Genomic DNA, 447187 nt, shown 5'->3' with positions numbered 1-447187 from the left:
CGCAGCTTCTCCATCTGCGCCAGGGTCAGGTCCAGCGACCAGCCGGGCGCGAGATAGCCGCGCGCCGCCTCCGCCTTCTGCACGGCGGTATCGGTGTCGAGCGATGCGGCGAAGGCGTCGAGCCGGGCGAGATAGGCGTCGCAATCGTCCTTCGCCGCGATCGTGTGAGCGGTGTTGAGGAAATCGGGGGTCGAGAAATAGGCGCCGCCCTGCTGGAAGATCCGGTAGGGCCGGATGACCGAGGCGAGGCCGAAGCGTTCCGGCGCGACGGTCTGCTGCTCCAGCGTGTAGGCGACAATCTCGCGGTTGAGCGCGGCGGCGGGCGAGAGAGGCTTGCCCTTGAAGGCGTTTACCTCCGCCAGACCCTGCTTCGCCAGCGCGAGGCGGCGTTTGATGCCGGTGTCGCTATTATCGTCCAGCTTCGCCTTCGCCGTGGCGCGATCGCCCTTGGCGAGACCGAGGCTGGTCACCAATTGGGGCGAGTTGTCCAATGTCCGCTGAAAGATCGTGTCGAAGGCGGCATTGAGTTGCTGGTCAGCATTGCCGGTCTGCGCCAGCACGCCCCGCGCGCCTGCGGCAAGGACGGTGGCTCCGGCGGCGGCGATAAAGTGTCGGCGATCCATGCGTCGCATTCCTCCTGTTACCCCCGAAAAGAGGGTCTAGGCGGAATTGGCGCGGCGGAAAACCCCGCTGCGGTGAGCCGTCAGTCCAGGAAAATCTGACGGCGGTAGAGTTTTGCGCTGGTCTGGAACAGGGCGCGCGTCGATGGACCGGCGCGATCGAGCAAGCGATCCACCTGTTCCGGCAAGTGACCATCATCGCCGGTGCCATCGTCAAAGGCCATCGCCCACTGGCCGAACTGCCGTTCGGTCACATATTCCTCGCCGACGATCACAAGGCCATGATGGCGCGGGTCGCGCTGGATGAGGGCATAGATGCGTTTCACCGCATCCTCCGTACCCTCCAGCACCTGGACAAAGCGGCGGGAGTTGAACAGCAACAATCCCGTGACGTCATGTTCAGCGTTCCGGCCACGCGCCTCCGCCAGAATGGTTTCGCATTCGGCGACATCAATGCCGTCGCGAGCGGTACTGATGTAGGTGAGCTGGAAAACGCCTGTCATACAGGTATCATAACAGCAGCAGAACAAGCTGCACTGATCTGGATCAACCCCAGTTTGCCGCCTTCATTATCTGAATCGCGATGTGTTCCTGCGAAAGCAGGAGTCCAGTTCAGACATGGGGCCTGGACTCCTGCTTTCGCAGGAGCACGGTTTTGCCCGAAGATGGATTGGACGCTTTAGAAAACGGGCTGGTTGGCCGGGTCTTCCGCGTCGCCAATGGGGGTGGACGGCGTGTGGATGCCGCATTCCACCTTGTCCCATCCGCGCCAGCGCCCGGCGCGGGGATCCTCGCCCTCCTGCACTTTCGATGTGCAGGGTTCGCAGCCGATCGAGAGGTACCCCTGCGCCTCCAGCGGATGGCGGGGCAGGTTGTGCGCCTCGAAATAGGTCTCCAGATCGGCCTTGGTCCAGTCGCCCAGCGGGTTGAGCTTCAGGCGGCCATTCTCGACCTCGAAACGGGGGATGTTCTGCCGGGTGACGGACTGGAACGCCTTGCGGCCGGAAATCCAGGTGTCGAGACCCTCCTTGGCGCGGGCCATCGGCTCAACCTTGCGGATTTCGCAGCAGCCGTCCGGGTCATAGGACCAGCGCAGACCGGTCTCGTCCTTCTTCGCAATCACGTCTGGATCGGGAACGACCGTGAAGCTGTTCTGGATGCCGAATGCGGCGACCAGCGTGTCGCGATATTCCAGCGTTTCCGGGAACATCTTGAGCGTATCGACGAAAATCACCGGCACGGAGGGGTCCGCCTGCGCGATCAGGTGCAGCAGCACGGCGCTTTCAGTGCCGAAGGACGAAACGGTCGCGACATTGCCCAGCACGCCCTCGGCAAAGAGGGTGCGGAGCATCGCATCCGTTTCCACGCCCGCGAACCGCGCGTTGAGCGCATCCGCATCCGCCTGGGTAAAGGCGGGGCGGGCGTCGATCACGTCAAGCTGGCGGGCGGCGGCTTCAGCCATCTATTTTCTCCGGGTGGCGCTTCGCCCAGACGGGCGTGCGGCCATCAATGGTCTTTTGATAAACGTCATCGTAACGCTCCAGCGACGCCTTCACGACGGCATCGTCGAGCGGATGATTGGGCTTGAATACGTCGAAGCCGCAGCGGCGCATGGCGGGAAGCTGATCGACCAGAACGTCGCCCACGGCGCGCAGTTCGCCCTCATAGCCTGCCTCGCGCAGAATACGGGCGGCCGAATAGCCACGGCCGTCGCCGAACGCGGGGAAGTTCACTTCCACGAGCGATAGGCGATCCAGATGCGGCAGCAGGTCGCGCGCATCCTCGCCCGGCTCGATGCGGACGGCGGTGGCGTTCGACTGGCCGGTGAAGGCCTCGACCGTGACGGCGGGCTCCTGTGCGGCGTCGCCGGTGCGGAAGGACAGGAACTCAGCCATAGATGGCCTCCTTGAAAGGCTTCATGCCGAGACGGCGATAGGTATCGAGAAAACGCTCGCCCTCCTGCCGTTCGGAAACATAGAGGTCGGTGACTTTCTCGATGGCATCGACAATGCCGTCCTCGCCAAAGCCGGGGCCGGTGATCGTGCCGATGCTGGCGTCCTCCGCACCCGATCCGCCGAGCAGGAGCTGGTAATTCTCCACGCCCTTCCGGTCGACGCCAAGGATGCCGATATGACCGGCATGATGGTGGCCGCAGGCGTTGATGCAGCCGGAAATCTTGAGCTTCAGCTCGCCGAGATCACGCTGGCGCTGCGGGTCGGCGAAGCGCTGCGCGATCTTCTGCGCGACCGGGATGGAGCGGGCGTTGGCGAGGCTGCAATAATCCAGGCCGGGACAGGCGATCATGTCGGTGATGAGGTCAAGGTTCGACGCGCCGAGGCCCGCCTCGTCCAGTTGCTGCCACAGCGTGTAGAGGTCCGCCTTCTTCACATAGGGCAGGACGATATTCTGGGCGTGGGTGACGCGCACCTCATCCATCGAATAGCGCTCGGTCAGGTCGGCGATCAGCTCAATCTGCTCGGCCGAGGCGTCGCCGGGGATGCCGCCGGTGGGCTTCAGGCTGATATTGACGATCGCATAGCCGGGCTGCTTGTGCGCGACGACATTCTGGTCGAGCCAGAGAGCGAAGTCGGGATCGGAGCGGTCCACCGCTTCCGGCAGGCCGGTTTCATAGGCCGGATCGGCGAAATAGGCGCGAATACGGTCAAGCTCGGCCACGGGCGGGTCAATGCCCAGCGTCTTCATATGGGCGAATTCTTCCTCGACCTGACGGCGATATTCGTCAGCGCCGAGTTCATGGACGAGGATCTTGATCCGCGCCTTATACTTGTTGTCGCGGCGGCCGTAGCGGTTGTAGACGCGCAGGCATGCCTCGGCATAGGAGATCAGCTCCTCCTCCGGCACGAAGTCGCGGATTTCCGGGGCGATCATAGGCGTGCGGCCCATGCCGCCGCCGACGAAGAATTTCGCGCCGACCTTTCCGTCGCGCTTCACCAGCTCAATGCCGATGTCATGCAGGCGCATCGCCGCGCGATCTTCTTCGCTGGCGATGACGGCGATCTTGAACTTGCGCGGCAGGTAGGTGAATTCCGGGTGGAAGGTCGACCATTGGCGCAGCAGCTCCGCCCAGGGACGGGGATCGGCGACCTCGTCAGCGGCGGCCCCGGCATATTGGTCGGAGCTGATGTTGCGGATGCAATTGCCGCTGGTCTGGATGGCGTGCATCTCCACCGTGGCGAGATCGGCCAGGATGTCCGCGGCGTCCTCCAGCTTGATCCAGTTATACTGGATGTTCTGGCGGGTGGTGAAATGGCCGTAGCCCTTGTCATATTTGCGCGCGATATGGCCGAGCATGCGCATCTGCTTGCCCGACATCGTGCCATAGGGAACGGCCACGCGCAGCATATAGGCGTGTAGCTGGAGATAGAGGCCGTTCATCAGGCGCAGGGGCTTGAACTGATCCTCGGTCATCTCACCGGCAAGGCGGCGGCGGGCCTGGTCGCGGAATTCCTCCACGCGGGCGTCGACGATCTCCTGATCATATTGGTCGTAACGATACATGGGTTCAGGCCTTCACGATTGGGATATCGGCGTTGATGGCGAGGTCCGTGCGGACGGTCGGTCCGCTCGCCCGGATGCGTTCCTTGATGTGCAGGGGCAGGGGGCCGGAAGCGGTGGCTTCGGCCTCCACGGAATAACCGGCATTGACGTTCCGCGCGGCGCTTTCGCGCGCAAGGATGGCGTCCGCCTCGCTGCCCGCATCCACGGCCTCGCCGACATGGCGGGACCAGCCGGAACCCGTCCACCAGATCACGTCCCCCGACGCCAGGTCATTTCCAGTCAGCAAAATCACGCAAGACTCTCCGCATATGCCGCAATGGCGGCCAGTTTATCCTTGGCGTTCGAACGCAGCACGACTTCGCCGACGACGATCAGCGCGGGGCTTTTCACGCCCTCGCGCACGACCATGTCGCCCAGGTCGGCCAGCAGCGAGCGCATGGCCCGGCTGTCGCCGCGCGTGCCCTTTTCGAGAACCGCGACCGGCGTGGCGGGCGAAACGCCGTCCGCCATCAGCTTGTCGGCAATGTCGGACGCTGTCGCGACGCCCATATAGATGACCAGCGTGCGGCCCTTGCCGGCAAGGCCCGACCAGTCCTGATCGGTGAGGCCCTTGCACTGCCCGGCGACAAAGGTGACGGCGCTGGAGGCATCACGATGGGTGAGGGGAAGCTGAGCCTCCGCCGCGCAGCCGATCGCCGCGCTGATGCCGGGGACGACTTCCACCCGCACGCCGGCGGCGCGGCAGGCTTCTACTTCCTCACCACCACGGCCGAAGATGAAGGGGTCTCCGCCCTTCAGTCGAACGACATCCTTGCCGGAGAGCGCCTCGCGCACCAGCAGGGCGTTGATTTCCTCCTGAGGCAGCGAATGGCGGCTGCGGCTCTTGGCGACGGAAATGCGGCGCGCATCAGGCCGGATCATGCCCAGGATCGCGGGATCGACCAGCCCGTCATGCACCACCAGGGATGCGGCGGCCAAAAGGCGCGCGGCGCGCAGCGTCAGCAGCTCCGGGTCGCCTGGACCCGCGCCGACCAGATACACTGTTCCAGGCGTAGAATTATTCATGCTGCCCAGATGCCCCCCGTCTCGCTGCATCGCAACGGAGAATGTATATGCGTGAGGCTAGTAAATGTTTCGTTGCGGGATGTGCGGGACTGTTCGGGGGCGGGTGGAATGGGTGGTTAGGGGACTGTCTGGTTATGAGAGAGCATTCGCATGAAGCGGACGATGTTGCTTTGCTCTAACACAGCGGAGATAAAGCCATGTGGCACGTCTTATTACATCATTTATCGCCCTTCTAGGCGTCTTGTCTGCTGAAGCGGCAATAGGCTGTAGCCCTGCGAAATTAACTCAAACGACATCGGAAACGAAAGTGATGGCACGGAAGGCCTTCCAGTCAGCACAAACGATAGCTGATGTGGAGGTAATCGCCGTTGGGGACGATACAGGAAACGGTGCAGTCCTGAAGGCCTTAAAGGTTTGGAAGGGGATACCGAAGAAAGCCTTCAATATCCAAGTCAGGACATCGTGCGACATTGGTTTCTGGCAGAATGGCAACCGGTTGCGATTGATCTTGGCCGGCGGCCCCGAGCATTTTTCAGCGAGCCAAATTAGTAATGGGGTGCTGACTGGTGACAGCGCAGTTTTTAGCCGCGAGCTTGACCGCATAATCGGCAGTAACCGACCGCGCGATTTTCGCCAACCCAACACGATATATGACAACTAACGGCCGCCCAAACACTACCTGTGAGAGTCTACAACTGGTCGTTAGCCGACCAACCCACCCTCACTTCACTGCCGAAGCCGTCTCCACATCCCGCAACCCAACCCCCATCGTCGCCCTCGGCTGGTCCGCCTCCGACGACACGACCGGATAGGCGCAATAGTCGGCGGCATAATAGGCGCTGGGGCGGTGGTTGCCCGAAATGCCGACGCCGCCGAACGGCGCGGCGGAGGATGCGCCGTTGGTCGGCTTGTTCCAGTTGACGATGCCCGCGCGGATATTGGCCCAGAACTGATCGTAATGGCTAGGCGATCCGCCGATCAGCGAGGCGGACAGGCCGAAGCGGGTGTTGTTCGCCTCCGCAATCGCCGTGTCGAAATCGGGGACGCGAATGATCTGCAGCAGCGGGCCGAACAGCTCAATATCCGGCCGTTCGGGCATGTCCGTCACGTCGATCATGGCGGGGGAGACGAAGGGCAGGTTCGCCTTCGGCCGGACCATATGCTTGATCGGCCGTCCGCCATTGCTCATCAGGATCAGGAAGCTTTCGGTCAGGCCGTCCGCCGCCAGATTGTCGATGACCGGACCCATATAGGGCGTGGGATCGGCATGGGGATGGTCGATCACCATCCGGTCGGCAAGCTGCTTCACCTCCGCGATCAGCAGCGGGGCGAGACTTTCCTTGACGATCAGACGCTTGGCGGCCGTGCAGCGCTGCCCCGCCGACAGGAAGGCCGACTGGGCGATGAGGACGGCGGCGCTGGCGATATCGGGCGTGTCCCAGGCGATGATCGGATTGTTGCCGCCCATTTCCAGGGCGAGGATCTTGTCCGGCCTGTCCGCGCATGCCTTGTTGATGGCGATGCCGGTTGCTGCGGAGCCGGTGAACAGGATGCCGTCTATGCCGGGATGGGATGTCAGGGCGCGTCCTTCATCGGGGCCGCCGATCACCAGCCGCACCACATCCTCCGGCACGCCCGCCTTGTGATAGAGATCGACCAGCATCGCGCCGACCGCCGGGGTCTTTTCCGATGGCTTGAATACGACGGCATTGCCCGCGATCAGCGCAGGCACGATATGGCCGTTGGGCAGGTGCGCGGGGAAATTATAGGGGCCAAGCACGGCCATGACGCCATGCGGCTTGTGCCGGACGGCCTGCCGCACGCCCATTGCCCCTTCAAGGCGCTTCTGCCCGGTGCGTTCGGAATAGGCGGCGACGGAGATGTCGATCTTGCCGATGACCGCGGCGACTTCCGTGCGGGCGTCCCACAGCGGCTTGCCGGTTTCGCGGGAGATCAGGTCGACAAGATCGTCCTCGGCCGCACGGACGGCATTGGCGAAGCGGCGCAGCGTCTCCACGCGGAAGGTGAGCGGCTTTGCGGCCCAGCCGAGCCAGCCGGCGCGCGCGCGCTCGACCTCCCGGTCCACGTTGCTGATCTCGGATTCCCAGAGGTGCGCGCCGGTTGCAGGTTCGGTCGAAACAATCTTGGCTGACATGGGTACGATATGGCCGAAATGGCATGATCTTTAAAGGGGGCAAGTCCGGGAAGCGGTTCAGCCTGTTGGCGGCGCATCCCCCAGCGCATCGCCCATGGTCCGGATGGCGGCGACCTTGGCATGCAGCGGCCCCCAATCGTCGTCCCGGTCGATGGCCGACCAGATCGCTTCCACCTCGTCGATATGCATGGAACAGGGCGCGCCCTGCCGCCAGTAGGCATGGTCTGCGCGCGCGCCAGTGGGCTGGAAGGCGGAGAGCGCCTTTCTGGCGGGCCGCCACGCCTCTGCGTCATAGCCTTCGCCCCTGATATCGCCATGCCGCCAGTCGAGGAAGAAGCGGTCGATCTGCGTGCCGGTTTCGATCATCCCCTGCACCGTTGCCTGAACAAATGCGGCGGATTCGTCTTGCCCAGCCGGCATGAGGCCCAGCCGCCAGAAGAAGCGCTTCACCAGCATTTGGCCGTAGAGATCGGGAAAACGCTCAAGCTGTTCGATCAGGGGGGGCGCTTCGGACAAAAGGCGCAGGGACACGGCCAGTTGCGCCACGTCCCAGTGGATCGCCTCCGCCTGCCGACCGAAAGCGTAAAGGCCCTGATAATCGAAATAGGCGGCGGTGAAGGCGGCGTCCCATTGCGGCGTGAAGCGCCAGGGTCCGTAGTCGAAGCTTTCGCCAGTGACGTTGATATTGTCGCTGTTGAGCACGCCATGGACGAAACCCGCGATCATATAGCTGGCGGCGAGATCGGCGGTGCGCTCCACGACCCGGCCGAGAAGCTGGGCGGGCGGGTGGTCGCCGGGCGCTTCGCCGTAAAGCTGCTCCAGCGCATAGGTGACGAGCGCCTGCATCAACGCCTCATTGCGTTCATAGGCGGCGCGCTGAAAACTACCGATGCGGATATGGCTGTGGCTGAGACGGGTGAGGACGGCGGAGCGGGTGGGGGACGGTTCGTCACCGCGATAGAGTTGCTCGCCGGTTTCGATAAGCGAGAAGGTCTTGCTGGTGTTGACGCCAAGCGCCTCCAGCATTTCGGTCGCCAATATCTCGCGGACCCCGCCTTTCAGCGTCAGGCGGCCGTCGCCAGAGCGGCTCCAGGGCGTCTGGCCCGATCCCTTGGTGCCAAGGTCGAGCAGGCGGCCTGCGCCATCGCGCAACTGGGCAAAGAGAAATCCGCGGCCGTCGCCGATGTCGGGATTATAGACCTGAAACTGATGGCCGTGATAGCGGAGCGCAAGCGGCTGGGGCAGGGAACCGGAAAGCGGCCGGAACCGGCCGAAATGCGCGATCCATTCTTCATCGCTCAGATCGGCGAGGCCCACTGTCGCGGCGTGCCGGTCATTGCGGAAGCGCAGGATGGTCTGCGGAAAATCCGCAGCGGCGACGGGATCGGCAAAGCTGTCCCCCAGGCCGGTGATGAGCGTTTCGGGACGGAATTTGCTGGCTTGCAGGGGCGTGCGCATGCGGCGATATGGGGCATGCAGGGCGGAAGGATCAAGCGTGGCCAGCTATAGCGACGGATATTGGTGGTCTCCCGATGGCCTGCGGCTGCATTACCGGGACTATGCGGGGCCGGAGGACAGGCCGCCGCTGCTGTGCCTGCCGGGATTGACGCGCAACGCGCGCGACTTCGAGCCGCTGGCGGAGAAATTCGCCGGGCAATGGCGGATGATCTGCCCCGACCTGCGGGGCCGGTCGGAAAGCGCCTATGCCAAGGATGCGATGAGCTATGTGCCGATCACCTATCTGCATGACCTGGAGCGGTTGTTGACCGATCTGGCGCTGACGCGGTTCGTGGTGGTTGGGACGTCTCTGGGCGGCATCATCGCGATGATCATGGCGTCCACCCGGCCGGACAGGATGGCGGGCGCTGTGCTGAACGATGTCGGGCCGCAGATAGAGGAAGCGGGCCTCGCCCGGATCAGGGGCTATGTCGGCTCCGGCAGCAACCACCCAACCTGGGTGCATGCCGCGCGGGCGCTGGCAGAGGCCAATGCGGACATTTATCCGGGTTACAAGCTGGACCAGTGGCTGGCGATGGCCAAGCGGCTGTTCCGGCTGAACAGCAGTGGGCGCGTGGTGCTGGACTATGACATGCGGATCGCCGAGCCGCTGCGGGTGCCCGGCGGCGAGACGGGCGTCGATCTGTGGCCGACTCTGGCGGGGTTCAGGGATGTTCCCACGCTGATCGTGCGCGGCGGGCTGTCCGACCTGTTCAGCGCGGCGACGGCCGAGCGGATGCGCCGCGACATTGGCGGCGAAACCGAGATCGTCACTGTGCCGCGCGTCGGCCATGCGCCGGTGCTTGACGAGGCGGAGGCCGTCGCCGGGATAGGACGCCTGCTGGAGCGCGTGCTGGCCAATGGCTGATAGGCCGTATGACGGGCGGCCGCGCCTTCTCCACCTTCACAGCAGTTTCAATCTGGGCGGCAAGGAAGCCAGGGCAGTGCGCCTGATAAACCTGTGGGGCGACCGGGCGGAGCATGCGATCGTCAGCGGCGTTCCGGGCGCTATGGGCGCGCGGGCGGCCATTGCGCCGGACATTGCCGTGGATTTCCCTGATGCACCGCCGCTGACCGGGCGGCCGGGCCTGTCGCGCTTTCTGGCGCTGGCGCGGTTCATGCGCGGCTATGATCTGGTCCTCACCTATAATTGGGGGGCGGTGGACGGCGTGATGGCGCACCGGATATTCCACCGGCTTCTGGCGCTGCCGCCACTGATCCATCATGAGGACGGCTTTAACGAGGATGAGGCGGCGGTTTTGAAGTCCGCCCGCAATCGCTACCGCAGGATCGCGCTGGCGGGAGCGGATGCTCTGGTGGTGCCTTCGCGGCGGCTGGAGGGGATCGCTCTGAACGCCTGGCGTCAGCCGCGCGGCAAAGTGCGCCTGATCCCGAACGGCATTGATCTGGCGCGATATGCAGCGCCGCCACAGGCCGACGCACTGCCGGGATTTGTGCGCGCGCCTGGCAAGCTGGTGGTGGGGACGCTGGCCGGGTTGCGGGCGGTGAAGAATATCCCCCGGCTGGTGCGGGCGGTCGCGGCGCATCGGGAGCGATTGCAACTGGTGGTGGTCGGCGAGGGACCGGAGCGGGACGCCATCCTGCGGGAAGCGGAGGCGCATGGGCTGTCCGATCTTCACATGGCCGGGTTCCTTTCCGATCCATGGAAGTTTGTGGGCCTTTTCGACATTTTCGCCCTGTCGTCCGACAGCGAGCAATTCCCCATATCGCTGGTCGAGGCGATGGCGGCGGGGCTGCCGGTGGTTTCGACGGATGTGGGTGATGTCGCAGACATGGTCGCCCCGGCGAATCGGCGGTTTGTCATTCCTTTGGAGGAGGAAACGGGGCTGGCGGCGGCGCTGGGCGAACTGGCGGCGAACGCTGCGCTTCGCGATGCGCTGGGCAAGGCCAATCTAGCCAAGGCGCTGGATGCCTTTGGCGAGCCGCAAATGCTTGGGGCCTACGCCAGTCTCTATGGCAAATCGCTGGCCAGACCGGATGTTTTGCTTTAGGGCGCGGTCCAATTTTTAACCGCGCCGGTCGAGGAAAGCTGATATAGCGCATCCCTGGCCAAAGGGGGCGGCCGCGAATTTCTTGGGAGAATAGATTGTTCAAGGGTTTGAAACCCATCGTCTATGGCGGACGCGAAGTGTGGCCGTTGATCGAAGGTGGCAAGGGCGTCGCAGTTTCCAACCACGCAAGCTCCGGCGCATGGGCGGCTGCCGGGGGCATTGGCACCGTCTCCGCCGTCAACGCCGACAGCTACGATCCCACGGGCAAGATCATTCCCCAGCTTTACCACGGCCGTACGCGCCGCGACCGGCATGAGGAACTGATCGCCTACGCCATTGACGGCGCGGTCGAGCAGGTGAAGCGCGCGTTCGAGCTGGCGGGCGGCAAGGGCGCGATCAACATCAACGTGCTGTGGGAAATGGGCGGCGCGCAGCGGGTGCTGCATGGCGTTCTGGAAAAGACCAAAGGCATGGTGGCGGGCGTCACCTGCGGCGCGGGCATGCCGTACAAGCTGTCCGAGATCGCCGCCTCCTATAATGTGTCCTACCTGCCCATCGTCAGCTCCGGCCGCGCCTTCCGCGCGCTGTGGAAACGGGCCTATTCGAAGGCGGCGGAATGGCTGGCGGGCGTGGTCTATGAGGACCCGTGGCTGGCGGGCGGCCATAATGGCCTGTCCAATGCGGAAGATCCGCAGAAGCCGGAAAACCCCTATCCGCGCGTCAAGGCGCTGCGCGAAACGATGCGCGAGGGCGGGATTTCGGACGAAGTGCCGATCATCATGGCCGGCGGCGTCTGGCATCTGCGCGACTGGAACGACTGGATCGACAACCCGGAACTGGGCGCCATCGCCTTCCAGTTCGGCACCCGCCCGCTGCTGACGCAGGAAAGCCCGATCCCCGAAGAATGGAAGGCGCGGCTGACGCAACTCGACGAGGGCGACGTGCTGCTGCACCGCTTCTCTCCCACGGGTTTTTACAGCTCGGCGATCCGCAATCCCTTCCTGCGCAATCTAGAAGCGCGTTCGGAGCGGCAGATCGCCTTCAGTCTGGAGCAGGCGGGCGACCATACCCACCAGCTCGACGTGGGCGTGAAGGGCAAGAATTTCTGGGTGACGCGCAACGACCTGCTGCGCGCGCGCGAGTGGGTGGGGCTAGGCTTCACCTCCGCGCTCAAGACGCCGGACAATACGCTGGTGTTCGTCACTGACCCGGAGAAGGGCGTCATCCGCAAGGATCAGGCGGATTGCATGGGCTGTCTGTCGCAATGCGCCTTTTCAAGCTGGATGGACAGCGAGACCAATTCGACCGGGCGTCTGGCCGATCCGCGCAGCTTCTGCATCCAGAAAACGCTGCAGGACATCGCCCATGGCGGTCCCGTTGACCAGAATCTCGCCTTCGCCGGGCACAGCGCCTACCGCTTCAAGCAGGACCCTTTCTACTCCAACGGCTTCGTCCCCACGGTGAAGCAGTTGGTGGATCGAATCCTGACCGGCGATTGAGGCGTCATGGCCGACATTCCCGGACTTGCGGTGCTGCGATACGATACGCCGCATTATGACATCGTGCGGCCGGGGACCTTCGTCCTGTGCGCGGTGACGGGCGAGAAGATCGATCTGGATTCGCTGCTCTACTGGAGCGGCGAGTTTCAGGAAGCCTATAAAGGGCCGGTGGAGGCCACCGCCGCATTCAGGAAGCATCGGGGCATCTAGGGGCTGTGGCCGCTCTCGCTCCGGGCCGGTTTCAGCAGCAGGAGCGGCAGCGTCAGCAGAGCGGTGACGGCGGCGGACCAGAGAATGACTGCGCCCACGCCAACAGCCTGATTAACGAGCCGCACGTCGACCGGAGAGCGGCTGTTCACCAGCGCCAGCATGAGCGCGCCGGTTGCGCCGCCAACGGCATGGACGGCGAAGATGTTGGCAGGGTCCCAGGCGCGAAGCAGGCGCGCCGTTGCCGAGGCGAACTGGCCCAGCACGCCTGCGCACAGGCCGGTCAGGATCGCGCCCGGCATATCCGTGAAACCGGCGGAGGCGGAAATGGCGGCAAGACCGGCCAGCGCGCCGCAGCCCATGCCGCCTGCCGTGGCGTGGCCAGTGCGCACGCGCTCCATGACCGCCCATCCCAGCGCGGCGGCGCAGGCGGCGAGATGGGTGTTGAGGATGGCGGCGATCCCGTCGGCCGTGGCGCCGAAGGTCCAGCCGCCGCTCAGCCCAAGCGAACCCAGCCATACGAGCGCGCAGCCGGTGAGGCCCAGCACGGGCGCGCCGGGCGCATGATCGTCCGCCGGGTGGCGCAGCCCGCGCATGACGGCGGCGGTCAGCGCCGAGACGCCGGTCGCCAGATGGAGGGCAAGGGCGCTGGAGAAATCGACAACGCCCGCCTGCGCCAGCCAGCCGCCCGCCGATACGGCCCGCACGACAGGCGTATAGACCAGCAACAGCCACAGCATGACCAGCAGTGTGACTGGCAGCAGCCGGTAACCGCCAAAGGCCCCGGTCAGCAGGCCGCAGGCCATGGAGGCGACGGATAGCTGGAAAAAGAGGAAGGCAATTTCCGGGATCGTCATGCCGGGACGGAGCGCCGCCATGTCCTGGGGGGAGACGTGGCGCAGGTCGCCGAACCAGAGCGGGCCGGGCGCATAGGCGAGCATATTGCCCGCCGCCGCCCACAGCAAAGCGGCGATGGCTGCTGCGATCACCATCCGCGCCATCGCGGCGGATGCGTCACGGGCGGGGACCGCGCCCGCAAAGCGCAGGGCGAGGCCCGGAATGGCGGCGAACAGCATAAGAGCCGTGCAGATCAGCATCCAGGCGGTGTCGCCGCTGTCGGCGACTTGCACCTGCGCCATGGCGGGGGCCGGGAAGGCGAGGGCGATCAGGGCAAGGACAGGCAGGACAAGACGCATGGACCCCCGTTCCTCCTTGCATCATGACGCCATGGCGAAGGGATGAACCCTCCGTTCGGCTGCTCGTTAAATCCAGCCCTCCAGCACCTGATCGGGCGGGCGGTGGCCATCGACCCAGGTGCGGATATTGGCGATGACGCGCGCGCCGGTCGCTTCGCGCCCTTCGAAGGTTGCGGAACCCATATGCGGCAGCAGCGTGACGTTGGAGAGGGCCAGCAGGCGGGGGTCCACCGCCGGCTCATGGGCATAGACGTCAAGGCCAGCGCCAGCGATCCGGCCGGTTTCCAGCGCGTCGATCAACGCGCCCTCATCCGCGATTTCGGCGCGGGAGGTGTTGATAACATAGGCGCTGGGTTTCAGCAGCGCGAGTTTCGCCGCGTCGATCAACCCCTTGCTGTCGGCGTTGAGCGGGCAGTGGACCGAGAGGATGTCGCTCTCCCGCAGCAGATCGTCCAGATCGGCGTGATAGACAGCGCCGGTCTCCGCCTCCACCGCTTCGGGCAGGCGGTGGCGGTTATGATAGGCGATGGAGAGACCGAAGGCGCGCGCGCGGCGGGCGACGGCCTGACCGATGCGGCCCATGCCGACAATGCCAAGCCGCTTGTCCCCGATCCGGTGGCCGAGCATGGCGGAGGGACTCCAGCCGCTCCAGGCGCCGGAACGGATCAGCTTCTCGCCCTCCGCCAGACGGCGGGGAACGGACAGGATCAGCGCCATCGTCATGTCGGCGGTATCCTCCGTCAGCACGCCGGGCGTGTTGGTGACGATGATCCGCCGCTTCCGCGCGGCCTTCAGGTCGATATGGTCGACGCCATTGCCGAAACTGGCGAGAAGCTGCAGCCGGTCCGGCGCCTGGGCGAGCAGGTCGGCATCGATCTGGTCAGTGACGGTCGGGACAAGAACGTCGCAATCGGCCATTGCGGCGGCCAGTTCCGCGCGGTTCATCGGCCTGTCCTCGACATTGAAACGCGTCTCGAACAATTCGCCCATCCGCGCCTCCACAGAGGGTGGCAGGCGGCGGGTCACGATGACCTTTGGAGTAGCCGGGCGTTCTCGTCTGGGCATGGTGAAGGCGCTATGCCGGTGGCGGGGGGCAGGTCAAGGCAATAAAGGATGCGATCGGCAGTTGTGCGGGAGTCGGACATTCGGCAAGGATGCGCGCAGGGGCGCGAACCCCGGTGAATGACGGCCCGTGAATGACGGCCCGTGACTGACGGAAAGTGATGCGGTGATGAACGGGCAGGAGAAGGTCGCGGCTTTGGCCGTGCTGCTGGGGGTGTCGTTGATGATCGCGGCGCCGGCGCAGGGGCAGGCCAAGAAGAAGCTCCCCTATTGGGCGTCGCTGTCGCAGAGCGAGGCGCGCATGCGCGTCGGGCCGAGTCTCGATTATCCTTCCAACTGGATTTACCGCCGCCGCGACCTGCCCGTGAAGGTGGTGCAGGTGCATGGGAACTGGCGCAAGATCGAGGACTCGGCGGGCGTGCAGGGATGGATGCATGTCCGCTTGCTGAGCGATACGCCGACAGCGCTGGTGACGGGCGGCGTGACGCCGCTGCGCGCCGCGCCCAGCGATGGCGCGGCGACGCTGTACCGGGCGGAGCCGGGCGTGGTTGGCCGCCTGTCCGATTGTTCGGGCGGATGGTGCAGGCTGGATGTCGCCGGGAAGAAGGGCTTTGTGCGGGCGGACAGCATCTGGGGCGCGGTTACGCCCTGACGCCATCGTCCCGCTCATCCTTCCTCAGATTGGCGGCAAACCATAATAGCCGCGTATATGCGCGCCATAGACCTGATCGATCGGCGGATGATCCGCATCCTCGAAGCGGGGGGCGTTGCGTAGCTGGTCGTCGGTCAGATCGACGACATAGCCGCCCTTGTGCCGGTCATAGTCGAGCATTTCCCAGGGCAGGGGATGGATGTCCTTGCCGATGCCCAGAAAGCCGCCAAACGCCATTTCGGCATATTGCGCCTTGCCGGAGCGTTTTTCGACGAGGAAGCGTTTGACCGTACCGATCTTTTCGCCGGCCCGGTTATAGACGGTGGTGCCTTCCACCCGGTCGGATTCGATCAGCGGGTGGGGCGGGCGATCCGCCGTCATCATGTCATCCGGTTCGACGCCGGCCAGCATGTTGCCCTCATGTCCGGGTGCTGTCATGTCTGCTCTCCTTTGTGCGCCATGTTGATCCCTGAGCGTGATCGCTGCGTGAGATATTCCGGCTTGTCCGCTACCAACGAATAGCGGTTCACGCGGTTCGGATGCGGACAAAAGATTACATCCCAGCAATATGTTAGGATGAGGATTTAAGACATAAACAGGCGATGCCCGCCGGAGCGGGTGCTTCCGGCGGGCATCTCCCGCAGGCGGATCGGGTCGCGGTCCTAAACGCCTGCGGTTTGGAGGATGCCTTATTCCCTGGACGGGGCCTGGGTCTTGGTTCCCGCGTCTTGCTGTTTGGCTTCCTTGCGGACCTCGCCCTTGCTCATCGCGGACGTCACGACGTCACCCGAAGCCGTGAAGTTGGAGGCGGGGAGCGACGCGATGCGGTCGCCCGTGTCCACCAGCAGGGAATCGATCCGGCCATCCGCATCCGCCTTGGCCGAACGGACAGTGCCGATGGCGCGGCCGCTGGCGTCCTGGACCATCATGCCGGGGCTGACGGCGAAATTGCCTGCGCCGTTGGCGGCTCCCGACCCGGCAAGGGCGAGCTGACCAAGCGCGCCCGAAGCGGCTCCCGTGCCGGTCGCGTTGCCGTTGCCGCTGGCATTGCCCGCTGCGCTGGCCGCGCCACTGGCCGATCCGGCGGCGTTGGTCGCGGTGTTGCGGGCGTTGCCGACAAGGTTTCCGGCGCGGTCACGGGCCGTGCCAACCGTGTTGGTTGCCGTATCTCGGACGCCGCCCACGGCATTGCGGACATCGCTTGTGCCCAGCGTGTCGAGGCCGAGGGCGGCATTGCCCGAACCGGAGGCATTGCCATTGGCCGATGCGCTCTTGGCGCGGCCGCTGCGGGTCGCGGAGCCAGTGGCCGATCCGCTGCCCTTGCCGGAACCGGTGGCCGAACCATTGACCGATCCGTTGCGCAGATCGACGCTGCGGTCGAGGCCAAGCGATCCTTCGCCGCCCAGCGTGCCGTTCAGTGATCCCGAAAGGCCGCCGAGGCTGCCGCCAAGTCCGCCGCCGCCCATCAGGCCGCCACCGCCGCCCAGAAGCTGGGCGGAAGCAGGCGTGGACGCCGCAAAGGCGATGAGGAATGCAAGGGTGGTCATGCTGTTGCGCTTCATGAGAAATTCCTTCCGTCAAACAGGTCTGTGTTGGGAACGGAAGGCAAAGCGGGTTTAATCCCGCTCATATGAAAATATATTATAAATATCTGATAATTATCGATTATTTCTGCATGATCCGCAGATAAGCCCCCGGCCATAGGTGGCGTCCGGTCCCTTTTTGCCCAGGTCCCTGGCCTCTCTGGAAAGAGCGGAAAGACTGCCCGCGCCGTGCAGGCGCGCGGCGACCAGCGGCGCGGCGAAAGAGGTGCCGCGCACCCTGGCCGCATTGCCCTTCATATCGGCGGCGAACATGTCCGCGCCCGGCGCGGCGAAATCGAGATGGAGCGACTTGCCCGCCTCCAGCAGCGCGCGGTCGCGGCCGTCGACGCCGGTGACGGCGATCACGCCTGGCCAGGAAGCGGGATAGGCGGGCGGGGCGGCGGGGCCGTCATTGCCGACGGCGGCGACGATTGTGACGCCCTTGCCCTGTGCCGCGCGGACTGCGCCGTTCAGCACCGGGTTGGGCGGACCGACAAGGCTCATGGTGACGATGCGCACGCCCCGGCTGGCCATCCAGCCCAGCGCGCGGGCGAGGGCGAGGGCGTTGCCGCCCGCCGGATCGCCGCCATAGACATCCGCGACCAGCAATGGCGCGCCGGGAGCGGGGCCTCTGATCGGGCCGGACCCGGTTAGCAGGCTGGCGACGGCGGTGCCATGGGTGCTGGGGACGGGCGCGCCCCTTGCAAAGCCTTTCTGTTCTATGGGGCCGCCGAGCGAGGCAATGGCCGCGACGCCGCCATCGATCAGGCCCAATGCGCCGGAACTGGAGCCGGGGCGGCTGGCGAGGGAAGCGCCCGACGCCGAGGGGGCTGCGCCGCTGGGGAAATAAAGCGAGTCGCCGCTTACCTCTGCGCCGGGAGCGAGTTTGCGCACGGATTTTATGGCGCGGGCGAGCGGCTGACCCCGTGGAACGGTGAGCCGGGTGAGGGGCAGGTCCAGGCCCTCAATGCGTTCGGCCTGCGGATCATAGCCGGCCTTGCGCAACGCCTCCAGCGCAGCGGCGCCTGCGCCCATGACCAATATGGTGTCGCGCACGGCGGGCTGTCCCCGGTCGTCAAAGGCGATGCTGTCGCTGTTCCGGCGCACAAGGCTGGCGAGCCGGTCCGTGCGCACTGCGAGCAGATTTTCGGCGAGGCGGGCCGGGGACAGGCGCTCCAACTGGTCGAGCGGCAGCGTTCCCCCAACCGTATCGATCAGGTCCGGCACCGTGTCGCGCAAGCCGCCTCCAATCCCGCCGCGCAGGTCTCCGCCGGGCAATGCGAGTTGCGCGCCCGCCCATGCGGGAACGCACAGCGCGGCGGCGATGGCCAACAGGCGGATGGATGGGCGGGGCATTGTCTCTTTATCCTTACGCATGCAGAACGGGTTGAGGCGGATTTTTGTTCGCGCGATTTTTATGCGCAATTTTTATCGGCCTTTGGGATGAAACGTCCGTGCCGTGTCGTTTCATCCCACAGAAACCACAGACGGAGCCTGAATGGCCTTCGAAAGCGAATTGCTGGCGCTGGTGCCGCGCCTCCGCCGCTTTGCCGCGAGCCTCTCGCGCAATGCGGCCGATGGCGACGACCTGTGCCAGGCGGCGATCGAACGCGCGCTGAAATCCCGCGCGCAATGGCAGGAGGGCACAAGGCTGGATAGCTGGATGTACCGGATCATGCGTAACCTTTGGATAGATGAGGCGCGGGCGCGCCAGCGGGCGGCAAAGACCTTTGCGCCAGAGGAGGAGGGCGCACATGTCGGCCATGCGGGCGACCGGGACATCGAAGCGGCGGTCGAACTGTCCGACGTGGCGCGGGCGATGGCGAAGCTGCCCGACGAGCAGCGCGAGGTGATCGCGCTCGTGCTGGTCGAGGGGCTGGCCTATAAGGAGGCGGCGGAGGTGCTGGACATTCCCATGGGGACGCTGACGTCCCGGCTGGTGCGCGGGCGCGGGGCCTTGTTGGAACTGCTGGGAGAGGCGGCGTGAGCGCGGTGAGCGAGAACATGCTGGTCGCCTATGCCGATGGCGAGCTGGACGAGGTGAACCGGCGGCGCGTGGAGCGGGCGATAGCGGATGATGACGCGCTCGCCGAGCGGCTGGCGGCGCATGTGGCGCTGCGCGAACGGCTGAGCGGGCATTTCGCGCCGGTGGCGCAGGAGGCTGTGCCGGACCGTTTTCGGGCGTTGCTGGAGCCGCAGGGCGCGGCGGACAATGTGGTGAGCCTTTCGGATGTCCGGGAGAAGCGCAGCGGCCGCCTGTGGACCTCATGGGGCATGGGCGCGGCGATCGCGGCCAGTCTGGTGCTGGGGCTTGGCCTTGGACGGAGCATGAACGGCGAGGCCGGGCCGGTGGGCGTTTCCGGCGGGAAGATGGTGGCGCAGGGATCGCTGGCGAAGGCGCTGGATACGCAGCTCGCCTCTGCGCAGGGTGAGAGAGATGTGCGGATCGGCCTCAGCTTCCGGGCGAAGGATGGCGGGTGGTGCCGGAGCTTCGAGGGCGCGGCTGTGGCTGGCGTGGCCTGCCGGGATGGCGGCGGCTGGCGGCTGGAACAGGCGGTGCCGGGGAGCGGCGCTGCGGGTGACTACCGGCAGGCGTCGTCAGGCGATGCGCGGGTCAGCGCGACGGTCGAGGCGCTGATCGCGGGCGATCCGGCGGATGCCGCTGGGGAGAAGGCGGCGCGGGACGCGGGGTGGAGTAATTTGAACTGATATCTTCTCCGTTCGGGCTGAGCCTGTCGAAGCCCTGTCCTCCTTGAAGAAAGTGCAGCCCTTCGACAGGCTCAGGGCGAACGGAGAGGGGTGCTTTGGAGCGGAGCGAAGTGCCTTCACTTCGTTCAGGCGTTGAAACGAGTCACGTGCCTCGTTTCAACTTCGACAAGCTCAGCCCGAACGGATTTGGGATTAGCGTTTGACCTGGCGGAACATCCCAATGCCCGTTCGCTTCAAGCGCAGTCGAGAAGCCTCGCGCATATGTTTCTCGACTACGCTCGAAACGAACGGGTATATCCCTGATCCGTTGGGCAGAGTGAGCCTTAATCCCGCAACCCCGCAGCCGCCCTTGCCAGTTCCTCGATCTTCGCGACATCCACCGGTCCCTTGGGTACGACCCAGCTCCCGCCGACGCATTTGACCGCCGGTTCGGCCAGCCATTTGGGCGCGCTTTCCGCCGTGATGCCGCCGGTGGGGCAGAAACGGGCGGTGTAGAGCGGGGCGGCCAGGGCCTTCAGCGCGGGCAGGCCGCCGGACGTTTCCGCCGGGAAGAATTTGAAGCGGGACAGGCCCATGTCCATGCCGCGCATGATGTCCCCTGCCGTTGCCGTGCCGGGGAGGAAGGCGACGCCTGCGTCAATCGCCGCCTCGCCGAGCGGTTCCGTGAGGCCGGGGCTGACGATGAACTGCGCGCCTGCCTTCAACGCCTTTTCCAGATCCTTGGGGTTAAGGACAGTGCCCGCACCCACGACCGCGCCCTTCACCTGCGCCATTTCCCGCATGACCTCCAGCGCGACGGGGGTGCGCATCGTCACCTCAAGGGCGGGGAGGCCGCCCTTTACGAGCGCCTCGGCGATAGGCGCCGCATCCTCGACCCGTTCGATGACTAGGACGGGGATGACGGGGGCAAGCTCCATGACCTGATCGACGGTGATGCTCATGCGTGGGACTCCCGGAAGGCCGCGGCGGCGCCGAACAGGCCGATTTCTTCATGGACGGCAAGGCGGACAGGGACGGACCCCATCAGCCCGGCAAACCGCCCCTTGGCGGTGAAACGGTCGTGAAAGCCGCTTTCCAGCAGCACATCCTTCATCCGCTGGGTAAGGCCGCCCGCCAGCACGACGCTGTGCGGTCCCTGCGCCAGCGCGAGATCGCCCGCCACCGACCCATAGCAGAGGCAGAAGCGGTCAAGCACCGTGCGGGCGAAGGGATCGCTATTGTCGAGCGCCGCCTGCCACAGATCGGCGTCGTTCATCAGCTCGACCCGTTCATGATTGATGGTCGCAATCGCCTTGTAGAGATTGTTGAGGCCGGGGCCGGAGACGATCCGCTCGGTCGATACGCGCAGGAACTTGTCGCGCAGATAGTCGAGTATCTTGCCCTCAAGCTGGTCGAGCGGGGCGAAGTCCAGATGCCCGCCCTCCGTCGCGACGACATGGGGCATGCCGTCATCATAGGCGATCATGCCGACGCCAAGGCCGGTGCCGGGGCCAAGGATGGTGACAGAACCGTCCTGCGGAAAGGGTTCGTCCGGGCCGAACAGCAGCTCCAGATTATCCTGCGGCAGTTTGGACACGGCGTGAGCAACGGCCTCGAAGTCATTGACGAGCTTGAGATGATCAAGGCCAAGATCGGCGGCCAGGGTCTTGGGCCGGATCACCCAACTGCTGTTGGTCAGCTTGATGACATCGCGGCCGATGGCGGTGGCGAATGCGATGGATGCGGACTTTGGCAGGGGCTGCCCGTCGTCACGCGCGAACGCCTCCCACGCCGCCTGCAGGCTGGGCGTCTCGGCGACCTTATATTTGCGGACTGTGCCAAGAGTGGGGACGCCACGGTCGTCCAGCGTTGCCCGTGCGAAACGGGCGTTGGTGCCGCCAATGTCGGCGGCGATAATCTCAACCATGTCAGATTTCCGTTTCCATCGCCGCGAGCATCGCGGACGCGCCCTCCTCGGCAAGGTCGCTATGATGGCGGAACAGGGCGAACAGCTCCCGTCCGGTGTCGTAGGGCGGCGGCGGGGCGTCCGCGCCTTCGCGGGCTTCCCATTCCGCCGGATCGACGAGCGCCTCGACCACACCCGTGTTCGCGCAGACGCGCACCATGTCTCCGTCGCGCAGCTTGCCGATCGGGCCGCCGCCAAGGGCTTCGGGCGAAAGGTGGATGGCGGCGGGCACCTTGCCGCTGGCGCCGGACATGCGGCCGTCCGTCAGCAGCGCGACCTTGAACCCACGATCCTGCAGCACGCCGAGCGAAGGGGTGAGCTTGTGCAGTTCCGGCATGCCGTTGGCGCGCGGCCCCTGGAACCGGACGGCGACGACAACATCGCGCTCCAGTTCTCCGGCCTTGAAGGCCTTCAACACATCGTCCTGATCGGAAAAGACGCGGGCAGGGGCCTCTATGGTCCAGCGGGCGGGATCGACGGCGCTGACCTTCATGATGCAACGGCCGAGATTGCCGGAGAGCAGCTTCATGCCGCCATCGGGGCTGAAGGCGTCCGACACGGGGCGCAGCATGGATGTGTCGCGCGGCTCGGCCGGACAGGCGTTCCACACCAGCGCCTCATTCTCCAGCGCCGGTTCCTTGCCATAATCGGTCAGGTCGCGGCGGGCGACGGTCAGGATGTCCCGGTGGAGCAGGCCATTGTCGAGCAATTGTGTGATGATCCACGCCATGCCGCCAGCGGCGTGGAAATGGTTCACATCGCCCGAACCGTTCGGATAGACGCGGGTGAGCAGAGGGATGACCTCCGACAGTTCGGCGAAATCGGTCCAGTCAATGCTGATCCCCGCCGCACGCGCAATGGCGGGCAGGTGGATCGCATGGTTGGTCGACCCGCCGGTGGAAAGCAGGCCGATGATGGCGTTCACAATCGCCTTCTCATCGATGCAATGGCCGAGCGGGCGGTAATCGTCGCCATCCCAGCCAATCGACGCGACGCGATGCACGGCGGCGCGGGTCAGTTCGCCGCGCAGCTTCGTGCCCGGATTGACGAAGGCAGCGCCGGGCATGTGCAGGCCCATCACCTCCATCATCATCTGGTTGCTGTTGGCCGTGCCATAAAAGGTGCAGGTGCCAGCGCCATGATAGGAGGCGCTCTCCGCCTCAAGCAATTCGGCGGTGCCGACCTTGCCCTCCGCATAAAGCTGTCGGATGCGGACCTTTTCCTTGTTGGCGAGGCCTGAGGGCATGGGGCCTGCGGGGATCAGGATCGTCGGCAGATGCCCGAAACGCAGCGCGCCGATCAGCAGGCCCGGCACGATCTTGTCGCAGATGCCGAGCATCAGATTGCCCTCGAACATCGCATGGCTGAGCGCGATGGCGGTGGCCATGGCGATGGTGTCGCGGCTGAACAACGACAGGTCCATGCCCGCCTGTCCCTGCGTCACACCGTCACACATGGCGGGGACGCCGCCCGCGACCTGCGCCGTCGCGCCCACTTCCCGCGCGGCGATCTTGATCGCTTCGGGATAGCGGCCATAGGGCTGATGCGCGGAGAGCATGTCGTTATAGGCGGTGACGATGCCGATATTCATCGCCGCGCCGGTGCGGATGACCGCCTTGTCCTCGCCCGACGCGGCAAAGCCATGGGCCAGATTGCCGCAAGAGAGTTGCGCGCGATTGGTGCCCGCGTCCCGGCCGCGCTCGATCAGGTCCAGATATTTGCGGCGGCGCGGGGCGCTGCGCTTGACGATCCGCTCCGTGACGGCGGCGACAATGGGGTGAAGATCAGTCATGCCAGCTTGCTCCATCGCGTTCGATGAGGGCAATGGCCGAGGATGGTCCCCAGTTCCCCGACGCATAGGAGGCGACCTTCACGCCCGCCTCCTTCCATCCGTCGATGATGGAATCGATCCAGATCCACTGCGCCTCCACCTCGTCGCGGCGGACGAACAGGGTGGGGTCGCCCTCCAGCAAATCGAGCAGCAGGCGTTCATAGGCGATGCGGCGGCGCTGTCCGCCAAATTCATGGTCGAGCGACACGTCCAGGCCGACCTCGCGCAGCTTGACGCCATCCAGGCCCGGCTCCTTCGCCATGATCAGCAGGCGGATATTCTCCTCCGGCTGCAGGCGGATGATCAGGGTGTTGGGTTCAAGGCCCGTCCGGCCGACGCCATTGGGGCCGCGCTTGCCGAAGATGGAGTGGGCGACCGGCTTGAACTGGATCATGATTTCGGACTGGCGCGCGGGCATGCGCTTGCCGGTGCGCAGGTAGAAGGGCACGCCGGTCCAGCGCCAATTGTCGATATAGGCTTTCAGCGCGACAAAGGTTTCGGTGTCGGAGGGCTTACCCAGTTCATCGACATAGCCGGTGACGATCTGCCCGGCGACGGCGCCCGGCGTATATTGGCCGCGCACGCTCTGGGTCTTGGCGCTGTCGCCGTCCATCGGGCGGAGCGAGCGCAGCACCTTCACCTTCTCGTCGCGGACGGCGGTGGAATCGAAGCGGGCGGGCGGCTCCATCGCGATGATCGACAGGATCTGGAGCATATGGTTCTGCACCATGTCCCGCAGCGCGCCGACGCCGTCATAATAGGAAACGCGGCCCTCAAGCCCGACCGTCTCGCCGACGGTGATCTGCACATGGTCGATCGCGCCCGCATTCCACAGCGGTTCGAACAGCATATTGCCGAAGCGCAGGGCGAGCAGGTTCTGGACCGTTTCCTTGCCGAGATAATGGTCGACGCGGAAAATCGATTCCTCGTCGAACAGCGCGCCGATGGCGTCGTTCACCTGCTTTGAGGAGGCGAGATCCTTGCCGATGGGCTTTTCCATCGCGATCCGGGTCTTGGGACCGATGAGGCCAGCGTCGGCCAGGCCCTGCGCGGTCGGGGCGAACAGGGCGGGCGGCGTCGAGAGATAGACGGAAATCCCCTTGTCCATGCGGTCCGACACCCGTTCGGCAAGAGCGCGGAACTGGTCCGCATTGCCCGCCTCGACCGGCGAATAGATGACCATGCCGCACAGCTTCTCCGCCAGATCCGCGTCATAGCGGTCGGCGGGCAGGAACTTGCGCAGGGCGGCGTCGACATCCTTGCAGAAGCCGGCATCGTCCAGCGCCGTCCGTCCCGATGCGACGATCAGGAAATCGTCGGGCAGGAGGCCGTCACCCAGAAGATTGTAAAGTGAGGGAAAGAGCATGCGGTGCGCCAGATCCCCGGTCGCGCCGAACAGGATAAGCGTGGCAGATTGTTCGGTCAAAAGGCGTTCCCCTTACCGTTTTCATCAACTGGTTTTCTGCACGTAGGGACGCTTATAGCGGCTGGTTGCCGCACCGCAACGAAAAGGCGCGAAAAAGCGCAAGAAACGGTATCTGAAATACGGGCAGGGCCGATCGGCCCTCAAATGCCGACGATCGCATCCTTCATGGCAAAGGCTTCACGCGCCCAATTGACCGAGGTCAGGTTGCGCGAGCTGCTGTCGACCATGCCGGTTGTGATGAGTGGGAAAAGCTGCTTCTCCTCCCGGTCCGCGCGATCGATCAGCCAATTGAGGAATTCCAGGGCGCAGGCGCGATAGGCAGACCATTCCATCTGCAGGCGCGCGGGCGTCCAATTGCGCGTATGTGCGCTGTATTCGCGGAATTTTTCGGACAGTTCCGCCCGGAATTTCAGGGCGAGCACGCGGACATGTTCACGGGGATCGGCCTCGATCTTGCTATAGAAGGCGCGGTCCTCAAAAGCGAGGTGGGTCATGATCGTGCTCGCCATGTCCCAACGCAATTCCGCCAGATGGTCGAGGTCCGCCGGATATGGCTGGCTCAAAATTTCGGAAAGCTCCTTGGCGAGGGACCGCATCTTGTCATGATCCTGAAGAAGGCGTTCGATCATATTCCGTCCGATCCATCCTGTTTTCTTGATTTAGAGCAAGAATTCATCGCCTGCGCTTTTCAGGTTTCCGAAATGCTAACTGCCGCATCCGGTACGACCAAGGTCTTAGCCTCTATATGTTTTTCCGGTTTTCGAGCCTTGCGCATGTCTATGTCCCGCGTAATTGGACTGGACGGGGCGAGCGGTTTTTGCCATTGGGGCCGCCCAGCCAATATCGGGTGAAAAGCCCCTATTGCGGCGTCTTTGTGCGGGCGTGGTGAAACTGGTAGACGCGCCGGACTCAAAATCCGGTTCCGAAAGGAGTGTCGGTTCGATTCCGACCGCCCGCACCAACATCTAAAAAATGCCGGCGTTCGAAGCCTATTCGGTAACCAGATGCCTTTTGTCCGGGGCGGGCAGCATCAGCATGCCGCGCATGGCCTGACGCGCCTTGCCCATTTTCTGCCCGACGACAGCCGCGCAAGTCGCATGCTGGCGGGTTTCCAGAACGGTATGGGGATAGGGGTAGAAATTGCCGGACCGGTCGTCCCGGAACCCTGCGCCGATCTTTCCCGCGGCCTTTTGCGCGGCTTCAACGCTAATGTACCATTTTCCTGAACGATCGGGCGTAACGAAACGATATTGGGTCATATTAGGATAATGCCCCGGAGCGGTTCTGGTTCATTGTTCCCGCAGAAAAATCTCGGAGTGCGTTCGACGGGCATGAAAAAGGGCGCGAGGGAAGGTTCCCCCGCGCCCATGCTTTGGAAAAAGCCCGGATCACGCCGGTTGCAGATTGACCGCCGTCGGCCGGGCGGCGGGAAGCTTGCCGGCCTCCGCCTGCACCAGAAGCTCCTGTTTGCGGGCCATCATGGCGTCACGCAGGGCGACCAGATCGACATCCGTGGCGCGGCACTGGGCGAACATGCCTTCAGAAGGCATCTCCTCCTCATGCACATGATGCTTGATCTCCGCGGACAGCACCTTGACCTTGGCGTCGTAGAAATCATCGCCGGGGCTGCCTGCCTCAATATCGTTGATCAGCACTTTCGCGCCATCATGTTCGACATACGCCTCGTCCAGCGTGTCATCCTCTATCTTGCCGCGGAACGCGGGATAGAAAATCTCCTCCTCGATGGAGGTATGCACCTTCAATTCGACGCATATTTGCTGGGCGATGGCCTGCTTTTTGCCGTCACTTGCGCTTTCAAATTTCTCGAACAATTCCTCGACCTTGCGATGGTCGGCTTTCAGAAGTGCGATCGCGTCGGTAAATTCCTGAGCCATGATGATCTCCTGCTGACGTGGATGCCATCAAGACCGCCCGGCAGGCCGGAGGTTCCACCCGCGATTCGTTATCAATCCTTCTTGCTTTCGATCAAACTGCCAAAGACGAGCGGCCAATTGCGGCTCCCGACATCCCCGAAATGCCACAGCCCGTCCGAATTGGCTTTGACCGGTGGCGGCGGGACCACATTTCGGGATGGTTATTAAGAGGAGAAGCATCTTGAACCGCATATCCAAGCTCATGATCATGTCCATCCTGCCGCTTTCGGCCGCGGGAACCGCCTTCGCGCAGGCCGCTGCCCCGGCCGAGCCAGCCGCCCCGGCGCAGGCGGCTCCGGCGCCCGCCGCGCCTGCAGGCGCCACCACCTTCAGCGATGAGGAGATTCAGAAGTTTGCGGCCGCCGCCGTCGAACTGAACAAAATCCAGTCGGACGCGACGGTGACCGCCGAGCAGAAGCAGCCCAAGATGCTGGCGGCCGTGCAGGCGACCGGCCTTGATCCGCAGAAGTTCAACGCGATCGGCCAGGCGGCGCAGAGCGATCCCGCCCTGCAGCAGAAGATTCAGGCCGCAGCATCGGCAAGCCCGGCCGCAGCGCCCGCGCCAGCGGCTCCGCCCAAGCAATAAGCCGCCCGTCAAACCATGGCGTATCGAGCCGGGGAGCCTGACGCTTCCCGGCTTCGTGATATGCGGCGAGGAAAAACCTTATTTCTGGCGGCGCGTATAGAGCAGCGCCGCGACGATCGCGGCCGAGCCGATGCCCACGGCCGTCCCCATCCACAACGTCTTGTTGCCAGCGGAGGGCGGACTGTTTTCAGCGGATTTTGCTGGCGTATCCTTGGGCGGGGCAGCCTCTCCGGCCGCTATTTTCTTGTCGTCGGTCATAGTCGCCCGACTATGGGCGATCGAAAGGGCGAAGGAAAGAGCGGTTGAGACGGGCCGATAGGGATTTGCCGGATTTGCGGCATATAGGCGAGCGCTGCGCCGGTCTCTATTCGATCCCGGAGAACGGATGGTCACAACATCCGCCCTCCGGGAACGATAAGAGTGATGCGGCAGGCCGCATCCAGCTATGGGAAGCTGAACATCGGATAGGTCCAAAGGATTGATATTCGGTGAAGGAATACGTTCGTAAAACTAATCATGGTTAAGGGGTTATGAATCCCAAGCCCCGCCTGATATGCGCCGAAGCGGGGATGAATCGGGGCAAGACGTGGCGTTAAGGGCAGGAATAGTTTTGCTGGCGCTCGCTATCGCCTCTGCGTCCCAATGGTGGCCGCTGATCGGCCAGGCTGGCTGATCGCTGCGCTACTCCGCCTTCTGGGGCTTTTCAGGCATTCAGGGCTTGGGCCAGGCGAAACCTGCCGTATTGAAGGTGAAATCCTGAGCGCCTTCCGTCCCCAGATCGATCTTCACCTTTACGGATTTGCTGTCCCGGATCGCCTCGAACGCATTTTGCGGGGGCGGGATGGAAATGCCGTCCTTCGTATCCGTCATGCGGCCCTGCCATTTCTTGGGCGCGCCGCCGTCCATGCTGGCCTCCACCGCGCATGACGACAGGTCGCAGGTAAAGGGCGCGCCGACCGCTTTCACGGTCACGCCCGTTTCCCCGTTGCGCATCTTTTGGAGCAGGATGACGGCGAAGGTGTCAGGCGCGGTCATCGTCTTTACGCTGTTGGCGCTGCCCAGATAGGCGAGCGGCGTCGCCTTGCCGGTCGCCGGATCGGTCTTGGCCTCATATTTCCAGACCTGGCCGATTTGCTGACGTTGAGTCGCGCCGCCTTCGTCCGAATTTGTCGATCCGCAGGCGGCAAGCATGGCGACGCTTACCAGCATGAAAGATTTTGCGGCCATTATGGCTCCTCTTGGCGACAGGGGTGGCAATGGTTTCGATAGGAAAACGCGCGCCGGATCGGAGAGTTTCGTGGCGTTCGTCCTAATATGGGACAGAAGGCCGCACCGCTTCGGCGTTAAGCTAAGCTTTTGGAAACCAATACCGTTCTACTCCCATGTCAAGACATGCGAAGCCGGGGACTCGGCAGCGCCAACACTTTCGCGGAGCCGACAGACATGGGGTTAGCAGCTTTGTTTCGGCCGGGTCAGCCCGACGAAGCGCGCAAGGGAAGCAGGTTCAAGGTCCTGCTGCCAATCACGATCAGGCAGAATGGCGCCAAGGCCCCCGGCAAGCTCATCGAAGTTTCGAATGAGGGCGCGCGCGGCCAGACGCTGGGCAATCCGCAGGTCAAGCAACCCATCGAAATCGAATGGGAAGGCAAGTTGATCTCCGCCAAGGTCGTGTGGGTGAAGGGCGAACGCTTCGGCCTGGAATTCGACAAGCGGCTGAGCAACAACCAGTTGCTGGCGATGATCGCCGGATAAGGCGCTTCACCCGGATTGGAACGATAAGGGCTGCCCGTGAGGGCGGCCTTTTTTGTTTGGGCCTTTGATGGCCTATTTGGCTGGGTTTACGACAGTCCGGTTGTGATTGCTAACAGGCTTTAGCTGACGTTCCTGCGTGACCTTAGGCCCCCGGATTGGCATACTCCCCCTTATGGCAGCATCGCTATTCGCAGACGTTCCGTTCAGAGCTAAGATCATAGGCGGCGCAATCATCGTAGTTCCTTTGGCGACACTAGCTCTTCTAGGTGCGATATTTTTGCGGCCCGCCCCGATTGAACAGAGATTGGTATGGGGTTGCTACACAGCAGACAATGCGCCTCCCATTTCAGTGGAGGAGAGCAAGATACGCATTGTCGACGGAACCCGGCGGTCTCTGAGCTATATCGCTGAGCCGTGTAAAGAGGGCTACAGACTGACGGTTCATCCAGCCCTTATCTTAAAAGCGTCAGAGGGCGGGCGCTACAGCTTCGAGCAGGGCCGAGGCATAGGTTATTTCTGGCCGCTTCTTTCAGAAGCTTCCGACAATCCTCGAAAAGTGCATTCGCCAGAGGATTTTGGTGGTCGAATTGACATTGCTGCGGAAGGCCGATCAGCAATTTATGTCCGCTCCAAGGATGGAAACAACTGCGGCTGAACGGCGGACTTTTGGTCGTAACAAGCCATTCGCCCTGAGCTTGTCCTCAGCGCCGGCCTTGCAGGCAGTCAAAGGGGGCTGCTCTTCTTTTTAAGAAAGACAGGGCTTGGACAGGCTCAGCCCGAACGGGGGAGGCCGCCTCCGGTCAAACGCCTGTCCTACATGCCTCTACTGCCCCATATGGAACTCTATGCCCCACTCGCCGCGCAAGGTGCGACGTCGATGATCCCGCCAGCGCGCCGGTGCGACGCAAGCGGGACGTACCTGAGACCAACATGCGACTCTGGTGAGACGCATGTGAGACGTAAGTGCGACGCATATGAGACGTGGATGGGACGCAGGTGCGACGCACATGAGACCTATATGAGACGTACATGCGACCTTTGTGCGACCTACATGCGACTTTCCGGCGAAAACCGATCACAACCCGCAACTTCGATTCGCAAATCGAGCAGCAACCCCCGATATGGTTGCTCGCAAGGCGGCTACTGCCCGCCGGTGAACTTCAAGGCCCGATCGCAAAAAGGCCGCCGGAGATCTCCGGCGGCCGCTTGTCTGCCGATCTGCCGGGGCCAGCCCCTATTCCCGCATCGCGCTGTCGCGGATGCGGATCAGCGGGCCGAGGATATAGTCCATGATCGACTGGCGACCGGACTTGATGTTCACTTCCGCGGTCATGCCGGGGATGACCGGCTTGTCCACGCCGAACTTGGTCGTGTCGGCGCGCAGGCGGACGCGGTAATAGCTTTCGCCTTTCTGGTCCTGGATGACGTCGGGCGACACGTCGATCACCTTGCCGTCCAGCCCGCCATAAATGGCGGAGTCATAGGCGGAGATCTTGATGGTGGCGGGAAGGCCGGGCCAGATGTTGCCGCGGTCCTTGGGCATCACGCGGGCCTCGACCATGACGACCTTGTCGACCGGCACGATCTCGACCAGCGGTTCGCCGCCGCGCACGACGCCGCCCACGGTCTGGACGTAGAGTTTGTTGACGACGCCATCCATCGGCGCGCGGATTTCCTCGCGGGATTCCTTGTCGCTATAGGCGCCCAGATTCTCGTCTGCCTTGGACAGTTCCAGCCGCAGTTCAGCGGCCTTCGCCTTCGTCTCCTGGATCGACTTGGTGAACACCTCGCCGCGGCGGGCGGAGGTTTCGCTGAGCTGCGCCATGGATTCCGGGATCTGGTTCTGCACGTCCGCGATCTTGGTGCGCAGGGCGAGCAGCATCGCCTTCTTGTCCAGCACCTCGCGCTCGGAAATCGCCTCCGCGTCATAGGCGCGCTGCAGCTTGTCGAGCTGGGTGATCATCAGCCGTTCCTCGCCGCGCAGATTGGTAAGGCGCGACTGCAGCGTGCCGATTTCCGCGCGGCGGGCGCGGGCCTGTTCGTCTATAATGCCGGTTTCCTGGCCCCGCTGGTTACGGGTGGAATAGAAAAGCGCTTCTTCGGAAGCCGCGATTTCCGGCGCGGCGTCGCGCAGTTCGTCCGGCACGGTGAAGCTGCCCTTACCGCTGACTTCCGCGTCCATGCGCGCGAGGGCGATCCGCTTGGCCACGACATCGGTCCGCGCGTTCTGGAAATCGGCGATGGTCGTCTGGTTGGTGACGCGCATCAGCACCTGCCCCTTGCGGACGCGCTCGCCCTCCTGGACCAGCAATTGCTTCACGATGCCGCCCTCAAGATGCTGGACCACCTGATTCTGGACCGAAGGGAGGACCCGGCCGCCGCCGCGCGTGACCTTGTCCACCTGAAAAAACACCGCCCACATCAGGAAGGCGACGACCAGTGTCGCGAGAATCTTGAGCGTGCGGTGGGACTTGTCCGTCCTGATCCGGGCGCTCCATGGCGCTATGCCGTCAATCGGGGCGCTGGCGATCTTCACATTGCCCGCAAAAGCGGACGCCATTTCCTTGGCCGAGACGTCCTGGAACAGGCTTTCGCCGCCTGCCGCGCGAATGATCCGGTCCCTTATGGCGCTGAAGTTCATGTGACGGTCCCCAAAAAATCTGAAGCCGCGTTTACCAATCATTATCCTTAAAAATGCTTAATGCTTTGATCGGACCAATGGGGATTGTTCCTATTATGCAGGTTTCACAGCAGGAAGCGGGCGTCAGCCTGGTCGGCCGGATCGGCACCAAGCTGTCGCGGGTCAGCTATGGCAGGCGCGCGCACAAGGCGGCGGAGGCAGCGCAGGCATGGGGCGGGGCGGTCTATCCGCTGCCCTTCGTGATTGCGCTGGAACGGCTGAGCGCCCGGTGCGGCAAGCCCGCGTCCCGCGATATGCTGGTCGCCGCGCTGCCCGCCGCCAATGGCGATATGGACCCAAAATTCGCGCCGCTGGCGATGGCCCGCGCGGATATCGATGCGCGCTGGGACAGCCGCAGCCTGGCCACGATGGAAAAGCATGAACTGCCCGCGCTGGCGCTTGTCGAGGGCGGCGCAGTGCTGATCGTCGACGTCAAGGCGGACGGCGCGCTGGTCATGGCGGATGCGGAAGGGGACAAGATGATCCCGGCCGCCGTGCTGCAGCCGGTGATCGCCGCCGAGATACTGGTATGCGGTCATGTTGATCCGGCAAACGGCCTTGGCATGGAGGAGGAGCGATCCTTCGTCCGCCGCAATCCCCGCCTGTGGCTGGTCGGCGTGTTCCTGAGCGAACGCAAGCGGCTGGGCCAGCTTCTGCTGGCGGCGGCGCTGCTCAACCTCTGCGGTCTTGCGATCCCGCTTTATATGCGCGCCATCTACGACCGGGTGGTGCCGAACCTCGCCATTGAATCGCTCTGGGCGCTATCGGCGGGCGTGGTGCTGGTGCTGCTGTTTGAGTTCACCTTCAAACATGTGCGCGGCAGCTATGTCGATGCCATCGGCGTGCGCGTGGGGCAGGCGATCCAGCATCGCGCGATGACGTCGTTCCTGCATGGCCGCACCGGCAAGTCGGAAAATACCGTCGGCGGCCTGATGACGGCGCTGCGCGATGTCGAGGCGCTGGCGCTGCTGGTGCCGCAGGCGATCGTCACCTTCCTGGTCGATGTGCCCTATTTCTTCGCCTATGTGGCGCTGATCATGCTGATCGGCGGCTGGACGGTTGCTGGGCCCGTGGTGGGCGCGGCGGCGCTGGTGATGGTCGGCTTTGTCGCCAGCTATGCGCTGAAGCTCAGCAGCAAGCGCGCGTCCAAGCTGATGCAGGCCCGTAATAACCTCGTCGTCGATGTGACGGAGGGGCTGACCACCATCAAGGCCAATCAGGCGGAAGGCCGCTTCCTGCGCCAGTGGGATATCGTGTCCGACCATATCGGCATGAGCTCCCAGTCTGCCCGCAAGTGGAACGAACTGCCCGGATCGATGGCCGGGCTGATCGTACAGATGGTGACGGTCATGGTCGTCGTCATCGGCGTGTTTCAGATCAAGGACAATGTCATGACGACCGGCGCGATGATCGCCGTCACCATGTTGACCGGCCGGGCTATGGTGCCGGTGTCGTCCGCCATTTCGATGATTTCCAAGGGCTATCAGAGCCTGTCGCAATTTGCGGGCCTCTCCAAGCTGCTGGCGATGGAGCCGGAACGCGACATTTCCGATCCGTCGATCAAGCGCCGGGCGATCAAGGGCGATATCCGGCTGCAGAATGTCGCCTTCAACTATGCGGAGGGCGCGGCGCCGAGCCTGAAGGACCTTAGCGTTTCCTTCCAGCCGGGCGAGAAGATCGCGCTGATCGGCAAATCCGGTTCGGGCAAGTCGACGCTGCTGCAATTGCTGGCCGGGATGATCGAGCCACAGGCGGGCGCGATGACGGTCGACGGCCATGCCGCCAGCCAATATGCCGCCGCGCATCTGCGCCAGAGCATTGTCTATTCCGCCCAGGATGCCGCCCTGTTCGACACGTCGATCTGGGAAAATATCCTGCTCGGCCTGGAAGAACCGGAGGAAGCGGTCGTCGAGCGCGCCATCATGGCGTCGGGCCTGGACGGCTTCGTCAGCCGCAGCGTCGAGGGCTATGGCCGCAAGGTCGGCCCGCGCGGGAGCAAACTTTCGGGCGGCCAGCGCCAGTCGGTCATCCTGGCCCGCGCGCTGGTGCGCGATCCCAATGTGCTGCTGCTCGACGAACCGACCGCCTCGATGGATATCGCCAGCGAGCAATCCGTGATCCAGGGGCTGCGTGAGGCGGCGCGGGACAAGACGCTGATCGTCGCGACGCACCGCATGGCGCTGCTCGATCTGGTCGACCGGGTGATCTGGTTGGATGAAGGCAAGATCGTCGCCGACCGGCCGCGCGCCGAAATCATTGCGATGATGCGCAATCAGCAATCCGGCGTACGCGCAGCCTAATCGTTACGGCGTTAGGGCTTGATTAGGACAATTTGGTTTAAACGGCATTTACCAGTTTTTTCGCGGGACGATTTTCCGCGGTTTTCGGGGGTATGAAGTGGCAGGGGCATCGTCAGAGGGGGAAGTCAATCACTGGCCGGCGTTCGTCGACGTGCTGACGACCGTCATCATGGTCGTGACCTTCCTGCTCGTCATCATGAGCGCCGCCGTCATGGTGCTGTCGCAGCGCACGATGGAGCATTTCAAGAAGCAGATCGAAGCTAAGGAAGCGCTGGGCAAGACGAGCGAGAACAGCGCCGACGCAGGCGCGGCTGGCGGCGCGACCGGCGGGGCGCCGGGGCAGCAGAACCAGACCATCCGCTCACCGGACGCCGAAACCGGCAGCTCGGTGGCGGAACTCGGCTCCATCCTGAAGTCCGATCCCGTCAACGGCGCGGAAAGGCTGACCATCCGCACGCGCGAGACGCCCGACACGATGAAGATTGCGGTCAAGGCGATGGAAAATGCCGACGACACAAAGGGCGTGGAGGTAAAGACCGCCGACGTCCTGCTGCGCGTCGATTTCGAACCGATGGCTGTCCGCTATGACGATGCCAACGCCAAGCAGGTGACCGACTTCCTGAAGTCCAAGCAGCGTCCGGGCATGAAATATGAAATCTGGTCGTTCGCGCCGCAGGCTTCCTCGATTTCCGAGGCGCAGCGCCTGGCCTTCTACCGCGCGGCGATGACCCGCAACCTTCTGATCAAGGCGGGCATCAACCCGTCCGACGTCAATACGCAGGTGCGGGTGACCGACCCTTCGGCAAAGGACGGGCACAATGTGCGCGTCGTTCTGAAGCCCTGAACCGATGACCTGAGCCGAGCAGCGAAAGAACGCGACGATGGAAAAGAAAATCCGGTCCGAACTGCTGAAGATGACCACGATCATGGTCGTCCTGATCGGCCTTGGCATTTATGCGCATGAGTTCGTCATCTCCGGCATCAAGGCGAAGGCGGCGCTGAACCTGTCCATCTTCGCGACCTTTGGGCTGGCCGCCTTCCTGGCGTTTCGCCATGTGTTGGCGCTGAAAAATGAGGTGCTGGCGCTCAAAGCGCTGCAGGTCGACTATGGATCGCGCTCGCAACGGCCGCTCAACCCCTACCGCCATCCCGCCATCGTGTTCCAGGAACCGGAACTGCTTGGCCAGGGATACCGGATGATCACAGAGGAGCTGGGCAAGTCCGGCTCCCTGCATATTTCCAACCATACCGTGCAGACGCTGCTGCACGACGTCGACCAGCGCATCAATGATCGCAAGTCGACGATCATCTACTTCTCCGGCCTTATGGTGTTCCTGGGCCTGCTCGGCGCGTTCATGGGCCTGATGAAGACCGTTCACTCGGTGGGCGACCTGATTGGCGGCATGGATATCTCCGGCGCGGGCGGTTCGGACAGCTTCGGCAAGCTGATCGAGGGCATGAAAGGCCCGCTGAACGGCATGTCCGTGGGTTTCAGCTCCTCTCTGTTCGGTCTTATGACGTCGATGGTGCTGGGCGCGTTCGAACGCTGCATGACCAGCGCGATGAAAACGCTGCGCAACGAGTTCGAGCATTGGCTGTCCAACCTCGCTGCGCTGGAAAACCCGCATGAGGCGCAGGCGAACGGCGCGAATGTCGATTTCAGCGGCGTCATCCGCGCGCTGGAGTTCGGCGGCAAGCAGTTGCGCGAATTGCGCGAGGCGGTGCTGGGCAATACCCGCAACGCCGGCGAGAACCAGCACGCCATCAATCAGATGGCGCATAGCGTCACCCGTCTTTCGCAATCCGTCGACAAGGTGACCGATCCGACGCCGCTGCTGGAGCCTATCGCCCGCGTGGTGGAGGATCTTGCGCAGAACCAGACGATGATGGTCAGCCAGTTCCACGGCCTGTTCAACATGGCTGAGCGGGACCGCATGGCGATCCGCCAGATGCTGGAGGCGATGAGCACCATGACCGACCGCCGCGCCGCTCTGGATGGCGCGCAGTTGCATGCGCAGATGGAGCGCATGGTCGCGCTGCAGGCGGCGATGCTGGAGAAGGAGCCGGTTCTGCTGACCAGCCAAACCCTTTCGCGTGGCGAAAAGGGCGGACTATTCTCACGCATCTTTGGCGGCGGAGCCCGGAGCGACGGCAAGAAATTGCGCGCGGAAATCCGCCGCACCAGCATCAATCAGGGCCAGATCGCCAAGGCGGTGGAGAAATCGCTGGGCGAATCCATCGAGCGCATCGAGGCCGGAAGGAAAAGCGACCAGGATGTGCTGGCGCAAATGATCTCCCAGAATGAGGGCAATCAGGCGCGCCTGCTGGCGTTGCTCGACCGGTTGCAGGCGACCGAAGCGGCGCAGGCGGCCCAGAGCGGCGATCCGCTGGCGGCGACGGGGCTGCACGGCGCCCGGCTGGAACTGGACGTGTTGAAGCGGCGGCTCGACCTTGCAGAGGAATCCGAGGCGGAGCGCAATGCGCGCTCCACGCCCCCCGCGCAGGGAGAGACGCGCGCGACGGGCACGGGCACGGGCATGGGCGCGGGTCAGGGCTGAGGCGGAAAGAGAGAGCATCGAACCATGGGCATTTCCCTTCACCGTATCTTCTCCCGCAAACCGGCATTCAGCCGGTCGGCTGCGCGTTTCGCCTGTCAGCTTGACGCGACGCTGATCGTGATCGACCGGATGATCAATTATGAGGGCCGGGTGACCGACTTTTCCTGCGGCGGCGCGCAGTTCAGGCCCAAGCTTGCCTATCTGATGGCCCGGCGCGACGTGCCCGTTTGCCTCACAGTGGGCAGCGAGGAGATTTTCGGGCGAATCGTCAACACCACGCCCGCGGGTTTCGGCATCCGTTTCGACGAGCCGATCGACGAGGATATGCTGACCGAACTGGTGGGGGACACCGCGATCAGCAACGGCGGGACGAAGGCGGCATGATGGCGGGAAAGATCATCCGGGGGCGCGGCCGATGACAGAGATGTCGCCCATAAACAGCGCCCAGGCGGTCGAAACCGACCGGCGGAGCGACGATCGCGTCGTATCCGTGCTGATCAATGCGGGCGTCGCCAAGGAAGGGCGCAGTGCGCTCTGCCGCATCCGCAATCTCTCTGACACCGGAATGATGATCGACACGCGCATGCCGCTGGCCGTCAATGAAGATGTCGCTGTGCAGTTGCGGTCCGGTTTCTGCGTCGCCGGCGTGGTCCGGTGGAGCGAGCATTTCCGGGCGGGCATAGAGCTGGTGGATGCAAGCGGCGAGATGATCCTGACCGATCATGCGCAGACGGACGTCAGCGCCGAGGCGGGCATTTTTCCGCGGTTCGCGCGCGATGCGTCCGTCTTTGTAACGATCAACCATCGCCGCGGCCGCTGCCATCTGGTCACTGTGTCGCTGGGCGACGCCATCCTGCAGGGATGTGAAGGCGTGACGGCGGGTCAAATCATTACCGTGGGCATCGAGGGTCTGGAAGAACGGCTGGCCACGGTGATTGAGGCGGCGGACGATCATTGCAGAGCATCATTCACACAGCCTCTGCATTTTAAGGCGCTTGAACAGTGGCTTGAATCAGGAAGTTGGCAGTAAATTTTAATATCGGCGCATGTGCGACGCGCCCGATTGAGCCATCTTCGCGCAAAAAGCGCAATTGTTTCAGCTTATCCTTAACTCCGTTTTAACCACGCAGGCGCAATCCAGTGTGGACGCGCGCCGGACTTCGGCATGCTGCGAGGAGATTTTCTTTGGGGGACATGCGGATTCGCACGGGCAAGGGCCTGTTCGTACCGACCATCGCCCGCCACATTCTGGCGGCGGCGGCCTGTGCGCCCCTGCTGCTGCATTCGGTCGCCGGAGCAGCCGACCGCTATTATTATGACGCAGCGCCCGCGGGGCCGATGCCGAACGGTCAGCCTCTGGCCGACGCCGTAGGTCTGCGCCCGGCTCCCTGGCTGGAGATGGTCGACCCCTATGCGGAAACGCCTGCGGCCGTTCCTGCGCAGATGGCCGCCGCCGCACCGGCCATTGTGCCCGCCGATCCCGTAAAGGTAGAAACGCCGGTTCCGGCAACGATCACGCAGGCCAGCGTTGCGCCAGTAGATGCTGCGCCAGTCAGCGTTGTTCCGGCCAGCGTCGCCCCAACCAGCGTTGCGCAGGCCGATGCCGCGCCTGCCGCTGTTCCGGCTGCCGATGCCGCACTGATTGCTGCTGCACCTGCGGCCGCACCCGAAGCTGCGCCGCCAGCCCCGGCTGCGCCGGAAGCTCAGGACAAGCCGGTGGCGATGGCCGCCATTGCCGATCCCGCGCAGGCGCCGCCGGTTCAGGCGGATATCTCCGCGTCAAGCGCGCCGGTTCCAACCAGCATCGCCGACGCCATGACGCCAGCGGCCGTGCCGCCGCCGGGTGCGCAGGAATCGCTGCGCAACGCGATTGTCGAAGCGCTCAAGAGCAACCCGGAAATCCAGATCGCCCTCGCGCGGCAGGACGACGCCAAATATGGCGTCGATGAAGCGCGCGCGGGCTATATGCCGCATCTCGACATGGCGGTTGCGATTGGCGGCGAGTTCAACGATCCCGCGCTGGGCGACATCACGAAGCTGCGCCGGGGCGAGGGCATTGTAACGCTGAGCCAGAATCTCTGGGACTTCGGCACGACCATCAATGACATCAAGCGGGCGCGGGCGGACTATCGCAGCGCCCAGTGGAGCACGCGCGAACGGATCGAGGCGATCTCCTTCGACATCACCACATCCTATATGACCCTGCTGCAGAATCAGAAGCTGGTCGAATTGGCCGAGCAGCAGATCACCGCGCACGAAAAAATCCTGAAGATGGTCAAGATCCAGAACGAACTGGGCCTGACCACGCCTGCGGACGTCAGCCGCGCCAAGGCCCGGCTGGAAAATGTCCAGGCCGACCTGCTCGACCGCAAGAGCGCGCTTGAGCAGGCGCGTGAATCTTATCGCCGGCTGACCAATCATCTGCCTGGCATCGCCGTGGACCTGCCGCCGACGGCATCGTCTCTGCCGATGTCGGCCGATGCGGCTGTCGCAATGATCGACGATCACAGCCCGCGCATGGCGCAGGCGGTTGAGGATCGCCGTTCGCTGGATCGTCAGCGCGCCAGCCAAACCGGCACCTTCTTCCCCCGCATCGGTTTTCAGGCGCAGGGCAACTGGAAGGATGACGTGCAGGGCGCGACCGGCGTCAACCGCGACGCGCGCGCCATGGTCACCCTGACCTACAGCTTCTTCAACGGCGGCGCGGACATCGCCATCCGCAACCGGATCAACGCGCGCCTGCGTGAAGCCGATTATGAGCTGGATCGCCGCCGCCGGGAGGTGGAGCAGGATATCCGTATAGATTTCAATGCTCTGGAAGCCGCGCGCGCCAAGATGGCGACAATCGACGCCGAAATCGGATCATCCGAAAAGGTCGTCGACCTGTATGCGCAGCAATTCCGCGAGGGCCGCCGGACGGTGTTCGATCTGCTCGACAGCCAGCAGATTTTATTTGCTGCGAGGGCCAACCAGATCGCCAACAACACCGCCAAAATGCTGAGCGAATACCGGGTCCTCCAGAAGCTGGGCGGCCTGTTCGATCTCGTCAGCAGCGGCGAGCCTCTGCCGCAGATCGTCATGCCCGCGCCGCGCAGCGGCAAGTGACCGCCTGGCCCCGATCCGGGGCATCAAGGTAAACGCGGCGTTTACCATTCCTAAACACAAGCGCGGCTAGTCTGATCGTCCAAGATTGGGGATTTTGCGCGAAAATGGCTTGGTTCAAGAACATCATGGCGGGCAGGGGAAAGTCCGTGCCGGATATGGACCGGGCAGCCCATGCCGCCAAGGCCGCGCCGCAAGCCGAAGCAGGAGCGCCCACGGACGCCGCGATCGTGGCGCAGGGTTCCGCCAATTATGGCGCCGCCAAGGTCATTCAACTAGGTGACGATGACCTGGCGAAGCTTGAAATCGCCTATAAGCCGTTCAAGGTCGAAATCGTTGATATCGACGTTGTGCTTGTGTTCGAGGACGGCAGCAAGATCGTCATCCCCGGCATGGCGCTGGCCGTATTCTCCGGCCGCAAGCCGGTACTGGTGTTCACCGACAAGGAAATCTCCGCCCAGCAGGCGATCGACAGCGTTGGCGAGATCAAGGAGCAGACGACGCCGATCAAGCTCGGCCTGTCCTCCGCCTCGTCCGACGAAGCGAACGACACCAAGGCGGATGGCCACAAGGACCAGTCCGGCGCGATCCAGCCGCAGGACGCGGCGGAATCGCAGCAGGCGGCAGCCCAGAAGGAAGAAAATCAGCACAAGTTCGATCAGGAATCGAAGCGCCTGACCGAAAAGATCAGCAGTACGCCATCCTCATCGAGCGCGCCGTCCAGTCCGCCTTCCGCGCGCGCCGTGGAGCCTAGCCCGGACGACGCGATCGGCCCCGCAGGCATCGGCAAGCTGGTGCCGAAGCTGACCTTCACGCTCTATAACAAGGAAGGCGTGACGACCGGCACTCAGGACGGCCAGACGGTCGTCCAAGGCTCCACCGGCGGCGCGACATCATCCAGGGACGCGGCCTATTCGGCGCAATCGGCCAAGGAGATCGTCAACGGCACGTCGGGCGATGATGTCATCTATGCCGACAATCCGGCCCAGGCGCCGTCCGGCACGTCGCTGCGCACCCTGCATGTCGAGGCGATGGTCCCGGCCAAGGGCCTGACATTGATGTCCATTCTGCTGCCCTCGCTGCCGGAGGGTTATTCGGTTGCGAACGCCACCCTGACCGACAAGGGCTGGCTGGTCACGGTGGATGCGGGGAACATCACCAAGATCACCACCATGACAGATTCCACTGGGGCCACCGTTCCGGTGCCGGCCAACCAGTCGCATTTCTCCTTCGATGTGCAGTTGATCTACGCGCTGCCGGCCGAAGGGAAGGCGGTTGCCTCCAGCGGGTTCCAGGACGAGTTTTTCCTGCCTGTGCAGCTTGGCCTGTCCACGGATGGCAAGACGAGCACGAACAGCGTCGAGGTCTCCACCCATTTCGGCATCAAGGTCGTCACCAGCGCCAGCGACATGGTCGTCACTGATCCGGTCAGCGGCGATCCGGTCTATGTCCTTTACTCCAATCCTCCCGGCAACATCGTCACGGCTGGCGACGGCAATGACAGGATCGTCGCGGGCGCGGGCGAGGACCAGATCGACGGCGGCAACGGCAATGACATTGTAAGCTATGTTCAGTCCAATGTGGGCGTGAACGCAAATCTGGGCACCGGCACTGGCAGTGGCGGCTATGCGCGGGGCGACACCTACACCAATGTCGAGGGGCTGATCGGTTCGGCCTATAACGATACGCTGACAGGCGATGCGCGCGACAACAGCTTCGACGGCGGCGCAGGAGCCGACCGGATCGAGGGCGGCGCGGGTTTCGACACGGTTGATTATACGCGCGCGCGCGATGGCGCGGCCGATAGCGACCGGACGGGCGTGGAGATTTTCCTGGACGGCACGGCTTCGCGCGGCGGCCAGGCCGAGGGCGATGTCGTCACGGGTGTCGAGCATGTCATTGGCACAAGCCGGAACGACATCCTGCACGGATCGGCTGCCGCCGATATGCTGGAAGGCGCGGGTGGCAATGACAGGCTGATCGGCGGCGCGGGCGCGGACCTGCTGGACGGCGGCGCGGACTTCGACGTGGCGGATTATTCGGGGTCGGCGCAGGGCGTAACCGCCTATCTGGACGGGCGCGCGGGCGTTGGCGGCGATGCGCAGGGCGATGTCCTGCGCAATATCGAGGCGATCCAGGGATCGGCCCATGCCGATACGCTGGTCGGCGATGCCGGAAACAACACGCTGACGGGCGGTGCGGGCGCGGACCATATCGACGGCGGCGCGGGGATCGACACGGCCGATTTCAGCTACAGCAATGTTGGCGTGACCGTCTATCTGGACGGGCGCGCGGGCATTGGCGGCGACGCGCAGGGCGACACTTACGTCAATGTCGAGAATCTGATCGGCTCCAATTTCGCCGACCGCCTGACTGGCAGCGCCGGTGCGGATACGCTGCATGGCGGACAGGGCGACGATGTGATCGAGGGCGGCGCGGGCGCCGACCTGATCGATGGCGGTGACGGGTTCGACATTGCCAGCTATGCCGGATCGTCCAGCGGCGTGCAGGTCGCGCTTGACGGATCGACCTTGAATGGCGGCGATCCGGTTGGCGACCGCTTCGTCAGCATCGAAGGTCTCGAAGGCTCCAATTTCAACGATACGCTGATCGGCACGGCGGGCGCGGACACGCTGCGCGGCGGTGCGGGCGACGATATCCTGCTCGGCCTGGGCGGCGCGGATGTGCTGGACGGTGGCGCGGGCAATGACGCGGTGGATTACAGCCTGTCGCGCTTTGCCGTCACCGTCCGTCTGGACGGCGGCATTTCCGAGGGCGGCGACGCAGACGGCGACAAGCTGATCAGCATTGAACATGTGATCGGTTCGACGCTGGATGACCGGTTGATCGGCGGTGCGGGCGACGACCGGCTGGAAGGCCGGGCGGGCGACGATATATTGTCGGGCGGCGCGGGCGCGGACATCCTGCAGGGCGGCGAAGGCCAGGACACGGCCGATTACAGCACCTCCGCAAGCGCCGTCACCGTCGCGCTGGACGGTAGCGCGGGCGTTGGCGGGGATGCGCAGGGCGATACGCTGTCGGGCATAGAGCGTCTGGTGGGTTCTGCCTTTGCCGACCGGCTGACCGGCGACGCCGGCGACAATATTCTGAGCGGCGGGCTTGGCGACGATGTGCTGATCGGCGGCATGGGCGCGGACACGCTGCAGGGTGGCGATGGCCTGGATACGGCGGACTATTCGTCGGCGCAGGGCGCGGTCACGGTCAACCTTGACGGCAATGCGTCATCCGGCGACGTGGCGCAGGGCGACCGCCTGTCAGGCATAGAGCGCGTCATCGGCAGCGCCTATGCCGACCATCTGAATGGCGATAGCGGCGACAATATCCTGGAAGGCGGCGCGGGCGATGACGTCCTTCGCGGCGGCATGGGCGCGGACCAGCTTATCGGCGGCGCAGGCAGCGACAGCGCGGATTACAGCGATTCGATAGCCGGCGTGAATGTCGATCTGGCGGCGGGCGGGGGCACTGGCGGTTCGGCGCAGGGCGACGTCCTGACGGGCATAGAGGGCCTGATCGGCTCTAACTATGCCGATACGCTGACCGGCGATGCGGGCGACAACCGGCTGCAGGGCGGCGCGGGCGACGATATATTGAACGGCCGTGGCGGCGCGGATATCCTTGAAGGCGGCGTCGGCTTCGACATTGCCGACTATTCGGCGTCGGCCAGCGCGGTGCAGGTCTCGCTGGATGGGACGGCGGGCAGCGGCGGCGACGCGCAGGGCGACAGCCTCTACGACATAGAGGGCCTGACAGGTTCCGCCTTCGACGACATCCTGTCCGGTAATGACGCCAATAACCGCCTGACGGGCGGCGCGGGCGATGACACGCTGCGTGGTGGACTGGGCGGCGACGAACTGATCGGCGGCGCGGGTTTCGATACGGCGGACTATTCCCAGTCCGCGTCGAACATCATCATTTCCAATGACGGATCGATCGGCCTGGGCGGCGATGCGCAGGGCGACCGGCTGAGCGGGATCGAACGGATCATCGGTTCGACCTTTGACGACCAGATCACTGGCGGGGCCAATGCGGATACGCTGGTCGGCGGCCTTGGCAACGACACGCTGCAGGGCGCGGGCGGCGCGGATATCCTGGACGGCGGCGCAGGCACCGATATTGCGGACTATAGCCATTCCAACGCGGCCATCGTCGCGGGTCTGGACGGTCGCGCGAATACCGGCGGCGATGCGGCGGGCGACACCTATGCCAATATTGAGGGGATTTCTGGGTCGGCCTTTGCCGACACGCTCTATGGCTCCGGCAATGACGACATTTTGCGCGGTCAGGGCGGCAATGACCGGCTGATCGGCTTTGCGGGCGCGGACATATTGGAGGGCGGCGCGGGTTTCGATACCGCCGACTATAGCGCGTCCGATGCGGGCGTTTCCGTCAATCTCAACACTGGCAACGCATCCGGCGGCCATGCCGACGGCGATACGCTGTCGAGCATTGAGGGATTGATCGGTTCCGACTTCGACGATTTCCTGACCGGCGGAGAGAGCGCCGACACGCTGCAGGGCGGCCTGGGCAACGACACGCTGGCCGGGCGCGCGGGTGCGGACATTCTCGACGGCGGCGCGGGTTACGACACCGCCGATTATTCGGCGAGCACCAGCGGCATCACCCTGACGCTCGACGGCAGCGTCGGCCAAGGCGGTGACGCGGCGGGCGACCATGTTTCCAATATCGAGCATATCGTCGGTTCCGAATATGCCGACAGCATCACCGGCGTCGGCGCTGACGAAGTGCTGGAGGGCGGCGGCGGCGATGACATACTGACCGGCAATGGCGGGCAGGATACGCTGATCGGCGGCAGCGGTGCAGACCGCTTGCTGGGCGGCGCTGGCATCGACCTGCTGCAGGGCGGCGAGGGCGACGACGTGCTGATCGGCGGCGCTGACGCCGACGTGCTTCAGGGCGGAACGGGTTTCGACACCGCCGATTATTCCGGCTCTGCAGCCGCCGTGACTATCGGCCTTGACGGGTCGGCAGGCGTCGGTGGCGATGCGCAGGGTGACACGCTGACCGATGTGGAAGCCATCACCGGTTCCGCGTTCGGCGATACGCTGACCGGCGGCAACGCTGCCGACACGCTGACCGGCGGGGCGGGTGACGATACCCTGCGGGGCGGCGCGAATGCCGACACCTTGCTGGGCGGCAGCGGCGATGATTTTATCGAGGGCGGCGCGGGCGGCGACCTGATCGACGGCGGCGCCGGGCGCGACACCGCCGATTATTCGGCTTCGGGTTCCGGCGTAACGGTGTCGCTCGACGGTTCGGCGGGCCTGGGCGGCCATGCGACCGGCGACACGCTGCTCAATATAGAGCGGGTGATCGGCACGGGATCGGCCGACGTCCTGATCGGTGCGGCCGCGGACGAGGATCTGCTGGGCGGCGGTGGCGATGACCGGCTGGAAGGCCGTGGCGGCGCTGACCTGCTGGACGGCGGCGCGGGCATCGACACGGCGGACTATAGCAGTTCGGCGCTGGGCGTCATTGTCGACCTGGTGACGGGCATCGGCATTGGCGGCGATGCGCAGGGCGATACGCTGGTATCGATCGAGAAGCTGATCGGCTCCTCCGGCGCGGACATGTTGTCGGGCGCGGCGAGCGACGATCAGCTTGACGGCGGCGCGGGCGACGACCTGCTCGTGGGCCGGGATGGCGCGGATCACCTGATCGGCGGCGCGGGCAACGATGTGCTTGACGGCGGCGCGGGCGCTGACCTTCTGGAAGGCGGCGCGGGTTTCGACACCGTTGATTACTCCCTGTCCTCGGTCGCGATCTCTGCTGGCCTTGACGGCAGCACGGGCGCAGGCGGCGACGCGCAGGGCGACGTCATGACCGGCATCGAGCGGCTTGTCGGTTCCGCTTTCAATGATACGCTGACAGGCGGCGTTCTGGATGACGAACTGGTCGGCGGCGCGGGCGACGACTTCATCGCAGGCGGCGCGGGCAATGACCGGCTGCTGGGTGGCCTTGGCGACGACAATCTGCTTGGCGGTGCGGGCGCGGACATATTGGATGGCGGTCTTGGCCGCGACACGGTCGATTATTCCTCGTCCACGGCGGCGGTTACGATCAACCTGAACGGCGCGCTCGGATCGGGCGGCGACGCGCAGGGCGACCAGTTGATCGGCATCGAGAATGTCATCGGCTCCAGCTTCGACGACGTGCTGAATGGCAGCATCGCCGATGAGGAACTGAGCGGCGGCGCGGGCGACGACCTGATCACCGGCGGCGCAGGCAATGATATCCTGCGCGGCGGCGGCGGCGACGACATATTGAACGGCGGCGCTGGCGCGGACGAGTTGATCGGCGGCAACGGCATCGACACGGCGAGCTATGCCGGGGCGACGGCCGGCGTGGCGGTCTCGCTGGACGGCAGCCTGGGCACCGGCGGCGATGCGGCGGGCGACAGCCTGATCGAGATTGAGAAGCTGATCGGTTCATCGTTCAACGATATTCTTGGCGGCGGCGCGGCGGCGGACACGATCACAGCGGGCGCAGGCGACGACAGGTTGCTGGGCAGTGTCGGCGCGGACATCATGGATGGCGGCACCGGGTTCGACATGGTGGATTACAGCGCGTCGGCAGGCGCGGTGAACGTCCAGCTCGACGGATCGATCGGCATCGGCGGCGACGCGGCGGGCGATCAGCTTATCAGCATCGAAGGCGTCATCGGCTCCAGCCTGGACGATATATTGGGCGGCGGCACCAATGCCGACCGGCTGGAGGGCGGCGCTGGCAACGACACGATCACCGGCGGTGGCGGTGATGACGTCATCCTGGGCGGCGCAGGCAACGACCTGCTGGACGGCGGCGCGGGCGCTGACCTTCTGGATGGCGGCGCGGGCATCGACACCGTGGATTATTCCAGTTCGACATCCGGCGTGAACGTATCGGTCGATGGTTCGACCTCGACCGGCGGCGCGGCGGAAGGAGACCAGCTCCTCAACATCGAAAATCTGATCGGTTCGGACTTTGACGACGTGCTGCTCGGCACTGGCGCGGCGGATACGCTGACCGGTGGAGCGGGCGACGACCGGCTGGGCGGACGCGGCGGAGCGGACAGGCTCTATGGCGGCGCAGGTTTCGATACGGCCGACTATTCGGACGCATCCTCGGCGATCAGCGTATCGCTGGCGACCGGCCTTGGTACGCAGGGCGACGCGAACGGCGATATCCTCGACAGCATCGAGCGGATCGTCGGATCGGCCTTTGACGACACGATCGCGGGATCGTCGGCCAATGATGTGCTGGAGGGCGGCGCGGGCGCGGATACCATGCGCGGGTCGGGCGGCGACGACACGCTGCGCGGCGGCGATGGCGACGACATGTTGGACGGCGGCGTCGGGTCCGACATATTGGACGGCGGCGCGGGCATGGATACGGCCGATTATTCGGCGTCCGGCACTGGCGTACAGGTCCGGCTGGACGGCGGCGCGAGCACTGGCGGCCTGGCGGAAGGCGACCAGCTTACCAGCATCGAGGCCGTGCAGGGTTCGGCCTTTGCCGACACGCTGACCGGCGGCAATGCCGATGAGCGGCTGCATGGCGGCGCGGGCGACGACATATTGCGGGGCGGCTTGGGCGCGGATGTGCTGGACGGCGGCGCAGGGACGGACATAGCGGATTATTCGCAGGCGACGGCTGGCGTGACGCTGGACCTGACCAGCGGGGGAACCGGCGGCGAGGCGCTGGGCGACAGCTTCACCAGCATTGAGATCGTGCAGGGCTCGGACTTTGCCGATTCCATCACCGGCGGCGCGGCGGCGGATGACTTGCGCGGTGGCGCGGGCGACGACTTCCTGGACAGCGCGGCTGGCGCGGATACGCTGGACGGCGGCATTGGCGACGATGTGCTGCGCGGCGGGGCAGGCGCGGACTCCCTTATCGGCGGCGCGGGATTCGACACGGCGGATTATTCCACGTCGACGGGCGCGATTTCCATCAACCTCGACGGTTCGCTTTCGGCGGGCGGCGATGCGCAGGGCGATACGCTGTCCTCGATCGAGCGCGTCATCGGCTCGGCATTTGACGACACGCTGACGGGCACCAGCCAGAATGAAACGCTGGAAGGCGGCGCGGGCAATGACATATTGCGCGGCGGCGCAGGCTCCGACACGCTGTTGGGGGGCGATGGCGACGACCAGCTTTTCGGCGGCGCTGGCGCGGACATACTGACGGGCGGCGCTGGCTTTGACACCGCTGACTATGCAGGCTCCTCCGCAGGCGTGAATGTGCGCCTGGACGGCGGACCCAGTACGGGCGGCGACGCCGAAGGCGATGTGCTGACGGGCATTGAGGGGATCACAGGCTCCGGCCAGAATGACGTCATTACCGGCGGCGCGGCGGACGATGTGCTGGACGGCGCGGGCGGCGATGACATCATCACTGGCGGCGCGGGCAATGACAGCCTGATCGGCGGCGGCGGCGATGACGTGCTGACCGGTGGTCTGGGCGCGGATTCGATCGACGGTGGGTCCGGCATCGATACGGCGAGCTACGCCTCCGCCGCAGCGAGCGTGACGGTCGATCTTTCCGGTGCGGCTGGCACCGGCGGCGAGGCGCTGGGCGACAGCCTGATCAACATTGAACGGCTGGTGGGTTCGGCCTTCGCCGACACGCTGGGCGGCGGCGCGGGCGTGGAAACGCTGCTGGGCGGCGCAGGCGACGATATCCTGCAGGGTAGCGCGGGCGCGGATACGCTGGACGGCGAAGGCGGTTTCGACACGGCGAGCTACGCCAATTCCGGCGCGGCGGTCACCGCCTATCTGGATGGGCGCGCGGGCAGCGGCGGCGATGCGGCGGGCGACGTGCTGCTGAGCATCGAACGGTTGGTCGGGTCCGCCAATGGCGATACGCTGATCGGCGGCACGGCGGCGGACAGCATCGACGGCGGCGCGGGCGACGACCATATAGAGGGCGCTGGCGGCGATGATGCGCTTTCCGGCGGCGACGGAAATGACACGATCATTGGCGGCGATGGCGCTGACCAGATCGACGGCGGCGCAGGCGTCGACATTGCAAGCTATGCGGACTCCGGGTCGGCGGTGACGGCTTCGCTGGACGGCAGCGCCGGTATCGGCGGCACCGCGCAGGGCGATGTGCTGACCAATGTCGAAATTCTGCTCGGCTCCAGCTTTGACGACACCCTGATCGGCGGCGCGGGCGCGGATACGCTGCGCGGCGCGGACGGCGACGATATCTTGCGCGGCGGCGCGGGCGCGGATGTGCTGGACGGCGGCATCGGCACAGACACGGCGGATTATTCGACCTCTGGCGCGGCGGTCACGGTGGGCCTGGACGGCAGCGCCGGCGTTGGCGGCGACGCGGCGGGCGACACGCTATCCCAGATCGAGCGGATTGTCGGTTCGGCCTATAATGACCGGCTGATCGGCGGCATGGACAGCGAGACGCTGGACGGCGGCGCGGGCGACGATGTTCTGGCGGGCAGCCTGGGCAACGATACGCTGATCGGCGGCTCCGGATTCGATACGGCGGACTATTCGGCGTCCTCGGCCGGCGTCACGGTGGGCCTGGACGGTAGCTTCGGCGCCAGCGGCGACGCATCGGGCGACAGTCTCTGGTCGATCGAGCGGATTGTCGGTTCGGCGTTCAGCGACACGCTGACCGGTTCCACTAGCAACGACACGCTGGAAGGCGGCGCGGGCGATGATGTCCTGACCGGTGCGGCGGGCGACGATATATTGGCGGGCGGCGCTGGCAATGACGTCATGGAGGGCGGCGCAGGCGCGGACGCCTTTGACGGCGGCAGCGGCTTCGATTCCGTCAGCTATGCAGCGGCGGCAGGCGGGGTGACGATCAACCTCGCGACCGGCACAGGCAGCGGCAGCGATGCCCAGGGTGACAGCTTCGCCAATGTCGAGCGCATCGTGGGGTCGGATTTCGACGACGTCATCAGCGGGTCCACTGCTGACGAGACGTTCGAGGGCGGCGTCGGCAATGACATATTGAGCGGCGGCGCGGGCGCGGACTCGCTGGATGGCGGCGCGGGCGACGATGTGCTGGCGGGTGGCGCTGGCGCGGACATGATCGACGGCGGCGCAGGCTTCGACACGGCCGATTATTCCGCGTCCAATGCAGGCATTCAGGTGATCCTCGACGGGTCCGCCGCGTCCGGCGGCGACGCGGCGGGCGACATGCTGCTGCGGATCGAACGTGTTGTCGGTTCGGGTTTCGACGATTTCATCACGGGCGGATCGGCTGGCGAAACGCTTGAGGGCGGCGCGGGCGCGGATACGCTGACCGGTAATGGCGGCGGCGACACGCTGCTGGGCGGCGCAGGCGACGATATATTGAGCGGCGGCACCGGCGCGGACGTGCTGGACGGCGGCGCGGGCGTCGATACGGCGGACTACACAACTTCGGCGGCGGGCGTCACGGTGGCGCTGGACGGCTCCCTGGGCGTCGGCGGCGACGCGCAGGGCGACAGCTATGTCAGCATCGAGCGGGTGCTTGGCTCCGGCAATGCAGACACGCTGACCGGCGGCGCCGGGGACGATATCCTGCTGGGCGCGGCGGGCGATGACGTTATCGCGGGCGGCGCGGGCAATGACAGCCTGTCCGGCGGGTCGGGCGACGACATGATTTCGGGCGGCGCGGGCGCTGACCAGATCGATGGCGGCACCGGCCTGGACACGGTGAGCTATGCGACCTCCTCCGCTGGCGTCACGGCTTCGCTGGCGGGCGCTGTCGGCGTTGGCGGAGACGCGGCGGGCGACGTCATCACCAACGCGGAAATCTTGGAAGGCTCGGCCTTTGCCGACCGCCTGTCGGGCCGGGTGGGCACCGACACGCTGCTGGGCGGCGCGGGCGACGACATTCTGGTGGGCAGCGCTGGCGCGGATGAGCTGGACGGCGGCATCGGCATTGACACGGCGGACTATTCGGCGTCCTCGGCTGGCGTCACCGTCAATCTCGACGGATCGGTCTCGCTGGGCGGCGATGCGGCGGGCGATACGCTGACCAGCATCGAACGGGTCATCGGCTCGCTCAACAACGACACGCTGAACGGGTCGGACGGCGCGGACGTGCTGGAGGGCAATGACGGCGCGGATACCCTGTCTGGCGGTGCGGGCGCGGATACGCTGCTGGGCGGCGCGGGCGACGACATATTGGTCGGCGGCGCGGATGCGGACAGCATCGACGGCGGCGCAGGCACCGATACGGTCAGCTATGCGACATCGGGCGCGGCGGTGAATGTCGGCCTGGACGGCAGCACAGGCGTTGGCGGCGACGCGGCCGGAGATACAATCGCCAATGTCGAGCGGCTGATCGGTTCAGCCTATGACGACACGCTGCGCGGCGGCGCTGCGGCGGAGCGGATCACCGGCGGCGACGGCGACGACATGATCATGGGATCGGCGGGCGCGGACGTTCTGGACGGCGGCGCGGGCGTGGACACCGTGGACTATTCGGCGTCGGCGGCGGGCGTTACGGTCGGACTGACCGGCGCGGCGGGCGTGGGCGGCGACGCGCAGGGCGATACGCTGGCGAGCATCGAGCGGATCATCGGCTCCTCGCACGACGACGTTCTGACCGGCGGCACCGCCGACGACACGCTGGTCGGCGGCGCGGGCAATGACAGCATTTCCGGTGCTTTCGGCAACGACACGCTGCAGGGCGGCGCGGGCGACGATATCCTGACCGGCGGCGCTGGCGCGGATACGATCGACGGCGGCGCTGGCATCGATACGGCGGACTATTCCGCGTCGGTCGGCGCGGTAACGGTCAATCTGAACGGTATCGCCAGCAGTGGCGGCGACGCGGACGGCGACATGCTGACCAGCGTCGAGCGGGTTCTGGGCTCCGCAGGCGCCGACCTGATCCGGGGCGGCGCTGCGGATGAATCGCTCTACGGCAATACCGGGGACGATACGCTGATTGGCGGCGGCGGCGCGGATGTGCTGTCGGGCGGCGCGGGCGCGGACACCGCAGACTATAGTTCGGCCTCCGGTGGAGTGACGGTATCGCTGGACGGCACGGCGGGCGTGGGTTTCGAGGCGGCGGGCGACGTGCTCGACACGATCGAGCGGCTTGTCGGCTCCTCCTTCGACGACACGCTGAACGGGTCGACGGGCGATGACGAACTGGTTGGCGGCGCAGGATCGGACACGCTGTCCGGCCGCGCGGGCAACGATATTCTTTCCGGCGGCGCGGGCGACGACATCCTTATCGGCGGCGCGGGTGCTGACCAGTTCGACGGCGGCGCGGGCTTCGACACGGCGAGCTATGCCGGGGCGCTGCAGGCGGTCACCGTCTATCTGGACGGTACGACCGGCAGCCGGGGCGATGCGGCGGGCGACATCCTCGTCAGCATCGAGCAACTGATCGGCTCCGACTATGACGACCGCCTCTATGGCGGCAATGCGGCGGAGATATTGCGCGGCGGCCTGGGCGCGGATGTGCTTACGGGCGGTGGCGGCGACGATTCTCTGTATGGCGAAGGCGGCGACGATGTGCTGATCGGCGGCGCGGGCGCTGACCTTCTGGATGGCGGCGCGGGCATCGACACGGCGAATTATGCGACCTCCCTTTCGGGCGTGACGCTCTACATGGATGGCACGATGTCCACCGGCGGCGATGCCGAGGGCGACGTGCTGACGTCCATCGAACAGGTTATCGGCTCCAGCCAGGCGGATCGCGTCTATGGGTCTGCGGGCGCGGACCAGATCGACACCGGCGCGGGCGACGACATCATCTATTCCAGCGCGGGCGCGGATGTCCTGATCGGTGGCGCGGGTTTCGACATTGCCGACTATTCCAACAATGGCGTGGCGATCACGCTCTATATGGACGGCACGGTTTCCAGCGGCGGTTATGCGGCGGGCGACACGCTGAGCGGCATTGAGCAGGTCATCGGCACCAGCCAGAATGACAGCATTTACGGCACGGCCCTGGCCGACACCATCCTGGGCGGCGCGGGCGACGACCTACTGTCGGGTGGAGCGGGCAATGACAGCCTGACCGGCGGCGACGGCGACGACACGCTGGTCGGCGGCCTCGGCACCGACTCGCTGGATGGCGGCGCGGGTTATGACACGGCCGACTATTCGGCGGCGACGGCGGCAGTCTCCGTGCGCATGGACGGCGTCGCCAGTTCGGGCGGCGAGGCGCTGGGCGACGTATTGACGTCGATCGAGCGGGTGGTCGGTTCCGCCTTTGCCGATACGATTGCGGGCAGCTTCGGCAATGACCGGATCGATGGCGGTGCGGGCGACGATACGCTGCAGGGCCAGGACGGCGACGATATCCTGAACGGCGATGCGGGCAACGACATCCTGTCCGGCGGCGCGGGCGCCGACGCCATGACGGGCGGTGCGGGCATCGACACCGCGGACTATTCCGCCTCGGCCTCCGGCGTCACAGCCTATCTGGATGGCACTGTCGGCGTTGGCGGCGATGCGGCGGGCGATACGCTGAACGGCATCGAAATATTGAGGGGTTCGGCCAATGCCGACATCCTGCATGGCGGCGCGGGCGACGATACGCTGATCGGCCAGTCCGGCGACGATATGCTGGTCGGTGGCGCGGGCGCGGACGTGCTGACGGGTGGCGACGGGTTCGACACGGCGGATTATTCGGCGTCGGCCAGCGCCATTGCTATCAACCTTGCCAATGGTACGGGCAGCGCGGGCGACGCGCTGGGCGATACGCTGTCCGGCATCGAGCGCGTGATCGGCTCGGCATTCAACGACGTCATGACCGGTTCGGCCAATGCAGACACGCTGCTGGGCGGTGCAGGCGCGGACACGATAGACGGCGGCGCTGGCGGCGACATGATCGACGGCGGCGACGGCGACGACATATTGGTCGGCGGTCAGGGCAGCGACACGCTGGATGGCGGCGCGGGCATCGACACCGCAGATTACAGCGCATCCACGGCGGCGGTCACGGTCTACACCAACGGTGTCGATCAGGGCGCGGGCGGCACGGCGACCGGCGACGTCCTGATCAATATCGAGCGTGTCCTGGGTTCGCTTTATGGCGACACGCTGGTCGGCAGCACTGGCGTCGACATCCTGATCGGCCAGGACGGCAATGACGTGATCGAGGGCCGCGCGGGCGCGGACACGATTGACGGCGGCGCAGGTTTCGACACGGCGTCCTACGAGCATGCGACGGCGGGCGTGACCGTCAGCCTGGCGACGAACAGCGGCACGGGCGGCGAAGCCAATGGCGATACGCTGGTTTCCATCGAGCGGCTTCTGGGTTCCGATTATAATGATACGCTGACGGGCGGCGCTGGGGCGGAGACGCTGGACGGCGGCGCGGGCGATGACATGCTGATCGGCAGCGCTGGCGCGGATACGCTGACGGGCGGCGCGGGTTTCGACACGGCCAGCTATGCCGCCGCAGCCGCAGGCGTGACCGTCAATCTGGACGGATCGTCGAGCAGCGGGGATATTGCGGCCGGCGATCGCCTTAGCGGCATTGAATCCGTGATCGGATCGGACTTCGCCGACACCATCACCGGCACCTTCTCCGACGACACGCTTCTGGGCGGCCTTGGCGATGACGTGCTGTCCGGCGGGACCGGCAGCGACATTCTGATGGGTCAGGATGGCGATGACACGCTGCGCGGCGACGGCGGCGCGGATCAACTGGACGGCGGCGCGGGCTTCGACACCGTGAGCTACTCCACCTCCAGCGCGGCCATCACGATCGATTTGACGCTGGGCACTGCCACAGGCGGCGATGCGCAGGGCGACACCTTCGTCAATGTCGAGCGCTTCGTCGGCTCGCGCCTCAGCGACATGATGATCGGCGGCGCGGGCAGCGACAATTTTGACGGCTTCGACGGCGACGACACGTTGCGCGGCGAGGGCGGCGACGACACGCTGTCGGGCGGTCTGGGCGACGACGTGCTGATCGGCGGCGCGGGCGCGGATGCGCTGTCGGGCGGGTCGGGCACCGATACGGCGGACTATTCCGCTTCGGCCAGCGCCGTCACCATCCGCACTGGCGGCACGTCCAGCGGCGGCGACGCGCAGGGCGACACCATGACCGGGATCGAGAAGATCATCGGTTCCGCCTTTGCCGACCGGTTCGAGGGCAGCAGCGCCGACGAGGAGTTTAGCGGCCTTGCCGGGGATGACCAGTTCATCAGCAGCGGCGGCGCGGACGTCTATCGCGGCGGCGACGGCATCGACACGGTGGACTATTCGGCCTCTGCGAGCAGCGGCATGAAAATCTATCTCGACGGCAGCTTCGGCACCGGCGGCGACGCTGCGGGCGACCGGATGTTCGACATCGAGATCGCGATCGGTTCCGCCCAGAATGACGAGATGACGGCGAACGCCACCGGATCGACGTTGCTGGCGGGGGCTGGCAATGACACGCTTTATGGCAATAGCGGCGTCGATATCCTGAATGGCGGCGACGGCGATGACGTGATCGCAAGCGGGCTGGGCGCTGACCAGGTGATTGGCGGCCTTGGCACGGATACGGCCGACTATCGCAATTCGAACGCGGCCGTCACCATCTCCAACGACGGCACTGCGGGCGTTGGCGGCTGGGCGCAGGGCGATATCCTGACCAGCATCGAGCGGATCGAGGGATCGCTCAACTATGCGGACACCCTGCGCGGCGGCACGCTGGTCTCCACGGTCTTGTGGGGCTGGGGCGGCAACGACAATTTCGTCAGCTATGGCCAGGCGGACAGCATCGACGGCGGCACCGGCACCGACACGATCGACTATAGCGGATCCGCGAGCGGTGTAACCGTACGCCTTGACGGCACGGCCTCCTCCGGCGGCGATGCGGCGGGCGACACCATCATCAATGTCGAGCATGTCATCGGCTCCAGCCAGGCCGACACCATTTACGGCACCGGCGTGAATGAGACGCTGGAGGGCGGCGCGGGCGACGATACGCTGATCGGCGGGTCCGGCGCGGACATATTGGACGGCGGCGCTGGATTCGACACGGCGGATTATTCCTCGTCCGGCGGCGTGGTCGTGCGTATGGATGGCACGCCGGGTTCTGCGGGCGACGCCAATGGCGACATATTGATCAGCATTGAGCGCGTGATCGGATCGTCGCTGGCCGACGGCATCTACGGGTCCGCCAATGCGGATACGATCATGGCCGGCGACGGCAACGACACCATCTATGGCAGCCTTGGCGCGGACACCATCGACGGCGGCGCGGGCACGGACGACGTGGTGGACTTCAGCGCTTCGGCGACGGGTCTCACCGTAAACCTGACCAACGGCGCGCTTTCGACCGGCATGGCGCAGGGCGACACCTACACCAATATCGAGCGCTATGTCCTTTCGGGTCTGGCCGATATCTTCGTCGGATCGGTGGGCGCAGAGGAAGTGCGCGGCGGCGCGGGCAATGACAGCCTGACCGGCGGCGACGGCAACGATATCCTGAAGGGCGAGGACGGTAATGACACGCTGATCGGCGGCGCAGGCGCGGACCAGATCGACGGCGGCCTTGGCACCGACACGGTGGATTACAGCGCCAGCGGCGCGGGCATCAACATCAACCTGACCACGGGCACCGGCAATAGCGGCGGCGATGCGCAGGACGATATCTTCGCGCCCGGCTCCATCGAGAATGCCGTCGGCTCAGCCTATAACGACACGATCGTCGGCACCAGCGGCGTCAACAATATCCAGGGCGGCGCGGGTGACGATACGATCATCGGCGGGGCTGGCGCGGACATATTGGACGGCGGCAGCGGCATCGATACGGTGAGCTACGCGACATCCTCTGGCCTGACTGTATCGCTTGCGACGGCGACCGGCGCGACCGGGGACGCCGCGGGCGACGTGCTGACGAACTTCGAAAATCTGATCGGTTCGGGCGGCAACGACAATTTGAGCGGCGACGCCAACGCCAACATCATCTGGGGCGGCAATGGCGTCGATTCCATCAATGGCGGCGGCGGCAACGATACGCTGTATGGCGAAGCGGGCGACGACACGATCGATGGCGGCGCGGGCGCAGACTATATGGACGGCGGCGCGAACATCAACACGCTGAGCTATGCCTCGGCCGGTTCCGGCGTGACGGTCTCGCTGGCGGCGGGGACGGGTACGGCCGGCGACGCGCTGGGCGACACTTTCATCAATTTCCAGAACCTGACCGGATCGGGATATGCCGATACGCTGACCGGCGACGCGGGCAATAATACGCTGAACGGCGGCAATGGCGATGACATCATCATGGGCAGCGCCGGGAACGACACCAATATCGGTGGCGCGGGCATCGATACCGTCGATTATTCGACCAGCGCTTCGGCCGTTACGGTCAGCCTGAATGGCGGCACGGGCGTCGGCGGCGATGCGCAGGGCGACAGCTACAACACGATCGAGAATATCACCGGATCGAACGGCAGCGACACGCTGACCGGCAGCACGGCGGCGAACGTGCTGAACGGCGGCAATGGCGATGACAATCTGTCGGGCCTTGCCGGCGATGACGTGCTGAATGGCGGCGCGGGCGATGACTTGATCAGCGGCGGCGCAGGCGCGGACAAGATTGACGGCGGCACCGGCAACAACACGCTCTATTTCGGCGCCAGCCCTGGCGATCCGACCAATGTGTCGGCCACCACCGGCGTCACGATCAACCTGAACGGCGTCACCACCGGCATCGGCTGGGATGCGCAGGGCGATACCTATACCAATATCCAGAATGTCTATCTGACCAACAGGGACGATAGCGTTACCGGTACGGCGGCGGACGAATGGTTCCGCGGCCTGGGCGGCGCGGATACGATCGATGGCGGCGCGGGCACGGATACCGCATCCTATCTGGGCAGCACGAACGGCATTCAGATCGGTCTGGACGGTGTTGCCGGGACGGGCGGCGAGGCGGCTGGCGACCGGCTGATCAACATCGAGATCCTGCGCGGGTCCAATTATGACGATGTCATCTGGGGCAGCGCGGGCGTCAATCAGCTTTATGGCTTTGACGGCGCGGACGTCATCCGGGGCGATGCGGGCGCGGACCTGATGGACGGCGGCAATGGCCGCGACACGGTGGATTACACCAACTCGGCCAGCGCCGTGACCGTCAACCTGGCGACCGGCAGCGGCACGGGCGGCGATGCGCAGGGCGATACCTATGTCAGCATCGAAAATGCGACCGGCAGCGCCAATGCCGATACGCTGTATGGCGACGCCAACGACAATGTCCTGAACGGCGGCGCGGGCAATGACATATTGCGCGGCGGCGCTGGCGCGGACTCGCTGAATGGCGGGCTGGGGACCGATACGGCCGATTATACGGACTCGACGGCTGCGATCACCGTCTATCTGGACGGCGGCACGGTTTCGACGGGTGGTTACGCCGCAGGAGACCTGCTGCAGTCGATCGAGAATATCAACGGTTCGGCCTATGGCGACACGATCACTGGCTGGAACGCCAATGAGACGCTGAACGGCAATGACGGCGATGACATCATCCAGGGCAATGTCGGCGATGACGTCATCAATGGCGGCAATGGCGACGATACATTGTCGGGCGGCGCGGGCGCGGACATATTGGACGGCGGCGCGGGCATGGACAGCGCGACCTATATCACCTCCACGTCCGGTGTGACCGTCTATACCGACGGCGTGACGCTGGGCACGGGCGGCGAGGCGGCCGGAGACCGCCTGTCGAACATCGAAACGGTGATCGGCTCCAATTATGACGACATCCTCTATGGCACCGCCGGCGCGCAGACGCTGCGGGGCGGCAGCGGCAACGACATCCTGATCGGCGGCGCGGGCGCGGATACGCTCGACGGCGGGGCGGGGACGGACAGCGTGTCCTATGTCACTTCCTCGGCGGGCATCACCGCCAGCTTCGCCAGCGGCAGCCTGGTCGTCAGCGGTGGAGACGCCACCGGGGATGTGTTCATCTCCATCGAGGGCATTATCGGCACGGGCTATGCCGACTCGCTGACTGGCGGATCGGGCGCGGAGACGATGGACGGCGGCGCGGGAGACGACACGCTATATGGCAGCGCGGGGGCGGACACGCTGACTGGCGGCGCGGGCACCGACACGATCAATTACGGCGCTTCGGCCAGTGCAGTCACCGTTCGGCTGGACGGGACGGCGGGGACAGGCGGCGATGCGGCGGGCGACATCCTGTCCGGCTTCGAAGTCGCGGTCGGCAGCGGCTTCAACGACGCGCTCTACGGCACGGCGGCCAATGAGAGCTTCTATGGCGGCAATGGCGACGATGCGATCGACGGTGGCGCAGGGGCCGACTTCCTCTATGGCGAGGGCGGCAATGATACGCTGACCGGCGGCGCGGGCGCGGATACGCTGGATGGCGGCGCGGGCACGGACACGGCCAGCTATCTCAATTCCTCGTCCGGCGTCATGGCCTATCTGAACGGCGTGACGGGATCGGGCGGCGACGCGCAGGGCGACAGCCTGACCGCCATCGAGAATCTCGTCGGTTCCGGCTTTGGCGATACGCTGACGGGCGACGGCGGAGCGAACAGCCTGGACGGCGGGCTGGGCAACGACATACTGATCGGCGGCGCTGGCGGCGACGTGCTGATCGGCGGATCGGGCACGGACATTGCGAGCTATGCGAACGCCGCGAGCGGCCTGACCGCCAGCCTCGCCAACGCCGCGGGCAATAGCGGCGATGCGGCGGGCGACAGCTATAGCAGCATAGAGGGCCTGATCGGCTCCGCCTTCGCCGACATCCTGACGGGCGACAGCGGCGCGAACAGCATCGATGGCGGCAATGGCGACGATACGCTGATCGGCGGCGGCGGCGCGGATGCGCTGAATGGCGGATCGGGCGTGGATACGGCCGACTATTCTGCCTCCGCTTCCGGCGTGACCGTCTATATGGATGGCACGGCGGGCGCAGGCGGCGACGCGGCGGGCGACACGCTTTCCAGCATAGAGGTCGTCATCGGTTCGGCCTCCGCCGACACGCTGATCGGCGACAGCGGCGCGAATACGCTGAACGGCGGCAATGGCGACGACACGTTGATCGGCGGCGCGGGCGCGGACACGCTGCAGGGCGGCGCGGGCTTTGATACGGCGAGCTATACGACGGCTGCGTCGGGCGTGACCGCCAATCTGTCGAACAGCCTCGCCAATAGCGGCGATGCGTCGGGCGACAGCTATAACAGCATCGAGCATCTTCTCGGCTCGGCCTTCGCCGACATATTGACCGGCGATGGCGGCGCGAACACGCTGAACGGCGGCAATGGCGACGATGTGCTGACGGGCGGCGCGGGCGCTGACTCGCTGATCGGTGGCAACGGCACGGACACCGCAAGCTACAGCAATGCCGGTTCGGCGGTCGTCGCGAACCTGGCCAACAGCGCGGCGAACACCGCCGATGCGGCAGGCGACACCTATAATGGCGTCGAGAACCTGCTGGGCACCGATTATGCCGATACGCTGACAGGCGACAGCGGCGCAAACCGGCTGGACGGCGGCAATGGCGACGACATCCTGCGCGGCGGGGCGGGGGCGGATACGCTGGTGGGCGGATCGGGCATCGACACGGCCGACTATTCCGGCTCCGGCGCGATCAACCTGAACCTGTCAACGGCGACGGGCACTGGCACGGGCGGCGATGCGCAGGGCGATACGCTGAGCGGTATCGAACATATCTTGGGCAGCGGCAACAATGACAGCTTCACGCTCAATCTTTCGGCGGGCTGGTCAGTCGATGGCGGCGCGGGGCAGGATACGGTGACGATGGCGGCGAACAGCGGCACGGTGAATCAGGCCGCGCTGCTGGGCGTGTTGAGCAATGTCGAGAGGATCGATTTCACCGCCAGCAATGTGACGGCGAACCTGACCGTGGACTCCAGCTTCATCCAGTCGATCGTCGGGGCGGGCAACAGTTCGCATCTGACGCTGGCGAAGGATGGGGCGGACACAATCACGATCGATCCGGCGGCGCATTATTCAGTGTCTGGCTCCGACTACACCTTCTACAGCGATGCGGGCATGACGACGCAGGTGGCGCAGCTTACGATCGCATAGGGCTTCAATCCGGGTGCTTGCCGCCTTTGGGGTGAGGCGCGATTGGTGCGTTATCTCCATAGCGAAGCGGAACACGGGAAGCAGTAGCTGATGCTCTCCCGGCAAAGATGGCTGCTCCGGGGCGCCGGCAGCGGAAAGCTGCGGCGCCCCGGTCAACGGACCGTCAGGCCGGCTGGATATTGACCGCAGCCTGCTTGCCGCGCTTGTCGGGTTCAAGGTCATAGGACACGCGCTGATCATTGGTCAGCGTACGCAGACCGGCCTTCTCGACCGCCGTGATATGGACGAAGGCATCTGCGCCGCCATCTTCCGGCGCGATAAAGCCATAGCCCTTGTCGGCGTTGAAAAACTTAACTGTGCCAATCGGCATGGGTATTTCCTTTGGTGGACCGCAGTCTGCCCGCGGGGCGGAGATCTGCGCTGATACAGGGCCGGATTTCGATAATGCACGCGCGCCGTCCGGCCCTCGCCAGTGCGCGTGAATGCCTATTTTGCAGGGAGCGGCGGCCGGGCCATGTAGAGACCAGAGCGGACCACACGGCCTTCCAGCACCTTGCCGCTCATCCGCCGGCGGAGGTCTGCTGCGCCATCGCTGGTGCGCAGCACGACGCGCGTGCCGCCCGATGGCAGCGGTTCAATGGCCGAAATATCGATGCTGTGTTTGGCGCACATCGCCTCGACCGACTGGATTGGCGCATCCAGGTTGATTGCGCGGCTCAAGCGATTGCCGCCTTTGGCGCGCCGAAACGGCCGGGATCGAAACTTTTCGAACCATCATTCTGCGGGGTCCGATAGGAAAGCCGGTGCTGGTCGATCCGGCGGGCATAGGCCCTGGCAAGCGTGTCATGGGCCGCCTTCGCCGATGCGTTTGTCGTTTCCCTCGCAAGAAGGATTTCCACCTGTTCACGGTGGAGGAGATAATTGAGGTCTTCCATGAGAAGCGCTCCTGATAGGCAAGCGGGAGCGCGATTAGTCTCTCTGTCACGGCGAACGCTTGCGGGCGATTTTCGCGCGATGGGCGTGGGATAGCACAGGGTGGGCGGTTTGTCGCCGTTTTTAACGCGCAATAGGTGTAGAAAACGCGATAAGGCCCCGCTCTCAGGGCTAGAAATGCAGCATCATGCGGAGCGGGTTGGCGGGGTCGGACAGCAGCTTGACCGTCAGGGCGAGCGACATCACCACCAGCACCGGACGCACGCCCTTGCCGCCGAAGCGCATGGCGGTGTGTGCGCCGGCCTGATTGCCCAATATGCTGGCGAGCGCCATCGGCAATCCGATGATCCAGACCACCTTGCCTCCTGCTATCATGACGAGAAGGCTCATCATGTTGGTGCAGAAGTTCAGGAATTTGGTGTGGGCGATCGCCCGGACGAGGCCCAGGCCGCCCAGCGCCACCAGCGCGGTGGTGAAGAAGGAGCCGGTGCCGGGACCGAAAAAGCCGTCATAAAAGCCGATCGTCGCGACGATGGCGAACAGCCCCGCCATGCCGACGCGGCTGTGGCGATCCACATCGCTCATGTCCGGCGCGGCGAGGAAATAGATCGCCATCGCGATCAGCAGGACGGGGATGAAGCCCGCCAGAAACCCTGAATCGATCAGTTGCAGGACATAGGAACCGGCCCCCGCGCCGATCATCGCGCCAATGGCGGGCCAGCGGAACCGTTGAAAATCAATATGCCCCTTGCGCGCAAAGGCGAGGAAGGCGGAACCTGTGCCGAACGTGCCCTGAAGCTTGTTGGTGGCGATCGCCGAGACCGGAGAGACGCCTGCGGCCATCAATGCCGGGATGGTCAGCAGTCCGCCGCCGCCCGCAAGCGCGTCGATGAAACCCGCGATAAAGGCCACGCCGGCCAGCAGTGCGATGATGTCCAATCCATAGTCCATAAGCCCCCCTAGAGCGGGTTTCCCCCGGGTCGAAGCAAAACCCGTTCTGATATTGCTTTTTCCGCAATATCCGGGCCGTCAGGCGATCCTGTCCGGCTGGAAATCCGATCCGCCCTGTGATTGCCCGGATGGGGAAAGCCGTTGGAAAATAAGGCGCGAAAAAACCCCAACAAAGGCGAGGGTGTTCGGTATTTTGCGCAATTTGCCGGTCTGATTAGTTCAAGTATTTCAATGGATTGCGCAGGCCGCGCAAAAATAGGATTTGTTGGAACCTTCGCCTTTGTTGGACTTTTGAAGGATGCGTTGAAGCGCGCCTTGGGGCGTCTCTGGCTCAGTCGCCCGCCATGCCCTCGAACGGCACGCCCAGCTCAAAAAGATAGATGGACGAGTGCCCATCCTTCTTTCCCTCCTTTATCAGCGCATGGATCATGGCGTCGGTATTGCCGCTGACGGCGACCGCCTTGTTGGCGAGGGGAAGGGTGTCGCTATGGCCGGGCGCCATGTTCACTGTGCGGCCAACCGATCCCGGCGCCCATTCCGCCAGCGCCATGAAGGATATGCCATGTTGAGCGCAGCGGCGGCTGAGGCTCAAAAGGGCCGGGGCGATTTCCCGGTCATAAAAGGCTTCCCGCTCCTGCGGCGTCATGCTGTTCAACCCCCGTTTCCCGTTCCCGCGCGACCTTAGGTCCGCCGGGCCTCCACAATGCGGCCAGGCTGATGACCGCCGCGACCGACATATACAGCCCGACGAAACTGCCCAGTTTCAACGTCACAAGCTGCTGCGCCACGATAGGCGCGAGCGCGCCGCCGATAATGCCGCCCAGATTGAAGGCGAAAGATGCGCCTGTATAGCGCAATTGCGTTGGGAAAAGCGCAGGCAGGAAAGCGCCGAGCGGGCCATAGACCAGTCCCATCAGGAACAGCGCCAGCGCAAGGATCAGGAAGATCGCAAGCAGCGATCCGCTGCCCATCGCCAATCCGAAGATCGCCCCCATCGGGACCGTGCCGAGACATCCGGCGATCAGCACGCCGCGCGGCGTGAAGATGTCCGACCACCATCCCGACAGGATGATCCCCACCGCCATGAACAGGATCGCGCCAAGCTGGACGCCCAGAAAGACTTCACGGTCGATCTTCAGCGTTGCGGTGCCATATCCCAGCGCAAAGGCCGTCGCGATGTAGAAGATGGCGAAGCAGGCGACCACGGCGAAGGTGCCTGCAATGGCGGGCCGCAGATGATCGCGCAGCAGGTCGGCGAGCGGCAGATGCGAGGGAGGCGCCTCCGCCATCGCCGCGGAAAATTCCGGCGTTTCCGTCAGTTTGAGCCGGATCCACAGGCCAAGGCCGACCAGGATCGCGCTGGCGAGAAACGGCAGGCGCCATCCCCAGCTTATAAATTGCTCCTCCGTCAGCATCGCGCCGAGCAGCAGGAACATGCCGTTCGCGGCGATGAAGCCGACAGGCGCGCCCAGTTGCGGGAACATGCCGAACCGGCCGCGCCAGCCCGGCGGCGCATTCTCCACCGCGAGCAGCGCTGCGCCGCCCCATTCCCCGCCGAGGCCGAAACCCTGTCCGAAACGCAGGATGCACAGGATGAGCGGCGCCCACCAGCCGATCGACTGGTATGTCGGCAGGAAGGCGATGGCGAGGGTCGATCCGCCCATCAGCATCAGGGATGCGACCAGCGTGGATTTGCGGCCGATGCGATCGCCATAATGGCCGAACACCGCAGCGCCCAGGGGCCGGGCGAAGAAGGCGAGGGCGAGGCTGGCGTAGGAAAAGAGAAGCTGGGTCGCGGGCGGGGCGGCGGCGAAGAAAAGCGGGCCGAACACCAGACTGGCGGCCGTGGCGTAGATATAGAAATCGTAAAATTCGACCGAGGTGCCGGTCAGGCTGGCAATCAGCACCCGCTTGTTCCGGAGCATCGCGCCCATGCCGTCGCTCATTGGGCCGATCCTTTCCGGTCCTGGTTCTGGTTCAATATCTCATAGGCCATCACGGCCGTCGCCACCGCCACATTCAGGCTGTCCGCCTTGCCCAGCATCGGCATTTTGACGAGCAAGTCGCATTCCGCTTCATAGGATTCGGGCAGGCCCTGCGCCTCATTGCCGACCAGCAGGAAGGTGGGGCTGGCATAACGCGCCGCCCGGTAATGGGACGTCGTGTTGAGGCTGGTGCCGACAAGCTGCCCCGGCCCCTGCCGCAGCCAGGCGATGAAATCCTCCCAGCGCGCGGTCGAGATCGTCTGGGTGAACAATGCGCCCATGCTGGCCCGCACCGCCTCCACGGAAAAGGGGTCGACGCAATCGTCGACAAGGATCAGGCCGCCCGCGCCCACGGCGTCGCCCGTACGCAGGATGGTGCCCAGATTGCCGGGATCGCGCAGCGACTGCGCAACGATCCAGATGTCTGCGCTGCTCCGGTCCAGCGCCTCCAGCGGCGTCAGCCGGTCGCGATAGACGCCGACCAGCGCTTGCGGATTATCCTTGCCGGAAATCTTGGACAATATGTCGGCCGTCGTTTCGATGACGTCGCCGCCCGCCGCTTCCATCGCCGCGATCAGCTCACGCGCCAGCGGGTGCGGCGATCCGGCGTGGAACAGCATTTCCGGGAGCACGCCTTCCTCGCGCGCTTCGGTCAGGATGCGCAGCCCCTCAGCCAGGAACAGTCCCTCGCGCTTGCGATGCTTCTTTTCCCGGAGCGAGCGGACGCGCTTGACCAGCGGATTGGAGAAGCCGGTAATTTCGCGTGACACTGATCGGCCTTCCAGAATGGCGGCGGGGATTACTCCTCCCCGAACTTGTCCTCGACCAATGTGACCAGCTTTCCAAGCGATTCTTCGGCATCCGGGCCTGTCGCCATGATCGTGATGCTGTCGCCCATGGCGGCGCCCAGCATCATCAGGCCCATGATGGAGGTGCCGGTCACTTCCGATCCGTCCTTGGCGACGACGATTTGCGACGGCAGGCCGCTCGCCAGCGTGACGAACTTGGCGCTTGCCCGTGCGTGGAGCCCACGCTTGTTACTGATCAAAACCTCCCGGCGGAGATCGGTCATGGAGTGTTACCCAGCAGTTCCGATGCGACGCTGATATATTTCTGCCCTGCTTCGCGCGCCGCTGCAACCGCCTTGCGCACATCCATCGCCTTGCGGGCGCTTTCCAGGCGGATGAGCATGGGCAGATTGATGCCCGCAATCACCTCTATCTCGCCGGTCTTGAGCAGGGAGATGGCGAGGTTGGAGGGCGTGCCGCCGAACAGGTCGGTCAGCAGGATGACGCCGGAGCCGTCATTCACCTTGTCCACGGCGGCGGCGATGTCCGCCCGGCGCAGCTCCATATCGTCATCGGGACCGATGCAGATGGTCTCGATCGCCTGTTGAGGACCGACCACATGCTCCATCGCGACAACGAACTCCGCCGCCAGCCGCCCATGCGTAACAAGAACCAGCCCGATCATGGGAGAATATGCCCTATATGCTGCGTCATAGCTTTGGTTCCGGACCCCCTGCGCGGCGCTTCTCCAGGGCGTCCTGGGGCGCTGATTCCATGTTGCGGTGCGAGACCGTGGGCGAAAATCCTTCCCGGCGCAAGGCTGCCGCCACCCGTTCCGCGACATGCACGGACCGATGTCTCCCGCCGGTACACCCGAATGCGACGGTTACATAGGCCTTTCCCTCTCCCGCATAGCGGGGGAGGAGGGTGAGCAGCAGTTGCTCGATCTGTCCGACGGCAGCCTCATAGGCGGGGTCGCCCGCAATGTAGGCGGCGACGTCCGGGTCGCGCCCGGTTTTCGGCCGCAGATCGGGCACCCAATGCGGATTGCGCAGGAAGCGCATGTCGAACACCAGGTCCGCATTGCGCGGCAATCCGCGGGAAAAGCCGAAGGAAATGACGGTCAGCACAGGCTCCGACAGCTTGTCGAGGCTGAAGCGCGCGCGGATTTCCTGTTGCAGGCCATTGCTGTTGAATGTCGTCGTGTCGATGACATGGGTGGCCCAGCGGCGAAGCGGCTCGGTCAGTTCGCGGTCCCGCGCAATGCCGTCGGTGGCCGGACGGTCCACGGCAAGCGGATGGCGGCGGCGGGTTTCGGAAAAGCGCCGCTCCAGCTCCGACCCCGAACAGTCGAGAAATAATGTCTCGACGTCCAGTCCGTGATCCTCCCGCAAAGTCTTGATGCGGCGCACAATGGCGGCGGCGTCGAAGCCGCGGGTGCGGGCGTCGATTCCAAGAGCAAGGGGCCGCTCCTGCGCGTCCTTTGGCAAGGGCATGTCGAGCAGGCGGTCGAGCAGCAGGAGGGGCAGATTGTCGGCGACTTCCCACCCGATATCCTCCAGCGTCTTGAGCGCGGTCGTCTTGCCCGCGCCCGACAGGCCCGACACCAGCAGGATCGTCTTGCGCGGCTGATCGGTCATCGCCCGGCGAGGTCCAGTCCGAAGGCGCGCAGGGCATATTCCACCTTGATGGGGGCCGAAGGCTCATGAGGCGCGATTTTCATGACCGGCACGTCTACGCCCGCAATCCGGCGGGTCAATGGCTTCTCCGGCATGCGGTCGACAATATCGAAAAGGTCGACGATCAGGGCGACCGGCATATCGGCCAGATGCGGCACGTCGACGATGCCTATGCCGCGGATCTCCATCTTGCCCGCGATATTCCGGGGCGGGGAGACCGCCAGATGCGCCGACGCCCCCCGGCCGATCCGTGTCGCGAGGGTATAATCGTCGCTGACGAGGGAAGCGCCGCGATCGATGAGGCGCAGGGCGAGGTCCGACTTGCCGCTCCCGCTGACGCCGCACAGCATGACGGCCCGCCCGGCTATGGCCACGGTGGTTGCGTGAAGCGTCTCGGATGAAAGCGTCGCCACAGGGCAGTCTCCAGGCGATATGCTCTAGACCGCCTTGCGGTCCAAGGGAATCCGGCAAATGCGGTAAGCGGCAGACCTTCGTCCTATCCCTGGACTCGTCTTGCCTGCCGCTGCTTTCCCGCCTATCGGCTCTGGCATGACGGAAACAGCATATCGTATCCAGGGCGCCACGGGTGATTGGGAGGTCGTGATCGGCCTGGAGGTCCATGCCCAGGTCACATCGCAGGCCAAGCTTTTTTCGGGCGCGTCGACAGCGTTCGGCGCGGAACCCAACAGCCAGGTCAGCCTGGTGGACGCGGCCATGCCCGGCATGCTGCCCGTCCCCAACCGCGAGTGCATCCGCCAGGCGGTCCGCACCGGCATGGCGATCGACGCGCAGATCAACAAATATTCGCGGTTCGACCGGAAGAACTACTTCTACGCCGATCTTCCGCAGGGCTACCAGATCAGCCAGCTCTACCATCCGATCGTCGGCGAAGGCGCGATCGAGGTGACGCTGGACGAGAAGGACCCGGCCAGCGCGACCAAGCGAATCGGCATTGAGCGCATCCATGTCGAGCAGGACGCCGGCAAGCTGATGCATGACCAGCATCCGACGCGCAGCTATGTCGATCTCAACCGCTCCGGCGTGGCGCTGATGGAGATTGTCAGCCGCCCCGACATGCGTTCGCCCGCCGAGGCGGGGGCCTATCTGCGCAAGCTCCGCACGATCCTGCGCTATGTGGGGTCGTGCGACGGCAATATGGAGGAAGGCTCCATGCGCGCCGACGTCAATGTCTCGGTCCGCAGGCCGGGCGAGGCATTCGGCACGCGGACGGAGACGAAGAACGTCAATTCCGTGCGCTTCGTGATGGCCGTGGTCGAGCATGAGGCGAACCGGCAGGTCGACGTGCTGGAGGGTGGCGGAAAGATCGTCCAGGAAACCCGGCTCTACGACCCCGACCGGAACGAGACCCGCTCCATGCGGTCGAAGGAAGATGCGCACGATTATCGCTATTTCCCGGACCCGGACCTGCTGCCGCTGGAACTGGACGATGCGTTCCTTGAGGAATGCCGCGCCTCTCTGCCGGAACTGCCGGACGCCAAGCGTGCGCGCTATGAGCAGGCGCTGGGCCTTTCCGCCTATAACGCCGCAGTCCTGACCGCCGAGGCGGAGACTGCGCGCTGGTTCGAGATGTTGCTGGCCGAAAGCGCCCGCGTCCAGAAGAAGGGCGAGGGAGAGGTCGCGAAGGCGGCTGCCAACTGGCTGCTCTCCGAACTGTTCGGGGCGCTGAACCGTCTGGGCAAGGATCTGGACACCAGTCCCGTCAGCCCGGAACAGGGCGCTGAGCTGCTTGCCTTGGTCGCCGATGGCACCCTGTCCGGCACGCTGGCCAAGCAGGTGTTCGAGATCATGCTGGAAACGGGCGATGCGCCGGGCAAGATCGTCGAGGAAAAGGGCCTGAAGCAGACCAGCGATACGGGCGCCATCGAGGAAGCGGCGGCGAAGGTCATTGCCGACAACGCCGACAAGGTGGAGCAGTATAAGGCCGGTAAGGAAGCGCTGTTCGGCTTCTTCGTCGGCCAGACGATGAAGGCGATGGGCGGCAAGGCCAACCCCAAGGTCGTCAACGAGATATTGAAGAAGGCGCTGGGCTAGGCCGAGCGGACTCTAAAACGCTAGACGTGGCGCGTGCTCCTGCGCAGGCAGGAGCCCAGTCCCACGCTCTGAACTGGGCTCCTGCCTGCGCAGGAGCACGCTGACGCCGGGCATTGAACCGCTGCCGGAATCACTCAATAGTCATAGTCATTGTCACGGCGCTGGCGGCGGATGTCGCGGCTGGCCTCGTCCTGCCTCGCCGCGATCCTTGCCCGCTCGTTGCGGCTGAGGCCGTAGCCGTCGCGGCGGTCATGCCGGGCCTGCCGCGCTATCTTGCGCTGCTGCTTGGTCAGCTTGCGATATTCCTTCCCGGTAATATCGCCATTCTGATAGCCGCGCTCGATCCGCTCCTGCTGCCGCCATTGCCGTTCGCGGATATTCTGGGCGTTGGCGGCGGGCGTTATGGCGGTGACGGCGAAAATCGCGGTCGCGGCAAAAAGCATGCATTTCATGGCTTTTCTCCTGAACATAATTTGTGATCTTCAATCGGGCGGCGGAATCTCATCCGGTCCGCGTCCCGGCTCATCTATGTCGGGCGATGGCCCGTCCGGCGGAATTTCGGGCGGTTCCCGGTAGGGGGTTTCCTCCGGCCGCTCGATCGGCGGCGTTTCCGGCGGCGATTGCGGCTCTATCGTGTCCGGCGGCGGCACTTCGGGTTGGGTGGCCATAGGCTCACCTCCTTCTTTGTAATTCCATGCCCTGATCCTACGCCTCCGGAGCGGGGACGTTCCACGCCCGGCCTTATTTCGCAGTCAGGCGAACAGTTCGCGATCCTTGTCATCCTGATGGACGACCGGGACGGGCAATTGCTTCGTGCCCTTCGGATTGCGGTCCTTCTGGTCGGAGCGGGCCGACAAGCCCAGAACCATGGTCCACCAGCCTTGCGCCATGATGAGCGGCAAGGTCCAGAACGCCAGGACAGGATTGATCGCGGCCAGTCCGGCCGGCTTCATATTGTCTTGCATGAACGCCTCCTGTGATGCCGGATATACGGCTGACCGGGGGGAGGGTTCCTGAAAGCGGGAGCAGATCGACGGATTATGTTGCCTTTTGGCCATCATGCCCTTAGGACGCGCCGACCGGCGACCGATGCGGGCGTGGCGAAACTGGTAGACGCGCCAGATTTAGGTTCTGGTATCGCAAGATGTGGGGGTTCGAGTCCCTTCGCCCGCACCAGTGGCGTCAGCCCTGAATCGGCCCAGAAACGGGAAGCCAGCGGAATTCAGCTTAGAGAGCGTTTGAGAGATAAGATGCAGACTGTCGAGACGTTGAATGAGGGCCTGAAGCGCGCCTACACCCTGACGATCACCGCCAAGGATCTCGACGCGCGCGTCGAGAAGGAAGTAGCCACCATCGCGCCGCAGGTGAAGATGCCCGGCTTCCGCCCCGGCAAGGTTCCGGCCAACCTCGTCAAGAAGATGCACGGTGAATCGCTGCAGCGCGACGCGCTGAACAGCTCGATCCAGGAAGGCGTGCAGAGCCTGATCGCCGAGAAGAAGCTGCGTCCCGCGATGCAGCCCTCGGTCGAGCTGGACGAAGGTTTCGAGTTCGGCAAGGACGCCGAGATCAAGGTCGCCCTGGAAGTGCTGCCCGAAATCGCGGCGCCCAGCATCGAGGGCCTGAAGCTTGAGCGCCTGACCGCGGAAGTCGGCGACGCCGCGATCGACGAGGCCGCCGAGCGCATCGCCAAGCAGCAGGGCGCATTCGACGCGCTGCCCGCCAGCCACAAGGCCAAGACCGGCGACACCGTCGTCATCGATTTCGTCGGCAAGGTCGACGATGTGGCGTTTGACGGCGGCACCGGCGAGGGCATGAAGGTCGAGATCGGCTCCGGCAGCCTGATTCCCGGCTTCGAGGACCAACTGGTCGGCGTAAAGACCGGCGACGAGAAGGTCATCAATGTGACCTTCCCCGTAGATTATAATGCCGAGAATCTGAAGGGCAAAGCCGCGACCTTCGACATCAAGGTCACATCGATCCTCGATTCGTCCAAGCCCAAGGTCGATGAGGACTTCGCCAAGTCGCTGGGCCTTGAGGGTCTCGACAAGCTGAAGGAGCTGCTCAAGGGGCAGATCGAGCAGGAGCATAACGGCCTCACCCGCACCTATATGAAGCGCAAGCTGCTCGATCAGCTCGCCGCCGCCCACGACTTCGACGTGCCGCCGAGCATGGTCGAGGCCGAGTTCGGCCAGATCTGGGCGCAGCTTGAGCATGAAGCCTCGCATGAGGAGGACCCTGCCGCCGCCCTGACCGAGATGGAGAAGGAAAAGGACGACTATCGCGCCATCGCGGTGCGTCGCGTCCGTCTGGGCCTGCTCCTGTCCGAGATCGGTCAGGCCAATGGCGTCGAGGTCAGCCAGCAGGAAATGAACCGCCTGATCATGCAGGCCGCTCAGCAATATTCGCCGCAGGACCGCGAGCGTTTCGTCCAATATGTCCGCCAGGACCCGATGGCCGCCGCCCAGTTGCGCGCGCCGCTGTACGAGGACAAGGTGGTCGACTTCCTGTTCGAGAAGGCGGAAGTTTCGGATCGCACGGTCAGCCGCGAGGAGCTGGAAGCCGCCATCGAGGCCGAGGATGACGGTTCGCCCAAGCCGCATGTCCATGGCCCCGGCTGCGGTCACGACCATGACCATGACGAGAAGCCCAAGGCGAAGAAGGCTGCAGCCAAGAAGGCCGACAAGGCCGATAAGGCCGAGGCCAGCGACGAAGTAGCCGAAGGCGGCGAGAAGAAGGCTGCGCCCAAGAAGGCCGCCGCGAAGAAGGCCGAAACGGCTGAGGACGCGCCTGCCGCCGAAAAGCCGGCCAAAAAGGCTGCGCCGAAGAAGGCGGCCGCGAAAGCGGAATAACGTCCGGCAGGGCGGGGGCGGAGCATGGAGAGCACACTGCTTCCCCCCGGCCTGCGGATCGCCGTGATCCTGCCCTGCTATAATGAGGCGGGGGCGATCGCGCAGACAGTGCATGCGTTCAGGGCATCGCTGCCCACCGCCACGATCTTCGTCTACGACAATAACAGCACCGACGGCAGTCAAGCCGTGGCCGCCGAGGCGGGGGCCGTCGTCCGCCGGGTCCGCCAGCAGGGCAAGGGCCATGTCGTCCGGCGGATGTTCGCCGATGTCGATGCCGACATCTATGTGATGGCGGACGGCGACGCGACCTATGAGGCGGCCGCCGCGCCCTCCATGATCGCCGCCATGCTGGCCGACAATTTCGACATGGTTGTCGGCGCGCGCGAGTCGGAGGTGGACGCCGCCTATCGCCGGGGACACCGGATGGGCAATCGGGTGCTGACGGGCCTTTTGCGGCAGCTTTTCGGGCGCAGCTTCACCGATATTCTTTCCGGCTACCGCGTGTTTTCGCGCCGTTTCGTGAAAAGCTTTCCCGTCCTGTCGGTGGGCTTCGAGATCGAGACGGAGATGAGCGTTCATGCGCTGGAACTGGCGATGCCGGTGTCCGAACAGGTGACGGCATATAGCGCGCGGCCGGAGGGATCGGTCAGCAAGCTCAGCACCTATCGCGACGGCTGGCGGATATTGCGGACGATTGTCCAGCTTTACCGCGTCGAGCGGCCAATCTGGTTTTTCGGCGCGATCGGTAGCGTTTTTGCTCTGGCGGGAACGATCCTTGCCCTGCCTCTGGTCTGGACATGGCTGCAGACTGGCCTTGTTCCCCGCTTTCCGACCGCGATCCTGGTCACGGGCATCATGATCATCGCCGTGCTGAACGGGATGTGCGGATTGATTCTCGATACGGTCGTGCGCGGCCGCCGGGAGGTCCGGCGGCTCGCCTATCTGACATTCCGCGCGCCGGCCGACTTTGAGCTGGATCGCCGTTCCGGGGCGCCCGATGACCGTTCCGGGACGGGCGTCTGACTTACGGGCGCGTTGCCCCCTTGAACCGGCCCGCTATTGCGCCGATGTAAGGCAGGGCAAAAGCAAGTCTGAAAGAGCATCATGCACGACCATAATTTCGATTCCCGTATGACCGACCCTCTGTCTGCGCTGGTTCCCATCGTTATCGAGCAGTCGAACCGCGGCGAGCGCAGCTTCGACATCTTCTCGCGCCTGCTGCGCGAGCGCATCATTTTCGTGACCGGACAGGTTGAGGACCATATGGCCTCCCTGATCGTCGCCCAGTTGCTGTTCCTCGAATCGGAAAATCCGAAGAAGGACATCTACATGTATATCAACTCGCCCGGCGGCGTGGTGACGGCCGGCATGGCGATCCATGATACGATGAAATATATCCGGCCCAAGGTCGGCACGGTTTGCATCGGTCAGGCCGCGTCGATGGGCAGCTTCCTGCTGGCGGCCGGCGAGCCGGGCATGCGCGTGGCGCTCTCCAACGCCCGGATCATGATCCATCAGCCCTCCGGCGGCGCGCAGGGCATGGCGTCCGATATCGAGATCCAGGCCAAGGAAATCCTGCGTATTAAGCGCCGGATGAACGACCTGTATGTGAAATATACCGGCCAGACGCTTGAGAAGATTGAAGCGGCGATGGACCGCGACACCTTCCTGGAAGCGGATGAGGCAAAGGCGTTCGGACTGGTGGACGAAGTGTTCGATCAGCGTCCCGCAATGCCCGATACGGCACAGGAATAGGGAAATCTTTACGCCGTTGCATCATTTTCTGCCCTTGTGAAACCGATGCGCCACGGTCTAGGATGATCGTGGACCAAGATGTCCCGTGGCTGAGCGCGGATTTCCGTCCCCGCCACGGGGAGGAAGATTGAAGGAATGACAAAGCTTACCGGCTCCGATTCTAAGAGCACGCTCTACTGCTCGTTCTGCGGCAAGTCGCAGCACGAGGTGCGCAAGCTGATCGCGGGGCCGACCGTATTCATCTGCGACGAATGCGTGGAACTGTGTAACGACATCATCCGCGAGGAGACCAAGGGCGGTCTCGTCGGCAAGAAGGATGGCGGCGTTCCCACGCCGCAGGAGATTTGCGACGTCCTTGACGACTATGTCATCGGCCAGAGCCGCGCGAAGCGCGTCCTGTCCGTGGCGGTCCACAACCACTATAAGCGGCTGAACCACGGGACTAAGGCGGGCGAGGTCGAATTGGCCAAGTCCAACATCCTGCTCGTGGGGCCGACCGGCTGCGGCAAGACGCTGCTGGCGCAGACGCTCGCCAAGACGTTCGACGTGCCCTTCACCATGGCTGATGCGACGACGCTGACCGAAGCCGGCTATGTCGGCGAGGATGTGGAGAACATCATCCTGAAGCTGCTGCAGGCGTCCGACTATAATGTCGAGAAGGCGCAGCGCGGCATCGTCTATATCGACGAGATCGACAAGATCAGCCGCAAGGCGGAGAATCCGTCGATCACGCGCGACGTGTCGGGCGAAGGCGTGCAACAGGCGCTGCTGAAGCTGATGGAGGGCACCACGGCCTCCGTTCCGCCGCAGGGCGGCCGCAAGCATCCGCAGCAGGAATTCCTGCAGGTCGATACGACGAACATCCTGTTCATCTGCGGCGGCGCGTTCGCTGGGCTGGAGAAGATCATCGGCGACCGTCTGGAAGCCAAGTCGATCGGCTTCGGCGCCCATGTGGCGGCTCCCGAGGAGCGCCGGACCGGCGAACTGCTTCGCCAGTCGGAGCCTGAGGACTTGCTGAAATTCGGCCTGATCCCGGAATTTGTCGGCCGTCTGCCGGTCATCGCGACGCTGGAGGACCTGGACGTGACTGCGCTGGTCAAGATTCTGGGCGAACCGAAGAATGCGCTGGTGAAGCAGTATCGCAAGCTGTTCGAAATGGAGAGCGTCGATCTGACCTTCACCGACGACGCCCTGGTGGCGATTGCGAAGAAGGCGATCGAGCGCAAGACCGGCGCGCGTGGCCTGCGTTCCATCATGGAATCGATCCTGCTGGATACCATGTTCGATCTGCCGTCCATGCAAGGCGTCGGCGAGGTGGTGATCGACAAGGATGTGGTCGAGGGCCGCAAGGAACCGGTCCGCGTATTCAGCGAACAGCGCAAGGCCGGCGACGCCGCCTGATCCCACGTAAAATTTAATGAAAAGTCAGGCCGGAGTTTTCGCTCCGGCCTTTTTCATGTCTGAGTGTCTACATTTTGTTGCGCATGCGTAATTTCTTTGCTGCGTTGCAAAATTATCGCATCCTTCAAGATTGCGGTAAATCGAAGCGGAATCCCCGTGGACCAGCCGATTTTCGGCATTATCCAAATGTCATTGAGCCGGAAATGCCGGCCGAACCTTGCGGTGCGATCGATAAATCGACGCATCGCACAATGACGACGTCACAAAAGCGCAACCGGACCGGAACAGGGGCGTCGTCATGCGCTCCTAGGGAGACGCGGACTCGCCTGGTGCGGGGAAATGGAGAGCAGTGCCTTGCGCAATGCTCTCCTCAGACAAGGACAAGGGAAGCATGAGAAAAATTCTGTTGCAGGGAGCGGCCGTCATCGCGGTCGCAATGCCGATGGCCGCGTTCGCACAGTCGACAGGCTCGGTCGATTTCGACAATGAAATCATCGTCACAGGATCACGCATCAATGACGGCGTGGGCGGTGTCGTGGTGCCTGACACCAGCAAGGCGAAGGCCGTGCTGACGTCCGAGTTCATTCAGGCGCAGACACCTGGTCAGACCATCAACGACATCATCAACCAGCTTCCGGGCGTCAGCTTCCAGAATAACGATCCCTTTGGTTCGGCTGGCGGTACGATGACCATCCGCGGTTTCGACGATCAGCGTATCTCTCAGACCTTCGACGGTATCCCGCTGAACGATACGGGCGGTTATGCGCTTTATTCCAACCAGCAGGTCGATCCTGAAATCATCGATCAGGTCAACGTCAACCTTGGCTCGACCGATGTCGACAGCCCGACGGCGGCGGCGACCGGTTCGACGGTCAACTATCGCTCGATCACGCCGACCGAGGACTTCGGTGTGAAGCTGGTCGGCTCGGCCGGTGATTTCAACTTTTTCCGTGCGTTCGGTTTGATCAATACGGGTGAATTCACGCCATGGGGTACGCGGGCCTTCTTCTCGGCCAGCAGCGCGACCAACGATGCGATCTACGGCGGCATCGGCAAGATCGAAAAGCAGCAATATAATGCCAAGATATACCAGCCGATCGGCAGCAATGGCGACTTCATTTCGCTGGCCGGCCATTATAACCAGAACCGTAACAACTTCTTTGGTTCAGTGCCGCTCCGCACGGACACCGCTGGCCGGGTTGTGGGCAGCGGTAGCGCCAACCGCTTTCCTCTGACCAAGGGGGAGCGTTTCTACGAAACGGCGCGCTGCCAGATTGCCGCTCCGGTGACCGGCGTCGCTGATGCCGCCAGCGCATGCGGTTCGGATTTCGAATATCGCTACAATCCCTCCAACACGGGCAATATCCGTATCAGTTCGCGTTTCACGCTGGCTGACGGCGTGATCCTGACCGTCGACCCCAGCTACCAATATGTGAAGGCCAATGGCGGCGGCACCAGCATCGGCAGCGAAGGCACGACCCCTGTGGGCGGCGTCGGTTACGCCGGTTTCATCCAGGGTTCGTCGAGCGCGCCGCAATATTTCTTCGGTCGCGATATCAACGGCGATGGCGATGCGCTGGATACGGTCCGTATCCTGACGCCCAGCCAGACCCAGACGCACCGCTACGGCGTCATCTCCTCGCTTCGCTATGACATTAACGACCAGCACACCGTGCGTATTGCCTACAGCTTCGACCGTGGGCGCCACCGCCAGACGGGTGAAGCTGGATATCTGCAGCAGGATGGCTTCGGTATCGATCCCTTCCCGGTTAATGATCCGATCGTCGACCGAAACGGCAATGCGGTGCAGAAGCGTGACCGCCTGTCCTACGCGATCCTGCATCAGGTGTCCGGTGAGTATCGTGGCGAGTTCTTCGATGCGCTGACGGTGAACCTTGGCGTGCGTGCGCCTTTCTTCAAACGCGACTTGAACAATTACTGCGCCACCGCAACGGCGGCAGGCAACCTGCGCTGCTTTGGCGATGCTGCTGCGCAGGCCGCCTATGCCGCTGCCAACCCGACCATTCAGGGGCCGCAGCGCCGAGTGCTGAAATATGACAAGATCCTGCCGAATGCCGGTCTGGTCTATGATTTCAGCGATGCGATCAGCCTGTTCGGCAATTATTCGAAGGGCTTGCAGGTGCCGGGTACGGACAACCTCTACCAGTCCTTCTTCTTCGCGCCGGACAATGCCAATGCCAATCCGCGTCCGGAAACCACGGACAATTTCGATGTCGGCATTCGCTACCGGTCCAGTAAGCTGCAAGCGCAGCTTTCCGGTTGGTATACGATCTACAAGGACCGTCTGGCGTCTGCCTATGACCGTGAACTGGACCAGACCATCTACCGGAACCTGGGCCAAGTCGACAAATATGGCGTCGATGGCAGCGTCAGCTATCAGCCGATACCCGAAGTCATGGTCTATGCATTCGGCTCCTATCTGAAATCGAAGATCAAGGATAATGTCGAACTGTCGTCGACCAGCTTCGCGCTGACGGCTGGCAAGCGGGAATCGGGCGCTCCGGTCTACACCTTTGGTGGTCGCGTACAGGGCGATATCGCTGGCTTCACGCTTGGTATCCAAGCCAAGCGCACTGGCCCCCGCTACGTCAACGATCAGAACCTGCCGGTCGTCATCAGTGGGGTGCAGGTCTATGGCGCCAAAGCTCCGGCCTATACGCTGGTCGACCTTGATGCGCGTTATTCGCTGGAAGCGCTGGGCGCACCCGGCGTTGCCGTACAGCTTAACGTGACCAACCTGTTCGACAAATTCTATGTCGGCGGCTTCGACGGTACGCTCGTGAACAATTCTGTGACGTTTGCCCAGATCGGCGCGCCGCGCACCTTCATCGGGTCGCTGATCGTCGGCTTCTGATCGATCGTCATTTCAAGGAAGGGGGCGCTGACCGAGAGGTTTGCGCCCCTTTTTTGTTACAGGCAGTCGTCCAGACCTTCGTTGCGCACCATGCCGATGCGGCGCTGGATGCTGTTGCCATAGCGTCGGGTAAAGCCCTGGGGGGCGATGGCGGCGCGCTTCTTGGGCAAGGGTAGGACGGCGGCGATGCGCGCGGCTTCGCTTGGCGAAAGCTTTGAGGCGTCATGGTGGAAATAGCGCATCGATCCGGCGTTGACGCCATAGGTGCCGATGCCGGTTTCCGCGACGTTCAGATAGACTTCCATGATCCGCCGCTTGCCCCAGATCGCCTCGATAAGAACAGTGAACCACGCCTCAAACCCCTTGCGGATGAAGCCGCCGCCCTGGAACAGAAAGACGTTCTTCGCCGTCTGCTGGCTGATCGTCGACCCGCCGCGGACGCGGCCGCCGCTTGCGTTGTGGCGCATGGCCTGGGCGATGGCGACGGCGTCAAAGCCGTGATGGGAGCAGAATTTGCTGTCCTCCGCCGCGATCGCCGCGCGCGGCATGTCCGGATCGATCTCGCTGAGCGGCATCCAGTCCTTCGTGATGCCATTGCCGTCCATGATCATCGTCATCGTCACGGCCGGCGGCACGAAGCGAAAGACAGCCACCAGCACCAGCGAGATGATGACGAACCACATCAGGATCTTGAGCGGTATCGATATCCAGCGGCGGCGCGGCCGCCCGGCAGCTTTTGTGACCATATGCCGAACCTAGCGCGCGAAACGCCGGGATCGCAAGTATGGTCAGGCTGCGGCCAGCCTGCGCCCCTGCCGCGCGCCGGGCCTGATCGCCAGGGCAAGCAGGGCTGCGAGGATGCAAAGCGCGCCGGCGGCGATGAAGGCGGGCAGGTAGCTGTTGAGCGCGGTGCGGGACAGGCCCCCACCAAAGGCTGCGCTGGCTGCGCCAAGCTGATGCCCGGCGAAGATCCACCCAAAGACCACATTGGCGCGCTCCGGCCCGAAGCGGTCGGCCGTGAGCTTCACCGTCGGCGGAACGGTCGCGACCCAATCCAGGCCGTAGAAGATGGCGAAAATGGACAGGCCGTAGAGTGAGAAACCGCTGAAGGGCAGATAGAGCAGGGACAGGCCGCGCAGGCCATAATACCAGAACAGCAGCCAGCGATTGTCGAACCGGTCGGACAGCCAGCCAGAGCCAACCGTGCCGATGAAATCGAACAGGCCCATCATGGCGAGGAATCCGGCCGCGCCGACGGCGGCCAACCCATAATCTCCGCATAGCGCGATGAAGTGCATCTGGATCAGGCCATTGGTGCTGGCCCCGCAGACAAAGAATGTGCCGAACAATATCCAGAATGTGGGGGTGCGCGCGGCATCCTTCAAAATGATGAGGGGAAGGAGGAGGGCGGCGCCCAGGCCGCCGGACGGGGCGGGCGGAGCGCCCGACATGTCGCCGCCATAGGGGGCGAGGCCCAGGTCGGCGGGGCGATCGCGCATCAGAAGCAGGACCAGAAGCGCGGAGAACAGAATCGCGCCGCAGACGAGGCCCAGCGCGACGCGCCAGCCGGAATGTTCGGTGAGGCTGGCGAGCAGCGGCAGGAAAACGAGCTGCCCCGTCGCTGTGCTGGCGGCAAGGAAGCCCATGACAAGGCCGCGGCGCTGCGCAAACCAGCGCGTCGCAATGGTCGCGCCAAGGACGACGGCGGTAAGGCCCGTGCCCAGGCCGACGACCACGCCCCAGAGCAGCACCAGTTGCCAGAGCCTGTTCATGCCAAGGGAGAGGAGCAGGGCCGACACAACGATGCCCATGGAAATCAGCATCATCCGCCGGACGCCGAAGCGGTTCATGAAGGCGGCGGCGAACGGTCCCATCAGGCCGAAAAGCGCAAAGCGGATGGCGAGGGCGCCGGAAACCTCCGAAGCGCTCCAGCGAAACTCCTCCTGCAGCGGCACCATGAAAACGCCCGGCGCGCCCACCGCGCCCGCCGTCACCAGCATCGTCAAGAATGTGACGAAGGCCACGACCCAGGCGTAGTGGCGGTTGCGGGCGGAAAGATATGCGTTGAGTGGACGGCTGAACATGACATGCTCCGGAAGGGACTTGCGTTAAATGTCGATCATCATGTAAATGGTCAAGCGCAAATCGAAGGAGAGAAGGTTGAGGGTCAGCAGGGAACAGGCGGCGTTGAACCGGGAACGGGTGATTGACACCGGCTCCCGGCTTTTTCGCGAAAAGGGCCTGGATGGGATCGGCATTGCCGATCTGATGAAGGCCAGCGGCATGACGCATGGCGGCTTTTATGGCCAGTTCGAATCCAAGGATGCTCTCGCGGCGGAATGCGTGACGCGCAGTTTCGGGCGCAGCGTCGAACGGTGGCGGCGGCTTCTTGATCAGGCCAGAGACGGGCATGACGCAGATCCGCTGCGGACGATCGTGGAGGATTATCTGTCGGTCCGGCATCTGAACGGACCGGAAACCGGTTGCGCCTTTACGACGCTGGCCGCCGACGCCGCGCGCAGGGGCGGGGCGATGGCCGAAGCGATGTCCACGGGCATGGATGCGCTGGTGGATATTCTGGTCTCGATTCTGCCCGAAGGCGGGCGGGCCGATGCGCTGGCGATCCTGTCGCAGATGAGCGGCGCTATGACCCTTGCGCGGGCGACGGCTGACCCGGCCTTGGCGGAGGAAATATTGGCGGCCGCGCGAAAGGCGATCCTGACGCCCAGGTGATCTGGCAGGTGATCTGGCAGGTGATTTGGCGGGTGATCTGGCAGGTGATCTATTGCCGGGTTTGATGCCCGGTGCGATTGCAGGGCAAGCATAAAAAAGGCCCCGCCTTTCGACGGGGCCTTTCTGCTTGGGATCAATTTAACTGGTTAGATCGCCGCGAGGCGTCCGCCGATGCCGGACAGCTTGTCGCCGGCGATGCGAGTCATCGCCTTCTGCAGCTTTTCGAAGGCGCGCACCTCGATCTGACGGACGCGCTCGCGCGATACGCCATAGACCTGGCTCAGTTCTTCGAGCGTCTTGGGTTCTTCGGCCAGACGGCGCTCGGCAAGGATGTGCTTCTCGCGATCGTTGAGATCGTCCATCGCCTCGATCAGCATGTCGTGACGCAGGTCTTTCTCCTGCGCATCGGCGACGCGCTCATCCTGCAGCGGGCCATCATCAGCCAGCCAATCCTGCCACTGGCCTTCGCCATCCTCACGCAGGGGGACGTTGAGCGACGTATCGCCGCCCATCGCCATCCGGCGGTTCATGGAGATGACTTCCTCGTTGGTCACGCCCAGATGCGTGGCGATCTTCTCGACATCATCGGGATGCAGGTCGCCATCCTCGAACGCCTCGATGCTGTTCTTCATCCGGCGCAGGTTGAAGAACAGCTTCTTTTGCGCAGCCGTGGTGCCCATCTTCACGAGGCTCCACGAGCGGAGGATGAATTCCTGAATCGACGCGCGGATCCACCACATGGCGTAGGTCGCCAGGCGGAAGCCGCGATCCGGCTCGAATTTCTTCACGCCCTGCATCAGGCCGATATTGCCTTCGGAGATCAGCTCGCTGACCGGCAGGCCATAGCCGCGATAGCCCATCGCGATCTTGGCGACGAGGCGCAGATGCGAAGTGACGAGCTGCGCGGCGGCATCAGGGTCCTGATGCTCGGCGTAGCGCTTCGCCAGCATATATTCCTGTTCGGGCGTCAGCAGCGGGAATTTGCGGATCTCGCTGAGATACCTGTTGAGACTTGCGTCGCCGCCAAGCGCTGGCACCGTCGCGGGGACATTGCTCTTGTTGGCCATGACAACTTTTCCTTCCCTTCCATGCGCGCGGCGGGACCCAGATGAGGCGTCGCTGCACCGCGGCAAACTTGGCACTATCTATACGTTAAGCTGGCTTAACAGTTCCTGCATGTCAGCCGGAATTCGGCTTTCGAACGATAAAGCGCGCCTATCGACGGGGTGTATGAACCCCAGGGTTTTGGCGTGCAATGCCTGTCTATCGAAACCCAGCGTTTCCAGTATCGATTTGAAACCTTTTTTCGCTTTACCGTAAACCGGGTCGCCGATCAAGGGGTGTCCTATATGCGCCATATGAACCCGGACCTGATGCGTGCGCCCGGTTTCCAGCCGGCATTCGACAAGACTGGCGCCGTTCAGCGCCTGTTTTGTCGCATAATGGGTGACGGCATGTTTGCCGCGTCCTTCCCGTTGAACCGCCATTTTCTTTCGATCAGCGTCGGATCGGCCGATCCAGGTGTCGATCGTCCCGGAAGGGGGAGCAGGCCGCCCGGCGACGATGGCGGCGTAGAGCCTCTCTATGCTGTGCGCCTTGAACTGGGATGCCAACCCTTCATGAGCCTTGTCCGTCTTTGCAACGACCAGAAGCCCGGAAGTATCCTTGTCGATCCGGTGAACGATGCCCGGCCGCGCGACGCCGCCGATGCCCGAAAGCTGCCCCCGGCAATGGTGCAGCAGCGCGTTGACCAGCGTTCCGTCCAGATTGCCGGCCGCCGGATGGACGACCAGCCCGGCGGGCTTGTCGACGACGATCAGATGATCATCCTCATAGATGATGGAGAGCGGAATGTCCTGCGCCACTGCCTCCGCCGCCACCGGCGGGGGCAGAGTGATCGCGAAAACCTCCCCCGCCGCGACCTTTCTCGCCGGATCGGAAACGATCCTGCCGTCGGCGGTCATGACGCATTGGTCGAGGATCAGGGCCTTCAGCCGCTCACGCGAAAGATCCGTCGCGACGCCAGCCAGCGCCTTGTCCAGACGCAGGCCAGAGCTTGCCTCGTCGATAAGCGCTTCTATGGTTGAGGCCCCCGGAACCATTGTCCGGGATATGGGGATGATCGTGCGGATTTCAAGGTCGCTGTTGGACAGGATTGTTGCGCTGGCGGGGGCGGAAGATGCCGAAATCTGCGGCTTGTTGCTGGGGAAGGGGGCAGAGTGCACCGGGATCGTTCCGGCCGCGAATGTGGCGCAGGACCCGGCCGTCCATTTCGAGATTGATCCCGCCGTGCTGATCGCCGCTCACCGCGCCGCGCGGGGGGGCGGTTCGGCAGTGATCGGCCATTATCACTCGCACCCCAGCGGCGCGGCCGAACCGTCGGCGACCGATGCTGCGGCGGCCCGGCCGGACGGCGCGTTATGGCTGATCGTCGCTGGCGGAGGCTGCCGCCTCTGGCGGGCCGGAGAGGAAGGGCTTCATGGCCGTTTTTCGCCTGAAATCATGGAACTGATCTGAACGGCATCCGCCGATCCGGGCGCCTGTGCGGCTGGATCGGGGGTTGCATCCCGTGGCTTTCCCGGCAATAGGCGTGGATAGCGGCCCAATATGGGACAAGATGCAGGCCAGAAGAAAGCACGGCATGACCGATCCGAACATGGAATTTGCAGCGCTTCTGTGCTCCCGTTTATGTCATGATCTTCTCAGTCCGGTGGGTGCGCTCAATAACGGCCTTGAATTGATGGCCGATGAAACCGACCCGGAAATGCGCCAGCGCTGCCTCGATCTTCTTGGAGACAGTGCGCGGACTTCCGCGAACAAGCTGAAATTCTTCCGCCTCGCTTTCGGTTCGGCCGGGGGATATGGCGACAGCGTTCCCGCGCATGAGGCGCGCACCGCCATTGAGGGCATGTACGCCGCCGCTGGCCGGGTGACGGTCAACTGGATGGTCGCGGAGGAATCTCTTGCCAAGCTTCCAGCCAAAATCCTGCTTAATCTGGCGCTGATCGCTGGCGATGCGCTGGTGCGCGGCGGGCAACTGGATATCGGCGCGGAGCATCGCGATAGCGTCGTCGAGATTGTGGTGCGCGCCGAAGGGCCGAAAATCGTGCTCGATCCTGAACTGCGCGCTGCGCTCGGCGGGGCGACGTCCAGCGCGGACGTGACATCGCGTTCGGCAGCGGCATGGATGGTCCACACTTTGGTCGCGGGCGTCAACGGCCATATCATGCTGTCCGATCCCGCCGACCCTGTGCTGCTGTTCGGGGCCAGCCTCCCGGCGTAAAAGTCGGCGACATGTCCAAGCTTTAACGCTGATTTAACCACAGCTCCGCCAAAGTGCGGCCGAAAGGCTCTGAGCCTAGCGGTCGCATCGGACGGGACTTATGGACGATCTACTCCAGGAATTCATTTCGGAGACACAGGAAACGCTTGAGGCGCTGGCCGCCGAGGTCGTCGCCTGGGAAACCGATCCGACCGACCGTGATCGCCTGGACGCCATTTTTCGTTTTTTCCATACGGTGAAGGGAAGCTGCGGCTTTCTAAACCTCCCGCGCTTCGAGAAATTGAGCCATGCGGCGGAGGATGTGCTGTCCGACATCCGTGAGGGCAAGCGCGTCGCCGACCCCGCGACCGTCAGCGCCGTGCTGGCTGTGATGGACCGGATCGGGGAACTGGCAGAGGCTGTCGCTTCAGGCGCGGCCCTGCCCAACGAGAATGACGATTTCCTGATCCAGAGCCTGCATCAGGCGGCCGGACCAGATGGCGCGGAAGCGCCCGCCGCCCCGGTCAATAACGGCCGGCGCGAGGGGCAGCAAAGCCCGTTGCGCACCATTCGCCTGCCGCTGACCCTGATCGACCAGTTGATGAACGGCGTGTCGGACATGGTGCTGGCGCGCAATGAACTGTCTCGCAAACTGCGCGAGCGGTCCGATCCCGATCTGGACAGCGCGTTCGAGCGCCTTTCCACCTGCGTCGCCGATATGCGCGACGCCATATCGAAAACGCGCATGCAGCGGGTCGATCGCCTGTTTGCGGCTATTCCCCGCATGGTCCGCGACCTGGGCCGCGATCTGGGCAAGGTTATCGACCTGGAGCTGGAAGGCGGCGACGTCGAAATGGACCGCGAGATGGTGGAGATGGTCGTCGACCCGCTCACCCATATCGTGCGCAACAGCATCGATCATGGCATAGAACTTCCCGCGCAACGCCGTGCAGCGGGCAAGCCGGAGGCCGGGCATCTGCGTGTCGCCGCCCGCCAGTCCGGCAACCAGATCGTCATCGAGATCAGCGACGACGGCAAGGGCATCGACACCTCGCGGCTGGTCGCCAAGGCGATCGGTGACGGCACGCTGACCAGCGAGAGCGCCGCCCGGCTGAGTGAACAGGACAAGGTTGACCTGATCTTCCGCGCCGGTCTGTCGACCGCCGAGCAGGTGACCGCGATTTCCGGCCGGGGCGTCGGCATGGATGTGGTGCGCGCCAATGTGGAGCGGATCGGCGGCGTCATCACGCTGGACAATATGCCGGGGCAGGGCCTTTCGATCACGCTCCGCGTCCCGCTGACTCTGACCATCATTCCCGGCCTGATCATCCGGGCGGGCGGCCAGCATTTTGCGATTCCGCGCGCGGCGATTGTCGAGATTCTGCACGACAGCAACGATACGCTGTCGCTCTCCTCCGTGGGCGGGGCTTCGATAGCCAGCATCCGCGGCGTTCGCCATTCGATGATCGATCTGGAGGATGTGCTGGGCCTGCAAAAGCCCGACCATGCCGGACCGCGCACCATCATGGTGGTGCGCTCATCGTCCGGCATCCCCTTCGCCATGGGCGTGACTGCGGTCGAAAATCACGAGGAACTGGTGATACGGCCAGCCTCTCCGCCGATCATGGCTGCAGGCGTCTATGCCGGCATGACGCTCCCCGACAATGGACAGCCGATGCTGTTGCTGGATGCGGGCGGCCTCAGCAATGCGGCGCGCCTGCCCAACGTCATTGACGACAGCGCCGCGCGCGAGGCGGATGAAGCGGTTGCGGCAGAGGCCGAGATCCAGACGGTCGGCGCGCTGCGCTTCATAGAGATTACCGGCGAGGAGCGGCTGTTGAAGCTGTCGCTGATCGAGCGGGTGGAGGATATCGACGCTGCCCAATTCGGCGCTTCGGGCGGGCGCGGCTTCGTCCGGGTAGAGGGACGATTGCTGCCGGTCGCAAATGCGCATCACCGGTTCGAGGGCGAAATGGTCACCTCGCTCCGTCTGCGTGATGGCGAGAATGAAGCCTATTATCCGGTCGCACGGGTCATCGACATCGTGCAGATGCCCTCGGTGCCCGACATGCTGCTGTCACGCGGACCGGTCTGCGGCATCGCCGTTGTGGACGGGACGCATCTGGAGGTGGTCGATGCCTTCGCTCTATTTGCCTCCCTCCCGGCTGAGGCGATCGAGGAAAAGAGCGCGGGCCGCTGCATCCTGGCGGACGCTGACGACATATGGGCGCAGGAAATACTTGCCCCGCTGCTGCGTCACGCCGGGCATGACGTGGTGTTCGGCATTCCCGCGGGCGGGGCGATGCACCCCGATGATATCGTGCTGACGACCCGCGCGGACAGCGATGTGGAAACCGTTCCGAAGGGGCAGCCGGTCGTCCGCCTGCGCAGCGCGCGCGGACCGGGAAGCAAGAAGGACAAGAGCATCTACCGCTATGACCGGGATGCGCTGATGGCCGCCATTGAGGCGGCGCGGCAGGGGAGGGCAGCCTGATGAACGAGCTATATCTGTTCGCCCATGTCGCGGGCACCGCGATTGCGGTGAGGAGCACCGAGATCGAAGCGGTGGTCAAGGTTACGGAAATATCGCCTGTGCCGGGCATGCCCGTGCACATCGCCGGGCTTTCGGCGTTGCGCAGCCGGGTGTTGACGATGGTTGATATAGGCGCGCTGATCCATGGCCGGAAAACGTCGAGCGATAGCTGGCCGCTGGCGATTGTCGCGGACATCAGCGGCCATAGCTACGGCCTGATGGTCGATTCCGTCAGCGATATCTGCACGGTTCCTGGCGGCGCTTTACCGTTGCGGGGCCAGCTCGACGCCGCGTGGGCGCCCTATGCGCAGGCGATCGTCGAAAATGAAGGCAATCCCTATCTGCTCGTATCGCTGGCCGGTTTCATCGAACCGCGGCAATTGAGCGTTGCCGCCTGAATATCGCTGAGGGCCGCCCGGTTTAACCAATCCCTCAGCTTTGTGCGCTACCGTGCTTCCTGTTGCTTCTCGGTCGCATAAAGGGTTTCGCACATGAAGAACTGCCTCGTCGTCGACGACTCCAAGGTTATCCGCAAGGTCGCGCGCCACATTCTGGAATCGCTCGATATCAAGGTGACGGAGGCCTGTGACGGCCGTGACGCCCTGAACCAGTGCGAAGCTGCGATCCCCGATGTCGTCCTGCTCGACTGGAACATGCCGGTCATGAGCGGGATGGAGTTTCTTCAGGAGCTGTCGCGCACGAAAATGGACGCCCGGCCCAAGGTCATCTTCTGCACCACCGAAAACGGCATCGGCCACATCAAGGCCGCCGTTGAAGCGGGCGCGGACGAATATGTCATGAAACCTTTCGACAGGGACACGCTGGAGAGCAAGCTGCAGATCGTGGGGGTCATCTGACGGCCCTGTCCTGACAGGCCGCCAATAACCGCATTCGATCAACGCTTCTCCGAAAGTATCACGATAATGTCAGCACCGATTCTGGCCTCGGCCTGGAACATGACGGATCAGAAGGCGGCCTCTGTGCTGATCGTCGATGATTCGGTTGTTGTTCGTACGGTGCTGGAGCGGATCATCGCCGCCGACACGCGCTTTGCGGTGGCCCACAAGACCAGCAACGCCGAACAGGCGCTCGCCTTCCTGGAGCGCGAGAGGGTCGATATCGTCCTGCTGGACGTGGAAATGCCCGGCCAGAGCGGTCTGGTCGCGCTGCCCGCGATATTGAAGGCGGGGCGCGGCGCGCGCGTCATCATCCTGTCCGGCAATTGCGAAGAAGGCAGCGCCGCCGCCGTCGAGGCGCTGGCGCTGGGCGCAAGCGACATCCTGTCAAAGCCGGGGCGCGGCAGCTTTGGCGACCAGTTTTCCGAAGCGCTGCTCTCGCGCATCGCGCGGATCGTCAATCCAACCATACCCACGCCGGTAAGCACTGCGCCGGTCAAGCTGCGTTCCTTCCAGCATGGCAGGACGCTTGGTTGCCTGGGCGTCGGCGCATCGACGGGGGGCATTCACGCCCTTGGGCAGCTTTTTGGCGGTCTGGGCGAGCCTTTGGGCGTTCCCATCCTGCTGACCCAGCATCTGCCGCCGAGCTTCATTCCGTTCTTCGCCACGCAATTGGCGCGCATGACTCGCCTGCCGGTCAAGGTGGCGGAGCAGGGCGAGACGCTGAGACCGGATCAGGTCTATATCGCGCCGGGCGGCGCCAATCTGGAATGCCGCCGCGCGCGCACGGGCAATGTGCTTGTCACGCTGACGACGGAACGGGCGCCATCGGGCAGCCTGCCCGCGGTCGACCCCATGTTCGCGGCGATGGCGCGGTCCTATGGCCCCGAAAGCGGCGCGATCGTCCTGACCGGCATGGGACGCGACGGAACAGCCGGGGGGCATGAGGTTGTGAAAGAGGGTGGCTGGATCGTGGCGCAGGATGAACAGAGCAGTGTCGTCTGGGGCATGCCGGGATCGATCGCGCGGAGCGGACTTGCCAGCGCATTGCTGCCGCCGGAGGAAATTATGGGCTTCGTCGCCAAGCGCATGGCGGTGACCGCATGAGCGCGCCTGGAGCCACGCCGGGCAATTCCGCAGCGTTTACAGGCGCGATGCGGATACTTGCCGGCCTGCTGGAAGCGCGGACCGGACAGATACTTTCGGAAAGCCGGATCTGGCGCATCGAAACCGCGCTGAAACCCGTGTTGCGGATGAACGGCATGGCGAATCTGGAGGAACTGGTTTCCCAGCTTCTGGCGAGCACCGAATCGAATCTGACCGACGATGTGATCAACGCATTGCTCAACAATGAGACCAGTTTCTTCCGCGATCTGCAGACATTCGACATGCTGTATCGCGATCTGCTGCCGCAGCTTTCCTCGTCCAAGCAGGACAAGGTGTTGCGCATCTGGTGCGCGGGCTGTTCGACGGGGCAGGAGGCCTATTCGCTGGCGATGCAGTTGCGCAAGGATGCCGGCCGCTGGCAGGGCTGGCGTATCCAGATTCTGGCGACGGACATCTCCACCGCCGCCATTTCGCGGGCGCAATCCGGCCTATTTTCGCAGATCGACGTGCAGCGCGGCCTGGCGATCAATGATCTGCTGCGCTGGTTCGAGCCGGTTGGCGACGATTGGAAGGTCAGCGACGAACTGCGCCGGATGATCGAGTTCAGGGTCGATAATCTTCTGGAGCCGAAAGCGTCGAGCGGCGATTATGACCTGATATTGTGCCGCAATGTGATGCTCTATTTCTCGCTGGAAAGACGGCAGAAGGTGTTTTCCCGCCTTGCCGAACATAGCAGGCAGGGCAGCTATCTGATCCTGGGCGCCGGCGAAACGGTCATCGGCCAGACCGACGCCTTTGCGGCCAGCCGCAGCTTCCGGGGCAGCTATGAGCGCTCAGCGAAAACGGAGAAGATCAATCAACCGGTCAGGAAAACCGGCTGATTAACCGTCAGCGCCGTCGCCGATGGGCAAGGGCGGCCGTTCAAATGCTTGATCAGGATGACGCTCTCGTCCATTGTGCCGGCCATCATGTACGACATGCCGGTCACCGGGATCATCTTGCCGGGCGCAGCGCTCCCAGAACCTCTGCATGACGTGAACGGACGGCAGCTATGAGCATTCCCGGCATGATCGACACGCCGTCTCCCAATTTTGACGAGCGTTCCGTGCCGGTGTCGATGCTGGTGCTCCATTATACCGGCATGCCGGACGCGGCGAGCGCCATCAACTGGCTGGCCAACCCCGAATCGAAAGTCTCCGCCCATTATGTCGTGACCGAGGACGGGCAGATCATCCGCATGGTCGATGAAGCCAAGCGTGCTTGGCATGCGGGGAAGGCGTGGTGGCGCGGCGCGACGGACATCAATTCCGCCAGCATCGGCATAGAGATCGTCAATCCGGGCCATGAATGGGGATACCGCCCCTTTCCCGACACGCAGATGAGCGCGCTGATCCCGCTCGTCCACGATATCGTGACGCGCTATGGCATTACCCGCGGCAATATCGTGGGTCACAGCGATATCGCGCCCGCGCGAAAGCAGGACCCCGGCGAGCTTTTTCCATGGGGCATGCTTGCCCGGCTGCGCCTGGCGCTGCCTCGTCCGACCAAGAATCTGATGGACCCTTTCTGGACCGACAGCGCCTTCATGCTGGCGCTGGAGCGGTTCGGTTACGACATTGCGGATCAGGAAGCGGCGGTAGTGGCGTTTCAGCGGCGTTTCCGCCCGGAGATGATCGATGGCATCATTGATGGCGAGTGCCGGGCGATATTGCTTGCCCTGCTGCTGCCCAAGCCGAGGGGCGACGACTGACGCGATATGCTGACGGGGGATGACTCCTCCCGCCGCAGCGCCTATAGCGCGCATGTCAGAGGGCCGGGCGGCCGCGGCGTGGCGGGTAACTTCCACGGCGAGGAAAGTCCGGGCTCCACGAAATAACGGTGCCAGCTAACGGCTGGCTGGGGAAACCCAAGGGACAGTGCAACAGAGAGCAGGTCGCTAAGGCCTAGGCCAAGCGAAAGTGAAAGGGTGCGGTAAGAGCGCACCGCGGACCCGGCAACGGGGACGGCATGGTAAACCCCACCGGGAGCAAGACCGAATAGGGACGGCGCGGGGAGCAATCCCCTAGGCAGATTTCGGCCGAGACCGTCCGGGTTGGTTGCTTGAGGCCGGGAGCGATCCCGGCCCTAGAGGAATGGTCGCCCATCCGCCTACCTCCACAAGAGGCGGCGGTGGACAGAACCCGGCTTACAGGCCCTCTGGCAGTTTTCAGCAATATCTATGATCCCGTCCCGCGCGGGAACCGGTGGACGGCGCGGCATCCTATTTTTTCCGCGCCGCTTCCTTCCTTTGGCGGGGATCGCTCGCTAGATAGCAGAGATGGCGCGTTCCACCCGATCCAATGACTGGGGATTTCCCCGCTGGCGCAGCTATGGCGCTTCCCGCGAGGCGCAGCAGGTGCGCATGTGCGATCGTCACGGATGCGACAAGCCGGGGGATTGCCCTGCGCCCAAATCTCCAAACAGCCGGGATCGCTGGTATTTTTGCGCCGAGCATGCGGGCGAATATAATCGCAACTGGGACTATTTCGAAGGCTTGGACGCCGAAGATCGGGAGAAGCGCACGCGCGAGGAGTCCCGCGACGCAGGCGCCTATAAGGCCAAGGATTTCTACGGCTGGGGCGGGCCGGGCGACGGCAGCCGGTCCCGCGACGAATTGCGCGCGCTTTCCGTACTGGAACTGGAGAGCGACGCGGATTTCGAGGCGGTGAAGAAAAGCTGGCGGAAACTGGCCAAGGAGAACCATCCGGACGTCCGTCCCGGCGACAGCGAGGCTGCCGTGCGTTTTCAGGCTATCCAGGCCGCCTATGAAGTGCTGCGCCGGGCGGAGGACGCCAAAAGCTGGAAACCGTCAGGCAGGGCGGCCGGGATGGCCGATTGAAGGCGCGCCTTTGAAAGATCGAGTCTCCTCCGGGTGGCGGACAGCCGTTCTCGTCTGCCGCAAATGTTCAAAGAAACTGGATGGCGGTTTCGGCCCCAAGGGGGATGAGCGGCTGTCCAAGGCGCTGCGCAAGCATCTGGCCTTGAAAAAGGGACGGAAGGCGGCGGCGGGGATCATCGAGGTGAACTGTCTGGGCATATGTCCCAAAGGGGCGGTCACGGTGGTCGATGGCGCGCATAGCCGCGAATGGCTGCTGGTGCGGCCCGGCGCGGATCTGGATGCATTGGCGGAGACGCTTGGCCTTGCCTATCGGGAGCCGGCCGGTTCCTGATGCGTACGGCCCCCAATGCTTACGACCAAAGTCTGATGGCAGGAACATTAAGGATTTCCGGCGTATATTCGGCACCGAAAAGATAAAGCGATTAAAAGGGTGGATGTCGCATGACATGGAAATTCAGCGTGGATTGGGACCCTGACCAATTGCTGATCATGGTCCGGTGCCAAGGCCTGTGGACGATGCAGGATACGGAAGATTTTGAGGCCGGCGTCCTTAATCTTCTGGACCTGTATCAGATCAAGCGTTTCGACATGATGGTGGACCTGGGACTGGGCCTCACCCAGACTGCGGAGGTCGCGGCGCGGCTGATGGCGGTGGATGAGCAGTTCATGAAACGCGGATTACGCCGCCGGGCCGCCTATTCGCAAAGCGCGATGGTCCGGGCGCAGGTCACCCGGCTGATATCCGGCAAAGAGGAAAGCCGCATCTTCCCGGAGGAAGAAACGGCGCGCCAATGGCTTCTGGCGATGCGGCGTTCCGGGGTCGCCCCGGCGGAGCTGGCTCACCCGTAACGCGCGGCCGTCTCGCGGATCAGGGCGATCATATTGGGAATGCCCTGAGTCCGGTTGGAGCTGAGCTGATTTTTAAGATCGAAGGGCGCGAGCGCCGCCTCAATGTCTGTCGCCGAGATATCCGACGGCGCGCGATCCTGGACCGTGAGCAGCACCAGCGCGATAATCCCCTTGGTGATGGCCGCATTGCTGTCCGCCAGAAAATGCAGAGCGCCGTCCTCCTGCACCGTGGGATAGACCCACACCGCCGCAGAACATCCCCGTACCAGCGTCGCATCGGTCTTGAGCGCATCCGGCATCGGCTCCAGCGCCTTGCCCAGATCGATCAGCAGCCGGTAGCGATCGTCTGCGTCGAGAAATTCATATTCTTCGTAAAGGTCGGAAAGATCGGTCATGGCGGGTCATATAGGGCCAAACCGATCGCAGGAAAGCGAAGTTTCCCTTATCGGCCATCCCGGCTCTCACCGGGATGGCGCAACGGGCGTTCAGAGTTCGACGCCGGCGGCGATCGCTTCCAGCTTGCGGATGCGCTCCTTGAGGTCGGCGACCTCAATCCGGGCGGCCGCGGAAGGAGGAGAGGTGTCGGCGCCTTGCTGGCCGATCTCCGCCTTCTTCAAGTCCAGCCAGCCGGTCCAGCCCTTAAGGGCGATCAGGGCGACGGATATGGTGCCGGTAAGGCACGCCCCCGCCATGACGAGATAGAAAACCGGGTCCTGCATCATGCTATTCCCTTTGTCCGTGGGACGCGCTCACTCAGTCGCGGCCCTTGAGTTTCTCAAATTCGCGTTCCAGCGCCGTGGAACTGTCGGTCGCGAGCCGCTCCAGAACGGCAACCCGTTCCTTGAGCGCTTTCACCTCCTCGCGCAGGCGCTGCGCCTCTGGGTCGGGGAGGGCCGCGGTCTGGCTGGTGCTGCGATGATCATGCCGGTATTTCGCCTGCAGAACCTTCGCGATCATCACGATGCCGACAATGAAGACGACCATCGTGAAAGGATTGTTGATCATCGTTCAAACTCCCTGTTGTTTCCCGTGGCGCGTCCTGCTTCAGCCTCTGGCCGGGCGGTGGATCGTGCGGGGGCAATCCGGTGGCGTCGCGATCTTTCCGCTTCCGGCATAAGGCGACGCTCAGCAGATTTTTTCGATCGGCGTCATTGGTCTTTCGACGAACGGCGTCCCGATGCTGAACCAGGCCATTCTTGATCTAAGCCGGCCCTAATCCGGGCTGGCCTTAGCGCAGATTGTCGATCTCATTGGCCAGGCGGGTGTTGCGGCTGGTGTAATAGACCTCAATGTCGGCGAGCCGGCGGTCGATATCCCGGAACTTCGAGCGGACGTCGCGGGTGGAGCGCGCCGGATTGCTGCGAACGCCCTGCCAGAATTTGGCGTCCTCCTTGTCATGATACAGGCCATAGGGCTTGTTATCGGCCAGCCATGCGGCAAGGACATAGGCGATCAGCGTCCAGGGGAAGGCGCCCATGATCGTCACCAGCACGGCGGCGATCCGGACCCAGGTGGCGTCAATTCCGGTATATTCGGCGATGCCGGAGCATACGCCCTTCCACTTGCCATTCTGTGGGTCGAGGTAGAATTTCGTGCGGCGCGGGGTCATCTCAATTCCTCCGGTCAAAGTCATAGTCGTCGGACGGCGCGGGGCGCGCGGGCCGGAAATCGGGATTGTCGGCGGCGATGATGCGTTCGATCGTCGCGAGGCGCTCCTCAAGCCGGCGGGCGGTGTCGTGCATCTGATCCAGCATCGCCTCATCCTCATTGGTGAGCGTTGCCGCAGTCCGCCACTTGGTGACATAGTGGAAGATGATCCAGGGAAGCCCGATAAAGAGCATTCCCACGATCACGATAGGCAGAAAGACATCCTCCATAGCGTCAGGCTCCCTTGTTCTGGGCGGCCTTCATCGCCGCGAGTTCCGCCTCAACCTTGTCGTTCGACTTAAGTTCGGCGATTTCCTCCTCAAGCGTCTTGGGCGTCGCGCCCAGGTTCATCGCGTCGGCGCGGCCCTCGGCCATGTCCACGCGGCGCTCCAGCATGTCGAAGCGGGCGAAGGCGTCGTTGACCTTCTCACCGGCATAGGCTTCGCGCACCCGCAGGCGGTTCTGCGCGCTTTCCATGCGGGCGGCCAGCGCATTCTGGCGGGCGCGGGCTTCGCGCAGCTTCGCCTGCAGCTTGCCGATATCTTCTTCCGAAGCGCGCAGTGCGTCATCCAGCGTCTCGATCTCATGGCTGAGCTGCTCGGCCATATCGGTCGCCTTCTGCTTCTCGACGAGGGCCGCCTTGGCAAGATCTTCGCGGTCCTTGCTCAGCGCCAACTGCGCCTTTTCGGTCCAGCTTTCCTGCAGCGCTTCCAGCTTCATGATGTGCCGGCGCATTTCCTTCTGGTCGGCGATCGTGCGGGCGGCGGAGGCGCGCACCTCGACGAGGGTTTCCTCCATTTCGAGGATGATCATGCGGATCATCTTTGCCGGGTCTTCCGCCTTGTCCAGCAAGTCGGTGACGTTGGCGGCGATGATGTCGCGGGTGCGGGAGAAAATACCCATTTTGAAATCACTCCTGGTCTTGTTCGTTCGGGGCCGGGGCGGGCGGTTTTGGGGGCAATGCCCGCCCCGGCATGGAGGAGCCGCTTACGCCAGATAGCGGGCGGCTCCGGGGGTCAGATGGTTGTCGGCCAGAATGGTCGCATCATTGGCCCTTGCGGGTCCGACGGCCGAGAGGATCAGGGTTGATCCGAACAGCACCGCCGCGATGGCGACCGAGAGGCTTCTGCCAATTTCCTTTGCTTCGCTCATCTTTCGATACTCCCGTGGATTTGGCCTTCATGTCAGTTCCGCTTTGTGCGGATTGTCCTCATCACTGCAGACCCCGTGCCAGTTTTTTGAAATGGCGGTTTTCCGGGATTTTTGGAGCTGGGTTGGCGCAAATCACCATATAACACTTGCCAAGAGTTGGGAATTTTCGCCATAGATTGGGGCATGGAGAAAAATACGCAGTTCGTTGGGCAATCAACAGCGTTTCTCGATGCGGTCGAGCAGGCTGGCCGGGCGGCCGAACTCAACCGGCCGGTGCTGGTCATCGGCGAACGTGGAACCGGCAAGGAACTGATCGCCGAGCGGCTGCACCATCTGTCGCCGCGCTGGGGCGAGCCGCTGATCACCATGAACTGCGCGGCGCTGCCCGAAACGCTGATCGAGGCGGAGCTTTTCGGGCATGAGGCGGGCGCGTTCACCGGCGCGACCCGCGCACGGGCGGGGCGGTTCGAGGAAGCGGACGGAGGCACGCTGTTTCTTGACGAGCTGGGCACCCTGTCCATGGCGGCGCAGGAGCGCCTGCTGCGCGTCATCGAATATGGGGAGGTATCGCGGATCGGCGCATCCAGGCCGATCATAGTGGACGTCCGGATCGTCGCCGCGACCAACGAGAATCTGCCGCGCGCGGCGGAGGAAGGGCGTTTCCGGCCGGACCTGCTCGACCGGCTGTCCTTTGAGGTTATCACCCTTCCGCCGCTGCGGGCGCGGGAGGGCGATGTAGCGGTGCTTGTGGACCATTTCGGGCGGCGCATGGCGTCCGAGATTGGCTGGACGCAATGGCCCGGCTTCGCGGCGGCGGCGATGGCGGAGCTGGAGGGGTATCGCTGGCCCGGCAATGTCCGGGAATTGCGTAATGTGGTTGAGCGGGCCGTGTATCGCTGGCTGGAGCCGGCGCGGGCGATCGACAGGATCGCCTTCGATCCCTTCGCTTCGCCATGGCAGCCGGGCGCATCGATGCGGGCGGCTGCCGATCCGCCAGTGCCGGAGCAGGCGAATGCGCGGTTTTCCGCGCCTGCGCAGCCGATGGCCTTCGATGATGTGACGGATCTGCGCGCCGCCGTTGATGCGCATGAAGTGGCCATCATCCGCAGCGCGTTGGAGCGGTATCGATTCAACCAGCGGGCGACGGCCAAGGCGCTGGGCCTGAGCTATGACCAGCTACGCCATTGCCTGAAAAAGCATGGCCTGATGACGGCTTAGGGTATCCAACTGTGCGTTAGACCCCGTTCGCCCTGAGCCTATCGAAGGGCTGTCCTTTTCTCAGCGTCGAAAAGAAGGACAAGGCTTCGACAAGCTCAGCCCGAACGGGAGTGAGATGTCACGCAAAGCGTTTTAAAATCCGCCATCAGCTAGTCTTTGGCGGAAGGTCAGCCGCCGTTGAAGTTGATCATGCAGTAAAGCATCGGGATCGACAGCAGCGTATTGGTGCGGCTGAACATCATGGCGGTGGTCGCCGCCTTCGCCTTCACGGCGTCCTCAGCCGGTACGATGCCAAGCGCCTTTTTCTGGTTCGGCCAGATCACGAACCACACGTTGAACGCCATGATGAGCGCCAGCCACATGCCGATGCCGATCAGCAGAAAGCCCTGGGCGAGCGTCAGCGCTTCGACCAGATATTGCGCGCGCCATGCGATGATGAGCCCGGTCAGCACCGTCAGCGCCGCGCCCCAGCGGAAGAAGAAAAGGGCGGACGGTGCGATATGCTTGGACACGCCCGGCTTCAGCTCCGCCGGAATTTTCGGCATGGTCGGAATCTGGACGAAATTGAAATAATAGAGGAGGCCGATCCAGGTAATGCCGAAAAACAGGTGCAGCCAGCGCAGCACGCCCTGTTCCAGCGTCGTGTTCACAGGTACGGCGAAGATCACGAGCAGCGCCAGCACAAGGCCGGCCACCAGCACCAGATGCAGATTACCGAAAAACTTGACCATGTTTTCTCCCCCAGATTTGGCGGGGCGAACCGATGAACAGTCCCGCCTGAACGGGCAAGTTTATGACATAGTTTCGCTTGTGTCACACTGATAATTTCGTTCGCACTTCATCGGATATTCCTGTTTCCTGCTGCGATGCAGCACTGCTAGGGCGATTGAACCTTACCCGTGTCCGGCCGTTTCATCCGGACATATCCCACCTCGACAGGAGCTTATTCATGCCCTTTGTGCTGCCCGAACTTCCCTATGCTAAAGACGCCTTCGGCAAGATTTTGTCTCCTGAGACCTTCGATTATCATCATGGCAAGCATCATAACGCCTATGTCGTGAAGGCGAACGAACTGGTTGCAGCCGATCCGGCATTGCAGGGAAAATCGCTGGTCGAGTTGATCAAGTCGTCAAAGGGCGGACTGTTCAACCAGGTCGGCCAGATATGGAACCACAGCTTCTACTGGCTTGGCCTGTCGCCCGAAAAGCAGGAGCCGACCGGCAAGCTGCTCGATCTGATCAATGAAGGCTTCGGTTCTGTCGATGTCCTGATCGACAAGCTGAAGGCCGAAGCCGTCGGCCATTTCGCGAGTGGTTGGGCTGCGCTCAACCTGAAGGACGGCAAGCTGGAAGTCACCTCCTATCATGACGCCGATACGCCGGTTGCGCATGATGCGACGCCGCTTTTCATCCTCGATGTGTGGGAACACGCCTATTATATCGACTATCGCAATGTGCGCCCCGATTACGCGGACACTATTTTGAAGAATGCCGTGAACTGGGAGTTTGTTGCCCAGAATCTGGATGGTAAAGGCGTAAGCCGGGCCGATCAGGCAGGCTGATTTTTTTTAATATTCTAGTGGATTAGTTAAAGGCCGCCTCGATGTGGGGCGGCCTTTTTGCGTCCATTTTGGTCTTGTTAGGGAAATAGACGGGAATTGCCGCGTTATTCCTGTTGCCCAAGGTCCAATAGCGGCGCCTTGGGACAGGTGCGTCATGAACCTTATAAAGGTTTTGGCCATCGATGACTCATCGGTGAGCCGGCAGGTTATAGCACTTCTGCTCGCGAACGATCGCGAGATAGACCTTGCTGCGTCCGCTTCCTCTGCACAGGAAGCGTGGGAGGAGCTGCAAAACCACAATATCGACGTTATCACCCTCGATCTGGACTTGCCGGATGGCGACGGGCTGGAGATGCTGGAACTGCTGACAATCAAGGACACATGCGGCGTAGTCGTGGTGTCGGGCGATGACCGCCAGCATAAGCTCGCCATACAGCTTGGCGCGACTGCCTGTTTCGAAAAGCTTACGTTGATCAATGAGCAAACCCGCTTCCTGTCCGCCATTCGGGAGGCTGCGGGATTGGGCAAGGGGCCGCGGCGCCAGACCATGCATTGATTCCCCTCCGCGCGCTGAGCCGGGGCGCGGTGCGCGCATATGGCATCATCGGTGATTGAAAAAGCCGGGCAGGGGCAATAGGCGTGCCCGCAAAGGAGACGCCATATGGACAAGAAGATCACCCTGACCTTCACGGAAGACGAGGCGGAGATCCTCTGCGACGCGCTGGATACCGACCTGGAGGGATACGAGGATTCGGCGAAGGATGCGCGCGCAAACGGCAACCGTGCCGATGTGCAGACCTTCACCGAGGCCGCCGACCGCATCAAGGCCGTGCGCGACCGGGTGCGCAAGGCGATCGACAGTTGAGAATCGCGCCTGCTATTCCGGATAGGTGATTTCGATCACCTCATATTCCTTTTCCCCGGCGGGAAGCATCACCCGCCGGAGATCCCCCACCGCAGAACCGCGCAGAGCGCGCGCGATGGGCGATCCCCAGCCGATCCGTCCCGCGCCGGCATCCGCTTCGTCATTGCCCATGATCGTCACGGTGCGGTGATTGTCGTCCTCATCGGCTATGGTCACCGTCGCGCCGAAATAGACGCGGCTCTTGTCCGGCTGCTGGCGCGGATCGACGACCTTGGCGTCCTTCATCTTCTTCGACAGGCGGCGGAGCTGACCGTCAATCTCCCGCATGCGCTTGCGGCCGTAGAGATAGTCGCCATTTTCCGAGCGGTCGCCATTGCCCGCCGCCCAGCTTACGACTTCGACAATGCGGGGGCGCTCCACGCCCAAGAGCTGATCATATTCGGCGCGCAGGGCCGCAAAGCCCGCAGGCGTGATATAGTTGGGCTGGGTCGTCATGCGTGAGCATTAGAGCTTGTCGCGCCTGGGCGAAAGTATGTGAACGCAGGCGCGCACTCCTGCGAGAGCAGGAGCAGTATGTGCGTCTGAAGCAAGCGCCTTGCGAAGTCCCGCCGGATCAGCCGGGCGTGTTCTTGCCAAGATAGCGGCTGAGCGGTGTCTGGCTGCCACGGAAGCGCGCATTGGCTGGGTTCATGGCGTCATAGACTATGGCGTTTTCGAGCACCCGCTGGACATAGTTGCGCGTCTCATAGATGGGGATGCGCTCTATCCATCGCAGCACGTCCGAACCGGCGATGCGCGGGTCGCCATTCGCCGCCAGCCATTTGTTCACATTGCCGGGACCGGCATTATAGGCCGCTACGGCAAGCGGATAGCTGCCGCTGTAATAGTTCAGCATCTGCTGGAAATAGGTGCTGCCGAGCTGGATGTTGTAGCTGGTGTCGGTGGTCAGCGCCCCGGCGTTGTAGCTTAGACCGATGCGGCCCGCGGTTTGCGCCGCAGTGCCGGGCATGAGCTGCATCAGACCGCGCGCGCCCGCATGGCTGACGGCGGCGCGATCGAACTGGCTTTCCTGCCTGGCGATGGCGTGGATCATCGTCCAGTTCGCCTGATGCCCGGATGGTACGGGAATGCGCGGGAAGCTGGACGTGCCATAGCCCGAAAGGCCATCGGATATGGCGCGGCGGCCGACCATGACGCCGAGATCGGGGCGCGACAGGGTTTGCGCCAGTTCGGCAGACATGAAATGACCCTTGTCGGTTTCCGCGCTGGCGGCGATGGCGCGCAGGAATTTGCTCTGGTCCTCATAAAGACCCATCGTGCCCAGCGCCTTGGCGGCGCGCACGACGCTGCGATTGTCGAAGGCTGAGCGGTCCGCCGCGCTGATTTCGACCGGGCGGTCGATCATGGCGGGCGCGGGAATCGGGCGGCCCAGCCGTTCGAGCGCGAGTTGGCCATAAAACTGGTCAGGATAGGCGGCAGCCTGAGCGAAGAAAGAATTGGCGCGCGCCTTGTCGTTCATTTCCAGCGCCGCGCGCCCGGCCCAGTAATAGCCCTTGCTGATCGTCTGGGGGGAGCGGGCGGCTGTGGCGTAACGCTGGAACATGCCGAGCGCGTCCGAGGGCCGGTTGAGATTGTAGAAAGCCGTCGTGCCAGCGAGCCAGGTGAGGCTGGTATAATCGTCGCGCTCGCCGATCGGCCGGTCGCGTACATCTATTCCCGCCGCATAGGCGTCATCCACTTTGCTGGCGATGGCCCAGGCGAACGACCATTGGCTGTCATTGGCGGCGGCGCGCGCATTGGTCAGCAGCGCTTCATACCATTTTTCCGCGTCGCTCGGCCGGTTGGACACGGATTGCCGGTTGGCGAGAAGCGTGCAGGCGGCGATGCTGTTGCCGCTGTCGCGCAGCCACATCGCCTTGTCCGCAAGGAAGCCCGCATCATTCTGCCCATAGGCTTCGGCGGCCTGCATTTTCGCTGCGGCGTCGGGCGCCTTACGAAGCATTGCCGAGCGCGCCTGGAAAACGGGGCGGCGGGCGGGTGAGGTGTAGGCGAGGATGCGGTCTACACCGCCCGTATTCTTCTGCCAAAGCAGGGCGTCGGCGCGCTGGTCATAGTCAGCGGTGGTGAAGCTGCCGCCGAACAGGGAGATCAGGCGGCTTTCGTCATCGGCGGTCAGGCCGCCCGCGACCCATGCCGCCCGCGCCTCCAGCTTCGCTTCGTCCCTGCGGCCCAGGCTGGAAAGGGCAACGGCGTTGCGGGCGCGGCCGACGGCTGTCTTTGCGGGATAGCGGGCGAAGAAGGCCGCGACCTGATTGGGATCATAGGCATTGGGATTGATCGACGTTTCCGCCAGGCGGCGCATCCGGTCCTGCCCCGGCCAGTCCGGGTTCGCCGTAATGAAGCTGGCATAGGTGGAAAAGCCCAGCGTGTCGCTTTGCTGCAGCGCGCGCCACTGGGCGATGGTGCTGACAATCTGTCCGTCGCGCGGCACGCCAAGCTGGCTGCTCGCCCGGTTCCAGGGGCTTGGCTGCCCAGCTCCCGGAACCGGTTGAACCATGCCCGGCGCCTGTTGCGGCGCCGGCGCCGGGGTGGGCTGCGCCATCTGCTCTGGAAGAATGGATGTGGGCGCCCCCGTCTGCGCCCCTGCGGAGGCCGTGGAAAGCAGGAATGCGATCACGGAAATGCGAAGCAGCGGAGCGTGTGAAACCATGCTGGACATTATGGCGATAGGTTCCTTATCAGGCGCTGAACAAGCCGCTATAGGGGCAGCCCGCTTATGCCCGCGAAGTCCGGCGCTTTGAAGGAGTTTTATCATGTTTTCCGGTTCCATACCGGCTCTTGTGACCCCTTTTCGCGACGGACCGCTGGATGAAGAGGCATTTCGGGGCTTTGTAGATTGGCAGATTTCCGAGGGCAGCGCAGCGCTCGTACCCTGCGGGACCACGGGCGAAAGCGCGACCATGACGGTCGAGGAGCATAACCGCGTGGTCGCCATCTGCGTGAAGCAGGCCGCCGGGCGCGTGCCCGTGATCGCAGGGTGCGGGTCCAACGACACGAAGATCGCGCTGGAGCATATGTTCGCGGCGCAAGCGGCTGGAGCGGATGCGGCGCTGGTGGTTGCGCCCTATTACAACAAGCCGAACCAGGAGGGCGTATATCGCCATTTCGCCTATCTGGCGGAGCGGTGCGACCTGCCCATTGTGCTGTATAATGTGCCGAGCCGTACGATAACCGACATTGGCGTGCCGGTGATGTTCCGGCTGGCCGAGGAGTTCCAGTCCATCGTCGGCGTGAAGGACGCCACCGGAAATCTGGGGCGAGTCACCGCGCAGCGCCTCGCCTGCGGCAAGGACTTCTGTCAGTTGTCCGGCAATGACGAAACAGCCCTTGGCTTTATGGCGATGGGCGGAACCGGTTGCATATCGGTGACCGCCAATGTCGCTCCGCGCCTGTGCGCGGAGTTCCAGAAGTCTTGCGCCGACGGGGATTGGGACAGCGCGCTGGAATATCAGGACAGACTTTATCCGCTGCACGACGCCCTGTTCAGCGATTCTTCACCCGGCCCCGTCAAATATGCGCTATCCAGGGTCCGGCCCGATTTTCCCAACGAGGTGCGATTGCCGATTACCTGGCCATCGGAATCGAGCAGGGCGGCAGTCGACCGGGCGCTGGAGATCGCGGGGCTGGTATAAGTGTAACGCCCGCACCACATGTTGATTTGAGAATAGCTGGATAATGGCCCGCCCACGCCCCGAAACCTTCGACAAGAAGAAGATCGTCGCCGAGAACCGGCGCGCGCGCTTCGAATATTTCATCGATGACACGTTCGAGGCCGGCATCGCTCTGCAGGGAACCGAAGTGAAGGCGCTGCGCGGCGGCGAGGGGTCGATCGCCGAAAGCTATGCCGAGGTGAAGGGCAATCAGGTGTTTCTGGTGAACAGCAACATCCCCGAATATAGTCACGGCAATCGCGAAAATCATGAACCCAAACGGCCGCGCAAGCTGCTGCTCCACGAGCGCGAGATTACTAAAATGCATAGTGCGGTATCACGGCAGGGCATGACGCTTGTGCCGCTGATGGTCTATTTCAACAGCAAGGGCAGGGCGAAGGTCGAACTCGCGCTGGCCAAGGGCAAAAAGACCCAGGACAAACGGGAGACGATCAAGGAACGCGACTGGAAACGCGACCAGGCGCGCATCATGAAGGATCGTGGCTGACCGTGACCAATCGTTTGACCCGCTGGTGGCATGAAAACGCGCCGACGCGCGAATCCCTGGAGCATAACCGCTTCCTTGCGCCGGTCGCGCACCGGGTGCTGGAACCGTCGCTCTGGCGCTTTACGCGCCGTTCGGTGCCGCGCGGCGTGGCGCTGGGCCTGTTCGTCGGCATATTCCTGCTGATCCCCGGCCTGCAGATTGTCGGCGCGGCGTTGCTTGCCCTGCCGTTCCGGGCGAATATCCCGGTGGCGGCCGCCATGACCTTCCTTAGCAATCCCGCGACGACGCCCTTCATCCTGTGGGCGTCGGTGTATGTCGGCAATATCACCCTGGGGCGCAGCGCCGATCTGTCCGGCCTGATGGCGCTGTTTCATGAAGGCGCGGGCATTGGGCGCTGGTGCGCATGGTTGTTCTCCGAAGCCGCGCCCGCCCTGCTTTTTGGCCTGTTGATCATCTCCGCCGCCTGCGCGGCCGTGGGCTATTTCCTCTCCATCTGGTTCTGGCGCGCGCGCATGGGGCGCAAATGGCATGCGCGCAAATTGAGGATTGGCAAGCACGCCGAAACGGGCGCAATAGAGAAAAGAGCGGCGGTCTGACCGCCTGATCTGTTTCTTCCGGGGGATGCGGGCATGGCCGGGCAAGGCGCGGCACCACGCAAGGATGACATTGTCGCGTTGACCGCGCAGCGGACGGCATGGGGCCAGTTGCCCCTGATTTTGCTGGCCGCCGCCGGCTGTGCGGCGATCATCTGGTTTGCCGTTGGAGAGGCTGCGCTGGCTGCGGGTTTTGCGGCGACGCTGATCGGCGCAGGCGCGCTTGCCTATATCTTCACCCGCAATTTTTCGCCGCCCTCCGCCGATGCCGACGCTGTGCCGGACTGGACCATTGCGCGGGCCGCCGCCGACGCCTCTGGAGTCGCTATCGCCATTACCGACCGGGCGGGTCGCCTCGTCTGCGCCAGCGATCTGTATGGGGAATGGTTTCCCGGCTATCCGGCGCCGCCGCATCTGCCCGTGGATGAGGGCGATGCGGACAGGCTGTCCAGCGCGGGCCGCGCGGGCTGGCGGGACGGAACAGGCCGGGTGGAGGGTGTTGGCAAGGGCGCGTTGCGGATCGACGCAGATATCTGCCGCACCGGACGGTCGGACGATTATCTGCTCTGGCGCTTCACCCCCGTAAAGCATGCGAGCATTCTGGACGATTTCAACCGGCTGTTGACCGGAGACGCGGGCTGGCAGCTTTCCGAGGCGGGGGTGATGGCCGCGATGATTGGCGGCGAGGGCCGGGTGCGGGCCGCCAATGGCGCCTTCCTTCTGCGCGCGGCGGGGCGGATAGACGCCAATGTCGCCGGGCGCGATTTCGCCTCCTATCTGCGGGTCGACGGCAAGGGCCAGGTATTTTTCGCGCGAGAGGAGCGGGGCGTCGTTCCGATCCGTCTTTTGCAGGTGCCGCTGAAGCCGGGATCGACGGAGGGGCCGCGCCTGATCCTGTTGATAGACGAAAAGCCGGGCGGCGCGGCGACGGGAGACGGGACTTCGGCGCTTTCCTACATAGAAACCCTGCTTTCCCTGCTGCCTTTCGGCCTGGCAATGGCGGACAGGGATGGGCGCGTGCTGTTCCTCAACGACGCCTTTGCGCGGGCGGCGGGCGTGAAACCGGGTGAGAAGCCCGCCTATCCCGGCGACATCGTGGTGCGCGAGGATCAGGCGGTGGTCGCCGACTCCGTGCGCCGCTATGCCGTTGGCCCGCAAATGTCGGGCGATATCGCCATCCGCATGCGGGCGCAGCCCGACGAGCCGGTGGCGCTCAGCATGGCGGGCGTGCGCGGGCTGGGTGAGGCGGCGGTGCTGCTCAGCCTGAAGGACAATAGCGAGGAATCGAAGCTGAAGCGGCAGGTGGCGCAGGCGACCAAGATGCAGGCGATCGGCCAGCTTGCCGGTGGCGTCGCCCATGATTTCAACAATATCCTGACGGCCATCATCGGCCATTGCGACCTGATGCTGATGCGCCATACGCCCGGCGATAGCGATTATGACGACATCCAGCAGATCAAGTCGAACAGCAACCGCGCGGCGGGGCTGACCCGGCAGTTGCTGGCATTCTCGCGCCAGCAGACCTTGCGGCCGCAGGTGCTGCAGCTTCCCGATATTGTGGCCGACGTATCCAACCTGCTCAACCGGCTGCTGGGTGAGAATGTGAAGCTGGAGGTCAGCCACGGCCGCAGCCTTGGCCCGGTGCGCGCCGATCCCGGCCAGTTGGAGCAGGTGATCGTCAATCTGGCCGTCAATGCGCGCGACGCCATGCCTAATGGCGGCACCGTCAATATCCAGACCTATGCGGTTCCGGCGGCGCGCGTCCGTGAGATGCGGAGCGACATATTGCCCATCGGCGATTACACGGCGCTCCGGGTGTCGGACACCGGGCATGGCATTCCGCCTGACGTCATCTCCAAGATTTTCGAGCCTTTCTACACGACGAAGGAAGTGGGCAAGGGCACGGGACTGGGCCTGTCGACGGTCTATGGCATCGTGAAGCAGTCGGGCGGCTTCATCTTCGCCGAATCCGAGGCCGGGCGCGGGGCGAGCTTCGTGATCTACCTGCCGGTGCACGCCGCCGTGACGCCCGAACGGACAGCGGACAAGCCGCGCATCGCCGACAAGCGCGGCGAGACATGGGGCACCGGCACCATATTGCTCGTCGAGGATGAGGATATGGTCCGCGCCGTGGCGGAGCGCGCGCTCAGCCGGCAGGGATATACGGTGCTGACCGCCGCCGACGGCGAACAGGGGCTGGAGGTGCTGGCGCGGGGTGGAGAGACCATCGACCTGCTGATCTCCGACGTCGTCATGCCGAATATGGACGGGCCGACAATGGTCAGCCATGCGCGCAAGACGCATCCCGACCTGCCGGTGCTGTTCATGTCCGGCTATGCCGAGGAGCAGCTTCGGAAATCGATCGACATCGCCAATGTCGCTTTCCTGCCCAAGCCTTTCTCAGTAAGCCAGTTGGCGGAGGCCGCGCGCGACGCGATGGGCGCAGGCGCCGCTGTTTCCTGATATATTTGGATCAAGCTGAAAAGACTAGGAATGCCGTCGGCTTTGCGTTAGCCCAATGTCAAGGACAGGCATGCAACAGGGGCCTATGAGCGCTGCCAAGTCGATTCTTGTCGTTGAAGACGAAGCCATGATCGGCATGATGCTGGAGGATTTCCTCGACGCGCTCGGCTATCGTCTCCACGCCGTTGCCGGAACATTGCAGGAAGGATGCGATCTGGCGCGCAACGCGGAGTTCGACGCCGCCGTGCTCGACTGCAATTTGCGCGGCGAAAAATCATGGCCGGTCGCTGAGATACTCGCCGGGCGGGGGATTCCGTTCGTATTCGCCACCGGCGGCAGCGCGGACGATGTGCCGACGCAATTTGCCGACCGCATGACGCTGGCCAAGCCGTTCACCATGGGTTCGGTCGAGCGCGTCCTAGAAAAACTGCTGGAAACGGCTGGGTAGCGGCCGTTTGGACGCAGCGTAAATAATTTTCGTTCTCCTATTGTTCCAAGTGAACAAATCCGGTACATCGCTATTTGAACGCCGATAATGGCGTGATCCGCTTGACAGGGGATAGGCCGATGACCGCAATGCTGAAACTCATCGATTCCGATAAGAAGACGGGGACAATGGACAGACAGAAAGCATTGGAGGCGGCGCTCGCCCAGATCGATCGCGCCTTCGGCAAGGGTTCGGCAATGAAGCTGGGCTCGAAGGAAACCATGCAGGTGGAGGCGATCTCGACCGGATCGCTTGGCCTCGACATCGCGCTGGGCGTTGGCGGTTTGCCGCGTGGCCGCGTGATCGAGGTCTATGGGCCGGAAAGCTCCGGCAAGACGACGCTGGCGCTGCATGTCATTGCAGAGGCGCAGAAGAATGGCGGTACGGCCGCCTTTGTCGACGCCGAGCATGCGCTGGATCCGGTTTACGCCAAGAAGCTGGGCGTCAATATCGACGAACTGATCGTCTCCCAGCCCGACACCGGTGAACAGGCGCTGGAGATCACCGATACGCTGGTGCGCTCCAACGCCATTGATGTGCTGGTGGTGGACTCCGTGGCGGCGCTGGTGCCGCGGGCGGAAATCGAGGGCGAGATGGGCGACAGCCATGTCGGCCTGCAGGCGCGCCTCATGTCCCAGTCGCTGCGCAAGCTGACCGGTTCGATCAGCCGTTCGCGCTGCATGGTGATCTTCATCAACCAGCTCCGCATGAAAATCGGCGTGATGTACGGCAACCCGGAAACCACGACCGGCGGCAATGCGCTGAAATTCTACGCCTCCGTCCGTCTGGACATTCGCCGCACCGGCCAGATCAAGGATCGCGACGATATTGTCGGCAATGCGACGCGGGTGAAGGTGGTGAAGAACAAGGTCGCTCCGCCGTTCAAGCAGGTCGAATTCGACATCATGTATGGCGAGGGCATTTCCAAGATCGGCGAGATACTCGATCTGGGCGTGAAGGCGGGAATCGTTGAGAAGTCCGGCGCATGGTTCTCCTGCGATTCTGTCCGCATCGGGCAGGGTCGCGAGAACGCCAAGATATACCTCAAGGAACATCCGGAAATGGCTGACCGCATCGAAAAGGCGGTGCGGGCCAAGACGGAAGCCGTCGCGGAAGCGATGATGACAGGACCCGAAGCGGAGGATGACGGCGAATAGCGGAACGCGCCGCCGGCCCGTACAGCCGGTATGACGTACCGCAGTTTCGCCTGACCTTCAGGCTTCACGATCCGAAAAGGCCCGCCCGCGCTACCCCAGCCGGCGGGCCTTTTATCGTCCCGCTATTGCCCGGCCCAGCTCACTTTCGGGAAAGAGCCATTGTCATACAGAGGCTGCTCAGGCATCCCTCGCCTCGGCTACCCGGCGCGGAAAGGCATGACCTATGACTCTCATGCAGGATTGGCAGGGCAAGACAGGCGATGTCTGGGCCGATGAATGGCTTCGAACCGACCGGACATTTGAAGGGCTGCACCGCCTGCTGATCGATCGTGCAGTCGATATCGCTTATCGCAACGATGTACGGGCCATTCTGGATATCGGCTGCGGCGCAGGCAGCACGACGCTGGCCCTTGCCGATGGCGTATCCGGAGCCCGGTTGCTGGGTATCGACATATCGGAGGCATTGGTCGGCATTTCCCGTGCAAGGGCCGGGGGCGCGCCGCGCATCGCCTTTGCCGTCGCCGACGCCAGCCGGTGGCGCGACCCGGCTTTTGTTCCCGACATGCTGTTTTCCAGGCATGGCGTCATGTTCTTCGATGATCCTGTCGCGGCGTTCGAAAATCTCCGGCAAAGCGCAAGGCCCGGAGCGAGCCTGATCTTCTCCTGCTTTCGCAGCGTCGAGGAAAATCGCTGGGCGAGCGGGATCGGCGCGCTGCTGCCTGATATGACCGCCCCGGTTCCACCGCCTGGCGCGCCGGGGCCGTTCGCCTTTGCCGATCCCGCCCATGTCGAGCATCTACTGGCTGCGTCGGGATGGACCCAGGCCGCCGCCGAGCCGGTGGACTTCCCCTATGTCGCAGGCGCGGGCCATGACCCCGTCGCCGACGCCATGTCCTATTTCCAGCGGATCGGCCCCGCCGCTCGCGCCCTGGCGTCGATTTCGGGCGAGGCGCGCGCGACCTTCCTACGGCGGCTGCAGGATTTCTGCGCCGCGCATCTCGCCGGAGGCGTGGTGCGGTTTCCCGCAGCCGCCTGGATATGGACAGCGCGAAAGGCATCGGCATGACCATCATTGTCCATCATCTGGAAAATAGCCGCTCCCAGCGCGTGCTGTGGCTGCTTGAGGAATTGGAGCTTCCCTACACGGTCAAGCGCTATGAGCGCGATCCCCGCACGATGCGCGCCCCGCCGGAGCTGAAGGCGGTGCATCCGCTGGGCAAATCGCCGGTGATCGAGGATGACGGCCTGATCCTTGCCGAGACCGGCGCGATCGTCGAATATCTGGTGGAAAAGGCGGATGGCAGGCTGGGGCCGCCGCCGCATCGCGAGACGGTGCTGCGATACCGGCAGTTCCTGCATTATGCCGAAGGATCGATGATGCCGCCGCTGCTGGCGCTGCTCGTCGTCAATCGTCTGGGCCTGCTTGGCAAACCGGCAAAGGGCGCGATCCAGGGCATGCTGGACGAGCATCTGGACTGGCTGGAGACCGAACTTGCGGCGCGGGCGCACTTCGCCTGCGACGAGTTCACCGCCGCCGACATCATGATGAGCTTCCCGCTGGAGGCGTCGGCCGCACGCGGCGGTCTGGACGGATCGCGGCCGCGCCTGCATGACTGGCTGCAACGCATGCACGCCCGGCCCGCTTACCGGGCGGCGCTGTCGAAGGGAGGCCCTTATGCTTATGCTTGATCGCAGGAGGCTGCTGCAGATCGCTGGTCTCTCCGGCTGCGCGATCGCCGCCGGGATGCCCCGCCTCCTGCTTGCCGGAGACAATGGAGCGGCGGAGCTGAAGCCCGTCACGGGCGGCGTCGCGCCGATCAGCGCCGACGAGCGCAAGGCGCGGCTGACCCGCGCGCAGGCGCTGATGAAGGCCAACGGCATCGGCGCGATCCTGATTGAGCCGGGCGCAAGCCTTATCTATTTCACGGGCGTCCATTGGTGGCGCAGCGAAAGGCTGACCGCCGCCATCATTCCGGCGGAAGGGACGCCGGTGATCATCACGCCCTTTTTCGAAAAGCCGTCCGTCGAGCAATCGCTTGGCATCCCGGCGGATATTCGCGTCTGGCAGGAGGATGAAAGCCCGCTCGCGCTCGCGGCGGCGGTCCTGACCGGTCAGGGCCTTGGCGCGGCGTCGATCGGGATCGAGGAGACGGCGCGTTTCTTCGCCTTTGACGGATTACGCACCGCCCTGCCGAAAGCGCGGCTGGTGTCCGCCAACCCTGTGGTCCGGGGGTGCCGCATGGTGAAGACGGCGGCTGAAATCGCCCTGATGCAGGCCGCGACTGACGTCACAATCGCCGCCTATCGCTGGACGATACCGCTGGTGCGCGTGGGCATGACGCCAAAGGACATAGGCGCGCTGATGACCGCGGCGACGAAAGCGCTGGGCGGCAGTCCCGAATTTTCGCTGGTGCTGGTCGGCGAGGCGGCGGCCTATCCGCATGGCAGCGACAAGCCGCAGGTGGTGAAAGCGGGCGATATCGTCCTCATGGATTGCGGCTGCACCGTGGAAGGCTATCAGTCGGACGTCTCCCGCACGTTCGTCGTCGGCGCCGACCCTACCGCCGAGCAGCGCAAGGTGTGGGAGCAGGTGGCGAGGGGGCAGCAGATCGCCTTCGCCGCCGCGCGGCCGGGCGCGCCGGCGGGGTCGGTGGATGACGCCGTTCGTCAATATTATCAGGGCCTTGGATATGGGCCGGATTATAAGTTGCCGGGCCTGTCCCACCGCACCGGACATGGCATCGGCATGGAGGGGCATGAGCCGGTCAATCTGGTGCGCGGCGAAACCACCAGGCTTGCGCCCGGCATGTGCTTTTCCAATGAGCCGGGGATCTACATTCCCGGCAGCTTCGGCGTACGGCTGGAGGACTGTTTCCACATGACGGGAGAAGGGCCGGTCTGGTTCTCCAAACCGCCCGCTTCAATCGATGCGCTGGCGGGGTGAATCGGAACCCCGGATGAACGGCGGCGTGAAGGGCAGGGGACGGGATGTGCTTTCGCCGCCACAGCCGCACGGCTGGGCGTGAAACGCCCGCTTGTGCAGCGCGAAACACTTCCCTAAATCCGGCGCATGACCTCAACAAACGACATTCGCCGCTCCTTTCTCGACTATTTCGCGAAGACCGGCCATACCCCGGTGCCGTCCGCGCCGCTGGTGCCGCATAATGACCCGACGCTGATGTTCGTCAATGCGGGCATGGTGCCGTTCAAGAATGTTTTTACGGGCCTCGAAAAGCGCCCCTACAGCACGGCGGCCTCGTCGCAAAAATGCGTGCGCGCAGGCGGCAAGCATAATGACCTGGACAATGTGGGTTATACGGCGCGCCACCATACCTTCTTTGAAATGCTGGGGAATTTCAGCTTCGGGGACTATTTCAAGGAACAGGCGATCACCCATGCCTGGACCTTGCTGACCAAGGATTGGGGTCTCGACCCGAACCGGCTGACCGCCACCGTCTATCACACGGATGATGAGGCGTTTGCGCTGTGGAAGAAGATCGCCGGGTTGCCGGAGGCGCGGATCATCCGCATTCCCACCAAGGATAATTTCTGGGCGATGGGCGACAGCGGTCCGTGCGGGCCATGCTCCGAAATCTTCTACGACCATGGCGACCATATCTGGGGCGGCCCGCCGGGATCGCCGGAGGAGGATGGCGACCGTTTCGTCGAAATCTGGAACCTGGTGTTCATGCAATATGAGCAGGAGGCGAATGAGATCGTCCGCGACCTGCCCCACCCGTCGATCGACACCGGCATGGGGCTGGAGCGCATCGCCGCCGTCATGCAGGGCGTCACCGACAATTATGACACCGACACGTTCAAGGCGCTGATCGCGGAAAGCGGGGCGCTGACCAAAACCGACACGGCGGGCGAGCATAAGGCGAGCCATCGTGTGATCGCCGACCATCTCCGCTCGTCCGGCTTCCTGATCGCTGACGGCGTGCTGCCCGCCAATGAAGGGCGCGGCTATGTTTTGCGCCGGATCATGCGGCGGGCGATGCGCCATGCGCATATCATCGGCGCGAAAGAGCCGCTGATGTACCGCCTGGTCGGCGGTCTGGTCAGCGAAATGGGCGGCGCCTATCCCGAACTGGTGCGTGCGCAGCCGCTGATCGAAGAGACGCTGCTCCGTGAGGAGACCCGGTTCCGCAAGACTCTGGAAAACGGCCTGAAGCTGCTCGATGAAGCGACGGCCGGGCTGGGCGATGGCGATACCCTGCCAGGTGAGACGGCCTTCAAGCTCTACGACACTTATGGTTTCCCCTATGATCTGACCGAGGATGCGCTGCGCGGGCAGGGCCTGCTGGTCGACCGCGCCGGTTTCGACGCAGCCATGGCCGGCCAGAAGGCTGCGGCGCGGGCGGCGTGGAAGGGGTCGGGCGACAAAGCGTCCGAGGAAGTCTGGTACGACATAGCCGAGAGCGAGGGCAGCACGGAGTTTACCGGCTACACCTCCACCAAGGGCGAGGGTCAGGTCGTCGCGCTGGTGAAGGACGGCGCGCGCGTGGATAGCGCTTCGGCGGGCGATACCGTCACGATCCTGACCAACCAGACGCCATTTTACGGCGAAAGCGGCGGCCAGATGGGCGATATCGGCACGATATCGACGTTGGAGGGGCTGCTCGCCGAAGTGACCGACACCTCCAAGCCGCTTGGCCGCCTGCACGGGCATAAGGCGGTGGTGAAGGCGGGCACGGTCAAGGTGGGCGACACGGTGCAACTGGTTGTCGATGTCGACCATCGCGACCGGGTGCGCGCCAACCACAGCGCCACGCATCTCCTCCATGCGGCATTACGCAACCGGCTGGGTGGGCATGTAACCCAGAAGGGCAGCCTGGTCGCGCCGGATCGCTTGCGCTTTGATTTCTCCCACCCCGAAGCGTTGACCCCGGCCCAGATCGCCGAGATCGAAGCCGATGTGAATGCGCAGATCCGCCATAATGACGAAGTGACGACGCGGCTGATGACGCCGGACGACGCCGTCGCGGCGGGCGCCATGGCGCTGTTCGGCGAGAAATATGGCGACGAGGTTCGCGTGCTGTCGATGGGCAAGACGGACGAGAACAACTATTCGGTCGAACTGTGCGGCGGCACCCATGTCCGCGCCACCGGCGACATCGCCTTGTTCAAGATCATTTCGGAGAGCGCCGTGTCGAGCGGCATCCGCCGGATCGAGGCGCTGACCGGCGAGGCGGCGCGGCTGTGGCTGGCCGATCGCGACGAGCGGTTGCGGCAGGCGGCGGCGACGCTGAAGACTGCGCCGGACGATGTGCCGTCGCGCATCGCCGCGCTGGTGGAACAGACCCGCAAGCTGGAGCGCGAACTGGCTGAGGCGAAGAAGGCGCTGGCGCTTGGCGGCGGCGGTTCTGCGGCGGCGGCGGGACCGGAGCAGGTCGGCGCGGTCAGCTTCCTGGGGCAAGTCGTCAATGGCCTCGACCCCAAGGAATTGCGTGGCCTGGTTGATGGTAACAAGCAGAAGCTGGGGTCGGGCGTGTCCGCTATCATCGCCGTCACGGACGGACGGGCAAGCATCGCCGTGGGCGTGACCGATGATCTGTCGGGCGTCATCAGCGCCGTTGATCTGGTGCGTGCGGGCGTGGAGGCGCTTGGCGGCAAGGGCGGCGGCGGCCGCCCCGACATGGCGCAGGGCGGCGGGCCGGACGGCGACAAGGCCGATGCCGCGATCGAGGCCGTCAAGGCCGCCTTGTTGAAGGTTCCCGCCTGATCGCGCCTTCCCTGCGGGTCAGCATTGCTGCGCCGTTTCGTCAGCCATCAGCGCCGCGATCACCCGTTGCAGGTTGACGCGGGCGTCACCCTGCGCCGTCGCCAGCAACTGATGAGCGAGCGTCACGGACGCAGCGCCGAAATCGGCTCGGAGCATGGCGGTGAACGCCTCGACGTCGAAACATGCCTGCGATGGCGCGCCAATCTGATATTCCATGATAATCTCCCCGTTTGATGGGGTGATAACATATCGGAGAAGGATTTGTTGCACTGCAACATAATTAACTTACTGGAAAGCATCATTTTCTCCGGAACGGACCAATATTGTTAATCCTGTGTTTCGGGCTTTGGGGTTGCTGAGGAATGCCGGAACCCTATCTGTTGACGGGTCGCCGGCTGATGGAGCAGCATATGTCAGACCTTTCCGCTTTCCCGATCACTGCCCGTTGGCCCGCCGCCCATCCGGATCGGCTGCAATATTATGGTCTCCCGACGCCCAATGGCGTGAAGGTCTCGATCATGCTGGAGGAAACCGGGCTGCCCTATGAGGTGCATCTGGTTGATATCACCAAGAATGAGAGCTGGACGCCGGAGTTTCTGTCCCTCAATCCCAATGGGAAGATTCCCGCGATACTCGACCCGGACGGGCCAGGCGGAAAGCCGCTGGCCCTGTTCGAATCCGGTGCGATCCTGATCTATCTTGCCGATAAGACGGGGCAATTCCTGTCCGCCGATCCCGCCCTGCGCTATGAAACCATCCAGTGGGTATTTTTTCAGAACGCAGCCATCGGACCGATGTTCGGACAGATCGGATTCTTCCACAAATTTGCGGGCAAGGCGATCGAGGATAAGCGTCCCCTGGAGCGCTATGTCACGGAGTCAAAACGCTTGCTCGGCGTGTTGGAGGATCGATTGGCGGATCGATCCTGGATCATGGGCGATGCGTTCAGCATCGCTGATATTTCCACGCTTGGCTGGGTCCGCAATCTGGTGGGCTTCTATGAGGCGGGCGAACTGGTCGATTATGCAAGCCTGAAGCATGTCCCCGCCTGGCTTGAGCGCGGCCTGGCCCGGCCTGCGGTCCTGCGGGGTCTGGATATTCCCAAGCGGGCTTGATCTCGCGTTCAGGCTTCATTTTCGCGCAAACGCCGCAGGCGGGGCGCGGAATCCAGCTCTCCGGCTTCCTTGATCTCCTGCCGCAGATCCTCCCGCGTCTGGTGGATCGACGCGATCACCGGCCCCATTGCGACGCCAAGATCGACCAGCGCCGTCTCCGCAAGCTGCAGCGAACTTTCCAGCGTTTCCGGGACCGCATCGCTTGCGCCCGCTTTGTAGAGCTGGGCCGCATGGTCGGGGTCGCGGGCGCGGGCGATGATGGGCAGGTCAGGCACCCAGCCGCGCACCCGCTTTGTCACCCGGATCGACAGGACCGGATCGTCCATCGTCAGGATCAGCGCGCGGGCATGGCCCAGGCGCAGCTTGTCCAGCATCTCCGCCCGCGACACGTCGCCGAACATGATCGGATAGCCGCCCCGTCGCCCTTCGGCGACCACATCGGCGTCGGATTCCACGACGACGAAGGGCTGGTTGTGGGTTTTCAGCAGGTCGCAGACCATTCGGCCGACGCGCCCGAAACCGATCACCACTGCGGCCGGCCGGCTGCCGTCATCGCCCATGGGCGGGGGTTCCTCGCCGCTGGCAAGGTCGATCCGGCGGGCGACGTCATGGCCCAGGTGGGCAAGCAGGGGTGTGATGGTGAGGCCGATGGCGGTCACGATCTGCCAGAAAGCAGCCGTGGAGGGCAGGATCAACTGCGCCGCAGAGGCCGCCGACAGCACGATCAGCGTGGTCTCGGACGGACTCGACATCAGCAAGCCGACCTCCAGCGCCACGGCGCGCCGGGCGCCGGAGAAACGCAGGAGCAGGGCGGTTACCACGGTCTTGACGATCACCACGCCGATGACCGCCGTCACCAGCATCGGCCAGTTTGCCAGGATGACCCGCATGTCCAGGCTCATCCCCACGGTCAGCAGGAAAACGCCCAGCGCCAGCCCCTTGAACGGCGCGGTGATGATTTCCACCTCGCCATGATATTCAGTTTCGGCGATCAGCAGCCCCGCGAGAAGCGCGCCGACGATGGGGGACAGACCGACCAGCGATGTCACCATGCTGGAAACGATGACGACCAGCAGGCTGGCGGCCAGAAAAACTTCCGGGCTTTTGGTCCGCGCCGCCTGACTGAAGATGTGGGTCAGCAGATATTTGCCCGCGACCAGCATGATGGCGACGGTAATGCCGCCCTTGATCAGCGTTTCGACCAGATTGCCGAAACCTGCGTCCGATGCGGTGGGCGCGAGCGCGCCCAGCATGAAGATGATCGGGACCAGCGCCAGATCCTCGAACAGCAGCATGGAAAAGGCGGATCGGCCGACCGGGCTTTGCGTGCCCGCCATTGGCAGCACCAGCGCCGTTGAGGAGAGAGCGATCGCCAGGCCAAGGCCTATCGCGCCCGCCAGCGGCTGCCCCAGAAAATAGAGACCGATCGCCAGGATGGCGCCGCTGCCCAGCAATTCCGCCGCGCCTACGCCGAACACGAGCCGCCGCATCGACCATAAGCGCCTGAAACTCAGTTCCAGACCGATGGAGAATAGCAGCAGGATGATGCCGAATTCGGCGAAGGGTTCTATCGAATGCGGATCGGATATCGTGAAATGATAAAGCCAGGGATATGTCCCGACCAGCGATCCGAGACCGGCCGGACCCACAAGGATGCCGACAAGGATGAACCCGATGACCGGGCTGATCCGGAACCGCGCGAAACCGGGAATGACCAGACCAGCCGCGCCGAGAATGACCAGCGCGTCGCTGAACCCCTTATTGTCCAATTCAAATGCCATCGCTGCATTAGATCAGCATCAGCGCTATGTGTCAGTAGCGGAGGGAAGAAAAATGGCCCGGAATGCAGGAAAAATTGTCGTTGTCGGCGGCGGACCCGCCGGAATGATGACGGGATATCTGATGGCGCGCGCCGGGGTGGAGACTTTGGTGCTGGAAAAGCATCGGGATTTCCTTCGCGACTTCCGGGGCGACACGGTTCATCCCTCTACGCTGGAACTGTTCAGGGAGCTTGGTCTGGTCGACGGACTGCTCGCGCGGCCGCATGACGAGGTATCGACATTGACCGGGCGGGTGGCCGGGAAAAGCATCCATATCGCGGATTTTTCCCGGCTGCCGGTGCAGAGCAAATTCATCGCCCTGATGCCGCAATGGGATTTTCTTGATTTTCTGGCGGATCAGGCGCGGCGGCTGCCCAGTTTTTCGCTCCGTATGGAAGCGGAAGCGACAGGCGCTACGTTCGACCCGGCCGGGCGGGTGGACGGCGTGACGCTTGCCGATGGCGAGCATATTCCCGCCCGGCTGGTCATCGCCGCGGACGGGCGGCGGTCCGTGTTGCGGGATGCGGCCGCCCTGCCGCGGGAGGATCTGGGCGCGCCGATGGACGTATTCTGGTTCCGCGTGCCCAAACAGCCGGGAGACAATCGCACGACCGGCGTCTTTGAGGCCGGGCGCATCATCGCGCTAATCGACCGGGGCGATTATTGGCAGGCCGCCTATGTTTTCGCCAAGGGGCAGGCGGATGCCGTCCGGTCAAGGGGGTTGGCGGCGTTTCGCGACGAGATCGGACAGTTGGTGCCGGAACTGGTGCCTGGCCTCGATGCGCTGCAGGATTGGGATCAGGTGAAGCTGCTCACCGTGTCGCTGGACAGGCTGACCCGCTGGCACTGTCCCGGCCTGCTCGCCATCGGCGATGCAGCGCACGCGATGTCGCCCGTCGGCGGCGTCGGCATAAATCTGGCGGTGCAGGACGCTGTTGCGGCGGCCAACATATTGGCGGAAACGCTGGCTTCGGGGGGCGACCCTGATCCTTTGCTGGCAAAGGTGCAGCAACGCCGGATGTTCCCGACCCGCGTCATCCAGCGCATTCAGAAGATGGCGCATGACAATATCATCGGCGCTTTGCTGAAGCCGGAGGCGCGGCTGGAGCGCCCCCCATTGGCGCTGCGCATGCTGGACCGTTATCCAGCGTTGCAGGCTATTCCGGCGCGGGTGCTGGGCCTGGGCGTCCGGCGGGAGCATATACGATCGCCGAATGCGGGGCTGAGTTAGGGCGTATCGCGGTGTGAATCTGGCACACCGCACATGTTCGTTCACAGTGTGCTCCTGCGAAAGCAGGAGGCCAATCCCGCCGTCTGAACTGGGCTCCTGCCTCCGCAGGAGCGCGCTCCCCTACACAGATATTAGCCGCCGCCCGGCGAGTTATGTCCGCCAGCCGGAACAGGCCCGCCGCTCGGCGCATGCGCGCCCGGATTGCTGTCCCAATCGATATGATAAAGGTCGAACCGCCGGTCGCGCAGGTTGCGCACCGTGCCCTCCGCCCGCGCCCAGCTCAGATCGGCCAGGTTGACGTCGGCGATGGTCAGCGTCTCGACATTCTCGCTTGCCTCCGCCGCGATGCCGTCCCGCGCGAAGGGCAGGTCGCAGGGCGTCAGGATGCAGCTTTGCGCGTACTGGATGTCCATATTGTCGACGTTCGGCAGGTTGCCGACATTGCCGGACATTACGACATAGCATTGATTTTCAATCGCCCGCGCCTGCGCGCAATAGCGCACGCGCATATATCCGGACCGGCTGTCGGTGCAGAAGGGCACGAAGATCATGCGCGCCCCCTGATCCACCAGGCGGCGGGCCAGTTCCGGAAACTCGCTGTCATAGCAGATGAGGACGCCTATTGGGCCGCAGTCGGTCTGAATGACGTCCAGCGAATCCCCGCCCTTGATGTTCCACCAGAAGGCCTCGTTGGGCGTGGGGTGGATCTTCTCCTGCGCGCGGATCGATCCATCGCGCAGGGCGACATAGGCGACATTCTGGATGTCGCCGTCATCGGTGCGGGTCGGGTGGGAGCCGCCGATGATGTTGATATTATATTCCAGCGCCATCCGTCCAAGTTCCTTGGTCAGGCGCGGCGTGTAGGCGGTAAGGCGGTCGATGGCCTCAGGCGGTGAAAGCTTCTTGGTTTCGAACGACAGCAGCGGCAGCGTGAACAATTCCGGGAATACGATGAAGTCGGAACGATAGTCCGCCGCGACATCGACGAAATATTCGACGTTGCGGATAAATTCGTCGAAATCGCCGACCGCGCGCGCCTGAAGCTGGCAGGTGGCGAGGCGGACGCTTTCGACGCCGCGCGGTACCCGCATTTCCGGCGCTTCATCCGGGTCGACATAGGGATTGCGCCAGACGAGGTGGGCTGCGTTGCCCGCCGACGCCTTATCCTCCGGCAAATATTTCAGCAGGATACCAAGAGGCTCAAAGCCGTTTTTCAACTGAAAACTGATGACCTGATCGGGCAGCTTTCCCGTGACCACCTGATGCAGATAATCGTCAGGTCCGGAAACTTTCCGGCGGGCGCGGGCATAGCCGGGCATGCGGCCGGCGATGACGATGCCGTGCAGATCCAATTGCTCGGCTAGTTCCTTGCGTTCGTCATAGAGACGCTGGCCAATGCGCAGGCCGCGCTGTTTCGGGTCCACCGCCATTTCATAGCCGTAGAGCCACTCGCCCGCCGCGCTGTGCCGCGTGCCGAAACCGTTGGCGGTGATCTCCTCCCAGTCATGGGGGGAAAAGGCCATGGTCTTGCTGACCCGCATCGTCGCGCAATAGCCCACGACGCGATTGTCGTAGAGCGCGACGAAGCAGCCTTCCGGGAAATTGTTGATCTGCCCCCGCACCATAGCGGGAGCGTAGCTGGGCATATCCGGGTAGACGCGATCGATCAGCCGGATGATCGCCCGGACGTCGGACGGAACCGCATTGCGAACATCAAGGCGCTTCCGTCCGGTCGTTGTCATGCTGAAATAATCGCCTTTGCGGCAATCAGTTCCATGAGGCCATTTCGGCTTCCAGATTGACGCGGATCGCCTCGAAGAACTGCTCCGTGGTCATCCATGCCTGATCCGGACCGATCAGCAGCGCCAAATCCTTGGTCATCGCGCCATTCTCGACCGTCTTGATGCAGACCGCCTCCAGCGTCTCGGCGAACTTCACGACATCGGGCGTGTCGTCGAACTTACCGCGGAACGACAGGCCCTGGGTCCAGGCGAAGATGGAGGCGATGGGGTTGGTCGAGGTCGACTTGCCCTGCTGGTGCATACGGTAGTGACGGGTGACGGTGCCGTGCGCGGCCTCCGCCTCGATCGTCTTGCCGTCCGGCGACATCAGGACCGAGGTCATCAGGCCCAGCGAACCGAAGCCCTGCGCCACGGTGTCGGACTGCACGTCGCCGTCATAATTCTTGCAGGCCCAGACGAACTTGCCGCTCCACTTGAGTGCGGAGGCGACCATGTCGTCAATCAGGCGATGCTCATAGACGATGCCGGCTGCCTTGAACTTGTCGGCAAATTCGGCGTCGAACACTTCCTGGAACAGGTCCTTGAAGCGACCGTCATAGGCCTTCAGGATCGTGTTCTTGGTGGAAAGATAGAGCGGCCACTTGCGGTCGAGCGCATAGTTCATGCTCGCCTTGGCGAAATCGCGGATCGAATCGTCGAGGTTATACATGCCCATCGCGACACCGGCGGAGGGGAACTGGAATACTTCCTCCTCAATCTTCTCGCCATTCTCGCCATCCCACACCAGCGTCAGCTTGCCGGGGCCGGGGACGCGGAAGTCGGTCGCCTTATACTGGTCGCCGAACGCATGACGGCCCACGACGATCGGGTCGGTCCAGCCAGGCACCAGGCGGGGCACATTCTTGATGACGATCGGTTCGCGGAAAACCACGCCGCCCAGGATGTTGCGGATGGTGCCGTTCGGCGACTTCCACATTTTCTTGAGCTTGAACTCCTCGACGCGGGCTTCGTCCGGCGTGATGGTGGCGCACTTCACGCCGACGCCATATTGCTGGATGGCCTTGGCGCAATCGACGGTGATCTGGTCGTTGGTCTCGTCGCGCTTCTCGACGCTCAGGTCGTAATATTTCAGGTCAATATCGAGATAGGGTTTGATCAGGCGCTCGCGGATCCATTCCCAGATGATCCGGGTCATCTCGTCGCCGTCAATCTCGACGACCGGGTTTTTCACTTTGATCTTCGCCATGCGCTGTATCCGCTTTCTCTATGCCTGGGGATGGGATGCACCGGCGTCTAGGCAAAGCGCGGCCGATATTCAACCTTTCCACACGCTATTTTACGGCATTGCGGCATAGCGGGCGGCATACTCGAATATATCTCGGATATATGAGGCAGTGGCGGCGTTGTCAGTGCGGATATGAGGCCGTAAAGACCGGGCATGGAAAATAACGAAATCACGATGGCCGCGGGTGGCGGCGTCAAGTGGCGCTTCCCCGCCGTCCATCCGGAGGGGCGCAAATTCGCCGCCATCGCCGCGGCGATCACCGCTTTGATATTCATCCTGGGCTGGCCCTGGCTCGGCTGGCCAATGGTTGGCGTTACTATCTGGGTTCTGGCCTTTTTTCGCGATCCGGTTCGCGCGACGCCCCGCGACGATGCGCTGGTGATCGCGCCGGCCGACGGGCTGGTGACCCTGATCCAGCAGGTGCCGCCGCCGCGCGAAATGGCGGGGCCGCAGGGGCTGGGCGAAGATCCCATGGTCCGGGTGTCGATTTTCATGAGCGTGTTCGACGTGCACATCAACCGCACGCCCATTTCCGGCACCGTGAAATCGGTCGTCTATATCTCCGGCAAGTTCATCAACGCGGATCTCGACAAGGCGAGCGAGGATAATGAGCGCCAGCATATCCTGGTCGAGCGGGACGATGGCGTGCGAATCGGCTTCACGCAGATTGCCGGCCTGGTCGCCCGCCGGATCGTGCCCTTTGTGAAGCCCGGCGATATTGTTGCCGCAGGCCAGCGTATCGGCCTCATCCGTTTCGGCAGCCGGGTGGATGTCTATCTCCCCGCCGGAACCATGCCCAAGGTCGTGCTGGGGCAGCGCACTGTGGCGGGCGAGACTGTCATTGCGCGGCTTGGCGACGGGCAGGGCCTGGCGGGCGTGCTTCAGTGACGAGACGGCGGCGCGCCATTCCCCGCGGACTGCGCCGCGGCATAACGCTGCGGATGGTCGCGCCCAACGCCGTGACCGCCATGGCCCTGTGCTTTGGCCTGACCGGTGTGCGCTACGGCATTTCCGGGGAATGGGAGCGGGCGGTCGCTGCGATCATCATTGCCGGCGTGCTGGACGGGCTGGACGGGCGGATCGCGCGGATGCTGCGCGGGGAAAGCCGGTTCGGGGCGGAATTGGATTCGCTGTCGGACGTCATCGCGTTCGGCGTCGCCCCCGCGTTGATCCTCTATCTCTGGTCCCTGCAGGCCATGCCGCAGGCCGGATGGATATTCGCGCTGTGCCATGCCCTGTCCTGCGCGCTCCGGCTTGCGCGCTTCAACGCCAATATCGATGCCGATGAGCAGCCGCATAAATCGGCGGGCTTTCTGACCGGCGTGCCGGCGCCAGCCGGCGCGGGGCTTACATTCATGCCCTTATATCTGTGGCTCGTTACCGGCCTGGATATTTTCCGCGCCTGGTATGTGGTTGCGCCATGGGCGGTATTTGTCGCGTTCCTGATGATCTCCAGCATCGCGACCTATAGCTGGACCGCGCTCCGGCTCCGCAAGACCGTGCGGCTGGAGGCGATCGCTCTCGCCGGTTTGCTGGCCGCGCTGCTGATGACCAACCCCTGGCTGACGCTGCTCGCAATCAGCGGCGTCTATATCCTGCTGATCCCGTTCGGCATGATCAGCTATGCCCGCGTCCGTCGCGCAAAGCCGATCGCGGCAAAGCCGGTGGTCTGATTAAGTCAGCCTTTCCCCAGGGCTAAACTTTACGCCGCGAGGGCGAACTGTGCGTCCATCACGGTGCGGCGCGTGCGCAGGATGGCGACAGAGTAGCTGGGCTGAGGCGCCGGTTCCGGCTGATAGAGCAGGGCTGCGACCATCTTGTCGCGATAGGTGACGAACATGAAGGTCATCGTGCCCACGGCCAGGGCAAAAGCGGCGGCGAACACAAGGGCTGCAACGATAGCGACCATTTTATTTAGCCTTTCATCCTGCCGGATACACCATCTGCCGACAATGTGCCGTAAATCGCGTAAATCCGTCATTTGTTCCGTATGTTCATGATATGTTCTATTCTATTCCGCCTGTCAACCCTTGCAAATGCGTTTTTGGACGGGTAAGGGCGCGCACCTAACCCACATGGGAATCGCACATCCCGGTGCCGGCCGCCTCGCAAGGGCTTTCGGTTACTGATTCCCAGAGGCTCAACCGGTAAGGAGAATGACTATGGCGGCACCTGTCGTCACCATGCAGCAATTGATTGAAGCCGGCGCGCATTTCGGCCACCAGACCCACCGCTGGAACCCGCGCATGAAGCCGTACATCTTCGGCGACCGCAACGGCATCCACATCCTCGATCTCTCGCAGACCGTTCCGCTGTTCGCGCGCGCCCTCGACTTCGTGTCGGCCAGCGTCGCTTCGGGCGGCAAGGTGCTGTTCGTCGGCACCAAGCGCCAGGCGCAGGACCCGATCGCAGAGGCCGCCCGCCGTTCGGGCCAGCATTTCGTCAACCATCGCTGGCTGGGCGGCATGCTCACCAACTGGAAGACGATTTCCGGTTCGATCAAGCGTCTGAAGACCCTTGAGGAGAAGCTGTCGGGCGATACCCACGGCCTCACCAAGAAGGAAGTGCTCCAGATGACCCGTGAGCGCGAGAAGCTTGAGCTGTCGCTCGGCGGCATCCGCGACATGGGCGGCATCCCGGACGTGATGTTCGTGATCGACGCCAACAAGGAAGAACTGGCGATCAAGGAAGCCAACACCCTGGGCATCCCGGTCGTGGCGATCCTCGATTCGAACGTGTCGCCTGACGGCATCGCTTTCCCGGTTCCGGCGAACGATGACGCCAGCCGCGCCATCCGCCTCTATTGCGACGCCATTGCGGCCGCCGCGACCAAGGGCAACCGTGGCGCTCAGCAGGCGTCGGGCGTTGACATCGGCGCGCTGGACGAGCCGGCGGCCGAAGAGGCCGTCGCCGCTGAAGCCTGATCGCTTTCGCAAAACTGCAAAGCTGACCGGGTAGGGCGCGCTCTTTACAGGGACGCGCCCTCCCGCACATTTGAAATACTGACAAAGGAATTAAAGATGGCTGAGATTACCGCCGCCGCCGTCAAGGAACTGCGCGACCGTTCGGGCGCTGGCATGATGGATTGCAAGAAGGCGCTGACCGAGTCCGGCGGCGACATCGAGGCGGCGACCGACTGGCTGCGCGCCAAGGGCCTTGCCGCTGCGCAGAAGAAGTCGAGCCGCACCGCGGCCGAGGGTCTGGTCGGCGTTTCCGTCGCTGGCACCAAGGGCGTCGCTGTCGAAGTGAACAGCGAGACCGACTTCGTCGCCAAGAACGACCAGTTCCAGGATTTCGTCCGCACCGTCGCGCAGATCGCGCTCGACAAGGGGGCTGCCGATGCGGATGCGCTGGCTTCGGAAACCTATCCGTCGGGCGGCACCGTTTCGGAGAAGCTGGTCGCCAACATCGCCACCATCGGCGAGAACCAGACGCTGCGCCGCGTTGCGCATGTGTCGGTCGGTCAGGGCGTTGTCGTTCCTTATGTCCACAACGCCGCCGCGCCGGGCCTCGGCAAGATCGGCGTGCTGGTCGCGCTTGAGGGCGATGCGCCCGCAGACGTGCTGGAGCCGCTGGGCAAGCAGATTGCGATGCACATCGCTGCCGCCTTCCCGCTGGCGCTCTCGTCCGCCGATATCGATCCGGCCCTGCTGGAGCGCGAGCGCGGCATCGCCGCCGAGAAGGCCGCCGAATCCGGTAAGCCTGCTGAGATCGTCGCCAAGATGGTCGACGGCGCGGTCGCGAAATACGCCAAAGAGAACGCTCTCCTCAGCCAGTTGTTCGTGATGGACAACAAGACCCCGGTCGCCGACGTCGTCGCCAAGGCGGCAAAGGAAGCCGGCAAGTCGATCACGCTTAAGAGCTATGTCCGCTTCCAGCTGGGCGAAGGCATCGAGAAGGAAGTCAGCGACTTCGCTGCGGAAGTCGCGGCGGCTGCAGGCATCTAAGCGCGCAACTGGAAATTGATTTTTGAAGTCGAAAGGGGCGCTCGAACGAGCGTCCCTTTTTTCATGCATTCAAACCGGATCAAACAAGCTGGCCCATCATCTTGCGGATGAGACGCAAGGGGATAGTCTGATGACCATGGAATCCAGACAGCGCACGACCTCTCTACCGCCGCCATTTCTGAAAAGGATATGGCTGCCCGAGAGCCAAGGGGATGATGCGCCGGATTGGACATCCTATCCCTTTTCCCTGCCACTGGTCCGCAGTGGTCTCGATCTGCAATTTGATAAGCCTGTTACCATTTTGGTGGGTGAAAACGGCACTGGAAAATCCACATTACTGGAGGCGATCGCACATTTGGCGGGTTTCAGCGATGCGGGCGGCGCACAGGGCATGCAGGCTGTAGAGCCGTCATCCTCTTCGGGTGGAGCGCTGGGTGCCCGCCTTCGTGGCGCTTGGCTCCCTCAGGTCAAGCAAGGCTGGTTCTTTCGAGCAGAGACTTTCTTTTCGGTTGCTCGCTATCTCGATGGCGCAGGGGGAATGGATTATCTGTCAGCATCGCATGGAGAAGGCTTCTTAGATTTCTTCGAGGACAGATTGTCGCGCCAGGGCATCTATATCCTCGATGAACCCGAAGCGGCTCTCTCGCCGCAGAAGCAATTCGAATTCCTTAAACTTCTGCGCCGAATACAATATGCAGGCAATGCGCAGGTAATCATGGCGACCCATTCGCCAATCCTGATGGCGCTTCCCGATGCCGACCTGTGGCAGATGGAGCAGTTCGGCATGCGACCTGTCTCCCTAGAAGATACGGCGCATTTCCGGCTTTATCGAGAATTTATCCTATATCCCCACGAGACCGTGGAAGCGATGATCGAATAGCCGGAATCTCACGCCGAAGGCCACTTGGCATCTCCGCCGCTCCCGACTAAGGTCCGCCGACTTTTCAAGCATTTTCGGGATTCTCGAACCGCCCATGACTCGGCCAACCTTCAAACGCATCCTTTTGAAACTGTCCGGCGAAGTGCTGATGGGGCAGGGGCAGTTCGGCATCGACCCGGAAACGGTGGACCGGGTTGCGGGGGAGATTGCGGCGGCCAAGGATGCGGGCTTCGAGCTGTGCGTTGTGGTCGGCGGCGGCAATATTTTCCGTGGATTGGCCGGGGCCGCCAAGGGCTTCGACCGGACCAGCGCCGACTATATGGGCATGCTGGCTACGGTCATGAACGCTCTGGCTGTGCAGAATGCGCTGGAGCGGATCGGTTGCGACACGCGCGTTCAGTCCGCCATTCCGATGGCGTCGGTCTGTGAACCCTATATCCGCCGCCGCGCGATGCGGCATATGGAGAAGGGCCGGATCGTCATTTTCGCGGCGGGCACCGGCAATCCTTTCTTCACGACAGACACGACGGCGGCGCTGCGCGCGGCGGAAATGAATTGCGATGCGCTGTTCAAGGGCACCAGCGTCGATGGCGTCTATGATGCGGACCCCAAGAAGGTCGCGACCGCCACCCGTTATGAAACAGTGTCTTTTGACAAGGTCCTCAATGACAATCTGAAGGTGATGGACGCCAGCGCCATCGCCCTTTGCCGCGAAAACCATATTCCCATCGTCGTTTTCAACATCCGCGAGACCAATAATCTGGCCAAGGTATTGGCGGGGGATGGCGTGGCGACGGTCGTACAGAATCAGGAGAGCTGAACATGGCGCAGTATGACAAGGCCGGTCTGGAGCGCCGTATGGCGGGCGCGGTCGAATCGCTGAAGGGCGATCTTTCTGGTCTGCGCACCGGCCGGGCCAATGTCGCCCTGCTCGATCCCATCACGGTGGAGGTCTATGGCGCGCATATGCCGCTCAACCAGGTCGCGACCGTATCCGCGCCGGAAGCGCGCATGCTGTCCGTGCAGGTTTGGGACCGCAGCAATGTGACGCCGGTCGAAAAGGCGATCCGCTCCGCTGGTCTCGGCCTTAACCCCGTGACCGACGGCACGACGCTGCGCCTGCCGATCCCCGATCTGACCGAGGAACGCCGCAAGGAACTGGCCAAGCTAGCCAGCAAATATGCCGAAGGCGCGCGGATTGCCGTGCGTAACGTGCGCCGTGACGGCATGGACAGCCTGAAGGTGGACGAGAAGAAGGGCGAGATCAGCGAGGACGAGCGCAAGCGCCTGGAGACGGAGGTCCAGAAGATGACGGACGCCACCATCGTCGACATCGATGCCGCCGCCCAGGCCAAGGAGAAAGAAATCCTTGGCCAATAGCGGCCGAATCGGCGCATAGGGTTTTCCGTGGCAACAAAGGCAAAGCGCGATATTCCTCTCCCCGCCGTGAATCATGGCGCGCGGCATGTCGCGATCATCATGGACGGGAACGGCCGTTGGGCGAAGAAACGCCTGATGCCGCGCCTCGCCGGTCATAAGGCCGGGGTGGAGGCGGTGCGCCGCACGTCGCGCGCCGCGCGGGAGATGGGGCTGGAATGCCTTACCCTCTATGCCTTCTCGTCGGAAAACTGGAAGCGGCCGGCCTCCGAGGTTTCCGACCTCATGGGATTGCTCAGCCATTTCATCCAGGCCGATATCGACGAGTTCGACGCCAATGACGTCCGCCTGAAAATCATCGGCAATTATCGCGCCTTTGATCCCGCACTGGTCAAGCTGATCGACAATGCGGTGGACAGGACCGCGGGCAACAGCGGGTCCATTCTTGCGGTCGCCCTGAATTACGGGTCCCAGGACGAGATGGTCCGGGTGGCGCAGACATTGGCGGCAAAGGCGGCTGCGGGAGAAATCGCGCCGGGCGATATCGGCGCGGAGGATATCAGCAATTGCCTGTATACCGCCGGGCTTCCTCCACTGGATCTGCTTATCCGCACGTCCGGTGAACAGCGGCTGAGCAATTTCATGCTTTGGCAGGCGGCTTATGCCGAGCTTTATTTCACCGACATGCTCTGGCCGGACTTCGATGGCGAGGCGCTTGCGGCTGCGCTGTCGGTCTTCAAAGAACGTGAGCGGCGCTTCGGCGGCCTTTGAGATTATTTGTGGCCAATGAGCTTCAAACCCGTGCGACGGTAGGCATTGCGCTGATATGCGTGGCGATCGGTTCGCTGCTGTCTGGCGGCGTGGTCTTCTGGATATTGCTGTCGATCGCCGGCGTCCTGATGCAGGCCGAATGGGCGGACCTTACGCGCGCGTCCGCGCATGGGAAGCGCATGTCCATGTTCGCTGTCTGCGTTCCCCTGGCGATCATGTCGCCTTGGGCGGCCGGCCCTTCGTTTCTGGCGGTGGGCCTTGCTCTTGGCGGCTTCCTGTTCGCCCTGGTGGCGGCGCGGTCGTTGATGACCGCCGCTGGAATTTTGTATATTTCGCTGCCCGTGCTGGCCCTGCTGTTTCTCAGGGAACAGCTACCGAATATGAACGGGTTGCTGCTGGCGTTCTGGGCGCTTGGCCTTGTCTGGGCGACGGATATCGGGGCCTATTTCGCGGGCAGGTCGATCGGCGGTCCCAAGCTGGCGCCTTCGGTCAGCCCCAGCAAGACATGGGCCGGGCTTGGCGGCGGCGTGGCCTGCGCGCTCCTGTTCGGTTTTCTGCTCCATATATCGGCCGGGCTGCCGGTGCGGCTTGCGGCCGCGAGCGGCATACTCGCCGTGGCTGCGCAGGGCGGCGATCTGTTTGAAAGCTGGTTGAAGCGCCGGGCCGGGGTCAAGGACAGCGGAACGCTTCTGCCGGGCCATGGCGGCGTGCTGGACCGGCTGGACGGCGTCGCCACCTCTGCACCGCTTGCGGCGCTGTTGGTCGCCATTCCGGGGCTGCTGTGACTATGCGGCGCGTCTCGATATTCGGCGCCACCGGATCGGTCGGCACATCGACACTCGATTTGATCGGCCGGGATCGCGACGGATATCAGGTCGTTGCGCTGACCGCGCACCGCGATGTGGCGGCGCTTGCCGCTGCTGCCCGCCAGCATGACGCAAAGCTGGCGGTGATCGGAGATGAGGCCCTTTATACCGACCTGCGCGATGCCCTGTCCGGTACGGATATAGAGGTCGCGGCAGGGCCGGCCGCGTTGGTCGAGGCGGCACGCAGGGATGTTGACTGGACGATGGCCGCCATCGTTGGCTGTGCTGGCCTGGAGCCGACTTTGGCTGCGCTTGAGGGCGGACGCACCATTGCCCTCGCCAACAAGGAGTCGCTTGTTTCCGCAGGCAGCCTGATGATGGAGGCCGCGCACGCATCCGGCGCAACCCTGCTGCCGGTGGACAGTGAGCATAATGCGATATTCCAGTGCCTTGCCGGGGGCAGGCTGGCGGAGGTGCGCAAGATAACGCTGACCGCCAGCGGCGGTCCTTTCCGCACTTTGTCGCAGGAGGCCATGCGGGCCGTGACGCCGGCGCAGGCGGTCAAGCACCCCAACTGGTCCATGGGCGCGAAGATCAGCGTCGACAGCGCCACGATGATGAACAAGGGCCTTGAATTTATTGAGGCCGCGCATCTTTTCCCGGTGGGTCTCGATCGCATCGAGATATTGGTCCATCCGCAATCGGTCATTCATTCGATGGTCGAGTTTCGCGATTGCTCCACGCTGGCGCAGCTTGGCAGCCCGGACATGCGCATCCCCATCGCGCATGCGCTGGCCTGGCCGGAACGGATTGCGACGCCATGCGCGCCCCTGGATCTGGCGGCGATCGGACGACTGGATTTTGAGGCGCCGGACGAAGCCCGTTTCCCTGCGCTGCGCCTCGCCCGGCAGGCGGCGGAGGCTGGCGGAGCCTATCCGGCGGTGCTCAATGCAGCCAATGAAGTCGCGGTGGCGGCTTTTCTCGCCGAGCGGATCGGCTTCCTTGAAATCGCCATGATTGTGGAGGAAACCCTGACGGCGTATAGCGCGCCGGCGCCGCGCCGGATTGAGGATATATTGGAAGCAGACCGGTCAGCCAGAGCGGCCGCCGGGCGCATTTTGGAAAGAGTGCAGGTTTGATCGAAACGCCCGGCTTTATCGTGACCGTACTCGCCTTCATCGCGGTCATCGGCCCGCTCGTGTTCGTGCACGAGTTTGGACATTATATCGTCGGCCGCTGGTGCGGGGTGAAGGCGGAGACCTTTTCCATCGGCTTCGGCAAGGAAATCGCTGCATGGGTGGACAGTCGCGGCGCGCGCTGGCGCCTCGGTCTGCTGCCTTTGGGCGGCTATGTGAAGTTTAAGGGCGACATGAGCGTCGCAAGTCAGGCCGATCCCAAATGGCTGGAGCTGCCCGCCGCCGAGCGCGCGCAGAGCTTTCCCGGCAAGCCGGTGTGGCAGCGTGCGGCGATTGTTTTTGCGGGTCCGGCGATCAACTTCCTGTTCGCCCTTGTCATCATGGCCGGCTTTGCCCTTGCCTATGGGGAAAATGTCACCCCCGCCGTGGCAAGCAAGGTCATGGCCGGCAGCGCGGCGGAAAAGGCGGGCATTCGCGCGGGCGACCGCATCGTGGCGATCGACGGGCGCCGCATCGACCGGTTCGACCAGCTCACCCAATCGGTTTTCCACCGTCCTGGCGAGCTGTCGAGCTTTGCCCTGGATCGCGGCGGCCGGACGATCATCCTGCCGATCACGATCGGCGTCCGGGAGGAGAAGGATCGCTTCGGCAACCATTACCGGTTCGGGCAATTGGGCATCCGCAGCGCAGCGCCGGTTCAGCGGAATGTTTCGCTTCTGGAGGCGCCCGGCGTCGCAGTGGATCGCACCGTATCCATCGTCCGCATGATGGTGGAAACGATGGGGCAGATGGTCACTGGCCGCCGTCCGCTCGACGAGCTTGGCGGACCGCTGAAAATGGCCCAGCTTTCCGGCGAACAGGCGGACAGGGGCATTGAGGACTTCATCTTCTTCATGGCGCTCATCTCGATTAACTTGGGGTTCATCAACCTCTTGCCAATCCCGATGCTGGATGGCGGGCACCTGCTGTTCTACGCGATCGAGGCGGTTCAGAGGCGGCCGGTCAGTCCACAGGTGCAGGAATGGGCTTACCGCTCCGGCCTGGCGGTTCTGCTGACTGTAATGGTTCTGGTGACTCTCAACGACTTATCGTCTTTCGGACTGTGGAAAAGCCTGTCCGGCTTGATCGGATAGGCGGCTTCGGGCAGGGAGGCTCGCTGATATGGTGTTCCAGTGTCGGCGGCGTGGGGATATCGGCTGATCTAGGCCGCATTAATGGTTAAAATTGAGGATGAAAAACGGGTGACAGCGATCAAGCGCAGCAACATCCACAGGCCGGTGATCGCCGCGCTGTTGGCTGGCACCGTCCTTTCGGGGCTGGGCGTTACCCAAGCCGCGGCTCAGTCGGCGCCGTCGCCTGCTCCCTCCGTGCCCGCCGCTTCCGTGCCTGCGACAACGATCCGGACGCTTTCGGTTTCCGGCCAGCAGCGTCTGGAGCCGGATACGGTCCTGTCCTACACCAAGCTGCGCCAGGGCCAGGCCTATACGCGGGAATCGCTCGATCAGGCGCTGCGCGAACTCTACGAGACCGAATTGTTCGCCGATGTGCAGATCAGCGGCGCAGAGACCGGCGACATTGTAATCCAGGTCAAGGAAAACCCGGTCATCAACCGCATCGTGCTTGAGGGCAACAAGCGGTTGAAGGAAGACAAGATCCGGCCGGAGATCAAGCTTTCCCCGCGCCAGATCTATACCCGGTCGAAGGTCCGCGCCGACGTTGCCCGCATCATCGAACTCTATCGCCGGCAGGGCCGCTTCGCCGCGACCGTCGAGCCGAAGATGGTGCAGCTCGACCAGAACCGCGTCGACATCGTGTTTGAGATTTCCGAAGGGCCCAAGTCCAAGGTCCGCCAGATCAACATCATCGGTAACGAGAAATTCTCCGATGGCGAACTGCGCGGCGAGATGGCGACGAAGGCGGCGCGCTGGTACCGCATCTTCTCCTCCGGCACGTCCTATGATCCGGATCGCCTGGCCTATGACCAGCAGAAGCTGCGGCAATTCTACCTGACCAACGGCTATGCCGATTTCCGCGTCATCTCCGCCGTGGCGGAGCTGACCCCGGACAAGCAGGACTTCATCATTACCTATGTGGTAGAGGAAGGCGATCGCTACAAATTCGGCGATGTGAGGGTCGAAAGCGACATTCGCGACCTGTCCGGCGACAGCCTGACCAAATTGCTGCCGATGAAGAAGGGCAACTGGTACAACGCCAAGCAGGTCGAGGATACGGTCGACCAGTTGAACGAGACCGCCGGTCTGTTCGGCTATGCCTTCGCGGACGTCCAGCCAGACTTCCAGCGCGACAAAGACAGCCTGACCATGGGCATCAACTTCAAGATCGCGAATGCGCCGCGCGTCTATGTCGAACGGGTCGACATCAACGGCAACACGCTGACGCAGGACAAGGTCGTCCGCCGCGAGTTCCGATTGAACGAAGGCGACGCCTTCAACAGCTTCATGGTCAAGCGTTCGAAGGACCGCATCAACTCGCTCGGTTTCTTCCAGGACAAGCTGGATATCCAGCAGAAGCCCGGCTCCACGCCGGACCGCATCATCCTGGAAACCAATGTCGAGGAAAAATCGACGGGTGAACTGTCGCTATCGGCCGGTTTCTCCAGCCTTGAGCGCTTCATCGTCTCGGCGTCCGTCACTCAGCGCAATTTCCGCGGCAAGGGCCAGGAACTGCGCACCAGCGTCAATTATTCCAGCTATTCCAAGTCGGTGGAGGTCGGTTTCACCGAGCCTTACCTGTTCGACAAGAATATCGCGCTGGGCGGGGACATTTATCGCCGCGACCTGAACAGCTTCAACTATCTTGCGAATAACGACCGCAACACGACCTATGAGCAGACCACGACCGGTTTCCAGATCCGCGCTGGCGTGCCGATCACGGAATATATGTCGCTGGCGCTGCGCTACAGCCTCAATCTCGACGATGTGACGCTGAACCGGAACAATTATTATTCGGACACCAATGGCGACGGCATCCTGGAGTGCGACCCCATCCTTGCGGGCCGCTATCTTTGCGACGCCATCGGCAAGCGCACGACATCGTCCATCGGCTATTCGCTGATCTTCGACAATCGCGACAACCGCATCCGCCCGTCGCGCGGTCATAACATCTCGCTCAGCCAGGATTTCGCCGGTCTGGGCGGCAGTGTGCGTTATGTGCGCACGCGCCTGAACGCCGCGAAATATTGGCGCGTGATGGGCAATTTCATTTTCTCGGTCAGCGGCGAGGGCGGCTACATCCATTCGCTGGAAGGCAAGCGCTTCAGCTCCGATGGCGTGACCGAGGTCGACAAGATCCGCCTGACCGATCGCTTTTTCCTGGGCGAACCGCAAATGCGCGGTTTCGACATTCGCGGCATCGGCCCGCGCGTGAAGCGCTATTATTTCGACAGTGTCACAGATAATGGCGTCATCACCGGCGTTCGCTCAGCAAGCAATAATAACAGGTCGGATGATGCTCTGGGCGGCAAGATCTATTACTTGGCGCATGCTGAACTGGAAATTCCGCTAGGCGCCGGTGCTAGGGAGATGGGACTGCGGCCGTCTATTTTTGTTGATGCTGGTGCGGTGGCAGGTCTGAAAGACCCTGCAACGGTCAATTTCCCCGGCTATTGTTCGATTACGGCTGCCGATAATACAACGTCGACCGTGCGCGCTACAGGTACGGCTTCCAATCCCATTTGCGCATCTGGCACGCATGTAAGCGGCACCGGATTTGAGGAAGAATATTTGGGCGATACGCTCAAGCCGCGCCTTTCCGTTGGTTTCGGTGTGAACTGGAATTCGCCTTTCGGCCCGTTCCGCATCGACATCGCCAAGGCGCTGCTCAAGGAACCAGGGGACGACAACAAGCTTATTACTTTCAACGTAGGAACCCAATTCTGATGAAGACCATTTTCAAAGCCGCGGCCCTTGGCCTTGCGCCCGTCGCCGCAGTCGCCCTGACGGCTGCTCCCGCCCTTGCCCAGTCGAAGCAGGGCATCGCCGTCGTCGACCTGCAGCGCGCAGTCGGCACCAGCGCCGCCTACACCACCGCCCGCACGCAGATGCAGACGACGTACAAGGCGCAGATCGACGCCTTCAACACGCGCAAGGCGGCCATTGATGCCGACCTCAAGACCAAGGGCGAAGCGCTGCAGGCTGGCGTCAAGGCCGCGGGCGGCAAGTCCACCCCCGCGCTCCAGACCCAGTATGAGCAGTTCCAGCAGAGCCAGCAGAATGCGCAGACCGAATTGCAGCGTCTGGGCCAGCCGATCGCACTCGCCAACGCATATGTCGAGGAGCAGATCAGCGCCAAGCTGTCCGATGCGCTCAAGACTGCGATGACGAAGGCGAAGGTTGATCTGGTGCTCGCGCCGGATGCGACCGTGTCCTATCAGCCGACCGTCGACATCACGGCGGCCGTCGTGACCGAGATCAATGCGCTGGTGCCCAATGTCAGCATCACGCCGCCCGCCGGTTGGCAGCCGGGGCAGCAGGGCCAGGCCGGTCAGCAGGCCGCGCCCGCCAATCCCGGCCAGCAGCCCCAGTCGCGCTGATAACCGATGACCGACGGTTCTGACGCGGCCGTTCCGGCCGACCTTGGCCCCCTGGATATCCGGGGGGTCATGGCGGCGCTGCCGCACCGTTACCCGATGCTGCTGATCGACCGTGTGGTGTCGATGGTGCCCAACACCTCGATCCATGCGGTAAAGGCGGTATCGATCAACGAGGCTTTTTTCCAGGGTCATTTCCCTGGGCGGCCGATCATGCCCGGCGTGCTGATTATCGAGGCGATCGCGCAGGCCGCGGGCATATTGGCGGTCGAATCGCTTGGGCTGCGCGGATCGGGCAAGCTGGTCTATTTCATGGGGATTGAGGGCGCGAAGTTCCGTGCGCCGATCGAGCCGGGCTGCCTGGTCGATTTCCATATCGAAATCACCCAGATACGCGGCGCCGTCTGCAAATTCTCCGGCAAGGCGATGGTCAATGGCAAGCTGGCTGCGGAGGCGCAGTGCGTCGCCATGGTCGCCGACCCGCCCAAGGACTGAGCGTTGGCGGCGGCAGGCCGCTTGCATTTTCGCGGCAAACCCGCTAACCGCGCCGCTCGCACAGATTTCCAGCATCCAGCGCCGGTCGGAACCGGCCATTTATGGAGCATAACATGAAGGCCGATACGCATCCCGATTACCACTTCGTCACGGTTCAGATGACCGATGGCAGCACCTTCCGCACCCGCACCACCTGGGGCAAGGAAGGCGACACGCTGGCGCTCGACATCGATCCGCTGTCGCACCCGGCCTGGACCGGCGGCACGCGTCAGCTTGACCAGGGCGGCCAGGTTGCGCGCTTCAACAAGCGTTTCGGCGGCCTGACGCTGAAGAAGTAATCCGGTTTTCCGGTACAATGGGAAAGGCGCCTTCGGGCGCCTTTTTTGTTTGCGGCGTGCTCCTGCGAAAGCAGGAGCCCAGTCCCACCGTCGTCTGAACTTTCGCAGGAGCACGGTGCGTTTAAACAGGGTAACTGGCCCTGTCCGCAGATGAGAGGCCGCACGCTTGACAGGAAAGGAAGAAAGTCCAGAATAGAACAAATAGGGAACATATATTGTGCATGATTCGTCCTCCACCCTGGCGGCGCTCCGGCGGCGCATCGAACGGCTCGGCGATGGGCGGAACAGGCGCGTCAGCGGCAGTTTCGCCACTGGCCATGCCGGGGTGGACAAGGCGATTGGCGGCGGCTTCGCGCGCGGCCGCTTGCATGAGCTGTTCGGGGCCGAGCCGGAGGATGCGGGCAGCGCCAGCGCCTTCGCCCTTCTGCTGACCCTGCTTGCCGATGATGCGCCGGCGGAAGGGCGGCGGAAAGGATGCTTTCTCTGGCTGCGGACCGATGATGCGATGCGGCGGTTGGGCATGCCCTATGGACGCGGCCTTGCGGATCTGGGCATCGACCCGGCCGACATGCTGCTGGCCGTGATGCCCGACGATGCGACGGTGCTGCGGGCGGCGGCGGATGCGCTGCGGTGCCCGGTCCTGTGCGCAGTGGTGATCGAATGCTGGGGAAATCCCGGGGTTCTGGACCTGACGGCAAGCCGCCGCCTGACCCTGGCGGCGGAAAGCGCGGGAACGACCGCCCTGCTTCTGCGGCTGGATGCCGAGCCGTCGCCCAGCGCCGCAGAAACGCGATGGCGCATCGCCGCCGCGCCCTCCGCCCCGCTGGCCGCCAATGCGCCGGGGCACAGCAGTTTCGACATAGCCTTGTTGCGCCGCCGCGCCGGGCCGGATGGCCTTGCCTGGCGGCTGGAGTGGAATCGTGACCAAAGATGCTTCATCGAACCGCCGTTTTCTGGCGCTGTGGTTCCCCTTTCTGCCGCTGGACCGGCTGCGGATAGCGGAACCCGCACGGTGGTCGCCACCGGCTGAACAGGGCGGCCTGCCAACCGCCACGGTCGAAAAGGTGCGGGGCGCGATGCGGCTGTCGGCCGTGGATGCCGATGCGCTGGCGCTTGGCATTTCCCCCGGCATGACGCTTGCCGACGCACGCGCACGCATTCCGGAACTGCGCGTGTTCGATTGTGATCCCTATGCCGATCAGGACTGGCTGGAGCGGCTATGCGACGGGGCGCGGCGCTATACGCCGATGGCCGCCCTGGACCCGCCGCATGGGCTGGCGCTCGACATCACTGGTTGCGCGCACCTGTTCGGCGGTGAGCAGGAACTGGCCGATGACGCCCTGGAGCGGCTTTCGCATTTCGGCATGCGCGTGCGTCATGCGCTGGGGTCTACGCCAGAGGCGGCGCATGCGCTTGCCCGCTTCCCCGCCGCGCCAGCGCCTGACGAGGCGTCCGCGCTCCGCCGCCTGCCGGTCGCTGCCCTGCGGCTGGAGGATGAGAGCGAACTGGCCCTGCGCCGGGCGGGCCTCAAGACCGTGGGGGATGTGGCGTCACGGCCCAGCGCGGCGCTTGCGGCCCGCTTCGGGGCGGAGGCGGTGGATGCGCTCCATCGCCTGCTGGGGGAGGCCGCCCGGCCGCTTGACCCGCGCCATGTGCCCCCGGCCATCGCCCTGGAGCGGCGCTTTCCCGAACCGGTCGCCCGCACGGCCTATGCCCTTGCGGTTCTGGAGGAACTGGCGGGGGAAGCGGCCGGGCGGCTTGCCGAGCGGGGGCAGGGTGGGCGCCGTTTTGCCGCCACTTTCTTCCGCAGCGACGGCATGGCCTTTCCCCTGCGGGTCGAGACCAGCCTGCCGGTGCGCGATCCCAAGGCGGTGATGCGCCTGTTCCGGGAGAGGATCGACAGCCTGTCCGATCCCATCGATCCTGGTTTCGGGTTCGATCTGGTGCGGCTGGCCGTCCCTGCCGCAGAACCGCTTGGCCCGACGCAGCTTGCGTTGGAGGGGGGCGAGGAACGCAGCAGGGAAGGGGGCGAGGGGACGGTTTCCGGTCTGGTGGATGCGCTCAGCACCAGGGCGGGCCGCCACCGCATCCTGCGCCTTGCCCCCTGCGACACGCATATCCCGGAACAGGCGCAGCTCGCGCTCCCGGCGGTGGAGGCGCGCGCGCCAGCCGCATGGGATGCGCCGGAAGCGGGCGAACCGCCCCTGCGCCCCGTCCATCTTTTCGACCCGCCCCAACGGATCGATGTGATGGCGGGCATACCGGAGGGACCACCGGTGCAATTTCGATGGCGGCGTAGCCTACATCAGATTGCCCGATATGAGGGGCCGGAGAGGGTCGCGCCTGAATGGTGGCGCGACACCACGCCACGGGAGGCGGAAGCACGGCGCACCCGCGACTATTTCCGGGTGGAGGATGCGCGCGGCCGCCGCTTCTGGATTTTCCGCAACGGTCTCTATGGCGATGCGACGCCCCAGCCTCTCTGGTATTTGCATGGCCTATTTGCATGAAGGGGCGGCGATCCCCTGATCCGGCGTTGCCAAAATCGACCGACAGGCGCGCGCAGGAAATGTTGGAACGGCAACGCGCGCAGAAAAAGGGCGAATTGCCCGATCACCCGTTGCCACCGTCCGAAGCGCCGCCTTTCGCTGAGTTGGTGGCGGCGACCAGTTACAGCTTCCTACGGGGCGCTTCGCGTCCATCGGACATGGTGCATCGCGCAATGGAGCTTGGCCTTACTGCCCTCGGTATTGCCGATCGCAACAGCGTGGCGGGCGTGGTGCGGGCATGGACCGCCCTAAAGGAAGCGGGGGAAAAGGCGGAGGCCGCGTTCCTGGCTGACAAGCAGGCAATTAATGGCCCCGACGCCGAACTGACAGATGCCGAGAAGGCTGCCTGCATCCCTGCCCTTCGTCTCCTGACGGGGGCGCGGCTGGTATTTTCCGATGGCGCGCCGGACATCATCGCCTATCCCATGACGCGCCTTGGCTGGGGCCGGCTGACCCGTTTGCTGACCGCGGGCAATATGCGGGCGGTGAAGGGAGACTGCATCCTGCGCTTTGCCGATCTTCTCGATTATCTTGATGACCTGTTGTTGATCGTGATGCCGGTCTCCACGCTGATGGAACCGGAGGACGCGCATGGGAGCGCTCCGGATTATCAGTTCGAAGATGAGCCACAGGCGCGAGAGACAATCAGCCATATCCGCCTGGTCGAAGATCCTGCGCCCGCGACATTATATGATGCCCTGTCGCGTCTTTCGGCCCGCGCGCCCGGCCGTGTCTGGCTTGGCGTGAGCAACAGCTATGGAGGCCGCGATTCACGGCGCCTGGAAACATTGCGTGCTCTTGCGCGGAAAGCCGGGACGCCATTGATAGCAACCAATGATGCGCTTTACGCCACTTCGGACGACCGGCCACTGCATGATATACTGAGCTGCATCCGTCTCGGCAGCACCATCGCCGATGCCGGGCGCAGGCTGGAAGCCAATGGCGAACGGCATCTGAAATCTCCAGCCGATATGGCGCATCTTTTTCGCGCTTGCCCGGAGGCTGTTGCGGAGACCGTTCGCTTCGCCCGGCGGATCAGCTTCGACTTGCAGCATCTCAGCTATGAATATCCGCATGAGCCGGTGCCTGATGGCTGGACGCCCGACGACTGGCTGGAGGATTTGGTCAGGCGCGCGGCGAAGCGGCGTTATGGCCGCACACTGCCGCCAAAAGTTCGCGCCCTTATCGGCCAGGAACTCAAGCTCATCCGAAAGCAGAATTACGCCTATTATTTCCTGACCGTCCACGATCTCGTCACATTCGCGCGTTCCCGCAAACCGCCGATATTATGTCAAGGGCGGGGGTCGGCCGCCAACTCCATCGTCTGTTTCCTGCTGGGCGTCACCTCGGTCGATCCCCTGAAGCATGATTTGTTGTTTTCCCGCTTCGTGTCCGATGAACGGCGGGAGCCTCCCGACATCGACGTCGATTTCGAACATGAGCGGCGCGAGGAGGTGATGCAATATGTCTATCAGCGCTATGGCCGCCATCGTGCGGGCATCACGGCAACCGTCATTCACTACCGGTCTCGCAGCGCCGTAAGGCAGGTCGCCAAGGCGCTGGGTCTGAGCGAGGATATCCCGGCGCGCATGGCCAGCACGGTCTGGGGCAGTTGGTCCGGGGATATGGAGGACAAGCGGATCACGGAGGCCGGGTTCGACCTGAATAATCCTGAAATTGCCCGCCTGAAATCGCTCGTCGACAAGTTACTGGATGGGCCTTTCCCGCGGCATCTCTCGCAACATGTGGGCGGCTTCGTGCTGACGCAGGATCGTCTCGATGAAACCGTGCCCATCCACAATGGCGCGATGAAGGATCGCAGCTTCATTGAATGGGACAAGGACGACATCGATGCGCTTGGCCTGATGAAGGTCGATGTGCTGGCGTTGGGAATGCTGACCTGCATACGCAAGGCCTATGACCTGATGCGCGCCAACGGTCTGGGCGACCATGATCTGACGGTGGATTTGAACTCCGGGGATGAAGCCGTTTACGACATGCTGTGCAAGGGCGACAGTATCGGTGTCTTTCAGGTGGAAAGCCGCGCGCAGATCAACATGCTGCCGCGCCTAAGGCCCAGAAACCTCTATGATCTGACCGTGCAGGTTGCGATCGTCCGGCCGGGTCCGATCGAGGGCGATATGGTGCACCCCTATCTCCGCCGCCGCGCTGGGCTGGAGGAGCCTGAATTTCCTTCTCCGGCCGCGCCGCATAATCCGAATGAATTGCGCGACCTGTTGAAGGATACCTACGGCGTTCCGCTTTTCCAGGAACAGGCGATGAAACTCGCTATCGTCGCGGCTGGTTTTACGCCATCTGAGGCAAACCAGCTTCGCCGCGCGATGGCGACGTTCCGCAATCTGGGCGGGATAGACAAGTTTGAGGAGAAACTGGTCGGCGGCATGACGGCGCGCGGTTACGAAGCGGATTTCGCCCGGCGCTGCTTCAAACAGATTGAGGGCTTCGGCAGTTACGGCTTCCCTGAAAGCCACGCCCTGTCCTTCGCCCGCCTCGTCTATGTGTCGGCCTGGATCAAATGCCATCATCCGGCGGTGTTTGCCTGTGCGCTGCTCAATTCCCAGCCAATGGGCTTCTATGCCCCGGCGCAGCTTGTCCGGGATGCGCGGGAGCATGGGGTGGAGGTGCGCGGGGCGGATGTGAATGCAAGTTGCTGGGACAATGATGTAGAGCGCGTGGCGGAGGGCGGGCCGCTGGCGCTGCGCCTGGGTTTCCGGCAGATTGATGGCTTCCGGGAGGAATGGGCCAAATCCATTGCCGGTGCCCGCGCCGCCGGGCGGTTCGCGGGCATAGAGGATCTTGCCCGCCGCGCCCGCCTGCCGACCCGTGCGCTGCGCCTGCTTGCCGACGCCGACGCCTGCCGGTCGCTGGGTCATGACCGCCGCAATGCCCTGTGGGAAGTGCGGCGGACGCCGACCAATCAGCTACCCCTGTTCGCCGCCGCCGATGCGCGGGAGCTGGGGGAGGAACCCGACGCCGCGCTGCCCGCCATGCCGCTGTCGGAGCATGTCGCCACGGATTATCATATGACCCGCCTGTCGCTCAAAGGGCATCCGATGCAGTTTCTGCGCCCCCTGTTCCAGGGCGAGGGCGTACTGAGTTGCGCGGAGACGTCCGAGGCCAAGAATGGCGCGCGGGTCCGTACGGCGGGGATCGTGCTGGTCCGGCAGAGACCGGGAAAGGGCAACGCCATCTTCATCACGCTGGAGGATGAGACCGGCATCACCAACATCCTGCTATGGGCGCGCCTGTTCGAAATGCAGCGCCGCCCCGTCATGGCGTCGCGGCTGATGGTCGTGGAGGGAGAGGTGCAGCGAAGCAAGGAAGGTGTCGTGCACCTGATGGCGTCGCGCGTCATCGACCGCACGCAGGAGCTTGACCGCCTGTCCGAAAATCACCGGGCGCAGCCGCCGCTGTGCCGCGCCGATGTCTTTGCCCATCCCCAGCAGCCACGCACCGGCGTCCATCCGCGCAATGTGCGGATATTGCCCAAGTCGCGGGATTTTCATTGAGGATGGGGACCAAATCCAACTCAGTCCGGACTGGGTGAAGCCCCGATAAGATATGGCGGTGCCGATTTAACGCGCTGTGCTCCTGCGAAAGCAGGAGCCCAGTTCAGACGTTGGAACTGGGTTCCTGCTTTCGCAGGAACACGCACCCTCTGGACAGGCAAAGCCTAAGGCCAGCGGCTGTCCGACGCCTCGCTTCCCATGATAGCGCCGTCCTGTCGCATGCACTTGCCGGAGCATCTGAAAATGCCGCGTTGTCCAGACCATCTATCCGCCGCCACATCAGTTGCCCGCCGTCACGGGCTACCCCTTGGCAATGCCCTCCAAACGGCAAAGTTGCGGGATGCAATGGCAACCCGCAACTTCCGCAACTTCCGCAACTTCGTTGGATTTTCAGCGCCCGTTTACGCCCCCGCCTTCGGCTCCTTGGCCCAGGCGATGCCGCGGCGGAGCAACTCGTAAAAGACCGGCAGGTCCCATGCGCAGCGGTCCACCGTCGGCCACCAGTCCAGGAAGGGCTGCATGTCATAATGGCCGCGGCAATGGCCCAGCGTGTTGTAGAGGACCGCGCCCTTCTCCTGCTTCTTGATGTAGAGCACCGGGTGGCGGTCATGCGCCCATTCATGCTCGTCAAAGCCGGTCGCATCGCCGCCAAATTCCGTATCGAGCAGGACGTGCAGGTCGCCATGCTTTTCCACCAGATAGAGTTCGTCCGTCGTCTCGAACGGCCCGATGCCTTTGGTTATCGGGTGATCGGGATCGGCGACGCTGACCGGATAGGGCGCGATCGGCGGGTGGGCGATGAACTGCGTGCCCAGCGTTTCCATGAACAGCGGTGCCCAGCGCGGGCTGCCGTACAGGCCGTTTTCGAACAGGCGCAGGACCGAATTGGTGCCGTGCAGCGCATACCAGCGCCCGCCGCCCTTCACCCATTCCCTGAGCGCCTCCTGCGCTTCCAACGAGGGCACGACGTCGCAGGTATAGGTGATAAGGAAATCGGCCTTCGTAATCGCGTCTATATTCGCATAATCCTCGAACACGCGCACGCGCACGCGCGGGTCTTCGGCCAGCAGCTTGAGCAGCTCAAGCCGCGCGAAATCAATGTCATGATACAGGCCGCCTGCGACGAGTACGCAGTCGATCCGTGCGGGCTTGTCGGTCATCGCGGCCTCCGGTCAAACTGGCGGTCAGAACTGGACGCGCTTGGTGAAGCCGCCATCGATGACAAGGTTGGCCCCCGTCATATAGCGGCAAACAGGCGAAGCCACGAAAACGATGGCCTTTGCGACTTCCTCGCCCGTGCCCATGCGGCCGAACGGGATCTGCTTCAGCATCCCGTCGTAAAATTCGGGCATGCCCTGCTTGATCTGGTCCCAGGCGCGCCCTTCCATCTCGATCGGGCCGGGGGTGATGCAATTGACGCGGATTCCCTCCGGCGCGAATTTCTGGGCAAGGGCGGCGGTGTAGTTGATCGTTGCCGCCTTCAGCGCATTGTAAGCGCCGGGGCCGATAAATTCCTCGACGGCGGCGGTGGAGGAGATGGTGACGATCGACCCGGCGTCGGATTTCTGCAGATATGGCAGGGCGGCCTGAACCCCGCGCATCAGCGGCAGCGTGTCGGTGTCGAACACGGTGCGCCAGCCTGCCTCGTCATCAACGCCGGTATTGGCGGAGGTGAAGGGGATGAAGATGTCGCAGCCGCCCAGTTCTTCTGCGGCGGCAGCAATCCAGGCGCTGTGGGCTGCGGCGTCGGTGACGTCCACGGACGCGCCGGTCAGCTTGACGCCATAGCCGCCCAGAGCGGCGAGGGCGGCGTCTACGCTGCCCTGCGAACGCGAACAAAGCGCGATGTCGACGCCTTCCGCGGCGAGGGCGTGCGCGGTGGCAAGGCCTATGCCGTGGCTTGCACCGACCAAAATTGCCTTCTTGCCCTTGAGACCGAGATCCATAGCATCGTTCCTTCTGCCATCATGGCGGCGGGGTTGGTTCCCCGGCGCGGTTGTGGCGCACCTTAATGTGGGCGGCGGCGATCTGCACTGGCGTTTCCGTCAGTGTGTGGCGACCGGCGGGCACCCCATGAAATTCATAGGCGCAGACGGCATCGTCCTGGCCTATTGCAATGGGCCGAACATGATGGAGAGATGGGCCTGAAGATGGGCAAGCCGGTTCTTGCAGAAATGATCCGCAGCCATGCGGCCGAGCGGCCTGACGCAACCGCCCTGATCTTCGAGGGGAGGGAGAGCAGCTATGCGCAGTTCGACGTCCATGCCAGCCGCGTGGCCAATGCGCTGATCGGGGCGGGCGTGCGGCCGGGCGACCGGGTGGCATTTCTGGGCAAGAATAGCGATCTCTATTTCGAATATTGGTTCGGCGCGGCAAAGGCCGGGGCGGTGCTGGTGCCGGTCAACTGGCGGCTGGCCCCGCCGGAGGTCGCCTATGTTCTGGGCGACAGCGCGCCGAAGATCGTAGTGGCTGATCCCATGTTTCTGGACCGGCTGGATGAAGCGAACGGATACCGGATAGTGGTAACGGAGCCTTCGGGGAACCTGCCCTTGTTCGCCGATTGGCGCGATGCCGCAGGTTCTGATGATCCGCGCCTGGATGCGGGCTATGACGAGCCGGTGCTGCAACTCTACACATCCGGCACGACCGGCAATCCCAAGGGCGCGATGCTGACAAGCCGGAGCCTGCTCGCGTTGCGGCAGGAAACTCCGGCAGACGTCATGCCCGAATGGAACCGGTGGAGCGCGGACGATGTCGCACTGATCGCCATGCCGGTATTCCATATCAGCGGATCGGGATGGGGCATGTGGTCGCTGCAGCATGGCGGCAAGGGCGTCGTCGTACGCGAGTTCGATCCGCATCAGGTGCTCGACCTGCTGGTCAAATACCGGATCACCAAGATCATGATGGTGCCCACGGCGATGCGGATCGTGTGCGATCATCCCGATGCGGCGGGCACGGATTTCAGCTTCCTCAAATATATATGCTACGGCGGATCGGCGATCCCGCTGGACCTGATGCGCCAGGCGATTGCCGTGTTCGGATGCGGTTTCGCGCAGATGTACGGCATGACGGAAACGGCGGGCACAATCACCGGCCTGCCGCCGGAAGATCACGACCCGGAGGGCAATGATCGGATGCGCAGTGTCGGCGTGCCGCTTCCGGGTGTCGAGATGCGCATCGTCGGCGAGGATGGCGCGGAACTGCAGCGCGGCACGGTGGGCGAGATCGCAACCCGGTCGCCGTCCAACATGACCGGCTATCATGGCCGACCGGAGGCGACGGCGGAGGCGATCGACGCCGATGGCTGGCTGCGCACGGGCGACGCCGGCTATATGGATGCGGACGGCTACATCTATCTGGCCGACCGCATCAAGGACATGATCATCACCGGCGGCGAGAATGTCTATCCGGCCGAGGTCGAAAATGCGCTCTACAGCCACCCGCAGGTCAGCGACGTCGCCGTGATCGGCGTGCCCGACCCCAAATGGGGGGAGGCGGTGAAGGCCATCGTCGTGCCGGTCGAGGGACAGGCGCCGGAACCTGCCGCGCTCATCGCCTGGGCGCGGGAGCGGATCGCCGCGTACAAGGCCCCAAAGACCGTGGATTTCCGGGAGGCGCTGCCGCGCAATCCCTCCGGTAAGATTCTCCGCCGCCTGCTCCGCGACGAATATCGCTGACCTGCGCTTTTCGGCAGGTCCATCGCTGCTCCGGCCGGTCTAGCCTGCATCCAAAGAAGCAATGCAAGGAGAGCAGCGCGCATGACCGCGAATTTCACCGGATCGCTGGAGGACCGCATGGCGATCCGCGAAGTGCTGGAAACCTATGCGGACGCAGTGAACCGCGTGGACGAGCAACTATGGGCGTCGCTCTGGGTGGAGGACAGCCATTGGGACCTGTCGCACTATCCCGAACTCGGCATCGTCGAGGGCAAGGAGGCAGTGGTGAAGCTGTGGCGCGACGCCATGCCGCATTATCCCAAGCTCAGTTTCCTGGTCGGTATCGGCATGATCCATGTGCATGGCGATACCGCCGATGCCCGCGCCTATATCTCCGAAATCTACGAAGAACCGGGCACGCTGAAGGATAAGCGCGCACGCGCCTGCTATAATGACAAGCTGGTCAAGCGCGACGGCCAATGGTTCCTGCAGAGCCGGTCCTTCACCATCATCCACCAGACCTGAGGGACGCAGAATGATTGTGATTACCGGCCAGATTTATACGGATCCCGAAACCCTGCCGAAACTCTATGCCCGGCTGAAGTCGCTCTGTGACCCCTCGCGGCAGGAGGATGGCTGCCTGTTCTATCATATGGGCATGGAGGATGAGGCGAAAGGCACCATCATGGCTATGGAGGGCTGGCGCGATCAGGCGTCGCTCGACGCGCATCTCGCTCTGCCGTCCATTAAGGCGTTGCTGGAGGATTTTGAGGGCAAGTTCAGCAACGACGTCCAGATTCACGAGGTCAGCGGATCACAGCGCATGCTCGTCTGACCCGTCATATACCGCCCCCGCTCTCCATAAACGGGGCGGCATGGCCCGGCGGCGCTCCCCTGCACCGCCGGGTCTTTTTTGCCCATTCTGCGTCCGAAAACCGTTCGGGCTGAGCGAAGTCGAAGCCTTCGTCTGAGCGGAGGCGAAGATGCCTCGCTGCGCTCGGTGGAAGGCTTCGACACGTTCAGCCCGAACGGATGAATATGCCTATTTCGCCGTCATGCCGCCGTCGATCACCATTTCCGAACCAGTCATGAAGCTGGCGGCCGGCGTGCAGAGATAGACGATGCCCGCCGCGATCTCCTCCGGCTTGCCGGTGCGGCCCATCGCATGTCCGGCCGACACGGTGGCGTGGGCGGTTTCCATGTCGGGGAACAGGCCGCCCTCGACATAGCGGCTGTAGATGGCGTCCATCATCGCCGTGTCGATGCCGCCCGGATGCATGCTGTTCACCCGGATCGGCAGTCCAAGCATCGCATATTCGACGCCAGCGCTCTTGGTGAACAGCTTCACCGCACCCTTGCTGGCGCAATAGGCGCTCATGAAGGCCGCGCCGCGCAGGCCGCCGACCGACGACAGATTGACGATGGAGGAGCCGCCCTTGCGCTCCTTCCCGCTTTTCGCCAGCAACGCCTGCGCCGCCTGAGTGCCCAGAAACACGCCCTCGACATTGATGGCCATGCATCTGCGGAACGCGGCGAGCGTGGTGTCGGCGATGCTGTCAGTGATCGAGATGCCGGCATTGTTGACGAGGATGTCGAGCCGGCCATGTTGCGCCTCTATATGGGCGATCAGCGCGGTCCAGGAGGCTTCTTCGGTGACGTCCAGCCGGTGATATTCCGCCGCGCCCGCCACATCGGCCGTTTCGGCTAGGTCGGAGGCGATGACGATGGACCCGGCCTGCTGCAGCGCGAGGCAGGTCGCGCGGCCAATGCCGCCGGTTGCGCCGGAAACGAGGGAGACGGTGCCGCTAAGGGTGAAGTCGGGCATGAGATGGACCTTTCGGGTAAATATGATCACTCAAATCCGTTCGGGCTGAGCGAAGTCGAAGCATTTGTCTGAGCGGAGGCGAAGACACCTCGCTTCGCTCGGTTGCGGGCTTCGACAGGCTCAGCCTGAACGGACAGGAAATGGGTGCGTCTACCGCGCCGTCCAGCCGCCATCGACGACGACCTCGCTGCCCGTCATATAGCTCGCGTCGTCGCTGGCGAGGAAAGCGACGACCTTGCCGATCTCCACTGGCTGGGCGAGGCGCTTGATCGGTGTGGTCTGGGCCATGGCGTCGATCAGCGCCTGGGGCGTGGTGCCTTCGCGGGCCGCCCATCTTTCCATGCCCTTGTGGAGCAGGGGCGTTTCCACAAAGCCGGGATGGACGCTGTTGACGCGAATGGGGATGCCTGCATCGGCAAATTCCAGCGCGTTCGACTTGGTGAACAGGCGCACCGCACCCTTTGACGCATTATAGGCCGACACTTCGCCCATGCCGACCAGACCCATGATCGAACTGATATTGATGACACTGGAGCCATAGGGGGTGCTCGCGCCACCCTTCGCCAGCAGCGGCTGGAAGGTCTTGGTGCCCAGGAAAACGGTGTCGACATTCAGCGTCATCAGCCGCCGCCAGTCGGCAAGGGCCAGATCCTGCACCTTCCCCGTCAGGTCCGCGCCGACATTGTTCACCAATATATCAAGATGACCATAATCCTTTTCGATCAATTGCCGGGCGGCGATCCACTGATCTTCCTGCGTGGCGTCGAGTTTGACGTAGCTAGTGTTTTCGATAGCTTCGCAAGCGGCGGAGACTTCGGTGCTGCCATCATCATCCAGATCGGTGATGATAACGGTTGCGCCATCGGCGGCCAGACATTCCGAAATGGCGCGGCCAATTCCGCGTAAGCCCCCGGAAACAAGCGCGATTCTTCCTTCAAGCCTTCTCTGGGTCATGTCCTCGCCCTTCCTTATGATGCGCGGCCGGCGGCCTTTGCGCTTCCGTCTTTTTTCATCCCCTGTTGGCATCAAGGCAACACCTGCACCTTTTCACAGGGTGAACGGTTCGGGCGGACATTGCATTGAGGCGCCGGTTCACTGCCGCATCGCGCCCCGATCAAGATCAAGAACAGGCGGGCGGCGTTTTTCTAGGGGAGGTACATTTCGATGACCACGACCACCAATGCCCGTATCATGCTGACCATCGCAGGCAGCGTCATTGCGCTGTCCGGCGCGCTCGCCGCTCCCGCCTTTGCTCAGGACGCCGCTCCGCAGGCGGCCGAAGCCGCGGAAGGCGGCCTGACCGATATCGTCGTCACCGCCCGTAAGCGCGTTGAGAGCGTCCAGGACGTGCCCGTCGCCGTGACCGCCATCTCCGCCGAGACCGTCACCCGTCAGGACCTGACCTCGATCGAGAAGATCGCCGCGCGCACGCCGAACCTGAATGTCGGCCGCGCCTCCAACGGTTCGGGCGCACAGCTCACCATGCGCGGCATCGGCTCCTCCTCGACCTCGATCGGCATCGAACAGTCGGTCGCCGTGGTCGTCGACGGCGTTTATTACGGCCAGGGCCGCATCATCAACGAGGGCTTTTTCGATCTCGCCCGCGTTGAAATCCTGAAAGGCCCGCAGGCGCTGTTCTTCGGCAAGAACGCCACCGCCGGCGTGATCTCGCTCACTACCGCCGATCCGACCGACACCGTCGAGTTCAAGGCGCGCGCGGGCTATGAAATCAAGTCCGAGCAGGCCCAGGCCGAGTTCATCGCTTCGGGTCCGCTCAGCGATACGCTGGGCATCCGCGTTGCTGTTCGCGGGTCGAAGATGTGGGGCGGCTATTACAAGAATGTCGCTGCGCCCTTCAACTATGCGACGCTTGACGTCGCGACCGGTACGGCAGGCAGCGTTGTCGCCAACCCGGCGCCCAAGGATGAGCCGGGCGAGAAGGAGCTGCTCGGCCGCGTAACGCTGAAATGGGAACCGACCGACCGCCTGACCGCGACCATCAAGGCGTCTGGCACCTACAACAAGACGAACAATAATAGCTGGAACTATGTCGCCTATAACTGCCCAAGCGGCGTTAGCCAGCTTAACGGTTATGCCTGCGCCCGCGATTTCGTGACGCACCAGAACAAGCTGCCTGCGGAGTTCGCGGCGCAGATCCCCTATGGCAAGGACGACGGCAGCCTCTACAATCGCTACAAGTCCTGGGCGACCACGGCGACGCTGGCCTATGAGCTGGATGATGTCACTCTGACCTCGGTCACCAACTATAACTGGAACAACAACCAGTGGGCCTGCGCATGCGACTTCCAGTCCAGCCCGGCCGCCAACTGGGCGACCGAAAATTCGACCTATCACGCCTTCTCGTCGGAATTCCGCGCGCTGACGACGTTCGACGCGCCGGTGAACCTGATGGTTGGCGGCCTGTATCAAAAGACCAAGCGGACGTTTGACCAGTATATCGTTCTGGCGGGCCTGACCAACAGCGCTGCAGCGCCGGAGGATGAGTTCCTTGCAACCCGCAAGACCAGCTTCACCAATGGCGAGACGCTGGCGGCGTTCGGCCAGGTGACGTGGAAGGTCATTCCGACCGTCGAAATCGCCGGCGGCGTGCGCTACACGCACGAGACCAAGGACAGCTTCTTCACGCAGCCCTACAATAATCCGGGCCTGACCACGATCTTCCGTCCGCAGGATGACCCGGACGGCCTGGGCGTCGTGACCGCCGCGCAGACGTTCAACGACTGGTCGCCGGAAGCCACGATCACCTGGAAGCCGAGCCGCGACCTGCTGGTCTATGGCGCGTACAAGACCGCCTACAAGTCCGGCGGCTTCTCGAACGGCGGCATCAACTCCAAGCTGTCGTCCGTTCCGTTCGACGACCTCACCTTCGACCCGGAAAAGGCGCGCGGTTTCGAAGCGGGCATCAAATCGACGCTGATGGACAATCAGCTCCGTTTGAACCTGGGCGTCTACACCTATGGCTATAACAACCTGCAGATCGATTTCTTCAACTCGCCGATCTTCGCGTTCCAGACCCTCACGGCGGATGCGCGCACCAAGGGCGTCGAGCTGGAGGCGGAGTTCGCGCCGCGTTCGGTTCCAGGTCTGAACCTTCACGGGTCGATCAACTATAACAAGGCGAAATACACCAACTTCCCCGACGCGCCCTGCTATGCAGGCCAGAGCCAGGCGGAAGGGTGCAGCGTGCTTGTCGGCGCCGCCTTCCGTCAGGACCTGAAGGGGCAACCGCTCTCGGTCGCGCCGAAATGGACGGGCACGGTCGGCGCAGCCTATGACACGGCGGTCGGCAATGGCCTGATGTTCGGCGTCAATGCGGACGTGCGGTACAGCTCCTCCTACCTTGCGTCGGGCTTCGGCAATCTGGACTCGCGCCAGGGCAGCTATGCGACGATCGACGCGGGCATCCGCCTCGGTTCCGAGGATGAGCGGTGGCAGTTGGCGGTGATCGGCAAGAACCTGACCAACAAATTCTATGTCACCGGCACGGTCGACGGTCCTTCTACCGGCGGCGCATCGGGCGGGCTGGTTGCCGCTCATGCCGACCAATTGGGCTTCGGAACGCTGCCCCGGACGGTGATGGTGCAGGTTTCGACCAAATTCTGATAGACTGGCGGGCGCCCCTTCAACCGGGCGCCCGTTTCTTTTCATGAGGAGACGCAGATGGACGCCGAACGCTATGCCGCGATCAAGGCCAGTGTGGAAAATCTCTACGCCCTGACCGGTTCGGGCCAATGGGATGCGGTTGAGGCGCAACTGACCGACGATTTCCGTATCGTCGAGGCGGATAGCCTGCCGTTCGGCGGCGTCTATGAGGGCAAGGATGCGCTGCAGCGGCTCTACACTAAAGTGTTCGGTTTCTGGGAAGATCCGTCGCTGGACGTCAAGGACATGACCGTGTCGGAGAATAATGTCGTCGTGCTGCTCTCCGTCCACGCCACGTCGCGCTATAATGGCGAGCGGCTGGAAATGCCGCTGTGCGAGGTGATGCACCTGCGCGACGGCAAGTTCAGCGGCATTACCCCCTATTATTTCGATACGGTGGCGATTGCGCGGGCGACCGGGGCGCTGACCGAAGCCTGAATTGTCGTGCCATGCGCCGACGCTTTCTTGCCGCCTGCCAGAAATGGGAGGCGGCAAAATGCTTTGCGGGCGGCATGGTGACGGGCGTAAACATGATGCGTTGAGAGAGGATCGCGAGGCTATGGGCAAACTGACAGGCAAGGTCGCGCTGGTGACCGGCGGAACCTCCGGCATCGGCAGGGCCGCGGTCGAACGGCTCATCGCGGACGGCGCGAAGGTGATTTTCACGGGATCGAACGAGGCGGCGGCGGCCGAAGTGACGGCGGCGACGGGCGCGACATTCTTCAAGAGCCGGGTGCAGTCGACGGACGACTGGGTGCGGTTCGAGGCGATGGTGCGCTCCGATTTCGGCCGGCTGGACATCGCCTTCGCCAATGCAGGCATGGAGCGGGGCGACAGCAGCGTGGAGAAGATCGCCATAGAGGCGTGGGAAGAACTGATCGCCGTCAACCTGACCGGCGTCATGCTGACCGCGCAGACGGCGGTGCGGCTGATGCGCGACAATCCGGGCGGCCCGACGGGGTCGATCATCGTCAACTCATCGATGAACGCGCATAATGCGATGGGCAATTTCGTCGCCTATTCCACCACCAAGACGGCGGTTCTGGCGCTGACCAAATCCACGGCGATCCATTGCGCGACGGAGGGCATGCAGATCCGGTGCAACGCCATCCTTCCCGGCGTGGTCGAAACCGACATGATCCGCGGCATCATCAACAAGTCCCCCGACAGCGCCGCGGCGCGCGCCGCCTATGAGGGCATGTCGCCGCTCAAGCGCATGGGCAAGCTTGAGGAGATCGCCGCGCTGGTGGCGTTCCTGGCGTCCGACGAGGCGAGCTTCATCTCCGGCGCGGAATATGTGATCGACGGCGCGTCGACGGCGGGCATGCTGGGGGTTTGAGGCTATAGAGCAGGCTTTGCGCGTCTGCCTGGCAACGCGATCCGCCCTTAGCTTTATCCGTCATCCCGGCGAAGGCCGGGATCCCGCTTCTTCTTGTATTTCAGCCAGATGTGCCATGCAGAAAGCGGGACCCCGGCTCAAGGCCGGGGTGACGATTTAGGCGAGGTCTCGCTTATTCCCTCGACCTGCAGTCACTTCTTCGGCAGCACATCTCCTTGGCTGCGAATATATTGCCGCACCGCCGCCAGTTCCTCGCCGCTAAACTCCTCGAACCTCGGCATGCCGTTGGTGACGAGCATCCCGTCCTTCACCACTGAGGCGAACAGGGCCGGGTCGAGCGGCACGGCCGAAGCGCGCAAATCCGGTGCCTGCCCCGCCGCAATGACGTCGACGCCATGGCAGACGGCGCAGTGGCGAGCAAAGACCAGCATGCCCTTGTCCGCCAGCGCCTTGTCCGGCGCATAGCCGGGGTCCGCCGCCGCAACGATCTTCACCGGATCGGATTTCGGGATAGTCGCCGTGCCGCCGATCGCGAAGGTCAGGATGCGCCGGGCCTGTGTGCGATAGTCGATATTGACCGGGAGCAGCGCACCGAAGGCCGCGCCGCTGGTGCCCATGCCGGTCAGCACGGTCACATATTGTTTGCCTTTCCAGGCATAGCTGATCGGCGGGGCCGTGACGGGGGCCTGCGCCGCGAATTGCCAGAGCGGCTTGCCATTGTCTGCCGCATAGGCGTTGAAGGTGCCGTCGATCCGTCCCTGAAACACCAGATTGCCGCCGGTCGTCAGGATGCCGCCATTCCACGGGCCGGGCGTCGATACGCTCCACACCTTGCGCTGGCGTACCGGGTCCCAGGCGAGGAGGGAGCTTGTGCCATTTTCCGGCCCGGCGTCCTTCACGACGAAGTTGGGGATCGCCGCGCCGTCGACGGCGTTGCCGGGGGCGCGGACCCAGTTTTTCTGGGTGATGCCGACATCATTATAGCTGGTCGCCATCTCGATCGCCGGGATGAACATCAGGCCGGCCTTCGGATTGAAGGCCATGGGCAGCCAGGTATGCGCGCCGACCGGGCCGGGCCACATGGTGAAGGTCTTGCCGTCCGGGTAGCGGGCGTCAGGATTCTCGATGGGGCGGCCGGTCTTGCGGTCGATGCCCTTCGCCCAGCTTACCTTCACGATCGGTTCGGCGCTGATCAGCTTTCCGTTGGTGCGGTCGATGACGTAGAAGAAGCCGTTCTTGGGCGCGGTCATCAGAACCTTGCGCGGCTTGCCGTCGATCTGGAGGTCGGCAAGCGCCATATCCATCGAGGCATTATAGTCCCAGCTTTCGCCGGGATTGACCTGATAGTGCCATTTATATGCGCCGCTATTGGCGTCGAGCGCCACCACTGAGGCCAGGAACAGATTGTCGCCCTTGCCCGAACTGCGCACCTTGTGGTTCCAGGGCGAGCCATTGCCGACGCCCAGGATGATGGAGCCGGTTGTCGGGTCATAGGTCATGGCGTTCCACACGGTGCCGCCGCCGCCATAGGTCCACCATTTGCCCGCCCATGTCCGGGCGGCCATCTCCATCGCCTTGTTCTCGAAACCGTCCGCCGGATTGCCGGGCACGGTATGGAAGCGCCAGAGCTGCTTGCCGGTGGCGGCGTCATAGGTGGTCACATAGCCGCGCACGGCGCTGACATCGCCGCCGCCGAAGCCAATGATGACCTTGCCGTCGAAATAACGGGGCGGACCGCTGATGAAGCTGGCATTGTCCAGCGGCAGGGTGCGGGCGGTCCATGCCGGCTTGCCGGTCGCGGCGTCGAGCGCGACGAGGCGGCCGTCATGGGTGCCGACGAAGATGCGGCCCTGCCCATAGGCGATGCCGCGAATACCCCAGCCCTGCCGTAGCTTCCGCCCGGCCAGTTCAGCCGCCTTCGAATCATATTCCCATTTGAGCGCGCCGGTGACGGCATCGATGGCGCGGACGACGCTGTAACCGGTGGCGGCATATAGCACGCCATTGATGGCGAGCGGGGCAGATACGGAATTTTGCGGCGGCAGGTCCATCGACCATTGCAGACCGAGCTTCGCCACGGTGCCGTCATTAATCGCGTCCAGCGGGCTGTAATGCTGTTCGCCCGATGTCCGGCCGAAACCCGTCCAGTTGTTGGGATCGTCCGATGCGCCCACATCGTCCAGCACAGCCTGGGCGGCGGGAGAGGAGGGCTGGCCGCAGGAAGCAAGGGCCGCGGAAACCCCGGCCGCGCACAGCAGCCATCGCCATTTCGCCTGCATCCGCATGCCGCAATCCCCTCATCCTTATCGGCCGGGTCTAGCCGGATGCGGGTCTGCCATCGCCTCTCAAAGCTGTTAGCTGCGCTTGTGCGCCAACCGGTCCATCCTGTTCGCCATGGAAGCCCGATGGGCGAGGAGCGGATGATGAAAGCGGGCCGGATCGTCCAGAATGCCTATGTCGTTCGCGATCTGGATGCGGCGTGCGCGCAATGGCATCGCATGACCGGCATCGGCCCCTTTGTCGGCGGCGTGGAGGTGGTGCTGGACCAGCATCATTATCGCGGGCGTCCGGCCGATCCGATCCGGCTGCGCGGCGTGTTCGTCCAGTCGGGCGGCCTGAATATCGAACTTATCCAGCTATTGTCCGATGGCCCCTGCGCCTTTCGCGACATGTTTCCGGGCGACGCGGAGGGAATGCACCACAGCGCCATGTTCTGCGACGATTATGCGGCGGAACGGGACCGCTGGTCAGCGGCGGGCTATCCGGTGGTCAGCGAATTTACGACCGGATTTGGCGTCAGCATATGCTACATCGACACGCGCCCGCTGTTCGGCCATTTCCTTGAACTCTATCCCGAAGACCCGATCATCCGGGGCATGTACCGGCAGACTGTGGAGGAAGCGGAAGGCTGGGAAGGGAAGCAACTGATCGTGCCCTGGCGCTGAGCGGCCGAAAATTCAATGGAACTGGAGAGGTGTTACCGATGATCAACCTGCAGCGTACCCACCATATCGGCATGGCCGTCGCCGACATAGAGAAGGCGCAGGAGCAGATCGGCGCGGCGCTGGGGCTGACCTTCGCGCCGGTCCGCAATTTCAATCCGCTGCCCTTCTGGACGCCGGAAAAGGGCAAGCATGAGGTGAATGTGTTCGCGACCTATTCGATCGAGGGGCCGACCCGGATCGAGCTGGTGCAGGGTACGGGCGATTTCTATCATCCCGACCGTTCGCCGGACGCCCGGCATATCGGCGTGTGGGTCGATGACCTGACGGCCGAGGCGGAACGGCTGACGGCGCAAGGGTGGACGACCATCGCCTCGGCCGACGCGCCGGAAAATGGCTGGGGCGTGATCGCCTATCTCGCCCCGCCCATTCCGGGGCTGCTGGTGGAACTGGTGTCGACGGCGTTGAAGCCGGTGATCGACAAATGGCTGGGTGATGCCTAACCGCTTCCGTTCGCCTTGAGTTTGTCGAAAGGCTGTCCTTCTCCTCAAGGCAGGGCGGGGGCTTCGACAGGCTCAGCCGAACGGGGAGGGGAACTGGCAGGCAGCTATCACCCCAGGCTGATGGTGCGGACGGGATTGCTTCCGTCCCAGCCCGCCGCCGCCTTCTTCACGAAATCATAGAAGCCGGTGAGGGTGGGGACGCCCGCATAGAGTTCGATCATGTGGCCGTGGCGTTCCACCGCGTCCATCATCAGGAAGCGGAAGCCGTCATGCATCTCCGCCTCCAGCGCCGTAGGGAAACCGGCCGCCTCCATCCGCGCCCTGGCGGCGTCGAGATCGTCCACGATGATGGCGACATGGTGGAAGCCCTCCCGTCCTTCGCTGAACATGTCGCGGAAGGCGGAGGGGCCGGGATTATTCTGTTGCACAAATTCGATCATCAGCTCGCCCCATTGGCCATAGGCGGAGCTATGGTCGAGATGCGCCTCCACGCCGCGATGCAGGCAGCGGCGCAGCGGGATATTGTCCGCAACGAAATAGGGACCGGAACCGAAGGCGGCGGCATGGGCGGCAGCGGCGGCGCGGACATCCTGCACGAAATAGGCGACCTGCCGGATGGGCAGGCCGGAATAGCCAATAGGGATCATGACGCGCGCGCCGCAAGGATGGCGGGCAGGTCGGACTCATGCTCCTCCAGCACGAACATGCGGTTATGCGGCCGGTCGAACAGCCTCTCCTCATCGGCGGCGATTTCCGCCGCAACTTCCGGGTCCGCCAGCGCTTCCAACGTCCGGTCGAACGCGGCGCGGTCGGCGAACCAGATTTCCATCGCCACGTCATAGGGCTTGTCGGCCGGTTCCCCGTCGCCAGGCGAATGCAGGAAACGGCGGGCATAATGGATTGCGCGGCCGGCCAGATATTTCTCGCCGATGCGGGCGTGCACCCCCTCATATTGGCTGATGAACGCTTCCATGGAGAGGCCGGGCTTGCGCTTCAGCAGCGTCAGGGTCTTGAACATGTCCGCCTCTCCTTATGCCGTTATCCCTTGGATCGGCGGGGCGATCATTTCATGCGAGGCCGTAGCGTCAGCTATGACTTCTCGCAGGTCGGCGCGCAGCCGTCACGGCCCGACCTATGCTTTCTTTTAGGTTCTCCCCGACCCAAGCGGTGCCACACTGTAACGGCTGTCATAAACGACACCAAAGAATAGCGGCCACAAAGGCCATTGCATGAAAACCATGCAGAACGGGGAGAGGTTGAATGAACATCCATCGAGACGCCCGGATTCTATCTTCATTGGGCGCATTCGCCCTTTCAGCATTGATGTTTCCCGCCATGGCGCAGGAGGGACCGGCCGATGCAGCGGCCGTCGCTCCACAGGCAGGGGATGAGGCGACCGACGCGCAGATCCGCGACATCGTCGTCACCGCCCGCCGCCGCGACGAGACGTTACAGCAGACGCCGATCGCCATCACGGCCATCTCGCCCGCCCAGCTTGAATCCAAGGCGTCGATCAACATCGGCGATTTGCAGGGTGCGGCGCCGAACGTGCTGATTACCAACCAGAATAGCGGCGCTGCGGCGGCCAACGTGTCCATCCGCGGCCTGACCTTCGCGGATGTCGAGAAATCGTTCGAGCCGACCGTGGGCGTTGTTGTCGATGGCGTGTTCATCGGCACCAGCACCGGCCAGTTCTTCGACTTTTTCGACATCAGCCAGATCGAGGTGCTGCGCGGACCGCAAGGCACGCTGTTCGGCCGCAACACGATTGGCGGCGTCATCAACATCCGCCGCACCCGCCCGACCGGCGAGTTCGGCGGCAAGTTCGAATTCAGCTACGGCAATTACGACACATGGGCGGGCCGCGCGGTCGTCAACGTGCCGATCATTGATGGCGTGCTGGCGGCCAAGGCCTTCTATTTCCACAATCAGAGTGACGGCTACTACCGCAACGGCATTACCGGCCGGCGTGTGGGCGCCAGCAATAACGAGAATTTCGGCGCGAGCTTCCTGTTGACGCCGAGCAGCAATTTCGACGCCTTGCTGACCCTGGAAAAGCAGGTGCAGGATTTCGATCCGGTCAATTCCAACATCAGCCAGACGGGCGAGGTATTCTGCGCTTTCGAACCGGCCGACCAGTGCAACCGGAACACGACCACCGATCTCTACACTGTGTTCAACAGCCCGGCCCATTCCAACTACAAGGCTCCGGCCGCCACGCTGGAAATGAACCTGGATCTGGGCGGTGTGAAGCTGACCTCCATCACCGGCTATCGCGAGGCGAAGGAAGCGCAGACTCAGGACTTCGATGCGTCCTCGTCCGACCTCTATTATGTGAACCGCGTCCAGAGTTTCCACCAGTTCAGCCAGGAACTGCGCGCGGCGGGAAAGATCAGCGACGGGTTCGACTATGTGGTCGGCGCCTTCTTCTACGACTCCAAATATAATCTGGTGCAGGAAACCCAGATTTTCGGCGCTCCGGCTCCGACGCAGGACGTGACGGGCACTTCGCAATCCTATGCCTTCTTCGGCGATTTCAACCTGCAACTTATGGATCAGGTACGCCTGTCGTTCGGCGGCCGCTGGACGCATGACAAGAAGACCAACGAGAATTTTGTTGCGCCGGACCAGTTCCCCAAGGCGGGCTATTCGGGCAGCAAGTTCACGCCGAAGATCGGCCTCGATTATCGCCCAAGCGACGACCTGATGCTCTATGCCTCCTGGTCGCGGGGCTATCGTTCGGGCGGCCTGTCGGGGCGCGGGCAGACGCTGATCTCCTCCACCACGCCCTATGGCCCGGAAACGGTGGATTCCTATGAAGTCGGCCTGAAAAGCTCCTTCTTCGACAAGAAGATGCTGTTCAACATCGCCGGCTTCTACTCCGATTATCAGAGCCTGCAGCAGAACACGACGATCCCCATTTCCGGCGGCATCGGCAATGAGACAGTTGTGACCAATGTCGGCTCCGCGACGATCAAGGGCATAGAGGCTGAACTGACGGCCAAGCCCGTGCCCGGCCTGACACTTACCGGATCGCTTGGCTTGCTGCGGTCGAAATTCAAGGGCTTCATCACCCAGGCGCCGGTGGGCGGGGTGCTGACCACCTTCGACTATTCGGCAAACAACCTGATCTACAACCCGCGCGAGACCTTCTCGGTGACGGCGGATTACACGGTGCCCGTCGGCTTCGGCGAAGCGAAGTTCAACGTCAGCTACCGGAATATCGCGCCCTATGATCAGCAAATCTCGCTGGGGCCGACGACGGTCGACGCCAATGGCGTGGTGATCGTGAATGGCAATGATCCACGCGTGCGGTCCGACCGGCAGGGCTTGCTCGACGCCAGCGCATCGCTGGTCTTTGACCTGAACGGGCACAAGGCGCGGATCACCGCCTATGGCCGCAACCTGGCCGACGATCGCGGCCCGACGGCGGCGTTCACGGTGGCCGGGCTGTTCTCCTTCGCCTCGGCGCGGGAACCCCGCAGCTACGGTCTGCAACTGGGCTTTGAATTCTAGGACGCTTCATTTCCCCTTTGAAGTTCCTCCCTTGACCCCGCCGTCTCCGGCGGGGTCTCTTTTTTGGGGAGTTGAAGGAGCGGGGAGTATGAAAAGAAAAGGGCGGCGCTCCTAATGGGAGTGCCGCCCTATCTATTTCGGACCGGAACGTGCTCCTGCGAAAGCAGGAGTCCAGTCCCGCCCTCTGAACTGGTTTCCTGCTTTCGCAGGAACACGCCCAAAGAGCGGGCTTAGCCTGGCTATACGCTTTCCGTGGCCTTCCCGACGGCAGCGACATTCTCGCCCGCGGTCTTTCCGGCCAGATAACCGAACACCATGCCCGGCCCCAGCGTGCCGCCCGCACCGCCATAGGTCATGCCCATGGGCGACGCCATGACATTGCCTGCCGCGAACAGGCCGGGGATGGCCGCGCCATCCACGTCGAGTACGCGGGCGCGGGTGTCGGTCTGCGGCCCGCCCTTTGTGCCCAGGCATCCGCTTTTCACCTCGACCGCATAATAGGGGCCATCGCCCAGCGGCCCCAGCGTCGCGCGCTTGCTGCCGCGATGGGCGGGGTCGCCCCACCACAGGTCGTTGGCGCTTTCGCCCCGGCGGAAGTCCGGGTCCTCGCCAGCCTCGGCATAGGCGTTGAACGTCTTGACCGTCTTGCCAAGCTGCGCCGGATCGATGCCGACCCGCTCCGCCAGCCCCTCCAGCGTGTCGGCGCTCGGTATCCACTGCGGCGGACGAGCATCGCCGCCGAAGGAGTCGGGCAGGCCACCGACAAAGGGCCATTTGGCGTAGAAATCCTGGTTGAAGATCAGCCAGCAGGGCAGATTGCCATATTCGAAGCGGCTGACATCCTGCTCATGAAAAGCCGCGCCGAAGGCGTTGTAGTTGGACGCCTCATTGGTGAAGCGTTTGCCGTGGCGGTTGACCATCAGCGTGCCGGGCATGGTCCGTTCATAGGTGAGGAGCTGACGCCCCATCGGGTTGATCTCGGTCGGCACTTCGATCACCGGCATCCACCACGCCTCGCGCATATTGCCGAGCATCGCGCCGGCGCGCATCGCCATTTTCAGGCCGTCGCCGGTATTGGTCTTGATCGAGACCGGATGGGTCAGGGGACCGCGCGTAAAGGCGCGGATCATGTCCTTGTTCCATTCAAAGCCGCCGGTGGCGAGGATGACCTGCCCGGCTCTGACGGTGAAGGGACCGTCCGGTCCTTCAAAGCGGACGCCCGCGACCGCGCCATCCTCGATCACCAGTTCAAGCGCGCGGCTCTCCGTATGCGGCTCGATCCCGCGGTCGAGGCAGCCCTTCAGCAACCGGCCGATCAGGGCCAGGCCCATGCCGCGCTCATCATTGCGGCGGCGCTGCTCCTTCACCTCCGGCGGGGCGGGGGTGGGGACAGGCTTGCCCAGCGTGGTCTCGCCGATGGTGAAGGTGAAGTCGGGATAATAGGGCGATGTGCCGACCCGGTCCTTCCACGCGCCAAGCTCGCCATAGGGGTAGGTCGGGCATTCCAGCGTGCGTCCGCCCTCCGGCATGCCGCCCGGAAATTCCGGGTGATAGTCCGGGAAGTCGGGGATCGCGTAAAATTCGACCGGAGTGCGAGCCTCCAGGAAATGGATCATCTCCGGCCCGGTGTCGATATAGGCCTCGGCCATCGCCGGATCGATCATGCCGTGGGAAAGCGACATGAGGTAGGTCAGCGCCTTTTCCCGGCTGTCCTCCTTCCCCTCGGCAAGTTCATGCGGATTATTGGGAATCCATATCTGGCCGCCCGACCAGGCGCTGGTGCCGCCGACCGTCTCGGCCTTCTCAAAGACGCCGACCCTTGCGCCGCCTTCATGGGCGGTGATGGCGGCGGTAAGGCCCGCCGCCCCCGTGCCCAGGACAATCACGTCATAGTCGTTCATTGCATCCCTCCAGATGGTGCGCCGTTGCGGCGATCTTCGATGATCAGGTCGGACGCCCGCCAGCCGACGGCCATGGCGGGCGCATTGGTGTTGCCCGAAACCGGGCTTGGCATGATCGAGCAGTCGACGACGCGCAGGCCGTCGACGCCGCGCACCCGCAGCCGTTCGTCGACCACGGCGCGATTGTCATTGCCCATGCGGCAGGTCGCCACCGCATGCGTGCCGCAGAGCGAAAGGCGGCGGAAGGCGCGCAATATATCCGCGTCGCTTTCACATTGCGCGCCGGGCACCAGTTCCTCGCCGACATAGGGGGCGATGGCGGGCTGGCGCATATAGGTGCGCATGTAGCGGACCATGGCCACGGCGGCATGCTGGTCCTCTGCCGTTTGCAGCCAGTTGGGCGTGATGGCGAGGGCCGCGTCTGGGTCCGGTGAGGTGATGGCGACATCCCCCTCGCTGGTGAGCCGCAGAAGCTGGCCATAGATGGTGAGGCCGGGCACCCGCTCGACATCGGCGAGCGGCACCGGGAAATTGTCGTCCCCGCGCGCAAAGGTGAACGCGCCCATGTAAAGCTGCGCGTCGGGCCGGTCGACCTGCGGCTCGGTGCGCACGAATGCGCCGACCTCGAACGGACCGGTGGCGAGCGGGCCGGTGCGGGTCGTGTAGTAGCGCAGCACGCTGACGGCGAGGCCAAGCCCGTGGAAATGATGATTGATGCCGCGATCCTTGACGAGGCGGTAGGGCAGGGAGAAGCCCAGATGCTCACGCATGCGGCGGCCGACATCGGGGCTTTCGGCGATAGGCGCAATGCCAAGGGCGCGCAGGCCCTCCGGGTCGCCGATGCCCGAAAGCTGCAGCAGCTTGGGGCTGAGTAAGGTTCCGGCCGACAGGATAACCTCGCCCTGGGCGCGATAGTCTATCCGCTGGCCATTCACGCGCGCGGCGACTCCGGTTACGCGCTTGCCTTCGAATAGCACCCGGTCAACCAGGGCGCCGGTGACGATGCGCAGGTTCGGGCGGCTTCGCGCGGGATTGAGGAAAGCGACGGCGGCGCTCTGCCGTTTGCCGCGCTTGATATTGTGGGGGTAGTAGCCGACCCCTTCCTGATCCTCCCGGTTTAGGTCCTCCTTGCGGGTCAGGCCCATCTGCTCGCCCGCCTTGATCAGCGCCTCCGCCACGGGATAGCGGAAGGTGCCGGTGGTGACATGGACAGGACCGCCCGCGCCGCGCTGCTCGTCCGCGCCCAGCGCATGATCCTCTATGGCGATGAAGGCTTTCTTCATCTCGGCCCAGCCCCAGCCTGTGCCGCCGCGCGCTTCCCAATCGTCATAATCCTCCGGTTGGCCCCGGATATAGATCATGCCATTGATGGAGCTTGACCCGCCCAGCCCACGGCCCCGCACCCACATTTCGGATGGAGCCATGCCCTCCTCGCGGGGCTGCTGTATGGCGAAATGCCAGGCATGTCTGGGGTCCAGCACCAGCTTGCCCAGGCCCTTGGGCATGTGGATCAGCGGGCTTGTGTCCGGCCCGCCCGCTTCCAGCAGCAGGACGCGGACCGATGGATCGGCGGAAAGGCCGTTCGCCAGCACGCAACCGGCGGACCCGGCGCCGACGATGATATAGTCGTAAACCTCGCTCACAGGGCGCGCCGCCCGGTTGCATTATGCCCGAAATCCGCCATATCCACCTCCTTCCAGTCACTTGCCGGTTCCATTCACGCGCGGACTCCGGCATTTGTAACGGATGTTATATTGATGGCCCCGGCGGCAAAGCTGGGGCTTGTGATAGGTGGTTACCGACAGTCCATGCCTCCCCCCGTCGACCATGAAGCCAGAAGGCGGCATATCGCCGAAATCGCGGCGGACCTGATCGCGGAGGGCGGTCTCGACCAGGCGACCGTGCGCAAGGTGTCGGCCGCGGCGGGATATAGCACGGCGGTCGTCAGCCACTATTTCGCGGACAAGCGTGAGCTTCTGTTGCTGGCATACCGCGCGGCGGCGCAGGAGACGCAGCGGCGGTTCGACGCGGCGCGCGCCAAAGACCCTCGCGATCTTACCGGCGCGCTGGAGGCTTTTCTGCCCATCGATGCGCAAAGCGCGCGGGCGTGGCGGGTCTATTTCGCTTTCTGGAGCGTCACCGCCAGCGACCCGGAACTGGCCGCCGAACAGAAATGGTGGCTGGCGAACGCCCGGCGGATCATCGGGGAAACCGTCCGCGACCGGTTCGGCATGCGGGACGATCTGGAGATGTGCGCCCAGTCGCTGCTGATCATGATGCAGGGGCTGGCGGTGCAGGCCGTGTTCGATCAGGATCAATGGACGGCGGACAAGCAGCACGCCTTTCTGGAAACGCAGGTCCGGCTGATCACTGGCGAGGCGCAAAACCAGTAATAGTGAGAGGCGTTGCCGCACGCATATGCGCCTAATCTGTCCCTCCCTTCGGAGAGGAGAGCAGAGCGATGGGCCAGCCCGAAAAACATCCGCTGACGATTGACGGGCGGGAGGCGTCCAACCTGCGCGGCGACCCGATCACCGGGGACCGCTATACCTCCAAAGAGTTCATGCAGCGTGAGTGGGACCATATGTGGACCCGCATCTGGCATGTCGCCGGGCGCACGGCGGAGCTGGAGGAGCCGGGCGACTATATCGTCCACGACTTCATGAATGAGAGCGTCTTTTGCGTGGCCCAGGAGGACGGGTCGATTAAGGCCTTCTATAATAGCTGCCGGCATCGCGGCATGCGGCTGGTCAATGACAGCGCGGCGTCGGACAGTTTCCAGTGCCCTTATCATGGCTGGATATGGGGCAAGGACGGCGTGCTCGCCTATGCGCAGGACTCGCATGACTTCCCGCAGGGCGACCCGTGCGGCAAGCTAAAGCTCAAGGAGCTGCGCTGCGCCACCTGGGGCGGGTTCGTCTGGTATACGATGGACGAGAATGCGCCGGAGCTGCTCGATTTCCTCTCGCCGATCCCCGAAATCTACAAAAATTACCCGATGGATACGGCGGTCCGGGTCTATTGGCTGAAGGTTGACCTCAACACCAACTGGAAGTTCGCGACCGACAATTTCTCCGAAAGCTACCACACCCGCACCGCGCATCCGCAGGTGCCGCCATGGATAGACCAGGATGTCGATACCGCCCGGCATGAAATGTACCCGAATGGCCATGGCCGCACGGTTCAGCCGATGCGCCCCTCGCTGACCGATCGCCTGCCCGACGGCGTGCCGCATCCCTTCGACTATTTCCTGCGCCAGTGGGACATCGATCCCGAAAGCTATCCCGACTATGAGACCAAGGCGATGCAGGGGTGGCTGGACCTGAAGGCGGCCAAGCGGCGGCTGTGGAAGGAGCGGGGCTATGTCCATTACGAGCATATGGACGATGAGCAGATCACTGACAGCCCGCACACGGTGATGTTCCCCAACGTCACCATATCCTTCCTGCCGGACAATCTGGTGTTCTTCCGCACCGAACCGCATGCCACGGACCCCAACAAGTGTACGTTCGACCTGTGGTGCATGGCCTTCCCCGTCGCCGGGCAGACGGAAGTGGAATCGATCATGGCGGGGCCGCAGCCGCTGCGCGAGGCGGAGATGCAGCACCGGATATTCGACGACGGCCGCGGCGTGCCCGAAATCGAAGGGCAGATCGTGTATCAGGACATGATGCTGGCGGAGGGCATGCAGCGCGGCATGCATTCACGCGGCTATGAGGACGCTTATCTGACCGGGCAAGAAACCCGCGTCCGCTTCTTCCATGAAGTCCTCAATGATTATCTGGAAGGGCGAAGATAAGGAGAGGCGCGACCCTCCGGGATGATGGTTACAGGTTGCGGGCATGATATTATCGCTGTGCGCAGCCTTCTTCCCGCGCCATTGCGCTTAATGCGCACAGGGCGGCGAGGCCCCCAAGCGCCAGACTGAACGCGACATTCCCCATCGCCCCAACGGCGAGCATGGCCATATCCATGGCTTTTTCTCCATTCGTTTAAACGCAAATTGCGTGGTTGCGCCCCCGCGCTCCTACGGCTTTGCCGGAAGCCTGCCGGTGTCTGTCCCCCTTTGCTTCCTGTCCCCAATGGTGCGGCGCGGGAGCGGAGCGGTCCATCGGGCGGCGGCGAACGGAGGCTGCCAAGAGGCAGGACGAATGGGTGAATCCGGCGCTTACTGTTGCAGGCCGCATAGTTCCGTTTCGGAGTGAACGGACTTAAATTGCTGTTTACTCAAGGAAAATGGAAATGCGATTCGTTCGCGGTCCTCTGGGGTGCGCCGCGTTAAGCATTTTCATCCGGCCATGATGCATGTTCGTCGCGGAATGTGCGTCCCGGTCGCTTCCCGCACCGCGATTGTCGCAATGGAGAGGCATCTGCGTCCGAAAGGGCAAATAGCGCCTCCACCGCCCGATGAGGCGCAGATGATGGGAAGGAGCGACAGATGACCGGCAATTATTTCCGCACCGCGATGACGACTCTGGCTGGCCTGTACGTCACGACGATGTTGCTGGCGGCCGCCTGTTCAACGTCCGGCCTGGGGCATGGCGTTCTCGCCTGACAGCGGCGGCTTGGCCAGGCCAAGCGCCTGTTCGATGGACGCCGTATAGCTTGGGCCCACCGTGACATTGGTCGAATCCCGCAGGATCAGGGTGACGCTGCGGCCCGCCCGCCGGATTTCCATCACCCGGTCGGGCTGGACGAAAGCCGATCTGTGCACGCGCACGAAAGAGGTGCCGGCCAGCTTCTCCTCCAGGGCCGACATGGTGGTGCGCAGCATATGGCTCCGCACGTCGGTATGCAGCAGGACATAGTCCCGCGCAGCCTCTATCCAGTCGATCGTGCCGATCGGCACGCGCCGGTGGCCATGGCGTTCCGGCACCCAAATTTCCGCGCTGTCATGCGATCCGGCGCCATGGGCGCGCAGCTCCCGCAACTCCTCCTCCAGCATTCCCGCGCGGGCGGCCTGATCGCGCAGATCCCGGCGGCGGCGCGCGCGCTCCACGGCGTGACGCAGCCGGTCGAACCGGACGGGTTTCAGCAGATAGTCGGCGGCGTCTACTTCAAACGCATCGGGCGCATAATGTTCATGGGCAGTGACGAACACCACCTCCGGCCGCGGCTCCAGCGTAATGTCGCCGGCAATGCGCAGGCCGTTGCGGCCCGGCATCTGCACGTCCAGGATCACCAGGTCGGGCCGCAATTCGCCCATCATCTCCAGGGCGGTCGCCCCGTCGCGCGCCTGGCCGACGACTTCCACGCCCTCGATGTCCGCGAACAATGTCCGCAGCCTGTCGAGCGCAAGGCTCTCATCATCCACCAGAAAAACGCGCATGTCCCCAACTCCGGCGGGCGGCGCGAGAGCGAGTCTCTACGCGGCCCAACAGAAATGGTTACTCCATAACAATGAACGCGCCAATGGCCTGCGCCAATGGCCTATCAGATGGGGATATGGATCGCTGCGAGGAAACCGCGGTCCAGCGCGCGCGCAGTAAGGGAGGAGCGCTTGCCATATACCGCCTCAAGCCGGTGCCGGACATTGTTCAGGCCCACGCTGGCGCCGACGGTCGGCCCGCCATCGCCGGAAAAGCGCCCGTCATCCTCCACCGTAATGACGAGCTGGCCGCCGCTCACCCGACCGTCAATCTTCACGGTTACAGGCTCGCTCGACCGGCCGACGCCATATTTCACGGCATTCTCGACAAGCGGCTGAAGCAGGAAGCTGGGCACCCAGATGGCCGCCGCCTCGTCCGTGCAGGCGATGTCGATCGTCAGCCGCTCCTCGAAACGCACCTTCTCGATATCGAGATATTCCTCGATCAGGCCGAACTCATCCTCCAGCGGCACCAACTCGGTCGGGTCGGAGGCCAGCGAGGCGCGCAGGAAGCCCGAAAGCTTCTCCGTCATCTTCTCCGCCTCCGCATTGCGGTTGGTCACGATCATGGAGGAGATGGCGTTGAGCGTATTCAACAGGAAGTGGGGATTGAGCTGGAAGCGGAGCGCCGCAAGCTGTGCCTGCTGGGCCGCGAACTGGGCGTCCACCAGCTTCCGCGACTGGCTGAACTCGCGGCGGCGGGCGAAGGAAAGCTGGAACAGCGCCAGATTGACTGAGAATACGCAGATATAGTTGAACGCGGCGCCATAGGCGCGGCTGAGGTCGCGGGGCAGGGCATACCAGGCGCGCTCGACATTATTGGCCACCCAGCCGGTGAACATGATGTCGAAGGCGGTCTGCACGATCGCGGTCAGCACAACCATGCCGCCCAGGATCAGCGCGCGATACCGCAGGCTGAGGCCAATGGTGTTGCGGAACACCAGAAACAGGGGCGTCGCGAAGATCATGGAGACGAACACGGTCGATGCGTCGAGGCCGATGCTCCGCCAGCCCTCGCCATTATGACGGTCGATCAGGACGGGCAGATAGATCACGGCGACGAACAGCCACAGCGCCACTGTGAGCTGGACTGCCTCTAACGGGCGCGCATCTTCTCTGGAGCCGGACATGTCGGCAATGTTTCCCGCTCCGTCCAATGCGTCAAGCAGGCGAAACGGCCTGCCCTTGACGGTCAGCGGTATATTTTCAGTCATCCGGTCGCGTCCCGATATTCTTGGCTTACCCTCTTTTTATCCAGATGGGCGGACGGGGACAGGCGCAAGGGATCAACATGCCATCCAGTGCGACCAAGTTACGGAAAAATGGCGGATAACAGCCATTGTCGGGTTGGCCCCGGCGGGCGCGGCTAATCTCTGCGACGAACATGTCGGACCTATCGACGAAAACGCATCGCGGCCCTTCCGGTGAGGCGTCATGTGGCCTAGCTAGAGCGTGCGACCCGAAGGGCTCTGGTTTTCCAGGCTCTTTCACTTTACGGCCTGGCCAGCACCCGCTGACCAGGCCGTTTTTTCATATTCCGGGGTTTATTCAGCACCTTGCCGGAAGGCGGCAGTCCGCCGCCGCCAGCCGGGCATAGTGGCGCGCAAGCATGCGGTGCGCCATTTCAGTGACATGATCGACGGCCGCCTCGGCCGCTTTCAGTTCCGCTTTCCACAAGGCGATGAACCTGCTCGGTTTGCGCATGGTCATGTGACACCCTCCTGTTTGGGCCTCCTGTTCGGGCTGATGCAGCATCTTAAGAATCGGGTGCGGTGGCAAGCGGGTCAGCTTCTGTTAATCGTGATCTCCATGGCGTCCGGCGCATCTTGCCCAAAAGGCGCGGCGGACGGAAAGCGGCCAGCATAATCCTTCCATTTTCGATCAAACACCGGACGCGCGGCTAATCTTTTCATAATCGTGGTCCAGCTAATGGAGCCGGGCCGCGATATGGGCGGCGTGATGGGCGGCAGGGCGATAGACGCTCCGGCCGCCGGCTTGGGCGGGCATGTCTTTGATGGTTCAGAAAGTCTGGTGTGTCGCGTTTCTCTTGCTGAGCGCTTGCGGAGCGGCAGAGAATGGCGGGCCTGTGCCGACGGCGTGCATGAAGCGCGGCGAATTTGGCACTGTGACGTCTGTGCAATCCGTGCCGCGCCGCTATCATCCGCCTGGCGATAGCGCGGGCGATATCCACGTTACCATAAGGACCTATGTCAATTTCCGCATGGGTAACGGCGCGAGCCGCATATGCGAATCTTCCGAAGGCGCAACGGCGCTGTCCCAGGGCGACAGGCTATAAGCGGCACATGGACCGGCTCGTCTCGATGCCGACCAAAGGTGGAACTCTGCTCGGAAAGAAGATGGCCGCCCGATTCGACGCTTCATCCGCCGATGCGCTTTATAAGAAGCTCCGGGAGAAGGGTGAACGCGACGCCTCCTATGCCATGCAGGTGTGCCGCCTTGTCTGGCGCTGGGCTGTCCGACACCACAAGATCACTGGCGTGAAAGAGAACCCGTTCGCGGGCATGGGCATCAAGAGCGTGTCGCTCAAAGGCAACCGAGAGACGAGCCGCGAGGAGTACGACCTCTACCGCAAGACCGCCCGCGCCATGGGCTACCAGAGCATGGCAACGGCGGCCGCCCTGTGCTTCGAATGCTGCCAGCGGGTCTGGGATGTTTTCGGGCTGAAGGACGACGACGGTGAGGAGCACGCCGGCATACCGTGGGAGAATTATCAGCCGGGCAAGGCAATCAGCGTCATTCAATCCAAGACCGGCAACCCCGTGTGGCTCGAACTGACGACGGACGTGCCGGCCGAAGGCGGCGGGACTGAATCGGCGGCGCTGTATCCTGAGCTCGAGGAAGAGCTCGAGGCCTGGGCCGCCAAAGCGCGTCGCGGCGCCGATGGTAACCTAACTGGGATCATCATACGGGAAGAGCGGAACGGCGAAAAGTACAAGCACCGCCGCATGTCGAAGGTGCATCGCGAGATCTGTGATGAGGCAGGCCTTCCTACGGACATGACCTTCACCGGCTTCCGGCACGGCGGCATCACGGAGATCGGCGCCTCAGGGGAAGCGGACGTCCGCCCGATTTCCGGCCACAAGACGCTCGCCGTCACGGCGATCTATAATAAGGCGACCGCTGAAAAGGGCAGAAGAATCGCCCTCAAACGGCGTGAGCATATCGAGAAATTGATCGATAAGAATGAGGATTTGTCGGAATGACATGTTGGAATGGATTCGGAACGACACAGCTCTCCCGTTCTCAGAAGCGCGGTTTTCTGCGGGTCTCCGGTGGTGAGCCCTGCTGGATTCGAACCAGCGACCTACTGATTAAAAGTCAGTTGCTCTACCGACTGAGCTAAGGGCCCACGTGCGCCGGGTTGCGCCGGGCGATGCGGTAATGGGCACCTAGAGACGCTTGCCGGTGCGGTCAACCGGCTTTGACCGGCTTGTGCGCGCAAGAATGTGCCGGATCGTAAGGCCGGTGGCCGGATCGCGCCATGCCGGAGCGATTTGGGCGAGGGGGGCGAGGACGAAGCGCCGTTCCCGAAAGGCGCGGTGGGGCACCTGAAGCGTCCGGCTCGCCCACGCGCCGCCGGACCACAGAATGATGTCGAGATCGAGCGTGCGCGCGCCCCAGCGGCGTCCCCCGCGGCGGCCGAAACGCCGCTCGAGCGCCTTGAGATGGGCCAGCAGCGCAGGCGGCGGAAGGTCCGCCTCCACGATCGCCGCGGCGTTGATATAGAGACGCTGGGAAGGCCCCAGCGGCCGGGAGGTCATGAGCGGGGAGATCGCAATCAGGCGCAGCGGCGGCTGGCCGAGCGCCTGCGCCGCCGCCGCCGCCAGCGCGCGGGGCGGCAGGCTGGCCGACAGGGGGCGATTGGAGCCGAGGGCGAGGGCGTATCTTGCGCGGGTCACGTCCGAGCGCCTATCGCCTGGCCATGCTTATGGAAAGTCCGTTGCCGACCACTGAACCGCCGCATGACTGCCCGCGATGCGAACGGCTGGTCGCCTATCGCCATGCGTGCCGGGCCGAGTTTCCCGATTGGTGGAATGCGCCTGTCCCGGCCTTTGGCGACCCGGAGGCGCGGATCGCCATCGTTGGCCTTGCGCCGGGCAAGCATGGCGCGAACCGGACCGGACGGCCCTTCACCGGGGATTATGCGGGCGACCTGCTGTTCGCGACCCTGTCGAAATACGGGCTGTCCAGCGGCAGCTATGACGCGCGGGTGGATGATGGCCTGGCCCTGCGGGACATCATCATCGTCAATTCGGTGAAATGCCTCCCGCCGCAGAACAAACCGACGCCGGAGGAGGTGCGCAATTGCCGCCCGTTCCTGAACGACGCCGTGAAGGCGCTGCCCAATGCGCGGATATTTATCGCGCTGGGCCAGATCGCGCATCAGTCCGCGGTGAAGGTGCTGGGTGGGCGGCTGCCCAAATGCCGCTTCGCGCATCTGGCCGAACATCGCATGCCGGACGGGCGGATGCTGATCGATAGCTATCACTGCTCGCGCTACAATACGAACACAGGGCGACTGACCGCGCCGATGTTCGAGGCGGTGTTCGCGCGGGCGCTGGAGTTGGTGGGGTAGGATTGTTCTGATCGGCTGGAGAAACAGCGTGCTCCTGCGAAAGCAGGAGCCCAGACCTGACCTCCGAACTGGGCTCCTGCTTTCGCAGGAGCACGCCTCCGCCCGAACAGGAAATTCTTTCCAGACCCGATCGCCGGGGCGCGACAGGCGTCAAATATCCTGCGCAATCCGGCCGTACAGTTCCGGCCGCCGGTCGCGGAAGAAGCCCATGCCCGCGCGGTGCTTGCGGGCGCGTTCCAAGTCCAGCGTCGCGATCAGCGCGCCATGATCCTTCGCATCCGCCTCGCTGACGAAATCGCCCCATTCGTCGGTGATGAAGCTGTGGCCGTAGAAGCGCTGCGGTCCCTGCGGCCCATCCTCCTCGCCGATGCGGTTGGCGGCGATCACCGGCATGCAGTTGCTGACGGCATGGCCGATCATCGCCCGCCGCCACATGCGGCTGGTGTCGAGGTCCGCATCATAAGGCTCTGACCCGATGGCGGTGGGATAGAACAGCATCTCCGCCCCCATCAGGGCCATGACGCGGGCGGTTTCCGGATACCATTGGTCCCAGCAGATGCCGACGCCGATCGTGCCGTAGCGCGTCTCCCACACCTTGAACCCCGTATTGCCGGGGCGGAAATAATATTTCTCCTCATATCCCGGCCCATCGGGAATGTGGCTCTTGCGGTAGACCCCCATAATCTCGCCCTGGTCGTCGATCATGGCGAGGGAGTTGTAATAATGCTGGCCGTCGCGCTCGAAAAAGCTGGTCGGGATATAGACGCCCAGATCCTTGGCCGCGGCCCGCATGGCGGTGACGGCCGGATGGCTCTCCAGCGGATGGGCGGTGGCGAACAAAGCCTCATCCTCCACCTTGCAGAAATAAGGCCCTTCGAACAGTTCGGGCGGCAGGATGATCTTTGCCCCCCGCGCCGCCGCCTTGCGGACATGGGAGTCGACAAGCGCGATATTATCGGCGGCGTCATCCGAGAAAGGAAGCTGGAGGGCGGCGACAGTTACCTTGGTCATGGCGTTCCTGCTGATGGCATTTGCTGGCTGGAGCAGTGGAAGCTGCCGCCGCCGGTCAATATGGCGTCGCTGCGCAGCCCGACAATATCCCGGCCGGGGAAGAAGGGGCGGAGCGCGTCAAGCGCGGCCTGATCGTTCGGGCGGCCATAGATGGGGACGATGACGGCGGCGTTGCCGACGTAGAAATTCATATAGCTGGCGGGGATAGCCTCTCCGTCCACCTCGACCCGGCCGGGGGAGGGGATGGAGGCGACCTCCACGCCATGCGCCTTCGCCCGGTCGCGCGCGTCGGCATAGATGGCGGCATTGGGGTCATCGGCGGCGGTTGCCTCCGGAATGCCAAGCACGCCGGGCGCCACGAAGCGGGCGAGATTGTCGACATGACCATCGGTATGGTCGTTCATCAGGCCCTCGCCCAGCCAGAGCATGTCGGACAGGCCAAGGCTGCCCGCGAGCAGCGTCTCGATCTTGCACCGGTCCAGCGCGGGGTTCCGGTTCGGGTTGAGCAGGCATTGCTCGGTCGTCACGAACAGGCCGGTGCCGTCGGTGTCGACCGCGCCGCCTTCGAATATCCATTCTTGCCGCAGGACGGTAAGGTCCGACTGGGCCGCCAGGCGCGCGCCGATATCCTCATCGCCCGGCATCTGATATTTGCCGCCCCAGCCGTTGAAATCGAAATCGACAAGCGCCCGCGCCGCGCCATTGGCGACGCAGATCGGCCCGGTGTCGCGCAGCCAGATATCGCCATGCCTTTCGGTCTGAACGACGATGCTTGGGCCGACCAGCGACTTGGCGATATCGGCATTGGCTTCATTCGCCGCGACAAGGCGCACCTGCTCCCCCCGGCCGTCGGCATGGACGGCATCGGCGAAGGCGGCGATTTCCCGCTGCGCCCCGGCAAAGCCGTCCGGCCATTCGGCGGCGTTGCTGGGAAAGCCGATCCATACCCAGTCATGGAGTGCCCATTCGGCGGGCATGCGGAAAGTCATGAGCAACTCCGGTCGTTCGCGATGGTCCGGCCGTTCGCCATAGGCGGGGAACGCGGCCGCTCTCTACACGATCCGCGCTTGCGGGACAGCCGGAAAAGCGGGAAACTCCCTGATCGATATTTCAGGGGAGGGATGCGCATGCGCTTTGCCGGACGCATTGCTGGAGGGGCAATCCTGCCAGCCCTGCTGTTAATCTCCGGCGCTGGCGCGCAGGAAACGGCGAGCGCGCTTCCTGCCTGGATCGCCGGGGGATGGACCGGTGCGCAGGGCGACGAATGGGTCGAGGAATATTGGACGCCGCCGCGCGCGGGCCTGATGCTGGGCGGCGGACGGGCGGGGAAGGGCGAAACGCTTTCCTCCTGGGAGGCGATGCGCATCGCGCGAAGCGCGAACGGCATGCTGACCTTCTACGCCATGCCGGAGGGGAAGGCGGCGGTCGCCTTCCCCATGGTCGATCAGAGCGAGCGGTCGATCACCTTCCAGAACAGCCGCCACGATTATCCGCAGCGCATCCGTTACTGGCGGGAGGGCGACAGGCTGATGGCCGAAATCTCTCTCGCTGACGGCAGTCAGGTCAAGAGCTGGAGCTATACCCGCGCCGGGGAATGACCCCCCGGCCACGGGCATGGCGCATGTGCCGCTATTGCGCGGCCGCCCTGCTCTTGTCGCGAATGCCGCGGAATTCGTCGCCTTCCTTCCAGTTCGGCCAGTCCGCCGTATTCGCCAGGTCCCGCCCGACGGTATAATAGAGCTTCAGGTCGGCGGCGACGCCTGTCCAGTCCCAGGCCGGATCATATTCGTCCTTCGGCCCGTGATAGCGATGCTCCTCATAATCCTTCGCGGCGGCTTCCCCGGCTGCCTTGCCGCCCGTCACCAGATCGTCGCCGCCCTCAAAATAGAGCATCGGCACGCCCTGCTTGGCCAGGCTGAAATGGTCGGAGCGGTAATAGAAGCCTTTTTCCGGGGTCGGCTCCATCGTCGCCACGCGGCCCTGCGCGGTCAGCGCGCGGTCGAGATAGGCGTCTAGGTCTGACTTGCCCTTGCCCACGACGATCACATTATGCGCGGGGCCAGCCATGCTGAGCGCGTCCATATTGACGCCGCCGACCGTCTTGCCGAGCGGAAAGACGGGATGCTCACCATAATATTGCGAACCCAGCAGGCCGGATTCCTCACCCGTCACCGCGACGAATATCTGGCTGCGATCGGTCGGTCCCGCCTTCACATTGGCCTCCGCCAGCGCGACGAGGGCGGCGGTGCCGGTCGCATTGTCGACCGCCCCGTTGCAGATATCGTCGCCGTCCGGGGCCTTCTCGCAATGGCCCAGATGGTCCCAATGGCCGGTATAAAGCACATATTCGTCCGGCCGCGTCTTGCCCGGCAGCAGGGCGACGACATTCTTCGACATATGCTTGCGCAGGGCGTTTTCGAAGGAGAGCGACGCCTTCACGCCCTTCAGCGGCACGGCCTTGAATCCCGGCTGCTTGGCGGCGGCGGTCAGGGCGATGAGATCAAGCCCGCCGCTTTTCAGCAAGGCCGCCGCCTTGTCCTTCTGTATCCAGCCGACGGCCGACGCCTGGTCCATATTGCCGTTGGGATTGTCGGCCACCTGCTGCGATCCGGTCCAGCTCGACTGGACGACATTCCATCCATAGGCGGCGGGCACGGTGTCATGGACGATGATCGCGGCTGCTGCGCCCTGCCGCGCGGCTTCCTCAAACTTGTAGGTCCAGCGGCCATAATAGGTCATCGCCCGGCCGTTGAAGGGGCCGTCCAGCGTCGGATTCTCATAATCCGGGTCGTTCACCAGAATGATGACCGTCTTTCCCTTCACATCGAGACCGGCATAGTCGTTCCACCCCTTTTCGGGCGCATTGATTCCGTAACCGACAAAGACGACGGGGCTGTCCTTGATGTCGACCTTGGGCGTCACGCGATAGGTGCCGACGACCATCTCCGGGCCATAGGCGGCGCTGACCTTGCCCTTGCCGCCGGTGAAGGTCAGCGGAGAGACATTCTTGGCGGTGATCTCGACCAAGGGCACGTCCTGAAACCAGCTTCCCCTGTTGCCGGGCTTCAGGCCAAGCTTGCCGAACTCGTCGGAGAGCAAGGCAAGGGTCTTTTCCTCGCCCGGCGTGCCCGGCGCGCGGCCCTCAAAGGCGTCGGACGAGAGCGCCTGCACCAGACGCTTCATCGTGTCGATGGAGGGCGCGATGTCGGCCGGGGCTGGCGCGGGCGCTGCGGGGGCTGCCGATGCCGAAGCCGCCGGGCCGCTGCCCTGCGTCGTGGCGCAGGCGGAAAGGGCAAGGAGCGACGCGGCGGAAGCCAGCGCCAGAGAGGAAATACGCATGTCGGGGAGGATCCTCTTTTGATTTTTGGATGGCGCAGGAATGCCACCGGCGGCGAAGCAGGGCAAGGAGGGGCGGACCTGCGCCGGAACAGGATCGATATATCCAATAAGGGTTCGTTTGTCCTTGTAAGGATACAAGCCGCGATGCAGGCAATTTCGATATTGAGAGGGGGACACCATGCGACTTTGGTTGGCAGGCTGCGCGGCCTTGGGGGTACTGGGGCAGTCAGGGGTCTTGGCGCAGGAAAATACAGCGCCGCAGGGGGACGATGCCGCCCTGTTCGGCGCCCGTGAAAATATCGAACAGATCAGCCTTTCGCCCGACGGCGCGAAAGTCGCCTTCATTTCGCCCGCAGCAGGGCAGGGGGCCTCCCTGTTTGTCGCCAATGTCTTGGGAGGCGCGCAGCCCTTTCGCGTTACCGGCACGGACGGCAATCCCGAAAAACTGTCACGGTGCGACTGGGTGTCCAACAGCCGTTTGCTCTGCAATGTCAGGATGCTGGTCGATTCCGAGGCTGGAATCCTGGGCTATTCCCGCCTTTTCGCCATCGATGACAATGGCGGCAATATGAAGGTTGTGAGCAATCGCAGCAACATGCGAACGACGGGATATGCGCAATATGGCGGGCAAGTGATCGACCTGAGCGGACAGGATGGCGCCGTCTTTGTTTCGCGCGTCTATGTCCCGGAGGTGCAGATCGGCACAAAGCTCGCCAATTCCAAGGACGGTCTTGGCGTCGATCTGGTCAATACGCTGAACCTGACCGTACGGCATGCCGAGTCCCCCAAGAGGACAGCGGTTGAATATATCTCCGATGGCCGCGGCAAAATCCGGATCATGGGGATCATGCCCCCCGCCTCCGGATATGGATATGCGGGAAATATCATCAAATATTCCTACCGTACGAAGGGGTCAGAGGTCTGGCAGGATTTGTCCAGTCGGGACGTGTCGACAGAGCGTGGGTTTGATCCTGTTGCAGTCGATCCGGACTTGGACGTCGTATACGGCTTTGATGACGCGAATGGACGCCAGGGCGCGTACCGCATAGCGCTTGATGGATCGGCCAAGAAGGAGCTGGTATTCGCCCACCCCCAGGTTGATGTGGACGGCTTCATCCGCATTGGCCGGGAACGCCGGGTCGTTGGCGCGACATTTGCTACCGAAAAGCGGATGGCCATCTATTTTGATCCCGCGCTCAAGAGCCTTTCCGCGTCCCTGTCAAAAGCCCTGCCTCATACGCCGCTCGTCAATTTCGTGGATTCGAGTGTGGATGAGCGCAAGCTGCTGCTGTGGGCAGGCAGCGATGTCGACCCAGGCAGATATTATGTGTTCGATCGCGACAAGAAAACGCTGTCCGAGATATTGCTGGCGCGTCCGCAGCTTGAAAATAAACCGCTCGCGGTCATGAAGCCGGTCAGTTACCGGGCGGCTGACGGCACACAAATTCCTGGCTATCTCTCGATGCCGCCGGGATCGGAAGGCAAACGGATTCCCGCGATCGTTATGCCGCATGGCGGCCCTGGCGCCCGCGATGAATGGGGCTTCGACTGGCTGGTGCAATTTTTTGTCGCGCGCGGCTATGCGGTTCTTCAGCCCAATTTTCGCGGTTCAGCCGGCTATGGCGAGGCATGGTTCGAGAAGAATGGGTTTCAATCCTGGCGGACCGCGATCAGCGACGTCAATGACGGGGGCCGCTGGCTGGTATCTCAGGGGATAGCCGATCCGGCAAAGCTGGCGATTATAGGCTGGTCTTATGGCGGCTATGCCGCGCTTCAATCGGCGGTGCTCGATCCTGATCTGTTCAAGGCGATCGTCGCCATTGCGCCAGTCACCGACCTTCCCGGATTGAGAGACCAGTCGAGATATTTCTCGAATTTTCTGCAGGTAGATCAATTCATCGGCAATGGCCCGCATGTCCGCGAAGGGTCCCCCGCGCTGAACGCCAGCAAGATCAAGGCGCCCGTCCTGATGTTTCATGGGGATCAGGACATCAACGTCAATATCGCCCAGTCGCGCCTGATGGCGGATCGTTTGCGCGATGCGGGGAAAACGGGCCGCCTGGTCGTCTATTCCAAACGCGACCATCAGCTTTTCGACTCTGCCGCCAGAACCGATATGCTCAGGCAGAGCGACGAATTTCTGAGGGCGTCGCTGGGTCTGGGCAAATAAATGTCCAAAGAAAAGGACGACTGCCGGAAGGAGCGGACCCGCGCCGGATCGGGGTCGATATATCCAATAAGGGTTCATCTCCACTTGCCTGCCGGCCGGGGCTGACCCATCCAAAATCGGGGTTATTTGGGGGACGAACGGCGTGGGCGTCAGACGATATGAGCGGCGCGCGATCGCGCGGATGATGCTGGCCGCGATTTTCATGCTGGCTTCGGCAATCATGGCCCTGCCGGCGAAAGCGGAGCTTGGTCCGGCTGCGCGGTTTGGCGCGCGGCAGGCGGTGCTGGATGCCAGCATCTCGCCCGATGGAGGCTGGCTTGCCATCGTCGGTCCGCTTGGCCCGCGCGGGTCTGCCGTTTTCGTGGCCGACCTCAATACCGGCAAGCAACTTGATCTCAAGCGCATTTTGGCCTCCGAAGGCAAGCCGGAGAGGATCGTGAGCTGCGCCTGGTCCAGCAATCAGCGGCTGCTCTGCAAAGTTTACGCCGTAATGATGCTCGACGTGGGGGAACTGGCGACTGCATCGCGCTATATCGCCATCGACCGGGACGGCGCGAACATGAAGATGATCGAGACGCCGCGCGGATTTGGCGATGCGCTCAACTATTCGCTCTTTGGCGGCGACGTTATTGATATGTCGCCGGGACAGGACGGCCATGTGCTGATGATGCGACGTTACGTGCCTGAGTCATCGCTGGGCACGCGGGGCGCGCAGACCCGCGACGGCCTGGGCGTCGACAATCTTGATACGGCGACGGGCAATGGGCGCATCGTCGAGACTCCCCGGACCACCGGCAGAATTTACCTGTCTGACGGCGCCGGCTCCGTTCGGATCATGGCGGTGGCCAAAGAACAGCAAACGGACGATGGATCGTTGCGCTATCTCTTTAGGCGAAAGGGCAGCCGCAACTGGGAACCGCTGGGCGAGGTTGACGCCGACCAGAACGGATTTACGCCGCATTTCGTCGATCCGAAGGCCGACCTCGCCTATGGCTTGCGGCGGAAGGACGGGCGGTTCGCCGCCTGGACGAAAACGCTGGACGGCGCGGGTGCGGAACAACTGATCTTCGCGCATCCCGGTGTGGATGTGGACGGTTTCGTGACGGTAGGGCGGGAACGGCGCGTTGTGGGCGTCCGCTTCGTCACGGACCGGAGCGAAGCCTATTATTTTGATCCCGCTCTGGAAAAACTGGCGAAAGGTCTCGCCAAGGCGTTGCCGAACCAGCCGCTCATCCGTTTTCTCGACGCCAGTCAGGATGAAAAGCGCCTGCTCATATGGGCAGGCAGCGATATCGATCCGGGGCAATATTATCTGTTCGACAAGGCGACGGGCACGCTCGACCTGCTCATGCCAGAGCGGGGAGACCTGTCAGGCATTCCCTTGGCCCCGGTCCGGGCGATCACATATAAAGCTGCGGACGGGACCATGGTGCCGGCATATCTGACCCTGCCCGCCGCTGGCGCGAAGAAGGGGTTGCCCGCCATAGTGCTGCCCCATGGCGGCCCCAGCGCCCGCGACGAATGGGGGTTTGACTGGCTGACCCAATATCTTGTGAGCCAGGGCTACGCCGTCCTGCAACCCAATTTCCGCGGGTCGGCCGGCTATGGCGACGCCTGGTTCCAGCAGAATGGCATCCGGGGGTGGAGAACGGCCATCGGTGATGTGAGCGATGCGGGCCGGTGGCTGATTTCCGAGGGGATAGCCGATCCGGCGAAACTATCTGTGCTTGGCTGGTCCTATGGTGGCTATGCCGCTCTGCAATCGGCGGTGACCTACCCGGACTTGTTCAAGGCAGTGATCGCAATCGCTCCGGTGACGGATTTCAACAGGCTGAAGGAAGAATGGCGGAACTGGACCAATTTCCGCAGCGTCAGCCGCTTCATCGGCGATGGCCCCCATATCGACGAGGGATCGCCGGCGCGCCATGCCGAGCGGATCAAGGCTCCTGTCCTGATCTTTCACGGGACGATGGATCGCAACGTCGGCATCGGCCAGTCGCGACTTATGGAGGAGAGGTTGAAAAAGGCGGGTAAGCCGGTGACGCTCATCACCTATGATGGCCTTGACCACGCCCTGGGCGACAGCATCGCGCGGGCGGACATGCTTGGCAAGATAAGCGCTTTCCTCGCGGCCGCCACGCCGGGGAAATGAAAAAGGGCGGCCCGGTGGACCGCCCTTTCGAATGTTTGGCCCTCGGTTTGGACCGATCAGCGCGAATAGAATTCGACGACCAGGTTCGGTTCCATCTTCACCGGATAGGGCACCTCGTCCAGCGTCGGAACGCGGGTATAGGTGATCTTGGCGTTGCCGTCCGGCGCCACATAGTCGGGGATGTCGCGCTCGGCGAGGCCCTGGGCTTCCATGACCAGCGCCATTTCCTGCGCCTTCTTGCCCAGCGTGATTTCGTCGCCCGGCTTCACCAGGCGGCTGGCGATGTTGCACTTCACGCCGTTCACATAGATGTGGCCGTGCGACACGATCTGGCGGGCGGAGAAGATGGTCGGCGCGAACTTGGCGCGATAGACGACCGCATCCAGGCGGCGCTCCAGCAGGCCGATCATGTTCTGGCCGGTGTCGCCCTTCATGCGCGATGCCTCGACATAGGACTTCTTGAACTGCTTCTCGGTTATGTCGCCGTAATAGCCCTTCAGCTTCTGCTTAGCGCGGAGCTGGATGCCATAGTCGGACATCTTGCCCTTGCGGCGCTGACCGTGCTGGCCGGGGCCATATTCGCGCTTGTTGACGGGCGATTTGGGGCGGCCCCAGATATTCTCGCCCATGCGGCGGTCGAGTTTATACTTGGCGCTCTGGCGCTTCGACATGTCTATAGTCCTTACAATTGCTACAACGTCATCCGCCCCATGAAAGAGGCGGTATCGATCCCGGTATTTCGCTCTTGTCCGGGCCATGCCGGAAAGGGCCACCGCTTCACCGGGGTGCGGGGCCAATTGCGAAGGCGGGCCTATGGCGGGGACGGGCGGGCATGTCAAGTCCGGGGTCGAGTCTGGCCGGGCCCTCTCGACAGCGGGCGGGCAAGGCCATAGGAGCGGGCGCATGAGCGATATTCCCGGTTCTGAAGTCCCCGGCCCTGACGCCTGCCAGACGATGCGCGATGTCCGCGCCGGCGTGGACAGCGTAGATATGCGGCTGGTCGCGCTGTTTGCCGAGCGCTTCGCCTATATGCGCGCCGCCGCCCGCATCAAACCCGAACGCGGCCATGTGCGCGACGAACCGCGCAAGGCGCAGGTGATCGCCAATGCCGGGGCGGAGGCGGAGCGGCTGGCGCTGCCCGCGGACGCGATCCGCGACATATGGGACCGGCTGGTCGAGGCGTCGATCGCCTATGAGATGGCGGAGTTCGACCGGCTGAAGGGGTGATGTCGGCGGGAAGCCTTCCATCCTCCGTTCGGTTCTCGACAAGCTCGAAGCGAACGGGCGGGGAGTGATCCAGGCGGGATGGACGCCTGCGCTCCCTACCGCTCCCGCGGGTTCGCCAGGGTGGACCAAACGCCGCGCAGGGTCCGCACCTCCAGGCTGTTCCAGCCCGGCTTGGTCAATACGCCGCGCAAGGTACGCTTCGTGGCGGGCGTGCGGTCCGGCGGATAGAAATAGCCGGCCTTGTCCAGCATCGCCTCAAGCTGGGCGATCATGCCGTCCAGTTCCTCCTGCGGCGCGGGAACGCCAAGGTCGCTGATCGTGGGCGAGGCAAGGGTTTGCCCCTTCGACCATTCATAGGCGCACAGGATCACTGCCTGGGCCAGATTGAGCGATCCGAATTCCGGGTTGATCGGCACCGTCAGTATCTTGCGGGCAAGGGCCACATCGTCGGTCTCCAGCCCCGACCGCTCCGGGCCAAAGACGATGGCGCTGCGGCCCTGCGCGCTGTGGATCTCGCGCGCGGCTTCCTCCGGCGTCACGACCGGCTTGGTCACGCCCCGCTTGCGCACGGTGGTCGCGTAGACATGCGGGCAATCGGCGACCGCCTCCGCCAGTGAGGCAAAGACCTGCGCCTTTTCCAGCACGACGTCCGCGCCCGATGCGGCGGGGCCTGCGTCGGGATTGGGCCAGCCGTCGCGGGGTGACACAAGGCGCATTTCGGTAAGGCCGAAGTTCAGCATCGCCCGCGCAGCCTTGCCGATATTTTCGCCGAGTTGGGGGCGGACGAGGACGATGATGGGGGAGGGGGACGTTTCATCAACTGCGCCCTCACATTGTTCCGTCTCCTCCGTTCGCCCTGAGCGAAGTCGAAGGGCTTCGCCGAGCGCAGGCGAGGCTTGCGATACCGATGCCTTTCTCAATCGGTCCCAGTTTTCTGCGATCAACGCTTCCTTCTTCTTGCGTGACCAGCCTTTGATCTGGATTTCTGAAGCCATTGCTTCAGCGCGCGACGTGAATTCGGCTGACCAGACAAGTTCAAGCGGCCGGCGATCATGGGTGTATCCCTTTAAAGCGCCGGATTGATGCTGCCCGATCCGTGTTTCGAGATCGTCCGTATGACCGGTATAGTAAGAGCCGTCGGCGCATCTGAGGATGTAGGTATAGAAAGACATGGGGGGTCAGGGGTCTCGCTTCGCTCGACCAAGCCCTTCGACTTCGCTCAGGGCGAACGGGGGATTGCAGCGCGAGAGGGGCGTGCCCGTATCACTCACCCCCAACCTCCTTCACCGTGCTGGCGAAGTCCTCAAAATCCTTCGCTTCTCCGAAATCTTTGTAAACACTGGCAAATCTTATATAGGCAACGCTGTCCAGGCCCTTCAGCCCCTCCATCACCATTTCGCCGATGCGCTGGGCGGGGACTTCGTTGTCGCCGCTGGTTTCTAGGCGGCGCTGGATGCCGGAGATCAGCTTTTCCATGCGCTGTGGGTCGATCGGCCGCTTGCGGCAGGCAATGCCGATCGAGCGGGCGAGTTTGTCGCGTTCGAAGGGTTCCCGGCGGCCCTCGCTCTTCACCACCCACATTTCGCGGAGCTGGATGCGTTCGAAGGTGGTGAAGCGCGCGCCGCACGCCTCGCACTGGCGGCGGCGGCGGATGGCCGCGCCATCGTCGGTGGGACGGCTGTCCTTCACCTGGCTGTCTTCATGGGCGCAGAAGGGGCAACGCATAGAACTGAGTTTACTCCGTTCGCCCTGAGCGAAGTCGAAGGGCTCCGCCGAGCGTTAGCGAGGTGATTGCCTTCGCTAACGCTCAGGCGAGGGCTTCGACAAGCTCAGCCTGAGCGGAATCTATACTACCCCTCGTAAATCGGGAAGCGGGCGCAAAGGGCGGCTACGCGCTCGCGCACATTGGCCTCGACCGCTGCATCGCCCGCCTCGCCCTTGTCGCGCAGGGCGGCGAGGACGTCGGCGATCATGTCGCCGATCGCCTGGAACTCCGCGATGCCGAAGCCGCGCGTGGTGCCCGCCGGAGAGCCGACGCGGATGCCGCTGGTCTTAGTCGGGGGCAGGGGGTCGCCCGGCACGCCATTCTTGTTGCAGGTGATGAAGCTGCGCTCCAGCGCCTCGTCCGCATCCTTGCCGCTGATGCCATAGGGGCGCAGGTCGATGAGGGCGAGGTGCGTGTCCGTCCCGCCGGAAACCACGGCAAGCCCGCGCTCCTCCAGCTTGCTGGCCAGCGCCTTGGCATTGGCGACGATGGCATGGGCGTATGTCTTGAACTCAGGGCGCAGCGCCTCGCCGAAGGCCACGGCCTTTGCGGCGATGACATGCATCAGCGGGCCGCCCTGAAGGCCGGGGAAGATGGCCGAGTTGATCTTCTTCGCGATCGCCTCGTCATCGGTCATGATCATGCCGCCGCGCGGGCCGCGCAGGGTCTTGTGCGTGGTGGTGGTGACGACATGGGCATGGCCGAACGGCGTCGGGTGCGCGCCGCCCGCGACCAGACCCGCGAAATGCGCCATGTCGACCATCAGCAGCGCGCCGACCTTGTCCGCGATGGCGCGGAAGCGGGCGAAGTCGATGTGGCGCGGATAGGCGGAACCGCCCGCGATGATCAGCTTGGGCTGGCTGTCGACGGCGATCTTCTCGACCTCGTCATAATCGATGACATGCGTGTCCTCGCGCACGCCATATTGCACGGCGTTGAACCATTTGCCCGACATGCTGGGCTTCGACCCGTGGGTCAGGTGTCCGCCTGCGTCCAGGCTGAGGCCCATGATCGTCTCGCCGGGCTTCACCAGCGCCAGCATGACGCCGCCGTTCGCCTGCGCGCCCGAATGCGGCTGGACATTGACGAAGCCGCAGTTGAACAACTGCTTGGCGCGGTCGATGGCGAGCTGCTCCACCTCGTCGGAGGGCGCGCAGCCCTGATAATAGCGCTTGCCCGGATAGCCTTCCGCATATTTGTTGGTAAAGACGCTGCCCTGCGCCTCCAGCACCGCCTTCGACACGATATTCTCCGACGCGATCAGCTCGATCTGCGTCTTTTCGCGCTTCAGCTCATGGGCGACGCCGGCGGCGACGGCGGGATCGACCTCCGCAAGCGAGCGGGTGAAGAAGCCGTCGGGACGGATGTCATTGGCGGCGGAAAGGGCTGGGCTGCTGCTCATGGAGTGGATCCTTTCAAAGCGCTGGCTGGGAGAGTTTGTCGACGCGGCCTTCATGGCGCCCGCCGGCGAAATCGGTGGTGAGGAATGCAGTGACGCAGGCTTTCGCCATGTCCGGCCCGGTCAGGCGGGCGCCCATGGCGATGACGTTGGCATTGTTATGCTCGCGCGCAAGGGCGGCGGAGAGCGGCTCGGAGACCAGCGCCGCGCGGCAGGCCGGATTGCGGTTGACCGCGATGGAGATGCCGATGCCGGACCCGCACAGCGCAATGCCGCGCTCGGCCGCGCCGCTCGCAACCGCCTGGGCCAGCTTGTAGCCGAAATCGGGATAGTCCACCCGCGCGTCGGTGGCGGGACCAAGGTCGTCGACCTCATGCCCTTCCTCCCGCAACCAGCCGGTCAGCAGGGCTTTCAGCTCGATGGCTGCATGATCGGAGGCGATGGCGATTTTCACCCTGTTGCGGACCCTTCAACGATGCGGTGATTCGAATGGCGCCTATCTAGGCGCGCTGTCACACAATTGCCACCGGACAAAGCCCGCCCTATGGCGAGGCCATGTCTGGAACCATCCTGTCCCTTCTGATGCTGGCCGGCGTGGCCCTGACCGGCGGCGGCGTCTATCTTCTGGTGAAGAAGATAGACCGCAAGCGCGGTATATTGATGGTGATTGCGGGCCTGGTGATGTTCGGCAATGTCGCCATCTGGGCCGTGCCGGTCTAGGCTGTCCCACTTTCCCGTTCGGGCTGAGCGAAGTCGAAGCATTCTGCTGAACGCAGTGAAGCGCCTCGCCTTGCTCGGCCGGACCCTTCGACTTCGCTCAGGGTGAACGGATGTTGTGACTAGCTCAGCGAATGGGCGAATCCGGCGACAGGCGCATGTCGAGATAATTGTCGACCGACTTCATGAGCTGGTCCAGCTCATGCTCGAAAAAGTGATTCGCGCCGCGAATCTCGTCATGATGGATGGTGATGCCCTTCTGCGTGCGCAGCTTGTCGACCAGCTTCTGCACCGCGCCAGCCGTCACCACCTCGTCCGACGTCCCCTGCACGATGATGCCAGACGCCGGGCAGGGCGCGAGGAAGGAGAAATCATACATGTTGGCGGGCGGCGCGACGGAGATGAAGCCGCGCACTTCCGGGCGGCGCATCAATAGCTGCATGCCGATCCACGCGCCGAAGGAGAAGCCGGCGATCCATGTCGTCTGCGCCTCCGGGTGGAAGCTCTGCACCCAGTCGAGCGCGGACGCCGCATCGCTGAGTTCGCCAATGCCATTGTCGAACGTGCCCTGGCTGCGGCCGACGCCGCGGAAGTTGAAGCGCAGGACGCCGAAGCCGCGCTTCACGAACGTCTTGTAGAGCGCCTGGGTGATGCGGTCGTTCATCGTGCCGCCGCCCTGCGGATGCGGGTGCAGGATCATGGCGATGGGTGCGCGGGGGCGCGGCGGAGGGCTGAAGCGCCCCTCCAGTCGACCTTCGGGACCGGGGAAAATTACGTCTGGCATGGCACCTGGCTGGCAACGGTGGATGCGACCCCCATAGTTTCGATGGTGGCGCTGGATTGGTGGCCTATATAGAAGTGAGCATCCAATTAGCAATAAAATGAGTAGCACGCCCCTTGGACGACCGGCTTTACCTTGATCACGCCGCGACAACGCCTGTTTCCAAAGCCGCGATAACCGCCATGTCGGACGCCTTCGGGCGCTGGGCCAATCCCTCCTCTCCCCATGCCGACGGGCGGGCGGCGCGGGCCGCGCTGGAGGATGCGCGCAAGAGGATTTGCGCTGCGCTGGATTGGGACGGCGGCATGATCTTCACTTCCGGGGCCAGCGAGGCGATTGCGATCGCGCTGGGCAGGAGCAAGGCGGAGCGCATCCTGACCTCCCCCATAGAGCATGACGCGGTGTTGCGGGTGACGCCGGGGCGCGAAAGGCTGGCGCTGGACGGGCGGGGCAAGCCGCTATTGCCAGAGCAGGATATGGCCGGTGCGCTGGTCGCGATCCAGCATGTCAACAATGAGACTGGCGTTATCCTGCCGCTGGAGCGGATCGCCGCGGCTGTCCGCACGGCGGGCGGATATCTGTTCGCCGACTGCGCGCAGAGCGCGGGCAAGCTGCCCCTGCCGGATGCGGACATGATCGCCATCAGCGCGCATAAGTTCGGCGGGCCGCCGGGCATCGGCGCATTGCTGATCCGCAATCTGGCGCGGATACATCCGTCCGGCGGACAGGAGCAGGGCTATCGGGCGGGCACCGAGAATCTTCCCGCCGCGCTGGCCATGGCCGCCGCTCTGGAGGAGCCGTTCGAGTGGATGGAGGATGCGGCAGACCTGCGGCAAACTCTCGATGCCGCCATCGTCGAGGCGGGCGGAGAGGTGGTCGCGGCGGCCAGCCCGCGCATCGCCACCATTGCGAGTTACCGCATGCCGGGCGTGTCGGCGCGGGCGCAGCTTATCCAGTTCGACATGGCCGGGATCTCCGTATCGGCGGGCAGCGCCTGTTCGTCCGGGACGCTGAAGGCCAGCCATGTGCTGACGGCCATGGGCTGGGATGAAGCGGCGGCGGGCGAAGTGATCCGGGTCAGCTTCGGCCCATCGACCGGCGCGGCGGATATCGCCCGGTTCATGGACGCATGGCGGAAGATCGCCGGAAGCGCGCCACGGTGACGCCCGTCTATCTCGACTATCAGGCGACAACGCCGCTCGCGCCGGAGGCGTTCGAGGCGATGGTCCCGCTGCTGCGCGATCAGTTCGGCAATCCGCACAGCGCGCACCGGATGGGGCGTCAGGCGGCTGCGGTTGTGGAGGTGGCGCGGGACGCGGTTTCGGCGGCGCTTGGGTTGCCTGGCGGCCGGCTGGTCTTCACCTCCGGCGCGACCGAGGCGCTGAATATCGCCATTTCCGGAGCCGCGCGCCTTGCCGGGCCGGACCGGCGGAAGATCGTCACGATCGCGACCGAGCATGCGGCGGTGCGCGATACGGTGGAGGCGATGGCGCATCATGGCTATGAGGCTGTGCTGCTGCCCGTCGGCCCGGACGGCCTTGTCGATCTGGAGCGGGCGCGGCGGGAAATCGACACGGGCACGGCTCTGGTCGCGGCGATGCTGGTGAATAATGAGATCGGCGTGATCCAGCCGGTCGAGGCGCTCGCGTCCCTGGCGCGGGATGCCGGGGCGCTGTTCCTGTGCGACGCGGTGCAGGGTTTCGGCAGGGTTCCCATGCCCGCCAATGCCGACATGATCGCGATAAGCGCCCACAAGGTGCATGGGCCGAAGGGCATTGGCGGCCTGTGGCTGCGGGACGGCCTCACCCTGCCGCCGCTGATCCATGGCGGCGGGCAGGAGGGCGGATTGCGTTCCGGCACATTGTCGCCTGCCCTTTGTGCGGGTTTCGGCGCGGCCGCGCGGCTGCTTGATAGCCACATGCAGAGTGACGCCGCGCATGTTGAGATGCTCTGGAACGCGGCCCTGGCCCTGTTTCCCGGATGGACCGTTAATGGCAGTATGACCCGGCGATATCATGGCAATCTCAACATCCGCCGGGCGGGTCTGGATGGGGCAAGATTGCTCTCCGATTGCCGGGATGTCTCATTTTCGCTCGGTTCTGCCTGTGCAAGCGGGTCAGGCAGGCCAAGCCATGTCTTGCAAGCCCTTGGATTGTCGCAGAAAGAGGCCGGGGGATCAGTGCGGATCGGATTCGGCCGATACACGACGCTGGAAGAATTGGAGAGGGCCGGAGAGGCGATCAATCGAGCGGCGGGCCAACAGGACCTGCCGCCGCAGGGGGCGCTGTAATCTATGGTCTGGGTCACGTTCATCAGTGCCGACGGCAAGAAACGCGATGAGGTTTTCGCGCAGCCGGGGCAGATCCTTCTCGACGTGGCGCAGGCCAACGGCCAGCCGCTGGAGGGTACATGCGAGGGGCAGATGGCCTGCTCCACATGCCATGTCATCATCGATCCCGCCGATTTCGCCAAGCTGCCGCGCGCCAGTGAAGCGGAGGAGGATATGCTGGACCTCGCCGCGTCCGCCACGCGCAACAGCCGGCTTTCGTGCCAGATCGTGATCGACGAGAGTTATGACACGCTGACCGTGCGCATGCCTGCGGAAAGCCGGAACATGCAGGGCATGTGACGCCGTTGGACGTCGTTTCTCCCGCACAAGCTGCCTGAAAACCGGCCGGAAACGGGCGGCATGCGCTGCGGTTTATAGTCCAACAAAGGCGAAGGTTCCTACAAAAGCCTATTTTTAAATCACTGATATATAAGGACGACTTTGCGCAAAAAGTGCTGACACCCTCGCATTCCGTTTCGCATTCGTGCGCTTAATGCGGCCGGGCAAAGCCGCCCCGGCGCCTGTGTCGGCCTGATCTTGCCAATCCATAAGCTTTCCCCCATATGCCGCGCCGGGAGTCGGGCGGGCGCGGTCGTCGCCAACCTGGTCAGGTCCTGACGGAAGCAGCCACAACGATTTTGCCGCGGGTCGTTCCGGCTCCCACCTCATGTCCCGCAAGCCATCGTTTCCACGCGATACGGGCCTTTTCGACAGGCCCGGCGCTTAGGGTTAATAAGGGCCTCATGACCGATTCCCCTCAGCCCTATCGCGTGCTTGCCCGCAAATACCGCCCGCGGAATTTCGACGAGCTGATCGGCCAGGATGCGATGGTGCAGACGCTGGCCAACGCCATCAAGCGCGGCCGGCTGGCCCATGCCTTCCTGATGACCGGCGTGCGCGGGGTCGGCAAGACGTCCACGGCGCGGCTGATCGCCAAGGCTTTGAATTGCATCGGCCCGGACGGGCAGGGCGGTCCGACCATCGACCCGTGCGGCGTGTGCGAGCCGTGCAAGGCGATCGCCGAGGGCCGCCATATCGACGTGATCGAGATGGACGCCGCCAGCCATACCGGCGTCGACGATGTGCGCGAGATCATCGAGTCCGTGCGCTATGCGGCGGTGTCCGCCCGCTACAAGATCTACATCATCGACGAAGTGCACATGCTGTCGAAGAATGCCTTCAACGCGCTCCTCAAGACGCTGGAGGAGCCGCCGGCGCATGTGAAATTCCTGTTCGCCACGACAGAGGTGAACAAGGTGCCGGTGACGGTGCTTTCCCGCTGCCAGCGTTTCGACCTGCGGCGCATCCCGGCGGAAAAGCTGGCCGCGCACTTCGCCCATGTGACCCAGGCGGAGGATGTGCAGGCGGAGCCGGACGCGCTGGCGCTGATCGCGCAGGCGGCGGAGGGGTCGGCGCGCGACGGCCTTTCGATCCTCGACCAGGCGATCGCTCATGCCGACACCAGCGGCGACGCGCCGACCGTGACCGCCGCGCAGGTGCGCGAGATGCTGGGCCTGTCCGATCGCGGCGCGACCCGCAGGCTGCTGGGGCTGTTGCTGGAGGGCAGGGCGCAGGACATGCTGGCGGCGCTGGATGAGCAGCATCAGCTTGGCGTCGAGCCGCTGGCGCTGATGCGCGGCCTGCTGGAGCTGGTTCATGCCGTGACCATCGCGAAGGCAGGGCGCGGCGCCGACGATCCGGCGCAATCGGCCGAGGAGCGGGAGATGCTGGCGGACTGGGCCAGCCAGATCGGCTTCGCGCCGCTGCACCGGATATGGCAGCTCTTGCTCAAGGGGCATGATGAGGTCGCCAATGCCGGGCTGCCGCGCGAGGCGTGCGAAATGGCGCTGCTGCGTATCGTTCACGCCGCCAGCCTGCCCGATCCCAGCGATCTGGCGCGGATGATCCAGCAGGGCGGGGTGTCCGGTGGCGCGGGACAGGCTGCGCCAGCGAAGGATGCCCCCGGCGCTGGCTCCGAAAGCGCGGCGCAATGGCCGCCGACCTTCGCCGCGCTGGTCGATGCCTTGTGGAAAAATTCCGGTTTCCTCGCCGATCAGATCGAGCATGAGGCGCGGCTGGTGCGCTATGCGCCGCCGGAGCTGGCGCTGAACATGGCCCGGCCGGTCGCGGACGATTTCCTGCGGAAACTGACCGAGGCGCTCAAGACCGCCACCGGTCAGCGCTGGGTCGTGACGCTGGCGGAGGGCGAGGGCGAACCAACCCTTGGCGAGCAGAAGGCCGAGAGCGAGATGCAGGCCCGGCAGGCGATATTGGATACGCCTGTGGTGCGGGCGGCGATGACGGCGTTCCCGGACGCCGATCTGGTCGAAGACAATGAGCAATGGAGTGCGAGCGGATGAAGGATCTCAACGAGATACTCGGCATGGCGAGCCGGGTTCAGGAGGAGCTGACCAAGGCGCAGGAAAATCTCGACAAGATCGAGGTTGAGGGCGTTTCGGGCGGCGGCATCGTGCGGGTCACGGCGACCGCCAAGGGCCGCATCGTCGGCGTGTCCATCGACGAAGGGCTGCTTGCGCCTTCGGAAAAGCAGATATTGGAAGACCTGATCGCCGCCGCGTTCAACGATGCGCGCAAGAAGGCGGATGAGGCCAGCCAGTCGGAAATGAGCAAGATGACGAGCGGCCTTTCCCTGCCGCCGGGCTTCAAGCTGCCTTTCTGACCGGCGGGATTACTCCGGCATGATCTGTATGTTCGCCTTCCGTTAAGGCGGGCGGTCCTATGGTGCATGATTGATTGCCGGGGGCCGTGCGCCCATATAGCTGCATCAAAGGCTGGCGGTTCATCGGAACGGACCGGCCAACGGAGACTGCATGACCACTACCTATCCTCTGCTTCCGCTGCGCGACATCGTGGTTTTCCCGCAGATGATCGTCCCCCTGTTCGTCGGCCGCGACAAGAGCGTCGTTGCGCTGGAAAAGGCGATGGAAGCTAACAAGGACATCTTCCTGGTGTCCCAGTTGGACCCGGCCGAGGATGATCCCGACCGCGACTCGCTCTATGACACCGGCGTTGTCGCAACGGTCCTGCAACTGCTGAAGCTGCCCGACGGCACCGTGCGGGTGCTGGTCGAGGGCAAGCAGCGCGCTCTACTCAAGGAGCTGATCCCGGACGAGGGCTATCTGCGCGCCGAGGTCGAGGTGCTGGAGGATGTTGTCGCCGAGGGACCGGAAGCCTCCGCCCTGATGCGGTCGGTCGCCGAGCAGTTCGAAAATTACGCGAAGCTCAACAAGAAGCTGCCGGCCGAGACGCCGGTGCAGCTCCGCGAGATCGAGGATGCGGGCAAGCTGTCCGATGCGGTGGCTGCCAACATCAACCTGAAGGTGTCCGACAAGCAGGCACTGCTGGTCGAGGCTGACCCCATGAAGCGGCTGGAGATGGCCTTCGCCTTCATGGAGGGCGAACTGGGCGTGCTGCAGGTCGAGAAGAAGATCCGCGGCCGCGTGAAGCGCCAGATGGAAAAGACGCAGCGCGAATATTATCTCAACGAGCAGTTGAAGGCGATTCAGCGCGAATTGGGCAATGGCGAGGCCGAGGAGGCCGACGAACTTGCCGAGCTGCAGTCGAAGATCAACAAGCTGAAGCTCAGCAAGGAAGCCAAGACCAAGGCGAATGCCGAGCTGAAGAAGCTCAAGACCATGCAGCCCATGTCCGCTGAGGCGACCGTGGTGCGTAACTATCTGGACGTGTTGCTCGGCCTGCCCTGGGGCAAGAAAAGCAAGGTCAAGACTGACCTCAAGAAGGCGCAGGAAATCCTGGACGCGGATCATTTCGCGCTGGAGAAGGTCAAGGACCGCATCGTCGAATATCTCGCCGTTCAGGCGCGCACCAACAAGCTGAAGGGTCCGATCCTGTGCCTCGTCGGCCCTCCGGGCGTCGGCAAGACCTCGCTTGGCCGTTCCATCGCCAAGGCGACGGGCCGCGAGTTCGTGCGCCAGTCGCTGGGCGGCGTGCGCGACGAGGCGGAGATCCGTGGCCATCGGCGGACCTATATCGGCTCGCTGCCGGGCAAGATCGTCACCAACCTGAAAAAGGCTGGCGCGATGAACCCGCTGTTCCTGCTCGACGAGATCGACAAGCTGGGCCAGGATTTCCGGGGCGATCCGGCCTCCGCCCTGCTCGAAGTTCTCGATCCCGAACAGAATGCGAAGTTCCAGGACCATTATCTTGAGATTGACGTCGACCTGTCCGACGTGATGTTCGTCACGACCGCCAACAGCCTGAACCTGCCTCAGCCTCTGCTGGACCGCATGGAGATCATCCGGCTGGAGGGCTATACCGAGGATGAGAAGGTCGAGATCGCGCAGCGGCACCTGATCGCCAAGCAGGTCGAGGCGCATGGTCTGAAGGAGGACGAGTTCATCGTCACCGAGGAGGCTGTTCGCGACCTGATCCGCTATTATACCCGCGAAGCCGGCGTCCGTACGCTGGAGCGCGAGGTTGCCCGGCTGGCCCGCAAGGCTCTGCGCAAGATCGTCGAGGGCGAATTCACCCAGATCACGATCACGCCGGAAAATCTGGCCGATTATGCCGGCGTGCGGAAATTCCGCCATGGCGTCGGCGAGGAGGAAAATCAGATCGGGGCAGTGACCGGCCTTGCCTGGACCGAGGTTGGCGGCGAACTGCTGACCATCGAGGCGGTGACCGTTCCCGGCAAGGGCATGATCAGGTCGACCGGCAAGCTGGGCGATGTGATGAGCGAGTCGATTCAGGCCGCCTTCTCCTATGTGAAGGCGCGCTCGCCGGGCTATGGCATCAAGCCCAGCATCTTCAACCGCAAGGACATCCACATCCACCTGCCCGAAGGCGCGGTGCCCAAGGATGGTCCGTCTGCGGGCATCGGCATGGTGACGTCCATCGTCAGCACGCTGACCGGCGTCCCCGTGCGCAAGGATGTGGCGATGACCGGCGAAGTCACGCTGCGCGGCCGGGTGCTGCCGATCGGGGGCCTGAAGGAGAAGCTGCTTGCGGCGCTGCGCGGCGGCATCAAAACGGTGCTGATCCCTGCCGACAATGAAAAGGACCTGGTCGAGATCCCGGCGAATATTCGCGACGGGCTGGAGATCATTCCCGTTTCCCATGTCGATCAGGTGCTGGCGAAGGCCCTGGCTTCGCCCCTCGAAGCGATAAGCTGGACCGAGGAGGATGACCTCGCTGCGCAGCCGCCAATGGCGCATGGCGGCGAGTCGGAAGCGGCGATTCGGCACTGACCGGCCCGTCAAAGACCAGAAAAACAGGGCATTTTGGGTCGGTGAACGGTTTTCGTCGCTTTCCCTTTGACTCTGGAATTTTCCTGAGCCTTATTGTCGCGCCTTAAGCCGATTCCTAATTCACCACACCCATTAACCAGAGAAACTAAGGGGGTTCCCAAGGCATGAACAAGCAGGATCTCATCAGCGCGGTCGCCGATGGTAGCGGGCTCAGCAAGAGCGATGCGAGCAAGGCGGTCGAAGGCGTTTTTGATTCGATCACCGCTGCCCTGAAGAAGGGTGACGAAGTCCGCCTGGTCGGTTTCGGCACCTTTTCCGTTTCGAAGCGCAAGGCTTCGACCGGCCGTAACCCCCGCACCGGCGAGACGATGACCATCAAGGCGTCGACCCAGCCGAAGTTCAAGGCGGGCAAGGGTCTGAAGGACGCCGTCAACTAATATCCATATTCTGGTCCGGAGAGGGGCCTGAAAGGGATTTGCGCGCTGCGCATCAAGGATTCGGAAAGGCCGGGCGAAAGCCCGGTCTTTTTGATTCAAGGCTGCGGCAAAGGCCAAATCGATGCTTGACGCTGGGGCGGCGCGCGCCCTATGAGCCGCCTTCTCCTGGACCCTGCGGGTCCCGTGGCGATCGTAGCTCAGTTGGTTAGAGCGCCGGTTTGTGGTACCGGAGGTCGCGGGTTCGGATCCCGTCGATCGCCCCATCTTCCCCGATTTAACGCTATTCAGCGTCTGGCTTTTTGCCGGTTGGCATATTATTGCGATCTCCTGTAATTAAGTTACGAGGATTGAATGACCGCTCCCTGGGACTTGCCGGATTTTGACGATCATGAGGGCGTTCACCTTTTCCGGGATCGCGTGAGCGGGCTGACCGCGATCATCGCCGTGCATTCGACCGCGCTTGGGCCGGGCGCGGGCGGGGTGCGTTTCTGGCACTATGCCGACCGGGCGGACGCGATCACTGATGCGCTGCGGCTCTCGCGCGGCATGAGCTACAAAAATGCAATGGCGGGCCTGCCGATGGGCGGGGCGAAGGGCGTCATCCTGGCGGATGCGGACCGGTCCAAGACTCCGGCCATGTTGGAGGCGTTCGGCAAGGCGATCGACTCCCTTGGCGGACGCTATGTGACGGCCGAGGATGTCGGCATTTCCGAAGCGGACATGATCGCGATCGCGCGCAGCACCCGCCATGTCTCCGGCTTGCCGGTGGGCGAAGGCGCGGCTGGCGGCGATCCGGGGCCTTTGACCGCCTATGGCGTCTATCTGGGCGTCAAGGCAGCGATCGCCGAAGCCACCGGTAAGGATGGCGTTGCGGGCGTGCATGTCGCCATTCAGGGCGTGGGCAGCGTAGGCGGCGGACTGGCGCGTTATCTGGCGAAGGACGGGGCGCGGCTGACGCTGGCCGATGTGAATGCGGAACGGGCGCAGGCGCTGGCGGATGAGCTTGGCGCGGTCGCTGTGTCCGCCGATGCGATCATCGGGGTGGAGGCCGACCTGTTCAGTCCCAACGCCCTTGGCGCGATCCTCAACGAATATAGCATCCCCCTGCTCAAAGCCTCTATCGTAGCGGGCGGCGCCAATAATCAGCTTGCGACCAGGGCGGACGCGGCGCGCTTGCATGGGCGCGGGATTCTCTACGCTCCGGATTATGTGATCAATGCGGGCGGCATCATCAATGTGGCGCTCGAATATTTGGGGCAGGGCGACCGGGATGAGGTCAACGGACGGATCGAACAGATTCCCGGCCGGCTGCGGACGATATGGGCGGAAAGCCGCGCCAGCGACCGGCCTGCCGCCGATGTGGCGGACAGCATGGCGCAGAAGCTGATCGGCCGCGGTTGAGGCTATTTTCCGATCGGGACGCCGAATATCGCGCTGCGCGGCTGTCCCTCTTCGGTATAGACCGCTTCCTTGCCGTTGGCGCTGTAAAGCGAGACGTCGAAACCGGTCAGGGCGAAGCTTTCGAGATGCGCGCGCATGGACAGGTAGGATGGGTCCCGGAAATGCGCGCCGAGGGCGGTCTCACTTTCCCATTCCTCAAATACATGGATCGTTGAGGGGATCAGCGGGTCGACCGACCAGTTATAGGCGATGCATCCCTTTTCCGCCCGGCTGGCTTCGATAAAATTCCGGCTTTCCCGGATGATCGCAGCGCAATCCTGCCCGTCAAATGTCAAATGGCCGGCAATCAATATCCGCATGACGCACTCCCAGGATGATGCGGTCTGATCGGCTGTAAATAACGGCGCGTCACCTGCCGCTTGCGCCAGTCCAGAAGAGGAGATTGCCGGTTTTTGGGCTTTGGCATCGGCCGGGCGGCGTTCTATACCGGCGCAATGAATGACATGCGCGATACCGGTCTTACCCTGAACCCCAAATATGACCGCGACGGATTGATAACCGCCGTGGTGACTGACGCGGCCAATGGCCAGGTCCTGATGCTTGCGCATATGAACGCGCAGGCGCTGGCGCTGACCGTGGAGAGCGGTTTCGCGCATTTCTGGTCGCGCAGCCGGCAGGCGCTCTGGAAGAAGGGGGAGACCTCCGGCAACATGCTGCAGGTCGTGGACGTGCGCATCGATTGCGACCAGGACGCGGTGTGGGTGATTGCGAACGCGCCCGGTCCAGCCTGCCATACCGGACAGCGGAGCTGCTTCTTCCGGCGGGTGACGCCCAACGGCCTGGAAGGGGTCGATGCTGCGATCTAGTTTCGCGCTCCTTCTTCTGCTTGCCGCCTGTCATGATCCTTCGCCTTTGCCGGAGGGACGGAGTTCCGCGGCCTCGACAGGTCGGCAATCTGGCGAACGATCGGCTCTGGAGCAAGCCGCGCTGGAGGCTGGCGTTATCGCCGATGCCGGAAAAACGGCGGTGCCGGGCCTCTATCAGCGGCGGCATGAAGCCGGGCGGGATTCGCTGTGCATCACGCATGGAGACGGGAAGCGATACCATTTTGGGCTGGAGGCGATCTTCGGCACTGAGCAGTATTGCCGTGGCGAGGGCGCGGCGCGGCAGGTGGGCGACAAGCTGATCCTGCGTTTCACTGGCGGTTCGCAATGCCTGATCGTCGCCCAATATGATGGTGACCGGATCGCGATGCCCGGTGTTGTCGACATGAAATGCGCGGAATTTTGCAGCGGTCGCGGATCGCTGGAAGGCGTGGCCTTTCCGCGCCTGCTGTCCGACGCCAGCGCGGCGCGATCGTTGCCGGATAGCAATGGCGAACCGCTGTGCGAGGGTGGATGAACCACTTGACGTGAACGTAAACGTCAACTAATTTATTGTCATGAACAAGATGGTCCAGATCGCGGGCATCGAGATGCCCGACCTTAATGAGCGGGACAGCTATTCGATTTCGGATCTGTCCGCTGAGTTCGGCGTCACTGCCCGCGCGCTTCGTTTCTACGAGGATGAGGGGCTTATCGCTCCTGAGCGGCAGGGCCTGTCCCGGATATATTCCCGTAGAGACCGGGCGCGCCTTGCCTGGATATTACGGGGCAAGCGGGTCGGCTTCAGCCTGTCCGATATCCGTGAGATGATCGACCTTTATGATCTTGACGACGGGCGGGAGGCGCAACGCCGCGTGACTGTCGACAAATGCACGGCAAGGATCGCGCTTCTTGAGCGCCAGAAGGAAGATATCGAGGCGGCAATCCACGAACTGTCGTCCTTCGTCGCCATGGTTGAAGGCAGCGGCGGGCATTAGATTCGCCGGAAGCCCCGCTAAAAAATCACCATAATCGGAGAATAGAGATGCCCAGCTACAAGGCCCCGGTGCGGGACGTCCGCTTTGTCCTCGACCATATCGTCGGCTTGGACAGATATGCCAACCTACCGGGATTTGCGAACCTGTCCTCCGATGTGGTGGATGCGGTGCTGGAAGAAGGCGGCAAGTTCGCGGCCGAGGTTCTGTTCCCCCTGAACCAGATTGGCGATGAGGTTGGCTGCGTACGTAATGCCGACGGCTCTGTAACCACGCCGCCGGGCTTCAAGGAAGCCTATGCCCAGTTCGTCGAGGGCGGCTGGACGACCCTGCACGGGCCGGAGGAATATGGCGGGCAGGGGCTGCCTGCTGTGATCTCCACGGCGTTCGGTGAGTTTGTGCTGTCCGCCAACCAGTCGTTCGAACTGTATAACGGCCTGACCAATGGGGCGATTTCCGCCTTGCTGGCGAAAGGCAGCGACGAGCTGAAGGCCAAATATGTGCCGAACATGGTGCTGGGCAAATGGACCGGCACTATGAACCTGACCGAACCCCATTGCGGTACGGATCTGGGCCTTATCAAGACAAAGGCGGTCCCCAACGCCGATGGCAGCTATTCCATCACCGGCACGAAGATCTTCATCTCGTCGGGGGAGCAGGATCTGACCGAGAATATCATCCACCTCGTTCTGGCCAAGACGCCGGGCGCGCCGGAGAGCAGCAAAGGCATATCACTGTTCGTAGTGCCCAAGATCATGGTGGGCGATGATGGATCGCTGGGTGAGCGTAACGCGGTGTCCTGCGGTTCGCTGGAGCACAAGATGGGCCTGCACGGGAACGCGACATGCGTCATGAATTATGATGGCGCCACCGGCTGGCTGGTCGGTGAGGAGAATAAGGGCCTGGCGGCAATGTTCATCATGATGAACGCCGCGCGGCTTGGCGTCGGCCTGCAGGGGCTGGCGCAGGGCGAGATCGCTTACCAAAATGCGGCCCAATATGCGCATGAACGGCGTCAGGGCCGGGCGCTGACCGGTCCCAAGGAGCCGCAGGAAAAGGCCGACACGCTTTTCGTTCATCCTGACGTCCGCCGGATGCTGATGGAAGCCAAGGCGCTGACCGAAGGATTGCGCGCGCTATGCCTGTGGGGCGCCCTGCAGGTGGACCTTAGCGAGAAGGCCCAGACGGAGGAGGAGCGGCAGGCCGCAGACGATCTGGTTTCGCTGCTCACGCCCGTCATCAAGGGCTACACCACCGACAAGGGGTTTGATGTCACAGTGGCCTGTCAGCAGGTCTATGGCGGCCATGGCTATATTGTTGAGAATGGCGTCGAGCAATATGTGCGCGACGCCCGCATCGCCCAGATATATGAGGGCACAAACGGCATTCAGGCGATGGACCTCATCGGCCGGAAGCTGCCCGCCAATGGCGGACGCGCGATCCAGGCCCTGTTCAAGATCATCGCTGCCGAAGTGGCTGCGGGCAAGGCCAACCCCAAAACTGCGGGCATTGCCGAGGCGCTGGAAAAGGCCAATGGTCAATTGCAGGCCGCCACCATGTGGCTGATGCAGAACGCCATGGCCAATCCCGACAATGCGGGAGCGGGCGCGCACAGCTATATGCACATCATGGGCATCGTCGCGACCGGCCTGATGTGGCTGCGCATGGCGACCGCCGCCGCCGCACTGCTGGACGCAGGCGAGGGTGACGCGAAATTCCTCGAAGCCAAGTTAATCACGGCGCGCTTCTTTGCCGAGCGGATCATGCCCGATGCAGGGGCGCTGCGGCGGAAGATAGAGGGCGGCGCCGAAGCGCTTATGGCGCTGGAGCCGGAGATGTTTCTGGCGGCCTGATGACGACATGCTCCACCTTTTTGGGTGGAGCCTTCGCTGGCGCGGGTGGAACAATGACAGGCGTGGCGGCGGGGACCGGTTCCCTGTCCCGCATGCATTCGATGGGCGCTGCGCGTGGAAAGTCTCCGCAATTCCACAATGCGCGCTGAAGTCCGGTTCCGGCATCGTGGATATAGCTGAACGCCATTGATGGCAGCAGGGCGGGATCGACAGGGAATTTGTCGGCCGCCTTTGCCGGTTCCATCCATGCCAGAATCCGGCACTGGATGCGCCCGCCGCAGAAGGTGTCGGCCAGTTTCGGGAAATCGTCCGGCGGCATCTTACGGTCCACCAGGACGATGAAACCGGCGGATGCTTGATCCACGGCGACCAGGCGCGCTCCGCCGAACGGCTTGCCGATTTGTTCAGGGCCGAAGGAGCGCAGGGGCGCGGCCGCCAATGCCCCCGCTGCCGCTGATGCCGGCACGCCCAGCGCTGCTTCACCATCGGTGGCATGAGCGGGTGAGATGCGCGAAAGCAGGGCGATGACCGGCTCGTCCCCGCTTACCGAACGGCGGAAGGCCGGTGGCGTGCCCCACCATCCAATCCAGCGGAAGAACAGATGGGTTTCGACAGCGGCGACCTTGTCGAGCGTGCCGCTCCAATAGGGGACCACCCAGTCGGTATGATAATGGGTGGAATATCCCACCTTGCCATAGACAGCGCCGGAAAGCGCCTTCTTCGCCAGAGCGCGGGCGCGATCCCAGCCGCCGGGGGACGGCATGCGCGCTAATGCGCCATCGCATGTGAAAGTGAACTGACAGCCGGTGGTGCGCTCGGACCCCTGGAACACCACGCCGCAAACCGTTTTTGGGAAGGCCGGATGACGCAGGCGATTGAGCACGACCTGCCCGACTGCCCGTTCCCCAACTGGATCGTCGCCCGCCTCATAGAGCATCGCCGCCGCCAGACAGTCGGTAGCGCGCGCAAGGGCAGGGGCAAGTCCGGCGAACCTGAACGGACGCGCAGCAGGATTGGGCAGGGTGGAGAAGGGGATGGCGGCGTTGAATGCCCGCGCCTGATCCCTGTCCAGCGCGACCAGTTCCATCGGCTCGACTGCGGGAGGTGGCGTGCGCGGCCGGAAAGCATATGCGCGGGCTGCGGGCGCACGCACAGCCGGGCCGTCATGCCATGCGACCGCCATCGGCACGCCCGCCAGGATAGCCAGCCAGAGCAGCAGCGCAGCAACGCCGGGCTGCCCCGCCGTCTCGGTCACGTCCACTTTCAGCCCATCCTCCGTCATCGATTGCGCGCCGCGATGCGACGGATGGGCTGTAAAGGCAAGCTATTCGGGCAGGAAGTCCGGCACGGACAGATAGCGTTCGCCGGTGTCGTAATTGAACCCAAGCACCCGCGCATCCGCGCCAAGCTCCGGCAGCTTCTGGGCGATGGCCGCCAGCGTGGCACCGGAGGAAATGCCGACGAGCATGCCTTCCTCGCTGGCGGACCGCCGGGCATAATCCTTGGCGACCGCCGGATCGACCTGGATCACGCCATCCAGAAGCTGGGTATGCAGATTGGCGGGGATGAAGCCCGCGCCGATCCCCTGTATGGGGTGCGGGCCGGGCTGTCCGCCGCTGATGACCGGCGACAAGGTTGGCTCGACCGCGAATACCTTCAGGTTCGGCCAGGCTTTCTTCAACACTTCCGCCGTACCGGTGATATGACCGCCGGTGCCGACACCGGTGATCAGCGCATCGAGTGGCGCATCGGCGAAGTCGGCCAGGATTTCCTGTGCCGTCGTGCGCACATGCACATCAATATTCGCGGGATTTTCGAACTGCTGCGGCATCCAGCTATCGGGCGTCTGCGCAATCAGCTCCAGCGCGCGCTCGATCGCGCCCTTCATGCCCTTTTCCTTCGGCGTCAGGTCGAAGGATGCACCATAGGCGAGCATGAGACGCCGCCGTTCTAGCGACATGCTTTCGGGCATGACGAGGATCAGCTTATATCCCTTGACCGCCGCCACCATAGCAAGACCGATGCCGGTGTTGCCCGATGTCGGTTCAACGATCGTGCCGCCGGGTTTCAGCGCGCCGGATGCTTCGGCCGCCTCGATCATGGCTAGGGCGATGCGGTCCTTGATGGAGCCGCCGGGATTCGTGCGTTCCGATTTGATCCACACCTGCGCGTCGCCGAACAAGCGATTGATGCGGATATGCGGGGTCTTGCCGATGGTTTCCAATATGTTGGACGCCTTCATGTGACTTTCTCCTGGCTGTAGTCCGCCTCCCTTTTGTCGGGTGGGTCGAAGGTTCGGGCAAGGCGAAGCTCCGGGAAAAGCCGCGCCCATACAAGTGTAATGATAATGGCTCCCACGCCGCCTGCAATGACGGCGGCTACCGGCCCGATCAGCGCGGCCAGAAAGCCCGATTCCGCTTCGCCCAGTTCATTGGACGCGGAAATGGTCAGTTGCGAAAGGCTGCCCACCCGGCCGCGCATCTGGTCCGGCGTATGAAGCTGGATCAGCGATGTGCGGACATAGACGGAGAACATGTCCGCCGACCCCCATGCCACCATGGCGGCAAGAGCGACGGGCATGGCGTAGGGCGCGGCGATGAAGGCCGTCGCGCCGAAGGTGATCGTGGCGAGGCCGAACACGACCACGGAAGCCAGCATTTTCAGGCCGACTTCATTTTTCAGCGGCCGGAAGGAGAACCAGAGCGCCGTTACCGCAGCTCCGATTGCCGGCGCGGAGGCCAGATGGCCCAATCCGCGCGAACCGACATGCAGAATGTCGCGCGCATAGACCGGCAGCAAAGCCGTAGCCCCGGCCAGCAGCACGGCAAACAGATCGAGCGTGATCGCTGCGAGCACCAGCCGGTTCTGGCGGACATAAGCAAGTCCATCGATCATCTGGGCTATCGGGCGGCGGCTGGTGTCGCGTGGCGATTGCGGCACGCGTCCGACAAGCAGCATGGCCAGAAGCGCGAGGCAGAGCAACGATGCGCTACACGCGTACGCCGCCCAAGGCTCGATCGCATACATATATCCGCCAATGGCGGGACCGACGATCGCGCCGCCCTGCCATGCGACGCTGGAGATCGCTATGGCGTTGGGCAGCACTTCCTTGGGGATCAGGTTTGGCGCGAGGGCGCTGAACGCCGGGCCGTTGAATGCGCGGACGATGCCGACCAGCACCGCCATGGCGAAGATCAGGGGCAGCGTGATCCAGCCTTCATAGGTCGCGAATGCGAGCAGGCCTACGCCGGTTATCATGAGGCAAAGCGTGCTGCGCACGATCATCCGGCGGTCAAAATGGTCGGCCGCCCATCCGGTCACTGGCGTCAGCAGGAACAGCGGCAGAAACTGCGCCAGACCGATCAGGCCCAATTGGGCGGCCGCGGCGTGCGTGCCCATCGTCTGGCGGGCGATATTATATGCCTGCCAGGCGATGACGATCATCATCCCGTTCTGCGCGATAACCGCCGCCAGCCGCGCGACGATATAGGCGCGGAAATTGGGAAAGGTCAGGGGATGGGGCGTATGCGGGGAAGACATCGCCACGTCCTTAGTCTTACCCGTACCCCCCTCGCAAGCGGTGCTTTTCCGCCAAAGCCCGCATCCGTCTCAGCTTTTCTTGCGCGCCGGAAAGCTGCGCCATCTGCCGGGTGGGGGTGTTTCGCGCGGGGCTATTTGTGGCATGGTTAGTTAATACACCCGAATCACGGGAATATCGCGCTTTTGAAGGAGAGCCGCACCGATGCGTCATGTCCTGTTGAGTCTGCTTCTTGCTGCCGTTCCTCTCACGGCTTGTTCGGAAGGACCGTCCAACCAGGCGGTGACAGTGACGGATGGCGCGGTCGTCGACCCCCAATGGGATGGTTTCAGCAAGGAATTCATCGAAGGCTATTTCAAGCATGACCCTTATTTCGCGGTCTATCAGGGGCGGCATGATTTTGACGGACAACTGCCGGACTGGAGCGAAGCGGGTCTGAAAGCGCAGATAGATTTCCTGAAGGGCGCGCTAAATAAGGCGGAAGGGTTCGACACTGGCAAGCTGTCCAAGGAACAGGCGTTCGAACGAGAATATCTGATCTCCGTGGTCAAGGGCAGGCTGTTCTGGCTGGAGGATGCCGACAAGCCGCACCGCAACCCGTCCTTCTATATCGAGAGCGGGCTTGATCCGAACGTCTACATCGCCAGGCCCTATGCCGATCCGGCGACGCGGATGAAGGCTTTCATCGCCTTCGCCAAGACGGTGCCGGGCGCGGCGGTCAACATCCGGGCGAACCTGAAAATGCCGATGCCCGCCAGTTTCATTGATTTCGGCACGGCAGGGTTCAAGGGGCTGGCGGACTATTATACCGGCGACGCAAAGGCCGCCTTTGCTTCTGTGAAGGATGAGGCGCTGCAGAAGGAATTTGACGAGGCTGCTGGCGCCGCGTCGAAGTCCATGCGCGAACTGGCCATCTGGCTGGAGAACGGCAGGAAAACGCAAACTCAGGATTTTGCGCTTGGGGCTGATCGCTTTTCCCGCATGCTGAGCGCGACGGAGATGGTCGATACGCCGCTCGATGAATTGGAGAAGGTGGGACAGGCCGATCTGAAGCGGAATCAGGATGCCCTGAAAGCGGCATGCGCCACATTCGCGCCGGGTGCGGATATTCCCGCTTGTATGGCGAAGATGAATGCGCGCAAGCCGGAAGGAGGCGTGGTCGCTGCAGCGCGCAAGCAACTGCCCGGCCTGAAGGCTTTCATCGCCGAGAAGGACATCGTGTCGATCCCCGGCACGGAAGAGGCGCAGGTCGAGGAATCGCCGCCCTATAACCGGCAGAACAGCGCCTATATCGATATACCCGGCCCCTATGAGAAGGGGCTGCCTTCCGTCTATTATATCTCGCCGCCCGATCCGGCGTGGAGCAAGGCGGTGCAGGACGGATATGTGCCGGGTGAGAAGGACCTGCTATTTACCTCTGTCCATGAGGTTTGGCCTGGGCATTTCCTGAATTTCCTGCACAGCAACAGGTCGAAATTCACCTTTGGCAAGATTTTCGTGGGCTACGCTTTTGCAGAAGGCTGGGCGCATTATGCGGAGGAGATGATGTGGGACGCCGGTCTGGGCAATGGCGATCCTGAAACGCATATCGGCCAGCTTTCCAACGCTCTGCTGCGAGACTGCCGCTATCTGTCGGCCATCGGCATGCATGCGCGGGGCATGACCCAGGAACAGTCCCGCAAGATGTTCGTCGAGCAATGCTATCAGGATGAAGGCAACGCGCGGCAGCAGGCGGCGCGGGGTACCTATGACCCGGCTTATCTCAACTATACGATGGCCAAGCTGTTGATCCGCAAGCTCCGCGAGGACTGGACCAAGGACAAGGGCGGCCGCACGGCCTGGAAAGCCTTCCATGATGGCTTCCTGAGCTATGGCGGCCCGCCCATTCCGCTTGTGCGCGCGCAGATGATGGGCGGTGACGCAAAAGCGGTATTCTGATCCGCAGACGCGCTGGTCCGGCGAGCCTTAAAAAGAGATGCCGAACCGCCCGATGATGGTTGCGCCCGCATGCCGGTCAGCCGCGCTGTCGATGCTGCTATTCGCGTAGCCCAGCCCTGCGGTCCAGAGGCCCTTATGGTAATTGAGCGCAACGCCATGATCCCAATAGCTTCCGTCCGGCCGCAAGCGGGCCGTGCGGATGGCGTTCCGGGTATCGCCGGACGAATGGCCGGCATGGCCGGATAGGGTAAGTGGCGTTCCGGGAATGCCGACGCCAAGCTTCGCGCCAAGATAGAGATTATCTCCCCCAATCGCTGCCTGCCGGGGTGCGTACTGGGCGAGAAGATCGAGACTGGCGGGGCCAAGCAAGATGCCGCCCGTTAAGCCCAATTCGCCATAGCCCTGACCCGATGCGCCGGGAAAGGCATGATAACTTCCCTCCGCCGCCAGACGCCATGCGCCGATCTGCCGCGCATAGGCGGCTCTGAGATCGACGACTACTGCAGCGTCGCCATGGCGTTTGCCATCGGACAGGGTCGATATGTTCGTATCCAGCGTCAGGTCGTGGGTTACCGGCAATGACAGGCCGCCCCGGACAATCGGATCGCCTTCGCTCCAGCTCAATCCGCGCCGCCGCTCGTCGCTTGCCGCCTCCAGGTAGAAGGATGGCCCGTCAAAGGATTGGGCGTGGGCGGCGGACGCCCCAGCCGATACTATGCCGCACAGGATCGCCGCCGCCCACCGGTGCATTCTAGTTCGACGCCAGGTTGCGGATCGCATCCAGCTCCGCAAGCAGCGGCGCCCGATCTCTGGCCGCGACAGCCAGCAGATGATCGCGCACGGCATCATCACGGCGCGCTACCTCGCGTTCGATAGCGGAGCGATCGCGTGTGCAGGCGCCAGGCTGGCTGCCCGACAATTTGTGGTCGCTGGGCAATATGCGCGCCAGCGCCGGGCCGTGGGTGAGCTTGCGATCGACCACCAGAGTCGCGGTCCAGCGGCATCGCTGCCCATCCATCCGGTTGGGCGTTGCCGCGCCAACGGTGCGGGTCTGTATTTGTGTCCGCGCGCTGTAGATGGCGTCCATCTGCATGCCGCGATGTTCGATCTGGACGGTATGAGTCGCGGCCGCGGCGGCCAGTGCGATAAGACTGAAGCTCATGACTTTCTCCTGCTTTGATGCCGGGCTATGTTGCCGATCATCACTGCCGGATTTACGTCCTCACTATTTCCCGCCCTTTGCTGAGGCATGACAAAATTCGATCCGCCCGATGCTTCAGGCATCGCCTTTCATCGTTTGTGGTGCAAGGGCGTGGCGGGGAAAGCTGGTGCCGGCTGAGGGATTTGAACCCCCGACCTTCGGTTTACAAAACCGCTGCACTACCACTGTGCTAAGCCGGCGCGGACGCCCCCTTACTATCAGAGGACGCCGAACGTCCAGCCCTCGGTTGCCGCTATTTCACGGGTGAGCGGCGGTGGCGACCAATGCCGGGCGTCGTCTGATGCTGTGCGCATCCATGCCGCTGTGATGATCGCATCGGTGCTATGGTCGTCATATCGCGACATCGGCTGGTGTGGCGCACTGCCAAGGGCGGCGAGCGCCATGTCCAACAACGCCGGGTCCCGAACCTTGGTGCGGCCCTTTGGACGGCCAGCGGCGCGGGCGGCGATGCTGGTGTAGATCTCAACGATCAGAGAGCCTGCGCCGGATAATGGGTCGAATGGCCATACCGGTACATGAGGGCGCACCTGGTGGAGCAGGCGCATCCCGGAAAAGCTGGCTTTGGCGACCTGCGCCGCGCCGATGGCGTCGTAGACGGTAGAGGGTTTCCCTCCGCCACCGGCGTTGTAGTGGGCCTCGCACCGGCGCAGGTGCATATAGTCCGCCTTAATGCCGTCGGCCTTGCCAAAATAGAAATGGCGGCGGTGCGTACTTTCCAGAAAACTCGCGGCGCCCAGATCCTCGTCGGCGCAACACTGGTCGGTATAGGCCCAGAATTCCTGCGCGGTCTGGGGAACGGCATCACCGGGAAGATAGCCCTGTCGCTCGACAAAAGGCGGCGCGAAGCTGAAATCGAAACCGAACAAGGTGGGCTCGCAGGCGGCCTGAGCCACAAGCCAGTCGGAAACCGCCTGCCGCGACCATGTGGGCATGGGTGGCGTGACCAGCATCGGCGCATCTTCGCCAGGCGTGCAGGTCGCGATCGCTATGCCCTTATGCTTCGATCCCTTCGCGCCCGACCAATCAACGGCTACGAACCGAGCAAAGCGATTATCTGCGCGCGACATCGCGTTTCGCCGCCATTAGCCCCGCGCCTTCGCCCGCAGATCGTTCCAATAGGCGATGCGTTCTGCGATGCGTTTTTCGAAACCGCGATCGGCCGGGCGATAGAATGATTGCGGCTGCATCTCCTCCGGCCAGTAATTGTCGCCGGAAAACCCCTCTGGAGCATCATGGTCGTAGGCGTAGCCTTTGCCGTAGCCGATCTCCTTCATCAGCTTGGTCGGCGCGTTGAGGATGTTTTGCGGCGGCATCAGCGACCCTGTGTCGCGGGCGGATTTCCATGCGGCCTTCTGGGCAGTGTAAGCGGCATTGGATTTAGGCGCGGTGGCGCAATAGAGGCATGCCTGCACAATCGCGAGTTCGCCCTCCGGGCTTCCCAGAAACTCATAGGCGTCCTTGGCGGCAAGGCACTGGATCAGAGCCTGTGGGTCGGCAAGGCCGATATCCTCGCTGGCGAAACGGACGATGCGGCGCAGAACGTAGAGCGGCTGTTCGCCAGCCACCAGCATGCGTGCGAGGTAATAGAGCGCGGCCTGCGGATCGGACCCGCGCAACGCCTTATGCAGGGCGGAGATGAGATTATAATGCCCCTCCCGGTCCTTGTCATAAACCGCGACCCGGCGGTGGAGCAGGGCGGAAAGACCGGCAGGATCGAGCGGTTCCGGGATATCCACCGAATAGAGCGTTTCTGCCTGATTGAGCAGAAAGCGTCCGTCGCCGTCCGCGCTGGCAACCAATGCCTCACGCGCGGCGGGATTGAGCGGGAGCGGGCGCCCGGTCAGCGCTTTCGCGCGGTCGAGGAGCTTTTCCAGCGCATCGCTGTCGAGCCTGCGGAGGATCAGCACCTGCGCGCGCGACAGAAGCGCGGCATTCAGTTCGAAGCTGGGATTTTCGGTTGTTGCGCCGACCAGTGTGACGGTGCCGTCCTCGACGAAAGGCAGGAAGCTATCCTGCTGGGCGCGATTGAAGCGGTGGATTTCATCCACGAACAGGAGGGTCTTGCGGCCGAGCTTTGCGTGCTCACGGGCCGTGGCGAAAACTTTCTTGAGATCGGCGACGCCAGAAAACACGGCCGAGATTGGCTCGAAACGCATGCCTACCGCATCGGCAAGCAGGCGGGAAATCGTCGTCTTGCCTGTGCCGGGCGGACCCCAGAAGATGATTGAGGATAGCCGTCCCGCCGCGATCATCCGGCCGATCGCGCCTTCCGGCCCCGTCAGATGTTCCTGCCCGACAACCTCGCCCAGATTGCGCGGGCGCAGGCGATCGGCGAGCGGGGCATCCTCTCGCACCGCTCCTTCACTCTCCTGAGGTTCATCCCTGAAAAGATCAGCCATTCTTACTCCGGTCTATCGAGGATATAGGGAGAATGACATCTTATGGAACAGGGCTGGCGGCCGCCATCGCACCTCGTTGCCGCTGCCGTACGATGCGCAGATAGGTGTCTACGAGCGCCTGATTGACCTGATCCCAGCCGTAGCGGTCAGCTTCCATCTTGCCTTCCAGCCCCGCGCGGTGGCGGCTTTCGGCATCGGTGCAATAATGCTGGAGGGCGTCCGCGAACTGGTTGATCGCGCCAGGGCGGATCAGGCGGCCGGTGACGCCATCGGTGACAAGGCATTCGCTTCCCGTGGCGCGCGCGGCTACGGCGGGCAGGGCGCAGGCCATCGCCTCCAGCGTCACATTGCCGAATGTCTCTGTGACCGACGGATTGAACAGCATGTCCATGCTGGCCACCGCGCGGCCCAGATCTTGCCCCTGCTGGAAACCGAGGAATGTCGCGTCCGGCAGGCGGTTTTCGAACCAGCTCCGCGCCGGACCATCGCCGATCACCAGAACGCGATGGCGGACTTGACGCGCCTGAAGAAGATCGATGGCGTCGGAAAATACGTCGAGGCCCTTTTCCATCACCAGGCGGCCGGTAAAGCCGATGACGGGAAGGTCATCCGGAATGCCCAGGCTACGCCGCCATTCCATGTCGCGGCGGCCAGGGTTGAAAATCTCCCGGTCGATGCCCCGCGTCCAGATGCCGATGTCATAGCTCATGCGCTGATCGCGCAGAACCTGCGCCATGGAGTCGGATGGCGCAACCAGAGCATCGCATCGCCGGTAGAAACGCCGCAGCGCTGCCACCATCAGCGGCTCCAGAAAAGCCAGACCATAATAGCGGGGATAGGTTTCGAAGCGGGTATGGACGGAGGCCACAATCGGCAGGTTGCGCTTGCGGGCATAGGACACAGCCCGATGACCCAGAGGGTCGGGGCTGGAGACATGGATGAGATTGGGCGCGAACGCCGTGATGTCCCGCCTCAATCGGGCGGACATGCGATAGGGCACCTGATATTCGCCCCGCCCAGGCATGGGAAAGGAGGGCGCGCTCACCAGATCGCCGGCAGGTTCAAAGGCGGGCGTGCTGGTCGTTGGAGAATAGACGCGTACCTGGGCGCCCTGCCGCAGAAGATAGCCGACAAGCCGGTTCAGCGCCTGGTTCGCACCATCGCGCACATAATTATAGTTTCCGCTAAAGAGGGCGATGCGGAGGCCGGTGACATCCATCGACGCCCCTTAGACGAGGGCGGAAGAAACGCCAAGGGCGGTTTGGGGCCAATGCGTTCGTTCCGGCTCTGTTGTTTGCGCGCATCATCTGCCACCATGGTGTCATGATCCAGGCCGGTATGACCGTACATGCTCTTTTGAGAGGGACACCCGTGCCGTTCCGCGATGCGGAATATAGCGCCATAGCCAAAATGCCTATCTCCGGTCCGGTCAGAATCGGATGGCTCGGTCTGGAGGGCGACGCTGTTGCCGACCGGGTGCATCATGGCGGGTGGGATAAGGCCATCCATCTCTACCCGCAGGACCATTATCCGTTCTGGCGGGAGCGCAAACCGGGCCATGTGCTGCTGGATCAAGCGGGGGCGTTTGGTGAGAATATTGCCTCATCCGGCCTCACCGAAAGCGAGATATGCATTGGCGACCGGTTCACCCTGGGCAGTGCCGTCTTGGAAGTCAGTCACGGGCGGCAGCCCTGCTGGAAGCTCGATCATCGCTTCGGCGCGAAGGATGTGATGGCGACCATCGTCAAAACGGCGCGATGCGGCATATATTTCCGCGTGGTGCAGGAGGGGGAGGCCGATGCCTCGGTCGATACCCACATGGCGCTGATCGACAGGCCCCAGCCCGAATGGCCGGTTGAACGCGTATTCCGCCTGCTGATCGGCGGGGGGCATAGAGCCGATCCCGCAGCGGTGCGGGAACTGGCGGCGATGCCGCTGCTTGCGGAGGCATGGCGGGAACGGGCTGCAAAACTGGCCGGATAGAAAAGGCGATGGTCAGACGCAACTCTATGTTTGAAGCCGTTCCAGTGAATAGCCCGTCCATTCCTTGATCCGGCGGATGGCGAAGCTGCTATGCATGGCGGAAACACCGGGCAGGCGGGACAGGCATGTGCGATGGATGACGTCAAAATGGTCCATGTCCGCCGCCGCGACGCGCAGCATATAGTCGGCGGACCCGGACATCAGATGGCATTCCAGAATATCGTCGAACCGTCCCACGGCATCTTCAAACCGGTTCATGTCGTCCTGGCTCTGGCTGGTGAGAGAGATTTCCACGAAAACCTGCAACCCCAGGCCAAGTTTGCGGGGATCGAGCCGGGCGGAATAATTGCGGATATAGCCCTCCTCCTCCAACGCGCGCAGCCGGCGATGGCAGGCGGATGTCGATAGAGCGGCTTTTTCCGCGATCTGGGCGATGGATTGGTTCGAATCGCGCTGAAGCGCGTTGAGAATGATGATGTCGGTGCGGTTCATGGCAGATATTCCTGATAATCGTTCGATGTAGGAATTTTTTCCCGAATTGCGTGAAATCGGATTGTAAGTGGGGAATTAATTCCAGCAAAGATGGGATAAACTGCCGGAGTACGAATATTCGGGAGATGGATGATGATTGTCGGCACGGTGAAGGAGATCAAGAATCACGAATATCGCGTCGGACTCACTCCGGAGAGCGTCCATGAACTCGCCGCCCATGGCCATGACGTGCTTGTCGAGACCGGTGCCGGAGAGGGTATAGGCGCCAGCGACGCTGACTATGAACGGGCCGGGGCCACGCTCCTCCCTACGGCGGCCGAAATATTCGCGCGGGCGGAAATGATCGTGAAGGTCAAGGAACCGCAGAAAGCGGAACGGGCGATGCTGCGTCCGGGACAGATTCTCTACACCTATCTCCATCTTGCGCCCGACCCCGAACAGACCCGCGACCTTATCGCCAGCGGCGCGACCTGCATCGCCTATGAAACGGTAACGGACTCCTCGGGCGGCCTGCCGCTGTTGAAGCCGATGAGCCAGGTCGCCGGACGCATGTCGATCCAGGCGGGCGCGACGGCGCTGGAAAAGGCGCATGGCGGCCGCGGCGTCCTTCTGGGCGGCGTTCCGGGCGTGCTGCCGGCAAAGGTCACTGTGATCGGCGGCGGCGTGGTCGGCTTCAACGCTGCGCAGATGGCGGCGGGACTGGGCGCGGACGTCACGATCCTGGACCGCAGCCCGGAAGTGCTGGAAAAACTGGGCACCTATTTTGAGGCGCGGGCCAAGACACGCTTTTCCAACCGCGCCAATCTGGCCGAGTGCGTCGCCCAGGCCGATCTGGTGATTGGCGCTGTGCTGATCCCCGGCGCTGCCGCTCCCAAGCTGGTCAGCGCAGCGATGCTTAAGACCATGAAGAAGGGCGCCGTGCTGGTCGATGTTGCGATCGATCAGGGCGGATGTTTCGAAACAAGCCGGGCGACTACCCACGCCGCCCCGACCTATGTGGTCGATGGCGTGGTGCATTATTGCGTGGCGAACATGCCTGGCGCAGTCGCGCGCACCAGCACCTATGCCCTTAACAATGTAACGCTGCCGCATGCCCTTCGCATTGCTGATCTGGGGTGGAAGGAAGCCCTTCGCCGCGACCCGCATTTGCTTGCCGGACTGAATATCTGGGATGGCAAGGTCACCTATGAAGCCGTGGCCCGCGATCTGGGTCTGGAATTTGTGCCCGCCGCCAGCGCCCTGACCTGAATATATTCAGGCGGCCGCCAGCAATTCCACCGCCAGAGCAAGCCTGCGCGCATCCTTGCAGGCGATATGCTGTTGCGGCAGGCGGACGGTGGCGATGGCCTCGGCCCGCTCTATCGCGCCGGTCGTGGTCCGCATTTCTTGGAACAACTCGCCCAGGTAGAGGATCGGGAATGGCGGGGGACGGCGGCATGCCTCCGCCAGGGTTTCAAGCCAATAGGCGTCCAGATCGCTGTCGGCGAACACCCGGCATCCCTGCGCCGCTTGCGCCAGTTCGGTTAGCACCTGTTGCGCGGGCAGGCCCTTGCGGATCAGCAGTTCGCGGCTGATGCCGTGCAGTTTTTCCGCCTCATCGGACCAATCCCAATATTGCCATTTCTGGGCCGGGCGGATCAGCCAGCTTTTTGCTGGACCGCCCACCTGCACCAAGGCCACCTCTATGGGATAGGACTCGCCATCCTCCGGCAAGCAGGAAGCTTCGAAATCGACGATCGCAATCCTGTCCAATGCGCGCCTCCGATATAGCAAGGCGAAGCTATCACGAAGATCGGCATCCGCCAAACTGCCCGTTGGTACACTATCAGCGCGAACCGGACGGGTCGGTAAGCGGAATGGAAATTTCCCGCGATCCCGCCGTCAGCGCGAATGGCAGGGAGCCGGTCTGACGTTCGATCATGCGATGAACCCGCGGCGCGTCCGGGCCGGAATGCAATTCCCGGATTATCGCGAAATTGTCCGCATCGGCATGTGTGCGGCGCTGGTTATGCCGTAGATAATCCAGCCAGGTCGCAACATGATAGCGCTCCACCCACAGGTCCGCCTCTCCCAGATCGCGCATCAACGTCCAGTGCCGTGCGCCATCGCGCACGCGGATGCGGCGGCGCTCGTTCATTGCGGTGAGGAACTCGACGATGACCTGCTCTGCAATGCGATATTCTATGGTGACGACAATGGGGCCGCTGCGGGGTTCGATCGATACGGCGATTTCCGGCTCGGACCACAGGTTCAGCAGATCGAGATTGAGATCATGAACTTCCGGAAGCGGTTTCAGGAAACCGGGAACCATTCCGACAAGCTGAAGCAGCGCAGCCAGCAAAAGGGCCATGGTAATGCTGTGAAGCTCGGCGATTTCACCGAATATCCAGCTTCCCGCCGCCATGCCGCCAAAAGCAGACATCTGATAAAGGGCGACTGCGCGTGCGACCACCCATCGGGGCGCGGCCATCTGCACCGACACATTGAGCGTGGAAAGGGCGACCACCCAACCGGCGCCAGCGAGCAGCAGCGCGGCAAGGGTGAGGGGAAGCCATGTGCTGATCGCGGCTATGGCCGCCCCGGCGCTGATGACGACCGTCGCCAGCCGGACGATCCATTCCGTCGAAAACCGCTCACGCAGCGCACGGCTGTTGAGCGCCCCGATGACCGCTCCGACGCCGAAGCTGCCCAGCAGCGCGCCGTAGGAAAGCGGGCCGCCCGTCACAAGGTCGCGCGCGACGAGCGGCATCAGGGCGGGCACAGCGCTGGAGGCCAGGCCGAACAGGCCGGCGCGGGAAATGATGTTGCGGAGATTGGGAGACATGGCGACGTAGCGGATGCCCGCATTCATCGCTGCGCCCAGATTTTCACGCGGCAGCGCACGGGCGGGCCGGGTGGGCCGCCAGCGCGCGAGGACCACGATCAGGCCAATATAACTGATCGCGTTGACAAGGAAGGCCGCTGCCGCTCCGGCTGCCGCGACGATGGCGCCGCCGATCGCCGGCCCCGCGCTGCGGGCGATGTTGAAACCCATGGCGTTCAGCGCCACTGCTCCGGGCAGCGCCGGTCTTGGCACCATATCGCCCACCGACGCCTGCCACGCCGGACCGTTCAGCGCTGTCCCGCATCCAATCAGGAAAGTGAAGGTCAACAAAAGCCAAGGCGTCAGCAGGCCATACCAGGCGAAGATCGCCAGCGCCGCCGATACGGCGAGCATGAATATCTGCGCCCACAGCATTACAAGACGCCGGTCGAGATTGTCGGCGACCGCGCCCGCCCAGAGGGACAGTAGCATGATGGGCAGAGTCGTGGACGATTGCACCAGCGCCACCATGGCGGGTGAACTCGCCAGCGAAGTCATCATCCATGATGCGCCGACGGACTGGATCAATCCTCCCAGGTTCGACCCCAGGCTGGCGATCCACACCATGCGGAAGATGGGAATCGAAAACGGGCCCGGTGGACGATAGTCCTCCGATGGCTGTGACGGGTTGTCGGTCATGATGTCGACCCTATGCGGCCATCAGGCAGTCGCCGCCTGATGGCATGACAAGCGGGTTGCAAGAGTTTATTGCGCCAATTCTGCTTCAATCGCGGCGACAAGGGCTGCATCGTCCGGTGCAGTCGTCGGGGCGAAGCGTGCCGCGACTTTTCCGTCCCGTCCGATCAGAAATTTCTCGAAATTCCACAGCACTTCCGGTTCGGGATTTGGCGTCATGCCATATCCGCGCAATTTTTCCCGGAAAGAATCGCCATCGCCCTGCGCCTTTGGCATGGCGGATGTCAGTGCCTCATATAGCGGATGCTTGCCTTCCCCTACGATGCTCATCTTGGCGAACATCGGAAATTTCACGGCATAATTGGTCTGGCAGAACTGGGCGATTTCTTCCTCGGTGCCGGGTTCCTGTCCGGCGAAGTCATTTGCCGGAAACCCCGTCACCACCAGGCCCTGATCAGCATAGGTCTCGTGGAGCTTTTCCAGTCCCTCATATTGCGGCGTCAGCCCGCATTTTGACGCGACATTCACGACAAGAACCACTTTGCCCGCATAGGCGCCCAGCGAACTGTCCTCGTTGCGGATCGTCTTGAGGGGGATATCCTGCAGGGCAGTGGTCATCGCATGTCTCCTTTATATGGTTGTCTGAATTAGGCAGGGGGCGGGCTATGGACAAGCGTAATCGCCGCCCCTTGGCGTCATCCTTCTATATCGCCTGTCCCGCCGCCCATCCGCTCGCCCAGGCCCATTGGAAATTATATCCGCCCAGCCAGCCGGTCACGTCGACAGCTTCTCCGATGGCGTAAAGACCTGGCAGGCGGCGGCTTTCCATTGTCTGGGATGAAAGGTCCGCGGTGCTGATGCCGCCAGCGGTGACCTCAGCCTTGGCGAATCCTTCCGTGCCATTAGGATGGAATTGCCAGTTGGCGATGCGCTGCTCCACCGCGTCGATCATCCGGTCGGGCTGATTGCCAAGCTCGCCAGGAAGCGCCGCCTGATCGGCGAGGGCGTCCGCAAGCCGGGTCGGCAGGCAATCCGACAATATCGAGCGCAGAGATGAGCGGGGCCGTGCGCGCTTGGCTTCCTTCAGCCAGCCTGCGTTGCGGTCCGGCAGGAAATCGATGCCCACGGCTTCGCCATGCCGCCAATAGGAGGATATCTGCAATATCGCTGGGCCGGACAGCCCTTTGTGCGTGAACAGCGCTGCTTCCCGGAAACTGGCCTTGCCCGCCCGCGCGGCGACTGGCGCGGATACGCCGGAAAGCGCCCGGAACAGGGTCTCCTCGCCGCCCAGCGTCAGTGGCACGAGGGCGGGGCGAGGTTCCACAATCTTCATGCCGAACCGGCGGGCGACGTCATATGCAAAACCGGTCGCACCCATTTTCGGAATGGAGGGGCCGCCCGTGGCCAGCACAAGGGCGGGTGCGGACGCCTCGTCCGCGCCGCAGCTTATACGATACCGTCCGTCGGCATGGTCGATGCCGGTGATTGTACGATTTACGGCTATGTCGACTGCTGCCGCCGGACACTCCTCCAGCAGCATCGCAACGATCTGTCGCGCGGAGCCGTCACAGAAAAGCTGGCCCAGTGTCTTTTCATGCCAGGCGATGCGATGGCGATCGACCAGGGCGATGAAATCCTCCGGCCGGTATCGGCCAAGCGCGGATTTGGCGAAATGCGGATTGGCGGACAGGTAGCGGTCCGGCGCCACATGCAGATTGGTGAAGTTGCACCGGCCGCCGCCGGAAATGAGGATTTTCTTCCCCACCTGATCGGCATGATCGATTAGAAGAATCTTGCGACCCCTTTGTCCGGCCGTCGCCGCGCACATCAGTCCCGCCGCGCCGGCCCCAAGCACTATCGCGTCATAATTATGGGGCAAGCGAACCTTCTGCGACCTCGATGTCGAGAATCTCCAGTGCATCGGCAACGCCGTTAAATGGCGCGGTCTCGCCCACGGCTCCGCCGATCAGGGCGCGCGCCAGAGGAGCCGAGAAGGCGATGAGGCCAGATGCAGGGTCTGCCTCGTCATGACCGACAATGGCGATGCTGCGTTTTTTGCCGCCCATCATGAAGGTCACGCGCGATCCGATGCCCGCCTCGCCCTCTGCAGGGGATGGCGCGATTTCCGCTGTGGTAAGGCGCGTGTCCCAGTAACGCAGGTCGCGTTTCAGCCGGTCGCGTTCCGCATCGGTGGCGGCTTCTTCTATGGCGGTGCGCACCGCCTCTGCCTTCTGGGCCAATATCGCCTTCCCACGCGGCGTGACGAGATTGGGGCCGGGAGGTATCGGAATCTCAAACTTGGGTTCCAGATGTTCCTCATCGCTTTCACGGCGAAATGCGACGCTCATGTCTGTGTCCTTGCGGCCCTGGGCCAATATGTTTGTGGTGAGTTCCACCCGTTGCCGGTGGCGGATGAAATACAGCATTGGCCGGCTTGCGCCAGTAGCGGCGTGGCCGGACGCGCCGTTTGGGAGGATGGCGTGAGGGATATCGGCGGTTGGACCGTTCCTGTGTCATGAAGGTCTTGGTCATTCCGACTCGACATGTTCAGGGGGACAATGATGGACAGAAGAAGCTTTCTCGGTCGCGGTATGCTGGGCGCCGGCGCTCTTGGTCTGTCGGCGGGCGGGCCGACGCGCGCCGCATCGCTTCTGCTTGATCGCGATTCCCATATCATACCCATCCGTGCATCGATTGACCGGATGTTCCGCGTGACGGTGTGCCTGCGCCCGTTTCGCGCGGCGGGACCCAGGATTGAGGCCGAGGAAGTCGGCCGCAAGCTGGTCATCCACAATTATGGGCATGGCGGGAGCGGATGGTCGTTGTCCTGGGGATCGGCGGCAGTGGCCGTCGGAAAGGCCATGGAGGTCAGCCCGAAAGAGGTGGCGGTGATCGGCGCGGGGGCGATGGGTCTTACCGCTGCATTGACCGCGCAGCGGGCAGGGCTGGCGGTCACCATCTATGCGAAGGAACAGTTTCCCGATGTCCGGTCGGCCAGGGCCACGGGAACATGGTCCCCCGATTCCCGCGTCGCGATGGAGAAGGATGTCGATTCCGGCTTTGGCGATCGCTGGGAAAGCATGGCGCGGACCTCATTCGCCGCATTTCAGGGTTTTCTGGGATCGGCCGGAGATCCGGTCGAGTGGACGGATCGCTATGCCCTTTCCGACCTTTCCCCTGTTCAGCGGCAGGCGGCTCCGCCGGAAGAAGCAACCGGCTTTTCGCGCCTCGAACATCGTCTTCACGACATCACCCCGCGTTCGCAGCCGCTGGGGCCGGGCGAACATCCGTTTCCGACCGCGTTCGCCTATCGCAACAGTTCTTTGACCTTCAACGTCGCCGATCTTTCGCGGCAACTGATGAGCGACTTTCTGATCGCGGGCGGCAAGGTGGTGCCGATGACCTTCCACGAGCCGAACGACATCATGAAGCTGAAGCAGAAGGTCATTATCAACTGCACCGGCTATGGCGCGAGGGCGCTATGGAAGGATGAGAGCGTCATTCCCGTCCGCGGCCAGATTGCGTGGCTTATCCCTCAGGCTGGCGTCACCTATGGGGTATACCACAAATCGCTGAACATTCTGGCCCGGCGCGACGGCATCGTCGTGCAGGAAGTGGGAGAGAATGACTGGTTCGGCTATAATGACGCGAACGAGACGCCCGATCGCCAGGCGGCCGAAACGTCTGTGAGGCAGGTGGCTGAGTTGTTTGCGCCCCGCCCCGCCGCTGCTTGACCAGATGGGAGGTCGGAACCTCTCAGCCCGCCAGAAATAGGAGGCGTTTGATCCGGTTGCCTGAGCCGTTTCGGGAGCAAAACCATTTCCTGTCCGTTTCAGCGTTGTCGCGAACCGGAGGACCCTTATGCCTATTTCCAAACCCCTATTGTCCACAGTTCTTATCGGCCTGGTGCTGGCGCTGGCCGCTCGGCGTGCGGCAAGATCGCAAGGACCGCAGGTCGTATTCAATTAGGACAAACCGACTCGCGCGAATCGTTGTTGAGATGGTCGATCCCGCAGCAAGTCTCCGGCGATCTTTCCGCTGCTCACCAGCCATTTAGGATAAAATAGCGGCATACCTTGGTCTTAGTGCGGGGAGTGGCCCCTTCAAATTAACCATTTGTTAACCATTATTCTTCACGTCTGCGATTCTAGTTAAAAGAAGATTAACCAAAATAGGTCGCGATCATGATGTTTATTTCTGGCTTGATCATCGGAGCGGGGCTGGTTGCCTGGTTTGTTGCGGACGGTGGCCGGGACGACTGGCTTGCCTGAGCCTTCGTGGGGTTAAAGAGCCGCCCACGCTGATTATTTTTCGTCCGGGGCGCTGCATGCTTTCCGGGCATGCCCGTTTAAGGCCAACCTTCCGGCATTAGAGCCGATGCGGTAATCCAGCGCTATATTTAGCCGACATTCCATAGCCTTGCGCCCAGATGTTATGGACAGCTTTCCTTCTGGATAGTTGCCGACTGTTTCCTCGCAGATTTCCCTCCAGAATGGTCCTTTCCGGAGCGGCGCACCATACTCAGAAACACGCCAGACATTAATGTTTTTTCACGTTGTTCAGGAATGAAACAGCAAGGCTATTCATGCCAATTCTAGCGCCTTGCTAACTCAAATTTATGCTCCCTACTATTAGGGGCGGTAATTCTGAGGGGGATTATATGGCAACCATCATAGTACCAAGTTCGCTCCGTCGTTACACGGAGCAGCAGACGCGCGTAACCATTCCGGTCAACACAGTTGAGGAAGCATTGGCGCGATTTTCCGAGAATTCCGCCGATCTTCGCAATCACCTTTTTTCCGGCAATGCGCTGCGCAAATTCGTAGTGGTTTGCAAGAACGGCAAGGACATCCGCCTTCTCGATGGCCTGTCCACCCCGATCGGGAATGACGATGAAGTGCAGATCATCGCCAGCGTGGCCGGCGGATGAACGCCCCCGTCTCCATGGGCATGATGCCTGAATTGAGCGATCAGGAGCTTCGCCGCTTCGGCCGCCATCTCATCATGCCGGAATTCGGCATTGAGGGGCAACGCGCCCTGAAAGCGGGCAGCGTTCTGCTCATCGGCCTTGGCGGTCTCGGCAGCCCGGCCTCGCTCTATCTGGCAGCGGCCGGTATAGGCCGGATCGGTCTGGTGGACGCGGACGTGGTCGAGGAGACCAATCTGCAGCGGCAGATCGCGCATGGCTATAAAGTGCTCGGTACGCTGAAAAACGCTTCGGCTGAGGCGCGTATGCTGGACCTCAATCCCGATGTGGTGATCGAGCGGCATGACGTCCGGCTGAGCATCGACAATGCGCTGGACCTGATCTCGCAATATGATGTGGTGATCGACGGGACGGACAATTTCCCGACCCGGTATCTGGTCAACGACACCTGCGTAAAATTGGGCAAGCCCAATGTGTTCGGTGGCGTTCTGCGCTTTGATGGCCAGCTTAGCGTGTTCGATGCGCGCCATGGCCCCTGCTATCGGTGCATGTTCCCGGAAGCCCCACCGGTCGAGTTCGCGCCGAACTGCGCGGAAGCCGGCGTTCTGGGCGTTATGCCCGGCGTTATCGGAGCATTGCAGGCGACAGAGGCCATCAAGCTGATCAGCGGCATCGGATCGCCTATGATCGGGCGCATGCTGATCTATGACGGTCTCGACCTTAGCTTTACGACGGTGCAACTCGCCAAGGACGAGAGTTGCCCGACCTGCAGCAAGGCGCCGGAGGATATCGTGCTCAAGGAAACCGTGATGGTCTGCGCAGCGCCGGTGGGCCGGACGATCTCTGGCGAGAAGCTGCAGGAACGGCTGGCGGCCAGGGACGACATGATCATCGTGGACGTCCGCAATCCGTCTGAATGGCTGTCGGGCAGGATCGCCGGGTCCCGCGCTTTCTCCAAGCCGGATCTGGAACAGGTCCTGCAGGATACTGGCGAGACCGATCTGCCCAAGGATCGCGATCTGGTGCTGGTCTGCCAGTCGGGCATGCGGAGCAGCGCCGTCATCAAGTCTCTGGCCGCGGCGGGATATCTGCCTTCACGCCTTTATAATCTGGATAATGGCATGAATGCGTGGTCCGGCGCTGTTGAAACGGAATAGCGCCGTCGAAAAAAGCGGGGCGTTGTCCACCGGGTGCAGCAAACCGTTAAGCTGCGCGCTCTACTGAACGGGTCGCTCCTTTTAGTTGAAGTCGGATGTTCCGGGGGGAATGGTATATGGATTTGGAACGGCAGGCCGCCACGAGTGAAGACGTCATTCGCTGGATATCGACGATTGCCCCCGCCGGCGCCACGCCATCGGCGGCGGTCGCCGAAGAACTGCAGAATGCGACCGATCAGTTGATCGCCTTGTTCAAGGCGGACGGGAAGCTGGATGACAGTCCGGTCGCTCTGGCGATGAACCGGACCGTCGACCTGCATGAAGCGGCTGCGACCGCCCGTATCAAGGGCAACCGGATTCTCGTCACTGGCGGTCTGGGCGCAGTTGGTTCGCGGCTGATCCCGATCCTGGCGCGCCTGGGCGCTGCAGAGATCGCAATCGTCGACATTGCCGAACATGACTATCAGCCCGACGGAGAGGCGCACGCGCTGAAGCCAGTGGTGCACCGGGTCGATATCAACGATCTTGCGGCTTTCGATGCGATTGTCGCGGCGTTCAGGCCGCAGGTGATATTCCACCTTGCCAGCATCCGCGAACCCGGCCGCGCAGAGGTGGTGGTGCGCGAGGCGATCGACACCAATGTCTTTGGTACGCGGAACGTCATCGACCTTTGCCTGAAGCATGGCGTTGAGGACGCGATCTATTCTTCCACGGGCAAATGCTTCGCCTATGTGACCGACCATGTATACACCGGCAGCAAGAAGCTGGCCGAGGCGCAATGGGCGGTGGCTGCACGGGCCAGCACATCGACCCGCTTCCGCTGCACGCGTTTCACCCATGTCATGGAAAATGGCGTGGTTGCGCAGGATATCGCAGACGGCATCGACCGAGGGTTGGTCGGCCTGCACGGGCCGGACCGGCATTTCAATGTGCAAAATCTGCGCCAGGCCACGCATCTTCTGATCAACGCCCTTGCCCTGTCGGAAACGACTCCGGTTGACGGCTATTGGTCCGCTGTCGATCTTGGCTGGCCGGTCAATACGCTTGAACTGGCGCTCTACAAAATCGTCCAGAGCGGCAAGCGGGCGGCGGTCTATTTCTCCGGCGTTCCCAGCGGTTATGACGAGGTGTTCTTCCGCGGCCAGTTTTCCTGGAACGATGAGGTCGAATATCATCCCTTGATCAATGCGCTGGAAGCGCCGGCGGGTTTTGGCGACAGCAGCGGGACCATGGCGGGCGCGCGCATCCAGATGTTTGATCCTGCCGCGCTGCAGGTGGAACTGGATCGCCTGAAGGCCAGCTTGGACGATGGATCGCTTGATTTTCCTCAGCTCAAGCAGGCGCTTCTTGAGGCGGTGAGCGGTCTTGCCGCGGCGATCTTCGCGGCGGCCGAGTTGCCGCGCATCGTCGATGTCCTGTGGTGGGGCGCGGCTCCGGCATGGGCCGGGCCGAACGCCCATCTCGCAGTCAAATTCCGTGAGGTCATCAGCCTGTTGGCGGATGCGGTTGCTGCCGGATTTGCCGGCGCGCCGGAGCTGCTGAACGGGGACATGCGCGAGAAGCTGGAGGAAGTGGCCGAAACCCTGTCCCGCGTGGGCAGTCTTTCCCCACAGGCCGCCGCGCTGAATGCGCTGCTCACAGAATCGACGGTTGTAGCCGCAAGGGCCTGAAAAAGAAAAAGCATCCCTTTCGGGACCGCAGAAGCCTGCGTCGCTCTGGCGGCGCAGGCTTTTTCGTGGTGGGGAGTTTCCCCCGGGTCGAGCCATCGAGACAGAAGTGGCTTGCCCATCCGGACGGCGGCCGCCACCAGGCAAATGCGCGATACACGACTGATGTTATGTAAAATGGTCGGGGAGAGAGGATTCGAACCTCCGGCCCCTGCCTCCCGAAGACATTAATCCCAGCCGTACATAGTGGTTTTCCGTTAGTTTCCCGTGACTTTACATGGGCTATAGTAGCCGATGTTCTCCGTTGGTTCACGGCGGTAGGTTCAAATGTATACTCCGACCCCTGTCTTGGTGAACCATGACAGAGTTGGCCATGTCAGTTCCGACAGCAGCAAAGCGCTATGGAGTATCGAGTTCCACGGTCTGGGCCGCAATAGAGCGTGGCGAGGTGCCCTGCTTTCGCGTCGGCTCGCTATTCCGCGTCTGGGAATCGAAAATACCTCAGCACGTCAAAGACCGTTGGGCGCAGGCTGGGGTTGCGGCGGAACAACCGGTCTATCCGCAAGGCAGCATTGTCTATTTCCTGGCAGGCGTCGAACCATACGTAAAGATCGGTTTCAGTAACGATTTAGCGCACCGCGTTGCTCAGCTTCAATCTGGAAGCCCGGTAACCCTTCGCCTTCTGGCTCATTTGCCGCGCGGTACTCACCACGATGAGAAAAAGTATCACCGGCGCTTTCACGGATCGCGGGCCGTCGGGGAATGGTTCACGCTCACGCCAGAAATTCAGGCAGAAATCGACCGATTGAATTCGGGAGCATCGATATGATTCAGCTCGACCTATTCGCACCCGCGCCAACCCGCGACATCGTGGGCGAGCGCTTGATAGAACTCGGCCTGGTCCCGAACGACTATATCCTGTCGCTCAATGGCGGCTTCCATATGCCAGCGGGATTCGATCTTCCTTCGCCGTGGAACCTGCCCAGCCGTTTGTTCCGATCGCCCATCGCATGCTCCGATTTTGATGGCGAAAGCCAACGCCGTGTCGGGATTAAGCATCCTCTCCTCATCGATCATCCATGGGTCCAGGAGGTTGCCGCGATGCTCGGCGATATGTTCGACCCCGATGCGCGGGGCCTGAACAAGCACGGCTATCATTTCGGCACGACCCACGGGCATTGGCACCACGCCGTCGACCTTATGAGCAGCGGCCACTGGCGCGATCTGCTGGCGACCCGTCAATTCACTACCGATGGCGATATCGTCAATGCCGTAGCCTATGGCCTCGACTATGGCCCTTATGAGGGCAAGGGTCGCGGCAAATCTCACATCACCACCGCCGTAGCACGAGAGATTCTGGACGCGATCGAGCAGCCAGTTCCATTGAAAGCCGAAATCGACGAGGCGCTGCAGACGGTCAGCATGACTGAGTCCTTCATGGATAAGAAGAAGGTTCGGCACACCAACTGGCATGGCGACCGGCTGGTGACGACGTGGGCACGGGTCATCGGGATAGAGCGCGGCTGGCTCAAAAACGACCGCAGCAGTTTCCTGACGTGGACCGATAAGGCGCTCACCGAACAGCGGGAGATGGCCGCATGACCTGCACCCCAGTCCGCCTCCCTGCCGGCGGCACCGCCATCATCTGCACCACAACCCGGCGCTGCAAGTGCGGCCGACGCGCGACGCTGCTCTGCGACTGGAAGGTGCCGACCAAGAAATCCGGGACGTGCGACGCGCCGATCTGCGCCCGCTGCACGACGTCACCAGCGCCGGACAAGGATCTGTGCCCGAAGCACGCGGCCGAGTTCAAGACATGGAAGGCGGCCCGAGCATGAAACAGCCATCCCCGCCCTACGTCATTGGCCAGGTCGTCGCGATCCCGCCAGACGCCAACCTCGAACTCGCCACCATCCTGCAGAACAAGCGCGGGATGATCGTCGCGCAGGCGAAGTCGAAGCACAACAACCAGCATATCAAGGCCGCCAAAAAGATCATGGACGGGCTTGCCGAGAACGAGCGGAGAAGAACCAACCCATTCGAGAAGGCGCGGACGTTCCTGCGTCAGAAGGGCTTCGTGCCGGTCTGTAAGGTCGATGGGGTCCATCTCGTCGGGCGGCAGCGGTTCAAGACTGAGAAGGAGGTTATTGCCTTTGCGCGGGCGAAGGGGTGGAAGTCATGAGGTCCGGCGGCTCAGTCTATGCAACCGCCCAGACCGATGACCCGGCCAATCGCGAGGAGCATGACTTTTACCCGACGCACCCCGGCGCCACCCGCGCGCTGCTGGCGGTTGAGGAATTCGACGGCGATATCTGGGAGCCGGCATGTGGCGCGGGCGATATGTCCCGCGTGCTGGAGGATGCTGGCTATACGGTCATCTCCACCGATCTGATCGATCGCGGCTATGGTGAAGGCGGACGCGACTTCCTCATGGAGTGGGCGCCGCTTGCCGCGAACATCGTCACCAACCCGCCTTTCCGGTGGGCAATCGAGTTCATCGACCGAGCGCTGATGCTCACGACAGGGAAGGTCGCCGTTTTCCTGCGCCTCGCCTTTCTCGAAGGCGTAGAGCGCGGGAAGTGGTTCAAGTCCGTTCCTCTTGCCCGTGTCTACGTCATGTCGCGGCGGGTGCCCATGCAGCGCGGCAAGCTGCAGGAGGAGGGAGATGGCCACGGCGTCATCGCCTTCGCATGGTTCGTGTTCGAGCACGGGCACACCGGCCCCGTCACTATCGGCTTCCTCGACTGGAAGGATCATCCATGACCGACATCATCCCCGCCACCCGCCAGGCCCGCCGCGCCGTCGTCCAGGCCGGTGGAACGCCGACCCACTGGATCATGACGCACGAGGTCGAGAGCACGCTCCTCACGCTCATGAAGCCCTACATGACCCACGACTCCAGGAACGTGCCCCAGCGCTTCTTGGACGGGCTTCCCTATTACATCCAGGACGACCTGCCGGAGCCGGGGTTCATCTGCGGCGAGGGCAAGCTGCCCGATCCGCATCGCGAGCAGGAACTGCGCGAGGCGATTGATATGATCATGCGCAAGGCGCGGGACGAGATGGAGCCGTACCGGATCGAGCTCGCGGAGATCGAGGCGCGGAAGCCACCGCGACCGATCGTCATCCCCGCATCTGTCCTACAGGGTGACACGCAAATAGGCTGGCCACGACTCGTCCCGGAGACAGACCCCGATGCCCCACAATAATCCGTCCATTTCGGCACAGATTGTTCCGATCCGACCCTTGTTGTGCCGATCTGAGCCGTCCCGCCGCGAAGGTAAGTTTTCTAGTGCAATCGGTTCGTCGCCGGAAAATAATCCGGTGGGGACCCAAGACCATGAAAACAGGCAGGGAACGAGGATGCAGGCAGGGGAAGCGGAATTCGAAAGAGCCTACGGCCGGTTCGTATATTGGGCGACAAAATGCTCCGAAGCGGAGCGACTAGGAAGGGATGGAGAGGCGCTCATCGACCATGCTATCGAGCGGGTCTGTGCCGCGGTCGACTCACTGGTCGGGATACCGGCGGTGGACCTTCAGCAGCTAGGCAACAAGTTCGACGCCGTGATGCAACATGGCGACTGGCGGGATCATGCGGCGGCGGTGCTAGCGGATATCAGGCGGCTGGATAGCTAAAGCGTCTTGCGGGGATCGGGGAACCTGGCCTTCGCCCTTTCCCATGTTTCGGGATCGCAGATCATCTCGGTTGTTCGCTCGACCCGCACGTTGCGGTATATCCCATTCAGGATGGCATTCAGCATTTGAGAGCGGCCGATGCCGGAGCCCGGCGACGTGTCCGGTGATTCCGCATAGTCCTTGAAATCTCGGTATAGGTCAGGGCGCTTCTTATCGCTGGCGCGCCAGACCAATTCCAGGGCAGCGCGATCCTCCGACTTGAAGCTCGGGCCATAGCCGCCGGCCCTGTGGCATTCTTCGAGTTGGAGGAGCGCGCGGCGGAGGTCCATCGCTGGAATTTTGGCATAATTCATATGCTTAAGACAATGCGCGATACTTCCAGACCTCTACAGGCAAAAGGTCCAAAATGAACAGTAAAAGGTGACTGTCCCCGAATTGATGAGTCTTCCAGAATCATGCTACGTTTTTGATTACTTTTAAATCTGGCAAATTCGACGGGGATCAAGATGGATATCTTTGCGGTCCGAGAGTACATTCAATCCAAGGTTATGGCGGCGGCTCTAGAAACCGATCCGTCACCTCACTTTGTAGTAAATGAGTTCTTCCCACCGGAAATTTATGAAGCAATCCACACATATAATTTGTTCCACTACGGTGAAGGTGAGGAGTGGATCAAGCAGAAGGACATAGGACGGCGAAATGCCGAGACGCCCTTTCATCTCCGTAAACAGATCGACATACGCGGAGAGCTTGAGGCGCCCCCTGTTGCAGTGACCTTCTGGAAGGATTTGGAGCGAGTCTTCTTCGAGGATAATTGGTTTGGGGAACTGATCTATAATAAGTACCCGCAATATTTCGATATTCGGTTCGGGCCGGAAGCGCGCGATCCCAAATTTTTCGATAAGCTGAAATCAATGCTGTTCGTACAGCGGCACGATCGCGGCTACAGCATTGGCCCGCATACGGACGCACCGAAGCGCGTCTTCACCTGCATTTTCTATTTCCCGCAAATGACCGGCGGAGAAAAGTTTGGCACTCAATTTCTGCGCCCGCTTGATGGCAACAGCCGCTGCTCGGGTCATGGCCATCATGACGCCAGGGATTTTGAGGTGGTCAAGACCGTCGACTATGCGCCAAATAATTTCCTGCTTTTCTTTAAGACCAGCAGCGCTTTCCACGGCGTCGCGCACATTGACGAGGACGTGCCCAACGATCGCTACGGCATGCAACTCGGCTTCTACGAGCCCGACGGCGGGGTCTACAAGGATCTTTCCGGGATCAGCGTTTTGGACGGAAAGGGGCTCAAGCCGCTATTGAGCCTCAAATTGTTTGGCCGCAAATTCCGGCTGATGCAGGACTGATGAACGAACATGACAAAGCATGGCAGCTGAAAGAGCGCCTTGCCAAAATGCCCCGCACCGGATTGTTGAAGCGCTTCCGGTTCCGGTTCGTTCGTCGCCTATATACGTTGGCTCAGAATCGGCTTGGCTTCTACATTCCGTTTGAGACGCCGTTCGAAACCAAGCCCTACTTCCCCCACGGCCTGCATGGGGTCTTCGTATCGAAACGAGCGACGGTTGGCGCGCATTGCGTGATCTTCCATCACGTCACCATCGGTGCAAACACCTCGATCGATTCTAAAGGGCTGGGCGCGCCGGTGATTGGCGACCGTTGCTATATCGGTGTCGGCGCGAAGATCATCGGTAATGTGCGGATCGGCAATGATGTGCGGATCGGCGCAAACGCCGTGGTTACCCGCGATGTTCCCGATCGCGGGACCGTCATCGGCGTGAACGATATCCGCGTGTCAGAGCGCCAACCTGATAACCGCTACTTCAGCCGCAGCCCCAAAGGATGGCTTGCCCACAATGGTGAGACCGCCGTGCCAGTCCCTCCTGAATATGTGGAGAGACTGGAGGCGGCATTTCCTCGGGCGTTCTAGAGGTGTGCGAGTTTAGGCTGTCCTCGTGCCCTGCACACGCTTCACCTTCGGTCGATTAAGCACGGTCGGATGGACCGGAAGGGTATAGCTTCCGCCTGTCACTACGGCACCGGAAATCGTCTGTGTGCTATCATCGTCAAAGGTGAAGATGAAATCATAGGTGCCGTTCACCACATTGTTCAGCGTCAGGCCGTCCGCAGCCAGGGCTGCGCTGCTTGCTCCGGTCACGATAATTGGTCCTACGGTCGTGCTAGCCACAGCCTGTGCGCCAGTTTGATAGCATGTCGCAGTCGAGGTTATAACCGCCAATCGCGCGTCGGTCCCGCTGTTTATAAATGCGACAATCGTGCTCGCGGTGCTATTGGCGAGAAGGGTGGCCCGAACCCATATCCGATACCAGCCATTCGCCATGACCTGGATGCCAGCGGCTAAAAGATTGGCGCCGATCGTCCCCATTGACCCCGAGCCGGTCAGGTTGAAGTTGGCGTAGGCGTTCGCACCAAACGGAGTGCCGTTGAGGACCATCTGATACCAAGTGCTTCCAGTAATGGGTTTGACCAATCTGGAGACGGTAAAGACGGTGCCTGACCCCGCATATGTCACGCTAGGGGAATTTAGATAGTGAGGCGAATTCCCAGCTCCGCAAGCAACCAATGCTGCGTCGGTGCCGGTGACAGGATCAGACTGACCCGCTGTTTTTGTGACATTATTTGCCGACCACCCGGCATCGCTGGTCGTATTGCTGTACGGATTCAAGTTCGTGATCGACGCGCGCGACCAATAACCTTCGCCCGCCTGAAGGCCCGGGGCGTCTGCGGCGCAGGAGAGGAGCGATCCATTGGCGAGCAATTCATACTTCGCGCCTGAGCGAGAATAGCTAGCCAGGGCAAGCAGGTTAGAACTCTGCGCGGACCCAACCTGATACACCGGCGAAGCGTCGCTAAACGGCAGTATGATCGCCGTGCTCAAGAGAGCCGCCGCCTTGGTGCGCTTGCCCAGCCGATAGCCGTATCCGAAGCCGTAAGCCATCAGGTCGCTGCGATGACAGAAATACGCTGGCCTTCTTCGACGAACACGACATCATCCCGGCCGTCGCGCCAGAACCGCGCAGTCTGATCAGCCACGACGCTGGCGCCAATAGCTACGCGCGCATTGGCGCCGACGATCGAAATTTCGTAAAGCCCCTGATCCAGCGCCGCGCTGTTTTGGACACCGGATGTGTAATCCAGATCGATGCTCACCCCGAGTTGCGCGCCCAACACGGGCAACGGCATTCCGCCCCTCGATCGCGGACCGTTGACGGAGCCATTCGAATATTTCGTAATATATGCTTTTGCCATCGCTTAGCCTCCCGATGCCAAAGGGTTCTGAAGTGCGGCAATTTTCTCCCGCACCGTTTCCGCGTCGCCCTCATCAAGCCCTTCGTAGGTCAGGATCGCTTTTAGCTCTCCGATCACTACGTCGATATGCTGCGGAGGGACGCCGTGAGGGTCTTCCGCAAGCAGGGCGGACAGCGCATCAGCCTCACCAACAACGTCATGCAGTCTATCAAGTACCGATTGTTCTATGCTCATGAGTAATACCTCGGCGGGTTGTTCTTGTAGGGATGGCCAGAGGGCAGAAGGCCGGTCATGCCACGTTGGTGGGCATAGTAGCCGATCACCTTATCCACATTGACCTCGGAGATACTGCTCTTGCTGAGCGCCAGGCGTCCGACCTTGCCGTTAAATGTCGTGCTTCCGCCGGATGGGGCCGCCAATAAGGTGGCTGCTGCTTCATTCTGGCTATAGATGGCACCGTAAGTGCCAGCGGGACCGTCTGCTTGCGCTACAGCAATTGCCCAACCGGACGTGGTCGGGATCGTTCCTTCTGGTATTTCAACGGATGTCCCGTTGATCTTGCACTTCACGCCCAGAGGAGACCAATAGAACATGATAATGTGCGGGGCCGTATATTCGAAAATTGGGGTCTTATTATCGAAGCCGTTGACCCTGATCCCGGCTGTTCCATCCGGGAAGTAGCCGAACAAGTTGACGAGATTGACGCCATAAACGAGCGACGTGGCAGCCAGGACATCGCCCGCTATGGTTGAAACAAGGCATCCTTTACCAACCAGGCCGGCCGCATCGTACCCAGGTCGCTTCGTGTCATCTGTTTGCGAGGCATTATTTGCAAAGCTCGACTGATCAGCCACGGCGGATATTTTACCGCCGACCAAGGTCAGCGAGGACGGTTTGTCGAAGTCATATTCCAGGTTCAGGTTTGCCCCGAAAAATGACATGTCGAACGGAATGTCTTCTTTCACCTCAATGATTACATGCCGGACATTCGCGCCCTTCTTGCTCGGGATGCCAGGAGACCAGAAAGAAACATCGCCTTCATAGGTCCCCGGTGCCGGATTGTCGGTCGCATGATAAAGGTCTCCGTTCGCGCGATTGACGCGGAACTGCGAAGGGCCAGACCAGGTAGCGCGTGGCGCGACAGGCGGATTGTTGCTTGCCCGACACTGGCCAGCCAGATCGCCCGCCTTTCGGGTTTCAACGGTCTGGATATTGAGGTTAGGCAGGCAGCGCGGCTGCACCACATTCGGATCGAATGTGATCGCCTTTCCGGGATGATCATCGCCGACCAGCTGGCCGACCTTATTCCACTCTGCTGCAATACGGCCCTCAATGTCGCGCCGGGGCAGGGCGATGGGATCGCCGGTAAGCAGAGGCGGCTGATAATAGGTTGGCTGCGCCAGCGAGCGTCCCGGATTGAGCAGGATGAAGGCGTTCTCTGACGCGACATATTTGAAGTTGCAGCGCCCGACCAGATCGCCAGGGGCCACCGCGATAAACCCGCCATTCCAGGGCGGGGGCAGCAGGAAGCTGCTGTATTTCTTGATGACCTTCGGACCAAGGCCGTTGACGTTCAGCGTCGGCGTTGCCGTGCCGTTCGGCGCATTGACCGTGCCGCTGAATATGCGGCCATTTTCATAGGCCCCGGTCATGGGTAGACCGCTGGTCATGGTCAGCGCGTCGGCGGTTCCGCCGATGGCCAGATTGTCCCAATCAGGATTCTGCCAGGACTTCAGCCAATCGACGTCCATCCATACGATGACGTTATCTTCCCAGCCTGTGACGCCATTTTTGGTGAGCCGGACATTGCTGCTGGCCATTAGATATTCGCTGGTCTGATGGGAAACCAACATGTGCATTTTCTGATGATATTCGTCGATCATCGGGATACGCTGTATCTCGATGCCGTCCATATAATTGATCTTCCATTCGGGCGTATAAAGCAGGCCGAACTCGTGATAGGCGTCGCCCCACTCAAAATTCACGTCCGCACCGAATGTCGGGTTAGGGTTCATACTCATTGTCTGGCCGGACATATTATAGTCCGTCGAGATATAGCCGGGCGCTAGAACGCTGCTCGGAGGATTGTGATAGTGCCACGCAGTGTGATGTGTGCCGTCGCCACGCAAAACATTATCGCGAGAACTGATATATAGCTCAGCTGAATCATCCTCGATGGTTGGCTTGTCACGAAGGTTCCAACGGTTGCTGTAGGTCCAGAATGCCGGCCATGCGATCATTGTGTCAGACCGGTAAGTCGGCATGGTCTTCATGCGGCAGGCGAAGTAGCCATACTGCTGTTCGAAACCTTCGGAAGTGGTGGTAACCCCGTCCTCACAGGCGTGAACATTAACGCCGGGGATGAGGCGCATCGTCTCTAGATTAGTGCTGTAATTTAGCGGCCCCACGGCGGTGAACCGCCCCGCTCCCATCCGCAAGACCGATGCATCGCCTTGAACATAGAGCGAATTTTTGCCTTCGGTATTACCCGTTGGAACGAACGCTTTCGTTGCCATCTTGCCGATGCGGATGCTGTCGTAACTACCACGCGCATAAACCCGGCTAGGATTTGATGAATGCGGGGTGGCCTCACTTGTATCGACCACCGCCGTCGAGACATCCGCAAAATCTTGGAGAAAGGTCTGCACCCAAGTGCCAGCATTATAGCCCATGCTCGCAATCAATTCACCGCGATGTGTGATGTCTCGCGCGGTTCGATTGATGAAATAGTCATAGACCTGTTGGTGCGTGAGGGGGCGGACCATTATGCGGCCTCCAGCTTGAGCGGTGAGATGTAGACTTCGCCTGCCTCGCCGACATCGACATGGATCGGCGTGCGCAACTGACCACGGGTAAGGCGAATGCTGTCACCATTGACGCGAATTACGACCGCTGTTTCGAAGTCAGCATTCACGTATGATGCATGGGACGGAGCAGCCTGGGAGGATTCGCGTGGCCGATAAACCAAAGAACGAAATGCCTGAGATACCCACGTTGCTAGCCGGCGCCGTAGGACTACAGTCTGAGCGGATGCTCGCCAGATTGAGGGTAAGAAACGACGAGCATTCGCCAGAAATGGAATATACATTTTGGTTAGATCCTGAGAGCGCCAGAGATATTGGCCGTCTATTTCTGGACGCCGCTGATCAGCACGAAGCCTGGCAAAATCGACCACACCACTAGGGGTCATCACCAGAACGGATCGTAGTTGACCGTCTGGAAAATCGTTTAGCAGTGATTCTGCGACGGCTTTATGATCTTGCCCGATCCTCATACGGCCTCCACTGCATGGGGATATTGGATGATGCGGTGGACATCGCCGTTAAGCGAGGTGAGGTCCCACCATGTGTGCTGGCCGATCGCGGACGTGAACACGATGCTGCCCTGAAACGTGTTCATCGATACCAGGGCGAAGAACATGCCGGGCTTTTTCGGCCGACAGAACGGCCTGATCGCGGCATTTTCGATGACGAGCTGCCCATTGATGTAGCCGCTGACCGTGGTGGTGGTCCAGGTCAGGCCCACCAGCGTTGTCTTGCCAACAAAGCTCCCCGGAGGAAAATCGATCGTCAGAATGTCGAGCGTGTTATCGTAGCTGGTGACATTATGTACGCCGTCGAAATGCAGGCGCACCCGATCATAGGTGCTTGTCGTCTGGACAAAGTCGAAGCTGCGCAGGCCATGCCAGATCGGCGCTTCCGGGAAAAAGTCGCCGGTAATCGAGCCATTGACGGCATTAATGCGCGCACCCGGCTTGCCGGCACCGGCAAGGCCATTGAGAACATAGTTCATTTTCTTGCGCGGCGTAAAGTTAGTGGCGTGCCGCGCGTAGGGGCTTTTGTCCTTGATCGCGTAGATGTCGTTGGTGCTGGCGTCGATCAGCATCTGCCGATTATCGAGGATGTCCCAGTCATAGCCGCTGTATGCGTTGAACTCTTCTAGGTCCCTGTAGTCACCCCCCTTAGTCAGGCTGACCGCAGTCTGCGATTGCCCCTCAATGTTGGATGCGGTGAGCGTGTAGGTCAGTGGACTGGCATCCAGAGCAGCAAACAGAGACGTTCGATCTTGAACGATAAGATCCCCTGTCGCAGAATCTACAGTCGCGCCGGGTATCGAAGTCACAGCGAACTGAGGGGCGGGAAATCCAACGACACTGGGGGGCACATACGCGATAATTGAGCCATTCGGCCGCGCTTCGGGCACGATGAAACTTGCCGTGAGCGGCATCTCCGGCGCGGTCTGCGTAGGTGTTGGGGTTCCCCCACCGTCACCAGTGATTCCCAAAATCTCGCGAATGGCAGCAATTGACCCTGCGTCAGACACGCTTTTCTGAAGGGCGTCTGCCAGTTCCGCTGCACTTAAGTTGGACATGGTGGAGCTCCGCTAGTTGAGCGTCGACATCAACGGGCTGCCGTCGATGGAACTAAAGAGGGGGGAGCCGTCGATCGAGCTCAGGAGTTGGCCAGGCAAAGGATAGAAAGGCCACTGCGATCCCGGACCCTCGATCGCATCAGGGAAGATCGGCGGATCGACGATGATATCGACTTCCCGCAGGCCCGTAAGTATGGCGCGCTCGGCGCCCGACACGTAGAGAGAGACATCGGCTGTCGTCAGGTCATTCTTGTGCAACGCACGGCGGACCTGCGCATCTGTCAGCGCTGGAACCACCGAATATGTGACCTTCGCCCGCGTCAGTACTTCCAGCAGCGTCGCCTCGGCTTCGAAAGGAGTATCGAGGGGCATGCGAATGGGATCGCCGTTGATGAAGATCGGCGAGCCGTTGAAATCCCGGCGGTCGACAATGATGGTTGTCGTCGTTTCCAACTTCGCCCCCGTTACCCGATTTGCACTATACGGATAATTTTGGGGATTGCGAGACTGGACTAATAGGACAATAACGAGGCGTCGGGATGGCGCAGTCCGGTCAGCGCGATAGGCTCATAACCTATAGGTCGGGGGTTCGAATCCCTCTCCCGCAACCATTTTTTAGAGCGTGGGTCTCCCAGTCTGGTTGACATGGAGACATCTTGCCGGCCGCTATACGCCTGACGAAGCCTGAGATGGCAGAAACCCGCAAGGGTCGCGTGGAGTCCCCCAAGGCCGGGAATAACTGGGGACCTAGGCCAGACGACCGGCCCACGCTCTAAGAGATGATGTCTTTACCGCCGGACGCAGACCCCATTGATGCTGCCGGACCGCTTCATGCATTGGCTTCCGGGGCCGCAATCGGTGTTGAATGAACAGGTGTCGCCATATGTGCCGTTGGTGTCGAGCGGTGACTGTACGGGGACGCGATCATTGGAATTGCCGGGGTTCAGTCCGCCAGCACATATCCCGTAGATCTGGCCGGACTGTTTGAGGCACTGACTTCCAGGCTGGCAGTCAGTGTTGAACGAGCATGCTGCTGCTAAATCAGACAATGCCGCCGCCGTTAACAGAATGATTGAGGTGATGATCTTCATTGCTTCCTCCGCCGAATCCGGATGATATTATCATGGATCATCATGGGCGGGACCTATGCAGCCGAATCGGCGCATTCTGTTGGGTTGTCCTTTTGGTATAAGATTTTCCGTTGCGATGGCGTTATATGGATGCGGTGAATATCACCGTCCTCCTATATCTCGTTGCCGTGTGTGGCCTAATTTTCCTTGCTGGCCGCTTCGTGTCCGGATCGGCACGGGCTGGGGCGGCCTATTCGCTCTCATTTGCATTGGTAGCTTTCGGGCTGGCGGCTGGCTCTTGGATCGTGGACTCCAAGCCCGTCACCGGCGGCCAGGACGATGTGAATTGCGTCGGCTCATCCTGCGCGCCGCAAACGACGGGCGAGCAGTATTAATCCATCTCTTTCGCGCGAAGCACCGTCTTGTTCCACCGCGTATTGTAGGCGGCGATCACACCATCCTCGGCCGTCTTAAGTCGATCCCGGACCTCGCGCAGTTGCGCATCATCGATCCGGCCAATCTCGTGCGCCAGATCGGCCGCATTCCGTTCCTTGCGGATCGCCCGCACCTGCTTTTTCGCTGCCTTTGTCGTGTCGATCATGGCGAATAGCGCCTTGTTCTCCGACGCATATTCGCGGGCATCGTCCGCGCGCCCGCGCTCCAGATAGTCCTTGGCGTTGGCAACAGCGGTCTCGACCTGGTTCACCCGGTCGTAATAGGCGGACTTGTCATACCAGCTCGGCTTGCTGCCGATCACCTTGCGGGCAAGCGGCAGGTCGTTCGAATCCACCTCGGCTTCAGGATCGAACAGCTTGGCGGTAAGATTGGCATTGCGCTCAACGAAAGCGCCCGCAGCGCCGAACACGACGCCGGACAGATATTCCAGCGTCTCAGGGCTGACGTCGATATTCCCGGCAACCACGTCATCGCCGCCGGTCAACGCGGTCAGAGCATCGGTGACACCCTTCCAGATCGGGCTGACGGAATTGAAATAGCGCTGCGCGTTCGGCACCTGCGGCCCGAACTGGTTTTGCTCCGGCATGATCGGCCGATCGGCGAAGTCGCGATTCCGCTGCAGATCGACGAACGGGTCGGCGATCGTCGGAGCGATGAAGTTGAGCAGACTCTCGGTGCCGCCGATCGGGTTGAAGGCATCAACCACCGATCCGGCGAAGTCAGCCGCGCTTGCCTGCCAATTGTTACCACCGCGCCGCGCAATTTCGGCAATCGTGCGGCCCGCATTGTGAAAGACGTTATAGCCATAGGGCAGGGGGATTTTAATGTAATCTCCCTTGCCGCCCGGCAACACGATGATGAGGTTGCGCGATTTATCGAACGCGCTGATCTTGTCATAGAAGCTTTCGCCGTCGTCATCGTCGCCGGAAACCAGCGCGTTCATGATTTCCAGCGCGGCGCCGGTCAGCGCCACGCCCGCCAGCACCTTGCGCACCTTGGGCGACTTCATTGCCGTGAACAGCCGTGTCGTGCCCTGGATGCCTGCATTGAAGAACAGATACATCGAGTTGACCAGCGGGCCGAAGCTGCCGCGCCGGTTGAAGTTTACCGTGAGGTTCTTGGCGAGGCTCGCCGCCTTGCGTCGGGACATACCGGCTTCCACGGCGTTCTTATATGCGGCCAGCCGGATCGCATTCTCGACACCGTTATTGAGGTTGTCGATGAAATCGCGGGTGGCGACCAGACCGCGCTTGACCGATAGGCGCCCGGCCGCCTTGTCGCCAGCGGCCTTGAACGACTTCGCCAGGCGGCCCTTGATCTCGTCCAGATCCTCGACATTGTTGAAATAGACGCGGCCTCCATCCATGACGAAGTCACGGTACCAACGATCCCATTCGCCGGAGCCCTTGCCGAAGCTGCCTTTGACCGACGCGGCGAGGGCCTTGCGATAGTCGCGCAGCGTGCCGGAAACCATTCCCGCCTTTTCAGCGCCGAGATTGATGCTGGCGGTCTGGATGTCGCGGAAGGCGTTCGTGATGACGAATTCCGGGTTCCAGCTGGTGTTGACCGTGGACAGGAAGCGATTGACCGCCCCCATATATTTGACGACGAATTCGACCTGCTGCTCGTTGAGGTTGCGCATGGACGTCGCCAGCCGGACGGCGGCGGGGTTGGTCCGATCCATCGTGATCCTGTGCTCGACGCCATCGACCTTGGCCGACACCGTGTAGGGCGCGTCCTCGGCGCTGATCCGGCTCTGGTTCTGATATTGGACCTGACCGCTCGCCTTGTTGAACACGGCGCGGCGCTCGATCTTGTTGACCTTGCAGAAGCCGGGATCGGGAGCGGCCTTAGCCAGTTCGAGGAAGGATTGCGCGACACGGTTCTTTTCCGCGCGCACGATCGCCTCCTCGGCCTGCATGACGGCATAGGCGAGGATATTGTCGGCCTTCGACTTCCGGCCGAACGCCTGCTTGGATTCCTTGCCCTTGACGCTGAGACCACTCTGCTGGCTGATCCTGGCAGCCAGCCCGGTGCCCATACCGGCCAGCCCTTGACCGCGCAGCGGGACATAGGACTGATATTGCTGTTTCCAGATGTTGGCGTCCGCCTCGCTCATGAGGCCGCCATCGACGCGGGTTTGCAGAGCATCCGCGAGCATCTTGTCGACACGGGCAGCGAGGCGGTCGAGGGCAGGTTTCTTGCCGGATTTCTCGACACTGGCCATCACCGCGGCGGCCTCGGCATCAGTCATGCCTGAGCCTTCACCCTCCTGGAATGTCGGATTGATCTTGGCGATCTGGGCGTTTCGCTCCGGCGCATGGCGGGCGTACAGATATTCTTCGAGTTCCGCCGGTGTCGTTCCTTCCTCATGGATGGCTGATAGCAGCGGTTCCACGACATCATCCGCCAGCGCCTGGAGGCGTGCGCCAATGCGACCTGACATCAACTCCTCTGACAGATAGACGTCCTCGGCTTCGGTGAGCGGGCGGCCAAGCTGCTGCTCGACGGTCTGTTGCGTGCGGAGGAGGGGCAGGTAGCGATCCTGTAGCGCCGTGCGCCAACGGTCGACGGCGTCGCCTAGTTTGCCCTGACCCTGGCCGATGGCGTCGATAGCGGACGTGATGCTGTAGCGCGGCTCTGTGACGGTTTCTTCGACTTCTGGCTCACGCGAGCCAATGTCACCCCGCTCCATTGCCCGCATGACGCTCTCGGCCGTCGTAAAGCCCTGGCCGCGCAGCACCTGGCCGACACCGCGCAGGAAGTCGCGCACCCGCTCGAACGCCCTGGCGACGAAGCCGCGCTCCTTCTGCCCACGGGCCCAGCGGGCGTATCGGTCTGCGATGGCCTCCTCGACCTGCGCTTCCTCAGAGAGCGAGGGATAGCGCTTCCGGATCGATCCCATCATGGCCCGGTCGGCGCGCGCGGCCGATTCCAGCGACTTCCATTCAGGCGGAAGAAATAGCCCGAAGTCCTTGAAAGCGTGGACAGCCTCATGATTGAACGTCGTTTCCGGGTCCTGGCTGGCGCGCAATGCAACATCGATCACGGCGTTCCAATATCGGCCCGCTACGTCCTTCCGGCCCTCGATAACGTCGGTGACATTGACGGTGACGCGATCCCCCAATCCGAGTTGGCGCACGCGGTCGGCAAGCTGCTGACGGACGACAATTCGATCCGAACCGGACGCATCCGGGGCGGTGTTATTGCTTTGTTCATCCAACAGGAATAGATTGAGGCGGTCCCCGGCGTCGCCTTCCATTGCAGGTGCGATGGCCAATTTGGTATCCCCTTCGGCCTTGGCCGAGGCGTCCGGGGCCTTCACATAATGGTTGAAGCTATACTGGAACGTGCCGCCATCGGTTTCGCGGACGAACACCATGAGCGGCTTGACCTGATCCCCGACCCGCACATTGGCGGCATAGCGGTGTACCGCCTTCACGCCCGTTCGATCGCCGGGCAGCGGCCCAAGAGCCTGGCCGCGCTCTATGATCTTGGGGATGGCGCGGGCCGCCATCAGCAGGTCCTCGCCTGCCGCGCTGCTAAGTTTTCCGGCCCCGACGCGATTGAACCGAACCTCGCGGCCATCCGATGACATGACGGTCGTGCCGATCAGACCCTTGTACCAGCGCAGGACGCGGCCTTTCAGGATCGCATAGCGACTGGTCGCGCCGTCCGGCAGCTTGCCCCAATCCGAGACCTGGATCGCGACGGTTGGCAGATCGGGAATGGAGAACAGGCCACCCTGATCCCGCTCGGCGCTGAACAGTCCGCCATCCTGATCGGAGACCGCCTCCTGACCGCCGCGCCGCGCCATCGACTGCTGCTGGCGCGCCTCAAGCTCTGACCGCTGCGCCTGAGTCATCGAGCGATCGGGTTGCACCGGATCGGACAACATCGTCATCTGGCCGGACTGCGTATCCAGCCAGCCTATTTGCGCGCCATCTTCGTCGTATAGGGGTTCGGTGCCGGCGGGTTGCCGGTCTAGCGGTTCAGGGCGTCGATCTGGGCGAGCCTCGTCTTGGCCTTGGCGCGCTGCTCCGGCGTCAGACGCTCGTCCGTCGACGCCTTCAGCATCCCCGGCCGGAACCTCTGCAGGGATTGACGTGTCGGAGGTGTCGCCTTCTTCATCGACGGCATCGATATCATAGATGTCATCGCCGGTCGAGGCGAGGAATTCTCCATATTCACGCGACGCCGCCTCATCAATGGCGGCTATGATCGCCTCCTCGGCGGTCAGTCCATCGCTCATCAATTCGATGGCGCGATCGATATCAGCATCATCGAAGCCGGGGATATCAATATCGTTCGCGGCCGAGACGACGCGCTCCCGCGCCTCATCCTCCGGTTCCTGGTTCGCTTCCGCCTCGCGCGCGCCGCGGTCGCTTTCGGGATGATAGACTGGACTGCGATGGCCGCGCTCGATCAGGTCCAGCGTGTCGGATTCGGTGGCGTCCTCTGGCAACCAGCCCGCCTCGACCAGACGTTCGCGGACATAATCGATCGACCTGCCGCCCGGCCGGATCAGCGCACCTTTGCCGGGAATGAACCGCTGGAGATTACGGCCTTTGCGGAGGCTGTGATTTTCGTCATCCCGGATACCGCCGTTCGCTGCGATGAAGGTCAGGACATCGCTGTTGAGGTCCTGCGTCTTATTGCGCGGCGCGGCGGTTCGCTTCGTCTTTCCCTCGATCGCGGCCTTGACGGCGTTTTGATAGCGCTTCGGGAAGGTGACACCACCCGACCCATGGGGAATCGGTCGCACAGATTTCGGCAGGGCCTCGCGGATTGCGGCCAGGTCAGCATCCGACGCGCCGCGAACGAGCAAGCTGCCGCCCGGCGTGATCTCATAGGACGGGGAGGGTGGGGACGGGGAGGGTGGAGCCGCCGGATCAGGGTCAGCGGGGGGCGGTGATGTGGCCGGCGGCTCAGGATCAGGAACGGCCTGCTGCACGTCGGGTTCCGCCGCGAACGCGCTTCCTTCGGCGTCGGTCGCAGAAGGGAATCGCTTCACCGTATCGACAAGCTCTGCGATCGGCGCATCGAGGCGGATGGCACGGACGTCCTCGCCGGCATCCCGCTTGGCCAGCCATTGATGATGGCCGTCAAGGACGTGGCCGTCGCTGCTGATGAGGATAGCGCGATCAGCGTCAGATGCTTTTGCGCGCGCCGCCGCGACCTTCTCGGATGAGAATTCGCGCTGTGTTGGTTTCAGGCTCGACGAAGGGATGGTGATTTCCTCATGGGCGATCCCTTGCCCGCGCAGGAAATTCACCATTGCGCCGCGATGCTCGGACTTGATCTGCGGCATATCGTCGCGCGGAATATCGAGCGTGCCGGATTCGGGGGTGAACTTTACCCAATCCTTGTCGATGGCCTCGCCGCGCAGGTCGCCGCCGGCCGGGGCGTCGTCCGGTGGGATCAGGGACGTCTCGCGTTCGACGGGGGTGGTGTTCGCGACCGCCGGTTCTGCCTCCGAAGGCGCAGACTTCTGCGGTTCCGGGGTGGTGATCGCGGCTGGGCCGTCGCCTTTACCAAGCACGAAATGCCAGTGATCGCCCGTCGCATGCTTGGAGCGGCCTGCGCCGGTTTCGTTCAGCGCCTCGATGATGGTGTAACCAGCGTCCTCATAGCGCTTGCGCGCCTGCTCGAACGTCATGCCCTTGATGGGAGCCATGTCGATCGCGGCCTTGGACTTGGCATGCCACGACGTCGGGTTGGCTTTTGTCAGCGGGTCGTCGGCAGATCGGTTCCATGACGTCACGCGCGCGCCGGGAAATAGCTCCTCGGTTACGGCCTTGGCATTGTCGATGGGTGTTGGCTTGCCGCTGGGCGGGGTCGGGGAGGGCGGCGCCGACCTTAAGCCGTCTTCGACGCCACCCTCTGTCGGCGCAGATACCGCATTGGCCCGTTCGCGCAACCGTGCATCGATGGCGTCGGCTTCGGCCAGCGGCGAAGGCAAGGCACGCGGTCCACTGGCCTCGACGATCGCGCCACGGCCCTTGGCGATCATGTCGGTCGGGATCGGGCTGGCGACGTCCTCATCGGTGACAACGACATCGACCGGCGCGGAATCCTTGCCGGGCTTGACCGCATGGACCCCGGCGCTGCCTATCTCCTCGCCGCCGCGCAGCGCGCCACCGACGATACCGCCGCCGAGTGCCGCCATGCCGGAGCGTTTCGCGCCTTCGGACAGATCAAAGCCCTTATCGGTGCCCAGCGTCTCACCGGTATATTGCACGCCTTCCTGCGCGCCTTCGGTCAAGCCTTCGCCGAGCGCGGCACGGCCGATGCGGATCGCCGCGTTACCACCTTGGGCACCGATAATGCTTTCAGCACCATAGCGGTCGAGGATGGCCGCCAGCAGGCCCGCTGGCGCGGCGCGGCCTACGTCGCCGATATCGGCATCGGTCTCGCCGTTATTCTCGGCCCGCGCCTGTGCGATGTTGCCGGTGTAGCTGGCGGCCGATATCGGCGGAGCCAGAAGCGACACGGCCATGCCGGGAACAGAACCGAGCGTCAGGTCAGAGACCAGGCCGGGGACGGCACCGATGGATGGATTATCGACGAAGCTTTCAAGCGTGGTCTCGCCTGCGATCGGCGCATCGCTGACACGCTCCTGTTGCCGGGCAATCCCTCGAAGCTGCTGCGATGCCTGCCGGTTGCGATCCAGATTTTCCTGCGACGTCCAGGGCAGGGGCGTATCCGCCGACCATTCGTTGATGGCACCGCCGACGCGGCGAAGTCCGGCGCCAATGTCATCGGCGGCACGGGAGACGATCGATCCGGCCCGGTCGAAGAAACCCTCGTCTTTCGAAGCATCAGCGATCGAGCGATCGGCGTTGTCGCGGGCGCGGGACTCCGCTTCCGAGCGCGGGATCGGCGCATCGATGATGCGGCGCACCGCCGCCGTGTCGGGCTTGCCGCCCTGCTGGGCGCGGATCGCGTCAAGCAGCGAGAGTGGCTGATCGTCGGCCGGGCGGGAACCGGACTGCGATGCCCGGATATCGTCGAGCAGGCTCATTTTACGCTGAGCTTATAGCCGTTCGCCTTCGCCCACTGGCGCACCTGATCCTCGGTCCAACCCATCGCCTTGGCCGCTTCGCGCACCTCCGATGCCGTGTAGACCTTCGCCTGTGGCTTCGAACCGCCCTGGGCGGCAGGCTTGGTCGGCGGAGCCTCGCCACCGGCTGGGCGCGTACGTGGGGCAGGGGCGGCTGGCTTGCCATCCTCGTCGTCGTCCATGCTGAGCCCGGCCAGCGGATCGGATTTGGTCGGTTTGGGATTGAAATAGACACCGGTCGGCTTGCGCTCGCCGGTCTTGCTCAGGCCCCAGATTTGACCGTCATCGGCTTCGAAGGTCTGGGCGATTTCGCCCGACTCCAATTTCCGGCGCAGCATCTGACTTGCCGCATCATTCTGCTGCGAGAGTGCCGAATTGAGCCGCGCCATGCTCTGAGAATTGTTAAAATCGATCTTTTTAAGCTTGATATCATTAGTTGTTTTATGATCGTCAACGATGATCTGATTGTCAGTCGCGGCCTTACCGATCGCAATCTGCTTGTCCGTATCGCGCTGGGTCGAACGAGCGTTGTTGCGATCGGTGAGGTCGGCGGTCAAGGTCGCCTCATCTCGGCGATTCTGGGTCCGCAGAGCTTCCAGCGCAGCATCGCGCCGCGACGTGATGTCAAGCTCAGCCTGTTTTGCAAGACCCGAACCAAGACCCTGCAGGGCACCGCCAACGATGTAGCCGAGACCTGCCATCAACCGGCCCTCTGCATCGCCTGATCCATGCCGGGCAGAAGCTGGCCGAGATTACCGGCCTTATCGGCTTGTTCGATCTGGCCGAATTCCTGGCTCAACTGTTCGGGATCAACGCGCTGGCTGCTGATCCGATAGAGGTCGAGGCCGCGATAGAGAGCGCCTTCAAGCTCCTCCTCGCTGAAATCATGGATCTGTGCCGCCTCGGCAACTTCCGCAAGCTCCTCAAGGATCGCCGCCCCCCCATGGTAGAGCACGGCGTCGTCGAGATTGACCTGCGCCTGCGCGGCGCTGTCCTCAAGGGTGAGCAGAATCATCACTGCAGTCGATGCGAGATTGTCGATCGGCGCGTTCTGGAGTGGCGGCTGCGCCTGCGCAAAGACCTGCATCGCCTCCTCATCCTGCTTGCCCGATAGCTGGTCGAGAACGGCGGGAGAGACGGTCGCGCCTTCGCCTTGCGGATAGATGATCTCCATCGCATTGCCGACAAGCTTGTCATATTGCGCCTGTTCTTCGGGCGAGACGTTGGGTGCTTCGCCATCTACATCACCGCCCGCCCCCGATTGCATAGCGGGGCTCGGCTGCGCGGCCGGGCGGGGCGGGGGAGCAAGGCCAACCATCAGCTTTTCACCGAATAGATGCGGCCGGTTGCGCGGTCATAAGCAATCTTGCCAATGGGCGCGCCTGCAAATTCTTCGGAGGCTCCTTCCGGGACCAGCCCGCTATACCCCGAATAGTTTTCTCCGAGGCGCTTGAGGGTCCGCCGTTCCTCCTTCGCCTGCTCGCCAGCCATGAGGCCACCGCCAAGACCCTGTAGCATCTGGCTCGCGACCAAGGGGTTTTGGTTCATAAAGCCCATGAGGCCCCCGCCGCCGGCAGCCGGTGCGGTCGATACCAGTCCGGGCGCCGCGGCTGCGGGTACGAGGCCACCGCCGGTTGCGGCGGCTGTGCTGCCCAGCGTGCTCCCGGCCTGGCCCAGCATCGCGGCATCTTTCGAAGCGCCGATGACGGGAGCGGTACCGCCACCACCGCCCGCGCCAGCAAGTCCAGTCGCGGGCTTGATGGCCTGGCTGATACCGCCGAGCGCGCCGCCAGCGATGAGGCCAGTCGTCGCGCCTTTGATGATGTTGCCGCCGGTCACCGCAGACGTCAGCGCGCCCATGGTCGCGCCTTGGGCGGCGGTGGTTAAAACACTTGTGAGGCCGGTGCTTAAACCGAGACTCCCTATCGTCGAGGAGAGAGCGGGCAGCGCGCCGATCGCCGCGCCTCCGGTGAGGACGACGGCTCCGATCGCGAGGGCAGGCAGGGCGATCTTCTTGACGACACGAACGACCTTCTTGAAAATTTTCCCGATGCCTTTCAGCAGACCACTCATGCCGCCAGCGCCTCCCCACGCTTTGCCGTATCGCGGCGATAGAGTGCGCCGCACCGGACAAACCCCAGTCGCTCATAAAATTGCCCGACGCGCTCACCATCCGGGATGGCGTCTGTGTGGGAGAGCGTGATCTCCAGAACCGCCGGGATAGCCTCGGCCCATTGAAAATATTGGGAGAGCAGCCGCATCGATCCCCGTGAGCCCGATGCTTCATCGATGACGAGAAAGATGTCTTGGGCAACGAGCCGGTCGCCGATCATATGGACACGATCGAGCAGCCCGGCGCAAAATCCGCAAATCACCCCCTCTCCGGTTTCGACGACATTGACGAGCGTCGCGCCGGCATGGGTGCCGCCGTGACGCTGGATCATCTGCGCAAGCAGAGACCGTGCATATTTGTCGTCGATATTGACCCGGCCCACATAGCGACTGCGCGCATATTGGTCGCGGAGCAGTGCGACCATGGCGAACACATCGGTAGTGCGGGCAGGGCGAATGGTGCTCATCACCATGCCGGTGAATAGTTATAGAGCGCGCGCATGCGGGCGATGCTCGTGGTGTAGAGATTGGCGATATCGCGCTGGGCGGCAGAGCGCGTCGCGGCCGGAATCTTGTCATTCTGAAGGGTGTTGCCGATGCCGCCCGTGTAGGTATCATTGAGGCGAGCAATGGCGTCGGCCTGTGCCTGACGGTCCTGCGCCGCCAATGTCGCGAACTTGGTCTTTTCGTCGGACGCGATCTGTGCGGCGGTGTTGCGCTCGTTCGATGCGAGAGACGCCTTGTTCGTTCCCCACGCGGTATTGGCCGTGGCCGCCTGCGCTGCCTCTTGGCTGGCGATCGGTGTGGCGGCCGCCAGAGCAGCGGTCTCGGAAGCCTGTCCAGCGATAGAGGAATTGACCAATCCGCGCCGGTTTGCCTGCGCCAGACCAGAGGCGCGGGCGTTGCGCATCAGCGGGCTATCGGTCGATGTCAGTCCCGCCACGCGGCCGGAAACGGACTCCGAATCTGGAATGTAAGAACCATCCGGTTGCCAGCCCACGACATGCCCCTTTCGCCGATGTCAGCACTATACGAATTTGTCCGTATAGTACAACTGGCCTCACGGCTTAGCCGCTATCTCCGCTGCCGCCTTTCGGTAAGCCGCGTCTAGTCGCGCGTACCATGTGTCCCATTCTTCGAGCCGGCCCCGGCACACATGATAATTTTCGTAGTTTCCGACGATGACTGTCGCGGCTTGAGGCAGTCCAATTCCCGTGGGAGCGTCTGGGCTGAAGGCACTGGCGGGGGCGGTAATTTCGGGATCGACGCCGAGGGCGGCGGCGTTGTGCAGTTGGACAAAGCCAGCAGGCAGGCCGCCAGCAGCATCGAGCGCGCGGGATGCGGCAGTTTTCTCGACATATTCAGGCACCTTTCTGATGATGGTCTTGAACACGGTGCGGACATTGGCCTCGCGGCTGTCATTCGTGTCGCGGATCTGGATCGCCATCGCAGTCGCATCGGCCTCAATGTTCCTGATCTTGGCGGTCAGGCGAGCGCTGCGCTCCATGTCGGCCTTGAGGTGGCGCTGAAAATCCGTGTCGCGCCAGCGATAGCCTGCATAGAAGGATACCGCTGCGCCGACCGCGACGATCGCCAGCTTGGCCTGGATCGGGATGATCATGGCCGCTTGCCCGCTGAGAACAGGAGGAACGTGCAGTATCCGCCGAGACCCATGCCGATGCAGAATCCGGCCACGAATATCGCTACGCCCACGAGCATGACAGATCCTGTCATGGCGAAGTCCTTCCGCATTTCTTGCGATCGACATTGCCGATGCGGTGGTTGATCCAGCCGCGATGGAATACCCGCAGCCGAGGATTTACCCGGACGAGATAATCATATCGCGCCTTCTGCCGCGCATCGAGCGCATCCAGCATCATGACGCAGAACCTGCTGGCCCCGATGGCTGACTGGCACTGCGAGAAAGCCTTGATCGTGGCGGGGCCGACCTTGCCGTCCGCCTTGACCTTGATGGCGCAGGTGTCGTTGATCGCCTGCTGCAGGAACAGAGACGGCCAGTATGGCCCCATGTTTGTGCCCGTGTCGTAAAGCTCCGTCGTGACAGGCGCGTCCAGATGGGACAGCGGCCCGAACCCCGGCTTGACGATATAGTCGGCGTAGTAGATCGAAGTCGCGACATCCTCCGGCAACGCCCGCATCGGGCCGGTGTAGCCATGCTTGACCGCGACCGCCTTCGTGATCCCCCTGTTGGTCTCGCCACCGGGATCGTTCGGATGGTTCACATATCCCCCCTCAAGCGCCATTGTGGCCGCGATCATGGCGAGGATGGCGGCACTGATCCCGGTCGTCTTGCCCGGATTTGCCTTTACGGCCGCGACAGCCTTATTTCCCGGCATTGAGCTTCTCCTGCCGGATGACGGACACCCAGATCGCAAGGCCGGTCAGCGCCGCTGGCATCAACTTGATGACGATCGGATGCATCCACGCTGTGATGAAGTCCGGAAGCGTGTTGAAGATATCGAGCGGCCATGTCGGCCAAGCCTGGAAAACGACACCCATTACGCCACTGATCGCCAGAATGCGGACCGACCAAGCGTGTTTGAGCTTTGCCCGCCAGTTATCGACGAGTTTGATTTTCGGCTTGATATTCATGTCGCCCCCTCTGGCCTTACAGGCCCTCTTTCTGCTCGATGTCCTTGACCGCCCGCTTGATGCTGATTTTCCGCTGCGCGACCTGGCGCTCCTGTCCGACCGCCTCGTCGCCGCGCATCCGGCGCATGAAGGCGCGCGCCCGGCGCTCGGCGGCGGCCTTCTCGGCCTCCGTGTCCGAGCTCAGCAACGCATGGATATGGTCAAGCGCCTCCTCGAAATGGGCGAGGCGGGACTCCATCGGGCGCAGCGCCGAGAGTTCCTTTTTCGCCTCGGTCAATTCGACCCGCAGCGTGTCGACCAGTTCAAGGGTCGTTTTCGTCCAATGCTGTTCGAGCTCGGCATCGACCTTGCGATCGACGCCATGCCGATTGTCGCGGCTGCGCATCGCCTGGAGCCAGCCTTTGCCGACCCAGCCGAGCACCCCGGCGATCAGTGTGGCGAGGATGGTTTCGGTAAGGATCATGGATGCCACCTGCCGTAGATGCAGTGCGCGACCTCATGTCCGATCCACTGCGGTTGATATGAAACCGCCGGATCGACGATGTGGATTGTGCAGGTGGACCCCCGCGCTGTGATGACCGAAAAGGCCATTAGCTCCCGGTCGTTGCCAGCATCGGCACCAGCGGCCAGCGCGGCGCCGCGCAGTTCTGCATGACTGCTGTGCTGGACGACGTTGAGCGTCATCGACTCCCGGATATATTCCGGCTTGCCGAAGCGATAGCCGTCCGGCGCATCATTGCAGGACGTCAGGAGGGCGGCGGCGATGAGGATTGCGCGCTTCATGGCCAGCCGACCTCGATATCGATGGCGTCGAGCATGGGGATATCAGTTGCGGCATCGACCTGCGCCTTGAGGACAAGCGCGTTGGCGTGGCAGGCCGAGACATGTTCACCCATCGCCGTGCCCGCCGCCATCATTGCCGCGGCGTCATGTGTCGCGATGCTGTTGTCCTGCATCGTCCAGTCGATGCTGAACGGCTGACCAGCCGCATCTGCGATCATCGCCATGGAGGCTGCGCCATTGACCTTGCGCTGGCTGTCCGGGTCGCTGTCCATGACGCCGAGCGGGGTGGTTGCGCCGCCCCATTCCGCGAGGTTCCGGCGCTTCATGATGGCGCTGCGCTTGCCGATCTGGGCGACAAGAAAGGCGGCGGCGAGATCAGGCGTGCGCACCCGGATCGCGATGTCATCGCCATCGAGATAGGTCTCGACGTCCTCGATATCGCCCTCGCCGTCATAGAACAGGCGCTGATGACCGTCCGGGATCGGGATGGCATCGAACTGCGATGCGTCCGTCGCCTTGATCCGCTGCCGCGCCACGCCATCGGCGTCTATGATGAATGCCTGCATCATGATTTTGCGAAGAACCTCCGCACCTTGGCGAACCCATCGGTGATGGTGATTTCCTGACCATTGCCTGCGCTGGTCGAACTGCCGTTCTGCACATAGATGCGGGCTTGAATCGTGGTCCCGGCCGTATGGCCCTGAAACTCAAGGCTCAGATTGTAGAATCCGGCGACGAGGTTTGTTGTGACCTTGGGATCGTCATAGGTCGTCCAGCCGCCGCCATTGACCGACACCTGAAGATAGATGTTGCAGGCGGAATTCAGGCCGGAGAAAGTGCCACCCCAATTGATGAATATCGCATCCGCAAAGTCCGTGGCGGTGATAGTCGCGGTGTAGCAGATCGCCCCCTCGTTCGGCGGATCGCCAGGATTGGACTTGCGGTTGAGGGTGTAGGTTCCGGCATAGGTGCCGATCGAACCGGCATTGAGCGATCCCGGCACAACGGCAGCGCGATCGACACCGGCATCGGTCAGGAATTTATTCGCCGTGATCGTATTCGTGAGAATCTTGTTGGCGTGCAGCGTCGAAATATAGGCATCGGTGATGATGCTGAGCGCCGAGACGTCGCCGAGCAGCCGGACCCAGCTACTGCCATTCCAGACGAACCATTCCTTATATGATGGCCGGTACCAGGTTTGATTGACGAAAGCGCCTGCTCCCGGCGAACTGTCTTGGTAGAAACCTAGGAGGGGCGGGCCATCATCGCCGGCCGGGCCAATCCTCCCGCCAGCCGAGAACGAGATGATGGTGGCGTTGGTGCCTTGCCCCACCATCGAGCTATCGAGGAATAGCTGCAGGTTCGGCGTCGTGGCATGCTGATAGAAGATGATGCCGTTGCGCGAATAATAGACGTTGTTGTTGTCATATTGGACGGCAAAGGTGTCGCCCGCGGTGAAGGCGACCGGCCCATGGACCGAAACCCCGCTTTCATAGACGCGGAAGGTGTGGCCGACCTGGATGTAGATCGCATAATCGATCGACGTATAACTGGCATCGGTGGCCGGGTCGGTGTTGAGACCGATCATCATCTGATCGTCCAACTCCGGCCTGAAGCTCACGAAAGCACCGGCTGCATAGCTCTCGCTGGAATAGACGCTCTCGCCCCACGTATAGGCGCCGCTGGTCTTGATGATGCGATTGCCCGCCACGGCTGCGCCAGCGGTTGCGACCAGCCCGAAATTGGGCGGGCCGGAATATTGAGACCACTGATAATCTGCCGGGTTCGTGCTTTCCGTGGGGGTCAGCTTGTTGGCAGCGATACCGATGAAATGACGTCCGCCCGGCGCGCCTGTCGTAAAATTGACGGTGCCATCGATCTTGTCGGCATAGGCGATCCACACGTAGAAACTGTCACCGTCGACACCATCCGTGCCATCGATGCCACCCTTGTAGTGCGACCAGGTATAATCGTCCGGCGACGTGCTCTCGATCGGAATCGTCTTGTTGGTGGCAATCCCGATATATTCGCGGTTGCCCGGCTCTCCCGTCGTGAAATTCGCCGTGCCATCGATGCTGTCAGCGTATGCGATCCAGGTGAAGGACGGCAGGCCAGCACCGATCGATAGCGCCTCCATCGCGGCCTGCACCTGATCGAACGCCGCCTTGACCTTGATAAGCTCGGCATTGACTTCTTCGGCCGTCGCGCGGGTATTCCGCTCCAGTTCGTGGCGATTATAATAGCTCATCGCACCAGCTTCCGGCGGCTGGTGTGGAGCGAATAGGTTTGCAGGACGTGGTGCGGTTCCGCGACCAGGCTATCACAGGCGAAGATGCAGGACATATTCTCGCCCTGGCCGTCAGGGTGTGCCTCGGCCTTGCCGGAATAGGGGGCCGACCAGAAAAACTGGTTCCAGTCCGACGTATCCCAGATGCCACCGCCGCCGGTGACGCGGAAGTCGATGCCGTCGCCGGATCCCTGGACGGTGAAGTCCTTGCGGCCCGCATTGGGCTGCGAGCCATCAGAATAGTTGAACATGACGGTGATACCGAGACGGGTCAGCGGCGCCGCCTGCATCTCGACAACGATCTTGTGCAGGCGCTTCTCGTACCCGACGGCACCGATGTGATTGTACGGGGTCATGACGAACCCCTTGATTCCGGTGCCATCGAAGCTGCTGCCGCTGTCGATGCGATAGACATAGCCATCCTCGGCCCCGACAAACATCCCCTCGCCATCGGCAAGCTCGCCGGTGCCGGAGCAATAGACCTGCATATCGTCGGTGCTGAACGGGATCGCCTCCGGCGTCTTGCGGCCCATGAACACACAGAGACCCGTCCGGTCGCTCCAATAGAGCCGATATTGCGACTTGCTGCGGCAGACGTGACTGGCGACCGGCACCCGCCCGGCTTTCCGCTTTGCCGTGAAATAAGGCGCGATCAGTTCGGAAAGCGATCCGGCCTTGAAGTTGCCGAACGCGGACGTCGCCTGGACGTCGCGCAGACCCCGCTTGTCGAGATACATGATCTTGCCGATCTTCTGCGCCGTCCAGGCATCAGCGCCCGCTTCCTCGGTCAGTTCGTTGAGGATGAAGCTCTCGGAATCCGTGCCGGTGAGATAGGCGATCTTCTTCTCGCCGAAGAACAGGACCGACGTCTGCGCAGCCTGTACGACGTCCGTGATCTCAGTGCCGAACCCAAGATCGCCTGCGCCGGTATTGCCGTCCCAATCCAGCGGGCCCGTGATCGAGCTATATTGGATGGAGCCGCCGGGAAAGGTGAACCCCAGATGCTCGGCCGCCTCGAAAACGCGCTGCGGCCGATCGTCGGCGCTGCCGGTGTAGATGAAGGCAAAGACGGTGCCATCGAACTCGAAGCCGCGTCCGACGCCGTTGCAGCCATACATGCGGTAGCGGTTGGATGCGCCGAAGAAGTTATGGCCGATGGTCATGTACCGGCCGCCGGCGGGCAGGACGTGCGAAGTGACGGGGGCGATGGTGACGCTGTGGCCGTCTCCGGCGGCAATTTCGTTGGTGAACACGCCGACGATGTTGGTCAGGACAACATAGCCCGCCGCGTTCGTGCCCCAGTTGCCACTGCGACGGACGACGCGCGCGACCGTCGCCGATGCGCCGGAGGTGGCGCCAAAGATGGTCTGGCCCTCGACAAGCTCGTTGGTGCCGAGCGTGAACTGCGCTTGATAGCCAAGATGCACCTCGACCCAGCCAAGCGCTGTCGCCTTCCACATCGCGCCGGCTGATCCGATGATGTTATCGCGCCAGGCGTAGACATTGCCATTATAGACGGCGACACCGCGCACCGGCCCGCTGCCCGGAACCTTGCCGACAAGCTCGCGATAATAGGTCTGCGCCGCCTCGACATAGTGGGCACGGATGTCCTCGCTCGGAGCGCTGTCGAAGGTGGCGGGACCATTGACCAGAGCCTTGGTGCCGCCTCCGACGATCAGCGTCTCATTGTCGACGAACGTACCTGTGACCGCGGTGATGATAAGGGAGCCGCGCGCGGTCCCGGCATCCCAGCTTCCCTCGAATCCTATGGGGCTGAGCACGACATGGGCGGTTGCGCCGGACGTGCCGCCGGTGATGAGGTTGCCCATGGCGATCGGGGCGACGCCGCTATCAAACTTGAGCGTCCCGAACACCGCCGCTGATGGCGCCGTCCGACCATCGAACCGTTCAAATCCTTGCACCCGGCCGTAACCCTCGGCCAACGGCTCGTAATTCATGCCGCTGACGATGCGTGACGGCGGCACCGCAAGCGCGGCGCTGACGACATCGAGGCCGCCCCCGAAAGCATAGGTATTGGGCGTGCCGCTCACGCTTCCACCTGCTCGTCCATGTCGTCGAGCATGTTGCGCAGGCCCTGCGCGTAGAGCGATTGCGCTGCGGCGACGACCGGGATGGCCTCGTCATGCTGGCCCATGAGCATGGCCGCGCGCCATACGATCGTCATATGATGATCGACCGGGCAAATCGGCACGTCGGTATCGGCGGCAAGGATCTGCGCCGCCCGGCGATAGGCGCCACGGATCACATAATCCTTGTCCGGCTTGGGGCCGAGGCAGAGCTTCTTGTCCTGATCGATGGCATAGTCGCACGGGCGGTTCGCCTCATGGACGCCGCGATCCCAACGCGCCTTCCAGCCATGATAGAATGAAGGATAGAGCTCGCGCTCATCGCCTTGGCCGAGAGCATACTCGTAGAGCGTGAATGGCGAGAACGACCGTGTATGCTTCGCCCAGCCGCCAAAATCCTCGATGTCAAAATCCGCTGCGGCATAGCGGCTCTGGCCAGGAATGAGCGCGGAGGTGAACTCGGCGCGCATCCATGGCCAATCGGAGCGGGATGTCTGGATAAGCCGCCAGGCTTCGATGATCCATTCGACCATCTTCTCCTGACGGCCGGGCGCATCCAGAACGGAGGTGAGGCGCGCGTTCTGATAGATCGTGCCGCTTTCACGCTCCAGGTCGTTGACCAACTCTATGAAGGTAGACATCCGCGCCCCCGCACCGACATCGCGTTATGCGATTTCGGGGGCGTCAACCCGCTTGTGCCAGGCGTCGATCAACTCCTGGGCCGGCAGGATCGCCGAATGCGGATAGGAAGGCTGATCGACAAACTCGATGATCGGCAGACCAGTGACCTGATTGATCTCATCGGTTTCGCGGCCAATCGTCTCCACCGCATCGCGCAGCGCGAGATAATGACGATACGGTATCGGCTCTTTCTTGCCGCGCTGGAGGATGACGACATCGCCATTCACTGCGATCTGGACCTCACGCGAACGGGTCTTGTCGGCAGTCTCATGGACTTCGACGAGCACCTTGGGGTCATATTTGAAATGCAGACCCTCGCGACTGTTCGGGATTGCCTCCTGCTCAGCAACGGGCGCGTCCGGCGCCGACACTTCAGGAACGCCAGCCAGCTTTGCGGGCACGCTGATTTCGGTCGTACCCGGCGCGGCGGCCTCGATCTTCGCGCGGAAGGTCGTCGAGTTGGCACCCGGCTTTACGTCGAGACCAAGAACGGCAGTCGCATAATAGAGCAACTGCGCATTGGTTGCTTCGCCGATTGGAATGATAACAGTGTCGGACATGGGGGAGCTCCTGAAAGTGGTGGGGGAAGCCCCGGCTTATTCAGCCGGAGCCTCGTCGGTGTTGGTGTCTTCGGGCGCACCGCCCGGCAGCGGCTCGTCGGTCTCGCCCTCGGCCGGCGGATCGATCGGGGTCTTGCTCGCCGGATCGAGCAGGGCCTGCGCGGCGTCGATGACGCCCTTGCGGGAGACTTCGCGATCAGTCTCGGCGGCGATGACGAGCGTCAGTTGCTCAGGCGTCAGGCCCTGCAACCGCTCGACGACGGTTTTGACATTGCCGTGGATGACGGCATCGGCGTCAAAGGTATCGGCGCCGGATGAGCTTCCCCCAGAAAAGCTTCCGGCGCCGTCGCCACCCTCCGCATCAGCGGCAGGCGAAGCTGGTGTGACCTCGATGAGGCTGACATGATGGCTGGAATTCGCCAGCACCTCATAGATCGGCCACACCGCGGAATATTCGGTGTTTGGCGCGATCGTGAAATTATGCCCCTCCAACTGGATGGGGATCGGAGTCTCGGTCTTGTCGGCGGGCCAGATGAAGCGCGCGACGTCCGCGTCGGGGAAGAACGCGATGCCCAAAATATCGACCATGGAAATTCTCCTGTAGGAGGGAAGGCGGCGGGGGCGGGTGCCCCCGCGCGCGATCAGTCTTCGCCGCGTATGGCAAACCAGCGGAGTTCCTTGGCGGATTCCGAGATGCCAGAGCCGATGGTGAAGCCCTTTTTCTTGTCGCCGAGCGTGCCGGCGTAAGCGCTGATTCCGTTCGTGGCGCGGGTGGCGACAGCGGCGTTCGTCTGGATCGACGTGCCAGCGGCCATGCCGTTGAACCACTCGTCGATCTGATCGGCGTCGGTGATGTTGACCACCTTCACATAATCAGGGATCCAGCCGAGTTCGATGTTGATGGCGGCACCGGTCCCGGTGACGACGCCGGACTTGAATTCGTTCATTGTCTCAACTCCTTGAGAGGGATGGACGGGGCGAGCCAAGGCCCGCCCGCGTCATCACAGGGCGGACGCCGCCACTTCCAGACGGGCCATCCAGGTCTCGTTGAGACGCACGGCGTTGAAGTAGGCTTTCCAGCCCACATAGCCGCGCTGCCCCAGCGGGTCGGATTTCTGAACGGTGTCCGGGTTGATGACCGTCGGCGTGATCGCGAGGTTGTTCTTGCCGTCGGTGCCCTTCGCCGATTTCAGCGGGGTCAGGCCGTAAGCCTCCATGCCGAAATACAGGATGGGATAGACGTCGGCAGCGGAACCGCCGTTCGAGACCACGGACGAACCCGGCGTGCCACCGGCATCCAGGAAGGCGTCGAGGTCCGGCGAGGCGACATAACGCACGTCCTCGACCGAGCCGATCTCATATTCGGAGACCGGAGTGCGCTGGCCATATTCGGCGATCGTCTTGAAGCCGGAGAGGTTGCGGATGTCCGCTTCCAGGTCAGTGTGACAGACCGCGATATAGGCCGCTTCGATCGGCTTAGTGCCGATCTGGACGGAGCCAGCAAGGATCTTGGTGAACTTCTTGGCCTTCATGGCCTTGAGGTACCGGGTCACCTTGCGCTGCTTGTTGAGGCTGATCGCGGTGTTCACCGCCGCGCGGCTGGCGCCATTGGCGTAGAACACCGACGTGCCGCCTTTCACGACGCCCCAGATGATCTTTTCCAGCGTCGCCGCCGACTGTTCGCCGGATAGTTCGGCCGCATCCTTGAGCACCGGATCCTCGGCCAGGTCATTGACCCGATCGGTGATGACGCGGACGTCGCCGAACTGCAGCAGACTGACCGTCACATCCTCGTAGCGGATGGTGCCTGCGGACGGCGTGACGCCTTCCTGCAGCGGGGTCGTCGCCGGAGCGAACGGGATTGCGCGGCGGAACTTGACGGTCTCGGCCTTGTTGCGCGGGATCGGCTTGGAAAGGCCGAACAGCGAGAGGATGCAGACCGGGGTGGCGTGGGCCAGCATCTCGGTCGCGGCCCATGCCGCGGTACGCTGCGAGATGTCGCCATAGGTATTGATCGTCATGATAATCCCCCCTTGGGATCACGCCCAAGGGGAGTTGCAGTCCGCCCTGGGCTTACGCCTCGGCCTTGCGGGCCATAAAGACGTCCATCGCGCTGTCGAAGTCTTCGGGGACACCGGAGGAGGCGGGGGCAGCATTGCCCTGTCCTCCATCGCGCCCTGCTTCGAGCTGGCGTTGACGCCGCTGTTCGATTGCAGAGGGCTGCGGGTTCGGCGGTGGTGGGGGCGGCGGAGGCGGGGGCGGAGTGCCAGCACCTATCGCGGCCTTGAACATGCCGATGACCATGGCAGCTTCACGACCGTCCACGATATTGCTGGCGTTCCGTGCGATGGCGTCCCGGATCATCTGGGGCTGGGATTGCACCCAGCCACTGAACCGCTCGTCCTCGACGTGACTTTTCCAATCGGCGTGCTGACTGGTGAGGAAGCTTTCCTGCTCGCCAACGGCGGCTTGGAAGCGCTCCTGACCCATCTGCTGCACTGGCGCTTTGAGGGCATTGATCTCGTCCGCATGCGCTTGCGCCTGAGCGACCATTGCATCGATGAGAGGACCGGCGACCTCGCCATAATCCTCCCGCAATTTCTTGATCGCCTCAGTCTCGAACGGATTGGAAGCAGGTTGCGCGGCTGGCGCCGGTCCCGGTTCCTGTCCCCCCGCCGGTGCCGGCTGACCCTGCGCTGCACGAAGCTCCGCAAGTTGCCGATCCGCCGTGGACAGACGTCCCTTGACCGAATTGTACCGAAGATCGGCATCACGGAGCGCCGCTTGATGGGCTTCCTTGAGTTCGGCAGGGGCATTTGCCCAAATATCTGTGGGTTGGTCACCGGCCGGGGGCTGTTCGCCAGCAGCAGGGTCTTGGCCGGCCGGGTGATCGGCGGGCGGAGCATCGCCTTGCGGTTGGCCTATGCCCGGATCGGCTGCACCTTCGCCCGCAGTGTCATCCACCGGAGGCTTGTTGCCCGACGCAAGCGCGTCCATCTCAAGATCGAACTCATTGGGGCCGTCGGTATCCGCCTGGTCGGCAGGAACCTGTAGGCCCGCTGGAGGTGATAATTGCTCAGTTGACATCGAAATTCAATCCTCTTGTTCTGGGGGCGGATCAGTAACCGGCCTTTGCCGTCTCCAGCCGCCGCTCAATGGCGTCGCTGGACAGGGTTTCCGGGAGTTTCAGGAGGTCGCGCAGGGCCTTCGCTTCACCCTGCAGAACCGGCACGCGGTCGGCAGGGGCAGTTTCCAGCGCGTGCTGCACGGCGCTCAACCGCTCGGTGAGGTGCGCGACGATGCGCGGCCATTGCGGGGTGACGTTCAATTGACGGTCCCCGCTGACAGGAAGCCGCCGGAGCCAGTCGGCTCGGCACCAATAGCCTCGGCATGATCCCGGTTCTCCCGCTCCATCGCGGCTTCGGCGGCGAACATGCGTTCCTTGCTGTCAGTGTCGATCTTCTTGCCTTCGAGGAGGGCCTGCACCTTAGCGATATCGACGCCCTCTTTCTGGATGAGTTTCAGGATCTCTGTCTGCTGGTTGAGCTTGGCGATCTCGCGCTGGGCTGTGACCTGCTCGGTGTGGCTGGCGGCGCTGATCTTGGCGGCTTCGACCGTTGCCTGGGCACGGATGATATCCGGTGACTGCTGTCCGGCCTCGGCTTCGGCGATCTTCTTGACGGCCGCCTCAAATTCCTCCGGGGATTTCAGGATATCATCGGGATTGATCGCGAGCGCCTGCAGCGTCATCCGCATCGTCTCATAGACCTTGAGCGCGGGACCGATGACGGGGTGGGTCGACCAGTTCATGGCGATGACCATCAACTGCTGGGACTGGACCTCACGGACGAGGAGCACGGACGTCCCGCGCGCCTCGGTCTGCATGTCGCCCTTGATCTCGGGCTTGTCATTGAACTGCATGTTCCAATGATAGGCGCGTCGGATCGTTGGCGTCGTCAGGTCGTCATCCCAATTCTTGACGACACGGCGGAACACGACGTTGGCGGAGTTGAACAGCATCGACATGCCGCCCATCGTCTGCGTCACATGCGCGCCCTGCTCGCCCTCGGCGATCGTCGGCATGGATACGACCTCATCGATGAACTTGACGGCGAGGTCGATGATCCCGGCTATCTGCGCCTGGTTCATCGGGATATTATAGGTCTTGAACGGCTCGCTGTTGGCGTTGACCTCCTGGCCCTTCTTCTTCCAGACCTTGCGCGGGGTGAGCTTCCACGAGCCATTCTCCGGCTCGACCTGGGTCTTGTCGATGACGATCTGCGGGCCGATGGAGAGCGCGCCATTGTCCATCATCATGCGGACAGCGCTGTTCAGCATCGCCTGTTCGTGGCGCATCAGCCACGGGACGCCGACGCCGCCAAGCACGCTGGCTTCGCCCTTCTCAAAGCTGAACACGCTGTAAAGGCTCTCACCGCTATCGAGCGGGAAGTCCTCGCTGATTTTCAGAAGCTTGCCCTGGCTGAAATAGATGATGACCATCCTTTCTTCGAGCGGATCGTGATTTTCCTCATAATCCAGCGCCTCATCGAACCGGCCGAGACCGCGCATCAGCGTCGCGACCTGCTTGCATTCGAGGCTGCCATGCCATTCCCAGACGATATAGCGATGCATGAACCCATTGGTCTGCTCGCCTTCAAGCTGGCGCAGTTCCATGAGCCACATCATGTCCCCGCCCGCCATTGGCATTGGCGCATCTTCCAGCAATTCCTTGACCGTCAGGGCGTGGAATCCCAGCATTTTCGCCATCTTGCGCAACTGCCGCTTGTTCAGCAGGTGACGTTCGAACGTGTCCTCGCAATCCTCCATCGACGTTGCATTGTCGTCGGGAAAGAACGCCCAGGGATTGACGCGGCGAAACTCCGGCTTCGGGTCGCGGGACTGGTCGAGATAGAACACATTGTCGCCAGCATCGGGATCGCGCACCCATTTCTGCCGGGGCTTCGATGCCGTGAACGGACCCTTGAGGATACCGGAACCGAGCTTGACCGCATCCTGGATGACGTCGCGGCTGCGCGCCGGATACCGGCTTTCCGTCAACTGGTCGTCGATCTCGCGCGCCATCGCCTCGGACCGGCGCTTGGCCTCCTCCATGATCTTGCGGGCTTCGGTGTCCTTCTGGCGGAGAAGTGCCGCCATGCTGCCGGCGCGGTGCGCTTGCTGCAGGACAGGCAAACGCTGTTCATCAGGCGCGCCATCGTCCACCATCTGGTTGTTCTGGTCGACAAGCTGCTGCGCCTGCGCGTCCATCTCCTCGGCTTCCTTCGCGGCCTGGCGCGCGGATTCGACAAGTTCTGGCACCGGGGTAGGGGCGATGCCCCAATTCTTGTCATCATTCGGGAACAGCATGTCGCCGAGACGCGCCTCCCATGACGTCGTTTTCGGCCGCGTGATGTTGATGAAGATCTTCGAGCGCTCCTCATCGCTATTGAGGATCGCCTCGATCTCCTTCTCGTACAGCCCGTGATATTGACGGAGGTCGCGGAGCCAGCGCTGTTCGATGTTGAGGCGGCGGCTGACCCGGCCGGTCGCCTCGCTCTCAAGCTCCTGAATGAGGGATGCGGTCGCGGCCTTAAGCTGCTCCCATGCTTCCTGACGACGGGCTACCTGTTCGGGATCGCGGAAGGGAACGACAGCTTTCATCAATAGCCTCCGACGCGATCGGCGATGGTGCGGGCGCCGCCGTTCATCTGTTGCACGGGTTTGGCGATGGCGCGTTTCAGGCCGGTCATGACGAGGTAGCGGGTGGCGTCCATCGCGTGATCGTCGTCCTTGGCGATCTTGCCGTTCTCGTCCCGGTGATAGTCCTGATATTCGGACAGCCAGTTGGTGAGGGTGGAGAACACCTTAAGCCGTCCAGTCGAGAGCCGTTCCCAGACGGCATAGATGCCAGCCTCGACACTGTTGTCGGCATTGGTGATGAGCAACCCAAGATCGACATAGAGCGAGAAAAGCTGCTGTCCGTCGATCTGGGATCGGCCATTGGCGGCCGGGTCGATAGCGCCAGGTATCCAGTCGCCTCGCGCCTTGATCGCTGCGGCATGTATGGATGGCTCAGCCTGGCCGCGATAGTGCTCGGCGTTGAGGTAAAGGACGTCCGCGTCGGGATCGAGCGCGCCCCAAATCGCAGCAGTTCTGTTCCAGCCCACGTCGAGACCATAGGCGCGCCGCCAGTGCGGAGGGATCGCAAAGGGCTCGACCGTGAACGTCTCCGGCTCGACGGGATAGATCGCGCCCACACCAAGCGACGGCACGCCCTCTGTTCGCGCCTTGCGCATATGCGGCGGATAGGCGGCGAGGGTCTTTTTCTTCCACGCCTCGTCTAGATGCGGGACGTGCTCCCAACCCGCCGTCACCAGATATTTGGACTCGCTGACGGCGGGCATCGACTATGCCTGCTCGCCAGCCAGCGACACAGTGATATTGCCGCCGGTGATTGAGATCAGTCTGAAGCGCCACCACGCCTTCGACGGCTCCTGGAAAACCATGAATGGAACGCCGGTCGTGAGGTTGCCGGTGATGTGCTCGACCTGCGCCAGCGCCCAATTGGGGTTCGGCTTGTTGGGGTCGCGCGTTGCACGCTCTACCACGCCGTCAAAAGCGGTCGCGGTTCCGGCCAGATGCACGGTGACATCGCCGCGCTGGAACCACTCCATGACAGACCCCGGCGCGCTTAAGTCCTCAATGCGTTCCGTGACCCGCTGGTCGGACTCGCGCTTGAAACTGTTGCGATTGACCACCATTGCGCCCGCCCCCGAACCGACCTGATTTGTCCGTATAGTCCAAATATGCGGCAAATTGGAAGGGTGTCATCATATGGGTGGCGGGGAATTGTCCTTATAGGCGAATCAGGCTGCGCGCTGCATGTCGAAGGACTTGACGACCTCGGTGCGGCCATTGAGCGGGGTGAAGGTCGTGAGGAGGATGCCGGCGGTCGTACCGGTGCGGGTCAGGCACTCGTCATAGACGTCTTTCGGGCATTCCTCATCGAGCCAGATCAGATGCTTTGCCGTGCCCTGAAAGACGCGACGGCCCTGATCGAAGGACTTGAGACCCAGCCGGGACCAGCCGCCTGAGACGTGGCGGATCTGGATCGTGTCGATCATGTCCTGCACGCCCTGCTTCCATGTGATCCGACCGAAGGTCTCACGCGGCACGATGCCGGAGCCGTCCATCGTTTTGCGTCCCTCGCTGTTCCATGTGACCTGGCCGAACAGTTCCTTCTGGATGACGTCGCGGGTCGTCTCGTTGGTGTCGCCGGCCGCCCATGCGTCGATGGGATGGCGGAACCGCTTGCCCTCCCACCAGTCAGGATATTGGCCGGTCATGTGGGCGGTGCACTCATACCCGCCCGCCACGGTTTTGCCTGTGTTATGATGAACAGAGCCGCCGATGAGGTAACAATTTGTGCCGGGAACGTGTGCGTCTATTATGGGCTGGTAACCGAGTGGGATGACGGATATTATGCGTTCTCCACCAACAAGAGTTATATGTTCCGATGGGAAAAACATCGCCGTGCGCCGCTCATCACGAAGTGATAATCCGCCTATCGCGTGAGGGTTTATATGCTCGTGAGATCGCTGACCGATTAGGACTCTCTCAACATACGGTTCAGGCATACATGCAGCGACGTGGCCTTTCAGCGCGTAAACATGGAAGTCGTCCGATCCTCGATCCAGACATTTTGCGTCGCCTAGTTGAGCAAGACCGGATGACTCAGCCAGATATTGCGAAGCTGCTAGGCTGTAGCCGCTCAGCCGTAGACAGGACGTGCCGGAGGCTGGGCCTGAAAAGCGCGCGAACAGGTCCGCGTAGTGGCGAAGATCATCATGACTGGAAAGGCGGTCGTGTCCTCGACAAGCATGGGTATGTTGAAATTTACGCGCCGCTTCATCCTCAAGCGAAAAAATCAACGGGGCGCGTTGGCGAACATCGGCTCGTGATGGAGGTGGTGCTATGTCGATACCTGACATCAGACGAAGTGGTTGACCACCAAGATGACCATCCGCGTCACAACTGGCCTGATAATCTTCATGTCTATGCCACAAACGCAGACCACCTGCGCGCGACATTAACCGGTCGACTGAAAGCCACCCCTCGCTCGTCAATACCCGGTGCCTACGGTTGCAGTCAAAAAATCGACCATTGCCCAGGAGAAAGCGAAACGCTGGCTCTAGCCCCAGAACCATTCCGCCTTGCATTGGCCGAACACATTGAGATTCACCGTCCCACGAAAGAACATGCGGCGCAGTCGAGGTCATCAATTCTGCGCTCAGGACCGATCCGGCCGGCGTTTCAATATAAGTCCATGGAGTGACGCAGCGATTGGCGGCCCGGAACAGCCGCTCGATATACTCGGCCCCAGCCTTAAAAAACTCCATGTGCTTGGGATAGAGCTCCCGCCGGAACGGCCCGTCATCGGGGAACAGCAGCTTGAATTTCTGGAACTTGCGCCGCTCCTCCTCGGCCAACAGGTCGCTCAACAGGACATCGATCGTGTCCATGTCGAGCCCGGCGACAAACGCCTGCGCGTCGAAGGTCGCCCCGTCGAATTCAGGCCGGGCGAGGATCTTGTCGATGGCCTGATCGAGGAGCGTCGTCATTACTGGATCGTCGGCTGTCCTGCTGCCGCCTTCTTCGCCTGCAGCGCGCGCGCTATGGCCTTGCCGACCTCATCGGCGATCTGCTCTCGCTTCTCGACGTCGGACTTGACGACGTGGGTGTGCGTCTCCTCGACCTTGCCCTCGTGCTTGCGAATGTTGGTGTAGACGCCGCCTGCCTCCTTGGCCGCCTGCTCCAGCAATGAGGCGGCGAGAGGGAAATTGCCTTTGGCATGGGCCTTGGTCGCCATGTCGTTGAGCATCTTCAATCGCACCGATGCATTCGCGATCGGGATCGCCAGGGTCTCGGCCTTGAACTTCTCGCGGGTCTCGTTGAACAGCGCCCGCCATTTCTTGAGACTGTCCTTGCGGCCCTCGCTGATCCGACGCGCACGCCAGCCGTCGAGATTGTAATTGGCCAGTTGGTTGGCGTTGACCTCGACGCCGAACTCCTCGCGCACGCCCTGCACGATGTCGGCCGCCGTCACGTAGCGCGCGAAGGCGCACACGATGTAGGCTTTCTGGTCGTCGGTGAGCTTAGCCATCGTCATTATCCAATGGGTCGTAGAACTCTGGAGCAGGGTGCTCAGGCAGCGCGGGAGTGGGGATCGGGCCGTTCCACAGCCAATCGTCACACTGATCCACCGTTGTCGGAGGCCATGCACTTCCACCGATCGGCCGCACGATTCCACCCCAGACCTGCACGATCTGCGGGTCTTTGGGAAAATCAGGGGTCACAACCCAGAAATAGCCGCGACGATCTTCACCAACCGTTCGACGCCATCCGTTCAATCGTTCGCCCATTGGTGAGCGGACGGACGAAAGATCATCCATCGCCGTATCGAACTCGTCGGTATCGTGGTCTGGCGTCGGCAGTGTCATGACCAGGCGGGTGCGTTCTTCGTTGTCCATGTCCTGAAACCCTGCCGGCCACGGGCCGTAGACAGTGCCAGAGCCAGGCACTGATACGCCGGGCGGCAACATGCGAAGCGAATAGAAGTGTCTCCATTGCAGGGTTTCGGGATTCTGTTTCAGGTCGATCGAACTTCGCCACACGCGCCAGTCCGGACCGTTCCTAATGGCTTGCCGGCACATGTCCTCAGTCCGTTCGGCGATCTCGTCTACGGCCCGTTGTTCGATTGATCGATCCGGCGTCATGTCGACATCAATCGCCTTCGCCGCAGCATAATCACTGAGCCATCCCATCACGCCCGCCTCGCTGTCATACAAGTCCCGCAGGCCAGCCGCATCCGCGCCTCGCCCACCGTCGGCCCATTATTCGCAACTCGCACCATGTCCGCAACACCTGTTGCTTGCGCGCCATAGCGGGCGACGACATCGGTGAACTCCTCGACGTCGTGTGCGCGCATTTCGAGGATAGGATAGCCGTCGCGATTGAACCGCGGCATGTCGTACATGTCCGTCGCTTGCCCGACATGATAGAGCTCGTGCTCGATCAGCGCGCAGAACGCCCAGTCATCCGCCTGCCGCGCATGCAGCGCCGAGATCGTGATGAGGATGTCCGGCACGTACCCGAACCACTGGCGAAGCTGGAAATGCGCCATCGCCGACGACCATTTCGACGACATCGGGCCGACCAGCTTGCACTGCCCGGCGACCTGGCGATCGTGGTTCGTGGCAACAGCCGTCGTCCACAGCCACCCGATCGGCGCCTCGCGCAGATGTGCATGCCGCTCGTTGAACAGTGGGCCGTCCTCGTCGAGGAAGGTCTCGCGGACCCATTCGCCCAGGCCGTCCTGATCCGGGGCGAAGGCGTCGAGACCCATGTCCGGCGGCGGTGAAGGGCGGGTGCTGGCGGGGAAGGGGATGATTTTAGCCATTATCGCGACCGCATGTGCAGACTGGCTGCTCCCATGAACGCTCCTTCTCGACCGGGTAGATCACGCGGGCGCGCCTGCCGCAGCGGGTTTCCACGCGTTCGTAGGTTTCTAGTCGACCGTGAACAGGGCAGCGAACAGTTGCGGCGTCAGCCATACTCACTCACCTCCCCCACGGGTGATGCTGCTAGGGCTGCGCGGGCCTCAAAGCGATCAAGAATGCTAGCGAGCATCGTTTGCCAATCAGGACAGCCCCGCCCCGGGATCGTGCTGGCGAAATACTCCCCATCGCCACCGGTACGTTGATCGACCATCTGAATGGCTTCCTCGAACCCCTCGCGCTTTCCGATCTGGTAGATATCTTCTTCGTCATCCTCCCGCGATGCTGCTGCGAGGCGGTGGTAACGGAGTTCTCCGATAAGCTGGCGCACTTCTGAACCCACGAGTGGTGGCGCGTCATCACGCTTTGACGCCTCGTAGAACATTGTCATATCAGCATCGGACATTGGAAGTCCGGCGTATCCGGTCAGCGGTTTGGTGTCTGTCGTCATGGGGTCAGTCCTTTCGCAGCACGCTTTTCCAGCACTGGTTTGCGATGCGCCTCTGTGTTTGAGGCAGTCGGAATGAGATGATATTCGTCGGCGCAAACCTCCACCTCGCCTTCAAACGCGGTAGCCGGATGCAGATGCGGGTCACGGCTGTTGCAAGTCGGGCAGCGATAATTTGGTCTCAGTGCATAGGTGCTCATTCGCCCTGCTCCTTCTGAAGATGGTGTCTGACTGCGATGCCGAGGGCGCTAATCTGCCACCGCTTAGGCTTGCCGCAGTGCGCGATAAGGCCACGCTGGCGTAACGTTCGTCGCAAACTGTCCTGTGCGCGACTGGCAGGTAAAAGCCGTTGCCCATTCGTGAGGCGGTTTAGAATGTCCGCGTGCGCAGCGCCGAGGCAGGCAGCTATCTGCTTTACTGTCCTATCGGTCATGGCTTCCTCCGCGCACCCGCTCGAATTGCCGAGAAAAGCGCATCGTCCAGATGCTCAAGACCACCGTTGCCATCGACGACTATTTCATTCATGAATGCGTCTATCGCGGCTTCAATGTCCGGCTCGGCAAGGATTTCGTTTAGGATGTTGCGGGCAGCCAGATAGCAATTGCGCCGTTCAGTCTGATCAGACACATAGGATGCTATGTTCCGCGCCAAATCTGCCCCGGCGGTGTAATCGCTCGCATTCTGCTGTCCGTTGGTAAGCGTATCGGGGTCAGGCTGTTTGCCTTCCGCGCCGATCCAGTGCTCAGCCGAAAAATCGCCGTCATCACAGATGTTGCATTTGTCGTGCTCGATACGAGCCACCCAGGACGGCACATCCGGGAAGTCCGTGCGGCGGAAATCGACCGAGCGCTTGCATTTGCGGCAATGAAGTTCGATCATCTGCTTATCGGTCATGGCTCACCTTTATGGGTTGGGTCTTGGGGTGTGGAAGCGAGCGCACGGAATCTTTCCTTGCGCGCCTCATTTTCAGCCTTCTCCGCTTCAGTCGGGCAATACAGGACAGGGCGTGATGGCCATACATCGCCGCCGTCAAAGCAATACCAGTGACCGTCTGGCCATGTGCCTGAGTAATGCGTCTCATGGATGCCGGTACTGCCCGGCTCCACCGCGTCGAACGTGCTGCCGTCCTTCGGGCAGTAGATCGCTTCTCGCCAGCCCAGGTCCTTCAGCCGCGTGTAAGCCTCATGCATAAGATTGATTGCATCTTGCTCTGTCGGCATCAGGGCGGCGCGCGCTGCATCGCGGGCGGCGAACACGTCCGTGCTGGCGTCCCATTCTTCGGCAGTCACGCTGATACGGTTACTGCCATAGCGGCCGAACAATTCCGTAACATGCTCAGAACATTCCTTGTCGGCGTCGTGCAACGCCTGCAAACGGTCCTTCATAGATCCCTCGCCTTCATTGCTGCACTGGCAAGAGCAAGGGCGGGGGTGGGTGCGCTGGGGACGTGGGCAAAGCCGCCATCTCCAACGGACGTGATGACCGCCTCCCATCCATCAGCGTTCTCACCCAAGTTCCACGACCACCATTCCGGGACGAGAGTCGCAGCGCAATCTATCGAGGCGGTGTAGGCGGGGATCGCTCCCGGCCCCGCGCTAGGCCGGTTGCAGCTAAAGTTCCGCTGGAACTCTCCCGGATCGATTGCCCCAACGACATGCCCGTCAATCACCAGGCACTTGCCCTGCCATTCAAGTGAATAGCCGTGGTGCGCTGCCCATATCTCCGCATCCACTTCCCTGCTTGGACCGGTAAGGGCTTCTATGCGGGTGGATAAGGGGGTCATGGACGCGCCCTCCGCTGCTTCCAACACCGATCGCAAACCTCGTGGCGTTCCAAGCTGCCCAGGACCATGAACTTTGACAGCCGCCACTCATGGAAGCCGAGCAGGCAGGGAAAGCGTTTGCGGAACCGTGCTATGCGCGACGATAACTCACTCATGCCGCCCCATCCCGTCCCATCATCGCGATACTTGCCCGCATCGCCTTAATCCGCCGTTCCGCGCGACTTTCCGCGCCTGCCTCGTATGCCGCACGTCGTTTTCGTGCCGCCTCGACGCTGGGATGTACGGGACGCTCCTGCGCGTCCTGGAATTCGGTTCCTCGACGTATCAGCATGGAAATTCCTCCTGCTTCAATGCATCCAAATCCGATTGGCGCGCCCATCCTTTCGCGACCGCTGTGATCCGCATGGAGGGCATGAGGTCGCGCAACTCGTCGATCCCCATCATCTCGCCGTCATCGAGCGGGCCTGCCTGGGCGATCCGTAGCGCATCGATATTCGCCAACAGGGCCTGCGCCTGCTCCATCTGCCTGCGCAACGCGCTTACGACATCAAACCGGGGCTTATACCCATAGATGGCTGGCACGATCTTCGCCGGATGGTCAGCAGTGCGACGCGCATGTCGGCAGGCGTCCTCGAATATCACCGCGGGGACGTCGCGCACCTCGTCGAATGCGGCACGCGCCCAAGATAATCGCTCCTCAGGTTTCATGCCTACCGGGACCGCCAAGACGAGGCATTTGGCCAGTTGCGCCAAGGCTATCGTCTGATCCGGGGGACCGAGCTTCGCCGCCAGGTCCGCGATCTTGGATTCCAAGCTCCTCCGCGAGTTCGCGGAAAGCCCATTCGGTTGATCCCATGTCTGAGCCGAACCCTCGGCCGTTCGCACGTTGTGCATGTCGGAAAATTCCTTCCATGAATTCGATGATGTCGCTGGGACCGGCGCGATGCGCTCTGCCAAGGGCCACGATCACGGCTTCGTCGCCATGATGCTTGCGCCATTTACCCAAGAGGCTGCCCGCTTGTGACTTCGGAATGCCGTGCTCGGCGAACAATCTTCGCCCGGCATCGAACATCACTTTTGCGGGGTCGGGGATGATTGAGGGATCAATCGGCGCGTCTGCGCCCGATACGTTAGTATCGGAACTATTATTATATCCCTCTCCCTCTCCCTTTACTGTCTCTCTCTTAGCCGTGACATGCGTGTGACCTGTCACGGACATGTCACTGTGACTTATTGTGACATTATTCTCCTGCGCAAGCCTGCGTAATTCAGCGGTCTTTGTGGAATATTCTGGTGTAATTCCAATAGCTTTTAGGGCAGCGAAGATGGCGCGACGGTCCTGCCGTTCACGCTCTTTCCGCTCGTTGTCGGCGGCGCGCTTGCTCTGATACTCGCGGCGTTGGGGCAAGGCTTCCAGCGCTTTTTCGCATACGACAGGGTGATAGAGACGCCCGTCCGAGCACTTGATCCACCCCCGCATGATTATGTCACGTGACATGTCACACCACGTGTCACGCGCACCGGAAAGGAAAGCGAGAATGCGATCATCGTCGGGCAAACTGCCTGCCGGAACCTGGTGCCATGACTTGCACCACAGGGCGAAAGCGGCTTTGAATTCCTCGCCGGTCGCCAGCGCGAACATGTCGGAATCGAGGACGCGGATCGTGTCCATCGGCATGAACGGCATGCCGCGCAGGTCACAGTCTGGCGGGGTGAGCGGGGCTGTCACGGAGTCAGCACCCCCAACCCACGCAAGATCGCCTCACCCTCATCGGCCGTGCGGAAAACATGAAACGGCACGCCCCGGTGCGCACACCACTCCCGCCAGTCCTTCTGGGCCTGCGTCAGGGTGCCGGTCTGGCTTTTCGCTTCCAGCGCGGCCGATCCGCCATCCCATAGGAACAGGTAATCGGACGTCCCGGTGACGAGGCCGAGCGCTTTGGAAATTGCCCCGGCGACGCCATTGCGATGGCCGTGAGCCAGTTCCTGGGCGGGGTGCGTCCAGACGGCATGGAGACGTCCCTCCAACGTCGCGACGCGGAGGCGGTTGGCGAACTCGCAGGCCATGAAATCTTCAGGGCCGAGCCGGACGTTCCGGGATAACCGGACGTACGTCATCAGCCGGACCAGGAATCCGGGTGTCGTCACGCTTCCATCCCCAGATAGGCCCGCGCGAACGCCAGCGGCCGATGTTGCCACTCTGGCGGGATCGCCAGACGCGCCGCCGTGCGGGTCACCAGGTCCTCGATCGCGTCGACCAAGCCCTCCGATCCGAGCGCGGACGCCCGTTTTCGCGCGAGGAATTCGGCCTGCCCAGTATGGAGCTCGATATTGTGATTAGGGCCGAGCGACGGCGTCTCTCGCCAACGACGGCCCAAATTGGCCCGGTTGCTCATGGCGCGACCTTACGAAGTTCCGCATCGGCCTCGGCGGCATCGTCGAGGATAGCGAGGGCAGGGGACAGTGCGGCATGGCAATCATTCTGTCCGGCCTTTTCTAGGACGCGGAGATGATCGCGCAGCAGTGACCGGGCGCGGGTCAGGTCCGGCTCGGCGATCTGGATGAGGGACGTCGTCCGGCCGCGCGGCTCCCATGGCATGGCCGCATAGTTCTCCGCCTCGCGCATTTCAGCATCTTCGCGTTTATCGGCGGCTATGCGCGCCTCGGCATAAAACTGGGCACCCGACTTGCCGTAGGCATATTGTTCGAACATGGTGATATCGACCGACCAGAGGTGCTGCATAAGATGCGCGGCGGCCTCATTCGCCTGCTGGTGCGAGCAGCCGATCGCGTCCAAGATCGGCATCGCGAGATTGCAGTGCCATCCCCAGGCATATTCGGGGTCGGCCATGAGGGCTTTCAGCGCATCGTACTCGCTGACTGGGATTTTCGTATCTGGCATGGTTGATCTCCGGCTGATCTCATCCTCGCCCCGGCGCGCGGCCGGGGTCCGGTGAAATCAGCGGATCAATCGATGACCCACCAGTCATCTGCCAAAATATCAGTTTGGCTGGCCACCCAGGGCGTTACGGTTTCGTTCACACTCTTGATTGCGATGTATGCGGTGTAAGGCACCAGCGCTTCAGCACCGAAATACGCTTTGGCTACACCGGTCTGGGCGGGGTAGCTGTTGGCCGGGACATGGTAGATGAACATGCCTTTGCCGTTCCAGCCCGTGCGCGCGACGCGATGACCGGCCTTGAGCAAGACGATCGCATGCCCGAACGACATGCCCGTCATGGGCTGATAGGCGGCCTCGAACACGTCGCGCGGCGACCATGAATCATATCCGTCGGGATAGCGGACGGCATAGCCGGGCTGTTCGTCGCGATCCTGCGGCGATGCTTGGATGATCTTCGTTCCAATATATTGCTGCATCTGAGCCTCCTGCTTCTGGGGGCGCCGGTGGTCATGATTTACGGCTTCGTATGCCCCCCGCCGGGTCCGCTTTGACGTCTGGCGGCGGCAACCCTCAAACCGCCGCCAGCAGCATCATGACCTTGTTTTCAGGCAGGCCGGCGCGGCGTCTGCCCCTGAAGGCCCGGAGGGGTAGGGCGTTATTCCGGCGCGCCGATAAACAGCGGCAGAGCGGTCTCGACCTTGGCGCGCTCGCACGCCTTCACGAAAGCATCGTCGAATACGGCGTCCGTGTTCCAAAGATCGAACCAGAAGACGATGCCATCGGCTTTCTTCCGGTATCGCAGTCGCGCCGGGATCCGATAAAAGCCGTCATGGGCAAAGACCGGGATGCAGATGACGAACAGGCCGGGCACGTCCACCGGAGCACCGGCGCCATCGGTGTGACTGCTTTCAAACCTGATCTGACCCTCGCCGGTTTGCAGGTTCTGGACCTGCTTGACGACGCTATCCTCGTTGATTTGCAGGCCCTTCGCCAATTCCAGCAGGCGCGATGGGCTGGCGATCTTGTCTAGGCCAGTGGTTCCCATGAAGTGCCGAACGCGCTCATCCAGCGTCGAGGGATCGTCGATATAATCGATATCGACGACGTTGTTTTCGAGGAAAAGCGAGAACTCGACCATCGACATCACCGTGCCGGAGGCGGCAGTCCACGTCTTCCATTCGTCGGAGAGCGGGAAGGCGAATGATGTCCGATGCTTGCCGAAGCGCGGCAGAGCCGAGGGTAAGAACACGCCCTCCCCATCGACGCGGCTTTGATGATAGTCGAGCACGGCCAACAGACCAGGCGACTTGCGGTCATCGCGCGCGAACAGGGCGCTATCGTTGTCCTTGAATCGGTTGACGTGATCGATGAAGCTGTCGAGGCGCGTCATGGCGGCGGTTCCGCCGCGCCGCGTCGGGCCATCGCGGAAATTATCGAAAACCTCTCGCCCGACTGCGATGATGCCGGTTTTGCTGATGAGTGCGGGCACCTGCAGACCCGTACCCGGCTCCTCAATCAGGACCATAGTAGGCTTCTGATATGCCTCAGCAGCTAGGATCGCTTGCTCGATCGTTTCGCCGATGCCTTCCGCGCGCATGCGGATGACGTCGGGCGGCGCTAGTTCATCACTCATATAAACAACTCCTTATGTAGCTGGGGATTAGTTCCGGACTTCGCGCCGGGGCGTCACGTCACGCACGGTGCCGAACAGGTTCCCCTGGCGCGGCTTGTTGGGCGTGAATTTGTTGTCCTCGGTGACCCAGCCGACCGACTGCTTGCGCTTTTCGGTCGGGCGCTTGATCGTGTGGGATGCGGCGAACACGTAGAATCCGGCCGGATCGCGGGCGATTTCGATCTTGATGTTGAGCGTCGCTTTCAGCTTGCCCTGGCCGGATGCTTCGGCGAGTTCTTCCAGATCGGCGGCAAGCTCGTTGAGGTCGAACGCGACATCAGCATCGAACTGGCCATCCTCCTGCATGCGGATAAAGTCAGCGAGGGAATGAGCGGCAGGGTAACGCTGGCCACCGTCAGCGGCGACCTGTTCGATAATCTCCCCGGTTTCGGGGTCATGGGTATCAGGCACTAGAAGCCTCCTTTGTCTGCGGTTCAGCAGCAGAGGACTTCTCGCGGACCTGTAGACTGAGCTCGTGCCAGTCGCGTTCGGTGACGGCGCCATCGGTGAGATCGCGATACTTCTCGACGGTCTCGGTTTCAGGACGTTGGACACCTCTTTCGTGCCGTGACACAACAGAAGCATTGGCGACCCCGACTATCTCGGCCACCTGGTCGAGGGTCAGTCCGGTGAGTTTGCGATAGGCTCTAAGCTGCATAGCGCCGCTTTTATCCGTATAGTACAAAAACAAGTCAATCGGTAATTGTCCGTTACGGAAAAGACCGCTAGGGGCGGCTGGTGTATTTCGGACAAATGACGAGGAAAGAAAGCAATCGGCTGTACGCGCCGAACCGTATCCGCGAACTTCGTGAGGCGCGCGATTTGAGCATGGAGATGCTTGGGTCTAAGGTCGCTGAGCATCTGGGCCGCGAAGAAGAAGTGTCTTTTTCGATGGTGGCCAAGATCGAGACGCGGATGCGCGCGCTTTCTCTCGACTATATCCTGGCGTTCGCCAAGGCGCTGAACGTGTCGCCGACCGAGATATTCGCCGAACCGGAGAAAACCGTGCGTTATGCGCCAATTCTGGGCAAGATCGCGGCCGGAAACTGGTCGGAAGCGGTTCGCGATCCGCGTGGTTGGGTGCCTATTCCCCCGGATGTTGCTGGGCCCAAAGCTTTTGCGCTCTTGCCGGACGGGGATTCTATGGATCTCATTGTCGGTGACCACGGCTATATCATTGTCGATCCCGACCAGATCGATCTGATCAACCGGAAATATTACGCTGTCGCCAATGCGGTGGGCGAAACGACGTTCAAGATGTTCAGCGCGTCGCCACCGATGCTGATGCCCTGCTCCTCGAACAAGGCGCATGAACCGATCTTGATAGGGCGGGAGCCCTTCACGACGATCGGCCGCGTCACCTTCGCGGGCAAGATGCTGTAAATTTTTTTTCGCGGCGCAGCGCGGACAAATTACCGTTCTAATTCAACGAGCTTGGTTGCTGTTTCGCGGCATGAGGTTGGCTGTCTAGGGCTGCTTATTGTCCTAAAAGTACAAATATCTATTGCAAGGATTGTCCGATACGGATAATCGGTCTCCCGTGAACTGGAGATCGAGAAGATGTTTCGTCGCCTTTCCCTAGCCGATGCCTCGCCGCAGCAACCCATAGCCCCCAAAGCCCCCGCTGCGACTGCCCCCCTGACCGGCTCAACCAACCCCGTCGTCGTCGAGGCTGACGACGGGGCAACCTTTCCGCGTGGGCATTGGGGTTTCGACCGCGACGCCTACAAGCACGCGATCCTCTGCCAGCTTCTGCAGGCGGGTATCTATTTCTTCACCGCGATCATTATCGCAGCCGTCGGCGCGATGATCCTTCTCTCGGTGGCCTTCGGTGCATGAGCGTCATCAGACTCCTCACTGCGCTGGCGATGTGCACGTTCGTCATTCTGAACGTGGCGGGCGTCGCCATATTGCTGGACGGCCCGGATCACGGTCCGATTTATTGGCTCAACAAAGCCGTACTGACCATGTTTGCCTGCTTCCTCATCTGGCGGGGAGCGACGCGATGAGCCTGTACGAAGGTTCCCAGCCGCATGAGGACGCCATGTCCTACCATATCGAGCGCCGGTCGTTCGGCGACCTGGGTCCGGCAATGGACATGCTTCGCAACGAGGACGTGCGCGACATGATCGCCTGCGCGCCGTGCGGAAAGCCTGCCGGGGAATATTGCGGCCACTGGCACGGCCAGGCGGATATGCCCGTCATCTGTGTCCATCGCAGGATGCAGGCCGCTAAGGCACTGCGCCGGGAGCGGGCCGCATGACGCACGAACCTCGCCAATGGGCCATTGATCGAGCGATGGAAATCATGCGCGGCGACGCTCCACCGCACTCACGCGCAGAGTTCAATGAGTGCGTGCGAAATGTCGCGCTATATGTCGAACAGCGAGAGCGTCCGCCCAAAGGGGAGGATCGCCCATGAGCCGCGCCGCTCTCGACTATTCGCTACGCCGCGTTTTTCGCGTCGAGCCCGCCGGACTGGAAGACAATCCCGCGCTTGGCCTCATCGCAGGTCTCTATCGCATCCGGCGCGGTGTCTGGCGGCCAATTGCCGTCTGGCATGGTCAGCCGCTTGATCCCGATAGCGGCGAGGAACTGGATCGGTCGCCCCGTTGGCAGGTGCTCTATTGCGGGCGCTTGCTCTGGGATCACAGCCTTGTCTGGCCCGCCTGCTGGGCCAATCCAATCGACCGCGACGAATATATCTATCTGATCGAGCGGATGAATTACGCGCGTGCGCATGATCCGCGCGACCCGTTCGGCAAGCCGTCGTCGCGGATCGACCTTCTCAACTGCAGCCCTCCATCTTTCTGAAAGGAACCGCCGTGGCAACCGCTCCGATCGGGCACAACAACCCTCCGTCCGTCAAGGAAGTCGCCCTCATCGAGGTCAGCGAAGCCCTTGCTCCGATGTTCAAGCGCGCGGCCGAGTTGCTGGCCAGTGCTGAGAAGGCGAGCGCCGAGGACGCCGAAAGCGCGGGCAAGTGCGCTGATCTCGTCAAGATGATCCGCGCCTGCACCGATGAGATCGACCGGAAGCGCAAGGAAGCGCAGAAGCCCTATGACGATGCGATCGGTGTCATGCGCGATGCGCCGCGCAAAATCCTTCTCGACCTAGATAATGCCAAGCGCAAGGTCGCGGCCCTCGGTGCCGAGTTCGACAAGAAGGAACGCCAGCGCCTCGCCGATGAACAGGCGGAGAAGGATGCGCAGGCGGCGCGCGACCGCAAGGCGCTGGAAGATCGCGCGGAATCGCTGGGCGTCGAGCTCCCGCCGGAGGAGCCGAAAAAGGAACCGGCGCGCGGCAAGCCCGTCAAGGCCGTCCAGTCCGACATGGGCTCGTCCTATTACGAGCGGACGAACGACGTCTACACGATCGTCGATCCCTATGCGCTGCCGCTCGAAATCCTGAGCCACGAGAAGGTGACGGCGGCGATCATCAGCGTCGCGCGCGAGATGCGCAAGGGGAACAAGGATGCTCGGATCAAGGGCATCGCGATCACGACCGAAACCACGACGGTGGTGCGGTGATGTTCAAGACGCGCCCCTACGATCCCAGCCGGAAGGATACGCGGACTCCCGCCCAGAAGGCAGCGAACGAGCGGAATTTCCGAATCTTCCAGTTGCGCGGCCTCCATGCGCAGGTCGGTCTCCTAACCGGTCGCCGGCGGGAGCAGGCGCGCGATCTGGTTGACCGCGAACTCAAGGCGATGGGCGCGCTGCCAATGCGCGAGCACGCGGATGAACGCTGGCGGCGGATCGAGGCCAAGGCGCGGAAACGCAAGGAATTGGAAGCCGAACGCATATTGGCCGGGCGGTGTCCGACCTGCGGCGATCCCGCGCTCGAATGCGATTGCATCCCCTTTTAACCGGAGACATATCCCATGAATATTCTCATCTTCGACGTAGAGACGACGGGACTTCCCAATTGGAAGGAGCCTTCCGACCATCCCGATCAGCCATATGTTGTCGATCTTGCCTGCGACCTTTGGACCGGGCCGGAAGACTGCATCGACACCTATGATGCCATCATCAATCCCGGCGTCGAGATTCCGGAGGATGTCGCGGGGTTGCACGGCATTACCACAGAGATCGCCATTGCGCAGGGTATCGCGATGACCGAGGCGCTGGATCGCTTCTTTGACATGGTCAGCCGGGCCGATCTGGTCGTCGGCCATAACGTGTCGTTTGATATCCGCATGATGCGCATCGAAGCCGCCCGGCATCGTGGCGAGAAGTGGGACAACCCGCTGCCGATCTATTGCACCATGCGGAAATCGACCAACCACTGCCAGATTCTCAAGGCGAAGCCGCGCTTCTCCGAGGACTGGAAGTGGCCGAACCTTGGCGAGGCCATCAGCCACTTCTTCGACGAAGAATTTCCCAACGCCCACCGCGCCCGGCCGGACGTCGATGCCGCGCGCCGCATCTATTTCCACCTCATGTCGATGGAGAAGGCAGTAGCATGAACGCTCAAACCGAAAACCCGCTCGCCAAGTTCGACGCCGCCGCCCTCAAGGGTATCGAGTCCAGCAGTGGTGATCTTGGCGCGCCGCGCGCGCTGTTCCTGCCTTCTGGGTTCGGCGAGGCAATGGAGCTCGCGAAGCTGATGGCCGCCGGTTTCGCCGTGCCACCGCATCTGCGCGGCAAGCCTGCCGACTGCCTGGCGGTCCTGATGCAATCGGCGCGCTGGGGTCTCGACCCGTTCGCCGTCGCGTCGAAAAGCTACTTCGTGAACGACCGCATGGCCTACGAGGCGCAGTTGGTCGTCGCCGTGCTCAACACGTCGGGCGTGCTCAAAGGCCGCATGCACTTCGACTATGAGCAGACCGACACGGATTTGATCTGCCGGGCAACCGCGACCCTGAAAGCCGATCCGCGCGACAAGTCGGTCGAGCAGGAATTCAGCAAGGTCAAGGTGAAGAACAGCCCCTTGTGGCAGTCGTCGCCGCGCCAGCAGCTGGGCTATTATACCGCACGCATGTGGGCGCGCCTTTACGCGCCGGAGGTCTTGCTCGGCGTCTATACCGTCGAGGAAATAGCCGAGATGGGCCTCGAAAACGCCCGCGACGTCACGCCGGCACCGACGCGCAAATCGATTGCCGCGCGCAAGACGCGGGCGGCGGAGCCTGAGCCGGAAGCGGAGGTCGTCATTAACGGTGAGGCCGAAGTCGTTGAGCAGTCGGAGGAGGAAATAGCCCGCACCCTAGACGCCGAACAGACCGCCGCCCAAGAGGGGCGAGGCGATGAGGACATGGGTGAGGCGCACAACGGCGCCGAACCTGAGCCCGAAGCCGATGACGGCAAGGATTGGGGTCCGACCCTGAGCCAGATCGACGCCGAGCTCGACGCCCGCGAGACCGTCATCGACGTCGAAAGCTACTGGAAGATCACCGTGCCGGTCCTGCGCCACGCACCGGAGAGCGTCCAGAACCGGGCGAACGGTCTCAAGAACGCCCGTGTCCGCGAGTTGGGCGGGGCCTGACGCACTGAATTTTCAGGAGATCGAAATGGCAATATATAAAGGAAAGGTCACTGGCGATCTTGTCTTCCAGAAGGGAGATGACGCCACCAAAGTCACCAGCATCGGCGGCTCCCTCTACGTCAGGCAGGGCGCGACCTGTGATGTCCCGGCACTCACCAGCATCGGCGGCTACCTCGACGTCAGGCAGGGCGCGACCTGTGATGTCCCGGCACTCACCAGCATCGGCGGCTACCTCGACGTCAGGCAGGGCGCGACCTGTGATGTCCCGGCACTCACCAGCATCGGCGGCTCCCTCTACGTCAGCGAGGGCGCGACCTGTGATGTCCCGGCACTCACCAGCATCGGCGGCTCCCTCTACGTCAGGCAGGGCGCGACCTGTGATGTCCCGGCACTCACCAGCATCGGCGGCTACCTCGACGTCAGCGAGGGCGCGACCTATGATGTCCCGGCACTCACCAGCATCGGCGGCTCCCTCTACGTCAGGCAGGGCGCGACCTATGATGTCCCGGCACTCACCAGCATCGGCGGCTCCCTCTACGTCAGGCAGGGCGCGACCTGTGATGTCCCGGCACTCACCAGCATCGGCGGCTACCTCGACGTCAGGCAGGGCGCGACCTGTGATGTCCCGGCACTCACCAGCATCGGCGGCTACCTCCGTATTGAACCGCGTGCAACGCTCGTTGCTCCGCTGCTGGAAACCATATCAGGAAAGCCGCTGCCTGATCCCGGTATCGCAAAAACACGGCTTGCGGCTGTCGCTGAACACGCCCTGGCTGACCCTGCGAATTTCATCATGGATGGCTGGCACAATGAAAGCGGTCGTTGCGGCACAGCGCATTGTATCGCGGGCTGGGCAATCCATCTCGAAGGCAAGCAGGGTTACGATCTTGAGGATGAGGTTGGACCAGGAACGGCAGGCGCTCTCCTTCTTGGTATCGACGCCGCCGGAATGTTTTTCCTTCCTCGCAGCGAGGCGCAGTCCCGGCTCGAAATGATCCGACAAGGCGGGGCCTGATGCGCGTCAACGCCCCGAACCTCCTGCGCCAAGCCGCCGATTGCATTGAACATCGGCGGTCGGACACCGGCGCATACGCCGCGATGCTGCGCGATCTGCAGGCGGACCTGTTGCTGGTCCGTGACGGCAAGCGGACATGGGAGGAATTCGCGGAATTCTACTGCTTGGCCGAGCGTGATCGGCCGAAGGAGGCAGCGTGAGCACCTTCACCAACCAGCATACGCACACGATCAATTTCCAGTGCGACGGCTGCGGGACCAGTCTGGATACGGAAAAGTTCACCTTCGATTCCGCGCTCGACATGGCGAAGGCGCAGGGCTGGCGGCCGGTGCGCGATGGCGATGTCTGGAAGCATCTTTGTGATGACTGCGAGGTAATCGCATGACAGTCCCAGCTTACCCGCTGCAATGGCCGGATGGTCTGCCGCGCACCGAGCGCAAAGCGACATCGCAATTCAAGACTGGCCTCTCGACGGCATTGAAAAACGTCAAGGGCGCGCTCGAAGCATTCGCCCGTGATAGCGGCCGGGCGGTCACTGACATCGTTCTGTCGTCCAATGTCGGTGGTCTCGCGCTGGAGACCCCAAAGGATACCGGCGTCGCCGCATGGTTCACCTGGGACGGCGAACAACGCTGCATCGCGGTCGACAGGTATCCGAAGCCGGAGGATAATCTCCAGGCGATCTATCACATCCTCGAAGCGCGCCGCACCGAGATAAGGCATGGCGGTCTGCATATCGTCCGGCAGACGTTCAAGGGTTTCACCGCACTCCCTGCACCAGAGCCTTGGCATGACGTCCTTGGCGTCTCGCATGAGGCGACGAACGATCAGATCAACGCCGCCTTCAATGCGCTGGCGAAGAAAGCGCATCCCGACATGCCCGGCGGCAGCGCCGATTGGATGGCGCGGCTCAATGCCGCCAGAGCGAGGGGACTTAAATGAGCATCCGTTACTTCTTCGAACGCATGGCCGCGCCGTCCGAACCGGCCCAGATGGGCGACGAGTGCAACTGCAAATCCTGCACCTCTGATCTCGCCGGGCTGGTCCCGCGCGTCAATGAGATGTGCCCGCAATGCGCAGGCGCTGGGCAGTCCATGCTTTCGAGCGATCCCTGCCACCTCTGCAGCGGCACGGGAGTCCGGCCATGATATACATATTAGCGGCGGCGATCACGCTGGTTTCCAGCGTCTTCGGCGGGGTGATGTGCCTTCGGGAATATATGCTCGCCGGTGATGATCTGGCCGATGCGCTGGAATTTCCGCGCATGACGATTTCCATCACTGCGGTGATTATTGGGTCGGCGTTTTTGACGTCGGTCGCGGTGCTCTTTGGGAGTGCCGGGCTATGACGACCTTTACCACCTGCGGCAAACAGGTCCTGCGCGACGGCGTGCACTTCGCCGACGCCACGGATGAGGAATCCGCCGCCGCGATTGTCGCGCAGTTCAATGGCCCGCCTGCCGAAGAACCCGACCCGTTCGCCGACCATAAATGCTGGTCGGCCGGGGAAAGCTCGAAGGGCTGGGCGGTCTACCACGAGCCCAAGCCGAAAAAGACTGAGGTCGGAACGTCATACGGTCTCCGCGTGCCGGCGTTGCTGATCTTCGAGGGCTTTGCGAAGCGGGATCAGATTGCTCAGCGGATCGCCGACATCCTCAATAAGCATTGGGAGGCGGCGAATGGTTGAACCCATCATCCTCGTCGCCGGTCTCGGCCGCTGCGGATCATCGCTGACCATGCAGATGCTTGCCGCCGCTGGCGTTCCGACCGTCGGCGATTGGCCCGACTTCGAGCACAGCAGCGCGACCGGACTGCCGGGCAATTATGCTGAATGGCTACCGCTGGCGAAAGGTAGGGCGGTCAAGGCTCTCGATCCACACCGCTGGACGCTGCCGGGCTATAGCAATTACGCGCTGATCTGGCTCTCCCGTCATCCGGTCGAGCAGGCAAAATCCATGCTGAAGCTGATCGGGCAGCGCAATGACCGGCAAGCGCGGCGCGCAATGGAGGCGAGCGTCCGCAGGGATGCGCAGATCGCGCGGAAGGCGGTCGACCGGGCGATGCTCGTCGGCGGTTCCGATCTGAGTCGGACACTTTCGCTGCCGTTCGAGACGATGATCCATGCGCCGGACATCGCAGCGGCCAAGATCGCATCGTTGCTCTTCGAAGTCACCGGCCGCCACGTCGATACAGATGCGATGGCGCGATGTGTGCGCAAGCGTCCGGCGACCTGCCTGCCTTACATGCTTGAACTGGAGTTGATCGGTGGCTGAAAACACCAAGATCGAATGGGCGACCCACACCTTCAATCCATGGGAAGGTTGTCAGAAGGTCGGCCCCGGCTGCGACCATTGCTATGCCGAGACTCGCAATGCGCGCTTCGGCGGCGGGACGGCGGTGAATTGGGGGCCGGGCGCACCGCGCCGGCTGACTAGCGCCGCTAACTGGCGCAAGCCGTTGGCTTGGCAGGCAGAGGCGAAGCGCACGGGCATTCGGCCCCGCGTGTTCTGCGCCTCGCTCGCGGATGTGTTCGACAACGCGGTTGAGGATATGTGGCGGGCAGATTTGGCGAATCTGATCAGCGATACTCCGGATTTAGACTGGCTCTTGCTGACGAAGCGCATCGGCAATGCCGCCGAAATGCTGCAAATAGCGTTCGACGGCCCCACCCCATCGAACGTCTGGCTCGGCGCAACCGTCGTCAATCAGCAAGAGGCTGACCGGGATATTCCAAAGCTGCTAGCAGTACCGGCGCATAAGCGGTTCCTATCGATCGAGCCGATGCTCGGACCGATCGATCTGACCTCTATCAAGGCTCCACGATATCCTGATGAACCGGAGGATAGCCTCGAAATCGATTGGCGGTTCGACGCTTTGACAACTGGAGACCATTATTGGTTCGATGGCGAAAATGGCTTTCCGGGTGATTGTGGCGACGGGCCCTACCGGCAACACCGGATCGACTGGGTTATAGCCGGTGGTGAAAGCGGGTCGGGCTCACGTCCTTCGCATCCGGATTGGTATCGCGACCTACGTCGCCAGTGTGCCGAAGCAACCATTCACGGCGATGAAGCGCCAGTCCCGTTCCTCTTCAAACAATGGGGTGAATGGGTCGGCTACCTAGACCGCGACCGCGATGATCCTGATTGGCGCAGGCCGTATAGCGACTATGAACGTTCGGTTTCGTTCGCCTTCCTCAACCTTGCGGGCGGGTGCGGGTTCCACGGCGAACGCCTCCATGTAATGAAGCGCGTCGGCAAGAAAGCCGCCGGCCGCCTCCTCGATGGCATCGAGCATAACGGGGTGCCGGCATGACGATCGCCGACATCCTCACCATCTACGAAGGCTCCAACGGCGACGCCACCAAGGCGCTCTACGCCGAGCTCGAAAAGCACGGCCCCATCGGGATCGTCGCCCTCAACCTGTTCCGCGCGAACAAGAACAGCGCGCGGGCGAAGGTTTATCGCGGCGGCATCCGGGGCAAGGGCTCCTATCGGGCGATGGCCTATGACCGCAAGCAGTGGGCGATCGACAATCTGGTCGATGTGCTGACCGCGCACGCCGAGGCGCTGGGCATCGTCTGGGGCTGGCGGATCGACGAGAAACAGGAGTTCCACCGTAACGTCCTCTATGTCGAGGCACCCACCGGCCAGATCAGCTTTCATGTCCGCGACCGGGGCAAAGGCCCGGATTACGCGAAGGAGTGGGACGGCGTGCGTGGGGCCAGTCCGCAGCGGGCGTGCTCGTTCTGCGCGAAGGTGCTGGAAGGGGTGATGGTATGATCCGCGCAAAATCAGGCGGTGTGTACCGCTCAGAAGGCTACGGCATGTTTACCGATTATGCCCCTGATTTTCGCGGCGACCTGACGATTGAGTTGTGGCGATTTTCTGGGGAGGATGATCCTCAGGAGGGATTTGGCTATCTTGAGATTTCCGTCCACGAGATCGTCGAAACAAGTTCATCAGGCACGATCGCGATCTACTACCGCCAGTGGTTTGCCCCAGACGGTGCGCCTGCATGGGGCAATCGGCGCAAGCGCGTCATCGGTTCCATTGGAAGTCTGAATGCACTGATCCGGCGCCGCCAGATGACAGAGGTCACCTTGATGGAGGCCGAGAAGCAATGACCCAGCTTCCCCGCCTCCGTATCATCCACAAAAACGCTTACGCCGCTGCGTGCTGGATGAAAACGCAATGGCCCGCCGGTTGGCCCTACCCCGAATGGCTCAACCAACAGGCGCGCGAAAAATTCCGGCCACTGATGCATGCAGATTTGGAGCGGATGAAAAAGGTCGAAGCCGCCATGGCTGGCCCAGTGCAGGGGATTTTGTTTTGACCCAGCTTCCTCGCCGCTGCCTCCCGCTGGTGTCCGAAATCCAACGCGCGACCTGTTTCCATTTCGGGATCGAGATGGGCGAGTTGCTGGGCAAGGATCGGTCGTCTCGATTGGCGCATCCGCGACAGATGGCGATGTTCCTGGCGCGCGAGCTTACGCCCAATTCGCTGCCGGATATCGGGCGGCGGTTCGGTGGCCGCGATCACAGCACGGTCGTTCATGCCATCGCCGCGGTGAGACGGAGGGCGACCGAGAATTATGACGTCGCGCGCGAGATCAGTGAACTGAGCGCGCGGGTTGCGGCGATTGTGGCCGCCCGGCCGGATGAGGTGATGGGGTGACAGAGGACGCCATCCCGTACACGGTAGAGAGCCTGGCCGCACGTTGGCAGTGCAGCGAATCCGTGGTTCGCAAGATTATTCGCGCTGGGCAATTGCGCTCCTGGCGCGTCGGTGTCCTTATCCGCATCGGTGCGGATGAGGTCGAAAGGTACGAAAGATGTCAGAGCAGCGGGGCGGCGGAGAACCCTACCGGGTCCAGAAATTCCGAGGCGGATTCGCCATCATCTGGTGGGAGGCTGTCGCCGACGGCGAGCCGAAACGTCGCCGTCAACAACTCGCGTCGCGAGATCGCGAAAGCGCCAAGGCGGAAGCGCGAGTTAAGTGGGAAGGAAGCGACGATAGTCCCTGGACCGTGGGGCGGATCGTGACAGCATATATCACCGCGCTCGAAGACGACGGCAAACCCTCAGTGCCGCGACGCAAAGACGCCTGGAAGGCTATGAAGGGCTTTTGGGAAAACGTCATGCCCGCCGTCATCGATAAGCCGATGGCCAAAGCTTATCGGGCGACACGGAAAGTCGCCGACGCGACTGCACGATATGAACTCATGCTGCTTTCGACAGCCCTGCAATGGGCGATCGACAACAAGGACGTGACGAAAATATTATCGCGGCCGACGATCTGGCTTCCGCCGCAGCCGGAGCGCAAGACCCGCCACCTCACGCGTAAGCAATTCGATCGATTCCTGAACGCGATCGTGGCGCCTCATGCGAAGCTCTATGCAATGATCGGCATCCATACGATGGCCCGGCCGAGCGCGATCCTGGAACTGACGTGGGACCGGGTGAATTTCATGCGCGGCCTGATCGACTTCAATCCTGCCGGTCGAAATCAGACGGTCAAGCGTCGGCCCATCGTTCCGATCAGCGACGATCTCATGCCAGTGCTGCAGACGGCCTACAAAAGCCGGACCTCAGTCAATGTGATCGAGCGGGGCGGCGAGCCGATCGCCAGCATCAAGAAAGCATTTCAGGCAGCGTCCGAGAGGAGCAATGTCCATGCGACGCCCTACACGCTGCGACATACCGGGGCGGTCTGGGCAGCCGAAGGCGGCGCGCCGATGACGCAGCTGGCGCAATTCATGGGCCATGACGACGATCGCACCACTCAGAAGCACTATGCCCGCTTTTCGCCCGATTTCCTGCGAGATGTTGCCAACGCCGTCACCCGCAAACCGGTACAGAAAAGAGGTTCAATTTGAACTTCGGACCACTGTCTTTACAGCTACATTCATCAGGGAATATCTAATGAAATCAGTGATCAACAGAGCAGAAAATGGTCGGGGAGAGAGGATTCGAACCTCCGGCCCCTGCCTCCCGAAGACAGTGCTCTACCAGGCTGAGCTACTCCCCGACCGAGCCGGAATCGCATGTGCGGGTCCGGCAGGCAGGCGGCGGTCTATAGAGTCGGGGTCTGGATGTTGCAAGCGTCCCGGCCGGGTTTATTGCAGGGACCTATAACAGCCCCGACTGGCGAAAGCTGAATCGCCTTTTTCCGGCATATATGACGTGGTCGGCCAGACGGATATGCAGGGGTTTCAGCAAACGGCAGAGCAAGCGCGTCGTCAGGATATCGTCCGGGCTGGGCGAGGGATCGCCAGCGCCATGGCCATGGTAGAGCAGCAGGAAGCGGCACTGCCTGACCAGCGCCTCCTCAACGATCGTCCGCATGGGAAGCGCGACATGCCCCGGATGGCCTCGGAGCGGCAGGAGGTGAACCGGACTGCATGCCTCGTCGATGAAAATCACCAGAGCTTGTTCATTATCGGTCGCCGCTGGCGCCAGCGTCGGCAGGGCTTCATCGGAGCGCATGGGGGGATTTTGGCTGCAAGCGTGGTCCGTGCGCCACGCTGCCTTTCTCCGTTATGGAGGCAACCGGCATCATGCTTGTCCATTTCGGAGGGAGGTCCGCGCTGCTTGGTCTGCCGCCCGCGCTCGTCTAGAACGGCGTCATGATCGCAGACTCGCACGCCCGGCAAACGCCCCATTATGAGCAACAATATCTCGACCTGATGCGTCATATATGGCTGCATGGCGATGAGAGGGTCGACCGAACGGGCGTGGGTACGCGGTCCATTCTGGGGGCGACCATGCGTTTTTCCCTGGCGGACGACGCAATTCCTCTGCTCACCACCAAGCGGGTCTACTGGAAGGCCGCCGCGCGGGAGATGCTGTGGTTCCTGACGGGCAATACGAATATCCGGCCGCTGGTGGAGCAGGGGGTCCATATCTGGACGGACTGGCCGCTGGACAGTTATCGCCGGGAAACGGGCGAGGATATAGATCGCGATGCGTTCGAACGGCGGATCATCGACGATGAGGCTTTCGCGACCCGCTGGGGCGACCTTGGTCCCGTCTATGGCGCGCAGTGGGTGAACTGGCCGCGTTATGAACCGGCGGGAGAAGGTCTGTTCCGCCGCGCGGAGCAGGGATATAATCAGATCGCCGAACTGGTGCAGGCGATCCGCACCAATCCCGGATCGCGCCGGTTGCTGTTCACCGGCTGGAATGTCGCGGAACTGGCGGGGATGGCGCTTCCGCCCTGCCACATGACCTATCAATTCCATGTGGCGAACGGGAAGCTTTCCGGCATGCTGTTCCAGCGCAGTTGCGACCTTGGGCTGGGCTTCGCATTCAATATCTTCGGCCTTTCCATGCTGACCCGCATGCTGGCGCAGCAATGCGACCTGGAGCCGGGCGAGGTGGTGTGGAGCGGCGGCGACGTTCATCTCTATCTCAACCATGCGGATCTGGTGGAGGCGCAGATTGCGCGGGTTCCCTCCGGCGCGCCCCGCCTGCGGATCAATCGCAGGCCTTCGAGCATTTTCGATTATGCGATCGAGGATTTCGAGGTGCTGGACTATGCGCCGCAGGGCCATATCGCAGCGCCGGTCGCGGTCTAGGCTGGAACGGCAAAGGGAAAATGACGGGAGGCAAAGTCAGATAGGTCAGCAAAACTTGCCTTTTCCTACGTCTGTAATATGATAACGCTATAGGGTAACAATATTACGATGCATTGACTGGAGCTGGGATGGCTGAGCGAAACGGAGCCGGAGATCGGACAGCAGGGGATCGTGCGGGGCGCAATCTGCCGCCGTTGAGCCTCTATGTGCCGGAGCCGCATTTCCGGCCGGGCGATCAGGCCGATTTTTCCGGGTTCGACATTCCCGCCGCAGATGCGGCTCCACGACCCGACGAGACGAGCGCAGCCGGGGATATGCGCGACATGGCCTATGGCCTGGTCCGCGTGCTGGATGAGGGCGGCAATGCCGTTGGCGCGTGGAACCCCAACCTGCCGCCCGAAACCCTATTGAAAATGTTGAGGGCGATGGCGCTGACCCGTGCGTTCGACGAACGGATGTTCCGGGCGCAGCGGCAGGGCAAGACCAGCTTCTACATGAAGTGCACGGGCGAGGAGGCGGTTGCGGTTGCGGCGGCCATGGCGCTCGACCGTGATGACATGTGCTTTCCCAGCTATCGTCAGCAGGGCCTGCTCATTGCGCGCGACTGGTCCATCGTCGATATGATGAACCAGATTTATTCGAACAAGGCCGACCGGATGCGCGGACGGCAGTTGCCGATCATGTATTCGGTCCGGGAAGCAGGCTTTTTCTCCATTTCCGGCAACCTGACCACGCAATATCCGCAGGCGGTCGGCTGGGCGATGGCCAGTGCGGCGCGGGGGGATACGCGGATCGCGGCGACCTGGTGCGGCGAAGGGTCGACGGCGGAGGGCGACTTCCATTCCGCCTGCACCTTCGCCAGCGTTTATCGGGCGCCGGTGATCCTGAATGTCGTGAACAACCAGTGGGCGATCAGCAGCTTTTCGGGTTTCGCCGGGGCCGAATCGACCACCTTCGCGGCGCGGGCCGTGGGCTATGGCATCGCCGGGCTGCGGATTGACGGCAATGACGCGCTGGCCGTCTACGCTGCGACCCGCTGGGCGGCGGACCGGGCGCGCAGTAATGCGGGACCGACGCTGATCGAGCATTTCACCTATCGGGTGGAGGGGCACAGCACCTCCGACGATCCGGGCCAGTATCGCTCCGCCGACGAGGGCAGCCACTGGCCGCTGGGCGACCCGATCGCGCGGCTGAAGCAGCATTGCATTGGCCTGGGTATCTGGGACGAGGAGCGGCACGCCGCGATGGACGCGGAACTGGCCAGCATGGTGAAGGATGCCGCCCGCGAGGCCGAGAAGAACGGCATATTGGGCCATGGCATGCATCAGCCGTTCGAAACCATGTTCGAGGATGTGTTCGAGGAGATGCCCTGGCACCTGAAGGAGCAGCTTCAGCAGGCGATCGACGAAAAGAAGGCGGCCGGGCTATGAGCATGCCGCACATTCATTCCGTCATCCCGGCGAAGGCAAGGATCTTGCTACTGTTCCGGCGCAGCCAAGGAAGCGGGACCCCTGCCTTCGCAGGGGTGACGGCCTGTGGGGTGGAGTATGGTCGTCATGGCTGAGGTTGTTTCAGAAGTCGTCCCCGGCGCGGGAACCGAGACCGTAGGGCCGGGCGATGCCAAACAGATGAACATGATCCAGGCGATCAACAGCGCCCTGGACGTGATGATGGGCCGCGACCCCGACGTCGTCGTCATGGGCGAGGATGTCGGCTTTTTCGGGGGCGTGTTCCGCGCGACGGCGGGGCTGCAGGCAAAATATGGCAAGAACCGGGTGTTCGACACGCCGATCACCGAATGCGGCATCATTGGCGTCGCAGTCGGCATGGGGGCCTATGGATTGCGGCCAGTGCCGGAGATTCAGTTCGCCGATTACATCTATCCGGCGTTGGACCAGCTTGTCAGCGAGGCGGCGCGGCTGCGCTATCGGTCGGCGGGCGAGTTTATCGCGCCGATGACGGTGCGCTCGCCTTTTGGCGGGGGCATTTTCGGCGGGCAGACGCACAGCCAAAGCCCGGAAGGCATCTTCACCCATGTATCGGGCATAAAGACGGTGATCCCGTCCACGCCTCACGACGCCAAGGGCCTGTTGATCGCGGCGATCGAGGATAATGATCCGACGCTCTTTTTCGAACCCAAGCGCATCTATAACGGCCCGTTTGACGGCCATTACGACCGGCCCGCCAAAAGCTGGGCCGGGCATGCCGATGCGCAGGTGCCGGAGGGATATTACCGGATACCGCTGGGCAAGGCGCGCACGGTGCGCGAGGGCGAGGCGCTGACCATCCTCTGCTACGGTACGATGGTGCATGTCGTCGCCAGCACGGTGGCGGAAGCGGATATCGACGCGGAAATCATCGACCTGCGGACTTTGGTGCCGCTGGATATCGAGGCGATAGAGGCGTCCGTCAGGAAAACCGGCCGCTGCCTGATCGTCCATGAGGCGACGCGGACCGGCGGGTTCGGGGCGGAGCTGTCGGCGCTGGTGCAGGAGCGGTGCTTCCACCATCTGGAGGCGCCCATCGAGCGCGTGACCGGTTTCGACACGCCTTACCCGCACAGCCTTGAATGGGCGTATTTTCCGGGGCCGATCCGCATCCGCGAGGCCATAGCCAAGATTTTGAAGGACTGACCAGCATGGCGCGTTTCACGTTCCGCCTTCCCGACATTGGCGAAGGCATATCCGAGGCGGAGATTGTCGGCTGGCATGTGAAGCTGGGCGATACGGTCGAGGAGGACCAGCCGCTCGCCGACATGATGACCGACAAGGCCACCGTCGAGATGGAATCGCCGGTCGCCGGGACGGTGGTCGAATTGGCCGGCGAGCCGGGCGACCAGATCGCCATTGGCGGGATGCTGGTGGTGATCGAGACGGAAGGCGAGGGGGAGGTCGCGCCGCCCGCACCGGTTGAATCGCCTGCGGTTGAGGAAGATGTTCTGGAGGCGGAGAATCCGGGGGTTGAGCAGATTGCTGTTCCCCCTCCCGTTCGCCCTGAGCCTGTCGAAGGGCTGCCCTTGGCTTCGACTGTTGTGGAAGAGAAAGGGCAGGGCTTCGACAAGCTCAGCCCGAACGGAGAGGAGAGCGTCAAAGTCCTCGCTTCCCCGGCCGTCCGGGCGCGGGCGAAGGCGCTGGGCGTTGATCTGGCGCAGGTGCGCACCGCCGACGGGCGCATCCGCCATGCCGATCTGGACGCCTATCTGCTCTATGGCGCGGGCGAGGGATACCGGCCTGCCGGACGATCGGCGACCCGGCCTGACGAGGCGATCAAGGTCATTGGCATGCGGCGACGGATCGCCGAGAATATGGCAGCGTCCAAGCGGAATATCCCGCATTTCACCTATGTCGAGGAGATCGACGTCACCGACCTGGAGGCGATGCGGGCGGACCTGAACGCGAACCGGGGCGACCGGCCGAAGCTGACCATGTTGCCGCTGCTGATCGTCGCGATCTGCAAGGCGTTGCCCGGCTTCCCGATGATCAATGCCCGCTATGATGACGAGGCGGGCGTGGTGACGCGGCATGGGGCGGTGCATCTGGGCATGGCGACGCAGACCGATGCGGGCCTGATGGTGCCGGTGATCCGCGACGCGCAGAACCGCAATGTCTGGCAATTGGCCAGCGAGATCGTCCGGCTGGCCGAGGCGGCGCGGAGCGGCAAGGCGAAGTCGGAGGAATTGTCCGGCTCCACCCTGACGCTGACTTCGCTGGGGCCGCTGGGCGGCGTAGCGACGACGCCGGTCATCAACCGGCCGGAAGTGGCGATCATAGGCCCCAACCGGGTGATTGAGCGGCCAGTGATCAAGGATGGCGAGATCGTGGCGGCGAAGCTGATGAACCTGTCAATCAGTTGCGATCATAGGGTCGTGGACGGATGGGACGCCGCGAGTTTCGTTCAGGCGATCCGCAAGCTGCTGGAAACGCCGGTCCTTTTGTTCGCCGACTAAACGCATTGCGCCCAACAAATGCGATGAGGAACGCGACGGTATCTGGCTTTTTTCAAGCCGGTTTAATCGTGGCGGTTCAAGGGTTTGGCAGGAAAATCCAACACACGCCTTCGCATATATATCGCGAAAGCGGTGATCCGAGTCGCTTTTACGATAAGATGATGGAATCATTAACTAATTAAATTAACCATAATGTTATGAATAGGCCCAGCGGGAGAGGGGGCTTATTCCATGGACGCCATTATCAGGCCCATTGTCAGGCATTGTATCGCTGTGGCGGTTACGGCGGGTTTGCTCGCCGGATGCGCAGGCGGCAAACGAAAGCCGATCGCCAGCGTCTCCAAACCAGCCGCCAAGCCCTCATCCATGCCAAGGCCGCCCATGGGCGCAACGGCGGGCATGACCATCCCGGCCGTCGGCAAGGACGGCCAGCGGATCACCCCGAACCGGGAATTGAGCGAAGCGGCGACGCTGTGGCATGTCCGCATGGCGTTGAATGTCGCGGCGCTGTCCTGCCTGAAGCAAGATGCTGCGCGCGTGCAATATAATCAGTTCCTTAACGCGCATAAGACGGTCCTGGCCAAAGCCAACAAGGCCGTCGACGCGGAATATAGGGAGCGCCTTGGATCGAAGGGCGTGGACGCGCGCGACCGGTTGAACACGCGCGTCTATAATTTCTTCGCGCTGCCGCCGGTGCAGGAGAGGTTCTGCGACCGGGCGATTGCGGTGGGAAGGGTCGTCAATGCGCGGAAATCGTCCGAGTTGAGCGCCTATGCGCCGGAAGCGATCGTCAGCCTGGAGGCGCCTTTCCTGGAGTTTTACGACGCCTATGCGGTGTATCAGGTGCGGCTGGCGGCCTGGCGCAAGGAAGGGCGGCAGGAATTGTCAGCGCGATAGGCGGCGCGGGACTGGTCCGGCCTATCGGGGCTGATATCTGCGGCAGCTTCGGTATGAACGGCATGGCCAAAGATACGCCCTCCCCGTGCATTTCGAGCGCACCGGGAACCGGTGTGAAGGCTTTTCGACAGGCTCAAAACGAACGGATTTGGCGGATAGGCGGACAGGCCAAGAGGCGCAGGATAAATAGTAAACCGATCGGTTGACTTTTTCCCGCCAATCCATAATATTAAACCATATGGTTGAACGACTCGACATGACCTTCATGGCCCTGGCCGATCCCACCCGGCGCGGCATGCTGGCGGCGCTGGCGCTTGGCGAGCGGAGCATCGGCGAACTGGCGCAGCCCTATGCCATGTCCTTCGCCGGGGCATCCAAACATGTGAAGATGCTGGAGCGGGCGGGGCTGGTGTCGCGGCGCAAGGTGGGCCGCACGCAGATGTGCAGCCTGCAGCCGGAACCGCTGGCGGAGGCGGAGCGCTGGATCGCGCAATGGGAGCGGTTCTGGACGGTCAGCCTCGACCGGCTGGATGCTCTGCTCGCCGCTGACAAGGAGCCGAAGGCATGAGCGAGGCCCCCGTGATCTTGACCGTCACGCGCGCCTTCGCCGCTGCGCCGGAGCGAGTGTTCGACGCCTGGCTCGATCCCGCAATGGCGGGACGCTTTCTGTTCGCGACGCCGGGCGGGGAGATGGTGAAGGTGGAGATCGATGCGCGCGTGGGCGGCGGTTTCGAGATTGTAGAGCGGCGGCCCGGCGGGAACGGAGGGAGCGGCGATGCGCATCATTATGGCCGCTATGAGGTGATCGACAGGCCGGAGCGGCTGGTCTTCCTGTTTCGCGCCGACCCCTCCGGCGAAGAAGAATGGACGCGGGTGTCGATCGCGATCGCGCCCGCTGACGGGGGCGGATGCGTCCTGACTTTGACGCATGAGATGGACCCGCAATGGGCCGCCTATGAGGCGCAGACCCGCAAGGGCTGGACGATGATCCTTGGGTCGCTGGCTACGCTATTGGAGAATGGACATGGTTGAGATCGAACGCATCGGCGCGGACACCATCCGGTTCGAACGGATATTGGACGCGCCGGTCGAAACGGTGTGGCGTTACCTGACGGACGCGGAGCTGCGCGGCCAGTGGTTTGCGGGCGGACCCATGGAGCCATGCGTGGGCGGGACTGTCGAGCTGCTGTTCGATCATGACACTCTGTCGGCCGACGATGTGCCCTATCCGGCGAAATATGCCGCGAGCAAGGGCGCGGTGGGGCGGGAGACGGTGGAGCAGTTCGATGCCCCCCGGCTGCTGGCGTTCACATGGGACGGCGGCAAGGAAGGCGTGGCGGAGTTCAGGCTGTTCCCGGAGGGCGAACGCACCCGGCTGGTCCTGACCCATAGCGGCATCAGCGGGCCGGGGCCGATGGCGAATTTCGGCGGCGGATGGCATTCGCATCTGGCGGTGCTGCAGGGCGTGCTTTCCGGGGAGAAGGTGCGCGATTTCTGGGCGCTGCACGCGCGGTCCGAGGCGGCGGTGAAGGGGGTGCTGGGGTAGGGGGCCGGATAGGGCCAAATTACCGCCATTTCTCCTCTTGTCACCCCGGCCCTGAGCCGGGGTCCCGCTGCTCTCAGTTTAGCAATTCGAACATATCCCGCCAGTCAGGGTTGCTGCGCTCAATCAGGTCGAATTTCCACTGGCGACGCCAACGCTTGAGGCGTTTTTCCTGTTCGATGCAATCCACGATGTTTTCGCCGCGTTCCGCCCAAACCAGTCGGTAGAGGCTGTATCTTCCGCAGAAATCAAAACCTGATCCAGTGCGGTGCTGATGAATGCGGGAAGCAAGATCTGACGTAACGCCAACATAAAGTGTGCCGCGGTACCGGTCAGCCATCATGTAGACCCAACCGCCTTGCTTTGTTCCCGCCATCGTTCAAGTCTAGAAAAGCGGGACCCCGGGTCAAGCCCGGGGTGACGGATGTGGGAGTTAGCCTCTCAACACCCCCGCCAACGCCTCATCCCAGCCCGCCAGACGCTTCGCTCTCGTTTCCTCGTCAAGCGCGGGGACGAACCGTTCGCTCGGTCCCGCCATCGCTTCGCAGGCGTCCTCCAGCGCCGGGAACAGGCCCGCGCCGACAGCGGCGAGCATGGCGGCGCCCTTGGCGGTGGTTTCGACGAAGGCGGGGCGGGTGACGGGCATGTCCAATATGCCGGCAATGTCCTGCGCCATCCAGTCATTCGCGGCCATGCCGCCGTCAATGCGCAATTCCGTCCAGGGCGTGCCATCGGCGGCGAAGGCGGCCTGCAGATCGTGGGTCTGGTAGGCCATCGCCTCCAGCGCCGCGCGGGCGATGTGCGCGCGGCCTGCGCCGAAGCTGAGGCCGGACAGGACGCCGCGCACATCGGGCCGCCAGTGCGGCGCGCCAAGGCCCGTCATGGCCGGGATCAGATAGACGCCGCCATTGTCCGGCACGCTTTGGGCCAGCTCCGCCGTTTCCGCGGCCGTGCCGAGCAGGCCCAGGGAATCGCGCAGCCACTGGATCAGGCTGCCCGCCACGAAGATGGAGCCTTCCAGGGCGTAATGCCGTTCTCCCCCCGCCTGCCGGGCGATGGTGGAGAGAAGGCGGTTATTGCTGTCCACCGCCGTCGCGCCGGTCGGCGCGATGACGAACGCGCCGGTGCCATAGGTCGCCTTCGACTGGCCGGGGGTCAGGCAGTTCTGGCCGATGGCGGCGGCCTGCTGATCGCCCGCCAGGCCGCAAATGGGGAGGGGGAGGCCGAAATGGCTGGGGTCGACCGTTCCGAACCGGCCATGGCTGTCCGTGATTTCCGGCAACAGGCGGCGATCCACGCCGAACAGGGCGAGCAGATCATCGTCCCATCCGCCCTTGTGAATATCCATCAGGGCCGTGCGGGAGGCGTTGGTGGCGTCGCTGATGTGCAGGCCGCCGGTCAGGCGGTGGATGAGATAGCTTTCCATCGTGCCGACGGCGAGGCGATCTCCCGCATCCCTGAGCGCGGGCCAGTGGTCGAGCGCCCAGCGAATCTTGCTGGCGGAGAAATAGGGGTCGAGCAGCAGGCCGGTGCGGGCGCGCAGCATGGGTTCATGGCCTGCGTCGCGCAGCGTGTTACAGGCGTCGGCGGTGCGCCGGTCCTGCCAGACGATCGCGGGGGCGAGCGGCTGGCCCGTGTTCCTGTCCCAGAAAACAATGGTTTCGCGCTGGTTGGTGATGCCGAGCGCGCGGATTTGGGGCGGGTCTTGCGCCTCGCCGACGACCTGCCGGGCGCAGGCGAGCGTCTTGTCCCAGATTTCGGCGGCGTCCTGTTCGACAAGGCCGGAGGCGGGATAATGCTGGGCGATGCTGGACTGGGCGGTGGAAAGGCAGTTTCCGGCGGGGTCGAACAGCATCGCCCGCGTGGAGGTGGTGCCTTCGTCCAGGACCAGCAGCAGTCCGTCATTCATGGATGTCTTGCCCTTCCGATCCTCAACCCTTGGGGAGGATAGGGTGGTATCGGGCGGAGGCAAAGCCCTTGGAAAAATGCACCTTCATCCGTTCGAGACGAACGGGGGTGGGAAATGGCCAGGTGTGGAAGGGCAGTCCTTCGACTTCGCTCAGGACGAACGGGGGAGTTTCTGTTGGTATGGGAAGCTTACCGCACGACCCCGCGATAGGCGATCTGGCCGGTCGCGCCGGGGGAGACCGGGCTGTTCACGGTCCAGCGGACATGGGTGATGTCATCGGCCGTGGCGCGGCGGGTGCCGCCAAAGGGGGTGCGGAGCTGCAGCGTGTCCAGCCGGCCCCAGTTGCGGCCGCCATCCACGGACACCTGCATGTCCTGCCGCGCGGTGTCGATGCGGACCGACTGCGGCACGGGATTGGTGACGGCGAAGCGGCTGACCGGCGCCGGCCCGTCATTGCGATAGCGCAGGACGAACACCAGCCTGTCGCCCTGGCCAAGCTGCCCCGGCGCGGCGAGCACGCGGCGTTCCCCGCCATTCAGGTCGTTGCTGACCTTTTCGACAAAGACATTGGAGGAGAGCGTGACCGGCTGCTGCGCCAGCGCGGCGGCCGGATGGGCCAGCGTGACGAGAGAGGCGGCGAGGATAGTCCAGCGGTGCATATGCCTGTTCCGTTTCCGTTCGGTACGGCAGCACACCTATCGGCCGGTTTCCCAAGATTTGGTTAACGGCCTGTTAGCCATAGCGTGAAATATAGGGAGGACGCTCTTGCCAGCGGCCCCGCGCGGGCGCACAAGGCGCGGGTGCAAAAGGTGAACATTTGGGCGCGAGAATTTTGAACGCAGGGGAAACGGAAGCGACGTGAAGCAGGATAATGGCGGTTGGGATGACCGGCAGGAGATAGACCAGCGGCGCGACCGCCTGCTTGCGGCGCTGGCGCTGTTCATCGGCGTCGGGCTGGCCTTTGCCTTGCCGTTCGTCCTGAAGGCGGGCGCCGAGTTCTTCCTGCCGCTGACCGCCGCACTGGTCATCGCCATCGCCCTGGTGCCGTTCCTGGAATGGATGGAGGGCCGGGGCATGCCCTCGCCGCTGGCGGCGCTGATCGCGCTGATCACCTTCCTGCTGGTGGCGAATACAGCGCTGGTGCTGATCGTGGTGCCGGCGACCGACTGGTTCCGCATCCTGCCGGAGCGCATCCCGCAGATACAGGCGAATCTGGCGCCGGTGATCGACATTTACTCGCAGCTTCAGAAATTCATCGACGAGACGGTGCAGATGCTGGCGTCCGGCCCGGTTGCCGCCGCGCAGACCGCCGCGGTCGATGCGCCCCGGTCCCTGCTGCAGTTCGCCGCGACCTCCGCCCCGTCGGCGATCATCCAGATGTTCTTCGCCCTGCTGGTGATCTATTTCTTCCTGTCCGGCTGGACCTCCCTGCGCAAGCGCACGATCCGCGGGCGGGCGAGCTTCGACGATTCGCTGGCGATCGCCCGCGTCATCCAGAATGTCGTCGATGCGACATCGGCCTATGTGATGACGATCGCCACGATCAATATCAGCCTGGGCCTGTCGGTGGCGCTGGCGCTGTACCTGATCGGCATGCCCTCACCGCTGATGTGGGGCGGCATCGTCGCCCTGCTGAACTTCGTTCCCTATTTCGGGCCGATCCTGGCGGCGACGCTGCTGGCGCTGGCGGGACTTATGGTGTTCAACGATGTGTGGGTGGCCCTGCTGCCCGCCGCCGTGCAGGTGGGCTTTCACCTGGTCGAGGCGAATGCGATCACGCCGCTGGTGCTTGGCCGCCGCCTGACGATGAACCCGCTGCTGATTCTCGTGTCCCTGAGCTTCTGGGGATGGGTGTGGGGCACGCCTGGCGCATTGCTCGCCGTGCCGCTGCTCATCATCATCCAGACCGTGCTGGCGGCCGCAGGAAAGCCGGATATCGCCGGTTTCCTGTTCGAGCAGGGCACGCTGACCGCGCCGCACAGGGGCGAACATCAGGATAAAGCGACAAGGCCCGAACAGGACGGTTGACAGTGCCGGTCGCCTCTTATACCTGCGCGCTTCCACACCGAACGCGGGTGTAGCTCAGTTGGTTAGAGCGCCGGCCTGTCACGCCGGAGGTCGCGGGTTCAAGTCCCGTCACTCGCGCCATTTCCCGGCCTGATCGCCGCCAGAAGCCGATCAAAATACGGGATTTATCTTACAGATTTGATGAAGCGGCCGCGCAGGCTCTTATGGCGTGGACACGCTGACCCATGCGCCGCATTCCGCGCGGCGGCTGATGTCAGAGTTGGGTGAAGATGTAGCCCAGGCCGCCGACCGCGCCCAGAGCGGCAAGAATGAATATGATGGCCTCTCCCGCCCCGCCGGTGCTTGCCCGCGCCGGGCTGGGCACTGGCTTATTGCCTTTGATCGGGGGACGGCGGGTAACGAACATCTGCATCCTCGCTAAAAGCGGTCTGTTTATCGTTAACCTTTATCATGAACGATTGGGAAAGCAAAAGATTTGCGCCGCAGGACGGGGCGCATCGCCGCGGCGATCGGGTCAGGGCCGCCAGCGGCCGGTTTCCATCCATGACAGCAGGGGCTTGAGCGGCAATATCCAGACTATGCCCGCTATGATGTAGATGACGCCCTGCAGCAGCGCGTGCAACTGGCCGATCCAGGGCGAGAGGCTGCCGATGATCACGGCCCATAGCGTGATGAGCAGCAGGATGAGGAACATGCCGGCGGGTTTGCGCCAGCTCGGTTGCGGCCCGGAGGACTGTGGTCCGCTGGTCATGCCGTCACTTCCTCGATAAATTCGACTTCGGTCAATATCGCCTGCAGCGGCAGATCCCAGACATCGGCCGGGACTTCCTCATATTCCTGGATCGACCAGGCGATGCCGATCCGCAACGCCTCCGGGTGACGGGCGAAGGCCCGGTCATAATAGCCGCCGCCCTGACCCAGCCGATTCATCCGCCGGTCGAAGCCAAGCAGCGGGGCGATGATCGCATCCGGCGCGACCGGGCCGATTCCCGGTTCCGGGTGGCTGGTGCCGAAGGGGCCGGGGTAAAGCTGATCCTCTTTGCGCCAGCGCAGAAACTCCATGCCGCCCAGCCTGTCGATCACGCGCGGGAGGCACAATGTCTTGCCCATGTCCGTCAACGCCGCAGCGAGACGGAGCACCGGGGCCTCATCGTCCAGCGGGACATAAAGGGCCACGGTCTCTGCATCCGCGATCATGCGGGCGAAGGGGGAGGGAAGCGCCTTGAACGCCAGCCGGTGCGCCAGCGGATCGAGCGAAGCGACGAAATTGCGCCGCCTTTGCCGCGCTATGTCCCGCAATGCCTGCTTGTCGGTCAAGATAATGGCTCTCGCGATCGGTCTGGAGCCGGGAAGGGTGACGGGACCACCTCGGCCGTTTGCTGGAAGATCCTCTGACGCCTCAACGTCAGGTGGGGACCATGTAAGTCGGACCAGGGTCCGGTCAGGGACAGCCCCCGTGGATTTGATATCGCCTCAGGGATGTTCGCAAAAGCTCGTACCAGGCAGTACCCGCCATCGCCAATCTAGGACGCTGCGGCCTCCGGCACAAGCCTTTGCGCCAATGCCTCCAGCCTTTCAGCGAGAGATTCCATCGCCCTGGCCGCCGGTTCGTCATTGGATTGGGGGGACGACGGCGCAGGAGCGGCGGCGCTGGCAGAGCCGCCCCGGCGCAGTTCCTCAAGCTCGTCCGCCAGGAAGATCGCGGCGAACAGCAATTGGCGGACCTCGGTAAGACCGGGCGCGGCCTTTGCCGCCTGCGCGACCTTTACATCCACAAGCGCGGCGAGGCGCTCCAGATGGGCTTCGTCGCCATCGCGGCAATACATGGCGTAACGGCGGCCGCCGACGCCGATCTCGACATCAGCCACGGGCCTTCATCTCCGCGATCAGGGAATCCAGGGATTTGAGCGCCTCGACCGCGCGGGCGCGGCTGTCGTCGTTCATCGCCTTCGGCGTGGGAGCCTGGGCCGGGGACACGTCCGGCGCGCGCGGCGCGGCGGCAAACGCCTCCAGCCTGCCAAGAACAGCGTCCATCCTTGCGATCGCATCGGTCAGTCGGTCACTCGCCATTAACCATGCATAGCAGGAAGTTCCGGCGATGCAAAAGGCGGCGATATAAGGAATTTTCCAGCGTTCAGCGAAATTGATAGGTCAGCTTCACGCCCACATGCTCGTCAAAGCTCTTGCCCGCGCGATTGCGGTTGAAGATCAGCTCCTTCGCGATCGGGTTAAGCTGCATTTCATGCGGGTTTATCTCCGCCCGGCAATTGTCGATATGCCGGTCGCACAGCGCCAGCGCGCCGCGCCGGGTCGGTTCGGCGGCGTTCTTGCCCTGACGGATATAGCCCATGCGCGCGCTGAGATGCGAGGGCGTGCGGCCCATATCGACGTCGCCGGCATATAGTTCGACGGTGCGTTTGAGGCGTTCCGCCTCGAACCCTTCGGGAAGCGCCTCGACCCGGTCGCTGTCGCAACCGGACGCCGGACAGGATGACGACGCCTGAAGCATGGTCGCGCTGGCCGCCATGCGGAAGGAGGAGGAGGCTCTGGGCGAGATTTTGACGATCTGCGGCTTCTGCGCATATCCCGGAGCGGCGGGAAGCGGCGTGGCGCTGAGATTGCCGGCCGAAACGGCGGAGCGGGTGGCCGATAGGGCGGCCGGCTTGGCTGCGCGGGCGAAGGAGGCCGACCCGGTTTCGGCGGCCAGAGGCGCGCAGAATGCGGCAAGCGGCATCACCGCCCATGTCGTCATGCTTTTCCGGCCCAACGCGAACACCTCACTCTACCAGCCGCAGGAGAAATCCATCGTCCGGCGGCTTGCCCGCTACGGGCGGGGCAGGTCATGCGCGTGACAATCGGATGTCATTTCCGTGAATCCTGGCGAATTTGAGATGGATCGTCCGATGTGACGCCAGAGCGGCGCAGTATGCCGCCGCGCGCCGCGAAGGAACGCAAAAGGCCGGATTCCCGCCCCTGCGGGAAGGGCGGGCGGCGGGCGGCGGGTTGTCGGGAGGGCGCGCCTGCTTTCCGGACCCGCCCCGCTATGGTTGACGCATCTGCCTTCTGGCGACAAAGGAGTGCCGATTTATCGACTCGCCCGCCCGGCTATCCAGCCGGACCGCTATTCAGGGAAGCCCGCCGGCGCATGACCGTATCCGAAAAGACTCTCGCCAACGCCATTCGCGCGCTGTCGATGGACGCCGTTCAGGCCGCAAACAGCGGCCACCCCGGCATGCCGATGGGCATGGCCGATGTCGCCACCGTGCTGTTCCGCGAGTATCTGAAGTTCGATCCCGCGCAGCCGAAATGGGCCGACCGTGACCGGTTCATCCTGTCCGCCGGGCATGGATCGATGCTGATCTACAGCCTTCTCCACCTGACCGGCTATGCCCGGCCGACGATGGAGGACATCCGCAATTTCCGGCAGTTGGGCTCGCCCTGCGCCGGGCACCCGGAGAATTTCGAACTGGCCGGGGTCGAGACGACCACGGGGCCGTTGGGGCAGGGCCTGGCGATGGCCGTGGGCATGGCGATTGCCGAGCGGCACCTGAACGCGACCTTCGGCGATGGCATCGTCGATCACCGGACCTGGGTGGTCGCGGGCGACGGATGCCTGATGGAAGGCATCAACCATGAAGCGATCGGCCTGGCCGGGCATCTGGGCCTGGGCCGCCTGATCGTGCTGTGGGACGATAACAAGATCACCATCGACGGCGCGGTCAGCCTGTCGAGCAGCGAGGACATACCGGCCCGCTACGAGGCGACGGGCTGGCATGTCGTGTCCTGCGACGGGCATGATCCCGACGACATCCGCCGCGCGATCGACGCCGCCATTGTCGATCCGCGCCCCTCGCTGGTCCAGTGCGCGACGAAGATCGGTTATGGCGCGCCGAACAAGGCGGGCACGTCCGGCGTTCATGGGTCTGCGCTGGGTGATGCAGAAGTCGCCGCCGCGCGCGAATTTCTGGGCTGGGACGCCGCGCCTTTCGTCATTCCCGACGATGTGGCGGCCGAGTGGAAGAAGGCGGGAGAACGCGGTGCGACAGCTCGCACGGCGTGGGAAAATCTCCTCGCAAGCCACGCGCAAAAGGACGAATTTCTCCGTCGCATGGCGGGCGAACTGCCGGCCGATGACGGCACGGCGGGGCATATCGCCAGCCTGATCGCCAGCCCGCAGAAGATCGCGACCCGCAAGGCGAGCGAGATCGCGCTGGAGGCAATCAACGCCGCCGTGCCCGACACGCTGGGCGGATCGGCCGACCTGACGGGATCGAACAACACCAAGACCAAGACCACCGGGCCGCTTTCCAAGGACGATTATTCCGGACGCTATATCTATTATGGCATCCGCGAGTTCGGCATGGCTGCCGCGATGAACGGCATGGCGCTGCATGGCGGCGTGATCCCCTATGGCGGCACCTTCCTGGTCTTTTCCGACTATTGCCGGGCGGCCATCCGCCTGTCCGCGCTCCAGAAGGCGCGGGTCGTCTATGTGATGACGCATGACAGCATCGGCCTGGGCGAAGATGGTCCGACCCATCAGCCGGTCGAGCATGTCATGAGCCTGCGCATGATGCCGAACGTCGATGTCTATCGCCCCGCCGATGCGGTGGAGACGGCGGAATGCTGGGCGCTGGCGCTGGCCGACGCCGATGGTCCCGCCGTGCTGGCGCTGACCCGGCAGAACCTGCCGCAGCTTCGCACCGAAGCCTCCGCCGACAATCTGTGCGCCAAGGGCGCATACCGCCTGCGCGCCGCAAAGGCCGCGCGCAAGGTCGTGCTGCTCGCCACGGGATCAGAGGTCGAGATCGCCGTCCAGACCGCCGATCTGCTGGAAGAACAAGGCATTGGCGCGGACGTGGTGTCGATGCCGAGCTGGTCCCATTTTGATGCACAGGATGATGGTTACCGCGCTGGCCTGTTGCCTGACGATACGCTTAAGGCGTCCATCGAGGCGGGGGTCACCTTCGGCTGGGATCGCTATACCGGCCGGGACGGCCTGCGCTTTGGCATCGACAGCTTCGGGGCGTCCGCCCCGGCGGAAGTGCTTTACGACCATTTCGGCCTGACAGCAGGCAAGATCGCGCCGCAGATCATCGCGGCTCTCAAGGGCTAATCAAGGAGGCTAGTGCAGTGGCAACGAAGGTAGCAATCAACGGTTTCGGACGCATCGGCCGCCTGGTGGCGCGCGCCATCCTGACCCGCACCGATCACGACCTGGAGCTGGTCGCGATCAACGATCTGGGCGACACCAAGTCGAACGCCCTGCTGTTCAAGCGCGATTCCGTGCACGGCAACTGGGCCGGCGACGTGTCGGTTGACGGCGATTTCCTGGTCGTCGACGGCAAGAAGATCAAGGTGACCGCAGAGCGCGATCCCGCGAACCTGCCGCACAAGGATCTGGGCGTGGATATCGCCCTGGAGTGCACCGGCATCTTCACCGACAAGGCGAAGGCCAGCGCGCACCTGACCGCCGGCGCAAAGCGCGTCGTCATCTCCGCCCCCGGCACCAATGTCGACAAGACCATCGTGTTCGGCGTCAACCATGACAAGCTGACCGCTGACGACATCGTGATTTCCAACGCAAGCTGCACCACCAACTGCCTGGCGCCGCTCGCCAAGGTGCTGAACGATGCGCTCGGCATCGAGAGCGGCTTCATGACGACGATCCACAGCTACACCAACGACCAGAATACGCTGGATCAGCTTCACAAGGATATGCGCCGCGCCCGCGCCGCCGCCGTTTCGATGATCCCGACCTCCACCGGCGCAGCCCGCGCCGTGGGCGAGGTTCTGCCGGAGCTGAAGGGCAAGCTGGACGGATCGTCGGTGCGCGTGCCGACGCCGAACGTCTCGGTCGTGGACCTGAAGTTCATCGCCAAGAAGGACACCACCGTCGCCGAGGTCAACGAACTGCTGAAGGCTGCGTCGGAAGCCGGCCCTCTGAAGGGCGTTCTGGGCTATTCGGACGAGCCGCTGGTGTCGATCGACTATAATGGCGATCCGCGCAGCTCCACCGTCGACAGCCTGGAGACGGCGGTCGTGGACGGCAAGCTGGTCCGCGTGCTGAGCTGGTACGACAATGAATGGGGCTTCTCCAACCGGATGATCGACACCACCGGGATCGTGGCGAAGTTTCTGTAAGGCGTAAAGCTAACTTCCGTTCGCCCTGAGCGAAGTCGAAGGGCTTTGCTGAGCGTAGCGAAGCCCCTCACTTCGTTCGGGTGAGGGCTTCGACTTCGCTCAGCCTGAACGGTGATTGGAGCAAAGGAAGTGACATGACCAAGCCGTTCAAGACACTCGACGATATGGGCGACATCGCTGGCAAGGCGGTGCTGGTCCGTGAGGACCTGAACGTGCCGATGAAGGACGGGTCGGTCACTGACGACAACCGCCTGCGCGCAGCGATGCCGACTATCCTGGAACTGGCCGATCGCGGCGCGAAGGTGCTGATCCTTGCGCATTTCGGCCGTCCCAAGGGGCAGAAAAGCCCGGACATGTCGCTATCCCTGGTGACCCGCGCGCTGACCCATGTGCTGGGCCGCGACGTGCAGTTCATTCCCGATTGCCAGGGGCAGGCGGCGGCGGACGGCATCGCCGTGATGCGCGGCGGCGACATCGCCATCCTGGAGAATACCCGTTTCCATGCGGGCGAGGAAAAGAATGATCCGGCGCTGGTCGACGCCATGGCCGCGCTCGCCGATTTCTACGTCAATGACGCTTTCTCCGCGGCGCACCGCGCCCACGCCTCCACCGAGGGACTGGCGCACAAGCTGCCCGCCTTCGCCGGGCGGTCGATGGAGAAGGAGCTTGATGCGCTGCAGGCTGCGCTGGGCGAGCCGGTTAAGCCGGTCGCCGCCGTCGTCGGCGGGGCGAAGGTGTCGAGCAAGCTCGACGTTCTCAACAACCTTGTCACCAAGGTCGATCACCTGATCATCGGCGGCGGCATGGCCAACACCTTCCTGGCCGCGCGCGGCGTGGATGTCGGCAAGTCGCTGTGCGAGCATGACCTGGCCGAGACCGCCGAGAAGATCATGGATACGGCGGAGAAATCCGGCTGCATCATCCATCTGCCCTATGATGTGGTGGTGTCGAAGGAATTTGCCGCCAATCCGCCATCGGTGCGGACCTGCAATGTGCATGAAGTCGCCGCCGACGAGATGATCCTGGACGTTGGCCCCGCCGCCGTCGAGGCGCTGGGCGATGCGCTCAAGACCTGCCGCACGCTGGTATGGAACGGCCCGCTGGGCGCGTTCGAGATGGCGCCGTTCGACACAGCGACGGTGGCGCTGGCCAAGACCGCAGCCGCGCTGACGCGGGACGGATCGCTGACATCGGTCGCCGGTGGCGGCGACACGGTTGCGGCGCTCAACCATGCGGGCGTCGCCGCCGATTTCAGCTTCGTGTCGACCGCAGGCGGCGCTTTCCTGGAATGGATGGAGGGCAAGGACCTTCCCGGCGTCAAGGCGCTGATGAACTGACAGGCAATTGGTGGGCGTGGGAGGCGGGCAATGCGTAAGTGCCTGCTTTTCCATGCTGCGCCGCGCCGTGCCGGGGATGCGGCCAAAGCCGGCATGATGTCCCGTTTTGATCTTTTGCGCCGCAGCACGGGCGTTGCCGCCCAATGGCTATGCCGCTATCAAACCCCCAGACCGGGGCCAGAGGGCGGGAGCCTGTAGTCCTTCACCTTATTCATCGCCGCCAGAGGGGCGGCCAACCAAGCAAGGGTATGTGCAGATGCTCGATCAAGAGATGACCAAGAAGATTGCGGACGGGAACGGCTTTATCGCAGCGCTCGACCAGAGCGGCGGTTCGACGCCCAAGGCGCTGAAGGGCTATGGCATCGAGGAAGGCGCCTGGTCGAACGACGAGGAAATGTTCGGCCTGATCCACGGCATGCGCAGCCGCGTCATCACCGCGCCCTGCTTCACCGGCGACAAGGTTATCGGCGCGATCCTGTTCGAGCGCACGATGGACGGCGAAGTCGATGGCAAGCCAACCCCGCAGGCGCTGATCGAGCGCGGCGTCGTGCCCTTCATCAAGATCGACAAGGGTCTTGAGGACGAAGCCAATGGCGTGCAACTGATGAAGCCGATGCCGGAGCTGGACGCGCTGCTCGCCCGTTCCAAGGCGCTGGGCGTGTTCGGCACCAAGGAGCGTTCGGTCATCAACCTGGCCAACCGCGAAGGCATCGCCGCCGTGGTGAAGCAGCAGTTCGAAGTCGGCAAGCAGGTGCTTGCGGGCGGCCTGATGCCGATCATCGAGCCGGAAGTGAACATCAAGAGCCCAGAGCGCGCCGAAGCCGACCAGATCCTGCTGGAGGAAATCCTGAAGGAACTGGACGCGCTGACCGGCGACGCCCAGGTGATGTTGAAGCTGTCGCTGCCGACCAAGCCGGGCCTGTTCGATCCGCTGGTCGACCACCCCCGCGTGCTGCGCGTCGTGGCGCTGTCGGGCGGTTTCGCCCGCCCCGAAGCCTGTGTCGAGCTGGCCAAGAATCGCGGCATCATCGCCAGCTTCAGCCGCGCTCTGCTCAACGATCTGCGTCACCAGATGAGCGACGACGAGTTCGAAGCTTCTCTGGGCGGCGCGATCAACGAGATCCACGGCGCTTCGACCAAGAAGACGGTCGACGCCTGAGCCGGTGACGGCAATCCTATGAAAGAGGGCAGCCGGGCGCTGGCGGGCATCTATATGGTGCTCGCGGCGCTCGGCGCTCTTTTGCCGCTGGCGGCCTTCCTGCCGTGGCTGGCGATTGAGGGGATCAACATTCCCCGGTTTATCGCCGCTCTCTTTGCAAATCCGGTCAGCAGCTTTTTCGCGCTGGACGTGATTGTGTCGGCCGCGGTGCTGACGCTGTTCATCATCGCGCAGGGAAAGCGGGACGGGGTGAGGCCGCTCTGGCTGCCCATCGCCGGGACTTTCCTTGTCGGCGTGAGTTTCGGCCTGCCGTTGTTTCTGGCGCTGCGCGAGGTTGCGCTGCTCAGGCGGTGAGGGGACTGGTTCGCGGTTCCGCTCTACAGTAAGGGCGAGGCATGACCGACTTTACCGATGACGAACTGGCCCTCGACCCCGATTTCGCCGCGCAGTTTGGCGAGCCGGGCTTTCGCCCCGCCTGCCAGCTTTACCTGATCTCTCCGCCCGTCATCGACGAGGGTTTTGGCGATATCCTGGCCGCCGCGCTGGATGCGGGGCGCGTGGCGGCTTTCCAGTTGCGGCTGAAGGGGATCGACGATCACGCCATCGCCCGGCTGGCCGAGCCGTTGCAGAAAATCTGCGCTGAGCGGGAGGTCGCCTTCATCATCAATGACAGCATGGGCCTGGCCAAGCGGCTGGGCGCGGACGGCGTGCATCTGGGGCAAGGCGATGGCGACCCGCGCGAGGCGCGCAAGCTGCTGGGGCCGAAGGCGCAGATCGGCGTCACCTGTCACGACAGCCGCCATCTGGCGATGGAGGCGGGAGAGGCTGGCGCGGACTATGTCGCGTTCGGGGCCTTCTATCCGACCACGACCAAGGAGACGACCCATCGCGCCGATCCGTCCCTGCTGGGATGGTGGACGACGGTGTTCGAGATACCCTGCGTGGCGATCGGCGGGATTACGGCGGAGAATGCCCGGCCGCTGGTGGAGGCGGGGGCGGACTTCCTTGCGGTGAGTAGTGCGGTGTGGGGGAATCCGGACGGCGCGGCGGCAGGGGTGGCGGCGTTTGCGGCGGTGTTGGGGTAGGTGGTGGCTATCTGCATGAAGGGAAGCGGCCATTAGCAGGCATCACGGGATGTAGCAGGATACTGGATGAGCGCCCACCATATTAGCAAACGAAATCTCGTCGCGGCCACATTGTGTTATCTCGTGGTGACACTCGTCGCAATCTGGCTTCTCGCTTTGATGACCGCTCATTGTCCAACCCAAGAGTGCGCCGCAAGGTCGGATGCCCAGTGGCGTTGGGGTTGGATCATAGCGACTGCCCTTTACCCCTTTTTCCTTTGGATAAGTCGTCGAAGCATCTGGAAGCGGTAGGTCAGCTTCCCACCCATTGCGTCATCCCCGCAAAGGCGGGGACCCAGTGCGCCTCTGACATGTCAGGTGCATATGGAGAGATGGGTTCCTGCGTTGACTTACGGTCGCCCTTCGGGTCGTGGGAATGACGAAGGGGGAATCAACAGGCGCGTCGCTACCCCATATCCGCAACCCCCTCCACGCCCCTTGCCCAAATCGCTGCATGACTGTAGAGGCCGCCACCGGCTCTTTCCAAAATCTGTATAGCGAGAAACGCGATGGCGAAGATCAGCGGCGTCGAAATCCGGCCCGGCAACAATATCGAATATGAAGGCGGCCTGTGGCGCGCCGTGAAGATCCAGCACACCCAGCCCGGCAAGGGCGGCGCCTATATGCAGGTGGAGCTGAAGAACCTGATCGACGGCCGCAAGAACAACGTCCGTTTCCGCTCCGCAGAGAGCGTCGAGCGCATCCGCCTCGACACCAAGGATTTCCAGTATCTCTACGCCGAGGGCGACATGCTGGTCTTCATGGATCAGGAAACCTATGAGCAGATCAACCTGTCCACCGAGCTGATCGGCGACGCCGCCGAATTTCTGCAGGACGGCATGGAAGTGACCCTGGAAATGTATGAGGAGCGGCCGATTTCGGTGCAGCTTCCCGACACGATCGAGGCGACCGTCGTCGAGGCCGACGCCGTGGTGAAGGGGCAGACCGCCTCTGCATCCTACAAGCCCGCAATCCTGGACAATGGCGTGCGCGTAATGGTGCCGCCGCACATCGTCAGCGGCACGCGGATCGTGGTCGATGTCTATGCTCGTGAATATGTGAAGCGGGCGGATTAAGCGAGAATCCCCCTCCCACTTGTGGGAGGGGCTAGGGGAGGGCGTGTTCGAACCTCTCCTTTACAGACCCTCCCCCCGACCCCTCCCGCAAGCGGGAGGGGGGGATAAAGTGAGAGGGTAATTAGGAAGCGATATGGTATCCCACTCAGGTCTTCTCACCGTCATGGAGCGCGCCGCGCGCAAGGCTGCGCCGCGTTTGCGCCGCGACTTCGGCGAGGTCGAGCATTTGCAGGTGTCGCGTAAGGGACCGGCCGACTTCGTGTCGATGGCCGACAAGCGGGCCGAGCAGACGCTGGTCGAGGAATTGCAGAAGGCCCGGCCCGACTGGGGCTTCCTGCTGGAGGAAGGCGGGGAGATTCCCGGCGATCCCAACAAGCCGCGCTGGATCATCGATCCGCTGGACGGCACCACCAACTTTCTCCACGGTATCCCGCATTTCGCGATGTCGATCGCCGTCGAGGAACCGCTTTACGGCGGCAAGAAGGAAATCACGACCGGCCTGATCTATCAGCCGATCACGGACGAAAGCTATTGGGCGGAAAAGAATCGCGGCGCATGGCGGCATGACCAGCGGCTGCGCGTGTCGGCCCGCCGCGACCTGGCCGATTCCCTGATCGCCACCGGCATTCCCTTTTTCGGACATGGCGACATGGCGCAATGGACCCGGATATTCGGCGCGGTGGCGCCTTCGGTCGCGGGCATCCGGCGTTTCGGGTCGGCCGCGCTCGACCTCGCCCATGTCGCGGCGGGGCGGTATGACGGCTTCTGGGAGAGCGGCCTGCAGCCCTGGGACGTGGCCGCCGGCATATTGCTGGTCCGCGAAGCAGGCGGATTCGTTACGGATTTCCGGGGCGGCGACCAGCCGGTCGAACGCCGCGAAGTGATTGCCGGCAACGATGCGATCCACAGCAAGTTGCACAAATTGGTGGCGGGCGCGCTGCGCTGAGCGGGATCGTGTCTTAGCCGCTGAAAAGCCCGCTTTTTGCGAATCATTCTCATGCCTTCGGCCCCTTGCTTCGCAGATGCAGCAGTCCTAAAGCCGCCCCATCAAAGCCAATTTCCGCCAAGGGGATTCCGTTGGTCGATCTCGCCCAATATCTGCCGATCCTGCTATTCCTTGCAGTCGCCCTCGGCCTGTCCAGCGCATTCGTGTTCCTGCCGATGGCGGTTGGCCGCCTGACCGGCGCGCACAAGCCCGATGTGGCCAAGCTGAGCGAATATGAATGCGGCTTCCCGGCTTTTGAAGAGCCGCGCAGCCAGTTCGACGTGCGTTTCTACCTCGTCGCCATACTTTTCATCATTTTCGACCTGGAAGCGGCGTTCCTGTTTCCCTGGGCCGTCAGCCTTGACCAGATCGGCTGGGCCGGATGGGCGACCATGATGATCTTCATCTTCGAGCTGGTGCTCGGCCTTGTCTATGCGTGGAAGAAGGGAGCGCTCGATTGGGAGTAGAACTCAACCCGGCCGTCCCGGCTCCGGGGACGCAGCCCAACATCGATTTCTTCAACGACCTCAATAATGAGGTCAGCGACAAGGGGTTCCTGGTCACCTCCACCGAGGAGCTGTTCCAGTGGGCGCGCACCGGATCGCTCTGGTGGATGACGTTCGGCCTTGCTTGTTGCGCAGTCGAAATGATTCATGTAAATATGCCCCGGTACGACATGGAGCGCTTCGGGGCCGCACCGCGCGCAAGTCCACGCCAAAGCGACGTGATGATCGTGGCGGGGACGCTTTGTAACAAGATGGCGCCAGCGCTTCGCAAGGTCTATGACCAGATGTCGGAGCCGAAATACGTCATCTCCATGGGTAGCTGCGCCAATGGCGGCGGCTATTATCACTATAGCTATAGCGTCGTGCGCGGATGCGACCGGATCGTGCCGGTGGACATCTATGTGCCCGGCTGCCCGCCGACCGCCGAAGCGCTGCTGTATGGCGTGATGCAGCTTCAGCGGAAGATCCGCCGCATCGGGACGATTGAGCGGTGAGCGTGGTGAAACGATATTTTCCGTTCGCCCTGAGCGAAGTCGAAGGGTCACGCCGCGTGAAGCGAGGCGCCTCACTGCGTTCGGCAGAGGGCTTCGATAAGCTCAGCCTGAACGGGGGGTGGGAATAATGGGCCATCCTGCTCCGAAAATTGCGGTCATTGACGGGATCGCGGACGAGATTGCGGGCGTGCTTGGCGCGTCGCTGATCGAGACTGTGGACCATGCCGATGAACTGAGCTTCACCGTTGCGCGCGATGAACTGGTCGCGGCTATGACGGCGCTGCGCGACAAAGCGCAGTATCAGCAGCTTATGGAAGTGGCTGGCGTCGACTATCCCGAACGGCCGGACCGGTTCGAGGTCTGCTACCATCTGCTCAGCGTGACGCGGAACCACCGCATTCGCGTGAAGGTGTCGACCGACGAGGACACGCCCGTTCCCTCCGTCACCGGCATCTGGCCGGTCGCCGGCTGGCTGGAGCGCGAAGTGTTCGATATGTACGGCGTTGTCTTTTCCGGCAATACCGACCTGCGCCGTATCCTGACCGACTATGGCTTCAAGGGGCATCCGCAGCGCAAGGACTTCCCGCTGACCGGCTATGTCGAACTGCGCTATTCCGAGGAGGATAAGCGCGTCGTCTATGAGCCGGTGCGTCTGGCCCAGGATTTCCGCAGCTTCGACTTTATGAGCCCGTGGGAAGGCGCGCAATATGTGCTGCCCGGCGACGAGAAGGCTCCACAGGCGCCCGGTGCGCCTTCGCCCGCTCCCGCGCCTCCGCCGCCGCCCGCGCCGCCCAAGGGCGAACCGGCCGCGCCCAAGCCCAAAGTGACGGAGAAGCCATCCGATACCGGCGCGGGCGAGCCGGCGAACAGCGAGGCGGCGAAAAAGTCCGCGCGCGCGCCGCGCAAGCCGAAGGCGGAAACCGCGACGGGCGAGGGGGCTGCTGTTCCCGAAAAGCCGAAGCGGACGCGCAAGCCAAAGACGGAGGGCGGGGCATGAGCGTAAACCTACCCCCGTTCGCCCTGAGCTTGTCGAAGGGCTGCACTTTTCTTCAAGAAAGGGCAGGGCTTCGACAGGCTCAGCCCGAACGGATGCTGTGTGTGTCCGCGGAGGCCAACCATGGCTGATTATCTCGACGAACTGGCGCACAAGACGGACGATGCCGATCCGTCCTATGGCGACACCCAGATTCAGAACTACACCATCAATTTCGGTCCGCAGCATCCGGCGGCCCATGGCGTGTTGCGCCTGGTCATGGAGCTGGACGGCGAGATTGTGGAGCGGTGCGACCCGCATGTCGGGCTGCTGCATCGCGGCACCGAGAAGCTGATCGAATATAAAACCTATCTGCAGGCGCTGCCCTATTTCGACCGGCTGGATTATTGCTCGCCGCTCGGCATGGAGCATAGCTATGTGCTGGCGATCGAGAAGCTGCTGAACCTGGAAGTGCCGCTGCGCGCGCAATATCTGCGCGTGTTCTTCGCGGAGCTGACGCGCATCTGCAATCACATGCTGAACCTGGGCAGCCATGTGATGGACGTGGGCGCGATGACGCCGAACCTGTGGCTGTTCGAGATTCGCGAGGATTGCCTCAACTTCTTCGAGCGGGCTTCGGGCGCGCGCATGCATTCGGCCTATTACCGGCCGGGCGGCGTGCATCAGGATGTGCCGCTGAAGCTCTTGACCGACATTGCCGACTGGCTGGACACGCGATTGCCGCGCCTGTTCGAGGACGCGATGAGCCTGGTCGTCGATAACCGCATCTTCAAGCAGCGGAATGTCGACATCGCCGTGGTGAGCAAGGAAGACGCGCTGAAATGGGGCTTCTCCGGCCCGATGATCCGCGGCTCCGGCATCCCCTGGGACATCCGCAAGGCGCAGCCTTACGACGTCTATGACCGGATGGAATTCGACGTGCCGGTCGGCACCAATTATGACTGCTATGACCGGTTCATGGTGCGCGTGGAAGAGGTCCGCCAGTCTGCGCGGATCATGAAGCAGTGCCTTAACGAAATGCCGGAAGGGCCGATCGCCAGCTTCGACCGCAAGGTGGTGCCGCCCAAGCGCGGCGAGATGAAGCGATCGATGGAAGCGCTGATCCATCACTTCAAGCTTTATACCGAGGGCTTCCATGTGCCCGCGGGCGAGGTCTATGTCGCAACGGAAAGCCCCAAGGGCGAGTTCGGCGTCTATCTGGTCAGCGACGGGTCCAACAAGCCGTACCGCTGCAAGATCCGCCCGACGGCCTTCTCGCACCTTCAGGCAATGGATTTCATGATGAAGGGCCATATGCTCGCGGATACGACCGCCGTGCTTGGCGCGATGGACATCGTGTTCGGGGAGTGTGACCGGTGATGGCCATGACCCTTTTTAAAGTCGTCATGCCAGCGAAGGCTGGTATCTCTGGCGACGGCGCGCAACCTCATGAGACCCCAGCCTTCGCTGGGGTGACGGTGCTTTAAATGTCAGACGCAGCCCACATTCCCGACGAAGCCGAGACCCGCGCGCGCTGGGGCGATTTCGAGTGGACGCCCGCCAATGCGATCAAGGTCAAGGAAATCATTGGCCGCTATCCTCCGGGACGGCAGCAGTCGGCGGTGATGCCGCTGCTCGACTTGGCGCAACGGCAGGTTGGCGCGGAGACGCATACGCAGGGGTGGCTGCCCGTGCCGGTGATGGAATATATCGGCCGTCAGCTCGATATGCCCTATATGCGCGTCTATGAGGTCGCGACCTTCTACACCATGTATAACCTCGCGCCGGTGGGCCGCTATCATGTGCAGGTGTGCGGCACGACGCCGTGCATGCTGCGCGGGTCGGACGATGTGCTGGCGGCGTGCAAGAACCGGGGTCTCGTCAAGGGCGCGACGACGCCGGACGGCCTGTTCACGCTGACCGAGGTCGAGTGTCTGGGCGCGTGCGCCAATGCGCCGATGGTCCAGATCAACGACGATAATTATGAAGACCTGACCTATGACAGTATGAGCGCGATCCTGGAGACGCTCGCCAATGGCGGGCAGCCCAAGATCGGCCCGCAGATCGACCGCCAGACCAGCGCGCCGGAGGGCGGGCCGACGACGCTGAAAGAGATGGTGTCGGAGAATCATGACTATCGGGGGGCGTGGGCGTGAGCTTCTCCCACCGCGTCATCCCAGCGAAGGCTGGGATCTCAAGCCTCAGCGCGCAAATTCATGAGACCCCAGCCTGCGCTGGGGTGACGAAATTGGACGCGGCCGCATGAGCGCCCTTATCGCCATCATCCTGGGCGTCATTGTCTTTGTCATCGCGCTGAAGGTTATTGGCGCGGTGATCGGTCTCGTCATCGGCCTTGCGCTGGCCGTTGGCGCTTATTTCATCGCTGAAAAACTCATCGGAAAGGGCCGGTAATGGCCGACACTGCCGCACCCCCTGCGCCGCCGCCCTTTGTGGGACCGCTGGCCGACAAGGACCGCATCTTCACCAACGTCCACGGCTTCCAGGACTGGGGCATAGACGCGGCGATGAAGCGCGGCGATTGGGACAATACCAAGAAGCTGCTGGAGATCGGCCAGGACGCGATCATCGAGAAGATCAAGGCGTCCGGCCTGCGCGGCCGTGGCGGCGCTGGCTTCCCGACCGGGATGAAGTGGAGCTTCATGCCCAAGGAAAGCAAGGACGGCCGTCCCAGCTTCCTGGTCATCAACGCCGACGAATCCGAGCCGGGTTCCTGCAAGGACCGCGAGATCATCCGCCACGATCCGCACAAGCTGATCGAGGGCGCGCTGGTCGCGGGCTTCGCGATGCGCGCGCGGGCCGCCTATATCTATATTCGCGGCGAGTTCATCTATGAGGCGAAGGTGCTCTTCGCCGCCGTCGAGCAGGCCTATGAGAAGGGCTTTCTGGGCAAGAACGCCTGCGGCTCCGGCTATGATTTCGACGTGTTCGTGCATCGCGGCGCGGGCGCGTACATCTGCGGCGAGGAAACCGCGCAGATCGAGAGCATCGAGGGCAAGAAGGGCCAGCCGCGCCTGAAGCCGCCCTTCCCGGCGGGCGCGGGTCTTTATGGTTGCCCCACCACCGTCAACAATGTGGAATCGATCGCGGTCGGCCCGACCATCCTGCGCCGTGGGCCGGAATGGTTCGCCGGCATCGGCCGTCCGGGCAATCTGGGCACAAAGCTGTTCCAGATTTCCGGCCATGTGAACAAGCCCTGCGTGGTCGAGGAGGCCATGGGCATTCCGTTCAGGGAGCTGATCGACCGGCATTGCGGCGGCATTCGCGGCGGATGGGACAATCTGCTGGCGGTGATCCCCGGCGGCTCCTCCGTGCCGCTGGTCCCGGCGCGCGAGATCATGGACGCGCCGATGGATTTTGACGGGTTGAAGGCGCTTGGTTCCGGTCTCGGCACCGCCGCCGTCATCGTGATGGACAAGTCCACCGACATCGTTCGCGCCATTTCGCGCCTCAGCTATTTCTACAAGCATGAGAGTTGCGGCCAGTGCACGCCGTGCCGCGAGGGCACCGGATGGATGTGGCGGGTGATGGAGCGGCTGCGCACCGGCGAGGCCGACCTGTCCGAAATCGACATCCTGCAGGAAGTCACCAAGCAGGTCGAAGGCCACACCATCTGCGCGCTGGGCGACGCGGCGGCATGGCCGATCCAGGGTCTCATCCGCCATTTCCGCCCGGAGATCGAACGGCGGATCAACGAGAATAAGGGCGGCGCCCCGATGATGGAGGCGGCGGAATAATATGCCAAAGCTAACCGTAGATGGCGTAGAGCTGGAGGTCCCCGCGGGGGCGACCGTGCTGCAGGCTTGCGAGCTGGCGGGGAAGGAAATTCCGCGCTTCTGCTATCATGAGCGCCTGAGCATCGCCGGCAATTGCCGCATGTGCCTGGTCGAAGTGAAGCCCGGACCGCCCAAGCCGCAGGCAAGCTGCGCGCTGCCGGCCGCCGAAGGGCAGGAGATCCGCACCGACAGCCAGATGGTGAAGAAGGCGCGGGAAGGGGTGATGGAGTTTCTCCTGATCAACCACCCGCTCGATTGCCCGATCTGCGACCAGGGTGGCGAATGCGACCTGCAGGACCAATCGATGGCCTATGGGAAGGGCGGCAGCCGCTTCCTGGAGAATAAGCGCGCCGTCACCGAGAAATATATGGGGCCCATCGTCAAGACGGTGATGACCCGCTGCATCCAGTGCACTCGTTGCGTGCGCTTCGCCGAGGAAGTCGCGGGCGTGCCGGAGATCGGCGCGATCTATCGTGGCGAGAATATGCAGATCACCACCTATCTGGAGCATGCCGCCAAGAGCGAGCTGTCCGGCAATGTGGTCGACCTGTGCCCGGTCGGCGCGCTGACGAGCAAGCCCTATGCGTTCGAGGCGCGGCCCTGGGAGCTGAAAAAGACCAACGCCATTGACGTGATGGACGCGCTGGGCACGAACATCCGGCTCGACAGCCGGGGCCGTCAGGTGCTGCGCGCGCTGCCGCGGATCAATGATGACGTGAATGAGGAATGGGCGTCGGACAAGACGCGGCACGCCGTGGACGGCCTGATCCGCAAGCGTCTGGACAAGCCCTATGTCCGCAAGGGCGGCAAGCTGGTCGAGGCGAGCTGGGGCGAGGCGTTCGCCGCTGTTGCCGAAGCGGCCAAGAGCGCCAAGGGCAGCGTTGCGGCGGTGGCCGGCGACCTGCTCGATTGCGAGACGATGTTTGCGGCCAAGCTGCTGGTCGAGAAGCTGGGCGGGTCCTTGTTCGAGGGCCGTCAGACCGGCCTTGCCTATGATGTGTCCAGCCTGTCGGCGGTGAATTTCAACACAACCCTGCCGGGCATCGAAACGGCGGACGTGATCCTGCTGGTCGGCACCAACCTCCGTTGGGAAGCGCCGCTGGTCAACACGCGCATCCGCAAGGCGATCAAGAAGGGCGCGAAGGTTTTCGCGATCGGGCCGGAAACGGACCTGACCTACAAGGCCGAATGGCTGGGTAACGATGCCAAGCTGCTGACAAAGCTGCCGAAAGCCGTGGTTGATGCGTTTGCGGGCGCGGCGCGTCCGGCGATGATCGTGGGCGGCGGCGTGCTGGCCAAGGATGGCGCGCATGGCGCGACGCTGGCGCTGGCCAAGACGCTGAACCTGGTTCGCGAGGGCTGGAACGGTTACAATGTCCTGCACTTCGCGGCGGCGCGGATGGGTGGCCTGATGCTGGGTTACGCAACCACAGGCGGCATCAAGGCGGTGGCGGCGGCCAAGCCGAAGCTGCTGTTCTCGCTCGGCGCGGACGAGGTCGATTATTCGGCGTTCGACAAGAGCTTCACCGTTTATATCGGCCATCATGGCGACAAGGGCGCGCATGCGGCCGACGTCATCTTGCCGGGCGCAACCTATGCCGAGAAGGCGGGCACCTACGTCAATCTGGAAGGGCGCGTGCAGCGCGGCGACAAGGCCGTGTTCGCGCCCGGCGATGCGCGCGAGGACTGGTCGATCCTGCGGGCGCTGTCGGACGTGCTGGGCGCGAAGCTGCCCTTCGACACGTTCGAGGCATTGCGCGCGGAGATGGAGAAGGCGGTTCCGGCGCTGGGCCAGCTTGGCCTGGCCAGCTATCCCTGGGCGGCACCGAAGCTGGATGCGAAGCCGGAAGGCGAATTCGGCTATCCGATCAAGGATTTCTACCTGACCAACGCCATCTGCCGCGCCAGCCCGACGATGCAGCAATGCTCGGCCGAACTGGTGCATGGCGAGACATTCGCGGAGGCGGCGGAGTGATGCGCTCTTCTTTCTTCGTCATCCCTGCGAAGGCAGGGACCCCGCTTCCTTTCCATAGCCGCAAGAATAGCGGGACCCCTGCCTTCGCAGGGGTGACGGTTAGGGGATATATTCTGTGACCGCCTTCTTCCAATCCACACTCGGCGCGCCCTATGCGCTCGCCTGGTTCCTCTCGACGATCATCGGCATATTGGTGATCGCGCTGCCGCTGATGCTGGCGGTCGCGATGATCATCTATGCCGACCGGAAGATCTGGGCGGCGATGGCGCTGCGCCGGGGGCCGAACGTCGTCGGTCCCTTCGGCCTGCTCCAGTCCTTTGCGGACGGCGCGAAGGTGTTCCTGCAGGAAACCATCATCCCTACGGCCGCCAACCGCGTGCTGTTCCTGATCGCGCCGATCATCACCTTCACCGCCGCGCTGATGGCGTGGGCGGTGGTGCCCTTCGATGTCGGCGTGGTGCTGGCGAATATCAATGTCGGCCTGCTCTACATTCTCGCAATCAGTTCGCTGGGCGTTTATGGCGTGGTGCTGGCTGGCTGGGCCTCCAACTCCAAATATCCCTTCTATTCGGCGATCCGCGCCTCTGCGCAGATGATCAGCTACGAAGTCTCGATCGGTTTCATCCTGATCAGCGTCGTGCTGTGGGCCGGGTCGTTCAACCTGACGACGATCGTCGAGAGCCAGAAGGGCTATTACGGTTTCATCAACGGCAATGGCTTCAACCCGCTGCTGTTCCCAATGGCGATCATGTTCCTGATCTCCGCCCTCGCCGAAACCGCGCGCGCGCCGTTCGACCTGACCGAGGCGGAGAGCGAGCTGGTCGCGGGCTACCAGACCGAATATTCGTCCATGGCCTTCGCGCTCTACTGGCTCGGCGAATATGCCAACGTCATCCTGATGTGCGCGCTGAACGCCATCCTGTTCTGGGGCGGGTATCTGCCGCCGATCGACTGGGCGCCGCTCTATTATGTGCCGGGCATCATCTGGCTGTTCGCCAAGATCCTGTTCTTCTTCTTCGTCTTCTCCTGGGTGAAGGCGACCGTGCCCCGTTACCGCTATGACCAACTGATGCGGCTGGGCTGGAAGATTTTCCTTCCCGTCTCGCTTTTCTGGGTCTTCCTGGTTTCGGGCTTCCTCATGCTGACGCGCTATGGAGGCGCACAATGAGCCTCGGTTACTACGTCAAGAGCTTCACCCTCTGGGAGTTTGTGAAGGCGCACTGGCTGACCTTGAAATATTTCTTCAAGCCCAAGGCGACGATCAACTATCCCTATGAGAAGAACCCGATTTCGCCGCGGTTCCGGGGTGAGCATGCGCTGCGCCGCTATCCCAATGGCGAGGAGCGCTGCATCGCGTGCAAGCTGTGCGAGGCCGTCTGCCCGGCGCAGGCGATCACCATCGAGGCGCAGCCGCGCGACGATGGCAGCCGCCGCACGACCCGCTACGACATCGACATGACCAAGTGCATCTATTGCGGTTTCTGCCAGGAGGCATGCCCGGTGGACGCAATCGTCGAAGGGCCGAATTTCGAGTTCGCCACGGAAACCCGTGAGGAACTGATCTACGACAAGTCGAAGCTTCTTGAGAATGGTGACAAGTGGGAACGGGCAATCGCCGCGAACCTTGCCGCCGATGCGCCGTACCGGTAATGGGCGCGGTGTCTGATTCAATCCCGTTCGGGCTGAGCGAAGTCGAAGCCTTCTGCCGAGCGCAGCGAGGTGCCTTCACTTCGTTCAGGCGTGCCCTTCGACAAGCTCAGGGCGAACGGATTCTGGGGGGTCTTGCGGACCAATGATCCACGTCTTCGCCTTTTATCTCTTTGCTTGCGTGGTGATCGCGAGCGGCGCGATGACGATCTTCGCGCGCAATCCGGTGCATTCGGTATTGTGGCTGATCCTCGCCTTCTTCAACGCCGCGGGCCTGATGGTCCTGCTGGGCGCCGAGTTCATCGCGATGCTGCTTGTCATCGTCTATGTCGGCGCGGTAGCGGTGCTTTTCCTGTTCGTCGTCATGATGCTGGACATTGATTTCGCTGAATTGCGGGCGGGCTTCGTCGCCTATCTGCCGTTCGGCGCGATCATGGCGATCATCCTGTTGATGGAAATCATCCTGGGCGTCGGCATCTGGCAGGCGGGACCGATCCAGTTCGCGCAACGCGCGGCCCCGGCGGCCGCGGACGTGCCGAACATCCAGGCGATCGGCGCATTGCTCTATACCCGCTACATCTTCCTGTTCGAGGCGGCGGGCATTGTCCTGCTGGTCGCGATGATCGGCGCGATCGTCCTGACGCACCGGGCGCGGGGCGGGGTGCGCGGGCAGAATGTCGCGAAGCAGAACCAGCGCCGTCCGCAGGATGCGGTGCGCAATATCAACCAGCCTGTGGGGCAGGGGGTGGAGCTGTGAGCTTCAACCCGACACCTGTCATCCTGAACATGTTTCAGGATCCATTGGCTCTGATCACTGATCGTCAATGCAGCCTTTGTTGCTCATGGATGCTGAAACAAGTTCAGCATGACGAAATTGGGAGCATGAAGCTGTGATCGGCCTTCAGCATTATCTTGTCGTCAGCGCGATCCTGTTCGTGATGGGGGTGCTCGGCATCTTCATTAATCGCAAGAATGTCATCATCATCCTGATGGCGATCGAGTTGATCCTGCTTGCGGTGAACATCAACCTCGTCGCCTTCAGCGCCTTCCTGGGCGATCTGGTGGGGCAGGTGTTCGCCATGTTCGTGCTGACCGTGGCGGCGGGCGAAGCGGCCATCGGGCTTGCGATCCTCGTCATCTACTTCCGCGGACGGGGCACCATCGCCGTCGACGACGTCAACCGGATGAAGGGGTGATCCCGGTGCCGCAGAACGACCACAACCAACCGTTCAAGCTGAGCTTGTCGAAGCCTTCTACTGAGCGCAGCGAAGTGCCTCACTTCGTTCGGCTGAGCCCTTCGACAGGCTCAGGGCGAACGGAAGTTGTTTTCAAGGGGGCTGAAGGCCAGTGATCCTCTATATCGTCCTTCTTCCGCTTCTGGCCGCGATCATCGCTGGCCTCGGCAACCGCATGATCGGCAATGTGCCGGCGAAGATCGTCACCACGGGCGCGCTGTTCGCGTCCTGTGCGATGAGCTGGCCGATCTTCCTGTCCTTCGCGTTCGGCCATGCCGAGCCTTATGTCGCGCCGGTATTCACCTGGATCCAGTCGGGCAGCTTCGATGCGCAGTGGGCGCTGCGGGTCGACACCATGACGGCGATGATGCTTGTCGTGGTCACCTCGGTCTCCGCGCTCGTCCACCTGTATAGCTGGGGCTATATGGACGAGGACCCGGATCAGCCGCGCTTCTTCGCCTATCTGTCGCTCTTTACCTTCGCCATGTTGATGCTGGTGACGGCGAACAACCTGCTGCAGATGTTCTTCGGCTGGGAAGGCGTGGGGCTTGCCTCCTACCTGCTGATCGGTTTCTGGTTCAGGAAGCCGAGCGCCAATGCCGCTGCGATCAAGGCGTTCGTTGTCAACCGCGTCGGCGACCTTGGCTTCATGATGGGCATTTTCGGCACCTATCTGGTGTTCAATACCATCTCCATCCCTGAAATCCTGGCGGCTGCCCCCTCCATGGCCGGTTCGACCATCGGTTTCCTGGGGCATCGCTTCGACACGATGACGGTCCTCTGCCTGCTGCTGTTCATCGGCGCGATGGGCAAGTCGGCGCAGCTCGGCCTGCACACCTGGCTGCCGGACGCGATGGAAGGCCCGACGCCGGTGTCGGCGCTGATCCACGCGGCGACGATGGTGACCGCGGGTGTGTTCATGGTGTGCCGCCTGTCGCCGATGTTCGAAACCAGCGAGACGGCGCTGGGCGTCGTGACCTTTGTCGGCGCTGCGACCTGTCTGTTCGCGGCGACCGTGGGCACGGTGCAGAACGACATCAAGCGCGTGATCGCCTATTCGACCTGCTCGCAGCTCGGCTATATGTTCTTCGCGGCGGGCGTTGGCGCCTATGGCGCGGCGATGTTCCATCTGTTCACCCACGCCTTCTTCAAGGCGCTGCTGTTCCTCGGCGCTGGCTCGGTGATCCACGCGATGCATCATGAGCAGGACATGCGCTATTATGGCGCGCTGCGTAAGGAAATCCCGATCACCTTCTGGGCGATGACGGCGGGGACGCTGGCGATCACCGGCGTCGGCATTCCGCTGACCACCTTCGGTTTTGCCGGCTTCTTCTCGAAGGACGGCATATTGGAGGCGGCCTACGCTTCGGGCGGCGGCGGGCAGTTGGCCTTCCTGGTCGGCGTGTTTGCGGCGTTGCTGACCAGCTTCTATAGCTGGCGCCTGGTGTTCCTGACCTTCTTCGGCAAGCCGCGCTGGGCGGCGTCCGAGCATATCCAGCATGCGCTGCACGATGCGCATGGGCATGACGATCATGGCCATAGTCATGATCACGGGCATCATGCGCCGGCCACGGGCACGGGCGGCTATCATCCGCATGAAAGCCCCTGGGTCATGCTGATCCCGCTGATCGTGCTGAGCTTCGGCGCGGTGTTCGCGGGCTTCATCTTCCATCACCAGTTCATCGGCGCAGAAGAAGGCGGCGAGTTCTGGCGGGGCGCGATCGCGTTCGACGCGCATCTGATGCATGCCGCGCACGAGGTGCCGGTCTGGGTTAAATTCTCGCCGTTCACCGTGATGCTGACGGGCCTGGCCATTGCGTGGCTGAGTTATATCCGCCATACCGACTGGCCGCGCGCCTTTGTCGAGCAGTTCAACGTCCTCTACGATTTCCTGCTCAACAAATGGTATTTCGACGAGCTGTATAATGCGATCTTCGTGAAGCCCGCCTTCGCCATTGGCCGCTTCTTCTGGAAGTTCGGCGATGTCGGCTTCATCGACCGCTTCGGCCCGAACGGCCTGTCCGCGCTGGTGGTTCAGGGCGGCAAGGTCACCCGCAAGCTTCAGTCGGGCTATCTCTACACCTATGCGCTGGTGATGCTGATCGGGCTCGCCGCGGCTGCAACCTGGGCGATCGTACGATAATGGGCGGCTTTCCTATCCTTTCCCTGATGATGGCGGTGCCGATGGCGGGGGCCATCGCCTGCCTGTTCAGCGGCGCGCAGACCGCCCGCTGGATCGCGCTGGCGGCGACGCTCGCCGATCTCGTCCTGGGCATCATCCTGTGGATCAATTTCGACCAGTCGGGCAGCGGTGCGCAGTGGCAGTTCACCGAATATGCGCCGATCTTCGGCCGGTTCGCCTGGGCGCTCGGCATTGACGGCATCGCCCTGATGCTGATCGCGCTGACCGTGTTCCTGATGCCGATCTGCATCGGCGCGAGCTGGGTGGCGATCGACAAGCGCGTCGGCGAATATATGGCGGCCTTCCTGTTGATGGAGGTGCTGATGATCGGCGTCTTTACGGCGCAGGACATCTACCTCTTTTACGTGATGTTCGAGGCGGGGTTGATCCCCATGTACCTCATCATCGGCATCTGGGGCGGCGCGGATCGCATCTACGCCAGCTATAAATTCTTCCTCTACACCCTGCTCGGATCGGTGCTGATGCTGATCGCGATGATGTGGATGGTGCATGAGGCGGGAACGACCAGCATTCCGGTGCTGATGGAATATGACTTCCCGGTCCATGCGCAGACCTGGCTGTGGCTCGCCTTCTTCGCCAGCTTTGCGGTCAAGATGCCGATGTGGCCAGTCCACACCTGGTTGCCCGACGCGCATGTGCAGGCGCCGACCGCTGGCTCCGTGATCCTGGCGGGCGTGCTGCTGAAGATGGGTGGCTACGGCTTTATCCGCTTCTCCATGCCGATGTTCCCGGAGGCGTCCGCGCAGTTCGCGCCGCTGGTGTTCGGCCTGTCGATGGTCGCGGTCGTTTACACCAGCCTCGTCGCGCTGGTGCAGAACGACATGAAGAAGCTGATCGCCTATTCCTCGGTCGCGCATATGGCGATCGTGACGGTCGGCCTGTTCGCGCTCAACACCCATGGCATTGAGGGCGCGATGATGGTGATGCTGGGCCACGGTCTGGTGTCCGGCGCGCTGTTCCTGTGCGTGGGCGTCATCTACGACCGGCTGCATACCCGTGAGATCAGCCGCTATGGCGGCCTGTCGATCAACATGCCGAAATATGCCGTGCTGTTCCTGCTGTTCACCATGGCGTCGGTCGGCCTGCCGGGCACGAGCAACTTTGTCGGCGAGTTTCTGGCGCTGATGGGCGTTTACAAGGCGTCGAGCTGGGTCGCGCTGGTTTCGACGACCGGCATCATCCTGGGCGCGGCCTATATGCTCTATCTCTATCGCCGGGTCTGCTATGGCGACCAGGTGAATGCCGATGCGGCCGCGATGGAAGATCTGTCAGGGCGCGAAATGTGGCTGCTGGCCCCGATCGCCGCCGCCGTGCTGTGGATGGGCGTCTATCCGGAAAGCTTCCTGGCCCCGATGCGCGCGGATATCCAGACATTGGAAGCGCGACTGGCACGCGCCGTGCCGCCGGGCGATGCGCAGATCAAGATGGGTGCGCCCAAGCCCGCCGGTCACGACGCCCATGGCGCTGCGACGCACGAACCTTCTACTCCTGAATCCGGGGGCCATGAACCGGCCGCCCATGCAGCGCCGGGGGAGGCGCACTGATGATCGAAACTGCTTCCCTCCTGATGGTCATGCCGGAGCTGGTCCTGACAGCCGGCGGCCTCGTCCTTCTGATGGTCGCCGCCTATGCCGGTGATCGCACGACCCCTGCTGTATCCTGGGCCTCGGTCGGCGTGCTGATCGCCGCCGCACTGTCGCTCAACGGGCTGCCCACGACCGGCGGCAGCGCCTTTGACGGTCTGTACCAGGCCGACGCCTTCGCCGGTTTCGCCAAGGTGCTGATCTATCTGGCGGCCGCCGTCAGCATCATCGTCGCGCCGCGCTTCTTTGCGCAGGGCGGTGCGCTGCGGGCCGAATATCCCATCCTGATCCTGTTCGCCTGCATCGGCATGGGTATGATGGTGTCGTCCAGCGACCTGCTGACGCTCTATGTCGGGCTGGAGATGAACAGCCTTGCCGCCTATGTCCTTGCCAGCTTCATGCGGCAGGATGAGCGCTCGTCGGAAGCGGGCCTGAAATATTTCGTGCTCGGCGCGCTGGCCAGCGGCATCCTGCTCTACGGCATTTCGCTGCTCTACGGCTTCTCCGGCACGACCAGCTTTGGCGGCATCGCCGCTGCGCTGGGCGACGGCGTGTCGAATGGCGAGCTGTTCGGTATGGTGTTCGTGCTGTCCGGCCTGGCCTTCAAGATCAGCGCCGTGCCGTTCCACATGTGGACGCCGGACGTCTATGAGGGTGCACCGACGCCGGTCACTGCCTTCTTCGCCAGCGCGCCCAAGGTGGCGGCGCTTGGCCTGACGATCCGCGTCGCCATTGAGGCAATGGGACCGGCGGGCATGGCGTGGCAGCAGATCGTGATTTTCGTCGCGCTCGCTTCGATTTTGCTCGGCGCAGTGGCCGCCATTGGCCAAACCAACATCAAGCGCCTGCTCGCCTATTCGTCGATCAACAATATCGGCTTCGCGCTGGTGGGGCTTGCCGCCGGCACCCCGGCCGGCGTCGCCGCGACCATGAGCTATCTGGCCATCTACATCGTGATGACGCTGGGCAGCTTCCTCTGCGTCCTGCAGATGCGCGACAAGGACGGCAATCCGGTCGAGACGATCGCCAGCCTGTCCGGCCTGTCACAGAGCCGCAAGGGGCTTGCGGCCTGCTTTGCGATCTTCATGTTCAGCCTTGCGGGCATTCCGCCGCTGTTCGGTTTCTGGGCGAAGTTCCTGGTGTTCGATGCAGCCGTGGCGGCCGGGCTGACGGGTCTGGCGGTGTTCGGCATCGCCGCGTCGGTGATCGGCGCCTTCTATTATCTCAAGATCATCAAGACGATCTACTTTGACGAACCGGCGGCGGAATATGCGCCGGGCGGCAGCAAGGTTGAGGGCGTGATCATGACCGCATGCGCCGCGGTGGTGGTTCTGGGCTATCTTCTCAATCCCTTCCTCGACAGCGTGTCGGCTGCGGCTGCGGCCTCGCTGTTCTGATCGATATCCGCACAGTCGCGGAGACCGTCTCCACCAACGCCGACATGCGGACGTTGGCGAGGGACGGCGTGGGCGAGGGGACTTGGCTGCGCGCCGAGCGGCAGAGCGGCGGCCGGGGGCGTCTGGGCCGCGACTGGGAAAGCCCGGCCGGAAATCTCTATTGCTCGACCATCGTACGCATCCGCCCCGGCGACCCGCCGCCGCCGACGCTTGCGCTGGTCACGGCCGTCGCCGTGCATCAGGCGATCGATGCCCTGGTCCCCGGCCGTACGCAGATCAAATGGCCCAACGACATCATGGCGGGACCGGCGAAGCTGTGCGGCATGCTGCTGGAGCGGACAGGCGATGCGATCATCATCGGCATCGGCGTCAATGTGATGGCGCATCCGCAGATAGCGGACCGGCCGACCACCAGCCTGTGGGCGCTGGGCGCGGTTGAGGGCAGCGCCGGGACGTTGATAGACTCCATCGCGCTGGTTTTCGCCGACACGCTCCATGTCTGGCGCACCTATGGCCTTGATCCCATCCGCGTGCGCTGGCTTGCCGCCGCGCACCGGCCCGGAACGCCGCTGCGGGTCAGCCTGCCCGATGGCGAGGTTCTTGACGGGCGGTTCGACGATCTTTCTTCGGGTGGAGAGCTGATCCTGCGCTTGGATAACGGGGCCACCCGTGCCATTCATGCCGGCGACGTCTTTCTGGTCTGACAGCCAAGGAAAATTCCATGCTTCTCGCCGTCGATGCGGGCAACACCAATGTCGTTTTCGCGCTTGTTGACGGGCAGAGAATCCGCGCCCGCTGGCGCATCGCGACCGACCCCCGCCGCACCGCCGATGAATATGCCGTATGGCTGAACCAGCTCCTGATACTGGGCGGCTATTCGATGAAGAATGTCGATGCCGTGATCATTGCGACGGTGGTGCCGCGCGCGCTCCATAATCTGGAGGTGCTGGCGACGAAATATTTCCGGGTCGAGCCGCTGATCGCCGGTCACGCTCCGGTCGAATGGGGCATTGAACTGGACGTGGCCGAGCCGGCGTCGGTGGGCGCGGACCGGGTTGTCAACGCCATCGCGGCGCACCACCTATATCCGGGCGACCTGATCGTCATCGATTTCGGCACGGCGACTACCTATGATGTTGTCGATTACAGCGGCGCCTATAAGGGCGGCATTATCGCGCCGGGCATCAACCTGTCGCTGGACGCGCTCGTCGCCGCCGCCGCAAAGCTGCCCCGTATCGCCATAGCCGCGCCAGAGGACCGGTCGGTCATCGGGCGGACGACGGAGGACCAGATGCTGATCGGCGTCTTTTGGGGCTATGTGGCGATGATGGAGGGGCTGGTGGCGCGGATGCGCGCGCAGATCGGCCGTCCGGTAAAGGTGATCTCGACCGGCGGCTTGGCCGTCCTGTTCGACGATCATAGTGATATTTTCGATGCGATAGCGCCCGACCTAACCATTCAGGGGCTGGCGCTGATGCATGAGCGGAGTTTGAATAGATAATGACCCCCAAAGATGAGCTGTTCTTCCTGGCCCTGGGCGGGTCGGGGGAGATCGGCATGAACGTAAATCTCTACGGCACGCAAGGCAAATGGGTGATGGTCGATCTGGGCCTGACCTTTGCCGATCCGGCCTATCCGGGCGTCGAGCTGGTCCTGCCCGACCTGTCCTTCATCGAGGAGCGGCGGGACGACCTTCTGGGCATCGTCCTGACCCATGGGCATGAGGACCATATCGGCGCGATACCTTATCTCGCCGCGGACCTGGATGTGCCGCTCTACGCCACTCCTTTCACCGCCGGGCTGATCCGCCTGAAGCTGGAGGAGGAAGGGCTGGCCGATGAGGTGAAGCTGCATGTCATAGAGAATGAGGCGAGCTTTCAGCTTGGCCCATTCGGTTTCCGCTATATGCCGCTGGCCCATTCGATCCCGGAGGGCAATGCGCTGGTGATCGATACGCCGCACGGCCGCATATTCCATACCGGCGACTGGAAGCTGGACGAGCGGCCATTGCTGGGCGTCCCTTCCACCCCGGAGCAGTTGACCGCCATTGGCGACGAGGGCGTGCTGGCGCTGGTGTGCGACAGCACCAATGTCTTCAACCCGGAAGCCAGCGGATCGGAAGGGGCGGTGCGGGAAGGGTTGCTGGAGGTGGTGAAGAACGCCAAGGCGCGCGTGCTTGTCACCACCTTTGCGTCCAACGCTGCGCGTTTGCAGACATTGGGCGAGGTCGCGAACGCCACCGGCCGTTCCGTCTGTGTGGCAGGCCGGTCGCTGGACCGCATCATCTCCACTGCCAAGAGCGCCGGTTATCTGAAGGATTTCCCGCCGACGGTCGATTGGGATGATGTGATGGACATGCCCCGCGACAAGGTGATGATCATCGCCACCGGCGGGCAGGGCGAGGCGCGCGCGGCGCTGGCCCGCATCGCCTTCGACAGCCATCCGATCAAGCTTTCCGAAGGCGATCTCGTCGTCTTTTCCTCCAAGCAGATCCCCGGCAATGAGATCGCCATCGGCCGCATCCAGAATGCGCTGGCGACCAAGGGCATCGGGATGGTGACGGATCGCCAGGCCGAGGTGCATGTGTCGGGCCATCCCGGCCGGCCGGAACTGCAGGCCATGTATCGCTGGATCAGGCCGCAAATCCTGCTGCCCGTGCATGGCGAGATGCGCCATATGGCGGAGCAGGCGCGGCTTGGGCTGGCGGAGGGCATTCCGCAGGCGATTGTCCAGGGCAATGGTGACCTCATCCGGCTGGCCCCCGATGGGCCGAAGCTGTTGGGGCGCGAGACGGTCGGGCGGCTGGTGCTGGACGGCGACGTCATCCTGCCCGCTGACGGATCGACGATGAACGAGCGGCGCAAGCTCGGCCTGCATGGGCAGATCAGCGTGGCTGTGGCCGTGAACAAGGGCGGGGCGCTGGTCGGCAAGCCCAGCATCCGGCTTCAGGGCGTGCCGGTCGAGGAAGACCGCGACGCCTTTATCGGCGAGGCGGAGGAGGAGGCCGGTTCCGCGGTCGGAAAGGGATCAAAGGAGACCGAAGCCCTGCGTGAGCGCGTGCGCCTTGCCGTCCGCCGCACGGCGTCCCGCTGGACGGGCAAGAAGCCTGTGGTAGACGTGCTGATCGTCCACGCCTGATCCGAACCAGACCCATGAACCTCTACGCCATATTCGCCATTTACATGCTGTTCTGGGTGATCAGCGCCTTCATCATGCTGCCGCTGGGCATCAGGACACCGGACGAAACCGGGGAGGTGAAGGTGCCGGGTCAGGCGGACAGCGCGCCGAGCAATTTCCGGCCCGGCCTTGTCGCCCTGCGCGCGACGATCCTGTCGGCCGCGCTGTTTGGCCTCTACTATGCCAATTATGTCTATGGCTGGATCAGCGCGGATACGCTGATTGCGATGAGCAAGGGCGGATAGGGCTGGGTTGGCGCTGAGTGGAGCGGGGTTGATCGGGCCAATGTTATGCGGCCCGCGTAATGGTTCCACTGCTGGCTATACCGTTCGGCGAGAGACTGTGCTCCTGCGAAGGCAGGGGCCTGGTTCCGGCCTTAGGACTGGACTCCTGCTTTCGCAGGAGTACGCGCCCGTCTAAACGGAGCACGCACTATAACCCAGGGAAAGACGCAGGAGTGATGTTGCGGCCTTAGCGCAGCCGGTCGATCGCCTGCGCCAGCGCGACATACAGCTTGCCCATATCGGACGACAGCAGGGTCACGGCCAGGGCATTGCCGTCGCGCGCGCCCAGGATGATCCGCAGCATCCCTTCAAAATCATGGATGTAGCGGTTCACATGCTCTTGGAACTCGGCATTGCCGTCATATTGCAGGCCGATCTCGCGCGCTTCGCCGGCATCGAGAAGGCGGACGGCCCGGCGGGTGAATACGCCCCGGTCGCCCTTCAGATAATCGGCCCAGTCAAGATCGGTCACGTCGCTCGACAAGACCTTGGTGATGTCGATGGCCGTGCTGTTGAGCGATTCGATCAAGTCCTTGGAACGGCGCGTATAATGATCGCGGTCGCGCGCGGCGACGGCTTCATCCGCCTGCAGGATCTTCTGTTCGATGCTGCTGCTGCTCTCGGACACAGCCTGGATTTTCCGGTCCAGCCGCTCGGTCGCGGCGCTGACGGCATCGATGGCCTGGTCCGCAACGCTTGAAAGCTGCGCGATCTGCGCGGTCACCTGTTCGCTGACGGCATTCTTCAAGGCGTCCGCGCTGGCCTTGCCCAGCGCATCGGCCGCATCGGGAATGGCCCGCGCCAGCGACTGCCGCGCGCGCTCCGCCGCCTGGTCAGCCGTATCCTTGACCCGGACAAGCGCCGCGACCAGTTGCGGCCCGGCGCTTTCCTTAAGCCGTGCCGCGCCCTCTTCCGCGCTGTAGAGCACGTCGCGCAGCATCTCGACCTCGCTGCGGTTGCTGGCGAGATTTTCGCCGGTCGTCTCCAGAAGCTCGTTGAGCCGCTTGGCCTGATCGCGCAGCAGTTCCTCGGTCTCTTGCGTGCGGCCGAGCACGGATTGGGCGATCGTTTCCAGCTTCTCGATCTCCGGCTCCGCGCTCGCCAGCAGCTTGCGCGTCTCCTCGACCCGGCCGTCAAGCCGCCCCAGCGCCGCGGGATAGGTTTCCTCAATCTCGCGCACGCTGGAATCCAGCGCCATCAACAAGCTTTCGGACCGGGAAATAAGCTGTTCGGCGGTGCTGTTGCCCGCCGCCAGGGCGCGGTCCATCCGTTCCGCCTCCGCAGCAACGGTCGCCAGCGTGGACGCGATGCGTTCGTTGCGCGCCAGGCCCTGCTTCTCAAATTCGCCGAACCGGCTCTCGACAAAATCCAGCTTGCCGGTCAGGTCGTCGCTCAGCCCCGCACTGATCTGCTGATGCCCCTCCAGGATGCGCGAAAGCTCAAGCAGTCTGGCTTCGATGCTCTGGCTGTGCCCCTGAAAACCGGTGACGGCCTCACCGCCTATGCCGGTGATCGCGGTGCGCGACTGTTCGACGAGCGCGTTGAGCGATGTCGCCTGCGCTTCCAGGCCCGTGCCCGTTTCCTCCAGCGCGGCGCGCGCGCCGGTGATCGCGGCGTCGATCCGCTGGGCGGCCTGTTCCGCCATGCCGTTGATTTCGTCGGAGGCGGAACGGGTTTCCTCCTGCAACTGCGCCAATTGAGTCGTCAGGCTCTTGGTCGCGGACAGGGTGCGGAGCCGCGCATCGTCGGAGATCGCCATGACCGCCTGCAGCCGCCGCTCCAGCGAATCGATGCGCCCGGTCATCGCCTGGCTGCTTTCCATCAGATGCGCGGACATGGAGTTCGCCCGCTCCTGCAGGGAGGGGAGGGTCCGCACCAGTTCTGTCATCTGTCCGGCGAGTTCGGCCCCGGCCTTCTCCGCCGTCATCGTGTGGTCGGCGGCCTCGGCGGCGCTCGATGCGATCAGCTTGGCGGATGCTTCCATATTCGCGCTGGCGGCGGCGCCGTAATTTTCCAGAAGCAGCGCCTGCTCCTGCATCGCTGCCTTGGCATTGGCCAATTGTGTGCCGATTCGGGACAGTTTCTGCTCAAGCGCTTCGCTTTCGAGTCTCAGGCTTTCCGCGGCCTTCTGAAACCGCCGCGATTCGGCGTGGCTGTTGCGAATCAGCAGGAGGTACAGCGTCCCGATCAGCACCAGGGGGATGGCGAAGGTAGCGACTGCGCCGGGGATCGCCTCGACCGGAGGCAGGGGCTGACCCCGCCCGAACATCACCCATAGAGTGAAGATGGTCCATATCGCGGCGCTTGCCGCCAAAACGACCCGCGCAACGGCCGGCCAACCCGCCGAGACGGGCTGATCGGAGAACTCGGAAGAATAATATTCCTCGAGCAGAAGCTCGTCGTCGGTCACGGCTGGCTGCGCCTCATCGGCCTCAGATTGGCGGCGCAGGCCAATGATCTTGTTTCCCCCATTCATGTCCCGTTCTGTACCATGTTTTTGGTCCGCGCAAACGCCTATTCGCAACGAAAAGTTAACCTCCTGACGGGTAACGATTGGCTTATGTCTTATGATCCGGGAGCTTTGGACGCCGCCCTTGCCGCTGCTGTCGGCGACGATGCGGGATTGATCGCGGATCTGCGCACGGCGTTCCTCGAAAGCGCGGAGCGTCAGCTCGATCTTCTCAGCCGCGCGCGTTGCGACGCCAACTGGCAACTGGCCGCGTACCGCCTGAAAGGGCTGGCGGCGAGCTTTGGCGTATCCGGCCTGATGGCGCTGGCCGATGAAGCCGCGCAGTCCGCGCCGGGCGATCCCAAAATGCTGCGCCGCCTGCGCGCGGCCGTGACGGAATTCGCCCTCGGCTGATTTCCATGCGTGCGGCCTCTCCGCATGGCAGACGCACAGCATGCAAAGCCCGCACTTGCGCCCAGCCTCCGCTGTTGCGAGAAGGCGGGTAAAGCATTGCTTTCCGGGTCCGCACTTTCATGTCTTTTTCGGCGATAATCTGTGCCAGCCAGGCGGCGAGCGATTCGCTTGGCGTTTTGCGCGCCAACCTGCATTTCGCGGGCAATAGCCTGTTGGAATATCAGGTGCGGCAGGCGGCGGAGGCTGGCGCCGATCAGGTGATGATATTGGTGGGGGCGGTCACCCAGTCCTTGTCGCGGGCGATAGACAGCCTGACGGCTGACGGCATTTCCGTCTCCATCGTCCGCGACATGGTGTCGCTGCTGCGCGAAGCGCCGCGTGACCGCGACATGCTGCTGGTCGCGGACGGAGCCATAGTGCCGCAGCGCTTCTATGGCGCGGTCGCCGCCCAGCCGGGCAATGTGCTGCTGGTGACCGAGGATAGCGCCACGACCGCGCGGTTCGAACGGATTGATGCGGGGCAGCGCTGGGCCGGCCTTGCCCGCGTGTCGCCCGACGTGCTGTTCGGCACGCTGGACATGATCGGCGACTGGGATCTGGAATTGACGCTGGTCCGCGCCGTCGTTCAGGCGGGCAGTCAGCGTATCGCCGTGCCTGCAGAAGATGTGATGGAGGCGCGCCTGGCGCTTGTCGGCAGTCAGGCGGAGGCGGATCTGGTGTCCCGCGCGCTTCTGGCCGGGAAGCGCGCCCCTGCAGGGGAAGCGGGCGCGGAACGGATGCTTATCGCCCCGCTGGCGGCGCGCATCGCCCCGGAATTTCTGCGCAGTCAGGTCCCGGCGGCGCAGGTGCGCGCCGGAGCGATCGCCGTGGCGCTGATCGGCATAGTCGCCACATTGCTGGCCTGGCCGATGATCGCGCTGCTCCTGTTTCTCGCCGCGATCCTATTGTCGCTGACGGTGGACCGGCTGGTGCAACTGGCCCGCAGGGGTGGCCTGGAGGGATGGATGGGTGTCATGCCGCATCTGATCGTGCTGGCCGGCATCGCCCTTCTGGGCAGCGAGGCGGACAGGACGATGGAGGGGCTCTATCTGGCCGGACTGCTCGCCATATTAATGCTGGGCCTGCGGTCCGGCCGCTTTCCGGGCGCGCGGAAATGGGCGATACTGACGCCGGGATCGGCGCTGCTGATCCTTCTTGTCACCACTGGCGGCGGCTATTTCCACTTCGGCATGACATTGGCGATCGCCTGCGCGATCCTGTCGCTGGGGTTGGCGGTTCTGGGCAATGAAAGCCCGGAAAGCTAAGCGATTTTCGAGGACGGGTTTTACAACTGGGGTTTAGTGCAAATTAACCACGCAGCCCTATGGTGCTGTCCATGAGCGCCATGCCGCTAGATCATGGAGCGACCTTTCCGGTCGGCTCCCGTCCCCTGATGGCGACCATCGGTTCGGTCGGCGGGCCGATCCTGCACATGCTTGATCTCGCACAATTTTTGCCGGTTGGCGGCTCCCTGTGGACGGACGCGCTGATCAGCGAGACCCGCCGTCATCTGGCGGGATGCGTGAACGCCGTGGAGGCTGAGTTGCGCGATGTGCTGTCCGGCACCGCGCTTGCTTCCGCTTTTTCGGCCATAAGGGAAGGATCTGCATGGGTGGGCCTTCAGGCCAATCCGCAGTTGATCGGCGCTGATCTGATCGCGCAGATGCGCATCCGGGCGGCCATCGGTCTGCTCACGCGCCAAGCGGGTCTGGGTGCCGACAATCCCGTCGCCCGCGATGGCGAGGATATTTCCTGGCTGCATTATGACGCCGATCCCGATGTGGCGGCGCAGGCAAGCGCGCTTTCCCTGGCTGAATTGCGCTGGGCGACCGTACAGGGCGAACATGCGGCAATGGCGGCCGACCTTCCCGCCGAGCAGTTCGCGGATATCGTCTGGACCGTGACCGCGCTCAGCGTGGCGGGGATTGGCCGCACCGGCTTGGCCGATCCGCTGTCCGTGCAGACATTGATCGCCACAGCCGCCGCCAACATCATTGCCGCGCATGATGAGGGCGAGACGCCGGTTGCGCGGGCCAGCAGGATTGCGCGCCTCTTGCGCGGACGGCCGGATGAAGGCGAATTGCTTGGGCAGGCGCTGGCCCATCGCCGCATGCTCCTGTTCGCGGCGTTTGCGGGCGAACGCGCAGGCATGCCCGCGCATGCGGTGCTGGACGCGCTTGTCCATGCTCCGGCGCAACGGATTGCCGCGCTATGTCATGTGCTGGGCGGTTCCGCATCCGATTGCCGCCATCTGCTGCTCCAGATTCAGCCTGTGCGGCGCGATCTTGACGATTCGGCGATTGTCGCGCTCACCGCCGCCTTTGACGGTTGGACCGACGCCGATGGCCAAGTCGCCATCGCCAGCATGCGCGGCCCGGCGGAATTGCGCGCCAAGCTTGCCCTGATCGATCCCGCCAGCAGCGCATGAACATGTTGCCCGCGCACAGCGATGTCATCACCGCGACCGTTTCGGCCGAAGGCGTGCTGCTGAGCGCGGATGGTCCCGTTCTCGCCCTGCAACATGATGCGGGCGGTGATCTGGGCGACGCCTTGCTTGTGCCGCAACTGGCCGCCCTTGCCCGGCTATGTTGGCGGTTGAAGGTCATTCTCTCCCGTCCCGTGATCGCGGCGGGGCAGGACGTCGACCTTGACCTCTGGGTGCGCGCGGAGCCGGGCGACGATGTGGTTGAGCTTTCCATCCTGGACTGGCGCGAGCGGCCTCTCCATCCGCGCACGGCGTTTCTCGATCCCCTGGTGGAAAAGCCGGGGCATGACGGCTGGTCGTGGCAGATCGATACGCAGATGCGTTTCGTCACGGTTGATGGCGATGGGCCGGGCTTGCCCGGTCCCGGCGCGCGCCTGACGGCGCACCTGAAGCTGCTGGCGGCGGAATCCGGCGAGATGCCGATCCTGGAAGCGCTCGCCGAACGCCGTCCATTTGCAGGCCAGCGGGCTAGGGCCGTAAACGGCGCTGGCGAGGACCTGATTCTATCCGGCATTCCGCTGTTCGACATCACCGGCCGCCTGATGGGCTATCGCGGCATCGCCACCATGGCGGAAGCGGTCGAAGAAGCCGTGGACTCGGAAGGAGAGGAGGGTGAGATCGCCGCTTCTTTCTCGCCCCTGTTCGGCCGCCGCCTCGATCGCGCTCTGCGCCAGCCGCTCGGCCGGATTATCGCCAATGCCGATACGATCAGCGGCCAGTTGGAAGGGCCACTGCGGGAGGATTATGCCGCCTATGCCGCCGATATCGGATCGGCGGGCCGTCACCTGATGGAATTGGTCGACGACCTTGCCGACCTTCAGGCGATCGACCGTCCCGACTTCACTGTGGCGCGTGAGGAGGTCGACCTGGCCGATATTGCACGCCGCACGGCCGGCTTGCTGGCGGTCAAGGCCGCCGATCGCCATATCCGTATCGATGCCCCGCGCATGGACGAGCAATTGCTGGCCATCGGCGAGTTCCGCCGCGCGCTGCAGGTGATGGTCAACCTGCTCGGCAACGCCCTGCGCTATTCCCCCGAAGGATCGATGGTCTGGGTCCGGCTGGAAAATGAGGAGGGCATGGCGCGGGTGGTGGTGGCGGATCAAGGCCGCGGCATTGCGCTGGACGATCAGGAGCGCATCTTCGACAAGTTTGAGCGGCTGGGCCGGGAGGATTCCCATGGCAGCGGCCTTGGCCTCTACATTTCCCGCAAGCTGGCGCGGGCGATGGGGGGAGAAATTACCGTCGAAAGCGCGCCGGGGCAGGGCGCCCGTTTCATTTTCACCATGCCAGCGCGGCCTTGAGCGGCAGCGGCTTTTCATTGCTACCAAGAAGAAAGGCGGCCTCCCTAGGGTGGCCGCCTTTCTTCTGTGCAGATTGTCCAGCGTGGTTCAGCGCTTGTCGACCGAAACATAGTCGCGTTGCGCCGAGCCGGTATAGAGCTGACGCGGACGGCCGATCTTCTGGCCTGGATCGGAAATCATTTCGTTCCACTGCGCGACCCAGCCGACGGTGCGGGCGAGGGCGAACAGCACCGTGAACATCTCCGTCGGGAAGCCAATGGCCGACAGGATGACGCCGCTGTAGAAATCGACGTTCGGGTACAGCTTCTTCTCGATGAAGTAGGAGTCGTTGAGGGCGATCTGCTCCAGTTCGCGCGCAACTTCGAGAACGGGATCGTTGATGCCCAGCTTCTCCAGCACGTCCGTCGCGGCCTTCGACAGCACCTTCGCGCGGGGGTCGAAATTCTTGTAGACGCGATGGCCGAAGCCCATCAGGCGGAACGGATCGTCCTTGTTCTTGGCGCGGGCGATATATTCCGGGATGCGATCGACGGTGCCGATCTCCCGCAGCATGTTGAGTGCAGCTTCGTTCGCGCCGCCATGCGCCGGACCCCAGAGGCAGGCGATGCCGGCCGCGATGCACGCGAACGGGTTGGCGCCCGACGAACCGGCAAGACGGACGGTCGAAGTCGATGCGTTCTGCTCATGGTCGGCATGCAGGATGAAGATCTTGTCCATCGCATCCTCGACCACCGGGTCGACCACATATTCCTCGGCCGGGACGCCGAAGGTCATGCGCAGGAAATTGCCGGCGTAGGACAGGTCGTTGCGTGGATAGAGGAAGGGCTGGCCCACCGAATATTTGTAAGCCATGGCCGCAATCGTCGGCATCTTCGCGATCAGGCGGTGGCTGGCGATCAGCCGCTGCTTGGGATCGTTGATGTCGGTGGAGTCATGGTAGAAGGACGAAAGCGCGCCGACCACGCCGCACATGATGGCCATCGGGTGCGCATCGCGGCGGAAACCGCGATAGAAGGTCGAAAGCTGCTCATGCACCATCGTATGGCGGTTGATGGTATATTCGAACTTCTCCAGCTCCGCTTTGCTCGGCAGTTCGCCGTGTAGCAGCAGGTAGGAGACCTCCATGAAGCTCGACTTTTCCGCGAGCTGATCAATGGGATAGCCCCGGTGAAGAAGGACGCCCTGGTCGCCGTCGATATAGGTGATGGCGGATTCGCAACTCGCCGTCGACGTGAAGCCGGGGTCGAATGTGAACATCTCCGTATCGCCGTACAGCTTTCGGATGTCGATCACTTGCGGACCGACCGTGCCGCTCAGGATCGGATATTCCTTGCTATTCTCTCCAAGGGTCAGTTTGGCTTTGGTGTCGGCCACTTCGTTCTCCTTCATTCGCGTCAGTTCGCGGAAACCCGTTGGGCGTCCGACAATCTCAATAATGTTTCATCTTTCCCGAGGAGGAAGAGTACGTCGAATATCCCCGGCGAAGTGGTCCGCCCCGTCAGCGCTGCACGCAGGGGTTGAGCTACCTTGCCAAGGCCCAGTTCGGCGTCCTCTGCTACGCTGCGTATTGTTTCTTCGATCGCGTCCATCGTCCAGGAAGGAACCTGGCCAAGGGCGTCGGCAGTTGTCTGCAACAGCGTGCGCGCCGCATCGTCTAGCAGAAGCGCGGCCTTCTCGTCAAAATCCAGCGGGCGCTGTTTGACAAGAAACAAAGCGCCGTCGGCGATCTCGTCCAGCGTTTTGGCGCGGGGCTTGAGCGACGGCATGGCCTGTGCGAGCAAGCTGCTGTCATTGGCGGACATTTCCCGCCCGATCAGCGCAGCCACTCGTGGGGCGACCAGTGTAGCGAGGCGGGCGTCATCGGCTTCTCGCAGATAATGGCCGTTCAGATTTTCCAGCTTCTTGATGTCGAAGCGCGACGGGGAGCGGCCGACGCCGGCAAGGTCGAACAGTTCGACGGCCCGTTCCCGGCTGATGATTTCCTCATCGCCATGACCCCAGCCAAGACGGAGCAGATAGTTGATCACCGCCTCCGGCAGCATGCCCATGTCGTCGCGATAGGCATCGACGCCGAGCGCGCCGTGACGCTTCGACAGTTTCGCGCCATCTGCGCCGTGGATCAGCGGGATATGGGCGTAGACCGGCACCTTCCAGTCCATCGCCTTGATGATCGTAAGCTGGCGGAAGGCGTTGTTCAGATGGTCGTCGCCGCGAATGACATGGGTGACGCCCATATCATTGTCGTCGACCACCACGGCCAGCATATAGGTGGGCGTGCCATCCGACCGCAGCAGGATCATGTCGTCCAGCTCAGCATTTTGGACAACGACACGGCCCTGTACGGCATCTTCGATGACCGTTTCGCCCTCTCGCGGGGCCTTGATGCGGATAACGAAGGGCGCGCCCGCCGGCGCTTCGGACGGATCGCGGTCGCGCCAGCGGCCGTCATAGCGCATGGGCTGCTTCGCGGCCCGTTGCTGTTCGCGCAATTCCGCCAGTTCCTCCGGCGTCGCATAGCAGCGATAGGCATGGCCCGCCTCCAGCATCGCGTGGGCGACCTCGGCATGGCGCGCGGCGCGGGCGAACTGGAAAACAGGCGGCTCGTCGCCGGACAGGCCAAGCCAGTCCAACCCGTCAAAGATCGCGTCGATCGCCGCCTCGGTCGAGCGCGCGCGATCCGTATCCTCGATGCGAAGCAGGAATTTGCCGCCATGGTGACGGGCGAACAGCCAGTTGAAAAGGGCGGTGCGAGCGCCGCCAATATGCAGATAGCCAGTGGGTGAAGGAGCGAAACGCGTAACGACCGGCCCTGTTTTTGTGCCGTTTTCAGTTGTTGCGCTCACTCAACGATTCCCCGACATTCCTGCTTAACCTCATGGATCGCACGCCCCCTAGCATGGCTTTTGAGCCACGACAAACCTCCACTAAGCGTTGGGGCGGACTATCTTTTTCCGTCCTGTTTTCGGTCATCGAGCGCTGGCTGGAAAAGGAGAGGGAACATATTGCCCTCTGGGCGCCGGTGGCGCTGGGTGGCGGCATTACGGCATGGTTCCTCTTGCCGGGACCTTTCGCATGGATGGGATGGTGTTTCCTGTGCGCTGCGCTGATCGTGGCGGCGGCGCTGCTTCCTGCCGGTTCCCGCCTGCGCATGATGCTGGCCGCGGCCGGATTTCTGGCCTGCATGGGGTGCCTGATCATCTGGGGCAAGGCGGTGGCGTTCGGTGAGCCGCCGCTGGCGCGCGCGGCGTTCGTTCAGATGGCCGGCCGTATCACGCGTATCGAGCCGCTTCCGGCGCAGGGCAGCACGCGATTGGTGCTGACGCCATTGGAGCGGCCTGACCTGCCCGCCAGGGTCCGGGTCAATATTGCGGACGCCGACCGGCCAGAGGGGCTGGCGGAGGGGGCTGTCATCGCCTTTCGCGCGCGCATGATGCCGCCTGCGCCGCCCGCCGTGCCGGGCGCCTATGATTTTGCGCAACGCGCCTTCTTCGTGGGGATCGGCGCGACGGGGAAGGCTTTGCCGCCTATAGAGATTGTCGAAACGCCGGCTGGTGGCGGTCCCTCGTTGCGGCAGCGCCTCTCCGCGCATATCCAGACGCGGGTAGAGGGCGGACCGGGCGCAATCGCGGCAACCCTTGCAACCGGTGATCGGGGAGCGATCCCCGAAGACGATGCGGAAGCGATGCGGCGAAGCGGTCTGGCCCATCTGCTGTCGATCAGCGGCCTTCACGTCACTGCGCTGATCGGCGCAGTGATCTTCCTGATCCTCCGCCTGCTGGCGCTCAGTTCAAGGCTGGCGCTGCGATGGCCGTTGCTGCTTCTATCCGCCGCGGGGGGCGCTGCGGCGGGCATCGGCTACACCCTGCTGACGGGATCGGACGTGCCAACGGTGCGCTCCTGCGTCGCCGCGTTGCTCGTGCTGGGCGGCCTTGCGCTTGGCCGGGATTCTCTGACGCTCCGGCTGGTGGCGGCGGGCGCGCTGTTCATATTGCTGTTGTGGCCGGAATCGGTCGCCGGTCCAAGTTTTCAGATGAGCTTTACGGCCGTGACCGTGATTGTCGCCCTTGGCGAACATCCCCGGTTCCGCGCGCTGGTATCGGCGCGGGAGGAGGGGATGCCTGTGCGATTTCTGCGTCAGCTGCTGGGCCTTTTCCTGACTGGCCTCGCGATTGAAATTGCCCTGATGCCGATCGCTCTGTTCCATTTCCACCAGGCGGGCATGCTTGGAGCGATCGCAAATCTTATCGCCATTCCGCTGACCACCTTCATCATCATGCCGTTCGAGGCGCTGGCGCTGTTTCTCGATCTTGCGGGGCTTGGCTTCCCGGCCTGGTGGATCGTGGAGAAGGCGCTGGCGCTCCTGCTCATTGTCGCGCACGCGGTCGCCGCCAGTCCCGGCGCGGTCGCGCTGACGCCTGCGACTTCTTCCGTGGCGTTCGGGCTGACGGTGGCGGGCGGTCTCTGGTGCCTGTTGTGGCGGAGCCGGGCGCGCTGGATCGGCCTGCTGCCCGTGCTGACGGGCGCGGCCATGATCGCCATGACGCCAAAACCCGACATTATGGTGACGGGCGACGGACGCCATGTCGCCATACGCCTGCCCGATGGCGGCATGGCGATATTACGTGACAAGGCGGGCGACTATGTGCGGGACGCGCTTTCGGAAAGCGCGGGCTATGACGGTGAACTCGCCGCCTTTGCGGATATCCCGGCGGCGCGATGCAGCCGGGACCTGTGCAATGTCGATATCGTACGAGGAGAACGCCGCTGGCGAATGCTCGCGACCCGCAGTTTCGATCTGGTTCCCGCCAGCCAGCTTGCGCGCGATTGCGCCGCCGCCGACGTCGTGGTCAGCGAAAGGCGGTTGCCGCGCACCTGCAATCCGCGCTGGCTGAAGATCGACCGGTCCATGCTTCGCCGGACAGGCGGCGTCGCCGTCTATTTGCGGCAGGGCGTGATAAAGACCGTGAAACGAAAAGGCGACGCCCATCCATGGATGACGTCGCCCTCGCATTTCTCACAATATTCCCGCCAAAAGGCCGGAAAAGTTGCGCCTTAATTATACCGGCGCAGCAGCCCGGCAAGCTTACCCTGGATGCGCACCTGCGCCGCATCATAAAGCTGCGGCTCATAGGCCGAATTTGCCGGATCGAGCCGGACGCGAGGGCCCTCGCGGCGGAAATATTTGAGCGTAGCCTCGCTCTCGTCGATCAGGGCGACGACGATCTGCCCCTCGCGCGCGACGTCGGTCTTCTGGATCAGCGCGAAGTCGCCGTCGAGAATGCCAGCCTCCATCATGGAGTCCCCGGCCACTTCCAGAGCATAATGATCGCCCGCACCCAACAGCGCGGCGGGAACAGACAGCATATTCTGCCCCTCCATCGCCTCTATCGGCACACCGGCGGCGATGCGGCCATGCATGGGAATTTCGATGATATCATTGGCCGCGATCGGCATGATCGGCGCAGGCGCTTTGGGCGCTGCAACCAGCGCGGGCTTCTTCGCCCGCTCCATGCCCTCCGGCAGCTTGAGCACTTCGAGCGCTCGCGCCCGGTTGGGCAGGCGGCGGATGAAGCCGCGTTCCTCCAGCGCGCTGATCAATCGGTGGATCCCGGACTTGGAACGCAGGTCCAGCGCATCCTTCATCTCCTCGAAAGAAGGCGACACGCCACCCTCCTCAAGCCGCCGGTGAATGAAGCTGAGCAGTTCCTGTTGTTTCGACGTCATCATGATCTGTCACCATTTATGGAACGGATGCAGAACGCATAGGAAACACATGGTGGCAAGTCAAGCGGCAACGCTTCGTCGCATCCCGCGGAACCGGAAAGCCGGGATAGCGGTTTTTCCGGTCATGATGACGGCGGAGCCAGAAATGCCAGAACAACGCAGCAAGGTGGAAGACCGCCGCCGCAACCCGTATGAGAAGCGCCAGCGCCAGTTGGGCGACGAGCGCCGCCGCGATTTCTTCCCCGGCAAGGCCCAATATCAATAAAAGCCCATTGCGCGGGATCAGGCGTCAGAAGGTGATGACCGGTACAAGCGTTCCAGCGTGCGCAGCCGGTACGCCCGCAGGACGAATTATAAAGCAATTGGCGCGCGCAAGCGATTGCAGCATCGCGCTATCCTGTTCGCCCGATACCGCCACTGAGCCGTCGGTCAGGGTGGCTCGGAGATAGGCGTCGCGCTGACTGGCGTTGGCGTCCATCGCCTCGCCGAGCGGCGTCATAAGCGGCACGGGCAGGGGAGAGATGCTGCCTGCAAGTTTGCGGATGACGGGCAGCAGGAAAAGCGTCGCCGTGGCGAATGCCGATACGGGATTGCCGGGCAACCCGATCACAAGCGCGGAATCCAGCTTGCCCGAAATGAGCGGCTTGCCGGGGCGCATGGCGATTTTCCAGAAATCGATCGCGCCACCGGCCGCTTCCAGAGCAGGGCGCACAAGATCATGATCGCCAACCGACGCGCCGCCGGTGGTGACGATGATGTCGGCGCTTTTCGCACGAATGAAGGCGTGGGTCAGTATGTCCAGCGAATCGGAGATGATCCCCACCTGCTCCACCTCGCACGGGAAAGCGGACAGCATAGCGCCCAGCATCACAGCGTTGGACGCGGGCAGGCGGCCCGGCGGCGCATCCTCGCCCGGCTCGACCAGTTCGCTGCCGGTGGAGATTATGGCGATCCGCGGCTTGCGTCCGACCGGCAGCGCGCCATATCCGCCGATCGCTGCTAGCGCTATATGGGCGGGATTGAGCCGGGTGCCGCCTTCGATCAGCGTGTCGCCAATGGCGAAGTCCGATCTGGCCCGGCGCACATGCGCGCCCGCGCGCGGCGTGACGCCGGGAGCTAGCCGCATGACGTCGCCGGTCCGGGTCACATCCTCCTGCATCACCACCATGTCCGCGCCGGACGGTAATGGCGCGCCGGTGAAAATCCGCATCGCCTGTCCACTGCTCAGAGGAGCCAGGGAGGCGTCGCCCGCCGCGCTTTCGCCTGCGACCTGCCAAGGTCCGGGCAAGTCAGAATGCCGGATGGCGTAACCATCCATGGCGGACAGGTCGGCCCAGGGTTGGTCGCGTCGCGCAAGCACATCCCCGGTCAGCCACCGTCCGATGCACTGGTCCAGCGGTGTCGTTTCCCCGCCCAGAGGGGGGGCCGCGTCGAGCAATCGCCTTTGCGCCTCCGTGACGGGCAGCAAACTCATGGGCGGAGGCTCACGGTTCCGCCCGCCAGTCGCCAGACTTGCCGCCGGTCTTGGAAAGGAGGCGGACATTGCCGATGACCATGGCCTTGTCCATCGCCTTCGCCATGTCATAGACGGTCAGCAAGGCGACGGAGACGGCGGTCATCGCCTCCATCTCAACCCCTGTCTGCGCGGCGATGCGCGCCGTCGCGGTCGCGGTGACGCCGCTTTCGTCCAGCGCGAATTCCACCGTCACTGCGCTGAGCGGCAGGGGATGGCAAAGCGGGATCAGGTCGGCGGTCTTTTTCGCGGCCATGATGCCGGCGACGCGAGCGACGGCAAGCACATCGCCCTTTTTCACCAGGCCATCGGCGATCGCCCTGGCGGCGTCCGCGGACATGCTGATCCGGCCGGTCGCCACCGCTTCGCGCACGGTCATATCCTTGGCCGACACATCGACCATACGCGCGCTGCCATCGGCGTCGATATGGGTGAGGCCGCTCATGTCCCCGTCAATAGCATGCGCGTCGCCGCTTCGACATCGGCTTGCCGCATGAGCGCCTCGCCAACCAGGAAGCAGCGCACGTCATGCCCGGCCATAGCGGCGAGATCGGCATGGGAGGTCAGGCCGCTTTCCGCGACGAAGGTGCATCCCTCCGGCGCTTGCCCAACCAGTTCATAGGTGCGGGCGAAATCCACGGTAAAATCGCGCAGGTCGCGATTATTGACGCCGATCAGCCTCGATTTGAGCTTCAGCGCACGCTCCAGTTCCTGCGCGTCGTGCACCTCGACAAGAGCGTCCATGCCCAGATCCAACGCCACTGCCTCAATCTCCGCCATTTCCGCGTCATCCAGAGCGGCGGCTATGATCAGGATGGCATCGGCGCCCAACGCGCGGGCCTCCAGCACCTGCCAGGGATCGACCATGAAATCCTTGCGCAAGACAGGCAGGGTGCAGGCGGCGCGCGCGGCGATCAGATAATCGTCATGCCCCTGAAAATATGGCTCGTCGGTAAGAACCGAGAGGCAGGCCGCGCCCGCCGCTTCATAGGCCTTGGCATGAGCTGGCGGATCGAAATCGGGGCGGATCAGGCCCTTGGACGGGCTGGCTTTCTTGATCTCCGCGATCAGGCCATATCCGCTTTGCGCCTTTGCATCCAGAGCGGCGCGGAAGCCGCGCGGCGGCGTTTGCCCGGCGGCGCGCTCATGCAGGCTGGAGAGGGAGGTTGCGGCCTTGCGGCGGGCGACCTCGTCCCGCTTCACATCGCAGATTTCGATCAGCTTGTTGGTCATTTATAGGCTATCCAGCAATTGAGCAGGGCATTGGCAAGGCCCTTGTCGATGGCCTCAGCGGCCTCCTCCACGCCTTCGCGCAGGTCGTTCGCCTCGCCCGCGACCATCAGCGCGGCGGCGGCGTTGAACAGTACGGCGTCACGATAGGGGCCGGTCTCGCCAAGCAGCAAGGCGCGCAGGGCGGCGGCATTATGCGCCGGGTCGCCTCCCCGGATGGCGGAGATGGGATGTGTGGGCAGGCCGGCATCGGCGGGCGACCAGCGGCGCATGGCGACGACGCCATCGTCCGTTACGTCCGCAATGTCGTTGCCGCCTGCGACCGAAAGCTCGTCCAGTCCCTCGTCGCCCGACACCACCATCGCGCGGTTGATGCCAAGTTGCGCCAATGCTTCGGCATAGATGGGAACATAGGAGGGGCGGGCGATGCCGACCAGTTGCCTGTTCACCCGCGCGGGATTGGCGAGAGGACCCATCAGGTTGAAAATCGTCCGCTGGCCGATGGCCTTGCGGATCGGCCCCAGCCGTTTCAGCGCGGGGTGGTGATTCTGCGCGAACAGGAAGCAGATGCCGATATCCGCCAGCGAACGCTCGGCCTGTTCCGCCACATGGTTGAGATCAAGGCCCAGAGCCTCCAGCGTGTCGGCCGCCCCCGCCTTGGACGAGGCAGCCCGGTTGCCATGCTTAGCGACCGGCACGTCGCAGGCCGCAACGACAAGCGACACGGCCGTCGATACGTTCAGCGTGTGATGGCCGTCGCCGCCGGTGCCGCACACGTCGATTGCGCCCTCCGGCGCTTCGATAGGGATCATGCGCGCCCGCATCGCCTGCGCCGCGGCGGCGATCTCCGGGGCGGTCTCACCGCGCTGGCTCATACCGGTCAGGAAAGCCGCGATTGCCTCATCGCTTACCGTGCCGTCCAGTATAGCCGTGAATGCGGACGCGGCTTCATCGGCATCGAGAGGCCGGGAAGGATCGGGCAGGGTGGTCATCGGGCGTGCCTTAGCGGCGGAAAGCCCGATGAGTCGAGAGGGGCAGGATCAAGAGGGGTGGTTCAGGCTCGCTCCTTCACCCGCATGCCTGCGATCGTCATGAAATTGGCCAGCATGGCGTGGCCATGTTCCGTCGCGATGCTTTCCGGGTGGAACTGCACGCTATGTATCGGCAGCGTCTTGTGCCGGAACGCCATGACCGATCCATCCTCCGCCGTGGCGTTGACCGCCAGGCAGTCAGGAATATCCTCGACGATCAGTGAGTGGTAGCGGGTGGCGGTGAAGGGGGAGGGCAGCCCCTCGAACATGCCGGTGCCGTCATGATTGACCGGTGACGTCTTGCCGTGCATCAGGCCGCCGCGCACCACCTTGCCGCCGAAATGCTGGCCGATCGCCTGATGGCCGAGGCACACGCCCAGCAGCGGCTTGCCGGTTTCCGCGCAGGCGGAAACCATATCAAGGCTGATGCCCGCTTCATTGGGCGTGCAGGGACCGGGCGAAAGCAGAAAAGCCTGCGCGCCCGATGACAGGGCCTGCCCCGCCGACATGGCGTCGTTGCGGACGACCTCAACCTGCGCGCCCAATTCCATCAGATAATGGACCAGGTTCCAGGTGAAGCTGTCATAATTGTCGATGACGAGGATCATGCCATCCCGCTTAGCGCCCGCGCGGCGTTATTCAAAGGGATTCTGGGGGGCTTTATTCTACCCAGTCGAGGCCGATGTCGCGGTACACGCCCCGGTCATCCTCCCAGTCCGCCTTCACCTTCACATGCAGGTAGAGGTGGACAGGCACGCCGAGCAGCGCCGCCAGTTCCGCCCGCGCCTTAGACCCTATTTCCTTCAGGCGCGCGCCGCCCTTGCCCAGCACAATCGCGCGCTGGCTGGTCCGGCCGATCAGGATCTGCTGGTGGATCTCGACCGAACCGTCCGGCCGCTCGGAATATTTCTCCGTCTCTACCGCCGCCGCATAGGGCAGTTCGGCGTGAAGCTGGTGGTAAAGCTGTTCACGCGTGATTTCCGCGGCCAGCATGCGGTCGGTCGCGTCCGACACCTGATCCTCCGGGAAATGCCATGGCCCCTCCGGCATCGCCTTCGCCAGCGCGGACTTGAGTTCCGGCAGGCCGTCGCCCGTCGCGGCGCTGACGAAGAATATCTCCTCAAAACCGACGGAACCGTTCAGCCGTTCGGCATGGACGAGCAGCTTTTCCTTGATGGCGATATCGACCTTGTTGATGATCAGCCATTTGCGTTCCTTGCGCTCCTGCAGTCCTTCGACCGCCCGCGCCAGCTTCTCGCCAAGCCCCGCCTTGCCGTCGATCACCAAAGCGATGAGGTCGGCATTCTGCGCGCCGCCCCAGGCGGCCTGCACCATTGCGCGGTCCAGCCGGCGCTTGGGTTCGAAAATGCCGGGCGTGTCGACCAGAACGATCTGCGCCTCACCCTCCATCGCAACGCCCATGACGCGGGTGCGGGTGGTCTGCGCCTTTGGGCTGGTGATCGCGACCTTCTGCCCCACCAGCGCATTGACCAAGGTGGATTTGCCCGCATTGGGCGCGCCGACAACGGCAACGATGCCGCAGCTCTGGCTCATGATAATTTCTCCAAAAGAGCCTTGGCGGCGGCGGTCTCCGCCTCCTGCTTGGACCCGCCTTCGGCCGATGCGTCGCCCGCTCCCTTGATCGACACCGTGACGGTGAAGCGCAGGGCGTGATGGGGGCCGGATTTGCCGGTCATAACATATTCAGGCGGCTTGCGGCGATTGGCGGCCGCCCATTCCTGCAGCGCGGACTTGGGATGTTTGGGCGCGCTGTTCTGGGTGTGCACCCGGTCGCTCCACAGGCGCTTCACCAGCGTCCGCGCTTCATCGATCCCGCCATCCAGGAACAGCGCGCCGATGATCGCCTCCATAACGTCCCCCAGCACATTGTCGCTGTCCGCCGCGCCATCGTCGCGCGCCTGCTTGCCGAGCACCAGATGCGGTTGCACGCTGATCGAGCGGGCGACCTCCGCGCAGGTTTCACCGGAGACCAGCGCGTTGAACCGCCGGGACAGCGACCCTTCAGGCTCCGTCGGGAACAGGGTGAAAAGCCATTCCGCCATGACGATGCCGAGCACGCGGTCGCCCAGAAACTCCAGCCGCTGATAATCGCTGCCGCCTGCGCTGCCATGCGTGAGCGCCTGGGTGAACAGCGCGGGCGCCCCCGGCGCGCGCCCGATCAGCTCCTCAATCCACGCGCCCATGCCGGATCGGCTCAAAAGCCTTCCCCGATGCGGTCCCAGCGGGCAGCCGTGAACCAGGTCCAGGGGAGCAGCCAGTTGGCGCTGCCGTCTGTCGAGAATACCGACACCAGCGCGCGGCCGACCAGATTTTTCTCTGGCACCAGGCCAATGCCGCCGCCTTCCTCGGCCGGGAAACGGCTGTCGGCGCTGCGGTCGCGGTTGTCGCCCATCAGGAACAGATGGCCTTCGGGTACAACGACGGTATCGCGATTGTCGGCCGAGCCGTCCTGCACCAGATCGAGGACATTGTAGCTTTTGCCGTTGGGCAGCGTTTCGCGATATTGCGGGTAGCGGCAATTCATGCCTCCAGCCGTCATCTCCTCAAATTCCGGGCGATAGCAGGGGGAGCGATTGCCTTCTTTCTCCGCCGCGTCGATCATGTTCTGGGAAGCGGGGATAACAAGATCGGCGATTTTCTGCTTCGGGATCGCCTGGCCGTTCAGGATGACCGTGCCATTCTGTACCGATATCAGATCGCCCGGCAGGCCGATGACGCGCTTTATATAGTCCTGCTTCACGGTCGGCGGGGCCTTGAACACCACGACGTCACCGCGTTCGGGCCGCGACGCCAGCACTCGCCCAGGGATCAGCGGCGCAGAGAAAGGCAGGCTGTAGCGCGAATAGCCATAGGGCCATTTCGCCACCAGCAGATAGTCGCCGATCAACAGGCGCGGCTGCATCGATTCCGAAGGGATATTGAAGGGGGAGACGATGAAGCTGCGCAGGATAAAGACAAAGAGTGCGAGCTTTGCGAGAAACCAGAGGAAGTCCCGCGTTTCGGATTGTTTGGCCATTGCGCCCCGTACATCCTTTTCCGCCATTTGTCGCGCATTTGTAAGGTCGCGGCGTAATGGTCAAGGGACCCGCATAGTTTCTGCGCTTTCCTTCCGCTAAGAAGGCCGGGAATCGCCCATCGTCAGGAGCATCCGACCCTATGCCGAGCCAAGCCTGGACAGCCATTTCGAACCAGCCCATTCCCGAACTCAAGACCATATTCGAGTCCGATCCCGGCCGGTTGTCCAAGCTGACGCTGACCCAAGGGCCGCTGCGGTTCGACTGGTCCAAGACGCATCTGACGGATGGACTGATCGACGCCTTTGTCGGATTGGCCGAGGAAGTGGATTTCGCCGGCCGCCGGGACGCCCTGTTCAACGGCGAGAAGATCAACAACACGGAGGGCCGCGCCGCGGAACATCCGGCAGAGCGCGGCGAGGGCAATGCGGAAAGCGTCGCGCAGGCCAAGGCGCTGCATGGGCGGATGCGAGGCCTGATCGACGTCATAGAGGCTGATGCCCTGGGACCCGTGCGGCATATTCTGCATGTCGGCATCGGCGGATCGGCGCTCGGACCGGACGTGATCGTCGATGCCCTGAGCGATGAAGCCGGGCGGTATGACGTCGCCATCGTTTCCAATGTCGATGGCGTGGCGCTGGAAAAGGCGATGGCGCGGTTCGATCCGCATGCGACGATCCTGGCGGTCGCTTCCAAGACCTTCACCACGACCGAGACCATGCTGAATGCCGCCAGCGCCATCGCCTGGATGCAGGAGGCGGGCGTGGACGATCCTTATGGCCGGGTGATCGCGCTGACCGCATCGCCGGAGAAGGCGATGGAATGGGGCGTGGATGAAACCCGCATATTACCATTCAACGAATCCGTCGGCGGCCGCTATTCGCTTTGGTCGTCAATCGGTTTTCCCGCTGCTCTGGCGCTCGGCTGGGGGGCGTTCGAAAGCCTGCTGGAAGGGGCGGCGGCGATGGACCGTCATTTCCGGCTTGCCGCGCCACGCGAAAATGCGCCGCTGATCGCTGCGTTTGTGGATCAATTCTACGCCCGCATCCTGAAATGCCAGACCCGTGCAGTCTTTGCCTATGATGAGCGGCTCAAGCTGCTTCCCTCCTATCTTCAACAGCTTGAGATGGAGAGCAATGGCAAGAGCGTGAAGGCGGACGGCTCTCCCGTCGATGGGCCGACCTCCGCCATCACCTGGGGCGGCGTAGGCACGGATGCGCAGCATGCGGTGTTCCAGTTGCTGCATCAGGGCACGCATGTCGTGCCGGTCGAGTTCATTGCGTCGAAGGAGCCGGGCCACAGCCTCGATCCCGCCCATCACCGGACGTTGCTCGTCAACTGCTTCGCGCAAGGCGCGGCGCTGATGCGGGGCAAGGAGAATGCGAGCGATCCGGCGCGCGCCTATCCGGGCAATCGCCCTTCGACCACGATCCTGCTCGACGATGTGACGCCGGAGGCGCTGGGCGCTCTGATCGCCTTTTACGAGCATCGCACCTTCGCCAACGCCATGCTGATGGAGATTAACCCCTTCGACCAGTTCGGCGTGGAACTGGGCAAGGAGATCGCCAAATCGATCGAAAAGGATGGTCCGACTGGTTTCGATCCCTCGACCATGGCCCTGATCGATCTCGCCTTGAGCTAATCGCATCAAGGCGTGATTGGCCGACCCGGCCGATCGCATACCTACCGAATGCCATGATGGTTGGCCTGCGTTGTCCTTTAAGACGATTTCCCATTTGTAACGCGAACCAAGCCACGCCATATCCCGCGCCAAGTGGAGATTGTGCATGAGCGATTATGACTATGACCTGTTCGTCATCGGCGCTGGATCGGGAGGGGTAAGGGCCGCCCGCGTCTCCTCCGCGCATGGGGCCAGGGTTGCGATCGCCGAGGAATATCGCGTTGGCGGCACCTGCGTCATTCGCGGTTGCGTGCCCAAGAAGCTGCTCGTGTTCGGCGCGCATTTCGCCGAGGATCTGAAAGATGCGCGCCGTTTCGGGTGGAATGTACCGGATTGCGATTTCGACTGGAAAACGCTGCGCGACAATGTGCTGGCCGATGTCGACAGGCTGGAGGGTCTCTATACCCAGACGCTGGGCAATCATAAGGTCGAGATCATCCCGGAGCGGGCGACAATCGCCGGGCCGCATGAAGTGAAGCTGGCCAGCGGCAAGACGGTCACTGCGAAATATATTCTCGTCGCCACCGGCGCCTGGCCGATGGTGCCGGAGGTAGAGGGCGCTGAGCATGGCGTGACCTCAAACGAGGTGTTTCATCTGGATGAATGCCCTAAACGCGTCGTGATCGCTGGCGGCGGTTATATCGCCAATGAGTTCGCCGGCATCTTCCACGAATTTGGCGCGCATGTGACGCTCGTAAACCGGTCGGATCAGATGCTGCGCAGCTATGACGCGCAAATCCGCGACCGCCTGCTGCAGATCAGCATGGGGAAAGGGATCAATTTCCGCTTCAATGCGCAGATGGAGCGGATCGAAAAGAATGAGGATGGCACCATGTGCATCCGCATCAAGGATGGCGACCCCATCGCTTGCGATCTGCTGCTGTTCGCCACCGGCCGCAAGCCCAAGAGCGACAGTCTGGGCCTAGAGGAGGTAGGGGTCGAGATTGACGACAAGGGCGCGATCAAGGTCGACGACCATAACCGGACCAATGTCGAAAGTATCTACGCGGTGGGCGACGTCACCAACAGGGTGCAATTGACACCGGTGGCCATCCGCGAGGGGCATGCCTTTGCGGACACAGTGTTCGGCGGCAATCCGCGCACTGTCGACTATGGCTGCATCCCTTCCGCCGTGTTCAGCCACCCGCCGCTTGCCGCGGTCGGCATGACGGAGGCTGAGGCGCGCAACAAGCTGGGCACGGTCAAGGTCTACACGTCGGATTTCCGGGCGATGAAGAATGTCCTCGCCAATCGCAACGAGCGCGCGCTCTACAAGATGATTGTCGATGCGACGACCGACCGGGTGGTTGGCCTGCACATGATCGGGCCAGATGCGCCGGAGATTCTGCAGGCGGCGGCGGTCGCCGTGAAGGCCGGGCTGACCAAGCAGGATTTCGACGATACCGTCGCGCTTCACCCCAGCATGGCGGAGGAGCTGGTGCTGCTGAAATAAGCGGGGTCTGAGGCCGCTTTGGCGTCTTCCGCGTCCGTCGCAGCCGGCGCTGCCTCCGCCTTGGTGGGGAGGGTGGTGCCGCAGGTGCGGTAGGAGGCGTGATTGAAATGCCCCTGGGCGGCGTCTTTCAGCAGTTGGCAAAGCTTTGCGCCATTGGCGATGAGCTTTGACTTGTCAAAACAGGCGACCGCGCCCCTAGCGAACGCTTCCTTGCAAATGTCCGATTTATGCTTGGCGGAGGAGGAGACCAGCACCGCCGACATAGGATGCCAATGGTCTTTGATACGATCCAGGAAATCCAGGCCGTTGAGGCCCGGCAGATGGAGATCGACGGCTATGACGTCCGGCGTCACCTGATCGATCATGGCCAGGGCTTCCTCCGCGCTCTCGGCAAGGCCCACAAGCTTGAGTTCGGGGTCAGCGAGCAGCAACTCCTCGAACATGGCGCGGATGGTGAGAGAGTCGTCGATCACAAGGACGCGCGGGCGAAGCATTCGGCGTAAACTCTCATTCTGCCGTCAGGCGGAGCATTCATCCCGTTATGAGAGTGAATCCAGTTAATTAACGGCAAATAGCCGGATTGTTTTAGTCAATGAGGTAGGGAACGATCTGGCGATTATCCGGGTCGATGCGGATCGCCCGGTCAGCGGGCGGGAAGGCGCGCTGATCACAGCTATGCCGGGAGCACAGGCGGCAGGTCACGCCTATCGGCGTCGCTGACGCCTCATCGTTCAGGCGTAAGCCATCGGCATAGACAAAATTGCCCGCATGTTCGACTTCACAGCCCAGAACAACGGCATAGCGGCGCGGTGATCGCGCATAGCTGCCGGAAGGCTTCACCAGCCCCTTGGCCATGGAGACATAGCGGACGCCATCGGGCGTCTCGCCGAGTTGCACGTTGATCCGGTCGGGAATGGCGACCGTCTCATGCACGTTCCATAGCGGGCAGGCGCCGCCGAAGCGCGCAAATTGCAGCCGGGTGGCGCTGTGCCGTTTGGTGATGTTGCCCGCCATGTCCACACGGCAGAAGAAGAAGGGAATGCCCCGCATGCCTGGCCGCTGCAGGGTAGAGAGGCGGTGGCACGCCTGTTCGAAGCTCACGCCGAAGCGGCGGGCGAGCCTGTCGATATCATGCCGCAATTCCCGTGCGCTTTCCCGGAACCGGGCATAGGGCATCAGCAAGGCTCCGGCGGCATAATTGGCAAGACCAATGGTCAGCAGCCGGTCCGCCTCCAGGATCGGCAGGTTCGCCTGCCGCGCGACATCCGCGATCAGCGCCGATCCCTCCAGCATCATCAACTGGTGCGCCAGCATGAACTTGCGGCTTTCGGTGGGAAGGGCGGCGTTGATAAACAGCCGCTTGCTCACGCTCTCATAGGTGCGCAGCGCGGAATCAGGCGTTTCAGCGATCAGCGTTTCCAGCCCGTGCCGCCGCGCCAGCGCCTCAACCAGCATGCCCTCGTCAAGCTCGTCCCCCGCCCACAGCTTGGCCGCCATATCCTCGGCAAGGCAATCGATGGAATGGACATAATTACCCGCGTCATGAAACCAGTCGCGCACGGCTTCCCAGGGCATGCGGGCTTGTGTTGCCGTGTCATTGGCGATCGCTTCCTCGATCATGTTCAGCCGTTCGTTGGCCTGCCGGTAGGCGCGATGCAGATCGACATAGCGGGCGGCGAACTCTGGGAATTGCAGGTGCAGCTTCTCGATCCGTTCCGGCTCCAGCGGCGCGCGCGATACCTCCGGATGCGCAAGCGCGAAGGTGAAGGCGCCAAGAAGCTGTTCCTCCTCCCGCGGGTCGAAAGCCGCCCAATCCAGGGGGAATGCTTCTGCAAGCGCCGCCTTCACCTTCGCCGTCAGGGGGCGATCGTCATTTTCTAGCTGGCTGAGATAGGATACGGAAATGCCCAGCATCGCGGCCATGGCGGCCTGGTCCATACGCTGGTCCAACCGAAGTTGCCGAAGCTTTTGTCCCGCGAAAATCCGTGCGCCACGTGCCATTTTTCCGCAATAGTTTGCAAAACGGATGTTTGCAATTCCGCAAATTCACATTTGCACTGCGGATAAAGGCATGGAAAGGGAGCGGCTTGCCGCGTGGCGGTTGCAAGAGAGGATGCGCATGTCGAAGCTCGCTGTCGTCGAACAATTGGAAGCGAAACGGGAGGCGGCCCGCCTTGGCGGGGGCGAAAGGCGAATCGCCGCCCAGCATTCCAAGGGCCGGTTGACAGCGCGCGAACGGCTGGACGTGCTGCTGGACGAAGGCAGCTTCGAAGAACTCGACATGTATGTCGAGCATAACTGCACCGACTTCGGCATGGACGAGCAGCATATCCCCGGCGACGGTGTTGTCACCGGATCGGGCACCGTCAACGGACGTCTGGTTTTCGTGTTCAGCCAGGATTTCACCGTGTTCGGCGGCTCGCTGTCCGAACGGCATGCGCAGAAGATCTGCAAGATCATGGACATGGCCATGAAGGTCGGCGCGCCGGTGATCGGCCTCAACGATTCCGGCGGCGCGCGCATCCAGGAAGGCGTCGCTTCGCTTGCCGGCTATGCCGAAGTGTTCCAGCGCAATGTGAACGCCAGCGGCGTCATCCCGCAGATCAGCGTCATCATGGGGCCGTGCGCGGGCGGCGCGGTCTATTCGCCGGCGATGACCGACTTCATCTTCATGGTGAAGGACAGCAGCTACATGTTCGTCACGGGTCCCGACGTCGTGAAGACCGTGACGAATGAGATCGTGACGCAGGAGGAACTGGGCGGCGCGGTGACGCACACCACCAAGTCCGGCGTCGCCGACGTGGCGTTCGAAAATGATATCGAGGCGCTGCTGGCCACCCGCGACTTTATCGACTTCCTGCCCGGATCGAACCAGGAGCCGGTGCCGGAGCGTCCCACCGCCGATGCATGGGACCGGATCGAGGAAAGCCTGGACACGCTGGTCCCGGCCAACGCCAACCAGCCCTATGACATGCATGAGCTGATCCGGAAGGTCGTCGATGAAGGCGACTTCTTCGAGGTGCAGCCCGCCCATGCTGGCAATATCATCTGCGGCTTCGGACGGATCGAGGGTAAGACCATCGGCATCGTCGCCAACCAGCCTATGGTGCTGGCGGGTTGCCTTGATATCGGTTCGTCGAAGAAGGCGGGGCGCTTCGTGCGCTTCTGCGATGCGTTCGATATTCCGATCATCACCTTTGTCGATGTGCCGGGCTTCCTGCCGGGCGTGGGACAGGAGCATAACGGCATCATCAAGCATGGCGCGAAGCTGTTGTTCGCCTATGCCGAGGCGACCGTGCCGAAGATTACCGTCATCACGCGCAAGGCCTATGGCGGCGCCTATGACGTTATGTCGTCCAAGCATCTGCGCGGCGACCTCAACTATGCCTGGCCGACCGCGGAAATCGCGGTGATGGGCGCAAAGGGCGCGGTGGAGATCATCTTCCGTGGCAAGACGCCGGAAGAAATCGCTGAACGCACTGCCGAATATGAAGCGCGTTTCGCCAACCCGTTTGTCGCTGCATCCAAAGGCTTCATCGACGAAGTGATCCAGCCGCATTCCACGCGCAAGCGGATCGCGCTGGGCCTGCGCAAGCTCAAGAACAAGAGCCTGGAGAATCCCTGGAAGAAGCACGACAATATTCCGCTGTGACTTGTTCCCCTCCCGCGTGCGGGAGGGGTTAGGGGAGGGCATGTTCCTCTCGATTGATTGATGCCGCTGATGGATTGGACAGGCCCTCCCCCGTCCCCTCCCGCAAGCGGAAGGGGTGACTAGAATGAAACTCGGCCGTCTCAATCATATCGGCGTCGCCACGCCTTCGCTCGAAAAGAGCATCGCTTACTATCGCGACGTGATGGGCGCGACGAAGATTCACGCGCCTTTCGACTTGCCCGCGCAAGGCGTGAAGGTTTGCTTCGTCGATACGCCCGGTGAGAACGGCACGGCGGGGACGCAGATCGAGCTTATCGAACCGTTCGACGAAAGCTCGCCGATCACGGCTTTTATCGCCAAGAACCCTGCCGGTGGCCAGCATCATATGTGCTATGAAGTCCCCGACATCCATGAGGCCAAGGCGTGGTTCGAGGGCAAGGGCGCGCGCGTTCTGGGCGAGCCGCGCATCGGTGCGCATGGGACGCTGATCTTCTTCGTCCACCCCAAGGACATGAACGGCGTTCTGACCGAGATCATGGAAACGCCGAAGGAGGGCGCGCATTGAGCGAACAGCATCTCCTCTACACGCTGGATGAGGGCGTCGCGATCCTGACGCTTAACCGGCCTGACCGGCTGAATGCGCTCAGCACGGCCCTTCTGGGCGATATCGGCGCGGCGCTCGATCGCGCAGTTGCCGATGGCGCGCGCTGCGTACTGTTGAAGGGGGAGGGGCGCGCCTTCTCGTCCGGCGCCGATCTCGTCTCCACCGGCGGCCTGCCCGATGATCTGGGCCAGCTTCTGGAAGAACATTACAATCCTCTCGTCCGCAAATTTGCGGCGATCCCGGTCCCGGTGGTGAGCGCAGTGCAGGGCGCCGCCGCCGGGGCTGGCTGTTCCCTCGCGCTGGCGGCCGACCTGACGGTGGCGGCGCGTTCCGCCTATTTCCTGCTGGCTTTCGCCAATATCGGTCTGGTTCCTGACGCCGGTGCGACATGGATGCTGGCCAAGGCCGTGGGGCGCTCGCGCGCCATGGAGATGGCCTTGCTGGGGGAGAAAATCCCGGCGGAAAAGGCTGCTGACTGGGGGCTGATCCACAAGGTTGTCGATGACGAGGCGCTGCATGACGCGGCGCTGGCATTGGCGAAGAAGCTTGCGGCGGGACCTGTGGTGGCGCTGGGCATGATACGCAAGGCGATCAATTCCGCGCTGGATTCATCGCTCGACACCGTTCTCGATTCCGAACGCGACGATCAGCGCGCCGCAGGCCGCACCGAGGATGCGCGGGAGGCGATCACCGCCTTCGGCGAGAAGCGCAAGCCGGTTTTCAAGGGTAAGTGACATGACGGACAAGCCAACCCTCGATCAATGGTCAGCCGCAGCTTCCAAGGAAGTGAAGGGCAAGGACCTGAACTGGGAAACCCCGGAAGGGATTACCGTCAAGCCGCTCTACACGGCGGAGGATGTCACCGTCGATCCGGGCCTTCCCGGTTTTGCGCCGTTCACGCGCGGCGTGCGCGCATCCATGTATGCAGGCCGCCCCTGGACGATCCGGCAATATGCGGGATTCTCGACGGCCGAGGAATCCAACGCCTTTTACCGCCGCAATCTGGCGGCGGGTCAGAAGGGTCTGTCGGTCGCTTTCGACCTGGCGACGCATCGCGGCTATGACAGCGATCATCCCCGTGTGACCGGTGACGTCGGCAAGGCCGGCGTGGCGATCGACACGCTGGAGGATATGAAAATCCTGTTCGACGGCATTCCGCTCGACAAGATGTCGGTCTCCATGACCATGAACGGCGCTGTGATCCCGATCCTCGCCTTCTTCATTGTCGCGGGTGAGGAGCAGGGCGTCGACAGGAAGCTGCTCGACGGGACGGTCCAGAACGACATCCTCAAGGAGTTCATGGTCCGCAACACCTATATCTATCCGCCCGAACCCTCGATGCGGATCATTTCCGACATCTTCGGCTACACCTCTCGCGAGATGCCCAAGTTCAACAGCATCTCCATCTCCGGCTACCATATGCAGGAGGCCGGGGCGACGCAGGTGCAGGAGCTGGCCTTCACCATCGCCGACGGCGCGGAATATGTGCGTTATGGCGTGGCGTCGGGCCTTGACATCGACAAGTTCGCCGGACGCCTCAGCTTCTTCTTCGCCATCGGCATGAACTTCTTCATGGAAATCGCCAAGCTGCGCGCCGCGCGGGTGCTGTGGCACCGGGTGATGACAAAGATGGGCGCGAAGGACGAACGGTCCAAGATGCTGCGCACCCACTGCCAGACCAGCGGCGTGTCGCTGACCGAGCAGGACCCGTACAACAACGTCATGCGCACCACGATCGAGGCGATGGCGGCGATGCTGGGCGGCACCCAGTCGCTCCACACCAACGCGCTGGACGAGGCGATTGCGCTGCCGACGGATTTCTCCGCCCGCATCGCCCGCAATACGCAGATCGTCATCCAGGAGGAGACCGGCATGTGCAATGTCGTCGATCCCCTGGGCGGCAGCTATTATGTCGAGGCCCTGACCCAGCAGCTCGTGGACGAGGCGTGGGAGATTATCGAGCGCGTCGAGGCGGAAGGCGGCATGGCGAAGGCCGTTGCGGCTGGCTGGCCCAAGGCGATGATCGAAACCGCCGCCGCCGCGCGGCAGGCGCGGGTCGACCGCGGCGACGACGTGATCGTGGGCGTCAACAAATATCGCCTCGCCAATGAGGACCTTCTCGAAACGCTGGAAGTCGACAACGCCAAGGTGCGCGAAGGCCAGATCGCCCGCATCAACAAGGTGAAGGCGGAGCGTGACAGCGCAAAATGCGAAGCTGCTTTGCAGGCGCTGCGAGAAGGCGCGGCTGCGCCAGCCAGCCTGGAGAATAATCTGCTTGCCCTTGCCGTCGAATGCGCCCGCGCGCGCGCGACGCTGGGTGAGATTTCTTCCGCCATGGAGGAAAGCTTCGACCGCTATGGGACGCAGCCGACGCCGGTGAAAGGCGTTTACGCCAAGCCCTATGAAGGCGACAGCCGCTGGCAGCAGGTGCTGGACGGCGTGAAGGCGGTCGAGCGCCGGATGGGCCGCAAACCCAAGCTTCTCGTGGCCAAAATGGGTCAGGACGGGCATGATCGCGGCGCGAATATCATCGCCTCGGCCTTTGGCGACATGGGGTTCGATGTCGTGTCCGGCCCGCTGTTCCAGACGCCCGACGAGACGGTCGTTCTTGCGCTGGAGAGCGAGGTCGATGTGGTCGGCGCGTCCAGCCTGGCGGCGGGTCACAAGACGCTGATCCCGGAGCTGATCCAGAAGCTGCGCGAACAGGGCCGCAACGACATCAAGGTCATCGCAGGCGGCGTCATCCCGCCGCAGGACTATGACTATCTGCGTGACGCAGGCGTCCAGGGGATTTATGGCCCTGGCTCCAACGTCGTGGAATGCGCCGCAGACGTGCTGCGCCTCCTCGGCCACAACATGCCCCCTGCCGGGCTGGAGGAAGCCGCGTAATGACCGTAGAAGTTCGTACCGACTGGACGCGCGAGGAGATCGCCGCGCTGTTCGACCTGCCCTTCAACGACCTGATGTTTGAGGCGCAGACCGTTCACCGTGCGAACCATCCGTGCAATGAGGTTCAACTTTCCACCTTGCTGTCGATCAAGACCGGCGGTTGCCCGGAGGATTGCGGCTATTGCAACCAGTCCGCGTCCGCTGAATCGGGTTTGAAGGCCGAAAAGCTGATGAGCGTACAGGCCGTCATGCAGGCGGCAGCGCAGGCGAAGGACGCGGGCAGCTCGCGCTTCTGCATGGGCGCCGCCTGGCGCAACCCCAAGGAGCGGGACATGCCGGCCATCGTCTCGATGGTGAAGGGCGTCCGCCAGATGGGCATGGAAACCTGCATGACGCTCGGCATGCTGACCGAGGGGCAGGCCAAGACGCTCGCCGATGCGGGGCTGGACTATTACAACCATAATATCGACACCTCGCCCGAACATTATGAGAAGGTGATCACCACCCGGACGTTCGACGACCGGCTGGAAACGCTGGAGAATGTCCGCAATTCGGGCATCAATGTCTGCTCGGGCGGTATCGTCGGCATGGGCGAGAAGCGCGAGGACCGGGTCGGCTTCCTCCATGCGCTGGCGACCCTTCCCAAACATCCCGACAGCGTGCCGATCAATGCGCTCGTCCCCGTGAAGGGCACGGTGCTGGGCAATATGCTGGCCGACACGCCCCTCGCGAAGATTGACGAGATCGAGTTCGTCCGCACGGTCGCGGTCGCGCGCGTCGTCATGCCGGAAAGCATGGTCCGCCTGTCGGCCGGTCGCGAGAGCATGACCGAAGCTTGCCAGGCGCTCTGCTTCATGGCGGGCGCGAACAGCATCTTCACTGGCGACAAGCTGCTCACCACTCCCAATGCGGGCGACAATGCCGACGCGGCGCTGTTCGCCAAGCTGGGCGTCGTGCCTATGCAGGCGGAAGTGAAGGCGCATCTGGAGGCGGCTGAGTGATCTTGGCGCGCGTTTCCTTCGTCACCCCGGACTTGATCCGGGGTCCCGCCTCTTCTCTGCTGTTGCGTAGGAAGAAAGCGGGATGCCGGATCAAGTCCGGCATGACGAGGGCGAGTGAGTTTGTGGCAGCAAAATGAGCTATCAGCCATCCGTCGCTATAAATGCCAGATGGGTTTTGGCCTTTTTGCTGCTGGTCTGGGCTATAGCCAATGGCGGTCCAGCCATTGGTGTATTCGCCGAGCGCGCGTTTGATCCTTTGAACTGGCGCTTGAATGAGATGGAGTCCATTTTCCGCAATTCGCGCACTTGGGGAGGATACTGGGCACTGGGCTCTGTAGTTGCGACCGCCATAGTCGCCGTTCCAGTCGCCTGCATTACGCTCCTGCGCAAACCAGACGGTGAAACTTCGTCGCTTAGAATGAGCGCGTTTCTTACGCTGGTAATTTGGTTCGCCCTCTTTGGCGCACTCTACTTCTCGATGGGGTTTGGCGGGCAGATGCGTCCAATGAGCGATCCGCTTTGCGTTGGCGTGGAAACGCCCGGACCAGACAATTGTGACGTCAACGGCGCCAACTTATTCATGCTGGCCCTCCCGACGATCAACGTGATCGTGTCGGCGACGCTACTCATTTCCACATGGTTTATATATAGGCGAGAGAGCAAAACCTAAATGGCAATCACGAAAATCCTGATCGCGAACCGTGGCGAGATCGCATGCCGGGTCATGCGCACCGCCAAGAAGATGGGCATCAAGACCGTCGCTGTCTATTCCGACGCTGACTCCCGCGCGCCCCATGTCCTGATGGCGGATGAGGCCGTGCATATCGGGCCTTCGCCCGCCGCCCAGTCCTACCTGATCGCCGACAAGATCATCGCGGCATGCAAGCAGACCGGCGCTGATGCAGTCCACCCCGGCTATGGCTTCCTCTCGGAACGCGAAAGCTTCCGAAACGCGCTCGACGCTGAGGGCATCATCTTTGTCGGCCCGCCCGCCAATGCGATCGCCGCGATGGGCGACAAGATCGAGTCCAAGAAGCTCGCCATGGAAGCGGGCGTCAACGTCGTCCCCGGTTTCGTCGGCGTGATCGAGGACACCGAGCATGCCGTGAAAATCTCCAACGAGATCGGCTATCCGGTAATGATGAAGGCGTCGGCTGGCGGCGGCGGCAAGGGCATGCGTCTTGCCTACAGCGAGCAGGATGTCCGCGAGGGTTTCGAGGCCACCAAGCGCGAGGGACTGAACAGCTTCGGCGATGACCGCGTGTTCATCGAGAAGTTCATCGAAAGCCCGCGCCATATCGAGATCCAGGTGCTGGGCGACCAGCATGGCAATATCGTCTACCTCAACGAGCGCGAATGCTCGATCCAGCGTCGCCATCAGAAGGTGGTCGAGGAAGCGCCGTCGCCCTTCGTCAGCCCGGAAATGCGCAAGAAGATGGGCGAGCAGTGCGTCGCGCTGGCCCGCGCCGTCGGCTATTTCAGTGCGGGCACGGTCGAGCTGATCGTGTCGGGCGAGGACAAGACCGGCGACGGTTTCTACTTCCTGGAGATGAATACCCGCCTGCAGGTGGAGCATCCGGTTACCGAGCAGATTACGGGCGTCGATCTGGTCGAGCAGATGATCCGCGTCGCCAATGGCGAGAAGCTCGCGTTCACGCAGGCGGATGTGAAGATCAACGGCTGGTCGGTCGAGAACCGCGTCTATGCCGAGGACCCGTATCGCGGCTTCCTGCCCTCCACGGGCCGTCTGTCGCGCTACAGCCCGCCAGAGGAAGGCGACGGCGTGCGCGTAGATGACGGCGTTGCCGAAGGCGGCGAGGTCAGCATGTTCTACGACCCGATGATCGCCAAGCTGATCACCTATGCGCCGACCCGGCTGGAGGCGATCGACAAGCAGATCGACGCGCTCGACAAGTTCGAAATCGACGGTCCCGGTCACAATATCGATTTCCTGTCCGCCATTATGCAGCATGAGCGGTTCCGCAGCGGCAACATCACCACCGGCTTCATTGCGGAGGAATATCCCGAAGGGTTCGAGGGCGCGCCCGCGTCACCGGAATTGCTCAGGAAGCTTGCCGCTGTCGGCGCATTCGCCGCCACCGCCTATGCCGACCGTGCGCGCCGCATCGATGGCCAACTCGGCAAGCGCCTTCGCCCGCCCAGCATGTGGGAAGTGAAGATTGGCGGCGCTGTGCATCAGGTCGGCTTCGACGTCGATGAAGTGGTCGTCGATGGCGAAGTGATGGACATGAGCCTGGAATATACGCCGGGCGACAGGCTGGTGGAGGCGGAATTCGATGGCGTTCCGCTGGCGGTCAAGATCGCCCCGGTCCGCAGCGGCTTCCGCCTGACGGCGCATGGCGCGAGTCATGTGCTGCGCGTGCTGCCGGCCCATATCGCCCCGTTCGCCGCGCACATGATCGAGAAGATTCCGCCGGACCTTTCGCGCTTCCTGATCTGTCCGATGCCGGGCCTGCTGGTGAAGCTGCATGTCGGCGAAGGCGAGAAGGTTGAGGCTGGTCAGCCGCTCGCGGTGATCGAGGCGATGAAGATGGAAAACATTCTGCGCGCGCAGAAGGCGGGTGTGGTGAAATCCGTTTCCGCCAAGCAGGGCGACAGCCTGCCCGTCGACGCCATCATTCTGGAGATGGAATAATCTTCTCCGTTCGGGCTGAGCCGTTCGACTGCCTGCAAGGCGGGTGCTCAGGACAGGCTTCGACAAGCCCGGCCCGAACGGATAAGGGGCTAATATGCACCTCAATCACGATCCATCTGCCCCAGCCGCCCCGGAAATCAGCTTCGAGGATTTTCTGAAGGTCGATATCCGTATCGGTACCATCGTTTCGGCAGAGCCTTTTCCCGAAGCACGCAAACCCGCGTTCAAGCTTGTGATCGATTTCGGCCCGGTGCTGGGACATAAAAAGAGCAGCGCGCAGATTACGGAAAATTACGCGCTGGAAAGCCTTGCCGGGCGGAAGGTCGCGGCGGTCGTCAATTTTCCCCGGCGGCAAATCGGCAAATTCATGTCGGAGGTGCTGACCCTGGGCTTTGCCGATGAGGCCGGGGCGGTCGTCCTGTTCGCGCCGGATCGGGACGTGCCGGATGGCTCCCGGCTGTTCTGACCCTTGTGCAGGGTGCAGGAAACATACAGGATATGAGCAATGATCGGAAATAGGGGCGCATAATGGCGGAAGCCGCGGGGGTTGGTGCTGATTATGTGATGAATGCGAAGCGTGACCGGCTGGTCATCGCCGCATCGTCGCTCGGCACCGTGTTCGAATGGTATGATTTCTTCATCTACGGCACGCTCGCCGCAATCATCGGCAGGACCTTCTTCCCGACCGATAACCCGACGGTCGAACTGCTCTACTCGCTTGCCGGTTTTGCCGTTGGTTTCGGTTTTCGTCCCCTTGGCGCAGTGCTTTTCGGATATCTGGGTGACAAGCTGGGCCGCAAATATACCTTCCTGGCGACGATTGTCCTCATGGGCGTCGCCACGGCAGGCGTGGGCATCCTGCCTTCCGCCGCGACGATCGGCTATGCCGCACCCGCGATCCTGATCCTGCTGCGCATATGTCAGGGACTGGCGCTTGGTGGCGAATATGGTGGCGCGGCCATCTATGTCGCGGAACATGCGCCGCCGGGAAAGCGCGGCTTCTATACCAGCTTCATTCAGGCGGGCGTTGTCGGCGGCTTCATCCTGTCGCTTATCGTCGTGCTTGGCACGCAATGGGTGCTTGGCCAGGAGGCGTGGGACGCATGGGGCTGGCGCTTCCCGTTCCTGTTCTCGCTGGCGCTGCTCGCTTTCTCGCTCTGGATGCGCCTGAAGCTCAAGGAAAGTCCGGTGTTCGTCGCCATGAAGGCCGCCGGTGAGCAGGCGAAGAACCCGCTGAAGGAGACCTTCACCTATCCGGGCAACAAGAAGCGGATCTTCGTCGCGCTGTTCGGCGTCGCCGCGGGGCTGACGGTCATCTGGTACACCGCGATGTTCCAGGTTCTCTATTTCCTCCAGAACGCGCTCAAGGTCGAACCGGTTGTCGCACAGATGGTGGTGGGATTCGGGGCGACGACCGGCCTCGTCTTCTTCCTGTTCTTCGGGCATTTGTCGGACAAGATCGGGCGCAAGAAGCCGGTGGTCATTGGCTATGCCGCCACGCTGCTCCTACTTTTTCCCATTTTCCACCTGATCGGCAGCGCCGCAAATCCCGATCTAGCCAAATTGTCGGCCCGCGCACCGGTCGTCGTCAGCGGCCCCAATTGCAGCTATGATCCGTTTGCGAAGGTTCAGCCGACCGACTGCGGCAAGCTGCTGGACTATTTCTCCAAAAAGGGTGTGCATTACACCAAGGCGGTATCGCCCACGGCGCAGGTTAGTATCGCGGGCGCGGTTCAGGCTGACACCAGTCCCGCCGCGCTGGACGCAGCGCTGGTCGCTCAGGGCTATGACTTCGCCAAGGTCACGCCGTCTGGTGCGCAACTGTTCATGATATTCGTGGGCGTGCTGGCGCTCTCGGCCCTTTCTGGCGCAACCTATGGGCCTGTCGCGGCGATGCTATCGGAATTATTCCCGGCGCGCATCCGTTACAGCTCCATGTCGATCCCCTATCATATCGGGACGGGCTATTTCGGCGGGTTCCTGCCGCTGGTCAGCCAATATATCGTTGCAAAGACCGGCGATCCCTATTCGGGCCTCTGGTATACGATAGCGGTGGTTGCGATGGCGCTGGCCGTCGCCCTGTGGGGCCTCCCGGAGACGCGCGGCGCGAAACTGGACGCGACTGGTTGAGGCCGCTATCGGCTCGGCCATGAGTTCATCGTCCGCCGCTCCGCTTCGCCTGCGCCTTGATAGGGAGGCGCTGGTTTCCAACTGGCGCTGGCTGCGCGCTGTGGGCGGGGATGCTGCATGCGGCGCGGCGATCAAGGCCAATGGTTATGGCCTTGGCTCACGGCAGGTTATGGCACATCTCGCTGCCGCCGGATGCCGGGATTTCTTTGTGGCGACCTGGGCGGAGGCGGAGGCGCTCATGCCCTTGCCGGAGGGCGTGTCGCTGTCCGTACTGCACGGCGTCCGTGCCGAGGATATGCCTGCTGCGCTTTCGGGCGTGGCCAGGCCCGTGCTGAACACGCCGGAGCAGGTTGCGCGCTGGCGGAAGGCTGGCGGTGGCGCTTGCGACGTGATGATCGATACCGGGATCAATCGTCTCGGCCTCGACTGGCGACAGGATTGCGCGGCGCTGACCGAGGGTCTGACGATCCATACGCTGATGAGCCATCTGGCCTGCGCGGATGAGGATCATGCCCTCAACGCCCAACAGCGGGATCGCTTTGCGGATGTCGCGCAGAAGGTGAAAGCCGGACGCCTCAGCCTTTCCAACAGCGCCGGGATTTTGCTCGGTGAGTCCTATCGTTTCGGTCTTACCCGCCCTGGGCTGGCGCTTTATGGCGGCATGCCCCGCGCTGAAGCGGAAAGCGGCATTCGCCAGGTCGTGTTTCCCCAGGCGCAGATACTCCAGCGCCGGAAGATACGGGCCGGCGATACGGCTGGGTACAGCGCGACCTTCACGGCCACGCAGGACGTAGAGGCGGCGATCCTAAACCTTGGCTATGCCGACGGGTATCTGAGGGGTTTTTCGGGCCGTGGCGCTGCGCTGGTGGAAGGCGTGCGCTTGCCTGTCCTTGGCCGGGTGTCGATGGACTTGCTGATCATCGATGTCAGCGCGCAGCCGGATCTCGCCGAGGGCGACTGGGTCGACATCGAATATGATCTGCGGATTGCGTCTGCGCAGTCGGGCCTGTCGCATTATGAACTGCTGACTGGCCTCGGTGCACGGTACGACCGGATATGGGCGTAGGCCGTTTTTCCGTTCGTCCTGAGCGTATCGAAGTCCTGCCTTCTCCAAAGAACAGTACGGTCCTTCGACACGCTCAGGACGAACGGTTTATTCGGGAAACTTCGCCTCAGCGCTCGACGCACATGGCGATGCCCATGCCGCCGCCGATGCAGAGGGTGACGAGGCCCTTCTTGGCGTCCCGCTTGCCCATTTCATAAAGCAGGGTTGTCAGTACCCGCGCGCCGGATGCGCCAATCGGGTGGCCGATGGCGATCGCGCCGCCATTGACGTTCACCTTCTCCGCATCCCAGCCAAGTTCCTTGCCAACGGCCAGCGCCTGCGCGGCGAAAGCTTCGTTCGCTTCGATCAGGTCGAGGTCGGACAGTTTCCAGCCCGCCTTTTCCAGCGCCTTGCGGCTCGCCGGAGCCGGGCCGATGCCCATGATGGAGGGATCAACGCCGCAGGTCGCCCAGGACGCGATCCGTCCCAGAACCGGGCTTCCCCGCTTGGCGGCTTCGGCGGCGGACATCAGCACCAGCGCCGCTGCGCCGTCATTGATCCCGCTGGCGTTGGCGGCCGTTACCGTGCCGTCCTTCTTGAAGGCCGGGCGCAGGCCCTGCATCGCATCGATGGTCGCCCCGGCGCGGATATATTCGTCGGCATCGACGATGGTGTCGCCCTTGCGGCCCTTGACGGTCACGGGGGCGATCTCGTCAACGAAGCGGCCGGCGGCGCGCGCCGCTTCCGCCTTGTTCTGGCTGGCGACGGCGAAGGAATCCTGCTCCTCGCGGGTCACCTGATATTTCTCGGCCACATTCTCGGCCGTGATGCCCATATGATAGGCGTTGAAGGCGTCGGTCAGACCGTCGAGGATCATCGTATCGACCAGGCTGGCATTGCCCATCTTGGTGCCCGCACGCATCGCCTGCGCGTGGGGGGAAAGCGACATGCTCTCCTGGCCGCCCGCGATCATGATCGCGGCGTCGCCGGTCTGGATCGCCTGCGCCGCCAGCGCCACGGCGCGCAGGCCCGATCCGCAAACCTGGTTGATGCCGAACGCGGTGCGTTCGATGGGGATGCCCGCATTGACGGACGCCTGCCGCGCCGGGTTCTGGCCCTGGGCGGCGGTCAGCACCTGTCCCAGAATCACTTCGTCCACTTCTGCTGGAGCCACGCCCGCCTGCGCCAGCGCCGCCTCTATGGCGACCCGGCCCAACTCATGCGCCGGGGTCGTCCCGAATGCGCCAAGGAAGCTTCCAACGGCCGTACGTTTGGCTGCGGTGATGACGATGTCGGTCATGATGAAACCTCCCACTATCCTGAGGACACTATCTCAAACTGGGCGGGCCTTAGCATCAGCCTCCATGCTTGGATAGCCACCCGGAGAGCCGGTCCCACAGGGTTTCCTGCGCGCGGCTGCTGATGATCATGCCGACATGGCCCAGCTTCAGCGTCCAGTTCTCGTCCAGCACGGGCGATGACGCCGCCGGCACGATTCGGTCGGTCAGCGATGCGATCGACAGGGTGGGGCAGGGCAGGTCCGTGACCGAGGCGTGCTGGCCGCCGATTGTCCACTGGCCCAGGCCGGTGGCGTTGCCTGCATAGAGATGCTCGAACAATTGCTCCCCGGCCGCATAGGTCAGGGGCGGCCCCTCATTGGCCCAGTCCTCCAGCGCCAGAAACGCCTGCTCGGCGTGAGAGCCGGGGGCCATGTCTCCGAACGCGGCATATTTGCGGATCGTCCGCGCCGGATCGAGCGACCAGAAACCCGATTGCAGCACCTCCATCGGGACATAGCCCAGCCGGGCGCACACCGGCTTGGCGTTGCTCCACAGCCGGGCGACTTCCTCCCGCGCGTCGGGCGGGAAGCCGTCGAAGTTCCATGGCGATGCAATCGCGGCGACGGCGGCTACGGGCATGATGGCGGCAAGCCCCAGGGCCAATGTGCCGCCCAGGCAATAGCCGGCGAGGATGACGGGGCGGCCGATGCTTTCAATCAGGGGAACCAGCTTCCGTTCAATATGGCCCGCCAGGTCCAGCCCGGTCTCGCCAGCTTTCGGCGTTCCCCAATCGATCAGCCACGGATCATGACCGCGCGCAGCAAGGTAGCGCAACATGGATTGCCTTTCGGAAAGGTCGAGCACAGTAGGCGGGTTGATCAGCGAAGGGATGAAAACCACTGGCGCCGGTGCGGTAAGAGATTGGGATTTCGTGATTTTTGGGCGGTTTTCCGTGCCATAATGCAACAATCGCGTATTTTGCGCGGATGCTGCGGCGCGGGGCGGGGGAGGCGGAAGCGGCCGTGAAGCGTTCTGATATCGCGCCAATCCCGTGAACGCGCGCTGCCGCAACGCTGGATCGCCGTGCGTTTCACGCCACAATATGTCGAGAAACAGCGGTAATGGCCGCGGTCCATGTTGCGGTGCAGAAACCTTTGGTGCTATTGCAGCATCAACTGGGATGGGAGCTTCATTCATGGCCAAGTCTAAGGTGGCGGGCGATTCGGAACCGGTGACGATCAAGAAGTACGCTAACAGGCGGCTCTACAACACCGAAACATCAAGCTATATCACGCTCGACCTGCTTTCGCAGATGACGCGCGAAGGCCGGGAGTTCGTTGTTGTCGACGCCAAGACCGGCGAGGACATCACGCACAATGTCCTGACCCAGATCATCATGGAGGAGGAACAGCGCGGCAAGAATATGCTGCCGGTGAACTTCCTGCGCCAGCTTATCTCCATGTACGGCGATTCGATGCAATCGATGGTGCCGCAATATCTGGAAGCCTCGATGGAGGCGTTCCGCAAGAATCAGAAACAGTTTCAGGACGCCATGCAGGGCGCCTTTGCCGGCGGCCCGCTGGCGGAGATCGCCAAGCGCAACATGAAGCTGTTCGAAGCCGCGACGAGCGCATTTCAGGGCAAGGACGCTCCGGCCGAGCAGGGGGACGACAAGGATGACGAGATCGCGCAGTTGAAGGCGCAACTCGCCAGCCTTAACGCCAAGATCGAGAAGCTGGCCAAATAATCTCCCTCGTCCGGTCTGCATGGGCTGACCGGACGTGCGCGTGCCGCCAGCCTCGACATGACCGGCCTGCTTGCCTATGGGCGAGGGATTCCCGCAAATTCAGGTCAGGTAAGTGAAACACGCTCTCAACGTCACCCGCGAACAGGATTTCGCCGCCTGGTATCAGGCGGTCATTTCCGAGGCCGATCTTGCCGAGGAATCCGGCGTACGGGGCTGCATGGTCATCCGCCCCTGGGGCTATGGCATATGGGAGCGTATGCAGAAGCTTCTGGACGCCGAGATCAAGGCGACCGGACATGAGAATTGCTATTTCCCGCTGTTCATCCCGCTTTCCTTCTTCGAGAAAGAAGCGGAGCATGTCGACGGTTTCGCCAAGGAAATGGCGGTCGTCACGCATCACCGGCTGATCCAGAAGGACGGCCGGCTGGTTCCCGACCCGGAAGCGAAGCTGGAGGAGCCGCTGGTCGTGCGGCCTACGTCCGAAACCGTTATCGGCGCGGCATTCTCCCGCTGGGTGCAGAGCTGGCGCGACCTGCCCGTGCTGATCAACCAATGGGCCAATGTCGTGCGCTGGGAAATGCGCACCCGCATGTTCCTGCGTACCAGCGAGTTTCTCTGGCAGGAGGGGCACACCGCGCACGCTACGCCGGAGGAAGCGCGCGAGGAAACCCTCAAGATGCTGGAGGTCTATCGCAGCTTCGCCGAAGATTGTCTGGCGATGCCGGTGATCGCGGGCGAGAAGCCGGAGAATGAGCGTTTTCCCGGCGCTGTTTCGACCTATTCGATTGAGGCGATGATGCAGGACGGCAAAGCCCTGCAGGCGGGCACCTCGCATTTCCTTGGCACCACCTTCTCAAGCGCCCAGAATATCCGCTTCCAGAATAGCGAGGGGCAGCAGGAACTGGCGCACACCACAAGTTGGGGCGTGTCCACCCGCATGATTGGCGGCGTCATCATGGTGCATGGCGACGATGACGGGCTGCGCTGTCCGCCGCGCATCGCGCCACATCAGATCGTCATTGTGCCCATGCTGCGCGATACGCCGGAGGATGAGGATATTCTCGCCTATTGCGCGGAAATCACCGAAGCGCTCAACGCGCAGGATGTTTTCCGCGAACCGGTCCGCGCGCATCTCGACCGCAAGTCGGCCAAGGCTGCGAACAAGCGCTGGGGTTGGGTGAAAAAGGGCGCGCCGGTCATTGTCGAGGTTGGCGGCCGCGATCTGGCGGCGGGCAATGTTTCCGTGCTGCGCCGTGACCGGCTCTACAAGGCGGATGGAAAGCTCGACAGCGCCATCATGGCGAAGGGCGACTTTATTGGTGGCGCAGTGCAACTGCTCGCCGAAATCCAGACGGCATTGCATGAGGAGGCGACCGCGTTCATTTCGCGCAACATAAACCGCGACGTGAAAGACATGGAAGGGTTGAAGGCGTGGTTCTCGGCCGCGCGTCCCGGCTGGCTGGAAGTGCAGTGGAGCAAGCCCACCGGCGCGGCGCTCGACAAGGTGGTGGAAACGCTCAAGGGCCTGAAACTGACGCTGCGCAACGTGCCATCCGATGCCGGGCCCGCCGATGGCGCATGCATCTTTACCGGCGATGCCGCCGTGGAGCGCGTCCTCGTGGGCCGCGCCTATTAAATTGTATCAGTCCGCCTGCGCCAATCGCGTTTCCCGGCGCGCGGGCTTGATTTCCACCAGGTCGGCATGGCTGTTGGGGAAGGAGATCACCAGCATCTCCAGCGGCGCTCCGCTGGGGTTGCGGGCCTGGTGCACCTTGCCCGGTTCGATCTCTATGCCTTCGCCGGCCTTGACGACGTTGGAATAATCATCGGCCTCCATCACCAGCTCGCCTGACAGGACATAGAAGAACTGGCGGGCTTTCTTGTGATAATGGGCCACTTCCTCGCCGCCGGACACCATGCGTTCCTGAATGACGGTCATGTCCTGGCGTTTGACCAGATACCATCCGTCATTCTTTCCGCCCCAGACATAATGGTCGGCCCCATCCTTGTTGATGGCGTATGCAAGGCGGGTTTTGTCGTCGCGCGCATCGGCCGCGCCGTGAAGAAGAAGCGCCGCGAGCGCCAAGCCGGATCTGTAGATGTGACCCATGTTTTTCTCCCTTTCGCCTTTCAACGATCAGGAGAGATTTTCCCACCATACCTGGAATGAAATTTGTTCGGCATTGCTCATGGCCAGGCCCAGCTTGCTACGTCGCATGAGGCAATCGTCGGCCGTTGCCGCCCATTCGCGGTCGCGCATCCACCGGGCCTCAATCTCCGTAAAGCCGCTCCCGAAATCCCTGCCCATTGCCTCTGCGCTGCTCACGCCGTCGAGCATCTCGCCCAGCATCACGCCATAAGCCCGCGCCATCCGCAGCGAACGCGCCTCACCCAGAAAGGGCCAGCCTTTGCGGACTTCCTCCAGATAGCGCGAGAAATTCGCCATTTCGCCGCCGGGAAAGGGTCTGTCCTCCGTCGACGCGTTGCGCCGCCAGTTCATGGCGCCCGCCAGCGTATCGAAAGCCTGCTGCGCCAGCCTCCGCGCGGTCGTGATCTTGCCGCCGAATACCGACAGGGCGGGCGGACCCTCGCTATCCAATTCCAGCACATAGTCCCGCGTCACAGCCCGGCTTTCCGGCGCGCCATCGTCATAAAGCGGCCGGACGCCGCTATAGCTCGAAGTCACGTCGCGCGGCGTTATCTGCCGCCCCAGATAGCGATTGGCCGCTGCGCAAAGATAAAGCGCTTCATCTTCGCTGATCCCGGCATCCTCCGGCCGGGCGACCGGGACATCGGTGGTTCCGATCAATGTGCTCGTTCCCTGATAGGGGATGGCGAACACGATCCTGCGGTCCGGCTGCTGCAGCATATAGGCATGCTCACCTTCGAACAGGCGGGGTACGATGATGTGGCTGCCCTTCACCAGCCGAACCTTGCTGCGGCTCTGCACATGGATATCGGCGAGCATCTCCGCGACCCAGGGACCTGCGGCATTGACGATCGCGCGCGCCGCGATCCGCTGCCCGTCCGAAAGCTCGGCCTGCCACACGCCATCCCGGCGCTGCGCAGAAACCAGGGCGGTCCGCGTCATGATCCGCGCGCCATGTTGCGCGGCGTCCATCGCGTTCAGCAACGTCAACCGGGCGTCATCGACCCAACAGTCTGAATAGACGAAGCCCTTTCCCTTGCGCCGCAGCGGGGCGAGGAAAAGATCGTCGCGCCGCTTCAAACTGCGCGATCGTGACAGGCTGATCCTGCCCCCGATCCGGTCGTAGAACGCGAGGCCCAGCCGCACCATCCACCACGGACGGATAGCATTCTCATGCGGCAGTACGAAATGCATCGGCCGGATCAGGTGAGGCGCGGCCTTCAGCAACCGTTCGCGCTCCTGCAGCGCCTCGCGCACCAGCTTGAACTGATAATATTCCAGATAGCGCAATCCGCCGTGGATCAGCTTGGTGGAGGCCGACGAGGTATGCGCCGCCAGATCATCCTTTTCGACCAGCAGGACGTTCAGCCCGTTGACCGCGGCTTCGCGCGCAATGGCGCATCCATTTATTCCGCCGCCGACGATGATGAGGTCATAGGTCACCGCCTATCTTGTGGCCAAGCGGAACGGCGCTGGCAACCGTGCCGCCGCCTCCCTATAGCGGATGCATGGCACCCCCCACCCGCAAGCCCTCAAAGGTGAAGCCCGCCGGCTTTCCCACCCGCGATCAGATCATGGATTTCATCGCGACCTCCGATACGCCTGCGGGCAAGCGGGAGATCGCCCGCGCTTTCGGGCTGAAAGGGCAGGAAAAGATCGCGCTCAAGGCGCTGCTCAAGGACATGGCCGATGAAGGGTTGATCGACATTGGTCCCGCCCGCGCCTTTCACAAGATGGGCGGCGTGCCGAAGGTGACGGTGCTGCGCATCGTCGATGTCGATGGCAATCAGCTTCTGGGCGTGCCGGACAAGTGGGAGGGGGAGGGCATTCCCCCGCCACGCCTGCGCATTGTGGAGCGCGGCAAGCGGAGCGCGCTGACCGTCGGCGACCGCATCCTCGCCCGCACGGAAGAAGCGGGCAATGGCTGGATCGCCCACCCGATGAAGAAGCTTGCCAAGGGCTCCGACCTCATGCTCGGCGTGATCGAGGCGAAGGAGGGCGGCAAGCTCTGGCTGCGTCCCGTCGACAAGCGCATCCGCAATGCTACGCCCATCAGCGACGCGGGGGACGCCAAACCCGGCGACCTGGTGCTGGCGGAGGCGAGCGGCCGTCCGCCCCGCATCAGCGCGCGTATCACGGATATCCTCGGCGATCCCTTCGCGCCGAAAAGCTTCAGCCTGATCGCGATCCATAAACATGGTATCCCCTTTGTCTTTCCCGACGCCACGGAGGAGGAGGCAGTGCGCGTCGCCAGCCTTCCCCTGCATGAGGACAAGCGGGAGGATCTGCGCCATTTGCCTATCGTCGCCATCGATCCCGTCGATGCCCGCGATTTCGATGATGCGGTCTGGGCCGCGCCAGATGAGGACCCCGCCAATCCGGGCGGTTTCCGCGCCATCGTCGCCATCGCTGACGTGTCCTATTATGTCCGGCCCGGCGGATCCCTGGACAGGGAAGCGCGCAAGCGGGGCAACAGCGTCTATTTCCCCGACCGCGTGGTCCCCATGCTGCCGCATCAGCTTTCTTCGGACATGTGTTCATTGCGCGCCGAGGAGGACCGGGCGGCGATGGCCTGCCACCTTGTTATCGACGCGAAGGGGAAGGTCACATCCTGGCGCTTCACCCGCGCCGTCATTCGCGTCGCCGCCAATATTCCCTACGAGCAAGCGCAGGCGGCGATCGACGGCGAGGTGGAAAACCCGTTGCTCGACACCGCGCTTCGCCCGCTCTGGGCGTGCTGGGCATTGTTGGCCAAGGCGCGGGATGCGCGCAGTCCGCTCGACCTCGACCTGCCGGAACGGCGGGTCGTGCTGGATGAGAATGGGCGGATCGTCAGCGTTGCCGTGCGGGAGCGGCTGGATGCCCATCGTCTGATCGAGGACTATATGATCGCCGCCAATGTCGCGGCGGCCAAGGCGCTGGAAGCGAAGAAGGCGCCCGTCATGTACCGCATCCATGAGCCGCCGGGACGGGAAAAGCTGGTGGCGCTGAAGGAATATCTCAAGACCTTCGACATGGAGTTCGCGCTGGGGCAGGTCATCCAGCCGTCGACCTTCAACCGCCTGATCGCGAAGCTTGGCGACAATGAGGCGCGGCCGCAGATCATGGAGCAGATACTGCGCACCCAGACCCAGGCTTATTATGGTCCGCAAAATGCAGGCCATTTCGGTCTGGCTCTGGGGTCATACGCGCATTTCACCTCGCCGATCCGCCGCTATTCGGACCTGCTTGTCCACCGCGCGCTTGTTGGCGCCTATGGCCTCGAACTGCCTGCGCCGAAGGACAAGGCGATCCCGGAGAGAAGCTCGCTCAGTGGCGAGGATATGGCGAATATGGGCCGCGTCGGCGAGCTCATCAGCCAGCATGAACGGCGAGCGATGGAAGCGGAGCGCGAAACGATCGACCGCTATGTCGCCGCCTTCCTGGCGACGCGCGTGGGCGAGGTGGTTGAGTGCCGCATCACCGGCGTCCAGAATTTCGGTTTCTTCGCGACGGTGGAGGGGCTTGGCGGCGACGGGCTGGTGCCTGTGTCGACATTGGGCGCGGAGCGTTTCTTCTTTGACGAGGCGGGCAAGGCGCTGGAGGGCATGAGCAGCGGCGACCGCTATACCGTCGGGCAGCATCTTCCGCTGCGGCTGGTGGAGGCCGACCCGATCAACGGCGCGCTGCGCTTCGAAATTCCCGAAGGCGCGAACCATCTGCCGGTGCGCGGCGACCGGTTGCGGGGCAAACCATTGCAAAGACGGGGCCGCCCGTCGAATATCCGGCATATCGGCAGCGCGCGGGGCAAGCATCGCAAGAAGTGATCCCGGAGATGGTTTGATCCAGAAAATCCGTTCACCCTGAGCGAAGTCGAAGGGGCCGCCAGAGCCGAAAGGCGAAGGCACTTCGCTTCGCTCAGTAAAAGGCTTCGACTTTGCTCAGCCTGAACGGACGAGTAGGCTGCGAAAAAGCCTAACTCAGCCGATCCAATGTTTCCCGGTCCAGCGATCCCGGTATGACCATGACAGGGCAGGGCAGGCGTCCTGCCTCGGCCCCCGCGAAATGCGCAACCAGCGGTCCGGGAGGCCCCACGGCCGCCGCGCCCAGCACCAGCGCTGCAATATCGTCATTATCGTCCAGCATCTTGCGCACAACGGTTACGGGGTCGCCCTGCCGCACGGTGATGACCGGCCTTATCCCAGATTCTTCAACCAGCGTTCCCGCCGCGCCCGTCACCAGGGCCTCGGCCCGTTGCCGCGCCTCCTCCTCGATCGTCGCCTGCACGCCGCCCCACTGGACGAACTCGGTAGGGGGCACCAAAGCGAGGATCTGGACCGCTCCGCCCGTCTTGGCGGCGCGGCGCGCGGCAAAGCGCAGGGCGGCCTCGGCCTCCCGTGTTTCGTCAACGACCACAAGATAAATGCGCATGGAGGCCCGCCCCGCTTGTGAAGCCTGAATCTGGGGCATATCTTTGCGGAAAACAAGGCTACCCTTGACCCATGCGGCCAAAGCGTCAAAACCGCACCAACCTCCCCTGGAATCACCTTAATAAAGGGCTGCACACCCCATGACGATCAACATCCAGATGCCGGCGCTCTCCCCGACCATGGAGGAGGGCACGCTGGCCAAATGGCTCGTCAAGGAAGGCGACACGGTAAAATCCGGCGACCTTTTGGCCGAGATCGAGACGGACAAGGCCACGATGGAATTTGAGGCTGTCGACGAAGGCACGATCACCAAGATCATGGTGCCCGAAGGCAGCGAAGGCGTGAAGGTCGGAACTGTTATCGCCACGCTCGCAGGCGAAGGCGAGGATGCTGCGGAAGCGCCTACACCGGCCGCCGCGCCCTTAGCGGAGAAGGCCGAGCCGAAAGCGGACGCCACGCCTGCCAAGGCTGAACCCGCGCCAGTCGCCAAGGCCGATCCTGTACCCGCGAAGGCGGAAAAATCCGTTTCCGACGGTGACCGTTTGAAGGCAAGCCCGCTTGCACGCCGCCTTGCCGAGCAGTCGGGTCTGGACCTTTCGACGATCGAAGGCAGCGGTCCGAACGGTCGCATCGTCAAGGCTGACCTTGATGGCGCGAAGCCGTCCGCAGCAACTGCCGCGCCCTCTCCCTCGTCGCAGGCCGCTGCTCCTTCGGCTGCGGCGCCCGCTCCCGCGCCGGAAGGCGTACCTTCGGAGACGATCAAGCTGTCGTCGATGCGGAAGGTCATTGCGCGCCGCCTGACGGAATCCAAGCAGACCGTTCCGCATTTCTATCTGACTCTCGACTGCAATCTCGACAAGTTGCTAAAGCTGCGCGGTGATCTCAACAAGGGTCTCGAAAGCCGCGGCGTGAAGCTTTCGGTCAACGACCTGCTGATTAAAGCGCTTGGCATTGCGCTGACGCAGGTGCCGGATGCAAATGTCCAGTTTTCCGGCGATAATCTCATCAAATTCCATCGCGCGGACATATCCATGGCCGTTGCGATCCCCGGCGGCCTGATCACGCCGGTTATCACTGATGTTGGCGGCAAATCCCTGTCCAAGATCGCGACAGAGGCCAAGGACCTCGCCGCCCGCGCCCGCGACGGCAAGCTGCAGCCGCAGGAATATCAGGGCGGCACCGCCTCCATCTCCAACCTCGGCATGTTCGGCATCAAGCAGTTCGACGCTGTGATCAATCCCCCGCAGGGCATGATCCTGGCGGTTGGCGCTGGCGACAAGCGTCCGCATGTGGTGGACGGCGCCCTGGCCGTTGCAACGGTCATGACCGCGACGGGCAGCTTCGACCACCGCGCCATTGACGGCGCAGTGGGGGCGCAGCTCATGCAGGCGTTCCAGGCGCTCGTCGAAAATCCGCTGAGCATGCTCGCCTGATGAGCAAATCCGACGAGGCTCCTCCAGCGATCGATCCGGCCGTCCGCGTCATCGCCATGCCCGCCGACACCAATCCCTATGGGGATATTTTCGGCGGCTGGCTGATGAGCCTGATGGATTCGGCAGCTGGTTCCGTCGCCGCCCGTCATTCAAAGGGTAGGGCGGTGACGATCGCGGTGGAGGGCATGGAGTTCCTCCGGCCCGTCGTCGTGGGAGATGAGGTGTCCGTATTCGCAACCCTGAAAAGCGTAGGCCGCACGTCCATGAATATAGCGGTGGAGGCCTGGCGCCGCACCCGGCATGACGATCGCTCCTACCGCGTGACACAAGCTACCTTTACTTTCGTGGCGATCGGAGAGGATCGCCAAACCCGCAGCGTGCCCCCCCTGGCGCAATAATCAGCAAAGAAAGTTCTGCATCATGGCTGACACTTACGACCTTATCATCCTTGGTTCCGGTCCCGGCGGTTATGTCGGCGCGATCCGCGCGGCGCAGCTTGGCATGAAGGTCGCCATCGTTGAGCGTGAACGGCTCGGCGGCATTTGCCTCAACTGGGGCTGCATTCCGACCAAGGCGTTGCTGCGCTCCTCGGAAATCTATCATTACATCACCCATGCCGAAGCCTATGGGCTGTCCGCGCCCAAACCCGCCTATGATCTGGAAAAGGTCGTCCAGCGTTCGCGCAAGGTTGCCGATCAGCTTAACGGCGGCGTCAAGATGCTGATGAAGAAGCACAAGATCGCCGTGCATGAGGGCGTTGGCAAGCTTGTCGGCAAGGGCAAGCTGGAAGTCACGCAGGGAGATCAAAAGACCGTTCTGGAGGGCAAGAAGATCATCGTCGCCACCGGTGCCCGCGCCCGCGATCTGCCTTTCGCGCCGGCCGACGGCAAGAAGATCTGGACCTACCGCACCGCCATGACACCGCCGGAAATGCCGACCAATCTGTTGGTCATCGGTTCCGGCGCGATCGGGCTGGAGTTCGCCAGCTTCTATGGCGACATGGGCGCGAAAGTGACCGTGGTGGAGATGCTGGATCGCATCCTGCCGGTCGAGGACGCGGAAATCAGCGCGTTCATGGAAAAGCAGCTCAAGAAATTCGGGATGGATATCCGCACTTCCACCGGCCTGCAGAAGCTGGAGGCTACGCCCAAAGGCGTGAAGGCGGAGATCAAGGCGAAGGACGGTACGGTCACCACCGAGGAGTTCAGCCACGCCATCGTCGCCATCGGCATCGTCCCCAATACGGAGAATATCGGGCTGGAAGCGCTGGGCGTTAAGACCGATCGCGGCCACATCGTCACGGACGGTTACGGCAAGACCAATGTCGAGGGTGTCTACGCGTTTGGCGATGTCACCGGCGCACCCTGGCTCGCGCACAAGGCGATGCATGAGGCGGTCATCTGCGTCGAGGCGATGGCCGGCGAACATCCGCATGAGATGGACGTGAAGAATATCCCCGGCTGCACCTATTCCCGTCCGCAGGTCGCCTCGGTCGGCTTGACGGAGGCCAAGGCGAAGGAAGCGGGATACAAGGTGAAGGTCGGCAAATTCCCCTTCATCGGCAATGGCAAGGCGATTGCGCTCGGCGAGACCGAGGGCTTCGTAAAGACCGTGTTTGATGAGGCAACGGGCGAATTGCTTGGCGCGCACATGATCGGCGCGGAAGTCACCGAACTGATCCAGGGCTATGTCATCGGCAAGACGCTGGAAACGACCGAGGCGGAGCTGATGGGCACGATCTTCCCGCATCCGACCATTTCGGAAGTCATGCATGAAGGCGTGCTGAGCGCCTATGGCCGCGCGCTCCATATCTGAGGAATTGGAGTGCGGGTGACGGGATGGCGGGGGTGAGACATCGGCGCGATCTTGGTCGCCGGGCGCTGCTGTTCATCCTGTCGCTGCTGCTGGTTCTGGCCATCGCCCTCGCGCAGCGCTGGGGATGGCTCAGGCCCTTCAATCACGGCCTTATGGGGGGGGCGGGAGCATGGCGCGACACCGCCATCGGTCCGCCCGTCACCCTGACAATGGTTGGGCTGAGCGAGATCGGCGATACAGCGGCGCGGATCGGCATGAGTCTGGTCGCCTGCGCCATGTTGTTCTGGCGCGGCAGAGGGCGTCAGACAGTCTGGCTGGTTCTTGTCGTGGTGGGCGGCACATTGCTGAACGCCGGACTGAAGCAGGTGTTCGCCGCGCCGCGTCCCGACCTTCTGCCGCATCTGGACATCGTAAAAAGCTACAGCTTTCCGTCCGGCCATGCGTCGGGAAATATGATCTTCTTCGGCGCGCTGGCTATGTTGATCGGCCGGGGGTGGGCATGGATCGCCGCTTCCGCGATGATTCTCCCCATTGGTTTCAGCCGGGTGTGGCTGGGCGTTCACTGGCCCACCGATGTCCTGGCCGGCTGGATATTGGGAATAGGGTGGTTGTTCCTGTGCGGCGGGTGGTTGCGCCGCTGATCCGTCGTTGCTGACCTGCTTGCCGCCGCTGCGCGTCCATGCTGTATTGCTTCAGTCAAACAGCAAGGGGAGGCAATCATGCAAGTCGATATTCTCTGGCCCACATTCCTGCTGGTCGCATTGGTCTATGCCGTGTGGTTGCTGATGTTCGTCAAGCGATCCGGCCATATGAAGGCCAATCCCCCGGCTAAGGAGGATTTGGCGACGGGCGAAGCGGCGCTTCGTTATTTCTCGCCGGTCGAGATGCCCGCAAATAACCTGCGCAACCTGTTCGAGATGCCGGTGCTCTATTTCGCGCTGGTGCCGCTACTGCTGATCACCCGCCACGCCGATCATCTCCAGATCTTTCTCGCCTGGATTTTCGTTCTTTTGCGCGTGGCGCACAGCGTCATCCATGCGACCAGAGGCCCGGTGATGGCGCGCTTTGCCGTCTACGCTCTGTCCTGCGCCATACTTTCGGCCATGTGGATCGGCTTCGCCATCGACATCGCATCCGGCCGATAATTTTACATCTGTATTATAATGTGATCGCGCGGTAGGCCGGTGTTATCTCAAAAAAATATGCGGAGGAATCGCATGAAGAAGTTCGCCGTCGCCGCTGGTCTCCTCGCCTCTCTGACGCCCATAGCCGCCAGCGCCGAAACCGTGGTCGTCACCGCCGACAAAATGGTCGACGTATTGACCGGCAGGGAGGTCGACAGCCCAGCGGTGTTTATCGAAGATGGCCGGATCACCAGCATCGCCGATGCCAGAACCGTCCGCTGGGCCGATACGGTCAGGCATATCAATCTGTCCGGCAAGACGATCCTCCCCGGCCTTATCGATATGCATGTCCACCTGACCAGCCTGGCGGAAGTCGGCGGTTATCAGGGCCTGCGTTATACCGACAGTTTCTGGACGGCGGTTGGCGTCGCCAATGCGAAAAAGACGTTGAAGGCGGGCTTTACGACCGTGCGTAATGTCGGCGCATCGGACTTTGGCGATGTCGGGCTGAAACAGGCGATTGAGGGCGGCTATGTCGAGGGGCCACGGATCGTGCCCGCAGGCTATGCCATCGGCGCGACCGGCGGCCATTGTGACGAGGGCGGCCTGCCTCCATCGATGGACGTCAAGCAGCCGTCCGTCGTGAATGGCCCGGAGGAAGCGCGGGCCAAGGTCCGCTGGCTCCACAAATATGGCGCCCGCGCGATCAAGATTTGCGCCACCGGCGGCGTATTTTCGCTGGGCGACGGGGTTGGCACACAGCAGCTCACTTTGGAGGAGATGAAGGCGATTGCCGATGAGGCGCATATGCTGGGGCTTAAGGTCGCCGCGCATGCACATGGTGATGAGGGCATCCGGACCGCCATCCTCGCCGGGATCGATACGATCGAACATTGCAGTCTGGCGGGCGACGAGACCATCAAACTCGCGGCCCAGAAAAAGACCTGGTTCGACATGGATATCTATAATGACGACTATATCCTTGCGACCGGCACGGCCAACGGCACCGAGCAGGAAAGTCTGGACAAGGAAAAGATGATCGGCCGTCTGCAGCGCGAAACCTTCCGCAAGGCGGTGAAGGCGGGCGTGCCGATGCTGTTCGGCACTGACGCAGGCGTCTATCCGCATGGCGACAATGGCAAGCAGTTCGCCAAGATGGTGGAATGGGGCATGACCCCGCTGCAGGCGATCCAGGCGGCGACCGTCAGCAGCGCGAAGGCGCTGGGGCAGGAGGGCGACGTGGGCGCGATCGCGGTCGGCCGCTATGGCGACATCATCGCTGTCGCCGGCGATCCGTTAAAGGATGTGACCGTCCTCGAACATGTCACCGATGTCGTGAAGGGCGGCAAGCTGGTCGACTAGCTGCCCGGACGCTCCACTGCCGTTCCGAAGTCGAAAAACGGACGTGCCAGCCTCATTTCCGTTCGGGCTGAGCCTGTCGAAGCCCTGTCCTATTCTTCAGGAGTAAGGACAGTCCTTCGAGAAGCTCAGGACGAGCGGATTTATCCTCAAATAGCAATATAGCCTGACAGGGCAGGCAAGTTCGCCGGAACGCCTTCACCCTCAAAACCCACAGCCGCCAATATCCTCAATTCTGCATCATCCGGCTGCCACGCGATGGGCGCGTCGGTCAGGTTGAACGCGCAGGTCACGGTTTCGTCGCCCATAATCCGGTCAAAGACCAGCAGCGCCTTCGGTGTCTTTCTGACCTTTATGCTGCCCGTGCGGATGGCTGCATGCGCCTTGCGCAGCGCCATCATCCGGCGCGTCCAGACCAGCATTGAGTCCGGGTCTGCCTCTTGCGTCGCTACGGCAAGCCTTAAATGCTCCGGGTCCATCGGCAACCACGGCTCAACGACCGAGAAATCGCCCCACGGCGCTTCCCCGGTCCACGGCATGGGCGTCCGTGCGCCATCCCGTCCGAGCGTCAGCGGCCAGTTCGCTATCGCCTCCGGGTCGACCAGCCGGTCATAGGGCACATGCGCTTGCGGCAGGCCAAGCTCCTCGCCCTGATAGATGAAAATATTCCCGCGCAGGCTCGTCAGCAGCAACATGGTCAGCCGCGCCAACCGGTCACGCTCGCGGCCCTCGCCCCAGCGGGTGACATGGCGGGGGGCGTCATGGTTGGAAAAGGCCCAGCTTGGCCATCCTTCCAATGCATCCTTCCCCGGCCATTCCGCTATCGCCTCCCGCACGACCTCCGCCGTCAGATCCGGGGCATAGAGATAGGTGAAGCCATAGGCGCTGTTCAGGCGTCCGGGCAGGCGGGTGAACTCCTTCATCTCCCGGTCGGCGTCCTCGCCGCCGACTTCCGCCACCGTGAAATGGTCGCCATGGCCGATGATCAGGCCGGCAAGGGACTCGATGAACAGCGGAATGCCGGGATGCCCCTGATTATAAAGCCGTTGCTGATAATCGAACGGGCGGGTCCTTGGCCCTTCCTTGGTTTCCGGCGGATTGTCCCGCAACTGCAGGTCATGCATCGCGAAGTTCAGGGCGTCGAGCCGGAACCCGTCGGCTCCCCGGTCCAGCCAGAAGCGCGCCGTGTCGAGCAGCGCCTGCCGCACGTCCGGGTTATGACCGTTAAGCTGCGGCTGATCTTTCAGGAAATTATGCAGATAATATTGCCGCCGCCGTGAATCCCACGTCCATGCCGGACCACCGAACACGGATTGCCAGTTGGAGGGCGGGGAGCCTTCGGGCTTGGGATCGGCCCAAACATACCAGTCGGCCTTTGGATTGTCCTGGCTGGACCGGCTTTCCACGAACCAGGCGTGCTGATCCGAGGTATGCGAGTAAACCTGGTCGATGATCACCTTCAGATTCAGCGCATGGGCGCGGGCGATCAGGGCGTCGAAATCGGCCAGCGTCCCGAAAATCGGGTCGACGTCGCAATAGTCGGACACGTCATAGCCGAAGTCGCGCATCGGAGACGTGAAGAAGGGGGACAGCCAGATGGCGTCGACGCCGAGCGACGCGATATGATCAAGCTTTGCGGTGATGCCCGGAAGGTCGCCTATGCCGTCGCCGTTGGAATCTGCGAAGCTGCGCGGATAGACCTGATAGATGACGGCGCCCCGCCACCAGCGATCGCTTTGGCTGTCGCTCATGATTCTCCTGCATGCCGCTGATGGTGACGCCATTGTGCGTTAGCGAAGGCGGCGATGCAAATGCTTCGACGGTCTTTTCAGGGGTGGCAGGGGAAGGCGTCGGCCAGCGCGACGCTGACGATCAGCGACGCGGGGAAATTGCGCTGATCGGCGTATGTTTTCAGATATTTGACGACGATATCGCGCACCTGCGTCGCGCCCAGCCGGTCGGGCCAGCATGTGGTGGGCGCGCGACCCAGATAGATGTCCTTCTTAATGCCATCGACCACCCCGACAACATAGGCCGTGCAGGCCAGCGCATATTCCGGCGCCTTGTTCTGGCATTTCTCCAGCAGGCTCGCGCCGGTTTCAAACATAAAAACCGACGGCGCCTTTGGAGGCGCCTGGACCGGAGCCGGAGCCAGCAACAATAATGGAGCAACAATAGACCCGATCATGAACGCCCCCCGCATTTTATGATTCATGCGGTTACCCGTTGAATTTCTACAGGAGTTTACCGGCGATGGGAAATGAATGTTAACCATATTGTGCCGCAGGAAAGCGGGGCTCCGGTCATGGCGGCGGCCCTCTTCTGAAAGTCGCGCCGCTGGTACGCGCGCGGCGGCTGCGCCGGGGGCGACATGTCCTGCATTCCGTCCCCGGCGCAGCCGCCGCTCCGAAATGCCGAAACAGTCCAGAAACGTAGGATTTGTCCCATTTTCTGACAGCAGAAAAAGCCCCGAACGGGCTTAACCCGCCATTATCCGTGCCGTGATTGTAGGTCGAGTGGGTGAACGCATCTGTCCGGTCACCCTGAAAGTCAGCGCGCCGTGCGCTGGCGGTGCAGGATCGCGACTGTGTTTCATCACAAGGCCATTCAAGAGACCATCGCCGCCGCGACGCCGCGGAAGATCGTGATCCTGACCTCCCATGTATTCCTGCCCGGCTATCGTAAGGCGTCCGTCCATTTCGTGGCGCAGAATTGGGCGGAGCAGGGCAACCAGGTCTATTTCACTACCGTCGGACATAGTTGGCTGACCTACGCCAAGGACAGGCCGCGTTTCCTGGCGCTGTCCGCGCATCAGGCGAACCATTTCGAGCTGGTGCGGCAAAATCTGTGGGCAGGAGCCTATCTGCCGCCCATTCACGCCTTCAGTTCGGGCAACGCGGTGCTCGACCGGCTGAGCGAGGGCGCGTTCCGGCTATATGGCAGTTATCTGCCCAAATTTGCGCGCGAGCAGATCGCCGACGCCGACCTTGTCGTCATCGAGAGCGGCTCCGCCCTGTGCTTCTTCGACACGGTGCATCGTTACAATCCCGAAGCGCGCCTGCTCTATTTCTGCCGCGATCTGCTGAAAAGCGTGGGGGCGGCATCAGTGCTGGAAAGCATCCAGGAGCGGGCTATCCCGCAGTTCGATACTATCTGCGTGCCATCCCGCCTGCTGGCCGAGCGCCTGCCCGCGGGCGGCAATGTGCGTTTCATTCCGCAGGGCGTCGATGCGCGCCTGTTCGACAAGAAGCAGCCATCGCCCTATCCGGCGGGCAGCCGGAACGCCGTGTCCGTGGGCAATATGCTGTTCGATGAGGATGCCGTTGCCGCAATGGCGGCGGCCGCCCCGGAAGTGACCTTCCATATCTTCGGCGCGCAGTGGCACGGGCCGCTGCCCGCCAATGTCGTCATCTATGGCGAGCGGGATTTCGACAGCATCGTGCCCTATATCCGCCACGCCGACATCGGTCTGGCGCCGTACAGGATGACGGCGGGGGAGGTGTATCTCTCGGAATCCAGCCTAAAGCTGCCCCAATATAGCTATTGCAGGCTGCCGATCCTGATGCCGGACCTCATCCCCTATACCGGCAAGAACGCCATTACCTACCGGCTGGATGGAGAGGATGACTGGCGGGGCAAGATCGATGCGGCGCTGGCGCTTCCCCACTCGGCATCTTTGCGCAAGGGGATCATGACCTGGCACGATGTAGCCCGGCAGACGCTTGAGGCGGCCTTCGAGGGCTAACGCTGGATGCTGCCGCTATCGTGGCGCGATGAAGGCTGAGAGGCTGGCCGCGATCCGCTTCGCAGGGCCAGGCAATTTGCCCTCCACAGCGGCCAGCAAAAGGCCGGCATCGTCCGGATCGACCAGCCGAAGTAGACGGATCGCGAAGATATAGACCAGAGCGCCCGCAATCACCCCGACGGCGATGGCGGGAATGGGCGGGATCATCATCACCGGAATAGCCGCCGCAGCGGCGCACAGGCCGCCTGCGATCATCGTGCGGATCAACGCTGCCCAGGGCGTCGCGATCCCGATATGCCGGGCGGCGATATAGAGGAGTATCGCAAGCGTCAGGAGGCTGACCCCGGCGCGCGAACAGGCTGCCCCCTCCAACCCTGCCCAGGGGACGATGGCCAGCAGCAGGATGATCGTCAGAAAGCCGCTGAATATCTGGATGCGCAGGATCTGCTGGCTCTGGCTGGCGGCGCTGATCAGGCCCCAGGGAATGACGGCGAGCGCCGCCGCGCCGACCGTCGCCATCAGTATGACGGCGGCGGGAATGGCGGGGATGAAAGGCTCACCGAACACCAGCGGCAAAAGCGCGGGGATGATCGCGGCTCCGCCGAAAGTCACGGGAAAGATGATCAGGCTGACCATGCGCATCACGCGGCTGTAGGAGGTCTGCAGCGACTTCATGTCGCCGCGCGAATGCGCATCGGCAAATCCCACGATAAGCGCGGGGGATATCTGCAGCATGATCTGCTCGACCAGCCCGGCCAGCGCAAGGCCGGATGCGAAATAGCCAATCTGGGTAGAGGCGAAGAAGATGCCCAGGAAAAGAAACTCGATCCGCGAGAGGATCATATTTTCCACCAGGTCGCTCAGCCACATATTCCCCGCATAGGACCGCATCTCCGGCGTGAGGGGACGAGCGGGGTGCCTGAAATAGCCCCGCAGGCGCAAAGCTTGGGGCAGGTAGCGGGCGACATGGCCGATCAGCGCCCCCGCCGCCCCCCAGAACCATGCTCCGATAAGTACGAGCGGCACCTGCAGCGCGCCGCCTATCGCCGTGCTGACCGCTGTTTGCCCGAAGCGCCCGCGTCCCCGCGCGACCGCCGTGGAGAAGGCGGACAGCGCATAGGCGACAAACAATGCCGCAGTGACCGCCCAGCGCCATGCGCCTCCATCCTCGTGACGGCCCAGCCACGCGGCATAGCCAAGCATGCCCGCACCCACCAGCATCACGGAGAGGAGGAAGGTGCGCAGCGCCGAATGCACCAGCCCCTTCCAGGCATCGCCCGGTCCCGAAGCGGCCCCGGCATTGCGGAGCATCGTCTGCGGAAGGCCAAGATCGGCGACGGCCGAGGCGGATGTCGCGGCCCATAGCGAAAAGGCGATAAGGCCCGCGCCGGACGGCCCCAGCATCCGGCTGGCAATGATGTTGCTTACGAAGCCGGCCGCCAGCGATGCGCCGGTCGCCGCTATGCTGATCAGGGAGGAGCGCAGGATATTTGCCATCAGCGCGTCTTTATCGCGAGTCCATAACCGCCTGTTAAACGGCCGCTGTTACAATCGCCGCAGCAAAGCGAGGAAAGGGCGCAAGTGACGGCGGCGGTTACGGACAGGGATGTTTTCCTCAATACCGGACATACCCAGAAAAGCTGGAAGGACGTGGCGCGCAGCGCGATCTGCAGGATCATCGCGCCGCTTCCCGACGCGACCTTCTGCGCGCTGAAATATTTCACGTTCCGGGGCCGGTTCCCCGACCTTCGCAACCCGCGGACCTTTACCGACAAGGTTCAGGCGCGCAAGCTTTATGACCGCAACCCACTTTTCCCGACCATCGTCGACAAGGCGGATGTGAAGGCGCTGATTACCGAGGTGGCCGGTCCCCGCTATGTCGTGCCGACGCAATGGGTGGGCACGTCGCTGTCCAGCGTCGACTGGCGGAAGATCGCCCTGCCTGCGGTCGTGAAGCCCACGCATGCCAGCGGCGTCGGGCGTCTTTTGCACGATTGGGATGATGTCGACGCGCTGATGGCCGACGACCCTTCGGAAGCCTGGCTGGCGATCGATCATGCCTCCTATAATCGCGAATGGGCCTATAGCCAGTTGGAGCCGCGCATCATCATCGAACCGATGCTGCTTTCGCGCGGTGCCATTCCGCCCGACTACCGCCTGTTCACCTTCGATGGCGTCGTTTCCCATATCGAGGTGGATTTTGAGAGCGAGGGCCAGACATCCTACTGTAATTATGACCCCGAATGGCGAAAGCTGCCGTTCCACGACCCCGATTATGACGGTTTCTTTCTGGGCGAGGTCGAAAAACCGGCCCGGCTGGAGGAGATGATCCGCCTCGCCGAACGGCTGGGCAAGGGGTTCGATTTCCTGCGCGTCGATCTCTACGCCTGCGACGAATGGGTCAGGGTAGGGGAACTGACCCTATATCCCGGCGGCGGCTTCGACGCTTTTGAGCCGAAGGAATATGATCTGCTGCTCGGAGCAAAATGGCGCCTGGGCTTTTCCGTTCCGCAATAGGCGAATAGCCGGCCGCTTCGCCCTTTCACAAAGCGACCGGCCGTTGTGGTAAAACCGGTAAGCCTGCGGATATTGTGTCGGGAGGGGCGGGCTTTTACGCTCTCGTGATCCGGGTATGGCTTCGATCGCCCGATGCGATTGTTTCTAAGCTTCTGAATTTACAAGAATTGTAAATCAGCCATTTCGGGGCAACACTTTGTTACAACCGGAAAATGGGCCGGACATCCTGCTTGATTACCTCAATGATCAGTTACCGGCGCGAACCAGTCGCCGGGATCTAGCAGGAGACTTTTATGAAACTCACCATCCTTTCGGGGATTGCGATGCTGGCTGCGGTCGCCGCTCCCGCTGCCTATGCTCAGCCGGTCCATCAGGCTGCCGTCCAGCATAATGTGCTGCCGGTAAATGCGTCCTACAGCCTGGATTCGCAGACCAGCACCCGCGAAATCGCGGCCATCCCCGCGAGCCGCGCTGGTCAGTCCGCCTGCCGCTGGAAAGCCAATGTCGTGGTGAACCGCGCCGTCCACACCGCCGACAGCACGGCTGTCGCGGCGCTGGCCAAACCCATTCATCAGTTTGCGCCCCTGTCCGGCTATGAGATCGGCACTTGCCAGGCCGCCGAGAAGCGTATTGCCGCCGCCGTCGCGCGTCAGTCCGACAAGCTCGCCTCGCAGGCTACTGCCGTTGCCCAGCGCGATCAGAGCGCGCTGGTCGCGGAGCTGGACGGCGTTGCCGCGCTGAACCGGGCCAAGGGCGGCTGAGGCCGCCAGCCCGTTCTTCGTCAACCTATCCGGATGTCTAATTGCGCTTCCCCCCAATATGGGCGCATGGGCATCCGGATCGGCCATCATTGATCCAGGTCTCTCCGTGCCTTACATGGGGGACCAGAAACTGTCTGGAATTTCCATAACATGACCGCCCCCAATGTTCTGATCGTCGAGGATGATCCGGCACTGCGCACCCTGGTCATGCGATCGCTGCAGCAAAACGGTTTTAATGTCCGTCCCGCCGGTTCCGCGCCGGAAATGTGGAATATCATGACGGAACTGCCGGTTGATGTGGTGGTGCTGGACATCATGCTGCCGGGCACCAACGGTCTCGACCTGTGCCGCCAGATCCGCCAAAAGAGCGATGTGCCCATCATCTTCGTCAGCGCCAAGGCGGCGGAGGTCGATCGCGTCGTCGGGCTTGAACTGGGCGCGGACGATTATCTGACCAAGCCGTTCGACACCCGCGAACTGATCGCGCGCATCCGCGCGATATTGCGCCGGGGCCGGATGGATCGTCAGCATGAGGGCGGCGGCCGCCGGGAAGCGCATTTTGACGGCTGGACGATCAATTTCCCGCGCCGGGAAGTGACCTCGCCGACTAATGCGGTTGTCGATCTGACCGGGGCGGAATTTGATCTGCTGGCGAGCTTCATCGACAATCCGCAGCGGGTGATCGCCCGCGAACGGTTGATCGAACTGTCCCGCACCCGCCTGGGCGATAGCTCCGACCGTAGCGTCGATGTTCTCATCAGCCGGCTGCGGCGGAAATTGTCGCACAAGGGCGGCAAGGCGCCGATCGTCACGGTGCGTGGCATCGGATATATGTTCAGCGCTGAAGTCGAGCGCGTTTGAGGGCATTGCTGCACCCTTCCGTCGGCCTGCTCGGCCGTATTCTGGGGATCGTCCTGCTGACGATCCTCATCGAATTTTGCGCCAGCACGATCCTTTACGACCGCGCTAGCAAGCTGCGCGTCAGGGAAGATGAGGTGCATCGCGTGGCCGAACATCTCGCTGGCGCAAGCCGCGTGATGATTCAGAGGCCGCCCGCGGAACGGCCCGCTATCGCTGGGCGGCTTTCCAGCAAGAATTTCACCATACGCTGGGTTCCAACCTTGCCGCCGGCGCCGCCTATGTCCGCCGACCTGACCGAGATGCGGGACCAGATTACGCGATGGGAGCCTGTGCTGGCCCGCCACGACCTGCGGCTGTATCTCAAGGAGCCGGGGCGGGGAGGGATCGTGATGGGGTCCCTGCAACTCGCGGACGGCAGTTGGGTGACGTTCAAGGCGCCTCAACTGGTGGACGAAAAGAAGTTTCGCTTCACCTGGATCGTCATGATGGTGGTCGTCGCGCTTGGCCTCAGCCTGATCGCGGGACTGATGGTGCGTTCGACCCTGCGCCCGGTGCGCAAATTGTCGGAGGCCGCGGCTCGCATCGGCCATGGGGAGCAGGTGGAGCCGATCGAGGAGACCGGCGGCGTTGAGGTGCGCGGCCTGGTGCGCGCCTTTAACGAGATGCAGGCGCGCATTCATTCGCTGATCAATGACCGGGTGGAGGCGCTGGCGGCGGTCGGCCATGATCTGCGCACGCCGCTGGCCCGGCTGCAATTGCGCGCGGAGGGCATAGGCGACGAGGCGCTGCGGCAGGAAATCGGCAATGATGTGACGGAAATGTCGGCGATGGTCTCGTCGCTGCTCGCCTATCTGGGCGGAGAGGATGACCCGGAAAAGCCGCAGACAATGGATATCGCCATCATGGCCGCGACGCTGGTGGATGAGATTACGGATAGCGGCGGGCGGGCCGAATATGCTGGCCCAGACAATCTCGACCTGTCGGTCCGGCCGGTCGGGTTCAAGAGGGCGATCCGCAATCTCATTGAAAATGCGTCAAAATATGGCGAAACTGTGCGTGTCTCGCTGGAACGGGACGCCGACTCCATCATTCTGTCGATCGCTGATGACGGTCCGGGCATTCCGCCGGACCGGCTGGTCGATGCGCTCCGGCCGTTCGTTCGTCTGGACGCTGCGCGGGGCAGGAACACAAAGGGGCTGGGGCTGGGTCTTGCCATAGCCTTGCGCGCAATCGAGCGGGAAGGCGGCACGCTTCGCCTCTCCAACAGACCGGAAGGCGGCCTGCTGGCGCAGGTTTTTCTGCCATATATCGGAAATCAGACATAATTTTTAACAAAACTGCTGCGGCGCAGCAAAAGTCGATCCCTATCCTTTGATGACTGCCCGGACACCCCCCGTCTGGGCCATTTTATCTGAGGAATAGAGCCATGAACGAGCTCATCGGTCGAGTTTTCAGCTTCGAGAGCCACGTTTTCCCCACCCAGAGCGAGCTTTACGGCCGCCTGGCCAGCGATGGTCAAAGCCCCAAGGCGTTGATGATCTCCTGCGCGGACTCCCGCATCGTCCCTGAACATATCATGCAGGCGGATCCCGGCGATCTGTTCGTGTGCCGCAACGCCGGCAACATCGTTCCGCCGCACGCCAGCCAGTTGGGCGGCGTCACCGCGACGGTCGAATATGCCGTCATGGTGCTGGGCGTGCGCGACATCATCGTTTGCGGGCATAGCGACTGCGGCGCGATGAAGGCGCTGGCGACCGACGCCGATCTGGGATCGATGCCGAATGTTGCTGCATGGTTGCGCCACTCGCACGCTGCGCAGAAAGTTTGCCGCGAAAATTATCCGGCTGACCTCAGCCCGGCGGAAAAGCTCCGCAACATGGCGCTGGAGAATGTCGTGGTGCAGCTCTCGCACCTGCGCACCCATCCGTCGGTCGCGTCCGGCATCGCCCGCGGCGAGATCGCCCTGCATGGCTGGTATGTAGACATTCATGCGGGTCAGGTGCTGGGCATGGACGGCGAAAGCGGCCGCTTCGTGCCGCTGCGTGAAGGCGAGCCGCTGCCGGTTGCCCTGCCGCAGGCGCGCCGCCTTGCCGGCGATATCGCTCCCACCCTCCAGGCGGCGGAATAATCCAATGATGAAGGCCCTTTCCGGCGGCACCTTCAGCCGCGACTTCACTGCATCCATCGTGGTGTTCCTGGTCGCGATGCCCCTTTGTATGGGCATTGCGATCGCGTCGGGCGTGCCGCCTGAAAGGGGCCTGATCACTGGCATTATCGGCGGCGTGATCGTCGGCCTGCTGGCGGGATCGCCGCTGCAGGTCAGCGGTCCTGCTGCGGGCCTTGCGGTGATCGTGTTCGAAATCGTGCGGGATCAGGGGCTTTCGGCTCTTGGCCCCATTCTGATTCTGGCCGGCATTATCCAGTTCGTCGCGGGCATATTGCGCGTGGGGGGCTGGTTCCGCGCCATCTCTCCCGCGGTCGTGCACGGCATGCTTGCGGGTATTGGCGTCCTTATCGTCGTCGGTCAGTTCCATGTGCTGTTCGACGACCGGCCCTTGCCCAGCGGCCTCGCCAATCTGATGGCGATGCCAAGCAAGCTGCTGGGTCTTGATAATGAACCCGCGTTCATCGCCTTCGCGGTCGGCCTGGTCACTATCGTCAGCATGCTGGGTTGGGAAAAGCTCCGCCCGGCCTCGATGAAGCTGGTGCCGGGCGCGCTTGTCGGCGTTGTGGCCGCGACGCTCGTCGCCTTCTTTATGGGCCTGGAAGTGGCGCGGGTCACGGTGCCGGAGTCGATCGTCAGCGCGATCGCACTGCCCGATGAAGGGATTTGGAGCCAGTTCCTGAACCCGACGATCATTGCGACGGCGCTGGCCATCGCCTTTATCGCCAGCGCGGAAACGCTGCTGTCTGCGGCGGCGGTGGACCGGATGCATAATGGCGTGCGCACCGACTATAATAAGGAGCTGCGCGCGCAGGGCGTTGGCAACCTGCTTTGCGGCGTGGCCGGCGCGCTCCCGATGACGGGCGTTATCGTGCGCAGTTCCGCCAACGTCCAGGCGGGCGCCATGACGCGCTTGTCGGCTATCCTGCATGGCATCTGGATCCTGGGCTTTGTTGCGCTGCTGCCGTGGCTGCTTCAGGAGATCCCGATGGCGGCGCTGGCGGGCATATTGGTGGTGACAGGCGTTCGCCTGGTCAGCATCCAGCATGTCCGGCACCTGTTCCACAGCTATGGACCTCTGCCCGCCGTCGTATGGGCGGCGACGCTGATCATGGTGGTGGCGACGGACCTGTTGACCGGCGTGCTGGTCGGCCTGGGCCTGTCGATGGTCGAACTGCTGCCTCATCTGCGTAAGCTTGGCCTGAAGGTTGGCGAGCGTCAGGACGGGGAAGCGCGGGAGATCACGCTGGATGGATCGGCGACCTTCCTCACATTGCCGAAACTGTCCGCCAAGCTGGATGCCATCCCCGCAACCGGGGCGCTGAAGCTCAACATCGAGCGCCTGTCGCATATCGACCATACCTGCGCTGAGATGGTGAAGGAGTGGCTGCAGCGCCGCCGCCAGTCGGGCGAGCGCGTCGAGCTGCTGGGCGCCACGGGCCGGTTAAAGACGTTCGCCGACGCGGCATGAACGGACCGGGCTTGCCCCGATCCAGCCGATATTGCCCGCCGCATGACCCATGCGGCGGGCAATTTCCTTTTGGTGATTCGGAGCGATAAACGCCTCCCCAAAAGGCTGAACAGGCGAGTGGAAATATTCCGCCGCGATCAGTTAACCAGATGAATCAAACAAGAAATAATATAGAAATAAACCGTTGCCGATAGGTCACTAGCGGGCGGGATATGCCCTTCATCGGGCCGAATTGATTTCAGGATGCTGCGCCGCAATATTATCCTCGCCTCATTCGATCCGATGTTTCACCATCACTGATGAGATTGAGGCACGGCTCGGACGCAGGACGGAACATTTCTTTCAAATAAAGGGGAAATGTTCATGCGCTATCATCTGGCTTGCGCGGCCATCGCTCTTCTCTCGGCGGCAACTCCGGCCCTGGCTCAGGAAGAGCCCTCCAGCCCCATTTCCGTCACCGGCTCGGTTGGCCTGGTTTCCGACTACCGCTTCCGCGGCGTTTCGCAGACCGATGAGGAAATGGCGATCCAGGGCGGCATCACCGTCTCCCACGAAAGCGGCGCCTATGTCGGCACCTGGGGATCGAACCTCGCGGGTTGGGGCACCTTCGGCGGCTCCAGCATGGAGCTTGACCTGTTCGCCGGTTACGCCATTCCCGTTGGCGGCGCGACCATCGACGTCGGCCTGACCTGGTACATGTATCCGGGCGGCTCGGACAAGACCGACTTCGCCGAACCCTATGTGAAGGTCAGCGGCACCGTCGGCCCGGCAAAGCTGCTCGCGGGCGTCGCCTATGCGCCCAAGCAGGAGGCTCTTGGCCGCTGGTATCTGAGCGGCGCTTCCTACGGCACCGGCATTCCTGACGCGCCGGGCGACAAGGAAGACAATCTCTACATCTGGGGCGACATCAGCTCCGGCATTCCGTCCACGCCGCTGACCGTCAAGGCGCACCTTGGCTATTCGAACGGCAACTCCGGCCTTGGCCCGAACGGCACCAGCGTCGCGCCCACCGGCAAGTATCTGGACTGGATGGTTGGCGGTGACGTCGCACTCGGCCCGCTGACCCTTGGCGTCGCCTATGTCGACACCAACATCAGCAGCTCGGAATCGCTCTACCTGCAGCCGAACTTCTCGTCGACCAAGAATGGCTCGTCGATCGCTTCGGGTCAGGTCGTATTCTCGATCTCGGCGGCATTCTGATGCAAGGCATGGCGGGGCTGGTCAGCCGGTCCCGCCATGCTGTTCAGCCCGCCGCCTGACGGCGGGGCGAGGGCAGGGGGCGGTGGGTCAACCGGTCGTCTCCTGCCCCTATGATTCTGCGGACGCATGCGGCGACATCTTCGGGCTTTCTGCGCCTTGCCGACTCCATGGCTGAACGTGTGCGAATGATCATGCAAATCTCCGGCTGACGGTGGGATTATCCCCGGCCTGACGGCGCGAGGGTCGGCCTCTTATGGCCGCAATCATCTTGCAAACATGGTTAACAGACGCTGAGATGCAGCCTTCGGTTCCGCTATCTATCGTGAATTAAAGGGATTTTGTCGTAACAAAGCGGAAATATGACGATGATGTCAGGCGATCATCGCCCGCATCTGCTCATCGGTCAGCCGCTCCTCAAAGGCGATCCCGGCGAGGTGGGATCGCGACCAGACGCACCGGCCGAGGATGAGTTTGCCCTGCCATTCAATGCCCAGCAGGTCGCCATGCGAAGGCGTGATGGCGCAATAGAGCTTGGCTCCGCTCTGGGAGATGTTGACGATCTGGGCGCTCCTGCGGGTTCCCGCCCATAGCAGCTTGACCGGCAGGAATATCTCCAGCCGGTGGTCGCGGCGGGCGTCTATCTCCTGTTCCGCCCATGTCAGCAATGCTGTCTTCATAGCATTTTGCCTTTCGTCCGATCCGGACTTAACGCGAATATGCTAATGTTTCCTTGCTATATTGGGCCGCCCTTGCGCGCGATTGCGCTGGCGGTCGCATCTTTACTTGCGGCCATCGATGGAAATGCGCCCGCAGCCTCCGCCGTTCTATTTCTTTAATATCTGGGAGGGGTCGATTGGTGGAGAGTCGTCACCATACACAATCTCCTTGGGGCCATTCATGAACTGGATACGATATTCCCGATGGCCAATGCGCCAGCCATTGGCGGTCCTGACCCAATCGTCCGTATAGGTCAGCCAGATATACAGGATTTTCCCGGCATATGGCCCGACCCCTTCGTGCGACGCAAAGACGTTGACCTTGCTGTGCGCCTTGTCCCCATCGACATCGATCATCATGTTCGACAGGTCGTGCCGGGTATGGCCGCAAAAGGTTGGAGCGTTGTCGCCCAGATGGCCTTCGATCTTCTTGCGCACCGCCGCCAGGCTATATTCCACCGTGCCGCCGCCAAAGTCCCAGACGACATCGGGCTGAAACACTTCGGGCAGCAGGTCCAGCTTCATGCTGTCGACAATATCCGGCCAACGCGCGAGCCGCTCCTGAATCTCGGCGCGGTCGGAAAGCGTCTGCAAGCTATAGGATGTCGCAACCTTCATATCATTTCCCTTTGCATGCACGGGGGTCTGCGCCGTTCCGATTATCGTCGCGCATAGCGCCAACCCCATCGCGCTCGCCTGTAAAATCGTCATAATCTCTCTCCGTAGGGTGCGCGCGGCACAACGCTTTCGAAAATAGGATTAGTTTTGCATGCAATATTTGCAAGCGGCGGAGAGGTGGCGCTGGAAAATGAATTGCTCCCTCTCCCACGACCCTCGCTATTGGCTTCGCGCCCACGCCTCAGACGTGAGCGGCAGGCGACGCGCGCCCTGCCGGCAACATCGCCGTGGGCGCACTGGTTCGGATCATTTGACGCATGGGTTCAGCGCGAGATTCTGCCGGGATTGGAGAGTGTGGCGCTGGCTGCTGAGGACATGGGGCGGTAGTCGCTGCTCTGCGCGGCCGGGAGTAGGACGGGACATGGAGCGGCGCACATGCTCGCTGACGGTGCCCGCAGGTGCCAGCATAGGGTTGCGCGGGGCACTATTCGGCTGCCTGCGCCGAGGACCAGCGGACGGTCCCTCGTTAATCGAACATCCGCAGCAGCGGGGGTAGGCGACACCTCCTTCCGCCCTGACGCTGCCGGCACCCTACGCCCTCGGGCGTGGGGTGTTGTTATGATTGCTCGGGGAACTGGCGCACTACTTCAATTTGCCCAACGATCGCATCGTTGAAAGCATCCATTTCCTCTGCCGGTATCCAATATTCCTGATGCGCTCTGCCGCCGGCATCCTGCACCGAATATTGGTCGAGGTAATCCTTGCGCACTTGAAAGCGCGTTACAAAACCGGCCCCGCTCGCAGGGACGTTCCAGTCGCGTGCGATCTTGACCGCATAATCTTCGGTAATGACCGGATAGAAGATCGGCTGTTCAGGCAGGCGGGGCGGGAACGCCTTCATGCCAGTCTCTTCGATCAAACGAAGTTCGGCGGGTCCGACCGGCCTCCACAATGTGACGGTTGAAACTTCACTCATGGCATACCCCTGTGCCAAAATTTCGGCGATGGCGGAAGAGGTGGGATTCGAACCCACGGACGGGTTGCCCCGTCGCCGGTTTTCAAGACCGGTTCCTTAAACCACTCGGACACTCTTCCACGCCGTTTCGGGGCTGGCAGCTTACGACAGGCTTATGGGTGATTGCACCCGGTGAACCCGACCTACACTAACCCCTTGTAACCACACTCCTAATTTTGCACACAGGTCGCAAGCTCCAGCAGCTTTCAAGGCCGCTGCAATCGACCTCTCCGCCGCCCTTCCGCGTGTCGCGCTTCTTATCGCCCCTGCAGCCATTGCCAAGGCAAATCTTCATCGCGCCTTGAAGGCTTTAGGGGATTCACCTTATCGCCCGCCTGTGCAACAAGGCGGTCAGGGAGACTATCATGCGACCGATCATGCTGGCCGGGTTTCTGGCCGCCGCACTCATTCCCGGCAGCGCCGTGCCGCAATCCGCGCCATCGGGCGCGCAGATGGTGCAGCCCATTCCCGCGCAATCCGCATCGCCTTTGCCGGATGCGGGCTTTCAATCCTATCTCGCCGGGCTGCGGCCAAAGGCGCGGGCGATGGGTGTTTCAGAAGCCACGATGAACACGGTTTTTCCCGGTCTCACGCCCAATCCGCGCGTCATAGCCCTGGACCAGTCGCAGCCCGGAGGCAGCTTCGATTCCCCGATTCCCAATTTTGAGCCTTACCGGCTCCAGCATGTCGATGCCGCGCGTATCTCTCGCGGTCGGGTGGCGTGGCAGTCAAACCGGCCCAGATTATCGCAGATAGAGGCGCAGACCGGCGTTCCCGAAGCGATCATGGTCGCGATCTACGGCCATGAGACCAATTATGGCTCCTACACCGGCGATTTCGATCTGCTCCGGTCGCTTGGCACCTTGGCCTATGAGGGGCGCAGGCGCACCCTGTTCGAGCCGGAATTTCTGGCGACGCTGAAGATGCTGGACAGCGGCGTGCCGCGCTCCCGTCTGGTAGGAAGCTGGGCGGGGGCCACGGGCTATCCGCAATTCCTGCCGTCCGTCTATCTGCGCGTCGCCCGCGACGGCGACGGCGATGGGAAGGCGGATATCTGGACCAGCGAGGCCGATGCTCTCGCCTCCATCGCCAATTATTTCGTACGCGCCGGGTGGCGCAAGGGGCAGCCATGGGGCGTCGCCGTCACCCTGCCTGCCTCGTTCGACCGGGCCGGCGTGGCGAACCGCACCAACGCCGCCCGCTGCCCCCGCGTGATGGAGCGGCACAGCCGCTGGCTGACCATGGCCGAATGGCGCAGGCGGGGCGTGGTGATGAAGGGGCGGGCCTGGCCGGGGGACACTGTGCTGGCGACGCTGCTGGAGCCGGATGGGCCGGGAAAGACGGCTTATCTATTGACGAATAACTATCGCGTCATCCTCGACTATAATTGCTCGAATTTCTATGCGCTTTCAGTGGGTTTGCTGGCTGATGCGGTTGCCCAATAGCGTCGCGTTCCTCATCGCCTTTGCGTCGCTTGCATTGGCCTCTTGCGGCACGGTGGGCGGGGGCAGGGGCGGCTTTCGCGCCGTCTCGGATACGCCGGTGAAGATCGGAAAGCCTTACACGGTCAAGGGCGTCACCTATACGCCGCAGGCTGTCGCCGCATATGACGCCACCGGCTATGCTTCCTGGTATGGGAAGGAGCAGTCAGGCAATCCGACGGCCAATGGAGAGCGGTTCAGGCCGTCGGGCGTGTCCGCCGCGCACAAGACTTTACCCTTGCCCAGCTATCTGGAGGTTACGGCGCTGGACACTGGCAGGACCATATTAGTCCGCGTGAACGATCGCGGCCCTTTCGTGGGGACCCGGATTATCGACCTGTCGCAAGGCGCGGCGGAGCAGCTTGGCGTGGTCAGGAAGGGCGTGGCGGCTGTGCATGTCCGGCTCGTCGAACCACCGGAAAGCGACAAGGCGAAATTGCGCGCGGGAAAGCCGGCGGTGGCGCGCCCTCCCGTCCCGGCGGCGGAACTTGCCGCCCTGCGCACCCGTCTGGCGCAGGAGAGCGCCGTCTCCGCATCGAAGGGGTTTGCGGACTCGCGCATTGTGGCTAATGAACGGCCTTAACGGCTCCCGCCGGGGCATGATCCGGGACTGACAATGAAAAGAATTTCCTCCGCCGCTCTCCTGTTCACTCTTGCGGCGCAGCCGCTCGCGGCAGAGGCGCCGCCCTATACCAGCGAAGCGCCGATCGCCTATATGAAGGATCTGTCCTCCGGCGCCGTGCTGTATGACAAGGGTGGCGAGAAGCGGATGCCGCCCGCGTCCATGGCGAAGATGATGACGGCGCATGTCGCATTCCGCCTGATCCAGCGGGGCGAGTTGAAGCTGGACACGAAATTCACCGTGCGTCCGGAGACATGGCAGAAATGGCACGGCCCGCAGGCGGGATCGACCATGTTTCTTTCACCCGGCGAGCAGGTGTCGGTGAACGACCTGTTGCATGGCATCGTCACCCTATCCGGCAATGACGCCTGCGTCGTGCTGGCGGAGGGCATTGCGGGAACGGAGGAGGCCTTCGTCGCGCAGATGAACCAGGAGGCCGAGCGCATGGGCCTGACCGACAGCCATTTCGGCACGAGCAATGGCTGGCCCGACGAGGGTGTGACCTATGTCACCGCGCGCGACCTCGCCAAGCTGGCGGAAGGCACAATCCAGGAGACGCCCGACCTATATAAGCGCTTCTATGCCACCCGGTCGTTCACCTGGGGCAAGACGATGGGCGGCGCGGACATCGCGCAGGCGAACCGCAACCCGATCCTGGGCCGCATCACCGGCGCGGACGGCCTGAAAACCGGGCACACCGAAGAAGCGGGTTATGGTTTCACCGGATCGGCGGTTCAGGATGGGCGGCGGCTGGTCATGGTCGTTGCGGGTCTTACCAGCTTCAATGGCCGGATCGAGGAGTCGGTGCGGTTCATGGACTGGGGTTTCCGCGCATGGAAAGCGCAGCCCCTGTTCAAGAAGGGTGCTCTGGTCGAAACGGCCGAAGTGCAGCTTGGCGGAGCGACCGAGGTCGGCCTTGTCGCCCCGCGCGATCTCGCCGTCACGCTGCCCCGTACGGCTTCGTCCAATATCGGCGTGAAGGTGATCTATACCGGGCCGATCAAGGCGCCGATCAAGAAGGGCCAGGAAATTGCGCAACTCGTGGTTTCCACGCCAGACACGCCCGCGCAGATCATGCCGCTGGTCGCCGCCGATGACGTGACGGAGGCAGGCATGTTCGGCCGCTTGTGGAACGGCCTGAAGTCGCTGTTCGGGTGACGGGCCGCTTCATCACCCTTGAGGGCGGTGAGGGCGCGGGAAAGTCGACCCAGTTGAAGGCGCTGGCGCAAAGGTTGCGCGGCACCGGCCTTGAGGTCGTTGAAACCCGCGAGCCGGGCGGAAGCGCGGGGGCGGAAGCGATCCGCAGCCTTTTGCTCACCGGCGCGGAGGATCGCTGGAATGCGCGCGCCGAAGCTTTGCTCTTTGCCGCCGCCCGCGCCGATCATCTTGAAAAGACGATCCTTCCTGGGCTCCGCCGCGGGGCTTGGGTGTTGTCGGATCGGTTCCTCGACAGCAGCCGCGCCTATCAAAGCGGAGCGAGCGGTCTTGCCGATGCCGATATATTGGCGCTGCACCGCATTGGCAGCGAAGGATTGCTGCCCGACAGGACATTGGTCCTCACGCTGGATGAGGCGGAAGCCGCTGCCCGCGCCGCAAAGCGGGATCGTGGCGCGGCCGACCGGATCGGCGCGCGCGATACGGCATTTCACCGCCGGGTGGCGGATGCTTTTCGCGCCTATGCCTGTCAGGAACCGGGCCGCATCCGCCTGATCGATGCATCGGGGCAACCGGATGAGGTTACCGCCCGCCTCTGGGACGCCTTGTCGGACCTTATGCCATGACGCCATATTTCGGACAGGATGAGCAAGCCCGCACCCTAATGGATGCGGCCGCTGGCGGGCGAATGCATCATGGCTGGATACTCGCTGGACCGAAGGGCATAGGCAAGGCCGCCTTTGCCCGCGCCGCGGCGCTGCGGTTACTGGCTGACGCAGCAGGTCCGTCTTTTCAGTCCTCTGGGCTGGATGTGCCGGACGATCATCGGATCGCCCGCCTTTTCGTTTCGGGCGCGCACCCTGACTATGCCGAGCTGGAGCGGCTGGAAAAGGACAATGGCGACTATGCCCGCAATATCAGCGTGGACCAGGTGCGCGGACTGCAACGGCTATTCTCCAATGTGCCGTCCTTTTCCGATCGCCGCGTCATCGTCATAGACAGCGCCGACGATCTGGAGCGCGGAGCCGCCAACGCTCTGCTCAAGAATCTGGAGGAACCGCCGGCCGGAACGATTTTCCTGTTGGTGTCGCATGCGCCTGCGCGCCTTCTCCCCACCATCCGTTCGCGCTGCCGGTTATTGCGCTTCTCGCCGCTCCCCGATGATCAGATGCGGCAGGTGCTGAGGCAGAATCTGCCTGACCTTGCAGATGATGGCGAGATGGAGGCGCTGATCGCGATGGGGCAGGGGTCGCCCGGCCGCGCCCTGGAATTTGCCGGTCTCGGTCTGGCGCAGGTGGAATCGCTGATGCGCGAAATCCTGACGACCGGAGACCCCGACAATAGCCGGCGGTTGATGCTCGCGAAGATGCTGTCGCCCAAGGCCGCCCGGCCACGGTATGAGGCGCTGCTGGAACGTGGGCCCGCCTTCATCGCCGCGGCCGCTCGTGCGCGCGAGGGAAGGGCGCTTGCCACTGCCGTCGATGCGTGGGAGCAGGCGCGCAGCCTCGCGGCGGGCGCCGTCATATTGTCACTGGACCCGTCTTCTGTGGTATTCGAGCTGTGCAGCCTCATCGCTGGGATCGCTGATGTGCGAGAGGCCGCCTGACGCCGCCACGGCCCGCGCAAATCACGCGGTTATCCGCGCATAGCCGCCTTGTCCTGCGCGATTTTCGACCGTAGAGCACGACGCTATGTCAAAGCCCTTCACCCTTACGACCGCGATCAGCTATCCCAATGGCCGCCCGCATATCGGCCACGCCTATGAAGCGATTGCAAGCGACGCCATCGCACGCTTTCAACGCATGATGGGCCGCGACGTGTTTTTTCAGACCGGTACGGACGAGCATGGCCTGAAAATGGATCAGACGGCGCGGGCGAGGGGAATTGAGCCTCGCGCCCTGGCAGACGAAATGTCATCCTATTTCAAAGAAATGGATGACGCTCTGAACATCAGCTATGATCGTTTTATCCGCACCAGCGAACCCGCGCACCATCGCGCCAGCCAGGCGATCTGGCAGGCAATGGAGGCCAATGGCGATCTGTATCTCGGCCGATATGAGGGCTGGTACTCCGTTCGTGACGAAGCCTTTTATGACGAGAAGGAGCTGATCGACGGGGAGGGGGGCACAAGACTTTCGCCCCAAGGCACACCTGTCGAATGGACTGTCGAGGAGAGCTGGTTCTTCCGTCTGTCCAAATATCAGCAACCCTTGCTGGACCTCTATGCTGCGCAGCCCGATTTCATCCGCCCAGACAGCCGCCGGAATGAGATCATGCGTTTTGTCGAGGGGGGCTTAAGCGACCTCAGCGTTTCGCGCACCAGTTTTGACTGGGGCGTGAAGGTGCCTGGTGGCCACGAGAGCGACACATCCCATGTCATGTATGTCTGGGTCGATGCGCTGACCAACTATATTACAGGCTGCGGTTATCCCGACGACCCGGAACGCATGGCCCGCTATTGGGCGGAGGGCGGCGATATCATCCATATCATTGGCAAGGATATTGTGCGTTTTCATACGGTTTACTGGCCGGCCTTTCTGATGAGCGCAAAATTGCCGCTGCCGAAACAGGTGTTTGGCCATGGTTTTCTGCTCAATCGGGGGGAGAAAATGTCGAAGTCCGTCGGCAATGTCGCCGACCCGTTGGAACTGGCGGAACGGTTCGGTGTGGATCAACTCCGTTATTTCCTGCTGTCAGAAGTTACTTTCGGCAATGATGGCAGTTACAGTGCGGAGGCGATTATTGGCCGCGCCAATAGCGATCTCGCCAACAGTTTCGGCAATCTGGCGCAACGGACCCTGAGCTTCATTGCCAAGAATCTGGATGGCGCGCTGCCGGCGGGAGGCGCATCCGATCCCGCCGACGCGGAATTGCGCGATTTTGTGAGCGGCGCAGGAGCCGACTTTGCCGCCGCCATGGGCGACCTGGCGCCTTCACAAGCGATCGAGGCATGGATGAAAGCCGTATTCGCCTGTAACGCCTATATCGACGCGCAGGCGCCTTGGGCGCTGCGCAAGACCGACCCGGACAGGATGACGGCAGTGTTGGCGACGCTCTACCAGGCTATTGGCAACCTTGCGATCATCATTCAGCCAGTAATTCCGGCAAGCGCCACGGCGCTGCTTGACCAGATGGGCTTGCCCGCCGATGCGCGTGGCCGTGCCGCCATCGATGGCGCATGGTATGACGCGCTATCCTCAAGCAGTTTTATATTATCTCCTCCTAAGCCTTTGTTTCCACGCCTTGAGCTTGCAGAATCCGAGGGGTGATCCATGCTTGTCGATAGCCATTGCCACCTGAATTATAAGGGGCTGGTCGAGGACCAGCAGGCTGTGCTGGAGCGGGCGCGTGGGGCGGGGGTTGGCGTCATGCTCAACATCGCCACACGGGAAAGCGAATGGGACGCTGTGCTCGCGACGGCCGAACGTGAGGCGGATGTATGGGCCACGGTGGGTATTCATCCGCATGAGGCCGATGAGCACCCCCATATCGATACGGCCAAGCTGGTGGAGCGCGCCGCTCATCCGCGCGTCGTCGGTATCGGCGAGACCGGACTAGATTATTATTACGACCATAGCGATCGCGACCGGCAGAGGGCGTCCTTCCGCGCCCATATCGCCGCGTCCCGCGAGACCGGCCTGCCGCTTGTCGTCCATACGCGGGAGGCGGAGGAAGATACGATCGCGATATTGCGGGAGGAAATGGGGAAGGGGGCCTATACCGGCGTCATCCACTGTTTCACCGCAAGCGGCGCCTTTGCCGACATGGCGATGGAAATCGGCTTTTACATCAGCATTTCTGGCATCGTGACGTTCCGCAATGCAAAGGACTTGCAGGAAACCGCCGCCCGGTTGCCGCAGGACAGGCTACTGATCGAGACCGATTCTCCGTTCCTGTCTCCTGTCCCGCACCGGGGGAGGCCATGCGAGCCGGCTTTCGTGGCCGACACCGCACGCTTCCTCGCCGGTTTGCGTGGGGAAGATGTCGATGACCTTGCCGCCTACAGCGCGGAAAACTTCCGCAGGCTATTCGCCAAGACGGTGCAATGGGTCTGAAGGTCACGATCCTGGGTAGCGGCACCTCATCGGGTGTTCCGCGCATAGGCAATGACTGGGGCGCATGCGATCCCGCTGAACCGAAAAATCGCAGGACACGGCCTTCCATCCTTGTCGAGACGGCAAGCACCCGCCTGCTGGTTGATACCTCGCCGGATCTGCGCGAGCAGCTCCTCGCTGCTGGCGTGATCGATATCGATGCCGTTTTATGGACGCACGATCATGCCGACCACAGTCATGGCCTGGACGATGTGCGACAACTTGCGCACCACCGCCGCAGTCCCATGCCAGGCTATGCCCGCGCAGAGACGCTGAGACTATTACAGCGCCGGTTTGTTTATGCTTTTGAAGGACATGGCGGCTATCCTCCAATCATCGCTGGCCATGATCTGCCCATGGAGATCATGATCGGAGATATTATGATCCATAGCGTAGATCAGCCTCATGGCGAGATATTTTCCACTGGATTCCGGTTCGAATATGACGGAAAATCAGTGGGATATGCAACGGACTTCCATGAAGTTACGACCGCCATGGCGTCGCTGTTTGCGGATATCGACCTGTGGGTTGTCGACGGCCTGCGCCGGGAGCCACACCCAAGCCATCCGCATCTGGCGTTGACATTGGATGCCATTGCGCAGGCGAAGCCCAGCCGTGCGGTGCTGATCCATATGGATCAGAGCATGGACTATGCGACGCTGCGCGCGACGCTTCCGCCCGGTGTTGAACCTGGATATGACGGCATGGTGGTGGATCTTTCATGAGCGGCGACCAGACGGCGCAGGTGATCTGGTATGTCCTGGCGCTGACGCTCGTCGGGTCCGCATTGCTTTCGCGCCGGGTCAGCCTGAAGGGCGCGCTTGGCATGGCGTTGATATGGGTTGGCATATTCCTTCTGGTGCTAATCGCATTCAGCTACCGTCAGGAGCTGGGGCTTGTCGCTACCCGCGTTCAGACCAAGGTTACCGGCGCGCCGCGCCAGCAAATGGAAGGCAATGCTATTCGCATCGCGCTGGCGGCTGACGGCCATTATTGGGTCGAGGGCAATGTGAATGGCGTGCCCGCGCGCTTCCTGGTCGATAGCGGCGCGAGTATTACGGCGCTGTCGGAGGCTACCACGCGTCTGGCGGGCCTCATTGTCGATCAGCAGCGCATCGCGATGATGCAGACAGCCAATGGTCCGGTAGAGGCCAAATATTCGGTCGTGCCTACATTGGCGGTCGGCGCTATCAAGACAAGCGATTTGACTGTCGTCGTGTCGCCAGCTTTTGGCGAGGTCAATGTGCTCGGCATGAATTTCCTGTCACAACTGAAAAGCTGGCGTGTGGAGGATGGCGAGATGATCCTGGAGCCTAAATGACGGTTCGCTCGCCTGACACCGACCCTGCGATTATTTAACATAATATATATTATCGGATTTAGATATGCGTGATTCTCAGGGCAGTTCCAGCACTCCCCTCCCGCTTTCGGACGGTAGAGAAGCCAGCGTCGCGGACATTATGCCGCTGGCGCGTGTCATGGCGCGTTTGCGTGATCCTGTGACGGGATGCCCTTGGGACATCGAACAGAACTTCTCCACGATCGCGCCCTATACGATCGAGGAAGCCTATGAGGTCGCTGACGCCATACAGCGTGACGACATGGCCGCGCTCAAGGATGAACTGGGCGATTTGCTCCTGCAGACGGTGTTCCACGCGCGCATGGCGGAGCAGGCCGGGTATTTCGCGCTGCAGGACGTCATCGAGAATATTTGCGCCAAGATGGTCCGGCGTCATCCCCATGTGTTTGGCGATGTGCATGCGCAGGATGGTGTAGCGGCGCAAATGAACTGGGAAGCGATCAAGGCAGCCGAGCGCGCGGAGAAAGAGAGTGATCCCAGCGCCCTGGCTGGCGTTGCCATCGCGCTTCCCGCATTGTTGCGTGCGGAGAAGTTGCAGAAGCGGGCTGCGCGGACGGGATTTGATTGGCCGGATACCGGAGGGGTCATCGCCAAGATTCAGGAGGAGATTGTCGAGGTGGAGACCGCCACCTCCCCGGCGCATCGAGAGGAGGAGATCGGCGACCTGCTGTTTGCGGTCGTCAACCTTGCCCGGCATCACAGGATCGACCCGGAAACGGCGCTGCGTGGCGCGAATGTGAAGTTTGAAAAGCGGTTCAGGGCGATGGAGGATCAGGCCGGCGCTGGCTTTGCTGCCCTGTCTTTGGACGATAAAGAAAAGCTCTGGCAGGCCGCCAAGCAGGTATGACCGCCCTCTCCATTCGCCCTGCGACGTCGGATGACGCCGAAGCGATCTGGGCGATTATCGAACCTGTTATTCGTGCCGGAGACGTTTTCGCCCTTCCACGTAACATGGTTCGGGATGACGCCATAGCCTATTGGCTTGGTGGAGACCACATACCGTTCATTGCCGAAGAAAATGATGAAATTATAGGAAGTTATTATATTCGTCCCAATCAAATGGGCGGCGGCGCTCACGTCGCGAATGCGGGTTATGCGACGGCCCAAGCTGCTACCGGCAGGGGCGTGGCGCGGGCCATGTGTCTCGATTCGCTGGACGAAGCTCGCGGGCGTGGCTTCCGGGCCATGCAATTTAACTTTGTGGTGAGCAGCAATGTTCGCGCGGCCGCCCTGTGGCGGAGCCTCGGCTTTGCAGAGGTAGGGCGGCTTCCGGGCGCATTTGATCACCCTGCCCTTGGTTCCGTTGACGCGCTGGTGATGTGGCGCGCGCTTTAGTTTTCATGCCTTGCGCGCGCCAAACCGCGCCGCAGCAGCGTCGCTCAGACGAGCATCGACTTGCAAAATATCCCCCTCTCCCTTCGTAGCCAGGACTTCGCCATGCTCATGCAGCCAAGCGAGCGAGGCGCCGTCGGTGGGATCAAGCGTCAGGTGATAGACGGTACTGCCAGCGGTCAGGCTATCACTCATGCGCCGCTGGAGGCTGGCCACCCCTTCCCCAGTCATGGCCGATACGAGCGCGACATTATCCTGACGGGCAGCGACCTCACGGGCATGGGCGGCCGTTTCGGAATCGAGCAGGTCGAGTTTGTTCCATGCCTCTATGATCGGCGGTTGGCGCGTGTCGGCAGCCTCGCCGATAACGCCAAGTTCCGCCAGAACCTCCAGAACATCGGCGCGCTGCGCCTCTGTATCGGGATGGGCGACATCGCGGACGTGCACGATCAAGTCGGCGGACATCACCTCCTCCAGCGTTGCGCGGAAAGCTGCGATCAATTGGGTCGGCAGGTCCGAGACGAAACCTACCGTGTCAGACAGGATCGCTTTGTCGAGACCGGGTAGTGCGATCTGCCGCATGGTGGGGTCGAGCGTTGCGAACAACAGGTCTTCCGCCATGACGTCAGAACCCGTCAAGCGGTTGAAAAGCGTTGATTTTCCGGCGTTGGTGTAGCCGACCAAGGCGATCACCGGCCATGGCGCCTTTTGCCGCCGGGCGCGGTGAAGGCCGCGGGTGCGGGTCACCTGATCCAGTTCGCGGCGGATCTTCGCCATCCGGTCGCGGATCATCCGCCGGTCAGCCTCTATCTGGGTTTCACCGGGACCGCCGAGAAAGCCGAAACCACCCCTCTGCCTTTCAAGGTGAGTCCAGCTTCTGACGAGGCGTCCGGCCTGATAGTCGAGATGGGCAAGCTCCACCTGCAACCGCCCCTCATTGGTCGCGGCCCGTTCACCGAAGATTTCCAGGATTAGGCCGGTGCGGTCGATGACCTTAGCCTTCGTGCCCTTTTCCAGATTGCTTTGCTGGACTGGGGTCAGGGCATTGTCGACGATGACCAACTCTGCCTCATGGTCCATCGCCAGCGCGGCGATGCTGTCCACCTGCCCGCTGCCAAACAGCGTGGCCGGGCGCTTCTCCCGCACGCGAAAGCTTTGCGACGCGCGGACGTCGATGCCGATGGCGAGCGCGAGTCCCCTCGCCTCCTCCAGCCGGGCATCGACATCGCGCCGATCCGCACGCATGTCGCCATGCACCACGATGGCGCGTGCGCCGCGCGTGACCTCGTCATCGCTGTCGCGCTCGAACACACTCATGCCGATACTGCCGTGAAGGGATCAGTCCTCGCCTTCACCCTCGGCCGTGAGGTCGAGCGCATGGGCGGGCTGAACGGTCGATATGGCGTGCTTATAGACCAGTTGCACCATGCCGTCGCGTCCGAGCAGCATGCAGAACAGGTCGTAAGCGGCAATCTCACCCTGAAGCATCACGCCGTTCACGAGGAACATGGTGACGGAGTCGCCGGACTTGCGCACAGCGTTCAGGAAGATTTCCTGGAGCAGCTTGGGCTTGCGGTCATTGGCTTCGGCGCTCTTGCGCACCTCGGTCATATCCATCGGTTGCGCGGGCATAACCGTGGAGATGGCGTGCTTGTAGACGAGCTGCGATTGTCCATCGCGCCGCAGCAGAACGGAGAAGTTGTCGAACCAGGTGATGATGCCCTGAAGCTTTACGCCCTTGACCAAAAACATGGTGACGGGGGTCTTGCTCTTGCGGAGGCTGTTCAGGAAAATATCCTGAAGATTATTGAGTTTATCGGCCATGATCGAGCCTTTCCTTATTGGCGGGACGTTGCCCGCTCTCGCGCCCTTGCAGGGCATCGTGCCGTCCCCCGCGCATCGGGGGGAGCGGATCAGGTCATATCGCAATTGCGAAGGGACGTCCATCGGGCATGCAACCAGCACGTCCGGCCAATATGAATGCGTCCCCTTCTCCGTCAACCGCCATCCTTACCGTCGGTGATTCCCAGCAGCTTGAGTTTCCGGTGGAGAGCGGACCTTTCCATGCCGATGAAGGTCGCGGTGCGCGAGATATTGCCGGAAAAGCGGCGTATCTGAACCCGCAGATACTCCCGCTCGAAGCTTTCCCGCGCTTCCCTTAGCGGGGCACCCATAATGGCCCCCTGCCCCATGCTCTCGGCCGATCCGCCGCCAGTGGTTTCCGCGGGAAGCATGTCCAGCTCGATCCGTCCGATGCGGTCGCCGGGCGCCAGGATCATGGTCCGTTCGATGACATTGCGCAGTTGCCGCACATTGCCTGGCCATTCGCCAGCCTGCAGCGCAGCCATGGCGTCCGTTGCCACGTCCGGCGCGGGCACCCGCCGTTCTGCAGCGAAACGGGCGAAATAATGCTCGACCAATGGCGGAATATCGTCCCGCCGTTCCGACAGGGGGGGGATGGTGAGTGGGACGACATTAAGGCGGTAAAACAGATCCTCGCGGAAGCGCTTTTCCTCAATTTCCGACGCAAGGTCGAGAGCGGTGGAGGAGATAACGCGCACATCCACCTTGACCACCCGCTGGCCGCCGACGCGGGTGAAGCTCTGCTCAGTGAGAACGCGCAGAATCTTTCCCTGGGTGGTGATCGGCATGTCCGCTATCTCGTCCAGATAGAGGGTGCCGCCATGCGCCTGTTCAAGGAATCCGGGGCGCACCATGCCGCCCTGATCCTCTATGCCGAACAATTCCTCCTCCACTCTTTCCGGGTCCATGCGGGCGGCGGAGACGATGATAAAGGGCGCGTCGGCGCGGCCGCTCCAGGCGTGAAGCATACGGGCGGCGACTTCCTTGCCGACGCCCGCCGGACCGGAGATGAGCACCCTGCTGCCAGTGCCTGCCACTTTCTTGATGGTGGCACGCACAGTGTTGATGGCGCTGGAATTCCCGGTGAGTTCGTCATCCTGACCGACGCGGGCGCGCAGGACCTGATTTTCGCGCCGCAGCCGTTCCGTCTCCGTCGCACGGGCGACCAGGTGGAGCAGCCGGTCCGCCTCGAACGGCTTTTCAATGAAATCGGCGGCACCCCGGCGGATTGCCGCCACGGCCGTATCGATATTGCCATGACCGGAAATCATGAGAACGGGAATGGACGGATCGCGCTTCTTGATCTCCTCCAGCAGCTCAAGGCCATCCAATCGGGAGCCTTGCAACCAGACATCAAGCAAGACCAGCGAGGGCCGGCGCATGCTGAGCGCTTCGATGGCGGCGTCACTGTGGGCGGCGGTGCGAGTCTCGTACCCCTCATCCTCCAGCACGCCGGCGACGAGATCCCGGATATCCTCCTCATCGTCGACAATCAGAACATCAAGCGTCATGAGCCGTCACTATTCCTTTCACAGGTGCCGTATCCCGGCCTTCTTCCATTTTTTCCAGCGCAGTCAGGTCGAGCGAGATCGACACGCACGCGCCGCCACCAATCGCATCAGTGAATGACAATTCTCCGGCATGTTCCTCGATGATCTTCTGGACGATGGCGAGTCCAAGCCCCGTTCCCTTCGCCCGCGTTGTCATATAGGGTTCCAAAATGCGGTCCCGTTCGGGCGGCAGGCCGATGCCGTCATCAGTCACCATGATGAGCAGTTTCCCATCATCTTCGAGCGACAGGTCCATGCGCACATGGCCCGCCATGCCGCCATCCTCTCGCGCGGGTTTGGGTTCGATCGCCTCGACTGCGTTCTTGACGATGTTGGTCAGAGCCTGGGCGATCTGCCGCCGGTCGCAGACGATTTCCATGCCGCCAACGTCCGAATGAAATTCGAAAGCGATATTGGGATGCGCGACCTCGTGAAGGAACAGCGAATGGCGAGCGATATCCGCAATGGCTTCCCGCCGGAATAACGGCTTGGGCATACGCGCAAAGGACGAGAATTCGTCAACGATCCGGCGCAAGTCGCTCACCTGACGGACTATGGTGCCGGTAAGTCGAGTAAAGGTGCTGGGATCATTAGTGATCTCGCCCGCATAGCGCCGCTGCAGCCGTTCGGCGGCGAGTTGGATGGGCGTCAGCGGGTTCTTGATTTCATGAGCGATGCGGCGTGCGACATCAGACCAGGCGGCGCGGCGCTGGTCGGAGAGTTGTTGGGTGATGTCGTCAAAGGTGAGGACGTGGCCCGATGCGTCCTTCGACACCTTGACGGCAAGGGTGCGCAGGTCGCTATGCGCCCGTACCTGGACGATCGCGGCATTCTCTCCGCCATCAACCAACTCCGCCAGTTCGACAGATAGCGCCGACAGCGGCTTGCCCAGGGGGGCGTCCCCCTCCTCCACCAATATGGCGAGGGCGGAACTGTTCATCAGTCGGACCATGCCTGCCTGGTCAACCGACAGCACGCCCGCCGTTACGCCGGACAGGATTGCCTCGATGAAGGCGCGGCGATTGTCGAGTTGGCCGTTGGCGGCGACCAGCGCGCCGGTCTGCGCCTCCAGCCGCTGCGTCATGCGATTGAAGGCGCTGGCGAGAGTGCCGATCTCGTCGCGGGCATGTGGGCCGGAGACGCGGGTCGAGAGATCTCCTGCCGTGATACGGCGGGCGGCATCCACCAACTCATTCACTGGACGGACAAGCCAGTCGGCGACTTTCAGCGCGATCCAGACCGCTATGCCCACCAGGAGCAGCGATCCGAAAAACAGGGCGATGTTGAAACGAAGCTGCAACTGGCGGGAACGCGCGGCAAAGGCGTCATAGTCGGTGAGCACGGCCTGTGCTCGCTCCACCTGGCTGAACGCAGGGGCGTCGGCGTCGCGGGTGGCGTAGAGATAGATTTTCGCGTCCGGGTCGAGCAGCGTGAAGGCTTCGATTTGGTCCGGCCGCGTATTGACGACGACATTTTCTCCACCAGAAAGCTTTTCGATAACGGCCTTGGACAGGATCTGTTCTGCCGGCCGGCTGTCTGGATCGACCGTGGCGGCGGTACGCGCGACGCCGTCCTTGCCAATCTCTATGATCGCAGAGCGATTCAACTTCCGGGTTACGACCTGATAGATATAACCTTCCGCGAACTTCGGGCTGGAGACGCTTTGCTGGGCGAGATAGTCACGCAGATCGCTGGCCATCGTCAGCGTCTCGTCACCGACCTCACGGACATTTTGCTCATAATATCCGCGCGCGAAGTCGCTGGCATTCTGCAGCATCCCGCGCGCGCTGTCCGAGAACCAGAATTGCACACCGTATTGAAATAGCAGCGAAGCGAAGATCACGACCAGGAGCATCGGCACGCTGGCGATCGTTGAGAAAATGGCGACAAGTCGGACATGAAGCTGCCCGTCGCTGCCCACGGCGGAACGCGCCGCTCTACGCTTCGCCACGCGCCGTCCGAGCAGCACGAGCAAGGCGATTGCAGGCACCAGATTGGCGACGAGCAGGAGCGCAACGATTGGCGGGGTCAACAGTGTATATGATTGGCCCTGGCTGGAAACCAGCATGTAGGTAAGGCCGGCCGTGCACAGAAACAGCAATAACGTGCCGATTTCCAGCAGGACGGCAAAATCGCGCGACCGCATGCTCGCCGGCAGGAATCGACGCCAGTCCGTGGCCTCGCCATCGCCGGCAGGATCAATCGCTTCGTCCGTCATCGTTGCATCAATACAACAATAGCGTGCCCAATCAAACACAGCAATTTGCTGTCAATCTCCCGTTGGACGACAGCCTTGGCCGGTTGGTCGAAATGGACCATGGTCGGGTTATTCGCCCTGCCGGATATTCGCCGGATTGAGTCCATAGTCCGTCAGCTTTTTGCGCAGGGTGTTCCGGTTGATCCCAAGCAGACTGGCCGCGCGTATCTGATTGCCATCCACACTGCGTAAGGTTTCCCGTAGCAGCACTGGCTCAACGATCGCCAGCATATCGTCATGTAGTGTTTCCCGCGGCGTCTGGCCGACACCCAACTGGCTACGAAGCCATTCCCGCATGGACGCGGCCAGATTATCCGCACTGGCGCTGGCATGCGCGCCCGCAATGGAATCGAGCGAGAGATTTTGCCGGACGATCTCGCCCGTAATGACATTTTCCCGGCTCAGCACGGCCATACGCTGCATCAGATTCTGTAGTTCACGCACATTGCCCGGCCAATGATAGCCACCGAGCAATCCTGCGGCATCGTCGGCCAGGGTCTTGCGCGGCAGCCCCTCATTGGCAGCGATATCCAGGAAATGGCGGGCAAGGAGAGCGACATCCTCGCCGCGCTCCCGCAACGCGGGCAAGGAGATTGGGACCACGTTAAGGCGATAATAGAGATCTTCGCGAAAACGGTTCTCGGCGATCAGTGCAGGCAATTGCTGATTGGTCGCAGCGATGATGCGGACATTGACCTTGACCGGCGTTGAACCGCCAACCGTGGTAACCTCTCCCGATTGAAGCACGCGCAGCAGCCGCGTCTGGGCCTCCATGGGCATGTCGCCAATTTCGTCCAGGAACAGCGTGCCGCCCTCGGCCTGTTCGAATTTGCCGGCGGTCCGGGTATGCGCGCCGGTAAAGGCGCCGCGCTCATAGCCGAACAGTTCGGCCTCGATAAGTTCGCGGGGAATTGCGGCCATGTTGATGGCTACGAAGGGCTTTGCCCGCCGTCGGCCGAGACCGTGGATGGCCTGCGCCACCAGTTCCTTGCCGGTGCCGGACTCGCCGAGCACCAGAATGCTCAGATCGTTGGAGATGACCCTGGCGATCGTCCTGTAAACTTCCTGCATCGCCGGAGAGCGGCCAACCAGCGGCATGCCGTCGTTGCTGGCGCCGAGCGAGTCTCTTTCCTCGTCGCCATCCGACTGCTGACGGATGGTGATGGCGTCGGCCACCGCGCGGGTCAGTTCATTCAGATCGAAGGGCTTGGGAAGATATTCAAAGGCCCCCTTCTCCGTGGCGCGAACGGCAGTGTTGAGGGTGTTTTGCGCAGACAGGATGATCACGTTCATGGCCGGATCCTGCGCGATCAGATCCGCAACCCCTTCCAACCCATCCCCGTCCGGCAGCATGACGTCGGTGATGAGGACGTCCGGCGCAAAATCGCTCATAAGGGCTGTGCGCTCTCTTATGGATGCGGCGGTTTTGACCTTGTGCCCTTGACGCCGGAGCGCCTCGCCCACCACGATGCAAATGGCGGGATCGTCATCGACGACCAGAATCTTGCCGGTGGCTTGCCCCATCATCCCATCCCCATCGGAAGCAGGATGCGAAAGGTCGTCTCGCCTGCATCATCGTCCCGCATATGCTGCACAAATCCGTTCATGTCGCGCACGAGCTTGTCTACGAGCGCCAGTCCAAGCCCCTGCCCGTCGCGTTTGCCCGTGATGAAGGGATTGAAAAGATGATCCCGGATATTCTCCGGCACGCCGGGACCATTGTCGATCACCAATATCTCTATCGGCAGGACAGCATTACCCTTGCCGCTGCCCATCATGACGGAGACGCCGTGACGGAAAGCGGTGACGATGCGGACCTGCGGCTTCTCTACGCCCTCCAGCGCCTCCGCCGCATTTTTGAGGAGGTTGATCATCACCTGCACCAGCGCATCGTCATTGATGATCGCGAAAGGCAAGGAGGGATCATATCTCTTGGTGATCTTGATATTCTGACCGAACCCTGCCGATGCCAGCCGTGCGGCTCTGTCGATCAAGGGGTAAATATTCTCCGGCCCGCATGTCAGGGGACGGTCGGTCGTGAAATCCTGCATGCGGTCGATCAGCGCCGCAATCCGATCGACTTCATTGCATATGAGTTGGGTGAGGGTCGATGCGCCAGCGTCATTCTCGCTTTCCAGCAATTGGGCAGCGCCCCTGATGCCGGAGAGCGGATTCTTGATCTCATGCGCCAGTATCGCCGCGGCGCCCATGGCCGATCGCGTTCCGCCGGCTGTGCGGCGCTGAGCGATTTTCTGCGCCTCGCTCTGCACATGGATGGATACGACGCGCCAGCCCTCATGATCGGGAATTGGCGCGACCATAAGGTCGACCTCCATCGCCGCGGTCCGTCCGGCATGAACCTGCACGTCATAGGCGGAAAGCGGCTTGTCGGTGTGCCAGATATCGAAACGGCCCTGGACGTCCGCCATGCGGATGGTGCGCGTAATATCGCTGCCAACAATGGCTGATCGCGCCATATTCAGCAGGGTTTCTGCCCGGACATTGGCGTTGGCGATCCGGTTGTCCGGGTCGACCACCAGGGTCGCCACCGGATAGGCGGTTACGATATCAGCGAGCGATGGCTGCTCGCGGCCCTGTCTGCTAGGGGGGGCCGGCCCGACGGCCACCGTCAAGCGGCCGCGCGCGCCAGAAAGGGATCGTAGAAACGGGCGAGCATGGCCAGCGCCTTGTCCGCATCCGGTTCCTGATTAACGGCATTGCGAAATTCCGCCGAACCGGGCAGCCCCTTTGTGTACCAGCCGATATGCTTGCGCGCCATGTTGACGCCAGTTTCGCGCCCATAATGGTCGAGCATCGCGCGATAGTGGCCGGAGATCACCGCATATTGTTCATCGATCGATGGGTCCGGGCGGCGCTGGCCGCTGGCGAACCAGTGCATCACCTGCCCGATCAGCCAAGGCCGGCCATAAGCGCCCCGCCCGATCATGACGCCATCGGCACCGCTCTGCGCCAGCGCGGTCTCAGCATCCTCGATCGAACAGATGTCGCCATTGACGATGACCGGAAGCGAAACGGCGTCCTTGACCTTCCGTACGAACGCCCAGTCGGCAGAACCCTTATACATCTGGTTCCGGGTCCGGCCATGTACGGTGATCATCTTTGCACCAAGATCCTGCGCGATGCGGGCCAGTTCCGGGGCGTTGAGGCTGGCATGGTCCCAGCCCATGCGCATCTTGACCGTTACCGGCACATCGACAGCCTTGACGGTGGCTTCGATGAGGGCGGCGGCGAGAGGCAGGTCGCGCATCAGGGCGCTGCCCGCATCGCCATTGACGACCTTCTTCACCGGGCAGCCCATATTGATATCGATGATCGCGGCGCCCCGGTCGGCGTTAAGCTTTGCTGCCTCTGCCATCTCAACGGGCGAACATCCGGCAAGCTGCATCGACACCGGTTCCTCCACCGGGTGCCAGGCGGCCTTCTGCAATGACTGGCGGGTTTCGCGAATCATGGCCGCGGAGGCGATCATCTCGGTCACGTTGAGGCCGCAGCCATAGCGCCGCACGAGAGTACGGAACGGCATATCGGTCACGCCAGTCATTGGCGCGAGGATAACGGGGGAGTCGATAATGACGCCGCCAATGGAAATGGACTTCAACTGCTGCATTGCTCTGCCTAAAAATCAGGCAGCGCCTTAGCCTGTATAGGGCAAATCAGCAAGATACTGGCGGGACCCATCCTGCTGGGCTATGCGGCGCGTCATGACATTGGGGTCCATCGACGGCGCAACTATCGCCATTATCGTCGCAGCGGGCCGAGGCGAGCGCGCCGGTGGCGATATCCCGAAGCAATTTCGCAGGATTGGCGGCAGGGCGGTGCTGGCCCATGCCTTTGACCGGCTGGTCGAGCATAGCGAAATCGATGGGATTCTGCTTGTGACCGGTGAGGGGCAGGAACAGGCTGTCATGGAGGCGATGGGTGGGCGTAGCCCGATCGCGACCATCCTTGGCGGCGCCACCCGGCAAAAATCGGTGCGCGCCGCGCTGGAGCATCTGGCGTCGGCAGGATCACCTTCCACGGTATTGATCCATGATGCGGCGCGGCCCTTTCTTTCCTCCGCCGTTATCGACCGGCTGCTCGGCGCGTTGGATGATGCCAAGGGAGCCATTCCGGTTCTTCCGGTCGTGGATACGATTGCGCTGGGCGACAATGTCCTGGGCGAAGTTGTCGACCGGTCGGTGATCAACCGGGTGCAAACCCCTCAGGCATTTGCCTTCGCGGAAATTCTGGCCGCGCATCGGCTGTGGAGCGCTGAAACGGATGCCACCGACGATGCGCAGATATTGCGTGCGGCGGGTCATGACGTCGCGCTCGTTATGGGTGATCGAATGCTTGAGAAACTAACATTGCCGGAGGATTTCTCCGCGGCGGAGAAGGTTTTCGCCGGAAGCCGGAGCATGCGCACCGGTATGGGATATGACGTTCACCGATTGGTCGAGAAGGAAGAATTGTGGCTGTGCGGAATACAAGTTCCGCATGACAAAGGATTGTCCGGGCATAGCGACGCTGATGTAGCGTTGCATGCGCTGGTCGATGCGTTGCTGGGCGCGCTGGCCGAAGGCGATATTGGCAGCCACTTTCCGCCATCTGACCCGCAGTGGCGGGGCGCGGCGTCATGGCGTTTCCTGGAATTCGCCCGGCAGCGGGTGGAGGCGCGGGGCGGCGTGATCTCTCATGTCGACCTGACGATCATTTGCGAGCGGCCGAAGGTTGGTCCGTATCGGGATGCGATGCGGGCACGGGTTGCGGAACTGCTAGGTGTTTCGATAGGCCGGGTCAGCGTAAAGGCCACCACGACTGAACGGCTGGGTTTTACTGGCCGCGGTGAAGGCATTGCCGCACAGGCGATTGCCACCCTCTCCCTTCCCGACATAGAGTAGCCGGATGCCCGATACGATCCTTCCCCCAGAACTTGTGCGCAAGGCTCAGGATGTGGTTGCCGCCAACCGCCGGGCGGGACGCACCATTGCGGTCGCCGAAAGCTGCACAGGGGGGCTGGTGTCGGCCGCGATCACGGAAATTCCGGGATCGTCGGAGGTTTTCGACGCCGGTTTTATCACCTATTCCAACGGCATGAAGAATGAAGTCCTGAAGGTATCGCACGATGTGCTTGATACTTTCGGCGCGGTTTCCATCGCGACAGCCTGGGCGATGGCGCAGGGCGCGCTGGAGAAATCGCACGCGCATGTGGCTGTTGCGATCACCGGAGTTGCCGGTCCTGGCGGCGGGTCAGACAATAAGCCGGTGGGCACGGTCGTATTCGCGCGTGCGGAAAGAGGCTCAAGCCCGGACAATGTTGTCGCGGATATGCGGCATTTCGAAGATAATGGGCGCGGTGGCGTCCGCCTTCAGGCCGCGTTGGTCGCGCTCGATTTGCTGCTGCCAGACTCGCCCGTTCCGTAGAGCGCCACAGCCCGCGCCTCAAATGCGCCAATCATCTTGCGCAGGGCGCTGTCGAACATCTGGCCGGCGATCATCTCGAACAGCTTGTTCTTGAATTCAAACGCCACCTCGAAATCAACCAGCACGCCGTCCCCGTCATCCGGCCGGAAGCGCCAATGGTTGTGAAGATGCTTGAGAGGGCCATCGACATAATCGACATGGATCTCCTCCGGGCGGCGCTTGTTGACCTTTGACGTCACCGTCTCCCGCAGGCCCTTGAAGCCCACGATCATGTCCGCGACCATTTCGGTCTCGCTATCCGAGCGCACCCGGATCGCGCTTACCCAAGGCAGGAAGTCTTCGTAGCGCTGGACGTCCGCGACAAGGTCGAACATCTGTTCAGGAGTATAGGGAAGACGCCGCGTTTCCTTATGCGTGGGCATTGGCGGCCTTTGCCAGTTGCGCCTCGCGCGCGGCGCGCATTTCCGCGAAATCCTTGCCCGCATGATAGCTGGACCGGGTGAGCGGACTGGCGGCGACCTGCAGGAAGCCCTTCGCCCGCGCGATTGCGGCATAGGCGTTGAAGGTCTGCGGGGTCACGAAATCCATGACCTTGGCGTGCTTCGGCGTGGGCTGCAGATACTGGCCCATGGTCAGGAAATCGATATCGGCCGAGCGCATATCGTCCATCACCTGATGCACCTCCAGCCGTTCCTCGCCCAATCCGACCATGATGCCGGACTTGGTGAAGATGGACGGATCAAGCCGCTTCACCATCTCCAGCAGACGGAGCGAGGCATAATAGCGCGCGCCGGGCCGGATCGTCGGATACAGGCGGGGGACGGTTTCCAGATTATGATTATAGACGTCCGGCCGCGCCTCCACGATGGCGGCTACGGCGGCCTCATGTTTGTTGCGGAAGTCAGGCGTCAGGATTTCGATCGTCGTGTCCGGCGTCGTTCGGCGCAGTTCATTGATAACCTTGACGAATTGTGATGCGCCGCCGTCCGGCAGATCGTCCCGGTCGACCGAGGTGATGACGATATGCTCCAGGCCCATTTCCGCAGCAGCCTCCGCCAGATGCATCGGCTCCAGCGGATCGACCCGGCGGGGCATGCCTGTCTTGACGTTGCAGAAGGCGCAGGCGCGGGTGCAGGTGTCGCCCAGGATCATCACCGTGGCGTGCTTTTTGCTCCAGCATTCGCCGATATTGGGGCATGCGGCCTCCTCGCAGACGGTCGCAAGGCCCTTTTCGCGCATCAATTTCTTGGTTTCGACATAGCCGGGGCTGGTCGGCGCTTTCACGCGAATCCAGTCGGGCTTGCGCTGGCGGGGCTGCGGCGTGTCGATGCGGGAGATTTCGTTCATTGCGTTCACATAGCGATCCCCATCGAGTCTTGCCAGTGCCGCGCGCGCATCCTAACGCCTGTGCCAGTTAGGAGCATCTACGATGACCGATTTCAATGGCATGCTGGCCGGTTACCGGCGTTTTCGCGAAACAGGCTGGGCGCAGCAGCGTGAACGCTGGGACGAACTGAGCGAAGGGCAAAGCCCCAAGGTGATGGTGATCGCCTGCTCCGACAGCCGGGTCGATCCGACGCAGATATTCGACACCAGTCCCGGCGAGATTTTCGTCGTACGGAATGTGGCTGCGCTGGTTCCTCCTTTTGAGACCAATCCCGGCCACCATGGCGTGTCTGCGGCGCTGGAGTTTGCGGTGCAGGTGCTGAAGGTCGGCGAGATCGTGGTGATGGGCCACGGAAAATGCGGCGGATGCAAGGCCGCGCTGAGCCAGGAGCTGAAGGATGCCCCTCCCGGCGAAGGCGGCTTCATCGCCAACTGGATCGACCTTCTGGACGGCGCACGGGAGAAGGTGGTTGCCGAATATGGTGATGACCGGGGCCGCGATGCGCACCGGGCGATGGAGCAGGAAGGCGTGAAGGTGTCGCTCGACAATCTGCGCACCTTCCCCTGCGTCCGGTCCAAGGAACGCAATGGTAGCCTGAAGCTGGTCGGCGCGTTCTTCGCGATCGCGGACGGACAATTGCATGTGCTGGACGAACAGAGCGGCGCGTTCTCGCCCGCCTGAGCCGGTTCCGGCAGGAGAGGATAAGCCATGTCGTCCAACGGAGCGCCCAGCGGCAATGTCGCCCTGCTGATCGATGCGGACAATGCGTCGGCGGCGCATTTCGACCCGGTGCTGACCGTACTGGCAGAGCTGGGCACGGTGAATATCCGCCGCGCCTATGGCAATTGGAGCAAGCCCGCGCTCAAGACATGGGCGAACCTGTCCATTACCCAGGCGATCGAGCCGCAACAGCAGTTCGACCTGACCAAAGGCAAGAACGCCACCGATATGAAGATGACGATCGACGCCATGGACCTGCTGTTCAGCGGCCGGGTTCAGGGTTTCGGCCTGATGTCGAGTGACAGCGACTTTACGCCACTGGTCACGCGGATCAGGCAGGATGGCATTCCCGTCTATGGCTTCGGCACCGCCAATACGCCGGAGGGATTCCGGCGGGCCTGCACGCGGTTTATCGACGTTGCCGCGCTGGGTGGGCGAGAGACGGCCCCTGCCGAAGCCTCCCAGGAATTGACGGCGGGCGCGGCGGAGGCCCCTGCCCCGCTCAAGCTTGATGATGAACTTATCAAGCTGCTGGTCGATGCTTATGACAGCGCCAAGCGGGACGAACGGGGCTTTGCGCTGCTCGGCACGGTGGGTCAGCTCGCGGGGAACCGGTCCAGCTTTGATTCGCGCAATTATGGCTTCAAGCGGCTGTCCGACCTTATGGAAGCCGTGCCCAATTTCGTCACGGAAAAGCGCGAGGGCGGGCAAGTCTATGTAAAGCGGGTGCGGTAAGTGGCCGTAATCGCCCGGCATCTGTTGATAAGCGGCAGAGTGCAAGGCGTGTTTTACCGCAACTGGACGGTGGACACCGCCAAGGGACTGGGCCTGACCGGATGGGTGCGGAACCGGATGGACGGGTCCGTCGAGGCGGTGGTGCAGGGCGAAGCCGATGTGGTCGAGCGGTTTGTCGCGCTGGCGCATGACGGGCCATCGGCGGCGCGGGTCGCCGGGATTGCAGTAAGCGATGCCGCCATGACCGAACTGACGGGATTTGAGAAGCGCGCCACGGTGTGACAGCCCGGCTTCCGGCCGGATTGGCAAGGATACAACAGCCTTCACTTTCCCGCGCCTTCGGGTCGCCCGGCCGTCTCCTGCCCCTCGATTGAAAAGAGGATGATCGAGCGAAGTTGCGGAAGTTGCGGGTTGTGACGCGTTTCGAGCGGCAAAGTCGCAGAAAAGTCGCATGTTGGTCTCACATACGTCGCGTGTGCGTCTCATGTAGGTCGCACTCAGGCCCGCCTCCTTCGTCATCCCGCACCTGATGCGGGATCTATTGGCTCCACGACGGCGTGACTACACAAGCGCCTGCGCCCATGGATCCCGGATCAAGTCCGGGATGACGGCGGTTTATTAGACCGAACGATGTCCGCACCTGTTCGTGATTTGTCGTTCCTATCAGCGGATCGTGGATGCCATTCCATGCGCGAGAGTAGAGCATCGAGGCCAGTGTGTAGGACAGGAATTTGGCTTTTTCCGCTGGGTCTCAAACAACCAGACGCGGACGTTTTGAATAGCATTGTGCTCCTGCGGAGGCAGGAGCCTAGGGTTATATCGTACTACCGCAACCCTGGGTTCCTGCGTGCGCAGGAACACGTCGCTTTTGAAAAGCGGTCAGTCCCCTCTCCACCCCTTCGTCATCCCGCACCTGATGCGGGATCTATTGGCTCCACGCCGGCGTGACCGCACAAGCGCCTGCGCTCATGGATCCCGGATCAAATCCGGGATGGCGGCGGTTTATTGGACCGAACGACGTTCGCCGGCCCTCTATCCCGCCTCTAACGCGTCAGCTTCTTATAGGCCAACCGGGTTGGGCGATCCGCCGCGTCGCCCAGGCGGCGGCGCTTGTCTTCCTCATAGGCTTCGAAATTGCCTTCGAACCATTCGACATGGCTATCGCCCTCAAAGGCGAGGATGTGTGTCGCCAAGCGGTCAAGGAAGAAGCGGTCGTGGCTGATGACCACGGCGCACCCGGCGAAATTCTCGATCGCTTCCTCAAGCGCGCCCAGCGTTTCCACGTCGAGGTCGTTGGTCGGTTCGTCGAGCAGCAGGACGTTGCCGCCCTTTTTCAGCATCTTGGCGATGTGGACGCGGTTGCGCTCACCGCCGGACAGCTTGCCGACATTCTTCTGCTGATCCTGCCCCTTGAAGTTGAACGCGCCGACATAGGCGCGGGTCGACATGTCGTGGCCGTTGACCTTCACATAGTCGAGGCCGTCCGAAATCTCCTCCCAGACATTCTTCGACCCGTCGAGATGGTCGCGGCTCTGATCGACATAGCCGAGGCGCACGGTCGAACCGATGTCGATCTCACCGGAATCGGGCTGCTCCTGACCGGTGAGGAGCTTGAACAGGGTCGATTTACCCGCGCCGTTCGGACCGATCACGCCCACAATGCCGCCCGGCGGCAGCAGGAAGGAGAGGTTTTCGAAAAGCAGCTTGTCGCCATAGGCCTTGGAGATGTTCTTGGCCTCGATCACCTTGCCGCCAAGGCGCTCAGGCACCTGGATGACGATCTGGGCCTTGCCGGGCGAGCGATTTTCCTGACCAGCGACCAGTTCCTCGAACTTCCGGATACGGGCCTTCGATTTGGTCTGACGCCCCTTCACGCCGGCGCGAATCCACTCCAGCTCGTCATTGATCGCCTTCTGGCGGCCGGTGGCCTCGCGGTCCTCCTGCTCTAGACGCTTGGCCTTCTTCTCCAGATAGGTGGAGTAGTTGCCCTCGTACGGGAAATATTTCCCGCGATCGAGTTCCAGGATCCAGCCGACGACATTGTCGAGGAAGTATCGGTCGTGGGTGATCATCAGCACCGAACCCGCATATTCCTTCAGATGGTTTTCCAGCCAGGTGACGCTTTCGGCGTCGAGATGGTTGGTCGGTTCGTCCAGCAGCAGGATGTCCGGCTTCTGGATCAGCAGGCGGGTGAGCGCGATGCGGCGCTTTTCACCGCCCGACAGGTTCTCGACGCTCCAGTCCGACGGCGGGCAGCGCAGGGCCTCCATCGCGATTTCCAACTGGTTGTCGAGCGTCCAGCCGTCAACGGCGTCGATCTGCTCCTGCAGCGTGCCCATTTCCTCCATCAGGGCGTCGAAATCGACGTCCTCCGGCGGATCGGCCATGATCATGCTGATCTCGTTGAACCGGTCCATCTTGTCCGCGATGTCGCGCGCGCCGTCCTTGACGTTTTCCAGCACCGTCTTGTTCGGGTCGAGCTGCGGCTCCTGCGGCAGATAGCCGACGGTGATATTCTCGCCCGGCCACGCCTCACCGCTGAAATCCTTGTCGATGCCGGCCATGATCTTGATCAGGGTCGACTTGCCCGCGCCGTTGGGGCCGACAATGCCGATCTTGGACCCGCGATAGAATTGCAGGTTGATGTTGCTCAGCACCGGCTTCGCGGCGCCGGGGAAGCTCTTGGTCATGCTCTTCATGACATAGGCGTATTGCGAGGAGGCGGACATGGGTTCGGCTGCTCCGGAATGTGCGGATAGGGGGAATCCGGGCCGAGTTAGCGAAGGCGGGGCGCGTTGGCAAATGGCGAAATGCCGGTTAGCATGGCCGCCATGCAGAAAATCGCCCTCCCCGCCGCCGCCCTGTCCCTCCTCATCGCCAGCCTCGCCCATGCCGCTCCGCCTGCTCTCGACAAGGGGCCGGATATGGTCCCCGCCACCCTCTCCAATGTGGCGGCGATGCGCGAGGCGGCGTTGCGTGACGATGTGGCCATGGACATTATCGAGGGGCTGACGACCGAAGTCGGACCCCGCCCGGCCGCAACGGCAAAAGAAGCGGAGGCAAGGACCTGGGCCGCCGCGAAGCTGAAGGCGCTGGGTTTCAGCAATGTGCGGATCGAAACCTATATGATGCCCGCCTGGGTGCGCGGCGAGGAGGAGGCGAGCATCGTCGCCCCCTTCCCGCAAAAGCTGATCGTCGCGGCGCTGGGCAACAGCGGGTCGACCGGCAAGAAGGGGCTTGAAGCCGAAATCGTCTATTTCCCGACGGTCGCCGATCTTCAGGCCGCGCCGGACGGCAGCCTGAAAGGCAAGATCGCCTTCGTCAGCAACCAGATGATGCCGACACAGGATGGGTCGAGCTATGGCGCTTATGGCATGGCGCGCTTCGTGGGGCCGAACATGGCGGCCAAGAAGGGCGCGGCGGCGATCGTCATCAAATCGATCGGCACAGACCGTCATCGCATGCCGCATACCGGCGTCACCCGGTTCGAGGAGGGCGTGCAGCCGATTCCCGCGGCCGCCCTGTCCGGCCCCGACGCCGATCAGATCGAACGCATGGTCAAGCGCGGCAAGCCGATTACGATGAAGCTGCTGCTGACGCCGCAATTCAATGGCAAGCAGGAATCGGGCAATGTCATTGCCGAAGTTCCGGGCAGCGATCCCTCGGCTGGCATCATCATGGTGGCCGGCCATCTCGACAGTTGGGATCTGGGCACCGGCGCCATCGACGATGCGGCGGGCGTCGCCATCGTCAGCGCGGCGGCGAAGCGCATCATGGACGCCGGAACCCCGCGCCGGACCATCCGCGTCCTTCTCGCCGGGGCGGAGGAAGTCGGGTCGTATGGCGGCAACGCCTATTTCGAAGCGCACAAGAGCGAACTGCATGTCCTGACGTCTGAATCGGATTTCGGCGCGGATCGCATCTGGCGCGTCGACTTCGCCTTCCCCGAATCCGCCAAGGCGGTTGCGGACCGAATCGCAACAGCGCTCATCCCCCTTGGGATCGGCAAGGGAGAGCATCCGGCGTCCGGCGGCGCGGACAATGCGCTGTTCGTGAAAGCCGGAGTCGCGACGGTCGATCTGCAGCAGGACGGCACCCGTTATTTCGATCTGCATCACACCGCAGATGACACGTTCGACAAGGTCGATCCGCAACAGGTGCGGCAGAATGTGGCGGCCTGGACCGCCATGCTGGCAGTGGCCGCCAATGCCCCGGAAAGCCTGTCCGCAAAGTGAAGTTTGCTGATAGACAACATGTCATCGCCGCTAACCTTCGTTTCATCGACCCAAAAAAACATTGATTTGTGCACCGCACACGGTAATGCCGGTCACTCGCGTCGGGCCTGAAACGTCCGCGCGGCAAATGCTATGGGAGCCATACAAGATGAAGAAGATCGCCATTGTTTTCGCTTCGGCCGGCCTGATGGCGCTCGCCGCTTGCGGTGGGACGCCCGCCAACGAGACCGCGAACGCTTCTAACGAAGCCATCGAAAATGTTGTGGACAACGCCGCTGCTGTTGCAGACAACGCCGCTGACGTGGCTGCGAACGCTGCAAATGTTGCGGAGAACGCTGCCAACGCGATGTAATTTCGCGTCAGCACAGTTTTCGGAAAAGGGGTGGACCGCTCATATGGTCCGCCCCTTTTTCATTTCCGGGCAAGGGTCTTCTTGCAACCGGGCATATGCTGAAGAACATTATGCCCCGCGACGCGATTCCGCGCTTCGGAAAGGGACGTAATGAGAATTGCCGTGATTGCGCTGTGGCTTCTGCTGACGGCGATTGCTCCTCCGGTCTTGGCGGGAGAGCGCGACGGAACGAAACGCACCGCCATCATGATCGCCTTCCCCCCGGAGCGCGCCGCTTTGGAAGGCGCGATAGCCGATCGCAGGGACGAAACCGTCAACGGCAAGATTATCGTCACGGGCACGCTCGCGGGCAAACCAGTAATCCTGATGGAAAGCGGCGTAAGCATGGTCAACGCCGCCATGAACGCGCAGTTGCTGATCGACCGTTTCGCCGTGTCCCGCATCCTGTTTTCCGGCATTGCCGGCGGAGTCGACCCGTCCCTGCATATTGGCGATGTCGTCATCCCGGACAGTTGGGGACAATATCTGGAAGTGCTGATGGCGCGCGAAACGGCGGACGGTTTTGCCCCCGTCGCGGCGCTCACTGACGGCGGCAGGCCCAATTACGGCATGATGCACCCCCGGCTGGTCACCACCAGCAGCACGGCCACGGGGCCTGTGACGCGCGCATCCTTTTCCGTCGACCCCACCCTTCTCGCTTTGGCAAGCAAGGTCGCCGGGGAGATTCGGCTGAACCAGTGCGCGGCGGCGGCGCAGCAATGCCTGGACCGGAAGCCTGTAATCGTGGTTGGCGGGCAAGGCATTAGCGGTCCGGCCTTTGTCGATAACGCTGCGTACAGAAGCTATCTGTTCGACACATATCGTGCCCGCGTGCTGGATATGGAGAGCGCCGCTGTCGCGCAGGTCGCCTTCGCCAATGGCATCCCCTTCCTTGGGTTTCGCAGCTTATCCGATCTGGCCGGAGGGGATGCGGAGGCGAACCAGATGCACGCATTCATGGCCCTGGCGTCCGCCAATTCCGCGGCGGTGATCACGGCTTTTTTGGCTGCCCTGCCCGACTAACCCATATGGAATCACTACGGCCTGAGCCGTCCTTCAATCTCGAATAGCTATGTCGAGGGGCGTATCTGGAGGCTTCCTGATATTGGAGGATGCCTTGCCACATTCGCGCAACCCGATCGGCGTCGATATCACCCTTCGCCTCTGCGGCGCGTCCATGCTTGCAGCGGTTTGGTTCGCAGGGCGATCATTCTCCCCGATTGTTACCGCCAGCCGTCCCGAAACAGTGTCTCCGCCGGAACTGGCGATAGCCATGGCCCTGTTCCTGTCGGCGAGCATCAGCGCTGTGCTGATGATGCTGGGCCTGCACCTGTTCGATCATGTCGAGGTGGCGGAACGCTGGAGATACTGACCGGAGGGACCCACCCCTCCCCACCAAAAAAAAGTGGCAGGAAACCAAGGGATTTCCTGCCACAGTCTACCCACTCGGAGGAGCCGGGATCAGTATTTCACGCGCAAACGTGCATACCAAAAGCCACCGTTGATCCCGAAGGGACCCCCGTTGCGTGGATAGACTTGCCCGTCGGCAAGACTGTTGGTGGATAGGAAAATCGGGTTGGTCGCCGATGCTGTGATCCGTTCAGGATAGGTGTTGAACAGATTATTTGCGCCGACCGTCAGCGTGTAGCGATCCTGGAAGGTGTAGCTGACGTCCAGATCGGTCGTGAACTTCGAACTGAAGCGTTGACCCGGATAGTCGGTCTCCACCTGCCACCAGCTATGATAATTTTCACGCGCATTGATCGTGAAATCGCCGATGGTCCAGTTCGCGGCGAGATTGGCCCTGTGGTTGGGCGCCAGATGCGCGACATTGACGATCTGGTCCGCGCCGATGACGGCGGGATCATAATTGCTCACTTTGCTCTTATTATAGTTATAGGCCAGTGTGAGGTTCAGCTTGCCGCCCGCCAGATCGGTCCGGTAGGTGCCGACGACATCGACGCCGCGCGTGATCGTATCAAAAGCATTGGTGAAATAATTGACGTCGCCTCCCGCACCGACAGCGGCAAGCGCCGGTAGCGCGGCAATGTCTGCGGCGGTGACGCTGAATGTCTGGGAGATGCCGATCCGGTCCCGCACCTTGATGATGTAGCCGTCCACGGTGAGCGTGAAGGCCGGTGCGGGGTTCAGGACGACGCCAAGGCCGAAATTGGTCGCTTTTGCCGGTTTGAGCGGTTGACCGCCGTAGAATTGGGCGATCTGGCTGGTGACGGGGTAAGTGCCGGTCTGAACCTGGTTACCGGCGCGGAAGTTTGTGGTCAGGATCTGCACGCTGTTCTGCCCCGGCGAAGGCGCATGAAAGCCGGTGCCGACAGTGCCGCGAAGCGAAAGCCCGTCGGAGAATTTATAGATCGCATTCGCCTTGCCGACTGTGGCGCTGCCGAAGCTGTCATAATGTTCGTAGCGTCCCGCAACGCCAACGGTCAGGCGATCCGTGATGTCGGTTTCCGCCGCGCCATAGAAGCCATAGCTTTTCTGCGAGTAGGAACCGGCCGCCTGCGGACTGGTGCCGCCATATCCGCTGGCCGCAGGAGGCATGGTGACGGTGGAATCGAAGGCATAGGTCCCAGGACCGGTCGGCACGTAGAGATTTTGCACGGCATACGGCCCGGCGGCGTAGGATTGAAGATCGCCCTCGGTCTGTTCGTAGGTTTCCTTTCGATATTCGGCGCCGAAGGCCAGCGTTACGGGGCTGGCCAGGCCGGCTAGCTCGACGGGATAGGTGAGGTCGAGCGTTGCGGTGAATTCCTTCTGGATCAATTTGCCGAATTCAAATTCGGTCTGAGTTTGCGGCCCGAAGGACGGACTGAGCGAGTTATACATGGAAAGGTCGAGCGAATTGCGCGCGAGGCTGGCGGCGATGTCCCAGGTGAAGCCTGAATCCGCCTTGCCCTTATAGCCCAGCGTTCCATAGGCCTGATCGGTGATGCCGATGAAGCGCGGCGTAAAGCCCGCGGGATACAGCGCCGTGAAGTTGTAGACGTTTCCGTCTTTCACGAAACCTCCCGCCGGGCAGGACGCATTGCCGGCCGGGCATTGGGTCAGATAGATGGGATGGGCGAATGCCGAATTGGCGCCCAGGTCGGTCAGCGTAGTCGTCGCGCCATTGTCGATCTGCAATCCGGTCGCGCTGATTGGGGAACGGTAGTTGAAGCTCTGATCGCCTTTCGAATGCGCCACGTTCACAAACAGATAAAGGTTGCTGTTGTCGGTGACGTCCAAGCCGGAATTCAGGAGCAGCTTATAGCCCTTGCTGGGCGATGATCCCCAGATCTGGACCGGGCCGGGATAATTGGGAAGCTGCGTCGCCAGTGACGGATTATTCTGAGCGAACACCAGCGCGATGGGGCGGGTCTCCCCGCGGCTCGTGCCATTGTCGTCAAAATATTCGCCGCTGAGGTTGATGAAGCCGATCTCGCCAAGCTTCACACCCGCATTCGCGGCGATCTGGCGGCTCTTTCCGTCTCCGCCATTGTCATAATATTGGCCGTAGCGCGCCTGGATTTCCAATCCGGCGTCTTCACGCAGGCCATAGTTGAGCACGCCTGCGATTGCATCCGACCCATATTGCGCTGTTGCGCCGTCGCGAAGCACCTGGAGATTGTTGATCGCGATCGCTGGGATGGCCGAGATGTCCGACCCCTGCGAGCCGAAGGACAGGCCAGTGTCGCCGCCGACAAACACCTGCACCAGCGCCGAGCGGTTATACCGCTTGCCGTTGAGCATCACGAGAACCTCGTCGCCCGGCAGGCCGCGCAGAGACGGGGCGCGTACGAAAGTGGAGGCGTCCGAAATGGTGTTCTGGCCGACGAAGAAGGACGGGATGATGTTCTTCACCGCGTCCAGCATGTTGGCGGCCGGCTGGGACGTGATTTCCTGAGCGCTGATCACATCGACCGGAGAGGCCGAATTGGTGGCGCTGCGGTCTGTCCGCCGCGTGCCGATAACGACGATCTGTTCGCTGTCCGCAGTCCCTGCGCCGCTTGCCGGAGGCGCCGATTGCGCGAGGGCCGGCATCCCCGAAACCGCCGCGGCGGCCAGCATGCTGGTGCCCAGCAGCCTGGCGGCCACCGTTCCCCTTGTCATATGTCTGATCATATATTCCCTCCCTTAAATATGCTCGCATGTGAGCAGTCCGTTGTTCTTCGCTGCGAACGGCCTTTGTATTTTTCTATTCGGGATTTGCCGGACGACCCTGAACCGGCCGGGTGGCGGCCAGCAGGATTCCGGCGATGATCTGCCGGTGAACATTCACTCTCAGGAGCGACATTTTCCGGGTCTCCATGATGCGATTCACGGGGACAGTATGAGCAATATGTAGGGAAAGGTGCTTTCTAACTTTGCATTCGATTTGTTGGGTCTGGACAAATATCCAGGCATATGCGCTATTCCGGGCGCATCATTTCAAAGAAAATCGGAAGCTTCTTTCATGACCAAATTGGACCGAATCGATTTCCGCATGCTGCGCCTGCTGCAGACCGACGGACGCCTGACAAATGCCGAGCTGGCGCAGCGCGTCAGCGTGAGCGCAGCCACCTGTCACCGGCGTTCGCAACGGCTTTTCGAGGAGGGATATATCACGGGAGTCCGCGCGGAAATCTCGCCATCGGCTGTCGGGCTTGGCGCACTGGTAATGGTCGGCGTTGTGCTCGACCGGTCGACTCCCGACAGCTTTGCCGAGTTCGAAGCCGCGATAGTGCGGATGGACGAAGTGCTCGACTGCAATCTGGTTGCAGGAGACTTTGATTATCTGTTGAAGATCCGGGTCCGCGATATGGTGGATTTCAACAAGCTGCACGGGCAGCATCTGATCGCGCTTCCCGGCGTCCGGCAGACGCGCACCTTCTTCGTCATGAAAGAGGTGAAGGAGAATGCGCCCCTGCCATTCTAGAGGCTGGGGCGTACAGCCCGGCTATTTCGGATCGGGATGGCGCTTCAAAGCAAATATTTCCGGCCCCAATTCCGGCCCCAATTCCGGCCATCGCAGCGGTGCAGCGCGCGATGGCCGGGCGGGATCGCGTTCGCTCCCTAAAAGCGCTCGCCGACCAATTCCTCGCTCTTGGCCCAGAGCGCCCTGGCGTTGTCCGGGTCCAGCGCATAGGGTTCATAGCCTTCCAGGATATCCACCGAGACACTCAGCGCCGCGACATGGCAATCCTCGCAATAGCGCCCGCCGATCTCATCGGCGTCGGCCTTGAACCCGGCCCAGACGGACGTTGCCGCGCCCTGGGGGACGGTCTTGAACTTGAATGGCGAACCCTTGGCCTCCGCTTCCTTCAGGCTTTCGACCAGGGCGTTCATGTCCGCTTCGCTCATATAGCGGCCAAGCTCAGTCTGGATGCCGCCGGGATGCACCGCTGCAGCGCGCACGCCACGGCCGCGATGCCGCCTGTCAAACTCGACCGCGAACAGGATGTTGGCGGTCTTTGAACGGCCATAGGCCCCAAAAGGCGTATATTCCGTGCTGTCGAAATTCGGATCGTCTAGATTGACGTCGGAATAGCAGTGCCCGGCGGACGAGAGATTCACCAGACGCCCGCCATCCTTGATGAGACCGGCGATGCGGTTCACCAGAACGAAGTGGCCAAGATGGTTGACGCCGAACTGCATTTCAAAACCGTCGGCGGTTTCGCGCTTCTCCGGCATCGCCATGACGCCGGCATTGGCGATGATGGCATCGAAGCGGTCCCCCTTCGCATTCAGCGCGTCGGTGCAGGCGCGCACGCTGGCGAGCGAGGACAGGTCGCATTCCACAAATTCCAGCGTTCCGGGACCCTCGATCCCGGCAGTGGCGCGACGCGCCTTGTCCAGATCGCGGACGCTGCCCACGACATTGGCGCCATGGGCGACGAGGGTGCGCGCCGTTTCCACGCCAAGACCGGCGGAAACGCCGGTTACCAGAACGCGCTTGCCGGAAAGATCAATGCCCTCCAGCACCTCGTCGGTCGTCGAGTCCGGGCCAAAGCCTGTAAAAATGTCAGTCATGAACGCCTCCTTCAAACTTTCTCCCAGATAGGCTTTTCACGCGCATTCGGAGCGCCCGATGCTGCCCGATCCTTGCCTGATCCTCTCAATCGCTGTTTCTGCACGCTTGCCTTTGCGTCGTCTCGCGCCGATCTAAATGCCCATGCAGATGATTCTGGAGGAGATGCGGGCGCTGGTCGCGCGTCATGCGGGGAAGCCGGCGCCGCCGCGCCTGCCGCTGAGCGTGGGGCAGGCGTTCGAGCCGACGCCGCTGACTCACGGCCTCTACAAGCCGATGCTCTATTTCGTGCTTCAGGGCGCCAAGCGGGTGATCATTGGCGGCCGGACGCTGGAGTATCGCGCCGGAGAATTGCTCGTCGCCTCCATCGATCTGCCGGTGATCGGCCAGGTGATAGAAGCCAGCCCGGAGAAGCCGCTGATGATCGTGGCGCTGGCGCTCGATCCGGCATCGATTGCGGCGCTGCTGATCGATATGCCGAATAGCGGAGAAAGCGCCGCCGAAGCCGGGATCAGCATCAGCCCGATTACCCCCGGACTGATCGATCCCCTGCTGCGCATCGCGCGCCTTCTGGATGCGCCGGAGGATGTGCCAGTCATGGCGCCGATGCTTGAGCGCGAGATACTTTACCGCGTCCTGCAGGGGCCGCAGGGACCGATATTGCGCCAGATCGCGCAATCGGACAGCCGCCTGTCGCGCATAAGGCGCGCGATCGACTGGATCGGGCAGAATTACGCCGACTCCCTCAAGATCGATCATCTGGCCAGTCTGGCCGGGATGAGCGCATCGTCCTTTCACCGGCATTTCAAGGCGGTGACGGCGATGAGTCCCCTCGCCTATCAAAAGAGCATCCGCCTGCAGGAAGCGCGCCGCCGCCTGATCATGGCCCCTGCAGAGGCGGCGCGGGTGGCCTATGCCGTTGGCTATGAAAGCCCGTCCCAGTTCAGCCGGGAATATACCCGCCTGTTCGGCCTCCCTCCCCTGCGCGACGCCGCGCGGCTGTTGCATGGCGGCGGACTCGCGGAAGCGTGAGGGATCGTTCGGCCGGGCTGGCGAAGGCTATTCCGGAGAGTATCCGCCCAACCCGGCCGTGAGGCGCAATACCGCATGAATGGCGATATCAGAACTGGTCGAGATCCCGGCCGGCGACCACGGGTCCGTTATAATATTTCCGCACGCCGGCAAGGAATGGCGCCGCTGCGCCTTCGCGATCCAGAGCGAACGCCATATGGTTGAGCACGACCATTTTGACTTTTGCGGCCGCCGCCAGCTTGCCGACCTCCTCCGGGATAAGATGTTCCCGGGTGTGGTGCGCGACGATCCCTTCCAGATCGCGGCCCGTCCTGCCCTGAGCCTTGGCCACCTCAACTGCGTGGTCGAGATCGATGATCTCGCTGACCAGAATGTCCGCGCCTTCCGCAAGCCTGACCACGGCGGGCGAAGGGCCGGTGTCGCCCGTGAACACGATGACGCGATCCTTCGTTTCGAACCTGTAGGCGTAGGCGCGCACCTTGCCATAGGGCTGATCGGGCACGGGCACGGCGTCGAAATGGCTGTTGGCGACGGCTGTCACCGTCACATCGCCATCCTTGTAGACGATAGTCGGCTTGTCCGCCTCGACCGGTTTGGCGACGGCGGTCCTCATCCAGTCGGGCGCGCCCGGCGTGATCGCTTCATAGAGCGTTTTCGACGTCCGGTTCGCGTTCAGCGCATCCGCCACGATCGCCTGAGTGCCGGCGGGGCCGATCACCTCGATCGGCTTGCCGGTCGGCATCGTCCAGGCGAAGGCGAAAAGCGAACCAAGCCCCGCCGTATGGTCGAAATGCAGGTGGGTCAGGAACACCTTTTCGATCTCGCTGGCCTGAACGCCCGCTTCCTGAAGGCGGCGCACCGTCCCCTCCCCGGCATCGATCAGGAAATGCCGTCCATTGACCGTCAACATCGACGAGGGCTGCGACCGGTATGTGCGGATGATCGGGCCGCCCGCGGTGCCCAAAAGGGTCAATGTCGTCGCCTGTGGCGCACCTCCGCCGGTTTCGGCGGCGGGCGCGGCGGCCCATGCGCCAGCGCCGAGCGTGAGCGGCAACATAAGTATCGAAAATTTACGCCAGAACGGCATGTGCGCCTCCAGAGAAAAAGCGGCCCTCCATGAGAGGAGGTGGGAGGGCCGAAGCTGAGATCAGTATTTGACGTTCAATTGCAGGCCGAACGACCGGGGCGGATCGGCCATTGCCTGGATCGATCCGGGAGAACTGGGCACGAACTGGCGGTAGGACGCCGTCAGCTTGTCGGTCAGGTTCCGGCCGACGATCGCGAGTTGCCACAGCTTGTCCTGACGTCCGAACGCCAGTCGCGCGTCCCACTTAGCGAAGCCCGGTTGAACCAGCGTTGGATCGGCCGTGGTCTGCTGGAAATAGCGGGACGTGAAGAACAGGCTGTTGTCAAACAGCAGTTCATAGTCGCTGCCGATGTCGCGCCGGTATGTCACGCCGATATTGCCGCTGAACTTGGGCGCGAAGGCGCGCCGCTTGCCGGAAAGGTCCTGCTTGCAGTTCACCGGCGTATTCAGGGTCTGGAGTGGCGTGCACGGCGCGCCGGGATATCTGTCATAGCGGGAGTCGAGATAGGCGAGATCGGCGTTGAAGCTCAGTTCGTCCGTCGCCCGCAGCGAGAAGCCGACCTCGATCCCCTTGGAGATCGACGCCGCGACATTGCCGGTGACCTGGCCGGGCGATCCCGAAGGCCGGTCGACGGTCGTGGTTTCCTGCATATCGTCATATTTGCTGTAGAAGCCCGCGATGTTCAGCGTCAGCCGGTTGTTGAAAAGCTGCGACTTCAGGCCGATTTCATAGGCGTCCACCGTCTCAGGGTCGAACAGGCTCCGCTCGCTCTCGCCAATGGCAAAGCCGCCGGACTTGAAGCCTTTGACATAAGAGGCGTAGGCCATCGCCCTGGACGTTAGTTCATACTGGACGTTGACCGACGGCATCAGCTTGCTGTCCGACCGGTGCGAGGGGCTGTAATCAAGGAAATTGGCCCCGGTGATCGCGCCGATCTGCATCTGCGTAGCGATAGGCAAAACGGTGAAACTGTCGGCCGTGGGGATGTAATTATTCGCCGTCGTCCCCGTTCCATAGGTGACGGAGCGATGGTCATGCTTGTCGACGACGCTGTAGCGCAGGCCGCCGCTGATGCGCAGGCGGTCGACCGGGCGGACGGTGATCGACCCGAAAGCCGACATATTGTCGGTCTTTTCATTGGCCCGCAGCAAGGACACGATCGGCGTCGCCGCATTGGTGACGGGTGCGCCGAAATTACCGAACGGCGCGGAATACAGGCCCGCATAACCGTCGATATCGAGGTCGCCGTGCATATAATAGAGGCCGGCCATGTAGGTGATCGGGCCGTCATGCTCCGACTGGAACCGCAGTTCCTGCGAGAATTGCTTGTAGTTCTCAAAATAGCTGCTGACGATGCCATAGTCAGCGCCAATGGGGCTGCCGCCCTGCTTGCCCGGCACGGGGATCACCGCGTTCACGAGATGATAGTCCATGTCGAGATAGCTGGTGATAGACCGCAGGCTGTGGTCGCCGAAGCTGAGCTTGTTGGTCCAGACCGCCTCCGTCTGATTGAGGTCGAGCAAGGACGGGCTGTTGGCGAAGCGGCGGTCGAACTTCGTATCGGCGGCGGCCCCCTGATTTGCCAGATAGCGGGCGCATGCGCCTGCCGTCGTGAAAGGCGCGGGCGCAGGGCAGTCGGTGATTTCCGCTCCCCAGGTTTCGTCATCGCGCATACGCACATGGTCGATGCGGAAATTGCTCTCCAGGCTTTCGCTGGGATTCCAGGCGAAGGAGAAGCGGCCGATCCTGTCATTCAGGTGCGGGCCGTCATTGCCGCTATAGGTATTCTTGAGATAGCCATCCATGCCCGACTGGCGGCCGGAAATGCGAACGCTGAGCGTTTCCGTGAGCGGCACGGAAATGCCCGCTTCAACCGCATATTCGCCGAAGGCCGGCGCGTAGAAGGCCGTTCCGTTGAACTCCAGCTTGTCGCCGGGCTTGCGCGTGGTGATGTTGAGCGCGCCGGCAATGGCGTTGTTGCCGAAATAGGTGGTCTGCGGCCCTTTCAGCACTTCGACGCGATCAATGTCGAACATGGCCGCGCGGCTGGCGCGCGATCGTGACCGATAAGCGCCATCGACGAAGGTGGCGACCGATTGTTCAAAGCCATAGTTGAGCGATGAGCCGACGCCCCGGACATTGATGAAGTCCGCCGTCGGCGCGGACGATATGCGCACATTGGGCAGGCGCGCGGAAAGATCCTGCAGATTGTTGATGTTCTTTTCCTGCAGAAGCGATCCCTGGGTCACACTGACAGAGATGGGAACATCCTGAAGCCGCTCGGCGCGCCCTTGCGCGGTGACGATGATGTCATCGGCCACCGGCTCCTCCGGCGGCGCTGGATTGAAGGAAGCCGGCGCTAAGGGCGCGGCCGGTTCCGGGCTGGGTTGAAATCGGGTCGGCTGCAGCAGACTGCGCGATTGGACTCTGGGCGCGATCACATATCCGCCGTCAGTCATCGGCCGGATTTCCAGAGCGGAATCACCAATTAGATACCGCAAAGCGGTCGCTGGATCTTCATATCCCGAAATCGCGTTGCTGCGCTGGCCGCGCAGTTGGGACGCCTGAAAAACCACCTGCCGGTTTGTCTGCACGGCAAATTCACGAAGCGCCTGCCCCATTTCCATCGCTGGTATGGTGATCCGGCCTTGTTGCGCATATGCTGATGGCGCGCTGGCGCAAAGGCCGATGACCAGCGCCAACGCGCTGCTTCCCTCTCTTAGCATTATCCGTCTCCCGCTTTGGTTTCATGGGAAAGACCGGAGCGCGGTGAAAACCCTCAAAGATTATTTTTGGGGGGATGCATTTTTTTCGTCAGGATGACTCGTCCGTAGGGGCGGAACTGTGCGTCGATGTCGAAGAGCTGCTGGAGCGCTTCGGCTACCGCAACGGGCTTTCCTATACGGAACGCGCCGTCGACACGCAGGTCTTTCAGGGAGGGGTCGGCCAGCTCGATTATATTTTTCCCGGCATAGCGGTTGAGTTGCTGAACCAATGCGCCAAGCCGCTCATTATCGGCGATCAACAGCCCCACCTGCCAGGCCGTCGCATTCGTGGCGTTCACCCGGTCGCGCACCATCGCGCCGTCGTCAAGTGGGCCGGAAAGACGTTCGCCGGGCCGCATGACCAGATTATCCCGCCGCAGAAAACGGCAAAGCGATACCAGCGAATTGATGCATGGCGGGTCTATGGCGACATCAACCCGGCCGGATAGCAATGTGACGGAAAGAGTCTCATCCGGTCTGCTGACCACGAAATCGGTGCCCTTTGCGACCACCACCCGGCGGTTCGCTAACACTTCGAACGGACGTTCCGGATCATGAGCCACCTTGAACCGCGCCTGCCCGGCCAGAAGATCGATATGGCGCACCCCGCTGGCATAGTTCACCTGGACAACGGTTCGCCGGTCGAGGACGATTTCCGAATTGTCCGCCAGTCGAACGGTTCTGACGCCATCCTGGAAGTTCGCATATTCAACCGGCGCGGGCGCGCTACGAAAAGCCAGACTGCCCGTTACGGCCAATAACAGGGCGCCGAGACCCGCGAGCTTGTATCCAGTAACAAGCCTGTTCCTGCGGCGAAGGCCAATCGTTGCCTCATGGGCCGCCGCCGACAGCTCCGATCTGTCCTCCTGGCCATCAATGGCCGCCAGCGACCGAACAATGTCATTGAAAGCTGAGGCATGGTCTGGATCGCGCTGCAGCCATGCATGAAAGCGGCGCTCAAGCTGCGGATCGTGTCCCGCCTGATCGAGTTCGAAATACCAGCGCGCAGCGGCTTCCAACTGACGGGTTTCTGCGTCGCTCATGAAGATCGCATCGCCCGCGCAAGATGCACCATCGCCTTGACGATGATCTTTTCCACGCTGCTCACCGAGAGGCCGATCTTTTTCGCAATCTCGCGCTGCCGCATGCGGTCGAGCCGGTACAGGAGGATCACTGTGCGGGTCCGTTCGTCCAGTCCATCCAGCGCCGCGCGAAGGGTCATCAAAGCCTCCCTCGCCAGGACTATACGCTCGGCATCGATCCTGTCGATCAGCCACTCGTGATTTTCGTGGCAATGATCCTCGAACGGCTTGTCATCGAAAATCGCTGACCGGCGCCGGAAATCATTCAGGACGTTGGTAGCGATCCGATAGACATAGCCTTCGAAATTATCGATCGCATTGTCCTTCCGCCTGCTGAGCAGGCGAAGAAACACATCCTGCGTTAAATCGTCCGCATCGGTAGGAGACACGGATCGCCGCAAGAAATAACCCCGTAAAGGGCGCCGGAAATGGTGGTCGATGTCATCAAAGCAGCTTGGCTGGAACAGGTCCACGCCAAGAACGGACGTTCCATCACGGGCATCAATCTCCAATGGACGGCGCCCGGTCAATATCTTGTTCTCTCCATGCGCCAATGCGCTTCCCCTTTGCGCCGGCCGATTTATTCAGCTCTGCGGCGCGAAATCGCAATTGAGCATATGCTCACAGGATATCTTGTAAACCCCGAAGTCGTTGTACCTATGCAACACTTTTGGGACCCTTTTGGTCCTCCAGACGGCGTTCAGGGTCGCGGGAAGCATTCGCCGAACGCCGATATTCTGTAGTTCTCAGCCGCCTGCCCATCGCGCCGCGCCAATGGTTCCTGACCCTGTCGGCGGCCTATTGAGATTGGGCCGCAGCCATTTGATTGGCTGCGGCCAGATAGGCATGGCATGCTTGCGGCAACTCGCGGCGCAGGCGCGTGAAATTGTCTTCGGACGCCTCGGCCTCCATGACCACGCGCACCGAGCCTCCGAGCAATGCCGCAAGCATGAATGCCACGGAGGCCCGGTCGGCAAAGTGCGCGCCGGGCGCATTGGCGAGCAGGGCGTCGATCATTTGCGCCATGCACGAGGCTGCCCTGCTCATCAGTTCCGACAGGTCAAATTCGGCGGCGATGCCATAGATTGCGCGTGAGGCGACCCTGTCCGCCATTTTGGCGTCGAGCCATGCCGTAGCCAGCCCTGCCGCGATCGTCTGCAGGTCGCATCCCATGAGGCGCTCCGCCGCGGCCTGCATCGCGCTCTCGATCAGGTCGAACTGACGTTCCACCAGGGCGAACAACAGCGCCTGCTTGTGCGGATAATATTGGTACATGGTGCCAACCGACACGCCCGCCCGTTCGGCCACCCGCGTCGTTGTGAGACGCCCCACTCCACCTGCCAGCAAAACCTGAATGGTGGCGATATGTATCGCCTCGATTGTCGCGGCGGAGCGCGCCTGTTGCGGCGCTTTCCGGGGCTTGAGGAGCGAAGGCGCGGGGCGATTCATATGCGAATTCCGAAACTGAAGGATCGTTCATATCTTGGCGGCTCACTCATTCCCCCGCAAGGAGTCATGCGATGAATAGCGTCCTCATTACCGGCTGTTCGACCGGTTTCGGCCGGGAAACGGCCCTCTATTTCCTCGAAAAAGGCTGGAGCGTCATCGCAACGATGCGCAACCCCGCCGCAAGCACCCTCCCCGCCTCGGACAGATTACGGCTATTGCCGCTGGACGTCACCGATCCCGACAGCATAGCCGCGGCCGTCGCGGAGGCTGGCGCTATCGACATATTGGTCAACAATGCCGGCATAGGCTGGCTCAACGCCGTCGAGGGCACGCCGATGGAAACGGTGCGCGAGATATTCGAAGCCAATCTGTTCGGCGCAATGGCCATGATGCAGGCGGTCCTGCCAGGCATGCGCGCGCGGCGTTCCGGCACGATCATTAATGTCAGTTCCAGCTCGACCTACAAGCCCTTGCCGCTGCTTTCCGTATATCGCGCGAGCAAGGCGGCGATGACGGCGCTGACCGAATCCGCCGCGCTGGAACTTGCGGAATTCGGCATCCGGGCGCGGGTCGTCCTGCCCGGCATGGCCCCTTCGACCGCCTTCGCCGCCACGGCGCAGGGGCATATCATGGAGGCGGGAGGATTCCCGGAGCCTTATGCCGATTTTGCGCAGAGGACGCTGGCCATGATGCAGAGCGCAGGAAATGGCGTCGTCACCACGTCGCGGGACGTTGCAGAGGCGATCTTCCGGGCGGCAACCGATCCGGACTGTCCGGCGGTATTGCCGGCAGGCGCCGACGCCATCGCCTGGTCAAAGGGCGAATAGGACGCCGCGACCGGGAGCGGTATCGGCGACCACGCATGCCGCTTCTGGCCCAAAGGCTGAATCCCCGCGCGCCTCCCGCCTGCGCATGCATCACAATACATGGCCGATAACCGCTGCGTCCTGGTTCAGGTAGGTGGCGGAGAGGCAGGGATTCGAACCCTGGGTACCCTCGCGGGCACGCCGCATTTCGAGTGCGGTGCATTCGACCACTCTGCCACCTCTCCGCGAGGGGTCTGTCCGTCGGAAGATGCCTTCCGATTGGGGGCTACCCAAGTCGAGGGGCGGGCATTAGCGAATGAAATTGGCTTTGCCAAGCGGGGCTTTCGGCATTTTTCTTGCGCCTGCGTAATGCATCCCTACATTAACGTCATGTCCAGCACGAATCCTCCCGCCTTCGGCGCCAATATCGCGCGCAATGCTCCCTTCATCTCCCATGCGCGCTTCAGCATCGGCGATGTGGTGAAGCACCGGATGTTCGGTTTTCGCGGCGTCATCTTCGATATCGATCCCGTATTCGCCAATACAGAGGAATGGTATGAGGCGATCCCGGAGGAGATGCGGCCGGACAGGGACCAGCCCTTCTACCACCTGCTCGCCGAAAATGGCGAGGCGAGCTATGTCGCCTATGTCAGCCAGCAGAATCTGGTCAGCGACGACAGCGATGAGCCTGTCGATCATCCGGCGATCGGCGGCATCTTCGGCGCCTATGCGGATGGCAAATATCGCCTGAGGCCGCTCCACCGGCATTGATGGCCGGCGGCGGCCCGTCCCGCCGCAGGTTCACTGCAGATTCACTGGGCCGCAGGCTCAGGCCTTGAGCTTCCAGCCCCGGCGCAGCAGCCCGTAGGTCGCGCATCCCACCACGATGTTCAGCGTCAGGATGACGGCGCTGCCCACCATGACATTGGTGTCGGCGGCCGACACGAAGCCATAGCGGAAACCCGAAATGATGTAGAAGAACGGGTTAGCGTGGCTGATCGCCTGAAACAGTGGCGGCAGGCGGTCGATCGAATAGAAGGTGCCCGACAGGAGGGCGAAGGGGCCGATGACGAAATTGGTCACGGCGGCGGCATGGTCAAACTTCTCCGCCCAGATCGAGGTCAGCACGCCAAGGAAGGCGATAAAGGAGCAGCCAAGCAGGCCGAACCACAAAATCGCCCAGAAATGCACCGGCGTCACATGCACGCTTGGCCAGAGCGCCATCGCGAGCCAGAGGGCGAAGCCGACCATGACCGCGCGCGTGACCGACGAGGCGACAAGCGCGAACAGCATCTCACCCACCGAAATCGGCGGCATCAGATAGTCCACCAATGTCCCTTGGATCTTGCCGACGAGCAGGGAGAAGCTGGAATTGGCGAAGCAGGCGTTGATCATGCCCATGATGATCAGGCCAGGGGCGATGAAGTCGGCGAAATGGACCTGCTGCCCTTTCAGGCTCAGCATCCGCCCCTCCCCGCCCAGCGCGAGCAGGAAGATGATCAGGAACAGCAATGTGGTCAGCGCGGGCGCCCAGACGGTCTGAAGCTGCACCTTCATGAAGCGGCGCACCTCCTTGCGGTAGAGCGCGCGCATGCCCGGCCAGTTGATATTCTTGATGACGGGAACGCCCGGTTCGTGCCGGATCATCGTTTCCGCCGCGCCGGCCGCATTTTTGCTATGGTCGTTCATTGCTGGATCGACTATCGGGTGCGGCCAGATGCGGCAAGTGCGAATTGGCCGTCCACGCCGCATCCTGCATCTTTTGACGAATTGAAGGATGGTGGTTGGCACACCATATGACCTTCACCCTGTTAATCACCGAATTTTAGGAGCCTGCCTTGTCCTGGACCGACGAACGGATCGACCAGCTTAGAACGATGTGGGAAAAGGGCATGACTGCCAGCCAGATCGCGGACGAGCTGGGTGGCGTCAGCCGCAACGCCGTGATCGGAAAGGCGCATCGCCTGGGCCTGCAGTCGCGCCCGTCGCCGGTGAAGGCGACCGAGACGCCGCGCAAGAAGGCGGCCGCCCCGGTGAAAAAGCCCGCGCCGCCGCCAAGGCAGGAACCGGAAGCGCGCCCCGCCGTCCAGTCGGCCGCGCCCGCGCCGCAGCGTCCGGCTGCGGCGGTCAGCGCGGAGCCTGCGGCTCCGGTCGTTCCGCAGCAGCCGCGCATCGTGTCCGTGGGTCCGGGCGGCTTCCTTCGGCAGGGGCCGGGCGATCAGCAGGCGCCGATCCCCCCCGCCCCGCCCCGCCGCCTTGTCCCGGCCAAGCCGAGCGCGGACATTATCGGCAAGACCAGCCTGCTCGACCTGACCGAGAAGATCTGCAAATGGCCGATGGGGCATCCGGGCGAGCCGGACTTCCACTTCTGCGGCGAGAAGGTCAATCCGGGCTTTCCCTATTGCGTCGAGCATTGCGGCCGGGCCTATCAGGCACAGTTGCCGCGCGGCACGCGCCGCCCGCCGCCGCCCCTGCCCTTCGGCGGACCCCGCGTCCGCTGAACGGCGCAACGCATTGAATGGATTGAAGGCCGCCCGCGAGGCGGCCTTTTTTCGTTAACGGCGCATTGCGCCCCATGCCCCCGGCACCCTATAGCCTTTCCATGTCCGACGATCTGTTCGCCAATTCGCCCAAGACCTCGACCGATTATGACGCCTCCTCCATCGAAGTGCTGGAGGGGCTGGAGCCGGTGCGCCGCCGACCAGGCATGTATATCGGCGGCACCGACGAGCGCGCTTTCCATCACCTCGCCTCCGAAGTGCTCGACAACGCCATGGATGAGGCGGTGGCGGGCCATGCGACGCGGATCGACCTGATCCTGGAGCCGGGCAACCGCCTGACCATTATCGACAATGGGCGCGGCATCCCGGTCGATCCCCATCCGAAATTCCCCGACAAGTCAGCGCTGGAAGTCATCCTGACCACGCTGCATTCGGGCGGCAAATTTTCCGACAAGGCCTATGCGACGTCCGGCGGCCTGCACGGCGTGGGCGTCAGCGTGGTCAATGCGCTGTCGGTCGACACGACGATAGAGGTGGCCCGCAACCGGGAGCTTTACCGCCAGTCGTTCAGCCAGGGGCATCCGAAAGGCCCGCTGGAGAAGGTCGGCGCCGCGCCCAATCGCCGGGGCACGTCGGTCAGCTTCGTGCCGGACAGCGAGATTTTCGGCGAGATGAAGTTCAAGCCGGGGCGGCTTCACAAGCTTGCCCGGTCAAAAGCCTATCTGTTCGCCGGGGTCGAGATACGGTGGAAATGTGCGCCGGAGCTGATCACCGACGATACGCCTGCCGAGGCGGTGTTCCAGTTCCCCGGCGGCCTGTCCGACCATCTGAAGGAGCAGATTGGCGAACGGGAATGCGCGACCAGCCAGTTCTTTTCCGGCAGTCAGGACTTCCCCGGCACTGCGGGCCGGGTCGAATGGGCGGTGGCGTGGCCGCTCTGGTCGGACGGCAGCTATAGCTGGTATTGCAACACCATCCCGACGCCCGATGGCGGCACGCATGAGAATGGCCTGCGCGCCGCGCTGACCAAGGGCATTCGCGCCTTTGCCGATCTGGTGGGGCAAAAGAAGGGCAAGGACATTACGGCGGAGGACATCATGACCTCCTCCGAAATCATGCTGTCCGTGTTCATCCGCGATCCGCAGTTTCAGAGCCAGACCAAGGACCGGCTGACCTCCCCGGAGGCCGCGCGGCTGGTCGAGAACGCCGTGCGCGACCATTTCGACCATTTCCTGTCCGACCATATGGACCGGGGCAAGGCGCTGCTCGCCTATGTGCTCGACCGCATGGACGAGCGGCTGAAGCGCAAGCAGGAGAAGGAGGTCAAGCGCAAGACCGCGACTTCCGCCCGCAAGCTGCGCCTGCCCGGCAAGCTGACCGACTGTTCCGCCGACGATCCGGAGGGGACGGAATTGTTCATCGTCGAGGGTGACAGCGCGGGCGGGTCCGCCAAGCAGGCGCGGGACCGCAAGACGCAGGCGATCCTGCCCATCCGCGGCAAGATATTGAACGTCGCTTCGGCCAATAATGCGAAGATCCTGGCCAATCAGGAAATCGCCGACATGATCCTGGCGCTGGGCTGCGGGACGCGCAAGGACTGCAACCCGGACACGCTGCGGTACGAGCGGATCGTCATCATGACGGACGCGGACGTCGACGGCGCGCATATCGCCACGCTGCTCATGACCTTCTTCTTTCAGGAGATGCCGGAGCTGGTGCGGCGGGGGCACCTTTATCTGGCGCAACCGCCGCTCTATCGTCTCGTGTCAGGCGGCAAGAGCCTCTATGCGCGGGACGATGCGCACCGGGCGGAGATCATGACCGGCGAGTTCAAGGGCAAGAAGGTCGATGTCAGCCGCTTCAAGGGCCTGGGCGAGATGAACCCCGGCCAGTTGCGCGAGACGACGATGGACCCAAAGACCCGGGGCATGATCCGCATCACCCTGCCCCCCGATGTCGAGGACAGGGCGGCGGTCCGCGATCTGGTCGACCGGTTGATGGGCAACAACCCGGCGCACCGCTACGCCTTCATTCAGGAGAATGCGGCGGCGGTGGACGAGGAAGCGATCGACGCCTGAACGCTGATCCGGCGGTCTCCGCCGCGCAGCAAATGCGACGGGGAATGCGAGGGTATCCGGGGTTTTAAACAGGCATTTATGCGCGTAGATTCAAGACGTTGGAGGAATCGGCTCGTGCGGGCTATTGCATTTGCATGCGCGAATGGGCAAAATTCGTTGTAAATATTTGATATTATTGAATAAAATTTACATTTTCGAGTGTCGCAGCCGCAAGTTGGATTGGCTGACCATATCGGGCATCGCGATCCAACATTCCGCCCTATGGTTTGGCCGGCCGATCCATCGAGACATCCACCATTGGCTTACCGGGCTCGAAAACGATTTCCTGCTTTGTGGTCCAACCCGATGCTGCGGGTTCTTCCTCCAACTGCGCCGTCATGGCCTCATAATTGGCCAGCCGGCTTTCGGGACTGCATCCGGCGGCGCGCAATTTTGTCGTAAAAGCGCTGATTTGCATAACTGACTTGAATGTCGTTCCCATGGACTGGGCCAAATTGCCGGATTGTCCCTGGCCCTGATCGGGCGGCGCGTCCGATCCTGATTCGAACTGCTGCATCATGGCTTCGCAATCGGGCCGCCAGCCTGCCCCTGTAACGGGCCTGGTCGTGTGGAAGGCCGAAGATACGAGGTCGGCCGGGGAGCCACCCGAAAAATACATGATGGCAGCGCCTGTCAACGCAAGCATGAGCAATGATCTTACCATCATCCCGCACCCTTTGAGAACCGTCAGGAGGTAGCTTTCCATGCTTTAACGCGATGTAAATATGCCCATTCTGGCTCTTTTAATGCTGAGCGGCGTCAGGCCGTCAGCGCCTCGACCAGCGCCTTCACCTTTTTCTGGCGCCATTGGGGCAAGGGGGCGATCAGCCAGTAGCTGCGCTCGGATGGGCGGGCGTCCCCAACCGGGCGCACCCTCCCTTCCGCAATGTCGCGAGCGGCGAGGAGCGCCGGGACGGACGCCTGACCAAAGCCGTTGGCGGCCGCCTCTATTGCAAGCCCACCATCGGCGACGCGCATGACGGTGGGCAATGTGCCAGCAGGGCATCCGGGCCAGTCGATGCGGGTCTCCGGGCCGCCATTGGGCGCCTCCACCGTGACGAAGGCGGCGTCGCCGATCCTGATCCCCTCATGCTCGCCGGGGCCATCGGTCAGGCGCAGGGCGAGATCGAGATTTGCCTCCGTGAAGTCCAGCGCCTCATCGGCGGCGACGAGCGAAAAGGACAGTTCGGGCACGCCCGCGGCATAGGCGGCAAGGCGCGTCTGCAGCCATTTGGCGGTGATGTCGCGCGGGGCGGCGATCGTCAGCGACAGGCTGGATTGCCCCGCCTGCATCGCGCGCACCGATTCCTCGAACATCAGGAAGCCGCCGCGCAGCGCCTCCAGTCCCGCCTCCGTCTCCGGCGTCATCTCCAGCCCCTTGGGCGTGCGGCGGAACAGGACGACGCCCAGCATATCCTCCAGCGCGCGAATCTGCTGCCCGACGGCGGCGGGCGTCACGGCCAGTTCGTCAGCGGCGCGGGTGAAGGACAGATGCCTTGCAGCGGCGTCAAGCACGCGCAGGCCGTTCAACGGCAAATGGGTGCGCTTCATTCCGCGACAGCCGGTGCGATGAGAGAGAAGCGGGGAATGGCGACGTCGAAGGTTTCGCCCAGCGATCCGACCATATGATAGCTGCCCTGCATCGCCCCGGTGGGCGTCGCCAGCGGGCAGCCGGAGACATAATCATAGGATTTGCCGGGCTGGACGACAGGCTGCTCGCCAACCACGCCCTCCCCCTCGACACGATGCTGCACGCCGCGCCCGTCCGTGATCAGCCAGCGGCGGGTGAGAAGCTGAACCGGCTCCGGCCCCTCATTCTCGATGCGGATATGATAGGCCCAGAACCAGCGGCCCCGGTCCGGTTCCGACTGTTCCGGCAAAAAGCTGACCGACACGCGCACAGTGATGCCGCGCGTGGTTGCAGAGAAAGGGAAGAATCCGCTGATGGCCTTCGGAGTCATCCAGTGAAAATCGACTAGAGACCGATCCCGGTCAAGGCCCGATCAAGGTCCTCGATCAGATCGTCCACATCTTCCAGTCCCACGTTGAGACGCAGCATGTCCTCGGTGATGCCGACTTCCAGCCGGGCCTCGGCCGCCATGCCATAATGGGTGGTCGACGCCGGGTGCGTCATCAGCGAGCGCGAGTCGCCGATATTGTTGCTGATGTCGATGAGGTTGAGGCCATTCAAAAGCCCGTGCGCCTCCTTCCGTCCGCCACCGGTGTAGATGGAGAAGATGGGACCGGCGGCGACCATCTGCTTTGCGGCCAGCGCATGCTGGGGATGGCTGGCGAGACCCGGATACAGGACCTTGGGCAAGCGTCCTTCCAGGAATGTCGCGACCTTCAGCGCGCTTTCGCTCTGGCGGCGGATGCGCAGGTCGAGCGTCTCCAACCCCTTCAGCACCACCCAGGCGTTGAACGGGCTGAGCGTCGGGCCGGTGTTGCGATGGAAGGGCAACAGGGTTTCGGTGATGAACTTCTCCGTGCCGCAGATCGCGCCCGCGAGCACCCTGCCCTGCCCGTCCATCATCTTGGTCGCGCTATAGGCGACGACATCGGCGCCATAATCCATCGGCCGCTGCAGCGAGGGCGTGGCGAAGGCGTTGTCGACAACCGAGGTGATCCCATGCTTCTTCGCGATGCCGCAGACCGCCTCCAGATCCACCAGATCCATCGTCGGGTTGGCGGGGGTTTCGAAGAAGAAAACCTTCGTATTCGGGCGCACCGCCTTTTCCCATGCATCGGTGTCATGGGCGTGGATGGTCGTCACCTCTATGCCGAAGCGCGGGAACAGCGTGTCGGTCAGCCAGCGGCAGGAGCCGAAAGCGGCCTTTGCGGCGACGACATGATCGCCCTGCGACAACTGGCACAGGAGAGCGGCGGTCATCGCCGCCATGCCGGTGGCGGTGGCGCGGCATGCCTCCGCCCCTTCCAGAAGGGCGATGCGCTTTTCCAGCATCTCCACGGTCGGGTTCTGCAGGCGGCTGTAGGTCATGCCCTGCTGTTCGCCGGCGAAACGGGCGGCCGCATCCTCCGCGCAGTCATAGGCATAGCCGGAGGTCAGGAACAGCGCCTCCGACGTTTCGCCCCATTCCGACCGCGCCGTGCCGCCGCGCACCGCAAGGGTCGCGGGCCGCCAGTTGGCGGTGATGCTCTTGTCCTGTCCAGTCCGTCTTTTCATGATGCCTTCGTCCGTAGATGGGCGGGCCGGACGTCCGGCGTGCCCCCCGCCAATATTTCCGCCGCCTGCGTCATGTCGCAATTACCGCCAGACAGGATGACTGCAACCTTCTTGCCGCGCATCGCCTCTTTTTCCTGTATCAAGGCGGCGAGCGCGACGGCCCCTGCCCCCTCCGCCAGATTATGGGTGTCCTGCCAGTAGATGCGCACCGCCTCCGCAACCTCATCGTCGGTGACGGCCACGAAGCGGTCGGCGCGCGGACCGAAATAGTCGAGCGCGGCCTGAACCGGGGTGCAGACGGCGACGCCATCGGCAAAGGTCCAGGCGGACTCGGTGCCGACCAGGCGGCCCTGCTCAAAGGATTGTTTCGCGCCGTCGACATGGGCGGAGACGACGCCGACCACCTTCGTCCTGAGGCCCAGCGCGTCGCGCGCCGCAATCGTGCCGCACAGGCCCGATCCGCAGCCGACGGGGACATAAACGGTATCGAGGTCCGGCACGGCATCGAACAGCTCCAGCCCGTAACTGGCGACGCCGCGCACGAGCTGATCATGATAGGCGGGGACCATGTAAAGGCCATATTGCGCGGCGCGGGACATCGCCTCCGCCTTCGCGCTGTCGAAATCCTGGCCATGTTCGATCAGGGTGGCGCCGAACGCGCGCATGGCGGCGTTCTTTTCCAGCGCATTGCCGTGGGGCACGATGATCGTCGCGCTGATCCCGGCGGCGGTCGCGGCGCGCACCTGCGCCTGGCCATGATTGCCGCGCGTGGCGGTGATGATGCCGCGCACCTCCGGGTGGGCGCGGGTCAGCCAGTCGATATAGGTGATCGCGCCGCGCACCTTGAACGCGCCGGTGGGCGTATGGTTTTCATGCTTTACCCAGACTTCGCATCCCGTGCGCGCGGCCAGCAGCGGCCAGGCATATTGGGGGGTGGGCGGAACCTGCGCATGCACCAGATCGGCGGCCGCGCGCAGCGAAGTCAGGGTAAAATCGTCCATCAGTCTCCAAGTGCCGCCAGCACGGCATCTCCCATTTGGGCGGTCGTCAGCGAGCCGCCGAGGTCGGGGCTGCGCGCGCCGCCGGCGAGGGCCTTGGCAACGGCCGCCTCGATCCGGTCGGCCTGCGCGGCCATGCCGAGCGAGTAGCGGAGCATCATTGCGGCGGACAGGACCGTTGCCAGCGGATTGGCCTTACCCTGGCCGGCGATGTCGGGGGCGCTGCCGTGGATCGGCTCATACAGCCCCTTGCCGTTCGCATCGAGCGAGGCGGAGGCCAGCATGCCGATGGAGCCGACGCACATGCTCGCCTGATCCGACAGGATATCGCCGAACAGGTTGCCGGTAACGATGACGTCGAACTGGGCGGGGTTGCGGACGAGCTGCATGGCGGCATTGTCGACATACATGTGGGTGAGCGCGACGTCGGGATACTCCTTCGCCGTCTCGATCACCACGTCGCGCCAGAGCTGCGACGTGTCGAGCACGTTCGCCTTGTCCACCGAGCAGAGCTTGCCCCGGCGCGCCCGCGCGGTGCGGAAGGCGCTATGGGCGATGCGGCGCACCTCATCCTCATTATAGGACATGATGTCATAGCCCTCGCGCAGACCGGTCGCGGTGGTGCGCAGGCCCTTCTCGCCGAAATAGACGTCCCCGTTCAGTTCGCGCACGATCATCAGGTCGATGGCGGCGGCGATTTCAGGGCGGAGCGTGGAAGCTTCCGACAATTCGGGAAACATCTTTGCAGGACGCAGGTTGGAAAAAAGCGTCAGTTCCTTCCGCAGACCCAGGATCGCCTGCTCCGGGCGAAGGCGGCGTTCGAGCGAATCGCAGTCGAAATCGCCCACGGCGCCGAACAGGATGGCGTCGGCGCGGCGCGCGATGTCCAGGGTTTCGGGCGGCAGCGGATGGCCGGTCGCCTTGTAGGCGACGCCGCCGACAAGCCCTTCCTCATAGGTCAATCCGTCGATTTTGAGGGCGTCCAGCACGCGCCGCGCCTGCGCGATGACTTCCGGGCCGATGCCGTCACCGGGAAACAATGCTACCAACATGCCTGCGCGCTCCTTGAAAATCCGTTCGGGCTGAGCTTGTCGAAGCCCTGCGCTTCTAAGGAAGAAAGGGCAGCCCTTCGACAAGCTCAGGGCGAACGGGTGTGATTTACCGGCGCGCGAATGCAGGAATCGGAACGCTCACGCAACCGCTCTTTTGAGACGGTCGATCAGCCGTTCCCGCGCCGCGAGAACATCGGCGCGGCGGTCGGTGAGGATATTGCGCTCCAGGAAATGGCCGGTGAGGCGGAAGCCGTCCAGGATGGCGCTCCAGTCGGCGGGATCTGCCGTGGAGAGGAAGGAGGGGAGCGGCAGGAGGCGGGTTTCATAGCCCTCCGCCGCGCGGCGGCTGACCGCGGCGGCGCTTTTCGGGCTGACATAGACCAGCTCCTGCGTCGCGCCGGATGCCACGCAGGCGGAAAGGTCCAGGCCGAAACCCAGTTCGGTGAGGACGAGCAACTCATAGCGCACCAGCGCCGTTGCCCAGCCGCGGGCGGCGGGAGCAGCTTCGATGGCGGCGAGGACGCCGGACAGCGCCTGATAGACGGCGGGATAGCCATTCTCCTCCGGCAGCGCGGCGGCCGTGAAGGCGCAGGTCCAGTCGATCGCGGCGGCGGGGAGCGGTTCGGAGAGCAAAGGCGCGCGGCTGTGGATCAGTTCCACGGTCAGGCCGGCGAGCTGGGTCTCCGTGCGGGCGCGGAACTCGGCCTGCACCAGATTGGCGGGGGACAGGACGGGCCGGATGCGGCGGGAGCGGCCGCCGCGCACATAGCCCGCCGTCAGGCCGTTGTCCGGCGTCATCAGGCGGGCGATGGCGCCATGCTCCCCATGCGGGCGGACGGCGCAGACAATCGCCTCTGTGAGCAAAGCGGGCATGGGAGGTGCTTACAGCCTCCCCGGCCCCGGCGCCATCGCGCGCGCCATGTCAGGCGTAATATCAGGCGCCGGAATAGACCGTCTTGAGGTTCATAAATTCATGGACGCCATAGGGGCCAAGTTCGCGGCCGTGGCCGGAGCGCTTGATGCCGCCGAAGGGCGCTTCCGGCGCGGAGGCGAGCATCTGGTTCACCGCCGTCATTCCGGCGGCGATGTCGCGGACGAAGCGGGCCTTCTCGCCTTCATCCTGCGTCCAGACAGAGGAGCCGAGGCCGAAGGGGATGGCGTTGGCGATCCGTATCGCCTCGTCAATGTCGGCGGCGCGGAACAGCATGGCGACGGGGCCGAAAATCTCCTCCTCCATGAAGGGGCTGTCGAGCGGGACGTCCGTCAGGATGCCCGGTGAGAGATAAGCGCCGGGACCGGGGAGCGGTTCTCCGCCGAGCAGCAGCTTCGCCCCGGCCTTCTCCGCCTCGGCAAGCTGGCCCAGCACGGTATCGCGCTGCTCCGCGCTGGAGAGCGGACCCATGCCTGTGACCGGGTCCAGGGGATCGCCGGTCTTTACCGCCTGCATCCGGGCGGAGAATTTCTCCAGGAAGGCGTCATAGACGGCGGTATGGACGATCATCCGCTTGGCGCAGATGCAGGACTGGCCGCTATTCTGGATGCGGGCGGTGACGGCCTGCTCCGCCGCCTTGTCGAGATCGGCCGAGGGCATGACGATGAACGGGTCCGACCCGCCCAGTTCCAGCACGACCTTCTTGAGCGCCCTGCCCGCCTGCTCGGCGACCGCCTTGCCCGCGCCCTCGCTGCCGGTCAGGGTGACGGCGGCGACGCGATCGTCGGCGATGATGGCGGCCACGGCGTCGGACCGGATGGGAAGGTTCTGGAACAGGCCCTCCGCCCCGCCGGCGGCCAGGACCATCTCCTCCATCAGCGCAGCGCAGCCCTGCACATTGCTGGCGTGCTTCAGGAGGCCGGTATTGCCGACCAGCAGCGCCGGAGCGAGGAAACGGACGACCTGCCAATAGGGGAAGTTCCAGGGCATGACCGCCAGCACAGGGCCTATGGGCAGCCAGGTGACGGTCGCGGAGCCGCCCGACGCAAGCGGAATAGCGTTGCTGTCCAGCATGGCCGGACCGGCCTTCGCATAATAGCGGAAGGCGGCGATGCATTTGTCGACCTCCGCCACGGCGGATTTCAGCGTCTTGCCCATTTCCAACGTCGCCATGCGGGCGAGCCGGTCCTTGTTCGCCTCATAGGCGTCGGCGATCCTGACGAGCAGCGCAGCGCGGTCCGCGACATCGACAGTGCGCCAATGGTCAAAGGCGGCGGAGGCGCGGTCGAGTTTCGTGGCGATCCCGGCGGCGTCGAGTTCGGCATGGGTGGCGATCTGTTCGCCGGTGGCGGGGTTTATGCTTTTCATCAGTTTTCCTCAGACACACTCATATAACCGTTCACCCTGAGCGAAGTCGAAGGGGGCTGCCGAGCATAGCGAGGCGCCTTCGCTTCGCTCAGGTCAAGGCTTCGACAGGCTCAGCCCGAACGGAGAAGGGATTGGTTTTCAAACGCTGGCTCAGCCCGCCCGATCCCCTAGCCATGAAAATAGTCATAGACCGTCTGGGCGACCTGGGTGGAGACGCCGGGGGCCTTTTGCAGATCCTCCAGCGTTGCGCCCTTCACGGCCTTGGCGGTGCCGAAATGCATCAGCAGCGCCTTCTTGCGGGCGGGACCGATGCCGGGCACCTCGTCCAGCGAACTGACGGTGATCGCCTTGCTGCGCTTCTGCCGGTGCGCGCCGATGGCGAAGCGGTGCACCTCGTCGCGCAGGCGCTGCATGTAGAACAGCACCGGATCATTGACCGGCAGGCTGATCTCCCGCCCGTCCATCAGGTGGAACACTTCCCGCCCGTCGCGGCCATGATGCGGTCCCTTGGCGATGCCGATCATGCAGACATCCTCTATGCCGAGATTTTCCAGCACGGCGCGTGCGGCGTTGAGCTGACCCTTGCCGCCGTCGATCAGCACAAGATCCGGCCATTCGCCGCTGTCGCGGTCCGGGTCCTCATCCTTGGCGCGAGCGAATCTGCGTTCGAACACTTCGCGCATCATGCCGAAATCGTCCCCGGCGATGGTTTCGGGCCGCTTGATGTTGAATTTCCGGTA

General features: G+C 62.9%; 445 protein-coding genes, 10 tRNA genes and 2 other RNA genes (2 of these 457 cut by a window edge). 244 read left to right on the top strand and 213 right to left on the bottom strand.

The genetic code is table 11. The features are described 5' to 3' along the window. From KFK14_RS14375 to cobA, 7 genes are all read right to left on the bottom strand, one after another. A protein-coding gene (locus KFK14_RS14375; protein WP_212608113.1) for a DUF885 domain-containing protein crosses the window boundary here: on the bottom strand, positions 1-623 show its 5' end (the start). The gene continues 1183 nt to the left of window position 1, outside the view; the window shows 623 of its 1806 coding nt (coding positions 1-623); its start codon is at positions 621-623; its stop codon lies beyond the left edge, outside the window. An 80-nt stretch (positions 624-703) separates the two neighbouring features. Beyond that, positions 704-1123: a BLUF domain-containing protein gene (locus KFK14_RS14370; protein WP_070157749.1), complete on the bottom strand. Its 420-nt coding sequence runs from the start codon at positions 1121-1123 to the stop codon at positions 704-706. Between the two features lie 176 nt (positions 1124-1299). Then, a complete protein-coding gene (locus KFK14_RS14365) occupies positions 1300-2082 on the bottom strand; it encodes a phosphoadenylyl-sulfate reductase (protein WP_070157750.1) in 783 nt (260 codons plus the stop codon). Further along, positions 2075-2515 (bottom strand): DUF934 domain-containing protein, encoded by a 441-nt coding sequence (locus tag KFK14_RS14360; protein WP_212608112.1) that lies wholly within the window; start codon positions 2513-2515, stop codon positions 2075-2077. The genes KFK14_RS14365 and KFK14_RS14360 overlap by 8 nt, the downstream gene beginning before the upstream one ends. Beyond that, positions 2508-4139: a nitrite/sulfite reductase gene (locus tag KFK14_RS14355; RefSeq protein WP_070157752.1), complete on the bottom strand. Its 1632-nt coding sequence runs from the start codon at positions 4137-4139 to the stop codon at positions 2508-2510. The genes KFK14_RS14360 and KFK14_RS14355 overlap by 8 nt, the downstream gene beginning before the upstream one ends. 4 nt (positions 4140-4143) lie before the next feature. Next, positions 4144-4431, bottom strand: a complete 288-nt coding sequence (locus KFK14_RS14350; protein WP_070157753.1) for a DUF2849 domain-containing protein — start codon at positions 4429-4431, stop codon at positions 4144-4146. Next, positions 4428-5204 (bottom strand): uroporphyrinogen-III C-methyltransferase, encoded by a 777-nt coding sequence (gene cobA / locus KFK14_RS14345; RefSeq protein WP_070157754.1) that lies wholly within the window; start codon positions 5202-5204, stop codon positions 4428-4430. The genes KFK14_RS14350 and cobA overlap by 4 nt, the downstream gene beginning before the upstream one ends. A 199-nt stretch (positions 5205-5403) precedes the next feature. Between cobA and KFK14_RS14340 the strand changes: the two genes are divergently transcribed. After that, positions 5404-5865, top strand: coding sequence for a hypothetical protein (locus tag KFK14_RS14340; protein WP_212608111.1), 462 nt, complete (start codon positions 5404-5406; stop codon positions 5863-5865). Between the two features lie 60 nt (positions 5866-5925). Here KFK14_RS14340 and astD read toward each other — a convergent pair whose 3' ends face one another. Next, entirely contained in the window at positions 5926-7359 is a 1434-nt protein-coding gene (gene astD, locus KFK14_RS14335) for a succinylglutamate-semialdehyde dehydrogenase (RefSeq protein ID WP_212608110.1), read from the bottom strand. 57 nt (positions 7360-7416) lie between these two features. Then, positions 7417-8817: a protein adenylyltransferase SelO family protein gene (locus tag KFK14_RS14330; protein ID WP_212608109.1), complete on the bottom strand. Its 1401-nt coding sequence runs from the start codon at positions 8815-8817 to the stop codon at positions 7417-7419. 37 nt (positions 8818-8854) lie between these two features. On the opposite strand from KFK14_RS14330, the gene KFK14_RS14325 reads away from it, so the two are divergent. The 4 genes from KFK14_RS14325 to KFK14_RS14310 all read left to right on the top strand — a co-directional run bounded on the left by KFK14_RS14325 (position 8855) and on the right by KFK14_RS14310 (position 12577). Continuing rightward, positions 8855-9724, top strand: coding sequence for an alpha/beta fold hydrolase (locus KFK14_RS14325; protein ID WP_212608108.1), 870 nt, complete (start codon positions 8855-8857; stop codon positions 9722-9724). After that, entirely contained in the window at positions 9717-10868 is a 1152-nt protein-coding gene (locus KFK14_RS14320) for a glycosyltransferase (RefSeq protein WP_212608107.1), read from the top strand. The genes KFK14_RS14325 and KFK14_RS14320 overlap by 8 nt, the downstream gene beginning before the upstream one ends. Before the next feature lie 95 nt (positions 10869-10963). Beyond that, positions 10964-12367, top strand: coding sequence for an NAD(P)H-dependent flavin oxidoreductase (locus KFK14_RS14315; RefSeq protein ID WP_212608106.1), 1404 nt, complete (start codon positions 10964-10966; stop codon positions 12365-12367). 6 nt (positions 12368-12373) lie between these two features. Next, complete coding sequence (locus tag KFK14_RS14310; RefSeq protein ID WP_070157760.1) at positions 12374-12577, top strand: DUF2093 domain-containing protein; 204 nt, start codon at positions 12374-12376, stop codon at positions 12575-12577. Here the strand turns inward: KFK14_RS14310 and KFK14_RS14305 are convergent. Together KFK14_RS14305 and KFK14_RS14300 are read right to left on the bottom strand one after the other, a co-directional pair. Next, complete coding sequence (locus tag KFK14_RS14305) at positions 12574-13770, bottom strand: ammonium transporter (protein WP_212608105.1); 1197 nt, start codon at positions 13768-13770, stop codon at positions 12574-12576. The two genes, KFK14_RS14310 and KFK14_RS14305, sit on opposite strands and share 4 nt — an antisense overlap. A gap of 66 nt (positions 13771-13836) precedes the next feature. Beyond that, positions 13837-14835 carry a 2-hydroxyacid dehydrogenase gene (locus KFK14_RS14300; RefSeq protein ID WP_212608104.1) on the bottom strand — a complete coding sequence of 333 codons (999 nt, stop codon included), beginning with the start codon at positions 14833-14835 and terminating at the stop codon, positions 13837-13839. A 166-nt stretch (positions 14836-15001) separates the two neighbouring features. On the opposite strand from KFK14_RS14300, the gene KFK14_RS14295 reads away from it, so the two are divergent. Next, positions 15002-15484, top strand: a complete 483-nt coding sequence (locus KFK14_RS14295; protein ID WP_212611156.1) for an SH3 domain-containing protein — start codon at positions 15002-15004, stop codon at positions 15482-15484. Between the two features lie 24 nt (positions 15485-15508). Here the strand turns inward: KFK14_RS14295 and KFK14_RS14290 are convergent, their stop codons facing one another. The 3 genes from KFK14_RS14290 to KFK14_RS14280 form a co-directional block, all read right to left on the bottom strand. After that, positions 15509-15922 (bottom strand): PRC-barrel domain-containing protein, encoded by a 414-nt coding sequence (locus tag KFK14_RS14290; RefSeq protein ID WP_425516614.1) that lies wholly within the window; start codon positions 15920-15922, stop codon positions 15509-15511. Between the two features lie 251 nt (positions 15923-16173). Then, positions 16174-17046 (bottom strand): hypothetical protein, encoded by an 873-nt coding sequence (locus tag KFK14_RS14285; protein ID WP_246524635.1) that lies wholly within the window; start codon positions 17044-17046, stop codon positions 16174-16176. 96 nt (positions 17047-17142) lie between these two features. Next, positions 17143-18423: a S8 family serine peptidase gene (locus KFK14_RS14280; RefSeq protein ID WP_246524634.1), complete on the bottom strand. Its 1281-nt coding sequence runs from the start codon at positions 18421-18423 to the stop codon at positions 17143-17145. A 142-nt stretch (positions 18424-18565) separates the two neighbouring features. Between KFK14_RS14280 and KFK14_RS14275 the strand changes: the two genes are divergently transcribed. Beyond that, the gene (locus tag KFK14_RS14275; protein ID WP_212608102.1) at positions 18566-19054 is read left to right on the top strand and encodes a sigma-70 family RNA polymerase sigma factor; all 489 of its coding nucleotides are present in this window, start codon (positions 18566-18568) and stop codon (positions 19052-19054) included. After that, on the top strand, positions 19051-19776 hold the full coding sequence (locus KFK14_RS14270) for an anti-sigma factor family protein (protein ID WP_212608101.1): 726 nt from the start codon (positions 19051-19053) through the stop codon (positions 19774-19776). Before KFK14_RS14275 ends, KFK14_RS14270 begins: the two co-directional genes overlap by 4 nt. 323 nt (positions 19777-20099) lie before the next feature. Here KFK14_RS14270 and eda read toward each other — a convergent pair whose 3' ends face one another. From eda to KFK14_RS14245, 5 genes are all read right to left on the bottom strand, one after another. Then, on the bottom strand, positions 20100-20717 hold the full coding sequence (gene eda / locus KFK14_RS14265; RefSeq protein WP_212608100.1) for a bifunctional 4-hydroxy-2-oxoglutarate aldolase/2-dehydro-3-deoxy-phosphogluconate aldolase: 618 nt from the start codon (positions 20715-20717) through the stop codon (positions 20100-20102). After that, positions 20714-21682: a glucokinase gene (gene glk, locus KFK14_RS14260; RefSeq protein ID WP_212608099.1), complete on the bottom strand. Its 969-nt coding sequence runs from the start codon at positions 21680-21682 to the stop codon at positions 20714-20716. Before glk ends, eda begins: the two co-directional genes overlap by 4 nt. Before the next feature lies 1 nt (position 21683). Next, the gene (edd, locus tag KFK14_RS14255; RefSeq protein ID WP_212608098.1) at positions 21684-23513 is read right to left on the bottom strand and encodes a phosphogluconate dehydratase; all 1830 of its coding nucleotides are present in this window, start codon (positions 23511-23513) and stop codon (positions 21684-21686) included. Next, positions 23506-24978 carry a glucose-6-phosphate dehydrogenase gene (zwf, locus tag KFK14_RS14250; protein ID WP_212608097.1) on the bottom strand — a complete coding sequence of 491 codons (1473 nt, stop codon included), beginning with the start codon at positions 24976-24978 and terminating at the stop codon, positions 23506-23508. Before zwf ends, edd begins: the two co-directional genes overlap by 8 nt. A 140-nt stretch (positions 24979-25118) precedes the next feature. Then, positions 25119-25607, bottom strand: a complete 489-nt coding sequence (locus KFK14_RS14245; RefSeq protein ID WP_070157940.1) for a hemerythrin domain-containing protein — start codon at positions 25605-25607, stop codon at positions 25119-25121. 247 nt (positions 25608-25854) lie between these two features. Between KFK14_RS14245 and KFK14_RS14240 the strand changes: the two genes are divergently transcribed. Further along, positions 25855-25939, top strand: a tRNA-Leu gene (locus KFK14_RS14240). Positions 25940-25967: 28 nt separating this feature from the next. Here the strand turns inward: KFK14_RS14240 and KFK14_RS14235 are convergent. Together KFK14_RS14235 and KFK14_RS14230 are read right to left on the bottom strand one after the other, a co-directional pair. Beyond that, entirely contained in the window at positions 25968-26237 is a 270-nt protein-coding gene (locus KFK14_RS14235) for a hypothetical protein (RefSeq protein WP_212608096.1), read from the bottom strand. Between the two features lie 129 nt (positions 26238-26366). Continuing rightward, on the bottom strand, positions 26367-26873 hold the full coding sequence (locus KFK14_RS14230) for a hemerythrin domain-containing protein (protein ID WP_212608095.1): 507 nt from the start codon (positions 26871-26873) through the stop codon (positions 26367-26369). Positions 26874-27114: 241 nt separating this feature from the next. On the opposite strand from KFK14_RS14230, the gene KFK14_RS14225 reads away from it, so the two are divergent. Continuing rightward, a complete protein-coding gene (locus KFK14_RS14225) occupies positions 27115-27498 on the top strand; it encodes a DUF4168 domain-containing protein (protein WP_212611154.1) in 384 nt (127 codons plus the stop codon). A 78-nt stretch (positions 27499-27576) separates the two neighbouring features. Here KFK14_RS14225 and KFK14_RS14220 read toward each other — a convergent pair whose 3' ends face one another. After that, the gene (locus KFK14_RS14220; protein WP_212608094.1) at positions 27577-27756 is read right to left on the bottom strand and encodes a hypothetical protein; all 180 of its coding nucleotides are present in this window, start codon (positions 27754-27756) and stop codon (positions 27577-27579) included. 453 nt (positions 27757-28209) lie between these two features. Further along, positions 28210-28725, bottom strand: a complete 516-nt coding sequence (locus tag KFK14_RS14215) for a hypothetical protein (protein WP_212608093.1) — start codon at positions 28723-28725, stop codon at positions 28210-28212. Between the two features lie 216 nt (positions 28726-28941). Here KFK14_RS14215 and KFK14_RS14210 point away from each other — a divergent pair, with 216 nt between their 5' ends. Continuing rightward, positions 28942-29250: a PilZ domain-containing protein gene (locus KFK14_RS14210; protein ID WP_171905922.1), complete on the top strand. Its 309-nt coding sequence runs from the start codon at positions 28942-28944 to the stop codon at positions 29248-29250. A 172-nt stretch (positions 29251-29422) separates the two neighbouring features. Then, the gene (locus KFK14_RS14205) at positions 29423-29905 is read left to right on the top strand and encodes a hypothetical protein (RefSeq protein WP_212608092.1); all 483 of its coding nucleotides are present in this window, start codon (positions 29423-29425) and stop codon (positions 29903-29905) included. 579 nt (positions 29906-30484) lie between these two features. On the opposite strand, the gene KFK14_RS14200 is transcribed toward KFK14_RS14205, so the two are convergent. Further along, entirely contained in the window at positions 30485-31891 is a 1407-nt protein-coding gene (locus KFK14_RS14200) for an HlyD family type I secretion periplasmic adaptor subunit (RefSeq protein ID WP_212608091.1), read from the bottom strand. 95 nt (positions 31892-31986) lie between these two features. On the opposite strand from KFK14_RS14200, the gene KFK14_RS14195 reads away from it, so the two are divergent. From KFK14_RS14195 to KFK14_RS24045, 7 genes are all read left to right on the top strand, one after another. After that, on the top strand, positions 31987-34230 hold the full coding sequence (locus KFK14_RS14195; RefSeq protein ID WP_212608090.1) for an ATP-binding cassette domain-containing protein: 2244 nt from the start codon (positions 31987-31989) through the stop codon (positions 34228-34230). A 97-nt stretch (positions 34231-34327) separates the two neighbouring features. Next, the gene (locus tag KFK14_RS14190) at positions 34328-35074 is read left to right on the top strand and encodes a hypothetical protein (RefSeq protein ID WP_212608089.1); all 747 of its coding nucleotides are present in this window, start codon (positions 34328-34330) and stop codon (positions 35072-35074) included. 37 nt (positions 35075-35111) lie between these two features. Further along, positions 35112-36788 carry a hypothetical protein gene (locus KFK14_RS14185; protein WP_212608088.1) on the top strand — a complete coding sequence of 559 codons (1677 nt, stop codon included), beginning with the start codon at positions 35112-35114 and terminating at the stop codon, positions 36786-36788. A gap of 24 nt (positions 36789-36812) precedes the next feature. Beyond that, positions 36813-37172 (top strand): PilZ domain-containing protein, encoded by a 360-nt coding sequence (locus KFK14_RS14180; RefSeq protein WP_212608087.1) that lies wholly within the window; start codon positions 36813-36815, stop codon positions 37170-37172. Between the two features lie 31 nt (positions 37173-37203). Beyond that, on the top strand, positions 37204-37818 hold the full coding sequence (locus KFK14_RS14175) for a PilZ domain-containing protein (RefSeq protein WP_212608086.1): 615 nt from the start codon (positions 37204-37206) through the stop codon (positions 37816-37818). A gap of 164 nt (positions 37819-37982) precedes the next feature. After that, positions 37983-39893, top strand: a complete 1911-nt coding sequence (locus tag KFK14_RS14170; protein ID WP_212608085.1) for a TolC family outer membrane protein — start codon at positions 37983-37985, stop codon at positions 39891-39893. Between the two features lie 104 nt (positions 39894-39997). Beyond that, entirely contained in the window at positions 39998-60907 is a 20910-nt protein-coding gene (locus KFK14_RS24045; RefSeq protein WP_246524633.1) for a beta strand repeat-containing protein, read from the top strand. A 163-nt stretch (positions 60908-61070) separates the two neighbouring features. Here the strand turns inward: KFK14_RS24045 and KFK14_RS13935 are convergent, their stop codons facing one another. The 11 genes from KFK14_RS13935 to KFK14_RS13885 all read right to left on the bottom strand — a co-directional run bounded on the left by KFK14_RS13935 (position 61071) and on the right by KFK14_RS13885 (position 67656). Then, positions 61071-61277: a cold-shock protein gene (locus KFK14_RS13935; protein WP_070156448.1), complete on the bottom strand. Its 207-nt coding sequence runs from the start codon at positions 61275-61277 to the stop codon at positions 61071-61073. Between the two features lie 116 nt (positions 61278-61393). Further along, positions 61394-61627, bottom strand: coding sequence for a hypothetical protein (locus tag KFK14_RS13930; protein WP_070156449.1), 234 nt, complete (start codon positions 61625-61627; stop codon positions 61394-61396). Then, positions 61624-61842 carry a hypothetical protein gene (locus KFK14_RS13925; protein ID WP_070156450.1) on the bottom strand — a complete coding sequence of 73 codons (219 nt, stop codon included), beginning with the start codon at positions 61840-61842 and terminating at the stop codon, positions 61624-61626. The genes KFK14_RS13930 and KFK14_RS13925 overlap by 4 nt, the downstream gene beginning before the upstream one ends. A 169-nt stretch (positions 61843-62011) precedes the next feature. Continuing rightward, entirely contained in the window at positions 62012-62791 is a 780-nt protein-coding gene (locus KFK14_RS13920) for a TSUP family transporter (protein ID WP_212608084.1), read from the bottom strand. Between the two features lie 331 nt (positions 62792-63122). Beyond that, positions 63123-63446 (bottom strand): hypothetical protein, encoded by a 324-nt coding sequence (locus tag KFK14_RS13915; RefSeq protein ID WP_212608083.1) that lies wholly within the window; start codon positions 63444-63446, stop codon positions 63123-63125. Next, complete coding sequence (locus tag KFK14_RS13910; RefSeq protein ID WP_212608082.1) at positions 63406-64737, bottom strand: MFS transporter; 1332 nt, start codon at positions 64735-64737, stop codon at positions 63406-63408. Before KFK14_RS13910 ends, KFK14_RS13915 begins: the two co-directional genes overlap by 41 nt. Further along, positions 64734-65546 (bottom strand): TrmH family RNA methyltransferase, encoded by an 813-nt coding sequence (locus KFK14_RS13905; protein WP_212608081.1) that lies wholly within the window; start codon positions 65544-65546, stop codon positions 64734-64736. The genes KFK14_RS13910 and KFK14_RS13905 overlap by 4 nt, the downstream gene beginning before the upstream one ends. 29 nt (positions 65547-65575) lie before the next feature. Next, on the bottom strand, positions 65576-65848 hold the full coding sequence (locus KFK14_RS13900; protein WP_070156454.1) for an HPr family phosphocarrier protein: 273 nt from the start codon (positions 65846-65848) through the stop codon (positions 65576-65578). Next, positions 65845-66249 (bottom strand): PTS sugar transporter subunit IIA, encoded by a 405-nt coding sequence (locus KFK14_RS13895; RefSeq protein ID WP_070156455.1) that lies wholly within the window; start codon positions 66247-66249, stop codon positions 65845-65847. Before KFK14_RS13895 ends, KFK14_RS13900 begins: the two co-directional genes overlap by 4 nt. Positions 66250-66274: 25 nt before the next feature. Further along, the gene (gene rapZ, locus KFK14_RS13890; RefSeq protein WP_070156456.1) at positions 66275-67204 is read right to left on the bottom strand and encodes an RNase adapter RapZ; all 930 of its coding nucleotides are present in this window, start codon (positions 67202-67204) and stop codon (positions 66275-66277) included. Next, positions 67201-67656 (bottom strand): HPr kinase/phosphorylase, encoded by a 456-nt coding sequence (locus tag KFK14_RS13885; RefSeq protein ID WP_212608080.1) that lies wholly within the window; start codon positions 67654-67656, stop codon positions 67201-67203. Before KFK14_RS13885 ends, rapZ begins: the two co-directional genes overlap by 4 nt. A 136-nt stretch (positions 67657-67792) precedes the next feature. On the opposite strand from KFK14_RS13885, the gene gatB reads away from it, so the two are divergent. After that, positions 67793-69295: an Asp-tRNA(Asn)/Glu-tRNA(Gln) amidotransferase subunit GatB gene (gene gatB, locus KFK14_RS13880; protein ID WP_070156458.1), complete on the top strand. Its 1503-nt coding sequence runs from the start codon at positions 67793-67795 to the stop codon at positions 69293-69295. A 134-nt stretch (positions 69296-69429) separates the two neighbouring features. On the opposite strand, the gene KFK14_RS13875 is transcribed toward gatB, so the two are convergent. The 3 genes from KFK14_RS13875 to KFK14_RS13865 form a co-directional block, all read right to left on the bottom strand. Beyond that, positions 69430-69747, bottom strand: coding sequence for a hypothetical protein (locus KFK14_RS13875; RefSeq protein WP_083276928.1), 318 nt, complete (start codon positions 69745-69747; stop codon positions 69430-69432). Between the two features lie 30 nt (positions 69748-69777). Then, positions 69778-69963 (bottom strand): hypothetical protein, encoded by a 186-nt coding sequence (locus KFK14_RS13870; RefSeq protein ID WP_070156460.1) that lies wholly within the window; start codon positions 69961-69963, stop codon positions 69778-69780. 84 nt (positions 69964-70047) lie between these two features. Beyond that, complete coding sequence (locus tag KFK14_RS13865; protein ID WP_212608079.1) at positions 70048-70260, bottom strand: hypothetical protein; 213 nt, start codon at positions 70258-70260, stop codon at positions 70048-70050. A 126-nt stretch (positions 70261-70386) separates the two neighbouring features. Here KFK14_RS13865 and KFK14_RS13860 point away from each other — a divergent pair. From KFK14_RS13860 to KFK14_RS13835, 6 genes are all read left to right on the top strand, one after another. Next, positions 70387-70471: transfer RNA gene (locus KFK14_RS13860), tRNA-Leu, on the top strand. Positions 70472-70545: 74 nt separating this feature from the next. Further along, on the top strand, positions 70546-72144 hold the full coding sequence (gene tig, locus KFK14_RS13855; RefSeq protein WP_212608078.1) for a trigger factor: 1599 nt from the start codon (positions 70546-70548) through the stop codon (positions 72142-72144). Positions 72145-72168: 24 nt separating this feature from the next. Next, the gene (locus KFK14_RS13850; RefSeq protein WP_212608077.1) at positions 72169-73167 is read left to right on the top strand and encodes a glycosyltransferase family 2 protein; all 999 of its coding nucleotides are present in this window, start codon (positions 72169-72171) and stop codon (positions 73165-73167) included. 108 nt (positions 73168-73275) lie between these two features. After that, positions 73276-73899: an ATP-dependent Clp endopeptidase proteolytic subunit ClpP gene (gene clpP, locus KFK14_RS13845; RefSeq protein ID WP_070156497.1), complete on the top strand. Its 624-nt coding sequence runs from the start codon at positions 73276-73278 to the stop codon at positions 73897-73899. Between the two features lie 135 nt (positions 73900-74034). Further along, a complete protein-coding gene (gene clpX, locus KFK14_RS13840; protein ID WP_070156464.1) occupies positions 74035-75300 on the top strand; it encodes an ATP-dependent Clp protease ATP-binding subunit ClpX in 1266 nt (421 codons plus the stop codon). Between the two features lie 391 nt (positions 75301-75691). Then, the gene (locus KFK14_RS13835; protein WP_212608076.1) at positions 75692-78175 is read left to right on the top strand and encodes a TonB-dependent receptor; all 2484 of its coding nucleotides are present in this window, start codon (positions 75692-75694) and stop codon (positions 78173-78175) included. Between the two features lie 56 nt (positions 78176-78231). Here KFK14_RS13835 and mtgA read toward each other — a convergent pair whose 3' ends face one another. After that, entirely contained in the window at positions 78232-78921 is a 690-nt protein-coding gene (mtgA, locus tag KFK14_RS13830) for a monofunctional biosynthetic peptidoglycan transglycosylase (RefSeq protein ID WP_212608075.1), read from the bottom strand. A gap of 42 nt (positions 78922-78963) precedes the next feature. After that, on the bottom strand, positions 78964-80259 hold the full coding sequence (locus KFK14_RS13825; RefSeq protein ID WP_212608074.1) for an MFS transporter: 1296 nt from the start codon (positions 80257-80259) through the stop codon (positions 78964-78966). 76 nt (positions 80260-80335) lie between these two features. On the opposite strand from KFK14_RS13825, the gene KFK14_RS13820 reads away from it, so the two are divergent. Continuing rightward, on the top strand, positions 80336-80908 hold the full coding sequence (locus KFK14_RS13820; protein ID WP_212608073.1) for a TetR/AcrR family transcriptional regulator: 573 nt from the start codon (positions 80336-80338) through the stop codon (positions 80906-80908). A gap of 146 nt (positions 80909-81054) precedes the next feature. Here KFK14_RS13820 and rpoH read toward each other — a convergent pair whose 3' ends face one another. Together rpoH and KFK14_RS13810 are read right to left on the bottom strand one after the other, a co-directional pair. Beyond that, the gene (gene rpoH / locus KFK14_RS13815; protein WP_212608072.1) at positions 81055-81975 is read right to left on the bottom strand and encodes an RNA polymerase sigma factor RpoH; all 921 of its coding nucleotides are present in this window, start codon (positions 81973-81975) and stop codon (positions 81055-81057) included. Between the two features lie 78 nt (positions 81976-82053). Then, the gene (locus KFK14_RS13810) at positions 82054-83010 is read right to left on the bottom strand and encodes an RluA family pseudouridine synthase (RefSeq protein ID WP_212608071.1); all 957 of its coding nucleotides are present in this window, start codon (positions 83008-83010) and stop codon (positions 82054-82056) included. A gap of 16 nt (positions 83011-83026) precedes the next feature. Between KFK14_RS13810 and KFK14_RS13805 the strand changes: the two genes are divergently transcribed. The 7 genes from KFK14_RS13805 (at position 83027) to KFK14_RS13775 (ending at position 89587) form a co-directional block, all read left to right on the top strand. Next, positions 83027-83425: a M67 family metallopeptidase gene (locus KFK14_RS13805; RefSeq protein WP_212608070.1), complete on the top strand. Its 399-nt coding sequence runs from the start codon at positions 83027-83029 to the stop codon at positions 83423-83425. A 124-nt stretch (positions 83426-83549) separates the two neighbouring features. After that, positions 83550-84191 carry a histidine phosphotransferase family protein gene (locus KFK14_RS13800; RefSeq protein ID WP_212608069.1) on the top strand — a complete coding sequence of 214 codons (642 nt, stop codon included), beginning with the start codon at positions 83550-83552 and terminating at the stop codon, positions 84189-84191. A 100-nt stretch (positions 84192-84291) separates the two neighbouring features. After that, a complete protein-coding gene (locus KFK14_RS13795) occupies positions 84292-86664 on the top strand; it encodes a chemotaxis protein CheA (protein ID WP_212608068.1) in 2373 nt (790 codons plus the stop codon). Then, positions 86664-87101 (top strand): chemotaxis protein CheW, encoded by a 438-nt coding sequence (locus KFK14_RS13790; protein WP_212608067.1) that lies wholly within the window; start codon positions 86664-86666, stop codon positions 87099-87101. The genes KFK14_RS13795 and KFK14_RS13790 overlap by 1 nt, the downstream gene beginning before the upstream one ends. Before the next feature lie 93 nt (positions 87102-87194). Beyond that, the gene (locus KFK14_RS13785; RefSeq protein ID WP_070156474.1) at positions 87195-87560 is read left to right on the top strand and encodes a response regulator; all 366 of its coding nucleotides are present in this window, start codon (positions 87195-87197) and stop codon (positions 87558-87560) included. Between the two features lie 66 nt (positions 87561-87626). After that, positions 87627-88706, top strand: coding sequence for a chemotaxis protein CheB (locus KFK14_RS13780; protein WP_212608066.1), 1080 nt, complete (start codon positions 87627-87629; stop codon positions 88704-88706). Next, positions 88703-89587, top strand: a complete 885-nt coding sequence (locus tag KFK14_RS13775; RefSeq protein ID WP_212608065.1) for a CheR family methyltransferase — start codon at positions 88703-88705, stop codon at positions 89585-89587. Before KFK14_RS13780 ends, KFK14_RS13775 begins: the two co-directional genes overlap by 4 nt. On the opposite strand, the gene KFK14_RS13770 is transcribed toward KFK14_RS13775, so the two are convergent. Further along, positions 89563-89703 carry a hypothetical protein gene (locus KFK14_RS13770; RefSeq protein WP_212608064.1) on the bottom strand — a complete coding sequence of 47 codons (141 nt, stop codon included), beginning with the start codon at positions 89701-89703 and terminating at the stop codon, positions 89563-89565. The genes KFK14_RS13775 and KFK14_RS13770 overlap by 25 nt on opposite strands. A gap of 54 nt (positions 89704-89757) precedes the next feature. On the opposite strand from KFK14_RS13770, the gene KFK14_RS13765 reads away from it, so the two are divergent. The 5 genes from KFK14_RS13765 to KFK14_RS13745 all read left to right on the top strand — a co-directional run bounded on the left by KFK14_RS13765 (position 89758) and on the right by KFK14_RS13745 (position 92433). After that, on the top strand, positions 89758-90456 hold the full coding sequence (locus tag KFK14_RS13765; RefSeq protein ID WP_070156477.1) for an N-acetylmuramoyl-L-alanine amidase: 699 nt from the start codon (positions 89758-89760) through the stop codon (positions 90454-90456). 55 nt (positions 90457-90511) lie between these two features. Further along, an RNA gene (gene rnpB, locus KFK14_RS13760) (RNase P RNA component class A) lies at positions 90512-90910 on the top strand. Positions 90911-91023: 113 nt separating this feature from the next. After that, positions 91024-91584 carry a J domain-containing protein gene (locus KFK14_RS13755; protein WP_212608063.1) on the top strand — a complete coding sequence of 187 codons (561 nt, stop codon included), beginning with the start codon at positions 91024-91026 and terminating at the stop codon, positions 91582-91584. 10 nt (positions 91585-91594) lie between these two features. Continuing rightward, positions 91595-91915 (top strand): (2Fe-2S) ferredoxin domain-containing protein, encoded by a 321-nt coding sequence (locus KFK14_RS13750; RefSeq protein ID WP_212608062.1) that lies wholly within the window; start codon positions 91595-91597, stop codon positions 91913-91915. A gap of 110 nt (positions 91916-92025) precedes the next feature. Beyond that, entirely contained in the window at positions 92026-92433 is a 408-nt protein-coding gene (locus KFK14_RS13745; RefSeq protein ID WP_212608061.1) for a hypothetical protein, read from the top strand. Here the strand turns inward: KFK14_RS13745 and KFK14_RS13740 are convergent. The 7 genes from KFK14_RS13740 to KFK14_RS13710 all read right to left on the bottom strand — a co-directional run bounded on the left by KFK14_RS13740 (position 92424) and on the right by KFK14_RS13710 (position 95232). After that, a complete protein-coding gene (locus KFK14_RS13740) occupies positions 92424-92828 on the bottom strand; it encodes a SufE family protein (RefSeq protein ID WP_212608060.1) in 405 nt (134 codons plus the stop codon). The two genes, KFK14_RS13745 and KFK14_RS13740, sit on opposite strands and share 10 nt — an antisense overlap. Positions 92829-92918: 90 nt before the next feature. Continuing rightward, on the bottom strand, positions 92919-93152 hold the full coding sequence (locus KFK14_RS13735) for a hypothetical protein (protein WP_070156481.1): 234 nt from the start codon (positions 93150-93152) through the stop codon (positions 92919-92921). Positions 93153-93186: 34 nt separating this feature from the next. After that, a complete protein-coding gene (locus KFK14_RS13730; protein WP_212608059.1) occupies positions 93187-93438 on the bottom strand; it encodes a hypothetical protein in 252 nt (83 codons plus the stop codon). Positions 93439-93661: 223 nt separating this feature from the next. Continuing rightward, positions 93662-94042, bottom strand: a complete 381-nt coding sequence (pspC, locus tag KFK14_RS13725) for an envelope stress response membrane protein PspC (RefSeq protein WP_070156484.1) — start codon at positions 94040-94042, stop codon at positions 93662-93664. 1 nt (position 94043) lies between these two features. Beyond that, the gene (pspB, locus tag KFK14_RS13720; RefSeq protein WP_070156485.1) at positions 94044-94310 is read right to left on the bottom strand and encodes an envelope stress response membrane protein PspB; all 267 of its coding nucleotides are present in this window, start codon (positions 94308-94310) and stop codon (positions 94044-94046) included. Between the two features lie 4 nt (positions 94311-94314). Next, positions 94315-94983 carry a phage shock protein PspA gene (pspA, locus tag KFK14_RS13715; protein WP_212608058.1) on the bottom strand — a complete coding sequence of 223 codons (669 nt, stop codon included), beginning with the start codon at positions 94981-94983 and terminating at the stop codon, positions 94315-94317. Between the two features lie 84 nt (positions 94984-95067). After that, positions 95068-95232: a hypothetical protein gene (locus KFK14_RS13710; RefSeq protein WP_171905855.1), complete on the bottom strand. Its 165-nt coding sequence runs from the start codon at positions 95230-95232 to the stop codon at positions 95068-95070. 183 nt (positions 95233-95415) lie between these two features. Between KFK14_RS13710 and pspF the strand changes: the two genes are divergently transcribed. Next, entirely contained in the window at positions 95416-96450 is a 1035-nt protein-coding gene (gene pspF / locus KFK14_RS13705; protein WP_212608057.1) for a phage shock protein operon transcriptional activator, read from the top strand. A gap of 167 nt (positions 96451-96617) precedes the next feature. Here pspF and KFK14_RS13700 read toward each other — a convergent pair whose 3' ends face one another. Continuing rightward, positions 96618-97181: a urate hydroxylase PuuD gene (locus tag KFK14_RS13700; protein ID WP_212608056.1), complete on the bottom strand. Its 564-nt coding sequence runs from the start codon at positions 97179-97181 to the stop codon at positions 96618-96620. 218 nt (positions 97182-97399) lie between these two features. On the opposite strand from KFK14_RS13700, the gene KFK14_RS13695 reads away from it, so the two are divergent. The 3 genes from KFK14_RS13695 (at position 97400) to KFK14_RS13685 (ending at position 98876) form a co-directional block, all read left to right on the top strand. Further along, entirely contained in the window at positions 97400-98011 is a 612-nt protein-coding gene (locus KFK14_RS13695; RefSeq protein ID WP_212608055.1) for a superoxide dismutase, read from the top strand. 154 nt (positions 98012-98165) lie between these two features. Further along, positions 98166-98567 carry a response regulator gene (locus tag KFK14_RS13690; protein WP_212608054.1) on the top strand — a complete coding sequence of 134 codons (402 nt, stop codon included), beginning with the start codon at positions 98166-98168 and terminating at the stop codon, positions 98565-98567. A 105-nt stretch (positions 98568-98672) separates the two neighbouring features. Continuing rightward, positions 98673-98876 (top strand): hypothetical protein, encoded by a 204-nt coding sequence (locus KFK14_RS13685; protein WP_070156491.1) that lies wholly within the window; start codon positions 98673-98675, stop codon positions 98874-98876. Between the two features lie 12 nt (positions 98877-98888). Here KFK14_RS13685 and greB read toward each other — a convergent pair whose 3' ends face one another. Beyond that, entirely contained in the window at positions 98889-99371 is a 483-nt protein-coding gene (gene greB / locus KFK14_RS13680; RefSeq protein WP_212608053.1) for a transcription elongation factor GreB, read from the bottom strand. Positions 99372-99489: 118 nt separating this feature from the next. Further along, positions 99490-101595 (bottom strand): lytic transglycosylase domain-containing protein, encoded by a 2106-nt coding sequence (locus KFK14_RS13675; protein ID WP_212608052.1) that lies wholly within the window; start codon positions 101593-101595, stop codon positions 99490-99492. A 94-nt stretch (positions 101596-101689) separates the two neighbouring features. Between KFK14_RS13675 and dapA the strand changes: the two genes are divergently transcribed. From dapA to alaS, 10 genes are all read left to right on the top strand, one after another. Beyond that, positions 101690-102568 carry a 4-hydroxy-tetrahydrodipicolinate synthase gene (gene dapA / locus KFK14_RS13670; RefSeq protein WP_212608051.1) on the top strand — a complete coding sequence of 293 codons (879 nt, stop codon included), beginning with the start codon at positions 101690-101692 and terminating at the stop codon, positions 102566-102568. Between the two features lie 43 nt (positions 102569-102611). Then, positions 102612-103094, top strand: coding sequence for an SsrA-binding protein SmpB (smpB, locus tag KFK14_RS13665; RefSeq protein ID WP_070156495.1), 483 nt, complete (start codon positions 102612-102614; stop codon positions 103092-103094). Positions 103095-103096: 2 nt separating this feature from the next. Further along, positions 103097-103690, top strand: a complete 594-nt coding sequence (locus tag KFK14_RS13660; RefSeq protein WP_212608050.1) for a DUF2062 domain-containing protein — start codon at positions 103097-103099, stop codon at positions 103688-103690. Positions 103691-103723: 33 nt separating this feature from the next. Then, on the top strand, positions 103724-106150 hold the full coding sequence (locus KFK14_RS13655; RefSeq protein WP_212608049.1) for a hybrid sensor histidine kinase/response regulator: 2427 nt from the start codon (positions 103724-103726) through the stop codon (positions 106148-106150). An 85-nt stretch (positions 106151-106235) separates the two neighbouring features. Next, entirely contained in the window at positions 106236-106598 is a 363-nt protein-coding gene (locus tag KFK14_RS13650; protein ID WP_212608048.1) for a response regulator, read from the top strand. A gap of 119 nt (positions 106599-106717) precedes the next feature. Next, positions 106718-107794, top strand: a complete 1077-nt coding sequence (gene recA / locus KFK14_RS13645; protein ID WP_070157077.1) for a recombinase RecA — start codon at positions 106718-106720, stop codon at positions 107792-107794. A 223-nt stretch (positions 107795-108017) separates the two neighbouring features. Then, positions 108018-108860, top strand: coding sequence for a class I SAM-dependent methyltransferase (locus KFK14_RS13640; RefSeq protein ID WP_212608047.1), 843 nt, complete (start codon positions 108018-108020; stop codon positions 108858-108860). Further along, the gene (locus tag KFK14_RS13635; RefSeq protein ID WP_070157083.1) at positions 108857-109483 is read left to right on the top strand and encodes a glutathione S-transferase family protein; all 627 of its coding nucleotides are present in this window, start codon (positions 108857-108859) and stop codon (positions 109481-109483) included. Before KFK14_RS13640 ends, KFK14_RS13635 begins: the two co-directional genes overlap by 4 nt. Beyond that, a complete protein-coding gene (locus KFK14_RS13630) occupies positions 109470-110738 on the top strand; it encodes a M24 family metallopeptidase (RefSeq protein WP_212608046.1) in 1269 nt (422 codons plus the stop codon). Before KFK14_RS13635 ends, KFK14_RS13630 begins: the two co-directional genes overlap by 14 nt. Positions 110739-110864: 126 nt before the next feature. Continuing rightward, positions 110865-113519, top strand: coding sequence for an alanine--tRNA ligase (alaS, locus tag KFK14_RS13625; protein WP_212608045.1), 2655 nt, complete (start codon positions 110865-110867; stop codon positions 113517-113519). Between the two features lie 18 nt (positions 113520-113537). On the opposite strand, the gene KFK14_RS13620 is transcribed toward alaS, so the two are convergent. Beyond that, positions 113538-113735 carry a hypothetical protein gene (locus tag KFK14_RS13620; RefSeq protein WP_070157073.1) on the bottom strand — a complete coding sequence of 66 codons (198 nt, stop codon included), beginning with the start codon at positions 113733-113735 and terminating at the stop codon, positions 113538-113540. 194 nt (positions 113736-113929) lie between these two features. On the opposite strand from KFK14_RS13620, the gene KFK14_RS13615 reads away from it, so the two are divergent. Then, entirely contained in the window at positions 113930-114634 is a 705-nt protein-coding gene (locus tag KFK14_RS13615) for a glutathione S-transferase N-terminal domain-containing protein (protein WP_212608044.1), read from the top strand. Between the two features lie 8 nt (positions 114635-114642). On the opposite strand, the gene KFK14_RS13610 is transcribed toward KFK14_RS13615, so the two are convergent. Beyond that, a complete protein-coding gene (locus KFK14_RS13610) occupies positions 114643-116415 on the bottom strand; it encodes a cation:proton antiporter domain-containing protein (RefSeq protein ID WP_212608043.1) in 1773 nt (590 codons plus the stop codon). 52 nt (positions 116416-116467) lie between these two features. Here KFK14_RS13610 and KFK14_RS13605 point away from each other — a divergent pair, with 52 nt between their 5' ends. Continuing rightward, positions 116468-117685: an FAD-dependent oxidoreductase gene (locus KFK14_RS13605; RefSeq protein ID WP_212608042.1), complete on the top strand. Its 1218-nt coding sequence runs from the start codon at positions 116468-116470 to the stop codon at positions 117683-117685. Positions 117686-117816: 131 nt separating this feature from the next. On the opposite strand, the gene KFK14_RS13600 is transcribed toward KFK14_RS13605, so the two are convergent. Both KFK14_RS13600 and KFK14_RS13595 read right to left on the bottom strand, forming a co-directional pair. Continuing rightward, on the bottom strand, positions 117817-119427 hold the full coding sequence (locus KFK14_RS13600) for a bifunctional GNAT family N-acetyltransferase/carbon-nitrogen hydrolase family protein (RefSeq protein WP_212608041.1): 1611 nt from the start codon (positions 119425-119427) through the stop codon (positions 117817-117819). Positions 119428-119452: 25 nt separating this feature from the next. Further along, positions 119453-120673 (bottom strand): NADP-dependent isocitrate dehydrogenase, encoded by a 1221-nt coding sequence (locus KFK14_RS13595; RefSeq protein ID WP_212608040.1) that lies wholly within the window; start codon positions 120671-120673, stop codon positions 119453-119455. Between the two features lie 192 nt (positions 120674-120865). Here KFK14_RS13595 and KFK14_RS13590 point away from each other — a divergent pair, with 192 nt between their 5' ends. Beyond that, positions 120866-121600, top strand: a complete 735-nt coding sequence (locus tag KFK14_RS13590) for a phosphatidylserine decarboxylase (protein WP_212608039.1) — start codon at positions 120866-120868, stop codon at positions 121598-121600. A gap of 53 nt (positions 121601-121653) precedes the next feature. Next, on the top strand, positions 121654-122385 hold the full coding sequence (locus tag KFK14_RS13585; protein WP_212611152.1) for a CDP-alcohol phosphatidyltransferase family protein: 732 nt from the start codon (positions 121654-121656) through the stop codon (positions 122383-122385). 29 nt (positions 122386-122414) lie between these two features. Here KFK14_RS13585 and KFK14_RS13580 read toward each other — a convergent pair whose 3' ends face one another. After that, complete coding sequence (locus tag KFK14_RS13580; RefSeq protein WP_070157067.1) at positions 122415-122621, bottom strand: hypothetical protein; 207 nt, start codon at positions 122619-122621, stop codon at positions 122415-122417. A 253-nt stretch (positions 122622-122874) separates the two neighbouring features. On the opposite strand from KFK14_RS13580, the gene rpsB reads away from it, so the two are divergent. From rpsB to KFK14_RS13500, 16 genes are all read left to right on the top strand, one after another. Further along, positions 122875-123636, top strand: a complete 762-nt coding sequence (gene rpsB / locus KFK14_RS13575) for a 30S ribosomal protein S2 (RefSeq protein WP_070157066.1) — start codon at positions 122875-122877, stop codon at positions 123634-123636. Between the two features lie 96 nt (positions 123637-123732). Then, complete coding sequence (gene tsf / locus KFK14_RS13570) at positions 123733-124659, top strand: translation elongation factor Ts (protein ID WP_212608038.1); 927 nt, start codon at positions 123733-123735, stop codon at positions 124657-124659. A 130-nt stretch (positions 124660-124789) separates the two neighbouring features. After that, positions 124790-125539: an AAA family ATPase gene (locus KFK14_RS13565; protein ID WP_246524631.1), complete on the top strand. Its 750-nt coding sequence runs from the start codon at positions 124790-124792 to the stop codon at positions 125537-125539. Positions 125540-125633: 94 nt separating this feature from the next. Next, positions 125634-126359 carry a UMP kinase gene (pyrH, locus tag KFK14_RS13560; RefSeq protein WP_070157064.1) on the top strand — a complete coding sequence of 242 codons (726 nt, stop codon included), beginning with the start codon at positions 125634-125636 and terminating at the stop codon, positions 126357-126359. Between the two features lie 2 nt (positions 126360-126361). After that, a complete protein-coding gene (gene frr / locus KFK14_RS13555; RefSeq protein WP_070157063.1) occupies positions 126362-126919 on the top strand; it encodes a ribosome recycling factor in 558 nt (185 codons plus the stop codon). Between the two features lie 27 nt (positions 126920-126946). Further along, entirely contained in the window at positions 126947-127687 is a 741-nt protein-coding gene (gene uppS, locus KFK14_RS13550) for an undecaprenyl pyrophosphate synthase (protein WP_212608037.1), read from the top strand. A gap of 8 nt (positions 127688-127695) precedes the next feature. Then, on the top strand, positions 127696-128472 hold the full coding sequence (locus KFK14_RS13545; protein WP_070157061.1) for a phosphatidate cytidylyltransferase: 777 nt from the start codon (positions 127696-127698) through the stop codon (positions 128470-128472). A gap of 2 nt (positions 128473-128474) precedes the next feature. Beyond that, positions 128475-129632, top strand: coding sequence for a 1-deoxy-D-xylulose-5-phosphate reductoisomerase (locus KFK14_RS13540; protein ID WP_212611150.1), 1158 nt, complete (start codon positions 128475-128477; stop codon positions 129630-129632). Then, a complete protein-coding gene (gene rseP, locus KFK14_RS13535; protein ID WP_212608036.1) occupies positions 129629-130762 on the top strand; it encodes an RIP metalloprotease RseP in 1134 nt (377 codons plus the stop codon). Before KFK14_RS13540 ends, rseP begins: the two co-directional genes overlap by 4 nt. An 81-nt stretch (positions 130763-130843) precedes the next feature. After that, entirely contained in the window at positions 130844-133528 is a 2685-nt protein-coding gene (gene bamA / locus KFK14_RS13530) for an outer membrane protein assembly factor BamA (protein ID WP_212608035.1), read from the top strand. Then, positions 133528-134181, top strand: a complete 654-nt coding sequence (locus KFK14_RS13525) for an OmpH family outer membrane protein (RefSeq protein WP_070157057.1) — start codon at positions 133528-133530, stop codon at positions 134179-134181. Before bamA ends, KFK14_RS13525 begins: the two co-directional genes overlap by 1 nt. Positions 134182-134187: 6 nt before the next feature. Next, positions 134188-134673: a 3-hydroxyacyl-ACP dehydratase FabZ gene (gene fabZ, locus KFK14_RS13520; protein ID WP_070157056.1), complete on the top strand. Its 486-nt coding sequence runs from the start codon at positions 134188-134190 to the stop codon at positions 134671-134673. A 113-nt stretch (positions 134674-134786) separates the two neighbouring features. Further along, complete coding sequence (gene rpmE / locus KFK14_RS13515) at positions 134787-135011, top strand: 50S ribosomal protein L31 (RefSeq protein WP_070157079.1); 225 nt, start codon at positions 134787-134789, stop codon at positions 135009-135011. Between the two features lie 217 nt (positions 135012-135228). After that, positions 135229-136041 (top strand): ImuA family protein, encoded by an 813-nt coding sequence (locus KFK14_RS13510; RefSeq protein ID WP_246524630.1) that lies wholly within the window; start codon positions 135229-135231, stop codon positions 136039-136041. A gap of 46 nt (positions 136042-136087) precedes the next feature. Then, positions 136088-137521, top strand: a complete 1434-nt coding sequence (locus tag KFK14_RS13505; protein WP_425516687.1) for a Y-family DNA polymerase — start codon at positions 136088-136090, stop codon at positions 137519-137521. Beyond that, positions 137518-141090 (top strand): error-prone DNA polymerase, encoded by a 3573-nt coding sequence (locus tag KFK14_RS13500; protein ID WP_212608033.1) that lies wholly within the window; start codon positions 137518-137520, stop codon positions 141088-141090. Before KFK14_RS13505 ends, KFK14_RS13500 begins: the two co-directional genes overlap by 4 nt. Positions 141091-141491: 401 nt before the next feature. Here the strand turns inward: KFK14_RS13500 and KFK14_RS13495 are convergent, their stop codons facing one another. Then, positions 141492-142250 (bottom strand): ThuA domain-containing protein, encoded by a 759-nt coding sequence (locus tag KFK14_RS13495; RefSeq protein WP_212608032.1) that lies wholly within the window; start codon positions 142248-142250, stop codon positions 141492-141494. 24 nt (positions 142251-142274) lie between these two features. Next, a complete protein-coding gene (locus KFK14_RS13490) occupies positions 142275-143036 on the bottom strand; it encodes an SDR family NAD(P)-dependent oxidoreductase (RefSeq protein WP_070157221.1) in 762 nt (253 codons plus the stop codon). A 192-nt stretch (positions 143037-143228) separates the two neighbouring features. On the opposite strand from KFK14_RS13490, the gene KFK14_RS13485 reads away from it, so the two are divergent. The 3 genes from KFK14_RS13485 to KFK14_RS13475 all read left to right on the top strand — a co-directional run bounded on the left by KFK14_RS13485 (position 143229) and on the right by KFK14_RS13475 (position 145584). Further along, positions 143229-144770, top strand: coding sequence for a fatty acid--CoA ligase (locus KFK14_RS13485; RefSeq protein WP_246524628.1), 1542 nt, complete (start codon positions 143229-143231; stop codon positions 144768-144770). A gap of 81 nt (positions 144771-144851) precedes the next feature. Continuing rightward, complete coding sequence (locus KFK14_RS13480; protein ID WP_212608031.1) at positions 144852-145274, top strand: nuclear transport factor 2 family protein; 423 nt, start codon at positions 144852-144854, stop codon at positions 145272-145274. A 10-nt stretch (positions 145275-145284) separates the two neighbouring features. Beyond that, entirely contained in the window at positions 145285-145584 is a 300-nt protein-coding gene (locus KFK14_RS13475) for a putative quinol monooxygenase (protein ID WP_070157218.1), read from the top strand. 207 nt (positions 145585-145791) lie between these two features. Here KFK14_RS13475 and KFK14_RS13470 read toward each other — a convergent pair whose 3' ends face one another. Both KFK14_RS13470 and KFK14_RS13465 read right to left on the bottom strand, forming a co-directional pair. Next, complete coding sequence (locus KFK14_RS13470) at positions 145792-146604, bottom strand: SDR family NAD(P)-dependent oxidoreductase (RefSeq protein WP_246524627.1); 813 nt, start codon at positions 146602-146604, stop codon at positions 145792-145794. 120 nt (positions 146605-146724) lie between these two features. Next, on the bottom strand, positions 146725-147528 hold the full coding sequence (locus KFK14_RS13465) for an SDR family NAD(P)-dependent oxidoreductase (protein WP_212608030.1): 804 nt from the start codon (positions 147526-147528) through the stop codon (positions 146725-146727). Between the two features lie 210 nt (positions 147529-147738). Here KFK14_RS13465 and KFK14_RS13460 point away from each other — a divergent pair, with 210 nt between their 5' ends. The 3 genes from KFK14_RS13460 (at position 147739) to KFK14_RS13450 (ending at position 151576) form a co-directional block, all read left to right on the top strand. Further along, complete coding sequence (locus KFK14_RS13460; RefSeq protein WP_246524625.1) at positions 147739-150198, top strand: TonB-dependent receptor; 2460 nt, start codon at positions 147739-147741, stop codon at positions 150196-150198. 57 nt (positions 150199-150255) lie between these two features. Continuing rightward, on the top strand, positions 150256-150675 hold the full coding sequence (locus KFK14_RS13455) for a nuclear transport factor 2 family protein (protein WP_212608029.1): 420 nt from the start codon (positions 150256-150258) through the stop codon (positions 150673-150675). 121 nt (positions 150676-150796) lie between these two features. After that, positions 150797-151576, top strand: a complete 780-nt coding sequence (locus tag KFK14_RS13450) for an SDR family NAD(P)-dependent oxidoreductase (RefSeq protein ID WP_070157215.1) — start codon at positions 150797-150799, stop codon at positions 151574-151576. Positions 151577-151767: 191 nt separating this feature from the next. On the opposite strand, the gene KFK14_RS13445 is transcribed toward KFK14_RS13450, so the two are convergent. Then, on the bottom strand, positions 151768-153861 hold the full coding sequence (locus KFK14_RS13445; RefSeq protein WP_246524624.1) for a PQQ-dependent dehydrogenase, methanol/ethanol family: 2094 nt from the start codon (positions 153859-153861) through the stop codon (positions 151768-151770). 120 nt (positions 153862-153981) lie between these two features. Here KFK14_RS13445 and KFK14_RS13440 point away from each other — a divergent pair, with 120 nt between their 5' ends. Beyond that, a complete protein-coding gene (locus tag KFK14_RS13440; RefSeq protein ID WP_212608028.1) occupies positions 153982-154521 on the top strand; it encodes a VOC family protein in 540 nt (179 codons plus the stop codon). 38 nt (positions 154522-154559) lie between these two features. Continuing rightward, positions 154560-155021: a VOC family protein gene (locus tag KFK14_RS13435; RefSeq protein ID WP_070157212.1), complete on the top strand. Its 462-nt coding sequence runs from the start codon at positions 154560-154562 to the stop codon at positions 155019-155021. Between the two features lie 107 nt (positions 155022-155128). On the opposite strand, the gene KFK14_RS13430 is transcribed toward KFK14_RS13435, so the two are convergent. Both KFK14_RS13430 and KFK14_RS13425 read right to left on the bottom strand, forming a co-directional pair. Further along, positions 155129-155668, bottom strand: coding sequence for a VOC family protein (locus tag KFK14_RS13430; RefSeq protein ID WP_212608027.1), 540 nt, complete (start codon positions 155666-155668; stop codon positions 155129-155131). Beyond that, positions 155665-156039 (bottom strand): EthD domain-containing protein, encoded by a 375-nt coding sequence (locus tag KFK14_RS13425; RefSeq protein ID WP_212608026.1) that lies wholly within the window; start codon positions 156037-156039, stop codon positions 155665-155667. Before KFK14_RS13425 ends, KFK14_RS13430 begins: the two co-directional genes overlap by 4 nt. 242 nt (positions 156040-156281) lie before the next feature. Here KFK14_RS13425 and KFK14_RS13420 point away from each other — a divergent pair, with 242 nt between their 5' ends. Further along, the gene (locus KFK14_RS13420) at positions 156282-158537 is read left to right on the top strand and encodes a TonB-dependent receptor (protein ID WP_212608025.1); all 2256 of its coding nucleotides are present in this window, start codon (positions 156282-156284) and stop codon (positions 158535-158537) included. 239 nt (positions 158538-158776) lie between these two features. Here KFK14_RS13420 and KFK14_RS13415 read toward each other — a convergent pair whose 3' ends face one another. Both KFK14_RS13415 and KFK14_RS13410 read right to left on the bottom strand, forming a co-directional pair. After that, positions 158777-160438: an FAD-dependent oxidoreductase gene (locus KFK14_RS13415; protein WP_212608024.1), complete on the bottom strand. Its 1662-nt coding sequence runs from the start codon at positions 160436-160438 to the stop codon at positions 158777-158779. Beyond that, positions 160435-162081, bottom strand: a complete 1647-nt coding sequence (locus KFK14_RS13410; protein WP_212608023.1) for a GMC family oxidoreductase — start codon at positions 162079-162081, stop codon at positions 160435-160437. The genes KFK14_RS13415 and KFK14_RS13410 overlap by 4 nt, the downstream gene beginning before the upstream one ends. A 165-nt stretch (positions 162082-162246) precedes the next feature. Between KFK14_RS13410 and KFK14_RS13405 the strand changes: the two genes are divergently transcribed. After that, on the top strand, positions 162247-162831 hold the full coding sequence (locus KFK14_RS13405) for a TetR/AcrR family transcriptional regulator (protein ID WP_212608022.1): 585 nt from the start codon (positions 162247-162249) through the stop codon (positions 162829-162831). 68 nt (positions 162832-162899) lie between these two features. Next, the gene (locus KFK14_RS13400) at positions 162900-164237 is read left to right on the top strand and encodes an aromatic ring-hydroxylating oxygenase subunit alpha (protein WP_212608021.1); all 1338 of its coding nucleotides are present in this window, start codon (positions 162900-162902) and stop codon (positions 164235-164237) included. Positions 164238-164286: 49 nt separating this feature from the next. Here the strand turns inward: KFK14_RS13400 and KFK14_RS24235 are convergent, their stop codons facing one another. The 4 genes from KFK14_RS24235 to KFK14_RS13385 form a co-directional block, all read right to left on the bottom strand. Beyond that, positions 164287-164412: a hypothetical protein gene (locus KFK14_RS24235; protein ID WP_281417150.1), complete on the bottom strand. Its 126-nt coding sequence runs from the start codon at positions 164410-164412 to the stop codon at positions 164287-164289. Between the two features lie 545 nt (positions 164413-164957). After that, positions 164958-165767 carry a LytR/AlgR family response regulator transcription factor gene (locus KFK14_RS13395; RefSeq protein ID WP_212608020.1) on the bottom strand — a complete coding sequence of 270 codons (810 nt, stop codon included), beginning with the start codon at positions 165765-165767 and terminating at the stop codon, positions 164958-164960. A 104-nt stretch (positions 165768-165871) separates the two neighbouring features. Beyond that, positions 165872-167020 carry a sensor histidine kinase gene (locus KFK14_RS13390; protein ID WP_212608019.1) on the bottom strand — a complete coding sequence of 383 codons (1149 nt, stop codon included), beginning with the start codon at positions 167018-167020 and terminating at the stop codon, positions 165872-165874. Between the two features lie 334 nt (positions 167021-167354). After that, positions 167355-167516: a hypothetical protein gene (locus tag KFK14_RS13385; RefSeq protein WP_171905910.1), complete on the bottom strand. Its 162-nt coding sequence runs from the start codon at positions 167514-167516 to the stop codon at positions 167355-167357. 593 nt (positions 167517-168109) lie between these two features. Between KFK14_RS13385 and KFK14_RS13380 the strand changes: the two genes are divergently transcribed. After that, entirely contained in the window at positions 168110-169030 is a 921-nt protein-coding gene (locus KFK14_RS13380; protein WP_212608018.1) for a site-specific integrase, read from the top strand. 70 nt (positions 169031-169100) lie between these two features. On the opposite strand, the gene KFK14_RS13375 is transcribed toward KFK14_RS13380, so the two are convergent. Further along, a tRNA-Lys gene (locus tag KFK14_RS13375) sits at positions 169101-169176 on the bottom strand. Positions 169177-169216: 40 nt separating this feature from the next. Beyond that, a complete protein-coding gene (gene folK, locus KFK14_RS13370) occupies positions 169217-169726 on the bottom strand; it encodes a 2-amino-4-hydroxy-6-hydroxymethyldihydropteridine diphosphokinase (protein ID WP_212608017.1) in 510 nt (169 codons plus the stop codon). A gap of 23 nt (positions 169727-169749) precedes the next feature. Between folK and KFK14_RS13365 the strand changes: the two genes are divergently transcribed. Beyond that, positions 169750-170403 carry a uracil-DNA glycosylase gene (locus tag KFK14_RS13365; protein WP_070157629.1) on the top strand — a complete coding sequence of 218 codons (654 nt, stop codon included), beginning with the start codon at positions 169750-169752 and terminating at the stop codon, positions 170401-170403. A 150-nt stretch (positions 170404-170553) separates the two neighbouring features. On the opposite strand, the gene aguB is transcribed toward KFK14_RS13365, so the two are convergent. Next, complete coding sequence (aguB, locus tag KFK14_RS13360; RefSeq protein ID WP_070157630.1) at positions 170554-171414, bottom strand: N-carbamoylputrescine amidase; 861 nt, start codon at positions 171412-171414, stop codon at positions 170554-170556. Next, complete coding sequence (locus tag KFK14_RS13355; protein WP_212608016.1) at positions 171411-172403, bottom strand: agmatine deiminase family protein; 993 nt, start codon at positions 172401-172403, stop codon at positions 171411-171413. Before KFK14_RS13355 ends, aguB begins: the two co-directional genes overlap by 4 nt. Positions 172404-172541: 138 nt before the next feature. On the opposite strand from KFK14_RS13355, the gene KFK14_RS13350 reads away from it, so the two are divergent. Beyond that, on the top strand, positions 172542-173012 hold the full coding sequence (locus tag KFK14_RS13350) for a DUF6265 family protein (RefSeq protein WP_212608015.1): 471 nt from the start codon (positions 172542-172544) through the stop codon (positions 173010-173012). A 31-nt stretch (positions 173013-173043) separates the two neighbouring features. On the opposite strand, the gene KFK14_RS13345 is transcribed toward KFK14_RS13350, so the two are convergent. Then, complete coding sequence (locus tag KFK14_RS13345) at positions 173044-174753, bottom strand: M28 family peptidase (RefSeq protein WP_212608014.1); 1710 nt, start codon at positions 174751-174753, stop codon at positions 173044-173046. Between the two features lie 178 nt (positions 174754-174931). Here KFK14_RS13345 and KFK14_RS13340 point away from each other — a divergent pair, with 178 nt between their 5' ends. Beyond that, the gene (locus KFK14_RS13340; protein WP_083277059.1) at positions 174932-176923 is read left to right on the top strand and encodes an alpha/beta hydrolase family protein; all 1992 of its coding nucleotides are present in this window, start codon (positions 174932-174934) and stop codon (positions 176921-176923) included. A gap of 142 nt (positions 176924-177065) precedes the next feature. Further along, a complete protein-coding gene (locus KFK14_RS13335) occupies positions 177066-179075 on the top strand; it encodes an alpha/beta hydrolase family protein (protein ID WP_246524623.1) in 2010 nt (669 codons plus the stop codon). A gap of 56 nt (positions 179076-179131) precedes the next feature. On the opposite strand, the gene rpsD is transcribed toward KFK14_RS13335, so the two are convergent. Then, positions 179132-179746, bottom strand: a complete 615-nt coding sequence (gene rpsD, locus KFK14_RS13330) for a 30S ribosomal protein S4 (protein WP_070157634.1) — start codon at positions 179744-179746, stop codon at positions 179132-179134. A gap of 232 nt (positions 179747-179978) precedes the next feature. Here rpsD and KFK14_RS13325 point away from each other — a divergent pair, with 232 nt between their 5' ends. Next, positions 179979-180302, top strand: a complete 324-nt coding sequence (locus KFK14_RS13325; RefSeq protein ID WP_070157635.1) for a chorismate mutase — start codon at positions 179979-179981, stop codon at positions 180300-180302. Between the two features lie 95 nt (positions 180303-180397). On the opposite strand, the gene KFK14_RS13320 is transcribed toward KFK14_RS13325, so the two are convergent. The 4 genes from KFK14_RS13320 to rpiB form a co-directional block, all read right to left on the bottom strand. Then, positions 180398-181474 (bottom strand): TrmH family RNA methyltransferase, encoded by a 1077-nt coding sequence (locus tag KFK14_RS13320; protein ID WP_212608013.1) that lies wholly within the window; start codon positions 181472-181474, stop codon positions 180398-180400. 91 nt (positions 181475-181565) lie between these two features. Then, a complete protein-coding gene (nrdR, locus tag KFK14_RS13315) occupies positions 181566-182027 on the bottom strand; it encodes a transcriptional regulator NrdR (RefSeq protein ID WP_212608012.1) in 462 nt (153 codons plus the stop codon). Between the two features lie 125 nt (positions 182028-182152). Further along, a complete protein-coding gene (gene glyA / locus KFK14_RS13310; protein ID WP_212608011.1) occupies positions 182153-183469 on the bottom strand; it encodes a serine hydroxymethyltransferase in 1317 nt (438 codons plus the stop codon). A 13-nt stretch (positions 183470-183482) separates the two neighbouring features. Next, entirely contained in the window at positions 183483-183920 is a 438-nt protein-coding gene (rpiB, locus tag KFK14_RS13305) for a ribose 5-phosphate isomerase B (RefSeq protein WP_212608010.1), read from the bottom strand. 101 nt (positions 183921-184021) lie between these two features. Here rpiB and KFK14_RS13300 point away from each other — a divergent pair, with 101 nt between their 5' ends. Next, entirely contained in the window at positions 184022-184186 is a 165-nt protein-coding gene (locus KFK14_RS13300; RefSeq protein ID WP_212608009.1) for a hypothetical protein, read from the top strand. Between the two features lie 124 nt (positions 184187-184310). On the opposite strand, the gene KFK14_RS13295 is transcribed toward KFK14_RS13300, so the two are convergent. After that, positions 184311-184967 (bottom strand): alpha/beta hydrolase, encoded by a 657-nt coding sequence (locus tag KFK14_RS13295; RefSeq protein WP_070157639.1) that lies wholly within the window; start codon positions 184965-184967, stop codon positions 184311-184313. A gap of 113 nt (positions 184968-185080) precedes the next feature. Here KFK14_RS13295 and KFK14_RS13290 point away from each other — a divergent pair, with 113 nt between their 5' ends. The 10 genes from KFK14_RS13290 to KFK14_RS13245 all read left to right on the top strand — a co-directional run bounded on the left by KFK14_RS13290 (position 185081) and on the right by KFK14_RS13245 (position 194359). After that, positions 185081-186127, top strand: a complete 1047-nt coding sequence (locus KFK14_RS13290; RefSeq protein WP_212608008.1) for a cysteine desulfurase family protein — start codon at positions 185081-185083, stop codon at positions 186125-186127. After that, positions 186094-187254 (top strand): cysteine desulfurase family protein, encoded by a 1161-nt coding sequence (locus tag KFK14_RS13285; RefSeq protein WP_212608007.1) that lies wholly within the window; start codon positions 186094-186096, stop codon positions 187252-187254. Before KFK14_RS13290 ends, KFK14_RS13285 begins: the two co-directional genes overlap by 34 nt. Positions 187255-187257: 3 nt before the next feature. Further along, positions 187258-187593, top strand: coding sequence for a 2Fe-2S iron-sulfur cluster-binding protein (locus tag KFK14_RS13280; protein WP_212608006.1), 336 nt, complete (start codon positions 187258-187260; stop codon positions 187591-187593). Positions 187594-187863: 270 nt separating this feature from the next. Then, an RNA gene (gene ffs / locus KFK14_RS13275) (signal recognition particle sRNA small type) lies at positions 187864-187961 on the top strand. 75 nt (positions 187962-188036) lie between these two features. Continuing rightward, a complete protein-coding gene (locus KFK14_RS13270) occupies positions 188037-189653 on the top strand; it encodes a DNA polymerase III subunit gamma/tau (RefSeq protein WP_212608005.1) in 1617 nt (538 codons plus the stop codon). Beyond that, positions 189650-189973, top strand: coding sequence for a YbaB/EbfC family nucleoid-associated protein (locus KFK14_RS13265; RefSeq protein WP_070156614.1), 324 nt, complete (start codon positions 189650-189652; stop codon positions 189971-189973). Before KFK14_RS13270 ends, KFK14_RS13265 begins: the two co-directional genes overlap by 4 nt. Positions 189974-190124: 151 nt before the next feature. After that, entirely contained in the window at positions 190125-192521 is a 2397-nt protein-coding gene (gene lon, locus KFK14_RS13260; RefSeq protein WP_212608004.1) for an endopeptidase La, read from the top strand. A gap of 164 nt (positions 192522-192685) precedes the next feature. After that, a complete protein-coding gene (locus KFK14_RS13255) occupies positions 192686-192958 on the top strand; it encodes an HU family DNA-binding protein (RefSeq protein WP_070156612.1) in 273 nt (90 codons plus the stop codon). 186 nt (positions 192959-193144) lie between these two features. Then, a tRNA-His gene (locus KFK14_RS13250) sits at positions 193145-193221 on the top strand. 88 nt (positions 193222-193309) lie between these two features. Further along, positions 193310-194359, top strand: coding sequence for a Glu/Leu/Phe/Val family dehydrogenase (locus tag KFK14_RS13245; RefSeq protein ID WP_212608003.1), 1050 nt, complete (start codon positions 193310-193312; stop codon positions 194357-194359). Between the two features lie 2 nt (positions 194360-194361). Here KFK14_RS13245 and KFK14_RS13240 read toward each other — a convergent pair whose 3' ends face one another. Next, positions 194362-194718, bottom strand: a complete 357-nt coding sequence (locus KFK14_RS13240; RefSeq protein ID WP_212608002.1) for a putative quinol monooxygenase — start codon at positions 194716-194718, stop codon at positions 194362-194364. A 135-nt stretch (positions 194719-194853) separates the two neighbouring features. Between KFK14_RS13240 and hisI the strand changes: the two genes are divergently transcribed. Genes hisI through KFK14_RS13220 form a run of 4 tightly spaced genes read left to right on the top strand, consistent with a single transcriptional unit; the run spans position 194854 to position 198070 of the window. Further along, entirely contained in the window at positions 194854-195225 is a 372-nt protein-coding gene (gene hisI, locus KFK14_RS13235; RefSeq protein ID WP_212611144.1) for a phosphoribosyl-AMP cyclohydrolase, read from the top strand. Then, entirely contained in the window at positions 195212-195760 is a 549-nt protein-coding gene (locus KFK14_RS13230) for a hypothetical protein (protein WP_212608001.1), read from the top strand. Before hisI ends, KFK14_RS13230 begins: the two co-directional genes overlap by 14 nt. A gap of 40 nt (positions 195761-195800) precedes the next feature. Next, positions 195801-196220: a MerR family transcriptional regulator gene (locus tag KFK14_RS13225; RefSeq protein ID WP_070156608.1), complete on the top strand. Its 420-nt coding sequence runs from the start codon at positions 195801-195803 to the stop codon at positions 196218-196220. A gap of 47 nt (positions 196221-196267) precedes the next feature. Further along, positions 196268-198070, top strand: coding sequence for an acyl-CoA dehydrogenase C-terminal domain-containing protein (locus tag KFK14_RS13220; protein ID WP_212608000.1), 1803 nt, complete (start codon positions 196268-196270; stop codon positions 198068-198070). Here the strand turns inward: KFK14_RS13220 and KFK14_RS13215 are convergent. The 3 genes from KFK14_RS13215 to KFK14_RS13205 are packed head-to-tail and all read right to left on the bottom strand — an operon-like array spanning position 198033 to position 201610. After that, the gene (locus KFK14_RS13215; protein ID WP_212607999.1) at positions 198033-199352 is read right to left on the bottom strand and encodes a cell wall hydrolase; all 1320 of its coding nucleotides are present in this window, start codon (positions 199350-199352) and stop codon (positions 198033-198035) included. The genes KFK14_RS13220 and KFK14_RS13215 overlap by 38 nt on opposite strands. Positions 199353-199394: 42 nt before the next feature. Beyond that, entirely contained in the window at positions 199395-200312 is a 918-nt protein-coding gene (gene cysK, locus KFK14_RS13210) for a cysteine synthase A (RefSeq protein ID WP_212607998.1), read from the bottom strand. Next, a complete protein-coding gene (locus tag KFK14_RS13205; RefSeq protein WP_212607997.1) occupies positions 200309-201610 on the bottom strand; it encodes an MFS transporter in 1302 nt (433 codons plus the stop codon). The genes cysK and KFK14_RS13205 overlap by 4 nt, the downstream gene beginning before the upstream one ends. A 202-nt stretch (positions 201611-201812) precedes the next feature. Here KFK14_RS13205 and KFK14_RS13200 point away from each other — a divergent pair, with 202 nt between their 5' ends. Next, the gene (locus KFK14_RS13200) at positions 201813-203546 is read left to right on the top strand and encodes a DUF885 domain-containing protein (protein WP_212607996.1); all 1734 of its coding nucleotides are present in this window, start codon (positions 201813-201815) and stop codon (positions 203544-203546) included. Positions 203547-203573: 27 nt separating this feature from the next. Here KFK14_RS13200 and KFK14_RS13195 read toward each other — a convergent pair whose 3' ends face one another. The 6 genes from KFK14_RS13195 to KFK14_RS13170 form a co-directional block, all read right to left on the bottom strand. Further along, positions 203574-204296, bottom strand: a complete 723-nt coding sequence (locus KFK14_RS13195; RefSeq protein ID WP_212607995.1) for a TorF family putative porin — start codon at positions 204294-204296, stop codon at positions 203574-203576. A 1-nt stretch (position 204297) separates the two neighbouring features. Continuing rightward, a complete protein-coding gene (locus KFK14_RS13190; protein WP_212607994.1) occupies positions 204298-204708 on the bottom strand; it encodes a hypothetical protein in 411 nt (136 codons plus the stop codon). Positions 204709-204872: 164 nt separating this feature from the next. Further along, a tRNA-Thr gene (locus tag KFK14_RS13185) sits at positions 204873-204947 on the bottom strand. Between the two features lie 18 nt (positions 204948-204965). After that, entirely contained in the window at positions 204966-205835 is an 870-nt protein-coding gene (locus KFK14_RS13180; RefSeq protein WP_212607993.1) for a protein kinase family protein, read from the bottom strand. A gap of 15 nt (positions 205836-205850) precedes the next feature. Further along, the gene (locus tag KFK14_RS13175) at positions 205851-207167 is read right to left on the bottom strand and encodes a replication-associated recombination protein A (RefSeq protein ID WP_212607992.1); all 1317 of its coding nucleotides are present in this window, start codon (positions 207165-207167) and stop codon (positions 205851-205853) included. 40 nt (positions 207168-207207) lie between these two features. Further along, positions 207208-208386 (bottom strand): glycosyltransferase family 4 protein, encoded by a 1179-nt coding sequence (locus tag KFK14_RS13170; protein ID WP_212607991.1) that lies wholly within the window; start codon positions 208384-208386, stop codon positions 207208-207210. Positions 208387-208490: 104 nt separating this feature from the next. Here KFK14_RS13170 and KFK14_RS13165 point away from each other — a divergent pair, with 104 nt between their 5' ends. Beyond that, positions 208491-209150 (top strand): MOSC domain-containing protein, encoded by a 660-nt coding sequence (locus tag KFK14_RS13165; RefSeq protein WP_212607990.1) that lies wholly within the window; start codon positions 208491-208493, stop codon positions 209148-209150. A gap of 24 nt (positions 209151-209174) precedes the next feature. Here the strand turns inward: KFK14_RS13165 and KFK14_RS13160 are convergent, their stop codons facing one another. After that, a complete protein-coding gene (locus KFK14_RS13160) occupies positions 209175-209642 on the bottom strand; it encodes an Lrp/AsnC family transcriptional regulator (RefSeq protein WP_212607989.1) in 468 nt (155 codons plus the stop codon). Between the two features lie 132 nt (positions 209643-209774). Here KFK14_RS13160 and ald point away from each other — a divergent pair, with 132 nt between their 5' ends. Further along, entirely contained in the window at positions 209775-210890 is a 1116-nt protein-coding gene (ald, locus tag KFK14_RS13155) for an alanine dehydrogenase (protein WP_212611143.1), read from the top strand. Between the two features lie 6 nt (positions 210891-210896). On the opposite strand, the gene KFK14_RS13150 is transcribed toward ald, so the two are convergent. From KFK14_RS13150 to KFK14_RS13130, 5 genes are all read right to left on the bottom strand, one after another. Further along, complete coding sequence (locus tag KFK14_RS13150) at positions 210897-211394, bottom strand: 3'-5' exonuclease family protein (RefSeq protein ID WP_212607988.1); 498 nt, start codon at positions 211392-211394, stop codon at positions 210897-210899. 73 nt (positions 211395-211467) lie between these two features. Continuing rightward, positions 211468-213144, bottom strand: a complete 1677-nt coding sequence (locus tag KFK14_RS13145; RefSeq protein WP_212607987.1) for an MFS transporter — start codon at positions 213142-213144, stop codon at positions 211468-211470. Between the two features lie 66 nt (positions 213145-213210). Further along, entirely contained in the window at positions 213211-213759 is a 549-nt protein-coding gene (locus KFK14_RS13140) for a glutathione peroxidase (protein ID WP_212607986.1), read from the bottom strand. A gap of 85 nt (positions 213760-213844) precedes the next feature. Next, positions 213845-215062 carry a BaiN/RdsA family NAD(P)/FAD-dependent oxidoreductase gene (locus tag KFK14_RS13135; protein WP_212607985.1) on the bottom strand — a complete coding sequence of 406 codons (1218 nt, stop codon included), beginning with the start codon at positions 215060-215062 and terminating at the stop codon, positions 213845-213847. After that, on the bottom strand, positions 215010-215489 hold the full coding sequence (locus KFK14_RS13130) for a GreA/GreB family elongation factor (protein WP_212607984.1): 480 nt from the start codon (positions 215487-215489) through the stop codon (positions 215010-215012). The genes KFK14_RS13135 and KFK14_RS13130 overlap by 53 nt, the downstream gene beginning before the upstream one ends. A gap of 210 nt (positions 215490-215699) precedes the next feature. On the opposite strand from KFK14_RS13130, the gene KFK14_RS13125 reads away from it, so the two are divergent. The 13 genes from KFK14_RS13125 to KFK14_RS13065 all read left to right on the top strand — a co-directional run bounded on the left by KFK14_RS13125 (position 215700) and on the right by KFK14_RS13065 (position 226470). After that, positions 215700-216875 carry an FAD-dependent oxidoreductase gene (locus KFK14_RS13125; RefSeq protein ID WP_212607983.1) on the top strand — a complete coding sequence of 392 codons (1176 nt, stop codon included), beginning with the start codon at positions 215700-215702 and terminating at the stop codon, positions 216873-216875. Positions 216876-217801: 926 nt separating this feature from the next. Beyond that, positions 217802-218071: a MoaD/ThiS family protein gene (locus tag KFK14_RS13120; protein WP_070156590.1), complete on the top strand. Its 270-nt coding sequence runs from the start codon at positions 217802-217804 to the stop codon at positions 218069-218071. Continuing rightward, entirely contained in the window at positions 218068-219225 is a 1158-nt protein-coding gene (gene moeB / locus KFK14_RS13115) for a molybdopterin-synthase adenylyltransferase MoeB (RefSeq protein WP_212607982.1), read from the top strand. The genes KFK14_RS13120 and moeB overlap by 4 nt, the downstream gene beginning before the upstream one ends. 116 nt (positions 219226-219341) lie before the next feature. Next, positions 219342-220895, top strand: a complete 1554-nt coding sequence (locus KFK14_RS13110) for a polysaccharide biosynthesis protein (RefSeq protein WP_212607981.1) — start codon at positions 219342-219344, stop codon at positions 220893-220895. A 355-nt stretch (positions 220896-221250) separates the two neighbouring features. Beyond that, positions 221251-221721 (top strand): GIY-YIG nuclease family protein, encoded by a 471-nt coding sequence (locus tag KFK14_RS13105; protein WP_212607980.1) that lies wholly within the window; start codon positions 221251-221253, stop codon positions 221719-221721. Then, positions 221718-222494 carry a hypothetical protein gene (locus KFK14_RS13100; RefSeq protein ID WP_212607979.1) on the top strand — a complete coding sequence of 259 codons (777 nt, stop codon included), beginning with the start codon at positions 221718-221720 and terminating at the stop codon, positions 222492-222494. Before KFK14_RS13105 ends, KFK14_RS13100 begins: the two co-directional genes overlap by 4 nt. Further along, positions 222491-222730 (top strand): hypothetical protein, encoded by a 240-nt coding sequence (locus KFK14_RS13095; protein WP_212607978.1) that lies wholly within the window; start codon positions 222491-222493, stop codon positions 222728-222730. Before KFK14_RS13100 ends, KFK14_RS13095 begins: the two co-directional genes overlap by 4 nt. Next, positions 222727-223074: a hypothetical protein gene (locus KFK14_RS13090; protein ID WP_212607977.1), complete on the top strand. Its 348-nt coding sequence runs from the start codon at positions 222727-222729 to the stop codon at positions 223072-223074. Before KFK14_RS13095 ends, KFK14_RS13090 begins: the two co-directional genes overlap by 4 nt. Continuing rightward, a complete protein-coding gene (locus KFK14_RS13085; protein WP_212607976.1) occupies positions 223071-223655 on the top strand; it encodes a hypothetical protein in 585 nt (194 codons plus the stop codon). The genes KFK14_RS13090 and KFK14_RS13085 overlap by 4 nt, the downstream gene beginning before the upstream one ends. Further along, the gene (locus KFK14_RS13080; RefSeq protein ID WP_212607975.1) at positions 223652-224101 is read left to right on the top strand and encodes a hypothetical protein; all 450 of its coding nucleotides are present in this window, start codon (positions 223652-223654) and stop codon (positions 224099-224101) included. Before KFK14_RS13085 ends, KFK14_RS13080 begins: the two co-directional genes overlap by 4 nt. 154 nt (positions 224102-224255) lie before the next feature. Then, complete coding sequence (locus tag KFK14_RS13075; RefSeq protein ID WP_212607974.1) at positions 224256-224528, top strand: hypothetical protein; 273 nt, start codon at positions 224256-224258, stop codon at positions 224526-224528. A gap of 506 nt (positions 224529-225034) precedes the next feature. Continuing rightward, positions 225035-225889: a hypothetical protein gene (locus KFK14_RS13070; protein WP_212607973.1), complete on the top strand. Its 855-nt coding sequence runs from the start codon at positions 225035-225037 to the stop codon at positions 225887-225889. Continuing rightward, the gene (locus KFK14_RS13065) at positions 225889-226470 is read left to right on the top strand and encodes a serine acetyltransferase (RefSeq protein ID WP_212607972.1); all 582 of its coding nucleotides are present in this window, start codon (positions 225889-225891) and stop codon (positions 226468-226470) included. Before KFK14_RS13070 ends, KFK14_RS13065 begins: the two co-directional genes overlap by 1 nt. A gap of 12 nt (positions 226471-226482) precedes the next feature. Here KFK14_RS13065 and KFK14_RS13060 read toward each other — a convergent pair whose 3' ends face one another. The 7 genes from KFK14_RS13060 to KFK14_RS13030 form a co-directional block, all read right to left on the bottom strand. Further along, positions 226483-227499, bottom strand: a complete 1017-nt coding sequence (locus KFK14_RS13060; protein ID WP_212607971.1) for a phage head spike fiber domain-containing protein — start codon at positions 227497-227499, stop codon at positions 226483-226485. Beyond that, complete coding sequence (locus KFK14_RS13055) at positions 227499-227810, bottom strand: hypothetical protein (protein ID WP_212607970.1); 312 nt, start codon at positions 227808-227810, stop codon at positions 227499-227501. The genes KFK14_RS13060 and KFK14_RS13055 overlap by 1 nt, the downstream gene beginning before the upstream one ends. A 3-nt stretch (positions 227811-227813) precedes the next feature. Continuing rightward, positions 227814-228044, bottom strand: coding sequence for a hypothetical protein (locus tag KFK14_RS13050; protein WP_212607969.1), 231 nt, complete (start codon positions 228042-228044; stop codon positions 227814-227816). Next, positions 228041-230575: a glycoside hydrolase family 16 protein gene (locus tag KFK14_RS13045; RefSeq protein ID WP_212607968.1), complete on the bottom strand. Its 2535-nt coding sequence runs from the start codon at positions 230573-230575 to the stop codon at positions 228041-228043. The genes KFK14_RS13050 and KFK14_RS13045 overlap by 4 nt, the downstream gene beginning before the upstream one ends. Next, the gene (locus KFK14_RS13040) at positions 230575-230724 is read right to left on the bottom strand and encodes a hypothetical protein (RefSeq protein ID WP_212607967.1); all 150 of its coding nucleotides are present in this window, start codon (positions 230722-230724) and stop codon (positions 230575-230577) included. The genes KFK14_RS13045 and KFK14_RS13040 overlap by 1 nt, the downstream gene beginning before the upstream one ends. Positions 230725-231080: 356 nt before the next feature. Continuing rightward, positions 231081-232181, bottom strand: coding sequence for a hypothetical protein (locus KFK14_RS13035; RefSeq protein ID WP_212607966.1), 1101 nt, complete (start codon positions 232179-232181; stop codon positions 231081-231083). Positions 232182-232193: 12 nt separating this feature from the next. Continuing rightward, positions 232194-232634 (bottom strand): hypothetical protein, encoded by a 441-nt coding sequence (locus KFK14_RS13030; protein ID WP_212607965.1) that lies wholly within the window; start codon positions 232632-232634, stop codon positions 232194-232196. A 79-nt stretch (positions 232635-232713) separates the two neighbouring features. On the opposite strand from KFK14_RS13030, the gene KFK14_RS13025 reads away from it, so the two are divergent. Further along, positions 232714-232792 (top strand) — tRNA-Met (locus KFK14_RS13025). A gap of 177 nt (positions 232793-232969) precedes the next feature. Here KFK14_RS13025 and KFK14_RS13020 read toward each other — a convergent pair. The 43 genes from KFK14_RS13020 to KFK14_RS12805 all read right to left on the bottom strand — a co-directional run bounded on the left by KFK14_RS13020 (position 232970) and on the right by KFK14_RS12805 (position 269912). Continuing rightward, positions 232970-233272, bottom strand: coding sequence for a hypothetical protein (locus KFK14_RS13020; RefSeq protein WP_212607964.1), 303 nt, complete (start codon positions 233270-233272; stop codon positions 232970-232972). Positions 233273-233642: 370 nt separating this feature from the next. Continuing rightward, positions 233643-240731 (bottom strand): LPD38 domain-containing protein, encoded by a 7089-nt coding sequence (locus tag KFK14_RS13015; RefSeq protein WP_212607963.1) that lies wholly within the window; start codon positions 240729-240731, stop codon positions 233643-233645. Continuing rightward, complete coding sequence (locus KFK14_RS13010; RefSeq protein ID WP_212607962.1) at positions 240728-241471, bottom strand: hypothetical protein; 744 nt, start codon at positions 241469-241471, stop codon at positions 240728-240730. Before KFK14_RS13010 ends, KFK14_RS13015 begins: the two co-directional genes overlap by 4 nt. Beyond that, a complete protein-coding gene (locus KFK14_RS13005; protein WP_212607961.1) occupies positions 241471-242088 on the bottom strand; it encodes a hypothetical protein in 618 nt (205 codons plus the stop codon). The genes KFK14_RS13010 and KFK14_RS13005 overlap by 1 nt, the downstream gene beginning before the upstream one ends. Further along, the gene (locus KFK14_RS13000; protein WP_212607960.1) at positions 242088-242843 is read right to left on the bottom strand and encodes a hypothetical protein; all 756 of its coding nucleotides are present in this window, start codon (positions 242841-242843) and stop codon (positions 242088-242090) included. The genes KFK14_RS13005 and KFK14_RS13000 overlap by 1 nt, the downstream gene beginning before the upstream one ends. Next, positions 242840-243349, bottom strand: coding sequence for a GNAT family N-acetyltransferase (locus tag KFK14_RS12995; protein ID WP_212607959.1), 510 nt, complete (start codon positions 243347-243349; stop codon positions 242840-242842). Before KFK14_RS12995 ends, KFK14_RS13000 begins: the two co-directional genes overlap by 4 nt. Continuing rightward, the gene (locus KFK14_RS12990; protein WP_212607958.1) at positions 243349-243825 is read right to left on the bottom strand and encodes a hypothetical protein; all 477 of its coding nucleotides are present in this window, start codon (positions 243823-243825) and stop codon (positions 243349-243351) included. Before KFK14_RS12990 ends, KFK14_RS12995 begins: the two co-directional genes overlap by 1 nt. Positions 243826-243942: 117 nt before the next feature. Beyond that, positions 243943-244503, bottom strand: coding sequence for a hypothetical protein (locus KFK14_RS12985; protein ID WP_212607957.1), 561 nt, complete (start codon positions 244501-244503; stop codon positions 243943-243945). A 109-nt stretch (positions 244504-244612) separates the two neighbouring features. Further along, the gene (locus KFK14_RS12980) at positions 244613-245239 is read right to left on the bottom strand and encodes a glycoside hydrolase family 108 protein (RefSeq protein WP_212607956.1); all 627 of its coding nucleotides are present in this window, start codon (positions 245237-245239) and stop codon (positions 244613-244615) included. Next, on the bottom strand, positions 245226-245495 hold the full coding sequence (locus KFK14_RS12975) for a DUF7940 domain-containing protein (RefSeq protein ID WP_212607955.1): 270 nt from the start codon (positions 245493-245495) through the stop codon (positions 245226-245228). Before KFK14_RS12975 ends, KFK14_RS12980 begins: the two co-directional genes overlap by 14 nt. A 16-nt stretch (positions 245496-245511) precedes the next feature. Beyond that, entirely contained in the window at positions 245512-245958 is a 447-nt protein-coding gene (locus KFK14_RS12970; RefSeq protein ID WP_212607954.1) for a hypothetical protein, read from the bottom strand. Further along, a complete protein-coding gene (locus KFK14_RS12965; RefSeq protein WP_212607953.1) occupies positions 245955-246278 on the bottom strand; it encodes a hypothetical protein in 324 nt (107 codons plus the stop codon). Before KFK14_RS12965 ends, KFK14_RS12970 begins: the two co-directional genes overlap by 4 nt. Further along, entirely contained in the window at positions 246275-246847 is a 573-nt protein-coding gene (locus KFK14_RS12960) for a DUF4376 domain-containing protein (protein WP_212607952.1), read from the bottom strand. The genes KFK14_RS12965 and KFK14_RS12960 overlap by 4 nt, the downstream gene beginning before the upstream one ends. Beyond that, positions 246844-248526 carry a hypothetical protein gene (locus KFK14_RS12955; RefSeq protein WP_212607951.1) on the bottom strand — a complete coding sequence of 561 codons (1683 nt, stop codon included), beginning with the start codon at positions 248524-248526 and terminating at the stop codon, positions 246844-246846. The genes KFK14_RS12960 and KFK14_RS12955 overlap by 4 nt, the downstream gene beginning before the upstream one ends. Continuing rightward, positions 248523-250616, bottom strand: coding sequence for a hypothetical protein (locus KFK14_RS12950; RefSeq protein WP_212607950.1), 2094 nt, complete (start codon positions 250614-250616; stop codon positions 248523-248525). The genes KFK14_RS12955 and KFK14_RS12950 overlap by 4 nt, the downstream gene beginning before the upstream one ends. After that, on the bottom strand, positions 250613-251293 hold the full coding sequence (locus tag KFK14_RS12945) for a phage adaptor protein (protein WP_212607949.1): 681 nt from the start codon (positions 251291-251293) through the stop codon (positions 250613-250615). The genes KFK14_RS12950 and KFK14_RS12945 overlap by 4 nt, the downstream gene beginning before the upstream one ends. 24 nt (positions 251294-251317) lie before the next feature. Beyond that, complete coding sequence (locus KFK14_RS12940) at positions 251318-251893, bottom strand: hypothetical protein (RefSeq protein WP_212607948.1); 576 nt, start codon at positions 251891-251893, stop codon at positions 251318-251320. A gap of 36 nt (positions 251894-251929) precedes the next feature. After that, complete coding sequence (locus tag KFK14_RS12935; RefSeq protein WP_212607947.1) at positions 251930-252481, bottom strand: hypothetical protein; 552 nt, start codon at positions 252479-252481, stop codon at positions 251930-251932. Positions 252482-252534: 53 nt separating this feature from the next. Further along, the gene (locus KFK14_RS12930) at positions 252535-252840 is read right to left on the bottom strand and encodes a hypothetical protein (protein WP_212607946.1); all 306 of its coding nucleotides are present in this window, start codon (positions 252838-252840) and stop codon (positions 252535-252537) included. Positions 252841-252894: 54 nt separating this feature from the next. After that, positions 252895-253914, bottom strand: coding sequence for a N4-gp56 family major capsid protein (locus KFK14_RS12925; protein ID WP_212607945.1), 1020 nt, complete (start codon positions 253912-253914; stop codon positions 252895-252897). Between the two features lie 52 nt (positions 253915-253966). After that, positions 253967-254980 (bottom strand): hypothetical protein, encoded by a 1014-nt coding sequence (locus KFK14_RS12920; protein ID WP_212607944.1) that lies wholly within the window; start codon positions 254978-254980, stop codon positions 253967-253969. Positions 254981-255011: 31 nt separating this feature from the next. After that, positions 255012-255221, bottom strand: coding sequence for a hypothetical protein (locus KFK14_RS12915; RefSeq protein WP_212607943.1), 210 nt, complete (start codon positions 255219-255221; stop codon positions 255012-255014). Further along, on the bottom strand, positions 255218-257554 hold the full coding sequence (locus tag KFK14_RS12910) for a hypothetical protein (RefSeq protein ID WP_212607942.1): 2337 nt from the start codon (positions 257552-257554) through the stop codon (positions 255218-255220). The genes KFK14_RS12915 and KFK14_RS12910 overlap by 4 nt, the downstream gene beginning before the upstream one ends. Continuing rightward, positions 257554-258297: a phage terminase large subunit family protein gene (locus tag KFK14_RS12905; RefSeq protein WP_212607941.1), complete on the bottom strand. Its 744-nt coding sequence runs from the start codon at positions 258295-258297 to the stop codon at positions 257554-257556. The genes KFK14_RS12910 and KFK14_RS12905 overlap by 1 nt, the downstream gene beginning before the upstream one ends. A 3-nt stretch (positions 258298-258300) precedes the next feature. After that, the gene (locus KFK14_RS12900) at positions 258301-258654 is read right to left on the bottom strand and encodes a hypothetical protein (protein WP_212607940.1); all 354 of its coding nucleotides are present in this window, start codon (positions 258652-258654) and stop codon (positions 258301-258303) included. Between the two features lie 105 nt (positions 258655-258759). Beyond that, positions 258760-260514 carry a terminase large subunit domain-containing protein gene (locus tag KFK14_RS24040; RefSeq protein WP_246524622.1) on the bottom strand — a complete coding sequence of 585 codons (1755 nt, stop codon included), beginning with the start codon at positions 260512-260514 and terminating at the stop codon, positions 258760-258762. Continuing rightward, on the bottom strand, positions 260514-261056 hold the full coding sequence (locus KFK14_RS12885) for a DUF2280 domain-containing protein (protein ID WP_212607937.1): 543 nt from the start codon (positions 261054-261056) through the stop codon (positions 260514-260516). Before KFK14_RS12885 ends, KFK14_RS24040 begins: the two co-directional genes overlap by 1 nt. Then, positions 261049-261741 carry a hypothetical protein gene (locus KFK14_RS12880; RefSeq protein WP_212607936.1) on the bottom strand — a complete coding sequence of 231 codons (693 nt, stop codon included), beginning with the start codon at positions 261739-261741 and terminating at the stop codon, positions 261049-261051. Before KFK14_RS12880 ends, KFK14_RS12885 begins: the two co-directional genes overlap by 8 nt. Next, positions 261717-262352 (bottom strand): putative metallopeptidase, encoded by a 636-nt coding sequence (locus KFK14_RS12875; RefSeq protein WP_212607935.1) that lies wholly within the window; start codon positions 262350-262352, stop codon positions 261717-261719. The genes KFK14_RS12880 and KFK14_RS12875 overlap by 25 nt, the downstream gene beginning before the upstream one ends. Positions 262353-262498: 146 nt before the next feature. After that, positions 262499-262900: a hypothetical protein gene (locus tag KFK14_RS12870; protein ID WP_212607934.1), complete on the bottom strand. Its 402-nt coding sequence runs from the start codon at positions 262898-262900 to the stop codon at positions 262499-262501. Further along, the gene (locus KFK14_RS12865; protein ID WP_212607933.1) at positions 262897-263097 is read right to left on the bottom strand and encodes a hypothetical protein; all 201 of its coding nucleotides are present in this window, start codon (positions 263095-263097) and stop codon (positions 262897-262899) included. Before KFK14_RS12865 ends, KFK14_RS12870 begins: the two co-directional genes overlap by 4 nt. 229 nt (positions 263098-263326) lie before the next feature. Next, positions 263327-263791, bottom strand: a complete 465-nt coding sequence (locus KFK14_RS12860) for a hypothetical protein (protein ID WP_212607932.1) — start codon at positions 263789-263791, stop codon at positions 263327-263329. Then, on the bottom strand, positions 263788-264282 hold the full coding sequence (locus KFK14_RS12855) for a hypothetical protein (RefSeq protein WP_212607931.1): 495 nt from the start codon (positions 264280-264282) through the stop codon (positions 263788-263790). Before KFK14_RS12855 ends, KFK14_RS12860 begins: the two co-directional genes overlap by 4 nt. After that, a complete protein-coding gene (locus KFK14_RS12850; RefSeq protein ID WP_212607930.1) occupies positions 264279-264680 on the bottom strand; it encodes a hypothetical protein in 402 nt (133 codons plus the stop codon). Before KFK14_RS12850 ends, KFK14_RS12855 begins: the two co-directional genes overlap by 4 nt. Positions 264681-265004: 324 nt before the next feature. Beyond that, the gene (locus tag KFK14_RS12845; RefSeq protein WP_212607929.1) at positions 265005-265388 is read right to left on the bottom strand and encodes a hypothetical protein; all 384 of its coding nucleotides are present in this window, start codon (positions 265386-265388) and stop codon (positions 265005-265007) included. Further along, positions 265378-266409, bottom strand: a complete 1032-nt coding sequence (locus KFK14_RS12840) for a DUF1376 domain-containing protein (protein WP_212607928.1) — start codon at positions 266407-266409, stop codon at positions 265378-265380. The genes KFK14_RS12845 and KFK14_RS12840 overlap by 11 nt, the downstream gene beginning before the upstream one ends. After that, positions 266406-266828: a VRR-NUC domain-containing protein gene (locus tag KFK14_RS12835; protein WP_212607927.1), complete on the bottom strand. Its 423-nt coding sequence runs from the start codon at positions 266826-266828 to the stop codon at positions 266406-266408. The genes KFK14_RS12840 and KFK14_RS12835 overlap by 4 nt, the downstream gene beginning before the upstream one ends. After that, on the bottom strand, positions 266825-267076 hold the full coding sequence (locus KFK14_RS12830) for a hypothetical protein (protein ID WP_212607926.1): 252 nt from the start codon (positions 267074-267076) through the stop codon (positions 266825-266827). The genes KFK14_RS12835 and KFK14_RS12830 overlap by 4 nt, the downstream gene beginning before the upstream one ends. Then, a complete protein-coding gene (locus tag KFK14_RS12825; RefSeq protein WP_212607925.1) occupies positions 267073-267582 on the bottom strand; it encodes a hypothetical protein in 510 nt (169 codons plus the stop codon). The genes KFK14_RS12830 and KFK14_RS12825 overlap by 4 nt, the downstream gene beginning before the upstream one ends. A gap of 65 nt (positions 267583-267647) precedes the next feature. Further along, positions 267648-268058, bottom strand: coding sequence for a DUF2829 domain-containing protein (locus KFK14_RS12820; protein WP_212607924.1), 411 nt, complete (start codon positions 268056-268058; stop codon positions 267648-267650). Positions 268059-268237: 179 nt separating this feature from the next. After that, entirely contained in the window at positions 268238-269215 is a 978-nt protein-coding gene (locus tag KFK14_RS12815; protein WP_212607923.1) for a DUF2303 family protein, read from the bottom strand. A gap of 27 nt (positions 269216-269242) precedes the next feature. Next, on the bottom strand, positions 269243-269665 hold the full coding sequence (locus KFK14_RS12810; RefSeq protein WP_212607922.1) for a hypothetical protein: 423 nt from the start codon (positions 269663-269665) through the stop codon (positions 269243-269245). Then, the gene (locus KFK14_RS12805) at positions 269658-269912 is read right to left on the bottom strand and encodes a helix-turn-helix domain-containing protein (RefSeq protein ID WP_212607921.1); all 255 of its coding nucleotides are present in this window, start codon (positions 269910-269912) and stop codon (positions 269658-269660) included. The genes KFK14_RS12810 and KFK14_RS12805 overlap by 8 nt, the downstream gene beginning before the upstream one ends. Before the next feature lie 95 nt (positions 269913-270007). Between KFK14_RS12805 and KFK14_RS12800 the strand changes: the two genes are divergently transcribed. The 24 genes from KFK14_RS12800 to KFK14_RS12690 all read left to right on the top strand — a co-directional run bounded on the left by KFK14_RS12800 (position 270008) and on the right by KFK14_RS12690 (position 281628). Beyond that, positions 270008-270637: a LexA family protein gene (locus KFK14_RS12800; RefSeq protein ID WP_212607920.1), complete on the top strand. Its 630-nt coding sequence runs from the start codon at positions 270008-270010 to the stop codon at positions 270635-270637. 177 nt (positions 270638-270814) lie between these two features. After that, positions 270815-271093: a hypothetical protein gene (locus KFK14_RS12795; protein WP_212607919.1), complete on the top strand. Its 279-nt coding sequence runs from the start codon at positions 270815-270817 to the stop codon at positions 271091-271093. Beyond that, on the top strand, positions 271090-271263 hold the full coding sequence (locus KFK14_RS12790) for a hypothetical protein (RefSeq protein WP_212607918.1): 174 nt from the start codon (positions 271090-271092) through the stop codon (positions 271261-271263). The genes KFK14_RS12795 and KFK14_RS12790 overlap by 4 nt, the downstream gene beginning before the upstream one ends. Next, positions 271260-271517 carry a hypothetical protein gene (locus tag KFK14_RS12785; protein WP_212607917.1) on the top strand — a complete coding sequence of 86 codons (258 nt, stop codon included), beginning with the start codon at positions 271260-271262 and terminating at the stop codon, positions 271515-271517. The genes KFK14_RS12790 and KFK14_RS12785 overlap by 4 nt, the downstream gene beginning before the upstream one ends. Positions 271518-271671: 154 nt before the next feature. Further along, a complete protein-coding gene (locus KFK14_RS12780) occupies positions 271672-272067 on the top strand; it encodes a hypothetical protein (RefSeq protein ID WP_212607916.1) in 396 nt (131 codons plus the stop codon). A gap of 11 nt (positions 272068-272078) precedes the next feature. Next, the gene (locus tag KFK14_RS12775) at positions 272079-272783 is read left to right on the top strand and encodes a hypothetical protein (RefSeq protein WP_212607915.1); all 705 of its coding nucleotides are present in this window, start codon (positions 272079-272081) and stop codon (positions 272781-272783) included. Then, positions 272783-273121 (top strand): hypothetical protein, encoded by a 339-nt coding sequence (locus KFK14_RS12770; protein WP_212607914.1) that lies wholly within the window; start codon positions 272783-272785, stop codon positions 273119-273121. Before KFK14_RS12775 ends, KFK14_RS12770 begins: the two co-directional genes overlap by 1 nt. Before the next feature lie 15 nt (positions 273122-273136). Then, a complete protein-coding gene (locus tag KFK14_RS12765) occupies positions 273137-273721 on the top strand; it encodes a 3'-5' exonuclease (RefSeq protein WP_212607913.1) in 585 nt (194 codons plus the stop codon). Further along, positions 273718-274737, top strand: coding sequence for a recombinase RecT (locus tag KFK14_RS12760; RefSeq protein ID WP_212607912.1), 1020 nt, complete (start codon positions 273718-273720; stop codon positions 274735-274737). The genes KFK14_RS12765 and KFK14_RS12760 overlap by 4 nt, the downstream gene beginning before the upstream one ends. A 25-nt stretch (positions 274738-274762) precedes the next feature. Then, positions 274763-275752 (top strand): hypothetical protein, encoded by a 990-nt coding sequence (locus tag KFK14_RS12755; protein WP_212607911.1) that lies wholly within the window; start codon positions 274763-274765, stop codon positions 275750-275752. Then, positions 275752-275952: a hypothetical protein gene (locus KFK14_RS12750; protein ID WP_212607910.1), complete on the top strand. Its 201-nt coding sequence runs from the start codon at positions 275752-275754 to the stop codon at positions 275950-275952. The genes KFK14_RS12755 and KFK14_RS12750 overlap by 1 nt, the downstream gene beginning before the upstream one ends. After that, a complete protein-coding gene (locus tag KFK14_RS12745) occupies positions 275949-276137 on the top strand; it encodes a hypothetical protein (protein ID WP_212607909.1) in 189 nt (62 codons plus the stop codon). Before KFK14_RS12750 ends, KFK14_RS12745 begins: the two co-directional genes overlap by 4 nt. After that, on the top strand, positions 276134-276694 hold the full coding sequence (locus tag KFK14_RS12740; protein WP_212607908.1) for a DnaJ domain-containing protein: 561 nt from the start codon (positions 276134-276136) through the stop codon (positions 276692-276694). The genes KFK14_RS12745 and KFK14_RS12740 overlap by 4 nt, the downstream gene beginning before the upstream one ends. Beyond that, complete coding sequence (locus KFK14_RS12735; RefSeq protein WP_212607907.1) at positions 276691-276900, top strand: hypothetical protein; 210 nt, start codon at positions 276691-276693, stop codon at positions 276898-276900. The genes KFK14_RS12740 and KFK14_RS12735 overlap by 4 nt, the downstream gene beginning before the upstream one ends. Next, entirely contained in the window at positions 276897-277100 is a 204-nt protein-coding gene (locus KFK14_RS12730) for a hypothetical protein (RefSeq protein WP_212607906.1), read from the top strand. Before KFK14_RS12735 ends, KFK14_RS12730 begins: the two co-directional genes overlap by 4 nt. Continuing rightward, a complete protein-coding gene (locus tag KFK14_RS12725) occupies positions 277097-277438 on the top strand; it encodes a hypothetical protein (protein ID WP_212607905.1) in 342 nt (113 codons plus the stop codon). Before KFK14_RS12730 ends, KFK14_RS12725 begins: the two co-directional genes overlap by 4 nt. Continuing rightward, a complete protein-coding gene (locus KFK14_RS12720; protein WP_212607904.1) occupies positions 277431-278024 on the top strand; it encodes a hypothetical protein in 594 nt (197 codons plus the stop codon). The genes KFK14_RS12725 and KFK14_RS12720 overlap by 8 nt, the downstream gene beginning before the upstream one ends. Beyond that, positions 278017-279066 carry a phage Gp37/Gp68 family protein gene (locus KFK14_RS12715; protein ID WP_212607903.1) on the top strand — a complete coding sequence of 350 codons (1050 nt, stop codon included), beginning with the start codon at positions 278017-278019 and terminating at the stop codon, positions 279064-279066. Before KFK14_RS12720 ends, KFK14_RS12715 begins: the two co-directional genes overlap by 8 nt. Beyond that, positions 279063-279533: a hypothetical protein gene (locus KFK14_RS12710; RefSeq protein WP_212607902.1), complete on the top strand. Its 471-nt coding sequence runs from the start codon at positions 279063-279065 to the stop codon at positions 279531-279533. Before KFK14_RS12715 ends, KFK14_RS12710 begins: the two co-directional genes overlap by 4 nt. Then, positions 279530-279877 (top strand): hypothetical protein, encoded by a 348-nt coding sequence (locus tag KFK14_RS12705; protein ID WP_212607901.1) that lies wholly within the window; start codon positions 279530-279532, stop codon positions 279875-279877. Before KFK14_RS12710 ends, KFK14_RS12705 begins: the two co-directional genes overlap by 4 nt. Beyond that, complete coding sequence (locus tag KFK14_RS24035; RefSeq protein WP_246524621.1) at positions 279874-280086, top strand: hypothetical protein; 213 nt, start codon at positions 279874-279876, stop codon at positions 280084-280086. Before KFK14_RS12705 ends, KFK14_RS24035 begins: the two co-directional genes overlap by 4 nt. Then, positions 280083-280427: a helix-turn-helix domain-containing protein gene (locus KFK14_RS12700; protein WP_246524620.1), complete on the top strand. Its 345-nt coding sequence runs from the start codon at positions 280083-280085 to the stop codon at positions 280425-280427. Before KFK14_RS24035 ends, KFK14_RS12700 begins: the two co-directional genes overlap by 4 nt. Then, the gene (locus KFK14_RS24340; protein WP_212607899.1) at positions 280424-280795 is read left to right on the top strand and encodes an excisionase family DNA-binding protein; all 372 of its coding nucleotides are present in this window, start codon (positions 280424-280426) and stop codon (positions 280793-280795) included. The genes KFK14_RS12700 and KFK14_RS24340 overlap by 4 nt, the downstream gene beginning before the upstream one ends. Continuing rightward, positions 280780-281628, top strand: a complete 849-nt coding sequence (locus KFK14_RS12690; protein ID WP_212607898.1) for a tyrosine-type recombinase/integrase — start codon at positions 280780-280782, stop codon at positions 281626-281628. The genes KFK14_RS24340 and KFK14_RS12690 overlap by 16 nt, the downstream gene beginning before the upstream one ends. Before the next feature lie 75 nt (positions 281629-281703). Here the strand turns inward: KFK14_RS12690 and KFK14_RS12685 are convergent. After that, positions 281704-281780 (bottom strand) — tRNA-Pro (locus KFK14_RS12685). Positions 281781-281881: 101 nt separating this feature from the next. Further along, positions 281882-282238, bottom strand: coding sequence for a JAB domain-containing protein (locus KFK14_RS12680; protein ID WP_212607897.1), 357 nt, complete (start codon positions 282236-282238; stop codon positions 281882-281884). A 140-nt stretch (positions 282239-282378) separates the two neighbouring features. Here KFK14_RS12680 and thyA point away from each other — a divergent pair, with 140 nt between their 5' ends. The 8 genes from thyA to KFK14_RS12640 all read left to right on the top strand — a co-directional run bounded on the left by thyA (position 282379) and on the right by KFK14_RS12640 (position 289718). Beyond that, positions 282379-283329 carry a thymidylate synthase gene (gene thyA / locus KFK14_RS12675; protein ID WP_212607896.1) on the top strand — a complete coding sequence of 317 codons (951 nt, stop codon included), beginning with the start codon at positions 282379-282381 and terminating at the stop codon, positions 283327-283329. Between the two features lie 128 nt (positions 283330-283457). Then, positions 283458-284759, top strand: coding sequence for a 3-methyl-2-oxobutanoate dehydrogenase (2-methylpropanoyl-transferring) subunit alpha (locus tag KFK14_RS12670; RefSeq protein WP_212607895.1), 1302 nt, complete (start codon positions 283458-283460; stop codon positions 284757-284759). A 198-nt stretch (positions 284760-284957) separates the two neighbouring features. After that, positions 284958-285962 (top strand): alpha-ketoacid dehydrogenase subunit beta, encoded by a 1005-nt coding sequence (locus KFK14_RS12665; RefSeq protein ID WP_212611142.1) that lies wholly within the window; start codon positions 284958-284960, stop codon positions 285960-285962. Positions 285963-285967: 5 nt separating this feature from the next. Then, positions 285968-287275, top strand: coding sequence for a dihydrolipoamide acetyltransferase family protein (locus KFK14_RS12660; RefSeq protein ID WP_212607894.1), 1308 nt, complete (start codon positions 285968-285970; stop codon positions 287273-287275). A 231-nt stretch (positions 287276-287506) separates the two neighbouring features. Then, positions 287507-288172: a hypothetical protein gene (locus KFK14_RS12655; protein ID WP_212607893.1), complete on the top strand. Its 666-nt coding sequence runs from the start codon at positions 287507-287509 to the stop codon at positions 288170-288172. 256 nt (positions 288173-288428) lie between these two features. Further along, positions 288429-288740 (top strand): ArsR/SmtB family transcription factor, encoded by a 312-nt coding sequence (locus KFK14_RS12650; RefSeq protein ID WP_212607892.1) that lies wholly within the window; start codon positions 288429-288431, stop codon positions 288738-288740. Beyond that, positions 288737-289204 (top strand): SRPBCC family protein, encoded by a 468-nt coding sequence (locus tag KFK14_RS12645; protein ID WP_212607891.1) that lies wholly within the window; start codon positions 288737-288739, stop codon positions 289202-289204. The genes KFK14_RS12650 and KFK14_RS12645 overlap by 4 nt, the downstream gene beginning before the upstream one ends. Next, complete coding sequence (locus KFK14_RS12640) at positions 289197-289718, top strand: SRPBCC family protein (protein WP_212607890.1); 522 nt, start codon at positions 289197-289199, stop codon at positions 289716-289718. Before KFK14_RS12645 ends, KFK14_RS12640 begins: the two co-directional genes overlap by 8 nt. Positions 289719-289791: 73 nt before the next feature. Here the strand turns inward: KFK14_RS12640 and KFK14_RS12635 are convergent, their stop codons facing one another. From KFK14_RS12635 to KFK14_RS12625, 3 genes are all read right to left on the bottom strand, one after another. Further along, on the bottom strand, positions 289792-290091 hold the full coding sequence (locus KFK14_RS12635; RefSeq protein WP_212607889.1) for a GIY-YIG nuclease family protein: 300 nt from the start codon (positions 290089-290091) through the stop codon (positions 289792-289794). A 57-nt stretch (positions 290092-290148) separates the two neighbouring features. Then, positions 290149-291624, bottom strand: coding sequence for a glycerol kinase (locus KFK14_RS12630; protein ID WP_212607888.1), 1476 nt, complete (start codon positions 291622-291624; stop codon positions 290149-290151). A 188-nt stretch (positions 291625-291812) separates the two neighbouring features. Beyond that, positions 291813-292283 carry a hypothetical protein gene (locus KFK14_RS12625; protein WP_212607887.1) on the bottom strand — a complete coding sequence of 157 codons (471 nt, stop codon included), beginning with the start codon at positions 292281-292283 and terminating at the stop codon, positions 291813-291815. Positions 292284-292482: 199 nt separating this feature from the next. On the opposite strand from KFK14_RS12625, the gene KFK14_RS12620 reads away from it, so the two are divergent. Further along, entirely contained in the window at positions 292483-293652 is a 1170-nt protein-coding gene (locus KFK14_RS12620; RefSeq protein ID WP_070153564.1) for an AI-2E family transporter, read from the top strand. 43 nt (positions 293653-293695) lie between these two features. Then, positions 293696-293772 (top strand) — tRNA-Asp (locus tag KFK14_RS12615). A 133-nt stretch (positions 293773-293905) separates the two neighbouring features. Here the strand turns inward: KFK14_RS12615 and KFK14_RS12610 are convergent. From KFK14_RS12610 to KFK14_RS12585, 6 genes are all read right to left on the bottom strand, one after another. Further along, positions 293906-294058 (bottom strand): hypothetical protein, encoded by a 153-nt coding sequence (locus tag KFK14_RS12610; RefSeq protein WP_212607886.1) that lies wholly within the window; start codon positions 294056-294058, stop codon positions 293906-293908. A gap of 108 nt (positions 294059-294166) precedes the next feature. Further along, entirely contained in the window at positions 294167-294403 is a 237-nt protein-coding gene (locus tag KFK14_RS12605) for a DUF2842 domain-containing protein (RefSeq protein WP_212607885.1), read from the bottom strand. Next, complete coding sequence (locus KFK14_RS12600) at positions 294400-294969, bottom strand: 5-formyltetrahydrofolate cyclo-ligase (protein WP_246524619.1); 570 nt, start codon at positions 294967-294969, stop codon at positions 294400-294402. The genes KFK14_RS12605 and KFK14_RS12600 overlap by 4 nt, the downstream gene beginning before the upstream one ends. 206 nt (positions 294970-295175) lie before the next feature. Further along, on the bottom strand, positions 295176-295520 hold the full coding sequence (locus KFK14_RS12595) for a cell division protein ZapA (RefSeq protein ID WP_212607884.1): 345 nt from the start codon (positions 295518-295520) through the stop codon (positions 295176-295178). Then, positions 295513-295722 carry a hypothetical protein gene (locus KFK14_RS12590; RefSeq protein WP_212607883.1) on the bottom strand — a complete coding sequence of 70 codons (210 nt, stop codon included), beginning with the start codon at positions 295720-295722 and terminating at the stop codon, positions 295513-295515. Before KFK14_RS12590 ends, KFK14_RS12595 begins: the two co-directional genes overlap by 8 nt. 64 nt (positions 295723-295786) lie before the next feature. Continuing rightward, entirely contained in the window at positions 295787-296404 is a 618-nt protein-coding gene (locus KFK14_RS12585) for a hypothetical protein (RefSeq protein WP_212607882.1), read from the bottom strand. Between the two features lie 393 nt (positions 296405-296797). Between KFK14_RS12585 and tkt the strand changes: the two genes are divergently transcribed. From tkt to KFK14_RS12450, 27 genes are all read left to right on the top strand, one after another. After that, positions 296798-298768 carry a transketolase gene (gene tkt / locus KFK14_RS12580; protein WP_070153546.1) on the top strand — a complete coding sequence of 657 codons (1971 nt, stop codon included), beginning with the start codon at positions 296798-296800 and terminating at the stop codon, positions 298766-298768. Positions 298769-298785: 17 nt separating this feature from the next. Beyond that, complete coding sequence (gene gap / locus KFK14_RS12575; protein WP_212607881.1) at positions 298786-299796, top strand: type I glyceraldehyde-3-phosphate dehydrogenase; 1011 nt, start codon at positions 298786-298788, stop codon at positions 299794-299796. 134 nt (positions 299797-299930) lie between these two features. Next, positions 299931-301133, top strand: coding sequence for a phosphoglycerate kinase (locus KFK14_RS12570; protein ID WP_212607880.1), 1203 nt, complete (start codon positions 299931-299933; stop codon positions 301131-301133). A 256-nt stretch (positions 301134-301389) separates the two neighbouring features. Then, on the top strand, positions 301390-302292 hold the full coding sequence (locus KFK14_RS12565) for a fructose bisphosphate aldolase (RefSeq protein ID WP_212607879.1): 903 nt from the start codon (positions 301390-301392) through the stop codon (positions 302290-302292). Positions 302293-302310: 18 nt separating this feature from the next. After that, positions 302311-302646 carry a DUF2834 domain-containing protein gene (locus KFK14_RS12560; RefSeq protein ID WP_070153533.1) on the top strand — a complete coding sequence of 112 codons (336 nt, stop codon included), beginning with the start codon at positions 302311-302313 and terminating at the stop codon, positions 302644-302646. A gap of 41 nt (positions 302647-302687) precedes the next feature. Then, entirely contained in the window at positions 302688-303377 is a 690-nt protein-coding gene (gene thiE / locus KFK14_RS12555) for a thiamine phosphate synthase (RefSeq protein WP_212607878.1), read from the top strand. A gap of 548 nt (positions 303378-303925) precedes the next feature. After that, positions 303926-304492 (top strand): elongation factor P, encoded by a 567-nt coding sequence (efp, locus tag KFK14_RS12550; RefSeq protein WP_212607877.1) that lies wholly within the window; start codon positions 303926-303928, stop codon positions 304490-304492. 133 nt (positions 304493-304625) lie between these two features. After that, positions 304626-305438, top strand: coding sequence for an inositol monophosphatase family protein (locus KFK14_RS12545; RefSeq protein ID WP_070153524.1), 813 nt, complete (start codon positions 304626-304628; stop codon positions 305436-305438). Positions 305439-305569: 131 nt separating this feature from the next. Further along, on the top strand, positions 305570-305944 hold the full coding sequence (gene ndhC, locus KFK14_RS12540) for an NADH-quinone oxidoreductase subunit A (protein ID WP_070153519.1): 375 nt from the start codon (positions 305570-305572) through the stop codon (positions 305942-305944). After that, positions 305935-306477 (top strand): NuoB/complex I 20 kDa subunit family protein, encoded by a 543-nt coding sequence (locus KFK14_RS12535; RefSeq protein WP_212607876.1) that lies wholly within the window; start codon positions 305935-305937, stop codon positions 306475-306477. The genes ndhC and KFK14_RS12535 overlap by 10 nt, the downstream gene beginning before the upstream one ends. Positions 306478-306604: 127 nt before the next feature. Beyond that, on the top strand, positions 306605-307474 hold the full coding sequence (locus tag KFK14_RS12530) for an NADH-quinone oxidoreductase subunit C (RefSeq protein ID WP_212607875.1): 870 nt from the start codon (positions 306605-306607) through the stop codon (positions 307472-307474). A 120-nt stretch (positions 307475-307594) separates the two neighbouring features. Then, a complete protein-coding gene (locus tag KFK14_RS12525) occupies positions 307595-308830 on the top strand; it encodes an NADH-quinone oxidoreductase subunit D (protein WP_212607874.1) in 1236 nt (411 codons plus the stop codon). A gap of 107 nt (positions 308831-308937) precedes the next feature. Further along, complete coding sequence (locus KFK14_RS12520) at positions 308938-309606, top strand: complex I 24 kDa subunit family protein (protein WP_212607873.1); 669 nt, start codon at positions 308938-308940, stop codon at positions 309604-309606. 106 nt (positions 309607-309712) lie between these two features. Beyond that, positions 309713-309862: a hypothetical protein gene (locus tag KFK14_RS12515; RefSeq protein WP_171905769.1), complete on the top strand. Its 150-nt coding sequence runs from the start codon at positions 309713-309715 to the stop codon at positions 309860-309862. After that, positions 309862-311205, top strand: coding sequence for an NADH-quinone oxidoreductase subunit NuoF (gene nuoF / locus KFK14_RS12510; protein WP_212607872.1), 1344 nt, complete (start codon positions 309862-309864; stop codon positions 311203-311205). The genes KFK14_RS12515 and nuoF overlap by 1 nt, the downstream gene beginning before the upstream one ends. Before the next feature lies 1 nt (position 311206). Then, complete coding sequence (gene nuoG, locus KFK14_RS12505; protein ID WP_212607871.1) at positions 311207-313219, top strand: NADH-quinone oxidoreductase subunit NuoG; 2013 nt, start codon at positions 311207-311209, stop codon at positions 313217-313219. A 115-nt stretch (positions 313220-313334) separates the two neighbouring features. Next, a complete protein-coding gene (gene nuoH, locus KFK14_RS12500) occupies positions 313335-314387 on the top strand; it encodes an NADH-quinone oxidoreductase subunit NuoH (RefSeq protein WP_212607870.1) in 1053 nt (350 codons plus the stop codon). Next, positions 314384-314869, top strand: a complete 486-nt coding sequence (gene nuoI / locus KFK14_RS12495) for an NADH-quinone oxidoreductase subunit NuoI (protein ID WP_212607869.1) — start codon at positions 314384-314386, stop codon at positions 314867-314869. Before nuoH ends, nuoI begins: the two co-directional genes overlap by 4 nt. Positions 314870-315011: 142 nt before the next feature. Further along, positions 315012-315623 (top strand): NADH-quinone oxidoreductase subunit J, encoded by a 612-nt coding sequence (locus KFK14_RS12490; protein ID WP_212607868.1) that lies wholly within the window; start codon positions 315012-315014, stop codon positions 315621-315623. A 133-nt stretch (positions 315624-315756) separates the two neighbouring features. Then, positions 315757-316062, top strand: a complete 306-nt coding sequence (gene nuoK / locus KFK14_RS12485) for an NADH-quinone oxidoreductase subunit NuoK (RefSeq protein ID WP_212607867.1) — start codon at positions 315757-315759, stop codon at positions 316060-316062. 151 nt (positions 316063-316213) lie between these two features. Then, entirely contained in the window at positions 316214-318244 is a 2031-nt protein-coding gene (gene nuoL, locus KFK14_RS12480; RefSeq protein ID WP_212607866.1) for an NADH-quinone oxidoreductase subunit L, read from the top strand. Next, positions 318244-319848 (top strand): NADH-quinone oxidoreductase subunit M, encoded by a 1605-nt coding sequence (locus KFK14_RS12475; RefSeq protein ID WP_212607865.1) that lies wholly within the window; start codon positions 318244-318246, stop codon positions 319846-319848. The genes nuoL and KFK14_RS12475 overlap by 1 nt, the downstream gene beginning before the upstream one ends. After that, a complete protein-coding gene (gene nuoN, locus KFK14_RS12470; protein WP_212607864.1) occupies positions 319848-321284 on the top strand; it encodes an NADH-quinone oxidoreductase subunit NuoN in 1437 nt (478 codons plus the stop codon). The genes KFK14_RS12475 and nuoN overlap by 1 nt, the downstream gene beginning before the upstream one ends. Beyond that, complete coding sequence (locus tag KFK14_RS12465; RefSeq protein ID WP_281417189.1) at positions 321284-321988, top strand: biotin--[acetyl-CoA-carboxylase] ligase; 705 nt, start codon at positions 321284-321286, stop codon at positions 321986-321988. The genes nuoN and KFK14_RS12465 overlap by 1 nt, the downstream gene beginning before the upstream one ends. Before the next feature lie 17 nt (positions 321989-322005). Next, a complete protein-coding gene (locus tag KFK14_RS12460; RefSeq protein ID WP_070153474.1) occupies positions 322006-322785 on the top strand; it encodes a type III pantothenate kinase in 780 nt (259 codons plus the stop codon). Further along, a complete protein-coding gene (locus tag KFK14_RS12455; RefSeq protein ID WP_070153471.1) occupies positions 322785-324422 on the top strand; it encodes a ribonuclease J in 1638 nt (545 codons plus the stop codon). Before KFK14_RS12460 ends, KFK14_RS12455 begins: the two co-directional genes overlap by 1 nt. Positions 324423-324436: 14 nt before the next feature. Further along, positions 324437-324706: a DUF1467 family protein gene (locus KFK14_RS12450; protein ID WP_212607862.1), complete on the top strand. Its 270-nt coding sequence runs from the start codon at positions 324437-324439 to the stop codon at positions 324704-324706. Positions 324707-324932: 226 nt separating this feature from the next. Here KFK14_RS12450 and KFK14_RS12445 read toward each other — a convergent pair whose 3' ends face one another. Continuing rightward, on the bottom strand, positions 324933-327221 hold the full coding sequence (locus KFK14_RS12445) for a coiled-coil domain-containing protein (protein WP_212607861.1): 2289 nt from the start codon (positions 327219-327221) through the stop codon (positions 324933-324935). Between the two features lie 84 nt (positions 327222-327305). Between KFK14_RS12445 and KFK14_RS12440 the strand changes: the two genes are divergently transcribed. The 4 genes from KFK14_RS12440 to KFK14_RS12425 all read left to right on the top strand — a co-directional run bounded on the left by KFK14_RS12440 (position 327306) and on the right by KFK14_RS12425 (position 331436). Next, the gene (locus KFK14_RS12440) at positions 327306-327608 is read left to right on the top strand and encodes an Hpt domain-containing protein (protein ID WP_070153462.1); all 303 of its coding nucleotides are present in this window, start codon (positions 327306-327308) and stop codon (positions 327606-327608) included. Positions 327609-327727: 119 nt separating this feature from the next. Beyond that, on the top strand, positions 327728-328912 hold the full coding sequence (locus tag KFK14_RS12435; RefSeq protein WP_212607860.1) for a hypothetical protein: 1185 nt from the start codon (positions 327728-327730) through the stop codon (positions 328910-328912). 80 nt (positions 328913-328992) lie between these two features. Next, entirely contained in the window at positions 328993-330075 is a 1083-nt protein-coding gene (locus KFK14_RS12430) for a hypothetical protein (protein WP_212607859.1), read from the top strand. After that, positions 330072-331436 (top strand): sensor histidine kinase, encoded by a 1365-nt coding sequence (locus KFK14_RS12425; protein WP_212607858.1) that lies wholly within the window; start codon positions 330072-330074, stop codon positions 331434-331436. The genes KFK14_RS12430 and KFK14_RS12425 overlap by 4 nt, the downstream gene beginning before the upstream one ends. An 87-nt stretch (positions 331437-331523) precedes the next feature. Here KFK14_RS12425 and KFK14_RS12420 read toward each other — a convergent pair whose 3' ends face one another. Beyond that, positions 331524-332810 carry a citrate synthase gene (locus tag KFK14_RS12420; protein ID WP_070153448.1) on the bottom strand — a complete coding sequence of 429 codons (1287 nt, stop codon included), beginning with the start codon at positions 332808-332810 and terminating at the stop codon, positions 331524-331526. A gap of 20 nt (positions 332811-332830) precedes the next feature. Continuing rightward, on the bottom strand, positions 332831-334279 hold the full coding sequence (gltX, locus tag KFK14_RS12415) for a glutamate--tRNA ligase (protein WP_212607857.1): 1449 nt from the start codon (positions 334277-334279) through the stop codon (positions 332831-332833). Between the two features lie 53 nt (positions 334280-334332). Between gltX and KFK14_RS12410 the strand changes: the two genes are divergently transcribed. After that, positions 334333-336492, top strand: a complete 2160-nt coding sequence (locus KFK14_RS12410) for a ComEC/Rec2 family competence protein (RefSeq protein ID WP_212607856.1) — start codon at positions 334333-334335, stop codon at positions 336490-336492. Here the strand turns inward: KFK14_RS12410 and lexA are convergent. From lexA to lepB, 9 genes are all read right to left on the bottom strand, one after another. Further along, positions 336489-337163 (bottom strand): transcriptional repressor LexA, encoded by a 675-nt coding sequence (gene lexA, locus KFK14_RS12405; protein WP_212607855.1) that lies wholly within the window; start codon positions 337161-337163, stop codon positions 336489-336491. The two genes, KFK14_RS12410 and lexA, sit on opposite strands and share 4 nt — an antisense overlap. A 286-nt stretch (positions 337164-337449) precedes the next feature. Further along, positions 337450-338634 (bottom strand): molybdopterin molybdotransferase MoeA, encoded by a 1185-nt coding sequence (locus tag KFK14_RS12400; protein ID WP_212607854.1) that lies wholly within the window; start codon positions 338632-338634, stop codon positions 337450-337452. Between the two features lie 10 nt (positions 338635-338644). Next, positions 338645-339118: a cyclic pyranopterin monophosphate synthase MoaC gene (gene moaC, locus KFK14_RS12395; RefSeq protein WP_212607853.1), complete on the bottom strand. Its 474-nt coding sequence runs from the start codon at positions 339116-339118 to the stop codon at positions 338645-338647. Beyond that, positions 339115-339906, bottom strand: coding sequence for an indole-3-glycerol phosphate synthase TrpC (gene trpC, locus KFK14_RS12390; protein ID WP_212607852.1), 792 nt, complete (start codon positions 339904-339906; stop codon positions 339115-339117). Before trpC ends, moaC begins: the two co-directional genes overlap by 4 nt. Continuing rightward, positions 339903-340895 carry an anthranilate phosphoribosyltransferase gene (trpD, locus tag KFK14_RS12385; protein ID WP_212607851.1) on the bottom strand — a complete coding sequence of 331 codons (993 nt, stop codon included), beginning with the start codon at positions 340893-340895 and terminating at the stop codon, positions 339903-339905. Before trpD ends, trpC begins: the two co-directional genes overlap by 4 nt. Positions 340896-340957: 62 nt before the next feature. Continuing rightward, entirely contained in the window at positions 340958-341542 is a 585-nt protein-coding gene (locus KFK14_RS12380; protein ID WP_212607850.1) for an anthranilate synthase component II, read from the bottom strand. Between the two features lie 52 nt (positions 341543-341594). After that, positions 341595-342488 carry a GTPase Era gene (gene era, locus KFK14_RS12375; protein ID WP_212607849.1) on the bottom strand — a complete coding sequence of 298 codons (894 nt, stop codon included), beginning with the start codon at positions 342486-342488 and terminating at the stop codon, positions 341595-341597. Beyond that, positions 342485-343138 (bottom strand): ribonuclease III, encoded by a 654-nt coding sequence (gene rnc, locus KFK14_RS12370; protein ID WP_212611141.1) that lies wholly within the window; start codon positions 343136-343138, stop codon positions 342485-342487. Before rnc ends, era begins: the two co-directional genes overlap by 4 nt. 11 nt (positions 343139-343149) lie before the next feature. Further along, the gene (lepB, locus tag KFK14_RS12365) at positions 343150-343971 is read right to left on the bottom strand and encodes a signal peptidase I (protein ID WP_212607848.1); all 822 of its coding nucleotides are present in this window, start codon (positions 343969-343971) and stop codon (positions 343150-343152) included. A gap of 140 nt (positions 343972-344111) precedes the next feature. Here lepB and pgi point away from each other — a divergent pair, with 140 nt between their 5' ends. Both pgi and gorA read left to right on the top strand, forming a co-directional pair. Beyond that, the gene (gene pgi, locus KFK14_RS12360; RefSeq protein WP_212607847.1) at positions 344112-345611 is read left to right on the top strand and encodes a glucose-6-phosphate isomerase; all 1500 of its coding nucleotides are present in this window, start codon (positions 344112-344114) and stop codon (positions 345609-345611) included. A gap of 145 nt (positions 345612-345756) precedes the next feature. Then, positions 345757-347103 carry a glutathione-disulfide reductase gene (gorA, locus tag KFK14_RS12355; RefSeq protein ID WP_212607846.1) on the top strand — a complete coding sequence of 449 codons (1347 nt, stop codon included), beginning with the start codon at positions 345757-345759 and terminating at the stop codon, positions 347101-347103. Here gorA and KFK14_RS12350 read toward each other — a convergent pair. Beyond that, complete coding sequence (locus tag KFK14_RS12350) at positions 347064-347597, bottom strand: response regulator (protein WP_212607845.1); 534 nt, start codon at positions 347595-347597, stop codon at positions 347064-347066. The two genes, gorA and KFK14_RS12350, sit on opposite strands and share 40 nt — an antisense overlap. A gap of 91 nt (positions 347598-347688) precedes the next feature. After that, a complete protein-coding gene (locus tag KFK14_RS12345) occupies positions 347689-349104 on the bottom strand; it encodes a helix-turn-helix domain-containing protein (RefSeq protein ID WP_070153407.1) in 1416 nt (471 codons plus the stop codon). 118 nt (positions 349105-349222) lie between these two features. Between KFK14_RS12345 and KFK14_RS12340 the strand changes: the two genes are divergently transcribed. The 10 genes from KFK14_RS12340 to alr all read left to right on the top strand — a co-directional run bounded on the left by KFK14_RS12340 (position 349223) and on the right by alr (position 361101). Further along, positions 349223-350755, top strand: a complete 1533-nt coding sequence (locus tag KFK14_RS12340; RefSeq protein WP_212607844.1) for an acyl-CoA carboxylase subunit beta — start codon at positions 349223-349225, stop codon at positions 350753-350755. 124 nt (positions 350756-350879) lie between these two features. Then, on the top strand, positions 350880-351320 hold the full coding sequence (gene mce, locus KFK14_RS12335; protein ID WP_212607843.1) for a methylmalonyl-CoA epimerase: 441 nt from the start codon (positions 350880-350882) through the stop codon (positions 351318-351320). Next, positions 351317-352093: an enoyl-CoA hydratase-related protein gene (locus tag KFK14_RS12330; RefSeq protein WP_212607842.1), complete on the top strand. Its 777-nt coding sequence runs from the start codon at positions 351317-351319 to the stop codon at positions 352091-352093. The genes mce and KFK14_RS12330 overlap by 4 nt, the downstream gene beginning before the upstream one ends. A gap of 1 nt (position 352094) precedes the next feature. Further along, a complete protein-coding gene (scpA, locus tag KFK14_RS12325; RefSeq protein WP_070153399.1) occupies positions 352095-354248 on the top strand; it encodes a methylmalonyl-CoA mutase in 2154 nt (717 codons plus the stop codon). Then, complete coding sequence (gene bioB / locus KFK14_RS12320) at positions 354248-355249, top strand: biotin synthase BioB (protein ID WP_212607841.1); 1002 nt, start codon at positions 354248-354250, stop codon at positions 355247-355249. Before scpA ends, bioB begins: the two co-directional genes overlap by 1 nt. Positions 355250-355382: 133 nt before the next feature. Then, entirely contained in the window at positions 355383-355919 is a 537-nt protein-coding gene (locus tag KFK14_RS12315) for a hypothetical protein (RefSeq protein WP_212607840.1), read from the top strand. Then, on the top strand, positions 355920-357905 hold the full coding sequence (locus KFK14_RS12310; RefSeq protein ID WP_212607839.1) for an acetyl-CoA carboxylase biotin carboxylase subunit: 1986 nt from the start codon (positions 355920-355922) through the stop codon (positions 357903-357905). Positions 357906-357999: 94 nt separating this feature from the next. Then, complete coding sequence (locus KFK14_RS12305) at positions 358000-358371, top strand: tRNA-binding protein (RefSeq protein WP_212607838.1); 372 nt, start codon at positions 358000-358002, stop codon at positions 358369-358371. Positions 358372-358433: 62 nt separating this feature from the next. Continuing rightward, positions 358434-360035, top strand: a complete 1602-nt coding sequence (locus tag KFK14_RS12300) for an MFS transporter (RefSeq protein ID WP_212607837.1) — start codon at positions 358434-358436, stop codon at positions 360033-360035. A 19-nt stretch (positions 360036-360054) separates the two neighbouring features. Beyond that, positions 360055-361101, top strand: a complete 1047-nt coding sequence (gene alr / locus KFK14_RS12295; protein WP_212607836.1) for an alanine racemase — start codon at positions 360055-360057, stop codon at positions 361099-361101. Between the two features lie 106 nt (positions 361102-361207). On the opposite strand, the gene KFK14_RS12290 is transcribed toward alr, so the two are convergent. Together KFK14_RS12290 and KFK14_RS12285 are read right to left on the bottom strand one after the other, a co-directional pair. Continuing rightward, positions 361208-362380, bottom strand: coding sequence for an acetyl-CoA C-acetyltransferase (locus KFK14_RS12290; protein ID WP_212607835.1), 1173 nt, complete (start codon positions 362378-362380; stop codon positions 361208-361210). Positions 362381-362435: 55 nt separating this feature from the next. Next, positions 362436-363557: an alpha/beta fold hydrolase gene (locus KFK14_RS12285; protein ID WP_212607834.1), complete on the bottom strand. Its 1122-nt coding sequence runs from the start codon at positions 363555-363557 to the stop codon at positions 362436-362438. On the opposite strand from KFK14_RS12285, the gene phaR reads away from it, so the two are divergent. Then, the gene (gene phaR / locus KFK14_RS12280) at positions 363556-364107 is read left to right on the top strand and encodes a polyhydroxyalkanoate synthesis repressor PhaR (RefSeq protein ID WP_070153369.1); all 552 of its coding nucleotides are present in this window, start codon (positions 363556-363558) and stop codon (positions 364105-364107) included. The two genes, KFK14_RS12285 and phaR, sit on opposite strands and share 2 nt — an antisense overlap. Positions 364108-364219: 112 nt before the next feature. Continuing rightward, entirely contained in the window at positions 364220-365743 is a 1524-nt protein-coding gene (proS, locus tag KFK14_RS12275) for a proline--tRNA ligase (protein ID WP_070153366.1), read from the top strand. A 6-nt stretch (positions 365744-365749) separates the two neighbouring features. Here the strand turns inward: proS and KFK14_RS12270 are convergent, their stop codons facing one another. Both KFK14_RS12270 and glpD read right to left on the bottom strand, forming a co-directional pair. Continuing rightward, positions 365750-366217, bottom strand: coding sequence for a cupin domain-containing protein (locus KFK14_RS12270; protein ID WP_070153363.1), 468 nt, complete (start codon positions 366215-366217; stop codon positions 365750-365752). Positions 366218-366244: 27 nt separating this feature from the next. Then, positions 366245-367699: a glycerol-3-phosphate dehydrogenase gene (gene glpD, locus KFK14_RS12265; protein WP_212607833.1), complete on the bottom strand. Its 1455-nt coding sequence runs from the start codon at positions 367697-367699 to the stop codon at positions 366245-366247. Between the two features lie 65 nt (positions 367700-367764). Here glpD and rnr point away from each other — a divergent pair, with 65 nt between their 5' ends. Then, the gene (gene rnr, locus KFK14_RS12260) at positions 367765-370062 is read left to right on the top strand and encodes a ribonuclease R (RefSeq protein ID WP_212607832.1); all 2298 of its coding nucleotides are present in this window, start codon (positions 367765-367767) and stop codon (positions 370060-370062) included. A 148-nt stretch (positions 370063-370210) separates the two neighbouring features. Here the strand turns inward: rnr and KFK14_RS12255 are convergent, their stop codons facing one another. Continuing rightward, positions 370211-370666, bottom strand: coding sequence for a universal stress protein (locus tag KFK14_RS12255; RefSeq protein WP_212607831.1), 456 nt, complete (start codon positions 370664-370666; stop codon positions 370211-370213). Positions 370667-370805: 139 nt separating this feature from the next. Between KFK14_RS12255 and KFK14_RS12250 the strand changes: the two genes are divergently transcribed. The 6 genes from KFK14_RS12250 (at position 370806) to KFK14_RS12225 (ending at position 376399) form a co-directional block, all read left to right on the top strand. Beyond that, complete coding sequence (locus KFK14_RS12250) at positions 370806-372098, top strand: pyruvate dehydrogenase complex dihydrolipoamide acetyltransferase (protein WP_212607830.1); 1293 nt, start codon at positions 370806-370808, stop codon at positions 372096-372098. After that, entirely contained in the window at positions 372098-372496 is a 399-nt protein-coding gene (locus KFK14_RS12245; protein ID WP_212607829.1) for an acyl-CoA thioesterase, read from the top strand. The genes KFK14_RS12250 and KFK14_RS12245 overlap by 1 nt, the downstream gene beginning before the upstream one ends. Before the next feature lie 22 nt (positions 372497-372518). Continuing rightward, positions 372519-373913 carry a dihydrolipoyl dehydrogenase gene (lpdA, locus tag KFK14_RS12240; RefSeq protein WP_212607828.1) on the top strand — a complete coding sequence of 465 codons (1395 nt, stop codon included), beginning with the start codon at positions 372519-372521 and terminating at the stop codon, positions 373911-373913. Positions 373914-373936: 23 nt separating this feature from the next. Further along, the gene (locus KFK14_RS12235; protein ID WP_212607827.1) at positions 373937-374554 is read left to right on the top strand and encodes a phosphatase PAP2 family protein; all 618 of its coding nucleotides are present in this window, start codon (positions 373937-373939) and stop codon (positions 374552-374554) included. Positions 374555-374632: 78 nt separating this feature from the next. Continuing rightward, entirely contained in the window at positions 374633-375058 is a 426-nt protein-coding gene (locus KFK14_RS12230; protein WP_212607826.1) for an MAPEG family protein, read from the top strand. A gap of 72 nt (positions 375059-375130) precedes the next feature. Continuing rightward, positions 375131-376399, top strand: coding sequence for a Xaa-Pro dipeptidase (locus KFK14_RS12225; RefSeq protein ID WP_212607825.1), 1269 nt, complete (start codon positions 375131-375133; stop codon positions 376397-376399). 146 nt (positions 376400-376545) lie between these two features. Here KFK14_RS12225 and KFK14_RS12220 read toward each other — a convergent pair whose 3' ends face one another. After that, entirely contained in the window at positions 376546-378147 is a 1602-nt protein-coding gene (locus KFK14_RS12220) for an alpha-glucosidase (protein ID WP_212607824.1), read from the bottom strand. Positions 378148-378224: 77 nt separating this feature from the next. Beyond that, entirely contained in the window at positions 378225-378503 is a 279-nt protein-coding gene (locus KFK14_RS12215) for a Rap1a/Tai family immunity protein (protein ID WP_139139189.1), read from the bottom strand. A gap of 480 nt (positions 378504-378983) precedes the next feature. Between KFK14_RS12215 and KFK14_RS12210 the strand changes: the two genes are divergently transcribed. Beyond that, the gene (locus KFK14_RS12210) at positions 378984-380141 is read left to right on the top strand and encodes a GumK N-terminal domain-containing glycosyltransferase (RefSeq protein ID WP_212607823.1); all 1158 of its coding nucleotides are present in this window, start codon (positions 378984-378986) and stop codon (positions 380139-380141) included. 15 nt (positions 380142-380156) lie between these two features. Here KFK14_RS12210 and KFK14_RS12205 read toward each other — a convergent pair whose 3' ends face one another. Beyond that, positions 380157-381638: a lipopolysaccharide biosynthesis protein gene (locus KFK14_RS12205; protein WP_212607822.1), complete on the bottom strand. Its 1482-nt coding sequence runs from the start codon at positions 381636-381638 to the stop codon at positions 380157-380159. Positions 381639-381722: 84 nt separating this feature from the next. Between KFK14_RS12205 and KFK14_RS12200 the strand changes: the two genes are divergently transcribed. From KFK14_RS12200 to KFK14_RS12170, 7 genes are all read left to right on the top strand, one after another. After that, positions 381723-382658 carry an ATP-grasp fold amidoligase family protein gene (locus KFK14_RS12200; protein WP_212607821.1) on the top strand — a complete coding sequence of 312 codons (936 nt, stop codon included), beginning with the start codon at positions 381723-381725 and terminating at the stop codon, positions 382656-382658. A gap of 293 nt (positions 382659-382951) precedes the next feature. Then, on the top strand, positions 382952-383419 hold the full coding sequence (locus KFK14_RS12195; RefSeq protein WP_070153324.1) for a hypothetical protein: 468 nt from the start codon (positions 382952-382954) through the stop codon (positions 383417-383419). Positions 383420-383569: 150 nt separating this feature from the next. Further along, positions 383570-384280: a response regulator transcription factor gene (locus tag KFK14_RS12190; RefSeq protein WP_070153321.1), complete on the top strand. Its 711-nt coding sequence runs from the start codon at positions 383570-383572 to the stop codon at positions 384278-384280. A gap of 5 nt (positions 384281-384285) precedes the next feature. Beyond that, positions 384286-385605: an ATP-binding protein gene (locus KFK14_RS12185; protein ID WP_246524613.1), complete on the top strand. Its 1320-nt coding sequence runs from the start codon at positions 384286-384288 to the stop codon at positions 385603-385605. Positions 385606-385706: 101 nt separating this feature from the next. Continuing rightward, entirely contained in the window at positions 385707-386408 is a 702-nt protein-coding gene (locus tag KFK14_RS12180) for a carbonic anhydrase (protein ID WP_070153316.1), read from the top strand. A gap of 4 nt (positions 386409-386412) precedes the next feature. Then, on the top strand, positions 386413-387915 hold the full coding sequence (locus KFK14_RS12175; protein ID WP_070153313.1) for a SulP family inorganic anion transporter: 1503 nt from the start codon (positions 386413-386415) through the stop codon (positions 387913-387915). A gap of 357 nt (positions 387916-388272) precedes the next feature. Further along, positions 388273-389115, top strand: a complete 843-nt coding sequence (locus KFK14_RS12170; protein WP_070153310.1) for a TorF family putative porin — start codon at positions 388273-388275, stop codon at positions 389113-389115. Positions 389116-389486: 371 nt separating this feature from the next. Here KFK14_RS12170 and KFK14_RS12165 read toward each other — a convergent pair whose 3' ends face one another. From KFK14_RS12165 to KFK14_RS12150, 4 genes are all read right to left on the bottom strand, one after another. Further along, complete coding sequence (locus KFK14_RS12165; RefSeq protein WP_212607819.1) at positions 389487-389792, bottom strand: PilZ domain-containing protein; 306 nt, start codon at positions 389790-389792, stop codon at positions 389487-389489. 147 nt (positions 389793-389939) lie between these two features. After that, complete coding sequence (locus KFK14_RS12160; RefSeq protein ID WP_212607818.1) at positions 389940-390542, bottom strand: nuclear transport factor 2 family protein; 603 nt, start codon at positions 390540-390542, stop codon at positions 389940-389942. Between the two features lie 523 nt (positions 390543-391065). Then, the gene (locus tag KFK14_RS12155; protein WP_246524611.1) at positions 391066-391425 is read right to left on the bottom strand and encodes a hypothetical protein; all 360 of its coding nucleotides are present in this window, start codon (positions 391423-391425) and stop codon (positions 391066-391068) included. A gap of 29 nt (positions 391426-391454) precedes the next feature. After that, positions 391455-391544 (bottom strand) — tRNA-Ser (locus KFK14_RS12150). Between the two features lie 372 nt (positions 391545-391916). Here KFK14_RS12150 and KFK14_RS12145 point away from each other — a divergent pair. The 11 genes from KFK14_RS12145 to KFK14_RS12095 all read left to right on the top strand — a co-directional run bounded on the left by KFK14_RS12145 (position 391917) and on the right by KFK14_RS12095 (position 401511). Beyond that, a complete protein-coding gene (locus tag KFK14_RS12145) occupies positions 391917-392909 on the top strand; it encodes a lytic murein transglycosylase (protein WP_246525043.1) in 993 nt (330 codons plus the stop codon). Continuing rightward, positions 392893-393528, top strand: coding sequence for a septal ring lytic transglycosylase RlpA family protein (locus KFK14_RS12140; RefSeq protein ID WP_212607817.1), 636 nt, complete (start codon positions 392893-392895; stop codon positions 393526-393528). Before KFK14_RS12145 ends, KFK14_RS12140 begins: the two co-directional genes overlap by 17 nt. A gap of 33 nt (positions 393529-393561) precedes the next feature. Beyond that, a complete protein-coding gene (locus tag KFK14_RS12135) occupies positions 393562-394725 on the top strand; it encodes a D-alanyl-D-alanine carboxypeptidase family protein (protein WP_212607816.1) in 1164 nt (387 codons plus the stop codon). Next, the gene (gene tmk, locus KFK14_RS12130) at positions 394695-395348 is read left to right on the top strand and encodes a dTMP kinase (RefSeq protein ID WP_246524609.1); all 654 of its coding nucleotides are present in this window, start codon (positions 394695-394697) and stop codon (positions 395346-395348) included. The genes KFK14_RS12135 and tmk overlap by 31 nt, the downstream gene beginning before the upstream one ends. Further along, the gene (locus KFK14_RS12125) at positions 395345-396328 is read left to right on the top strand and encodes an AAA family ATPase (RefSeq protein ID WP_212607815.1); all 984 of its coding nucleotides are present in this window, start codon (positions 395345-395347) and stop codon (positions 396326-396328) included. The genes tmk and KFK14_RS12125 overlap by 4 nt, the downstream gene beginning before the upstream one ends. A gap of 85 nt (positions 396329-396413) precedes the next feature. Continuing rightward, complete coding sequence (metG, locus tag KFK14_RS12120) at positions 396414-397991, top strand: methionine--tRNA ligase (RefSeq protein ID WP_212607814.1); 1578 nt, start codon at positions 396414-396416, stop codon at positions 397989-397991. A gap of 3 nt (positions 397992-397994) precedes the next feature. Then, the gene (locus KFK14_RS12115; protein ID WP_212607813.1) at positions 397995-398777 is read left to right on the top strand and encodes a TatD family hydrolase; all 783 of its coding nucleotides are present in this window, start codon (positions 397995-397997) and stop codon (positions 398775-398777) included. Further along, positions 398768-399541 (top strand): MBL fold metallo-hydrolase, encoded by a 774-nt coding sequence (locus KFK14_RS12110; protein WP_212607812.1) that lies wholly within the window; start codon positions 398768-398770, stop codon positions 399539-399541. The genes KFK14_RS12115 and KFK14_RS12110 overlap by 10 nt, the downstream gene beginning before the upstream one ends. Then, positions 399538-400137 carry a retropepsin-like aspartic protease family protein gene (locus KFK14_RS12105; protein ID WP_212607811.1) on the top strand — a complete coding sequence of 200 codons (600 nt, stop codon included), beginning with the start codon at positions 399538-399540 and terminating at the stop codon, positions 400135-400137. The genes KFK14_RS12110 and KFK14_RS12105 overlap by 4 nt, the downstream gene beginning before the upstream one ends. 139 nt (positions 400138-400276) lie before the next feature. Next, complete coding sequence (gene mazG / locus KFK14_RS12100) at positions 400277-401023, top strand: nucleoside triphosphate pyrophosphohydrolase (RefSeq protein ID WP_212611137.1); 747 nt, start codon at positions 400277-400279, stop codon at positions 401021-401023. After that, entirely contained in the window at positions 401020-401511 is a 492-nt protein-coding gene (locus tag KFK14_RS12095; protein ID WP_212607810.1) for a GNAT family N-acetyltransferase, read from the top strand. Before mazG ends, KFK14_RS12095 begins: the two co-directional genes overlap by 4 nt. Before the next feature lie 3 nt (positions 401512-401514). On the opposite strand, the gene hflX is transcribed toward KFK14_RS12095, so the two are convergent. The 7 genes from hflX to dusB form a co-directional block, all read right to left on the bottom strand. Then, a complete protein-coding gene (gene hflX / locus KFK14_RS12090; RefSeq protein WP_212607809.1) occupies positions 401515-402825 on the bottom strand; it encodes a GTPase HflX in 1311 nt (436 codons plus the stop codon). A 21-nt stretch (positions 402826-402846) separates the two neighbouring features. Continuing rightward, positions 402847-403389: an RNA chaperone Hfq gene (gene hfq / locus KFK14_RS12085; RefSeq protein ID WP_083276713.1), complete on the bottom strand. Its 543-nt coding sequence runs from the start codon at positions 403387-403389 to the stop codon at positions 402847-402849. A 116-nt stretch (positions 403390-403505) separates the two neighbouring features. Continuing rightward, on the bottom strand, positions 403506-404882 hold the full coding sequence (gene ntrX, locus KFK14_RS12080; RefSeq protein ID WP_212607808.1) for a nitrogen assimilation response regulator NtrX: 1377 nt from the start codon (positions 404880-404882) through the stop codon (positions 403506-403508). Further along, positions 404872-407067, bottom strand: a complete 2196-nt coding sequence (locus tag KFK14_RS12075) for a sensor histidine kinase (protein ID WP_246525042.1) — start codon at positions 407065-407067, stop codon at positions 404872-404874. The genes ntrX and KFK14_RS12075 overlap by 11 nt, the downstream gene beginning before the upstream one ends. A 180-nt stretch (positions 407068-407247) precedes the next feature. Continuing rightward, entirely contained in the window at positions 407248-408702 is a 1455-nt protein-coding gene (gene ntrC, locus KFK14_RS12070) for a nitrogen regulation protein NR(I) (RefSeq protein WP_212611136.1), read from the bottom strand. Next, positions 408702-409811 (bottom strand): two-component system sensor histidine kinase NtrB, encoded by a 1110-nt coding sequence (locus KFK14_RS12065; RefSeq protein ID WP_070153251.1) that lies wholly within the window; start codon positions 409809-409811, stop codon positions 408702-408704. The genes ntrC and KFK14_RS12065 overlap by 1 nt, the downstream gene beginning before the upstream one ends. Beyond that, positions 409808-410806, bottom strand: a complete 999-nt coding sequence (dusB, locus tag KFK14_RS12060) for a tRNA dihydrouridine synthase DusB (protein WP_212607806.1) — start codon at positions 410804-410806, stop codon at positions 409808-409810. Before dusB ends, KFK14_RS12065 begins: the two co-directional genes overlap by 4 nt. Before the next feature lie 82 nt (positions 410807-410888). On the opposite strand from dusB, the gene KFK14_RS12055 reads away from it, so the two are divergent. Both KFK14_RS12055 and KFK14_RS12050 read left to right on the top strand, forming a co-directional pair. Beyond that, positions 410889-412079: a bifunctional 2-C-methyl-D-erythritol 4-phosphate cytidylyltransferase/2-C-methyl-D-erythritol 2,4-cyclodiphosphate synthase gene (locus KFK14_RS12055; protein ID WP_212607805.1), complete on the top strand. Its 1191-nt coding sequence runs from the start codon at positions 410889-410891 to the stop codon at positions 412077-412079. Positions 412080-412083: 4 nt separating this feature from the next. After that, positions 412084-412602, top strand: a complete 519-nt coding sequence (locus tag KFK14_RS12050) for a CinA family protein (protein WP_070153242.1) — start codon at positions 412084-412086, stop codon at positions 412600-412602. On the opposite strand, the gene KFK14_RS12045 is transcribed toward KFK14_RS12050, so the two are convergent. Both KFK14_RS12045 and lipA read right to left on the bottom strand, forming a co-directional pair. Then, complete coding sequence (locus KFK14_RS12045) at positions 412548-413024, bottom strand: type II toxin-antitoxin system RatA family toxin (RefSeq protein ID WP_212607804.1); 477 nt, start codon at positions 413022-413024, stop codon at positions 412548-412550. The genes KFK14_RS12050 and KFK14_RS12045 overlap by 55 nt on opposite strands. Then, on the bottom strand, positions 413011-413949 hold the full coding sequence (gene lipA / locus KFK14_RS12040) for a lipoyl synthase (RefSeq protein ID WP_212607803.1): 939 nt from the start codon (positions 413947-413949) through the stop codon (positions 413011-413013). Before lipA ends, KFK14_RS12045 begins: the two co-directional genes overlap by 14 nt. A gap of 82 nt (positions 413950-414031) precedes the next feature. On the opposite strand from lipA, the gene KFK14_RS12035 reads away from it, so the two are divergent. Genes KFK14_RS12035 through KFK14_RS12025 form a run of 3 tightly spaced genes read left to right on the top strand, consistent with a single transcriptional unit; the run spans position 414032 to position 415726 of the window. Then, entirely contained in the window at positions 414032-414670 is a 639-nt protein-coding gene (locus KFK14_RS12035; protein WP_212607802.1) for a carbonic anhydrase, read from the top strand. A gap of 27 nt (positions 414671-414697) precedes the next feature. Beyond that, positions 414698-415444 carry an NYN domain-containing protein gene (locus tag KFK14_RS12030; protein ID WP_212607801.1) on the top strand — a complete coding sequence of 249 codons (747 nt, stop codon included), beginning with the start codon at positions 414698-414700 and terminating at the stop codon, positions 415442-415444. Continuing rightward, positions 415445-415726, top strand: a complete 282-nt coding sequence (locus KFK14_RS12025) for an acylphosphatase (protein WP_212607800.1) — start codon at positions 415445-415447, stop codon at positions 415724-415726. A gap of 761 nt (positions 415727-416487) precedes the next feature. On the opposite strand, the gene ettA is transcribed toward KFK14_RS12025, so the two are convergent. After that, positions 416488-418173: an energy-dependent translational throttle protein EttA gene (ettA, locus tag KFK14_RS12020; protein WP_212607799.1), complete on the bottom strand. Its 1686-nt coding sequence runs from the start codon at positions 418171-418173 to the stop codon at positions 416488-416490. Between the two features lie 102 nt (positions 418174-418275). Between ettA and KFK14_RS12015 the strand changes: the two genes are divergently transcribed. From KFK14_RS12015 to KFK14_RS12000, 4 genes are all read left to right on the top strand, one after another. Then, entirely contained in the window at positions 418276-419679 is a 1404-nt protein-coding gene (locus KFK14_RS12015) for a M20/M25/M40 family metallo-hydrolase (RefSeq protein ID WP_212607798.1), read from the top strand. Positions 419680-419827: 148 nt separating this feature from the next. Then, positions 419828-420031, top strand: a complete 204-nt coding sequence (locus tag KFK14_RS12010; RefSeq protein WP_070153221.1) for a hypothetical protein — start codon at positions 419828-419830, stop codon at positions 420029-420031. 150 nt (positions 420032-420181) lie between these two features. After that, positions 420182-421093 (top strand): 5'-methylthioadenosine/S-adenosylhomocysteine nucleosidase, encoded by a 912-nt coding sequence (locus KFK14_RS12005; RefSeq protein WP_212607797.1) that lies wholly within the window; start codon positions 420182-420184, stop codon positions 421091-421093. Positions 421094-421187: 94 nt separating this feature from the next. Continuing rightward, on the top strand, positions 421188-421442 hold the full coding sequence (locus KFK14_RS12000) for a hypothetical protein (protein WP_212607796.1): 255 nt from the start codon (positions 421188-421190) through the stop codon (positions 421440-421442). Positions 421443-421531: 89 nt separating this feature from the next. Here KFK14_RS12000 and KFK14_RS11995 read toward each other — a convergent pair whose 3' ends face one another. Beyond that, a complete protein-coding gene (locus tag KFK14_RS11995; protein WP_212607795.1) occupies positions 421532-424189 on the bottom strand; it encodes a TonB-dependent receptor plug domain-containing protein in 2658 nt (885 codons plus the stop codon). Between the two features lie 331 nt (positions 424190-424520). Between KFK14_RS11995 and KFK14_RS11990 the strand changes: the two genes are divergently transcribed. Further along, on the top strand, positions 424521-424982 hold the full coding sequence (locus tag KFK14_RS11990) for an Lrp/AsnC family transcriptional regulator (protein ID WP_212607794.1): 462 nt from the start codon (positions 424521-424523) through the stop codon (positions 424980-424982). A gap of 137 nt (positions 424983-425119) precedes the next feature. On the opposite strand, the gene KFK14_RS11985 is transcribed toward KFK14_RS11990, so the two are convergent. Beyond that, positions 425120-426076 carry an SDR family NAD(P)-dependent oxidoreductase gene (locus KFK14_RS11985; RefSeq protein WP_212607793.1) on the bottom strand — a complete coding sequence of 319 codons (957 nt, stop codon included), beginning with the start codon at positions 426074-426076 and terminating at the stop codon, positions 425120-425122. Positions 426077-426212: 136 nt separating this feature from the next. Between KFK14_RS11985 and KFK14_RS11980 the strand changes: the two genes are divergently transcribed. Then, positions 426213-427106 (top strand): AraC family transcriptional regulator, encoded by an 894-nt coding sequence (locus tag KFK14_RS11980; RefSeq protein WP_246524607.1) that lies wholly within the window; start codon positions 426213-426215, stop codon positions 427104-427106. Positions 427107-427194: 88 nt separating this feature from the next. On the opposite strand, the gene KFK14_RS11975 is transcribed toward KFK14_RS11980, so the two are convergent. Genes KFK14_RS11975 through KFK14_RS11960 form a run of 4 tightly spaced genes read right to left on the bottom strand, consistent with a single transcriptional unit; the run spans position 427195 to position 432514 of the window. Then, a complete protein-coding gene (locus tag KFK14_RS11975) occupies positions 427195-428193 on the bottom strand; it encodes an MBL fold metallo-hydrolase (protein ID WP_212607792.1) in 999 nt (332 codons plus the stop codon). A gap of 60 nt (positions 428194-428253) precedes the next feature. Beyond that, a complete protein-coding gene (locus KFK14_RS11970) occupies positions 428254-430920 on the bottom strand; it encodes a TonB-dependent receptor (protein ID WP_212607791.1) in 2667 nt (888 codons plus the stop codon). Positions 430921-430973: 53 nt separating this feature from the next. Next, positions 430974-432002 carry a FecR family protein gene (locus tag KFK14_RS11965; protein WP_212607790.1) on the bottom strand — a complete coding sequence of 343 codons (1029 nt, stop codon included), beginning with the start codon at positions 432000-432002 and terminating at the stop codon, positions 430974-430976. Then, positions 431999-432514 (bottom strand): RNA polymerase sigma factor, encoded by a 516-nt coding sequence (locus KFK14_RS11960; protein WP_281417188.1) that lies wholly within the window; start codon positions 432512-432514, stop codon positions 431999-432001. Before KFK14_RS11960 ends, KFK14_RS11965 begins: the two co-directional genes overlap by 4 nt. Between KFK14_RS11960 and KFK14_RS11955 the strand changes: the two genes are divergently transcribed. Then, positions 432470-432784 carry a hypothetical protein gene (locus tag KFK14_RS11955; RefSeq protein ID WP_212607788.1) on the top strand — a complete coding sequence of 105 codons (315 nt, stop codon included), beginning with the start codon at positions 432470-432472 and terminating at the stop codon, positions 432782-432784. The two genes, KFK14_RS11960 and KFK14_RS11955, sit on opposite strands and share 45 nt — an antisense overlap. Positions 432785-432839: 55 nt before the next feature. On the opposite strand, the gene KFK14_RS11950 is transcribed toward KFK14_RS11955, so the two are convergent. Continuing rightward, positions 432840-433490 (bottom strand): TetR/AcrR family transcriptional regulator, encoded by a 651-nt coding sequence (locus KFK14_RS11950; protein ID WP_212607787.1) that lies wholly within the window; start codon positions 433488-433490, stop codon positions 432840-432842. Positions 433491-433561: 71 nt separating this feature from the next. Between KFK14_RS11950 and KFK14_RS11945 the strand changes: the two genes are divergently transcribed. Beyond that, positions 433562-434317 carry an SDR family oxidoreductase gene (locus tag KFK14_RS11945; protein ID WP_212607786.1) on the top strand — a complete coding sequence of 252 codons (756 nt, stop codon included), beginning with the start codon at positions 433562-433564 and terminating at the stop codon, positions 434315-434317. A 134-nt stretch (positions 434318-434451) separates the two neighbouring features. Here the strand turns inward: KFK14_RS11945 and KFK14_RS11940 are convergent. Then, positions 434452-434541, bottom strand: a tRNA-Ser gene (locus KFK14_RS11940). A gap of 145 nt (positions 434542-434686) precedes the next feature. On the opposite strand from KFK14_RS11940, the gene hspQ reads away from it, so the two are divergent. Then, positions 434687-435067: a heat shock protein HspQ gene (hspQ, locus tag KFK14_RS11935; RefSeq protein WP_070153573.1), complete on the top strand. Its 381-nt coding sequence runs from the start codon at positions 434687-434689 to the stop codon at positions 435065-435067. Between the two features lie 57 nt (positions 435068-435124). Here the strand turns inward: hspQ and KFK14_RS11930 are convergent, their stop codons facing one another. Further along, positions 435125-435985, bottom strand: coding sequence for an ABC transporter permease (locus tag KFK14_RS11930; RefSeq protein ID WP_212607785.1), 861 nt, complete (start codon positions 435983-435985; stop codon positions 435125-435127). A 149-nt stretch (positions 435986-436134) separates the two neighbouring features. On the opposite strand from KFK14_RS11930, the gene KFK14_RS11925 reads away from it, so the two are divergent. Beyond that, on the top strand, positions 436135-436797 hold the full coding sequence (locus KFK14_RS11925) for a GcrA family cell cycle regulator (RefSeq protein ID WP_212607784.1): 663 nt from the start codon (positions 436135-436137) through the stop codon (positions 436795-436797). Positions 436798-436898: 101 nt separating this feature from the next. Next, positions 436899-438875: a DNA topoisomerase IV subunit B gene (parE, locus tag KFK14_RS11920; protein ID WP_212611134.1), complete on the top strand. Its 1977-nt coding sequence runs from the start codon at positions 436899-436901 to the stop codon at positions 438873-438875. Positions 438876-439134: 259 nt separating this feature from the next. Here parE and KFK14_RS11915 read toward each other — a convergent pair whose 3' ends face one another. The 9 genes from KFK14_RS11915 to uvrC form a co-directional block, all read right to left on the bottom strand. After that, complete coding sequence (locus KFK14_RS11915; protein ID WP_212607783.1) at positions 439135-439620, bottom strand: hypothetical protein; 486 nt, start codon at positions 439618-439620, stop codon at positions 439135-439137. A 53-nt stretch (positions 439621-439673) separates the two neighbouring features. Further along, positions 439674-440465 (bottom strand): LysR family transcriptional regulator, encoded by a 792-nt coding sequence (locus KFK14_RS11910; RefSeq protein ID WP_212607782.1) that lies wholly within the window; start codon positions 440463-440465, stop codon positions 439674-439676. Then, entirely contained in the window at positions 440462-440875 is a 414-nt protein-coding gene (apaG, locus tag KFK14_RS11905; protein ID WP_070158085.1) for a Co2+/Mg2+ efflux protein ApaG, read from the bottom strand. The genes KFK14_RS11910 and apaG overlap by 4 nt, the downstream gene beginning before the upstream one ends. A gap of 14 nt (positions 440876-440889) precedes the next feature. Beyond that, complete coding sequence (locus KFK14_RS11900) at positions 440890-442098, bottom strand: trans-sulfuration enzyme family protein (protein ID WP_212607781.1); 1209 nt, start codon at positions 442096-442098, stop codon at positions 440890-440892. Then, positions 442095-443099 carry a threonine dehydratase gene (locus KFK14_RS11895; RefSeq protein ID WP_212607780.1) on the bottom strand — a complete coding sequence of 335 codons (1005 nt, stop codon included), beginning with the start codon at positions 443097-443099 and terminating at the stop codon, positions 442095-442097. The genes KFK14_RS11900 and KFK14_RS11895 overlap by 4 nt, the downstream gene beginning before the upstream one ends. Next, positions 443099-444148: a 3-isopropylmalate dehydrogenase gene (leuB, locus tag KFK14_RS11890; protein ID WP_212607779.1), complete on the bottom strand. Its 1050-nt coding sequence runs from the start codon at positions 444146-444148 to the stop codon at positions 443099-443101. Before leuB ends, KFK14_RS11895 begins: the two co-directional genes overlap by 1 nt. 138 nt (positions 444149-444286) lie before the next feature. Beyond that, entirely contained in the window at positions 444287-445021 is a 735-nt protein-coding gene (gene recO / locus KFK14_RS11885) for a DNA repair protein RecO (RefSeq protein ID WP_212607778.1), read from the bottom strand. 61 nt (positions 445022-445082) lie between these two features. Next, positions 445083-446450 carry an NAD-dependent succinate-semialdehyde dehydrogenase gene (locus KFK14_RS11880; protein ID WP_212611133.1) on the bottom strand — a complete coding sequence of 456 codons (1368 nt, stop codon included), beginning with the start codon at positions 446448-446450 and terminating at the stop codon, positions 445083-445085. 164 nt (positions 446451-446614) lie between these two features. Continuing rightward, positions 446615-447187: the 3' end of an excinuclease ABC subunit UvrC gene (uvrC, locus tag KFK14_RS11875; protein ID WP_212607777.1), read on the bottom strand. The gene runs 1347 nt beyond the window's last position; the window shows 573 of its 1920 coding nt (coding positions 1348-1920); its start codon lies beyond the right edge, outside the window; its stop codon occupies positions 446615-446617.

This window comes from Sphingobium phenoxybenzoativorans (assembly GCF_018286635.1).
GTDB lineage: Bacteria > Pseudomonadota > Alphaproteobacteria > Sphingomonadales > Sphingomonadaceae > Sphingobium > Sphingobium phenoxybenzoativorans.
This window is presented reverse-complemented; position numbering and strand designations above follow the sequence as displayed.

What these genes read in the sequence shown, in the direction of transcription:
- KFK14_RS13455 (WP_212608029.1), top strand. Translation starts at nt 150,256, where the DNA reads ATGGACGCCGAACGCTATGCCGCGATCAAGGCCAGTGTGGAAAATCTC.
- KFK14_RS12755 (WP_212607911.1), top strand. Translation starts at nt 274,763, where the DNA reads ATGGCAATATATAAAGGAAAGGTCACTGGCGATCTTGTCTTCCAGAAG.
- hisI (WP_212611144.1), top strand. Translation starts at nt 194,854, where the DNA reads ATGAATGACATGCGCGATACCGGTCTTACCCTGAACCCCAAATATGAC.
- KFK14_RS12860 (WP_212607932.1), bottom strand. Translation starts at nt 263,791, where the DNA reads ATGACCGATAAGCAGATGATCGAACTTCATTGCCGCAAATGCAAGCGC.
- KFK14_RS13475 (WP_070157218.1), top strand. Translation starts at nt 145,285, where the DNA reads ATGATTGTGATTACCGGCCAGATTTATACGGATCCCGAAACCCTGCCG.
- frr (WP_070157063.1), top strand. Translation starts at nt 126,362, where the DNA reads ATGGCGCAGTATGACAAGGCCGGTCTGGAGCGCCGTATGGCGGGCGCG.
- KFK14_RS12315 (WP_212607840.1), top strand. Translation starts at nt 355,383, where the DNA reads ATGAGCTATCAGCCATCCGTCGCTATAAATGCCAGATGGGTTTTGGCC.
- KFK14_RS13145 (WP_212607987.1), bottom strand. Translation starts at nt 213,144, where the DNA reads ATGACCGACAACCCGTCACAGCCATCGGAGGACTATCGTCCACCGGGC.
- KFK14_RS13640 (WP_212608047.1), top strand. Translation starts at nt 108,018, where the DNA reads ATGACTCTCATGCAGGATTGGCAGGGCAAGACAGGCGATGTCTGGGCC.
- KFK14_RS12230 (WP_212607826.1), top strand. Translation starts at nt 374,633, where the DNA reads ATGCAAGTCGATATTCTCTGGCCCACATTCCTGCTGGTCGCATTGGTC.
- nuoF (WP_212607872.1), top strand. Translation starts at nt 309,862, where the DNA reads ATGGCCGACACTGCCGCACCCCCTGCGCCGCCGCCCTTTGTGGGACCG.
- KFK14_RS13485 (WP_246524628.1), top strand. Translation starts at nt 143,229, where the DNA reads ATGGGCCTGAAGATGGGCAAGCCGGTTCTTGCAGAAATGATCCGCAGC.
- KFK14_RS14365 (WP_070157750.1), bottom strand. Translation starts at nt 2,082, where the DNA reads ATGGCTGAAGCCGCCGCCCGCCAGCTTGACGTGATCGACGCCCGCCCC.
- mtgA (WP_212608075.1), bottom strand. Translation starts at nt 78,921, where the DNA reads ATGGTCACAAAAGCTGCCGGGCGGCCGCGCCGCCGCTGGATATCGATA.
- lon (WP_212608004.1), top strand. Translation starts at nt 190,125, where the DNA reads ATGACCACTACCTATCCTCTGCTTCCGCTGCGCGACATCGTGGTTTTC.
- pspC (WP_070156484.1), bottom strand. Translation starts at nt 94,042, where the DNA reads ATGACCCCGCGCCGCACGAAATTCTACCTCGACCCACAGAATGGCAAG.
- KFK14_RS12310 (WP_212607839.1), top strand. Translation starts at nt 355,920, where the DNA reads ATGGCAATCACGAAAATCCTGATCGCGAACCGTGGCGAGATCGCATGC.
- phaR (WP_070153369.1), top strand. Translation starts at nt 363,556, where the DNA reads ATGGCCAAGTCTAAGGTGGCGGGCGATTCGGAACCGGTGACGATCAAG.
- KFK14_RS13695 (WP_212608055.1), top strand. Translation starts at nt 97,400, where the DNA reads ATGCCCTTTGTGCTGCCCGAACTTCCCTATGCTAAAGACGCCTTCGGC.
- thiE (WP_212607878.1), top strand. Translation starts at nt 302,688, where the DNA reads ATGACCGACTTTACCGATGACGAACTGGCCCTCGACCCCGATTTCGCC.
- KFK14_RS12725 (WP_212607905.1), top strand. Translation starts at nt 277,097, where the DNA reads ATGACGACCTTTACCACCTGCGGCAAACAGGTCCTGCGCGACGGCGTG.
- KFK14_RS13775 (WP_212608065.1), top strand. Translation starts at nt 88,703, where the DNA reads ATGAGCGCGCCTGGAGCCACGCCGGGCAATTCCGCAGCGTTTACAGGC.
- KFK14_RS11900 (WP_212607781.1), bottom strand. Translation starts at nt 442,098, where the DNA reads ATGAAAAGACGGACTGGACAGGACAAGAGCATCACCGCCAACTGGCGG.
- KFK14_RS13390 (WP_212608019.1), bottom strand. Translation starts at nt 167,020, where the DNA reads ATGACTGAAAATATACCGCTGACCGTCAAGGGCAGGCCGTTTCGCCTG.
- KFK14_RS14185 (WP_212608088.1), top strand. Translation starts at nt 35,112, where the DNA reads ATGGAAAAGAAAATCCGGTCCGAACTGCTGAAGATGACCACGATCATG.
- KFK14_RS14235 (WP_212608096.1), bottom strand. Translation starts at nt 26,237, where the DNA reads ATGACCCAATATCGTTTCGTTACGCCCGATCGTTCAGGAAAATGGTAC.
- KFK14_RS13765 (WP_070156477.1), top strand. Translation starts at nt 89,758, where the DNA reads ATGAGCATTCCCGGCATGATCGACACGCCGTCTCCCAATTTTGACGAG.
- KFK14_RS12075 (WP_246525042.1), bottom strand. Translation starts at nt 407,067, where the DNA reads ATGCGGTCGCGCGATTTTGCCGTCCTGCTGGAAATCGGCACGTTATTG.
- KFK14_RS13340 (WP_083277059.1), top strand. Translation starts at nt 174,932, where the DNA reads ATGCGACTTTGGTTGGCAGGCTGCGCGGCCTTGGGGGTACTGGGGCAG.
- KFK14_RS12255 (WP_212607831.1), bottom strand. Translation starts at nt 370,666, where the DNA reads ATGCGCATTTATCTTGTGGTCGTTGACGAAACACGGGAGGCCGAGGCC.
- nuoG (WP_212607871.1), top strand. Translation starts at nt 311,207, where the DNA reads ATGCCAAAGCTAACCGTAGATGGCGTAGAGCTGGAGGTCCCCGCGGGG.
- KFK14_RS12995 (WP_212607959.1), bottom strand. Translation starts at nt 243,349, where the DNA reads ATGAGCACCATTCGCCCTGCCCGCACTACCGATGTGTTCGCCATGGTC.
- KFK14_RS12410 (WP_212607856.1), top strand. Translation starts at nt 334,333, where the DNA reads ATGGCTTTTGAGCCACGACAAACCTCCACTAAGCGTTGGGGCGGACTA.
- KFK14_RS12720 (WP_212607904.1), top strand. Translation starts at nt 277,431, where the DNA reads ATGGTTGAACCCATCATCCTCGTCGCCGGTCTCGGCCGCTGCGGATCA.
- KFK14_RS12340 (WP_212607844.1), top strand. Translation starts at nt 349,223, where the DNA reads ATGTCGAAGCTCGCTGTCGTCGAACAATTGGAAGCGAAACGGGAGGCG.
- KFK14_RS13035 (WP_212607966.1), bottom strand. Translation starts at nt 232,181, where the DNA reads ATGTCCAACTTAAGTGCAGCGGAACTGGCAGACGCCCTTCAGAAAAGC.
- KFK14_RS12735 (WP_212607907.1), top strand. Translation starts at nt 276,691, where the DNA reads ATGAGCATCCGTTACTTCTTCGAACGCATGGCCGCGCCGTCCGAACCG.
- KFK14_RS13690 (WP_212608054.1), top strand. Translation starts at nt 98,166, where the DNA reads ATGAACCTTATAAAGGTTTTGGCCATCGATGACTCATCGGTGAGCCGG.
- KFK14_RS11930 (WP_212607785.1), bottom strand. Translation starts at nt 435,985, where the DNA reads ATGAACGACCATAGCAAAAATGCGGCCGGCGCGGCGGAAACGATGATC.
- KFK14_RS14170 (WP_212608085.1), top strand. Translation starts at nt 37,983, where the DNA reads ATGCGGATTCGCACGGGCAAGGGCCTGTTCGTACCGACCATCGCCCGC.
- apaG (WP_070158085.1), bottom strand. Translation starts at nt 440,875, where the DNA reads ATGACTCCGAAGGCCATCAGCGGATTCTTCCCTTTCTCTGCAACCACG.
- KFK14_RS13415 (WP_212608024.1), bottom strand. Translation starts at nt 160,438, where the DNA reads ATGAACGACTATGACGTGATTGTCCTGGGCACGGGGGCGGCGGGCCTT.
- KFK14_RS13180 (WP_212607993.1), bottom strand. Translation starts at nt 205,835, where the DNA reads ATGTCGCGCGCAGATAATCGCTTTGCTCGGTTCGTAGCCGTTGATTGG.
- ntrC (WP_212611136.1), bottom strand. Translation starts at nt 408,702, where the DNA reads ATGGGGCAAGCCACCGGCAAGATTCTGGTCGTCGATGACGATCCCGCC.
- greB (WP_212608053.1), bottom strand. Translation starts at nt 99,371, where the DNA reads ATGACGACCCAGCCCAACTATATCACGCCTGCGGGCTTTGCGGCCCTG.
- KFK14_RS13445 (WP_246524624.1), bottom strand. Translation starts at nt 153,861, where the DNA reads ATGCGGATGCAGGCGAAATGGCGATGGCTGCTGTGCGCGGCCGGGGTT.
- edd (WP_212608098.1), bottom strand. Translation starts at nt 23,513, where the DNA reads ATGACTGATCTTCACCCCATTGTCGCCGCCGTCACGGAGCGGATCGTC.
- KFK14_RS12610 (WP_212607886.1), bottom strand. Translation starts at nt 294,058, where the DNA reads ATGTTCGTTACCCGCCGTCCCCCGATCAAAGGCAATAAGCCAGTGCCC.
- KFK14_RS13585 (WP_212611152.1), top strand. Translation starts at nt 121,654, where the DNA reads ATGGTCGCGCCCAACGCCGTGACCGCCATGGCCCTGTGCTTTGGCCTG.
- nuoI (WP_212607869.1), top strand. Translation starts at nt 314,384, where the DNA reads ATGAGCCTCGGTTACTACGTCAAGAGCTTCACCCTCTGGGAGTTTGTG.
- KFK14_RS13265 (WP_070156614.1), top strand. Translation starts at nt 189,650, where the DNA reads ATGAAGGATCTCAACGAGATACTCGGCATGGCGAGCCGGGTTCAGGAG.
- KFK14_RS13740 (WP_212608060.1), bottom strand. Translation starts at nt 92,828, where the DNA reads ATGACCGATCTTTCCGACCTTTACGAAGAATATGAATTTCTCGACGCA.
- KFK14_RS14205 (WP_212608092.1), top strand. Translation starts at nt 29,423, where the DNA reads ATGGCAGCATCGCTATTCGCAGACGTTCCGTTCAGAGCTAAGATCATA.
- KFK14_RS12980 (WP_212607956.1), bottom strand. Translation starts at nt 245,239, where the DNA reads ATGCCGGGAAATAAGGCTGTCGCGGCCGTAAAGGCAAATCCGGGCAAG.
- KFK14_RS12145 (WP_246525043.1), top strand. Translation starts at nt 391,917, where the DNA reads ATGGTGCAGCCCATTCCCGCGCAATCCGCATCGCCTTTGCCGGATGCG.
- KFK14_RS13440 (WP_212608028.1), top strand. Translation starts at nt 153,982, where the DNA reads ATGGGCGAGGAGCGGATGATGAAAGCGGGCCGGATCGTCCAGAATGCC.
- KFK14_RS12845 (WP_212607929.1), bottom strand. Translation starts at nt 265,388, where the DNA reads ATGAAACCTGAGGAGCGATTATCTTGGGCGCGTGCCGCATTCGACGAG.
- KFK14_RS12660 (WP_212607894.1), top strand. Translation starts at nt 285,968, where the DNA reads ATGGCGCGTTTCACGTTCCGCCTTCCCGACATTGGCGAAGGCATATCC.
- KFK14_RS12525 (WP_212607874.1), top strand. Translation starts at nt 307,595, where the DNA reads ATGGCTGATTATCTCGACGAACTGGCGCACAAGACGGACGATGCCGAT.
- KFK14_RS12300 (WP_212607837.1), top strand. Translation starts at nt 358,434, where the DNA reads ATGGCGGAAGCCGCGGGGGTTGGTGCTGATTATGTGATGAATGCGAAG.
- moeB (WP_212607982.1), top strand. Translation starts at nt 218,068, where the DNA reads ATGAACGCCCCCGTCTCCATGGGCATGATGCCTGAATTGAGCGATCAG.
- mce (WP_212607843.1), top strand. Translation starts at nt 350,880, where the DNA reads ATGAAACTCGGCCGTCTCAATCATATCGGCGTCGCCACGCCTTCGCTC.
- bioB (WP_212607841.1), top strand. Translation starts at nt 354,248, where the DNA reads ATGACCGTAGAAGTTCGTACCGACTGGACGCGCGAGGAGATCGCCGCG.
- KFK14_RS14290 (WP_425516614.1), bottom strand. Translation starts at nt 15,922, where the DNA reads ATGACAGCACCCGGACATGAGGGCAACATGCTGGCCGGCGTCGAACCG.
- KFK14_RS12005 (WP_212607797.1), top strand. Translation starts at nt 420,182, where the DNA reads ATGAGAATTGCCGTGATTGCGCTGTGGCTTCTGCTGACGGCGATTGCT.
- KFK14_RS14215 (WP_212608093.1), bottom strand. Translation starts at nt 28,725, where the DNA reads ATGGCCGCAAAATCTTTCATGCTGGTAAGCGTCGCCATGCTTGCCGCC.
- KFK14_RS13850 (WP_212608077.1), top strand. Translation starts at nt 72,169, where the DNA reads ATGGAGAGCACACTGCTTCCCCCCGGCCTGCGGATCGCCGTGATCCTG.
- era (WP_212607849.1), bottom strand. Translation starts at nt 342,488, where the DNA reads ATGAGCCAGAGCTGCGGCATCGTTGCCGTTGTCGGCGCGCCCAATGCG.
- KFK14_RS12490 (WP_212607868.1), top strand. Translation starts at nt 315,012, where the DNA reads ATGATCCACGTCTTCGCCTTTTATCTCTTTGCTTGCGTGGTGATCGCG.
- KFK14_RS13345 (WP_212608014.1), bottom strand. Translation starts at nt 174,753, where the DNA reads ATGCGTATTTCCTCTCTGGCGCTGGCTTCCGCCGCGTCGCTCCTTGCC.
- KFK14_RS13090 (WP_212607977.1), top strand. Translation starts at nt 222,727, where the DNA reads ATGAAACAGCCATCCCCGCCCTACGTCATTGGCCAGGTCGTCGCGATC.
- KFK14_RS13055 (WP_212607970.1), bottom strand. Translation starts at nt 227,810, where the DNA reads ATGGCAAAAGCATATATTACGAAATATTCGAATGGCTCCGTCAACGGT.
- KFK14_RS12345 (WP_070153407.1), bottom strand. Translation starts at nt 349,104, where the DNA reads ATGGCACGTGGCGCACGGATTTTCGCGGGACAAAAGCTTCGGCAACTT.
- rnc (WP_212611141.1), bottom strand. Translation starts at nt 343,138, where the DNA reads ATGGGCGCGTGGATTGAGGAGCTGATCGGGCGCGCGCCGGGGGCGCCC.
- KFK14_RS12940 (WP_212607948.1), bottom strand. Translation starts at nt 251,893, where the DNA reads ATGTCCGACACTGTTATCATTCCAATCGGCGAAGCAACCAATGCGCAG.
- KFK14_RS14295 (WP_212611156.1), top strand. Translation starts at nt 15,002, where the DNA reads ATGAACGGGCAGGAGAAGGTCGCGGCTTTGGCCGTGCTGCTGGGGGTG.
- KFK14_RS13400 (WP_212608021.1), top strand. Translation starts at nt 162,900, where the DNA reads ATGGGCCAGCCCGAAAAACATCCGCTGACGATTGACGGGCGGGAGGCG.
- KFK14_RS12190 (WP_070153321.1), top strand. Translation starts at nt 383,570, where the DNA reads ATGACCGCCCCCAATGTTCTGATCGTCGAGGATGATCCGGCACTGCGC.
- KFK14_RS11995 (WP_212607795.1), bottom strand. Translation starts at nt 424,189, where the DNA reads ATGATCAGACATATGACAAGGGGAACGGTGGCCGCCAGGCTGCTGGGC.
- KFK14_RS12225 (WP_212607825.1), top strand. Translation starts at nt 375,131, where the DNA reads ATGAAGAAGTTCGCCGTCGCCGCTGGTCTCCTCGCCTCTCTGACGCCC.
- KFK14_RS13240 (WP_212608002.1), bottom strand. Translation starts at nt 194,718, where the DNA reads ATGCGGATATTGATTGCCGGCCATTTGACATTTGACGGGCAGGATTGC.
- KFK14_RS13495 (WP_212608032.1), bottom strand. Translation starts at nt 142,250, where the DNA reads ATGACCGACAAGCCCGCACGGATCGACTGCGTACTCGTCGCAGGCGGC.
- KFK14_RS13280 (WP_212608006.1), top strand. Translation starts at nt 187,258, where the DNA reads ATGGTCTGGGTCACGTTCATCAGTGCCGACGGCAAGAAACGCGATGAG.
- KFK14_RS13610 (WP_212608043.1), bottom strand. Translation starts at nt 116,415, where the DNA reads ATGGCATTTGAATTGGACAATAAGGGGTTCAGCGACGCGCTGGTCATT.
- KFK14_RS24045 (WP_246524633.1), top strand. Translation starts at nt 39,998, where the DNA reads ATGGCTTGGTTCAAGAACATCATGGCGGGCAGGGGAAAGTCCGTGCCG.
- KFK14_RS13920 (WP_212608084.1), bottom strand. Translation starts at nt 62,791, where the DNA reads ATGGACTATGGATTGGACATCATCGCACTGCTGGCCGGCGTGGCCTTT.
- KFK14_RS12955 (WP_212607951.1), bottom strand. Translation starts at nt 248,526, where the DNA reads ATGAGCTATTATAATCGCCACGAACTGGAGCGGAATACCCGCGCGACG.
- moaC (WP_212607853.1), bottom strand. Translation starts at nt 339,118, where the DNA reads ATGAGCGGCCTCACCCATATCGACGCCGATGGCAGCGCGCGTATGGTC.
- KFK14_RS12430 (WP_212607859.1), top strand. Translation starts at nt 328,993, where the DNA reads ATGCCGCTAGATCATGGAGCGACCTTTCCGGTCGGCTCCCGTCCCCTG.
- KFK14_RS13130 (WP_212607984.1), bottom strand. Translation starts at nt 215,489, where the DNA reads ATGAGCGTCGCATTTCGCCGTGAAAGCGATGAGGAACATCTGGAACCC.
- KFK14_RS12215 (WP_139139189.1), bottom strand. Translation starts at nt 378,503, where the DNA reads ATGTTTGAAACCGGCGCGAGCCTGCTGGAGAAATGCCAGAACAAGGCG.
- rpmE (WP_070157079.1), top strand. Translation starts at nt 134,787, where the DNA reads ATGAAGGCCGATACGCATCCCGATTACCACTTCGTCACGGTTCAGATG.
- KFK14_RS12585 (WP_212607882.1), bottom strand. Translation starts at nt 296,404, where the DNA reads ATGACGACATGGGCGGTGATGCCGCTTGCCGCATTCTGCGCGCCTCTG.
- KFK14_RS13355 (WP_212608016.1), bottom strand. Translation starts at nt 172,403, where the DNA reads ATGACTTTCCGCATGCCCGCCGAATGGGCACTCCATGACTGGGTATGG.
- KFK14_RS13900 (WP_070156454.1), bottom strand. Translation starts at nt 65,848, where the DNA reads ATGACCGATCTCCGCCGGGAGGTTTTGATCAGTAACAAGCGTGGGCTC.
- ald (WP_212611143.1), top strand. Translation starts at nt 209,775, where the DNA reads ATGATTGTCGGCACGGTGAAGGAGATCAAGAATCACGAATATCGCGTC.
- KFK14_RS12475 (WP_212607865.1), top strand. Translation starts at nt 318,244, where the DNA reads ATGGGCGGCTTTCCTATCCTTTCCCTGATGATGGCGGTGCCGATGGCG.
- hfq (WP_083276713.1), bottom strand. Translation starts at nt 403,389, where the DNA reads ATGCCCTGCAAGGGCGCGAGAGCGGGCAACGTCCCGCCAATAAGGAAA.
- KFK14_RS13135 (WP_212607985.1), bottom strand. Translation starts at nt 215,062, where the DNA reads ATGCACTGGAGATTCTCGACATCGAGGTCGCAGAAGGTTCGCTTGCCC.
- KFK14_RS14280 (WP_246524634.1), bottom strand. Translation starts at nt 18,423, where the DNA reads ATGCCCCGCCCATCCATCCGCCTGTTGGCCATCGCCGCCGCGCTGTGC.
- KFK14_RS12030 (WP_212607801.1), top strand. Translation starts at nt 414,698, where the DNA reads ATGTCGTCCAACGGAGCGCCCAGCGGCAATGTCGCCCTGCTGATCGAT.
- KFK14_RS12750 (WP_212607910.1), top strand. Translation starts at nt 275,752, where the DNA reads ATGCGCGTCAACGCCCCGAACCTCCTGCGCCAAGCCGCCGATTGCATT.
- metG (WP_212607814.1), top strand. Translation starts at nt 396,414, where the DNA reads ATGTCAAAGCCCTTCACCCTTACGACCGCGATCAGCTATCCCAATGGC.
- KFK14_RS11915 (WP_212607783.1), bottom strand. Translation starts at nt 439,620, where the DNA reads ATGGAAAGCTACCTCCTGACGGTTCTCAAAGGGTGCGGGATGATGGTA.
- KFK14_RS12125 (WP_212607815.1), top strand. Translation starts at nt 395,345, where the DNA reads ATGACGCCATATTTCGGACAGGATGAGCAAGCCCGCACCCTAATGGAT.
- KFK14_RS13405 (WP_212608022.1), top strand. Translation starts at nt 162,247, where the DNA reads ATGCCTCCCCCCGTCGACCATGAAGCCAGAAGGCGGCATATCGCCGAA.
- KFK14_RS12680 (WP_212607897.1), bottom strand. Translation starts at nt 282,238, where the DNA reads ATGCGCTCCGATGAAGCCCTGCCGACGCTGGCGCCAGCGGCGACCGAT.
- KFK14_RS13910 (WP_212608082.1), bottom strand. Translation starts at nt 64,737, where the DNA reads ATGAGCGACGGCATGGGCGCGATGCTCCGGAACAAGCGGGTGCTGATT.
- KFK14_RS13490 (WP_070157221.1), bottom strand. Translation starts at nt 143,036, where the DNA reads ATGGATCTCGGTCTCAAGGGCAAGAAGGCAATTTTGGTCGGTGCAAGC.
- KFK14_RS13380 (WP_212608018.1), top strand. Translation starts at nt 168,110, where the DNA reads ATGGACCGGCTCGTCTCGATGCCGACCAAAGGTGGAACTCTGCTCGGA.
- KFK14_RS13255 (WP_070156612.1), top strand. Translation starts at nt 192,686, where the DNA reads ATGAACAAGCAGGATCTCATCAGCGCGGTCGCCGATGGTAGCGGGCTC.
- KFK14_RS11950 (WP_212607787.1), bottom strand. Translation starts at nt 433,490, where the DNA reads ATGAATCGCCCCGCGCCTTCGCTCCTCAAGCCCCGGAAAGCGCCGCAA.
- KFK14_RS12095 (WP_212607810.1), top strand. Translation starts at nt 401,020, where the DNA reads ATGACCGCCCTCTCCATTCGCCCTGCGACGTCGGATGACGCCGAAGCG.
- KFK14_RS12165 (WP_212607819.1), bottom strand. Translation starts at nt 389,792, where the DNA reads ATGAAGACAGCATTGCTGACATGGGCGGAACAGGAGATAGACGCCCGC.
- KFK14_RS12765 (WP_212607913.1), top strand. Translation starts at nt 273,137, where the DNA reads ATGAATATTCTCATCTTCGACGTAGAGACGACGGGACTTCCCAATTGG.
- KFK14_RS13685 (WP_070156491.1), top strand. Translation starts at nt 98,673, where the DNA reads ATGGACAAGAAGATCACCCTGACCTTCACGGAAGACGAGGCGGAGATC.
- KFK14_RS11990 (WP_212607794.1), top strand. Translation starts at nt 424,521, where the DNA reads ATGACCAAATTGGACCGAATCGATTTCCGCATGCTGCGCCTGCTGCAG.
- KFK14_RS12205 (WP_212607822.1), bottom strand. Translation starts at nt 381,638, where the DNA reads ATGGCAAATATCCTGCGCTCCTCCCTGATCAGCATAGCGGCGACCGGC.
- KFK14_RS14275 (WP_212608102.1), top strand. Translation starts at nt 18,566, where the DNA reads ATGGCCTTCGAAAGCGAATTGCTGGCGCTGGTGCCGCGCCTCCGCCGC.
- KFK14_RS13505 (WP_425516687.1), top strand. Translation starts at nt 136,088, where the DNA reads ATGCGGCTGTCGGCCGTGGATGCCGATGCGCTGGCGCTTGGCATTTCC.
- ntrX (WP_212607808.1), bottom strand. Translation starts at nt 404,882, where the DNA reads ATGACGCTTGATGTTCTGATTGTCGACGATGAGGAGGATATCCGGGAT.
- efp (WP_212607877.1), top strand. Translation starts at nt 303,926, where the DNA reads ATGGCGAAGATCAGCGGCGTCGAAATCCGGCCCGGCAACAATATCGAA.
- tkt (WP_070153546.1), top strand. Translation starts at nt 296,798, where the DNA reads ATGACCGTATCCGAAAAGACTCTCGCCAACGCCATTCGCGCGCTGTCG.
- KFK14_RS12795 (WP_212607919.1), top strand. Translation starts at nt 270,815, where the DNA reads ATGTTTCGTCGCCTTTCCCTAGCCGATGCCTCGCCGCAGCAACCCATA.
- KFK14_RS13005 (WP_212607961.1), bottom strand. Translation starts at nt 242,088, where the DNA reads ATGGTTGGCCTTGCTCCCCCGCCCCGCCCGGCCGCGCAGCCGAGCCCC.
- KFK14_RS14305 (WP_212608105.1), bottom strand. Translation starts at nt 13,770, where the DNA reads ATGCGTCTTGTCCTGCCTGTCCTTGCCCTGATCGCCCTCGCCTTCCCG.
- KFK14_RS13805 (WP_212608070.1), top strand. Translation starts at nt 83,027, where the DNA reads ATGATCGTGCGGATTTCAAGGTCGCTGTTGGACAGGATTGTTGCGCTG.
- pspB (WP_070156485.1), bottom strand. Translation starts at nt 94,310, where the DNA reads ATGGAGGATGTCTTTCTGCCTATCGTGATCGTGGGAATGCTCTTTATC.
- clpP (WP_070156497.1), top strand. Translation starts at nt 73,276, where the DNA reads ATGACCGACCCTCTGTCTGCGCTGGTTCCCATCGTTATCGAGCAGTCG.
- KFK14_RS13480 (WP_212608031.1), top strand. Translation starts at nt 144,852, where the DNA reads ATGACCGCGAATTTCACCGGATCGCTGGAGGACCGCATGGCGATCCGC.
- KFK14_RS12945 (WP_212607949.1), bottom strand. Translation starts at nt 251,293, where the DNA reads ATGTCTACCTTCATAGAGTTGGTCAACGACCTGGAGCGTGAAAGCGGC.
- KFK14_RS13795 (WP_212608068.1), top strand. Translation starts at nt 84,292, where the DNA reads ATGGACGATCTACTCCAGGAATTCATTTCGGAGACACAGGAAACGCTT.
- KFK14_RS13230 (WP_212608001.1), top strand. Translation starts at nt 195,212, where the DNA reads ATGCTGCGATCTAGTTTCGCGCTCCTTCTTCTGCTTGCCGCCTGTCAT.
- KFK14_RS13160 (WP_212607989.1), bottom strand. Translation starts at nt 209,642, where the DNA reads ATGAACCGCACCGACATCATCATTCTCAACGCGCTTCAGCGCGATTCG.
- lipA (WP_212607803.1), bottom strand. Translation starts at nt 413,949, where the DNA reads ATGAACGAAATCTCCCGCATCGACACGCCGCAGCCCCGCCAGCGCAAG.
- KFK14_RS13175 (WP_212607992.1), bottom strand. Translation starts at nt 207,167, where the DNA reads ATGGCTGATCTTTTCAGGGATGAACCTCAGGAGAGTGAAGGAGCGGTG.
- glk (WP_212608099.1), bottom strand. Translation starts at nt 21,682, where the DNA reads ATGGTTGAGATTATCGCCGCCGACATTGGCGGCACCAACGCCCGTTTC.
- KFK14_RS12820 (WP_212607924.1), bottom strand. Translation starts at nt 268,058, where the DNA reads ATGCAGCAATATATTGGAACGAAGATCATCCAAGCATCGCCGCAGGAT.
- KFK14_RS13220 (WP_212608000.1), top strand. Translation starts at nt 196,268, where the DNA reads ATGCCCAGCTACAAGGCCCCGGTGCGGGACGTCCGCTTTGTCCTCGAC.
- KFK14_RS12435 (WP_212607860.1), top strand. Translation starts at nt 327,728, where the DNA reads ATGTCTTTTTCGGCGATAATCTGTGCCAGCCAGGCGGCGAGCGATTCG.
- KFK14_RS12530 (WP_212607875.1), top strand. Translation starts at nt 306,605, where the DNA reads ATGGGCCATCCTGCTCCGAAAATTGCGGTCATTGACGGGATCGCGGAC.
- KFK14_RS12350 (WP_212607845.1), bottom strand. Translation starts at nt 347,597, where the DNA reads ATGCTTCGCCCGCGCGTCCTTGTGATCGACGACTCTCTCACCATCCGC.
- KFK14_RS12195 (WP_070153324.1), top strand. Translation starts at nt 382,952, where the DNA reads ATGAAACTCACCATCCTTTCGGGGATTGCGATGCTGGCTGCGGTCGCC.
- KFK14_RS13835 (WP_212608076.1), top strand. Translation starts at nt 75,692, where the DNA reads ATGAGAAAAATTCTGTTGCAGGGAGCGGCCGTCATCGCGGTCGCAATG.
- KFK14_RS12015 (WP_212607798.1), top strand. Translation starts at nt 418,276, where the DNA reads ATGCAGAAAATCGCCCTCCCCGCCGCCGCCCTGTCCCTCCTCATCGCC.
- KFK14_RS13020 (WP_212607964.1), bottom strand. Translation starts at nt 233,272, where the DNA reads ATGAAGATCATCACCTCAATCATTCTGTTAACGGCGGCGGCATTGTCT.
- KFK14_RS12665 (WP_212611142.1), top strand. Translation starts at nt 284,958, where the DNA reads ATGAACATGATCCAGGCGATCAACAGCGCCCTGGACGTGATGATGGGC.
- KFK14_RS14310 (WP_070157760.1), top strand. Translation starts at nt 12,374, where the DNA reads ATGGCCGACATTCCCGGACTTGCGGTGCTGCGATACGATACGCCGCAT.
- KFK14_RS13465 (WP_212608030.1), bottom strand. Translation starts at nt 147,528, where the DNA reads ATGACCCAGAGAAGGCTTGAAGGAAGAATCGCGCTTGTTTCCGGGGGC.
- leuB (WP_212607779.1), bottom strand. Translation starts at nt 444,148, where the DNA reads ATGTTGGTAGCATTGTTTCCCGGTGACGGCATCGGCCCGGAAGTCATC.
- KFK14_RS12155 (WP_246524611.1), bottom strand. Translation starts at nt 391,425, where the DNA reads ATGAGTGAAGTTTCAACCGTCACATTGTGGAGGCCGGTCGGACCCGCC.
- KFK14_RS24040 (WP_246524622.1), bottom strand. Translation starts at nt 260,514, where the DNA reads ATGACGACGCTCCTCGATCAGGCCATCGACAAGATCCTCGCCCGGCCT.
- KFK14_RS12455 (WP_070153471.1), top strand. Translation starts at nt 322,785, where the DNA reads ATGACCCCCAAAGATGAGCTGTTCTTCCTGGCCCTGGGCGGGTCGGGG.
- KFK14_RS13430 (WP_212608027.1), bottom strand. Translation starts at nt 155,668, where the DNA reads ATGATCCCTATTGGCTATTCCGGCCTGCCCATCCGGCAGGTCGCCTAT.
- gorA (WP_212607846.1), top strand. Translation starts at nt 345,757, where the DNA reads ATGAGCGATTATGACTATGACCTGTTCGTCATCGGCGCTGGATCGGGA.
- KFK14_RS13245 (WP_212608003.1), top strand. Translation starts at nt 193,310, where the DNA reads ATGACCGCTCCCTGGGACTTGCCGGATTTTGACGATCATGAGGGCGTT.
- alr (WP_212607836.1), top strand. Translation starts at nt 360,055, where the DNA reads ATGAGTTCATCGTCCGCCGCTCCGCTTCGCCTGCGCCTTGATAGGGAG.
- lepB (WP_212607848.1), bottom strand. Translation starts at nt 343,971, where the DNA reads ATGGCCAAACAATCCGAAACGCGGGACTTCCTCTGGTTTCTCGCAAAG.
- KFK14_RS12450 (WP_212607862.1), top strand. Translation starts at nt 324,437, where the DNA reads ATGAACCTCTACGCCATATTCGCCATTTACATGCTGTTCTGGGTGATC.
- hspQ (WP_070153573.1), top strand. Translation starts at nt 434,687, where the DNA reads ATGTCCAGCACGAATCCTCCCGCCTTCGGCGCCAATATCGCGCGCAAT.
- KFK14_RS11955 (WP_212607788.1), top strand. Translation starts at nt 432,470, where the DNA reads ATGGTGGTCGATGTCATCAAAGCAGCTTGGCTGGAACAGGTCCACGCC.
- KFK14_RS12865 (WP_212607933.1), bottom strand. Translation starts at nt 263,097, where the DNA reads ATGAGCACCTATGCACTGAGACCAAATTATCGCTGCCCGACTTGCAAC.
- KFK14_RS13730 (WP_212608059.1), bottom strand. Translation starts at nt 93,438, where the DNA reads ATGATCAACAATCCTTTCACGATGGTCGTCTTCATTGTCGGCATCGTG.
- KFK14_RS14355 (WP_070157752.1), bottom strand. Translation starts at nt 4,139, where the DNA reads ATGTATCGTTACGACCAATATGATCAGGAGATCGTCGACGCCCGCGTG.
- KFK14_RS13770 (WP_212608064.1), bottom strand. Translation starts at nt 89,703, where the DNA reads ATGATCCCGGTGACCGGCATGTCGTACATGATGGCCGGCACAATGGAC.
- KFK14_RS12925 (WP_212607945.1), bottom strand. Translation starts at nt 253,914, where the DNA reads ATGACGATCAATACCTATGGCGACATCTCGCAGCGTACCGCGGCATGG.
- smpB (WP_070156495.1), top strand. Translation starts at nt 102,612, where the DNA reads ATGGCCCGCCCACGCCCCGAAACCTTCGACAAGAAGAAGATCGTCGCC.
- alaS (WP_212608045.1), top strand. Translation starts at nt 110,865, where the DNA reads ATGACCTCAACAAACGACATTCGCCGCTCCTTTCTCGACTATTTCGCG.
- KFK14_RS13500 (WP_212608033.1), top strand. Translation starts at nt 137,518, where the DNA reads ATGAAGGGGCGGCGATCCCCTGATCCGGCGTTGCCAAAATCGACCGAC.
- KFK14_RS12985 (WP_212607957.1), bottom strand. Translation starts at nt 244,503, where the DNA reads ATGATCATCCCGATCCAGGCCAAGCTGGCGATCGTCGCGGTCGGCGCA.
- bamA (WP_212608035.1), top strand. Translation starts at nt 130,844, where the DNA reads ATGGTTAAAATTGAGGATGAAAAACGGGTGACAGCGATCAAGCGCAGC.
- KFK14_RS13045 (WP_212607968.1), bottom strand. Translation starts at nt 230,575, where the DNA reads ATGGTCCGCCCCCTCACGCACCAACAGGTCTATGACTATTTCATCAAT.
- KFK14_RS12780 (WP_212607916.1), top strand. Translation starts at nt 271,672, where the DNA reads ATGAGCCGCGCCGCTCTCGACTATTCGCTACGCCGCGTTTTTCGCGTC.
- KFK14_RS13205 (WP_212607997.1), bottom strand. Translation starts at nt 201,610, where the DNA reads ATGTCTTCCCCGCATACGCCCCATCCCCTGACCTTTCCCAATTTCCGC.
- KFK14_RS13270 (WP_212608005.1), top strand. Translation starts at nt 188,037, where the DNA reads ATGACCGATTCCCCTCAGCCCTATCGCGTGCTTGCCCGCAAATACCGC.
- KFK14_RS12035 (WP_212607802.1), top strand. Translation starts at nt 414,032, where the DNA reads ATGACCGATTTCAATGGCATGCTGGCCGGTTACCGGCGTTTTCGCGAA.
- KFK14_RS12635 (WP_212607889.1), bottom strand. Translation starts at nt 290,091, where the DNA reads ATGGCGGGAACAAAGCAAGGCGGTTGGGTCTACATGATGGCTGACCGG.
- KFK14_RS12935 (WP_212607947.1), bottom strand. Translation starts at nt 252,481, where the DNA reads ATGGTCGATATTTTGGGCATCGCGTTCTTCCCCGACGCGGACGTCGCG.
- KFK14_RS14225 (WP_212611154.1), top strand. Translation starts at nt 27,115, where the DNA reads ATGATCATGTCCATCCTGCCGCTTTCGGCCGCGGGAACCGCCTTCGCG.
- KFK14_RS11970 (WP_212607791.1), bottom strand. Translation starts at nt 430,920, where the DNA reads ATGCTAAGAGAGGGAAGCAGCGCGTTGGCGCTGGTCATCGGCCTTTGC.
- KFK14_RS13450 (WP_070157215.1), top strand. Translation starts at nt 150,797, where the DNA reads ATGGGCAAACTGACAGGCAAGGTCGCGCTGGTGACCGGCGGAACCTCC.
- KFK14_RS12250 (WP_212607830.1), top strand. Translation starts at nt 370,806, where the DNA reads ATGACGATCAACATCCAGATGCCGGCGCTCTCCCCGACCATGGAGGAG.
- KFK14_RS11965 (WP_212607790.1), bottom strand. Translation starts at nt 432,002, where the DNA reads ATGAGCGACGCAGAAACCCGTCAGTTGGAAGCCGCTGCGCGCTGGTAT.
- KFK14_RS12640 (WP_212607890.1), top strand. Translation starts at nt 289,197, where the DNA reads ATGGTTGAGATCGAACGCATCGGCGCGGACACCATCCGGTTCGAACGG.
- KFK14_RS13605 (WP_212608042.1), top strand. Translation starts at nt 116,468, where the DNA reads ATGGCCCGGAATGCAGGAAAAATTGTCGTTGTCGGCGGCGGACCCGCC.
- astD (WP_212608110.1), bottom strand. Translation starts at nt 7,359, where the DNA reads ATGTCAGCCAAGATTGTTTCGACCGAACCTGCAACCGGCGCGCACCTC.
- KFK14_RS13395 (WP_212608020.1), bottom strand. Translation starts at nt 165,767, where the DNA reads ATGCGCGTTTTTCTGGTGGATGATGAGAGCCTTGCGCTCGACAGGCTG.
- lpdA (WP_212607828.1), top strand. Translation starts at nt 372,519, where the DNA reads ATGGCTGACACTTACGACCTTATCATCCTTGGTTCCGGTCCCGGCGGT.
- KFK14_RS12905 (WP_212607941.1), bottom strand. Translation starts at nt 258,297, where the DNA reads ATGCCCGCCGTCAGCGAGTCCAAATATCTGGTGACGGCGGGTTGGGAG.
- KFK14_RS13895 (WP_070156455.1), bottom strand. Translation starts at nt 66,249, where the DNA reads ATGATCGGGCTGGTTCTTGTTACGCATGGGCGGCTGGCGGCGGAGTTC.
- rapZ (WP_070156456.1), bottom strand. Translation starts at nt 67,204, where the DNA reads ATGACCGATCAGCCGCGCAAGACGATCCTGCTGGTGTCGGGCCTGTCG.
- KFK14_RS13120 (WP_070156590.1), top strand. Translation starts at nt 217,802, where the DNA reads ATGGCAACCATCATAGTACCAAGTTCGCTCCGTCGTTACACGGAGCAG.
- KFK14_RS12305 (WP_212607838.1), top strand. Translation starts at nt 358,000, where the DNA reads ATGCACCTCAATCACGATCCATCTGCCCCAGCCGCCCCGGAAATCAGC.
- KFK14_RS12110 (WP_212607812.1), top strand. Translation starts at nt 398,768, where the DNA reads ATGGGTCTGAAGGTCACGATCCTGGGTAGCGGCACCTCATCGGGTGTT.
- KFK14_RS12815 (WP_212607923.1), bottom strand. Translation starts at nt 269,215, where the DNA reads ATGAGTGATGAACTAGCGCCGCCCGACGTCATCCGCATGCGCGCGGAA.
- KFK14_RS12975 (WP_212607955.1), bottom strand. Translation starts at nt 245,495, where the DNA reads ATGAATATCAAGCCGAAAATCAAACTCGTCGATAACTGGCGGGCAAAG.
- KFK14_RS13385 (WP_171905910.1), bottom strand. Translation starts at nt 167,516, where the DNA reads ATGACCATGCGCAAACCGAGCAGGTTCATCGCCTTGTGGAAAGCGGAA.
- KFK14_RS13590 (WP_212608039.1), top strand. Translation starts at nt 120,866, where the DNA reads ATGGAAAATAACGAAATCACGATGGCCGCGGGTGGCGGCGTCAAGTGG.
- pyrH (WP_070157064.1), top strand. Translation starts at nt 125,634, where the DNA reads ATGACTCGGCCAACCTTCAAACGCATCCTTTTGAAACTGTCCGGCGAA.
- KFK14_RS14200 (WP_212608091.1), bottom strand. Translation starts at nt 31,891, where the DNA reads ATGAACTTCAGCGCCATAAGGGACCGGATCATTCGCGCGGCAGGCGGC.
- KFK14_RS11895 (WP_212607780.1), bottom strand. Translation starts at nt 443,099, where the DNA reads ATGGACGATTTTACCCTGACTTCGCTGCGCGCGGCCGCCGATCTGGTG.
- KFK14_RS13320 (WP_212608013.1), bottom strand. Translation starts at nt 181,474, where the DNA reads ATGTCTTTCTATACCTACATCCTCAGATGCGCCGACGGCTCTTACTAT.
- KFK14_RS14210 (WP_171905922.1), top strand. Translation starts at nt 28,942, where the DNA reads ATGGGGTTAGCAGCTTTGTTTCGGCCGGGTCAGCCCGACGAAGCGCGC.
- scpA (WP_070153399.1), top strand. Translation starts at nt 352,095, where the DNA reads ATGACGGACAAGCCAACCCTCGATCAATGGTCAGCCGCAGCTTCCAAG.
- mazG (WP_212611137.1), top strand. Translation starts at nt 400,277, where the DNA reads ATGCCGCTGGCGCGTGTCATGGCGCGTTTGCGTGATCCTGTGACGGGA.
- clpX (WP_070156464.1), top strand. Translation starts at nt 74,035, where the DNA reads ATGACAAAGCTTACCGGCTCCGATTCTAAGAGCACGCTCTACTGCTCG.
- KFK14_RS12875 (WP_212607935.1), bottom strand. Translation starts at nt 262,352, where the DNA reads ATGGCTAAAATCATCCCCTTCCCCGCCAGCACCCGCCCTTCACCGCCG.
- KFK14_RS13365 (WP_070157629.1), top strand. Translation starts at nt 169,750, where the DNA reads ATGCTTATGGAAAGTCCGTTGCCGACCACTGAACCGCCGCATGACTGC.
- KFK14_RS12570 (WP_212607880.1), top strand. Translation starts at nt 299,931, where the DNA reads ATGACCAAGCCGTTCAAGACACTCGACGATATGGGCGACATCGCTGGC.
- KFK14_RS13300 (WP_212608009.1), top strand. Translation starts at nt 184,022, where the DNA reads ATGTCTGGAACCATCCTGTCCCTTCTGATGCTGGCCGGCGTGGCCCTG.
- KFK14_RS12870 (WP_212607934.1), bottom strand. Translation starts at nt 262,900, where the DNA reads ATGACGACAGACACCAAACCGCTGACCGGATACGCCGGACTTCCAATG.
- KFK14_RS12545 (WP_070153524.1), top strand. Translation starts at nt 304,626, where the DNA reads ATGGTATCCCACTCAGGTCTTCTCACCGTCATGGAGCGCGCCGCGCGC.
- KFK14_RS12740 (WP_212607908.1), top strand. Translation starts at nt 276,134, where the DNA reads ATGACAGTCCCAGCTTACCCGCTGCAATGGCCGGATGGTCTGCCGCGC.
- KFK14_RS13085 (WP_212607976.1), top strand. Translation starts at nt 223,071, where the DNA reads ATGAGGTCCGGCGGCTCAGTCTATGCAACCGCCCAGACCGATGACCCG.
- recA (WP_070157077.1), top strand. Translation starts at nt 106,718, where the DNA reads ATGACCGCAATGCTGAAACTCATCGATTCCGATAAGAAGACGGGGACA.
- KFK14_RS12105 (WP_212607811.1), top strand. Translation starts at nt 399,538, where the DNA reads ATGAGCGGCGACCAGACGGCGCAGGTGATCTGGTATGTCCTGGCGCTG.
- KFK14_RS12445 (WP_212607861.1), bottom strand. Translation starts at nt 327,221, where the DNA reads ATGAATGGGGGAAACAAGATCATTGGCCTGCGCCGCCAATCTGAGGCC.
- KFK14_RS13925 (WP_070156450.1), bottom strand. Translation starts at nt 61,842, where the DNA reads ATGGAAGACCTCAATTATCTCCTCCACCGTGAACAGGTGGAAATCCTT.
- KFK14_RS14180 (WP_212608087.1), top strand. Translation starts at nt 36,813, where the DNA reads ATGGGCATTTCCCTTCACCGTATCTTCTCCCGCAAACCGGCATTCAGC.
- KFK14_RS12625 (WP_212607887.1), bottom strand. Translation starts at nt 292,283, where the DNA reads ATGCACCGCTGGACTATCCTCGCCGCCTCTCTCGTCACGCTGGCCCAT.
- KFK14_RS13105 (WP_212607980.1), top strand. Translation starts at nt 221,251, where the DNA reads ATGACAGAGTTGGCCATGTCAGTTCCGACAGCAGCAAAGCGCTATGGA.
- KFK14_RS13140 (WP_212607986.1), bottom strand. Translation starts at nt 213,759, where the DNA reads ATGACCACTGCCCTGCAGGATATCCCCCTCAAGACGATCCGCAACGAG.
- KFK14_RS12180 (WP_070153316.1), top strand. Translation starts at nt 385,707, where the DNA reads ATGAACGAGCTCATCGGTCGAGTTTTCAGCTTCGAGAGCCACGTTTTC.
- KFK14_RS13600 (WP_212608041.1), bottom strand. Translation starts at nt 119,427, where the DNA reads ATGACAACGACCGGACGGAAGCGCCTTGATGTTCGCAATGCGGTTCCG.
- trpD (WP_212607851.1), bottom strand. Translation starts at nt 340,895, where the DNA reads ATGACCACCCTGCCCGATCCTTCCCGGCCTCTCGATGCCGATGAAGCC.
- KFK14_RS13790 (WP_212608067.1), top strand. Translation starts at nt 86,664, where the DNA reads ATGAACGAGCTATATCTGTTCGCCCATGTCGCGGGCACCGCGATTGCG.
- hflX (WP_212607809.1), bottom strand. Translation starts at nt 402,825, where the DNA reads ATGAGTGTGTTCGAGCGCGACAGCGATGACGAGGTCACGCGCGGCGCA.
- KFK14_RS12710 (WP_212607902.1), top strand. Translation starts at nt 279,063, where the DNA reads ATGACGATCGCCGACATCCTCACCATCTACGAAGGCTCCAACGGCGAC.
- KFK14_RS12135 (WP_212607816.1), top strand. Translation starts at nt 393,562, where the DNA reads ATGAAAAGAATTTCCTCCGCCGCTCTCCTGTTCACTCTTGCGGCGCAG.
- KFK14_RS12515 (WP_171905769.1), top strand. Translation starts at nt 309,713, where the DNA reads ATGAGCGCCCTTATCGCCATCATCCTGGGCGTCATTGTCTTTGTCATC.
- KFK14_RS14230 (WP_212608095.1), bottom strand. Translation starts at nt 26,873, where the DNA reads ATGGCTCAGGAATTTACCGACGCGATCGCACTTCTGAAAGCCGACCAT.
- KFK14_RS12010 (WP_070153221.1), top strand. Translation starts at nt 419,828, where the DNA reads ATGAAGAAGATCGCCATTGTTTTCGCTTCGGCCGGCCTGATGGCGCTC.
- KFK14_RS12565 (WP_212607879.1), top strand. Translation starts at nt 301,390, where the DNA reads ATGCTCGATCAAGAGATGACCAAGAAGATTGCGGACGGGAACGGCTTT.
- KFK14_RS12730 (WP_212607906.1), top strand. Translation starts at nt 276,897, where the DNA reads ATGATATACATATTAGCGGCGGCGATCACGCTGGTTTCCAGCGTCTTC.
- KFK14_RS13295 (WP_070157639.1), bottom strand. Translation starts at nt 184,967, where the DNA reads ATGCCAGACGTAATTTTCCCCGGTCCCGAAGGTCGACTGGAGGGGCGC.
- KFK14_RS14320 (WP_212608107.1), top strand. Translation starts at nt 9,717, where the DNA reads ATGGCTGATAGGCCGTATGACGGGCGGCCGCGCCTTCTCCACCTTCAC.
- KFK14_RS12770 (WP_212607914.1), top strand. Translation starts at nt 272,783, where the DNA reads ATGTTCAAGACGCGCCCCTACGATCCCAGCCGGAAGGATACGCGGACT.
- KFK14_RS12050 (WP_070153242.1), top strand. Translation starts at nt 412,084, where the DNA reads ATGCCCGATACGATCCTTCCCCCAGAACTTGTGCGCAAGGCTCAGGAT.
- KFK14_RS12670 (WP_212607895.1), top strand. Translation starts at nt 283,458, where the DNA reads ATGGCTGAGCGAAACGGAGCCGGAGATCGGACAGCAGGGGATCGTGCG.
- gatB (WP_070156458.1), top strand. Translation starts at nt 67,793, where the DNA reads ATGACGGAAACAGCATATCGTATCCAGGGCGCCACGGGTGATTGGGAG.
- KFK14_RS13650 (WP_212608048.1), top strand. Translation starts at nt 106,236, where the DNA reads ATGAGCGCTGCCAAGTCGATTCTTGTCGTTGAAGACGAAGCCATGATC.
- KFK14_RS12115 (WP_212607813.1), top strand. Translation starts at nt 397,995, where the DNA reads ATGCTTGTCGATAGCCATTGCCACCTGAATTATAAGGGGCTGGTCGAG.
- KFK14_RS12290 (WP_212607835.1), bottom strand. Translation starts at nt 362,380, where the DNA reads ATGACCGACATCGTCATCACCGCAGCCAAACGTACGGCCGTTGGAAGC.
- KFK14_RS13050 (WP_212607969.1), bottom strand. Translation starts at nt 228,044, where the DNA reads ATGAGCATAGAACAATCGGTACTTGATAGACTGCATGACGTTGTTGGT.
- KFK14_RS12760 (WP_212607912.1), top strand. Translation starts at nt 273,718, where the DNA reads ATGAACGCTCAAACCGAAAACCCGCTCGCCAAGTTCGACGCCGCCGCC.
- KFK14_RS13010 (WP_212607962.1), bottom strand. Translation starts at nt 241,471, where the DNA reads ATGGCAGGTCTCGGCTACATCGTTGGCGGTGCCCTGCAGGGTCTTGGT.
- KFK14_RS13785 (WP_070156474.1), top strand. Translation starts at nt 87,195, where the DNA reads ATGAAGAACTGCCTCGTCGTCGACGACTCCAAGGTTATCCGCAAGGTC.
- KFK14_RS12220 (WP_212607824.1), bottom strand. Translation starts at nt 378,147, where the DNA reads ATGAGCGACAGCCAAAGCGATCGCTGGTGGCGGGGCGCCGTCATCTAT.
- KFK14_RS13190 (WP_212607994.1), bottom strand. Translation starts at nt 204,708, where the DNA reads ATGAGCTTCAGTCTTATCGCACTGGCCGCCGCGGCCGCGACTCATACC.
- KFK14_RS24035 (WP_246524621.1), top strand. Translation starts at nt 279,874, where the DNA reads ATGACCCAGCTTCCCCGCCTCCGTATCATCCACAAAAACGCTTACGCC.
- KFK14_RS13620 (WP_070157073.1), bottom strand. Translation starts at nt 113,735, where the DNA reads ATGGAATATCAGATTGGCGCGCCATCGCAGGCATGTTTCGACGTCGAG.
- KFK14_RS13675 (WP_212608052.1), bottom strand. Translation starts at nt 101,595, where the DNA reads ATGTCCAGCATGGTTTCACACGCTCCGCTGCTTCGCATTTCCGTGATC.
- KFK14_RS12400 (WP_212607854.1), bottom strand. Translation starts at nt 338,634, where the DNA reads ATGAGTTTGCTGCCCGTCACGGAGGCGCAAAGGCGATTGCTCGACGCG.
- KFK14_RS12140 (WP_212607817.1), top strand. Translation starts at nt 392,893, where the DNA reads ATGCGGTTGCCCAATAGCGTCGCGTTCCTCATCGCCTTTGCGTCGCTT.
- nuoN (WP_212607864.1), top strand. Translation starts at nt 319,848, where the DNA reads ATGATCGAAACTGCTTCCCTCCTGATGGTCATGCCGGAGCTGGTCCTG.
- KFK14_RS12440 (WP_070153462.1), top strand. Translation starts at nt 327,306, where the DNA reads ATGTCTTATGATCCGGGAGCTTTGGACGCCGCCCTTGCCGCTGCTGTC.
- KFK14_RS14245 (WP_070157940.1), bottom strand. Translation starts at nt 25,607, where the DNA reads ATGATCGAACGCCTTCTTCAGGATCATGACAAGATGCGGTCCCTCGCC.
- KFK14_RS13615 (WP_212608044.1), top strand. Translation starts at nt 113,930, where the DNA reads ATGTCAGACCTTTCCGCTTTCCCGATCACTGCCCGTTGGCCCGCCGCC.
- KFK14_RS14285 (WP_246524635.1), bottom strand. Translation starts at nt 17,046, where the DNA reads ATGAAGCGCAACAGCATGACCACCCTTGCATTCCTCATCGCCTTTGCG.
- glyA (WP_212608011.1), bottom strand. Translation starts at nt 183,469, where the DNA reads ATGAGCAGCAGCCCAGCCCTTTCCGCCGCCAATGACATCCGTCCCGAC.
- trpC (WP_212607852.1), bottom strand. Translation starts at nt 339,906, where the DNA reads ATGACCAACAAGCTGATCGAAATCTGCGATGTGAAGCGGGACGAGGTC.
- eda (WP_212608100.1), bottom strand. Translation starts at nt 20,717, where the DNA reads ATGAGCATCACCGTCGATCAGGTCATGGAGCTTGCCCCCGTCATCCCC.
- KFK14_RS14175 (WP_212608086.1), top strand. Translation starts at nt 37,204, where the DNA reads ATGACAGAGATGTCGCCCATAAACAGCGCCCAGGCGGTCGAAACCGAC.
- rnr (WP_212607832.1), top strand. Translation starts at nt 367,765, where the DNA reads ATGGCACCCCCCACCCGCAAGCCCTCAAAGGTGAAGCCCGCCGGCTTT.
- KFK14_RS12920 (WP_212607944.1), bottom strand. Translation starts at nt 254,980, where the DNA reads ATGTCAACTGAGCAATTATCACCTCCAGCGGGCCTACAGGTTCCTGCC.
- KFK14_RS12850 (WP_212607930.1), bottom strand. Translation starts at nt 264,680, where the DNA reads ATGACCCCCTTATCCACCCGCATAGAAGCCCTTACCGGTCCAAGCAGG.
- KFK14_RS12160 (WP_212607818.1), bottom strand. Translation starts at nt 390,542, where the DNA reads ATGACGATTTTACAGGCGAGCGCGATGGGGTTGGCGCTATGCGCGACG.
- tsf (WP_212608038.1), top strand. Translation starts at nt 123,733, where the DNA reads ATGGCTGAGATTACCGCCGCCGCCGTCAAGGAACTGCGCGACCGTTCG.
- KFK14_RS11975 (WP_212607792.1), bottom strand. Translation starts at nt 428,193, where the DNA reads ATGCCGTTCTGGCGTAAATTTTCGATACTTATGTTGCCGCTCACGCTC.
- KFK14_RS14220 (WP_212608094.1), bottom strand. Translation starts at nt 27,756, where the DNA reads ATGACCGACGACAAGAAAATAGCGGCCGGAGAGGCTGCCCCGCCCAAG.
- KFK14_RS13745 (WP_212608061.1), top strand. Translation starts at nt 92,026, where the DNA reads ATGACATGGAAATTCAGCGTGGATTGGGACCCTGACCAATTGCTGATC.
- KFK14_RS12425 (WP_212607858.1), top strand. Translation starts at nt 330,072, where the DNA reads ATGAACATGTTGCCCGCGCACAGCGATGTCATCACCGCGACCGTTTCG.
- KFK14_RS13125 (WP_212607983.1), top strand. Translation starts at nt 215,700, where the DNA reads ATGATGGACAGAAGAAGCTTTCTCGGTCGCGGTATGCTGGGCGCCGGC.
- KFK14_RS13655 (WP_212608049.1), top strand. Translation starts at nt 103,724, where the DNA reads ATGGCCGGGCAAGGCGCGGCACCACGCAAGGATGACATTGTCGCGTTG.
- KFK14_RS13635 (WP_070157083.1), top strand. Translation starts at nt 108,857, where the DNA reads ATGACCATCATTGTCCATCATCTGGAAAATAGCCGCTCCCAGCGCGTG.
- KFK14_RS13710 (WP_171905855.1), bottom strand. Translation starts at nt 95,232, where the DNA reads ATGAGCGAAGCAAAGGAAATTGGCAGAAGCCTCTCGGTCGCCATCGCG.
- KFK14_RS13215 (WP_212607999.1), bottom strand. Translation starts at nt 199,352, where the DNA reads ATGACGGAGGATGGGCTGAAAGTGGACGTGACCGAGACGGCGGGGCAG.
- KFK14_RS12650 (WP_212607892.1), top strand. Translation starts at nt 288,429, where the DNA reads ATGACCTTCATGGCCCTGGCCGATCCCACCCGGCGCGGCATGCTGGCG.
- KFK14_RS13935 (WP_070156448.1), bottom strand. Translation starts at nt 61,277, where the DNA reads ATGCCGATTGGCACAGTTAAGTTTTTCAACGCCGACAAGGGCTATGGC.
- KFK14_RS12630 (WP_212607888.1), bottom strand. Translation starts at nt 291,624, where the DNA reads ATGAATGACGGACTGCTGCTGGTCCTGGACGAAGGCACCACCTCCACG.
- KFK14_RS13540 (WP_212611150.1), top strand. Translation starts at nt 128,475, where the DNA reads ATGCGGCGCGTCTCGATATTCGGCGCCACCGGATCGGTCGGCACATCG.
- tig (WP_212608078.1), top strand. Translation starts at nt 70,546, where the DNA reads ATGCAGACTGTCGAGACGTTGAATGAGGGCCTGAAGCGCGCCTACACC.
- KFK14_RS11945 (WP_212607786.1), top strand. Translation starts at nt 433,562, where the DNA reads ATGAATAGCGTCCTCATTACCGGCTGTTCGACCGGTTTCGGCCGGGAA.
- KFK14_RS13325 (WP_070157635.1), top strand. Translation starts at nt 179,979, where the DNA reads ATGAGCGATATTCCCGGTTCTGAAGTCCCCGGCCCTGACGCCTGCCAG.
- KFK14_RS13095 (WP_212607978.1), top strand. Translation starts at nt 222,491, where the DNA reads ATGACCTGCACCCCAGTCCGCCTCCCTGCCGGCGGCACCGCCATCATC.
- KFK14_RS12170 (WP_070153310.1), top strand. Translation starts at nt 388,273, where the DNA reads ATGTTCATGCGCTATCATCTGGCTTGCGCGGCCATCGCTCTTCTCTCG.
- KFK14_RS12270 (WP_070153363.1), bottom strand. Translation starts at nt 366,217, where the DNA reads ATGGGTCACATCTACAGATCCGGCTTGGCGCTCGCGGCGCTTCTTCTT.
- KFK14_RS13170 (WP_212607991.1), bottom strand. Translation starts at nt 208,386, where the DNA reads ATGGATGTCACCGGCCTCCGCATCGCCCTCTTTAGCGGAAACTATAAT.
- KFK14_RS11985 (WP_212607793.1), bottom strand. Translation starts at nt 426,076, where the DNA reads ATGACTGACATTTTTACAGGCTTTGGCCCGGACTCGACGACCGACGAG.
- cobA (WP_070157754.1), bottom strand. Translation starts at nt 5,204, where the DNA reads ATGAATAATTCTACGCCTGGAACAGTGTATCTGGTCGGCGCGGGTCCA.
- KFK14_RS12825 (WP_212607925.1), bottom strand. Translation starts at nt 267,582, where the DNA reads ATGCCAGATACGAAAATCCCAGTCAGCGAGTACGATGCGCTGAAAGCC.
- cysK (WP_212607998.1), bottom strand. Translation starts at nt 200,312, where the DNA reads ATGAAGGCGTCCAACATATTGGAAACCATCGGCAAGACCCCGCATATC.
- KFK14_RS12590 (WP_212607883.1), bottom strand. Translation starts at nt 295,722, where the DNA reads ATGGCGAGTGACCGACTGACCGATGCGATCGCAAGGATGGACGCTGTT.
- KFK14_RS12520 (WP_212607873.1), top strand. Translation starts at nt 308,938, where the DNA reads ATGTCAGACGCAGCCCACATTCCCGACGAAGCCGAGACCCGCGCGCGC.
- KFK14_RS12605 (WP_212607885.1), bottom strand. Translation starts at nt 294,403, where the DNA reads ATGACCAGCGGACCACAGTCCTCCGGGCCGCAACCGAGCTGGCGCAAA.
- KFK14_RS12800 (WP_212607920.1), top strand. Translation starts at nt 270,008, where the DNA reads ATGACGAGGAAAGAAAGCAATCGGCTGTACGCGCCGAACCGTATCCGC.
- KFK14_RS12235 (WP_212607827.1), top strand. Translation starts at nt 373,937, where the DNA reads ATGGCGGGGGTGAGACATCGGCGCGATCTTGGTCGCCGGGCGCTGCTG.
- KFK14_RS12965 (WP_212607953.1), bottom strand. Translation starts at nt 246,278, where the DNA reads ATGAAGCGCGCAATCCTCATCGCCGCCGCCCTCCTGACGTCCTGCAAT.
- KFK14_RS12930 (WP_212607946.1), bottom strand. Translation starts at nt 252,840, where the DNA reads ATGAACGAATTCAAGTCCGGCGTCGTCACCGGGACCGGTGCCGCCATC.
- KFK14_RS13800 (WP_212608069.1), top strand. Translation starts at nt 83,550, where the DNA reads ATGACCGATCCGAACATGGAATTTGCAGCGCTTCTGTGCTCCCGTTTA.
- KFK14_RS11910 (WP_212607782.1), bottom strand. Translation starts at nt 440,465, where the DNA reads ATGAAGCGCACCCATTTGCCGTTGAACGGCCTGCGCGTGCTTGACGCC.
- pspF (WP_212608057.1), top strand. Translation starts at nt 95,416, where the DNA reads ATGGAGAAAAATACGCAGTTCGTTGGGCAATCAACAGCGTTTCTCGAT.
- rpoH (WP_212608072.1), bottom strand. Translation starts at nt 81,975, where the DNA reads ATGGCCAACAAGAGCAATGTCCCCGCGACGGTGCCAGCGCTTGGCGGC.
- KFK14_RS13015 (WP_212607963.1), bottom strand. Translation starts at nt 240,731, where the DNA reads ATGAGCCTGCTCGACGATATCCGGGCATCGCAGTCCGGTTCCCGCCCG.
- KFK14_RS14330 (WP_212608109.1), bottom strand. Translation starts at nt 8,817, where the DNA reads ATGCGCACGCCCCTGCAAGCCAGCAAATTCCGTCCCGAAACGCTCATC.
- KFK14_RS13565 (WP_246524631.1), top strand. Translation starts at nt 124,790, where the DNA reads ATGACCATGGAATCCAGACAGCGCACGACCTCTCTACCGCCGCCATTT.
- KFK14_RS13285 (WP_212608007.1), top strand. Translation starts at nt 186,094, where the DNA reads ATGGCGGAAGATCGCCGGAAGCGCGCCACGGTGACGCCCGTCTATCTC.
- KFK14_RS12790 (WP_212607918.1), top strand. Translation starts at nt 271,090, where the DNA reads ATGAGCGTCATCAGACTCCTCACTGCGCTGGCGATGTGCACGTTCGTC.
- KFK14_RS12460 (WP_070153474.1), top strand. Translation starts at nt 322,006, where the DNA reads ATGCTTCTCGCCGTCGATGCGGGCAACACCAATGTCGTTTTCGCGCTT.
- KFK14_RS13735 (WP_070156481.1), bottom strand. Translation starts at nt 93,152, where the DNA reads ATGCAGGACCCGGTTTTCTATCTCGTCATGGCGGGGGCGTGCCTTACC.
- KFK14_RS13870 (WP_070156460.1), bottom strand. Translation starts at nt 69,963, where the DNA reads ATGGCCACCCAACCCGAAGTGCCGCCGCCGGACACGATAGAGCCGCAA.
- KFK14_RS13595 (WP_212608040.1), bottom strand. Translation starts at nt 120,673, where the DNA reads ATGGCGAAGATCAAAGTGAAAAACCCGGTCGTCGAGATTGACGGCGAC.
- fabZ (WP_070157056.1), top strand. Translation starts at nt 134,188, where the DNA reads ATGACCGACGGTTCTGACGCGGCCGTTCCGGCCGACCTTGGCCCCCTG.
- KFK14_RS12970 (WP_212607954.1), bottom strand. Translation starts at nt 245,958, where the DNA reads ATGATCCTTACCGAAACCATCCTCGCCACACTGATCGCCGGGGTGCTC.
- KFK14_RS12380 (WP_212607850.1), bottom strand. Translation starts at nt 341,542, where the DNA reads ATGATCCTCGTCATCGACAATTATGACAGCTTCACCTGGAACCTGGTC.
- KFK14_RS13060 (WP_212607971.1), bottom strand. Translation starts at nt 227,499, where the DNA reads ATGGCTTACGGCTTCGGATACGGCTATCGGCTGGGCAAGCGCACCAAG.
- pspA (WP_212608058.1), bottom strand. Translation starts at nt 94,983, where the DNA reads ATGGGTATTTTCTCCCGCACCCGCGACATCATCGCCGCCAACGTCACC.
- KFK14_RS13525 (WP_070157057.1), top strand. Translation starts at nt 133,528, where the DNA reads ATGAAGACCATTTTCAAAGCCGCGGCCCTTGGCCTTGCGCCCGTCGCC.
- KFK14_RS13110 (WP_212607981.1), top strand. Translation starts at nt 219,342, where the DNA reads ATGGATTTGGAACGGCAGGCCGCCACGAGTGAAGACGTCATTCGCTGG.
- KFK14_RS12805 (WP_212607921.1), bottom strand. Translation starts at nt 269,912, where the DNA reads ATGCAGCTTAGAGCCTATCGCAAACTCACCGGACTGACCCTCGACCAG.
- KFK14_RS13875 (WP_083276928.1), bottom strand. Translation starts at nt 69,747, where the DNA reads ATGAAATGCATGCTTTTTGCCGCGACCGCGATTTTCGCCGTCACCGCC.
- KFK14_RS13070 (WP_212607973.1), top strand. Translation starts at nt 225,035, where the DNA reads ATGGATATCTTTGCGGTCCGAGAGTACATTCAATCCAAGGTTATGGCG.
- KFK14_RS12175 (WP_070153313.1), top strand. Translation starts at nt 386,413, where the DNA reads ATGATGAAGGCCCTTTCCGGCGGCACCTTCAGCCGCGACTTCACTGCA.
- KFK14_RS13780 (WP_212608066.1), top strand. Translation starts at nt 87,627, where the DNA reads ATGTCAGCACCGATTCTGGCCTCGGCCTGGAACATGACGGATCAGAAG.
- KFK14_RS13165 (WP_212607990.1), top strand. Translation starts at nt 208,491, where the DNA reads ATGATCCAGGCCGGTATGACCGTACATGCTCTTTTGAGAGGGACACCC.
- KFK14_RS13755 (WP_212608063.1), top strand. Translation starts at nt 91,024, where the DNA reads ATGGCGCGTTCCACCCGATCCAATGACTGGGGATTTCCCCGCTGGCGC.
- KFK14_RS12285 (WP_212607834.1), bottom strand. Translation starts at nt 363,557, where the DNA reads ATGAATGAAGCTCCCATCCCAGTTGATGCTGCAATAGCACCAAAGGTT.
- rpsD (WP_070157634.1), bottom strand. Translation starts at nt 179,746, where the DNA reads ATGTCGAAGCGCCAGAGCGCCAAGTATAAACTCGACCGCCGCATGGGC.
- KFK14_RS12655 (WP_212607893.1), top strand. Translation starts at nt 287,507, where the DNA reads ATGGACGCCATTATCAGGCCCATTGTCAGGCATTGTATCGCTGTGGCG.
- parE (WP_212611134.1), top strand. Translation starts at nt 436,899, where the DNA reads ATGTCCGACGATCTGTTCGCCAATTCGCCCAAGACCTCGACCGATTAT.
- KFK14_RS12830 (WP_212607926.1), bottom strand. Translation starts at nt 267,076, where the DNA reads ATGAGCAACCGGGCCAATTTGGGCCGTCGTTGGCGAGAGACGCCGTCG.
- dusB (WP_212607806.1), bottom strand. Translation starts at nt 410,806, where the DNA reads ATGCAGCAGTTGAAGTCCATTTCCATTGGCGGCGTCATTATCGACTCC.
- KFK14_RS12705 (WP_212607901.1), top strand. Translation starts at nt 279,530, where the DNA reads ATGATCCGCGCAAAATCAGGCGGTGTGTACCGCTCAGAAGGCTACGGC.
- KFK14_RS13580 (WP_070157067.1), bottom strand. Translation starts at nt 122,621, where the DNA reads ATGGTCGCTATCGTTGCAGCCCTTGTGTTCGCCGCCGCTTTTGCCCTG.
- KFK14_RS13865 (WP_212608079.1), bottom strand. Translation starts at nt 70,260, where the DNA reads ATGCAAGACAATATGAAGCCGGCCGGACTGGCCGCGATCAATCCTGTC.
- recO (WP_212607778.1), bottom strand. Translation starts at nt 445,021, where the DNA reads ATGCCCGCTTTGCTCACAGAGGCGATTGTCTGCGCCGTCCGCCCGCAT.
- KFK14_RS12910 (WP_212607942.1), bottom strand. Translation starts at nt 257,554, where the DNA reads ATGAAAGCTGTCGTTCCCTTCCGCGATCCCGAACAGGTAGCCCGTCGT.
- KFK14_RS13065 (WP_212607972.1), top strand. Translation starts at nt 225,889, where the DNA reads ATGAACGAACATGACAAAGCATGGCAGCTGAAAGAGCGCCTTGCCAAA.
- KFK14_RS13195 (WP_212607995.1), bottom strand. Translation starts at nt 204,296, where the DNA reads ATGCACCGGTGGGCGGCGGCGATCCTGTGCGGCATAGTATCGGCTGGG.
- KFK14_RS13460 (WP_246524625.1), top strand. Translation starts at nt 147,739, where the DNA reads ATGACCACGACCACCAATGCCCGTATCATGCTGACCATCGCAGGCAGC.
- KFK14_RS13350 (WP_212608015.1), top strand. Translation starts at nt 172,542, where the DNA reads ATGCGCTTTGCCGGACGCATTGCTGGAGGGGCAATCCTGCCAGCCCTG.
- KFK14_RS13100 (WP_212607979.1), top strand. Translation starts at nt 221,718, where the DNA reads ATGATTCAGCTCGACCTATTCGCACCCGCGCCAACCCGCGACATCGTG.
- rpsB (WP_070157066.1), top strand. Translation starts at nt 122,875, where the DNA reads ATGGCGGCACCTGTCGTCACCATGCAGCAATTGATTGAAGCCGGCGCG.
- KFK14_RS13420 (WP_212608025.1), top strand. Translation starts at nt 156,282, where the DNA reads ATGAACATCCATCGAGACGCCCGGATTCTATCTTCATTGGGCGCATTC.
- KFK14_RS13630 (WP_212608046.1), top strand. Translation starts at nt 109,470, where the DNA reads ATGCTTATGCTTGATCGCAGGAGGCTGCTGCAGATCGCTGGTCTCTCC.
- KFK14_RS12900 (WP_212607940.1), bottom strand. Translation starts at nt 258,654, where the DNA reads ATGGTGGTCAATCGCAACAGTTTCAAGCGCGAGTCCGACCAGCGGGTC.
- KFK14_RS12960 (WP_212607952.1), bottom strand. Translation starts at nt 246,847, where the DNA reads ATGATGCAGGCATTCATCATAGACGCCGATGGCGTGGCGCGGCAGCGG.
- nrdR (WP_212608012.1), bottom strand. Translation starts at nt 182,027, where the DNA reads ATGCGTTGCCCCTTCTGCGCCCATGAAGACAGCCAGGTGAAGGACAGC.
- KFK14_RS12855 (WP_212607931.1), bottom strand. Translation starts at nt 264,282, where the DNA reads ATGAAGGACCGTTTGCAGGCGTTGCACGACGCCGACAAGGAATGTTCT.
- lexA (WP_212607855.1), bottom strand. Translation starts at nt 337,163, where the DNA reads ATGATGACGTCGAAACAACAGGAACTGCTCAGCTTCATTCACCGGCGG.
- KFK14_RS12560 (WP_070153533.1), top strand. Translation starts at nt 302,311, where the DNA reads ATGAAAGAGGGCAGCCGGGCGCTGGCGGGCATCTATATGGTGCTCGCG.
- KFK14_RS13225 (WP_070156608.1), top strand. Translation starts at nt 195,801, where the DNA reads ATGAACAAGATGGTCCAGATCGCGGGCATCGAGATGCCCGACCTTAAT.
- KFK14_RS13700 (WP_212608056.1), bottom strand. Translation starts at nt 97,181, where the DNA reads ATGGTCAAGTTTTTCGGTAATCTGCATCTGGTGCTGGTGGCCGGCCTT.
- KFK14_RS13825 (WP_212608074.1), bottom strand. Translation starts at nt 80,259, where the DNA reads ATGTTCAGCCGTCCACTCAACGCATATCTTTCCGCCCGCAACCGCCAC.
- KFK14_RS14195 (WP_212608090.1), top strand. Translation starts at nt 31,987, where the DNA reads ATGCAGGTTTCACAGCAGGAAGCGGGCGTCAGCCTGGTCGGCCGGATC.
- KFK14_RS12785 (WP_212607917.1), top strand. Translation starts at nt 271,260, where the DNA reads ATGAGCCTGTACGAAGGTTCCCAGCCGCATGAGGACGCCATGTCCTAC.
- KFK14_RS13000 (WP_212607960.1), bottom strand. Translation starts at nt 242,843, where the DNA reads ATGAGTGGTCTGCTGAAAGGCATCGGGAAAATTTTCAAGAAGGTCGTT.
- ettA (WP_212607799.1), bottom strand. Translation starts at nt 418,173, where the DNA reads ATGTCCGCCTCCTCGCAATACGCCTATGTCATGAAGAGCATGACCAAG.
- KFK14_RS14360 (WP_212608112.1), bottom strand. Translation starts at nt 2,515, where the DNA reads ATGGCTGAGTTCCTGTCCTTCCGCACCGGCGACGCCGCACAGGAGCCC.
- KFK14_RS12645 (WP_212607891.1), top strand. Translation starts at nt 288,737, where the DNA reads ATGAGCGAGGCCCCCGTGATCTTGACCGTCACGCGCGCCTTCGCCGCT.
- thyA (WP_212607896.1), top strand. Translation starts at nt 282,379, where the DNA reads ATGATCGCAGACTCGCACGCCCGGCAAACGCCCCATTATGAGCAACAA.
- KFK14_RS12045 (WP_212607804.1), bottom strand. Translation starts at nt 413,024, where the DNA reads ATGCCCACGCATAAGGAAACGCGGCGTCTTCCCTATACTCCTGAACAG.
- KFK14_RS14370 (WP_070157749.1), bottom strand. Translation starts at nt 1,123, where the DNA reads ATGACAGGCGTTTTCCAGCTCACCTACATCAGTACCGCTCGCGACGGC.
- KFK14_RS12245 (WP_212607829.1), top strand. Translation starts at nt 372,098, where the DNA reads ATGAGCAAATCCGACGAGGCTCCTCCAGCGATCGATCCGGCCGTCCGC.
- KFK14_RS13810 (WP_212608071.1), bottom strand. Translation starts at nt 83,010, where the DNA reads ATGGTTCCGGGGGCCTCAACCATAGAAGCGCTTATCGACGAGGCAAGC.
- KFK14_RS12885 (WP_212607937.1), bottom strand. Translation starts at nt 261,056, where the DNA reads ATGGCTAAGCTCACCGACGACCAGAAAGCCTACATCGTGTGCGCCTTC.
- KFK14_RS11980 (WP_246524607.1), top strand. Translation starts at nt 426,213, where the DNA reads ATGCCCATGCAGATGATTCTGGAGGAGATGCGGGCGCTGGTCGCGCGT.
- KFK14_RS13200 (WP_212607996.1), top strand. Translation starts at nt 201,813, where the DNA reads ATGCGTCATGTCCTGTTGAGTCTGCTTCTTGCTGCCGTTCCTCTCACG.
- KFK14_RS13435 (WP_070157212.1), top strand. Translation starts at nt 154,560, where the DNA reads ATGATCAACCTGCAGCGTACCCACCATATCGGCATGGCCGTCGCCGAC.
- KFK14_RS13075 (WP_212607974.1), top strand. Translation starts at nt 224,256, where the DNA reads ATGCAGGCAGGGGAAGCGGAATTCGAAAGAGCCTACGGCCGGTTCGTA.
- KFK14_RS12055 (WP_212607805.1), top strand. Translation starts at nt 410,889, where the DNA reads ATGCGGCGCGTCATGACATTGGGGTCCATCGACGGCGCAACTATCGCC.
- dapA (WP_212608051.1), top strand. Translation starts at nt 101,690, where the DNA reads ATGTTTTCCGGTTCCATACCGGCTCTTGTGACCCCTTTTCGCGACGGA.
- KFK14_RS14300 (WP_212608104.1), bottom strand. Translation starts at nt 14,835, where the DNA reads ATGCCCAGACGAGAACGCCCGGCTACTCCAAAGGTCATCGTGACCCGC.
- KFK14_RS24235 (WP_281417150.1), bottom strand. Translation starts at nt 164,412, where the DNA reads ATGGATATGGCCATGCTCGCCGTTGGGGCGATGGGGAATGTCGCGTTC.
- aguB (WP_070157630.1), bottom strand. Translation starts at nt 171,414, where the DNA reads ATGACCAAGGTAACTGTCGCCGCCCTCCAGCTTCCTTTCTCGGATGAC.
- pgi (WP_212607847.1), top strand. Translation starts at nt 344,112, where the DNA reads ATGCCGAGCCAAGCCTGGACAGCCATTTCGAACCAGCCCATTCCCGAA.
- KFK14_RS13425 (WP_212608026.1), bottom strand. Translation starts at nt 156,039, where the DNA reads ATGTTCAAGACCCTGACGCTGCTGAAGCGCAAGCCCGGCCTCTCCATG.
- KFK14_RS13080 (WP_212607975.1), top strand. Translation starts at nt 223,652, where the DNA reads ATGACCGACATCATCCCCGCCACCCGCCAGGCCCGCCGCGCCGTCGTC.